421 protein-coding genes and 3 tRNA genes (1 of these 424 running past the window's edge) are annotated in these 461,373 nt (G+C 53.7%); 160 read left to right on the forward strand and 264 right to left on the reverse strand.

Going from position 1 to position 461,373, the window contains the following annotated elements; translation table 11 throughout:
- On the forward strand, window positions 1-947 hold the 3' portion of the coding sequence (locus HCH_RS17955; RefSeq protein ID WP_011397805.1) for a hypothetical protein. 184 nt of this gene lie to the left of the window's left edge; only the last 947 of its 1,131 coding nucleotides appear in the window; its start codon lies off the left edge, out of view; the stop codon is at window positions 945-947.
- 74 nt (window positions 948-1,021) lie between these two features.
- Here the strand turns inward: HCH_RS17955 and HCH_RS17960 are convergent, their stop codons facing one another.
- The 10 genes from HCH_RS17960 to HCH_RS18005 form a co-directional block, all read right to left on the reverse strand.
- Window positions 1,022-1,963, reverse strand: coding sequence for a cation diffusion facilitator family transporter (locus HCH_RS17960; RefSeq protein ID WP_011397806.1), 942 nt, complete (start codon window positions 1,961-1,963; stop codon window positions 1,022-1,024).
- 274 nt (window positions 1,964-2,237) lie between these two features.
- Complete coding sequence (locus HCH_RS32500) at window positions 2,238-4,016, reverse strand: sensor histidine kinase (RefSeq protein WP_049780994.1); 1,779 nt, start codon at window positions 4,014-4,016, stop codon at window positions 2,238-2,240.
- 217 nt (window positions 4,017-4,233) lie between these two features.
- The gene (locus HCH_RS17970; protein ID WP_011397808.1) at window positions 4,234-4,773 is read right to left on the reverse strand and encodes a response regulator; all 540 of its coding nucleotides are present in this window, start codon (window positions 4,771-4,773) and stop codon (window positions 4,234-4,236) included.
- 12 nt (window positions 4,774-4,785) lie between these two features.
- A complete protein-coding gene (locus HCH_RS17975; protein WP_011397809.1) occupies window positions 4,786-6,129 on the reverse strand; it encodes an HD domain-containing phosphohydrolase in 1,344 nt (447 codons plus the stop codon).
- Complete coding sequence (locus tag HCH_RS32505; RefSeq protein WP_011397810.1) at window positions 6,126-7,949, reverse strand: sensor histidine kinase; 1,824 nt, start codon at window positions 7,947-7,949, stop codon at window positions 6,126-6,128. Before HCH_RS32505 ends, HCH_RS17975 begins: the two co-directional genes overlap by 4 nt.
- 25 nt (window positions 7,950-7,974) lie before the next feature.
- Entirely contained in the window at window positions 7,975-8,826 is an 852-nt protein-coding gene (locus tag HCH_RS17985) for an HDOD domain-containing protein (RefSeq protein WP_011397811.1), read from the reverse strand.
- A 35-nt stretch (window positions 8,827-8,861) separates the two neighbouring features.
- Window positions 8,862-9,671, reverse strand: a complete 810-nt coding sequence (locus tag HCH_RS17990) for a response regulator (RefSeq protein ID WP_238384912.1) — start codon at window positions 9,669-9,671, stop codon at window positions 8,862-8,864.
- Between the two features lie 152 nt (window positions 9,672-9,823).
- Window positions 9,824-10,243, reverse strand: a complete 420-nt coding sequence (locus HCH_RS17995) for a hypothetical protein (RefSeq protein WP_011397813.1) — start codon at window positions 10,241-10,243, stop codon at window positions 9,824-9,826.
- A gap of 198 nt (window positions 10,244-10,441) precedes the next feature.
- On the reverse strand, window positions 10,442-13,618 hold the full coding sequence (locus HCH_RS18000; protein ID WP_011397814.1) for an efflux RND transporter permease subunit: 3,177 nt from the start codon (window positions 13,616-13,618) through the stop codon (window positions 10,442-10,444).
- A complete protein-coding gene (locus HCH_RS18005; RefSeq protein WP_238384913.1) occupies window positions 13,618-14,781 on the reverse strand; it encodes an efflux RND transporter periplasmic adaptor subunit in 1,164 nt (387 codons plus the stop codon). Before HCH_RS18005 ends, HCH_RS18000 begins: the two co-directional genes overlap by 1 nt.
- A 324-nt stretch (window positions 14,782-15,105) precedes the next feature.
- On the opposite strand from HCH_RS18005, the gene HCH_RS18010 reads away from it, so the two are divergent.
- A complete protein-coding gene (locus HCH_RS18010) occupies window positions 15,106-15,465 on the forward strand; it encodes a hypothetical protein (protein WP_011397816.1) in 360 nt (119 codons plus the stop codon).
- A 98-nt stretch (window positions 15,466-15,563) separates the two neighbouring features.
- On the opposite strand, the gene HCH_RS18015 is transcribed toward HCH_RS18010, so the two are convergent.
- Window positions 15,564-16,565 carry a DUF2914 domain-containing protein gene (locus tag HCH_RS18015; protein ID WP_011397817.1) on the reverse strand — a complete coding sequence of 334 codons (1,002 nt, stop codon included), beginning with the start codon at window positions 16,563-16,565 and terminating at the stop codon, window positions 15,564-15,566.
- Between the two features lie 476 nt (window positions 16,566-17,041).
- Here HCH_RS18015 and HCH_RS18020 point away from each other — a divergent pair, with 476 nt between their 5' ends.
- Window positions 17,042-18,955: a putative bifunctional diguanylate cyclase/phosphodiesterase gene (locus HCH_RS18020; protein WP_011397818.1), complete on the forward strand. Its 1,914-nt coding sequence runs from the start codon at window positions 17,042-17,044 to the stop codon at window positions 18,953-18,955.
- 365 nt (window positions 18,956-19,320) lie between these two features.
- On the forward strand, window positions 19,321-19,875 hold the full coding sequence (locus HCH_RS18025; protein ID WP_011397819.1) for a hypothetical protein: 555 nt from the start codon (window positions 19,321-19,323) through the stop codon (window positions 19,873-19,875).
- Window position 19,876: 1 nt separating this feature from the next.
- On the opposite strand, the gene HCH_RS18030 is transcribed toward HCH_RS18025, so the two are convergent.
- Entirely contained in the window at window positions 19,877-20,179 is a 303-nt protein-coding gene (locus HCH_RS18030; RefSeq protein WP_011397820.1) for a hypothetical protein, read from the reverse strand.
- A 293-nt stretch (window positions 20,180-20,472) separates the two neighbouring features.
- Here HCH_RS18030 and HCH_RS18035 point away from each other — a divergent pair, with 293 nt between their 5' ends.
- Window positions 20,473-21,765, forward strand: a complete 1,293-nt coding sequence (locus HCH_RS18035) for a flavohemoglobin expression-modulating QEGLA motif protein (protein WP_011397821.1) — start codon at window positions 20,473-20,475, stop codon at window positions 21,763-21,765.
- 34 nt (window positions 21,766-21,799) lie between these two features.
- Here the strand turns inward: HCH_RS18035 and HCH_RS18040 are convergent, their stop codons facing one another.
- The gene (locus tag HCH_RS18040; RefSeq protein WP_011397822.1) at window positions 21,800-23,359 is read right to left on the reverse strand and encodes a carbon-nitrogen hydrolase family protein; all 1,560 of its coding nucleotides are present in this window, start codon (window positions 23,357-23,359) and stop codon (window positions 21,800-21,802) included.
- Between the two features lie 511 nt (window positions 23,360-23,870).
- Between HCH_RS18040 and uvrY the strand changes: the two genes are divergently transcribed.
- The 4 genes from uvrY (at window position 23,871) to HCH_RS18060 (ending at window position 27,608) form a co-directional block, all read left to right on the forward strand.
- Window positions 23,871-24,530 carry a UvrY/SirA/GacA family response regulator transcription factor gene (gene uvrY, locus HCH_RS18045; RefSeq protein ID WP_011397823.1) on the forward strand — a complete coding sequence of 220 codons (660 nt, stop codon included), beginning with the start codon at window positions 23,871-23,873 and terminating at the stop codon, window positions 24,528-24,530.
- 104 nt (window positions 24,531-24,634) lie between these two features.
- Entirely contained in the window at window positions 24,635-26,473 is a 1,839-nt protein-coding gene (uvrC, locus tag HCH_RS18050; RefSeq protein ID WP_011397824.1) for an excinuclease ABC subunit UvrC, read from the forward strand.
- Window positions 26,466-27,044 carry a CDP-diacylglycerol--glycerol-3-phosphate 3-phosphatidyltransferase gene (gene pgsA / locus HCH_RS18055; protein WP_041598770.1) on the forward strand — a complete coding sequence of 193 codons (579 nt, stop codon included), beginning with the start codon at window positions 26,466-26,468 and terminating at the stop codon, window positions 27,042-27,044. Before uvrC ends, pgsA begins: the two co-directional genes overlap by 8 nt.
- Before the next feature lie 267 nt (window positions 27,045-27,311).
- Complete coding sequence (locus tag HCH_RS18060; protein ID WP_011397826.1) at window positions 27,312-27,608, forward strand: hypothetical protein; 297 nt, start codon at window positions 27,312-27,314, stop codon at window positions 27,606-27,608.
- 34 nt (window positions 27,609-27,642) lie between these two features.
- Here HCH_RS18060 and HCH_RS18065 read toward each other — a convergent pair whose 3' ends face one another.
- Window positions 27,643-28,389: a L,D-transpeptidase family protein gene (locus HCH_RS18065; protein ID WP_011397827.1), complete on the reverse strand. Its 747-nt coding sequence runs from the start codon at window positions 28,387-28,389 to the stop codon at window positions 27,643-27,645.
- 314 nt (window positions 28,390-28,703) lie between these two features.
- Between HCH_RS18065 and ftsH the strand changes: the two genes are divergently transcribed.
- Complete coding sequence (gene ftsH, locus HCH_RS18070; RefSeq protein WP_011397828.1) at window positions 28,704-30,563, forward strand: ATP-dependent zinc metalloprotease FtsH; 1,860 nt, start codon at window positions 28,704-28,706, stop codon at window positions 30,561-30,563.
- Window positions 30,564-30,594: 31 nt separating this feature from the next.
- On the opposite strand, the gene HCH_RS18075 is transcribed toward ftsH, so the two are convergent.
- From HCH_RS18075 to HCH_RS18090, 4 genes are all read right to left on the reverse strand, one after another.
- The gene (locus HCH_RS18075; RefSeq protein WP_011397829.1) at window positions 30,595-31,134 is read right to left on the reverse strand and encodes an Hsp20/alpha crystallin family protein; all 540 of its coding nucleotides are present in this window, start codon (window positions 31,132-31,134) and stop codon (window positions 30,595-30,597) included.
- A 283-nt stretch (window positions 31,135-31,417) separates the two neighbouring features.
- A complete protein-coding gene (locus HCH_RS18080; RefSeq protein WP_041598771.1) occupies window positions 31,418-32,104 on the reverse strand; it encodes a hypothetical protein in 687 nt (228 codons plus the stop codon).
- A 199-nt stretch (window positions 32,105-32,303) separates the two neighbouring features.
- A complete protein-coding gene (locus tag HCH_RS18085) occupies window positions 32,304-32,630 on the reverse strand; it encodes a hypothetical protein (protein ID WP_148212614.1) in 327 nt (108 codons plus the stop codon).
- Between the two features lie 63 nt (window positions 32,631-32,693).
- On the reverse strand, window positions 32,694-33,317 hold the full coding sequence (locus HCH_RS18090) for a hypothetical protein (RefSeq protein ID WP_011397833.1): 624 nt from the start codon (window positions 33,315-33,317) through the stop codon (window positions 32,694-32,696).
- Window positions 33,318-33,461: 144 nt separating this feature from the next.
- Between HCH_RS18090 and HCH_RS18095 the strand changes: the two genes are divergently transcribed.
- Window positions 33,462-33,764 (forward strand): TfoX/Sxy family protein, encoded by a 303-nt coding sequence (locus HCH_RS18095; RefSeq protein ID WP_011397834.1) that lies wholly within the window; start codon window positions 33,462-33,464, stop codon window positions 33,762-33,764.
- Between the two features lie 91 nt (window positions 33,765-33,855).
- Here HCH_RS18095 and HCH_RS18100 read toward each other — a convergent pair whose 3' ends face one another.
- Window positions 33,856-34,347, reverse strand: coding sequence for a GNAT family N-acetyltransferase (locus tag HCH_RS18100; RefSeq protein ID WP_011397835.1), 492 nt, complete (start codon window positions 34,345-34,347; stop codon window positions 33,856-33,858).
- Window positions 34,340-34,744, reverse strand: coding sequence for a rhodanese-like domain-containing protein (locus HCH_RS18105; RefSeq protein WP_011397836.1), 405 nt, complete (start codon window positions 34,742-34,744; stop codon window positions 34,340-34,342). Before HCH_RS18105 ends, HCH_RS18100 begins: the two co-directional genes overlap by 8 nt.
- A 127-nt stretch (window positions 34,745-34,871) precedes the next feature.
- Between HCH_RS18105 and HCH_RS18110 the strand changes: the two genes are divergently transcribed.
- Window positions 34,872-35,843: a helix-turn-helix domain-containing protein gene (locus HCH_RS18110; RefSeq protein WP_011397837.1), complete on the forward strand. Its 972-nt coding sequence runs from the start codon at window positions 34,872-34,874 to the stop codon at window positions 35,841-35,843.
- Between the two features lie 144 nt (window positions 35,844-35,987).
- A complete protein-coding gene (locus HCH_RS18115; protein ID WP_011397838.1) occupies window positions 35,988-36,341 on the forward strand; it encodes a hypothetical protein in 354 nt (117 codons plus the stop codon).
- A 17-nt stretch (window positions 36,342-36,358) separates the two neighbouring features.
- On the opposite strand, the gene HCH_RS18120 is transcribed toward HCH_RS18115, so the two are convergent.
- The 3 genes from HCH_RS18120 to HCH_RS18130 all read right to left on the reverse strand — a co-directional run bounded on the left by HCH_RS18120 (window position 36,359) and on the right by HCH_RS18130 (window position 37,989).
- Window positions 36,359-37,132 carry a substrate-binding periplasmic protein gene (locus HCH_RS18120; RefSeq protein WP_011397839.1) on the reverse strand — a complete coding sequence of 258 codons (774 nt, stop codon included), beginning with the start codon at window positions 37,130-37,132 and terminating at the stop codon, window positions 36,359-36,361.
- 152 nt (window positions 37,133-37,284) lie between these two features.
- Window positions 37,285-37,569, reverse strand: coding sequence for a hypothetical protein (locus tag HCH_RS18125; RefSeq protein ID WP_011397840.1), 285 nt, complete (start codon window positions 37,567-37,569; stop codon window positions 37,285-37,287).
- 105 nt (window positions 37,570-37,674) lie between these two features.
- Window positions 37,675-37,989 (reverse strand): hypothetical protein, encoded by a 315-nt coding sequence (locus tag HCH_RS18130; RefSeq protein ID WP_011397841.1) that lies wholly within the window; start codon window positions 37,987-37,989, stop codon window positions 37,675-37,677.
- Window positions 37,990-38,375: 386 nt separating this feature from the next.
- On the opposite strand from HCH_RS18130, the gene HCH_RS18135 reads away from it, so the two are divergent.
- Window positions 38,376-39,119, forward strand: coding sequence for a substrate-binding periplasmic protein (locus HCH_RS18135; protein WP_011397842.1), 744 nt, complete (start codon window positions 38,376-38,378; stop codon window positions 39,117-39,119).
- 569 nt (window positions 39,120-39,688) lie between these two features.
- Here the strand turns inward: HCH_RS18135 and HCH_RS18140 are convergent.
- The 31 genes from HCH_RS18140 to HCH_RS18290 form a co-directional block, all read right to left on the reverse strand.
- On the reverse strand, window positions 39,689-40,099 hold the full coding sequence (locus HCH_RS18140) for a hypothetical protein (RefSeq protein WP_041598773.1): 411 nt from the start codon (window positions 40,097-40,099) through the stop codon (window positions 39,689-39,691).
- A 1-nt stretch (window position 40,100) separates the two neighbouring features.
- A complete protein-coding gene (locus HCH_RS18145) occupies window positions 40,101-57,236 on the reverse strand; it encodes a LysM peptidoglycan-binding domain-containing protein (protein WP_011397844.1) in 17,136 nt (5,711 codons plus the stop codon).
- Between the two features lie 166 nt (window positions 57,237-57,402).
- Complete coding sequence (locus HCH_RS18150; protein WP_011397846.1) at window positions 57,403-57,993, reverse strand: tetratricopeptide repeat protein; 591 nt, start codon at window positions 57,991-57,993, stop codon at window positions 57,403-57,405.
- Between the two features lie 10 nt (window positions 57,994-58,003).
- Window positions 58,004-58,750 (reverse strand): flagellar type III secretion system pore protein FliP, encoded by a 747-nt coding sequence (gene fliP, locus HCH_RS18155; protein ID WP_041598774.1) that lies wholly within the window; start codon window positions 58,748-58,750, stop codon window positions 58,004-58,006.
- Window positions 58,743-59,204: a flagellar biosynthetic protein FliO gene (locus HCH_RS18160; protein ID WP_158304972.1), complete on the reverse strand. Its 462-nt coding sequence runs from the start codon at window positions 59,202-59,204 to the stop codon at window positions 58,743-58,745. Before HCH_RS18160 ends, fliP begins: the two co-directional genes overlap by 8 nt.
- Before the next feature lie 86 nt (window positions 59,205-59,290).
- The gene (locus HCH_RS18165) at window positions 59,291-59,626 is read right to left on the reverse strand and encodes a FliM/FliN family flagellar motor switch protein (RefSeq protein WP_011397849.1); all 336 of its coding nucleotides are present in this window, start codon (window positions 59,624-59,626) and stop codon (window positions 59,291-59,293) included.
- A 5-nt stretch (window positions 59,627-59,631) separates the two neighbouring features.
- On the reverse strand, window positions 59,632-60,390 hold the full coding sequence (locus tag HCH_RS18170; RefSeq protein WP_011397850.1) for a flagellar motor switch protein FliM: 759 nt from the start codon (window positions 60,388-60,390) through the stop codon (window positions 59,632-59,634).
- Window positions 60,390-62,372 (reverse strand): flagellar basal-body rod protein FlgF, encoded by a 1,983-nt coding sequence (gene flgF / locus HCH_RS18175; RefSeq protein ID WP_011397851.1) that lies wholly within the window; start codon window positions 62,370-62,372, stop codon window positions 60,390-60,392. The genes HCH_RS18170 and flgF (HCH_RS18175) overlap by 1 nt, the downstream gene beginning before the upstream one ends.
- 12 nt (window positions 62,373-62,384) lie before the next feature.
- Window positions 62,385-62,795, reverse strand: coding sequence for a flagellar hook capping FlgD N-terminal domain-containing protein (locus HCH_RS18180; protein ID WP_011397852.1), 411 nt, complete (start codon window positions 62,793-62,795; stop codon window positions 62,385-62,387).
- A gap of 5 nt (window positions 62,796-62,800) precedes the next feature.
- A complete protein-coding gene (locus HCH_RS18185; protein ID WP_011397853.1) occupies window positions 62,801-63,499 on the reverse strand; it encodes a hypothetical protein in 699 nt (232 codons plus the stop codon).
- On the reverse strand, window positions 63,489-63,962 hold the full coding sequence (locus tag HCH_RS18190; RefSeq protein ID WP_041598776.1) for a hypothetical protein: 474 nt from the start codon (window positions 63,960-63,962) through the stop codon (window positions 63,489-63,491). The genes HCH_RS18185 and HCH_RS18190 overlap by 11 nt, the downstream gene beginning before the upstream one ends.
- 47 nt (window positions 63,963-64,009) lie before the next feature.
- Window positions 64,010-65,338, reverse strand: coding sequence for a FliI/YscN family ATPase (locus HCH_RS18195; RefSeq protein WP_083769791.1), 1,329 nt, complete (start codon window positions 65,336-65,338; stop codon window positions 64,010-64,012).
- Window positions 65,339-65,358: 20 nt separating this feature from the next.
- Window positions 65,359-66,153: a FliH/SctL family protein gene (locus tag HCH_RS18200; protein WP_011397856.1), complete on the reverse strand. Its 795-nt coding sequence runs from the start codon at window positions 66,151-66,153 to the stop codon at window positions 65,359-65,361.
- Window positions 66,146-66,622, reverse strand: a complete 477-nt coding sequence (locus tag HCH_RS18205) for a hypothetical protein (protein ID WP_011397857.1) — start codon at window positions 66,620-66,622, stop codon at window positions 66,146-66,148. Before HCH_RS18205 ends, HCH_RS18200 begins: the two co-directional genes overlap by 8 nt.
- Window positions 66,619-68,007 carry a flagellar basal-body MS-ring/collar protein FliF gene (gene fliF / locus HCH_RS18210; protein ID WP_011397858.1) on the reverse strand — a complete coding sequence of 463 codons (1,389 nt, stop codon included), beginning with the start codon at window positions 68,005-68,007 and terminating at the stop codon, window positions 66,619-66,621. Before fliF ends, HCH_RS18205 begins: the two co-directional genes overlap by 4 nt.
- A 17-nt stretch (window positions 68,008-68,024) precedes the next feature.
- Complete coding sequence (gene fliE, locus HCH_RS18215; protein WP_011397859.1) at window positions 68,025-68,321, reverse strand: flagellar hook-basal body complex protein FliE; 297 nt, start codon at window positions 68,319-68,321, stop codon at window positions 68,025-68,027.
- A gap of 3 nt (window positions 68,322-68,324) precedes the next feature.
- Window positions 68,325-68,726, reverse strand: coding sequence for a flagellar basal body rod protein FlgC (gene flgC, locus HCH_RS18220; RefSeq protein ID WP_011397860.1), 402 nt, complete (start codon window positions 68,724-68,726; stop codon window positions 68,325-68,327).
- Between the two features lie 2 nt (window positions 68,727-68,728).
- Window positions 68,729-69,106 (reverse strand): flagellar basal body rod protein FlgB, encoded by a 378-nt coding sequence (locus HCH_RS18225; protein ID WP_011397861.1) that lies wholly within the window; start codon window positions 69,104-69,106, stop codon window positions 68,729-68,731.
- A gap of 39 nt (window positions 69,107-69,145) precedes the next feature.
- Window positions 69,146-70,270, reverse strand: coding sequence for a flagellar basal body P-ring protein FlgI (locus HCH_RS18230; RefSeq protein WP_011397862.1), 1,125 nt, complete (start codon window positions 70,268-70,270; stop codon window positions 69,146-69,148).
- The gene (locus HCH_RS18235; RefSeq protein ID WP_011397863.1) at window positions 70,267-70,845 is read right to left on the reverse strand and encodes a flagellar basal body L-ring protein FlgH; all 579 of its coding nucleotides are present in this window, start codon (window positions 70,843-70,845) and stop codon (window positions 70,267-70,269) included. Before HCH_RS18235 ends, HCH_RS18230 begins: the two co-directional genes overlap by 4 nt.
- A 2-nt stretch (window positions 70,846-70,847) precedes the next feature.
- On the reverse strand, window positions 70,848-71,834 hold the full coding sequence (flgA, locus tag HCH_RS18240; protein ID WP_011397864.1) for a flagellar basal body P-ring formation chaperone FlgA: 987 nt from the start codon (window positions 71,832-71,834) through the stop codon (window positions 70,848-70,850).
- Window positions 71,835-71,864: 30 nt separating this feature from the next.
- Complete coding sequence (gene flgG, locus HCH_RS18245) at window positions 71,865-72,629, reverse strand: flagellar basal-body rod protein FlgG (RefSeq protein WP_011397865.1); 765 nt, start codon at window positions 72,627-72,629, stop codon at window positions 71,865-71,867.
- A gap of 12 nt (window positions 72,630-72,641) precedes the next feature.
- Window positions 72,642-73,349: a flagellar hook basal-body protein gene (locus HCH_RS18250; RefSeq protein WP_011397866.1), complete on the reverse strand. Its 708-nt coding sequence runs from the start codon at window positions 73,347-73,349 to the stop codon at window positions 72,642-72,644.
- 1 nt (window position 73,350) lies between these two features.
- Complete coding sequence (locus HCH_RS18255; RefSeq protein ID WP_011397867.1) at window positions 73,351-75,444, reverse strand: flagellar biosynthesis protein FlhA; 2,094 nt, start codon at window positions 75,442-75,444, stop codon at window positions 73,351-73,353.
- Complete coding sequence (flhB, locus tag HCH_RS18260; RefSeq protein WP_083769793.1) at window positions 75,441-76,553, reverse strand: flagellar biosynthesis protein FlhB; 1,113 nt, start codon at window positions 76,551-76,553, stop codon at window positions 75,441-75,443. The genes HCH_RS18255 and flhB overlap by 4 nt, the downstream gene beginning before the upstream one ends.
- Window positions 76,554-76,560: 7 nt before the next feature.
- Entirely contained in the window at window positions 76,561-77,331 is a 771-nt protein-coding gene (locus HCH_RS18265) for a flagellar biosynthetic protein FliR (RefSeq protein WP_041598777.1), read from the reverse strand.
- A gap of 3 nt (window positions 77,332-77,334) precedes the next feature.
- Window positions 77,335-77,601, reverse strand: coding sequence for a flagellar biosynthesis protein FliQ (gene fliQ, locus HCH_RS18270; protein WP_011397870.1), 267 nt, complete (start codon window positions 77,599-77,601; stop codon window positions 77,335-77,337).
- Between the two features lie 20 nt (window positions 77,602-77,621).
- Window positions 77,622-78,758: a tetratricopeptide repeat protein gene (locus HCH_RS18275; protein ID WP_011397871.1), complete on the reverse strand. Its 1,137-nt coding sequence runs from the start codon at window positions 78,756-78,758 to the stop codon at window positions 77,622-77,624.
- A gap of 16 nt (window positions 78,759-78,774) precedes the next feature.
- Entirely contained in the window at window positions 78,775-79,314 is a 540-nt protein-coding gene (locus HCH_RS18280; RefSeq protein WP_011397872.1) for a tetratricopeptide repeat protein, read from the reverse strand.
- Between the two features lie 296 nt (window positions 79,315-79,610).
- Window positions 79,611-79,985, reverse strand: coding sequence for a transposase (locus HCH_RS18285; RefSeq protein ID WP_049780996.1), 375 nt, complete (start codon window positions 79,983-79,985; stop codon window positions 79,611-79,613).
- Between the two features lie 47 nt (window positions 79,986-80,032).
- Window positions 80,033-80,707 carry a MipA/OmpV family protein gene (locus tag HCH_RS18290; protein ID WP_011397875.1) on the reverse strand — a complete coding sequence of 225 codons (675 nt, stop codon included), beginning with the start codon at window positions 80,705-80,707 and terminating at the stop codon, window positions 80,033-80,035.
- A 407-nt stretch (window positions 80,708-81,114) separates the two neighbouring features.
- On the opposite strand from HCH_RS18290, the gene moeB reads away from it, so the two are divergent.
- A complete protein-coding gene (gene moeB / locus HCH_RS18295) occupies window positions 81,115-82,242 on the forward strand; it encodes a molybdopterin-synthase adenylyltransferase MoeB (protein WP_011397876.1) in 1,128 nt (375 codons plus the stop codon).
- Window positions 82,243-82,292: 50 nt separating this feature from the next.
- Here the strand turns inward: moeB and HCH_RS18300 are convergent, their stop codons facing one another.
- From HCH_RS18300 to HCH_RS18350, 11 genes are all read right to left on the reverse strand, one after another.
- The gene (locus HCH_RS18300; RefSeq protein WP_011397877.1) at window positions 82,293-83,381 is read right to left on the reverse strand and encodes a WD40/YVTN/BNR-like repeat-containing protein; all 1,089 of its coding nucleotides are present in this window, start codon (window positions 83,379-83,381) and stop codon (window positions 82,293-82,295) included.
- Window positions 83,382-83,420: 39 nt separating this feature from the next.
- Window positions 83,421-83,690 carry a MoaD/ThiS family protein gene (locus HCH_RS18305; protein WP_041598779.1) on the reverse strand — a complete coding sequence of 90 codons (270 nt, stop codon included), beginning with the start codon at window positions 83,688-83,690 and terminating at the stop codon, window positions 83,421-83,423.
- 206 nt (window positions 83,691-83,896) lie between these two features.
- Window positions 83,897-84,646, reverse strand: a complete 750-nt coding sequence (locus tag HCH_RS18310) for a TIGR01458 family HAD-type hydrolase (protein WP_011397879.1) — start codon at window positions 84,644-84,646, stop codon at window positions 83,897-83,899.
- Window positions 84,647-84,861: 215 nt separating this feature from the next.
- A complete protein-coding gene (locus HCH_RS18315) occupies window positions 84,862-85,461 on the reverse strand; it encodes an N-acetylmuramoyl-L-alanine amidase (protein ID WP_011397880.1) in 600 nt (199 codons plus the stop codon).
- A gap of 184 nt (window positions 85,462-85,645) precedes the next feature.
- Window positions 85,646-87,784, reverse strand: coding sequence for a TerD family protein (locus HCH_RS18320; RefSeq protein WP_011397881.1), 2,139 nt, complete (start codon window positions 87,782-87,784; stop codon window positions 85,646-85,648).
- Between the two features lie 252 nt (window positions 87,785-88,036).
- Window positions 88,037-89,200: an AAA family ATPase gene (locus HCH_RS18325; protein ID WP_011397883.1), complete on the reverse strand. Its 1,164-nt coding sequence runs from the start codon at window positions 89,198-89,200 to the stop codon at window positions 88,037-88,039.
- A gap of 122 nt (window positions 89,201-89,322) precedes the next feature.
- The gene (locus HCH_RS18330) at window positions 89,323-90,246 is read right to left on the reverse strand and encodes a DMT family transporter (protein WP_011397885.1); all 924 of its coding nucleotides are present in this window, start codon (window positions 90,244-90,246) and stop codon (window positions 89,323-89,325) included.
- Between the two features lie 176 nt (window positions 90,247-90,422).
- Window positions 90,423-90,914: an NADAR family protein gene (locus HCH_RS18335; RefSeq protein ID WP_011397886.1), complete on the reverse strand. Its 492-nt coding sequence runs from the start codon at window positions 90,912-90,914 to the stop codon at window positions 90,423-90,425.
- Between the two features lie 178 nt (window positions 90,915-91,092).
- Complete coding sequence (locus HCH_RS18340) at window positions 91,093-91,542, reverse strand: RICIN domain-containing protein (RefSeq protein WP_011397888.1); 450 nt, start codon at window positions 91,540-91,542, stop codon at window positions 91,093-91,095.
- On the reverse strand, window positions 91,517-93,010 hold the full coding sequence (locus HCH_RS18345) for a carbohydrate-binding protein (protein WP_011397889.1): 1,494 nt from the start codon (window positions 93,008-93,010) through the stop codon (window positions 91,517-91,519). The genes HCH_RS18340 and HCH_RS18345 overlap by 26 nt, the downstream gene beginning before the upstream one ends.
- Window positions 93,011-93,278: 268 nt before the next feature.
- Window positions 93,279-93,725 (reverse strand): hypothetical protein, encoded by a 447-nt coding sequence (locus tag HCH_RS18350; protein WP_011397890.1) that lies wholly within the window; start codon window positions 93,723-93,725, stop codon window positions 93,279-93,281.
- Window positions 93,726-94,109: 384 nt separating this feature from the next.
- On the opposite strand from HCH_RS18350, the gene HCH_RS18355 reads away from it, so the two are divergent.
- Window positions 94,110-94,490 carry a hypothetical protein gene (locus HCH_RS18355; protein WP_011397892.1) on the forward strand — a complete coding sequence of 127 codons (381 nt, stop codon included), beginning with the start codon at window positions 94,110-94,112 and terminating at the stop codon, window positions 94,488-94,490.
- Here HCH_RS18355 and HCH_RS18360 read toward each other — a convergent pair.
- The 4 genes from HCH_RS18360 to HCH_RS32510 form a co-directional block, all read right to left on the reverse strand.
- Window positions 94,487-94,789: a hypothetical protein gene (locus HCH_RS18360; protein WP_011397893.1), complete on the reverse strand. Its 303-nt coding sequence runs from the start codon at window positions 94,787-94,789 to the stop codon at window positions 94,487-94,489. The genes HCH_RS18355 and HCH_RS18360 overlap by 4 nt on opposite strands.
- Window positions 94,790-95,085: 296 nt before the next feature.
- Window positions 95,086-95,745 carry a carbonic anhydrase gene (locus HCH_RS18365; RefSeq protein WP_011397894.1) on the reverse strand — a complete coding sequence of 220 codons (660 nt, stop codon included), beginning with the start codon at window positions 95,743-95,745 and terminating at the stop codon, window positions 95,086-95,088.
- A 75-nt stretch (window positions 95,746-95,820) separates the two neighbouring features.
- The gene (locus HCH_RS18370) at window positions 95,821-96,540 is read right to left on the reverse strand and encodes a response regulator (RefSeq protein WP_011397895.1); all 720 of its coding nucleotides are present in this window, start codon (window positions 96,538-96,540) and stop codon (window positions 95,821-95,823) included.
- A gap of 197 nt (window positions 96,541-96,737) precedes the next feature.
- Window positions 96,738-98,057, reverse strand: coding sequence for an ATP-binding protein (locus tag HCH_RS32510; protein ID WP_011397896.1), 1,320 nt, complete (start codon window positions 98,055-98,057; stop codon window positions 96,738-96,740).
- A 203-nt stretch (window positions 98,058-98,260) separates the two neighbouring features.
- On the opposite strand from HCH_RS32510, the gene HCH_RS18380 reads away from it, so the two are divergent.
- Window positions 98,261-99,790 carry a S41 family peptidase gene (locus HCH_RS18380; protein WP_158304973.1) on the forward strand — a complete coding sequence of 510 codons (1,530 nt, stop codon included), beginning with the start codon at window positions 98,261-98,263 and terminating at the stop codon, window positions 99,788-99,790.
- Between the two features lie 30 nt (window positions 99,791-99,820).
- Here the strand turns inward: HCH_RS18380 and HCH_RS18385 are convergent, their stop codons facing one another.
- Window positions 99,821-100,234, reverse strand: a complete 414-nt coding sequence (locus HCH_RS18385) for a DUF4279 domain-containing protein (RefSeq protein ID WP_083769795.1) — start codon at window positions 100,232-100,234, stop codon at window positions 99,821-99,823.
- Window positions 100,235-100,292: 58 nt separating this feature from the next.
- Between HCH_RS18385 and HCH_RS18390 the strand changes: the two genes are divergently transcribed.
- Together HCH_RS18390 and HCH_RS18395 are read left to right on the forward strand one after the other, a co-directional pair.
- A complete protein-coding gene (locus tag HCH_RS18390; RefSeq protein ID WP_148212616.1) occupies window positions 100,293-100,688 on the forward strand; it encodes a hypothetical protein in 396 nt (131 codons plus the stop codon).
- A 184-nt stretch (window positions 100,689-100,872) separates the two neighbouring features.
- Entirely contained in the window at window positions 100,873-101,619 is a 747-nt protein-coding gene (locus HCH_RS18395) for a hypothetical protein (RefSeq protein ID WP_148212617.1), read from the forward strand.
- Window positions 101,620-101,679: 60 nt separating this feature from the next.
- Here HCH_RS18395 and HCH_RS18400 read toward each other — a convergent pair whose 3' ends face one another.
- The 10 genes from HCH_RS18400 to HCH_RS18440 all read right to left on the reverse strand — a co-directional run bounded on the left by HCH_RS18400 (window position 101,680) and on the right by HCH_RS18440 (window position 114,206).
- Entirely contained in the window at window positions 101,680-102,288 is a 609-nt protein-coding gene (locus HCH_RS18400; RefSeq protein ID WP_011397901.1) for a BRCT domain-containing protein, read from the reverse strand.
- Between the two features lie 231 nt (window positions 102,289-102,519).
- Entirely contained in the window at window positions 102,520-103,191 is a 672-nt protein-coding gene (locus HCH_RS18405) for a hypothetical protein (protein WP_041598781.1), read from the reverse strand.
- Window positions 103,192-103,236: 45 nt separating this feature from the next.
- Window positions 103,237-103,521, reverse strand: coding sequence for a hypothetical protein (locus HCH_RS33905; protein ID WP_148212618.1), 285 nt, complete (start codon window positions 103,519-103,521; stop codon window positions 103,237-103,239).
- A gap of 155 nt (window positions 103,522-103,676) precedes the next feature.
- Window positions 103,677-104,870, reverse strand: a complete 1,194-nt coding sequence (locus HCH_RS18410; RefSeq protein ID WP_011397904.1) for an NAD(P)/FAD-dependent oxidoreductase — start codon at window positions 104,868-104,870, stop codon at window positions 103,677-103,679.
- 122 nt (window positions 104,871-104,992) lie between these two features.
- Window positions 104,993-106,258, reverse strand: a complete 1,266-nt coding sequence (locus tag HCH_RS18415) for an EAL domain-containing protein (protein ID WP_011397905.1) — start codon at window positions 106,256-106,258, stop codon at window positions 104,993-104,995.
- A 186-nt stretch (window positions 106,259-106,444) separates the two neighbouring features.
- Window positions 106,445-107,746: a sensor histidine kinase gene (locus HCH_RS18420; protein WP_011397906.1), complete on the reverse strand. Its 1,302-nt coding sequence runs from the start codon at window positions 107,744-107,746 to the stop codon at window positions 106,445-106,447.
- On the reverse strand, window positions 107,743-108,444 hold the full coding sequence (locus tag HCH_RS18425) for a response regulator transcription factor (RefSeq protein WP_011397907.1): 702 nt from the start codon (window positions 108,442-108,444) through the stop codon (window positions 107,743-107,745). Before HCH_RS18425 ends, HCH_RS18420 begins: the two co-directional genes overlap by 4 nt.
- A 16-nt stretch (window positions 108,445-108,460) precedes the next feature.
- Entirely contained in the window at window positions 108,461-111,646 is a 3,186-nt protein-coding gene (locus HCH_RS18430; protein WP_011397908.1) for an efflux RND transporter permease subunit, read from the reverse strand.
- Window positions 111,643-112,845: an efflux RND transporter periplasmic adaptor subunit gene (locus HCH_RS18435; protein WP_011397909.1), complete on the reverse strand. Its 1,203-nt coding sequence runs from the start codon at window positions 112,843-112,845 to the stop codon at window positions 111,643-111,645. Before HCH_RS18435 ends, HCH_RS18430 begins: the two co-directional genes overlap by 4 nt.
- Entirely contained in the window at window positions 112,842-114,206 is a 1,365-nt protein-coding gene (locus HCH_RS18440) for a TolC family protein (RefSeq protein WP_158304974.1), read from the reverse strand. Before HCH_RS18440 ends, HCH_RS18435 begins: the two co-directional genes overlap by 4 nt.
- A gap of 178 nt (window positions 114,207-114,384) precedes the next feature.
- On the opposite strand from HCH_RS18440, the gene HCH_RS18445 reads away from it, so the two are divergent.
- The 7 genes from HCH_RS18445 (at window position 114,385) to HCH_RS18475 (ending at window position 118,719) form a co-directional block, all read left to right on the forward strand.
- Window positions 114,385-115,227, forward strand: coding sequence for an ADP-ribosylglycohydrolase family protein (locus HCH_RS18445; RefSeq protein WP_011397912.1), 843 nt, complete (start codon window positions 114,385-114,387; stop codon window positions 115,225-115,227).
- Between the two features lie 960 nt (window positions 115,228-116,187).
- A complete protein-coding gene (locus HCH_RS18450; RefSeq protein ID WP_041598782.1) occupies window positions 116,188-116,580 on the forward strand; it encodes a hypothetical protein in 393 nt (130 codons plus the stop codon).
- Window positions 116,577-116,999 carry a hypothetical protein gene (locus HCH_RS18455; protein ID WP_011397916.1) on the forward strand — a complete coding sequence of 141 codons (423 nt, stop codon included), beginning with the start codon at window positions 116,577-116,579 and terminating at the stop codon, window positions 116,997-116,999. Before HCH_RS18450 ends, HCH_RS18455 begins: the two co-directional genes overlap by 4 nt.
- 114 nt (window positions 117,000-117,113) lie before the next feature.
- Window positions 117,114-117,521: a hypothetical protein gene (locus tag HCH_RS18460; RefSeq protein ID WP_041598784.1), complete on the forward strand. Its 408-nt coding sequence runs from the start codon at window positions 117,114-117,116 to the stop codon at window positions 117,519-117,521.
- A gap of 9 nt (window positions 117,522-117,530) precedes the next feature.
- Entirely contained in the window at window positions 117,531-117,932 is a 402-nt protein-coding gene (locus tag HCH_RS18465; protein WP_011397917.1) for a hypothetical protein, read from the forward strand.
- Window positions 117,929-118,321 (forward strand): hypothetical protein, encoded by a 393-nt coding sequence (locus HCH_RS18470; RefSeq protein WP_011397918.1) that lies wholly within the window; start codon window positions 117,929-117,931, stop codon window positions 118,319-118,321. Before HCH_RS18465 ends, HCH_RS18470 begins: the two co-directional genes overlap by 4 nt.
- A gap of 2 nt (window positions 118,322-118,323) precedes the next feature.
- Entirely contained in the window at window positions 118,324-118,719 is a 396-nt protein-coding gene (locus HCH_RS18475; RefSeq protein WP_041598785.1) for a hypothetical protein, read from the forward strand.
- 15 nt (window positions 118,720-118,734) lie between these two features.
- Here HCH_RS18475 and HCH_RS18480 read toward each other — a convergent pair whose 3' ends face one another.
- Window positions 118,735-119,499 carry an Hpt domain-containing protein gene (locus tag HCH_RS18480; RefSeq protein ID WP_011397919.1) on the reverse strand — a complete coding sequence of 255 codons (765 nt, stop codon included), beginning with the start codon at window positions 119,497-119,499 and terminating at the stop codon, window positions 118,735-118,737.
- Window positions 119,500-119,835: 336 nt separating this feature from the next.
- Here HCH_RS18480 and HCH_RS18485 point away from each other — a divergent pair, with 336 nt between their 5' ends.
- A complete protein-coding gene (locus HCH_RS18485; protein ID WP_011397921.1) occupies window positions 119,836-120,813 on the forward strand; it encodes a GGDEF domain-containing protein in 978 nt (325 codons plus the stop codon).
- A 179-nt stretch (window positions 120,814-120,992) separates the two neighbouring features.
- Here the strand turns inward: HCH_RS18485 and HCH_RS18490 are convergent, their stop codons facing one another.
- The 3 genes from HCH_RS18490 to HCH_RS18500 form a co-directional block, all read right to left on the reverse strand.
- Window positions 120,993-122,369 (reverse strand): patatin-like phospholipase family protein, encoded by a 1,377-nt coding sequence (locus HCH_RS18490; protein ID WP_158304975.1) that lies wholly within the window; start codon window positions 122,367-122,369, stop codon window positions 120,993-120,995.
- Window positions 122,370-122,550: 181 nt separating this feature from the next.
- A complete protein-coding gene (locus HCH_RS18495; protein WP_238384914.1) occupies window positions 122,551-123,096 on the reverse strand; it encodes an AraC family transcriptional regulator in 546 nt (181 codons plus the stop codon).
- A 100-nt stretch (window positions 123,097-123,196) separates the two neighbouring features.
- Window positions 123,197-123,628 (reverse strand): CAP domain-containing protein, encoded by a 432-nt coding sequence (locus HCH_RS18500; protein WP_011397925.1) that lies wholly within the window; start codon window positions 123,626-123,628, stop codon window positions 123,197-123,199.
- Between the two features lie 141 nt (window positions 123,629-123,769).
- On the opposite strand from HCH_RS18500, the gene malZ reads away from it, so the two are divergent.
- Window positions 123,770-125,578 carry a maltodextrin glucosidase gene (malZ, locus tag HCH_RS18505; RefSeq protein ID WP_011397926.1) on the forward strand — a complete coding sequence of 603 codons (1,809 nt, stop codon included), beginning with the start codon at window positions 123,770-123,772 and terminating at the stop codon, window positions 125,576-125,578.
- Between the two features lie 41 nt (window positions 125,579-125,619).
- Here malZ and HCH_RS18510 read toward each other — a convergent pair whose 3' ends face one another.
- From HCH_RS18510 to HCH_RS18535, 6 genes are all read right to left on the reverse strand, one after another.
- Complete coding sequence (locus HCH_RS18510) at window positions 125,620-126,039, reverse strand: hypothetical protein (RefSeq protein ID WP_011397927.1); 420 nt, start codon at window positions 126,037-126,039, stop codon at window positions 125,620-125,622.
- 47 nt (window positions 126,040-126,086) lie between these two features.
- Window positions 126,087-127,826, reverse strand: a complete 1,740-nt coding sequence (locus tag HCH_RS18515) for a carbohydrate-binding module family 20 domain-containing protein (protein WP_011397928.1) — start codon at window positions 127,824-127,826, stop codon at window positions 126,087-126,089.
- 199 nt (window positions 127,827-128,025) lie between these two features.
- The gene (locus tag HCH_RS18520) at window positions 128,026-128,607 is read right to left on the reverse strand and encodes a DUF4234 domain-containing protein (RefSeq protein WP_011397929.1); all 582 of its coding nucleotides are present in this window, start codon (window positions 128,605-128,607) and stop codon (window positions 128,026-128,028) included.
- A gap of 119 nt (window positions 128,608-128,726) precedes the next feature.
- Window positions 128,727-129,485 (reverse strand): hypothetical protein, encoded by a 759-nt coding sequence (locus tag HCH_RS32515; RefSeq protein WP_011397930.1) that lies wholly within the window; start codon window positions 129,483-129,485, stop codon window positions 128,727-128,729.
- Window positions 129,470-130,021, reverse strand: coding sequence for an RNA polymerase sigma factor (locus HCH_RS18530; protein ID WP_041598786.1), 552 nt, complete (start codon window positions 130,019-130,021; stop codon window positions 129,470-129,472). The genes HCH_RS32515 and HCH_RS18530 overlap by 16 nt, the downstream gene beginning before the upstream one ends.
- A 233-nt stretch (window positions 130,022-130,254) precedes the next feature.
- The gene (locus HCH_RS18535) at window positions 130,255-130,698 is read right to left on the reverse strand and encodes a COG4315 family predicted lipoprotein (RefSeq protein WP_011397932.1); all 444 of its coding nucleotides are present in this window, start codon (window positions 130,696-130,698) and stop codon (window positions 130,255-130,257) included.
- Between the two features lie 183 nt (window positions 130,699-130,881).
- Here HCH_RS18535 and HCH_RS32520 point away from each other — a divergent pair, with 183 nt between their 5' ends.
- Window positions 130,882-131,592 carry a hypothetical protein gene (locus HCH_RS32520; RefSeq protein WP_011397934.1) on the forward strand — a complete coding sequence of 237 codons (711 nt, stop codon included), beginning with the start codon at window positions 130,882-130,884 and terminating at the stop codon, window positions 131,590-131,592.
- Between the two features lie 111 nt (window positions 131,593-131,703).
- On the opposite strand, the gene HCH_RS18545 is transcribed toward HCH_RS32520, so the two are convergent.
- From HCH_RS18545 to HCH_RS18555, 3 genes are all read right to left on the reverse strand, one after another.
- Entirely contained in the window at window positions 131,704-133,107 is a 1,404-nt protein-coding gene (locus HCH_RS18545; protein ID WP_011397935.1) for a pectin acetylesterase-family hydrolase, read from the reverse strand.
- A gap of 356 nt (window positions 133,108-133,463) precedes the next feature.
- Complete coding sequence (locus HCH_RS18550) at window positions 133,464-134,018, reverse strand: hypothetical protein (RefSeq protein ID WP_011397936.1); 555 nt, start codon at window positions 134,016-134,018, stop codon at window positions 133,464-133,466.
- 16 nt (window positions 134,019-134,034) lie between these two features.
- The gene (locus HCH_RS18555; protein WP_011397937.1) at window positions 134,035-134,814 is read right to left on the reverse strand and encodes a substrate-binding periplasmic protein; all 780 of its coding nucleotides are present in this window, start codon (window positions 134,812-134,814) and stop codon (window positions 134,035-134,037) included.
- Window positions 134,815-134,993: 179 nt separating this feature from the next.
- On the opposite strand from HCH_RS18555, the gene HCH_RS18560 reads away from it, so the two are divergent.
- Window positions 134,994-139,412, forward strand: a complete 4,419-nt coding sequence (locus HCH_RS18560) for a DEAD/DEAH box helicase (protein WP_011397938.1) — start codon at window positions 134,994-134,996, stop codon at window positions 139,410-139,412.
- A gap of 391 nt (window positions 139,413-139,803) precedes the next feature.
- Here HCH_RS18560 and HCH_RS18565 read toward each other — a convergent pair whose 3' ends face one another.
- Complete coding sequence (locus HCH_RS18565; protein ID WP_011397940.1) at window positions 139,804-140,895, reverse strand: hypothetical protein; 1,092 nt, start codon at window positions 140,893-140,895, stop codon at window positions 139,804-139,806.
- Window positions 140,870-142,282 carry an MBOAT family O-acyltransferase gene (locus HCH_RS18570; protein WP_011397941.1) on the reverse strand — a complete coding sequence of 471 codons (1,413 nt, stop codon included), beginning with the start codon at window positions 142,280-142,282 and terminating at the stop codon, window positions 140,870-140,872. Before HCH_RS18570 ends, HCH_RS18565 begins: the two co-directional genes overlap by 26 nt.
- Before the next feature lie 267 nt (window positions 142,283-142,549).
- Here HCH_RS18570 and hutC point away from each other — a divergent pair, with 267 nt between their 5' ends.
- The 5 genes from hutC (at window position 142,550) to hutH (ending at window position 149,133) form a co-directional block, all read left to right on the forward strand.
- Complete coding sequence (gene hutC, locus HCH_RS18575) at window positions 142,550-143,257, forward strand: histidine utilization repressor (RefSeq protein WP_011397942.1); 708 nt, start codon at window positions 142,550-142,552, stop codon at window positions 143,255-143,257.
- A 463-nt stretch (window positions 143,258-143,720) separates the two neighbouring features.
- Window positions 143,721-144,932 carry an imidazolonepropionase gene (gene hutI / locus HCH_RS18580; protein WP_011397943.1) on the forward strand — a complete coding sequence of 404 codons (1,212 nt, stop codon included), beginning with the start codon at window positions 143,721-143,723 and terminating at the stop codon, window positions 144,930-144,932.
- A complete protein-coding gene (gene hutG, locus HCH_RS18585) occupies window positions 144,925-145,884 on the forward strand; it encodes a formimidoylglutamase (RefSeq protein WP_238384915.1) in 960 nt (319 codons plus the stop codon). The genes hutI and hutG overlap by 8 nt, the downstream gene beginning before the upstream one ends.
- Window positions 145,885-145,906: 22 nt before the next feature.
- Window positions 145,907-147,580 (forward strand): urocanate hydratase, encoded by a 1,674-nt coding sequence (hutU, locus tag HCH_RS18590; RefSeq protein ID WP_011397945.1) that lies wholly within the window; start codon window positions 145,907-145,909, stop codon window positions 147,578-147,580.
- Window positions 147,580-149,133, forward strand: a complete 1,554-nt coding sequence (gene hutH / locus HCH_RS18595; protein WP_011397946.1) for a histidine ammonia-lyase — start codon at window positions 147,580-147,582, stop codon at window positions 149,131-149,133. Before hutU ends, hutH begins: the two co-directional genes overlap by 1 nt.
- 95 nt (window positions 149,134-149,228) lie before the next feature.
- Here the strand turns inward: hutH and HCH_RS18600 are convergent, their stop codons facing one another.
- Together HCH_RS18600 and HCH_RS18605 are read right to left on the reverse strand one after the other, a co-directional pair.
- The gene (locus HCH_RS18600; protein WP_011397947.1) at window positions 149,229-149,966 is read right to left on the reverse strand and encodes a transporter substrate-binding domain-containing protein; all 738 of its coding nucleotides are present in this window, start codon (window positions 149,964-149,966) and stop codon (window positions 149,229-149,231) included.
- Between the two features lie 138 nt (window positions 149,967-150,104).
- Window positions 150,105-150,563: a hypothetical protein gene (locus tag HCH_RS18605; protein WP_041598788.1), complete on the reverse strand. Its 459-nt coding sequence runs from the start codon at window positions 150,561-150,563 to the stop codon at window positions 150,105-150,107.
- Between the two features lie 139 nt (window positions 150,564-150,702).
- On the opposite strand from HCH_RS18605, the gene HCH_RS18610 reads away from it, so the two are divergent.
- Window positions 150,703-151,494: a substrate-binding periplasmic protein gene (locus HCH_RS18610; RefSeq protein ID WP_011397948.1), complete on the forward strand. Its 792-nt coding sequence runs from the start codon at window positions 150,703-150,705 to the stop codon at window positions 151,492-151,494.
- Window positions 151,495-151,742: 248 nt separating this feature from the next.
- Complete coding sequence (locus HCH_RS18615; protein ID WP_011397949.1) at window positions 151,743-153,593, forward strand: trypsin-like peptidase domain-containing protein; 1,851 nt, start codon at window positions 151,743-151,745, stop codon at window positions 153,591-153,593.
- A 45-nt stretch (window positions 153,594-153,638) separates the two neighbouring features.
- Here HCH_RS18615 and HCH_RS18620 read toward each other — a convergent pair whose 3' ends face one another.
- Complete coding sequence (locus HCH_RS18620; protein WP_011397950.1) at window positions 153,639-154,502, reverse strand: MBL fold metallo-hydrolase; 864 nt, start codon at window positions 154,500-154,502, stop codon at window positions 153,639-153,641.
- A 132-nt stretch (window positions 154,503-154,634) separates the two neighbouring features.
- Between HCH_RS18620 and HCH_RS18625 the strand changes: the two genes are divergently transcribed.
- The 3 genes from HCH_RS18625 to HCH_RS18635 are packed head-to-tail and all read left to right on the forward strand — an operon-like array spanning window position 154,635 to window position 156,293.
- The gene (locus HCH_RS18625; protein WP_011397951.1) at window positions 154,635-155,018 is read left to right on the forward strand and encodes an ArsR/SmtB family transcription factor; all 384 of its coding nucleotides are present in this window, start codon (window positions 154,635-154,637) and stop codon (window positions 155,016-155,018) included.
- Window positions 155,008-155,469, forward strand: a complete 462-nt coding sequence (locus tag HCH_RS32525; protein WP_011397952.1) for a hypothetical protein — start codon at window positions 155,008-155,010, stop codon at window positions 155,467-155,469. The genes HCH_RS18625 and HCH_RS32525 overlap by 11 nt, the downstream gene beginning before the upstream one ends.
- Entirely contained in the window at window positions 155,463-156,293 is an 831-nt protein-coding gene (locus tag HCH_RS18635) for a sulfite exporter TauE/SafE family protein (protein WP_011397953.1), read from the forward strand. Before HCH_RS32525 ends, HCH_RS18635 begins: the two co-directional genes overlap by 7 nt.
- Window positions 156,294-156,416: 123 nt before the next feature.
- Here HCH_RS18635 and HCH_RS18640 read toward each other — a convergent pair whose 3' ends face one another.
- Both HCH_RS18640 and HCH_RS18645 read right to left on the reverse strand, forming a co-directional pair.
- Window positions 156,417-158,498, reverse strand: a complete 2,082-nt coding sequence (locus HCH_RS18640) for a PKD domain-containing protein (RefSeq protein ID WP_148212619.1) — start codon at window positions 158,496-158,498, stop codon at window positions 156,417-156,419.
- Window positions 158,499-158,649: 151 nt separating this feature from the next.
- A complete protein-coding gene (locus tag HCH_RS18645) occupies window positions 158,650-159,270 on the reverse strand; it encodes a DJ-1/PfpI family protein (RefSeq protein ID WP_011397955.1) in 621 nt (206 codons plus the stop codon).
- A gap of 210 nt (window positions 159,271-159,480) precedes the next feature.
- Here HCH_RS18645 and HCH_RS18650 point away from each other — a divergent pair, with 210 nt between their 5' ends.
- Window positions 159,481-160,446 carry a GlxA family transcriptional regulator gene (locus tag HCH_RS18650; RefSeq protein ID WP_011397956.1) on the forward strand — a complete coding sequence of 322 codons (966 nt, stop codon included), beginning with the start codon at window positions 159,481-159,483 and terminating at the stop codon, window positions 160,444-160,446.
- A 22-nt stretch (window positions 160,447-160,468) separates the two neighbouring features.
- On the opposite strand, the gene HCH_RS18655 is transcribed toward HCH_RS18650, so the two are convergent.
- Window positions 160,469-161,566 (reverse strand): ADP-ribosylglycohydrolase family protein, encoded by a 1,098-nt coding sequence (locus tag HCH_RS18655; protein ID WP_011397957.1) that lies wholly within the window; start codon window positions 161,564-161,566, stop codon window positions 160,469-160,471.
- 167 nt (window positions 161,567-161,733) lie between these two features.
- Between HCH_RS18655 and HCH_RS18660 the strand changes: the two genes are divergently transcribed.
- The 3 genes from HCH_RS18660 to HCH_RS18670 all read left to right on the forward strand — a co-directional run bounded on the left by HCH_RS18660 (window position 161,734) and on the right by HCH_RS18670 (window position 165,209).
- The gene (locus HCH_RS18660; RefSeq protein WP_011397958.1) at window positions 161,734-162,564 is read left to right on the forward strand and encodes a zinc-dependent peptidase; all 831 of its coding nucleotides are present in this window, start codon (window positions 161,734-161,736) and stop codon (window positions 162,562-162,564) included.
- 44 nt (window positions 162,565-162,608) lie between these two features.
- Window positions 162,609-163,577 (forward strand): hypothetical protein, encoded by a 969-nt coding sequence (locus tag HCH_RS18665; RefSeq protein ID WP_011397959.1) that lies wholly within the window; start codon window positions 162,609-162,611, stop codon window positions 163,575-163,577.
- Window positions 163,578-163,718: 141 nt separating this feature from the next.
- Entirely contained in the window at window positions 163,719-165,209 is a 1,491-nt protein-coding gene (locus tag HCH_RS18670; RefSeq protein ID WP_041598789.1) for a YdgA family protein, read from the forward strand.
- Window positions 165,210-165,244: 35 nt separating this feature from the next.
- Here HCH_RS18670 and HCH_RS18675 read toward each other — a convergent pair whose 3' ends face one another.
- Together HCH_RS18675 and HCH_RS18680 are read right to left on the reverse strand one after the other, a co-directional pair.
- Window positions 165,245-165,994: a hypothetical protein gene (locus tag HCH_RS18675; RefSeq protein ID WP_011397961.1), complete on the reverse strand. Its 750-nt coding sequence runs from the start codon at window positions 165,992-165,994 to the stop codon at window positions 165,245-165,247.
- On the reverse strand, window positions 165,991-167,190 hold the full coding sequence (locus tag HCH_RS18680) for a glycosyltransferase (protein ID WP_011397962.1): 1,200 nt from the start codon (window positions 167,188-167,190) through the stop codon (window positions 165,991-165,993). Before HCH_RS18680 ends, HCH_RS18675 begins: the two co-directional genes overlap by 4 nt.
- Window positions 167,191-167,285: 95 nt before the next feature.
- Between HCH_RS18680 and HCH_RS18685 the strand changes: the two genes are divergently transcribed.
- Window positions 167,286-168,974 (forward strand): autotransporter domain-containing protein, encoded by a 1,689-nt coding sequence (locus tag HCH_RS18685; protein ID WP_011397963.1) that lies wholly within the window; start codon window positions 167,286-167,288, stop codon window positions 168,972-168,974.
- A gap of 75 nt (window positions 168,975-169,049) precedes the next feature.
- Here the strand turns inward: HCH_RS18685 and HCH_RS18690 are convergent, their stop codons facing one another.
- Together HCH_RS18690 and HCH_RS18695 are read right to left on the reverse strand one after the other, a co-directional pair.
- Window positions 169,050-170,288, reverse strand: a complete 1,239-nt coding sequence (locus HCH_RS18690; RefSeq protein WP_011397964.1) for a vWA domain-containing protein — start codon at window positions 170,286-170,288, stop codon at window positions 169,050-169,052.
- A gap of 171 nt (window positions 170,289-170,459) precedes the next feature.
- Window positions 170,460-171,452 carry an NADP-dependent oxidoreductase gene (locus HCH_RS18695; RefSeq protein ID WP_011397965.1) on the reverse strand — a complete coding sequence of 331 codons (993 nt, stop codon included), beginning with the start codon at window positions 171,450-171,452 and terminating at the stop codon, window positions 170,460-170,462.
- Between the two features lie 130 nt (window positions 171,453-171,582).
- On the opposite strand from HCH_RS18695, the gene HCH_RS18700 reads away from it, so the two are divergent.
- The 7 genes from HCH_RS18700 to HCH_RS18730 all read left to right on the forward strand — a co-directional run bounded on the left by HCH_RS18700 (window position 171,583) and on the right by HCH_RS18730 (window position 179,511).
- On the forward strand, window positions 171,583-172,485 hold the full coding sequence (locus tag HCH_RS18700) for a LysR family transcriptional regulator (protein ID WP_011397966.1): 903 nt from the start codon (window positions 171,583-171,585) through the stop codon (window positions 172,483-172,485).
- Window positions 172,486-172,574: 89 nt separating this feature from the next.
- Entirely contained in the window at window positions 172,575-174,185 is a 1,611-nt protein-coding gene (locus HCH_RS18705; protein ID WP_011397967.1) for a glycerol-3-phosphate dehydrogenase/oxidase, read from the forward strand.
- A gap of 100 nt (window positions 174,186-174,285) precedes the next feature.
- The gene (locus HCH_RS18710) at window positions 174,286-175,506 is read left to right on the forward strand and encodes a 1-acyl-sn-glycerol-3-phosphate acyltransferase (RefSeq protein ID WP_011397968.1); all 1,221 of its coding nucleotides are present in this window, start codon (window positions 174,286-174,288) and stop codon (window positions 175,504-175,506) included.
- A gap of 245 nt (window positions 175,507-175,751) precedes the next feature.
- Window positions 175,752-176,501, forward strand: coding sequence for an MBL fold metallo-hydrolase (locus HCH_RS18715; protein ID WP_011397970.1), 750 nt, complete (start codon window positions 175,752-175,754; stop codon window positions 176,499-176,501).
- Between the two features lie 334 nt (window positions 176,502-176,835).
- Window positions 176,836-177,681, forward strand: coding sequence for a DUF6502 family protein (locus HCH_RS18720; protein WP_011397972.1), 846 nt, complete (start codon window positions 176,836-176,838; stop codon window positions 177,679-177,681).
- On the forward strand, window positions 177,678-179,081 hold the full coding sequence (locus HCH_RS18725; protein ID WP_011397973.1) for a DUF5666 domain-containing protein: 1,404 nt from the start codon (window positions 177,678-177,680) through the stop codon (window positions 179,079-179,081). The genes HCH_RS18720 and HCH_RS18725 overlap by 4 nt, the downstream gene beginning before the upstream one ends.
- 103 nt (window positions 179,082-179,184) lie before the next feature.
- Window positions 179,185-179,511, forward strand: coding sequence for a beta-lactamase hydrolase domain-containing protein (locus tag HCH_RS18730; RefSeq protein ID WP_011397974.1), 327 nt, complete (start codon window positions 179,185-179,187; stop codon window positions 179,509-179,511).
- Between the two features lie 21 nt (window positions 179,512-179,532).
- Here the strand turns inward: HCH_RS18730 and HCH_RS18735 are convergent, their stop codons facing one another.
- Window positions 179,533-180,129 (reverse strand): hypothetical protein, encoded by a 597-nt coding sequence (locus HCH_RS18735; RefSeq protein ID WP_011397976.1) that lies wholly within the window; start codon window positions 180,127-180,129, stop codon window positions 179,533-179,535.
- Window positions 180,130-180,302: 173 nt separating this feature from the next.
- Here HCH_RS18735 and HCH_RS18740 point away from each other — a divergent pair, with 173 nt between their 5' ends.
- On the forward strand, window positions 180,303-180,731 hold the full coding sequence (locus HCH_RS18740; RefSeq protein ID WP_148212621.1) for a hypothetical protein: 429 nt from the start codon (window positions 180,303-180,305) through the stop codon (window positions 180,729-180,731).
- Window positions 180,732-180,738: 7 nt separating this feature from the next.
- Here HCH_RS18740 and HCH_RS18745 read toward each other — a convergent pair whose 3' ends face one another.
- Window positions 180,739-182,484 (reverse strand): ABC transporter substrate-binding protein, encoded by a 1,746-nt coding sequence (locus HCH_RS18745; RefSeq protein ID WP_011397978.1) that lies wholly within the window; start codon window positions 182,482-182,484, stop codon window positions 180,739-180,741.
- 247 nt (window positions 182,485-182,731) lie between these two features.
- Between HCH_RS18745 and HCH_RS18750 the strand changes: the two genes are divergently transcribed.
- Window positions 182,732-183,235 carry a GNAT family N-acetyltransferase gene (locus HCH_RS18750; protein WP_158304976.1) on the forward strand — a complete coding sequence of 168 codons (504 nt, stop codon included), beginning with the start codon at window positions 182,732-182,734 and terminating at the stop codon, window positions 183,233-183,235.
- A 43-nt stretch (window positions 183,236-183,278) separates the two neighbouring features.
- Here HCH_RS18750 and HCH_RS18755 read toward each other — a convergent pair whose 3' ends face one another.
- The 6 genes from HCH_RS18755 to HCH_RS18780 all read right to left on the reverse strand — a co-directional run bounded on the left by HCH_RS18755 (window position 183,279) and on the right by HCH_RS18780 (window position 188,699).
- Window positions 183,279-184,070, reverse strand: coding sequence for a suppressor of fused domain protein (locus HCH_RS18755; RefSeq protein ID WP_011397981.1), 792 nt, complete (start codon window positions 184,068-184,070; stop codon window positions 183,279-183,281).
- Window positions 184,071-184,108: 38 nt separating this feature from the next.
- Window positions 184,109-184,723 carry a LysE family translocator gene (locus HCH_RS18760; RefSeq protein ID WP_011397983.1) on the reverse strand — a complete coding sequence of 205 codons (615 nt, stop codon included), beginning with the start codon at window positions 184,721-184,723 and terminating at the stop codon, window positions 184,109-184,111.
- 164 nt (window positions 184,724-184,887) lie between these two features.
- The gene (locus HCH_RS18765) at window positions 184,888-185,535 is read right to left on the reverse strand and encodes a hypothetical protein (RefSeq protein ID WP_148212622.1); all 648 of its coding nucleotides are present in this window, start codon (window positions 185,533-185,535) and stop codon (window positions 184,888-184,890) included.
- A gap of 49 nt (window positions 185,536-185,584) precedes the next feature.
- On the reverse strand, window positions 185,585-186,685 hold the full coding sequence (locus HCH_RS32530) for a HupE/UreJ family protein (protein WP_011397985.1): 1,101 nt from the start codon (window positions 186,683-186,685) through the stop codon (window positions 185,585-185,587).
- Window positions 186,686-186,698: 13 nt separating this feature from the next.
- A complete protein-coding gene (locus tag HCH_RS18775) occupies window positions 186,699-187,787 on the reverse strand; it encodes a YHYH protein (protein WP_011397986.1) in 1,089 nt (362 codons plus the stop codon).
- 144 nt (window positions 187,788-187,931) lie between these two features.
- Complete coding sequence (locus HCH_RS18780; protein ID WP_011397987.1) at window positions 187,932-188,699, reverse strand: AraC family transcriptional regulator; 768 nt, start codon at window positions 188,697-188,699, stop codon at window positions 187,932-187,934.
- Between the two features lie 125 nt (window positions 188,700-188,824).
- Between HCH_RS18780 and HCH_RS18785 the strand changes: the two genes are divergently transcribed.
- Window positions 188,825-189,082 (forward strand): hypothetical protein, encoded by a 258-nt coding sequence (locus HCH_RS18785; protein WP_011397988.1) that lies wholly within the window; start codon window positions 188,825-188,827, stop codon window positions 189,080-189,082.
- Window positions 189,083-189,158: 76 nt separating this feature from the next.
- Here the strand turns inward: HCH_RS18785 and HCH_RS18790 are convergent, their stop codons facing one another.
- The 3 genes from HCH_RS18790 to HCH_RS18800 form a co-directional block, all read right to left on the reverse strand.
- Window positions 189,159-191,000 (reverse strand): di-heme-cytochrome C peroxidase, encoded by a 1,842-nt coding sequence (locus HCH_RS18790; RefSeq protein ID WP_011397989.1) that lies wholly within the window; start codon window positions 190,998-191,000, stop codon window positions 189,159-189,161.
- A gap of 124 nt (window positions 191,001-191,124) precedes the next feature.
- Complete coding sequence (locus HCH_RS18795) at window positions 191,125-192,333, reverse strand: hypothetical protein (RefSeq protein WP_011397990.1); 1,209 nt, start codon at window positions 192,331-192,333, stop codon at window positions 191,125-191,127.
- Window positions 192,334-192,376: 43 nt separating this feature from the next.
- Entirely contained in the window at window positions 192,377-193,042 is a 666-nt protein-coding gene (locus HCH_RS18800; protein ID WP_011397991.1) for a class I SAM-dependent methyltransferase, read from the reverse strand.
- A gap of 526 nt (window positions 193,043-193,568) precedes the next feature.
- On the opposite strand from HCH_RS18800, the gene HCH_RS18805 reads away from it, so the two are divergent.
- On the forward strand, window positions 193,569-194,126 hold the full coding sequence (locus tag HCH_RS18805) for an exonuclease (RefSeq protein WP_011397993.1): 558 nt from the start codon (window positions 193,569-193,571) through the stop codon (window positions 194,124-194,126).
- A gap of 48 nt (window positions 194,127-194,174) precedes the next feature.
- On the opposite strand, the gene HCH_RS32535 is transcribed toward HCH_RS18805, so the two are convergent.
- Both HCH_RS32535 and HCH_RS18815 read right to left on the reverse strand, forming a co-directional pair.
- Entirely contained in the window at window positions 194,175-194,816 is a 642-nt protein-coding gene (locus HCH_RS32535; RefSeq protein WP_011397994.1) for a glutaredoxin domain-containing protein, read from the reverse strand.
- A 63-nt stretch (window positions 194,817-194,879) separates the two neighbouring features.
- Window positions 194,880-195,350, reverse strand: a complete 471-nt coding sequence (locus HCH_RS18815; RefSeq protein WP_011397995.1) for a hypothetical protein — start codon at window positions 195,348-195,350, stop codon at window positions 194,880-194,882.
- A gap of 249 nt (window positions 195,351-195,599) precedes the next feature.
- On the opposite strand from HCH_RS18815, the gene HCH_RS18820 reads away from it, so the two are divergent.
- The 3 genes from HCH_RS18820 to HCH_RS18830 all read left to right on the forward strand — a co-directional run bounded on the left by HCH_RS18820 (window position 195,600) and on the right by HCH_RS18830 (window position 198,874).
- Window positions 195,600-196,796, forward strand: coding sequence for a multidrug effflux MFS transporter (locus HCH_RS18820; RefSeq protein ID WP_011397996.1), 1,197 nt, complete (start codon window positions 195,600-195,602; stop codon window positions 196,794-196,796).
- A gap of 185 nt (window positions 196,797-196,981) precedes the next feature.
- Window positions 196,982-197,416 carry a group III truncated hemoglobin gene (locus tag HCH_RS18825; RefSeq protein WP_011397997.1) on the forward strand — a complete coding sequence of 145 codons (435 nt, stop codon included), beginning with the start codon at window positions 196,982-196,984 and terminating at the stop codon, window positions 197,414-197,416.
- Between the two features lie 156 nt (window positions 197,417-197,572).
- On the forward strand, window positions 197,573-198,874 hold the full coding sequence (locus HCH_RS18830; RefSeq protein WP_011397998.1) for a sensor histidine kinase: 1,302 nt from the start codon (window positions 197,573-197,575) through the stop codon (window positions 198,872-198,874).
- A 10-nt stretch (window positions 198,875-198,884) separates the two neighbouring features.
- Here HCH_RS18830 and HCH_RS18835 read toward each other — a convergent pair whose 3' ends face one another.
- The 7 genes from HCH_RS18835 to HCH_RS18875 all read right to left on the reverse strand — a co-directional run bounded on the left by HCH_RS18835 (window position 198,885) and on the right by HCH_RS18875 (window position 206,064).
- Complete coding sequence (locus HCH_RS18835; protein WP_011397999.1) at window positions 198,885-199,073, reverse strand: hypothetical protein; 189 nt, start codon at window positions 199,071-199,073, stop codon at window positions 198,885-198,887.
- A gap of 65 nt (window positions 199,074-199,138) precedes the next feature.
- Window positions 199,139-199,489, reverse strand: coding sequence for a hypothetical protein (locus HCH_RS18840; RefSeq protein ID WP_148212623.1), 351 nt, complete (start codon window positions 199,487-199,489; stop codon window positions 199,139-199,141).
- A gap of 199 nt (window positions 199,490-199,688) precedes the next feature.
- Window positions 199,689-200,471 carry a hypothetical protein gene (locus HCH_RS18845; protein ID WP_049781004.1) on the reverse strand — a complete coding sequence of 261 codons (783 nt, stop codon included), beginning with the start codon at window positions 200,469-200,471 and terminating at the stop codon, window positions 199,689-199,691.
- Window positions 200,472-200,745: 274 nt separating this feature from the next.
- On the reverse strand, window positions 200,746-201,636 hold the full coding sequence (locus HCH_RS18850) for a hypothetical protein (protein ID WP_011398002.1): 891 nt from the start codon (window positions 201,634-201,636) through the stop codon (window positions 200,746-200,748).
- A 1,241-nt stretch (window positions 201,637-202,877) separates the two neighbouring features.
- Window positions 202,878-203,744: a hypothetical protein gene (locus HCH_RS33910; protein ID WP_148212624.1), complete on the reverse strand. Its 867-nt coding sequence runs from the start codon at window positions 203,742-203,744 to the stop codon at window positions 202,878-202,880.
- A gap of 109 nt (window positions 203,745-203,853) precedes the next feature.
- A complete protein-coding gene (locus HCH_RS18870; RefSeq protein WP_011398004.1) occupies window positions 203,854-204,744 on the reverse strand; it encodes a hypothetical protein in 891 nt (296 codons plus the stop codon).
- Window positions 204,745-204,774: 30 nt separating this feature from the next.
- Entirely contained in the window at window positions 204,775-206,064 is a 1,290-nt protein-coding gene (locus HCH_RS18875; RefSeq protein ID WP_011398005.1) for a hypothetical protein, read from the reverse strand.
- Window positions 206,065-206,910: 846 nt separating this feature from the next.
- Between HCH_RS18875 and HCH_RS18880 the strand changes: the two genes are divergently transcribed.
- Window positions 206,911-208,314 (forward strand): sigma-54 interaction domain-containing protein, encoded by a 1,404-nt coding sequence (locus HCH_RS18880; RefSeq protein ID WP_011398007.1) that lies wholly within the window; start codon window positions 206,911-206,913, stop codon window positions 208,312-208,314.
- A 3-nt stretch (window positions 208,315-208,317) separates the two neighbouring features.
- Here HCH_RS18880 and HCH_RS18885 read toward each other — a convergent pair whose 3' ends face one another.
- A complete protein-coding gene (locus HCH_RS18885) occupies window positions 208,318-209,292 on the reverse strand; it encodes a hypothetical protein (RefSeq protein WP_011398008.1) in 975 nt (324 codons plus the stop codon).
- Between the two features lie 349 nt (window positions 209,293-209,641).
- On the opposite strand from HCH_RS18885, the gene HCH_RS18890 reads away from it, so the two are divergent.
- The 6 genes from HCH_RS18890 (at window position 209,642) to HCH_RS32545 (ending at window position 221,263) form a co-directional block, all read left to right on the forward strand.
- Window positions 209,642-210,094 carry a response regulator gene (locus HCH_RS18890; RefSeq protein WP_011398010.1) on the forward strand — a complete coding sequence of 151 codons (453 nt, stop codon included), beginning with the start codon at window positions 209,642-209,644 and terminating at the stop codon, window positions 210,092-210,094.
- Between the two features lie 5 nt (window positions 210,095-210,099).
- Complete coding sequence (locus HCH_RS18895; RefSeq protein ID WP_011398011.1) at window positions 210,100-211,815, forward strand: GGDEF domain-containing response regulator; 1,716 nt, start codon at window positions 210,100-210,102, stop codon at window positions 211,813-211,815.
- Between the two features lie 45 nt (window positions 211,816-211,860).
- Window positions 211,861-213,900, forward strand: a complete 2,040-nt coding sequence (locus HCH_RS32540; RefSeq protein WP_011398012.1) for a sensor histidine kinase — start codon at window positions 211,861-211,863, stop codon at window positions 213,898-213,900.
- A gap of 160 nt (window positions 213,901-214,060) precedes the next feature.
- The gene (locus HCH_RS18905; RefSeq protein ID WP_011398013.1) at window positions 214,061-215,683 is read left to right on the forward strand and encodes a CocE/NonD family hydrolase; all 1,623 of its coding nucleotides are present in this window, start codon (window positions 214,061-214,063) and stop codon (window positions 215,681-215,683) included.
- A gap of 217 nt (window positions 215,684-215,900) precedes the next feature.
- Window positions 215,901-218,474: an autotransporter domain-containing protein gene (locus HCH_RS18910; protein ID WP_011398014.1), complete on the forward strand. Its 2,574-nt coding sequence runs from the start codon at window positions 215,901-215,903 to the stop codon at window positions 218,472-218,474.
- 164 nt (window positions 218,475-218,638) lie between these two features.
- Window positions 218,639-221,263: a CHASE domain-containing protein gene (locus tag HCH_RS32545; protein WP_011398015.1), complete on the forward strand. Its 2,625-nt coding sequence runs from the start codon at window positions 218,639-218,641 to the stop codon at window positions 221,261-221,263.
- A 1-nt stretch (window position 221,264) separates the two neighbouring features.
- On the opposite strand, the gene HCH_RS32550 is transcribed toward HCH_RS32545, so the two are convergent.
- The 3 genes from HCH_RS32550 to HCH_RS32555 form a co-directional block, all read right to left on the reverse strand.
- Window positions 221,265-222,755, reverse strand: a complete 1,491-nt coding sequence (locus HCH_RS32550) for a serine/threonine protein kinase (RefSeq protein ID WP_011398016.1) — start codon at window positions 222,753-222,755, stop codon at window positions 221,265-221,267.
- Window positions 222,756-223,037: 282 nt separating this feature from the next.
- Window positions 223,038-224,927, reverse strand: coding sequence for a caspase family protein (locus tag HCH_RS18925; RefSeq protein ID WP_238384916.1), 1,890 nt, complete (start codon window positions 224,925-224,927; stop codon window positions 223,038-223,040).
- 224 nt (window positions 224,928-225,151) lie between these two features.
- On the reverse strand, window positions 225,152-226,078 hold the full coding sequence (locus HCH_RS32555) for a hypothetical protein (protein WP_148212625.1): 927 nt from the start codon (window positions 226,076-226,078) through the stop codon (window positions 225,152-225,154).
- A gap of 376 nt (window positions 226,079-226,454) precedes the next feature.
- On the opposite strand from HCH_RS32555, the gene tssA reads away from it, so the two are divergent.
- From tssA to HCH_RS18980, 10 genes are all read left to right on the forward strand, one after another.
- A complete protein-coding gene (gene tssA / locus HCH_RS18935) occupies window positions 226,455-227,732 on the forward strand; it encodes a type VI secretion system protein TssA (protein WP_011398020.1) in 1,278 nt (425 codons plus the stop codon).
- Window positions 227,733-227,811: 79 nt separating this feature from the next.
- Window positions 227,812-228,345, forward strand: coding sequence for a type VI secretion system contractile sheath small subunit (gene tssB, locus HCH_RS18940; RefSeq protein ID WP_011398021.1), 534 nt, complete (start codon window positions 227,812-227,814; stop codon window positions 228,343-228,345).
- A complete protein-coding gene (gene tssC, locus HCH_RS18945) occupies window positions 228,345-229,838 on the forward strand; it encodes a type VI secretion system contractile sheath large subunit (protein WP_011398022.1) in 1,494 nt (497 codons plus the stop codon). Before tssB ends, tssC (HCH_RS18945) begins: the two co-directional genes overlap by 1 nt.
- Window positions 229,839-229,967: 129 nt before the next feature.
- Window positions 229,968-231,476 carry a type VI secretion system contractile sheath large subunit gene (gene tssC, locus HCH_RS18950; RefSeq protein ID WP_011398023.1) on the forward strand — a complete coding sequence of 503 codons (1,509 nt, stop codon included), beginning with the start codon at window positions 229,968-229,970 and terminating at the stop codon, window positions 231,474-231,476.
- Between the two features lie 9 nt (window positions 231,477-231,485).
- Window positions 231,486-231,977, forward strand: coding sequence for a type VI secretion system baseplate subunit TssE (tssE, locus tag HCH_RS18955; RefSeq protein WP_011398024.1), 492 nt, complete (start codon window positions 231,486-231,488; stop codon window positions 231,975-231,977).
- The gene (gene tssF, locus HCH_RS18960) at window positions 231,977-233,806 is read left to right on the forward strand and encodes a type VI secretion system baseplate subunit TssF (protein ID WP_011398025.1); all 1,830 of its coding nucleotides are present in this window, start codon (window positions 231,977-231,979) and stop codon (window positions 233,804-233,806) included. Before tssE ends, tssF begins: the two co-directional genes overlap by 1 nt.
- Entirely contained in the window at window positions 233,770-234,891 is a 1,122-nt protein-coding gene (gene tssG / locus HCH_RS18965; protein ID WP_011398026.1) for a type VI secretion system baseplate subunit TssG, read from the forward strand. The genes tssF and tssG overlap by 37 nt, the downstream gene beginning before the upstream one ends.
- Window positions 234,888-237,647 carry a type VI secretion system ATPase TssH gene (gene tssH / locus HCH_RS18970; protein WP_011398027.1) on the forward strand — a complete coding sequence of 920 codons (2,760 nt, stop codon included), beginning with the start codon at window positions 234,888-234,890 and terminating at the stop codon, window positions 237,645-237,647. The genes tssG and tssH overlap by 4 nt, the downstream gene beginning before the upstream one ends.
- Window positions 237,648-237,672: 25 nt before the next feature.
- Entirely contained in the window at window positions 237,673-238,374 is a 702-nt protein-coding gene (locus HCH_RS18975) for a transposase (RefSeq protein WP_011398028.1), read from the forward strand.
- 36 nt (window positions 238,375-238,410) lie between these two features.
- Window positions 238,411-238,824, forward strand: a complete 414-nt coding sequence (locus tag HCH_RS18980; protein ID WP_011398029.1) for a VOC family protein — start codon at window positions 238,411-238,413, stop codon at window positions 238,822-238,824.
- 106 nt (window positions 238,825-238,930) lie between these two features.
- On the opposite strand, the gene HCH_RS18985 is transcribed toward HCH_RS18980, so the two are convergent.
- Window positions 238,931-239,860, reverse strand: a complete 930-nt coding sequence (locus HCH_RS18985) for a LysR family transcriptional regulator (protein WP_011398030.1) — start codon at window positions 239,858-239,860, stop codon at window positions 238,931-238,933.
- Between the two features lie 118 nt (window positions 239,861-239,978).
- Between HCH_RS18985 and HCH_RS33210 the strand changes: the two genes are divergently transcribed.
- The 3 genes from HCH_RS33210 to HCH_RS19000 are packed head-to-tail and all read left to right on the forward strand — an operon-like array spanning window position 239,979 to window position 240,988.
- The gene (locus HCH_RS33210) at window positions 239,979-240,275 is read left to right on the forward strand and encodes a putative quinol monooxygenase (RefSeq protein WP_011398031.1); all 297 of its coding nucleotides are present in this window, start codon (window positions 239,979-239,981) and stop codon (window positions 240,273-240,275) included.
- A gap of 44 nt (window positions 240,276-240,319) precedes the next feature.
- Window positions 240,320-240,568 (forward strand): DUF2798 domain-containing protein, encoded by a 249-nt coding sequence (locus tag HCH_RS18995; protein WP_011398032.1) that lies wholly within the window; start codon window positions 240,320-240,322, stop codon window positions 240,566-240,568.
- Window positions 240,569-240,601: 33 nt separating this feature from the next.
- Window positions 240,602-240,988, forward strand: coding sequence for a RidA family protein (locus tag HCH_RS19000; protein WP_011398033.1), 387 nt, complete (start codon window positions 240,602-240,604; stop codon window positions 240,986-240,988).
- Window positions 240,989-241,020: 32 nt separating this feature from the next.
- Here the strand turns inward: HCH_RS19000 and HCH_RS19005 are convergent, their stop codons facing one another.
- From HCH_RS19005 to HCH_RS19050, 9 genes are all read right to left on the reverse strand, one after another.
- Complete coding sequence (locus HCH_RS19005; RefSeq protein ID WP_011398034.1) at window positions 241,021-242,094, reverse strand: lipase secretion chaperone; 1,074 nt, start codon at window positions 242,092-242,094, stop codon at window positions 241,021-241,023.
- A gap of 133 nt (window positions 242,095-242,227) precedes the next feature.
- A complete protein-coding gene (locus tag HCH_RS19010) occupies window positions 242,228-243,208 on the reverse strand; it encodes an esterase/lipase family protein (RefSeq protein WP_011398035.1) in 981 nt (326 codons plus the stop codon).
- Window positions 243,209-243,418: 210 nt separating this feature from the next.
- On the reverse strand, window positions 243,419-243,970 hold the full coding sequence (locus HCH_RS19015) for a DUF4136 domain-containing protein (RefSeq protein WP_011398036.1): 552 nt from the start codon (window positions 243,968-243,970) through the stop codon (window positions 243,419-243,421).
- Window positions 243,971-244,035: 65 nt separating this feature from the next.
- Window positions 244,036-244,608: a DUF4136 domain-containing protein gene (locus tag HCH_RS19020; protein ID WP_011398037.1), complete on the reverse strand. Its 573-nt coding sequence runs from the start codon at window positions 244,606-244,608 to the stop codon at window positions 244,036-244,038.
- A gap of 155 nt (window positions 244,609-244,763) precedes the next feature.
- On the reverse strand, window positions 244,764-245,174 hold the full coding sequence (locus HCH_RS19025) for a response regulator (RefSeq protein WP_011398038.1): 411 nt from the start codon (window positions 245,172-245,174) through the stop codon (window positions 244,764-244,766).
- A 71-nt stretch (window positions 245,175-245,245) separates the two neighbouring features.
- Window positions 245,246-245,611: a response regulator gene (locus HCH_RS19030; protein ID WP_011398040.1), complete on the reverse strand. Its 366-nt coding sequence runs from the start codon at window positions 245,609-245,611 to the stop codon at window positions 245,246-245,248.
- A gap of 10 nt (window positions 245,612-245,621) precedes the next feature.
- The gene (locus tag HCH_RS19035; RefSeq protein WP_011398041.1) at window positions 245,622-248,000 is read right to left on the reverse strand and encodes a response regulator; all 2,379 of its coding nucleotides are present in this window, start codon (window positions 247,998-248,000) and stop codon (window positions 245,622-245,624) included.
- Between the two features lies 1 nt (window position 248,001).
- Complete coding sequence (locus HCH_RS19045; protein ID WP_011398042.1) at window positions 248,002-248,544, reverse strand: YfiR family protein; 543 nt, start codon at window positions 248,542-248,544, stop codon at window positions 248,002-248,004.
- A gap of 3 nt (window positions 248,545-248,547) precedes the next feature.
- A complete protein-coding gene (locus tag HCH_RS19050; RefSeq protein WP_011398043.1) occupies window positions 248,548-250,401 on the reverse strand; it encodes a TonB-dependent receptor plug domain-containing protein in 1,854 nt (617 codons plus the stop codon).
- Between the two features lie 217 nt (window positions 250,402-250,618).
- Here HCH_RS19050 and HCH_RS19055 point away from each other — a divergent pair, with 217 nt between their 5' ends.
- Window positions 250,619-252,328 (forward strand): putative bifunctional diguanylate cyclase/phosphodiesterase, encoded by a 1,710-nt coding sequence (locus HCH_RS19055; RefSeq protein ID WP_011398044.1) that lies wholly within the window; start codon window positions 250,619-250,621, stop codon window positions 252,326-252,328.
- 154 nt (window positions 252,329-252,482) lie between these two features.
- Here the strand turns inward: HCH_RS19055 and HCH_RS19060 are convergent, their stop codons facing one another.
- Window positions 252,483-253,121, reverse strand: coding sequence for an HD domain-containing protein (locus HCH_RS19060; RefSeq protein ID WP_011398045.1), 639 nt, complete (start codon window positions 253,119-253,121; stop codon window positions 252,483-252,485).
- 293 nt (window positions 253,122-253,414) lie between these two features.
- On the opposite strand from HCH_RS19060, the gene HCH_RS19065 reads away from it, so the two are divergent.
- From HCH_RS19065 to HCH_RS19085, 5 genes are all read left to right on the forward strand, one after another.
- Entirely contained in the window at window positions 253,415-254,830 is a 1,416-nt protein-coding gene (locus HCH_RS19065) for a sigma-54 interaction domain-containing protein (RefSeq protein WP_011398046.1), read from the forward strand.
- A gap of 362 nt (window positions 254,831-255,192) precedes the next feature.
- The gene (locus tag HCH_RS19070) at window positions 255,193-256,266 is read left to right on the forward strand and encodes a TRAP transporter substrate-binding protein (protein WP_011398047.1); all 1,074 of its coding nucleotides are present in this window, start codon (window positions 255,193-255,195) and stop codon (window positions 256,264-256,266) included.
- Between the two features lie 192 nt (window positions 256,267-256,458).
- Window positions 256,459-257,157: a TRAP transporter small permease subunit gene (locus HCH_RS19075; protein WP_011398048.1), complete on the forward strand. Its 699-nt coding sequence runs from the start codon at window positions 256,459-256,461 to the stop codon at window positions 257,155-257,157.
- A 4-nt stretch (window positions 257,158-257,161) separates the two neighbouring features.
- Window positions 257,162-258,520, forward strand: coding sequence for a TRAP transporter large permease (locus tag HCH_RS19080; protein WP_011398049.1), 1,359 nt, complete (start codon window positions 257,162-257,164; stop codon window positions 258,518-258,520).
- Window positions 258,521-258,533: 13 nt separating this feature from the next.
- A complete protein-coding gene (locus HCH_RS19085; protein WP_011398050.1) occupies window positions 258,534-260,210 on the forward strand; it encodes an acyl CoA:acetate/3-ketoacid CoA transferase in 1,677 nt (558 codons plus the stop codon).
- Here the strand turns inward: HCH_RS19085 and HCH_RS19090 are convergent, their stop codons facing one another.
- Window positions 260,211-261,998, reverse strand: a complete 1,788-nt coding sequence (locus HCH_RS19090; protein ID WP_202945264.1) for a thiamine pyrophosphate-binding protein — start codon at window positions 261,996-261,998, stop codon at window positions 260,211-260,213. It lies immediately after the preceding gene.
- Between the two features lie 317 nt (window positions 261,999-262,315).
- Here HCH_RS19090 and HCH_RS19095 point away from each other — a divergent pair, with 317 nt between their 5' ends.
- From HCH_RS19095 to HCH_RS19165, 15 genes are all read left to right on the forward strand, one after another.
- Complete coding sequence (locus tag HCH_RS19095; protein ID WP_011398052.1) at window positions 262,316-262,798, forward strand: DUF6484 domain-containing protein; 483 nt, start codon at window positions 262,316-262,318, stop codon at window positions 262,796-262,798.
- Window positions 262,799-262,866: 68 nt separating this feature from the next.
- Entirely contained in the window at window positions 262,867-263,328 is a 462-nt protein-coding gene (locus HCH_RS19100) for a DUF4150 domain-containing protein (RefSeq protein WP_011398053.1), read from the forward strand.
- Between the two features lie 27 nt (window positions 263,329-263,355).
- A complete protein-coding gene (locus HCH_RS19105; protein ID WP_011398054.1) occupies window positions 263,356-264,414 on the forward strand; it encodes a DUF2169 family type VI secretion system accessory protein in 1,059 nt (352 codons plus the stop codon).
- A 4-nt stretch (window positions 264,415-264,418) separates the two neighbouring features.
- Window positions 264,419-265,786 carry a hypothetical protein gene (locus HCH_RS19110; RefSeq protein WP_011398055.1) on the forward strand — a complete coding sequence of 456 codons (1,368 nt, stop codon included), beginning with the start codon at window positions 264,419-264,421 and terminating at the stop codon, window positions 265,784-265,786.
- Between the two features lie 12 nt (window positions 265,787-265,798).
- Window positions 265,799-266,914, forward strand: a complete 1,116-nt coding sequence (locus HCH_RS19115) for a 3-oxoacyl-ACP synthase (protein ID WP_011398056.1) — start codon at window positions 265,799-265,801, stop codon at window positions 266,912-266,914.
- Window positions 266,911-267,753 carry an AHH domain-containing protein gene (locus HCH_RS19120; RefSeq protein WP_011398057.1) on the forward strand — a complete coding sequence of 281 codons (843 nt, stop codon included), beginning with the start codon at window positions 266,911-266,913 and terminating at the stop codon, window positions 267,751-267,753. The genes HCH_RS19115 and HCH_RS19120 overlap by 4 nt, the downstream gene beginning before the upstream one ends.
- Before the next feature lie 54 nt (window positions 267,754-267,807).
- Window positions 267,808-268,389, forward strand: coding sequence for an imm11 family protein (locus HCH_RS19125; RefSeq protein WP_011398058.1), 582 nt, complete (start codon window positions 267,808-267,810; stop codon window positions 268,387-268,389).
- 7 nt (window positions 268,390-268,396) lie between these two features.
- On the forward strand, window positions 268,397-268,978 hold the full coding sequence (locus HCH_RS19130; RefSeq protein WP_041598800.1) for a hypothetical protein: 582 nt from the start codon (window positions 268,397-268,399) through the stop codon (window positions 268,976-268,978).
- A 5-nt stretch (window positions 268,979-268,983) separates the two neighbouring features.
- Complete coding sequence (locus HCH_RS19135; protein ID WP_083769880.1) at window positions 268,984-269,565, forward strand: imm11 family protein; 582 nt, start codon at window positions 268,984-268,986, stop codon at window positions 269,563-269,565.
- A 9-nt stretch (window positions 269,566-269,574) separates the two neighbouring features.
- Window positions 269,575-270,156 (forward strand): imm11 family protein, encoded by a 582-nt coding sequence (locus HCH_RS19140; RefSeq protein ID WP_011398061.1) that lies wholly within the window; start codon window positions 269,575-269,577, stop codon window positions 270,154-270,156.
- A gap of 6 nt (window positions 270,157-270,162) precedes the next feature.
- Window positions 270,163-270,744, forward strand: coding sequence for an imm11 family protein (locus HCH_RS19145; protein WP_011398062.1), 582 nt, complete (start codon window positions 270,163-270,165; stop codon window positions 270,742-270,744).
- Between the two features lie 7 nt (window positions 270,745-270,751).
- A complete protein-coding gene (locus HCH_RS19150) occupies window positions 270,752-271,333 on the forward strand; it encodes an imm11 family protein (RefSeq protein ID WP_041598801.1) in 582 nt (193 codons plus the stop codon).
- A gap of 6 nt (window positions 271,334-271,339) precedes the next feature.
- The gene (locus tag HCH_RS19155) at window positions 271,340-271,921 is read left to right on the forward strand and encodes an imm11 family protein (protein WP_011398064.1); all 582 of its coding nucleotides are present in this window, start codon (window positions 271,340-271,342) and stop codon (window positions 271,919-271,921) included.
- Window positions 271,922-271,924: 3 nt separating this feature from the next.
- A complete protein-coding gene (locus HCH_RS19160) occupies window positions 271,925-272,518 on the forward strand; it encodes an imm11 family protein (protein ID WP_011398065.1) in 594 nt (197 codons plus the stop codon).
- A gap of 33 nt (window positions 272,519-272,551) precedes the next feature.
- Window positions 272,552-273,328 carry a hypothetical protein gene (locus HCH_RS19165; RefSeq protein ID WP_011398066.1) on the forward strand — a complete coding sequence of 259 codons (777 nt, stop codon included), beginning with the start codon at window positions 272,552-272,554 and terminating at the stop codon, window positions 273,326-273,328.
- Window positions 273,329-273,474: 146 nt separating this feature from the next.
- On the opposite strand, the gene HCH_RS19170 is transcribed toward HCH_RS19165, so the two are convergent.
- Window positions 273,475-274,302 (reverse strand): proprotein convertase P-domain-containing protein, encoded by an 828-nt coding sequence (locus HCH_RS19170; RefSeq protein WP_011398067.1) that lies wholly within the window; start codon window positions 274,300-274,302, stop codon window positions 273,475-273,477.
- 670 nt (window positions 274,303-274,972) lie between these two features.
- On the opposite strand from HCH_RS19170, the gene HCH_RS19175 reads away from it, so the two are divergent.
- A complete protein-coding gene (locus HCH_RS19175) occupies window positions 274,973-275,461 on the forward strand; it encodes an Hcp family type VI secretion system effector (RefSeq protein WP_011398068.1) in 489 nt (162 codons plus the stop codon).
- 411 nt (window positions 275,462-275,872) lie between these two features.
- Here HCH_RS19175 and HCH_RS19185 read toward each other — a convergent pair whose 3' ends face one another.
- The 7 genes from HCH_RS19185 to tagH form a co-directional block, all read right to left on the reverse strand.
- Window positions 275,873-276,598 (reverse strand): PP2C family protein-serine/threonine phosphatase, encoded by a 726-nt coding sequence (locus HCH_RS19185; RefSeq protein ID WP_011398070.1) that lies wholly within the window; start codon window positions 276,596-276,598, stop codon window positions 275,873-275,875.
- A 70-nt stretch (window positions 276,599-276,668) separates the two neighbouring features.
- Window positions 276,669-277,361, reverse strand: coding sequence for a type VI secretion system-associated protein TagF (gene tagF / locus HCH_RS19190; protein WP_011398071.1), 693 nt, complete (start codon window positions 277,359-277,361; stop codon window positions 276,669-276,671).
- A gap of 86 nt (window positions 277,362-277,447) precedes the next feature.
- Window positions 277,448-280,906, reverse strand: coding sequence for a type VI secretion system membrane subunit TssM (gene tssM / locus HCH_RS19195; protein WP_011398072.1), 3,459 nt, complete (start codon window positions 280,904-280,906; stop codon window positions 277,448-277,450).
- Window positions 280,907-280,991: 85 nt separating this feature from the next.
- Window positions 280,992-281,873, reverse strand: coding sequence for a type IVB secretion system protein IcmH/DotU (gene icmH / locus HCH_RS19200; RefSeq protein WP_011398073.1), 882 nt, complete (start codon window positions 281,871-281,873; stop codon window positions 280,992-280,994).
- Between the two features lie 104 nt (window positions 281,874-281,977).
- Window positions 281,978-283,315, reverse strand: a complete 1,338-nt coding sequence (gene tssK, locus HCH_RS19205; protein WP_011398074.1) for a type VI secretion system baseplate subunit TssK — start codon at window positions 283,313-283,315, stop codon at window positions 281,978-281,980.
- Window positions 283,316-283,329: 14 nt separating this feature from the next.
- On the reverse strand, window positions 283,330-283,776 hold the full coding sequence (gene tssJ / locus HCH_RS19210; protein WP_238384917.1) for a type VI secretion system lipoprotein TssJ: 447 nt from the start codon (window positions 283,774-283,776) through the stop codon (window positions 283,330-283,332).
- 259 nt (window positions 283,777-284,035) lie between these two features.
- Window positions 284,036-285,922 (reverse strand): type VI secretion system-associated FHA domain protein TagH, encoded by a 1,887-nt coding sequence (gene tagH, locus HCH_RS19215; protein ID WP_011398076.1) that lies wholly within the window; start codon window positions 285,920-285,922, stop codon window positions 284,036-284,038.
- 462 nt (window positions 285,923-286,384) lie between these two features.
- Between tagH and HCH_RS32560 the strand changes: the two genes are divergently transcribed.
- The 3 genes from HCH_RS32560 (at window position 286,385) to HCH_RS19230 (ending at window position 289,799) form a co-directional block, all read left to right on the forward strand.
- Window positions 286,385-287,143, forward strand: coding sequence for a response regulator (locus HCH_RS32560; RefSeq protein ID WP_011398077.1), 759 nt, complete (start codon window positions 286,385-286,387; stop codon window positions 287,141-287,143).
- A 334-nt stretch (window positions 287,144-287,477) separates the two neighbouring features.
- Window positions 287,478-289,103, forward strand: a complete 1,626-nt coding sequence (locus HCH_RS19225) for a tetratricopeptide repeat-containing response regulator (protein WP_011398079.1) — start codon at window positions 287,478-287,480, stop codon at window positions 289,101-289,103.
- A gap of 6 nt (window positions 289,104-289,109) precedes the next feature.
- Window positions 289,110-289,799: a sensor histidine kinase gene (locus HCH_RS19230; RefSeq protein ID WP_011398080.1), complete on the forward strand. Its 690-nt coding sequence runs from the start codon at window positions 289,110-289,112 to the stop codon at window positions 289,797-289,799.
- Window positions 289,800-289,845: 46 nt separating this feature from the next.
- On the opposite strand, the gene HCH_RS33480 is transcribed toward HCH_RS19230, so the two are convergent.
- Window positions 289,846-290,646: a UPF0149 family protein gene (locus tag HCH_RS33480; RefSeq protein WP_085944416.1), complete on the reverse strand. Its 801-nt coding sequence runs from the start codon at window positions 290,644-290,646 to the stop codon at window positions 289,846-289,848.
- Window positions 290,647-290,969: 323 nt separating this feature from the next.
- Between HCH_RS33480 and malT the strand changes: the two genes are divergently transcribed.
- The 3 genes from malT to HCH_RS19250 all read left to right on the forward strand — a co-directional run bounded on the left by malT (window position 290,970) and on the right by HCH_RS19250 (window position 295,664).
- Window positions 290,970-293,693: an HTH-type transcriptional regulator MalT gene (gene malT, locus HCH_RS19240; RefSeq protein ID WP_011398082.1), complete on the forward strand. Its 2,724-nt coding sequence runs from the start codon at window positions 290,970-290,972 to the stop codon at window positions 293,691-293,693.
- Between the two features lie 197 nt (window positions 293,694-293,890).
- Window positions 293,891-295,234: a glucan 1,4-alpha-maltotetraohydrolase domain-containing protein gene (locus HCH_RS19245; protein WP_011398083.1), complete on the forward strand. Its 1,344-nt coding sequence runs from the start codon at window positions 293,891-293,893 to the stop codon at window positions 295,232-295,234.
- 172 nt (window positions 295,235-295,406) lie between these two features.
- Window positions 295,407-295,664, forward strand: coding sequence for a GrxA family glutaredoxin (locus HCH_RS19250; RefSeq protein WP_011398084.1), 258 nt, complete (start codon window positions 295,407-295,409; stop codon window positions 295,662-295,664).
- A gap of 99 nt (window positions 295,665-295,763) precedes the next feature.
- On the opposite strand, the gene HCH_RS19255 is transcribed toward HCH_RS19250, so the two are convergent.
- The 4 genes from HCH_RS19255 to HCH_RS19270 all read right to left on the reverse strand — a co-directional run bounded on the left by HCH_RS19255 (window position 295,764) and on the right by HCH_RS19270 (window position 300,045).
- On the reverse strand, window positions 295,764-297,245 hold the full coding sequence (locus HCH_RS19255) for an OmpA family protein (RefSeq protein ID WP_011398085.1): 1,482 nt from the start codon (window positions 297,243-297,245) through the stop codon (window positions 295,764-295,766).
- Window positions 297,246-297,396: 151 nt separating this feature from the next.
- Entirely contained in the window at window positions 297,397-298,674 is a 1,278-nt protein-coding gene (locus HCH_RS19260; RefSeq protein WP_011398086.1) for an NAD(P)/FAD-dependent oxidoreductase, read from the reverse strand.
- A 159-nt stretch (window positions 298,675-298,833) separates the two neighbouring features.
- Window positions 298,834-299,274 (reverse strand): hypothetical protein, encoded by a 441-nt coding sequence (locus HCH_RS19265; RefSeq protein ID WP_011398087.1) that lies wholly within the window; start codon window positions 299,272-299,274, stop codon window positions 298,834-298,836.
- A gap of 348 nt (window positions 299,275-299,622) precedes the next feature.
- A complete protein-coding gene (locus tag HCH_RS19270; protein WP_011398088.1) occupies window positions 299,623-300,045 on the reverse strand; it encodes a transcriptional regulator in 423 nt (140 codons plus the stop codon).
- Between the two features lie 108 nt (window positions 300,046-300,153).
- Here HCH_RS19270 and HCH_RS33220 point away from each other — a divergent pair, with 108 nt between their 5' ends.
- A complete protein-coding gene (locus HCH_RS33220) occupies window positions 300,154-300,432 on the forward strand; it encodes a Cro/CI family transcriptional regulator (RefSeq protein WP_011398089.1) in 279 nt (92 codons plus the stop codon).
- A 21-nt stretch (window positions 300,433-300,453) separates the two neighbouring features.
- Window positions 300,454-300,681, forward strand: a complete 228-nt coding sequence (locus HCH_RS19280) for a hypothetical protein (RefSeq protein WP_011398090.1) — start codon at window positions 300,454-300,456, stop codon at window positions 300,679-300,681.
- An 85-nt stretch (window positions 300,682-300,766) separates the two neighbouring features.
- On the opposite strand, the gene HCH_RS19285 is transcribed toward HCH_RS19280, so the two are convergent.
- The 3 genes from HCH_RS19285 to HCH_RS19295 form a co-directional block, all read right to left on the reverse strand.
- Entirely contained in the window at window positions 300,767-303,379 is a 2,613-nt protein-coding gene (locus HCH_RS19285) for a reprolysin-like metallopeptidase (protein WP_011398091.1), read from the reverse strand.
- Window positions 303,380-303,459: 80 nt separating this feature from the next.
- The gene (locus HCH_RS19290) at window positions 303,460-304,032 is read right to left on the reverse strand and encodes a hypothetical protein (RefSeq protein WP_011398092.1); all 573 of its coding nucleotides are present in this window, start codon (window positions 304,030-304,032) and stop codon (window positions 303,460-303,462) included.
- A gap of 330 nt (window positions 304,033-304,362) precedes the next feature.
- Window positions 304,363-305,763, reverse strand: coding sequence for an MATE family efflux transporter (locus tag HCH_RS19295; protein ID WP_011398093.1), 1,401 nt, complete (start codon window positions 305,761-305,763; stop codon window positions 304,363-304,365).
- Window positions 305,764-306,002: 239 nt separating this feature from the next.
- Between HCH_RS19295 and HCH_RS19300 the strand changes: the two genes are divergently transcribed.
- Both HCH_RS19300 and dinB read left to right on the forward strand, forming a co-directional pair.
- Window positions 306,003-306,959: a LysR substrate-binding domain-containing protein gene (locus HCH_RS19300; RefSeq protein ID WP_011398094.1), complete on the forward strand. Its 957-nt coding sequence runs from the start codon at window positions 306,003-306,005 to the stop codon at window positions 306,957-306,959.
- A 105-nt stretch (window positions 306,960-307,064) separates the two neighbouring features.
- Window positions 307,065-308,135 carry a DNA polymerase IV gene (dinB, locus tag HCH_RS19305; protein WP_011398095.1) on the forward strand — a complete coding sequence of 357 codons (1,071 nt, stop codon included), beginning with the start codon at window positions 307,065-307,067 and terminating at the stop codon, window positions 308,133-308,135.
- 5 nt (window positions 308,136-308,140) lie between these two features.
- Here dinB and HCH_RS19310 read toward each other — a convergent pair whose 3' ends face one another.
- From HCH_RS19310 to HCH_RS19340, 7 genes are all read right to left on the reverse strand, one after another.
- On the reverse strand, window positions 308,141-308,680 hold the full coding sequence (locus HCH_RS19310) for a hypothetical protein (RefSeq protein WP_011398096.1): 540 nt from the start codon (window positions 308,678-308,680) through the stop codon (window positions 308,141-308,143).
- Window positions 308,680-309,378: a hypothetical protein gene (locus HCH_RS19315; protein ID WP_041598805.1), complete on the reverse strand. Its 699-nt coding sequence runs from the start codon at window positions 309,376-309,378 to the stop codon at window positions 308,680-308,682. Before HCH_RS19315 ends, HCH_RS19310 begins: the two co-directional genes overlap by 1 nt.
- Before the next feature lie 90 nt (window positions 309,379-309,468).
- Window positions 309,469-310,107, reverse strand: coding sequence for a hypothetical protein (locus HCH_RS19320; protein ID WP_011398097.1), 639 nt, complete (start codon window positions 310,105-310,107; stop codon window positions 309,469-309,471).
- A gap of 173 nt (window positions 310,108-310,280) precedes the next feature.
- Window positions 310,281-311,930, reverse strand: coding sequence for a methyl-accepting chemotaxis protein (locus tag HCH_RS32570; protein WP_011398098.1), 1,650 nt, complete (start codon window positions 311,928-311,930; stop codon window positions 310,281-310,283).
- 116 nt (window positions 311,931-312,046) lie between these two features.
- Window positions 312,047-312,409 (reverse strand): hypothetical protein, encoded by a 363-nt coding sequence (locus tag HCH_RS19330; protein ID WP_011398099.1) that lies wholly within the window; start codon window positions 312,407-312,409, stop codon window positions 312,047-312,049.
- Window positions 312,410-312,459: 50 nt separating this feature from the next.
- Window positions 312,460-313,401: a sugar kinase gene (locus HCH_RS19335; protein WP_011398100.1), complete on the reverse strand. Its 942-nt coding sequence runs from the start codon at window positions 313,399-313,401 to the stop codon at window positions 312,460-312,462.
- Window positions 313,398-314,408 (reverse strand): SPFH domain-containing protein, encoded by a 1,011-nt coding sequence (locus HCH_RS19340; RefSeq protein ID WP_011398101.1) that lies wholly within the window; start codon window positions 314,406-314,408, stop codon window positions 313,398-313,400. The genes HCH_RS19335 and HCH_RS19340 overlap by 4 nt, the downstream gene beginning before the upstream one ends.
- Before the next feature lie 192 nt (window positions 314,409-314,600).
- Between HCH_RS19340 and HCH_RS19345 the strand changes: the two genes are divergently transcribed.
- Both HCH_RS19345 and HCH_RS19350 read left to right on the forward strand, forming a co-directional pair.
- Window positions 314,601-315,416 carry a substrate-binding periplasmic protein gene (locus HCH_RS19345; protein ID WP_011398102.1) on the forward strand — a complete coding sequence of 272 codons (816 nt, stop codon included), beginning with the start codon at window positions 314,601-314,603 and terminating at the stop codon, window positions 315,414-315,416.
- Between the two features lies 1 nt (window position 315,417).
- Window positions 315,418-316,281: a substrate-binding periplasmic protein gene (locus tag HCH_RS19350; RefSeq protein ID WP_011398103.1), complete on the forward strand. Its 864-nt coding sequence runs from the start codon at window positions 315,418-315,420 to the stop codon at window positions 316,279-316,281.
- Here the strand turns inward: HCH_RS19350 and HCH_RS19355 are convergent.
- The 4 genes from HCH_RS19355 to HCH_RS19370 all read right to left on the reverse strand — a co-directional run bounded on the left by HCH_RS19355 (window position 316,278) and on the right by HCH_RS19370 (window position 320,539).
- Window positions 316,278-317,507 carry a hypothetical protein gene (locus tag HCH_RS19355; protein WP_011398104.1) on the reverse strand — a complete coding sequence of 410 codons (1,230 nt, stop codon included), beginning with the start codon at window positions 317,505-317,507 and terminating at the stop codon, window positions 316,278-316,280. The genes HCH_RS19350 and HCH_RS19355 overlap by 4 nt on opposite strands.
- Window positions 317,508-317,646: 139 nt before the next feature.
- Complete coding sequence (locus HCH_RS19360) at window positions 317,647-318,045, reverse strand: GFA family protein (protein WP_011398105.1); 399 nt, start codon at window positions 318,043-318,045, stop codon at window positions 317,647-317,649.
- Window positions 318,046-318,065: 20 nt separating this feature from the next.
- A complete protein-coding gene (locus HCH_RS19365) occupies window positions 318,066-319,184 on the reverse strand; it encodes an alpha/beta hydrolase family protein (RefSeq protein ID WP_011398106.1) in 1,119 nt (372 codons plus the stop codon).
- A 62-nt stretch (window positions 319,185-319,246) separates the two neighbouring features.
- On the reverse strand, window positions 319,247-320,539 hold the full coding sequence (locus HCH_RS19370) for a sensor histidine kinase (protein ID WP_011398107.1): 1,293 nt from the start codon (window positions 320,537-320,539) through the stop codon (window positions 319,247-319,249).
- 244 nt (window positions 320,540-320,783) lie between these two features.
- On the opposite strand from HCH_RS19370, the gene HCH_RS19375 reads away from it, so the two are divergent.
- A complete protein-coding gene (locus tag HCH_RS19375) occupies window positions 320,784-321,380 on the forward strand; it encodes an isochorismatase family protein (protein WP_011398108.1) in 597 nt (198 codons plus the stop codon).
- A 623-nt stretch (window positions 321,381-322,003) separates the two neighbouring features.
- On the forward strand, window positions 322,004-322,648 hold the full coding sequence (locus HCH_RS19380) for a putative adhesin (RefSeq protein WP_011398110.1): 645 nt from the start codon (window positions 322,004-322,006) through the stop codon (window positions 322,646-322,648).
- Between the two features lie 37 nt (window positions 322,649-322,685).
- Here the strand turns inward: HCH_RS19380 and HCH_RS19385 are convergent, their stop codons facing one another.
- The 8 genes from HCH_RS19385 to HCH_RS19420 all read right to left on the reverse strand — a co-directional run bounded on the left by HCH_RS19385 (window position 322,686) and on the right by HCH_RS19420 (window position 329,049).
- Window positions 322,686-323,357 (reverse strand): response regulator transcription factor, encoded by a 672-nt coding sequence (locus HCH_RS19385; RefSeq protein ID WP_011398111.1) that lies wholly within the window; start codon window positions 323,355-323,357, stop codon window positions 322,686-322,688.
- On the reverse strand, window positions 323,338-324,210 hold the full coding sequence (locus HCH_RS19390) for a sterol desaturase family protein (protein ID WP_158304978.1): 873 nt from the start codon (window positions 324,208-324,210) through the stop codon (window positions 323,338-323,340). The genes HCH_RS19385 and HCH_RS19390 overlap by 20 nt, the downstream gene beginning before the upstream one ends.
- Window positions 324,211-324,302: 92 nt before the next feature.
- Window positions 324,303-324,860 carry a DUF6939 family protein gene (locus HCH_RS19395; protein WP_011398113.1) on the reverse strand — a complete coding sequence of 186 codons (558 nt, stop codon included), beginning with the start codon at window positions 324,858-324,860 and terminating at the stop codon, window positions 324,303-324,305.
- 42 nt (window positions 324,861-324,902) lie between these two features.
- On the reverse strand, window positions 324,903-325,445 hold the full coding sequence (locus HCH_RS19400) for a DUF4166 domain-containing protein (RefSeq protein WP_011398114.1): 543 nt from the start codon (window positions 325,443-325,445) through the stop codon (window positions 324,903-324,905).
- 5 nt (window positions 325,446-325,450) lie between these two features.
- Window positions 325,451-326,038, reverse strand: coding sequence for a DUF99 family protein (locus tag HCH_RS19405; protein ID WP_011398115.1), 588 nt, complete (start codon window positions 326,036-326,038; stop codon window positions 325,451-325,453).
- Between the two features lie 21 nt (window positions 326,039-326,059).
- Window positions 326,060-327,772, reverse strand: a complete 1,713-nt coding sequence (locus tag HCH_RS32575; protein WP_011398116.1) for a nucleotidyl transferase AbiEii/AbiGii toxin family protein — start codon at window positions 327,770-327,772, stop codon at window positions 326,060-326,062.
- A complete protein-coding gene (locus HCH_RS19415) occupies window positions 327,769-328,443 on the reverse strand; it encodes a hypothetical protein (protein ID WP_011398117.1) in 675 nt (224 codons plus the stop codon). The genes HCH_RS32575 and HCH_RS19415 overlap by 4 nt, the downstream gene beginning before the upstream one ends.
- A 120-nt stretch (window positions 328,444-328,563) precedes the next feature.
- Window positions 328,564-329,049, reverse strand: a complete 486-nt coding sequence (locus HCH_RS19420) for a GNAT family N-acetyltransferase (RefSeq protein ID WP_011398118.1) — start codon at window positions 329,047-329,049, stop codon at window positions 328,564-328,566.
- Window positions 329,050-329,408: 359 nt separating this feature from the next.
- On the opposite strand from HCH_RS19420, the gene HCH_RS19425 reads away from it, so the two are divergent.
- Complete coding sequence (locus tag HCH_RS19425; protein WP_011398120.1) at window positions 329,409-331,244, forward strand: pre-peptidase C-terminal domain-containing protein; 1,836 nt, start codon at window positions 329,409-329,411, stop codon at window positions 331,242-331,244.
- Between the two features lie 96 nt (window positions 331,245-331,340).
- On the opposite strand, the gene HCH_RS19430 is transcribed toward HCH_RS19425, so the two are convergent.
- Window positions 331,341-332,003 carry an O-methyltransferase gene (locus HCH_RS19430; protein WP_011398121.1) on the reverse strand — a complete coding sequence of 221 codons (663 nt, stop codon included), beginning with the start codon at window positions 332,001-332,003 and terminating at the stop codon, window positions 331,341-331,343.
- A 179-nt stretch (window positions 332,004-332,182) separates the two neighbouring features.
- Between HCH_RS19430 and HCH_RS19435 the strand changes: the two genes are divergently transcribed.
- Window positions 332,183-333,643 (forward strand): flavin-containing monooxygenase, encoded by a 1,461-nt coding sequence (locus tag HCH_RS19435; RefSeq protein ID WP_011398122.1) that lies wholly within the window; start codon window positions 332,183-332,185, stop codon window positions 333,641-333,643.
- Window positions 333,644-333,649: 6 nt separating this feature from the next.
- On the opposite strand, the gene HCH_RS19440 is transcribed toward HCH_RS19435, so the two are convergent.
- Together HCH_RS19440 and HCH_RS34295 are read right to left on the reverse strand one after the other, a co-directional pair.
- Window positions 333,650-334,630 (reverse strand): NADPH:quinone oxidoreductase family protein, encoded by a 981-nt coding sequence (locus tag HCH_RS19440; RefSeq protein ID WP_011398123.1) that lies wholly within the window; start codon window positions 334,628-334,630, stop codon window positions 333,650-333,652.
- Between the two features lie 198 nt (window positions 334,631-334,828).
- Entirely contained in the window at window positions 334,829-334,966 is a 138-nt protein-coding gene (locus HCH_RS34295) for a hypothetical protein (RefSeq protein ID WP_011398125.1), read from the reverse strand.
- A gap of 255 nt (window positions 334,967-335,221) precedes the next feature.
- Between HCH_RS34295 and pdsR the strand changes: the two genes are divergently transcribed.
- Both pdsR and pdsS read left to right on the forward strand, forming a co-directional pair.
- Window positions 335,222-335,923, forward strand: coding sequence for a proteobacterial dedicated sortase system response regulator (pdsR, locus tag HCH_RS19445; protein ID WP_011398126.1), 702 nt, complete (start codon window positions 335,222-335,224; stop codon window positions 335,921-335,923).
- Window positions 335,924-335,931: 8 nt separating this feature from the next.
- Entirely contained in the window at window positions 335,932-337,893 is a 1,962-nt protein-coding gene (gene pdsS / locus HCH_RS19450) for a proteobacterial dedicated sortase system histidine kinase (RefSeq protein ID WP_011398127.1), read from the forward strand.
- A 115-nt stretch (window positions 337,894-338,008) separates the two neighbouring features.
- Here the strand turns inward: pdsS and mtnA are convergent, their stop codons facing one another.
- Window positions 338,009-339,034 carry an S-methyl-5-thioribose-1-phosphate isomerase gene (mtnA, locus tag HCH_RS19455; protein WP_011398128.1) on the reverse strand — a complete coding sequence of 342 codons (1,026 nt, stop codon included), beginning with the start codon at window positions 339,032-339,034 and terminating at the stop codon, window positions 338,009-338,011.
- Window positions 339,035-339,200: 166 nt separating this feature from the next.
- Between mtnA and HCH_RS19460 the strand changes: the two genes are divergently transcribed.
- The 5 genes from HCH_RS19460 to HCH_RS19480 all read left to right on the forward strand — a co-directional run bounded on the left by HCH_RS19460 (window position 339,201) and on the right by HCH_RS19480 (window position 343,333).
- Window positions 339,201-340,535 carry a TRZ/ATZ family hydrolase gene (locus tag HCH_RS19460; protein WP_011398129.1) on the forward strand — a complete coding sequence of 445 codons (1,335 nt, stop codon included), beginning with the start codon at window positions 339,201-339,203 and terminating at the stop codon, window positions 340,533-340,535.
- A gap of 71 nt (window positions 340,536-340,606) precedes the next feature.
- Window positions 340,607-341,323 carry a bifunctional 2-polyprenyl-6-hydroxyphenol methylase/3-demethylubiquinol 3-O-methyltransferase UbiG gene (gene ubiG, locus HCH_RS19465; RefSeq protein WP_011398130.1) on the forward strand — a complete coding sequence of 239 codons (717 nt, stop codon included), beginning with the start codon at window positions 340,607-340,609 and terminating at the stop codon, window positions 341,321-341,323.
- Entirely contained in the window at window positions 341,323-342,003 is a 681-nt protein-coding gene (locus HCH_RS19470) for an HAD family hydrolase (protein ID WP_011398131.1), read from the forward strand. Before ubiG ends, HCH_RS19470 begins: the two co-directional genes overlap by 1 nt.
- Window positions 342,004-342,146: 143 nt before the next feature.
- Window positions 342,147-342,824, forward strand: coding sequence for a YciK family oxidoreductase (locus HCH_RS19475; RefSeq protein WP_420794878.1), 678 nt, complete (start codon window positions 342,147-342,149; stop codon window positions 342,822-342,824).
- Between the two features lie 62 nt (window positions 342,825-342,886).
- Window positions 342,887-343,333 carry a DUF1499 domain-containing protein gene (locus HCH_RS19480; RefSeq protein WP_011398133.1) on the forward strand — a complete coding sequence of 149 codons (447 nt, stop codon included), beginning with the start codon at window positions 342,887-342,889 and terminating at the stop codon, window positions 343,331-343,333.
- Between the two features lie 14 nt (window positions 343,334-343,347).
- On the opposite strand, the gene ccmI is transcribed toward HCH_RS19480, so the two are convergent.
- The 9 genes from ccmI to ccmA form a co-directional block, all read right to left on the reverse strand.
- Window positions 343,348-344,601 carry a c-type cytochrome biogenesis protein CcmI gene (gene ccmI / locus HCH_RS19485; RefSeq protein WP_011398134.1) on the reverse strand — a complete coding sequence of 418 codons (1,254 nt, stop codon included), beginning with the start codon at window positions 344,599-344,601 and terminating at the stop codon, window positions 343,348-343,350.
- 12 nt (window positions 344,602-344,613) lie between these two features.
- Window positions 344,614-345,090: a cytochrome c-type biogenesis protein gene (locus HCH_RS19490; RefSeq protein ID WP_041599758.1), complete on the reverse strand. Its 477-nt coding sequence runs from the start codon at window positions 345,088-345,090 to the stop codon at window positions 344,614-344,616.
- Between the two features lie 5 nt (window positions 345,091-345,095).
- Window positions 345,096-345,659 carry a DsbE family thiol:disulfide interchange protein gene (locus HCH_RS19495; protein WP_011398136.1) on the reverse strand — a complete coding sequence of 188 codons (564 nt, stop codon included), beginning with the start codon at window positions 345,657-345,659 and terminating at the stop codon, window positions 345,096-345,098.
- The gene (locus tag HCH_RS19500; RefSeq protein ID WP_011398137.1) at window positions 345,659-347,680 is read right to left on the reverse strand and encodes a heme lyase CcmF/NrfE family subunit; all 2,022 of its coding nucleotides are present in this window, start codon (window positions 347,678-347,680) and stop codon (window positions 345,659-345,661) included. The genes HCH_RS19495 and HCH_RS19500 overlap by 1 nt, the downstream gene beginning before the upstream one ends.
- Window positions 347,681-347,691: 11 nt before the next feature.
- A complete protein-coding gene (gene ccmE / locus HCH_RS19505) occupies window positions 347,692-348,141 on the reverse strand; it encodes a cytochrome c maturation protein CcmE (protein WP_011398138.1) in 450 nt (149 codons plus the stop codon).
- Window positions 348,138-348,317, reverse strand: coding sequence for a heme exporter protein CcmD (gene ccmD, locus HCH_RS19510; RefSeq protein ID WP_011398139.1), 180 nt, complete (start codon window positions 348,315-348,317; stop codon window positions 348,138-348,140). The genes ccmE and ccmD overlap by 4 nt, the downstream gene beginning before the upstream one ends.
- Window positions 348,314-349,072, reverse strand: a complete 759-nt coding sequence (locus HCH_RS19515) for a heme ABC transporter permease (RefSeq protein WP_011398140.1) — start codon at window positions 349,070-349,072, stop codon at window positions 348,314-348,316. The genes ccmD and HCH_RS19515 overlap by 4 nt, the downstream gene beginning before the upstream one ends.
- 88 nt (window positions 349,073-349,160) lie before the next feature.
- Window positions 349,161-349,847, reverse strand: a complete 687-nt coding sequence (ccmB, locus tag HCH_RS19520; RefSeq protein ID WP_041598808.1) for a heme exporter protein CcmB — start codon at window positions 349,845-349,847, stop codon at window positions 349,161-349,163.
- Window positions 349,844-350,479 carry a cytochrome c biogenesis heme-transporting ATPase CcmA gene (gene ccmA / locus HCH_RS19525; protein WP_011398142.1) on the reverse strand — a complete coding sequence of 212 codons (636 nt, stop codon included), beginning with the start codon at window positions 350,477-350,479 and terminating at the stop codon, window positions 349,844-349,846. Before ccmA ends, ccmB begins: the two co-directional genes overlap by 4 nt.
- Window positions 350,480-350,734: 255 nt before the next feature.
- Between ccmA and HCH_RS19530 the strand changes: the two genes are divergently transcribed.
- The 5 genes from HCH_RS19530 to HCH_RS19550 all read left to right on the forward strand — a co-directional run bounded on the left by HCH_RS19530 (window position 350,735) and on the right by HCH_RS19550 (window position 355,058).
- Entirely contained in the window at window positions 350,735-352,123 is a 1,389-nt protein-coding gene (locus HCH_RS19530; RefSeq protein WP_011398143.1) for a flagellar hook-length control protein FliK, read from the forward strand.
- A complete protein-coding gene (locus HCH_RS19535; RefSeq protein WP_011398144.1) occupies window positions 352,120-352,470 on the forward strand; it encodes an EscU/YscU/HrcU family type III secretion system export apparatus switch protein in 351 nt (116 codons plus the stop codon). Before HCH_RS19530 ends, HCH_RS19535 begins: the two co-directional genes overlap by 4 nt.
- Window positions 352,471-352,731: 261 nt before the next feature.
- Window positions 352,732-353,025: a DUF1244 domain-containing protein gene (locus HCH_RS19540; RefSeq protein ID WP_011398145.1), complete on the forward strand. Its 294-nt coding sequence runs from the start codon at window positions 352,732-352,734 to the stop codon at window positions 353,023-353,025.
- 237 nt (window positions 353,026-353,262) lie between these two features.
- On the forward strand, window positions 353,263-353,766 hold the full coding sequence (locus tag HCH_RS19545; RefSeq protein ID WP_011398146.1) for a Dps family protein: 504 nt from the start codon (window positions 353,263-353,265) through the stop codon (window positions 353,764-353,766).
- Between the two features lie 368 nt (window positions 353,767-354,134).
- Window positions 354,135-355,058, forward strand: a complete 924-nt coding sequence (locus HCH_RS19550) for a mechanosensitive ion channel family protein (RefSeq protein WP_011398148.1) — start codon at window positions 354,135-354,137, stop codon at window positions 355,056-355,058.
- A 65-nt stretch (window positions 355,059-355,123) separates the two neighbouring features.
- On the opposite strand, the gene HCH_RS19555 is transcribed toward HCH_RS19550, so the two are convergent.
- Genes HCH_RS19555 through HCH_RS19565 form a run of 3 tightly spaced genes read right to left on the reverse strand, consistent with a single transcriptional unit; the run spans window position 355,124 to window position 356,689 of the window.
- The gene (locus HCH_RS19555) at window positions 355,124-355,459 is read right to left on the reverse strand and encodes a hypothetical protein (RefSeq protein WP_011398149.1); all 336 of its coding nucleotides are present in this window, start codon (window positions 355,457-355,459) and stop codon (window positions 355,124-355,126) included.
- A 19-nt stretch (window positions 355,460-355,478) separates the two neighbouring features.
- Entirely contained in the window at window positions 355,479-355,901 is a 423-nt protein-coding gene (locus HCH_RS19560; protein WP_011398150.1) for a hypothetical protein, read from the reverse strand.
- A 44-nt stretch (window positions 355,902-355,945) separates the two neighbouring features.
- On the reverse strand, window positions 355,946-356,689 hold the full coding sequence (locus HCH_RS19565) for a substrate-binding periplasmic protein (protein ID WP_049781018.1): 744 nt from the start codon (window positions 356,687-356,689) through the stop codon (window positions 355,946-355,948).
- Between the two features lie 540 nt (window positions 356,690-357,229).
- Between HCH_RS19565 and HCH_RS19570 the strand changes: the two genes are divergently transcribed.
- Window positions 357,230-357,868 (forward strand): BON domain-containing protein, encoded by a 639-nt coding sequence (locus HCH_RS19570; RefSeq protein WP_011398153.1) that lies wholly within the window; start codon window positions 357,230-357,232, stop codon window positions 357,866-357,868.
- A gap of 124 nt (window positions 357,869-357,992) precedes the next feature.
- Here HCH_RS19570 and HCH_RS19575 read toward each other — a convergent pair whose 3' ends face one another.
- From HCH_RS19575 to HCH_RS19605, 7 genes are all read right to left on the reverse strand, one after another.
- The gene (locus HCH_RS19575) at window positions 357,993-358,922 is read right to left on the reverse strand and encodes a hypothetical protein (protein WP_011398154.1); all 930 of its coding nucleotides are present in this window, start codon (window positions 358,920-358,922) and stop codon (window positions 357,993-357,995) included.
- A complete protein-coding gene (locus HCH_RS19580) occupies window positions 358,907-360,589 on the reverse strand; it encodes a L,D-transpeptidase family protein (RefSeq protein WP_011398155.1) in 1,683 nt (560 codons plus the stop codon). Before HCH_RS19580 ends, HCH_RS19575 begins: the two co-directional genes overlap by 16 nt.
- A 116-nt stretch (window positions 360,590-360,705) precedes the next feature.
- Window positions 360,706-361,533: a metallophosphoesterase family protein gene (locus tag HCH_RS19585; protein WP_011398156.1), complete on the reverse strand. Its 828-nt coding sequence runs from the start codon at window positions 361,531-361,533 to the stop codon at window positions 360,706-360,708.
- Between the two features lie 6 nt (window positions 361,534-361,539).
- Window positions 361,540-362,505: a diacylglycerol/lipid kinase family protein gene (locus HCH_RS19590; protein ID WP_158304979.1), complete on the reverse strand. Its 966-nt coding sequence runs from the start codon at window positions 362,503-362,505 to the stop codon at window positions 361,540-361,542.
- Between the two features lie 236 nt (window positions 362,506-362,741).
- Window positions 362,742-362,945 carry a hypothetical protein gene (locus HCH_RS19595; RefSeq protein ID WP_011398158.1) on the reverse strand — a complete coding sequence of 68 codons (204 nt, stop codon included), beginning with the start codon at window positions 362,943-362,945 and terminating at the stop codon, window positions 362,742-362,744.
- An 83-nt stretch (window positions 362,946-363,028) separates the two neighbouring features.
- A complete protein-coding gene (locus HCH_RS33225; protein WP_011398159.1) occupies window positions 363,029-363,199 on the reverse strand; it encodes a DUF1328 domain-containing protein in 171 nt (56 codons plus the stop codon).
- Between the two features lie 415 nt (window positions 363,200-363,614).
- Window positions 363,615-364,391 carry a ferredoxin--NADP reductase gene (locus HCH_RS19605; RefSeq protein ID WP_011398160.1) on the reverse strand — a complete coding sequence of 259 codons (777 nt, stop codon included), beginning with the start codon at window positions 364,389-364,391 and terminating at the stop codon, window positions 363,615-363,617.
- Between the two features lie 115 nt (window positions 364,392-364,506).
- Here HCH_RS19605 and HCH_RS19610 point away from each other — a divergent pair, with 115 nt between their 5' ends.
- The gene (locus tag HCH_RS19610; RefSeq protein ID WP_011398161.1) at window positions 364,507-365,388 is read left to right on the forward strand and encodes a LysR substrate-binding domain-containing protein; all 882 of its coding nucleotides are present in this window, start codon (window positions 364,507-364,509) and stop codon (window positions 365,386-365,388) included.
- Window positions 365,389-365,405: 17 nt separating this feature from the next.
- Here the strand turns inward: HCH_RS19610 and HCH_RS19615 are convergent, their stop codons facing one another.
- From HCH_RS19615 to HCH_RS19625, 3 genes are all read right to left on the reverse strand, one after another.
- Complete coding sequence (locus HCH_RS19615) at window positions 365,406-365,918, reverse strand: GNAT family N-acetyltransferase (protein ID WP_011398162.1); 513 nt, start codon at window positions 365,916-365,918, stop codon at window positions 365,406-365,408.
- Window positions 365,919-366,037: 119 nt separating this feature from the next.
- Window positions 366,038-366,487, reverse strand: a complete 450-nt coding sequence (locus HCH_RS19620) for a hypothetical protein (protein ID WP_011398163.1) — start codon at window positions 366,485-366,487, stop codon at window positions 366,038-366,040.
- A gap of 1 nt (window position 366,488) precedes the next feature.
- A complete protein-coding gene (locus HCH_RS19625; protein ID WP_011398164.1) occupies window positions 366,489-367,355 on the reverse strand; it encodes an AraC family transcriptional regulator in 867 nt (288 codons plus the stop codon).
- A gap of 202 nt (window positions 367,356-367,557) precedes the next feature.
- Between HCH_RS19625 and HCH_RS19630 the strand changes: the two genes are divergently transcribed.
- Complete coding sequence (locus HCH_RS19630) at window positions 367,558-368,523, forward strand: phytanoyl-CoA dioxygenase family protein (protein WP_011398165.1); 966 nt, start codon at window positions 367,558-367,560, stop codon at window positions 368,521-368,523.
- Here the strand turns inward: HCH_RS19630 and HCH_RS19635 are convergent.
- The gene (locus tag HCH_RS19635; RefSeq protein WP_041598810.1) at window positions 368,520-368,990 is read right to left on the reverse strand and encodes a lipocalin family protein; all 471 of its coding nucleotides are present in this window, start codon (window positions 368,988-368,990) and stop codon (window positions 368,520-368,522) included. The two genes, HCH_RS19630 and HCH_RS19635, sit on opposite strands and share 4 nt — an antisense overlap.
- Before the next feature lie 224 nt (window positions 368,991-369,214).
- The gene (locus tag HCH_RS19640) at window positions 369,215-369,532 is read right to left on the reverse strand and encodes a hypothetical protein (protein WP_011398168.1); all 318 of its coding nucleotides are present in this window, start codon (window positions 369,530-369,532) and stop codon (window positions 369,215-369,217) included.
- Between the two features lie 78 nt (window positions 369,533-369,610).
- Between HCH_RS19640 and HCH_RS19645 the strand changes: the two genes are divergently transcribed.
- A complete protein-coding gene (locus HCH_RS19645) occupies window positions 369,611-370,009 on the forward strand; it encodes a helix-turn-helix domain-containing protein (protein ID WP_041598811.1) in 399 nt (132 codons plus the stop codon).
- A 161-nt stretch (window positions 370,010-370,170) separates the two neighbouring features.
- Here the strand turns inward: HCH_RS19645 and HCH_RS19650 are convergent, their stop codons facing one another.
- The 4 genes from HCH_RS19650 to HCH_RS19665 form a co-directional block, all read right to left on the reverse strand.
- Window positions 370,171-370,920: a hypothetical protein gene (locus HCH_RS19650; RefSeq protein ID WP_011398172.1), complete on the reverse strand. Its 750-nt coding sequence runs from the start codon at window positions 370,918-370,920 to the stop codon at window positions 370,171-370,173.
- 7 nt (window positions 370,921-370,927) lie between these two features.
- Window positions 370,928-372,679: a hypothetical protein gene (locus HCH_RS19655; RefSeq protein WP_011398173.1), complete on the reverse strand. Its 1,752-nt coding sequence runs from the start codon at window positions 372,677-372,679 to the stop codon at window positions 370,928-370,930.
- Entirely contained in the window at window positions 372,676-373,734 is a 1,059-nt protein-coding gene (locus HCH_RS32580) for a DUF4123 domain-containing protein (RefSeq protein ID WP_158304980.1), read from the reverse strand. Before HCH_RS32580 ends, HCH_RS19655 begins: the two co-directional genes overlap by 4 nt.
- Before the next feature lie 197 nt (window positions 373,735-373,931).
- Complete coding sequence (locus HCH_RS19665) at window positions 373,932-374,792, reverse strand: MBL fold metallo-hydrolase (RefSeq protein ID WP_011398175.1); 861 nt, start codon at window positions 374,790-374,792, stop codon at window positions 373,932-373,934.
- A 214-nt stretch (window positions 374,793-375,006) separates the two neighbouring features.
- Between HCH_RS19665 and HCH_RS19670 the strand changes: the two genes are divergently transcribed.
- Together HCH_RS19670 and HCH_RS19675 are read left to right on the forward strand one after the other, a co-directional pair.
- A complete protein-coding gene (locus tag HCH_RS19670) occupies window positions 375,007-375,288 on the forward strand; it encodes a peptidylprolyl isomerase (protein ID WP_011398176.1) in 282 nt (93 codons plus the stop codon).
- Between the two features lie 161 nt (window positions 375,289-375,449).
- Entirely contained in the window at window positions 375,450-377,234 is a 1,785-nt protein-coding gene (locus HCH_RS19675; protein WP_011398177.1) for an ABC transporter transmembrane domain-containing protein, read from the forward strand.
- A gap of 11 nt (window positions 377,235-377,245) precedes the next feature.
- Here HCH_RS19675 and HCH_RS19680 read toward each other — a convergent pair whose 3' ends face one another.
- Window positions 377,246-377,650: a YbaN family protein gene (locus HCH_RS19680; protein WP_011398178.1), complete on the reverse strand. Its 405-nt coding sequence runs from the start codon at window positions 377,648-377,650 to the stop codon at window positions 377,246-377,248.
- Between the two features lie 281 nt (window positions 377,651-377,931).
- Here HCH_RS19680 and HCH_RS19685 point away from each other — a divergent pair, with 281 nt between their 5' ends.
- The gene (locus tag HCH_RS19685) at window positions 377,932-379,206 is read left to right on the forward strand and encodes an O-acetylhomoserine aminocarboxypropyltransferase/cysteine synthase family protein (RefSeq protein ID WP_011398179.1); all 1,275 of its coding nucleotides are present in this window, start codon (window positions 377,932-377,934) and stop codon (window positions 379,204-379,206) included.
- Window positions 379,207-379,401: 195 nt separating this feature from the next.
- On the opposite strand, the gene HCH_RS19690 is transcribed toward HCH_RS19685, so the two are convergent.
- The 5 genes from HCH_RS19690 to HCH_RS19710 form a co-directional block, all read right to left on the reverse strand.
- Entirely contained in the window at window positions 379,402-381,258 is a 1,857-nt protein-coding gene (locus tag HCH_RS19690; RefSeq protein ID WP_011398180.1) for a nitric oxide reductase activation protein NorD, read from the reverse strand.
- Window positions 381,259-381,268: 10 nt separating this feature from the next.
- Complete coding sequence (locus tag HCH_RS19695) at window positions 381,269-382,654, reverse strand: cbb3-type cytochrome c oxidase subunit I (RefSeq protein WP_011398181.1); 1,386 nt, start codon at window positions 382,652-382,654, stop codon at window positions 381,269-381,271.
- Between the two features lie 24 nt (window positions 382,655-382,678).
- Entirely contained in the window at window positions 382,679-383,119 is a 441-nt protein-coding gene (locus HCH_RS19700) for a c-type cytochrome (RefSeq protein ID WP_011398182.1), read from the reverse strand.
- A gap of 96 nt (window positions 383,120-383,215) precedes the next feature.
- Window positions 383,216-383,569, reverse strand: a complete 354-nt coding sequence (locus HCH_RS19705) for a hypothetical protein (protein ID WP_011398184.1) — start codon at window positions 383,567-383,569, stop codon at window positions 383,216-383,218.
- Between the two features lie 28 nt (window positions 383,570-383,597).
- On the reverse strand, window positions 383,598-384,392 hold the full coding sequence (locus tag HCH_RS19710; protein WP_011398185.1) for a CbbQ/NirQ/NorQ/GpvN family protein: 795 nt from the start codon (window positions 384,390-384,392) through the stop codon (window positions 383,598-383,600).
- A 201-nt stretch (window positions 384,393-384,593) separates the two neighbouring features.
- On the opposite strand from HCH_RS19710, the gene HCH_RS19715 reads away from it, so the two are divergent.
- The 10 genes from HCH_RS19715 (at window position 384,594) to HCH_RS19760 (ending at window position 393,249) form a co-directional block, all read left to right on the forward strand.
- Window positions 384,594-384,902: a c-type cytochrome gene (locus HCH_RS19715; RefSeq protein WP_011398186.1), complete on the forward strand. Its 309-nt coding sequence runs from the start codon at window positions 384,594-384,596 to the stop codon at window positions 384,900-384,902.
- A 124-nt stretch (window positions 384,903-385,026) separates the two neighbouring features.
- Window positions 385,027-386,811: a nitrite reductase gene (locus HCH_RS19720; RefSeq protein ID WP_011398187.1), complete on the forward strand. Its 1,785-nt coding sequence runs from the start codon at window positions 385,027-385,029 to the stop codon at window positions 386,809-386,811.
- A 66-nt stretch (window positions 386,812-386,877) separates the two neighbouring features.
- Window positions 386,878-387,237 carry a c-type cytochrome gene (locus tag HCH_RS19725; protein WP_041598812.1) on the forward strand — a complete coding sequence of 120 codons (360 nt, stop codon included), beginning with the start codon at window positions 386,878-386,880 and terminating at the stop codon, window positions 387,235-387,237.
- Window positions 387,234-388,481, forward strand: coding sequence for a cytochrome D1 domain-containing protein (locus tag HCH_RS19730; protein ID WP_011398189.1), 1,248 nt, complete (start codon window positions 387,234-387,236; stop codon window positions 388,479-388,481). The genes HCH_RS19725 and HCH_RS19730 overlap by 4 nt, the downstream gene beginning before the upstream one ends.
- The gene (locus HCH_RS19735) at window positions 388,478-388,984 is read left to right on the forward strand and encodes an Lrp/AsnC family transcriptional regulator (protein WP_011398190.1); all 507 of its coding nucleotides are present in this window, start codon (window positions 388,478-388,480) and stop codon (window positions 388,982-388,984) included. Before HCH_RS19730 ends, HCH_RS19735 begins: the two co-directional genes overlap by 4 nt.
- 27 nt (window positions 388,985-389,011) lie before the next feature.
- Window positions 389,012-389,563, forward strand: a complete 552-nt coding sequence (locus tag HCH_RS19740) for a siroheme decarboxylase subunit beta (RefSeq protein ID WP_011398191.1) — start codon at window positions 389,012-389,014, stop codon at window positions 389,561-389,563.
- Window positions 389,545-390,054 (forward strand): AsnC family transcriptional regulator, encoded by a 510-nt coding sequence (locus HCH_RS19745; protein WP_011398192.1) that lies wholly within the window; start codon window positions 389,545-389,547, stop codon window positions 390,052-390,054. Before HCH_RS19740 ends, HCH_RS19745 begins: the two co-directional genes overlap by 19 nt.
- Complete coding sequence (locus tag HCH_RS19750; RefSeq protein WP_011398193.1) at window positions 390,029-390,562, forward strand: siroheme decarboxylase subunit beta; 534 nt, start codon at window positions 390,029-390,031, stop codon at window positions 390,560-390,562. The genes HCH_RS19745 and HCH_RS19750 overlap by 26 nt, the downstream gene beginning before the upstream one ends.
- Window positions 390,562-391,719 (forward strand): heme d1 biosynthesis radical SAM protein NirJ, encoded by a 1,158-nt coding sequence (gene nirJ, locus HCH_RS19755; protein ID WP_041598813.1) that lies wholly within the window; start codon window positions 390,562-390,564, stop codon window positions 391,717-391,719. The genes HCH_RS19750 and nirJ overlap by 1 nt, the downstream gene beginning before the upstream one ends.
- Window positions 391,720-391,737: 18 nt before the next feature.
- Window positions 391,738-393,249, forward strand: a complete 1,512-nt coding sequence (locus HCH_RS19760; protein WP_011398195.1) for a cytochrome D1 domain-containing protein — start codon at window positions 391,738-391,740, stop codon at window positions 393,247-393,249.
- A gap of 32 nt (window positions 393,250-393,281) precedes the next feature.
- On the opposite strand, the gene HCH_RS19765 is transcribed toward HCH_RS19760, so the two are convergent.
- Window positions 393,282-393,719, reverse strand: coding sequence for an SMI1/KNR4 family protein (locus tag HCH_RS19765; RefSeq protein ID WP_011398196.1), 438 nt, complete (start codon window positions 393,717-393,719; stop codon window positions 393,282-393,284).
- 270 nt (window positions 393,720-393,989) lie between these two features.
- Between HCH_RS19765 and HCH_RS19770 the strand changes: the two genes are divergently transcribed.
- Both HCH_RS19770 and HCH_RS19775 read left to right on the forward strand, forming a co-directional pair.
- Entirely contained in the window at window positions 393,990-394,355 is a 366-nt protein-coding gene (locus tag HCH_RS19770) for a cupin domain-containing protein (protein WP_011398197.1), read from the forward strand.
- Between the two features lie 58 nt (window positions 394,356-394,413).
- Window positions 394,414-395,298, forward strand: a complete 885-nt coding sequence (locus tag HCH_RS19775; protein WP_011398198.1) for a DUF2971 domain-containing protein — start codon at window positions 394,414-394,416, stop codon at window positions 395,296-395,298.
- Window positions 395,299-395,320: 22 nt separating this feature from the next.
- On the opposite strand, the gene HCH_RS19780 is transcribed toward HCH_RS19775, so the two are convergent.
- The 7 genes from HCH_RS19780 to HCH_RS19815 form a co-directional block, all read right to left on the reverse strand.
- On the reverse strand, window positions 395,321-395,728 hold the full coding sequence (locus HCH_RS19780) for a hypothetical protein (RefSeq protein WP_041598814.1): 408 nt from the start codon (window positions 395,726-395,728) through the stop codon (window positions 395,321-395,323).
- Between the two features lie 399 nt (window positions 395,729-396,127).
- Window positions 396,128-396,898, reverse strand: a complete 771-nt coding sequence (locus HCH_RS19790) for a hypothetical protein (RefSeq protein ID WP_011398202.1) — start codon at window positions 396,896-396,898, stop codon at window positions 396,128-396,130.
- 229 nt (window positions 396,899-397,127) lie between these two features.
- On the reverse strand, window positions 397,128-397,451 hold the full coding sequence (locus HCH_RS19795; RefSeq protein WP_041598816.1) for a transposase: 324 nt from the start codon (window positions 397,449-397,451) through the stop codon (window positions 397,128-397,130).
- 62 nt (window positions 397,452-397,513) lie between these two features.
- A complete protein-coding gene (locus HCH_RS19800) occupies window positions 397,514-397,930 on the reverse strand; it encodes a hypothetical protein (RefSeq protein WP_041598817.1) in 417 nt (138 codons plus the stop codon).
- A 93-nt stretch (window positions 397,931-398,023) separates the two neighbouring features.
- Window positions 398,024-398,734, reverse strand: coding sequence for an HNH endonuclease (locus HCH_RS32585; protein WP_011398204.1), 711 nt, complete (start codon window positions 398,732-398,734; stop codon window positions 398,024-398,026).
- A 190-nt stretch (window positions 398,735-398,924) separates the two neighbouring features.
- The gene (locus HCH_RS19810) at window positions 398,925-399,575 is read right to left on the reverse strand and encodes a hypothetical protein (RefSeq protein WP_011398206.1); all 651 of its coding nucleotides are present in this window, start codon (window positions 399,573-399,575) and stop codon (window positions 398,925-398,927) included.
- A 176-nt stretch (window positions 399,576-399,751) separates the two neighbouring features.
- Entirely contained in the window at window positions 399,752-402,181 is a 2,430-nt protein-coding gene (locus HCH_RS19815) for an acyl-CoA dehydrogenase (protein WP_011398208.1), read from the reverse strand.
- A gap of 320 nt (window positions 402,182-402,501) precedes the next feature.
- Here HCH_RS19815 and HCH_RS19820 point away from each other — a divergent pair, with 320 nt between their 5' ends.
- A complete protein-coding gene (locus tag HCH_RS19820) occupies window positions 402,502-403,293 on the forward strand; it encodes an alpha/beta fold hydrolase (protein ID WP_011398209.1) in 792 nt (263 codons plus the stop codon).
- An 88-nt stretch (window positions 403,294-403,381) separates the two neighbouring features.
- On the opposite strand, the gene HCH_RS32590 is transcribed toward HCH_RS19820, so the two are convergent.
- Window positions 403,382-404,587, reverse strand: coding sequence for an RICIN domain-containing protein (locus HCH_RS32590; RefSeq protein WP_011398210.1), 1,206 nt, complete (start codon window positions 404,585-404,587; stop codon window positions 403,382-403,384).
- 627 nt (window positions 404,588-405,214) lie between these two features.
- On the opposite strand from HCH_RS32590, the gene HCH_RS19830 reads away from it, so the two are divergent.
- Entirely contained in the window at window positions 405,215-405,454 is a 240-nt protein-coding gene (locus HCH_RS19830) for a hypothetical protein (protein WP_011398211.1), read from the forward strand.
- A gap of 43 nt (window positions 405,455-405,497) precedes the next feature.
- Here the strand turns inward: HCH_RS19830 and HCH_RS19840 are convergent, their stop codons facing one another.
- The 4 genes from HCH_RS19840 to HCH_RS19855 form a co-directional block, all read right to left on the reverse strand.
- Window positions 405,498-406,949 carry an RICIN domain-containing protein gene (locus tag HCH_RS19840; protein ID WP_049781023.1) on the reverse strand — a complete coding sequence of 484 codons (1,452 nt, stop codon included), beginning with the start codon at window positions 406,947-406,949 and terminating at the stop codon, window positions 405,498-405,500.
- Window positions 406,950-407,053: 104 nt separating this feature from the next.
- Window positions 407,054-407,878: a hypothetical protein gene (locus HCH_RS19845; protein WP_011398213.1), complete on the reverse strand. Its 825-nt coding sequence runs from the start codon at window positions 407,876-407,878 to the stop codon at window positions 407,054-407,056.
- 808 nt (window positions 407,879-408,686) lie between these two features.
- Window positions 408,687-408,762 (reverse strand) — tRNA-Glu (locus tag HCH_RS19850).
- A gap of 313 nt (window positions 408,763-409,075) precedes the next feature.
- Window positions 409,076-409,151, reverse strand: a tRNA-Glu gene (locus HCH_RS19855).
- Window positions 409,152-409,398: 247 nt separating this feature from the next.
- On the opposite strand from HCH_RS19855, the gene HCH_RS19860 reads away from it, so the two are divergent.
- Window positions 409,399-410,610: an EAL and HDOD domain-containing protein gene (locus HCH_RS19860; protein ID WP_011398215.1), complete on the forward strand. Its 1,212-nt coding sequence runs from the start codon at window positions 409,399-409,401 to the stop codon at window positions 410,608-410,610.
- 89 nt (window positions 410,611-410,699) lie between these two features.
- Window positions 410,700-411,482 (forward strand): TatD family hydrolase, encoded by a 783-nt coding sequence (locus tag HCH_RS19865; RefSeq protein ID WP_011398217.1) that lies wholly within the window; start codon window positions 410,700-410,702, stop codon window positions 411,480-411,482.
- A 46-nt stretch (window positions 411,483-411,528) separates the two neighbouring features.
- Here HCH_RS19865 and HCH_RS19870 read toward each other — a convergent pair whose 3' ends face one another.
- A complete protein-coding gene (locus HCH_RS19870) occupies window positions 411,529-411,903 on the reverse strand; it encodes a hypothetical protein (RefSeq protein WP_011398218.1) in 375 nt (124 codons plus the stop codon).
- Window positions 411,904-412,135: 232 nt separating this feature from the next.
- Between HCH_RS19870 and HCH_RS19875 the strand changes: the two genes are divergently transcribed.
- The 3 genes from HCH_RS19875 to pta all read left to right on the forward strand — a co-directional run bounded on the left by HCH_RS19875 (window position 412,136) and on the right by pta (window position 418,062).
- Window positions 412,136-414,556, forward strand: a complete 2,421-nt coding sequence (locus HCH_RS19875) for a bifunctional diguanylate cyclase/phosphodiesterase (RefSeq protein ID WP_011398220.1) — start codon at window positions 412,136-412,138, stop codon at window positions 414,554-414,556.
- A 105-nt stretch (window positions 414,557-414,661) separates the two neighbouring features.
- Window positions 414,662-415,864, forward strand: coding sequence for an acetate/propionate family kinase (locus HCH_RS19880; protein ID WP_041598818.1), 1,203 nt, complete (start codon window positions 414,662-414,664; stop codon window positions 415,862-415,864).
- A gap of 50 nt (window positions 415,865-415,914) precedes the next feature.
- Complete coding sequence (pta, locus tag HCH_RS19885; RefSeq protein ID WP_011398222.1) at window positions 415,915-418,062, forward strand: phosphate acetyltransferase; 2,148 nt, start codon at window positions 415,915-415,917, stop codon at window positions 418,060-418,062.
- Window positions 418,063-418,110: 48 nt separating this feature from the next.
- Here the strand turns inward: pta and der are convergent, their stop codons facing one another.
- From der to trmJ, 13 genes are all read right to left on the reverse strand, one after another.
- Window positions 418,111-419,529, reverse strand: coding sequence for a ribosome biogenesis GTPase Der (gene der / locus HCH_RS19890; RefSeq protein WP_011398223.1), 1,419 nt, complete (start codon window positions 419,527-419,529; stop codon window positions 418,111-418,113).
- Window positions 419,530-419,602: 73 nt separating this feature from the next.
- Window positions 419,603-420,757: an outer membrane protein assembly factor BamB gene (gene bamB, locus HCH_RS19895; protein ID WP_011398224.1), complete on the reverse strand. Its 1,155-nt coding sequence runs from the start codon at window positions 420,755-420,757 to the stop codon at window positions 419,603-419,605.
- A gap of 7 nt (window positions 420,758-420,764) precedes the next feature.
- On the reverse strand, window positions 420,765-421,418 hold the full coding sequence (locus HCH_RS19900) for a YfgM family protein (protein ID WP_011398225.1): 654 nt from the start codon (window positions 421,416-421,418) through the stop codon (window positions 420,765-420,767).
- Window positions 421,419-421,455: 37 nt separating this feature from the next.
- Entirely contained in the window at window positions 421,456-422,733 is a 1,278-nt protein-coding gene (gene hisS / locus HCH_RS19905; RefSeq protein ID WP_202945371.1) for a histidine--tRNA ligase, read from the reverse strand.
- A 115-nt stretch (window positions 422,734-422,848) separates the two neighbouring features.
- Entirely contained in the window at window positions 422,849-423,961 is a 1,113-nt protein-coding gene (gene ispG / locus HCH_RS19910; RefSeq protein ID WP_011398227.1) for a flavodoxin-dependent (E)-4-hydroxy-3-methylbut-2-enyl-diphosphate synthase, read from the reverse strand.
- 12 nt (window positions 423,962-423,973) lie between these two features.
- The gene (locus tag HCH_RS19915; RefSeq protein WP_011398228.1) at window positions 423,974-424,966 is read right to left on the reverse strand and encodes a RodZ domain-containing protein; all 993 of its coding nucleotides are present in this window, start codon (window positions 424,964-424,966) and stop codon (window positions 423,974-423,976) included.
- Window position 424,967: 1 nt separating this feature from the next.
- Window positions 424,968-425,843, reverse strand: a complete 876-nt coding sequence (gene pilW / locus HCH_RS19920; protein ID WP_049781024.1) for a type IV pilus biogenesis/stability protein PilW — start codon at window positions 425,841-425,843, stop codon at window positions 424,968-424,970.
- Window positions 425,844-425,855: 12 nt separating this feature from the next.
- Complete coding sequence (gene rlmN, locus HCH_RS19925) at window positions 425,856-426,992, reverse strand: 23S rRNA (adenine(2503)-C(2))-methyltransferase RlmN (RefSeq protein ID WP_011398230.1); 1,137 nt, start codon at window positions 426,990-426,992, stop codon at window positions 425,856-425,858.
- A 70-nt stretch (window positions 426,993-427,062) separates the two neighbouring features.
- On the reverse strand, window positions 427,063-427,491 hold the full coding sequence (gene ndk / locus HCH_RS19930) for a nucleoside-diphosphate kinase (RefSeq protein WP_011398231.1): 429 nt from the start codon (window positions 427,489-427,491) through the stop codon (window positions 427,063-427,065).
- Between the two features lie 249 nt (window positions 427,492-427,740).
- A complete protein-coding gene (locus HCH_RS19935) occupies window positions 427,741-428,922 on the reverse strand; it encodes an IscS subfamily cysteine desulfurase (protein WP_011398232.1) in 1,182 nt (393 codons plus the stop codon).
- A 74-nt stretch (window positions 428,923-428,996) separates the two neighbouring features.
- A complete protein-coding gene (gene iscR / locus HCH_RS19940) occupies window positions 428,997-429,476 on the reverse strand; it encodes a Fe-S cluster assembly transcriptional regulator IscR (RefSeq protein ID WP_011398233.1) in 480 nt (159 codons plus the stop codon).
- 78 nt (window positions 429,477-429,554) lie between these two features.
- Window positions 429,555-430,316, reverse strand: a complete 762-nt coding sequence (gene cysE / locus HCH_RS19945; RefSeq protein WP_011398234.1) for a serine O-acetyltransferase — start codon at window positions 430,314-430,316, stop codon at window positions 429,555-429,557.
- Between the two features lie 12 nt (window positions 430,317-430,328).
- Complete coding sequence (gene trmJ, locus HCH_RS19950) at window positions 430,329-431,102, reverse strand: tRNA (cytosine(32)/uridine(32)-2'-O)-methyltransferase TrmJ (RefSeq protein WP_011398235.1); 774 nt, start codon at window positions 431,100-431,102, stop codon at window positions 430,329-430,331.
- 218 nt (window positions 431,103-431,320) lie between these two features.
- Here trmJ and HCH_RS19955 point away from each other — a divergent pair, with 218 nt between their 5' ends.
- Complete coding sequence (locus HCH_RS19955) at window positions 431,321-432,118, forward strand: inositol monophosphatase family protein (RefSeq protein ID WP_011398236.1); 798 nt, start codon at window positions 431,321-431,323, stop codon at window positions 432,116-432,118.
- A gap of 111 nt (window positions 432,119-432,229) precedes the next feature.
- Here the strand turns inward: HCH_RS19955 and secF are convergent, their stop codons facing one another.
- From secF to queA, 5 genes are all read right to left on the reverse strand, one after another.
- Complete coding sequence (secF, locus tag HCH_RS19960; protein WP_011398237.1) at window positions 432,230-433,153, reverse strand: protein translocase subunit SecF; 924 nt, start codon at window positions 433,151-433,153, stop codon at window positions 432,230-432,232.
- Window positions 433,154-433,165: 12 nt separating this feature from the next.
- Entirely contained in the window at window positions 433,166-435,028 is a 1,863-nt protein-coding gene (gene secD / locus HCH_RS19965; RefSeq protein WP_011398238.1) for a protein translocase subunit SecD, read from the reverse strand.
- 110 nt (window positions 435,029-435,138) lie between these two features.
- A complete protein-coding gene (gene yajC / locus HCH_RS19970) occupies window positions 435,139-435,507 on the reverse strand; it encodes a preprotein translocase subunit YajC (RefSeq protein WP_011398239.1) in 369 nt (122 codons plus the stop codon).
- 36 nt (window positions 435,508-435,543) lie between these two features.
- On the reverse strand, window positions 435,544-436,653 hold the full coding sequence (gene tgt, locus HCH_RS19975; protein ID WP_041598821.1) for a tRNA guanosine(34) transglycosylase Tgt: 1,110 nt from the start codon (window positions 436,651-436,653) through the stop codon (window positions 435,544-435,546).
- Between the two features lie 51 nt (window positions 436,654-436,704).
- Complete coding sequence (gene queA, locus HCH_RS19980) at window positions 436,705-437,760, reverse strand: tRNA preQ1(34) S-adenosylmethionine ribosyltransferase-isomerase QueA (protein ID WP_011398241.1); 1,056 nt, start codon at window positions 437,758-437,760, stop codon at window positions 436,705-436,707.
- A gap of 187 nt (window positions 437,761-437,947) precedes the next feature.
- Between queA and HCH_RS19985 the strand changes: the two genes are divergently transcribed.
- Window positions 437,948-438,032: transfer RNA gene (locus HCH_RS19985), tRNA-Leu, on the forward strand.
- 77 nt (window positions 438,033-438,109) lie between these two features.
- On the opposite strand, the gene HCH_RS19990 is transcribed toward HCH_RS19985, so the two are convergent.
- The 13 genes from HCH_RS19990 to HCH_RS20050 form a co-directional block, all read right to left on the reverse strand.
- On the reverse strand, window positions 438,110-438,436 hold the full coding sequence (locus HCH_RS19990) for a hypothetical protein (protein ID WP_011398242.1): 327 nt from the start codon (window positions 438,434-438,436) through the stop codon (window positions 438,110-438,112).
- A gap of 90 nt (window positions 438,437-438,526) precedes the next feature.
- Window positions 438,527-439,765 (reverse strand): flagellar hook-associated protein FlgL, encoded by a 1,239-nt coding sequence (flgL, locus tag HCH_RS19995; protein ID WP_011398243.1) that lies wholly within the window; start codon window positions 439,763-439,765, stop codon window positions 438,527-438,529.
- 22 nt (window positions 439,766-439,787) lie between these two features.
- Window positions 439,788-442,466, reverse strand: coding sequence for a flagellar hook-associated protein FlgK (gene flgK, locus HCH_RS20000; protein WP_011398244.1), 2,679 nt, complete (start codon window positions 442,464-442,466; stop codon window positions 439,788-439,790).
- An 11-nt stretch (window positions 442,467-442,477) separates the two neighbouring features.
- Window positions 442,478-443,566 (reverse strand): flagellar assembly peptidoglycan hydrolase FlgJ, encoded by a 1,089-nt coding sequence (gene flgJ / locus HCH_RS20005; RefSeq protein ID WP_011398245.1) that lies wholly within the window; start codon window positions 443,564-443,566, stop codon window positions 442,478-442,480.
- Between the two features lie 28 nt (window positions 443,567-443,594).
- Window positions 443,595-444,731, reverse strand: a complete 1,137-nt coding sequence (locus HCH_RS20010; RefSeq protein WP_011398246.1) for a flagellar basal body P-ring protein FlgI — start codon at window positions 444,729-444,731, stop codon at window positions 443,595-443,597.
- Between the two features lie 50 nt (window positions 444,732-444,781).
- Window positions 444,782-445,465 carry a flagellar basal body L-ring protein FlgH gene (gene flgH / locus HCH_RS20015; protein ID WP_011398247.1) on the reverse strand — a complete coding sequence of 228 codons (684 nt, stop codon included), beginning with the start codon at window positions 445,463-445,465 and terminating at the stop codon, window positions 444,782-444,784.
- A gap of 36 nt (window positions 445,466-445,501) precedes the next feature.
- Window positions 445,502-446,287: a flagellar basal-body rod protein FlgG gene (flgG, locus tag HCH_RS20020; RefSeq protein WP_011398248.1), complete on the reverse strand. Its 786-nt coding sequence runs from the start codon at window positions 446,285-446,287 to the stop codon at window positions 445,502-445,504.
- A 105-nt stretch (window positions 446,288-446,392) separates the two neighbouring features.
- The gene (flgF, locus tag HCH_RS20025; RefSeq protein WP_011398249.1) at window positions 446,393-447,139 is read right to left on the reverse strand and encodes a flagellar basal-body rod protein FlgF; all 747 of its coding nucleotides are present in this window, start codon (window positions 447,137-447,139) and stop codon (window positions 446,393-446,395) included.
- Between the two features lie 61 nt (window positions 447,140-447,200).
- Complete coding sequence (locus tag HCH_RS20030; protein WP_011398250.1) at window positions 447,201-449,156, reverse strand: flagellar hook protein FlgE; 1,956 nt, start codon at window positions 449,154-449,156, stop codon at window positions 447,201-447,203.
- Window positions 449,157-449,173: 17 nt separating this feature from the next.
- Window positions 449,174-449,851 (reverse strand): flagellar hook assembly protein FlgD, encoded by a 678-nt coding sequence (locus HCH_RS20035; protein WP_011398251.1) that lies wholly within the window; start codon window positions 449,849-449,851, stop codon window positions 449,174-449,176.
- Between the two features lie 24 nt (window positions 449,852-449,875).
- Window positions 449,876-450,313 (reverse strand): flagellar basal body rod protein FlgC, encoded by a 438-nt coding sequence (flgC, locus tag HCH_RS20040; protein ID WP_011398252.1) that lies wholly within the window; start codon window positions 450,311-450,313, stop codon window positions 449,876-449,878.
- 2 nt (window positions 450,314-450,315) lie between these two features.
- Window positions 450,316-450,711 (reverse strand): flagellar basal body rod protein FlgB, encoded by a 396-nt coding sequence (gene flgB, locus HCH_RS20045; RefSeq protein ID WP_011398253.1) that lies wholly within the window; start codon window positions 450,709-450,711, stop codon window positions 450,316-450,318.
- 285 nt (window positions 450,712-450,996) lie between these two features.
- Complete coding sequence (locus HCH_RS20050; RefSeq protein ID WP_011398254.1) at window positions 450,997-451,563, reverse strand: nitroreductase family protein; 567 nt, start codon at window positions 451,561-451,563, stop codon at window positions 450,997-450,999.
- A gap of 682 nt (window positions 451,564-452,245) precedes the next feature.
- Between HCH_RS20050 and HCH_RS20055 the strand changes: the two genes are divergently transcribed.
- Window positions 452,246-453,640 carry an adenylate/guanylate cyclase domain-containing protein gene (locus tag HCH_RS20055; protein ID WP_193359406.1) on the forward strand — a complete coding sequence of 465 codons (1,395 nt, stop codon included), beginning with the start codon at window positions 452,246-452,248 and terminating at the stop codon, window positions 453,638-453,640.
- 239 nt (window positions 453,641-453,879) lie between these two features.
- Window positions 453,880-455,214, forward strand: coding sequence for an MDR family MFS transporter (locus HCH_RS20060; protein WP_011398258.1), 1,335 nt, complete (start codon window positions 453,880-453,882; stop codon window positions 455,212-455,214).
- A gap of 104 nt (window positions 455,215-455,318) precedes the next feature.
- On the opposite strand, the gene queF is transcribed toward HCH_RS20060, so the two are convergent.
- Genes queF through HCH_RS20075 form a run of 3 tightly spaced genes read right to left on the reverse strand, consistent with a single transcriptional unit; the run spans window position 455,319 to window position 457,889 of the window.
- Window positions 455,319-456,143 (reverse strand): NADPH-dependent 7-cyano-7-deazaguanine reductase QueF, encoded by an 825-nt coding sequence (gene queF, locus HCH_RS20065; RefSeq protein ID WP_011398259.1) that lies wholly within the window; start codon window positions 456,141-456,143, stop codon window positions 455,319-455,321.
- 19 nt (window positions 456,144-456,162) lie between these two features.
- Entirely contained in the window at window positions 456,163-456,933 is a 771-nt protein-coding gene (locus tag HCH_RS20070; RefSeq protein WP_011398260.1) for an ABC transporter permease, read from the reverse strand.
- Window positions 456,930-457,889: an ABC transporter ATP-binding protein gene (locus tag HCH_RS20075; RefSeq protein ID WP_011398261.1), complete on the reverse strand. Its 960-nt coding sequence runs from the start codon at window positions 457,887-457,889 to the stop codon at window positions 456,930-456,932. The genes HCH_RS20070 and HCH_RS20075 overlap by 4 nt, the downstream gene beginning before the upstream one ends.
- 254 nt (window positions 457,890-458,143) lie before the next feature.
- On the opposite strand from HCH_RS20075, the gene HCH_RS20085 reads away from it, so the two are divergent.
- A complete protein-coding gene (locus HCH_RS20085; protein WP_011398262.1) occupies window positions 458,144-459,160 on the forward strand; it encodes a hypothetical protein in 1,017 nt (338 codons plus the stop codon).
- A 21-nt stretch (window positions 459,161-459,181) separates the two neighbouring features.
- Here HCH_RS20085 and HCH_RS20090 read toward each other — a convergent pair whose 3' ends face one another.
- Together HCH_RS20090 and HCH_RS20095 are read right to left on the reverse strand one after the other, a co-directional pair.
- Window positions 459,182-460,507: an HD-GYP domain-containing protein gene (locus tag HCH_RS20090; protein ID WP_011398263.1), complete on the reverse strand. Its 1,326-nt coding sequence runs from the start codon at window positions 460,505-460,507 to the stop codon at window positions 459,182-459,184.
- Window positions 460,508-460,707: 200 nt separating this feature from the next.
- Window positions 460,708-461,304 carry a hypothetical protein gene (locus HCH_RS20095; RefSeq protein WP_011398264.1) on the reverse strand — a complete coding sequence of 199 codons (597 nt, stop codon included), beginning with the start codon at window positions 461,302-461,304 and terminating at the stop codon, window positions 460,708-460,710.
- Between the last annotated feature and the right edge of the window lie 69 nt (window positions 461,305-461,373).

The following is a 461,373-nucleotide window of genomic DNA, read 5'->3' on the forward strand; positions in this document are numbered from 1 at the left end:
CCAATGGCGAGACCGCCTACGTCCCCACGGAGCTGTCTCCCCCGGAACTGAACAGCTGCAACTACACGGGTATGGCGCAGCTTGGCGACTGGGTGCTGACCTCCTGCGTGGAGACGCGCTGGCTGGTCATTCGCAACAATCACCTGTTGGCCGCCAATCTGGCTCGCCCTGACTATCGCTTCGAATTCGTTACACGCCGCGATGATACGCAAGATCCATTCGACGCGCTGGCGATTCCTAACGGCGTCGCTTTCGCTCCCGACGGCGCGCTGTTGGTGGCGGACGAAAACTTCTTCGCCACATCCGGCCTGACGCGCATTACGCTGGCGTTTCCTGAAGCCGGCTCTGTCGAGTCGCCGCACATAACAGGATTTCAGCGGGACTGGATCGCAGGCGGGCGCGGACTTGGCTCACCCAATGGCGTCAGAGTGGTGGGCGATCAGCTTTTCGTCAGCGATGGCGACAGCGTGAAGCGCTTCCAGTTTGACGCCGACGGCGACATCCCCGCCCTGGTTACTGACAGCGACGGCGCCTACCAGACCAACCTGGGCGTCACCCTATGGCGGAAGCCCGGAGCGATCGTGGACGACATCATGCCTTACTGTGGCGGCGTCGCCTTGACCAGCTTTCTCAGTGGTCGCCTGCATTACGTGGCGTCATACACCGATCCCGCCACTGGCCGTGAATACTTTCCAGAATTGTACGCCACCCCCTGGTTCGCCTTTGAAAACCCCAGCGCCCTGGCGATCGGCCAAGGCCCAATGTTTGACGGCGGGGATTTGCTGATTACGGAGAAAGGGATCTTATTTGAAGGCAAGTCGAGTTACGGCAACAAGCTGACCCGCTCCCCTCTGACACTGAATCTGCACGACCCCGACGCCTGTCTGCTGATACAGGAAGAAGCCAGAAACAAGCTGATCCAGCAAGGCGTCATAGCGGACACTTAAAGGGACGGCGACAGACAGGGTAGATATAGAAAAACAGCGGAGCCATGTGGGTCCGCTGTCAATAGCGGATGGGGTTACACGTCGACGGCGGGGGTTACCGCCGCCGCCTTTGTGCGACGGCTTTCCGCCTCCACGAAAATGCGTTTGCACTCAGGGAAAGAGGATTTGATCTGCTCATCCAGAGCGGCGATGCAGGTTTCAATCTCGCCGGCGGAAATACTGTCCTTGAAGTCCACGGAGAGATTCACCAATACGAAGTCAGGCCCCATATGCATGGTGAGCACTTCGTTGACATGCTCCACGCCGGGGATAGCGCAGGTCATTTCCCGAATGGCTTTCACTACCTTCTTACTGGCGCTTTCGCCGATCAACAGCCCTTTGGTCTCCACCGCCAGCCACAACGCCGTCAAGCCAAGAATACAGCCGATGATGACCGAGGCGACGCCGTCGTATACCGGATTCCCGGTCACCTGCCCCATGATAATGCCGCCCAGCGCCACCAGAAGACCCAGCATGGCGGCGGCGTCTTCAAACAGTACGACGAACAGGGAGGGGTCTTTGCCCCGTTGCACAGCCTCGAAGTATCCCATCCGCCCCTTGGCGTTGCGGAACTCTTTGACCGCCATACCGAAAGCGAAGCCCTCAAAAATAATCGCCAGGGACAACACGATGTAGTTAACCACTGGGTTTTCCACCACTTGCGGGTGCAGAATGTGCTCCACGCCTTCGTAAATGGATATGCCCGCGCCCAGAGCGAAGATCAGGATCGCGACGATGAAGGACCAGAAGTAGATTTCCTTGCCGTGCCCAAACGGGAAATCTTCCGAAGCGGGACGCTGGGAGCGTTTCATCCCGTGCAGCAACAATACCTGGTTACCCGTGTCCACCACGGAGTGAACGCCTTCGGAAAACATGGCCGAGCTGCCGGTGAAGGCCGCCGCCGCAAATTTGGTGAGTGCGACCAGCGCGTTGCCGACCAAGGCCGCATAAATCACTTTTTTAGAACCTGACGCCATGCGTTCGGATCTCCTTTTCTTTATCTGTCGGTGTTGATTAGTCTATCTGTGCTTATTTGTTAAGCCACGAGAGTGTTTCGAGTTTTCATGCGTCGCACGGGTCGCACGAAAACAGAGCAGGTCCGCCTTTACGCGACCCTCCCTGATATTTCTTTTTCTTGGATTAGGAAAGCGACATAACGAATGAGTTTCCCGCTTTCTCATGAAGCATGGGATTCTAAGGAAATTTGTGGTGTGACAATAGGCCTAATTTATTCTATGAGGGCATCTTCACTCAGGCGGCGGAAGAAGGACGCTCAGGCTGCGCTTTGCGTTGGGCGATCGGCAGCTTGATGATAAACGTCGATCCCACGCCTGGGCGGCTCTCCACTTTGATGTCGCCGCGATGCTTATTGACGATGATGTCGTAGGAGATATTCAACCCCAGCCCGGTGCCTTTCCCCACCGGCTTGGTTGTGAAAAACGGATCGAATATCTTGCAGACGATCTCCTGTGGAATGCCGCAGCCGGTATCGGACACTTCCGCATACACCCATTCCAGATCGCTATGGGTGCGGATGCGCACCTTGCCGTGACGTTGGGTTTCTTTGATGGCGTGACTGGCGTTGACCAGAATATTGGAGATCACTTGGTTGATCTGTCCTTGATTGCCGCAGGTCAGCTCGGTGTTCTGTAAATCGGTTTCCACATCGCAGTCATACTTCAGTTCGTTCCAGACCAGTTTAAGCGTGCTGGTGATGACATCGTTGATATTGAAGTCCAGGTGCACATCGCCCTGATCCACCCGGGAATAGTTCTTCAGGTTCTCGACGATTTCCTGCACCCGACGGCTGCCCTCCAGGCAATCCTGCAGCATCTCAGGCAGATCATCTTTCAGAAACTCGTAGTCAATTTCCTTTTTCACTCTGTCCAGTTCCGCCGCAATCTCCACGGTCAGTTGGTCATGATGGGCCTCTACCACCTGGAACAACTTATCGAAATCTGAATAGTATTCTTTCAATCGATTGATGTTACTGGCGACATAACCAATGGGGTTGTTGATCTCATGAGCGACCCCCGCCGCCAGTTGCCCCAGGGAGGCCAGTTTTTCCTGTTGCACCATCTGCGACTGGGTCATCTGCAACGACTCCAGCGACTCCTGCAGGCTGGCGTTGGCGCGTTTCAACTCCCAGGTGCGCTCCTGAATGCGGTTCTCCAGTTCTTCATTTAATTTGCTTACATGTTGCGAACGTTGCGACAGCTCCGACGCCACTGCGGTAAACGCCTGCATTACCTGGGCGAAGGCGCGGATGAAATCCCCCATCTCATCTTCCCGGTGCGTGTCGATGTCATTCTGCTGCAACAGTTTTCCCAGATCCGGCAGGGCGTTGTCATTACGGTCGCCCTGCTCCATTTCGCGGCGGTATTTGTCCAGACTGCCGCCCAGGCTAACCGCCAATTGATGCATACCTAAAAAGGGTCGGCTGAACCAGTGGCTGAAGATGTAGAAAAGCGCCAGCAGGTACAGGAATAAAAAACCCAGCAATGCCAGAACGAAACTGGCGGTTTGCTCTTCCAGTTTGGCTTGCACGGGGTGGTCGCTGAAATACAGATAGGCGTGGCCGATGACCGAACTTTCCCACACCACCTCGCGCTCTTTACGAAACACATAGCGATCAGGTTCAGGCTCCAGCACGTCCAGACTGGGAGAGCGCTGGCGCACTTCCTCAATGCCGCCGATATTGCCGGTAAAGAAGCTGCCGCCGTTCTGGACAGCGTCGTAAACCTCAAAGATGACGGCGCTGACGACGGGGTCTTTGGCCAGGGATTTAGCGAACTGATTGCTTTTACTCAGGTCAAAATCCCACATATTCTGGGCGTTCGCCTGCACGGCGATTTCCATAAGGTAATCGGCGCGGGCGTAGAAGTCTTCATACACCTGTTTTTTCAGGTTGGACAGGGTGTAAAAGGCGAAGCCTCCGTAAAACAGCAACAACGCCCCGGCGATAGCGACCATCAAGCGCCGGGTAAATCTTAATCTGCGAAAATAGCCCGCCTTCAACACTATATCCATGCCCTAGTTATCCATACGACTTTTACTTCTCCCTCATCATGAGGACGTCGCGCGGCCGGGTTTTGTTCGGCGTTCCCGTGTTGGGCCGCTTTATTTTATTAATCAGGCAGACAAATAGCTTCCTTCTATTTGTCTGCAACGACTGGGCCTGCACATGTCAGGCCCAGTCTCCCGCGGCTTGCCGCCGCGCAGGCGTCACTCGCCAGCGACTCTGACGTTAAAGTTCGTCGAAGTCTTCATCTATCAGATCAATACTGCCATCCTCATTCCAGCTCACCTGGGTTATTCCCGGTGTGGCGGCCTCCAGCCGCTGCAGTTCCTCCAACTGCTTCTTCAACGCCCCCTCCTGTTTGCGCACCAACTCCAGCAGACGTCGGTTCTCACGCACCAGCGCGTTATGCTCCAGGGCGTTCTCCAACGTCATCAACAGATCCTCGTCAGACCAGGGCTTGGAGATAAAACGATAAATTTCCGCGTCGTTGATAGCGGACGTCACGCCGTCGATATCCGCCTGGCCGCTCAGCAGAATACGCAACGCCTCCGGGCGCACATCTTTGAGCGAGTTGAGCAGTTCCACACCGTTCATTTCCGGCATCCTGTAGTCGGAAATCACCAGATCCACCGGCTCTTTCTTCAGTGCGTCGATAGCCTCATAGGGGTCGCTGAAGATCAAAACTTTCCAGGGCTTCTTGCGTAATATCCGCTGAATGGCGCGCAGCACGTTTTCTTCATCATCGATAATCGCCAATGTAGCCATACAGACTCCCGCCTATTTTTTCATTACAAACACACTGAGTTTGCGGTTTTCCAATTTCTCCAACGACAGCATTTTTTCGATGATTTTCTCCGTCAGCACATGGCCTTTGGCGATGAGCAGAATGCCATTGGTGTTTTTTAAGTCCCGGGATAACCGCATACCGGGAACCAGCGCTCCCACGCCGAGCTTATCTTCGTGAGGCAACACATCGTCGCCGGTGTAGCTATCCACCAGCGGCGCCAGCAGCTTCACCACCAGAGGGTCGTAACGCTTGCCGGCGTTGTCCTGTATCAGTTTGAAGGCGTCATCTTTGCTCATGGCGTCGGTGCGCATCAGTCCGCTTTGCAGCCCCACGAAGTCGCGCACGGCGCGGATGATGCGCGACCCCATGGGAATAGCGTCGCCCTTCAACCTGTCCGGAAAGCCGCTACCGTCCATATATTCCGTGTGATGACGAATAAAACGGGAAGTCGGCTCCAACTCCGCAATCGCCGTCAGCGCCATTTCCCCCAGCAGTGGGTAACGCTGATACTCCACCGCATCCTGCCGGGTCAGCTTGGCTTCCGCCCGGCTCAGCACATCGTCGGACAGACTGAGTTTGCCCACCTCATGCAGCAAGCCGGCGTAGTAAATGTGTTTGACGTCCGCCTCCGACAGCTCCATGGCCTCCGCGATGGTTTTCGATAAGTCCGCCACGCTCTGTGAATGGCCCTTGATCAAATAGCCGCGACTGGTAATAAACGTGGAGAACACCCTGACGAAATCGTCATAGCTGTCCTTCAGTTGCTGGTAAGCCAGCTCCAGCATGTCCGCCGTCTGACGCACTTCCTCGGTGCGCGCAGCGACCATTTTCTCCAGGTCTTTGTTGAACTTCTGTAATTCCCGATTCTGTTGCTGGGTGACGTTAAGCAGGCGCTTCTTCTCCCGCTCAAGTCGACGTATGCGCAGCCCTTCGTGAATCACTTCGACCAGATTCTCATCGTCCCAGGGCTTGCTGATGTAACGATAGATACCGCCTTCATTAAGGGCGGTCACCGTGGCGGAGATATCCGAGTGGCCGGTCAGCAGCATGCGCACCGTCAACGGCCAGCGCGCTTTCACCTGCGACAGAAACTGCGCGCCGTCCATATTCGGCATGCGCATGTCGGAGATCACCAGATCAACGCGCTGCGACTCCAGAATTTTCAACCCATCCGCTCCGCTCTCCGCGAACAGGCATTTAAAGTCCTGTTTTCGCAGCAAGCGCTGAATGGAGGAGAGGATCGGCTTCTCGTCGTCGACAAACAGCACATAATCAACGTCCGCGTCAGACGCCGCTGGCGAGGCGGAATCCGGCGAAGCCAGGTCTTGGGTCATTGCGCCTCTCCCTGTTTTGGTTGCTTAACAGGCAAATAGACGTAAAACGTCGTGCCTTTGCCCAGTTCGCTCTCCACTTCCAAACGGCCATGATGCTTATTGACGATGCCATAGGACAACGCCAGTCCGAGCCCGGTGCCCTGTCCCACGGGTTTAGTGGTGAAGAAGGGGTCGTAGAGCTTGGACAGGTTTTCCTTGGCGATGCCGCTGCCGTTGTCCGCCACAGAGACGCATACGAATCCATCCTCCACGACTTTGGTGGACACCCTGATAACGCCATTGTGTTCAATCGCATGACCGGCGTTGACGACCAGGTTCAGTATCACCTGGCCAATTTGCGACTCCACCATCTCGATCTTGGGTAAATCGCCAAAGTCCTTGATGACTTCCGCTTTGTATTTGATCTCGTTGTGAACAATGTTGAGCGTCTTGTTGATGTACTGATTCAAATCACCCAGCTCAAACTGACCGGTATCCGGCCGCGAGAAATCCTTCAGCGACTGGATGATCTGCTTGACCCGATAGATGCCCTCGTTGGACTCCTTCATCAGGTCGGTGACGTCGCCCCGGATATATTCCGTTTCGTATTTCTCCTCCAGTTCCTTGAAGATGGCTTTGACTTCCGTCTTATCGCCGCCGAAGCGTTCTTCGATCTCATCCAGCAGCTCAAACAGCGTGCTGATGTATTCGTTCAAAGTAGTCAGGTTGGAGCTGACATAGCCGATGGGGTTATTGATTTCATGCGCCACCCCGGCCGCCAGCTGGCCGATGGAGGCGAGTTTCTCCGATTGCAGCAATTGCGCCCGGGTGTCCTGCAGCTGACTGATCAGTTTCTCTTGTTGCTGACGCTCCAGCACCAGTTGCTGGTTGCTTTTCTCCAGCTCCGCCAGCAGTGCGTTTTTCTCAAAACCGCTATACGCCTGACTGACCATCTGCGAGATATACATTTCATCCGCCAGGGAGAACACGGGTTTGCCTTTGCTCTTGGCGAGATACAAAGTGCCTTTGCAGACGCCGTCGCCAGTCTGGATAGGAAAAATATTCAACTGATCGATCTCATGACAACTGCCCGGCGGCTGGCACTTTTCAGAAAGATCGCCCAGACACAGGGATTTTTCCGACTCCAGAATCGACTCGTCGCCCAGGGCGGCGGCGATGCTTTTCAGTTTGGCCAGGGTCAGCCCCTTCTCCAGCCATTTCGACGGCTCGCCGCGCTGTCCCCGCAGTTCCAGCGCGGAACCGCTGGCGCCGGTGACAATCTCCAGACGCACCAGTAACTCGCGGAAAAACTCGTCGTCTTCGTGCTCCACCCCCTTTATCCATTCCAGGGTCTCCGCCCACACAACCTGGAACAGCATTAATTTCTGTAAGTCAGTCAGTTGGTATTGCAGGACTTCGTTACGACGGGTCAGTCCCAGGGTGGTCATCGCCCAACTCAGTTTGCTGTCCAGTCTCTCGGATAGCTGAAAAGGCTCATCTGCGCACACCGCTATGGCGCTGGAGGCGCTTTCGCTCAGCTTGATCTTGATATGCCAGCCATGCAGAGCTTTACCGTTGGCCAGCGGCAGTTCAAAACCAATCCAGGCGTTGGGTTCAGACTCATCAACCCGATCGCGTAAGCTGTTCAGCGCCTCTTCTCCCCATTTGAAGCGGAATGAGATAACCGAGCTTTGCAGGTGTTGCGCAATATACTGGCTCTGCGGGTCCAGCCACATCCAGCTGACCGAAACGCCTTCGTCTTCCGCAAACAACGCTTCCAGCAACTCACTGATATTGCCCTGGTTACCGCCAGCGTCATGAACAACCTTATAAAGCAACATTCCGTTTATCCTATCTAACAGGGGCTCAGGAGCCGTTTTTCTTGCCTTTGGGAATAAATTCCGACGCCAACTCCTTGAACAACTTCAAGCCATTGAGGGTCATTGCGGGAATATCCGAGATATCCACGCCGCTCGCTTCCACCTTGCAGGGAGCGATGCAATGCAACTGCACCCCGGCGATGCAATTACCGACAATACTGGTGGCCAGCACATCCCCCAGACTGACCGCCAACGCCATGGGGGAATTAATTTCACTGCCTGAATTCAACACCTGCACAATATCCTGGGGGAACGACCAGCACTCCAGGACGATCGCCGACAGGGTTCGATGATCTTTACCAAGAATACTGCGCTCCGACGACACCAAATGCTTCTTTTCCTGGCGGGCGACTCTCACGCACTCCGTAATTTCTTCGCCATAAAAATAGTCCATCAGCACCACGCCCAGATTGTTGAACAGGCCAGCGGTGAAGGCGGTCAGAAAGTCGATGTTCTGTCGCCGCGACAGTTCTTGTGAAATGCAGGCGGTCATCAGGCTGTGCCGCCAGATTTGCGTGTAATCGAGCTGAGTATCCTGTCGCGGGCCGTTGAAGCGGGACAGAACAACCAGGGTGTAAATCAGATTGCGAATGGTGTTGGCGCCGAGAATAACGCACGCCATGTCCACGTCCTTCACTTCCTTGGTGAATCCGTAGAAGGAGCTGTTCGCCAGTTGCAGAATGCGGGCGGCGAGCACCGGGTCAGCCAGTACTTTTTTGCCAATGATGCCCAAGTCGCTGATACCGTCGTCCATCATTTTGATGATGGCCTCGATTTCCGGGTTGGGCGATGAAAGCTCGGAAAGTTTGGTTTTGATCTCCTCCACATTCCAGGTCATATCCTTCTCTCCTGATTAAATCCGCACGGCGCTGTTTACCCTTCCGCGGACAGCATCGCCATAACGGAGCCTGAAACGTTGAAATTTCCGCTGAAGCGTTTGATCAGCAAATTAGTGGGCTGGCCGCCTATAGCCGCCGACACTTGCACGATCTCCCCTACTGACGATTTCACCGCTTCCATATAGCCTTGGAATACCTTTTCCGGGAACACCTGCATCACGAACATGCCGACCTGTAATCCCTCTCCCAACAATCCACGGGCGGCCGCGTTCACTTCTACGATCATGCCGTCGTCGGAAACGCCGACGATGGCGACGGGCAAGTGTTCGAGAATTTCCTGGGAGGCGCGCAGCGAACGCACGTTCAAAACCAATTCCAGATTCTGCTCCTCCACCTTCTGCTCCAACTGACGATTCAGTTCCTTAAGCTGTTCGTTGAGACGGGCGTTCTTACTTTTCAATTCATGGATGGAGAACGCCTCTCGGATATGCTGCAACAGCTTTTCGTCTTCCCAGGGCTTGAGCAGAAACTTGTAGACGGCGCCATCGTTGATGGCGGAGGTGATGCTTTCCAGTTCGGTATAGCCGCTCATAATCAACCGGATTGTGTCTGGATAGCGGGACTTCACTTCCTTGAACATTTCCGACCCTGTCATGCCCGGCATACGCTGATCCGACAGAATCACCGCCACCGGTTCCTGCGCCAGTATGTCGAGACCTTCCTGTGCGGAGTTGGCGGTTAAGATCCGGTATCCTTCGCGACGAAACAGCCGCGTAAGGGACCTGAGAATATTAACCTCATCGTCCACCAGTAATAGGGCGTCGGGGAGCTGATCTGTTTCCACTAACAGTCTCTTGATTCCTTCCAAACTCTCTTCACATAGTGTAGTAGCGATATGCTGTTGCGCAAACGCGGTCGGGGGGCTCACCACGAAAATGAAACAATGGCCGCCCGGCGCTTGAGAGAATGCGTGAGGACGAATCGAAAGGGTTCGGATCAGATTTTAGGCGGGCGGATTTTCTCCAGGACATGACTGCGCATGCCGCGCGCCACTTTCAGTAATTCGCCTCGCGCCAGCTCCCGGTCGACGCCCTGCTCCACCAGAAATTCCAGGAAGTCGCCGAAGCGTTTGCGGCGTCTGAGACCGGCCTCGGACAGGTCACGACGATTATTGAATACATCCATCAACGTGGAGCCGCAGGCGCAATTGCGAAACACCTCGACGATCATGGAGCCGTCATCATCCTCGGACTCTTTCAGACCGCTGCGGGTGTGACGAATGTTTTCCGTTTCAGACAGGAACTGTTCCGCTGTTTCATAGACGCGACCACAAGTGTTGCAGCGCTTTGGGAAGGCGGACTCCGCGACTGCGCGAAGTCCCTTGAACAGTTCCCTATAAAATTCTTTCTCTTCCATTTCGGCCCCAGGGCGAACAGAGACCGAACAATCAGGGTTGTCCGGCGCGTTGCTCTACACTGCCTCAAGCTACGCCAAAGCACTTTCAGCGTATATTCCTTCCCCACCCACAGACTTCAATGCCCCGTGGAGGGCATGTCTGGAATTCAGACGGCAGCCGTTTACAGTGTAGTTTTTATTCCACGCCGGGGCCATATATCACTTGCCGAAGATCTCCTCCTTGGGTCGCGGAGCGCCACTGTGGCCGCGCACCGGCTGCGGCGGTTCAAGCTCCGCCTCATCCCGCTCACGGCGGCTGGACTTCCGTCGCCAGATGGTGCGCAACCTGGCGCCGGTTTTCTCGCCGATCACCAGCAGGCAGGGCGTAATCAACAGAGTCAGGAAAGTAGCGAAAGTCAGACCGCCAGCGATGGCGCTGGACAGCTCCGTCCACCACTGTGTGGAGGGTCCGCCAATGCCCAGGGACGGCGTCATCAAGTCTACGTTCACGCCCAACACCATGGGCATGAGCCCCAGCACCGTCGTAACCGCCGTCAGCAACACCGGCCGCAGGCGCACTTTTCCGGTTTCCAGCGCCGCCTCGTAAGGCGATGCACCGGAAGCGCGCATCTGATTATAGGTGTCGATCAAAATGATATTGTTGTTCACCACAATGCCCGCCAAGGCGATCAACCCCAGCCCCACCATTACAATGCCGAAAGGTCGGCCGGTGATCATCAGCCCCAGCAGCACGCCGGCGGTGGAGAATACGATGGCGGACAACACCAGGGCCGCCTGGTAGACGCTGTTGAACTGCACCACCAGAATCAACGCCATCAGCATGATCGCGATAATGAAAGCCTGTGCGAGGAAGACCATGGTTTCGCGCTGGTCTTCATCTTCTCCGGCGAATTTCACCATGACGTCATCCAGCGGACGCTTCGCCAGGGATTCCTTAAGGGCAGTGATGCGTTCGTCCGCCTGCACGCCTTCCGCCACATCCGCTTCCACCGTCAATGAACGCTCACCGTCCACCCGATGCAGAGTGCCGGTTTTCGGCGCGGGAATCAGACGGGTGAAGTTGGAGACCGGCACCGGGCCCAGGGCGGTGCTCACCATCTGCCCGCCCAAAGCGTCCAGAGTGCGTCGCTCCAAGGGCGCACGCAGGCGAATATCCACCTCTTCCTCCGCATCGTCAGGACGATAGTCCGCCAGCTTCAGACCCGTGGTCACCAATTGCACTACATTGCCGACGGTGGCGACATCCACGCCATAACGCGCGGCTTTTTCGCGATCTACTTCAATACGCCACTCAATGCCCGGCAGCGGCCGATTGTCGGAGATGTCGATAAAGCCGCCCAATTCCCGTAAACGCTCATGCAGTTGTCCCACTGCATCCTCCACTTCCTCAGTGGAGCCGGAGAGGCGCACCTTGACGGGTTTACCTTGCGCCGGACCGTCTTCCTGCTTGCGGAACTCCAGCTTCAACGGCAAATCCTGGGCGCGGGAGCGCATGTCTTCCAAAATGCGATTGGCGGGGCGACGCTCATGCCAGTCAATCAATTGAAAACGGATGACGCCGATGACATCTTCCGCCATATCCCCGTCCGCCATGGCGAAGGAGCGCGCGTACAGCGCCCGTACTTCCGGCATGCCGGACAAACGTTGCTCCACGCTCTGCAACATGGCGTCTTTTTCGTATACCGACAGGTCGCCTCGGGCGTGCACCAATACCTGAGCGGAATCCGGCTCCACTTCCGGAAAGAACTCTACACCATGGTTGTAGCGCCCATAAGCCACATAGGTCAGGACCAGCAGCGCCAGGAACATCAGCAGCGTTTTCCCCGGCGCCGCCAGCAGACGCGCCAGCGCCACCGCATACCAATGGGTAAAGCGGCTGGGACCATTGGAAGCGTTTACCGGCGCCTTGGAGCGCCCGAAGACGCCGCCCAGCACCGGCATGAATATCAGCGCCATCAGCAGTGAGGAGATGAGGCAGACAATCACCGTCGCCGGCAGGTATTTCATGAACTCCCCCACCATGCCCGGCCAGAACAACAATGGCATGAACACCGCCAGCGTAGTGGCGGTGGAGGCGATGACCGGCCACGCCATGCGATACGCCGCCTGCGCGTACGCCTCTTTGCGCGCCATGCCGCTTTCCAGATTACGGTCTGACAGTTCCGCTACAACAATAGCGCCGTCCACCAGCATTCCCGCAACCAGAATAAGACTGAACAGCACTACAATATTGAGCGTGAAGCCCAGCGCCTGAATCACCAGCAAACTGGCCAGGAACGCGCCGGGAATCGTCAGGCCCACCAGCAACGCCGGACGCATGCCCATGGCGGCGATCATGACGATCAGCACCAACACCACTGCAAACAGCACGTTGTTGAGCAGGTCGCGCAACATCTCGCGGATCTGCTTGGACTCGTCAGTGATATAGGTCACCGTCAGACTGGAAGGCCAGCGCTCTTCAGCAATTTTGACCACCGCCTTGACCGTCTCAATGGTTTCGATGATATTGGCGCCGGCGCGCTTGGAAATCTCCAACACCACAGCTGGTTTGCCGTCTACTCTGGCGAAGCCGCCAGGGTCTTTGAATGTCCTTTGCACGGTAGCGACATCGCCAAATGTAATAACGCGGCCTTCATGAATTTTGATCGGCATGCCCAACAGGTCAGGCAGATTTTCAATCACCCCGGGCACCTTGATCACCATGCGCCCGGCGCCAGTATCGATATTGCCCGCCGCCACCAGACGATTGTTATTGGAAATCAGGGAAAACAATTGCGCATAGTCGATGCCGTAACGCTCCAGCACCTGCATATCCGCCACCAGCTCCAGCAGGTCCTCGCGATCGCCGCCGATCTCCACCTTCAGCACTTCGGGAATGCCTTCGATGTGGCGTTTCAGTTCACGGGCGATGCGCACTAACTGATCTTCGGCGAAGGGACCGGAAAGGCTCAAGTTCAACACTGGAAACTGCGACACGTTGATTTCCACAACGCGGGGCTCATCGCTCTCCACCGGCAGTTTGGCTTTGGCGGTATCCACTTTTTCGCGCACGTCCGTCAACGCCTGATCCGGGTCGAAACCGGCCAGGAACTCCAAGGTCACCGAGGCGTAGCCTTCCGCCGCCACCGAGCGCATTTCCTTCAAGCCTTCCAGAGTGCGCAGCTCCTGCTCCAGGGGACGGGCCAGCAGGCGCTCCGCGTCTTCCGGCGCGATGCCTTCATGAGACACAGAGACATAGATTATGGGAATGGTAATGTCCGGATTGGATTCTTTGGGCATGGTCATAAACGCCCAATAACCGCCAATCCATAACATCAGTAATACGATCACGCTCGCTCGCGAGCGATCCATCGTCGCACGTATGAGCTTATCCATCAGTTCACCGCTTGTTTCATCGCCAGACTGGCGCTATCCGCATCCGGCTCTTCATCTTTGTCCTGATCGTGTTTCAGCAACTCTTCTTCCGGCGTCGCGTCGACTTTCTCACCCAGTTTGGCGTAGCCGCGTCCCATGGTGATGAGCTTGACGGTTTCCGGCAGGCCGCTGACCCAGAGTTCCGTATTGCTGGCGCGAATGCGCTCAACCGGCGTGCGGGCGACGCGCTGGTCCGCATCCAGATACTCCACACTGAGACGCCCTTTCTCATCCAGGCTCAATAAAGCCGCTGAAATGCGGTGCGCCAAGACATCGCCAACGTCGATGTTCAAGGTCGCAGTGGAGCCGGCCAAACGCAGACGCTGCGGATTATCCAGCTCCGCTTCCACCGTGAAGGAGCGGGTGTTGGGGTCCGCCTGGGCGGCGATATAGGTCACGCTGCCGGTCAGGGTCTCGCCATTCAGCAGATGCGCCGTCACCGGCTGGCCGATGCTGAGCAGTCCGACCTGTTGCTGGGGCGCCTGCCCCATGAGCTTCAACTTGTGGTCATCGATAAGGCGCACCAGGGTAACGCCTTCCTGAACAGTCTGTCCCAGCTCCACCATCCGGTCTTCGATCACACCAGCGAAAGGCGCGTGAATACGGGTGTGCTTCAAGTCCTGCTCCAATCTGGCGACGGCGGCTTCCGCGCTGGCCAGGGCGGCCTGCTTCGCCTTCAATTCCGTTTCCGCCTGCAGGCCCCGTTGCATCAGAGACTTGGCGGCTTTCAATTCACTGCGCGCCACATCCACCTGCGCTTTGGCCTGGGCCATTTGCGCGGGCAGATCTTCCTCGCTAAGGGTCAACAAAAGATCGCCTTCACTTACACGCCGGCCGCGCTCCGCAGTGACTTTTTCAACAGTCGAACCCAGGCGCGATTGCAGATTCACTTCGCGCCAGACATCAATCTGGCCCTGAATTTCCAACGCTTTCTTGATCGTTTCAGCCTGCGCGACTTTATAAGCCACTTTAGTCGGGGCGCCCTTCTCTTGCTTCGTCGCCTCCGGCGCTTCGGTCTGAGCGGTCTGTACAGGCCCCGCCATCAACCAGACAGCCAATGCGACAATAATTCCGAATGAAATCCAGTAGGTGGGTATGCGCGTGCGCATCAGTGTCTTCTCCATTTCTTGACTCGTGCGGCGCAGAAATACGGCGGACGGGCGCGCCGCGGTGAGACAGCCAGAGAGGCGGCTCTGCGCTTAAAATTTTATAAATGCAAAACAAGGGCTTAACCTTAGCCCTGCAACGTACTACAGTTTCAGTTTCACCGCGGTCGCTGTAAATCTGAATACGACGTTTTGATACCTTGCATGGCCCGCAAACGGGTTTTCGGGCGCAACGCCCGCGCCGGTCAGCCTGGTATTAGCGAACTGACAACGCGCCGCCGGGACTAGTCGTTTGCGCCGACTAACACTTTAAATCGATAAAGGAAAATTTGGAAGTTAACGATGATAACTTATATATACTGGATCTTCGTTCTTGCGCTCGCCGGAGGAACGCTTTACCTGCTCGGTGTAAAACTTAAGCAGTGGATTCCCGCAGCGGTGGTCAGCGGCGTTATTCTGGTGGTCTGCGCCTCCTTTTATTATTTTTACCTGCAACAAATGTTCGTGAAACGTTGGGGCGGCACAATGAGCCTGTCTGTCCCCGAAGGCATGCAGCATGTCGCTGCGACCTGGAAAGACGACAATATGTGGATTGAGAATTACGACCCCAAGACCAACACCTGTTATTTTCAGGAGTACTCCCGGGGCGCAATGCTGGAAGGCAAAGTGGTTATCAAGAACTGCAATCCGGTTCGTCGCTGAGCAACCGCGCGCGTACCGAACCGCCGCCGATCCAAACAGAAAGCCCGACATTGCATCGGGCTTTCTTTCATTCATTTGTTCAATCGTTCAATTACAGCCTAATTAACCGAAAAGGCTGCTTCAGCCAATATATTGCCCTCTGGCCCCGTCACTTTGACGGTCCACTGCCCCAGCATATGACGATCGATAAACTTACTGGAGGAGGCGCGCATGGGCGAACGATGCGGACGTATTCTTATACGCGCCACCCGTTTATCGTCGCGATACCATTCGTGGTAAAGCGTCTGCCCGGTCATATCCATCATTTCCGTAAACAGATAGATGCGCAGTAAACCTTCGTCATTCATGACAATGCTGTCGCGCAAAGCGTTGGTCGGCTCGCTGTCGTCCAGTTCCTGCGTCAATTGCGCGCGACTGATGGCGTCTGAGAAGATTTTCACCGGCTCTCCGCCACTGGAGACGGTTTCCAAATGTCTGCGCCTGGTGGGATCGACCGGGTCTTCTTCAAGATCCTGCGCCGTCTCGACTTCCTCCAGCGTTTCCAGATCAGGCGGAATATCCTGTGCTGTCGCCGAGTCGGAAGAGTTGATCTCTTCTTGCATTTGAACCGGCGCTTCCGGCTCTGGGGCAGTCAACAGGCTGTCGGATGCGGAGGACTCAGCAATGGAGACGCTATCTTCAACCTTGCTTTCCTGTGCGACAGACTCCGGCGCTATAACCGGTTCCGCCGGTGTCTCTGCCGTGGCGTCCGCCACAGCGGACTCATCTATCGATGATTCTGCACGGCCTTCAACGCCATCATCACGCCCCACTTCTACGGCCGTCGAGGTCAATGTCAACTCAGCCGCTTGCCCAGGCGGTTCCTCCACTCTGTCCGAAGTCGCGCTTTGTGCGACGAAGTCTGTCTGCGGGGCGTCCGCCGACGCGGGGAGCGCCCAACGATACACACCCCAAACCGCCCCGGCAAATAGCGCGAATGCTATGCAACTGACGGCGATAATGCGATTCCAATGGTAAACAGTAACAGTTTGCGGCGGCTTAGCGGAGGCATCCGCCAACGACTCCGCATTTTTGACTCGGATGACTAATTTTTGCGACATGTAAGGGTCCGACCTAAGGTTGTGTTCTTTTTTAATATGGCCACAGGCGGTTGATTATTTTGCGCTCGGATTCTACTCCCCGGCCGCCGAATTTGACACCATTGTCACCTGCGATTGGCGAGCTTTCGATCTAACCTATCGCTTTTTTAATGAATAACGCCGCCGGCTTCTCCATCGTCAGGCATCCCCCCATACATCCGGCCTAGCCTGACTGCATCAATGCAGGGGGATCGCATAGGTTGATGCAAGTCCGCCGGTATGGGCTTTGTAAAAAATTTTTAACAGTTTACAGACCGTAATCAGACTCGGGCGCTTTTTTTGAGGAACGTCACACTCCGTCTTTGTCGCTTTACATATGGTTACGATGGTTACAAAATCTGACTGTAGCAACCGGAGGCCAGCTTCTACACTGGGAGCCTTAAGAGTAGGCCCGCAGTAGGTTACCGGATGGAACCTGGATACAGAGAAGCAGATACATGCGAAAACATGGTGAGTTTTGGGACGTACTACCTATCTCGTTGCTTATGCTGGGAAGCGTCGCAACCATCCACTTGGCTTCGCTGTATTACTTTGAGGGGGAAAGCCTGTCCTGGCCGATTCTGACCACCCTCAGCATCGCCGTTATCTTCGCTTTTTTATCCCTGATTCAAATCCGTCTCAACCGTCAGCTCGCCGCCAAGGTCAAAGCGCTGCATGAGCGCGACTTCAAGTTAAAAAAGCTGAGCAGCGCGGTCACCAACAGCGGCTGTTCGATCATCATCACAGACCGTCTTGGCCGCATCGAATTCGTCAACAACAAGTTCGTCAACGTCACCGGCTACGGCCAGGAAGAAGCCCGCGGCCGCTTCCTCGACATCCTTAATCCCAAAGACATGGACGCGGAAAAGCCGCAGGAGCAAATCTGGGAAAGCGACATTCTGTACGATGGCTGGGAAGGCGAGGTATTGAGCCGCCGGCGGGACGGCTATGATTTCTGGTGGGCGGTGACCGTATCCACCGTCTGCGACAGCGACAACACCGTCACCAACTATGTGATTTCCGGGGTGGATGTCAGTGAGTTGAAAGAAGCCAACCGCAAGATGCAGCAAATGGCGTTATACGACTCCCTCACCGGCCTCGCCAACCGTCGCCTGTTCGTGGACCGCTTGGAGCAGGCGGTGAAGGCGGCCAGCCGCGATCGTAAACAAATCGCCCTGCTGTTTCTGGACCTGGACCAGTTCAAACGCATCAACGACACGCTGGGACATGACGCCGGCGACAGCCTGTTGCAAACCGTAGCGCAACGCCTGAAAAACTGCGTGCGCGCGAAAGACACCGTCGCCCGCTTGGGCGGCGACGAGTTCACCGTGCTGTTAACCGACATCGTCGATACTTTTTCCGTCACCCCCGTCGCCACCCAAATCCTGAAAGCGCTCAAGGAACCCATCAAACTCAAAAAGCATGAGGTGATTGTTTCCACCAGCATCGGCGTGACCCTGGCCCCCACTGACGGAGCCAACGCAGACGTATTGATGAAAAACGCGGACCTGGCGCTGTACCGGGCCAAGGAACATGGCCGCGACCGTTATCACTTCTATACGGAAGAGCTGAACGCCCATGCCCTCAAGCAGTTGCTGATGGAGCAGGAGTTGCGCCATGCGCTGCAGTTTGAAGAGTTCACCCTCGGCTTCCAGCCCCAGGTCAATCTGACCACTGGCAAAATCGTCAGCGTGGAGGCGCTTATCCGCTGGCACCACCCCAGCAAGGGTTTGGTGATGCCGGACAGCTTCATCAGTGTGGCGGAGGAAACCGGCCTCATTAATCCGATTGGCCGCTGGGTGCTGAAAAACGCCTGCATGCAGATGAAAATGCTACAGGACCTCACCGGCTCCGCCATCAAAATCGCCGTCAACCTGTCCGCGCGTCAGTTCGATGATCCGAAACTGGAGCAAAGTATTGAAGAAGCGCTCAACGAAACCGGCCTGGAGCCGGAATGGCTCGAGCTGGAAGTGACGGAAAGTATGTTGATGGGCGACATTCAAGCCGTCACCAACAAGTTGAAGCGCCTCAGGCAAACCGGAGTGAGTCTGGCCATCGACGACTTCGGTTCAGGCTATTCCTCACTGAGTTATCTGAAGAAACTGCCGGTCAATGCGCTGAAGGTAGACCGGGAGTTCGTGCGCGATATTCCTGAGGACAGCAATGACATGGAAATCACCTCAGCGATTATCGCCGTCGCCCACAAACTGCAACTGAAAGTCGTGGCGGAAGGCGTGGAGACCGCCGAGCAGAAAGAGTACCTGCTCGCCAATCAGTGCGATTTCGCCCAAGGCTACTTCTTCAGCAAACCTCTGTCCTTTGAAGACCTCTACATCTATCTGAACGAACATAAGTTCAAGCAGACCGCCTGAGCCGTCAATCTCTTCTTATTTTCTTCTCTACTCTTCTACTCTTCTACTCTGAGCGCGCAGACAGCTTGTCTTGCGCGCCGATAAGTCGTTCTGGTTAACGTATCGCGCATGCGGTTCTTCACAGTTTCAGCCTAATCCTTTCGACTTAAAACAAAATGTCACCTGGATCACAGGCGCATCGATGCAATTCGTATAACTTGATTCCCAGCAGTTATATGCATGCGTTGCTGAAATCAGGCAGAACTTGGACGCCGCACGAGCAAGGACAAAACGCTGACAAGTCAAAGCAGTAAAAGAAACGGAAACTAGAAAATAACCCTGCGCGCCTAAGCGCCAGTGAGTCTTTTAATAGGGATACTTCATTTATGCAATGGCTGATCCACGGGATGGAGGTAATACTGTTCGGTCTTATTGTCCGCCTGATCTACAGTCTGACTGAAGCTATGAAAAAGGACGCGGATGAACACGTCGTCCTCGGCAATCTCAGCGTCAACTCCGTGCGCAAAGATCCGCGCTGTTCCTGCGCGCCGTCCGAATCCATCAAGCAACTACAAATGTTCTGGTCCACCCAGGTGCTGGAAATGCGCCTGAACGGCTTCGCGCCGGACATTCTGCTGCATCCTTCTCTTTTCGAGCACACGCTGGACTATCTGCAGGGCGCCGCGGATGCGACGGCGGAGTTTTTTCAGTGCAGCGACCGACAACGCTTACAAATGCAGTGTTATCTCATCGTCAAAGGACTGGGAGCGCCAAGTCATGAGGATAACGATGTGAGCTTGATTGAGCGGGCGCAATCTCACCGTCACACGGAGATGTATGTCGCCGGCCATTGCGCCGCTGAGCAGTGGCTATACAGTCAGGAGTTTCCCAAAGAGTGCAGTCTGTTTAACAGTATTAACGCCTGGGGATTAGTGGCCTGAATCAACACAGCTCCCATTGTGATGGAATCAGTCTGGGGGAAGCTTTCTCGCTTTCCCCGCCGTCCAGCCTGATCGCGGTGACGCAAGGCTTCCCCCACTCGCCGTTATCCAGGCGTTGCATAGAGTTCAGATCCACGGACTGCACCAGATAAACGCCGCCTTCGAACTTGATTTGGGTGCGATGGGAAATACCGTACATGAACCGGCAGTAGTCCATCTTCAGTTGTTGCAGTTCTCTTTCCGCCTTAACAATCTTACGAACCAGAAATTCTCTCAGACTATCCGCATACTGGGTTGTGCTCATCCCCTTGAACTCCCCATAGCGCCGGACTCCCAGGCCCCGGCGGAAACCCTGTGGCGCGCGCCTGAACGCACGCATTTAAAGAAGATTACAGACAAACCCGCCATTACGCCACTGCGTACGCGGCCTTAGCCACGGCTTGGGTGATCGGCGACGACGAAACGCGTAAATTGGCTTGGCGCAAGGCTGGAAACGCCACTAGAATCGAAACTGCCGGACCGCGCCAGGCGCCGTACTTTTACTGACGCCGACACAGCCGGAAAGCAGCCGTCCAACAAGAGGAACTCACAGAGTCTATGCCGTCCAATCAAATGGGAGAGTCGTACCTCCAAACCTTGAAATCGCTCTCTGATCGCATCGTGGAGGCGCAAAAGCCTATCCGCATCCTGGACGCCATCAAATGGTCGCCGTCGATTCGTCAGCAGTTTTTTGATTCCGGTTTCAAAAAAGCGCCCCAGGTGGACATTGAGTACTATCAGAAAAACTGTCCGCTGGGATTCGACCCCGCCGCCAAAAAAGCCGAGTTCTACGAAATAGAGCGCGAGATCAGTAAAAAGCTGGGACAAATGAACCCTGTTACGCAGATCATGCGTCGCGTATGCCGGGAATATCAGATGGTGGTGCGTATGCTGGAAGCGCGGGGCACGCCAGAATTCAGCTACATCTCCCAGGAACTTTACGGCTCCCCCAGCGACGCGTTCCATGCCGGTGACCCCACTCTGGCGGAGCTCGGCGAAATGATGGAAATGACCCTGGCCAACCTGCTTAAAGACAGCTCCATGCAGGAGTCTGAAAAAAGCTTACCGGCGCAGTACGTGGTGGACGAATTGAACGCCCGCCTTTCTAACTTTTTCGTCGGCGCCGGCATTCGCGTCATGATTTCCGACGGCATCGCCGCCGATGCGGCGGCGGGCACGGATTACATCAAAATCCGCAACGACGCTCTCTTCAATCAACAAGACGTTGATGTACTGGAAGTTCACGAGGGCTGGGTGCATCTCGGCACCACCCTCAACGGCGGCAGCCAGCCCTACTGCACCTTTCTGAGTAAGGGGCCGCCCTCCGCGACGATCACCCAGGAAGGCCTTGCCGTACTGAGTGAAATCCTCACCCTGCGCTCCGGTCCGACGCGCCTGTTCAAGCTCATCAACCGGGTGCGCGCGGTGACGCTCGCCGAGGACGGGGCCACCTTTAACGACGTGTTTCATTACTTGTGTGAGAAAGGCATCAGCGAGGATGAAAGTTTCACCCTGGCCGCCAGGGTGTTTCGCGGCAGCACTCCCAATCTGGGCCCTTTCGCTAAAGACATCACCTACATCAAAGGCTTTGTGCTGACTTACAACTTCCTGCGACTGGCGTTCGCACGAGGCAAGATTGACCGCCTGCCTATGCTGTTCTGCGGCAAGATTGTATTGGACGACCTGGCCAGCCTGCATGATCTGGAGGAACAGGGCGTCATTACCGCGCCCCGCTATGTGCCGCCGTTCTTTCAGGACCTGAAAGGGCTGGCGGCCTGGATGAGTTTCTCCCGCTTTATTGGCCAGCTCAACTTCAACCAATTGGAAGCTGATTACAAACACCTGTTGTAATCAGTCCTCTCGGTTAACGGGAGTAGCCCGACGGCTACTCCTCCTGCTCGCCCTGCCATTGGATACGGTACAGATCGCGACGACGGTCCAGATAGTTACGCACTGAGCCTTCGTTCTGCAGTTCCTGCAGCTTGTTCAAGTCCAGATCCACGATCAGCGTCATTTCCGTATTCGGCGTGGTTTCCGCCATGATGGCGTCATGCGGGAATGCGAAGTCTGAAGGCGAAAAGACCGCTGACTGGGCGTACTGGATATCCACGCTGTCCACCTGCGGCAGGTTGCCCACCGAACCGGCGATGGCCACATAGCACTCATTCTCAATCGCCCGCGCCTGGGCGCAGCGGCGCACGCGCAGATAGCCGTTCTTGGTGTCGGTCCAGAACGGCACCAACAAAATCTCCACTTCCTGATCCGACAACAGACGCGCCAGTTCCGGGAACTCCACGTCGTAGCAGATCAGAATGCCCACTTTGCCGAAATCCGTGTTGAATACGGTCAACTCGTCGCCGCCCTGCATGGTCCACTCTTTCTTTTCATGAGGAGTGGGGTGCAACTTGTACTGCGCCTCAACGCCGCCATCGCGGCGACACATATAAGCCACGTTATACAGTTCGCCGTCCTCAATCACCGGCATGCTGCCGGCCACCACGTTGATGTTGTAACTCACCGCCAGGCGGGAGATCTCCTCCACCATCTTGTCTGTAAAGCCAGCCAGATATTTGATGGCGTCAATGGAGTTGGCGTGACGCTCCAACCCCATGAGCGGCGCATTGAAGAACTCGGGGAACAACGCCACGTCACACTTATAGTCCGACAGCGCGTCAATGAAATACTCCACCTGTTGCAACACTTCTTCCGCGCTGCGCATCTGACGCATCTGCCACTGTACGCAGCCGACGCGGGCGGTGGTCTTGGCGGCGCCGATCAGTTGCTTGGCGCCAGGCTCGTAGTTCAGGTTATCCCATTGCAACAGAGTGGCGTAGCCTTTGGACTCTTTGTCCTCCGGCAGGTACCCCGTAATGATTTTTTTCACCATGAAGTCGTTGGACAGCTGGAACGTCAGAATCGGGTCGTAAACTTCTTTGCGACTAACCGCTTCGAGGTACTCCTCCGGCGTCATGCTTTTCGCGTAGGACTGATAATTGGGGATGCGCCCCCCGGCCACGATGGCGCGCAGGTTCAGGTTACGGCACAGCTCTTTGCGGCCTTCATACAAACGACGTCCCAGGCGCATGTCGCGGTAATCCGGATCAACGAATACATCCACGCCGTACAGCACATCGCCATTGGGGTCGTGGGTGGTGAGATAGGCGTCGCCGGTGACTTCGTCATAGGTGTGCTGATCGCCGAATTTGTGATAATCGATGATTACCGAGAAAGCCGCAGCGACCACCTTGCCGTTGTCTTCAATACAGATCTGGCCTTCCGGGAAAGTTTTCAGTTGCGCGCGAAATTTACGCTTGGTCCAGGCGCCGCCCAGGTTGTGATAGACCTTGTCCATCACCGCCTTGATGTCGTTGTAATCAGCCAATAACAGATGGCGCAGTATCAAGTGATGATCAAGACTTTCCTCTTTAACTTTGTCGTCTTTCATATCCATTCCCAGTTTCTAGTTATTTCGACTTCCCTGCCTCTACACGACGATGCGCGTCTAGATACAAGGAAAGCGCTTTGGATGAAAATTAGCCTTATTTAAACAAGCACTTATAAAGTTGTCCAAACATTCAGATTAATATACGTTAAGCTCCTGGCGCACGTCGTCGCATTTCAGTCGCGCTTTTCCAAACCTATACTTATACGCGTAGGCGCTGTGTTTTTGATCAAAACCTGCAACAAATATCGATGACTTTTATTCATTTGAATAACTGGAGTCTATCGCCATACAAGAGAACGACGGCGTCCGAAAAATGGCGGATGCAAATTTAATCCGACAGCGATTTCATATCGTGATAATGTCTAAAGGTAGCCGACTTTTTCGTCTATCGTTTTAGTTACACGTTTTTTATAATGAGCGCCTTAGCTCTGTTGAGATTTGCGAGTGTTTTGGGAATTTACGCCCGGTCGGCTCGAACAAGGATCAACAAGGAAGACTGCGAGGTGATACTTTGATCAGGGTGTTAATTGTTGATGACCACGAGCTGGTGCGCGCCGGCTTGTCCAGAATGTTAAAAGATGAAGACGGTATTGAAGTAGTCGCAGAAGCCCGGTCGGGTGAGGAAGCAGTCAGTATTGTCCGCCAGCATCCAATCGATATTATTCTCATGGATATTCGTATGCCCGGCATTGGCGGGCTGGAAGCCATGCGTCGCATTCATCGTATCGATGAGAGCGTCAAAGTGGTGGCGGTGACCGCCTGTGAAGACGACCCATTTCCTTCACGGGTCATGAAAGCCGGCGCTTCCGCCTATATCACCAAGGGCGCGGACATCACCGAGATGGTCAAAGCCATCCGCGTGGTGCACGCCGGGCAACGCTACATCAGCCCGGACATTGCGCAGAAAATGGCGTTGCGCCCGTTTGACGCGGAGGAAGGCGATGTATTTGAGAGCTTGTCCGAACGGGAGATGCAAATCGCCATGATGATCGTGAATTGCCACAAGGTGCAGGAGATTTCCGACAAGCTCTGCCTGAGCCCGAAAACGGTCAACAGCTACCGCTATCGTATTTTCGAGAAACTGAACATCAACAGTGACGTTGAACTCACCCTTCTCGCCATTCGGCATGGTATGCTCGACGCCAATCAGGTCGGCAGCCTGAAAACCTGAACTCAGGGTCTGCGGCGACACTGAAATATCGCCCGCCCCCAGCGCCGATTCGACCACGACGGAATCGGCGCAATTAACAATAACCCGACAAAAAATCCTGATCGGTGGAATCACAGTCCATTTTCGACGCTAAATCATTTCTCAAACAACTCACCACGCGTCCCGGCGTCTATCGCATGATGGACGCCCGCGGCGAGGTGTTGTACGTCGGCAAGGCGCGCAATCTGAAAAACCGCGTCAGCAGTTATTTCCGCAACACCGGCGTCAGCATCAAGACCCGTGCGTTGGTGGAGAAAATCGCCGACATTGAAATCACCATCACCCACAGCGAAACCGAAGCGCTGCTGCTTGAACAGAATCTGATCAAGACGCTAAAGCCGCCCTATAACATTCTGCTGCGGGATGATAAATCCTATCCCTATATCTATCTGTCGTCCCATGACGAATATCCCTCGCTGACGTTTCGGCGGGTGCGCCAGAAAAAGACAGGCAAGGGCCGCTTCTTCGGCCCCTACACCAGCGCCGCCGCCGTACGCGAAAGCCTGGCGCTGCTACAGAAGATTTTCCGCATCCGCCAGTGTGAGGACAGTTTTTTCAGTAACCGCTCCCGTCCCTGCCTGCAACATCAGATTGGGCGCTGCAGCGCGCCCTGCGTGGGGTTGATCGATCCGCAGAGCTATGCGGAAGATATGTCACACGCCACCATGTTTCTGGAGGGGCGTAACCCGGAAATCATTAACGAAACCATCCAGCAGATGGAGGTCGCTTCGGCGCAATTGGATTTTGAGCGGGCGGCGGTGCTGCGCGATCAGGTGGACTATCTGCGCCGCGTGCAGGAGCAGCAGGCGATTGAAGGCGTGGCTCGCGACATCGACGCCTTCGCACTCTCGTCATCATTGGAATTAGTAGTGGTGCATGGCCTGTTTATCCGCGCCGGTCGCGTGGTCGGCAGCAAATCTTTCTATTTGTCGGAGAGACTGGAAAGCGATGACGGCGACCTGTTGTCCTCCTTCCTCAACCAATACTACTTCGGCGAGCATGCTATCTATGGTCTGCCCCAGGAAATCACTACTACCGTCGGACTGACGGATAAGGACGCGCTGAAAGCCGCCTTCAAAGAAGTTTTCAACCGTAACGTCCGGATCGAGCACAATGTGCGCAGCAACCGGGCGGAATGGCTGCATCTGGCGCAGACCAACGCCAATCAGGCGCTGAGTACGCGCATGCAGTCGCAGGACGCGCAGCTGCAACGCTGGCAGTCATTCTGCGACGCGCTGAACCTGGAAGCTTCCGTGAAGCGGGTGGAATGCTTTGACGTCAGCCACACCTTCGGCGAAGCCACCGTCGCGTCCTGCGTGGTGTTCGGCCCGGAAGGGGCGATCAAGGACCTGTACCGCCGATACAATATCAAGGATGTGCCCGCCGGCGACGATTATCACGCCATGGAGCAGGCGCTGACGCGACGCTACAGCAAGCTGAAAGACAGCGACGTCGGCCTGCCGGACATCATTCTGATCGACGGCGGCAAGGGGCAGCTCGGCATCGCCCATCAAGTCTTTGACGAACTGCAGATCACCGGCGTGACGCTGATTGGCGTCGCCAAAGGCGTAACGCGGAAACCCGGCATGGAAACCTTGTTCATTTCCGCGGATAATTCGATCCTGAATCTGCCGGGCGACTCCACCGCCCTGCATCTGATTCAGCAGATCAGGGATGAGGCTCACCGGTTTGCGATCACTGGACACCGGAACCAGCGCAATAAAAAGCGAACGCAATCGGTTTTAGACGCCGTGCCCGGCATCGGTCCCAAACGCAGACGGGACCTGCTCAACTATTTCGGCAGCGTGCGCAACATAGAACGAGCCAGCCTCGAAGAAATCAAGCGCGTGCCTGGCATTAGTGAAGTGATAGCTCAAACAATTTATGCAGCCTTCCATGAATAAACGCTCAAGAAAGTCGGTTTTTCTCAATTTTCCCAACATCCTGACCTTGGGCAGACTCGTCCTGATTCCGGTCATCGTCGTCATTTATTACCTTCCCTTTCAGGGCAATTATGTTGTGGCGGCTGCGATTTTCGCCCTGGCGGCGGCGACGGACTGGCTGGACGGCTACCTGGCCCGACGCTGGAATCAAATGACGCCCTTTGGCGCGTTTCTCGACCCGGTGGCGGATAAAGTGATCGTGGCGGTAGCGCTGGCCATGCTGGTGGAAGCTCACCACAATCTGATCCTTACCGCTCCCGCCATTGTTATTATTGGACGGGAAATCGTCATTTCCGCCCTGCGGGAATGGATGGCGGAAATGGGCAAACGCGCCAGCATCGCGGTGAACTTTATCGGCAAAGTCAAAACCAGCTGCCAGATGCTCGCCATCACTGCCCTGCTCGCGTTCCCCCCGGAGATGAAAGAAGCCTGGGCGGGCTTGGCGCTGCTCTATATCGCCGCCCTGCTCACACTCTGGTCCATGTTCGTGTATCTGCGGGCGGCCTGGCCGGAGCTGACCCGGGATTCCTGATTCCCCGCACTGTCTGAAGGTCTACTGGCGTATTGCCTGAAGGTATATTGACGCCCTGCGCCAGACCTTCGCGGCGACCTGAAGTTACCCACTGGTTACTTGGTCGTCGCTCCCGCTGCACAATGAAACACCTGACCGCGAAACCGCAACAGGCTGATAACAAAGCGCCTGGTCGCCAATCTGATGTAACAAAAATATTACCGGGAAAACTGGCGAAACCTCACTCCTTGGCCAAGACTTGATTGTAAGGGTGTAGAGGTGGCGAATATGAAGGATGCAATAAGTAAACTAAAACCCGCCAAAGCCAAGGCGGTCATTGACAGCTTCGAAAACTCATGGATGATCTGGGAAATGGTCAGGGAGGCCAAGGCTCACGGTAGATGCGAACGCAAAATAGTCGTCGACCGCGATTTTTCCCCTCTTGAACTTGAACAGGCGTTTCGTTGCCTGGGCCTGAGTTTCGGATCTTTCGTGGACAAGAAAGTGGATATGGCCGAGTGGTTTTTATGGCTGGTCTGCCCCGAAACCATCGTTTCCTACGCAGAGCCGGACCCGCCTTATTGAAGCGTCTGGCGACGCTCCATGTAACATTGAAATCTTAACTGGATTTGACGTCGCTGACGGCGAAAGGCCGCAGTGACTGCTCAATATCCTGATACAGCTCTGGCAACCAGGCGGGCGCGCTCTGTGGCGTCGCCTCCGGGGCGCGCATGCGGAAGTCATGAGGAGCGATGATCACGTCAATATTAGTCACTCCCACTCGGTTAGCCAGAATAAACAAATCCTCCACCGCCGGGTCGCCCATCGCGAGACAGCCCACGGATGACGCCTTGCCATGTATAAAGATATCTCCGCCCGGCGACGTACGCCCTTCCGCCTGAGCATGTTTGAGGTCAAACGGACTGGGATAGTTCAGTTTCATGGAAAGATGGAAGCTGCTGTTGGGATTGAAGCCTTCAATCCGGTAAAAACCCTCCGGCACCTGCCGATCCCCTTCCCGTAACTTGGGACCGGCGACGCCGCTGGCGGCTTGAATGGGATAGGCGCTGACCAGAACCTGTACGCCGTCCTGCTCCGCCCATAACTCCAAGCGCTTCTCTTCCTTAAACGCCAACAGGGTAATACGCTGCGGCGGATAGGTTACGCCCGCCCTGGCGAAAGCGTCCTGCAAGCCAGGCTCCACCACTGGTCCGATATTGCGCATCACATCATCGACTGTCCGTCGTCCTTTCAGATCCAGATACAGAGGAACCCAGACCGAGCGTCCAAACTTATAAAAACAGGTCAGGGCCAATGTCGCCGCCAGCGATACGCCCACCATTACAAATTTGAACTTCTTCGACATATCGCCCACTCCGCTCAACGCCCCATTGGACCCAACCATGACATTTACGCCGCCAGATCATAATGACTCGCGACATTCACCTCAACTCATTAGCCTCGCCTCATTCTTCTCGCCTCAACTTTATGCGCGCCGTTAACCCCGAAATCTTCTACGCGCTGCTATATTCAAAGTGAGGGACGGTCGCGTTTACTGGAGCCTGGTGAAACAGCGGCTGGCGCGCCCGCTATGAGTGGCCACAAGATGCGGTGCGTCAAAGCGGCGGAAATCTCTCTCGATATGATGAGCAACTGAATCAGTGAGTTAACGGACAGCGCATGAGCAATACTGATCCTCAACCACCACAGAAGCTGCCTTTGAACTGGGTTGTCTGGACGCTGGCGGTCGCTTTGATGCTGTATTATCTGCCCGCCATGCGCGACCGCCCGGAGCCCGCCATCAAGCTACCCTATAGCGAATTCAGAATGCTGTTGCGAGAAGGGCAAATCAGTAGCGTCACCCTGCGCGGCAGTGAACTTGACGGCAAATTCATCACTCCCCGCATGTTCCCGGAGCAACGCCGTCAATACTCCCGATTTTTGACGCAACTGCCGGATTTTGGCAATGAAGCCATATTGGCGGAGCTAGAGGAGCAGAATATTCCGCTGGAGGTGAAAGAAGGCCATGACGCCAGCAGTTCCAAGGTGATTTTGCTGTCCTATCTGCCCTGGATCATGTTCATGATCATCCTGTTCTGGCTGTCCCGGCGCACCTTTCGCAACTTTTCCGGCCGGGGCGGCGCTTTTGATTTTGACAAACGCCTGGAGACCCAGTTTGAGTGTCAAAAGCCGGACACCACTTTCGACGAGGTCGCCGGCCAGACGAACGCCAAACGGGAAGTGCAGGAGTTGGTGGAATACCTGCGCGACCCTGACCGCTTTCACCGCGTCGGCGCTCTGGCTCCGCGGGGCGTATTGCTGATGGGCCCGCCCGGAACCGGCAAGACCCTGCTGGCCCGCGCCCTGGCAGGAGAGGCTGGCGTCAATTTCTACCCCATGTCCGCGTCTGAATTTATTGAAGTTTTCGTCGGCGTCGGCGCATCACGAGTGCGCCAGCTATTCAAAATCGCCAAGGAGAACTCCCCCAGCATCATTTTCATTGATGAACTCGACAGCGTCGGCCGCACGCGCGGCGCAGGCTACGGCGGAGGCCATGACGAAAGAGAGCAAACCCTGAACCAGATACTCGCAGAAATGGATGGTTTCGCCGGCCACGATGCAGTCATCGTATTGGCCGCCACCAATCGCCCGGACGTACTGGACCCGGCGCTGATGCGCCCAGGCCGGTTCGATCGCCACGTCACCCTGGATTTACCGGACCAGGAGGGCCGCGTCGCCATTCTCAAAGTACACGCCAGACACATTCCACTGGCGGACGACGTCAACCTCAATCAGGTGGCGGCGGGAACGCCGGGATTCTCTGGCGCTGACCTGAAAAACCTGATTAACGAAGCCGCCATCCAGGCCGCGCGGGAAAATCGGGATCACGTGCACAGTCTGGATTTCGATATCGCCCGGGATAAGATCATCATGGGCGCAGAGCGCACTCTGATTATTCCTCCAGATGAGAAGCATCGTCTCGCCGTGCATGAATCCGGACACACGCTGGTCGCCTATTACCTGCCCAACACCGATCCTCTGTACAAAGTCTCCATCGTCCCGCATGGACGCAGCTTGGGCGGCACCCACCAACTACCGCTGCAGGAACGACATACTTATCCTGAAGAGTATCTGCGCGACAAGCTGGCGGTGATGCTGGCGGGCCGTATCGCCGAGCGTGAACTGCTGGGCAGCGTCAGCACCGGCGCTGACGACGATATCCATCAGGCGACGGGGCTCGCCCGCGCCATGGTCAGCCGCTGGGGCATGTCGAAAGAAGTGGGCCCAGTGGATTTGCGCGACAGCGAAGAACACCCTTTCCTCGGCCGCGAAATGGCCCAGCCGCACCACCACAGCGAGTTCTCAGCGGAAATCATCGACAAGGCCGTACGCGAGCTGCTGGTGGCGGCGGAAACCACCGCCGCCGACCTGATCAGCACGCATAGAGAAAAGCTGGACAGACTGGTGGCGTTGCTGGAGCGGTCGGAAACGCTGCATAAGGCGCAGATAGATGAGTGCCTGCAAACCGGGGCGTCGTAACGCCCCGATTTAATCCATCCTCAGGAAAGCGTCAATCGCCTTTGATTTCCACTTCCCTGCCCTTCACCGCCACTTCACCGGACTTGGGCACTTTCAAGGTCAACACGCCGTTTTTGAAACTTGCGAGCAAACGTTCGCCATCGGCGTTATCGGGCAAAGTGAGGATACGCATAAAACTGCCGTAGCTACGCTCCACGCAGTGATAATCCTCTCTCTTTTCTTCCGACTCATGCTTCTTTTCACCGCTGATTGTTAACCGCTGGCCATCCAGGCTGACTTTCACATCCTCCTTGGAAACGCCAGGCAGTTCAACGCTGATACTGTATGACTCTTTTCCTTCGGAAATATCCAGATTGGGCTTCAGTAATCCCGCCCATTCCCGTCTCAAGCCGAACTCCGGCAGCTCGGGGTATTTAAAGGAGTGCAGCATATCATCAAAAAGGCGATCCATTTCCTGACGGAACCTCGCCATGGGATAGTTACTGGATTGACGAGAACTGACGGGGACTTCACTCGCTGTTTTTCCTTCCTGGTGCAGCCAGTTCCAGGGAGACCATTTCTTCAGATTCATATTGACCTCCTCGCTTCTTTTTCTATGGATAAATGCGTGGCCGACGCATATCTATATGCAGACGCCGACACAAAAACAGTGTAGCGCTGCAAGGTATCTTGATGGGAAGGAGTCAGGTTGAATTTTGATGGAGATCAACTGATTTTTAGTTGATTAATCCATATCAAACTCTGTGCTGAGCGCATTCTTTTATAACGCCAAAGCAAGAAATATTTCCATCGTTATCAAGGCATTATAAGCAGTCCCGCAAACCTGGCGCTTGCGGGAGAGACCTCGTCGCTGTTTATACGAAGGTGTCCGCCACCAATGTGGGTTTGGCGGGATCAAAGCGCACGACGCCCGTATGGGCGTCCATGGCGGTGGCGTGACTGACCACCACCCAGCCGCTGTTGCGGTAGTACAAAAAGTTAAACGCCACCGGAAGATTAAGGCCAGGCAGATTGTCATTGCCATACTGACTGAAATCAAAGACCGAAATGACGTTGGGCGTCACGGCGCTGATCAGGTTATTGACCCCGACATTACCGGGATGCTGGTGGTGATAGACGCGAAAGTAAGCGCCGCCCAGGGGCGATTCTGTAATGAAGAAGGCGCAACCGTTCATCGCTGCAGTAAACACAAATCGGTGCTGAGGATTATGCCTTGGCGCGTCGACAAATCCCGGCAGTCCCGCGCCGTTGACATAGGGACACCAGTAACCGGTCAGCGCGCTGTCATTCGCAGGGTGATCGTGGATCACCGCAAACCTTGATTGACGTCGACCACCCACTGGCGTCGCCGCGGGCTGCAAGTCGAAACTTCCCATCTTCGTGTACGGCAACAGGTCCACTGCGGCCCTTTCAGCCATGGATACGCTCTGCGGGTTGTTATTGCGTCTCTGGATATGCTCATCGAACCAGCGATGATTGATCGTATTGTTATTCAAAAACGCAATGGGATCGCTTATGAACTGGGTATTGCGGTTATCCACGTTACAACTCCTTGATATGGCTGAATATAAGCTCACTGCACAATACAAGTCCAAGCGCCTGGACGCCATCAAACCCGCCATTAAAAATTCATCATGTCGCCGTCATTTTTGGAGACTTAGATCACGCTACTGCAGCCTCTACTATACGACCATAAGTAAGACGCACGGGAGAGGAATGTAGACGATCAGCCTGACCAAGTCACCCCGGATTTCCACTTGGCATATTCTCCAGATCCTTGGCGCGTTTCAGGTGCTCCAGTAAGGCGGACAGCTTTTGATTGACCGCTTTCTCCAGCACCCAGCGTTGCCCGCCGTATAAAATCACGGGACAGCTGTCCGACCAGTCGTAGACATGACCACAGTGGGAACAGGCGTGAGGCCAGCGCACGTGAAAAATGGACTCGGGCATCTGAGTCAGATAGTCCCGAATTTCCGGGTGGTCGTCAGTGGCCCGCAATACACCCAGCCAGCACTTCTTACAGCGCCACTCTTCCAACTCAGCTCTGATGGGTTTGGTCTTTCTCATGCGAAATACTGTATATAAATACAGCATTAAAGAAAAGTCCTTTTCACTTCCGCAGTGTGTTTTCTATTGCAGAATGGCGATCGTATCCCGGCAACGACGAATGATGTCGAGCTGCATTAGACTGGCCAAGCGCCCTTCGCTGTCCCGTATCTGTTTGCGCAGAAAGAATGGCGCCACCAAAGAAATGAGCACGCCAACCGAAGAAACCGCCGGAAAGATCAGTGCGATTTTGTAGGCGGCGGTGTCGCCGGAGAAATGCTGAACGGATTCCGCCAGGGCCCACGCCACCAGAAAGAAAGCGAAGAAACACAGAGGCAGCGCCCAGCGCGCGGTTTTGTCCCGTTTGATATCCTCTTTAATGCTCTGGGTGTGCTGATCAAACATCTTGAGCAGGCTCTGCCAGATGTCTCTGGCGATGGCCTCCGTATTCACCCGGTTTTGCTGGATGGAGCCGATGCGAAACAGCAGCGGACGCTCAGGTTTGACCTTTTCCAGCGCATAGACATCCAGATATTCCAGCCGCCCGCTTTCCGGACTCACCAGATCAATCTCGCCTCCCGCCAGGTTCAATCTGCAGATCACCTGCCCTTTTTGCACTGTTTGCCCAATTGCGGCGATGGGATAGATAGAGCGTACGCGTAACATATCAAGCAGCGTTACATCCGGCAGATGAACGGCTATCTCCATGAACTGGCCTCATTTATAAACAGCGCTGCGGCAGCGTTTCTTTTGTCAACGATTCAAATATAGCCCTATTCCCGGGTTCGGGCGAAATGGTGATAATATGGCCTCGCCGGGCGTCCTGCCTCATTGTTCAGAGACTCCATCATTATGCGCCTCAGAGACCTTAAAGGGCTTGGACCCAAGTCAGAAAAAGACCTCGTCGACATTGGCGTCGATACGCCGGAAAAGCTCAGGGAAATTGGTCCGGTCAGAGCGTTCCTGCGACTAAAACAAGCAAGCGCTAGAAAGCCCAGCCTTAACTTTTTATACGCCATGGTCGGCGCCGTGGAAGACCGTCACTGGATGGAAATCGCCAAATCGGAAAAAACACGTTTGCTAACGGAGCTTGAGGGCTACCGTGAGCTGGAGGAAATACTGCGTGCGGAAGGATTGAGCCTGGAGCAGGATTAACCGGCGGCGCGGATGGAGAGGGGCAAGCGATCCCACGCGCATCCATGCGCCAGGGAGCTGACATGACGATACAGCCGCCACGTAAATACCTTCATTCGTAACCGGCCAGCCTGGAAATTTCTGACGCATTGAGGCTGAATATGCGCCAGTTATCCTCACATTTGGCGCCTTGAGAACGATAGAACATCGCCGCCGGTTCGTTCGTGGCCAGGACATCCCAGCGGATCTTGCGTCCCCCCTCGCGCAGACACTCCCGCGCCAACGCCGCCATCAGTTTTCCGCCAAGTCCCAGGTAGCGATATGGCGGCTCGATAAACAGCTCCTTAACGTAAACCCAGGGCGTCAGGTCGTAGGTGAACGGCAGGTAGTAGTACACCAGCATGCCCACCGCCTGGCCATCCGACTCTGCCACGTAGACGCCGAAATCGCGATTGACGAATAAGCGTCGCTCCAGCTCCTCCAGCGTGACCGCAAAGTCCTCGGCGTAGCCTTCAAACTCGGCCAGCTGCCGCATCATGCTCAGCAGGCGCGGTCCGTCTTCCGGTCGCGCCGGGCGTATGACGCAGGGATTGTCGCTAGGCATCCGCATCCGTCTCCAAAGTGAAGCCTTCATCAATCCATCCCGTCACGCCGCCGATCATTTTCTTGACCGGACGTTGCAGACTCGCCAGCTTGATCGCCGCCTTCTCCGTCGCATTACAGTGCGGGCCGGCGCAATACACCACAAACAGAGTATCCGCAGGATACGCCGCCAGATTCTGCTCGTTCAGACGCGTATACGGCAGGCTGATGGAGCCGGCGATATGGCCTTTGCGATAGGCTTCATCGCCTCTCACGTCCAGCAACACAAAGTCCTGTCGCTTATTACTGATCGCATGATGAACGTCCCAACAGTCGGTTTCAAACTGTAATAGCGCCTGAAAATGCGCCAACGCGGTTTGGCTGTCTGCGGCGGGAATTCTGGATACAACAGATGACATAGAGTTCTCCTTTGGGTTAGTGCGTGATCATTATTGGCTTTCCCACGACAAGTCGCCATTGGCTTGAAAGACATTGTTCGTTAATATCAAGCCAATATCTATTGAGGAGTGGAAGGGAAGATAGTCGATGCATAACGTGGCCATTCTGGCGTTTGAAGACGTGGCGTTTTTTGAGCTGGGCTGCGCGGTGGAACTGTTCGCCCTGCCCCGTCCTGGCGTCGAAGACTGGTATCAATGCGATCTCGTCTCCTTCACTCCCGGACCATTGACCACCACCTCAGGGTTTCAGATCTGCGCCCGTCAGGTGGACAATCTCGATGCCTTCAGCACCTTGGTCATTCCCAGCTGGCCCACCCAGCTCACTGACATCCCCGTCCCCATCGCCGCCGCCGTCACGCGCTTTTACGAACAGGGCAAACGCGTGCTGTCTCTCTGCTCCGGGGCCTTTCTGCTGGCGGAACTCGGATTGCTCGAAGGACGTCAGGCGACAACCCACTGGCGTTACGGCGAAAAGTTTAAAAGCCGCTATCCCGGCGTCGACTATCAGGATGACGTGCTCTATGTATACGACGGACAAATAGGCTGCTCAGCGGGTAGTTCCGCTGCGATAGACCTTTGTCTGGAGGTGATTCGCGACGATTATGGCTATAAAGTCGCCAACCGTATGGCGCGGGGCATGGTGCTGTCCGCTCACCGCAAAGGCGGTCAGGCCCAGTTCGCGGAAACGCCGGTGCCGGAAAACAACAGCCAATTTAACAACGCCATCGATTGGGCGCTGCAAAACCTGGACAAGACTATCGACATCAATCTGTTCGCTCAAAAAGCCAGTATGTCCCGCCGCACTTTCGACCGTAAATTCAGGGCGGATTTTAATATCACGCCCAAAGAGTGGCTGACGCACCAGCGCCTGAATCTGGCCAAAGAAATTCTGGAAAATCAAAACTACAGCATCGAAAAAGTCGCCGCACTCTCCGGCTTTGACAACGCCGCCACCATGCGCCACCACTTCCGCAAAGAATTCGGCATCACGCCGACATTGCACAGGAAGAACTTTAGTCCGCTGGTGAATGGGATCATGGTCGGTGACAGTACTCCGTAGTATTACCTAGAACATACTGACTTTTTCGGTAACCCTACGAATACGCTCAAGCCGTTATTCGGCTTACTCTATTTGGACACCCCGTTCCTGCTCGCACGCGGATCAACATAGAAATTTTGACGTTTTCAATGGGGAACCTTCGTTTTGATAAAAAGCTTCATCACCAAACTGACGGTCGCCAACACGGAGCAGTTCACCGCATTTACCCCTTCAGAGGAACGCTCTCGGCTTAGCGCTTATCTCTACATCATGTCAGGAAAAATTATTGAGACAGCGGGGAGACATAACCAAATCTCCATCGCCAAAAAAGCCGTTGAGCTACATCGCTGGTATGGGATGGCTCTGAACAACGCGGATATCAGCGCAATGCAGCAGTTTATTGAGCAGCAGATGGCGTCGAACGACTACCCTGAGAACAGTCTGTTCCGCAAGTGGGCCACTTATTACTACAAACATTTCAATATCACCGAGCCCCAGGAAGATATTCCGCAAAGATAAAGGCTTGCGCAGTAGCGTCACTCCAGGGGGAATTGCCCCAGGAAACGTTTGAAGACGTCCGCTACAAAGCCGGACTCCTCCAGTTTCTTGAGCGACGGGTCATAGCCGGCCTGCAGCTTCGCCATGTCCGGATGCACGGAGGCTTTCACGAATACGTTGTAGTAAGGACGGCTGACAAGGGGTTTGGGCAGGTAGGTAATGAGCTTATCCAAACCTCTCTGGCGCAAATCGTATAGCGCTTCCTGAGTGTTCATCGGCGCGGCTTCTATACGCCGGTTCAGCAGCATCTCCACCAGCAACGTATGACGGCTCACCTTGACGATATTCAAATCTGAATTCCAGAATTCCGGCGTGTAGGCCCACTCGTTCACAGCGCCGATACGGAGGTTTTTCAGGTCTTCCAGCGTGTTGAAGGTGATATAAGGTTGATTGTCTGTGAGGACAAAGAAGTGCCAGCTCAAGTCTTTGTACGCCACCTGAGGGTAATTCAAATACTCCGCACGCTCTTCCTTAAAAGAAAAGCTCATCACCAAGTCCACTCGGCCCTGATGGGCCTCACGGATAATCCGGGCGCCGGACTCTATCAACTGAAACTCGTGTTCAATCGACAGATCGTTGAGAATGGCTCTGACAATCTCAACATCAATGCCCGTGTATACGCCATTCAGCTCCATTCGATAACGCAGTTCAGGCGTTCCTACCACGATAAGCGGCCTGGCTCCCGCCCCCAACGCAAGCGACAGCAGGACAACAACCGCCAATCCCCTGAACCACCTTAGGAATACCGCCATAAGACTCCTTCATTCAGAGAAGCACTGGTCTGTATAGATAAGCTTAGACGGTCGACGAGGAGGCGGCAATGAACCCGGGGATATGCCGCCGCTTAGTCGAAAAGTAGTCGTCCACACGGATAACCATCGGGCGGCCTGTTGTGAGGCGGACGCTAAAAATCGTCCGGCATGGCGTTTTCCATCCAGTCTCGGTCAATGTCCGAACCGTCCCACCTCGCAGCGACCTGATCGATCAACTCCTGAACCGTACCACCCTGAATATCAACCTCCGTTCCCATACCGAAAAAAGAGTACAACACGTCTTCATAGAAGTTTTCCGGGTCCACGTCGTATTCATTCGGATCAAAGGCCAGGATTTCCTCGTCCGACTTATCGTCATCATAGTTATCGCGGTAGATCTCCAGGATATGCTGGGTCGCTTTTTCTTTCAGCGTCATTCTCTTTCTCCTCTGTGGAAACGTATTTCAAAGGCATAATGGCAAGGTTCTGGCGCAGGGGCAATTGAATGGCTATGAGCTGTATAGATGATGTGTCTCGCCCCGTTAACTTTCACTCAAAGCATCGTCAACACTGACGACCTTGATACGCCGCCCCACTCTTGCGTACGAAATCAGCCACAGCCCGGCAAAAAACGCGGTTGCGTCCATATGCTCAAAAGGCGTCTGAAACGGCTCTATAAACTCACTCACAAAATATATCACTACGCCGACGGCTCCCAGCAGATTATAAAATAGCGATAACCGACGCGAGACCAATGGCGCAGGGGCTTTATTTTTCGCCAAAGAAGCGGGGGTCACCAGCAGCGCAATAAGTAGTGGCAGCGTAGTCAAAAATGCAGAATCATAAAAATCGAGCATGCTTTCTCCCTCTTTATAGCGCCATTGAAGGCCAAAAAATGAGCGCCTGACACAAATACGGTTGTGTCTTTAGCAACGCCTTCCCAACAACCCAATAACAAGCGTCAGACGTGGCGCGCCTGTATAAAAATAACACTGATCATAAATTGTAAAAATTCCCGGAAGCCCTACGGAATAAAGGGAAGCCAGCGTTTTCCAAAGAGATATCCACAGGTTGTGTGGATATCCAGAGCCGTAAAACAGGTCAAATAGCAGGCAATATCGAAAAAGTTAACCGCCCGAGCGCGGAATTTGAACAGTCATTGGATAATCCCGTCGCCTTAAGCTATCTATTTCTATACTTACAGCAAAGAAAACAACTCGCTACTTTTCAACATGGACCGGCTATGAAAAAACTTTATTTGGCGTTAATCAGCCTCGTCATGATGTCAGGCATAGTTAAAGCAGAGACGGTAGAACTCGTCACCCTGCAATACCCTCCTTATCAGTATCAGGAAGAAGATGAGGTTCAAGGTCTGGTTGTGGATATTGTATATGAAGCCTTTCGCCGTGTGGGCATGGACACCAACATCCGCCTGAACGCCTGGCCCCGCTCATTGGAGATGGTGAGAAGCGGACAGGCCGACGCCATCTTCACCGCGTACAAAACTCCCGAACGCGAAGAGTTTCTGTATTACTCCAACGTCATATTAATGCCCCAGGAAATCGTCCTGTTCGCCAAAAAAGACAGCAACATCAGCTTCAATGGCGACCTGACCGCCCTCGCCAACGTAAAAATCGGTGTGGTGCGCGACATCAGCTACGGCAGCACCTTCGACGAAGCCCGTAAAAACGGCATGTTCAAACAAATCTCCGAAACCACTAACCTAGAGCAGAGCGTTAAAAAACTCGAATCCGGACGCATCGACCTGCTCATCAGCAACAAATACACCGCCCTGGCGATGTTCAAAAACCTCGGCTTCGCCGGTCAGTTCAAAGAACTCACCCCCTCCATCCAAAGCGTCCCCAGCTACATCGCCTTCTCAAAAAAGAAAGACCTCGCCGGCCTACGGGACAAATTCGACGCTGCGTTGAAAGAGATGATGTCGGACGGGAGTTATGACAAGTATTTGAGTGCTTATTCTGATTAGGGGGCTCTACAAAATTGAGATAACGGGAGATAAGTAAGTACCCAATAGTGATCAAGCACTAGCGCGGCAAGTGGCGGTCACTCTCGACGTACTTCATGCATCCTGATTATGTGCGAGCCGCCATTTATACCACCAACACAGTAGAGGCGGCGCAGCGGCAATTTCTCAAATTCGCTTCTTTCGACATCCTATTCTAGACTCCCTCGCGGGAGTCCTGCCTTACGGAACAGAATAGGGTTCCTAGGCTCCTTTACACTGGTGACACGCCACCCATGATGCACTATCTGGAGAGAACAGCTTGGTCACATATCGTTTTGGTTGGAGCTTATCAGCCTCTTTAGCTCCTTAAAATTTACGATGCTTGCAGAGATTCACCTGCGCTGACCACAGCCTTCCTTAACCCAGTCACCGCCTTGAGGCTTACAATTTCAATGGTTGCTTCACGGCTCTCACTACGGAGTTCCTCGGCTACATTGTCCTCAACGCTTTGCAGTATTGCGTCGATGCCATATTAAACTCTAAGCCAGATTTTTCCATGGAGTAAAACCAACACTGTCTAGAACAACATGTTAAACATCACTGAACTCAACAATCCCTCTAGAAACATGCCATCCCATCAGACTACATTCTTCAAATATGTAGTTGACTGATCTTATAACATGCTCAGTCAACTCTACTTCGACAATATCGACTATTTTACTGTCCTCAATAGTTATCAATGCACAGTTATAGGGCTTGTCGCAAGAAGGACATTCCCAAGCTTCGATTAACTTTAACGAATTCCCCCTATGTTCCATATAACATCGATAACCACTTGACTCCACATCTGAATCAAGCTTCACTTCATCACCTATACCAAGATTCCTCATATCGGAATATCGTTGAATCTTGGTTTGCATACCTGTAGTCTCATCTGCGGGAGATACCTCTCCGCATTTAGGACATTTAAGATTTCCAACGAAATAATCAAACGAACTCACACTATTTTCCTTTTATAGGTAGTACCAGAATACTCTTTCCATTAACAGTTACATTAAAGCCATTTGGGAATGCATTAGGAACAGATACTCCTAGCTTTGCCGGATTGTGTCCGGCCAAAACCGCTAATGGGCTAAATACACCTTGATCCGCCGTCACCAAGGTAGCTTGTCCTCCTCTAGCGAAAAATGCTTCAGCCACAATCATCTGATCTTTCGCTCCTTTATTGCGGCCAACTGGTAAAGGGTCGCCATTAGGACCTTTAAGATTTTTCAAAGTATCCAGCATTTGCTGAAATTCAGGACTGTCTCTACTAACAGTAAGTTCTATTCCTTTATTTAAGGACCCCAAGTTTGAAAAACTATCTAGAGCTTCCGATGCACCAGTATCTGTTAATCTAATATCAGCATTTAGTTTACTATCCAAGAAAAGCAGTGAATTTCTTTCCGCTTTATTAAGAGCTGATATATCCACACCATTTTCCCGCTTTAATATAGCACTAGTTATATTGTTGTCTACCACTAACGAATTGCTGGTTATAGGGCTTCTATTTAAGTTAGCGATATCTGTAATTTTGTTTAAAACAACAACATAATCCCGCTTTTGCCCGCCAAGCTGATATTTTCCAGAACCACGTTGAGAGAGAGGGATTTCACTCTTTGACTCAACATATATTACGCCTTTGGGAAGGGTCTTAATAAACGTTCCCACGCTCGCCCCAAGCAAAACAGCTCCTACAGCACCTTCAGTATAATACCTTCCAGCGCCAACATAGTCCTTTTCAGCCCAGTACCCATCCGCTTTATCAAAGGTGTCTTTATACTTTTGAGCAGCATCTTTAGGTAGCCTATCTATATTTTTGAGAAAATCAATGAACCCTTGAAAATCATTCCTAAACGACTTAGCTCCTTCTTGAAAGGCTCTATTTCCCTTTGTGATTTCATAAAGGGCATAATCAATTGCGCCTACACCAAACTTAACCGCCATCTCAGCGGTATTAAAAGTATCTGCAACCGTGTCTGAGGTTATAGATCCAACTGCGAGGAATGCACCGACGCCGAGACCTGCCATAGGCTTTGCTTCCTCAGGAATATAAGGCTCCAAGCTTTTATATATTATCTCTATCTCAGCTGAATCGCCTGCATTCATAGCTAGAAAGTAACTATCTACAATTTTTCTTACTGAGTGATCGACATTTGCATCAGCCATCGTTTGCTTATATGCATTGATAGGATCTAATTCCTCGTCAGTTATAATACGGAGTGACGGTCCGACTCCTCTCATTCCATTTGAACCGCTGCCAAAGCTATCAAAGAGCCCCATTACAGAGCCTGGAAGCGATCCGACATTACCACCAGCAGCTCCGCTAGAGCCGTATCCTTGGCCGTAAACACTACAACTTTCCGCAGCTCCCTCCGTCTCACTTGTAGCTATTTGCCATGCGCCTTTCCGGCCTTCCGCCCCTGCCAGCCCATCGACAGCCAAACTCCCCAACGTACTACCAACAACCCCCGCGATCATCCCCACATAGTCAGGACGATAGTCTTCGCTGTCATAGACTGCTACGCGAACGGCTTCGGATACTGCGCCGGCGGTGAAGCCCTGGATGGCATTGCGGGCGATGTCATTGTTCCTAATACTGCCTGGGAGAAAACCATCGACGTAGCTGCTTAGTCCTTGGTTGTAAAACGCATTTTCATCCCCTATGCCAATTCCGCTCATCAGTGAATTAGCGGCGAAGCTAGTGGCGACGTCTCTCCAGCGGAAGGTGGCGGGGAGTTTTGTGGCTTTGCCTGCGAGATAATTTGCCCCGACGCCAGTTACGGCTGTAGCCGCGTTTTTAGCCCATTTAGGTAAATCTTTCGCCCATTTAGCTGTGTTTGCATACGCTGCGACACCCGCTGTCGCAGCGGCAGTAAGCCCTGACCTTAATACGCCACGAAGAGAGAAGTGCTCTTGAACTCCCAACTCTTTCGCCGCCCATTGAGATGCTGCGCTGCCTATCGCTCCACTGACAAATGCGCCTGCAGCGACGGCAGCATAACCGCTAGCGCCTGCAACAATACCCGTAGTCGCTCCCAGTGTGCCTATCCCTGTTGTACCAGCTATTAAGGTGACGCCACTTCCAACTGCGCCAGTGGTAGCGCCAAATAAGCTGACAGCTCCTTGAATCGCATACGGCGCTATTACTGCCGCAACAGCGATAGCAATGACCATGACAATAAAGGTAGCGCCACATTTGCCTTTCTTAGGCGGCGGAGGCTCGGGCAACGATGGCGTCGTGTCGCCAAGGCCCAGTCCCGGGTCATAGGGTCGGAATGTGCTGGCGTTATTGTGTATGTTGGTGACCACGTTTGGGATCACCAGACTTAAACCGGCTTTCAGGTCCTGATCGCCGGAAAGGCCGTTGGCGTCCGCCAACAGATACCACAGGCTCGCGTCTCCCCACATACTGGCGGCGATCGAAGACAGTTTGTCCCCTTGATTCACCTCGTAGAAAGAGGATGCCTTGCTGGGATAATCGTAGTTAATCGGCTGAAAGTTCTGGTCGAAGTCCGCAGAAGTCACAGGCGTCATTCTGTAATAACTGGAATACCCTACTTTCTTTTTGATATCCCTGGTTCTGGTCTCTACCAGGCTGCGATTGTCATCCCGCCCTGCATATCTGGTAACAGAGTACGACTCCTGCCCGACAACAACGCTGTGGTCGCCATTTTCAGCTAACTGCTGAACGTAGTCCGTCCTTGAAGGAACGCCATCGTTGCCAATGTCGCCACGCACAATGCCGTCCAAATAGTAGAACTTACGACGGATGGATTTCTCCTGACCGGTTTTGTTCCAGTCTATTTCGTTACGCTGAATGGCCTGACCGCGCTGATTGTTAACATAGGAAATAGTCCGCTTATCCTGATGATCATAGACCCAGCGAGTGTGGCCGTTCGCATCATAGATGTAATAGGACGCGCCAGCGCCAACAGAAGCGGATACGGTGACCTTGCTGGCTTTATAGCTATCCCAGCGGTCACGCGCCAAATAGTGATATGTAGTCGTGACATCTCCTTTATTATTTGCCAAATCATCAAAAAACGTTTGTTTGAGTGTTTGTCCATCATTCAGATAGGTGTAAGTCAAAATGGACTTACGGCTGCTATCACTCATAGAGGCGTCTTTATAGGCTGTGTCCTTCAACACCTGATTATTAGCGTTGTAGTCATAATGATGCAGACTTTCCAAGCGCTCTTTTACAGCTCCGGCGGCATCAAGGTAATGAGAATACTGTGAATGTGTGGTTGTACGCCCCAGCTCATCCGTCTCACGCACCGCTACCCGTGCATAACCATCCGCCCTCACGCCTTCGCCGGTCTTGCCATTAAGCCTCGCATCTTTCAACCAGACTGCGCGCACTCGCCCATAAGCGTCATACTCAAACTTCTGGTGGCTCTCGACAGGAGCGCCGTCTTTGTTCAGTAACGCGCTGTTATCCATGATGCGGCGTCCGCCCTGATCATAGCCAATTTCATGCCCCGTATTGCCGGCATATATGCTTTGCGTCGCCCCAGCGCTCAACGCCCCCATCGTTACGATGAAGCGGTTTTCCTTATCGTAAAGGTAATAGAAGTCCTGGGTCTTAATATCCTCGCCTTTATTCTTATCGGTGATGAGATAGTCGTCATAGATGGACTTCATATGGCGCCGATTACCCACAGCGTCATAAGAGTATGTCAGGTCGTAGTCGTCATCGCGGATGCTGACCACGCGGTTCAACGCATCATAGGTCGCTCTGACGTTTTGATATGGCAGCGAGTTCTGTTCCAGCCCAGCGCCAACAATGCTATCCAGTTCCGTAAAGGGGGAACGACGGTAGGTTTCTTCTTCCACATTCCCGTTCGCATCATACTTGAACTCCGAATAACTCCCCGCGCCTTTGTCGCTGATACGACGCACGCGGCCATTCGCGTAGTATTCATATTGAATATCCTGCAACCCTCTCGTGGGATGCGAGTCATCCGACAGCAGTTCTGCAGGAATATCCCCGTCCGTATAGGTATAAGCGCTGTTTGAGGTGCTCTGTCTCTGCAGCCAGCCCGCCCGATTATATTCATATACAAACTGATGCCCACCCAAGTCCTGGTGAGTGCGAATCCGGCCAAAGTAATCCGTCTCATCAGTCAGGTTAGACGTCGTTTTATAGTTGGCGTCAGTTTCTGTGGACAAGCCGTTTGTCGTGACCTTTTTATAACCGCCTATGCCGCCAATGCTACTGACATAGCGATATTCGTATGAGGTCTCATTAGCCCCGCCTCCCTGGCTTCCGTCATTAAACCCAATATGTTTAACGATGCGCCCTTCGCCGTCGTAGACATATTTTTCAACATGACCTCGTGCATTGGTATGCGTCACTCTGTTGCCAAGCTCATCATAAGAGTACTTGTCAGAGGTATAACTATCGCCAGCATTGTACTTCGCCAGGTTTTCGAAACGTCTGACTTCCGTTAGCCTGCCCACGCTGTCATACACAAAGCTGTGATATTGATCCAGCTCATCAATCACCAGGCGTTTATTGCCAAGCTGGTCATACCGGTAGGTTTTGCCGTGCCCCAGCGCATTGGTTTCGCTTGCAACCATGCCCGCCGAATAAGTCTGGCCCCGATAGAAGGCGGCGTTGTTACTGATGGAATAGCCTGCTTTCTTTTCCGCCAGATAACTGTTCGCATCCTGATTGGCCACCAAATTCCCTGAGGCATCATAGAAATAACGAGTGATAGGGTGGGCATTCAGCGACTTTAAGACGCCATTGACGGCGTGATCCTGACTCACTTCTACCTTAGGATCGATTTTATGAGTCAGACGGCCTTGTGCGTCATACGCCAGATGGGTCGCGTTCCCCCGGCCATCCACTTCCTGCACCACTTCGCCAAAGGCGTTGTAACGCTGCTGGCGATGGATTTGATAAGTAGTCTGACCACCCAACGTCCACATCGTCCTGTAGCTCTGGAAAATACGCTGCTGCTGATCATTTTCCTGGACGAGTGGTTCTAAAGCGTTTTGATTTGAGCTCGTAGGTGTGGCGGTAGCCTTATAGACTAGTTGTCTATGAGTCGTCGTCTTTAGCGCTTTAAAATAAATATTCGTATTTCTAACCGTCTTCATATCGGTTAAGTTAATGAACGTTTTAACCTCATTCAGCTTCCTTGTGGAATCCCATGTAGCATAAGACAAATCATATTGTCCATTGCTGAGACGAACCAAAAATCGATTGTTACCTAAGCGTTGGGCAGTAGATAAGTCTACACCACCAATACTTCCTGTTAGCCTTTCAACATAAGGATTAGCATCTTCAATAATCAAAAATGCTTTGTTTGTCAGGCCAGAAAGGCTCTTATTGAACGTGCCGTGATTATCCCCTCTGTTAGTAATATAATTTGTATAGAATATTTCTTCGCCGGAAAGGCTAGGAATAGTGACCTTAAATTTATATTTATATGAGTCCCAATCGCTATTTTTCTCATGATCATCATTTGTCCTCCAGTAAGCAGTCGAACGAAATTCAGGCATCATTTCAGGCGTCAATGGATCCCATTTTCCATCAAATGCACGATTATATTGATCATAGAATGTAACCCTTACCGGCATACCAAGCTTCCCGAGCTCTTCAGGTATATTCACTTTGAAACTGAAGCTTCCCTGCCCTCCAGGATGCCCTCCACGAATAACTTCTTTCGCATCAATTGTAATTTTTGACTGCTTAACCGCCTGGATAATTCCAGGCCCCACAGAACTTAAGTCGCTATAACGCGTCTCAACCTGGTTTTCTAATCTGAACCTGCCTGCATCGTGATTGGAGGTTCGATAGCCTGTTACTTTAATTTCACCATCGCGGGTTTTTATCGTATTTACCTGGTAGCCGTCTTCATCCGCCACGTTGATGGAAACGATTTGCTCCGCACCGACTTCTGTATTCGAGGTCAGAATATACCGCTGTGTTTCTACATCCCGATAGATATAAGTAATCCCGTTCTCATTACGATTCCAAATCCGAATAATCGTTTTTTCAAACGCGCCATTTACTTTCTCTAACGGCCCCTCACCCTTCCATGCACTGGCGTAGCTATTGGTCGCGGCATTTAGGGTGATTGCGCCATAAGACGAGCCCGACTTGCTCCACGCCTCAGGACTGATGCCCAGGTGTCCCATGAGTCCGCTCAAATTAGCGCCGAGGTCAGTGACATTACTTTTTTGCGTGACCGGTCCTGGCTTGCCGCCACTGACAGTAACTTCTTCAGTGTGAGGCGGCTGCGTCAAAGAAGTATTAATTGCAGAGTCTGCGCCTGTCACTGCAGGCCCTACGCTGTCTTCAAAACGTATCTTTTCGACATCGCCGACGCCCAATTGCCAATCGGCATCGGATTTCCAATCCGTGATCGACTCGTTACTTTTTAAAATATCCGCTTCCAACTGGCTATAATCATGGGGCGCCTCAAAGGTGTCCGTATGGCGGTTGCGTTCGTCATACACGCTGACTTTCATTTGCGTCTGCAGTACGCCCAGGGCCTTCACCTGTTCCGGCGACGTCAGCGTCGCCAGGTCGATCGCCTTGCCTGACGCGTCCTTCAGGTCGTCCACCAGAATGAACTCCGCCGAGGCGTTGCCGTTCTTGTCGTACAGGTAAAGCTGCGGCGCGCCGGTTTCCTTGTTGGTGCTGAACAGGCGGCCCAGGCGGTCGTACTTGAACTGCTCCTGATATTGCCCGTTCATGCCTTTCGCCGTGATGTCGCCGTAGCCGTTATAACGCGTCTCGTGGCTCAGGCCGGTGGTGTCCACGCGCTTGATTTCACGGCCGGCGCCGTCATACCAGTAACGGTTCCAATAGCTCTGGCTCCCGCCTTCCGCCTGCCGCTGGCTCCAGCTTTTCTCCGCCACCGCGCCGAACGCGTCCGTCGCGTAATCCGTCCGCGCGCTGCTGGCGTCAATGTCCGCCACCGCAAAGCCCAGCGCGTTCACCAGCGTGCGGGTGGTCTGGTTGGCGCCCGCCTCCAGCGCCACTCGCGTCTGCGTCACCTGACGTCCTAACGCGTCATAACCATAGGTCACGGTCGCGCGCGCCATACGGCCTTTGTAGTCCGTAAAGCTCTGTCCTTTCTCCGTCGTCTTGCGGCCCAGGGCGTCGTAGGTCGTCTCCAGCGTGCGCAGCGTCTCCGCGCCTTCTCCCGGCGCAATCGTGCGTTGCAGGCGGTTCAGGTTGTCGTAGTCGTAGCGGGTGCTGCGGCTGCTCGCCGTGGTCTTCTTTGGCGCCCCGTTCACGAACTGGTAGTCCTCCACCCCGTGCACGGTTTCCGTGATGCGGCGTCCCAGGCGGTCATAGTCGTATGTCTGTCTGCGGTCGCCCCGCACCAGTTTCTGCGCCACTTCCGCGTCGCTCAGGTCCGCCAGGTCCGCCAGGTCGCGCCCGGCCAGCTTCGCCGCGTCGCTCTCCGCCGCCGCCCGCTGCGCCGCCACGTTCGCCAGCAGCTCCGCCAGGGTCGCCGTTTCTGCCGGGTTTTTCGCCTCATAGGCGTACTGGACCTGCTCCCGGATCTGGCCCAGCGCGTCCGTCGTCCATTGCGTCAGGGCGTGACGACGGGTCACCGTCACCGCTCCCCCTTCGCGCTGGTAATCCGTGACGCCCGCCGCCAGCGTCGCCTGCAGGTCGCCCTGCGCCGTATAGAAGTGACGCGTCACGCCGCCGCGACCGTCCCGCTCCGCGATCACGTCGCCGTTACGGTTGTAGAGCGTTTGCGTCACCACCTCCTCCTGGCTGTACGCGGAGCTGTAGAAGCCCTTGCTCACTGCGCTTTCGCCCTGGGTCAGCGCCGCCAGTTGCTGATTGCTCAGCGCCAGATCAAAGTGGGTCTCGCCCCGGGTGCGTGTCTCCACCTGGCGGTTGTTCAGGTCGAATGTGTAACGCAGTTCCCGGTAATCGTCCGTATCTTTGCTCAGCAACGCCGCCAGCGCGGCATTGCCGGGATTGCTCAAGGCCTCGCCGTAACGTCGCTCCAGGATGCGGTTGCCGCTGGGGTCGTAGTCGTAGGCGGTCACGCCGCCGGCCGCGTCCACCGCCGCCTTCACCCGACTCAGGTTATCGTATTCGAACAGTTGCGTGCGCTGCGCGCCCACCGCCGTGGTGGGCCGGTTGGCGCCGTCCACCTGAAACGCCTGCACGGTCTCTTTCAGTTGGTTGCCCAAGGCGTCGTATTCGCGCTGGGTCACCTGCCGCACCCGGTTATAGCGTCGGATCTCGCCCGCGTCGTTGGCGAAGCCGATGTCGATGAGGTCCGACCACACCTGAACTTCCCGGTTCAGTTTGTCGTAAACGTATTCCGTCGCGCGCGTCTGCCCGCTGATGGTTTTGTAGGAGCCGTCCGCATCGCGATAGCCGCCTTCCACCACGCGAATGCGGTTGCCCAGTGCGTCGTAACTGTTGCGGTCGCTCAGACGCCGCTCTCCCGTCAGGCTCGCATCGGCGTTGAAGGTCACCCGCACGCTGGGTTTGATGGTCTCCAGCAGGCGTCCCTGCGCGTCGTAACGGTAGGCGTAAACATGGCCGCCACGGTCGGTCCAGCTGATCCGGTTGCCCTGCGCGTCATAGCTGTAGCTTTCACTGACCTGTTGCGCAGACGTCGCTTGCGCCGTCTGCGTCTTCAGTCGGCCCAGGCTGTCGAAGTCGCTGCGGGTGAACTGGTCATGCGCCGCGTCCACCGTCAGCATCGCCCGCGCCTGCGCCTCGGTTTTGCCCGCCAGGGACGCCGCGTTGATCCGGTTGGCCCAGCTGCGCTGGGCGATCACCTGTCCCGCCGCGTTGTAGGTGAAGTCCTTCGCCGCGCCGCCGGCGCTGACCTGCAGCGTCTGGCGGTTGAGGGCGTCATAGAAGAAGTAGCCGGTGGCGCCGTTCGGGTCGGTCACCGAGGTGATGTTGCCGAACGCGTCGTATTGCGTGTGCGTCGTATAGCCTTCGCCGTTGGTTTCCGAGGTTTTCAGGCCCCGCGCGTCGAACGTCTGCGATTTGCTGTAAATCTGCAGCAGCAACGCCCGGTGCTCGCCCTCCGGCAGGTGCTCCCGGCTCAGGAAGCTCAGCAATAACGCATTGTCCTTTAGCCACTGCGCCTGCTGAGACTGCCACAGTCCCGCAGGGTTGGCCTGATAGTTTTCCGCCAGCAGGCGCAACCGCGCCCGCTCCCCTTTGGCCCAGTCGCTTTGACTGTCGAGAATCTCGTAGGCGCGCGGATCGATCACCCGCTCCACCTGGCCGAAGGCGTCGTAAACATAGCCCGTGCTGCTGGCGTTCGCCGTGCCGAACGCTTTGGTTTCTTTCACCACCCGGTTCAGGTCGTCGAATTCGTAACGCGTGGTGCGCTCCAGAGCGGAGCCTTCCGCTTCGATCAAGGCCGTGACGTTGCCGTAGCGGTCGTATTCCTTGCGCGTCAGTGTGGAGACGCCATTCAGCTCCGGCGTGCGGATGCGCTCCTGACGGTTGAGCGCGTCGTATTCGTAGCGGGTATGCCGGTCTCCGCTGACCGGATCGTTATTGGCCGGGACGTTCGCCGTGGCGTAATCCGCCGCCGTGCGTTCATGGATCGATACTTCGGTGACGTACTGGCTTTCCTGGATCAGGTTGTCGAAGCCGTCGTACTGGTAGCGCGTCACCGCGCCTTTGCGCGCGCTGGCGCTGATGTCCGCATCGTCGATAGCGTCTTTCGGCGTCAGCTTGGCGATCAGGCGGTTGTCCGCATCGTAGGCGAAGCTGGTGACGTTGCCCCGCGCGTCGGTCACCGCCGTGCGGTTGCCGTGGGCGTCGTAGGCGTAGCTTTCAGTAATCCAGGTCTCCGCGCCGCCGGTCATCAGCCGCTGCGACTGGCTGATCTTGCGGCCGGCGTCGTCATAGGCGTAGCGGGTGATGCGGGTCTCGGCGTCCGGGTGCAGCCCCGTCAGGGCGCTCAGGGTCGCCGCCTGGGTCCAGGGGGCGGCGTAACGGCGTTCTTCCGTCACCTGCCCCTGTCCGTTGTACAGGGTTTCCGAGACGTAATTCTCGCCGTCCAGGCTGTAGCGCAGACGTCCCAGGGCGTCGTAGACCAGACGGCTGTGCTGGTTCGCCGCCACGCTGCGATGGGCGTCCGCCGCCTGCGTCACTTGCGTCAGGGTCGCGGCGGTCCCGAGATTCAGGCTGGCGGCGTAGCGCACGCGGTGGGTCAGACGGCCTGCGTGGTCATATTCCTGTGCGGTGAGGCGTCCGCCAGCGTCTATCCGGTAGATTTCCAGGCCGCGGGCGTCGTAGAAGACCTGCTCCACCCGGTCCCCGGCTGAAGCGTGGCCTTGCACATAAGTTTCCAGCGCCGCCGCCGTCAGCGGCTGGCTCAGGTCATAGGCCGCGACGTAACTCAGCGTGCGCGTCACCTGACCGTTGTGATCGTATTCCAGTTCGGTGATATGGCCCTGGTGGTCCAGCTTGAAGCGCGCCTGACCCAGGCTGTCGTACACCATGTAGGCATGTTGCGCCCGGGTCTCGCCCGCGACGAACTGCGCCAGCGCCGCCTCACTGTAATCGGCGCCGCTGTAGGCGGTCTCATAGCGCAGCGTCTGCGTCGCTCTGCCCGCCGCATCGTAACGGGTCTCCGTCACCTGCCCCAGGGCGTTCAGGCTGAAGCGCGCCAGACCGCGCGCGTCGTACACCGTGCGCTGCGTGTGTCTACCACCGGCGGCGGACAGCTTACTCTCTATTCCGGCTTCGTCGTAAACAAGGCCCGCCAGCGATAAGGGGTTGAGGTATTTGTGCGTCGCCGTCACCCGCCCCGCCGCGTCGTATTCCCGCTCCGTCACATGGCCCAGCGCGTCGATCTCAAACCGCGCCTGGCCTTTGGCGTCATACACCAGGCACCCGCTGCGCGGCTGACTTTGTGCGTTGGCGAACTGGGTCAGCGCCGCTTCGCTAAAATCCGGGCCGACGTAGGCGCGGTCATAGCTGAGTTTTTCCGCCACCTGTCCCAGGGCGTCGTAACGGTTCTCCGTCACCTGGCCCAGGGCGTCAAGGGTGAAGCGCGCCTGGCCTTTGGCGTCATAGACGTAGCGCGTCTTGATCCCCTCCGGCGTCAGCGCCACATTGCGTAGCTCCGCGCCGGCGTCATGGAAGGAGGCATCCACAAAATACGCCTTATCCGCCTCCGGCAGGCGCTCTGACACATACGCTTCCTGATACTCGCTCTGCCCCGCCTGTCGCACGTAGTAATGCACGCGCCCGTTTTTCATCACGATGCGATAACGGTTGTCCGGGTGCTGCGTCACCCCCTCCAGGTTCTGCTTCCAGACCCCTTCTTCCCGGATCTGGATTTCTCCGCTGCTGTTGAACAGCAGTCCGTAGTCAATGTCCTGATACGACTTCATCGTGTCCGCGCTGTTCAGACCGACGATTACCCGCTGCTGCGGCGGCGCAGCGCTGAACTCCACATAGCCCTCGCCCCGGATCACCTGCGCCGAGCGCGCGCCTTCCGTCCAGTCGCTCAGGCTCGCCAGACTCTTTACGCCGCTGCCGTTCACTTCCAGACGACTGGACACATCCGTCCAGATCACCTGTCCCAGCGCCACCACCAGCTCCGACTCGCTCCACGCCCGGTTTACATCCACCGTCACCTCATGACGCGATGTTTCCGTGACACGACCGAGGGCGTCGTAACGGTTCTCCGTCACCTGCCCCAAAGCGTCAATGGTAAAGCGCGCCTGGCCTTTAACGTCGTAGACCAATCGCTCACGGCTGCGCTCGCTGTTCTGCGTCGCTGTTCCGCTCATCCAGACGTCGCCAATCGCCGAGCCCTGCGCGTACAGGTTCGCCTGCGCCACATAAGTCTGCGACGCGTCTACCGCATCCTTCAGGGTATGAATCAGGACGTAGTTATCCTGCCCCTTGCGTTGCAGCAGGATGCGCGCGTCGCCGTCCTTCAGCTCAATCCGGAAACGGTCTCCCGCCTCCACGAACTGCATCGTCGCCGGCGCGATCTGCGTCCCCTTGTATTGAATCAGAACGCTGTGTTTCTCCGCCGCCGCGCCGTCCCGGTCGCGAATAAACACGCCCAGGTCGATTTCCTTAAAGTAGTCGTTCCCCGACAACCGTTCTTCCGGGTTCAGGTTGAAGCCCACCACGCCCAGGGATTGCCCGTTGACCAGTTGGTCTACGGTGAATTCCAGGACGCCTTCGCCACCACTGAGGCCGCTCCCCGCAACCGCGCGGCCGGCGGTCAAACTCGCCGGTCCGGTTCGCGTCAGGCGCCCTCCCTGCAGGGACACCTCCGCATCCGCTCCCCAATTCAGTAACTGAGGCAGGCGCGACGCCAGATCCGCCGTGGCGACGTCAATCGGCTGCTCATAGCGGCTCTTGTTAACCGCCCGCCCTTGCGCGTCATACTCGAATTCCGTGACGTACCCCAGGGCGTCGACCTCAAAGCGCACCTGGCCTCTGGCGTCATAGACCAAACGAGAATGGGAAGCCGGAGTTGCGCCGTTCGCGAACGTCTGCAAGGCGCTTTCAGTGAAGACGCCGCCCGTATAAGCATGGCTGTAGCTGAGTTTTTCGGTTACCCCACCCAGGGCGTCGTAACGGTTCTCCGTCACCTGGCCCAGGACGTCAAGGGTGAAGCGCACCTGGCCTTTGGCGTCGTAGACGTAGCGCGTCTTGATCCCCTCCGGCGTCAGCGCCACATTGCGTAGCTCCGCGCCGGCGTCAAAGAAGGAGGCATCCACAAAATACGCCTTATCCGCCTCCGGCAGGCGCTCTGACACATACGCTTCCTGATACTCGCTCTGCCCCGCCGGTCGCACGTAGTAATGCACGCGCCCGTCTTTCATCACAATGCGATAACGGTTGTCCGGGTGCTGCGTCACCCCCTCCAGGTTCTGCTTCCAGACCCCTTCTTCCCGGATCTGGATTTCTCCGCTGATGTTGAACAGCAGTCCGTAGTCAATGTCCTGATACGACTTCATCGTGTCCGCGCTGTTCAGACCGACGATTACCCGCTGCTGCGGCGGCGCAGCGCTGAACTCCACATAGCCCTCGCCCCGGATCACCTGCGCCGAGCGCGCGCCTTCCGTCCAGTCGCTCAGGCTCGCCAGACTCTTTACGCCGCTGCCGTTCACTTCCAGGCGACTGGACACGTCCGTCCAGATCACCTGTCCCAACGCCACCACCAGCTCCGATTCGCTCCACGCCCGGTTTACATCCACCGTCACCTCATGACGCGATGTTTCCGTGACACGACCGAGGGCGTCGTAACGGTTCTCCGTCACCTGCCCCAAAGCGTCAATGGTGAAGCGCGCCTGGCCTTTGGCGTCGTAAACCACACGTTCGCGGCTGCGCTCGCTGTTCTGCGTCGCTGTTCCGCTCATCCAGACGTCGCCGATCGCCGCGCCCTGCGCGTACAGGTTCGCCTGCGCCACATAGGTCTGCGTGGCGTCCACCGCATCTTCCAAGGTATGAATCAGGACGTACTTATCCTGTCCCTTGCGTTGCAACAGGATGCGGGCGTCGCCATCCTTCAGCTCAATCCGGAAACGGTCTCCCGCCTCCACGAACTGCATCGTCGGCGGCGCGATCTGCGTCCCCTTGTATTGAATCAGAACGCTGTGCTTCTCCGCCGCCGCGCCGTCCCGGTCGCGGATAAACACGCCCAGGTCGATTTCCTTAAAGTAGTCGTTCCCCGACAACCGTTCTTCCGGGTTCAGGTTAAAGCCCACCACGCCCAGGGATTGCCCGTTGACCAGTTGGTCTACGGTGAATTCCAGGACGCCTTCGCCGCCCGTCAGGCCACTCCCCGCGATCGCGCGCCCGGCGGTCAGACTCGCCGGTCCGGTTCGCGTCAGGCGGCCTCCCTGCAGGGACACTTCCGCATCCGCTCCCCAATTCAGTAACTGAGGCAGGCGCGACGCCAAATCCGCCGTGGCGACGTCAATCGGCTGCTCATAGCGGCTCTTGTTAACCACCCGCCCTTGCGCGTCGTACTCGAATTCCGTGACGTAACCCAGGGCGTCGACCTCAAAGCGCACCTGACCTCTCGCGTCATACACCAAACGAGAGTGAGAAGCCGGGGCTTCGCCGTTCGCGAACGTCTGCAAGGCGCTTTCAGTGAAAACGCCGCCCGTGTAGGCGTGGCTGTAGCTGAGTTTTTCGGTTACCCGACCCAGGGCGTCGTAGCGGTTCTCCGTGACGTAGCCTTGCGCGTCCACCTCAAAGCGCGCCTGGCCCTTGGCGTCATAGACGTAGCGGGTGGAGACGCCCGCGCTGTGGTAGTCCGCATCGCCGCTGAGCGCCACGCCCTCAATGGCCGCGCCGGCGCCGTACAGGTTGGTTTGCGCCGTGTAATTCGCGTTCGCATCCACCACGCCCGTCAGGGTCTGTATCAATGTGAAGCCGTGCTGGCCAGGACGCTGAAGCAGGATGCGCGCGTCCGCGCCCCGCATTTCGATGCGCAGGCGGTCGCCGACCTGAATCGGCGTCGCCGAGGTTGGCTCCGTGCGCACGCCGTTCACCTGGATCATCAGGCTGTGGCCCTGCGAACCCGCCCCGTCCGGGTCGCGGATGAAAACGCCCAGGTCCACTTCATTCAGATAATCGTTTCCGGTCAGAACGGTCTCCGGGTTCTTGTTGAAGCCCACCGCGCCCAGGGAAGCCCCGGTCGGCAGCGCCGCCACGGTAAACTCCAGCGCGCCGCGGCCTTGTCGCAGCGTTTCGTTCGCCACCGCCCGGCCTCCGCTGAGTCCGGTGGCGGCGGTCTTGATAATCCGTCCCGCGTCGATCTGCACGACGCCATCGCCGCGCCAGCTCGGCGCATGCGCCGCCAGCGACGCCAGGTTGGCGGCGTTCAGGTCCGCCGCCTTGTCGTAGCGGGTCTTCTTCGCAACGCGCCCTTGTCCGTCGTACTCGTAGCCGGTGACATAACCCTGGGCGTCGATTTCGAAACGCATCTGGCCCGCCGCGTCATAGAAGCGTCGCGTCGTGATCGCGCTCTGGCCCGCGGCGAACGTTTCCAGCGCCGTCAGGTTCACGTCGGCGCCGCCATAGGCGGCCTCGTAGCGACGCGTTTGCGTCACCCGGCCCAGGGCGTCATAGCGGTTCTCCGTGACGTAGCCCAGGGCGTCGATTTCAAAACGCACCCGGTCCTGGCCGTCATAGACGTAGCGGGTCTGCGCGCCCTGCGCGTCCACACTGCGGATCACCCGGCCCTGGGCGTCGTAGTACTGTTGCGCCTTGCCCAGCTGGGCGCCGCCGGCGTCGCGCTCCACCACGTCGATCAGCGCGCCGGCGCTGTTGTATGTCTTCACGCTTTGCAGACCCGCCGCGTCGCGGCTCAGGATGGTCGCGCCCTGGTATTCGGTCTGCGTGGTCACCGCGCCCAGCGCGTCCTTCACCGACAGCAGCCGGCCCAGGCCGTCGTAGACGTACAGCGTTTCTCCCGTGCGATGGCCCAGGCTCTCCGGGGCGGTTCCCGCGTTCTCCGTCGGCGCCGCCTGCTCGGGGTTGACCTGTTTCAGCAGGCGTCCTTCCGCGTCGTAGATAAAGTGCGTCGTCGCCGCGCCGATTCCCGCGCCCGTGGCGTCAGTCTTGCTGTAGCGGGTCTGACGGCTCAGCTGGCCGCGGAAGTCGTAGGCGTATTCCGTGAGGCTGGTTCCCTGCGCCCGGGCGCCGGGCGCCCACGTATTAAGAGGTCCTTCGCTCAGCGCTTGATTGGAACTCAGGCCGCTCAGGTCGTAGCGCGCCAGGTACCCCTGGGTCGCCGTCAGCTGGCCCAGGTGGTTGTAGCGGAATTCGGTGACCCCGCCCTCGGCGTCCACGCGGTAACGCAAACGGTGCGCGCTGTCGTAAACGTAGCGCTGGGTGGCGCCGTCCGTGGTCTCCGTCAGGGTCTGGTTGTGGGCGTTATAGGTGTAGTCGGTGGCGCCCCCCAAACGGTCGGTATGGGTCAGCAGATTGCCCATGGCGTCGTAGCGGTAGGTCTCGCTGTGGCCGTCGGCGTCCGTGCTTTGGATGAGATTGTCGTCGGCGTCGTAGGCGTAGCGGCGCACGCTCTGGGTTCCGTCCTGCTGCGGCAGACGCATTTCCACCAGACGCGTGCGCTCGTCGTAGCGCAGCACCGTCTGCAGGCCGCTCAGCGTCACGGGGTCCAGCACCCGCGTCACCGTCGCGGTGCGCTGCGCCAGATCGTAGGCGTAAGTGGTGACGATAGCGTCCGCGCCGTCGCCCTGGGTCACCCGGGTCACCCGGTATTCGCCGCCGATGTCCTGGTACTGGAAGCTCACCGACACGCCGTCGCTGGCCTGCATCTTCGCCACCCGTTTGCTGTCGCCGTCGTAGCTGTAACGCGTCACGAAGGTGCGGCCGTCGCCGATGCTGTTGTCCGCCGGGGTCAGGTCCACCGTCACCGTCGTCAGACGGCCCTGGGCGTCATAGCCGTAATAGGTCTGGTTGCGTTGCGCGCCGTCCGCGCCCACCGTCTTCACCAGCACCGCCCGGCCGGCGCCGTCGTACTGAATCTCCAGTTTCTCCCCCGACGCCGTCGTCAGGGTCGTTGCGGCCGCGCTGCGGCTGATGGTCACTCGTCCCGGTTCGTCGCGATGGGCCAGCGCGCTCAGTTTGCCCTGCCAGCTGTACACTTCCTGCGCGCCGCTCTCGCCTTCCGTCCACAGGAACGCGTCAGAACCGGTGCCGCCGCGGAACTCCAGGGTGTCGTGGGCCCCTTCGCCGACGCTGGAGACATACAGCCCGCGGCTCTCGTCATAATGATAGTCCGTGCGGCTGCCGTCGCCGGCGATCCGCGTGATCAGACTGCCGGCTTTGTTCAGATTGCCGCCGTTGAATTCCAGACGCTGGTTGAAGCTGAAGTAGAAGTTGTCGCCGTTGTCGTCGGTGAAGCGGCCCTGGCTGTTGTAGGTGCGGATCAGACTGGCGTCGCGCCCCGCGCCTAACAGCAGTTCATCGCGGCGCTGCAACACCAGGTTGCCCGTGGCCGCATTGACGTAGACCCGCTCGCCGCTCTGCCCGACGCCCGCTTGCGATAACCCCGCGCCCGCGCCTGACAAGGACGCGCCAAACAATCCCAGACCTTCCCCTGAAACGACCGCAACCATTCGATGACTCCTGAAATACTTCGACTGACTTTTTTAACGCATAAAAAAGCCGCTGACGGCAGACTTTGCGCCTGTCGTCAGCGGCCTAAACCCAAAATAGAAACCAACAGAGGCGCAGAGAACTGCGCCAAACTGCAATACTTATGTCCAAGCGTACAAAGCAACATTATTGTTTAGTCTTGTTCTTATACGCCGATAAAAATAAGTGGTTGAGGCTATCTTCCGCTGTAACATTCTCATCTTTACGAGTGTGTTGCGGTGTTTGCTCCCCGTGATTTGCTTTTAGAAGCTCAAGCAGCCTCTTCATATCTTCATTGAGAGCAGGATTGGAGTTATTAACCTCCAAGCCTTGCAGAATCAATGTTTCGCCACTCTCAAGGTCTCCATCCAGACACTGAATAATACCGTTTTTAAAAACTCGCAACGGATTACTCTCGGGCAGCGCATCCAATTTTGACCAAGCTTCCCGAGCAGTTTCCGTATCTCCTACCGAAAACTTAATCAGCCCCGCCTGAAAGTGGGCGGTCCAGAGCTGCGGGTCCAGATCCACCGCTTTCTGCATTGTTTCATATGCCCGCTCGTACATACCGATTTCCGCGTACTCGGCCGCTAACAAGTATGTATTTCGAGCATTACAGTCCAATGAAATAGACCGTTTAAAAAGCAGAATGGCCTTTTCATGATCGCCTTTACCGCTGGCCTGCAGACCAAGATAAAATAGCTCTTCCGAATCCAGGTTATCCATTAAGTCACTCATATCCAACTCCTTAATTAAAACTTCCAACTAATGCCTGAGCCACCAGAGTCCAACCTTCAATAAGCACAAACATTAGAATTTTAACGGGTAGCGATATTGTCAATGGCGGCACCATTATCATCCCCATTGACATCAGCACACTGGCTGAAACCAGATCAATCAATAAAAACGGCAGGAAAATGACAAATCCAATTTGAAAAGCCGTTTGCAGTTCGCTGAGCATAAACGCCGTTATAAGCGACGTATTGGAGATATCGTTTAATGTTTCCGGCGACTCTTCTCCGGCCATTTCAATGGCAAGAGCGAGGTCTTTCTCCCTGGTTTGCCTGACCATAAACTCCCGCATCGGCGCCAACCCCGCGTTCACGGCTTCCGTAAAAACAAGCTCTCCAGCCAAATAAGGCTGCACCGCCTGCTGGTCAATCTTATTGAACACAGGCGCCATCGTAAAAAGAGTCAAAAATAGAGAAAGCGCAATAATCACGGTATTAGGCGGCGTTTGTTGCATACCAAACGCATATCGCAGCATGGAAAGCACAATGACTATGCGAGTAAACGACGTCAGGGCGATTAACAATGCTGGGGCCAAACTTAGTACGGTCAAAACCGCTAAGACTTGAAGCGCGCTGGCGACTTCATCAGGAGATGACTTATCCAGTCCGGATAAGTCAACGCCAAATGAAGCCGTAGACGCGTCCGCCCAGCTCAATGATGGAAATAAAAGTAATCCCAATAAAGGCAATAAATACCTAATCACTACCTTGCTCTCTTTTTTCTTCGCTCGTTGCAGGCAAGGTCAATGTCTGCATTGCAACGCTTTGTCCGTTATCAACAATCAGCACTTTTCGTCCTTCAACTTCCACCAAGTAGGCCTGAGTTTTAGCGTTTAAACGCTTGGTTTCGATATATCGTATCTGCCCAGCCTGAACAGGGAGCGCGCCTTTTTTTGCAAGTAAGCGACGCACGCCCCATAAAGCCAGGGCGAGTAAAACTAGAATAAAAAGCAGTAGCGTATAAACGCCACTAAACTCATGAGAGGGTTGACCGCCTTTGTCTTTGAAAGGCAACTCATTGAGAGGAACTGTTTCAATTCCTCCTTGAACGCCTTTATTTACTGAAGCCGGTTCAGCGCTACGGGACGGATTCTCCACTGTTGTCGCAGAACTCGCTGCCGCCTCCGTCACCAGTGAAAAAGCAGTAGCATCGTCCAACCCTTCGGGAGACGCCCCCAGTGCAGATGGAGGCGTAAATCCTATCGCCGCCAAAAGGCAATATATAGAAATCAAGCGTCGCATTTTTAACGACTGGTCTCAGTGATCTGAATACCGAACACATCATCGACCGCCACCAGCTTTCCTCTAGCGACGACTTTACCATCCAGCAACAACTCAATTGGATCATTCAGCTGTTTATTCATCTTTACCACGGATTCACTCGTCAGCGCTGTCAGCTCAGCAACGGTCAGATTGGCGTCGCCGAGATATACATCCAGTGTCACCTTCACGTTTTTAACCAGATCCAATGGGTCGCTTTTAAGCTTATCGCCAGCGCCGCCCTCGTTCATTGGCTCCAGAATAACTTCTTCCACAATCGCGTCAGAATTAGTTTCTTTCACGTCTTTTTCTTGAGACATTAATATCAACCCTTAATATTCAAAAACTTAACTGATTTACGACCTTCGCACTCACCCAGGCTGGCTCTAAAACGTAATGCGCCGTCTTGAGTAAACACCAGCGCAGGTTCAGTTAATTTATGGTCCAGTTTAATAACGTCCCCGGCCTGTAGACTCGTCACTTCGTTAATAGTGAGCTCCACTGAGTTCAGCCGTACAGACAGCTTCGCCGATAGTTCCCCGCAAGAACGCAATAGTGATTCTAGAGGCTTCAGGGCGCCCCTATTAAACTCCGCGCCAGCTGGGAAATGCTTTTCGACCACCTTTGGAGACCATAATAGAACGATGCTGGCGGAAGGCCACGCTATGCTCACTTGAATCCAACCAGACGCATACTCTTGCGCATACGCCAAGGATTCCATTTCGACTGGGTCCGCCGCTCCCCAGGACTCCGCCAGCTCACTTAGCGCCTGATTGACGAGTCTGGCAACCAGCTTATGGCTGACATCTTCGTCGACCAACTTTTCTTTCAGTAAAAGAGAGGACCACTCACCATGATCTGCTTGCAACACGAACACGCCAGGTATGCTCAATGATTGCTCGCCAGCGGATGTCGCACGCTGAAGCAGCTGACTGTCGATATCCTGACTCTGCGCCAGACTCACATTGACAGCAACATCCTCTCCTACCCACTCTCCGTACCAGGCTTTAGCGCATGCAACCACTTCCGCTTCTATCCGCTTCAATAATGAAGCGCCCCAAAGGCTATAAGGCCTGACCGGCATTACCGTCCCCTTACGCTGTTGTATAAGTTCTCTATCATCTCATTGGAGACGTTCATAACCTGAGAGCTGGCCTGATATCCACGCTGGATAATGATAATTTCCGCAAACTCTCTGGAAAGCTCTACGTTGGAAAGTTCTATGCTCTCGCCTTTTACTTTTCCAAATCCGCCGGAGTTAGCTGCGCCGACAGTTATTCCAGCGTCTTCGCCAGCACTGAATAAAGAACCGCCTTCTGAAGTCAGGGCATTAACATTCAAGAAATTGGCCATCGCCACTTGAGGGCCCGTTTTTTCTTGTCCATTGGAATATTTGAATGCGATGACGCCGTCTTCCTGAAACGAAAACTCCGTCACCCGACCTGCCTCAAAGCCATCAACATCAGAAACTTCAACTGAGTTGACGCCACTTAAAGACGTCAGTCCGCTTAAGGACAAGTCAAAATTGGCGGAGGCTTCTGTTCCCCTATCAACCAAGGCGATTCTCGGCCCTTCAGCAGTATTGCCATTTGAATAGGAAAGGTGCGCTACGCCTTTTTCGTCGAAGGTCACCTTTTCTAACAAGCCTTTTTCTTTACCATCAGCCACGGGAGATACGCCGTCAGTCACATCGACTTTCTGCGTCAGGCTCTTACTATCCGACTCATAAAGTTTTAGTTCCACACTAAGCGCGGTATCGTCACTGTCCGGTATTGATGCAGAAAAAGTTCTACTTTCCGCCGCCAAGATTCCGTTAGAGTCAAAATTGAGCGAATAAGGGCCAGACACTAATTCGCCCTCTGTATCTCTCAGCGTTACATTCCATACGTTCGCTGCTTGCTTAGTAAACTCCATGTTGATCTGCAGCTTTTCCCCGTTGCTTTGCATGACTTCAAAGGAAATCGGGTCCTCTCCTTCCGCCGGAAAGTTGGCGAAATCAGCAAGTTCGGGATTCAAGTTGCCAAACGCCTGCACTTTAGCGGTAGGCTTCGCAGGATTCTCTTTCAGATCTTTAAGACTAAAGTCCGCAATTACTCCCTCGGAGTTAACTCCAGCTACTCGCTTGTCACTGCCGGTGACAACCAAATTACCGTCAACGTCAAAAGAAAACTCGCCGCCATTAATATAGTCCGGCTCGCCCCCTTCATTGTTTCTGGCCATAAATAAAACTTCATCATCTAGGTTGAAGACCAACGCAGGAGCAGAAGTGAAGTCACCATCTGTAAAGGCGTATTCGCCATCTTGCTTGAAAACGTCCTTGGCTTTTTCCGCACTCAATACTGAAAAAGGTAGATAATTTATTGAAAGATTGGCGTCTTCAGCGCGAATCGAGCCATCAGCGCCAAAAGAGACAATAGTCTCAGGCGCGACAAAATTGCCTTGTTGATCCTTCAGCTGCATCGCCCATTGCGAGCCAAATTTCTTGACGAAGGAGACACGAACGTTACGCTTAACCCCCTGGTTATCAATAACGTCAATAGTTAGCGGAGTATCCGAGCCAGCACTGACAACACCACCCTCAGAAGTCCCCGCGTCGATGTTTCCTTTTATGGTGGCCTTAGTCGTAGCGGACGCTTCTGTGAACATATTCGCTTTTATGTTCAGGTCCGACAGCTTATTCCCCCCGGTTAAAGCAGCGACTCGACGATTGGAGTTTTGGTCAACGAGATAACCATCATTATCCAGACGAAACTGGCCTGCTCTGGTGTACAGATTTTCCCCTTCTCCCCGTAAAATAAAAAAGCCGGCTCCATCAATCGCAAGGTCAGTGTTGTTGCCAGTCGTCGTAAGATCGCCAGCGCTGAACCGTATCCCGCTACCGTTTACTTTGACACCGTCATAATGAGAGCCCTGTCCATCGCTGTATGGATTCAACTCTTGAAAGAATACGTCCCTTCCTTTGAATCCAGGCGTATTCAGATTTGACACATTATTGCTTGAATTTTCCAACCCCTTTGAAAACCCCAGCATCCCGCTCAAACTGGAATATATTGAACTCATGCTCATAAACGCACCTTCCTATTCACGCACCAGGGAAATTCTGGAGGGACTGATTCCCACAATGGGAGTCCCATCTTCCTGAACCAGGGTTATTTCGGGCTTTCCATTATTAAAGGTAATGGTTGAGACTTTGCCGACAGCAAATCCCTGATCATCATTCACTTGAACTGTTTTCCCTATCAAGCCGACTGTTTGAGCAACAGACTGCACATCCAACAGCCCTTCGATGTTCTCATTTGTTCTGGTCGCCGTTTCCAATGAAGAGAACTGCGCCAACTGAGCGATAAACTCTCTGTTATCCACTGGCTCCAGCGGGTCCTGAAAGGTTAACTGAGTCAGGAATATTTGCAGGAAATCTTCAATTCCTACCGTGTTCTGCTTTAACCCGCCAGCTTCGGCGCTCACTCGCGCTATAGAATCTATCGCCATACAACTTATTCCTGATTAAAAGTGTTTCTAGCCGTCACCGCTGACAAGCTGTCCTTGTCTTCATGAAGCGGTTTACCGTTAAACATAAAGCTGAGCTGATCTTCATCGCACCCAAGCGTCTCTACAATCACTTTGCTCAAATCCAGTAACGCTTGTTTATGCTGTTGTTTGTAATCCCTTATCCATACCACCAGCTTTTCTCCGTTTTTAGTGATATGGATATTGGTTGCGGGATAGAGTTCTCCCAGCAATTGGGAGACGTACTCCTTAGCGCGCGCCATCACTAACCGATTTTCCCTGCCAGCGCTTTGTCGCTCGTCCAGATTGGGTAGTTGTCTCATACCCGTCACTATTTCAGCAGTCTTGGCCCTAATCCCTGTATCCCCCCTGTCGACTGGGAGCTGCATAACAGGTGCATGACTGATAATGGAAGTACTTGTAGCCCAAGACGCTGGCGCAATCGCCTCTTTTGCAAGGCCTGAGTGAAGCTGGCTTATGCTTGGCGGCACTGACTCATTCGACATCGGGGCTATATTCGCCTCCCCTTTCATTGCAGTTTTCGCATGTGAGCCATCGTCAGGCGTCAAATCGATATCCGCTTCCAATGTGGACAACCATTTAGCTTTTATATCCGCCCCGTTGCCGCTGGACTTATCTTTCCAGTCACTTAAAAGCTTCTCGACTATTCCGGCATTAAGCTCCATATGACAACTCCATGGATTGTGCGTTTTTAGCATTGGTTAACTCGGATAAATCGCGCTCTGCCCGACTTTCCAACTCCGCCCATTTTAAAGCGCGCTCATCCAACAACTTCTGTTTAATCACCTCTTGAGCCGCCTCAAGTCGCGCCAGCTTTTCAAGTTGCGTCCGCAAAGCGGACTCCATGTCGTCAATGCTCATGTCAAGCGCTTTCAGATCCTCCCCAGCCGAACTTAGCCAAGCTCCAATTTCAATAAATCGGTGCAGATCCAACAGCGCTCCAGGTTGTTGCATTGCCCTGAACTCTGATTCCTGTGAATGAATCCGGCCCAGCAATTTTTTTCTGGACTTACTGAGCTCACTCAAAGCATTGTCAATGCTGATAAACTCCTGGCGGGTTTGAATCATTTCCAGCTTATTTTGGCTATTGATTATGCTGATTGCTCGCTCGCGCTTCGACATCTTCATAAGCACCCTTGATTATTCCCTTAGCTTAATGGGGAAAGTCCAATTAATTACTTTCCTGATAAAACTTGCTTCAAGGCGGTGACAATATCCCTATTCGACCCGCTTTCGCCTTCAGACTGAGAGATGAACTTGTTGAGGGCTTTATGTACCCGGATAGCCTGGTCTATTTCAGGATCTCCGCCCTGTTTATACGCCCCTAATTCAATCAGCTCCTTTGACTCCTGATATAGACTCTCAAGGCGGATCAGCTCTCTCACGGCCATTTGCTGCTCTTTTCCTGTAACACGCGGGAAAAGACGACTCATGCTTTCGCGAATATCAATGGCGGGAAATATCCCTTGATGAGCCAGCTGCCGCTTGAGCATGATATGACCATCCAAGATGGACCGTACTGTATCCGAAACCGGCTCATTAAAATCATCGCCTTCAACCAATACTGTATACAACGCAGAGATAGAGCCGCCGCTTTTGAATATTCCCGCTCGCTCCGTCAACCTTGGCAACAAGGAGAAAGTTGAGGGCGTATAACCTCTTGATGTGGGAGGCTCCCCAATCGCAAGGCCTATTTCACGTTGCGCAGTCGCCAGCCGGGTAATTGAATCCATATACAGCATGACGTGCTTGCCTTTGTCTTTGAAGTATTCAGCAATAGCTGTCGCGACAAATGCAGCATGAACGCGCACCAATGCAGGTTCGTCCGCAGTCGCCGCAACAACAACGCTTTTCTTCAAACCATCAGAACCCAGGTTATCCTGGATAAACTCACTGACTTCTCTACCCCGTTCGCCTATCAGCGCGATGACATTCACCTCGGCGTCGCATTGCTTGGCGATCATGCCCAGCAGGGTGCTTTTACCTACACCGCTACCAGCAAATATACCCACTCGCTGACCTTTGGCCATTGCACAGAATGCGTCAATAACCCTAACACCCAAGTTCAACGGCTCATCGCAGGGTGCTCTTTCCATGGGGTTAATCGGCTCTCGATAAAGCGGATAGCTCTTCCCCGGGCTCGACAGGACTCCTCCATCAAGTGGCGTACCGAAAGCATTCACCACCTTACCTAACATGCCATCATTGACAGTAACGCTGGCTGGTAAGCCAGTCGCCACTACTTCACTCCCCACATGAATGCCAGTGACGCGACCTAATGGCATCAACAGAACGCGACCATGACGAAATCCGACCACTTCTGCGGCTATTGACGTTAACTGTCCAGGTGAAAAGACCTCGCATACTTCGCCCAAAAAGGCGTCGGGACCAGCGCATTCCAGCACCGAACCATAAAACTGCTCCACCCGTCCGACCCGACGAACTGTCTCGCACTCTCTGATCGCATCGATCAGTCGCGCAAGTTGGTTAGCGTTTTCTTTCAAAAGACCTCCACAGCAACAAACTAGCTTTTCTCACTGTCGGAGAGCTCTTCCAACTTCTGGCGCAGAATTCTAAGTTGCGACTCCAGACGACCATCCCATGAACCCGTATTGGCTTCCACTCTACAGCCGCCTATGTTTATTCTCGGGTCGATAACTAACTCAACCTTGCCGGAGCCGCCCGCCAACTCACCATCCACGACCTGACTCAGCAATGCATAATCTCGTTTACTCAGGTATACCTTAAGGTGGCTTGCATCACGGATGGCGCCTAATACAGCATTGGCCGACGCTAAAACCGCCTCGCGCGTAATCAGCTTCTCTCCAAGTATTTTACAAACCACCGCAAAACCAATGTCGGTAGAAATGGACTCAAGCTGACTAAAGGCGTTATCCGTTTGGACCTGGATACTCTTCAGCAATTCACCGAACTGATCTAATGCCTCTTCAATTTCTTTCTGGCTTTGGGTACGCCCTTCTTCAACTCCAGCCGCATATCCTTTTGCTTTAGCGTCATCATATGTCTCTTGCGTCGCTTCTTTTAACTGTCGTTCATTGTCAGCGAGCCGTCGCTCCAGGCTCTCTTTTTCCCGTGACAACTCATCCAACTTCCTCTGCATCGCAACAAGTTGACGAGTTGATTCAGCCTCTAGTGGATTATCCGCTCTTTCGCCATTCAACACAGGCGCATTACCGTCCGCATCCTGACCGGGATCGGCTACTTTATGAGAAGCTGAGTTTTGCGCTTTAACGCTTGCCGGTCGATAGGACAGCCTACGCGAGCCTGCAACCGGCGATGAGCGTAATATTTTATCCACGACTTGCAACCTCCGGCGCCAATGGCGCATCAGCCGACAACTGATGTAGCAGCTCCCTTCTTACTCGTTCAGATAGATGAGCGGGAGAGACTGACTTTTGCTGAAGAGAGTGTTTGGTTTTCTTGTCAAGGAAACTATTCAGGCGATCTCTTTTCACATCGTTCATCGCACAGTAGACAAGGGCTTGCAGCGGCAAGCTCAAGTTTAGAAAAGTCGAAACCTCCGCAGAGCCAATAGCCTCCTCGGCGTCTGACGATTCCTTGCTTTCATCTTGCTCAGACAACGCTGCATAAACATCGTCAAACTCAAGTTTGCGCCTGGCGCGCTTCATCAGCTTGAGATGTTCTATAGCGGCTTGCGCTTTTTTTCTTTGCTCAGGCGCAAGCTGCGCCAGTATCCAGTTTCGGTCGGAACTGGCCAGCCCCATAAGGCGTAAAGCGATCAGCTTTTCAGGTGAGGCCATGTTCATGCGCGATCAACCGAGTTTAGCCAGGTCTTTATTTCCGCCAGAGTCTCTTCTCTCTCCGCAGCCGTCAGCTTTGGCTTGCGACGCCCGGAAGACGCCATTAATAATATGAGCAGCAGCATAGCGACAACAACCAACAACACTACCGCCAGTTGAAGGTATTTCATATTTTCCCATGGTGCTTGCGCCGCCATGGGCACAGCGGTTTTCACAGGCTCCGCTTCCACCACCTCATTCAGAGTAGCCGGCGCAAGGCTGCCTATACCCATCGCCGCAACATTGACGAGATCCCCACGCTCAAAATCCAAGCCTATGGCTGAAGCAATCAAAGATTTTATTACTTCGATTTGCTCGCCAGAGGCATTCGCAGGAATGACGACGCTAACAGTGATTCTTTCTACCTCACCGCCAGCGTCCGACAGAGTCTCCACCTGTTTTCCATAGGCGTACTCTTCTTCTTTGACATCAGAACTGATGACGGAAGATGGCTTCTTTCTACCATCCTGGTCGGGGAGTTCGTATTGGCGATTGGCGCTGGATTTTATTACCGCGCCTTTATCCGTATCGCCAAAGGGAACCAGAGTTTCTCGAACTCTCTCAACCCGCTTATGGTTTAGCGCCACGTCAACTCTGACAGCAGTGGTTCCTTCGTCAAAAATCTGATTGAGGATGACCACAATCTTCTGCTGCAGAAACGCCTCCATTGAGCTTTTGCCCTTCAGCTGGGCGCTAACAGTGGCTTGATCACCTGTTTCCACCTGCGTTAGCGCCACTCCTTTATGGTTCAGCAATGTCACTGTTTCGGGCTTCAGCCCTTCTACTGACGCAGCCACCAAATTCTGAATACCATTTATCTGGTCCAATGAAAGATACTTGCCGTCTTCCATTACTATCGTCACAGACGCTTTGGGCTGCTTGTTGTCTTTCTTGAACAAAGACGACTCAGGCAACACCAGATGCACGCGGGCAAATTTAATCTCATCGAATGCCATGATCGTTCTGGCCAGTTCCCCCTGCAAAGCGCGCTGGTAATTTATTTTCTGAGCAAACTCAGTCATTCCGTAATCAGCTTCATCAAAAAGCTCAAAGCCTACGCCGCCATTCAAGGCGTACCCTGATGACGCCAACTTAAGTTTGGCGTTATACAAATCATCTTGAGACACCAAAACCTGGGAGCCTTGTGCGCCAAGTTGGTATGGTATTTTCAACTCGTTCAGTTTCTCGGTCAGTTTGGCCGCCTGCTCCGTGTCCAAGTCTTTATACAGGACTTGATAGTTATGTGAGGTTAACATCATGTATAAGGCCACCCCAGCGCCGACTACAATCAACGCAGCCAATACAAACGTCACGCGTCTGCCGCCGGACCATTCTGACCAAAAACCCGCCATCAGTTACTACCTTTAAATTAAATAGACATTCTCATCACTTCTTGATAACTCTCAAGAAGGCGATTTCTAACTTCCACCATCAGGCTCATGGATAACTGCGCTTTGTCCAAAGCAATCATTACCTGATGCAGGTTTTCAGCCTCCCCCGTAGCCAGAGTTCTCGCAGCGCTGTCTGCGGCGGCTAGTTGCTGATTAACCTGGTTTACTTCTCCGCCAAGCCAGTCAGCAAAAGAAACGCCGCTCGCCTTGGCGGACTTATGAATAGCTGAACTCTCTCCAATTACGCCAACGCCAAGTAATGCTTCAACTGTCATTTATTAACTCCCTATTTCCAGTGCTTTCAAGGCCATGGTTTTAGCCGCGCTTAATACACTGACATTGGCTTCGTATGCACGGGTCGCCAGCATCATGGAGGTCATTTCATCAACGGGGTTTATCGCCGGCATCTCCACGTAGCCATCGGCATTCGCATGTGGGTGAGCAGGATCGTACTTCAACCGGGGCTCGACATCCCTTTCCACTAACTGCATATCTCCCACTCCTCTTAAAGAGCCGCCACTCTGTTCTGCAGTCGCCACCGCCATCAAAGGCTTAAATGCAGCGCCTGCTTTAGATGATGTGGAATATACATTGGCCAAGTTTGTCGCAACCGCCTGTAGCCGGAGCTTTTGGAAGTCCAGCCCAGAGCCGCTAATATCAAAAACCTGCAAATAATCCATAATTAACGCCCGCCATTGATTGCTGATTTCATGATTCCGCCCAACTTAGACTTAGCGGTCAAAAGCGCTTGATAATTAATGACATTCTTATTCAGCGCCAGAATTTGCTCATCCAGTTCAATCTTCACCGCCGCTTCCTCAAGCGAGATAAACTGGTCGAGATTCACGTTGTTAATTCGGTCTACTTTGTCAGCGTCGTTCAAACTACTATTGGCGACCGAGTCAATATGCTGAAGAGCCGCTTTAAAATTCAGCGACATGGCTCTATAGCCTTCGGTAGAAGCATTAGCCACGTTCTGGGCGATTAAGCGCTGCTGCAGCTGAGCCGCATCCAGTGATTTGTTCAATAAAGTCGATGTGACTGAAGTTAAAAGATCCATAAATGATTACACTTTCTAGTTCTAGGCAGCACGGCCGCTTTATTGGATGACTAGCTGCGCATGGAGTGCGCCAGCCGTTTTAATAAGTTGCAATATCGTAATTACGTCTCGAGTGCTGGTCTTTATTTGTCGCAAGGCCGTAACCAGATCAGCAATTGAAGCGCCGGAAGATAATCGAACGGGTTCCGCGACCGATTCCTCTATATCAATGGATGTGTCAGGCACTACCACGGTCGACACTCCCCTGCCGGGCTCCCTTACAAAGACAGGCTGCGAAACTTGATAATCAGTGGAAATCACCACTTTGATATTACCGTGGGAAATAGTGACATTGTCGATGGTGACATCGCCTCCAGCCACCACTGTTCCAGTACGCTCATTGACCACCACCGTCGCAATACGGTCAGGCTCGATGACCGAATTTTCAATCCGGGTCAAATAATCAACGAGGTCATATTCACCAGCCGGGGCCACGACTGATATTTTCCCAGCATGAACCGCTCTGGCTTTTCCCGGGCCCAGCGTTTTATTTATCGCGTTCTTAATTCGGCTGGCGGTAGTAAAGTCCGGCTGATTCAGAATGACGTTAATGTGCCCATCCGCCCCCACCAAGTCTGTAGAGAGCCCTCTCTCGACAGACGCGCCTGAAGGGATGACGCCTACTGTTGGGTGGTTTTTCTGTACAACATTACCATTCAAGTCATAACTGAAGCCGCCAACAGACACTTGACCTTGCGCAACCGCATAGATCTTTCCGTTTACTGCTTTCAGTGGCGCTAACAAAAGCGTACCGCCAACCAGGCTCCTTGCATCTCCCATGGATGAAACGTTCACGTCGATCATATCGCCGCTGTTTGCAAAAGGCGGCAGCTTCGCGGTCAACGTCACAGCCGCCACATTGCGACTGGCGATCTCATCAGAGTCCAGACTGATGCCAAACTGCTGGAGTGTATTTGCGATACTTTGCAGAGTCGCCTTACTTCTGTGGGTATCGCCCGTGCCGGCCAATCCAACCACCAGCCCGTAGCCAAACAGAGAGTTTTCCCTCACGCCTTCGATGCGGGCCAGTTCCTTCAAACGCACGGAAGATGCTTCAACAATGGGCGCAAAGGCGAAACATATCAGCACTAACGACCAATATAGTCGGCTAATTCCCCTCATCATATTAGGCCCACCTTGGTAAGAAACCAGTGAATAAAACCTCTGTCATCGGAATCCCCCAAGATACCTTTCCCGTTGTATTCGATTTGCGCGTCGGAAATTCTGGTGGAGAGAATAGTGTTCTGAGCAGTAATATCCTCTTCCCTTACCCAACCAGTTAGCTTGATCGTTTGCTTCTCGCCATTAACCGTAATTTTCTGCTCGCCAGAGATCAGCAGTCTGCCTACGTCATCTTTATCAATAACATCAACGCTAACGCGCGCCCTCAACTCACCTTCACGCTGTGTACTGGCGCCGCTGTTTCTGCCTAAACCAAGCTCAAGGCTACCCACTTCGGTACGATTGGTTTGCCCAAAGGAACCGGAAGCCTCAAGTGACTGATTAACCTTCGAATCGCTGCTCGCGCCGGCTTTAGATACCTCAACGATCAGAACCGTCAGGTTATCGCCTACTCGGTAGGCTTTTTTATCTGACGTCAAAGGCCGGAAGCTGGCCTCGTCGAACAGACTCTCGGCAAATACCAAATTCGGCAGCGCCAAAACGCCCAACAGACAAAATGCTCGTATTAACCACTTCACAATTAACTTCCTATCCAAACTCGACCAGCAGACAAAACCACACCCAACATGGTCTCCCCACTGCTAACTGACTTTAATTTGATGCGATCGCCTATATACGCATCGTGCATCGCTTCTGCTCGGCTCCGCAGAAACACAGTTCCAACGCGGACTTCTACGAATACTATGTCGCCGTTTTTAATTTCCGGAATCGCTCGTAACACATCTTTTGTAATCGGTTGACCCGACTCAACTCTTCTTGAGAATTCTTTTCCTTCAATCTCTCTCCTGCTCGCAGGCTCAATCCCGGCTGCAGCGACATCAATGAACTCCCTTTTCAGAGGATGAACATCAACCGCCGTTCCCTTTTCAGCATCCGTAGAGGGAGTCCAGACTTCCCCCATGGCCGACACGTCAAACCATACCGGAGCGCTGTTAAGCAGCACTCCTGAGGCATCGACGATGTCGGCCCAGATGCATAAACGGCGAGATAGCGCGCTCACTTCCAGCGGGCGAATTCGTATCTCCGCCACGCGCCTGGAAACCAACACGCTTCTTCTCTTTGTGCTAACTGGCTTTACTTTGATTTCTTGAAAGCCTGCATCGACAAGCCAGTTATTCAAGTACTCGCCAGCCTTGGCTTCAAGCGCCGCAAGGTCGACCTTTTCGGCAGCTAGATTCAGCGTTACGTAGTCCGGTCCCTCCACCTTCCATGAGGACATACTGGACTCTAACGCCCACTGAGCCAGTTGCTTGTCGACTTCCAATTTAGAAATAGAGCCTGCTCTTAGTTGACGAGGAGAAAGCACAATCATAGGTAGCGCGCTCCCCTTCTGAGCTCCATCCAGCCGCACAGCGCCCAGACGCTTGAGCTCAATGCGTATCTCCTCTTTGCCCTTCCCATGCTCGTTCGTGCTTATCAAGGTTACATACGGGCTTAATGTCAGGTGATTTTCAGCCCAACAAGAAAGACTTAACGCATATATGACCAAGCACAAAAAGTAACGCATACAACCTAACTTCAGAGCTAACGTTTATTATTAACCCCGGAGGTCGTTGGTAATCTGCATAATTTCATCAGCCGCCCTGATGACGTGGGAATTAGCTTGATATCCACGCTGGGCTGTCACCAGTTCGACCAGTTCTTTCACGAGATCCACGTTAGAACTTTCAAGAAATCCTTGCTGGATCATACCCAGGCCATTGACGCCCGCCTGGGAATATAAAGGGGCGCCCGCGTCATCCGCAGGGATATATAAACCCTGTCCTGCGGACTCTAACGCTTGGTCATTGACGAATTTAGCCAGTTGTATTTCGCCAACCTCAAGAACATCCTCACCTATCAACACCTTCACCACTCCATCTGTTGAAATCTGCATCTTTGACGCATCGGGGGGAATCTGTATCTGATCAGACAGGCGCAATCCCGTAAGTGTTGAAAGATAGCCGTCCTCATCAATTTTGAGAGCGCCGTTTCGGGTATAGCCATACTCACCGTTCTCTAGTAACACCTCAAAAAAACCATCCCCACGAATCGCCAGATCCAATTGGTTTTCAGTCGCTTTAAGGTCCCCTGAGTCAAACTGCATAGAAACCTCAGCGACTTTTGTCCCCATTCCGACAGACCCTATTCCTTTTCCTTCTGCCGCCGAGGCTGCAGGCTGCCGGCTAACCAGGTCGCCAAACGCCACCCGACTTTTCTTATATGCGACGGTGTTAAGGTTCGCCATATTATTAGAGATGGTTTCGATCTGCTTTTGTCCGGCTTGCAAACCTGTTTCAGCAACATATAACGCATCAATCATGAACCTAATCTCCTAAAATTTTCCTAAAGTGCTAATGGCGCTGTCTATCGAGCCGTCATAGGCTTTGAGAACATTATGCGAAAGTTGATAATGGCGGGTAAGCTCTACTAGTCTCACTATTTCTTCCATTGTATTGACGTTGGACATTTCTAAATAAGACTGCATAACCTGGGCGCCTGTCGCCTCGGTAGGGGCTTGCTTCGTGGGATTTTCAAAAAGCCCGGCGCCAGCATAGCTCAACTGTTCAGGGTGTTGAAAAGTCACCACCGCCAATTTATCCAAAACAACGCCGTCCTGAACAACAGATCCATCTGGTTGCACTACAAAATCAGCGTCATTCAATGCAATAGGTCCACTACGCCCCAGTAGTCGCTCACCAGTCACCAATCCCAGATAACCGTCAGGGTTAAGGCGCATTTGCCCTTTGCGGGTGAAAAAGGTCTTATCGCTTGATGAAGCCATCAGAAAGCCCTCTCCATCCAAAGCGATGTCCATAGCGTTCCCTGTCAACTTAAAAGCGCCTTGCGTGAAATCTTTCTGCAGCGAAAATTCCGGCTCCAGTTTCGCCCCGCTCAGATACGCCGCCTGGAACTTCTCCACTATCATCTGGTCACGCTTGTAAGCCGGGGCGCCCTGATTAGATAGGTTTTGACTAATGGTCCGCAGACGTTCGAGATCTGCATTCAATGTGAGCTGAATTGCACTAATTACGTCAGCCATACTAGCTTTCCTTCTTTTCTCTGGTCGTTGCGCGGTTAACAAGGCCACGATCAACTTCCACTATGGAAAATGACTTGATATTCATGCCGACGGGCACCTCGGTTAGCGCCAACACGGTCAGATGTGGAAGCAGTCTTCCAGACAGCTTTCTAATATGACGGCGAACTCCAGGTGAAGTAATCAACACAGGCTTCAATCCCACCGCCATCATTTTCTCTACCTGCCGCGCAAGACTGCTCAGCACCTGTTCGGTCAACTTCGGGTCAACATATAGAGACGCCCCCTGTTCCGTCACTCTAATGCCGGACTGCATAAGTTGCTCAATTCCCGGGTCCATACTCATGACGTGGAGGTAACGATCCTGCGCCACTAAATCCTGACATATTTCAGCGCCAAGCTTTTGTCGCACCTGATCCGCCAATTGCTCGTGGTCCTTACTTACTTTGCCGGCGTCGACTAACGCTTCCGCGATAAGCTCAATGTTTCTGATGGACACTTTTTCCTGCAACAGTTGCTGCAGCACTTTTTGAATATCAGAGAGCGTCAACGTGTTGGGAACCAGCTCTTCATACAGAGAAGACTGCGCCGTACGCACTCTTCCCATCAGTTTTTCTGTTTCTGACCGAGTTAAAAGGGCCGGCGCTTGTAACCTGACTGTTTCGTTTACATGAGTCAGCATCACTGTTAACGGGTCAACCAGGGTACAGTTAAATTGCCGCGCTTTTTCTTTTAAATTCTCTTCTATCCAGACCGCCGGTAGCCCATAGGTAGGGTCTTTCACTGAGACCCCAGGTAATTTATCCGTCAAGTCCTGCGCACTGATCGCCAATATTCGATCTGAGTACAACTCGCCTTCAGCAACTTGAGCGCCATGCACACAGACTTTATATTCGCGTTCACTATTGCGATCTGTCTGATATATTTTCACATTCGGTAAAACGAATCCCAGCTCAAGCGCCAGCTGTTTACGGAGCCTTTTGATCTCATCCATCAAGGCCCCTTCACTAGCCCCTAGATATCCGGCGATCGAAGGTCCAAGCGAGATCTCCAACGGTTCAACTTTCAGCTCCTCATAGATGTCCTTTTCCGCATCTTCCTGATCTTCGACGTTATCCTCAGCTTCCTGATACTTGTTCTGTTTGAAGGCATACACCACCAGCGCAGCCATCAGTGAAGCGACAATAAAAATTGGAAGTGCAGGGATGCCAGGAAGCAGCAGCAGTGAGAGCAACCCCAGGGTAACTATTACAAGGCTCTTAGGATAACGAGTAACCTGCCTGGAAATTTCATCCCCCAAAAATGCATCTGTCGCCGCACGGGTAATGATAATTCCCGTTGCAGTAGAAATAACCAGCGCAGGAATCTGAGTCACAATGCCGTCGCCAACTGTCAGCAATGTATAGCTATGTAGCGCTTCACCCCAGCTAAGGCCTCGTTGTGCAATTCCAACGGTCAATCCACCAATAATATCAATTAGTATGATTAAAATGCCGGCGATGGCGTCGCCTTTTACAAACTTACTGGCCCCGTCCATAGCGCCGTAAAAGCTGGCTTCGCGCTCGATGTTCTGACGCCTTTCGCGGGCCTCTTTTTCATCAATGAGGCCCATGTTCATGTCAGCGTCAATGCTCATTTGTTTACCCGGCATGCTATCCAGAGTAAACCTGGCGGCTACTTCCGCCACCCTCTGAGCGCCATTGGTGACAACCACATACTGAACGACAATCAATATGAGAAAAACGACAAGTCCTATCACGTAGTTACCGCCAACGACATAAGTACCGATAGCGTTAATTACTTCACCTGCGTCTCCATCAGACAAAATCAGTCTGGTGGCGGCGATATTCAGTGATAACCGGAATAATGTCGCGATAAGTAACAATGAAGGGAACGTCGAGAACCCAAGCGGCTTATCGACAAAGAAGGTTAATAGGAGAATTAACAGCCCAAAGCTGAAATTAATGATTAGCAGCACATCCAGCAGCTGTGAGGGTATAGGTGTAAAAAGCACCAACAGTATGCCCACCATACCCAGGACAAGAGCCAACTCACTGCGTGTTCCCAGCAGTGAAGCCATTGATGGTCTACTCATCATGTGGCGGCCCCTTTCATACTGAATTGATCTCTCCCCTGCCGTTCTCTTTTGATTTGATAAGCGCGGCGTAAAGCCCTTGCCACGCCCACAAACGCATCCTCTGGAATCATTGAGCCAATCTCAGTTTTCTTGAATAAATAACGGGCCAACGGAGGGTCCTGAATAATTGGCACCTGATGTTGGCGCGCCAAGTCCCGCAGATGTTTCGCCATGGCGTCCCCCCCTTTCCCGGTCACTGTCGGCGCGGCCATTTTTTTTGCGTCATACTTTACAACCACCGCATAGTGTTCCGGATTAGTGATAATCAGGTCTGCTTCAGGAACGCTGGCTGCAGAGCCACTGCGTTTACGCAGCTCCCTTTCCAGCTCTTTTCTTTTCGCCCTGATGTGGGGATCTCCCTCGCGCCTTTTAATCTCGTCTTTAACTTCTTTCTTAGTCATGCGCATGTTGCGCATAAACTCCCAGCGGGTGAACAACATATCAATGAGCGCAATCAATAATAGCGCCGCCGTCAGTTTGAATATAATTCCCGCAGCGTATCCAATGAATACAGGCAATGCCGTCGCCGCTGACTTGGCGGTTAACCCGAAGAGATCTGGCATCAGGCCAGCCAAAGCCCAGTACAAAACGCTCCCCAGCAAAGCAAGCTTTATCAGGTTCTTCACTAGCTCAAACAATATCTTGATGGAGAATAAGCGCTTAAAACCTGTGATTGGATTGATCCGCTTAATATCAGGTTTAATGGGGTGAAAAGAAAATACAGGGCCCGTCTGAACTATTGAGCACAAAACGCCAATCACCATCATTACAACCAGTAACGGACTCAATATCCAACTTACCTCCGATACAATCCAGATTCCCCAGGCTTTTGCCGTTATGATGTCAAAGTCAACAGACGCTGCGTCTGCGAATAGTTTTTGGCACAGGCTGAAGAAACGTGTGGCGAGATCCTGTGATACTGACCACAAAAGCAACGCACCAGCGGCGAGAGCGAAGACATGACTGACTTCCTGACTCTTCGCCACACTACCCTTCTTCTTCGCCTCTTGGAGTTTAAAAGGCGAAGGGGGTTCGGTCTTTTCAGACTTATCTGGTTGCGACTCTGCCATAACTGCTTCAAATGACTGTCAGCATTCCACTCCAGTAGCGGAATATAGAGTTAAACACTTCTCCAATAAGTGGAGTCAGGTATTTGAGTGAGAGCGCCGTCACGATGATCCCTAACGCCACTTTTAATGGCAGAAATAGAAAGTAAACATTCATTTGCGGCATCGTCCTCGCCATCACCGCCACGCCCACATCCAATAAAAACAACACCGCCAGGACTGGCGCCGCCAGCACCATCGCGAATGAAAACATCAAGCCAAACTGTTTCATGGCGCCAGGAAAATCCATTCTCACCAGTCCTGAGCCCGGGGGAACCTGAGCAACGCTATAAGCAAGCCCTTTAATCACCATATGATGCGCATCCATGCTAAAAAAAACGAAGGTGGCGAAAAACAGCAATATTGTTCCCATCAACGGCTCCGCCGAGTTTGTTGCGGGATTCATTATATTCGCCGCGCCGAAGCCTGATTGAAAATCAATCAGCCTGCCGGCTATCTGAAATACGGTAAAGGCGGCGTGCAAACCTAAAGCCATCGCCAACCCCAGCACCAACTCATTCGCACAGGCCAACGCCATATCAACGACTGAAGATGGTAATTGCACACCCGTGGCGGGCGAGAAACGCACCATCAACAACGCCAGGGCGCAAACCAAGAAAAACCTAATGCGCCCAGGCAAACGTCCAAACATATCAAAAGGAGAAGCCATCACCACTAACGCCAGTCGTATGGACAGGAGCCACCAGGCCCATGCCCAGGATAGATCAATGGTGAAATGCATTGTCTAAAAGTATGCCGGTATATTCCCGATTACATTTTTTGCATAAAGGGTCAATGTCGCCAGCATCCAGGACCCCATAACAAATATGATCGCCACGACAGCGCCAATTTTTGGCACAAACGTCAGCGTCATTTCCTGTATCTGAGTGACTACCTGCAATATGCTGATAATCAGCCCCACGACCAGACTGACTATTAAAATAGGCGCAGCGACCAAAACTGCCGTCCATAACATGTCTTCGGTAAGCATCATCGCCAGATCAGCGTTCATAGGCTCATCTCCATCTATTCTCAATGACGGATAAACTGAGGAAGAATATCAATCAGCTTACGCCCTTTATCATCAATAGGCGCATTCATAAGGCGATGCATAATCTGTTGCGCCTGCTCTGGATTGTTTTCACCTTGGTCACATAAAGCACGGGCAAAGTGTCCAGAGAAGGAGTCTTTATCCAGTCGGGTCGCCTTGCGCGCCAGTAAACGCGCTTCCGCATAATCGTGCGTTAACGCTTTAATAACCGCCAGGGCGCCGTAGGTCTCGCCAAATCGGTCATCGATTTCGCTGGCGCGGCGTAAACTCTCCTCTGCTTCCTGCATCCGGCCCTGCAAAATCTGGCACCAAGCCAATACGTTCCAGGAACCGATATGGCCAGGCATATTTTCAAGCCCTTTTTTTAAGGCGCCTTCAGCGGCGGCCAAATCACCTTGCTGCATTTCAAGGAGGCCTTTGCCAACCCATCCACGCCCGCTTTTCGGCTTGGCCTGAATCATTGCGTCGAAGCTTTGAGCAGCCGTACTCAGATCCAATGCGTTGAGGGAGCAATATGCCTTAACACCCAATGCTTCCGCATTGTCTGGCTCCTGCGCCAACACTTCCTCTGCCACGCGTATCGCTTTATCAAAGTCTTCGTTGTCTTGCAGACACATCGCTAAAACAGCTTTGGCCTCGGAGAAGTTCGGCTGCAGAGAAATCGCCAGATTTGCAAAGCGCTCCACCTCTGGCAGGTCGCCCATGGCGTAATAGGCTCGCGCGAGGATTAGTGCATAACCGGGATTCTTTCCAGGCTCTTCAATATGCTCGCTCAGTTCAACGACCGCCTTATCCGGCGCTGATTGCAGGAGGTAACAGTAACCTAGATTGTAGCTAATGCTTGGGTGAGACAGCCCTGCTGTTTTAAGCTGGGAGAAGCCCGCTATCGCCTCGTCAACTCGTCCCAATGTGATCATGACCATCGAGCGCTCATAAATCGCCTGAGGGTGGTCCGCCGCAATTTTTAATGCGCGGTCAAAGAGCGGAACAGCGTCTTCAGGCTGGCCGTTTTCATGCAGCGCGCGCCCCAAATCCAATAACAGATTCAGGTTGTTTTCATCTTGTTCGAGAAAACGCTTGAGGCGCGCGATTTTTTCCGCCAAGTCGGAGACTGACATGTGTCCGTCCGTAGTATCAGTTGTATAGATGGTCCGCTTCTTTCAAATCACTCATGGACTCGGCCTGGGAGCGTCGCCCGTCAAGGTCCTGAAGAAGGGTTTTAGCCCGATTAAAATAAAGGTTATCGACGGGGGCGGACTTTAGCAGAATATCGATCAGACGCCGAGCTTCATTTTCATTCCCCAGCTCAACATTCGCCAATGAGGCGTAAAACAATGAAGGCGGATGGGTGGGTTCGTCCTCAAGCACTTCGGCCCAAACCTGCAGGGCGCGGTCCTTAATGCCTTGTTCAAATTGCACCATGCCGTACTGAAAACGCTCTAGAACCGCTTTGGTTTCTCTGGCGAGAAAGCTCTCATAGTGGAAGGATGCACGCTCTAACAAATCCAGCTGAGCGTAAATTTTAGCTAATAAAGATTCTACTTCGGGGGGGAATTCGGGGAGCTGATATGCTCTCTTCAGTTTGGCCAATGCTTCGTCAATTCGCTTTGCGTCAACATCCAACCTGGCCAAGGCAAGCAACTCATCGCCTTCAAAGAGACTTAGGTCCATCATTCTTACACCTGAAAATGACTACTAACAACAATCCGGAGCGGCCCGTAGCCCAAAGTTTTTGATACTTCATCCCTAAGGAACACACCTCCGATGGAGGCGGCAATTCTAACAACCTGTTACTTCTTGATCAATTTAAAAAAGGTGAAATATTGTGGGTTGGGGTTAGGAATTGTCTTCACATTACTCATTTGAATTGAAACGGAGTCACCCTGCATAATCTGGCTAAATTTTAAAGGGATTTCATCATCGCTAATTCGCCACAGCTCACTTCTATGCATTCAATAACTTATCGTTCATTAACGAGGCATCGATATAGGCATTCCAAGCCGCATATTTGATGCTTGGGTGATTAAAGTATTTTTCACCCTCACAGGTTTCTTTTGCAACATACACATATGTGACCGGATTTTCTTTTTGAGGTCCCCTTTCTTTCGCGCTGGCTTACCGCCGTGAACTCCCGCTTTTAAGTCACAATTCAAGTATTCGTCTGGGTTCAATTCCGGGGAATAGGCGGGTAAGTAGAATACTTCAATATGATCCTGATTTTCCTCAAGCCAGGCTTCCACCATCTTGGCGTGATGGACTCTCAAATTGTCCAGTATCAGGAAGACCTTGCGTCTGGCGTCTTTGATCAGCCGCTTCATGAACCCTGTCAACCGGGCCGCGTCCATATGGCGTGTCCGGCCCTGCCCCTCTAGACGATCCGAGCATGATTGGCTCAGAAAAGGTAAAGGAAGTTCAACGCGGCGCTCCATACCGTGCTGCGATCCACCAAAGGCGAGTCAGTGATTTCGTCACCCAGCCAACGCACTTCCGCTGAATGAGAGATGCGCCAGTGTTCCGACAACACAGTGAATAATTCATACCCGACAAATGGCGTCAGCGTGTCATCGCCTTCATAAGCGCTCCGGTCGGAAGTCGCCTCGCTGTCGCGAACGCCATAGTAGTAGTCCACATAGTCGCTGCTGCGGTAGTAAAAACCCGCTGAAGGCGTCAGATAGAGAGTATCGCTCAACTTCTGCGACGAGGAGAAACTGGCGCTGCCGACCAATCCTTTGTATGCGCCTGATACATCGTGCGCAATGGCGGCGTTCAATGAGCCCTGATCAAATGCATACTCCACTCCTACGCCCAAATCGATGCTGGCGTCTCTATCGTCCATTCCCGCGAAGACAACGGAGTCTGACGCATCGTATCCGCCGTCTCCCATACCCAGGCTGACGTAGGCGTTCAAGCCGCTGTCGCCATCGCCCAATACGCGATAATCAGCTTCGGTTCCGCTGATGCTGAAACGATCTCCTTTGTAAGAAATCGCCGGATAGACCGCCAGCTCATCTGAGCCGCTCACGCCTTCGTACTCCGATTTCCAGGCTGCTGCGCCAACGCCAAGCATAAAATCCCCGGCGCAAGCCGATCCCGCGCTCAAACATAACGACAGCGCAATAGACTTCCTTTTGCTTACCACAAGTTACCTCACTTTCTCTTCGTAATTTACAGACATAGACTAACCACGAATGGGCTCGCGCAACAATCTGATTATTTTGATGAGTCAGTGTGACAACTTAAAGAGGTGTTATTAATATGGCAATGATATTGGCATGTTAATAATCAGGCGCATGAATGCGCCTGCGCGGCGGCTAGCCGCGGGAGACAGGGCCTGACAGGTGCAGACCCTGTCGTTGCAGACAAATAGAAGGAAGCTATTTGTCTGCCTGATTAATAATTGGTTTCCCAGATCTCCACGCCTAAAATAAAAACAACGCATCCAACCCTGTCACTTAACCCCAAGGAGGACGCACCGTGCTTACTACAGCCGAACTCAGCCGCTACAGCCGACACCTCAGCCTGCCGGAGTTTGGGCGCGCGGGTCAGGAGCAATTGCGGGCTTCGCGCGTGTTGATTGTGGGAGCTGGCGGTTTGGGCTCGCCATTGGGATTGTATCTGGCGGCGGCGGGCGTGGGCATATTAGGGATTGTGGATGGCGACGTGGTGGAGGAAAGTAATCTGCAGCGGCAGGTGCTGTATACCGTGGATGACATCGGCCAACCCAAAGCGGAGCGCGCCGCCGCTCGATTGAACGCATTGAACCCGCATGTCGACATTCGGCCCTACACAATGACGCTATCCTCGGAAAACGCCTTGGGGCTGATCAAGGACTACGATCTGGTCATTGATGGCACGGATAACTTCCCCACTCGTTACCTGACCAACGATGCTTGCGTGCTCGCCGGCAAACCCAATGTGTATGGCAGCATCTTCCAGTTTGAAGGTCAGGCCAGCGTGTTTCATCATGAGGGCGGCCCCTGTTATCGCTGCCTGTTTCCGGAACCGCCTCCGCCGGGCATGGTTCCGTCCTGCGCCGAGGGCGGCGTGCTGGGAGTATTGCCCGCCATGATCGCAGGCATACAGGCGACTGAAGCCATCAAGATCCTTACTGGTATGGGCGACACTCTGAGCGGCCGCCTGCTGCAATACAATGCATTGAGCATGACATTTGACGAGTTGCGTCTGCGCCGGGACCCGGAGTGCCCCGTGTGCGGCGACCATCCCAGCATCACAGCGTTGATTGATTACGACGCATTTTGCGGCGTCCCCAAAGCCCTGGCGCAGGAATGCGATATCAATCCGGAGGCGCTAAACGCGCGTCTACAAAAGGGAGAGCAGATGACGCTCATTGATGTGCGAGAACCCTACGAACGGGAAATTTGCGCCATCGACGGCAGTCTTCACATTCCCTTGCAAAGCCTGCCAGCTCGAATACACGAATTCAGCAAAGAGCAAACGCTGGTGTTCTATTGCAAGTCGGGAGGGCGCTCCGCCGGCGCCCGCCAGCTATTCAGCGACGCTGACTTCCATCGCGTTTACAACCTCAGCGGCGGCATTCTCGCCTGGGCGGACAAGATCGACCCAGACATGCCCCGCTACTGATTCCAGGCTCATTTCTACCTGCGCTTTGGTCAGGATTCGTCGCGTCCGGATTAGAACTGCTTATCGAACCGCACAACGTAAATCGGAGGCAGGTGCGCGCTCAAGCACTGCCAGTGGTCGCCCTGATCCTCGCTCACCCACAGCCCGCCGGTAGTTGAGCCAAAGGCCAGCAGGTCGCCACTGTCGTCTACATCCAAGGAGTGGCGATAGGTCAAATCATAGGCGGGACCTTGCGGCAACCCATTGCTGAGCGCGGTGAAGCTTTTCCCGCCGTCGCGCGTACGATTAATGATTAATTTAGCGTCTACTGGAACGCGGCGTTCATCCTTGATGGCCGGAGCAAACCAGGCCGTGTTTGGGTCCTGGGGATGCACCGCTACAGCGAAACCGAACACAGAGGGTGAAACATCGGTGAGTTCCGTCCAGCTATGCCCGCCGTCTTCGGAACGAAAGACGCCATTATGGTGCTGAATCCACATATGGTCCGGCGAAGCGGGACAACTGACCATGCGATGGGGGTCCTGAGATACAGGATTGTAGGCTTGATCCGGGGGCAGAAAAGCGGCCCGTAGCCCCTGCCCTGTCTGAGCCCAGGTATCGCCGGCATCCAGACTTTCCCATACCCCCCCACAAGAGATCGCCAACCGCACGCAACGGGTGTTGTTGGGATGCACGCAAATGGAGTGAATGCCGGGCTTGTCGTAACCGCCGCCGAACCAGTTTTCCCGCTCCGGTCGCCGCCATAGCGAATCAATTAACGTCCAATTCTCGCCCCGGTCAGTGGATTTGAATAAGCCTCCAGGAATCGTGCCCGCCCACAGGGTAGCCGGTTGATCCGCGCCGCCGGGAACCAGCTCCCAGATTAACTCTACGGCAGGCCCATCCTCTTCGCCGCTTTTGGGAAACTTGGGCGGCTCGATTTCTTTCCATTCTCTGGAGCCGGGCTCAGCCCGATGCAGTTTGACGCCAAAGTGGCCGAGATTGAGGGCGGTATATTGGTCGCCATTGCGCGGATCGCGCAGCGCCATGGATACCGGGTCGCCCAGAAAGTCGGGCTCGCTGCAGCGCCACTGGCCGTGTCCCGTGCGTTCGAAGATAAACAACCCCTTGCGCGTTCCGATACGTAATTTTTGATTCATCGCCGCCGCTCCCATCAGTTTGAAGGATTGGGGCCGCCGTCAACCGCCGGAGAGCGCCTGCAGCACATGTACTTCGGACTCAGGCTGTAACGCGTCGGTCAGATGAAGTCGGTCCCGGATCATCTGTCCATCCACAAAAATCGCTATGTTTTTACGCAACCGGTCCTGATCATCAAGGATATAACCCGCCAGCCGCGCGTTATCCGCGAATACCCTTTGCAAGGCCTCCGCCACCGTTCCCGCTTGAACGTCGCGGGGCGGACAGGACAGGTAACGCTTTAGGTTATTAGTGAAAGTGACTGTCGCCATATTCGTAGTCGTTATTCCCTTAGCAAGGCCAACATCGTGTTTTGATATTAGCATAGAGCACAATTATTAATCAGGCAGACAAATAGCTTCCTTCTATTTGCCTGCAACGACAGGGCCTGCGCATGTCAGGCCCTGTCTCCCACGGCTAACCGCCGCGCAGACGCATCCATGCGCCTGCGTATTAACATGCCAATATCATTGCCATGTTAATAAAACAGATCAGCCAGACTGTCCACTACCTGAGCCCCGGCAGGCAGTCGCTGTTCGTCTTCGGGGAGAAATTTTCCGGTGCGCACCAGGCATCCTTGCAGACCGGCTTTAACCGCTCCCTCCACATCGCCGGCCACATCATCCCCCACCATGAGACACTGTTCCGGCGACAAACCGGTAGTGGCCCTCACTTGATCAAAAAACGCCTGACTGGGCTTACCCATAATCACCGCCGTCACATCCGCCGCCCACTCCAATGCGCGGATGAAAGGCCCAGCGTCCAGCATCAGCCCTTCATCGTCCTTAAAATATTTATTCATGCCGATTCCGATCAATGGCGCGCCATTGCGGCATAAACGAAACGCGCGGTTCAGGTTGCGGTAATTTAAACCGTCGCGAGCGTCTCCCAATAGCACGCAATTGGGATCGTCAGAATCAAGATCGGCCAGGTCTTCCTGCACTGCGTCATTGACAATACATAGCGGCCGCAGCCTGTGTTCGAGGATATAAGCCTTGGCTGCGAGGGGCGCGGTGAATAACTCAGAATCCTGCAAACTGAGGCCCATACTTCTCAGACGACGCAGTAAATCGCGAGAGGACTGGCTGGCGGTGTTGGTGATGAAACGTAGCGCCAGCCCTTTCTCCCGCGCCCTGACTACTGCTTCCACGGCGCCGGGAATAGTCTGGTTCCCTTCGTAGATCACACCGCTGAGATCAAGAAACAACGCTTTGTAAGCAAGCGGCATAAGCGACCTCCTCGTCCAATGAAATGATGGTCGAAGCGCCCGTTATTAATCAGGCAGACAAATAGCTCCCTTCTATTTGCCTGCAACGACAGGGCCTGCACTTATATTGAAGACTTGAGGCGGGATTAACAACCTTGAGAGCGACCGGGGGCGGCTCCAGTCCATAGCGCCCCCAGACGTTTATATAAAGCGTGGAAAAGGAGGTATAGAGACTGCTAACGCGCCAGTGTGCGAATCATCTCATCAAAAGTTTCCACGCGAATGCTGCGCACCAGATCGATATACAAGTCCCAGTTCCAGGCGGGATTAGGACAGGTGCGATGACCGGAATGCGGGGCCTCTTCAATATGACCGCGGATGCCGGCGGTGTGAGGCGCGGTTTCATGACGCACGGGAATACCGTAGCGGTGACACAGCCAGGCCACCAGCCGCGCGGACGCCATATATTGCGCATCCGTAGGATAAGTCCGCGGATTCGGGTCCCAGGGATTCACGTGTTCAATGCCAATACTTTCCCGATTGGTTTGGGAATGAATGTTATCGACGTGATTGGCGATGTGCGCCTCCCTCACGGTCTGCACCACGCGCCCTTCCCGGTTAACGATATAGTGGGCGCTGGCGGGGCCCGCCCGAAAGGTATTCAGGGCGTTGCGTTCAGTCAGCGCAGGCCCGCCAGTAATATGGATGATAATGTAGCGAATGTCCCGCCGCCCCGGCGGTATCCTGAAATTCGCCGCCGGCGACCACAGTGCGTTGGGATAATCCACCCGCCGCATATCTACCTGCAATAGCCGATCTTCCCAGGGTTGTCCCATAATGACTCTCCACCGTTTCATTGTTCTGCGTTTGTTATCGTTACGACGGGGAAACCCGTCGTTAATCTCAAATTAACGCCGCCAAAGAAAAAGCGCAGTGGAAAAAGTCACAGTTCAAGTGTGAGGAAATAAGCCTGAGCCGCTTCACAGCGGCCTTTATGCTTATCGGTGCGTCTGGGGGAATCTACTGGAGAAAGTGCGCCAGGACCTGCTCATACTGAAAAACCATATCCCGTCCGAAAACCGTATCAGCGCCTGCGGCGCCAGCATGCATCACGCCGCGGGCCTGAACATGTAGAGACAACAGCTCATACAGAGATAGCTGTCGAAAATTCAGCGCCGCCAGCAGCATCTGCTCGATATTACTGGCGTTATTGACGACATTATTACCGTGATGCAGGCTCTCGGAAGAACCCATCAGGTCCAGCCAGATCACCTCTCGTTGCTTGATATCGAAAAACGCCGCCAGACAGGTGCGCGTCGAGGCGCTGATAGCGATGCGTTGCTCTACTGTCGTGGCGTCGAATACCTTTCCGCCCTCACCCACTCCCTCCCGCATCATCCAACCCGCATTAGCCTGTTGCTGGGGAAAGGAGGGACCGCTGTACACGCGTACGTCCATGCCGATATAACGAATGGTCGGATCACTGATGGAGCCCAGATCAATATCGATAAATTCGCAGGCGCCGTCAGGCTCTGGCGCTTCTACGATATCCCCGCTGTGCGCAGCGCGATATCCGACCTCGGCAGCCTTGCCGCGTAACGCGTAATAGGCGATGGAGGAATGATATTTCAGGTCTTCCGTCAGAAAGCTGGCGGACAAGTCCAGGTCATGTCCCACCCAATGCAGGAAGAAACGCAGCGTATTTTTATCTCCCATCTCCAACCGGGCGCCGCGGGGAACTATTTTCAGGCCTTCGGAAGCGCTGCGCATTTGCAGTGGTGTCGGGCAATTCCGCAATGCGGGGTCAATCCAGACTTTGCCTAAGGGCGGCAATCTGGCGAAGCGCTTTGTCAGTTCGTCACGAATGGCGTTCTGAAGCCTGTGCAACAACGCCGCATCAATTTCAGGGACGGCGGCATGCAATACCTTGGCTTTGGCGATTTGTCCTTTAGGCAAAAATATCCGCGCCCGCGCAGGTCCCATCTCTCCATGTGCGGAGCCATCGTCGCGCGCTTGCAGGCGATAAGCAAAGTGTCCTAATAACTGGACTAAAACCCGGGTATCCACTGCGTCGACTTTTTGCAGGAACGCCTCCAGAATGCCCTTGGCGATATCGAGGGAAAAGCGTCTCAGCAAGTGATCCAGTCTACGTGCGAATTCTCCTGGTTTGCGACTCAGCAAGCGCACCAGTATATTCGCCTCCCCCGCCTCCAGAGCGGCCTCTACGTGTCGGTTATCCCCCTGCAGCTGGTCCTCCCTTAAACGCGCCGCCAAGACATTGGTCTTAGGCGCCGAGGCGAATGTACCTATATGCAGACAGTGAAACAGCCGTTTCCATTTCCCCTTGTGTCGTCTAAGGTCCGCCTCATTAACGACTGGCTCCAGCAGCCCAACCAGCCATTTGCGCTGGGCTTTGCTCAGCTTGAACCGAGTGTTGGTCGCCAGAGAAATATCTCCCCCGGACAAGTGCGTGGCGATGCGCAGCACGTCCGTCGCGTTGCTGACGCCGATTGACGCCAAAGCCCTTTTATCCAGTGCATAGGCATCCGCCGCCAGTTGGCACAGGGTTTCTTTGAACGGAATCTTGTCAGGCGTCCGTGGGAGCAAAAGCGACTCGTCGAAATATTCCAACAAGGTGCGAAGACAGGCTTTATCAACCGGCGCCAGGGAGCCGTTGGCGGCCAACAGGTCATGAAACAACTTTAAAAGTCCATCATCCGTGTCCAGTCCAATAGGTTTGAGCTTCACCTTTTCAAACACCGGCATGCGCTCATTGACGATATACTCAGGCAGCCACTGACCCTGCGTCCGGTAATGCGCCAGGGCGTTAAAAAACAGCTCGCAATCCGATGCGTTAAACACTTGAGAAGGGAAGTTGGGATACATGGGCCGCCAGACTTTATCCGCCCCTACCAGTTTTTGCAGAATGAGGAAGATCTCTTCACGCTGCTCTGGCCTGGCGGCCAAAGCCTGTAAGGCGTTATCGCTGAATACGAATCCCAGACACATAGCTTCCACCTGCAGTTGCGCCGCCTGATCAGCTGGCGCAGTGGATGAACCGACGGCTTCAGAGCTGAAATACAACGCCTGTTTTTTACGGATGGCGACTTCTTCGATAGAGAGATGGGGAATCGTTGGCGCAGGCGTTTTGGGTGTCATAACGGGGGCTGTAAAGTGGATGAGAACAGCCCCACACTTTAGGTGCTGGTAGAGGATAAATCCAGACCATCAACAGGGTTGCAACCAAGTCTTACCACTTGGTGGACGCCATCGCCGGGCCAATGTTATCCTGCGCAACGAGGCTATGGCGGTCCTTCCTTCTACCCTATTCAAAGATCAGGGTCGCCACTTTCCTCACCTCCCTATTGTTCTCATTCACCTTTCGAACCACCCTTTCCGACTCAACAGTCTCTACTTATCCGCCCAATGCCAGGCCGGCGTGTCCAGAATGCCCTGTCCAATGATTTCCGTCTGGCCCAGGGGCTTTTCCAGTTGTACTGCATTGCATTCCGGGTGCTCATTGAGCGCGGCGACGAGACGGGATGCATGGGACACCACCCAGACCTGGGAATGCTCTGAGGCGCGGAGAATCAGACGCGCCAATGCCGGCAATAAGTCTGGATGCAGGCTGGTTTCCGGCTCGTTCAGCACCATCAGTGAAGGCGGTCTGGGCGTCAGCAGGGCCGCCACCCAGAGGATGTAACGTAAAGTGCCGTCGGACAGCTCCGCGCCGGTCAGCGGTCTGAGCAACCCTTCCTGATAAAACAGCAGTGAGAAGCGGCCGTCTTCGTGCAGCCTTACATCCAGCCTGGCCCCAGGAAAGGCGTCACTAATAGCAGCGTCGAGCGCTTCGCTATCGCCGATTTCTCTAATGGTCTGCACCGCCGCCGCCAAGTCACGCCCATCATGATGCAACACCGGCGTCCGCGTCCCCAGTTGCGGCTTGCGGGCAGGCGCATCGCGATCGGTACGAAAGTGATCGTAGAAGCGCCAGTTGCGAATGGTTTCGCGCACGCGAAATACCTCCGGCGCAGCGCCAGGGTCGGCCAGTTGATCAAACATACTGGTGAAAAGGCTGAGATTCTGCGCCGCCACGTTCCAACTGCGCCCATCGCGTACTCTCACCATCGGCCCGTCCCGGTCCACCAGCAGCCCGGCGGGACGATAAAACGGCCCGGCCCAAATGCACTCTCGTTTGATCTCCGGGTCCAAGGCGAATGCAGACGGCGAAGGCTTGGGCAGCCCGAGCGATATAGCGTAGCCGAAATCTTCACTGGAGAAGCCGAGCCGCAATCGCACCGCGTCACGACGCGGGCCGCCCTGCACAGGAATCTCACCAGTGCGCATCCGACGGCTGATTTTCTCCGGCCCGGCCCAAAATGTGGAACCCAGCCCGCCTTCTCCGGCCAAAGAGTTAACCACTCCGCCTTGCGCGGTCTCCGCCAGCAAGCGCAGCGCCCGGTACAAATTGGACTTGCCGCTGCCGTTAGGTCCCGTGATCACATTCAGTGAACCCAGTGGCATGGTCAATTGCAGTATGGAGCGGTAGTTGTTGATGGAGAGCGTGGTGAGCATGTTAATGTTCCTGGTCGCGCCGATGAGTCAAACCGGCAACCTAGCATTTAAAACGACATACGTTTATTAATCCGGCAGGCGAATAGAAGGAAGCTATTTGCCTGCCGGATTAATAAAAACCGTCAGCCCTGAGCGACGGAACAAACTTGCCCCGATATTGCGGCGTTCCGCCTTTGCGTCAGAACCGCCTGGGCGATACCAGAGCACATGATCAGGCCGCAGCCGGCTATTTGCAGGGGACTGAGCGCCTGATCAAACAAGGCCCAGCCAAAGGTCACCACGGCGATAGGCTCAAGGTAGGCTAAGGTGCCGAAAGTGGCGGAAGGCAGTTCGCGCAATGCGATCACCGCAAACAGGATAGCGAGGAAACCGGGGATCAACCCCGCCGCCAACAGCCAGCCCCACTGCGCTGGCGCAATCACTTGCTGTTGCTGCAGCATTAACGGAGCCATACATAGCGCGCCAATCAGCATTTGATACCAGCTTCTGGCGTATACATGTACATGGGCGGGCGTGGCGCGATTGATAATAATAAAACCCGCGTAGCACAGCATGGCCAGCCCGGCGTAGGTCATGCCCAAAGCGTCCTGCGAGCCGCCAAACTCAAGACGGAACTCCATCATCATCGCAAAGCCGAACAACGCAGTAAGAATCAACCCCATCGCACTGGCGCTAAGCTTCTCCGACAAGAACAGGTGAGCGAAAACAGAAGCGACTACCGGGGCCAGATAAATGGTCATAATCGCATTAGCCATGCTGGTGTGCTCCATGGCCTGGATATAAAACACGATAAACCCCGCCAGAAAGCCGCCGTTGATCAGCACCCGCCAGGAAGGCCAGCACCACAACAGACTCGCCTTACGAATCACCAGCAAATACCCCAGCATCATCGCCGCGCCAAAAAACAACCGATAAAAAGTCACGGTTTCCGCACTCAATTGCGCATATTTGGCGATAACGCCGATCGTCCCCATAAACACCGCCGACAACGCCGCCATCGCCAAAAATGGCGCCGCGTTATCTGGAGACTGCTGTATTTGCTTCATCAGAAATCCTTGACTGCTGGCTAAGAGGATAAGAACAAAAGTCCTTTGTTATTAATATGGCAATGATATTGACATGTTAATATCTGGCGCATGAATGCGCCTGCGCGGCGGAGAGCCGCCTGATTAATAAACGGATATGGCCAGAGATTGTCTGTACGACAATAAGGGGGAAAAGCTCAGTCTTCGCTGAGCTGCGCCCTCACCTCTTCCAGAATGCGCCCCAGCATGTTCTGCCCACTTCCGTCGCCGCCGTCGCCCCAGTAGTCATCGTTGTCGGTGTGTTCGACGATTTTGGCGGAGCCGGTGCTGAGCAGGCGTTCGCGCAGGGCGTCATGTTGGGTGAATTTGGCGAGAATGGCTTCGCGCATGATGTTGAGCTTGACGGACTCCCAGTCATTACGCAGTTTTCTTTTGCGGTCGCGGCCTTTACGCGCCGCCTCCAGTGGAGATTTGGCCTTGCGGATATCGCTACGGTCCTTTTCTTCCTCGAATTTCATGGCCTGAAAATAGTGCTCACTGCTGGGCCATACTTTTCCTTTCAGCTTGATCGGGTATTGAGCGAAATTGGAAAACTCTCCAAATTCATCGTTTACGCTATAAAACTTGATCACTTCCACGTTTGCTTTAGCCCGTCGTCTATTGTTTTCCGGCGCTCGCAGCCATCTCATGGGCACAGTCTGAAGTATATCCGCGCAAGCGGACAACTCATTTTCCGTTACCGTTTTTGGTGGCGATTTTTTCGCGAGACGGAGCAAGTTAGCGCAAGCAAGGCTTCCAGGCAATGAGTAACGCTACCGAAAAGCGCCATTCGTCGCTGCGAACGGCGCTGGTTGGGAATGTCAGCGGTTAGTCCGCCTGCGTCAATTTCCAGCGAGCGCTCAGCCAGCCGTCCTGAATCGCGCCGGCTTCAACGCTTCCGTTTTCGATGTGCAGGTATTGATCCGGCTTCCAGCGATTCTTAATTCGATAGAGATCAGTGCGTCCCTCCACCGCCTCCAGAGACCATTGCGCACTGTGCCAGCCCGCCTCAACGGCGTTCGCCTGCAAGCCGCCATTTTCAATATTCAGACAAGCGTTGACGCGCCAGCGATTGCAGATCCGCACATAGTCGCCAACCGGTTCGAAATCCCATTGCGCGCTCCACCAGCCAGACTCAATGGCGCCGCTTTGCAAACCGCCGTTTTCCATATGCAGGTATTGATCGGCGCGCCACTGGTTTTGAATCCGGTAGCGTCCTCCCACAGCATTGGCTTTATCAATCTTGAACCAATTAAGGTTGAAGCCGCCGTTTTTCATCGCCAGAGCAATATTTTGCTGGCCGGGCGGGGAGATTCACGGTGTGTTGTATGGTGGTCCAGTTCCCCCAACCACCCGTGGGGGGGACATCCACTCCACCATACACTGGCGACCCGCCCTGCTTTTCGAACTGAATACGGCCACCGCCACTGGGACTCGCCACCCTATAGGAAATAACATATTCCCCCGCCGCAGGAATATTGGCGCTGTAGGCCAACCACTCGCCGTCGCTAATCCAGCCTACGTTGTAGCCCCCTCCCGAATCCGACGTCGCTTCAATATCCACGTCATCAGAGCGGTAAGCGCCCCCCTGGTTGCCGGCGGTCGTGTCGCTGAACTGCAGATAGTCCTCCGCTTGCAGCGTCAGCGGCCAGCCGCCTTCCCCCGGAAACGGCACGGTATGGATGCGATTGGCGGACATCGCCGCGGAACGTTCGCGCCACAAGCGCGCCATATCCTGGGAGTGCGTCGTCCCGAGCACGTTGCCTTCATCATCCATCACCAGCGGCGAGGAGTAATAGCTCAGATCATTGCCGCATTGTGCGGTGCCTCGTCCCTGTCTGACGCTAAAGCCGTAGTTATAACCCGTATCGCCTTCGGATTTGCAGTGCATCCCGCCCACATTATGGCCGACTTCATGGCGGTACGCGCCGGGCCAGGGAGCGCCAATCACCACAATGTCTCCGGGCACATAGCCCCAGCCTCCGGCGCTTCCTGGCGCATCCGTCGGCCGTTGCACCAGCCCGATAAGATCCGGCGCGTAACGCGCAATATCGTCCTTAAACCACTCTTTGCCGTCCTGTAAGACAGAAGTCACCACCCCCGGGTTATGGGGCGACACGCCCACTCCCACCAAACGCAGATATACGCCCTCTACCTGGCTGTTATTGAGCGCTTCGTTCACTGTCTCCACGTACATCTGCGCTTCGGTGTTGATATTGCCCACATCCTGCGCCGCCTGTTCGGAAAAGCCGATGAAGACATCAATAACATATCGGCCTGAAGCGTCTTTCTCACCCACCGCTTCCTGGTTGAGACGCCCCATAAAACCCGTATCCAGGTTCTTCAGGATACGATCCTCCATTTTTGGCGGCTGAATACGCCGCCAGAAAACGTTTTCACTTTTATCCAAAGGTCTTTGCAAACGAAATTGACCGGAACCTGTTTCCAGATATCCCGACATTTCCTGCTTAGTGTGATCCAGAGTGATAATAAAGCTGCTGTAGTCCACGAAATCCGCCAGTGTGGGATCATCCACCTGCGCGCGAATTACTTCAACGCCATTCTCCAGCGACCGGGATTTAACGGTGTAATATAAAGTGCGCCCGTCATCAAGACGGACTTCTCCGTGATCGTTTTGGGCGAATTGCAGGTACTCTTGATGAGCAGATGAGGACTGCCCGTGTACAGCCGCGCTGAACAGACATAAAGCGGCGAATGACGACGTAAAAAACCTCTTCTTATGCATAGCGATATCCTTATTGTCTTGGTTGAGTTACAAGGCTCCACGCCGATGCGCCCTTCACTCCCTCAGGTTCGCCCGACGCGGCGGTATATGGCCTCAGCGTCGTTTTTATGCAGAACGCAACCCCAGTGTCGCGACAGCTTCACGCAATTGAAAACGTTTTCAATATTAATCCAAAAATGGGCGCGACTGTATAAAAATCGCGCCGCATTGTGTGAGTGTCAGCAAAAATCGATAAGTTGCGCGTTTACTCTTGAGGGGCGAGCAAGTGTCAATCCTTGCCGAACCACTCCACTTCTTCTTCATAAAGATATGAGGACAGCTCTTCAGCGGAGAGTCCTTTACGTTCTTTGAACAGTTCGACCTCTTTACGGCTCTGAGGACCGCCGCCAACGCGGATCAGACAATCGATGTAATCAATGAAAGCTTCAGATTCATCGCCAAAATCCAGGCCGACGAGAATCTGCTTATCACAAGGAAAAATGCCGCTACGCACCTTTAGCGCCCGTCTGGCGGATATGCCGACGGTGGTAATGCCCATGCGCACCGCCAGCTCGTATGCCAGCTTCGGTACGCCGGCGTTGGTGAGCCCGCTGACAATCTCCACCTGGTCCTTGTTCGTCTCCTTCACCCAGGACTTGATGGCGCGCTCCAGAATGGAGCTGGCCGCTTCCTGGTCAAACCAGCGCTTGCTGAATCCTACAACCCCGATTTTCATTTTATTGTTCTCCACTGCTTATTCTGCTCAATGTTCGTCAATAGCCCTGCCAACTCGCTTTGCGAGGAGCTTCTGGAAAGGCCGCTCTTATAAGCTTCGAAACGGCATTTATTGTCGCGGGCCGCATTGTAGTGATCCTCAGACCAGGTTACAAAGGCAAAGTTGTATGCGGCGGCGCGGCGCAAAACCCGTAACTACAATAACTACAGCAACTACAATCATGGAATGTTAGAAAGTTAGGCCGCAGACGCTTACAATGTGCGCCCAAATCAATAGCCGGGGCTTTTTACATCCGACAGTGCGCCGATTTCACTCCGCACAGGGCGTATTCGGCTATCTTATTTCTTACAGACAAAGCATTAGTAAAAGCAGAGGCGAGCGAGCATGTTGTTATACATCTACGTCGATGGAACAGACTTGGAAGATATTGCCGGAGATGTTTCTTCAGCAATTGAAAGTTGGGTAAAAGAATCCGCTCTGGACCTCACGTTTGTCGATAACCGTCAAGCCGAGCCGGAAGCCTCTGAAGACGTGGACCTGGATGATCCTTCGGACTGGCGCATTGGCGTCAACCTGAGCATCCGCAACAAGAAACAGCTTAAAGAACCGCTGGAAGGCCTTTATAAAATCGCCAAGCGCCTTAAATGTGAGTTTGTCATCGGCATCATTGATGAGAAAACCGGTGAACAGGAAGATGTGTGTTACTTCGGTTTTGAAGAAGGCCAGCCGGATATGTTTGAGGTGGGGAATTACTTGGGAATTTAATTATCCAGAGTAGAAAGCCAGTACACTTCGCTCATATTTGAAGCGCCCTCTTTTCGGGTCATATACGTGGCGCATAAGTCCGGGTCTATGTGAACCGTCGTCGCAGCGTTGATTCCGCCATTTGTGAGGTCTTCAAGAATGCCGCCGATATCGACGCCCTCAATATTGAGCATGCCGAGCTTCTGATACTTAGCGCCCGCTGGGATCGGTAGTGAAATCATGCGGCCATCAGGCATGATCAGGCTAGGCGTTCCTCCAGCGGATGAGTCGAATCCCTTTCTGCTCAGTATCAGTCGCATCTGGCCAACCCATTCGGTAGTTATGACGCACGTCTCTACACATGAGTTATTAATATGGCAATGATATTGGCATGTTAATGATCAGGCGCATGGATGCGCCTGCGCGGCGGCAAGCCGCGGGAGACAGGGCCTGACATGCGCAGGCCCTGTCGTTGCAGACAAATAGAAGGAAGCTATTTGTCTGCCTGGTTAATAAAAGAGTTGATGAGTGAGGGGTGTATGCAAGCAATCTATTCAAAACCGAAATACCACATGTACACGCCCCACTACGCTGTATGCCCGATGCGACAGACGGGTTAAACCGCGTGAGACAACTTCCCAGGAATCGCCCGCGCTTCAGGATGTTCCGCCAGCGGCACGAATGCATGTCTGGAGCCGTCGTAAGCGTCAATGCCGCCTGACTCGATGTCATAGAACCACCCGTGCATGGTGAGGCGGCCTTCTTGTAGCGCCAGGCGCACAGACGGATGCGTCTGTAAATTCGCCAGCTGGGCGATGACATTCTCTCGCACCATATCTTCAATCTTCGCCCGTTCGCTGGCGTGCTTACGCGCCTGATTCACCACCTTGGCGGAGTCTGCATAGCGCAACCAGTGAGCCACTGCCGGCATGTGATCAATGCATTGGCAAGTGGCGACGGCGGTCATAGCGCCGCAGTTGGAGTGTCCACACACAACGATGTCGGCTACCCGCAACGCCGCTACGGCGTATTCCACCGACGCCGACACCCCGCCGGGCTCCGGCCCATACGGAGGCACAATGTTGCCCGCATTACGGATGACGAAGAGATCCCCTGGCTCTCTCTGAGTGACCAGTTCCGGAACCAGACGGCTGTCGGAACAGGAAATAAACAGAGTGCGCGGCTGCTGCTGATTGGCGAGGTCTTTGAATAACTCCTTACGCTCAGGAAATGCTTCGCGCTGGAACTTCAGAAAGCCTTCGATGATATCTTTCACTACGGGTCTCCTAATCAACTCTATGGCTTGTTTAAGGAAGCTATTTGGCTGCCTGATTAATAAGCGGCTCGGCGTTCAGTCCCAACTATCCGGCACAAATAAATACCCCTGCCCTCGCACTGTAATGATCCGGGTTGATAAAGACGCGTTATCACCCAGCTTCTTACGCAGGGTTGCAATTTTACCGTCTATGGTGCGATCCAGCCCGTCATAATCCAGACCTCTCAGGTTCTTGTACAGGTAGTCGCGGGACACCACTTCCTCGGCATGGCTGGCAAGGAGCCATAACACATCAAACTCCCCGGTGGTCAGTGCAACGGATTCACCGCCGAAGGTCGCGGCGCGCTTCGGCAGATGCAGGACCAGCCGCCCAAATGTCATTGTATTGCCGCTACTAAGGTGCGAACGCTCGTGAGGCTCTACGGCGCCTGAGATTTCTGACCTTCTCAGCAGCATGCGAAGTCGCGCCAGCAACACCCGAGCCTGGATAGGCTTGACTACAAAATCGTCTGCGCCTAACTCCACGCCAGCGACGTGATCCATGTCGTCTTCACTGGCGGTCAGAAATAAAATGCGTCCATGGTAATGCGCGCGAATCTCACGACAGATGGTCAGGCCGTCCTTCCCCGGCAACATCAAGTCGAGAATGACAATTTCAGGCTGGGAGGCAAGGATAGCGTCCACCGCCAATCCGCCGTCGCAAACCACTTCCGTTTCGAAACCGTTTTGCTGCAAATATTTACAGATAAGCGATGATAATTTTTCATCATCCTCTACGAGGAGAACTCGGGGCATCTGGTTGGCTCTGAATTGAATATCGACGATGCCTTAAGTGGCGTCAAAGAGTCGTATTCTAACCATAGCCTCTCTCACCATCCAGGCGAACGCCTATTTATTCTCCCCCACTGTTATTCTCCTGTGCGCTCCCAATTATTAATCAGACAGCCAAATAGCTTCCTTCTATTTGGCTGCAACGCCAGGGCCTGCGCGTGTCAGGCCCTGTCTCCAGCGGCTCGCCGCCGCGCAGGCCATGAGAATATCAGACGTGCGCCGCCAATCGGCGCGCGCTCGACTCGCACTTCCCCTTCGTGCCAGTGAGCGATTTTCTCGACGATAGCCAGCCCCAAACCATGCCCGCCAGTGGCGCGGGTGCGGCTGTCGTCAAGTCGACGAAACGGCTCAAACACCCGCTCCCGATCCGCGTCAGAAATGCCGGGGCCGTCGTCGTCTACGATGATGGAGCAGTCGTCCCCGCTTACTGCAACGTGCAGTTGAATCTGCGAAGTCGCATATTTCTGGGCGTTGGTAATCAGATTACCGACAGCTCTCTCCAGATGCCTGGGATCAAAAGGGAGAAGGTCTTTGTCTGGCGACAATCGGCTCCAGTCAGGGTCGTAATGAAGCTGGACCTTATTGTCGAAATAACAGTTTTTAATAGCGGCCATAAGGCTCTCGTGCAGCGAGTGACGGGACATTTCCATAGATGCGGGCTCCCGATCAAAACGCGCGTAGCTGAGCAGCTCCTCCACCAACTCCCCCAATTGATTCACGTCATCGGAAATACCGTACACCAGCTCTTTGCGTTCCTCGGCGTCTTCCTCACCATTGAGCATATCAAGTTGAAACCGGATTCTGGCGATCGGCGTTCGCAGCTCATGCGCCACCGCGTTGGTCAAACTCTTGTGTCCTTCCACCAGTTTTTCGATTTTACGGGCCATAAGATTAAACGTTTTATTTAATCGGCCCACAGCATGACGACCTTTTTCCGACACCCTGACGGCGAATGTCCCTTCCCCCAGTTTCATTGCCGCCGACTCCAGGCGCTTGAGTTTGATTTGCAAGCCCACTGTCCACAGCAACACCAGTATCGCCAGCACCGCAAACAGTGCTTTTTCATATATGGCTACGGCCTGCATCAGAGGTTCGTAGGTATGCATGGGGCCAAAACGCGCAATCAGGTCGGCGCCGGAAAGTTTGAAATAGAGAACGTCGTCAAAAGCGTCTTCTACATAGGCGCGGCCGCCGCGCAATCTGCTCACTTGATCCGCCGTCAACTCAAACGCATTTATATCGCCTATCTCAACTGGGACATTGGATGTTTCGGGGTAACTTGCAACGATTCGCTGAAACGTCTGCGCATCCACTCGCTGATGCAATGCATCCAGCAAATAAAACAGTCCCCGATAATCATTGGTTTTATCCAGGGCCACCCAGTCTTGCACATATTTCTGGGAGCCATACTCGCCGACGTACTGATACGCCAAAACGCCAACAATCAAAGTCATGTAGAAGCTAATAAATAATCTGGCCATGGATGAAAACACGCGGGGCTGGTCATAATCCTCGCTATCCTAATGGGCCCCACAAACAGAACCAACACAACTTTGTGCGGAATTGTCTGGAAATGTCTTTTTCGCGCCACACAAGCGGACAATTCGGCGCAAACTCTATAAAGAATTTCTTCAGAGAGATCATGATAATTCCCTTCAAGTTCACATCACTTGAGGAGAATATTGTGAAAATTGAACTCCCTAAAATAAAACCCCAACGCCTGCCGATGCCCCGGCTCGCCGGCGTGACCTTGATGGCGGCGCTGGTTACAGCGTGCAATGATAACGGCTCATCCAATACGCCCGACAAAGAGTCCAAAATAATACCCGCCTCTGAATTGACCGGAGTGTGGGAGCAGCGGGGATATGGGCAGATTATCGAGTTTGGCGACAGTACCGTGACTGTATATCAAAGCAATCGCGACAATTGCCTCCTCACCGCCGAACTGCCTCTCGCCATGGCCGATCAGCTGTTGAAAGAGGTATCTCTCAGCGGTGACGGCCAACGCTTTGACACCCTGCCGCAACGTATCCCCACGGATACGCATCCCTATACGCGTCACAAGCTGCCCCAACTTCCCGAAAGTTGCCGTGATGGCTTACAGGCGCCCACCACCGACTACCAAGCCAACTATGAGGTGTTCTGGCACACCTTTAATGACTACTACGCATTTTTCGACCTACGAGGCGTGAACTGGGCGCAAACCAATGAAAACAGTCGCAGCAAGCTGTCTGAGGTGAATGACGATCAGGCGCTTTTTAATCTGTTCAAGGAAATGCTGTCTTCCCTGGACGACGGACATATCAACCTGATTAAAGAGGACGAGGAATTTTCTCCCGAAGAGTCACCGGCTTGGGTGCGCCGTCTTTACGCTTACTTCAATGAGCAGAATTCCGACGAAACGTTAAGGGAAGATTTCGAGGCTCAGAGTGAGTATGACGATTTCAGCGCTTTCTACGAGTCTCGCCTCTTGGCGTTCTATAACGAAATCAATGACAAGAACACCCAGAATCTGATTGATTATCTGAATGAGGTCGACTGCATCGCCAACGACCAGATTTGCTATGGCTTGATTGACCTCGACGCCACAGGAAAAAGTGTTGGCTATTTACTCATTGAGTCTATGTTGGGTTATGGAGAAGATGAGGACGCGCCATTTGAAACGCATTTTCAGGCTCTTCAAGCGGCTTTGGATAACGCCATCAACGCCCTGTACAACACTGACGCATTGATCATCGATGTCCGTCGCAATAACGGTGGTTACGATAGCAGTGCGATGGAAATCGCCGGCCGCTTCACTCAGCAACGTCAACTCGCTTTCAGTAAAAAAGCGCATTATCCAAACGGTTACGCTAACTCCCACGAAGTCTTTCTCGCCCCTACCGGCGCCCTGCAATACACCAAGCCGATTTACCTGCTCGTCAGCGGGTCTACCTACAGCGGCGCGGAAATATTTTCTCTTACGATGCGCAGCCTGCCCCATGTCGTCCTGGTTGGAGAGCCCACTGGCGGCATCCTTTCAGACAGCCTGGACTTCCAACTCCCGAACGGCTGGGAATTTTCCCTTTCCAACGAAGTTTACTCATCTCCCCAAGGAGAAGTATTCGAATATAGCGGCGTCCCTCCCCAATATGAGGCGCTCTATATGCAACCGGAAGACGTGTACGCCGGAAAAGACAGCGGAATAGAGAAAGCATTGAGCTTGTTGGAGTGATGTAAAGGACTCAGCAGGGAAGCTGACTGTTCAACATCCAGCATGGAAATCGATATCCCAGGATATATCGATGCTCAAGTACCCTAGCTTGCGTATTATCTCCGCCGTCAACTTTGGACCTCCCCGGCTGTTGGTAAGGTAATAGCAATAGATTTCAATAGAACATGTCTTTCGTAATACAGATAACGCCATGCCCCGGTATTCCACAGCATCAACCACAGCACTCACGTGTTCCAAAGGATTAGTCGAGTCCAGCCGCCCTTTGGTGGACCAAAGCCACGTATGGCGCAGTCTGGTCTGTTCATCCAAAGCCTCAGGATCACGGAGCAGCACTTCTGTTGCTTCAGTCTTCAGCATGCGGCTTATCACATCAGGTGGATGTACTTCTGAAAGAATACGGAGTTCTGAGTAGGTTTTTATACAAGCCATGATGATATCGCCCATACCTGAGTGGAATTATTGGAGAAATAACCAGAGTAGCCCGTCAAGGCTGAAACTATGGATGATCGCGAGTTATGCTTTGAATTACAATTTCCCCTATTCCTATTTAAAAACACAATCGGGTTCTATTATGTTTGAACGATCAGGCGTCAACTGGAATGGGTATGTCAGCGGCTCCTGCCCAGTCCAAGGTTGCGGTATTGTTGACAACCATCCATGGTACTTCAGAGCGCGCGGCGATTCATGGTCAATGGAGATCGCGGAGGATCAGAGCATTGACTGTGAGTGCCTGCCGTTAGTCGGCCCTTACCCAGGCTGGCTTATAGAAGAGTCGTGGGGGAAATGGCCTGAGGCTGGCTATATGGAGGCGGCTGTAGCATGGGAGCTAATAGAAAAGGTCTTCGAACAGTTCAGAAACAATGAGCTTCCGTATATTGCTGGCGAGCAAACTGACTAACGGGCTAATTTATAGGCCCTATCTCCTGTCCCGTTCATATAATGGAACATACCGGACATATCATAACCAGACTTTCTTTTAGCAAAAAACCGGCTACGCGTGAGGCATAGCAGATGCCTCAACCCGACTATCCTATCGCGCTTTAATTGCCAGCGTAGTTTACTAAACTGAAGATGCGCGTCGCTTGCAAAAATTCAACCCATCTGCACCAGGATACGCTTCGGTAGAAAATGCTATGAAAGCTCTTTCGGTATTATGGTTATGGACCTGCGCAATGACATCCGCCTACGCCGCTCCGGATGCGCGGGAGGTGCTGAGAATCGGAGCAAACGACGAGATCGCGCAATTGTATGCGCCTTATCAAAAGTTCGTTGAAGCCGCTTTTCAGGATACCCCCTGGAGAATCGAGTGGGTGAACCTTCCTTTGGCGCGCTCAATACGCGCCGCCAATGAAGGCAGTATTGACGGCGATTTTATAAGGATTAAAGATGTGACGGAGATTTACAGCAATTTAGTGGCCGTGCCTTGGCCATTGAATCGCCAGCGCTTTTATCTGTTTATACCAACCACCCTGGATTGCCCTGATACCAGCAATATCGACAAATTAGTGGTCGGGAAATTACTAGGCATCTCCGCGTACGATCATTTTCCAGAAAACATCAAAAGAAACATGGTCTTTTCCCCCAATCTGGAGTCATACGTGAACATGGCGATGGCGCACCGTATAGACGGCATCGCCATCACCGATGATCACTATAAAAAGATCAGCAAAAAGTTCGATGTCGATTTAAAAAAGTGCAGTGACCACATGTTATATGAAGCTGTCACTTACATGATGTTGAATATCAAGCACCGAGATAAAATCCCTCGGATAGTGGAGGCGTTTTCGAAGCATGCCGGCCTGCTTCCCACTGAAGATCAGGCGTACTGACACTGTCCCTAAAGGGCTCAGAAACTTTGATCCCTGAGCCCAGCACGATCTATCTTGCAGTTACATGCATACCGACTGAGCCCAGTGTTGTTCGGTAATTATCACAACAGGAACGCCGCTATCCCGATATGTCATCGCTTTTTCAATTTTTCGTCCAAAGTTTTCATGAACCCAGCTATCCGTTACATAGGTTCCTATCACTAGATAATCCAGCGACTTCGTAACGTTCTTGGCGATCACTCCGCCTCGCGCTTCAGTCGCTTCCTGGCATTGCTCCCGCGTTCCCAGCGCGCAAACGCCGGTGAAAAGGAAAGAGCGCCCCTGAAAGGTAATGGGCGGCATGGGCTCAATAATGGGTAATCTGCTTGCCTTGGCGACTTCTCCTATATAAGACTCATCCCCGGAAATTTTTCTCAGAACACTTAATAGCTCGGAGGACTCCTCATTATCCAGAACACCGTCTTCCAACATAACGCTAACTCTATCTAACAAATTAACGATAATCGGGTTATCTGAAGCGCTCCTGCTTTGCACCAGCCAAGTTTGCAGAAACTCCGCTTCCGCCTGCTCAACCTTTCCATCGGCGACAATGCCTTTACTCAGACCGATCAGTGTATCTATTTGCCTGTCCTTAATTTTATTCAGATTGAATTCGGTGAAAATATCCATAAATATTCCCTCTCTAAAATGATTGAAACTTAAGGCGCGAATATTTCTAAAACTGAAAAGCGGCCATACGCCAATGGATAATATTCAGATTATCCCCTGCACTCGCGATAATAGTATTCTATCTATCGTAAAGACATAATTTGTCGTTAAGCATGAAAAACGGCGCGGGTGAGTAGGTGTAGGTGGGCGTGATAGACAGGCAGTTATCGTAGAGAAAGCCAGATTAAGCTATCAAAAACTAACCAGACACAAACCGGAAAATGCTTTCTCAGTATAAAGAGATTTCAATACCTTACCCGACTCGATATCTACCGCAAGATAGTGGAGCGAGCCGTCTTTGTGCTCTTGAATAATTAATTCCCCGTCGCAAATCCTGGGCTGAGCAGCACGCCAGTTCGCATCCACACTCCATTGTTTAAACAGTGAATAACAACTGCCTGTCCCGTTGGCGATCTTAGTCAAAGGCGCAGGGTTGCAGGCAACTATGTCCCGGCTGGTGGAGACGATGATTGAGTTGGGTTTGAATGTCAGATTGGCGCGACGCCAGTTATTACTCTCGAACTGAAACGCCTTCCCCTCTACATCCAGCACATGCAGTTTTTGCTGGTACTCGAAAAACTGGCCAGCCATCGTTTCCAGTGGCCAGCTATTCACCCTCTCCAAATTACGGGATATAAACACGACGAAGGGAAAGTTCTCCCTTGTCTGATCAATTTTAAAGCCCGCCAGATAGAGCCCTTCGTCTGTTTCAAACCCGGCGTAGGCGTTTTGCAGCTCTGTCTGGAGCGTTTGCCCCTGGTTAACGACAACGCCGTCATGCCTCCATGAGAAGGTTGTTTGCGCGCAGGCGGAAAATGGAAATGCCAGCAGGGTCGCCAATACGAAAATACAGGGCCTTATCATGCGGTTTGCCATCAGTAGCATGGAGGTCAAAAATAAAGACATCCGTTACCTGTCTTTCACTTTCAAATTAGGCCAACATGAGAGTCCCGTCAGAAGAATCGCAACGGCCCCTAAGGCATGCCATACAATACTATCCAGCCCTACTCTCAAAAATGTATAAATCAGATAAAGACCTACAAGCGCAACACCTAATTCCACTGCAAAAATTACCCCTGGCATACGGTAGGACTTATTGCCGCAATGGCGGCATGTATATGGATCAACCTTGATACCACGCCCCTCAAGGGTATTAAACTTTTTACAGTGCGGGCATTTGATCAAACCTAACATTCTCAACGTCCTCGACTAAGGTATCCGTCCCGTTTCGATAAGTCCGCTCTCAAAAGCCAACAATAATCGCATTTTCAGGACATCGCTGGGGATAGAGGAAAGTTGGCCGGGTTTAAGTAAGCTCGTAGCGCCAAGCTTTTCGATAGCGGGCTACCCTAAACCTCACCACCCGCCGCAAACCCAGACGCCCAGGCCCATTGGAAGTTGTGGCCGCCCAGGTGGCCGGTGACGTCGACGACTTCGCCGATGAAGTAGAGGTTGGGAATGTCTTTGGCGGCCATGGTTTTGGAGGAGAGGCAGTCGGTGTCGACGCCGCCCAGTGTGACTTCGGCGGTGCGGTAGCCTTCGGTGCCGTTGGGTTTGATCTTCCAGCTTTTCAGGGCGTCAGCGACTTCCTGTAAGCGCTGGTTGGAGCATTGCTGGAAGGTTTCATTCCAGTTTTTCCATTCGGTGAATATCTGCGCCACACGCTTGGGAAGCTTGGCGTTGAGATAGGTTTCAAGGCGCTTATTGGGCGATTCCTGCCGCCAGGTCTTCAGCTCCGCCAGCACATCGTCGTCCGGTAACAGGTCGATGGTGAGCTCCTGCCCGGGTTTCCAGAAGCTGGAGATCTGCAACATGCTGGGGCCGCTGAGACCGCGATGGGTGAACAGCATGGGCTCTTTGAAGGCCACGCCATTAACGCTGACTGAGACCGGACAACTGACGCCGGACAAAGGCGCGAAGCGCTGTAAATCTTCCGGCTGTAGCGTGAAAGGAGCCAGCCCCGCCCGCGTCGGCAATACCTTCAGGCCGAACTGCTCCGCGATTTTATAACCGAAGGGCGATGCGCCCAGCGTAGGAATCGACAACCCGCCGCTGGCGATCACCAGTGACTCGCATTGAATAACGCCGCTTGAGGTTTGCAAACGAAAGCCGTCGCCGTCCTGCGCCACCACATCGATGCTGCACTGCAGACGAATTTCCGCGCCGGCCCAGTCACATTCGGTCAGCAGCATATTGAGAATATCTTTACTGCTCTCGTTGCAAAACAACTGCCCAGGCGTTTTTTCATGATATTCAATGCCATGGCGCTCCACCCACTCCACAAAATGCTGAGGGGTATAGCGTCTTAGCGCAGAGATACAGTAATGGGGATTATTGGATAAATAGTTGGCCGGAGTGGAGTTCAGGTGAGTGAAGTTGCAGCGTCCTCCCCCGGACATAAGAATTTTCTTGCCGGCTTTATTGGCGTGATCCAGCACCAGGACTTTCCTGCCGCGATAACCTGCGGTGATCGCGCACATCAAACCGGCGGCGCCGGCGCCAATAATGACCACATCTACTTTTTCAACCACTTTTTCAACCACGAAAGACTCCACACTCACTGTCTGCAAACCAGCGCATTGTATGCCTCTCAAGGTCTGTCGACGAATTTATTTATGTAGCCACAGCAAGAAATGAACTGACGCAGAGAAGACTGAACGCTCCCCTATTGGCGCAGGTAACGAATATCCGCCAACAAGGTGCGTTCGCTATCCAGCACAGTACTGATGGTCTGACACAAATAGCCGGAGTTGGTGTCCCGATAAGGCCGCGAGCTGATGACCCGTCGCTGCAGTAAACGCTCGATCGCCAGCATCTGGTAGAAATAAGGTCTGGCGGCCCAGTTCACACCTTGATTCCCCCTGTGCTGCAGCCAGTGCGCGCCGTCCCAGTCGAAATTGGGCGTAATCTGAACGCCAGTGTGGTCGCAGATGTAGAAACGTAAAAATCCTTCCGGCGGCGTCGGCAGCGCGCCCACGAAATTCTCATTGCGCAGCACGCAGTCCTTGATATCGAGCACGCACTTTTCCATTTGATGGATGTAGTAAATATGGCGGCGCTCTTCCTCCACTTTGCGATGGATAAAACTCTCCAACAACATGCCGACTTTCGACTGCGGCGCATCCGGCGCCAGAAAACGCTCCAGCGCCGGGTTGAAGATGTAACCCTGAATGTAACGGGCACCGCACTCCATGGCGAAACGGAATTCGTCTTCCGTCTCCACCCCTTCGCAGATGATCTGACTGCCCGCCCGCTCCGCCAGATAACCGACGGACTGCACCACTTCGCCGGATATGCCGCCGCGCGCGGCGCGCTTGAACAAACGCATGTCCAGTTTAATCAGGTCCGGCTCCAGGGAAATAATACGGTTCAATTGCGAATAGCCGGCGCCGAAATCATCAATGGCGATACGTAAACCCGCGCGCCGGTACTCAGCCACCTGCTCCACCAACGCCGCCTCATCGCCGCCGTTTTCCGTGAACTCCACCACCACGCGTTGCGGATCAATGCCCGCTTCATGAATCATGCGGATGGTGGGAATCTGTTCTTCGTCGCCGTTTTTGCGCATCCATTCGGGGGAAATGTTGAGAGTGAGGAAACAATCGGGGGGAAGGGTTTGAGCTGTATCTAGCGCCTGCTTGCGCACCATGCGATCTATATTCAAAAGCCGCCGTCGGTCAACGCCGGGGTCAGAGAATAAGGGCCCGGCCGACGTCACCGTTCCGTCATCGCGTCGAATGCGCGCCAACGCCTCATAACCGGCCACCATTCCCCGGTTAATATCGACGATAGGCTGAAAAAAAGGGAGGTACTGATTGCGTTCTGGTTGGACGCCATCATAAAGGTCGTCCGAAACCCTGTCGGGGATTCCATCAGGGACTCCGTCGGGACCTTTCCGCAAGCTCGAGATGCGCTTCGCAACCGAATCCATTTTTACTCCGAAAGTAAAGAAGGAGGCCAGTAGTACAGCCGATTAGGTTAGGCCATTTGATCATAACCTACTGTAAACGTTTGAATATTTAGGTGTACTTTAGTAACTGCCACGCTGTTTGGGCAATTTATACTGTGTAACATCCATATTGCAAGGCGGCGCTCCGGCATCAGGAAAAAATAAACTCTATTTAATCCCCATCTCTTCAAACCTGAGTTCCACTCGCATTCCATCCGGACGGCGGTCAATTTGCAGCGTCCAGGCCATGGCCTCCGCAATTTGCTGACAGAGCTTTAAACCAATGCGGTTGCTTTCTTCCCTCTCGGCCGCCTCTGAGGGGCCATCCACCTCTTCGTCAATGTTATGGACAACCAGGCTTGTCTCACTCAAAGTCACTGTAACGGCGCCCGCCGCGGTATGCTGAAAGGCATTGCGAATAAGATTGGCGGAAATGATGGTCCAGGGCGTGATAGCCATTGGCGTCGCCAGCTGTTCCGGCGCGTCCAGCGTCACCGACACCTGCTTGCTATGCAGCAGATAACGATGAAAGTCGATCTGCTCCCGAATCGCAGCGGCCAGGTCTTCTTCTCGCCGAACCGCATCCTCCCGCTGTTCCCGCCCCAGCCATAGAAGCGTTTCCGTCATGCTTTGCATGCCATAAGCGGCCCGCTCGATACGCGCCAGCGACGGCGTCAGTTCTTCCGGCGGATTACGCCGTTGCAGCAGTTCGACGTTGTTGCGCACCACCGCAATAGGCGTGCGCAGCTCGTGACTGGCGTGACGCAGAAAGTCCTTCTCCCGTTGCAAAGCGGTGCGCAGCCGCGCGAAGGCGCTGTGCAGCTTCTCCGCAATATCGGAAAACTCCGCAAAACCCATGCGCGGCGGTTTTTCCGTCAACGTGTCCAGATTCAGGTTATGCGCCCAGTGCGCAAGACGATCCACGCGACGCCCCACATACACCAGAAACAGATGCGTCAGAATGATGACGCACAATATCACCGCCAGCGCCAAAATGATCTGACTCACGCGAATGCGCCAGATCTGATGGCGCACGTCATGCTGCAGCGCCCCCGGCGTGGGATGCCGGGTAATGTAAAGCCACTCGTCGTTGGATAGATGGAAAGGAAACAGGAAATAGATATCTCCCGGGGCTTTCGGCTCCGACACTTCGTTGCGGAACAGGACTTCCAGATTGGCGGAAACCAACTCAGACTGATCAAGGCGCGACTGATAAGGCTCAGGCACGGCTGACCAGTCCCTGTAGGACTGCACGTACAGACCCGAAGGCAGTTCCGCTTCGGGGTCCTTGGCGAGGCGCTGATCGTAATCCTGGGCCAGGAAGTACATCTCCACCGTCATCGCCTGCTCCAGACCGCGTCCGAAGTATTCTTTCAGCAACAGGGTGTAGATGATCACAATCAGGGTCGCAATCCCCAGCAGGTAATAGCGAAAAACCCGTCTGACGCCAAGCTCTTTAGCGAATTTCAAAGCGCGTCCTCTTCACTGCGCTCCGCCTCTCCACAACGTACGCCCTGCCCCGGCACGGTATGAATCAGCGCGCTGGCGAAGGGTTTGTCCACCGCCATGCGCAGCTTATACAAATGCACTTTGAATGCATTGCTGTCCGGCGGCGAGTCAGGCCACAGCACTTGCTCCAGATCGCTTTTGCTCACTACGCCGGGACTGTGTCGCATCAGCTTTTCCAGCAATTGCCAGCCAGTGGGGGTAAGCATCAGGGGCTTGCCCTCGCGCCGCACCTGACGTTGATCCAGATCCATCTGCAACGGCCCCACCGTCAACAAACGCGCCTGACCGCTGCGACGGCGGGACAGCGCCTGCAAACGCACGATCAGTTCCGCAAAGGCGAAAGGTTTCACCAGATAATCATCCGTCCCGGCGCGAAAACCTTCCACTTTATCGTCCAAGGTATCTCGGGCGGTCAGCATGAGGACCGGGGTGTCCACGCCTTCTTCCCGCAGTTTTCGACACATCGCCAAACCGTTCATGCGCGGCATATTGATGTCCAGCAACATCACGTCATACGCGTTGGCGCGCGCCAGGTTAATGCCCGCCACGCCGTTGGCGGCGTGATCGCAGCTCATGTTCTCCAGCGCCAGATAATCCAACACAGTGGTGGCCAGATCGATATCGTCCTCCACCAGCAGCACTCGCAAATGGCCGCTCATAATCATTTTCCCGTACTTAAATCACTGCATCGGGAGCAGTCAGAGCCGAACTGTCTGCGCCCCTGTCGCTCATATTTTCCCGTCGCCCGCCAAACAGGCTGCGCATGTCTTCGCTGATGGCCAGCAACACCGGTATCAACACCAAAGTGATGACCGTTGCGAAAAGTATACCGTATCCCAGCGCCACTGCCGCCGGGATGAGAAACTGCGCCTGCACGGAGGTTTCATAAATCAGCGGCGCCAGCCCCACAAAGGTGGTGCTGGAGGTCAACAGAATGGCGCGCAGACGACTGGCGCAGGCGTGCTTCACTGCCTCTTTCACCGCCATGCCGCTTTTGCGGCCTTCATTAAATTCGGCCACGATCAACAGGCTGTCATTGACTACGACGCCGGATAACGCCAGCACCCCGAACAGGGACAGCAGACTCATGGAAATGCCCACCATCCAGTGACCGAGTATCGCACCCACCACGCCAAACGGGATCGCCATCATGATGATCAAGGGCTGGCCATAAGAGCGCAGCGGAATCGCCAACAGCGCATAAATGCCGAATAACGCCAGGGCGAACGCCTTGATGAAGGAAGCGCTGGTCTCCGCCTGCTCCGTGGCTTCGCCGCCAAAGCTGACTGTCAAACCTGGGTAATCCAGCTGCAATTTGCGCAACTCGCCGTTCTGCAGCGCGGTGAGAATCTCCTGAGGCGATGTGATGTTTTTGTCTACATCAGCCGTCACCACCGCCACCTGTTTACGGTCCACCCGGGTGATTTCATTGGCGACATAGGACGACTCCAGTTTCGCCACACTCAACAGCGGCAGCACGCGTCCGTCGTCAGTGCGCACGCGGGCGTTGACCAAGTCATCCACATGACTGCGATCGCTGGAGGGATAACGGATCTTCACCTTCACTTCGTCTTTACCGCGCTGAAAGCTCTGCGCTTCATAGCCCTGAAAGTTCTGCTGCACCTGCGCGGACAACTGCGCCGTGGTCAATCCCAGCGCGCGGCCGGAGTCGGTCAGTGACAGCGTAATCTGCGGCTGACCGACTTTGAGGGTGCTCTCCATATTCTCCACCCCGGCATACTCCTGCAATGCGGCGAGAAGTCGGTCATTAGCCAGCGTCAGGGTTTCGTTATCGTTGGAGGCCAGCTCAACGCGTAAATCTTCCGGTCCATCAAATGCGGTGATGAATTTCACTGCCCGCGCGCCTTCCACGGCGCCGACTTTCTTCTGCCACAGGGCCGCCACTTCGTCGATAGTCAGAGCGCGCTGGTTCTGCTCCGCCAATTCGGCGGTAATGGACACGTCGGTTTCCGACGCCACTCGCACCTGCAGATTGGCGATGATCGGCGTTTCCATCCGCCTGGACTCGATCAACTCGGCGTTCAAATCCTGCGCCGCCTGCTCAATGCGCAACGCCTCGCGCTGGGTCAGGCCGTATCCGACATCGTCCTGCATGGTCAATTGCACGTTGATGACATCTCCGGGCACATTGGGGAAAAATACAAAGCGCACCGCGCCGGACGGAATCAATCCGGCCACGACGATGAACAACGCCAGCATCGCCGCCAGCGTGGCGTAACGGTATTCCAACAGTACGTGCAAAGCGCGGCGATAGTAGCGATGGGTGAAGCGCTCCAGACCCAGACGCACTTTCTCCTGCACCGCCTCCAGCCAGCGCGCGGCGAAATGCTTGCGCCCCTGCTGTTTCTTTTCCCGTACATGCGCCAGGTGAGCCGGCAGGATCAGTTTGGACTCGATCAGGGAAAACACCAGACAGAAAATCACCACGATGCCGAACTGGGCGAACAGTTGCCCCATCTTGCCTTCCACCAGTTGCAGTCCGGCGAACGCCACGATCGTGGTTAACACGCCGAAGGTGGCGGGAACCAGTACGCGCTGCACGCCGCGAATGGTGCTGGCGACACTGGCGCCGCGCTGGCTTTGCTCGGTGTGAATGCTTTCGCCGATCACCACGGCGTCATCCACCACAATGCCCAGCGCCATGATGAAGCCGAAAGTGGTGAGTGAATTAATGGTCATGGCGGACAGTCCGTCTCCCATCAAAAATACTGCGCCGGCAATGGAAATCGGAATGCCTGCGGCGACCCACAGGGCCACACGAAAGTTCAGAAACAACGCCAGCAGAACCAGCACCAGCAGAATGCCCTGCAGGCTGTTTTTGTACATCAGGTTCAGGCGATCCGCGATGGCGCTGCTTTTGTCATACCAGGCCGCAGTGGAAACACCTTCCGGCAGGGTGTCTCGAAACGCTTCCGTGATCTGCTCCGCCCGCTCTGAGACTTTCATAATGTCAGAATCGCCGACCATCTCCACTTTCAGCGCAATAGAAGGCTCGCCGTTGAAACGGGACAGCACCGGCGTATCGTCATAGGCGTCTTTGACCTCGGCGATGTCTCCCAAAGTGACGCGTGCGCCGTTGGTCAGTTCTTTCACTACGATACTTTCGAAGTCGCGACGGCGGTATTTCTGATCGTCCGCCTTGATGACCAGATAGCCATCCGCGCTACGCAGTTCGCCGCCGCTGCGAATCAGCGACGAGCCGTTGATCGCATTGGACACATCCGCCAAGGTCAAACCGTAAGATTGCAGACGGCTTTCGCTGACCTCCACCGTAATTTCCGGCGTGCGGTCGCCATAGGTAGTCACCCGTTTGATTTCAGAATCAGCGAGCAATTCATCCCTCAATTGATCCGCCAGATCCTGCAGTACATCCTGATCCGCGTCGCCATAGAGCTGCGCCCAGATTGCATGATCAATACGCTCCGCCTGGCTAATAACGGGCTTTTCCGCCGCCTCCGGCAGGTTCTTGATGGCGTCCACGCGGATTTTGACGTCCTGATTGAGCTTATCGAGGTCGTAGTCGCTCTCTTTCTCAATGGTCACTGTCACGGAGGAAGTGGAAGACTGGCTGGTGATCTGTTTGATGCCCTGCACGCTTTGCAAAGCCTCTTCGATCTTGATGGCGACGCCCTCTTCCGCCGCTTTGGCGGAACCGCTGGAGTAGCTGACGCTGACAGTGACTTCATCCGGCGGAAAAGAAGGAAAACCTTCCTTGCGCAATTCAAATGCAGTCACCACGCCCGCCAACAGAATCACCGCCATCAATAAGTTGGCGGCGACGGGATTACGTACAAACCAGGCGACCCAGCCGCCGCCAGCGTTGAACTGTTTGGAGCTCATTGCGCCGCCTCCCGCACCGGATGGACTTGCGCTCCCGGCGCATAACCCGCCAACGGATTGCGCACTACCGCCAGGGCCGCGGCGCTTTCCGCTTTCAGGTAGATGGATTCGTCTCCGGCGAACAGGATTTCCGGCGTTTCCCGCGCCAACTTATTGTCCTGATCCACATACCACAAGTACCCGCCTGCGGTGACCGCGGACGCTGGCACTTTCAACACACCGGCCATATCCGCGCCGCGAATTTCAGCTTCCACAAATGCGCCGGGCAGCAACGCGGTTTCCTGTTGCAAGGGCCGCTGCACTTCCACCAGCAGCCCACGCAAACGGGTGGAGGTGTCGATGTAGTTATCCAGGCCGACTACCTGAGCGCTCCAGGTCGCGCCGCTATCCTCTATGGAACGCAAAGTGACGGTTTCCGGCAAATCCTGTTGCAGCCTTCCCCATTGTTGCTGGGTCAGGGACAAGCGCACCTGAACCGCTTCCACGGAATACAGCGTCCCGGCTTCAGCGCCCACGTTGACGTAATCGCCCAGGGCCACGCTACGGCTGACCACAACGCCATCGAAAGGCGCAATCACCCGGGTGCGCGCCAGATTTTTGCTCGCCTGCTCCACCGCCGCCTGCGCCGCTTCAAACTTGGCTTTGGCGCTGGCCAGTTGCGGTTTACGCAAGGTCAAATCCGACGCAGGCGTTTTAATGCCGGAACGTTTCCAGTCTCTTTCCGCCTGCTCGGCTTCGCGTTGTTCCTGCTGCAAAGCGTAGTCGGCTTCGGCGAGCGTCTGCCTGGCGCTGGCGAGCGCTGCGCGATAGTCGGTGGCGTCGATAACGAACAGTAATTCCCCTTTGGTGACTTGCGCTCCTGCGGTGAACACTTTTCCCACTTCGGTTACTTTGCCGGCCACATCCGCTTTTAACTTCAGTTCATACTCCGGCGTCGCTTCTCCATTCAGCGTGAGCTGGTAGGGATAAGCGCCAGGAGTGCTGTCGATCACCGTCACCGCGGGCAAACTTTGGTGCTTCTCGCTTTGCATCGGCGCCGGCTTATTGTTGATGGCGTAGGCGGTCGCCCAAAGCGCCAAGGGGATCGTGGTCAGCGCCAGTAGGGACACCCAGATTTTCTTGCCGCGACGGGCTTTGACGTCGCTATTTTGTGACTGGGTGGTAGAGGCGTCGGAGGTGGGTTTTACAATGGCGTTCATAGTGTCAATCCAAGGGCCAGGCCCAATGTAATACGGTTGCTCATATGGTCGCGGCGCGTTTCCAGTAGTTGGGTCTGGGCGTCGAACAGGCTGCGCTGCGCTTGCAGTAGATCAGTGATGTCGGCCAAGCCCTGGGAGTACAGTTCCTGATAGTGATTTAGGCTGGACTCGGCGTGCTCTCTGGCGCTTTGGTAGTGAACCTGCTGCGCGCTGAGGCGGCGCTCGCTTTCCAGTCCGCTTTCCACCTCGTTGAGCGCGTTCAGCAGGGTTTCCCGGTAGCTCCACCAGGCCCGCTCCGCCACGCTGGCCTGCGTGTCCGCATTGGCTTTGATTTTTCCGCCGTTGAACAGCGGCGCAGTCATCGATCCCAGCAGGCTCCAGGCCGGACTTTGTCTGAACAGATCGCTCACGCGCTCACCGCTGTCGGATAACGAGGCGGACAATGAAAACCCCGGCAACAGATTCTTGTAGGCCGCGTTGGTGCGAGCGTCCTCTGCGCGAATGCGGCGATAGGCGGCTTTCAGGTCCGGCCTGGCGCCGATCACTTGCAGGGGGGTATTCGCATGCGGCAGCGCCACATCCGGCAGGATTTCCGCAGTAAGTATTTCTGCCTGCGGCAATCTTCCCAAAAGCACATTCAGCGTGCGCAGACGGTCATGAAAGGTTTGCTGCAATTGCTCCAGCTGAGCTTTGGCGTTGGCGGTGGACAAGCGCGCCGCATCCAGATCGGCAAGGTCGCCAAGTCCGCTCTGAAAACGCTCCAGGATGGTGGTTTCGGTGAGTTGCAGACTGTCGATGCGCGCTTGTTGAATATCCAACCGGCTTTGATCAGCGGACAAGGCAATCCAGGTTTGCATCACCTGCGCCGCCAGGGAGGCTTTAGCCGCGTTCAAGTCTTCTTCTACCGCGATATAGTCTTCTCCGGCGGCGTCGCTTTGGTCGCTGAGACGACCCCAGATATCCAGCTCCCAGGACAGATTCAAGCCCGCTGTATAGGCGTTATGGGAGCCCGCCTCTTCGCTGCCGGAACGCTCGCCCTTGGCGCTGGCGGACACTTCCGGCAATTGCGAGGCGTTCTGCGCTTTCAGAGTCAACCCGCTTTCACGCAAGCGTAAGGCGGTCTGGCGCAGGTCAGGATTAGCCTGCATGGCCTCCTGTAACAGGCTTTGTAATTGCCCGTCGGCAATCAGATCTGTCAGACTCTCCAGCGCAACGCCCTCACCCAGGGCGTGTTCCCAGGCTGCGGGCGCTTCCATATTTTCCAGCTCGCCAGCCTGTTTAGCCGGCGCCAGACTGCATGCCGTCAGCGACAACAGCAAAACAGGAATAATGCATCGTTTGAAATGAAGTACTACGGACAATTTCATCGACCCCGATAAGTTTGATACCAACAATGGCGACATCCTATCGGGTATTGGGTTAACGGCCGGTTAACACCGGCGTGGACGCCGCAGCGCCCATGGCGACCCCGGTCAAGCCGATCAAACACATCGTTGCGGCGGCCAATCAGATTTTTTCGCTTATGCAGAAGGATTCAACATGTTATTAGAACTCGCTATCGGCGACGCCTACGGCGCCGGATTTGAATACGCGTCCAACCAAATCGTACGGGAAAACAACAGGGGCGAGCGCTATTTCCAGCACCCCAGACACACCAGCATTCTGCCCGGCCAATACACCGACGACGCTCAGATGGCCATCGCGGTGGCGGAAGTATTGGTTACAGAATCACATTGGAGCGAGGACATCCTGGCGGGCTACTTCCTCAACGCTTTCAAACGTGACCAGAGAGAAGGCTACGCCAAAGGCTTTTATGATTTTCTGTGTAGCGTAGACACGGCGGAGGAATTTCTGGCCCGCATCAGGCCCGACAGCGAGAAAAGCGGCGCCGCAATGCGCGCCAGCCCCATCGGCGTCATCGCGGATGAGAGGCAGGTTATCGAATACAGCGCCCTTCAGGCGAAAGTCACCCATAACACGCCGCTCGGCGTAAACGCCGCCCTCGCCGCCGCATTGATGACGCACTATTTCATTTACGACCTCGGCCCGAAACAGGACCTTGGCGAATACATCGCCTCCAAAGTCCCCGGCGACTGGAATTCTCCCTGGAAAGGTAAAGTCGGCGCCTTGGGCGTGGATTCCACCCGCGCCGCCATTACGGCAGTCATAACGGAAAACGACCTCAAATCCATTTTGCTGAAATGCATCGCGTATACAGGAGATACGGATACCATCGCCACTATCGCCCTGGCCGCCGCTGCGTGCTCCAAAGAGGTAGACAAAAATCTTCCGCAGTCGCTTTACGGCAATTTGGAAAGAGGCGCATACGGCTATGATTACATCGAAACGCTGGATAAAAAGCTTATGGCGCTGGTGAAATAAAAGTCGCTTACGCCTGATTGAACGCTCAGGCGTAAGCCTAACGAATTATTATGTGACGCACAGCGGTTTTTCGTTATTTTTTCATTGCATATCAATCGCTTGAAAAGCATAAATGGCGACTGATAAGAAACGGATAAAGTGTAACGGAGTACGCGCCAAAGATTGCCTCTCCCTGCCCTTCATACTGTTTCGAACAATCTCAAACGCACACAGTAAGTGGTAACAGGACATGCCAGTTTTTGCATATCAGTCGTTAAACTCCAACGCCAGTAGCGACCATGGCGTCAGCAGGGAAAATAAAGGACAACACGATAACGCTTCCTTTCGGAGCCTGGTGGAGGGCAAGGCGCGCCTGAATCATCAACATTTGGGACAAGCTTTCGGAAAGAGCTGCGACCTGATGGTTTTTGGTGAATTGAACAGCGAGCATGCAGAATGGGCCACACTGAAAAATAGCGCCGGCCCGATATTCAAAACGTCGACGCCCACACAGGCTCATCGATACAACCCTTCGACGCTCACGATAGAGAATTTCAGGGAACAAACAGCACGGGAACCAAGAAATACGACGTCGCTGTTTACAATACCCAATCAGTCAAGATCAATCGCCTGATCTACCTCACTCAATTCACCCCCACCAGCCACCAAAGCTGGGAAGCAGTGGCCATCACCGACCATATGGGTATCGGTGTAGAGGTGGAGCGGGTATAAAGCCTTTACTAAACAGTTGAGCAATTAATAAGTGCGAGGGGCTGTGCAAGTCCCTTGTCCCTTGTCCCTTGTTTCCGATTTTTCAGGCTAGTCTCTACGCTCTATTCTTTTAGCTAACCAATTTTTGTAGTCTGAAAATACCGCACTGAAACGCCCTATAGTTGGAAGTCCATAATCAGAATGTATTTGTATAATTTTATATCAATATAAAACAGCAATAGATCGCGACTCTTCCTATCAAGCGCCGCCATGAAAAAATTTCTCTTTATTCTATACTCCGTGACTGCCTACGGATGTTGCTTCGATGGCCAACTTCAGCATGACAGCTTTGTCCCTGCAGACTTAGTCGTAAAAAACAAGACTGATCACAAAGTCAACATAAAACTTCTATATAACTTCGACACCGAAGTCGCAGGTTTTTCCATACCTGGACAATCCCTTCGCCCAAATGAAGAAACGGATACTATCAATATCACCAGGCGAGGTTACGAGGCCATTTCGGATCAGTACTTTTTCATAAGCGGATCTTGTGGCGAATTTGACAATGATGAAGCGCCAGGGAATCGTTTCAGAGTCGAAGCGTCAGCTGAGAAGGAATATGCACTGGTCGTAATAGATAGCTGCGAGTCATTTTCAAAATGAGAAAATTAGCTCTAATCAGTATGTTCCCCATCGCTTTGTTTGGCTGCTGCACTGGCGAATCATACATACATAGCGGCTTATTCCCTGCTAACGTAACAATTAAAAACAGCACAAATAACAAGGTATATATCAATAGCTTTTTTGCGTCAGAAGATGCAGATGCCGCTTTTTCAGTTGGAAGTATGACTTTATCTCCCGGCGAAGAGTCAAAAATAATACAAATGACGGTCACTTCCTATGACGCCATTATGGCGAAGAAGTTTTACATCGTAGGCGCTTGCGGAAGCGCAGAGAAAAAGCTGGCGCCTGGCGAAAATTTCAGGCTTGAGCAATCAGAAAAATACTGGCTGGCCACAATAATCATTGATGATTGCAGCTACCTAAACTCTAATCCATCTGATCAGTATGAAGGAAAGTGAGTATCTCGATAACTTTCATTGCATCATACGGGGTTACTAAGCCATTTTGTAGTCTAAAACCTACTGAAATCGACATGTAAAGACAAACATGGATGACTTCAAAAAATATTTATCATGAAAAAGCTTTTAATAATTATCGTACTATTAACCATTTCAACCGGTTGCTGCTTCGACTACTCCTACTCGATCAGGGGAGTAGTTCCAACCAATATCATTATAAAAAACAACACAAACAACACTATTAATATAGAAGAATTCTATGCCACACCAGAGGCTAATGCTGCATTTTTTATGAGAAACTTTCGCCTCCATCCGAGTGAAGATTCAGAAGTATTACAAATGACCATTTCATCCTTTGATGCTATCGTCGATAGGAAGTTTTATTTCGTTGGCGCATGCGAGGGCTCAGAGAGCCAGTTATCTCCTGGTGAAAACTTTAGACTTGAGAGATCTGAAGGATACTGGCTAGCCACAATAATCATTGACGATTGCAGCTATTTTCACCCACAGGAAAATTTATAAGGAAGCGACATGAAAACCTCGGTAATAAGCCTGATTTTTCTTTTATCGACAGGTATCACAGGTTGCTGCACAACTTATATTCCGGAGGTCGAAATCCCTTTAACAGCTGAGCTTAAATTGAGAAACATGTCTGATAGTTCTCTGGTCATCAAAAAGCTGCAATCAAAGGAAGGTAAGCAGCGTATTTTTTCCTTCCCACCGACTCAATTGGCCTCAGGAAAGACAGTTTCGTTCCCAGTGTCGGAGAAGACATATTCACTCGTCAAAGATGGGGATTTCGAAGTTAGCTATCAATGCTCAATGGCGGAAAGATATTTTGGAAAAGAGTCTGTATCAGTTACCTCCGATGATACCGCCGCCTTACAAAGTGTGGAGATAGAGTTCAGTCAATGCGCCACGGAGGGTGAGTGAGCAGGGGTTTTCTCTTACTCTTACCTATTATCCTCGGCGGCTGTTGTCTTGATGGCCCGTATCAATACAACAGCTTTGTTCCTGTGGATCTGGTCGTCAAAAACCAAACAGACCAAGACGTATATATCAGAACCGTCTATAACTTTGATACCAGAGTCGCAGGTTTTACGACCAGAAGCATGTTCTTAAGCCCAGGAGAGCTGTCTGAGACTGCAAATGTCGCCGTAAACAGCTTTGACGCCATTGCGTCTGACCAATATTTTGTTAGCGGCGCATGTGGCGAGTTTGATAACAGTCAGGTTCCTGGGAGCCGATTCCGGGTAGAAGCTTCAACTAAGCCAGTGTATCGGCTATTAATCGTCATTGATAACTGCGACGCGTTTAAGTAAATATGAAACCGACCAACACTGCCTTATTCTTCATTACGACCATTACCCTGTCAGGATGCTGCAACTACCAACGACCAAATATCGACATTCCACTTTCAGAAACGATTGAAATAAGCAACCCATCAGCCCTGCCGCTGACCATTCTGGAAATTCGAAGTACGCCGGATAGCCCTTACAGATTTAAGTTTCCTCGGGTATCAGTGGAGGCTGGCGGTAGTATTAGTTACCAGATTACAGAAGAGTCCTATTTAGGATTCAGTCAGGGGAAATTTACTGTGAAGGCTCAATGTGGCGGGTCTGAAACGGTGTTCGGAAAGGAACAGTTTAGAACAGACGTCCAAGCGCTCGATAACCACCAGCCTATCTCCATCGCGTTGCTAAACTGCCCGGGCGGCTAATTCCAGTTCGTAAAATCACAACGACAACGCCTTCCGCACCGCCGCCAATAATGTCTCCGGCAGTTCTTTATTTTTGGAGAGGATGGCGTCGAATTGGGTTTCTTCCGTTTTGAGGCCCTGGCGGCTGGTGATGAGGATGGCGGGGATTTTGTGGTTGCGGGTTTGCGATGCGCGTAAGGCGGCGACGACGGCAAGGCTGTTGAGTTCTTTGAGTTCGCCGCCGGCGATAATGAAGTCGAAATGTTCCCGTAGCAGGCGTCCCAGTGCGCTCAAGCCGTTGTGCTCCCACACCAGGCGTACCGGAAGAGGCTCCAGCGCTTGTTGATAGTAACTTGCCAGTGTTTGGGAAGATTCAGCCAGTAGACCGGATTTGCGTTTTTCCAGCACCCTCTGGTTCAAACGCTCCAGCTCGCTTTCGATATCCGACTGCTGCATGAGCTCGCTGCGGTGAACAACGCTGACGCGACGCAACAAATCAAGGTAAGCCAGCGCATTGTTGGCGGAACTGGCGTCCAAGGTGGCGTTGGCGCCCAGTTCAGCAAGAAAGCTTTCCAATTGATGGCAAATGGTGGTCACCACATTCAGGCCATGCGTGCCTCCCGCCCCTTTGACATTGTGGATGCCGCGATAGAGTTCATTGAACACTTCCTTATTCGCGCCATCTCTTTCCAGCGACAAAATCAACTCTTCAAGCTTATTGCAACGTTCATCCAGCTCCTGCAGAAAACGTTCCCGCATATTCGCCAAAATGGCTGCGAAGGTTTCGGTATCCATTGCCATCCAGACCACCTTCTTTAAATAGCATTCGCTAACGCTATATTAAGTTGAACGCTATTAATCCTAGCACTTCCAGCGTAGAGATATTGTAAAGATTGCGATATCGGAATTGGGCGCCGGGCAACGTCTTTATGTTCGCTCTGGAGGAACGCTGCGCATCAGCGCTTGCAGCTGTCTTCTCCAATTATTGGCTATGCCTGATGCGTCAGAGCGTTCAAGGCGCTTTAAGACTTCTTCCAGGGCGTCTATCCATAAATCGGAACCGGAAATTTTAATAGCGCCGTACCGGGATTACATCTATTCTTAAAAAGTTCATTCCCGGACGGATAGGACGCCGCCATGTCGACAGAGGATTTGCAGAAAGCGTTTCAGCTTTCTGCTGAGTTGTTGCAAAACCAGTCTTATCACGATTTAACGCAGAACCTGATCAGTTTCTTACGTAGTATTGAAGGCGTTGACGAAGTTTCTGCTTATGAAATATTCAGCGCCACGCCCGCCGCCGGCACTGGCGGCGAAAATCAAAGAGACACCCTGGTTCGGCGCTTTCCACTTATCTCCAACGATGATTTCGACAATCAAAACGCCGACGTATTGCGGAAACTAGTCGCCGAGTCTCAAGGCGGCGTGGGGTATTGGGTTGGAAGCGTTGCGCCGGTTATTTATTACGATGTCGCCGGCGCCATGGAGCCCCGCCGTATTGTCCTGATTAAGGGCGCGGTCAGCGCCCATGATTTCGAGGTGATCAGAGGCTTGTTCGGCGTCTACAGCAATCAGGTGGCCTTACTGGACGCCAGAGAAAGAGATCCGCTCACCCGCTTGCTGAACCGGGACTCAATGGACAGAGTGTTGGAACAAGTCGTCGATTTTTACCACCTGAAGCAACCTGAGAAAGAAACTCAGTCTTCCTGGCTCGCTCTGTTGGATATCGATCATGCTTCGTTCTCCCACGACGATGATGGCGAGGAAACGCTGTTGCACGTGTCCGCCCTGTTAAAGAAAGGCTTCCGCTCCTCTGACCTGTTATTTCGCTTTGATGGAGAAGAGTTTGTCGTCATCGTGAATCAGACCGACAAAGATGGCGTGGAGACCTCCTTGGAGCGGTTCCGCAAAGACGTGGCCTCACACCCTTTCCCCGCCGGCAAAATCAATGTCAGCATCGGCTTTACAAGGGTAGACCCGGATTATTCTGCGCCATTGCTGATAGAGAGCGCGGATCAAGCGCTATACCAAGCGAAGACTGGCGCAAGCAACGCCATCGTGTACAACGATGCGCTGCGTCATAAACAAAGTCCGATGGATGACGTGGAGTGTTATTGAGGAGAATTTTCTGCGGCTTTCGCTCTTTTTCTTCTATGCGCCAGTAAGCCCACCAAAGTCATTACCGACATGACGGGAAAGGCGTACTGGCCCAGTAAGTGAAAGAATCCCCACGCTAATGCGGATATCAGGATACAGAGCATCAGGAACAAGATACTTTTTATCATTACTGAATAGAATCACTCATCTTCATCAGTTAAATCATCGATCCTGATTTCAATGTGTCCGTCCGGCATTTCCGTCGTAAAGTTCTCCAGAAACTCCGAGTATTCCTCGGAATTGCGCAATAACGAGCGCCCCGCCTGAATCAGGGTGTCGATTTCCCGATTACTGAGTTCCAGTGAGGTCGGCAGTGCGTTGAAAAATTCTTTCAGCGACGGTGACGAGAAGGACTGGAAATTGACTTCAATAAAGTAATAAGGAATTCGCCCGAAGCGTTGAAACCCTCTGACAATGCGGTCGTCCTGGTCCTGCAGAATCGCCCGCGACTCGACGTTGTATCGCTGTATTTGCGCATTGGTGACGGCGTCGATGGTATCCGTGATGGACGGCTTGTTAGGACTTTCGTCAATGCCCCGCTTCGGCCTGACTTCCGCGTTCACCAAAATCACCGCCACTCGCTTCACTTTCTTGGTTTGATCCTGCGCGACGTTTTCCAGTTCAGCCAATTGCAGGCCGTCAATCACGCCTCGCAGGCCCAGATTATCTGAAATACCGCCGTCCACCAGATGAATATAGGGGTGCTGCTTGCTGTCGTTATAGGACAGCAGACCACTGACCAGCTCCCGTTGGCGGATATCCAACGGTTTGGATTCATTCAACATGCGGAACATAGCGGATTCGCTCAGGTCGCAGCCGCCGCCGTGGTTTTTTAACACAATAGAAGGAAACGCCACCGGCACCGCCGATGACGCCGTCACCGCCCGGGCCACATTGAACGTGTCCAGGTCCGAACACAGCAGATCAAAGGTGTCCTGATCAAAGGAGAAGCGATTTCCCTGGCTCAAGTCCGTGGCGTTGATATTGATAAAGGGACGACGGCTCAGTGGAATATCGCCAAATGTTTTGCCCTTGAATATGTAATTGTCATAGTACTCGACCGCCATTTCCGTACGGTCAAAGCGGGTGAACAGCGAGCGCCACCAATAGCCCGGGCTCAGCAGCTGCCAAAGCAATGCGCCCTGCACGCTCTGACGGAGAAACACTTTCTCATAGTCCGAAAACAGCTTGTCGCCAAACAAGCCATAATAAGCAGCTGTGAAACTGCCTCCCGACACGGCGGAGATGTAATCCACTTCGTCCAGCAAACGGGTTTTGACGCCCTCTATTTCAATGCGGGTATCCTTCAACTCCTCCATGACCCCGTAGGACAACGCAGAAGCCCGCGTTCCCCCGCCGGAGAACGCCAGAATCAGAAGGGTTTCCCCCAAGTCGTTATCCTGTTGGTAAGTGCGGAAACGATAGGCGTGATCGCGGTTGTAGGATTTAATCGGTTCGTTTTGCGGCTTGAATTGGCTCGCACACCCGCTGCACAAGGCTGCAAGGAGAATCAACACACTGCTGGATCTGACTAACGAATACATGACTCTGATTTAAACGCGTTTAATGCCAGGGAGTCGCCCAATAACGACCGTTTTTCGCCGCGCCTCAGCCTGCCTCGACGCGTGGGTTTTATGGATGAAAGCCGGAAACGCCTTATTCACCCCAGCGCGCACTATAACCTATTCCACATGGAAATCAGATGAATGCGGAAATTGCCTGCGCCGCCATGTCCACGTACAGTTCCTTTTGTCCCACTGGCGCGGCGTAAGCGATGACGTCCCTGGCCGCTTCTTCCCCCAGACTGCGCCAGACCACCCACATGGCCAGATAAGTAGCGGACAAACAACCGCCGGCGGTAGCCACATTGCCGCTGGCGTGGAAAGGGCCTTCCAACACCTGTACGCCCAGGCCTTGCAACAAAGGCCCGGTCGTCGCGTCCGTACACACGGGGGCATTGTTCAGCAACCCCAAACTCTGCAGAAACAGAGCGCCGGAACACTGCGAGCCGATCAACTGGAGCTCCGGGTCGAGATGAAACGCCGACATAATACTGTCATTCTTCACATGATCACGGGTTTGCGCGCCACTGCCGAACAGCACCACATCCGCCTCGCTGGCGAACATCAAAGGGCGCTGCGCGGTGATTTTCACCCCGTTCATTGACAGGGCGTGCATGGACGGACAGGCCAACTCCGCTCGCCATCCCGGCTGCTTCACCCGATTCAGGAGGGTAAGCGCCATAAAGGAATCCATCTCATTGAATCCGTCACATGTAACAATGGCTATATTCATATCGACCCGCTATTCATACTCTAACGTCAGTGACTGATTTGCGCGCCCGTCAATTCAGCGGCAGCGGACGCGCCAACACCAGCGTCCAATAAACGCTTGCCGGCGCCGCCACACTGCAAGCGCACGCCATTCCCATATCAGTATATTCCAGCGCCATGATATTGCCGCAATGACCCGGACTGCCCAACCAGCCAACGACAACCTCTTCTACGGAATTGGAGCCATAGGAGATATTCTCCGCCACCCGCGACCACCTATAGCCGTTGCGCGTCGCCCGCTCTCCCACCGGCCAGCCGTCGCCGCCAATGTGATCGAAAAAGCCGTTCTGCGCCATATCCCAGCTATGTTCTTCAGCCGCCAGCGCCAGGCGCTCATTCCACAACAATGGCGACGCAATCTGGCAAAACGCCTCGCCGCAATAACGGCTTTGCGCTCTGGCGTCGTTGATCAGTTGCAGCCAACGCTGCGCACGTTGATTCATACCCGGCCTTTGGCGAGTCCTTCTCTTGGGGGGCGTAGAACACGCATGTCGCCGGCTGATGCCAAGCGCGCATTACGTCACTAGCATAACCAGAACGCCTTCACAAAGCCCGACTAATTTTTAACGCCGGAGAACGCTACGATGCAGACCGCTTTTATCGCCCATCACCACCCTCTCACCGATGTCGAGCGGCTGACTGACAGCGAAATTCGCCTCCGCGTACAAACTGCATCCGATGTCTGTATCGATAGCGCCTGGATTCGTTATGAGTTGGACAATGAAGAGTATTTGACTGCGTTAGAGCCGCAGGCGTCAGCCGACGGGACGCAGCGCTGGCTTATCGAGATTCCCGTCAACCCCGGCGCGCCAACCACTTATTACCTGTTCAAGTTTATCTGTGGTGTGAAGCAATTCTGTCTCGACGCCGGCGGCGTACATCCCCGTATTCGCTCCCGCGCCTGTCACTTCAAGCATGTGCGGGCGCTGCAGACGCCGGAATGGGTATGGGATCAGGTGTTCTATCAGATATTCCCAGACCGCTTTCGCATAGGCGACAGCTTTTCCTCATCCATCGCCAAACAACATAGCGAACATGAAGAACGGACTCCTCTCAGCAACTGGGACGCCACCCCTGATCCGTCCAGAGGATCGTCGGAGTTCTTCGGCGGCGATTTGAACGGCGTTGTTGACGCATTACCGTATTTGCACGATGAACTAGGCGTCACCGCGATTTATCTCAACCCCATTTTCGCCTCGCACAGCAACCATCGTTACGACACCGATGACTATCGGCAAGTAGAGCCGCGTTTGGGGGGCGAAGCCGCCCTGCTACGTCTGCGGGAAGCGACCCAAACGCGGGGAATGCGCCTGATCCTCGACGCCGTCGTCAACCATACCTCCGTCCATCACTCCTGGTTTCAGCAGGCGCAGGCCGGCGATGAACGTTACCGCGCGTTCTATAACTTTGACCCGGAAGGTCGCTACGCCGCCTGGAAAGGCATCGACAGTCTGCCCAAGTTGAATTACGCCAATCCCGAAGTGGCGGCCAGCATGTACGCGGGCGACAACGCCATTCTTCGCCACTGGCTGCGACCGCCCTACGCCATCGACGGCTGGCGTCTCGACGCCGTGCATATGCTGGGCGACGGTCCCAGCGCACACAATAACGCTACGCATATGCGCGGCATGCGTGACAGCGTCAAACAAGAGGCGCCGCAGGCTTATCTGCTGGGCGAGCATTTCTTCGAGGCGACGGAATGGCTGCAAGGCGATCAGGAAGATGGCGCAATGAATTACTACGGCTTCGCCCACCCTCTGCGCGCCTGGCTGGCTGGCCTGGATATCTCCGGACAACCGGGGGACATTGACGGACGCGAGTTCGCCGCCTGGCTGGCGGAGGCGCGCGCGGCGGTTCCCTGCCCGATTCAATTGAGCCAGCTTAACTTGCTGGACACTCATGACACGCCCCGCTTTCTTACGCTACTGCAAGGGGATCGCGACCTGTACAAGCTAGCGTTGGGTCTGCTGTTCACTTACAGCGGCGCGCCTTGTCTGTATTACGGCGATGAAATCGGGCTGCCCGGCGGCGGAGATCCGGACTGTCGACGCCCCTTTCCCTGGGATCGGGAACATTGGGATATGGACATTCTGAGCTGGTGTAAGACCCTGATCGCACTGCGTAAAAACACGCCGGCTCTGTGTCGGGGAGGACACATTGATCTGTGGGCGGATACGAACAGTTATTGCTTCGCCAGAACAGCCCGGGAAGGCGCAGTCATCATTGCCGCCAATCGGGGCGACGCAGCTACAGCGCTCCTGGATACGCGATTGTTGGGCGCGCCGGGAAGCCGTTGGCGGGAACTGTGCCGCGGGGATATTTTCATCACGGATGAACATACGTTGACGCTTCCTCTGCCTTCCAAATCTGTGCGCATCCTGCTGCCGGAATAAACTCAATTTGTTGGGCCTGTTGCCCTGGCCCGACGTGATGATCAGGACAGATTATCAGCCGCGATCAGGCCATCCCAGCAGTCATACAGATACAAAGCCAGATAAATCGGCGACAGCGCCCAGATCAAAGGGTCGTCCCAGAAAGGATAGGTCGTGCCTACCGCAGCGATCGCGATGGCCATCAGCTCCGTCACGCCAAGATACAGTAACGCCTTGGTCAAGTGCGCCAGCCAACGTTGCAGCGGCTTTTCCAATACGGATTTCTGGTAAGTGGTCTCGAATATGCCCACTATCGCCGACGCCATCAACAAGCCGATGACAGCCAGAATGGCGGACTGATTGCCCGCCTCCATATGCTGCATGCTATCCAGGGTGAACAGAATCATCGCTGGCGCAATAACCAGCAATAACGCCGCATTTTTCAACGCCAACTCAGTGAGGAATTTTTTCTTGTTCAGCATGACTCATCGCGCATTCAGGGAATAGTTATTAATCAGGACGTTTCCAATCACCAGCCGCCGCGAGTGGCGTTGATCAGGTCACTGTTGAATACCGTATTGCTTCCGGGCTGCCACTCAATTCCCGCCCCCGGATTGTTTTCATCCCGTTTCAGGCATTTCCATTCGATCTGTGTTCCCATGGGTACAGAGATGACGCCGCTCCACACGGGATAGGCGGTGGGCTCCAGTTTAACTGCGCCTGCCGGGCTCCAGCCGCCCAGTTCGGGGAGGTCGCCAACAGCATAAACGCTTTGTCCCCATTGGGTTTGGCCGTTATCGCAGGTAAAAGAGACATCCACCCTTTGTGACTGACACTGCGGGCAATCCGCCACTCTCGCCTCCACATGCATCGCCATGGCGTCGCGGCCGGCGACATTGACGGACGCATAGCCCGCACTGTCTACAAAGACGGTAGGTCCGGTGCAGACGCCTTTGACGTAATCGCCATGCAGAATGTCGCAGTATTCTCCCGCCGGCAAACCGGTATCCAGCGAGGCGCTCCAAGCTCCAGTGTCATTGTTCAGCGCCACAAAGCCAAGTCCGCCGCGCCCAAACGCCAGTCGATTGTCGCCGTCGCGGGACACATTAGAGATATAAGCGTTGGCGGCGGTGGCCTGGCGGAATTTCGCCATATTGCCGATCCCGCCCCAGCGGTGTTCGCATACCCAGTCCACACCGCAGGCGCCGGCGGTGTGCGGCCCTGAGTTGGGTGGCCCCTGATCATGATTATTGAAGTAATAACTGGACATCACTCTGGGATAACCGTAGGGGTAAGCGAGCATGAAAATATGCGCGAGATAGTACATGCCCTGAGGATCATTCCAGGTCAGCGCCCATTCCGGGTGCTGGCGTTGGTCGTCATGATTGGCGACGAACACCATGGCGTCGCTGCTGGCCACGCGACCGTCCCATTGAGAGAAATCAATCAGATTCGCCATGCGCCCATTGCGAAAATGCCAGGCCAGATCCCGCTCCATTTGAAACTCGGTGACATCGGCGATATGGGTGTACATCTCCGGTTGCACCGCCTCTCCAGACGCCCGGATCACTTCCTGAAAGATATAGGGAGAGCCTTGAACGCGACCGACGATATTCTCTATATCCGCAGGCGGCATGTGCTTGGCGGCGTCGATACGAAAGCCTTTCACGCCCAGCCTCATCAGGTCGTTGATGTAATCCGCAATTTTTCCGCGCACATAATCGCTCTCTGTCTTTAAATCTTTCAAACCCACCAGATCGCAATTCCAGACCTGATTGGCGTCGCCATAGTTGATGCCGCCGCAGTTCCAGTTATGGAAGTCATTGACGCCATAGGGGACGTCAGGAAAGTCGAACCCGGTGGACGCCATATGATTGATCACCAGATCCGCATACACATCCACCCCCGCCGCCGCGCACCGTTGCGTCATGTTCTGGAAACGCTCCCGGTCGCCGCTACGACTGTTCAACACATAGCTGACAGGCTGATAGCGGGTCCACCATTGCGCGCCCCCGATGTGGGCCTGCGGCGGCGACACCTGCACTGCCGTAAATCCTTTGGGTCCCAGATACTGCTCACATTCCTGCGCAATATCCTCCCAGCTCCATTCGAATAAATGCACCATTACCGAGGCATGACGATTCACTTCGCCATAGCCATTACCGGCGGCGCAAAGCGCTCCCGCGCAGACTGAAGCAAAAATAAATCGCTTCATGCCCTCGCCCAGCCTGTTATCGCCATTCTTGTTGTTCACGTTATCCATGACCATGTCAGCTCTCCCGCAAGCTTATTATTGTTAACTCCTTGCATGGATAGCCTGCTGCGACTCGACAGCAGAGCGCATCCACGGATTTACATTAGTCGTGACTACGTGAGCGAGCATCCGTCCGAGTTGGTTTTAGAGGGGGAATTTGAGGGGGATATTGGGGAGTCACGAATCATGACTCCCGGGGAGGTGTGTGGAATTATCAGTCCAGAATGGCGGTGTATTGCGCTAGCACGCCTAACACGACCACGCCCCAGATAGCGATGCCGAGAAGGATAAACAGAATATTCCAGGGGCTGAAGCGACTGTTGCTCTCCCCGTCAGGGTCCTGATTGACGCGGTTTGCATGTGTTTGCGCCTCGTACAGCGTGTAAAGAGGGATGATAGACGTCGCAAGCAGCACAATATCCCAAACGCCAAAAACATCGCTCGTCGGCATACGGGCGATGAGCTCGCCCCCAACCGTCATCAGCACATACAAGGTCGCCAGCACGGCGTGAGCGCCCCAGCCTCCCAGGCCCTGTTCCTGATGACGGTTGGCGATATGTTTGAAAAGAGAGTGCGTGAAGAAGATATTAAAGATGGAGCGCCATACCGGCGCTACTTTAAGACCTTCGTGAACCTGCAGCGCTTTCCAGTGTTTGTAAAACCAGTAGAGGCGATAAAAACCCAGCGTAGCAATGTATAAGACAATCAGCTTGGTAATTGATGTGGTGAAAAAGGGAGTTGAAGATTCGCCGTGCGTATCCAGCTCGGCCTGCGGCGCCTGATACGGGTTTTCCATGGTACTGCCTCTGAATTTCTGAGAATAAAAAATGCGCGGGCTGATCATGACTGATCAGATTCCGCGCAATTCTATTCATCTAGCTCAGTTTGTCCAGCTTTACTCAGGACGCCAGCCTTTTAGCTCTTCCAGGCGTTCAGCTGGACGCAGGGGCCTTCAAAGGCGACGGCGGCGACATCCAGCGTGGCGGGGTTGTCATTGATCAACAGACGGCTGCTGTTGGCGATGACTTTCCATTCCGCAGAGGTCAGCGTCCAGTTCTCTTTGCCGGAGTCAATCTGCCCCAGATACACCAGACTGTGGTCATCCATCTTTTCCGCCCACAAATGCAACGGGCCTGAAGGTTTATCCTGGAAGCGCTTGGACCACTGGGTCACCAGCTGAGAGGTTCCCGGCTCCTCGCCTTTGTAGGCGGAGATCACCAGCGCCACCTGGCCATTGCGGCTCATCGGCGCCATATAGTCAGCCCCTCGTCCCGGCGCGCCGCCCATGACGTTCCATAACAACGCCGCAGCGAACACCACTGACGCCACCGTTCCCGCCATCGCAGAGAAACGCCACACGGCGAGGTTTTCCCAGAAGCTGGCCAGCCAGCTGGTTTTGGCGACCGGCGCCTGCGCCCTTTGCGGTTTCGCGGCAGGCGCTGTGGCGGCGTCTATTTTCGCCCACAGATCCGCAGGCGGTTGTTGCGCCGGCAGACTCTCCTGCATCGGCGTCATCAAATCTGACCAATGGGCCACCGCCGTATCCATTTCACGATAGTCGCGCATCAGGGTTTCCATGCGTCGACGTACTCGGGCGCTCATCGCCCCCGCCACATATTGACTCGCCAGATGGTCGCAAACTGTGGCGTTTTTATATCTCATGCTTCGAGACATTGTTTTAACTCCTGCAGTCCGCGTCTGATCCAGGCTTTGATCGTCCCTAATGGGCGCTCTAGCCGAGTTTCCAGTTCGCCGTGGCTGTATCCGTGGATATAAGACAATAAAATCGCTTTACGAGGCTCTTCATTCAGTTTTTCAAGGCACTGCCTCATGCCTTCCTGGTCCGCCAGCCCGCACCCCTCGCCAGCCAGATCCGCCATCAACGGCTCCACATCATCCATGAGATCTTCACGCTTGCGCTGTCTGCTTTTCAGCTTGTCCAGCGCAGCGTTGCGGGTGAGCACGCAGAGCCAGCCCCAGGCGGACCCGGCTCCCGAATACTGCGATGCTTGCCGCCACAGCTTCATATACACTTCCTGCAACAGGTCGGCGGCTTCGCCCTCATCTTGCAATATGCGCATGGCGACGCCCATTAGCCTGGCGCCGGTTAAATCATACAGACGCTTCAGCGCGGCTCGGTCCTGGTCTACGATGCGGCGCAACAGCGGCGACAGCTCCACAGACCAATCTGTGTCGGTTGCGGTCTTCAAAGACGGCTCCTGAATTGAATTCACCTGATCGATTCCCCCGAAGGTTCCCAGGCATTATATCCAGGTAGCCGCCGCATACCAGTCGGACTTGGGGTTTGCGACGAATTTTCGGTTCTGCGCTCCCGTAACGAGACGCCTGCGTGCGCCTGCGCGGCTAGCCGCGAGAGACAGGGCCTGACATGCGCAGGTCCTATCGCTGCAGACAAATAGAAGGAAGCTATTCGTCTGCCTGATTAATAGTAACTGCTGCTGTTGTAATTGCTTTGCTTGTGGCTTTTCGCCGAGTCCATTTTCACTGTGAACCAGACGTCCTTGACGCCATGACCCGTTACGTCACCAGGCGCGCGGTCGCCAACCCAGAAGTACAGCGGCTTGCTCTCATACGCCCACTGTTTGGAGCCGTCAGCGCGGGTAATGATGGTGAATTTACCGGTATCGTGCGCGGATGGACCCGCCATGAATGGAGGCCAGTTTTCCGCACAGCCGCCATTACAGTTGGAGACGCCTGCTGCATCCTTGGTGAAGGTGTACAGCGTCATGCCCTGTTTGCTGGTCATGACGGAGCCAAGTGACGTATCTCTGCTGGAAACCGGCTCGCCTGCATGATTTTCAGAGTTAGCGGCGCAAGCAGTCAGCATCATTGCAGCAGTCAGAACGGCAAGGCTTTTGAATTTCATAATTGGCGTCTCCTAAGTGACTATTTTGGGGTTTTGAATGTCTTCACTTATCAAGACGACGCCAGTTATCAATTTGGATGCATAAAAATAAAAAAATTTATTAAAACCGGATTCGGCGGCTATATTTGTAAATGAGAAGATCTCTCACTATTGGATATTCAAATAAGAAAAAGGAGACTGATCATGACACCCAAGGCCTATTTCGGCATTGCCCTCATAACAGCCACACTGGGTCTCTCCACCTGGCTGCTGGGAGGCTCCTCCTCCCCGTCTCCATCCGACACACACACGAGCACGCCTCCCGAAACCACTGTCGCAGTCAACGACGCCAACGCTTTTCTTCCCATCGGCATGCAAAACTTTTCCGCCCAGGCGCGCCCTTCCAGTCTCAGCCAAAGCCAGGACACCCTATTAGAAGACCAGGCTCTGGAGCGTTATGCGGAATACCAATCCTACTTCGACTACGGACGCGATTATCGCGAGCTGCTGCAACACGCAGAGCAAATGGACAGCGCCACCCGTCGGGAAAAATTCTCCCGCGCGGAACAAAATATCGACCGCCTGGAAAAAGAGCACAAGCTCTCCGCGGCGGAAGCCTTGATCATGAAACTGGCGCTATTAAAAATCACCCCCAATGATCCTGAAGCCAAAGCCAGAGGAATGGAGTTGATACAGCAGTACAAACAGGCGGGCGAGGCGCGCATGCAGGAGTTCAAGGACAATCCGGACCCGCGTTTCGCCGAGTACAAGAAACGCGAGGCGGAAATCGTGAAGGAAGTGCTGGCGATGACCCATTACCCCAACGGACTCAGCCGCGACGATTACCTCGCCCAGCGTCTGAACGAGGAACTCAGGCAGGCTTACGCGCTGGATAATCACGGGTCTGCGAATTAATCCTGCGCATAATATAACGTTAGCCTTCCCATCCAGCCCAACTTCATCAAACAGAGAAAAGCCCCCGATCGGGGGCTTGCTCAGGCGTACAAAGTCACTGCCCGGAACTGTTTACAGCAACTGATCCAGCAACCAGTACAGCAGGTTGAAGCCTTTCTGATAATCGCTGACGGAGTCTTCTTCCGAAGCGGACATGACCGGGCCGGAGCCTTCCATCACGTTATTCACGAAGTCGCCCAGCTCCAATCCGTCTTCCTGAATGTCCGCGTTGTTGAACTCGATGATGCTGGTGCAATGGCTTTCATTCACATCGCGGAAACGCGGAATGTAGTAGCCCCAGTTATCATAGCCGTCCAGCGACGTCATCAGGTGACTGGTGTCTTTGTACCAACGCTGATGAATTTTCTGCTTACGCTTCTCTGCATCGGGCTCGTTATTAATGTCGTCATAGAAACGCTCATAGGAATAGGAAGAGTAATTGAGGTCATCCCAGAAGTGCGTATGACCCAGACGATCGTTTGGATAGTATTCGCCCAGGGCTGTGTACAGAGTACCCAGGTCGTTCAAGTCCAGTGACGGCAGCTCGTTTTGGAGGTAGTACAAAGGCCCGTCGCCATCGCCGTCCAGACCCCACACATTGCGAATGGTGTTCTGCAGTTTGAGGGAGGGATATTCTTCTTCCGAGCCAGTCACCGGCGCCGGGAAGATAGGGCCGGAGTCGTTGATCAGGTAGGCCTTGCCTGGCGCCATATCGCGGCGAACCGGGTGATAGTTGGCGAAAGAACCCGCGCCGCCGGCGCTGCATCCGGTCATCAGCATTTGTCCGGAACGCTCCAGGTTGTTCTTCAGCCACGCCACCACTGCGCGCATATTGCGCACGCCGTTATGCCGCCACACCAGCGGGTCATTTTCGCCAGTGGGGTCCTCGTAGATCGCGACCTTGTCGCCGGTGTAGATATCCCCGGTGCAGTAGGGAATGTACACCATGTTCCAGTTCTGGGTTTTGGTGCGGGTCCAGGGATGCAGACGGAACACGAACGGGCTCACCAGACTGGCGGAGGGGTTCTGCAAGCTCATGTAGTCATCGGGAATGCCGTTGGGATTTCGGGCGCCGCGAATGCCGGTCTGGCCGGTGCAGCTTTCATAATCCCAGCAGGCGCCGCCGCCTTCCATATAAATCACTGTGTTGCTGGTATGCGCCACGCGATTGACGAAGAACTTATAAGGCGAGCCGTTGCCGCAGATTGCGCCGGTGTCCGGGTGTAGTTGAATGGTCTGCCATTGCAGATAGGCGCCAGGGTTGAAACCGTCGGCGACTTCGGAGGGGTTGGGCGTCAAGGGATACTGCGCTGCGTTTTGCTGCTCCTGCGTGACCGGGTTATCCGCCCCCCGGGGCCAGATCAGATTGCCCAGGGTATCCCAGAATGAGTAGTCGCCCATTTCTGCGGATACGCCAACTGAACTGCCAAGAAGACCTAGAAATACCGCTGTTTTTATTTTTGTTCTGGATTGCATTGTCTTTTCCTCCATTAATTGGAAACGCAATTCAATCCAGTCTCTCCTACCGGCTTCGCTCCTGTTTTTATTAATCAGGCAGACAAATAACCTCCTTCTATTTGTCTGCAACGACAGAGCCTGCACACGTCAGGCCCTGTCTCCCGCGGCTGGACGCCGCGCAGGCGCATCCATGCGCCTGATTATTAACATGCCAATATCATTGCCATATTAATAAAAGAAAAAAGTATTGTCGCCGACCTTGGCTCGCCGGTAATGCAGGGACCGCTAACTGGATAGCTGAAAGGCTAGTCGGGGATCAAGGGTTACGCAAATTTAATTTAACGGCGTTTACTTAGTTTGGCCGTTGGGAGGCCCTACCTGGAGGGTCGGGGGCCGCCTACGGCAAGGGCGCAGGCCAGCGTTATCGCCTGCCAAACGGGGAAAATCGCCACACTCTCCCAAAAGCCATGCCAGACGGCGTCTTTGGCGGCCTCCGGCAGACTGTTGATCAACACGAAGTCCACTACGCCGCCCGCGGCGCCAGCCAGAGTGAATGACGCCAAAAAGATCATCCAGGCGCGCATACGCCAGGCGAGGATGACGCCGATGGCGGTGACGCAAGCGCCCACCGCGCCCATCAGCGCCAGTGACACCACCTCCCAGGAAGCGATAAAGAACAGGAAGCATAAACGCCAACCCAGAATCGTGCCGGCGATAACAATCAACAGCGTCAGCCCCTTGCGCTCGGCGTTCCAGCCCCGTAGCCAGGCGCCGAGGCAGATCGCGGCGCCAAACACGCCGCCGGGCATCCAGTAGTTCACCCAGAGGGCGTCGCTGGCATCCGCCAGCTCCAGCAAGACGCCAATGCCAGCGATAACCAGACCGGAAATGAGGCCAATAAGCGCGCCGAAGCTGAGATCTTTGTTCATGCCGGGACGTCCGTTCCTACTTGATGTAACGATCAATAATATTCTGATAGACGGATTGACCGTTCTCCTCTATCTCCGCTTTCAGTTCGTCCAGCGCAGTTTGAAAGCGCTCGATAATCCAGTCCGGCGTATCAATATTAAAGGCGTAATAGTTATCGCCGGCGGAACCGAAATCGTACACTGGCGCATACTCAGAGGGGTTAAAGCCGTTCTGCTTGATGATCCAGTAAGCGGCGATGTCGCCGTAGGCCCACATGTCCACCCGACCCGCCTCCAGCATTTTCGCCGCCAGTTCCGGGTATGGCACCGGCTCGCGTTTATCGAGCGGCACGCCGTATTCATCCAGTACAATCTCAGCGATGTCCTCACGCACGGAGGCGATGTGGTATTGCTTCACCTCTTCCGAAGAACGTATTTTCAGATTGCGTTCTTTTTTGGCCATCAACACAATCGGCGACGCCGCCACTGGGCCTACCCATTTGAAAAGATCCTCCCGCGGACCACGCCGGGTCATGACAAACAAAACCGTATTGGGCGTTTTCAGCGTCAGCCGGTAGCTGCGCGCCCAGGGATGCACCTGGATATCCTTGCGCGTCTTTTTTGAGCCCAGTTTCTTAAGTATCAGCTCCAGCAGGTCAACGGAGAAACCTTTGAGATTGTTGTCCTGGACGTAGTTGAAAGGAGGATAGTCCTCAGTCATAAACGTCAGTTTTTCTATCGCTTCGTCCGCCCGACACAGGGATGCGCTCAACAATAGCCCCACCAGCGCCATGACAGGCCAGGAATACCATCGCATGCTTTTATGCCTCCACACCAAAATGGTTTCCTCGTCCCACAGAAACCAGACACGGGCGTTATATCTTCAATTCTTTACGCGAAGTGCAGAACCGTCAAACTTTCGCCGAATTCATATATGATTCAGATTACTTTTATCAGCAACCTTTATTTACGATCACAGGTCGACAACGGTTTCTTATGTCCCAGGCGCTGGCTTTATTTCACCCACTTATCGCGGAATGGTTCGCGGCCAACCTAGGCGCGCCCACGGATATCCAAAGTAAAGCCTGGCCGCGCATCGCTTCCGGCGAACACTGCCTGATTACCGCTCCCACCGGCAGCGGCAAAACCCTCACCGCCTTTCTCTGGGCTCTCAACCGCTTCGCTACCGGCGAGCTGCAACCGGGCCGTACGCGCATACTCTACATTTCGCCACTGAAAGCGCTGAATAACGATATCCGCAATAACCTCAGCCGTCCGCTGGCGGAACTGACAGCGTGCTTTGAGCGTAAGGGGGAGCCCTTCCCGCTTATCCGCGCACAGACCCGCAGCGGCGACACCCCCTCAGGCGAACGCCGTCAGATGCTGCGCCAACCGCCGGAAATTCTCATCACCACGCCGGAAAGCCTCAACCTGCTGCTGAGTTCCCAGAGCGGCCTTAGCCTGCTGCAGGACCTGGATACGGTCATCATTGATGAAGCGCATTCTCTGCTGGGCGTCAAACGGGGCGCTTACCTGATCTCCGCCGTGGAGCGTCTGGTGGATCTGTCCGGTGAGTTTCAGCGCATCGCTCTGTCCGCCACCATTAACCCGGTCTCCGCCGCCGCGGACTTTGTCGCCGGTTACGAACTGGATGTCCGTCAGCCTGACTATGCGCGCAATCCTCAATATCGCAAGCGGCCGGTCACGCTGGTGGAATCCCACGCCGCCAAGCATTACCGGCTCAGCGTCAACTATCCGGCCGCCATCGCTCACCGCAGCGCGGACAAACACCTCTGGGACGCTCTCGCGGAAACCCTGCTGACGCGTATTCAGGCCAATCGCGCCACGCTCATCTTCACCAATAATCGCGCCCTGTGCGAAAAGCTCACCTACAAGATCAATCAGGCGGCGGACGCGATGGTGGCTTACGCGCATCATGGCTCGCTGTCGCGGGAGATCCGCACCGAGGTGGAGCGGCGCCTCAAGGGAGGCGAACTGGCCGCTATCGTCGCCACCAGCTCTCTGGAGATGGGCATCGATATCGGCGCCCTGGATGAAGTCGTGCTGGTGCAGACCGCCGGTTCGGTGGCGGCGGCGATCCAGCGCGTGGGGCGGGCCGGCCATAACGTCGGCGACGTCAGCGTCGGCTCGCTGTTTCCGACTCATCCCCAGGACTTTTTGGAGTCCGCTGTGCTGGCCAAAGCCATCATGGAAAAAGACCTGGAGCCGGTGCGCCCACTGCAGTGTCCCCTGGATGTGCTGGCGCAGGTGATTATCTCCATGACGGGGGTGGCGACCTGGGACCTGGACGAACTGTACGCGCACCTGCGCATGTCCAGCGTTTACCACAATTTATCCCGTCGCCAGTTTGATCTGCTGATTGACATGCTGGCGGGACGTTACGCGGAGAGTCGTATCCGCGAACTGCAGGCGCGCGTATCCGTGGATCGCATCGACAACGCCATCACGGCGCGCCCCGGCGCCCTGCTCTCACTGTATCAATCCGGAGGCGTCATACCGGATCGCGGTTATTTTCATCTGCGCCACCAGGACAGTAGCGCCCGTATCGGCGAGCTGGACGAAGAGTTCGTCTGGGAAGCGAAAATCGGTCAAAGCTTCACTCTGGGCGCGCAGTTCTGGCAGATTCAGAAAATCACCCACAACGATGTGTTCGTGCTTCCCGCCAAAGCCGGAGCGTCAACGCCACCGTTCTGGAAAGCCGAATCCATCAGCCGCAACTTCCACTTCTCCGAGCAAATTGGCCTGTTCCTGGAGCATCTCGACGCCAATCTGGACGCCCCTGATATTGTCGCCACCTTGCAGTCGCAATATTACATGACGGCGGAGGTGGCGGACTCCCTGCTGGATTTTCTGCGTCGCCAACGGGCGCACACGGGACGCCCCCTGCCTCATCGCCACCATCTGCTGGTGGAGATCGTCGACTCTATCCTGGGGCACAGCCACGGCCGTCAGATGGTGCTGCACACCGGTTGGGGCGCTGAAGTGAATCGCCCCTGGGGCATGGCTCTGGAAGCCGCCTGGCTGGAATCCTTCAGCGAACAGCCGGTGGTGTATGTCAGTAACGAATGCATCGTCCTGCAGATGCCGGAGGAAATTCCCGTCGACGCCATTCTCTCCCTGGTTTCTCCAGAGCGGATAGAAGCCCTGTTACGCGCCCGCCTGGAAGGCTCCGGTTTTTTTGGCGCGCGCTTCAGAGAATGCGCAGGCCGCGCATTGTTGCTCAGCAAAGGCAAATTCAACGAGCGTCGTCCTTTGTGGATGAGTCGCCTGCAGTCGCAGAAATTGCTGAACTCCGTGCTCAAGTACGAGGACTTCCCCATTCTGCTGGAAACTTGGCGCACCTGCCTGCAGGACGAATTTGATCTGACCGCGTTAAAACAACTGCTGGAGGAGCTGCAAACCGAACAGATTCAATGGTCCGTCGCCAATACCCGAACGCCCAGCCCCATGGCGCAGAATATCGCCTGGGAGCAGGTCAACCTGTACATGTACAAGGACGACACGCCCACCTCGGACAAGACCTCCAATCTCAGTGAGGACCTGCTGCGAGAGCTGTTGTACAACGATGAGCTGCGTCCCACCGTAAACGCTGAACTGTGTCAGCGCTTCGTGCAGAAACGCCAGCGTCTGGCGCCAGGTTATGCGCCGGACAGCGCGCGAGACCTGTTGGACTGGATCAAGGAACGCGGCGCTATTCCGGATTCTGAATGGCGCGAACTGCTGTTCTGTATTGAATCAGAGTCCGGCAATGAGACACTGCAAGACATGCTGTCGGCGACGGAAACCAAAATTATTCGCCTGGAGCGCCGCAACGCCCAAGTTATTGTGGCGCGGGAAAACCAGGCCTCCTTCGCACAGGCGTTCTATCCGGAAGCAGACGCGGATGCGGAATCCGATGCGCTCTTCGATACGCTGCTGGGCGAATGGCTACGCTTTTACGGGCCGGTGTCCGCCACAGAGATATCCCTCTGGCTTGGCGTCGACCCACAACGTTTGCAGCGGGCTCTCGACGATCTGGTGGAAGCGCGCGCAATCGTGGCCGGCCCCCTGATCGAAGGCAATGCTGAGCTGCGCTATTGCGATCGGGAGAATTTCGAAATCCTCCTGCATATGGCGCGCAAAGAGGCCGCGCCGGAATTCGCCCCCCTCCCCTTGGAGCAGCTTCCCCTGTTCTTACACTGCTGGCAGACCCTAACGTGCGAGCGTGACGACGATCCCCATGAGCGACTCTTCGATATTGTGCAACGCCTGCAGGGAACGCCCGCCCCTGCTGCGCTGTGGGAGAACGAAATACTTCCCGCGCGATTGCCGGACTACAACCCTGCCTTACTGGACCATCTGTTTCAGGAGTCCGACCTGGAGTGGCTTGGCGTGGAGGAAGGCAAAACCCTATTCTGCTTCGCCGCCGATCTGGACCTGCTTGACGCCCCTGCGCCTCTCAACGAAGAAGCCGCCGAAGACCTGCGGGCTCTGTTTCCAGACGTCGACAGCCGCTACGATTTCCAGGCTCTCTCCGGGAAAAGCGGACTGGACAACACTACGCTGACAGAACGCCTATGGGACTGGGTATGGAAACAACGCATCAACAACGACGCCTTCGCCGCGTTGCGCAGAGGAGTGGAAAACAAATTCACCATTCCGAATCTGCCCACTCAGAGTTCCGGCAGACCGCCATCCCGTCGTCGGGCCATGCGCCATTCCTTCGCCCAGTCGAAACAGGCGGCGAACAGTCCTGGAACCTGGCGGCAAGTGCGCTGGCCCTTGCGACAGGATGATCCTATAACGGAACAGGAGCGCGGCAAGGATCGCGCACGCCTGCTGTTAAGTCGTTACGGTGTAGTGTTTCGCGAACTCCTGCAAAGAGAGCTTCCAGAAATGCGTTGGAGCGCGGTGTTTCGCTCCCTGCGCCTGATGGAGCTGTCCAGGGAAATCATCGGCGGCTACTTTTTCAAGGATATCCCCGGCCCGCAGTTCATTACCCCTAACGCGCTGCAAATGCTGCAGAACGGCCTGCCGCAAACCCGACTGTACTGGCTCAATGCAACCGATCCCGCGTCCCTGTGCGGACTGGGTCTGACGGGGCTGAAACAGAAGCTGCCGAAGCGGCTGGACTCCATACATATGAGTTTCATGGGGCCGGAACTGATCATGGTGGCGCGCCGTAACGGCAAACAGCTGGACATCATGATCCCGCCGGATCACCCGGACCTGGACGCCTGTCTGGCCCCGTTGAGCAACCTGTTGCACCGATCCTGTCAGCCGCTGAAAAGCATTAACCTGGACACTATCAACGGAGAAAAAGCCGTCGACAGCCCTTACCTTCCGCACCTGAGTCGTCTGTTCGACGTGCAGAAGGGATACAAGGACGTCGCGCTCAACCGCAAACTGCTGTAACGCCCCCCATCCAGCGGGCGTCTGTGACATCAACCCAATGCGATGCCGCTTACTGCGAACAGAATCGCCACCAGATAAAACAGAAATATCTTCAGATTCGCTGGAACAACCGGATAGGAATGCGTCGGGAGGTGGTGTTTGATCAACATAGCTTCGCTCCTCTGTTGTTGTCGGCGTTCTAGCCACGCCTGCAGGGGAACGGATGTAGCAACTGGCGAAAGCGGGCCGCGGTATCCTGCAGGGACTCCTCTGGCTGATCAGAGCTCCCTCTGGCGAGCACAACACAGGCACTACGCTGGATACAGCGGACACAGACGGCGTCTGACTGGAAGCAACCACTCGATCCAACGCCCGGCTCAGGTTAAAGAATAGACGCCCTTCACAAATTGGTCTACTCGATCTCAAATCCCTTATCACTTAGGGCTTCCAAGAGCGCCTTAGTAAATGGCTTTTTATCTCTCATATCCAGATGTGAACCGTCAGGGAGAGAAAAACGCGCCATCTCTGGGTAATCTCTAAAGTGCACTGAGTTATAACGACTTCCAATATATGTATCCCAGTATTCCCCTTTGGGCCATACATGATCGTCAAATGCCCATATTAATTTATCAGTAGGGAAACGTACGAGATAGACCCGCCCTCCCCGTTCTTCTATTTCCTTTATATGTCTGTCCATTTTTTGGACTCCCTCTTCGAACAGGCTAAGGTCAGCTTTGCTTCTTTCGCTCAGTTTGTCCAGACAATATCTATCGAATGCCTCGAAGTTATTAACCCCTTGAGGAAAAGTTAAGCTGTAATGCCGAAGCACTCTTCCTATATAGGTCTGAACTTGATCTAATAAAGAATAGTCAGCATTCCGGCTACGATCAGTGTTTGTTGTCAAATATACTTTCGGGGTGCTTGTCAGCGCAGGGTTCCACTTATCAGTCATATCTATAGGGCTGACTCCCATAAATCGGCTGGACAACCTAGATCTCAGTTGAAGCTCGATTAGCTGATCAAAATATTTATAAGGCTCAATTCCTTTATTTTTATACTTATAATAGGCATCAACCCATTCTGAGGCCCTCTGATTTTCTTCAGATGGCAGCACATGACTTTCAACCACCGATACAACCACATCGCCAACAAAACTCTCATCTTCACTGAGGTCCTCCAACAATGGCATAAAAGAAGTGCCGTCAATGGCTAACTGTATTACGGGCCTCACTAGCTCATCTCTTAGATATGCCGTATCGACTCCCAATTGAATTCGCGAGCTTCCCAAAAGCACTACCGGCCGCTCAGAGCTATCATTGATACGGTCTCTTTGCTCAATCCAGAACTCCACAGAATCATCTTGAGTGGGCTGAAATCCAGAGTATCGCAAACCCATTTCAAATACAGATATGGCGGTGGCAGCCACGAACAACGCACACAACCAAGTTATCCCCCAACGCCCTGTTGGTAGGCGGTCATTAGAACTGGAAGTAGATAAACGCACGGGTATCACCACTCGCAAATAGAAATAGACTAACTAAACAAACACTTAAAAAGGCAGCCCGCATGAACGGATTCAGCTTCGTGAACAAGGCTTCGATGCTACGTTCACGCAACGCGAAGTGTGTAAAAAACAAGGCCAGAGCGCCAACGAATGCATAGATCATCTTAAGCCCGTCGACCTTCCCGGTTGCGTCAGCATTGCCAAACAGATTTCTTACGACCTGAACACATTCCTCCATACTTTGACTACGGAAGAATATCCAGGTCACAGAGACAAGAATAAAAGTAAAAAAGGCCAATAAAAGCTTTTGTCCTGTTGTTCTCTCCGAACCGTCAGAAGAAGAGGAACGCTGGATGTAGCGCGCTACTGTAAGATAGATCCCGTGTAACCCCCCCCATATTACAAACATCCAGGAAGCCCCATGCCACAAACCGCCAATAAGCATCGTAAGCATGAGGTTAACGTAAGTCCGCGCATTACCGGCCCGGTTCCCGCCCATAGACACGTATACATAATCCCTGAGCCATGTGGAAAGACTGATGTGCCACCGTCTCCAGAAGTCCTGAACGCCTACCGCGCCGTATGGAGATTTGAAGTTATCCGGCAAAATGAAACCAAAACACAAGGCTACGCCTATTGCTGTGGTCGAGTAGCCGGAAAAGTCACAGAATATCTGTCCCGAAAATGCGAAGACAGCAACCCAGGTTTCGAGCTGACCGTAAATTTCCGGACTTTGATAGATGGTGTCGACAATCGGAGCAAAAAGGCTATCGGCCAATACTACTTTTTGGAACACGCCAAAAATGACTAAACACAGCCCCCAACCCAGCTGATCAGCAGAAGCTCTCTTTGGCTTTTCACACTGTGGTAAAAAGTCATTGGCCCTGACAATTGGGCCAGCTACCAGCTGTGGAAAAAACGAGACATACAGCGCATAGTCGCTGAACGAGGTAGCGGGCTTAATCTTTCCTCGATAAACATCAATTGAATATGAGATTGTTTGAAATGTATAAAATGATATCCCCATAGGTAGTAATATATCAAACGATGACGCATGGATAAGCCCACCACTGAGGAAGGAAAGGTTCTCAGAGAGAAAGTTCCAATATTTGAAAAACCCCAGCAAGCCGAGATTAATTAAAAGCGTTGTCCAAACGTATGCTTGCTTCTTCTTTTTCGACTCTGCACGAAAGATGCCTTTCGCAACATACCAGTCACAAATCGTTGAAAAAAGTAACAAGAGGACAAAGCTTGGATTCCATGCCGAGTAAAATAAGTAGCTGGCTGCAAGCAATATTAATTTTTGCAAACGCCAGTTATTACAAGAGCTGTATATAATCCATACAGAAGCAAAGAAAATAAAGAATAGGTAAGTATTAAACGGCATACGTTATCAGTCCAATTGAAAGGCCGCACCATTATACATAGGCCTCCTCTCAAGTACATATTTTCTTGTTTTTTATACACTTAGAACTAATCTCCGCCCACTAAACAAAACAAGTTATCCCTTTTCCTCTTCTGACGAGCTCCACCAACGCTGGAATTCTTTCCACCACAAGCATTAAAACCTCCTGATTCGCCGCTAAAATGCCTATACAATAAGCGCCCGAATCATCGACGGCTTTCGTCAGGTCATTGCAAGGACAATTTATCCGTGTCATCCAAACCCCGGTTTCAGCAGGTTAAGGACTTCATCGTCAGCGGCATCGAGAGCCAGCGCTATGTGGTCGGCGGCCGCATTCCCACAGAAATGCAGTTGGCGCAGCAGTTTCAGGTGAGCCGCATGACTGTGCACAAGGCGATACGGGATCTGGTGAATGAAGGGCGTCTGGTGAGGTATCAAGGTCAAGGCACCTTCGTCAATGACGCCAAACCCACGTCTTCGTTTCAGGATATCCGCAACATCGCGGAAGAAATCAAAGCGCGGGGGCATGAGTACAGCGCCCGCATCGTCAAGCAGGAACAATTGCGCGCCTCCTCCAATGTGGCGGTGCAGTTGGGCATCAAAACCGGCGTACCGGTGTTTCACACCTTGATAGTCCATCTGGAAGACGGCGTGCCGGTGCAGTTGGAAGACCGCTATATCAATCCTCTACTGGCGCCGGAGTATCTGGATCAGGACTTTTCCGTCGTCACTCCCAATCAGTACCTCACTTCCGTTTATCCGGTTTCCGATGTGGAGCATATTATTGAAGCGGTGCTGGCGGACCCGGATCAGTGCAAGCTACTGGAAATCAATATCAATGAGCCCTGCCTGCGCATCTACCGCCGCACCTGGAGCCGTCAGCAGCTGGTCAGCAGCGCCCACCTGACTTATCCTGGCAGCCGTTATCGCCTGCAGTCCGACAGCCACTTTTCATAGATATCGCCTCCCTCTCCATAACGATCATCAAATCAGATTATTTTGCAATCGCGCCCACCCGCGAATGATGGCGGCAGGCTCGCCTTTCGCGCGGGCTGAACTCTTGTGGTTTTCCTTATATTCCCCCTGACTCCAATCATCTTGCCTTTAGATCAAGCAGTTAGCGGATCGAAAATTTGTATATACATTCAAAATTCCCAGCCTCACAAAACCCCGCTGAACGCAGGCTGTGAGAACGCAGAAACCGCTACATTCACTCTAGCTCGCCAAATTCAAAAAAAGTCTTAATCCCTCTATTTTTATAGCTATTACGGCATATAAACACAGTCTCCAGGCTACACCTAACCGGTTTCAATATTCGTTATGAGAAGAAATTTTTCTCGTCTCCCCTCTTGCGTAAAATGCGTTTTTTGTCTTTAAATGTATATACATTTATAAAAAACACTGCGGAGAGCGAGATTTTATGGATTGGTGGATCAACGCCAGGATCGCCACCCTTGATCCTGACGCCCAACACGCCTACGGACTGCTGGAAAGCCATGCCCTCGGCGTGGCGCACGGCAAAGTCGAAGCCATTGTCCCCATGTCTGAATGGGATGGCGACGCGTCCGATAACATCACTGACGCCAATGGCCGCCTGATCACCCCCGGCCTGGTGGATTGTCACACCCATCTGGTTTACGGCGGCGACCGCGCCGCTGAATTCGAGATGCGCCTGCAGGGCGTCTCCTATGCGGATATCGCCAAGCAGGGCGGCGGCATTATTTCTACCGTGCGCGCGACTCGCGCCGCCACCGAGAAAGAGCTGTTGCAGCAATCAGAGAAACGTTTGCTGGCGCTACTGCGTGAAGGCGTGACGACAGTGGAAATCAAATCCGGCTATGGGCTGGACCTGGAGTCAGAACTGAAGATGTTGCACGTGGCGCGCCGCCTGGGGCAGCGCTATCCGGTCAACGTCCGCACCACTCTGCTGGCGGCTCACGCCTTGCCTCCCGAATACGCCGGCCGCTCCGACGATTATATTTCCTGGATCTGCGAAGAAGCCCTGCCTGTGGCCCATGAGCAAAAGCTCGCTGACGCCGTGGACGTGTTCTGTGAATCCATCGCCTTCACGCCAGAGCAATGCCGCCGGGTGTTCGAAGCCGCACAGAAACTGGGTCTGCCGGTGAAAGGCCACATGGAGCAACTGACGTTGAGCGGCGGCAGCGCGCTGGCGGCCGAATTCAACGCGCTTTCCGTCGACCATGTGGAATATCTGGACGAAGCCAGCGTACAAGCTATCGCGGCCTCCGGCACGGTGGCGACGCTGCTGCCCGGCGCCTTTTATTTTTTACGGGAAACCCAGCGTCCGCCCATGGAATTGCTGCGCAAGCACAAAGTTCCCATGGCTCTGGCCACTGATCTCAATCCCGGCTCCTGCCCTCTGGCGTCGATGCGCCTGATGATGAACATGGGCTGCACCTTCTTTGGCATGACGCCGGAAGAAACGCTCGCCGGCGTCACGCGCCATGGCGCCAAGGCCCTCGGCATGCAAGACCGCATCGGTCATCTTGCGCCAGGCATGGCGGCGGATTTTATTGTCTGGGATTGTCAGCACCCGGCTCAATTGAGCTACGAATTCGGCGTCACCGGCCCGCATCAACGGGTTTTTCATGGAGAAATTCACAATGTCTGAGACAAAAGTCTGGTCAGGACGCATCGACAGCGCCGACGGCCCCACCGCCGTACGCTGGCACCAGCAAGTTAGAGCGCCACAGGAAGACAGCCCGGCGGGCGTGGCGTTGATCGGCTACCCCTGCGACCTTGGCGTCTATATCAACAAGGGCCGCGTAGGCGCAGCGAATGGCCCCGATGAAATCATCAAAGCCCTGGCGAACCTGCCCTGGCGTCTGACCCATCCGGTTTATGACTGCGGCAATATTCAGTGGGAAGGCGAATTGGAAGACGCCCAGGCGGCGCTGGCCACCAAAGTCTTCAAGCAACTGCAGGCAGGCCACAGCCCCATCGTACTGGGAGGCGGCCATGACGTCGCCTGGGGCAGCTTTCAGGGCTTACGCCGGCACCTGGATCAGGCGGCCCCGGACAAAGTCCTCGGCATACTGAATCTGGACGCCCATTTCGATCTGCGCAGCGACAGCGAAGGGGCCAGCTCCGGCACGCCTTTCCAGCAGATCGCCAAATACTGCAAGACCGCCGGCAAGCCCTTTCACTACGCCGTCTTCGGCATCAGTGAATACGCCAATACCCAGGCCTTATTCGATCGCGCCGACAAGCTCGGCGTCACCTACCTGAAAGACACTCATTGCGGTTATACCCAACTGGGCCCGATGCTGCGCGCCCTGGACGCCTTTTTGAGCAAAGTGGACTGCCTCTATCTGACGATTGATCTGGACGTACTGCCTGCAGCCACCGCCCCCGGCGTCAGCGCCCCCGCCGCTTACGGCGTACCGCTGGAAATCGTAGAAGCTATGCTGGACGCCATTCAGCGCAAAGCGCTGCCGGTGTTGATGGCGGATATCGCCGAATACAACCCAACTTACGATATTGACAGCAGAACCGCCCGCGTCGCCGCCCGACTCGCCGCGCGCCTGGCCGGCCTGCTGGGAAAACCAACAACAAAAGCGTAGAAGTAACTCACAGGAGAAACCGATGAAAGATCCTCGCCATGACGACCAGAGAGAGATCCGCGCCCCACGCGGCTCCGAGCTGAACGCCAAGTCCTGGTTGACTGAAGCGCCATTGCGCATGTTGATGAACAATCTGGACCCGGAAGTCGCCGAACACCCTAAATCTCTGGTGGTGTATGGCGGCATCGGACGCGCCGCCCGCGACTGGGAATGCTTCGACAAAATCGTGGAAGTGCTGAAGCGCCTGGAAGATGACGAGACATTATTGGTGCAGTCCGGCAAACCGGTTGGCGTATTCAAGACTCACGCCGACGCGCCCCGCGTTCTGATCGCCAACTCCAACCTGGTACCCCACTGGGCCAACTGGGAACACTTCAACGAGCTGGATAAGAAAGGCCTGATGATGTACGGCCAGATGACCGCCGGCTCATGGATCTACATCGGCTCTCAGGGCATTGTGCAGGGTACTTACGAGACTTTCGTTTCCGTCGCCAAGCAGCATTTCAACGGCGAAGCCCACGGCAGATGGATTCTGACCGGCGGTCTGGGCGGCATGGGCGGCGCGCAGCCTCTGGCGGCGACGATGGCCGGCTTCTGCATGCTGGCGGTGGACTGCGACCCCAGCCGCATCGAGTTCCGTCTGCGCACGCGCTACCTGGATAAGCAGGCGAAAGACCTGGACGACGCTCTGGCGATGATCGAAAACGCCAAGAAGACTGGCGAAGCGATCTCTATCGGTCTATTGGGCAACGCAGCGGACGTATACGCAGAGCTGGTCAAGCGCGGCGTTACTCCTGACGTGGTCACCGACCAGACTTCCGCTCACGACCCGCTGAACGGCTACCTGCCGCAAGGCTGGACTATGGAGCACGCAGCGGAAATGCGTCTGAAAGACCCCGCTGCCGTAGTCAAAGCGGCCAAACAATCCATGGCGGTGCAGGTGCAAGCCATGCTGGCGTTACAGGAAGCCGGCGCGGCGACCCTGGACTATGGCAACAACATCCGTCAGATGGCGCTGGAAGAAGGCGTGAAGAACGCATTCGATTTCCCCGGTTTCGTGCCCGCCTACATTCGTCCCCTGTTCTGTGAAGGCGTAGGGCCTTTCCGCTGGGCGGCGCTATCCGGCGACCCAGAGGACATCTACAAGACCGACGCCAAGGTCAAAGAACTGATACCCGACAATCCCCACCTGCACAACTGGCTGGACATGGCGCGCGAACGCATCAGCTTCCAGGGCCTGCCGGCGCGTATCTGCTGGGTCGGGCTGAAAGACCGCGCCCGTCTGGGTCTGGCCTTCAATGAAATGGTGCGCAACGGCGAATTGAAAGCGCCCGTGGTTATCGGTCGCGACCACCTGGATTCCGGCTCCGTCGCCAGCCCCAACCGGGAAACTGAGAGCATGATGGACGGTTCCGACGCGGTCTCCGACTGGCCGTTGCTGAACGCCATGCTGAATGTCGCCGGCGGCGCCACCTGGGTGTCTCTGCACCACGGCGGCGGCGTAGGAATGGGCTTCAGCCAGCACTCCGGCGTGGTGATCGTCTGTGACGGCTCCGAAGCGGCGGATCAGCGTATCGCCCGCGTGCTGCGCAACGATCCCGGCACCGGCGTAATGCGCCATGCCGACGCAGGTTACGACATCGCTCGTAATTGCGCCAAAGAGAACGGCCTCGACTTGCCAATGCTGAAAGACTAATGCGTAGCGGAGTACATAACGTGAATGAGCTGTTAATTAACCCCGGTCAACTTACCCTGGCGGATCTGCGCACAGTCAGCCGCGGCCCAGTGCAACTGTCACTGAGCGAAGACGCCTACCGCGTCATGGATAAATCCCACGAAGCCGTCGCCCGCGTCATGCGCGAAGGCCGCGTGGTCTATGGCGTCAACACTGGGTTTGGCCTGCTGGCCAACACCCGTATCGCCGAAGATCAACTGGAAGTGCTGCAGCGCTCTATCGTGCTGTCCCACGCAGCAGGCACTGGCGATTTCATGGACGACGCCACCGTGCGCCTGATGATGACGCTGAAAATCAATGCGCTGGCGCGGGGCTACTCCGGCATTCGCAGCCTGGTGGTGGATGCGCTGATCAAGCTGGTGAACGCAGAAGTTTACCCAATCGTACCGAAGAAAGGCTCCGTGGGCGCTTCCGGCGACCTGGCGCCTCTGGCGCATATGAGCTGCGTGCTGCTGGGCGAAGGCCAGGCCAGACATGACGGCAAAATCGTCGACGCCATGACCGCCCTGGATATCGCCGGCCTGCAGCCCGTCACCCTGGCGCCGAAAGAAGGGCTTGCTCTGCTCAACGGCACGCAGGCGTCCACGGCGTTCACCCTGGAAGGCTTGTTCTTCGCCGAGGATTTGTACGCAGCAGCCACGGTCACTGGCGCCATGAGCGTAGAGGCCGCCCTGGGCAGCCGCACGCCTTTCGACCCCCGCATTCATGACGCCCGCGGCCAGAAAGGCCAGATCGACGCGGCGGTCATGTATCGCCACCTGCTGGCGGACACCAGTGAGATCGCGCAGAGCCACAGCAACTGCGGCAAGGTGCAGGACCCCTACTCCCTGCGCTGCCAGCCTCAGGTCATGGGCGCCTGTTTGACGCAAATCCGCAACGCGGCGGAAGTGCTGCAGGCGGAAGCCAATGCGGTGTCCGATAACCCGCTGGTATTCGCCGACGAAGACGACATTCTGTCCGGCGGCAACTTCCACGCGGAGCCGGTCGCCATGGCGGCGGATAATCTGGCGTTGGCGCTGGCGGAAATCGGTTCTCTGTCCGAACGCCGCATGGCGTTGTTGATCGATCCGAACATGTCCAAACTGCCTCCTTTCCTGGTGGACAACGGCGGCGTGAACTCCGGTTTCATGATCGCTCAGGTGACCAGCGCCGCGCTGGCCAGCGAGAACAAGTGTCTGTCCCACCCTTCCAGCGTGGACAGCCTGCCGACATCCGCCAACCAGGAAGACCACGTGTCCATGGCGACTTACGCCGGCCGTCGTCTGACCGATATGGCGGACAACACCCGCGGCATTCTCGCCATCGAGATTCTGGCCGCCACCCAGGGCATGGATTTCCGTAGCCCGCTGAAATCTTCAGCGCTGGTGGAGAAAGCGCGCAAGTCTGTGCGTCAGGTGGTGCCGTTCTACGATCACGACCGCTACTTCGGCCCGGACATCGAGCAAGCCAAACAACTGCTGGCTTCCGCTGTCTTCAACGAATGGCTGCCGCAAGGCATGATGGTCAGCTTCTAACCCGCCGTTAGAACTACCCAAAGAAAAAGCCGGACGCGATTAAACGTCCGGCTTTTTACTTTAGGGCGCCCCGTCCTGAAATAGATTGGCGCGCACTACTTCATGCCGTATTTCTTCAAGATCTGATCGAAAGTCCCATCCGCCTTCATCGCCGCCATTCCTTTGTTCAGAGCGCCGATAATCTCTTCGTGCTTGGCGTTGGCGAGGCCGCAGGTGACATGCAAGGTATTGGCGCTCAGCGCGTTCTTGGTAAACTCAATTTGATCGATTAATCCCGGATCTTCTTTGGCGATCTGCGAGCGGGCCACCAGTTCATCTTCCAAGGTGAGGTCCACCCTGCCGGACACCACTTTCTTCACATTCGGTAAAAAGTCTGCGGTTTCCGGGCGCTTGAAATTTGTGGCGTTGAGGAACTCATCCCCATATCCATACCCGCGAACGATGCCCACGGACTTGCCAGTCAGACTGTCCATCCCGTTATATTCAAACGGGTCGCCTTTGCGTTTGATGAATTTGATTTCATTGGTCAGATAGGGCTCGCTGTAATCGAGAAACTCCGTTCGCTCTTTCGTCCACCACGTACCGATAAGCACGTCATACTTGGCGTTTTTCACACCATCAATGGCCCTCGCCCAGGGCATGATATTCATCTCCAGGGTAAACCCGGAACGGGAAAACGCCTCCCGAGCCAGAGAAACGGCGACGCCGCCATCCGGGTCGTTAGGATCGATAAAAGGAGGCCAGGGGTCGCCGGCGGCAGTGACAGTTTCCGCTCGAACGGAAACCGCAAGGAGTAACGCAAAGAAAGTCAAAACGGCGGATTTAAACTTCATCGAAGAAACCCTCAACTGATTAACGGGAAATCTACGCGTCCGTTCAATCAAATTATGGTTGAAGGGACCGGATTTGCCAGACAATCGAGCGGTTTCAGAACATTACAGCAGAAAAAGTTTGTTAATCCTTGGATTCAACTATACGCAGGGCTCTGCACTAAACTGAGTATGCCCACGATCTTCCCAACAGCGCCAACTCTGCTTCATTTCAACAACAATCCACTTGTCGCTTATATTCCTTTTCAAAACAATATGGTAGCGATATCCGCTTACCGAGTCATCATCGGGGATATTATCGTTAATCAGCACGACACTATATTCCTTTTCAGAGCCCTTTCTGTTTGACCTGACAACCACCGCTCCCTGCTCACTTATTGGCCCGCTAATCATCGAAAGCACGGCAAACAAATCGCTTTCAGACTGATTGTTAATTCTCTTATTAAGGCCCGATATATCTATATTTTCTGAGCTCAGTACAGGAATCGATAAAAGTGATTCGTCACTCGCAGCACTGTCTCTTAGTGAACAAGCGCCTACAAACACAGTAGAGCTTGCGATCAAAATAGCGCATGCGCGTAATTCAAAACTGTACTGCACTCTATACCCCCTTCGATTTCTCCAATGATTAGTGGTGGCTAATTTAGACACGCACCGAAATCTAACGCCTATACTTAATACAGCTACTTGCGGCGTCTATTCAACTCACACAAGCGCATAGTTCGGGAGGTCCGTTTCCATGAAATGGTTTCTGGTCGCTTTTTGCTGCTGGCTTGCGCCATGGTGTCAGGCCAGGACTCTGTTGGTGGGCATGGAGGAAGCCAATAATTCGCCTTTTGAATATATCGATGAAACGGCGCATCTTACCGGTTTTCACGTTGAAATCATGCGAGCGGTGGCGGGGCGGCTGAGTTGGGATATCGAGTTCCGTCGACATCCGTGGAAAAGGGCCATGAAAGAACTGGAGGAAGGCGGCGTGCATGCAGTGACCTTCGTCGCCATCTCTCCTGAGAGACAGAAATTCGCCGATTTTTTACCGGACAACCTGCTGCATGTCTCCCGCACCACCCTGTATATCAGACGCGACCGCAGTGACGAAATTCGCTATGAGCCGCCTTTAGAGCAGTTTATCTGGCGTTGGCGCACAGCGGCGGCCAGCGGTTATTACATGAGCGATCAAGTGATTGACCTGTTGCGCAGAAAGGCGCCTATCGAGCAACCTACCGTCAATCAATCACAGCTTTTCATCATGCTGATCAGTAATCGATTCGACGCCATCTTCGGCGCCACCAGCGCCATAGAAAGAGCCCGCGCAGAAATTGCCGGCCTGGATGAACAAGTGCAACGCCTGGACGGGGCGCTGTTCCCCGGTAAGCGTATGTATGCGGCGTTCTCGCGCAAAGCCCCGGACGGCATGGCGGAAGAGTTCGCCGAAGCCTATCGTTTATATCGTATGGACAATGCATATGAAGAACTGAAAAAGCGCTTTGGCATGGAAGAGCTCGCTCCCAGCCCCACTGAATTTCAATAATCCAGGGTCTGCCAGACATGGACGTCGCCATGAATACAAAGCGCCTTACCAAATTCCGGTCCCTCCAGTTTTGCCGTTGCAAAACAACGTCAAATCCAAGCGCTCACCACCCAAAGCACTGCTCCACACAACCTATAATGGCGCATGCAATGGCGCATGCAATGGCGCATGCAATGGCGCATGCAATGGCGCATGCAATGGCGCATGCAATGGCGCATACCGATATTCATCCCCCTATAAGGTGATCCATGTCCTATACCCGAGTCTCCGCCACGACTTTCCGCTTGCTTGCAGCCAGCCTCATCACATCGACGCTGCTCACCGCCTGCTCGAATGACGACGCGCCGGCGCCATCCCAGAAAGGGACGCACATCGTCATCGTGGAGCCCAAAGGCCAAGACAAGCAAACTGTCGATACGCACATCATCCGCTCGATTCAGGAAGCGCGGGAAGCCGCTGTCTCCATCAGTGTGGGCGCCAGCGTAGGTTCCGGTTTCTTCATCAACAAAGACTGCCTGATCGTCACCAACAAACATGTGGTGGAGTTTGATAGCCCCGCACTGCTCAATGTTTCCGCCGCGATGGACAAAGCGGATAGAGAAACGCAGGTGATGCGCGAACGCATCGCCGCTTGGGAGAAGCGCCATCCCAAATATAAAGGCTCGGATCAGCATAGTGTGGATCAGGACAAACTGCGCAGCATGGAAAAATATCGCCAGGAGCTGCAGCAAGCTTACGATAAACTGTCTTCCGAACAGAGAAACGCCAGCGTCCAGGTTAAGACCCTGGATGGACGCACTTTCGCCGCGCACACCGTAGTTAAAAGCGAAGACACCGACTTGGCCTTTCTGGTCGGCGCCGTCAAAGAGTGCCGATACTTCGACGCGGCGGTGAAAACCGATCCGGCAGTGGGACAGCCCACATATACCGTCGGCTCGCCCGCCGGACTGGAATTTACCGTTACCTCCGGCATTCTCTCCGGCATCAGAGACTTCGAAGGCGTTACTCTGCTGCAAACGGACGCCGCCATCAACCCAGGCAACAGCGGCGGACCGCTGCTGGACGCCAACGCCAAAGTCATCGGCGTGAACACCTTGCGTCTGAGTGGTATGGAAGGCATTGGCATGGCGATTCCTATCGCCACGGTCAAAGAGCAAATCAACCGCAATCTGTTGCTGACGAGCGGCTCCCCATCGCAACCCGCAACGTCAACAGCCAGCGCTAAGTTCGACTATGACAGTTACCGCGAAGATGCGTTGCGCAACGCACAGCCGGTCGCCGTGGACGTCAGCAAGCTAAGCGAAGCCTGTGAACAGGATTACGTCAATTCAAAATATGCGGCGGCCATGAGCTCCTGTAAAACCTCCTCTTCCCATGGGCATCAACAAGGACATTTCTATATGGGTAAAATGCTGCTGGAGGGACTGGCTGGACAGCAGGATTATTATTTAGCAGCGGATTACATGAAAAAGGCGGCGGAAGCCGGAATCATGGAAGCTCAAATGTTACTGGGGCAAATGTATCAGTATGGCGTGGGTATCAGCCCCAACAGCTCGTCGGCATTGAAGTGGCTGACGGAAGCCGCCAACCAGAACAGTAAAGAAGCGCTGAACTCGCTGGGTTTGATCTATAAGGAAGGGCAAATCGTCTACCGCTCCTATGAGCAGGCCGCCAGTTATTTCGAGAAAGCCATCGTCGCCGGCAGCACCAACGCTTTGCATAATCTGGGCGTGATGTACTTACAGGGACAGGGTATGACCAAGAACGAAAGCAAGGGGTTTGAGCACTTTCTCAAGGCCGCCCAACGGGGCAATCCCGTCTCCCAATTGAGCGTCGCTTACTGTTACTACAAAAAACTGGGCGTCAACAAAGACTATGTGGAGGCCTACGCCTGGCTGACCGCCGCTGAACTCAACAAGAAAGGCAAAACCATCACAGACTGGGACCCGCAACGCGCGTCTGAAATGAAGCAATTCCTGAAAGGCATCATGAACAGCAAGCAACTCGCCCAGGCGACGGCCATGTCCAATGATTACGTTAAACGCTACAGCAATGTGTCAACGGAAACATCACTGGCCGCCAAAGCAGGCAAACTCTGAGTTCCTGGTTCGCGGACATAGCGGCGTCCGTCGCGTCGAGATGGCTCAGCTGATTTGATTTAACGGGATCTTCAAATAGCGAACGCCGTTGTCAGCCGCCTCAGGCAGCTTGCCGCCGCGGATGTTTACCTGCAGAGACGGCAGCATGAGCGCAGGCGCCCCGAGCTTGGCGTCCCTGTCTTTGCGCTGCTGCACGAAACCCTGTTCGGAAACGCCGTCATGACACAGTACGTTCTCTCTGCGCTGTTCCGCCACCGTGCTTTCATAACGCAGCTCGCGGCCGTTGGGCAGGTAATCGTGGCAGACAAAAAAGCGGGTTTGCGGCGGCAATGACAGAATACGTCGAATGGAGCGATACAGCTCCGTCGCGTCGCCTCCGGGGAAGTCCGCCCGCGCCGCGCCGTAATCCGGCATAAACAGCGTATCGCCAATAAACACCGCGTCAGCGACCACGTAACTGACACAGGCGGGCGTGTGCCCCGGGGTGTACATTACCTGGGCGGGCGTCGTCCCTATGTGAAACGTCTCGCCATCACGAAATAAGTGATCAAACTGCGAACCATCCACCGCAAACTCCGTCCCCAGATCAAATATACGCCCGAACGCGCTCTGCACCTCGCGGATATGCTCGCCAATGGCGACTTTGCCGCCTAATTCGCGCTTCAGCCATTGCGCCGCAGACAGATGATCCGCATGGGCATGGGTTTCCAGTATCCACTCAACTTGCAGCCCGCTCTCCTTCACATAGCGAACGATATTTTGCGCCGAGTCAGTGCTGACGCGCCCGGCGGCGGAATCGTAATCCAGCACCGGGTCAATAATAGCGCAACGGCTATCCCCTTCTGCATGCGTCACGTAACTTAGCGTATACGTCGCCCGATCAAAAAAGGGCCGCACGATCAAATTCATTTCCATCCCCTTGGCTCTTAAACTATTAAGTCCATGACAGCAAAGTTAAGTCATTCGGACATTGCGCAATTGATATAGATTAAATATATTAGCTTAGACTGATTTAGAAAACACTTATTTAGATTTAACTAAATGAAAAAGAAAGTCGCTGCTCCCCATTCCTCCCCCCTTTCTCCATCGGACTTAATGGGGGCGGCCTTGAATGCGGAAGCGGCGGCGGCGCTGATGCAGGCTCTTTCCAATCCTCATCGCTTGATGATTCTGTGCGCTCTTTCCGAGGGCGAGCGTAAGGTCAGCGAATTAAATCAATTCGTAGAACTGTCGCAATCAGCGCTATCGCAACATCTGGCGGTGCTGCGCCATCAACATCTGGTGCATACGCGCAAACAGGCGCAAGCCGTTTATTATTCCGTGGCGGAGGGACCGGCTATGGCCATAGTTAAACTCCTGCACCGCCACTATTGCAGCAACGCTGCTTCAACCCAAACCACTCAAGGAGAACCCCATGACAGATGACGTCTCTCTGCTGCTGCCCAATCTGCGTCGGCCGCAACCGGAGCTTTTCACTTGCGGCCTGCCAGCGCCAGATGATTTCCCACGCATACGGGCGGCGGGGGTAAAAACAGTCGTCAGTTTATGCCAGCCTCACGAAACGCCTCTGCTGAATGCGTTCCCTGTCGATAATCAGGGATTACAGCTATTTAGCATTCCGGTGGCGGGCCCGCAGGATTTAACGGAAGCAAACGCCCGGGCGCTGGCGGACATACTGAATGAAGCGGAAAACTGTCCGGTTCTGGTTCACTGCATGAGCAGCAACCGGGTTGGCGCGCTGCTGGCGTTGAAAGCCTTCTTCGTGGATGGCGCTTCCTTAGAGGAAGCATTGGATATCGGCTGCGCGGGCGGCCTGGCCAGCCTGGAGCAGGAAGTCCGTCGTTTACTGACCGCCGCCGCACCGCAAACATGCTGATAGCAGCGCTCCTGGGGATCGCCGTGGGAGTGCTGCTTGGGCTGACTGGCGCCGGCGGCTCCATTATCGCTGTGCCCCTGTTGATGTGGAGTCTCGGCTGGACGCTGCCGCAGGCGGCGCCAGTGGCGTTGCTGGCGGTCAGCGCCGCCGCCACTTTAGGCGTGGTGAACGCTTGGCCGCAAGGCTCTGTTCGCTATCGCGCCGCGACGGTGATGGCCCTGGCCGGTATGCTGATGGCGCCCATCGGCCTTTGGGCCGCCCATCGCGCGCCCGTACACCTGCTGGCGTTGGTGTTCGCCGTGGTGTTGCTGGGCGTGGCTCTGCGCATGTGGCGACAAGCCCGTCGCGCTCCCGAAGAAGCCAAAATGGGCTGGGCGAGCGTGCAAAGCGACGGCACTGAACTCAAAGGTCCCATCTGCCAGCTCAACCCTGATACGGGTCGTCTGCGCTGGACCCGCCCCTGCTCTATGGCGATCGTCAGCAGCGGCGCGCTCACCGGCTTTCTGTCAGGTTTATTGGGCGTGGGCGGAGGATTCGTTATCGTCCCCGCCTTGCGCATGGTGTCGCCGCTTCCCTTCCATTCTGCGGTGGCGACCTCGCTGATGGCGGTCGCCCTCACCAGCGCAGGCACTGTCAGTTTATTCATGCTCAGCGGCAAAACACTTCCCTGGATGATCGCCCTGCCCTTCGTCGCCGGCGCCATGGCGGGCATGCTGGGAGGGCGTCGCCTCGCGCCGCGGTTCGCCGGACCGCACCTGCAGCAGGGCTTCGCCGTCATCATGGCGGGAGTTGGCGTGATGATGATCCTGAAGTCTCTGCTGTAGACCAGTACAGCTTTGTACCATTGCATCCCTGTCCATTGCAGACATTAAAAAGCCCGCGGCGATCATTGTCACCGCGGGCTTGTTTATCTCTACTTTATCTCCGCGTCAGAGCGCGATCTGAAATTACGGCGCGATGCGAATATCCACGCCCGAGCCTTTTTTCAAAGTGCAGGGAGAGTGGATGGCGTAATCCCCGGCGATGCGCATATACAACGGCCCGCCGCTTAATCCATCCGGCAACTGAATCGTGGTCGTCAGCTCATAAGCATCCGCCTCAGATTGCGTCACCTCGCGCAGCATCTCATTCGCACTCTCTTCAAAGCGTCCATCGTTATCCGCATCCAGCCAGATCTTCCATGTGTTGGAAGGCGACGCAGCTAACTTATCGCCTTTCACTGTGATGGTCACAGCGTTCGCATCAGTGATAGCGATAGCGTTCTCAGTGTAATCCGTACGCAAAGGATCTGGCGTATCGATGACAGTTCCGGCGACTGTCACTTGATCAATTCGTCGAGTCGCTTTCTCCGCCTGATAAAACGCGCAATACTCATCCGTCACGGATAAAGATTTACTGAAACGATCAGTGCGGCCGTCAACGTCCGTCACTTGCAGAAACACCTCATAAGTTCCTTTCTGATCGTAAAGATGCTGCGGCGACGCCTCTGTCGACATCTGCCCATCGCCAAACTCCCAACGCCAGGAGGAAACCGTACTATCGCTACGACTGTCATCCGCGAACTCGACCCGCAACTTGTAACTCTCATTCGTAAAGTGCGCTAGCGTGTCTTGTTCCAGTAACTGTATCTTGACCGCCCGGAACGCCATCACCACATCCTGTTCAGATTCACCCATGGCGATCGCCGCCGTGCGCAGACACTGCGCAGCGCCGCGCAGGTCCATTTGCGGGTCCCAGCAATCTCTGGCGGCCTTGATATAAAGCCGATACGCCCGCTCCGGACTCCACTTGTTCGCCAGTTGATAGAAGGGGTAAGTCATCATGCCGATACGCAGATAAACGTTATCGCCTGCCTCGTCATAATCAAAATAGCTGGCGATCGCCCCGGTTTCGGTCACGATGCGATCAAGCTGACGCATTCGGTGATTCGATTCTTTAGCGTGCACCCAATCCAGTTCGCCGGTGTACTCGTATTTCGCCATTGCGCCGGATATATCCCCAAATGCTTCATGCACGGTTCTGGCGTCGCTGCTCATCGCCGCACCGAATACCTTGAGACGGCTGATGCGCGACAGGACCCCATGGCCAATTTCATGAGCGACAATATCCAGGGTCGCCAGTCCGTAGGCCACTCCCACGGCGTCGCTGAAATTGGCGTAAGCGCCATCCCAGTAGGCATTGGCTCGCCACCAGTCGCCATAGTGAACGCGCAGGCGCAGTTTGCCTTCCAAAGGCGGTTCGCCCAGGTATTTGGCGAACATGTCATGGGTCAGGGTCCCATAGAACAAGGCGTCATTCAAAGAGGAATAGGTCCAGACCTCAGTTTCTGCGTCGTCCGCCCATGTCGTGCGGAAATTGTTTTCCATTGAGGCGCTGCAATCGAAGTCATAGGAAGGGAAATTTCGCTCATCGACGGTATTCGGTTGATCGCCGGAGCCGCCTTCATACACAGCATCCACTTCATTCGCCATGTCTATCACTTGCACCAGCCCATTATCGAAAGTACAGCGGCCGTCCTCTGACTTAGCGACTTTCAGCGCAGATCGATCAACGCCATAACGCCAACTCGCCAAGGCTGAACCGCCAGGTCCCTGAATCTCGGCGTTGCTTTGATAATCCAAAAATCTGACTGGCGCGCCGTCTTTAGATTCTCCCGCCGCAGTGGCGGTATAAGCGAAGAGTTGGGCGCCATCCTGAGGCGGCTGACTTCCATTGGGTAAAGTGAGATGGCTGGGAGCGGCTGAATCCGACTCCGCCACCACATCGCCCAATCGGGCTCCCTGGGTGGAGTCCATCCAGTACAGACGCACGCGTTCTCCCTGCGCCGCCGCTTTGAGTAATTGAATCTCGACGCCGCCCCCGATGGCGCCGACTGCGCCATCCTGATCGCGAAAATAGACGGCGGCGATATTATTGGCGGGAGGGTCCACTTTGACAGGCTCTGAGCCGCCTGATCCCCCGCCTCCTGAACACCCAACCATCCCTAGAGAAACGCTTCCTACCAACAGAGTTCCAACAACAGGTTTCAAACCGACATCCTTCTGTATGTAATGTATCTGACAGTGCTTGATCGTCTCATTCCGATATGACGCGGTGGTGACTTGCAGGCGCAGAGAGTCCCTCTGCGTCAATCACTTAGCTAACGGAACGCTGGATCATACCAACAAACATTACAATTTATCACCAAACTAATCCAAAGCGGCCCGCAAAGGGATCATGGGAAGGACTCCTATTCCATTCGTACTCCGCTTCATTCGCTACCCGTTCCGCCGTTTCCGCGTCAACCAGCACTTCGATCAGTCGCAACGCCATATCCATCCCTGCGGAAATCCCCGCAGAAGTGTAACGATTACGATCCTCCACCCAGCGCGCCTGTTTCACCCATTCCGTTTCCAGGCCCTGAGACATCGGCCATGCGAAGGACTGTTTGTTAGTGGTGGCGCGATAACCGTCTAAAAGACCCGCCGCCGCCAGAACGCCTGCGCCGGTGCACACCGAGGCCAGAATCCTGGCGCTGTGCGCCTGCCGCCGCAGCCATTCAAGCAATGCCGGATTGCTCGCCTGTTGTCGAGTCCCCGCTCCGCCGGGAACCAGAATCAGGTCATAGCGTCGCTCGTCCGCCAACGCATATTCCGCATAGCCGCAGACACCTGCGGAGCTGCGTACTGGCCCCATCTTCTCAGCCACCTGATAAACAACGAAAAATTCATCAGCCAGACCGAACATTTCCAATGGTCCGTAAAAATCCAGAAGTTCAAAACCTTCGAATAGAACCGCTGCGACGTTGATTTTTTCTCTCATGATTCACCTCTCTCCATTAGCGCGTATTGCTTATTGATGTTCACAATCCATGCGGTTAAGACTAAGATAACGCAATACGATTAAACATCGCCGACAGGGACATCATTGGTAACTTTTCGGTCGTATTTACTGAAAGATGTTGCAACAGGCGGTGACGGGGAATTCCTGAGCATTCATCGCCACCTCCGCTGACTGCGAGTAATCGCCGCTATGACGCCGCTTAAAATTGGTTTTTTGCTCTTCCCCGACACTCATTTACTCGACTTGTCCGGACCGGCGCAGGCGCTGCGCACGCTCAGTGATCATCGACCTGGGCAAGTGGAGATGATCTTCTTCTCTCCCTCGCCGTCGGTCGTCAGTTACCAGGGCGTCACGCTGAGCGGACTGGCCTCGTTGCCTGCTGAAGACATCGTTTTCGACTTACTGATCGTCAATGGCAGCAAGTACAAAGAAGACATGGTCAGCGACAAAGAAAGCCAACAAGGCCTGATGTGGTTACAGAACTACGCCCAGCGCTATCCTCAGGCCGCCATCGCCTCCGTGTGCACCGGCGCGTTCTATTTGGCCCGGGCGGGACTGCTGCGCAATCGCCACTGCACCACTCATCATGGCCATGTGGACAGCCTGAAGCTGGCCGAGCCCAGCGCGACGGTTTTGGAGAACCGCCTGTATGTGCGCGACGGTCCCATTATCACGTCCGCGGGGGTCACCACAGGAGCGGATATGATTCTCGCCTGGATGGCGGAGACCTTTGACGATGATCTGGCGCAGCATATCGCCCGGGAGCTGGTGATCTACGCACGTAGAGACGGCGAGCAGGCGCAAATTTCCGAACGCAGACGCTATCGCAATCATTTGGATCAGAAGGTTCATCGCTTGCAGGATCGCATTTCCGCCGCGCCGGAGTTGCCCTGGACTGCCGGACAACTGGAGCGGGAAGTCAATTTGGGCTATCGGCAGCTGACGCGTCGTTTCCGTCTCGCTACGGGCGTCAGCATCAAGCAATACCAACTCATTCTGAGACTTGAAGCCGCCCAAAAATTATTGAGAGATGGCCAGCACATGAACATCGAACGTCTGGCTGAAACAGTGGGGTTTCAGTCCGCGCACGCTTTCCGCAAAGCCTGGAAAAATCGCTTCGGCGCGCCGCCTTCCGCCTATGAAGGAAAAGAGTAAATCATTCTGGCCGACAAAGACTTCAATATGGCGGAGCCAGACGCCTGAAACCATGCCATAGGACAATGACCAGAAACGCCAGATTACGCAGTAATAGCAGGGGGCCGGGCAACAGCGGCGTCCGCACCGTCTTTCCCTGACGGATGGCGAGATCCACACGCCCCGCCAACGCTCTGAAATAAACGGGATTGAAAGGCCAATCCTTTATCCCCTGCAGCCAGGATGCGGGTATGCCTTTCTCCTCCACGCCTGCGCCCACTATGCCGCCCAGAATCGCGGCGGTGGTATCGGTATCGCCGCCCAACGCCACGATCTGCGCAATCCCAGCGGCATAGTCCTGTTGATGCAGGAGCCAGACGTACAGCACCATCGGCATGGTGTGATACATATATCCCGTCACGCCCCGCTCCAGCCCAAGCTGTTGCGCAAACTGCGCGGGAGTCAAACCTTGCTGTAACGCAAAGTCCAAACTATCCAGCAACGCATCGAATTCGCTGACCGCCGCCACTGTCGCCTTTGACTGACCCAATTGCGCGAAAAACCATTGCAGGTCCGACCTGTAAGTCGCAACCTCGACGCGCCCCTGCCCCGCCAGATACGCCGCCCGGGCTGCGGCGACGGCGCCTACCAGCGCTTTCGGGTCTCGATGGGTCAACTGAGTGGACGCCCGTAAATACGCCAACAAGGTCTCCGGCTCGCCCCCCAGGGCCACGCCAATGATCGGCGCGCGCATGGCTGGTCCATTGCCCGCAGACCAAACCCCGCTACGCCCTGCGGGAAATCCCAGCCACAACTTTATAAGCGCACGCCCGGTAGCCAGTCCGACTCCGGCAGGAAGTCGCGCCAGCCACCAACGCAGACGCCACGCCAGACTCCTGGCGAATTGATCCGCATCGGAGCCATAATGCGCCATCGCAGCGGCGGTCATGGCCGCATGCTCGCTATCGTCGGAAACCATACCTCTCCCAAAAACCAAACGTTGCTGCAGCGGTCCCGGAAATAACCGGGCCAAACGCTTTGGTCCAATTCCTTCGCATGGCAAGCCGATAGCGTCGCCGACCATCAGCCCGAGAAGAGACCCTTGCAACGCCTCACATCGACGATCATTGTCCTCGCTCATGCATAGTAGCTCCCGTTTCTTTCGCCTGTTTTCTTACCCCTCATTCGCCGACTACGGATGACAATCACGCAAGCTATTGTTTAGCAGAGCCCTCACATTTACGCTCAGGCGCGCTATCGGGGTACACTAGGTTTCAGTGTAAACCGATAGCGCAAGGCAGTGTTGATATGAGTTGGAAAGAGTTGGCGCCTTTTATTGTGTTTTTGATCCTCGCAGCCAGCGCCGTAGTGATGGTGATGTGGTATCCCAACCAACGCCTCAGGAAAATTCGCTCTGCTCCGTTCCCGGAAACCTGGGAAGTCATTCTGGAAGCCAACCTGCCCGTCTACAAACGCCTTCCAGACAATCTCAAGCATCAGCTTCAGGGACTGATCAACGTCTTTCTGCACCAGAAAACCTTCTACGGCTGCGCTGGCCTGGAAATCACGGATGAGATGCGGGTCACCATCGCTGGAGAAGCCTGTTTGCTTCTACTGAACAGGTCCACTAATGAATATAACGACCTGCGCTTTATCCTGGTGTATCCAGAAGCATTCCGGGCCGAGCGCGAGGTCATCAACGACGACGGGACCGCCGCCGTGTCCTCTCATGGCCTGCTGGGAGAGTCCTGGAACAATGGCAAGGTGATTTTGTCCTGGGATGATGTTATCGCCGGCGCCCGCGATTTTACGGACGGCCACAATGTCGTGCTGCATGAGTTCGCCCACCAACTGGACGGCGAGTCCGGCTCCACCAACGGCGCGCCGTTGCTGCGGACGCCCACCAGTTACCGTAGCTGGGCCCGCGTCTTGTCCGATGAGTTCAATATATTGCGCGACAGCGCCTTCAAAGGGAAAAAGTCAGTCATGGACAATTACGGCGCCACCAATCCCGCCGAGTTTTTCGCCGTCGCCACGGAAACTTTCTATGAAAAGCCGAAGGAGATGGCGGAGAAGCACCCTGAATTGTTTCGCGAGTTGCGTAACTACTATTGTGTGGACCCCAGGGATTGGGTATAACTCCGGGGCTGTTTACCTCTCACTCTTAACCATGATCCCGCGTTATGTTCAGACACTTCCGTTCCTCGTCGTTTATCCTTGGTTCGCTGTTAAGCGCTGCGCTATCAGCAACCAGCCTTACAATTCAGGCTGAGGAATCCACGCCTGCGGCCAATGCGGAAAAATCAGCATTCACGGGACATATCTACGCCATCAAAGAAGATGACTTCCTGAAGTACGTTACCCGGGATGATATCGTCTACACCGTCGATCACGACGCTATTCAAAGAGTGGTGGTTCATTCCAAAAACGATTATTCCGGCGTCACTATTTATCCTTTGGAAGATGTCGTACTGATGTTTCGTCGCAATGGTTCGGAGAAGTACTTCACTCAGGTCACCATCAAAGAATATCTGGAGTACATGGAAAACCAGGGGCGCTGGAGCATCATGGATTATGATCGCTTCGGGTTCGGAACCTATTTCAATGGCATGCAAAAAAACAAAGACACCCTCGTCGTCGCCCAACCCGGCCCGGCGACTTATGACGAACATCCATGCCAACAGCTGGATATCACGCAACCGGACTCTATCTCGCCAGAGCTATACACAACGATTCATTGTGATCACTTGGGCATTCCCAGAGAGTGGCTGCGTTATACGGAACTGAGAATCCCAGAGGAAGTCACGGGCTTCCCGTTCAAAGTGACGTTGAGGATGCAGGAAAAAGCGCCCAAACACGTTGACGAGTCCAAACAGGAAAAGGAAAAAGACGGAGATAGCGGTCTTGACCCCAGACTGGAAAAAGCTCTGAAGCTCACCGGCAAAGCCCTGACCAAGACGGCGCAGGTGGTCAGTAAACTCAATGAGTTCACATATCGGGTCGTCAGAGTCGTGAACGAGCCTGTGACAAAAACGTCTTTCTTTCAGGAAGAGGATTTTATCCGGGTGGATTCCATCGCTACTCTGCGCAGCTCCTTTTCCGACTTCCCGAAATACCACAATTCCGGCGGCTCCCATAACTGGTTCGACTGACGCCGCATAACGCCCGTTTGGGAGATATAGATAGTCCCCCATATAGACATCTTCGCCAAAAAGGCTAGAATTTCCGCCCTTTGCAAGCTTGAGTCTATGCCGAATGACTCAGTCACACACCTTCACATAAGTAAACTCGATATGAAAAAAATATGGTTAGCGGCGCCCATCGCCGTTGCAGTGGCCGCGACTCCCTTTGTCATCGCACATAAAGCCGAACAGAATTTCGACGCTGGCGTACAGGACGTATCTTCATATCTGGCCTTCAACGGCCTGCCTGTTGAACTCACCGTTCAAAAATATGAAAAAGGTTTTCTGAGTTCCAAGGCGATTAACCGCCTGCAACTTTCCCCCGAATTCCAAAACATGATGGGTACTGGCGGCGACCAGCCTGTGTGTCTGGACTTAGTGACAGAGATCCAACACGATTACATGACCTTGCTGCAAGGCGGTCTGTTGACTGCGACCACCCGAGTTATGCCGCTTCAAAACCAGGCGGATTGTGGTCTGGCGGAAGTCTTCACTTCTGAAAAAGAACTGGCGGACATCTACATCCAGCAGTTTGGCGAAGAAGGCCCCTTCACTATCGAGTCCGCCTTCAAAATCGATGGCTCCAACACGATTACCTTTTCTTCCAAGCCTGTCAATCTGGACAAAGAAATAGAGGGAAAGTCACTAAAGATTAACGTCACGCCCATGCAGGGCGTAGTCGGCGTCAGTTCTACTCGTGACCACGTGGTGGCGAATATCAACTGGCAGGGCCTCAATGTGACGGCTCACAATGGTGAGAAAGTCGGCGACGTAAAGGTTGGCTCTTACACCTTGAAAATGGAAGCGAGCCAAATCCTGGAGCATCTCTGGGCGGGTTCCTCTGAGCAGATTATCAGCGACATCAAAGTCGGCGGCGAAGACGGTCAGAACTTCAGCATCAGCGCCATCACGATAACAGGCAAAGACACTGTCGCAGAAAACATGGTGAGCAGCGCCGGGTCCGTCAATGTGAACGACATCCTGTATAACGGAATGGATGCGGGCTCCATGGCCCTGGACCTGTCCTTCAATAACTTTGAGACGGAAGCCACCAACCGTTTAGTGGGCATTATCAAGCAAATCAACGCCCAGGCCACCACGACCACTGATCCTGATAAGTTCATGGCCGAACTGGAAAACCAGAAAGACGCTATCGTGGCGGACTTGATCACTCTGGCGAAAAAGGCGGATATCAAAATTGATAAATGGGAACTTAAGCTGGGCGAAAACAGCTTTAACGCCAACGCAGACCTGCGTATGGATGGCGTTGACCAGCTATCCGCCGAGATCCTGAAGGAGCAACCACAAGCTTTGATGGCGAACGTTCTGTTAAACGCAGAAGGGAAGCTGGATGAAGCGTTAGTCAACAGCTACGCCGACATCATGGTCGCTACGCAAAGCAGCAAAATGGAATTAACCGACGAAGACAAAGCGCAAATGAAAGAAATGCTGCTTATGCAGTTCTCCAACATGGCGCAAATGTATGTGCAAATGGGGTTCCTGAACTACGACGAAGCGTCTGCTCAGTACAACGCCAAAGTAGGCTTCGCCAAAGGGGCGTTGATCGTTAATGGCCAGCCGTTCAACCCGAATGGCGGTTAAACCATCAGCTCATTGAGGAATAGCGTCTCAGGACGCTATTCCTCCCCTAAACGCGCGAAGTGCAATATAGCGCGCTCAAAATCCCCATCCGTCACGGTTCTTCCCGTCAAATTCTTATTCCTGAAGGTCAGACATAAATTCGCCGCATAAACCGGCGCAGCGAACTCCTGACGATATAAATCCAGAAATTTACCCTCCCCGCGACTCAGGTCCTGTAACACCCACGGGCTTAGCAACGCAACATGATTCAGCAAGGGAAAGCGCACCCGCTCATGCAGATGGGTCAACCAGGAAGTGCCGATAGTCACGTGACGCAATGCCTGGTCGTTACGCACCATCTGTTTGCAGGAGTAGCGATAGAAGTCCAGAAACGGGTTATCACGACAAAAAACGGCGATCGCATTGTTCACTCTATGGTATCGGTGAATGGCTCCGTCACTCTCGCTGATCCATACCTCCCGACAAAATGCGAAGCTGTCCGAATCCACAACCGTCAAACATTCAGGCGCGCCGATGTATACGTCAATATCCACCCAGATTACGCGCTCATAATCCCCCGCCAATAATTCCGCCGCACGCTCCAACCGCGCCAGATCAGCCATCAAATGAATCTGACCGCCCGTACGCGCACGATACCAATCAGGCAGACAGTCAAAGAAACGATCATCGTAGAAAAGATATTCATGGCCCTGCAGCTGCGCCCAATGGATTACACTGCGCTGGCACTTTTCCACCCAGGGCGGGACATCATGGGTGCGGAATGACTGGATAACGACAGTTTTCATGACTTTCGCCCCCTTTCCGCCAAGACAGCCTCGACCTGCTGGCGAACCACCTCAGCGCCTCGCAGCCTTCCGGAATATCTATTTGCGCAGTTGCGAACCTGGGCCGGTATCGCCTCTGACGTCAGCAAACTCCGCAACCCATCTGCGAAAGTCGCCGCATCTCCTCCGTCAAGCAGCACCCCAAGGCCACTCTCGCTGGCGCTCCGGCTATTGAGAAATTGCTCTTGCTGAGTCGGCAGACAAGCCACGGGAACGCCCGCTTTTACACTCTTCGACAACATCCCCATGCCGCCATGGCATATCGATAAGTCGGCCTCATTCAGCGCCTGGTTCAGCGCGACAGGATAAGGATAAATTCTTAACGTCTCGCTCTGGTATCGCGCCATGACATCCGCCGAGATCCCAGGACAGACAATCAAGGCCGTTTCACCAACTCGCTTGATTCCTTCCAACACTCTTTCCAAATGCTGGTAGAAAGGCTTTAGATAGGCGATAACCTTTTTACCTGTCTCCTGCGGCCATTCCGCAGTCTCTCCCGGAAAGTCTCCTGCAACCGGGCCGCAATACTGGGCGTGCTGTCGGTGTGCAGCCTGAAAATCAAGCTCTGGATAACTGACGATAAAAGCGGCGTCAACCTGAAATAAGTCTGATAAGAAAGACAAAGGCTCCATCCCCATCGCTTGCGCCAAAGGGTTCATGTTCGCCACCACCTTTGACTCAGCCTCGTATACCTGACTGTAGTCCGCTGACTCAGGCCGGATGTTGGGATTGGGCTGACCAGGGGAAAGTTCGCTGAAACCTGCTCCAACTGCAAATTTGGGAGTGGACAAAGAACGCGCCGCCAGCATGGCGGTTGGAGCGAAATCAAAAAATAGCGCATCCGGTTGTATATATCGAAATAACGTCTGCCAGGCGCTGACCAAAGTGGCTAGTCCCTCCACAGAGTCATATCCCCTTTTCAACAGAATATCGGAGATGCAACTGCTTGGCCGCGAGCTTTTTCCTTTTGCATGCCAGACCGGCGCCTGTAGCATTATGACCGGAATGTCAGCAAAAAAGAGCGGAACTCTTACAAGGTCTTTCAGTATCAGCGTCACCTCATGACCCTGCTTGACGAACTCACGCGCCAAGCCGGAAAGTGTCGCCAAATGGCCTAATTCACCACCCAATTCCCAGCAAAATACCAACTTACTCATGTTTTATAGTAGTTCCCCCGGTTTCATTTTTGCGCCCATTTTACGTACAATGTGCGACCCAAAATTCTAACTACATTATTCAGCTAAGGTTAAACATGCAACGGAACAAATTGCCCCTGTATTTTCTAGCGGGCGCTGCAATGGCGCCCTTGGCGAACGCCGCCGCTCCAGTGGCCAATAATGACTCCGCCGCCCTTCAGATGAACGGTTTCACCAATATCGACGTATTGGCGAATGACTCTGACCCCGATGGCGACAGCATCAGGCTTGTAAGCTTCGTACAGCCCGGACACGGTACGGTTACTACTACAGACGGGCCATGGCTCCGTTATATACCTGATGAAGATTTTGTTGGCCAAGACACCTTCACATACAAAATTATTGATATTGTGGAATGTACTCCAGACGATGATTATGGTGGAGATTATGGTGGAGATTATGGTGGAGATTATGGTGGAGAGTTTGTCTTACCTCCGTCCGAAGTCAAGCCCCCTCAAGCTCGTTGCGAAGAGCCAATAGAAGTTCAAGGTACTGTCACGATAACTGTGACAAAAGCCCCGACATCTGAACTGCTTCCCCTCACTGACAATGAAAACGACCGCCAAGTATCCAAAGTACTTGATGCAATTTGCGGTTCAATTCCCGAAGACGCTACCGGTGAAGCAGAAAAGCTGGCGCAGCGCTGCGCCACCCTCTATGAACTCGCTACTGATGACCCAACGAAAGTCGCCTCAATCATCAACCAACTGGCGCCTGAAGAAACCCTGTCCCTGTTGCGCGTCGCTTCCGAAACCTCGCAAGCGCATACCAACCGTATTTTCAAACGCATGACGTCCTTGCGTCAGGATAACGAAAATATTCAAGTGACCGTCAACGGCCGCACTTGGGGCCAGCAGGCCATGACCGGGGGCGCCGCTGGCGACGTACAGACTTCGCCTTTCGGCGTGTTCTTGAGCTTGCACCGCGAGTCTGTGGAACATGATAAAACAGAGCGTGAATCTGCATATGAATATGACAATGACGGATTTACTCTGGGCTCCGATTACCGCGTCAGCCAAAACCTGTTAGTCGGCGCCGCGCTGGGATGGGGACAGAACGACCTGTCTTTCTCTGAAAGCGGCGGCGGCGTAGATGCGGACGCCTACAACCTGACCGGTTACGGTTCTTATTACATCGGCAATTTCGGTTTGGATATGCAGGTAGGCTACGGCGCTGGCGACTACAACACCAAGCGTCGCATCAACTACACCGAGTCAGGCAGTGAATTCTCAGCCACAGCCAAAGGCGAAACTGACAGCAAGCAATTGAACGTCGCGCTGCAAGCAAGCGTAATGTTCAACAGCGGCGCCCTGTCCGTACAGCCATTCCTGCGTTTGAACTACTCCAACACGGAAATCGACAGCTTCGATGAAACAGGCGGCGAAGGCTGGTCTGTGCACGTCGGCGAGCAGAACCTCGACCAGATGACCACCAGCGCCGGCTTTGAAGCCACGTATCCCGTCAGCTATAACTGGGGCGTGTTACAGCCTAGCTTCCAGGCATCTGCAGTGAGCGAGTCCAGCACCAACTTCGGTCCAGTCAAGTTCCATTTTATCGGCGACTCCGACGCCACCAAGTTTGAGCTGAGCCCAGATGGCGAAGACAGCCTGTATTACATCTTCAACCTGGGCGCAGTCGCGGTTATGAAGAATGGCGTTTCAGCGTTTATCGATTACCAGCAAAACGTCAGCTATGACAACAGCAGCGCCTTCCAGATCAACACGGGTCTGCGTTACGAGCTGTAAGTCTTATCATCTTGAATGCAAAGGCGGCCTTGTCTAGGCCGCCTTTTTTGTATGCAGGATTATGCTGAAGATGGGCTACTTGAATTCAAAGGCCTTTTGCTCGCCTTGTTTACGAATGGCTGAGATCAGCGCTTCATCCACGGTATTGGCGCCAGACTTGGCCGCCTTGCGATTCTCCTCCGCAATATAAACCTCTCTCTCATCGCTTAAGGCTTTTATTTTATCCTGCAGCTCTTTGCGCTCTGTTTTTTTCGTTTCTATATATTCTTCTTTTTCCTTTTGGCTCATCCCAACCATGGGCTCCGGCAATGCTTTGGCGTCCACTTCCTCCAGCGCCACTTCGCCGGCCTCGTATGCGTCAACCAAATCCCAACTTGAGTTATCGTAGGCGACGGAAGCCTTGGACTTGGCTCTTTGCGCCAGCAAGCCAAGTGAAACATTCTGGCTGTTCGCATCCTGCTCATATTGACGCTTGGACGCCGCCGCACCGCCTGCGCCGTATGGCACATAGGTCTCGTTGAGTCTGGCGTTCAAGGCGGCGATTTCTTTATCCTGAGGCGCCTCGATTTGCGCAATCTGCTGATCCTGATCGATGCTCATGTAATTGCCTCCCGCCAATTGCGCGCCTTGTCTCCAACCGCTTTCGCCGCCGTCATTATAGGCTCCGGCGAAGATAGTATTGACGGTAATGTCTTTCTGCTTCGCCAGAGCAATCGCTTCGCGGAACGACACCGGACCTTGCGTAAAGGGCTCATTGCCGGCGATGAAAATAGCGCGGATATCGTTCGGCGATTGGCTCCATTGCAACTCTTTCACAGAGGCGTTGATCACATAACCACAGAACTCGTCGCCGCCATTGGTAGTGAGAGAAAACAATGCCTCCGACACGCGGTCCAGTTCTCTGGTAAGTCCGGTGACTTGGCGAATATAGCCGTTTTGCGAAGAAAGCCCATTGTTGCCGTATTCATACACCGCCACTTCCAATATTGGCGTGACGCCATTTTTCTTGGCCTTGGAGAATTCGTCCACCATCTTCCACAGCTGATTGCGTGTCTGATTGATCAAACCGTCCATGCTGCTGCTCGTATCCAGCAAAATAGCCACCTGAATGCGTGGCGCGACGGCAGGTTGCGTTACTGCCTGGGTAACAGGTTGAGCATTCTCTCCCTGTGCTTCAGCGCTCCATGCCATGCCGGAAAAACCGCATCCGGCCAACATCGCCACAGCCAAATATGTTTTACGGAAGAGCGAATCATTACGAACGCGGGTAGAAAGTTTTGATAGGGTTTGAGCAGGGCAGTGTGAGTGGTTCATCTTCAGACTCCTTCGAGGCAGTGTTTTTGCGTTGGAGTCAGAATACGGCCGCGGTCCCGAAGACATTAGACATGAGTTTGTAAAAATACGACGGCAAGTATTTACATAAAATTTACACGCCCTCCGCACGCACGTCAGGCGCTTCGCGCGGAGGGAGGAAATCCTAATGAATTACAGGCGCACCAGCAGTTTGCCTTCATTAGCGCCGGTAAACAGCAGATTGATGCCCTCTATAGCGCTTTCCAACCCTTTCAATTCGTGAGTACGGTATTTGATTTTACCCTCTAACAGATAGGCGCCGACTTTTTGCGACAAGTCGCCGAAACGATGCATGTGATCCGGCATAGTGAAGCCCTGAATGCTTAGGCGCTTCTTCACGATCTGCGTCCAGCTTGGTCCCGGCGCAGGCGTGGCGGCGTTGTAATCAGCGATGACGCCACACACCACGATGCGCCCAAACGCGCTCATATTGGCCATGGCGACATGCTGAACAGGGCCGCCGGTATTCTCAAAATAAATGTCGATCCCGTTTGGCGCCGCCGCTTTCACCGCCTGCGCCAAGTCCTCCGACTTGTAATTGATGGCGGCGTCAAAGCCCAGCTCCTCTACCAGCCAGCGGCATTTTTCTTCCGAGCCGGCGACGCCAATCACCCGCAGCCCCTCCGCCTTGGCGATTTGCCCCACCAGTGAGCCTACTGAACCCGCCGCACCTGAAACCAATAGCGTTTCACCTGCCTTGGGCTTCGCAACCTCCATCAAACCGTGGTATGCGGTCACGCCGGGCAACGCCAGCACGGACAATATCGCCGCCGCAGGCAGTTCTTGCGGCATGATGGATACGCCTTCGCCACTGCTGACTAAATATTCCCGCCATCCGAACATCCCCGCCACTTTGGCGCCCACAGGAAATCTATCATTCCTGGACTCCACGACTTCTCCAACGCCGCTGGAGCGCATGACTTCGCCCAGGCCCACTGGCGGAATATAGCTGTCAGTCGCCGCGCTCATCCATCCGCGCATCGCCGGGTCCAGCGACATATGCGTCTGTTTGATCAGGATCTGCCCTGGTTCCAGCGCTGGAATATCGAGTTCCACCAACTCAAAACACGCCGGCGTGATATCTGTTTCGGGTCTTGTCACTAACTTGACTGCTTTGTAGCTCATGGTGCGCTCCTTAATTTTCTGGCGATTCATCAATCATGAAATTCTTTAACCAGTGTATTTTTGCCACCAAGAAACATAAACATGCTAAATTTCAAATAACCTTTGTCATTTCAGCAAAAATATAACTCTTATGGACAAACTCAAAGCCCTACGTTTTTTCGAACACGTGGGAAAAGCCGCCAGTTTCAGTGATACCGCCCGGCACTTTGATATCCCGGTATCCAGCGTCACCCGTCAGATTCAGGCTCTGGAGGAAGAGCTTGGCGCACGTCTGCTGCACCGCACCACCCGGGTAGTGAAGTTGACGGAAATCGGCGAGATCTATCTTCAGCATTGCAGCCAGATATTGCGCAGCCTGGATAATGCGGATGAGCTCATCGTCAATTACCGCAGCAGACCCTCAGGCGTATTGCGCATCAGTTGCAGCTCGTCTTATGGGGAGAGTCGTATCCTGCCGATTCTGTCTGAGTTTGAAGCGCTTTATCCCGAGATCATCATTGATATCGATCTGACCGATAAGGTTGTCGATATCATGCGGGACTCTGTGGATATCGCCGTTCGCGCCGGCCAGATTCCGGACGAACGGGTGGTGGCCAAGCATATTGACGACAATAACTTTTCTCTGGCGGCATCCGACGCTTATCTGCAACGTTACGGAACGCCGCTCCGGATAGAGGATTTAAGCGAGCACCGGGCAATCTTCTTCCGCACTTCCGATCAAGTGCTCCACTGGCAGGCCAATATCAATGGTCGCTGGCGACAGGTGGACATCCGCCCCGCCCTGATCACCAGTTCCCCCCGTCTGCTGCGGCAGTGGGCCGGTGAAGGCAAAGGGCTGGCGATGATGCCGAATTGGGTGTGGCGGTCGAATTCGCTTCCCGCCGGATTCCGAATACTAGAACTGGATTATCCTCTGTATGTCAGTCGCGCCACGCAGCTTGGCATCTACCTGCTCTATCAACGTCCCAAGTATGCGGTTCCCAAAGTCAAGGCCGCAGTGGACTTTCTGGTTTCAAGACTGGCGCGGGACTGACGGAATTCGCGAAATCCGTTCCCGCCTGCAATACTGGATAATGAAATGACCGCCGTCGTTGTCTTTCCAACCGGAGGAAACCGGTTTTCATGCAGCTCAGAGACAATAACCTCAGCAAGGTACGCCGCCTCAGTTTCGACGCTCTGGTGATCGGAGGCGGTATTAATGGCGCGGTCTCCGCCGCCGCCATGTCCGCGCGGGGACTGAAAGTAGCGCTCATAGATCGGGGCGACTTCGCCGGCTCCACCAGCCAGGAGTCCTCCAATCTGGCCTGGGGCGGCATCAAGTACATGGAAACCTATGAGTTCGGCCTGGTGCGCAAGTTATGCATGTCGCGCAACAAGCTGATGCGCAGCTACCCCTCCACTGTGCAGGAAATCCGCTTCTTCACCACGATTAAAAAAGGGTTTCGCTATCCCCCCTGGTTTCTTTATCTGGGCGGGGTGCTGTACTGGTTTATGGGGAACGGCTTTACGCGCTTTCCCCACTACCTCACTCCCGAGCGGATAAGTCGTGAAGAACCTATCGTCAATACGGAGGGCAGCACGGGTGGTTTCGAATATTCCGACGCATTTCTACATGACAACGACGCCCGCTTCGTCTTCAACTTCATTCGCCGCGCCATGGATTACGGTTGTATTGCGGCCAATTACGTGGAATCCGTCAGCGCTCACTGGGCGGACCGGATTTGGACTATCAATGCCCGAGACAATATTTCCGGGGAGGAATTTCAAATCCGCGCGGGATTATTGATCAACGCCTGCGGCCCTTTCGTTGACGACCACAACCGGCTCACCGGACAAACCACGAAATATCGGCACGCCTTCTCCAAAGGCATACATCTGATTGTCGACCGCATAACGCAAAACAAGCGGGTGCTGACTTTTTTCGCCGACGACGGCCGCCTGTTTTTCGTGATCCCCATGGGACCGAAAACCTGCATCGGCACAACCGACACGCGCATGGAGTCTCCCATTGCGACGGTGACGCCGGAAGACCGCAAGTTCGTACTGGACAATATCAATGCGCGTCTGCGTCTGCCGCAACCGTTGACGGAAAGCGATGTGGTGGCGGAGCGATGCGGCGTTCGCCCGCTGGCGGTGCAGGGCGACAACGGAGCTAAAACCGATTGGCTGCAGTTGTCGCGCAAGCACGTGATCGAGGTCGACGCCGAGACCCGACACATCAGTATCTTCGGCGGCAAGCTTACTGACTGCCTGAATGTAGGCGATGAAATCTGTCAGGCGGCGGCCGAGCTTGGCCTGTATCCGCCCTACCCCAACACAATCTGGTATGGAGAGCCTCCCAATCGGGTGAAAGAGGAATTCATGCATCAGGCTCGACTCATGGACCTGGACAGCCTGACGCCGCCGTCCTCCTCAGAGAAATTGTCGATACGACTATGGCGACGTTACGCCGCACACGCCTTTGATCTGCTGGAGACCATTCGCGCCGATCCCAGGCAGGCGGAGTTGCTGATCGAGAATGCCGAGTACCTGCGGTGCGAGATTGAACAGGCGGCGCGCCGGGAAATGGTGACCAAACTGGATGACTTTCTACGCCGAAGATCGAAAATATCTTTGGTGGTGCGGCGTGATAAAATTAAAAGCGCCCAGGGTTTGCGAGAGGCCTGCCGGATTCTGTTCGGCGACGAGGCGGATGAAAAGTGGGCGGAATATTTTAAAGAAACAAGCGCTTAGCGCTCGTTATCACAGCGTTTCACATACATTTTGTAATGGACCGGCTGTTACATTAATGAGACACTGGCGCGTCCAATAAGCATGAGCATAAATATAATTCATGAGTACATTTGATGATATTCGTCCCTATCGGGATGATGAAGTTCCTCAGGTGATCTCGCGGCTGCGCCATGACGAGCAACTCGTCCGGGCCATAGAACATTATAAGTTTCCCAGGTTATCCAAATACTGCCGCAGTCTCACCTCGTTCCTGGTAAGACGCAATCTGCAGCACAATCTGCGCAGAATCAACACGATACACGATGTTCAGGAGATGGTGGCGGGGTTCATGATCAACACCGTCAGGAAAACCACATCCGGCTTCACTTATGAGGGCCTGGACAAGCTTCCCAAGGACCGCGCCTTTCTGTTCATCAGCAACCATCGCGACATCGCCATGGACCCGGCGCTGGTCAATTTCGCGCTATATCAGTCCGGCCGCGAACTGGTGGAAATCGCCATTGGCGACAATCTGCTGTCGAACCCGCTGGTCTCTGACATCATGCGCCTGAACCGAAGCTTTATCGTGAAGCGTTCGGTGGAGGGGCACAAAGCCAAGTTGCAGGCGCTGACTCAACTGTCCGCCTACATCGATCACACTCTTTCCCAGAATCGCGCCATCTGGATTGCGCAACGGGAAGGCAGGGCAAAGAATGGCCTGGATAAAACCGATCCGGCCATCATCAAGATGCTCAACATCTATGGCCGCAAGCAAGGCATGGCCTTTAGCGAAACCATTAAGCGCATGAACATCGTGCCGGTGTCGATATCCTATGAGTACGATCCCTGCGATCTGCTCAAGGCGAAAGAACTGCAGGCGCGGGAGCAATCCGAATATGTGAAGGGCGAAGGCGAGGATATCGCCAGCATCATCCGCGGCATCTCCTGCCCCAAAGGCCGCGTGCATATCGCCTTCGGCGAGCCGCTGCAACAGGATTTCGAGGATGCGGAAGAAGTGGCCGCCGCGATCGACCGACAGATCACCCGCAACTACAAACTCTTCCCCTCGAACATACTGGCGTTTGAGCAATTGAAGACGCTAAGCGAATCTTTCGCTCATTTGCAGGAAGAATCACTGCACCGTCTGCAGGAGCTGGCGGGGCAAGCCAGACAGGCCTGGGACAACCTGGACCGGGATGAGATGGGGCAAAAAGCCTCGGAGTTTTCCGACCGGGTCGGGGGTTACCCTAACCTGCTGCAACGCTACATTCTGGAAATGTACGCCAACCCTCTGATCAATAAGTTCGCCGGCGCCCCGGGAGACTCCGCGCCGCAAACCTGATCTTCCACCCACGGCGGCTTTGCGCCGCCGTTTGGTCTCTTTTTTAAATTCAATAAATTAACTTACAACGCCTGACCCAGCCTGCGACGTAACGGGAGTTGCCCCGGCGCCGTTGTATTTGGTTACAATGGGCGGCCGCATTGACGCGTCGGCGACGCTAAGATTATCGACGCTGTCATGGCGTCAGTTGGAGCGAATGGAATACCAGCTATTTCATCCAGGCCCCAGGATTTATGAGGAAAGCTATGCACATTGAAGTGTTGGGGAGCGGCGAAGCCTACGACCGCGCCCGGGTAAACTCATCCCTGCTCGTCACAGAAGAGCGTTTTCAAATGTTGATCGGCTGCGGTCCCAGCGTCCCCCAGGCCTTGTGGCGGCGAGAGACCACTGTTGAAGAGATTGACGCCATTCAGCTGAGTCATTGCGGCCCGGATCACGCCGCAGGGCTTATTACCCTGGTAAATTGGATGCACGCCAAGGGGCGCACCAAGCCCTTGCTACTGATTACGCCCCACGGTCATCGTCCCCTGCTGCAAAGTCTGCTGAATTACGCCATCTGGCCCGAACAACGGCTCTGTTTCCTGCTGCGCTGGAAGCAGTCAGATAAGGGGCTCGCCGTTGGTCCATGGAGCTTATCCACCGCCATGACGCAACATGCTTCGCCCAACCGCGCCATGCTGCTAAACGGACCCAATGGAGCCCTGTTTTTCAATGGGGAAGGCGTGCTGTTGGAAGCGCCATTGCGACTGGCTGGAGAAGCGGATCTGATTTTTCTCGAGTGCCGTTCGATCAAGAAAGATCGCCATGACTTTCACGGTAGTTGGGAGGCGTATCATAGGCTGACCTTCAAGCCCGGCAGCCTGATATGCCTGTACCATGTTCTGGAACAGGAAAAAGCGCGGTTGGGCGACCTGATGTATCAGCGCGAGGATGTCTACTTACCTGAGCAGGGGCAGTGTTTCCGTCTGGTGCGAGGGGATTGGGAGCTGCTGTAAACGTAGCGCCGGCGAACAGAATCTCACTGCACGCCGGCGATCTTGATAACCGGTCGTCGCTTATCGACGACCTGTCAGTGCTTCACTAGTAGATAAAAATAGTCTCCGCGTTGAAACAACCGTCCGCGAGATCTTCCTCTCCAAAAATATCCAGCGTATCGCCGGCGGCCAGATCACCGAAAGAAGCGGCCATATTGGTGGTCTCATCGTCAGAGGTTACGACCAGACCCTACGGGTTGGCCGTGTTATTTTGGGATAATAAGCCCAAACATAAGAATAATTTTGCCAATCAGATCACATCTTAACCAACAGTTTGGCGATAATATCCCAAATCATGAACCAGGCATTAAGTCAGGCGCTGTACGCCGCCATATACAAATTACTGCGACCTTTGGCTGCGCTGCTGTTGCGGCGCGGCATGTCGTATAACGAGTTCGCGGAGATCGCGAAGCGCGCCTATATAGACGCCGCCACGGAAGAATTCCCCCTCCCCAACCGCAAACAGAGCCTCTCCAGGGTGTCCGTATTGACCGGTATAAACCGCAAGGAAATCGCCAGACTGGAGAAGCTGCCCAACCCCATTGAGACCGGTGAGACGCAAAGCGCCAACAGAAGCTCCAGGGTCGTCAACGGCTGGATCAGAGATATTCGTTTTCAGGATGAGCATGGCGCCCCGCTTACCCTCCCCTTGGACGAAGGCGATAACAGCTTTACTGAGCTGGTGCGGTTATACGGCGGCGACGTGCCGGTGCGCGCGGTCCTGGACGAGCTGATCAGATTGGATTCGGTGGAGGTCAGCGATCACGGAGAGGCGGCGGGCAAACGGGTTGCTCTGAAAGTGGAAGGCTACGTGCCGCAAACCGATCTAAAAGAGAAATTAAGGATTATGAGTACGGCGGTCGCGGACCTGCTTCGCACCATAGATCACAACCTGGAGGCGGATCGCACTGAAGCGCGCGTGCAACGCACCGTGGCGTACAACGACATCCCCATGGAGTGTCTGGAAGCGATACGCGGACGCAGTAAAGAAGAGGTGGAAGAAATTTTGCAACGTATAAACCGGTGGTTATCCGGGTACGACAGAGGCGTCAACGCCAAGCTCCAGGGCAGCGGGAAATTTCGCGCAGGAATAGGCGTATACTATTTCGAGCAGTCCTTAACCCGCGGGGAGCAGCCATGAGCAGATTTCTATACGCCCTGACGGCGCTGGCGTTGACGACCAGTCTGCTCTCAGCCTGCTCCGGCGGCGCATCTTCTGACGGCGGTATCGAAGGCACCGGCGCGCCAGTGGCTGCGCGCGGCGAAATCAGCGGCTTCGGCAGCGTATTCGTCAACGGCGTGGAGTACGAGACCAACACAGCGGACATCGTTATCGACAGCGTCAGCGGCTATTCAGAAAGCGCACTAAAAGTAGGCATGGTGGTGCTTATCGAGGGCGCTTTGGATGCAGGCGAAACAACTGGCGACGCCCATCGCGTCAGTTTTGAACAGACCTTATTTGGCCCCGTGTCCGAGGTGAACTTCGTCGATGGCTATAACGCCGAAATCACAGTGCTGGGACAAACCGCGCTGATTCCCGACAGCGCCGTGTTCGAAAACCTCAACTTCAGCAGTCTCGCGATCGGCCAGGTGGTGGCGATCAGCGGACTCACCAACGCAACAGGCGTCCTGGCCACGCGCATTGAGAAAATGGCGGACACATATAGCGATGGCGATCAGGTAGCGGTGAGCGCCATTATTCGTAGCGTAGATACGCCGAACCGTACGTTTGTCATTGGCGATCTGAGCGTGGATTACAGCATGGCGGATCTGCAGGGCTTCTCCAGCGGACAACCGGAAGTTGGCCAATATGTAAGAGTCAATGGGCGCTTCTTTGAAGATACCGGCGTCATCGCCGCGAAGGTCAAACTGAAAACCCGCGGCGATATGTCCGCCAGCGGCGTCAGACTGGAGTATGAAGGCGTCATCACTGACTTTGCGTCGCAACAAAGCTTCTATCTGAGCGGCCAACCTGTCAACGCCGCCAGCGCCAAATTCAGAAGAGGCCAGAAACAGGATTTGGCGGATGGCGTCCGCATCGAAGCGGAAGGCACGATCGACGCAGGCGGCGTTTTGCAGGCGCAGACGATTACGTTCAAGAAAGCCAATGACATGCATATCGAAGCCTCAGTGGATTCAGTCAGCGAAACCGCCAAACAAGTCGTCGTCCTTGGCGTCGCGTTCAGCATCAATGAACTGACCGCCTTCGATGACCGCAGCGAAGCGCACCAGCCTTATTTCGGGCTGGATGACATTCGCAGCGGCGACCGGCTGTCCGTCAGGGCGGCCAGTGGAACTGCGCCCTTAACCGCTTCCCGCATCGAACGTCTGCGCGCGGACGACTCTGTAACAGTGGAAGGACCTGTAACGGCCATCTCCGGGGAAGTGCTGAGCATTCTCGGAGTCGCCGTGGACATCAGTGACGCCTCGGGTTCGCAAAACGGACTCAAGGTGGGCGCGTTTGTGGAAATTGTCGGTGACCTGACCGGCGTGCAGTCCGTCAAGGCGCAGAGAATTAAGGTGAAGAAGAACAACAACTAAGGAGCCTGCGAAAGCGCTGGCCAAACCAGCCGCGTTTCGCAGAGCTCCGCAAAGAGTCCTACATCAGGGATTGGCGTCTATTACAATTAGAAGGCGATAAACAGTGTCGATTACCAGACTAGCAATTGATTTTTACGTCACCTCCAGCCTGTCAAGCAACGAGCTGGAGGCCGCCGCCCAGCTGGGCGTACGCTCCATCGTCAATAACGAACCCGACCAGGAGGCGGAGTCCGAATCTCTACGCCGCGGGGCTGACGCCCTCGGCCTGTCTTACCACAGCGTTCCTTCGCATAAAAATGCGGACGAACAAACTCAAATCAGTTCTTTTATCGATGTCATGGAGCATTGCGAAAAGCCGGTGCTGGCTTTTTGCAGAAGCGTCAGCAACGGCATTTCCCTTTGGGTGATGTCGGAGACCCGACATAAATAGCGGCAACGATGCTGCAATGGATTAATCCACCGGCACATCATGTTCTTTTAAATATCGTCTCAACGTATCTATATTAGCGAGCAACTTGGGCAGCACCTCCTTCTCCATCCGCTCCGTACGCTTTTTCATCTCCTCTGCGCCGTAATGAGGCGCATAGGCGCTGCTCTCGATTTTGCCGCGAATGTCTTCTATTTCCCGATAGTAGCGTTGAATTTCGAGGATAAACTGACTGGGCGTTTCCAGCGCCGAGGGGGAGTAGCGCATGCTTTCCCAAACGAACAGATCAAGTTGCAGTGGAAACATCTTGATCGCGCTGCGGCTGGGAGGGGATTTCACAAATTCCGCATACTCCCTGGCCTGGATAAGGTTGCTTTGCAGCTCGCTGGCCAAAGAGTTGCGCAAGTAATAATTGTTTTGCCGGGAAGTCAGATCGTCAAAAATAATCGCCTGATTCAACCCCTCCTGCGCCGCCAGATAGACGCCAAGCACTGTCGCCAAGATCATGAATATCTGACTGATCCAGAAGCTGGATTCCTTGATGCCGCTCCCCTCTTTTTTGACTTGTGTTTCATGGGTGCGACGGCCGTCGTTAGTCTCGGCGGACGAGGACTGCTGCATATTCATAGACCTTTGGTGAGTGTATTCAGGGGAAGGATTCTAGCTGCGTAAAGAACCGAGCTTCAAGACAAGAGCCGCGCCATGGGAAGCGCGCACTTGAATTTTTGCATTCTCAGGGCAAATCCTGAATGATGCGACGCATCAGTAATTTCGCAATTAAGAAGTCAAACCAGATGCTTAAGTATGCCGACTGCCCTGGCTGCGGAGAAAACAGCCTGGAAATATGGGATAAACACTCCGGCGTGATCGGCGCGCCACTCTATTGCAACCACTGCCACAAGGGCTTCGCCAGATATCGCTTTTTCCACTCCGCCGGCCTCATGCTGTTCGAAGTCTGCATCACCACTGCGGTCATTGTCAGCCTGTTTCAGCAATGGCTATCGGTGTCGATATTGGCCGCCATTTCCATCCTGGGCTTATACGCTGCCTTCAACCTGGATAAGAGAGCGTTTCCTCTGCGCGAGGAAAGCCTGATGCAGAAAGCCCCTCTAAAACAAAAACTGCTGAACTTCGCCGCGTTTATTACCGCGCTCTCGATCTATGCCCTGCTGTTGCTGACGCTGCCTTTGGGGCCGGTTTTAGGCTCAATCTTTCCAATCTGAGGGCTTCTCAATGCCACGCCTTTAACGCCTCCTCATAACTCAAGGTTTTCCCCGGTGGGCGTTCGTTGAGTTCGGGTTTGGGGGAGCCGGGCTGGTTGAGCCAGTAATCTTTGGGGGATTGGGGGTTAAGGCGGGGAGCGCAGGGGCCGGGGTCTTCCCGGCCGATTGCCGCCAGTTCTTCATCCATGGCGAGCGCCAGGTCGTGCATGACGTCCTCCACCGGCTGGGTTCCCTTGAGCGCCTGGGTCATATATTTCCACCACAATGGAGAAAGCTTGGGATAGCTGGGCACATTGGTTCCGGTTGGCGTCCAATAGTAACGCGCGTTAGAGCGATAAAACTCCACCAATCCGCCCAGATAAGGCGCGCGATCCGTCATCGCCTGGGAGTTGATATCGGATAACCGAATGGGCGTCAGGCCCACCATCGTTTTCTTCAAAGACACCGTTTTGGAAACCGTAAACTGCGCATAAAGCCATGCCGCCTTACGACGCTTCTCCGGCGTATTCTTCAGAAAAGTCCAGGAACCCGCGTCCTGATAGCCGGATTTCATGCCTTCCTGCCAATAGGCGCCCAGCGGCGACGGCGCGATGCGCCATTTGGGCGCGCCATCCGCATCCACGACTGGCAGCCCCGGCTGGGTGATCTGCGCGAGGTACGCGGTATACCAAAAAATTTGCTGGGCGATCAGCCCGGACCCCACCCACTCGCCCATGACTTTATCCGTCACATTGAGGGCCTCCGGCGGCGCCAGCCGGAACCAGTCGAGAAACTTGCGAATGCCATAGATGGCGGCTGGACTATCCAGAGCTCCGCCGCGCCGAACGCTGGCGCCGACGGGACGACAGTTCTCCACTCGAATGCCCCAATCGTCCACCGGCAGGCCATTGGGCAGCCCTTTGTCGCCCATCCCCGCCATCGCCAGCCACGCGTCAGAGATGCGCCACCCAAGGGATGGGTCGGTTTTGCCGTAGTCCATGTGTCCCCATACCCGATGGCCGTCCAGTTCCCGCACATGCACGGTGAAAAATTCCGCAATGTCTTCGTAGGCGGACCAGTTCATCGGTACGCCCAGTTCATAGCCATACAGTTTGCGAAAGCGATCCTGCAGATCCTTGCGGCTGAACCAGTCATGGCGATACCAGTACACACTGGGAAATTGCTGGTCAGGCAATTGATAGACTTTGCCATCAGGCCCTGTCGTAAAAGACAGGCCAAAAAAATCCTCTATATCCAAGGTCGGCAGTGTGACGTCCTTGCCCTCCTCCTGCATATAATCCGACAGCGCCACCACAGCGCCGCTGCGGAAATGCCCGCCAATCAGATCTGAGTCACTGATGAATCCGTCGTAGATGTTGTGTTGCGTCTCGATCTGCGCCAGTAGCTTGCGCACCACGTCATCTTCGCCCGTAATTTCATGCACCACGCGGATGCCGGTAACATCTTCAAAGGCTTTCGCCAGCGTATCGGCTTCGTACCAATGGGTATCGATAGGCTCCGACACCACATAAATCGTCATGCCCCGAAACGGCTCAGAGGCCTTGTGAAACCACTGCATTTCCTGCAGTTGTTGCTCACGGCTGAGGGTGGAAGGCGTGAATTCAGTTTCCACCCACTCCTGCGCCGTTTTGGCATATACACCCTCAGACGTACACACGACGAAGCTCAACGTAATGACGGATAGCAGCGCTTTAAAAGAAGGGAGTAAGATCTGGTCTTGCTGTCGTTCAAATAACATTGCAGATGCGCTCATTTAATCCACCATCACTGTCGGCGGCGCCCGTCAGGCTACAGACTTAGTGTAGTCAGAAATGGGAGATTCGTTGGTAAACTCCAACGCCGGAAACCCCAAAATCAGCCGATTTAATGCCTATATCCGCTCTACTGCGCCTCACGCCCGCTCTTTAGGATAGATATCCCCCTGAATCGCCCATTAACGCCAGCCGAGAGAGCCCTATACCGCTATGTACCGATGTGGATTCAAAACACGAAGACTTTACGTGTACAACCTTCGCTGCGTGACCTCTACCGGCGAGGGCGATGACCTTTACAGAGACGTACTGAGAATAATCACACCGAGCACGACGCGTTTCGCTCCTGACGACTGGCGCCGCGTCATCAATCGACAAGACGCCAAGTCCTGGTTGGAGGACCGTTTAGCGGAGTCGCCTGTATATGTCGTAAAGCAAATAGCCACTTCTGCTGCAGTCGGATTCATATTTCTCCATCCAATCCCGCTACCGCTGGAACTCACCGAGTGGCGCCTGGGCTACATTTTAGGCGAGTCATATTGGTCGCAAGGACTTGGTACAGAACTCATGGAAGGCATTATTGGTTGGGCGAGGCAAAACAAAGGCGTCGCCAAAATAAGCTGCGGCGTCGCCAGAGAAAACGCTGCGTCAGTAAAGATGCTGGAGAGAAATAACTTCCATCTCGCATCCAACCATTCCGGCACGGTTTTCTATGAATATCCGATCGAGCAAGCAGAACTACAGATGGAGTAACAGGGGGCGATAGCGACGCTTGCGCCCAAGAAGAAACTGGCGCTCAAACCACACTCGCCCGATGACGGTCACTCACCTGCCCCACGCCGGCCTTCATCAGCCGCTGTAATAACGCAGGACGCCCATGCTCCATGGACCAGCGCATTTCCTCTTCGGTAATGACAGTGGCGATAAGGATTTCCATATTGCCATTGGACAGTTTTCCTGATGACGGCAGCGGCGGTTGGGCTTTGGCGATGAGGACGTTGATGAACTCGGATTCGCCGGCCTGGATTTCCTCCACCGTCAGGCCGTCATGCTTGCTGACGCGCTCCAGTATGCCTGCATCGTTGAGAATCTCCGCGTTGGCGGTCCACTGTAGAAACCAAAGCGGCCATTCCGCTTTTTCCCGGGCGATAACCAGCATCTCGTATCCGTAGCCCGGGACGCCGTCAGTCTGCGCCGCCGCCTCTTTTCGGGTCAGCGTCGCCGCTGTGCTGACCACACGCCCCTGCTCATCCTTCTCTACTTCCACGTTCTGCGCCGCAACGCCCGAGGGCATGTCCGGATTGGTGAAGCCGAAGGTGGTGTACACCCACATGCCTTCGCCCAATTTATTGGCGGGAATCATATACAGCCCCCCGCCGGGCCATACGCCGAACATGTGGCCGATCTTCAAAATTTCCGACGGCAACGCGCCAAAGTGCGTCTCGTAATATTCAGAGCGTTCATCGTAGACTTTTCGCCAGAACTGCTCTTGCGGGTTTCCATTCTGCGTGATCGGCGCAGCGCCCTGGTCACTCGCAGACGCTTTGCTGGAGAAAAATCCGGCCAGTTTTTTAAATAAGCTTTTCACGCTCACTCCTTTTGACGACTTCCTGTGAGTTGAGGCTCTCAACGCTCCACTGTCGCGAGCTTGACGCCTAATGCGACGAAAGCGCCGGCGAAGGTTTTCTGGGTCCACCTCATCAGTTTGGGGGAGCCTGTAATGTAGGCGCGCACGGCGTTGGCGAACAGGCCGTAAAGGGTGAAGACCGCCAGCGTCATTCCCATGAAAATAGCGCTCAACAGCAGCATGTGAGAGACCGGCGAAGCGGCGTCGTGAGGCACGAATTGAGGCAGAAACGCCAGAAAAAATATGGAAAGCTTGGGGTTCAGAATGTTGATCAGGCAGGCTTTGATGGCGAAGCTCGTGGCTTTTTTCTCTTGCGCCGAGGCGTCAAAGGCGACAACGCCGGACTCCCTCCACATCACCCAGGCGAGATACATCAGATAGGCTACGCCGACATATTTGACAACCTGAAAGGCCAGACTGCTGGCGTGTAGAATCGCCGCCAGCCCCAAAGCGCAGGCCAGCAAATGCGGAATAATGCCTGCGGTGCATCCCACGGAGGCGAACAGAGCCGCGCGCCGACCGCCCATCAGACCGGCGGATACGGTGTACAACACACCCGTGCCGGGAAGCAACACAACAATCAGGGAAGTCATCAGATATTCAAGGCTAACCATAGTTTATCCCTTGCTTATGGCGTGACGATAAGTCTTTCCGTTAGTGGGGAGGGCCAAGTTCTAACACTCGCAGAAACACCGATCAACCCCATCTCGCTCGAATACAAGCAAGTCTGTGAAACCTTTAAACATTTTAGGCGACATTTGCCGCCAACGCGGCGCTTTCAATCCAACGCGACGCCTTTATCCATCAGAGACTTCTTCAGGTGGTCGATATTAGCGCGCAGTTTCGGCGCCACGTCTTTCTCCATGCGCTCAGTAACTTTCAACAGCTCCGCGCCGCCGTATTCAGATCCATATACCCGTCGCTCTATTTTCTGGCGAATATCATTGGCTTCCCGATAGTAGCGTTGAATTTCCGAGATGAACTCGGAGGGCGTCTCCAGGGTGGCGGGAGAATAGCGCATGCTCTCCCACACAAACAGGTCCAATTGCAGCTGATATTGCTTGATGGTGTTGTCGCTGGCGCGCTGGACAAACGCCGCGTACTCCTTCGCCTGTGCAATATTGCTTTGCAGCTCGCTGTAGAGAGAACTGCGCAAATAATAGTTATTCTGGCGGGAAGTCAGGTCATCGAATGCGATCGCCTGATTCAGGCCCTCCTGCGCAGCGAGAAAAACGCCCAGCACCGTCGCCGCCAGCATGAATATCTGGCTCAACCAGAAGCTGGATTCTTTCACGCCTCCCGCGGCGGGACGCCGTTCCTGCTGTTGACCTTGCTCGCTTGAAGAAACCTGACGCCACATATGCCGCTCACCGCTGTTGGTTGCAAATTCGGCGATTTTATCTGCGCGCTCAATATAGCGCTGCACAAATAGTTCTAGCCTGTTCGCCCCCATTTCAACACCGGGCTTTTGACCTCTATGCAACCAGTCGCTCCACCAGCCAATAACCGCCCATCGCCGCCACGAACAAGGAGCCAACCCGCGCCATGCGCAGCAAGTTCCAATCTTTCATTCCGTAGTAAATCAAGGCGTACGCCGCGGTGACGATGGCGATCTGTCCCGCCTCTACGCCCAGGTTGAACGACATGAGCGCGCCAGCTAACTGGTCGCCAAGTCCAATCTCTCGCAGGATGTATGAAAAACCGAAACCGTGAATCAGTCCGAATGAGAACGTCACCAGCAAGCGGCGTTTCCAGCGTGCGGATATGTTTTTTGGCGAAGGCTCTCCGCTCAGCTCCCACAAATTCTCCAGCGCCACGTAGACAAGGCTTAACGCAATGCCCGCCTCCACCCACATCATCGGCGGACTGATCCAATTCAACACAGAGACCGCCAGTGTGATCGAATGCGCAACCGTAAAAGAGGTGGTCAACGCAGCCAGCTGTTTCCACCCTAAAGGCAGCAGTAAAAGGCCCAGCAGAAACAAGAGATGATCAAAGCCGAAAACAATGTGCTCCAACCCCAGCATAAAATAGTCGGAATACTGGCTCATGCCGCTGGAGCCGCCCAGGTTCCCCATAAAGTCGTCCGTCAGTGTTTTGCTCCATGCCCGCAAAGACTGCGCCACGGGAATCTCCTGAGTTCTGCGCGCACTGTCAAACACCACCGTGGCGGTCCGGTCCGCCAGGACAATACGCACGAAATTCTTGTGCTCGGCATTGTTTTGCAACAGGAGATAGCCAACCGTTAAGACGCCGATATCGCTACCGCAGTCGTAAAGCATGGCGAACTGACGCGAGGCGATTTGCTCCAGTGTCTGTGAGCGGGCGTCTATCAGAACGCAGGCTCGATCGCCGTTGCGCAACGGAAAGCCTGCGCCAACCAAGGCCGTCATCGCTTCGCTCCTGGAAGCGATGACGGAGTCGGCGGCGAACTCCGCCTCAGGCGCGGTATACACAACCTTCACTTTGCTGGCGCCGATCTGCACGGCGGTATCGGTGACGCCTGCCTGATGCGCCCACGCCGGGGCGGTCAGAAGAACAAACAACGCTGCGAATGCGAATCTGAAAGCGCTCATCGCCAACCTCCCTTTATTTGTTGAACGAGCTGTCAGGCGCGCCTCGGAAACAATTCAGCACCCAGGGATAAGCATCGGTCACGTAGTAGCCGTATTGACCGTCCACCGTCATGCCGTTACAGGCGTCAAGGTCGCCAGCGTTGGTGAACTCCCAATCGTCAATATAGGTTCCATCGTAGGCGCCGCCCGGGTTATTCGTGCTCTTGGTCCCCCGGGAGCCGGTCTTTAGGGTGTAGCCGGATACAGCCTTGCGCACCGTGCCTGTGTCAGGGTCCAGAAAATAGCTGCCGTAGATCGGAAAACCATCCGCCGCGAAACCAATCACCGGCGATCCGTTTGGTCCGGGATTGCTATCGAACATGGCGTTGGGGTTGCCATGATAATGGTACAGACCGCCCGGTTGGGTGTGGGCGTTATGGGCGTCCGCGCCGAATTTGCTGTCTGCGCCCAGAGGGTCCAACAACCAGTCGGACGTGTCTGGACACCCAATGGCGGTGTTGCCGTCTGCATCCGCCATGGGGCTGGAGGGGTTATAGCAGCCTGCGGACAACAGATCCAATACCACTCCGTTCAACATCACGCCATTCACCAGACGCTGACTGAGCGAGGTGGTGGAAGACGCAGAGGAAGGATTTCTGGGAATATGGAAGCTCTGACTGACCTCCGCCACGCTGTTGGCGAAATGCGCGGAGGCGTCGTTGAAATCGTGATTGGGAATCGAGTTGGACGTCAGCGTGCAACTGTCCGAGTCGCTGCTGATGGTCACCGCCGCATCAAAGCCAAACCCACGCTGGATATCCGTCACGGACGCTTCAAGCGTGTTGTCATAATCGGCGCAGTCGCCGCTGGTTTCGGTAAATATTGCATTGGTGATATCAACGCTGAAGGCGTCTCCAGCATCGCCCGACGTATCGCTTGAGGAACCTTCATCAACCGATACTCCCGAGTCATCGCTGGCCGCCCCATCGGACACCGCCGCAGAGCCTCCGCAACCGGACAAAATCAGTCCCGCACTCAGACACAGCGCCGCCAAACCACTTCCGCCCAGCCTGATCGCATCATAATACCCATCGCAGCTTTTTGTTTTTAAAGAGCTTTTCATACAGCCACCTACACCTGTTATTCACGTTATTCTTCCCGATCCGTGAAGAACATAGTAAGAGGCGAATCCGCAGGAACTACGGAAGAAGTGTGTAAGAAATGAGGAAATGGCTAAAACTGAGACTATCGCCCTCGCTGACTCTGACTACTTCAAATACCGCCCCGGCGTTTCTCCAAAGTAACGCCGAAACAGCGCAATAAAGGCGCTGACGCTGTCGTATCCCAGGTCCAGGGCGGTTTGGGTGACGGAGACACCCTGGGCCAGGAGTTCGAGGGCGCGGGCCAGTCTGGCCAGTTGTCGCCATTGTCCCAGGGACAGACCGGTTTCTTCGCGGAATTTGCGGGTCAACGTACGTTCGCTCAGACCGATGTCACTGGCCAGCGCCAGCAAGGAATCGTTGTTTTCCGGGGTGGCGAGCAGTTTATGGCTCAGACGCAGAAGGCGTTGGTCTCTTGGCATGGGCAGGTGCAGTGCGGGTTGTTGCGCCGCTTGAATTTCATCCATCAGGACATGCAACAAGCGGCGACGGGGGGCGTCCAGGGGCTCGCCGGCGGTCCACTCGGCGATTCGCGCGATGACAGGCGTCATCAAGGCGTTCGCTTCGTATACGCATGGCTCGTCAGGCAAGGGTTCACAAATATCTGGATGCAAGTAAAGGCTCCAGCCGGCTATGGCGCCGAAATACTGCGCGCCGTGTCGTACGCCTGGGGGTATCCAGCCCAGACGATTGGACGGCATTAACCAGCGCCCGGCATCCGTATCCACCACCGTCAGCCCCTGCAATACACAGAACAATTGCCCATGTTCATGAGAATGCCCTTCCCTTTCTTCCGTCCCCTCCGATCTTAGGCGGCGCACCAAAATATCTTGAGGTAAAACCGGCGAACCGGCATTAGCACGAAAGGGAGACATAATTTTGGCCGGATTGAGCAATTTATTTTCTGACTGGCGTTAGCCGGTCAATCTAGGGGGAAATAACATAGAAATCAATCCGGCGCCCCCATCTGGGCCCGCCCCCCCCAAAGGAGATCGTAGATATGAAACCTGAACAAGTACTTGCCGAAAATGAAAGCATGTTCGCCCATCAGGGCGTAACGTTGCGCAAAGGGTCAATCGCGGCGTTTATGCTCAGCGCCCGCGATATGAAGGATAAGCGCCTTTCTGACGCGGATCGGGCGGCGGCGAAAAACGACTTGCTGGCACTTATCCCGGGCCTGCGCCAGTTGGGCGTGTTCGAGACCTTTGAGGTCAGAGACCCGGAAATTCGGGCGCTGGTGGAGCAAGCGGGACGCTAATCCCTCCCCTGTGGTATCAAGACTCGATCAGACCGGAACGCCCCACGGCGCTCCGGTTATCTCGGCGAAAGTCGCCTCACAACGTTTTCAAATACTCCAGCAACTCCATGCGCTCGACCTCTTTCATGTCGTTAGCGCCATACTCATGCCCACTGTTGGAATTGCCCTTCAGGTCCGTATCGTATTCAAACGTTTTGATCAACGTGCCGTCCGACAGTGTCATATGCGGCATGGAGACGTATCCAACTTTAACCACATCCAGCTCCCGCGAGCCCAGATAAAACTTCTTCGAGCGCTGCGACGCCGGCAGCAACAGCTCGTAAAGATTCGGCACAGAGCCGTTATGCAGATAAGGAGCCGTCGCCCATATGCCGTTCAATGGCCGCGCCTTATATGTCCCCTCACTGATAGGAAGATTATCGCCGCAGGCGACTGAAGGCGATTGTTTGATTTTGAACTGCTGCAAAATATCCTGGATTTTCTCCAGACGCGCTTTCTCGGAATGCAGCTCGGTCGCATAGTCCACGGAGGCCGCTTCGATAGAGTCCGCCGTATGCTCCAACAACCCTCCCACCGCTGCATTCACCAATGGCTCCAGCCCGGACGTCGTGGCGGGAATGGGGTCTCCGATTATGCCCATGCTCTTGCGGCCTTCATATTTGCCGGCTTCATAGCACTTCATCATGTTGGTCCATTCAAGCGGGTCCGTGCCAACCTCATTGATCGGCGTCAGCACTGCATTGTAAATCGCCGCTTCACGGCTACGGGGAATCACTTGATGGCAGCTCAGGCAAAACTTATCGTAATGAAGTTTGCCGCGGGCAGCGGTCTCTGGATTGACGGCGGGAAGATACTCCGTCGGCCACGCCGGCGAGCGCAAATCCGCCACCCAGGCTTCCAGATCGCCCAGCCCCTTGATATCAAACGAGGACTTGTAGCGATACACCGATTTGTCGTCAGGGATATTGATTTGGCCATACACGCCAAGCACTTCGCCCGCATTGCGAATCAACGCGCCAAAATCAAACGGGCCATTGGGCGCAAAGCCTGTCCATTGCACCACATCGGACTGCTGAGTCCCCCACAAAAACGGGTAGCTGACCGGCGCATTGGCGGGATGCCCATTGTTGGGCATATCGTTGAAGTACACCATGATCTGATTGAATATCTGCCCGATGGCGTCCACCCGCCCGTAGCCATAATCCGGCTGATGCGGCGCGGAATGATTGATCAGATTGCGGGTGGCCAATTCTTCCGTTTGCGCCAGCAGCGCCTGGCGCAGCTTGAATCTGGATTCCATATCTGGCTCGCCCAACACATTGTTGGCGAAACGGTCGAACTTGGCGTTGTCCTGATAGGTGCTGCTCAACGCATCCACCAATGCGGCGTTGAATGTCTGCACGTCTCCCAGTGTCGGGCCGCCGTCGATACGTATTTCCTGCCCCCGATAGCGGACCTGACCGGTGTGACAAGCGGCGCAACTGAACCCCATCCACTGCTCGCCGTCTTTCCCGACATCCTTGACGAAGCCTACCGGCAATCCATCCGGGTTCCAGGAGCCAACCTGAGTGGACGGCAGATAGCGCATGCGCTCCATATGGTCATCCGCGCGGAACAGCGCCTGACTGTCCTTGCGTTCCAATACCAGAAACCATTTGTAAGGAATAATCCGCGAGCCTTGAGAGGAAAAGTAGAACGCCGCCTGAGTGTCATCGGTCCAACCTTGATCTAAATCCACCACGTTACCTTTGGCGCCGGGAACTTTCTCTCCTTCCTGAATCCAGTTTCCCTCTTGTTTCAATGCGCAAGAGCCGGTCAAACCTGACGCCAACGCCACTGCAAGCAACCCTGCGCAACGCTTCGATTTAGGACTCTCCAGCCAATTATCCTTCTCCAACATTGCCTGTCTTGTAGCCATAGCCTTGATCCTTTCCCTTTGGTGCATTCCCTATGAGAATCTCCATTCGTTTATGATTCACAGCCACTTTTACTATAGACAGGGATCGCCGACGGCGCTTGATCCGTCGGCCTGGGCGAGGGATTTAATCGAGGTTGACGCTGACTTTCAGCTGTTTGGGGCCGTTAGCGGACAGAGACACGAAATACACGGTGCCGTCATCCAGAAAAATGCCGTCAGTTCCGATATAGGACCAGCGATAGTCAACCGGTATCCGTTTCTCAAGAGAGATCGACGTCTTGGTGAGGGACAACACCATCAACCTGTCTGGCGCGGCGGGATAGACCGCCAGTAGTTTGCCGTTCACGGTTCGAATGGCTGGCTGCGCCTCTCGCACCAAAGGCGGCAGACTGGTATTTCTGGCGGTAATAGAGCCGTCCGCGGCGATCAAGAATGCAAATCCACCGCCGTTGCTGTAGGCGCCGGTCACCAGAAAGCGGTCAATGGCGTCGATGTATTGCACGTCGTAGGTATAATACTCCTGGGTTTTGACCAGCTCGGTTTCCCCTTTCACCCATTTGTCGCTCACCGGATCGTACATGCGATACATCAGACGCGCGTAGGACTTCCCGTCCACGAAACGCTGCCACACCAGCAAAGCGCGACGATCAGAGCCCGCCGCCAGCGGCCACCAGTCACGAGTGCGATCGCCGACAGCGACATGACGCTCGTGCAGCAGTTCTCCATGGGTGTCGTAGACCGCCATCATCACGTCGTCGCCGGAGCCAAGGTCGTCGACGCCGCCGCCATCCACCCACTCATCGGAATAAAACACCACAAAGCGTTTACCCGCCGCCGCCACATGGCCGGAATGACCGCCGTCGTATACGACTTGCTGATAGGCTTTGATCGGGCTCATGTCGCTGTCATAGAGCCCGAAGGTCTGCGCCAGCACATTCTCCGTATTCCACGCGTCTTCCATGGTGACCATGATATGACCATCGTCATTGATGGCGGAACTGGCCGGCTCTTGCGCCAACGGCGCGGAAATCAGAGTGACGGGATCAAGCTGAGGATTTTTCGGATCGATGTGGGAGTAATAAACATCGTGTATCCATTCATCGCCGTCGGCTTCCTTCGGTTCCAACGGCGATCCGGAACTGGACCAGATCAACACATATTTGCCGTCAGCCCGACGCACGAAATCCACGCCGTGTTGAAACTCCCTCATATCCCGCATGCGGTCTGAGCCCGCTTCGGTGGTAAGGCTGATATACACAATATAAGAGGTCACGATCAGCCAGATAACGGCCACAATCGCGATAACTCCGGTTTTCTTTGAGGTGATTGCCATTTTTTTGCTCTCTGTCGCCAGTCAGTTAGTGACCGCAACAAGATCAGTCTCTGGCGGAAAATAGCAGAACAGCGCCGATCTCTTGCGTTTGCACCCGCCTGAACCTAGCTTCCAACTGCTCAATCCAGGCGTCGGCGGTATCCTTCAAATTGCTGAATATCCCTTTGCGGTTGTAGATCATCTTCAACAATCCGCCCAGCCGGGATTCACCGCCGTTATTAACGATTGTCGAACCGAAGCAGACGCCTACCTCCGCCAATACAGCCTTCACATGATCAAACACCACGCCCTTCTGCTCCGGCGAACCGGGCATACAGTGAAGCAGGTAGTTCAATCCCACAGAGCCGAACTGTTGTGAGTCCAAAGGGAATGGTTCTAACGCATTGTGCCTCAGAGACCGCGGTTGATAGCGCCTCAGGCGGCCGGCGGTATAGTCCAGGCAAGTTGGATTCAAATCCAATAACGTCAGCTTTTCGAGCCGAACGGCAGGAGTACAATGATCGAGAAAGTAGCCGGTGCCCACGCCCATCTCCAAATGAGATGCAGACAGGTTCCGGTTATACAGTTCGAGCAGATTCGCCGATGGACAACGCCAAGCAAAGTAATTGGAAAAACCAAGCACCATTGAGTCGTACAACGACAAGGTGAGGCGGTTATAAACCGCTTGTCCCGGCTCAGCGTCCAACAAGACTTTTTCTTGTCCGTTCATCCCTTTGTCCTCAACGCAGATTGCAAAAGTTCGCAAACTTAGTTTCAGTTCTGAGCCAAGTATAGAACGCAGTCCTGAAATTGCTGTCGCCAACCCGCATCAGCAAAGGATAAACGCCACTCCATCGACGGAAACGCCATCATATAGGAAAGTGTTTGCAAGAAGGATGAAAGAGTATTAACGTTGACGGTTTTTTGTTAGGGAAAACAAGAAGATATGTAACTTATGGAAGGGATATAAGCGCCGGTTTTCTTTTTGGCTTGCTACACAATGACTAGCGAGGCGCTACGTTTGGACAAGACCCAGTAGCGCTCGCTGGTTATGCATTTGGAGTTTAAGCTTAAACTACCCAAAACGTCGGAAAAATAGGTAGTCACTACCAAACGCCTAACTTTCCAGGTGCGCCCTCTCCATTGTATACAAGCCATGAGGATTGCACGCAGCGCAGCGATATCTGCTGGAAGCTATCATGGAGGTTTTCATCCACGATGAAATTCCCATCTTATTTAATCAGTACAGGTGACTTATGGCGAAACCAGAAATTTATGTCAGCACCGATGTGGAGGCGGATGGACCGATTCCCGGGCCGCATTCCATGCTGAGCTTCGCGTCAGCGGCTTATACGGCGGAAAAGGAGTTGGTCGGAACCTTCTCCGCCAACCTGGAGACGCTCCCTGAAGCGTCCGCTCACCCGGATACGCAGGCTTGGTGGGAACAGAACCTGGCGGCCTGGGAAACCTGTCGCCAGGACCTGCAGCCGCCGCAGCAGGCGATGCAGCAGTATCTGCAGTGGCTCAAGCAACTGCCCGGCAAACCGGTTTTCGTTGGGTATCCAGCGTCTTACGACTTTATGTTCGTCTACTGGTATCTGATGAAGTTCACCGGCGAGAGCCCGTTTTCTCACTCTGCGCTGGACATCAAAAGCTACGCGATGGCGGTGCTGAAAACGCCCTTTAGGGAAACCGCCAAGCGCAAGATGCCCCAACATTGGTTTGATCCCCTGCCCCATACCCATGTGGCGCTGGACGACGCCATCGAACAAGGGGCGCTGTTCTGTAATATTCTGCAGGAGAACCTGAAATAAAAAAGGCCGCGACTGCGGCCTTTTTTAGGCTTGGATATTTAATGAAGACTAATAACTGGCAAGCGCTTTCTTTATGGCTTTGATGTCATCTCCCACCACCCTTCGGTAACCCACATAAGTCACGGGGTAGCCGCTAATGCCAAGAGTACGGATGAGCTGCTCTTTATTACGCGCCTTCTCCACATCTATTTCCTGAAACGCCATGCCGTCATCCCTAAATGCGCCACGCAGCTTTTTACAATAAGGACACCAGTCAGCGCTATACATCACAACCCTCGGGGAACCGTCTGGGTTGAAGTGAGAAGACGTCAATCCACGCTCTTCTGAAGTGAGCAAGCCATCGCCGTAGTTCAACGCCAACGTCGTCGCCACCTCAATGCTCATATCGCCATACGCCCGCTCTTTGCCGACAATCAACAATGGGAATGAGTTATAGGGGGAGAAGCTGTCCCACAACTGGCGGTTTTCCGCGTTGGCGTCCACCACCACTTCTTCGAAGGCCGCGCCTCTGCGCTCTAGTTCATTTTTGACTTTAGCGCAGGGTTGCTTGCAGTCGCTGAAAGTAAACAGCAGTGTTCTGGGAGAGCCATCAGCGTGATAGGCGCCTTCAGGCTGGGTAAACGGAATCCACTCTGGCTTGAACTGATAAATAAGGCCTGCGATCACCGCCAGCACGAACAACTTTTTCATGAAAAACACCACGACAACAAAAAGGCGCGCAATGAGACCATTTTTCGCCTGTCTGTGCAAACATTATTCAAACAACAAGGCCGCCTGTTTTTTCCGCCGGGTTTGGTTCGGGTGAGAAGCGGGTTCGCTTTTCACGCTTTGCGCCAAATCAGTATTCAATTCACCAAGCAGACGAGAAGCGAGTTCGGCGCAATCCGGGGCCGCCTCCAAACCATTTCCAAACTTGCTGCGCTGGAAAATCGGCATTTGCGGCGGCGCGTTGTCGTTATACACCAGAAACACCCGCTCCTGACGCAAACGATCCAGCAAGTCCTTGAACCATCTGGCGTAATATCTCGATTGCGACGATGGAATATCTCGCAGTGAGTAGCTTTTTCCTATCCAACAGGCTGCGCCGATACGGTCCGGCATTAACATAGTGCGCCCCGCCTCACGCAACAATACGCTGGCGTAAAACGGACTTTCCGTCTTGAGCAGATCCGCTTCAGTAAGGGCGTCTTTCGCTTTCAGTAAAAATGATCTATCGTGCAACATAAAATCAATTTTTATTGTGTTTCAGGGTAAGTTCAATCTAACTGCAATTCCAAACTAATGAAATCAGCCGAAGGGAATATGCGGAATGGCGGTGACAAAATTCGTTAATTTTTCAATTCGAATTAATTACATAAGGAATTCGAAATTTACCACTTGTCCGGGCGGTCAGGATTAGGCATCCTAGCCCCCTTTCTTCGTTACAACCAAGCTTTGTTGCTTTTTCGTACAAAGCTCCAGCGCAGCCGACTCATGACATCTTCTACCACCCACTCACGTCTAGCCTTTATTCTGGCGATGGCGGTCGCCCTTGGCCCTTTCGCCATCGACACGTATCTACCCGCCTTTCCCGATATCGCCAAAGCGATCGGGGCGGATATTCATGACGTTTCTCTCAGCATCAGCGTGTATATTCTCGGGCTTGCTATCGGCCAGCTGATCGGCGGTCCATTATCGGACCGTCTTGGCCGCAGCCGCATCATGCTCATTGGCCTTGGCGTATTCCTGTTCTCCTGTCTCATGCTGTCACAAAGCGAAAGTCTGGCGTCCCTGTTGGTCTGGCGTTTTACGCAGGCGTTTGGCGGCGGTTGGTGCGCGGTGAGCGTGCCCGCCATCATTCGCGACCGCACAGAAGGACAGGAAACCGCCAAACTGTTTTCCCTGATCGGGTTGATCATGATTGCAGCCCCAGCCATCGCCCCCACGCTGGGCAGCGCCATTCTCGCTTTTGCTGACTGGCGCTGGATATTCCTGTTTCTGGCGCTGTACACCGGCGTGGTGATCGTCACGCTCTGGTTCTCTTTATTCGCCGATGCGCCGCCCCACACGCCGCCGCCCAAGCGCAATGTGTTGGCGGACTATCTGGAGATTCTGAAAAACACCGCCGCCCTGCGCTTTATTTTTATTCAGTCACTGGGTTTCAGCGTCATGCTGACGTTTCTGACTCACGCGTCTTTTATCTATCAGGAATGGTTCGGCTTATCCGAATTCGCATTTTCCCTGCTCTTCGCCGGCAATATTGCAGTGATGGCCCTGATGAGCATGGCCAACCGCGCGCTGCTGACCTGGGTGGAGTCCGCCCAATTATTGCGGCTGGCGGTATGGCTGCAGACCTGTGGGGTGATCGCCTTGGTGTCGATTACGATCCTCCATCCGTCACTGTATCTGTTCGCCCCGGCGCTGATGCTCTCCGTAGGCTCTCTGGGCGCCGCCATGCCTAACGGCTCCGCTTGCTTCATTCAGTTTTTCAAGAGCAACAGCGGCACAGCATCTGCGTTGATGGGCGCACTGCAATTTACTATTTCCGGCGCCATCAGCGCCTTGTCATCCGCCCTGTCCGACGGCACACTGATTCCTATTGTCGCCGTTATGCTGTTGTGCGCTCTATTAAACGCCGCTTTCGCATGGGGCGCACCCAGCGCAGCGCAAAAAGCCCCCGCTGGCGTATAAGAAAGACCTACTATTATTAATCAGGCAGACAAATAGCTTCCTTCTATTTGTCTGCTACGACAGGCCTGCACATGTCAGGCCCTGTCTCCCGCGGCTAGCGGCTAGCCGCCGCGCAGGCGCATCCATGCGCCTGGTTATTAACATGCCAATATCATTGCCGGATTAATAGCAAAAGGGAAAGCCTTGTGACCACTCAGCCTGTGCAGGACATCGCGAGTATCGACGATATTCAGGATATCGTAGAGCGCTTCTATGGTCTGCTTTTAAACGATGAGCAGGTTGGCTTTTTCTTCACGGATGTGGCGGCCATCGACCTGCCCGCCCACCTGCCGCGCATCGTCGCCTTCTGGAACTCTCTGTTGTTCGGAGTGCGCGCAGGCTTTCAAGGCAGAGTCTATGAAGCGCATGCGGCGCTGGACGCAAAATCCCCCATGCGTCCGGAACACTTCGAACGCTGGCTGACACTGTGGCGGCAGGAAGTGGACCGCCGTCATGCCGGCCCCAAAGCGGACCTGATGAAGACGCGCGCCGCCGCTATCGCGGACTCTATGGCCAAAGCCTTTGAAACCGCCCGGCAAGCATCCTCTGGGGACAACGCCGACTTTTACTCCGCGCTATAACCTTGATTTCTCGTCTAAACTGGTAGAAACAACAACCTGACTCTAGTTCGCCTATAGGCTGGCCTTTCTCTGGTTTCAACCCGTCCCCAAACGCAGCGACTGAATTGATGGCGATGGATGGAGCACCGGAAAGTCCAGCCATAAACGCATCGCACCATGAGAAAACTCAAAGAGCTGCATGTCAGTCTGCTCGACAAGCTTATTCCTGGCGGCGCGTCTTTATCCGAGGCGCAGCTAAGCCGTCGTAGAGTGCTTGTCGGTCTATTGCTCTATGGCTTTATCAGCGCCGCCGCGATGGCGATGGTACGTTACGCCACTGACGGCTGGACCGCTTCCACGTTGGTCGTCGCCTTCGCCACACCTTCATTGCTATCAGGTTTGATCGCACTCTGGTGGACAGGACGACCCAGTCTGGCGGCGGATCTGTTATTGCTATCCACGTTATTCATCATCCTCGCCACCGCCTGGAGCGATGGCGGCCTGACTTCCCGGGTGCTGACCTGGCTGCCAGCGTTGCCACTCATTGCAAGCTTCGTCGGCGATAAATATCGGGCGCCGGGAATTGTCCTGTTGGCGGCAATCGGCTTATTCGCCATTCTCAAAGCCCACGATTTGGCGCTGATACAAGGCAAAGGCTGGGACGATTCTTTAGTCGGGCGTATGTCCGCCAGCGTCGCGTCAATGAGCTTTGTCGCCATCATCGCGCACATCTACGAGGAAGCAAGACGCCGTGCAGAAGCTGAGAAAGACAGGCTCGATCACATCCGCAGGGAGTGGGTAGCGGTGGTCAGTCACGAGTTGCGCACGCCTTTAACCGCTATTCAAGGTTCGTTAGGACTGCTGCAAAGCGGTCGTTTCGATCACAACCCTGATCAAAAAGCCCATATGCTGCAAATGGCCTGTAATAATACGGTTCGCTTGGTCAAGCTGGTGAACGAGGTATTGGACATTGAGCGGATCGAGTCGGGACGGCTTACTCTGGAATTAACGTCGTTAAACCCAAGAGAGCTGATTCAGGAGGCCGTGGACACCATCGCCCCGGCGGCTTCGCTTAAAAATGTATCGCTGCGCTACCAGCCACAGGACGCAACGCCCATTAAGGCGGATCACGACCGCTTGCTGCAGGTGCTGCAAAATCTTCTTTCCAATGCCCTGAAATTCTCTCCTTCCGGCGGCGTGATTGAAGTGAAACTCAAGGATAAGCCGGAACAGTTGAATATTGACGTCATCGACCAAGGCCCCGGCATACCGCAACAACTCACCAAACGACTATTCACCCGCTTCGCACAAGCCACCACCGCCGCCAATCGCAGCACCGGCGGCTCCGGCCTTGGCCTCTACATCAGCAAAGCCATCATCGAGCAACACCAGGGGCGTATCGGCTTCGAGAATCAACCTGAGGGAGGCTGTCGCTTTTTTGTGGAATTGCCACGCGATTTAGATGAACTCGATCTGTAATAAAGAGACCTTAGTCAGCATCCTCTTCCCCCACATCCCGCTCCTGCTGATAACGCTCCCAATCCTCCCAGTCAAAAGGCGTCCCAGCGTTGGGTCGATGCAAGCGCCTGGCCCGTTCTTTGGCGTTTTCCTGCAAGCTGTGTTCTTTTTCCTCTTCTTCGACAAAGCCATACTTTTTCATGAATTCGTCTGGTTTCATTTGCAACTCCTTTCCTGAGGACGCAGCGAATTACAACTGCTCTTACATTCTTACATGCGTTCATCTCAAGACTTTTCAAGTGAGTAGTAGATTACGCCGCCGTCACTCAGAATGCGCCGCCCAATAACGCCCTGACGCACCAAGCCCTCAAGCGCCCGTTGCACACTGTCCCTAGAGCATGCCTCCTCCCCCGCCAGCCACCAGCGCACCACACCTTGCAACGAGTCGGCCGCAGAGGGGTGACTTTGCAGGTATTCCATAATTTTCCGGCCCACTCTCAGGACATCGTCCTCATGCTCCATTTCCATAAGCAATGCTCCTTCCCGACTACTTCTCTCATTCCAGTGCAGCAAGTTGCGCGCCAGAGCACGAGGAACCCTCCCTTCCCTCACCGCCAGAACAAACCACAGAAACACGGCTTACGCCTCTGATAGACACAAGGCCCATATATCAGAAAAAGAACAAAGCGGGTCAAACGGGTCAAAAGTCACCCAGTTAAACGGGCAAGCAATCACCCAACCATATGAGTGCAAAGTTTATAAACCCTGGATACGAAAAAACCCGCGCAAGTGGGGCTTTCCAATGAGAATGTGCGCCAATGGTGAGCCAAGCGATTTAACTACGTCGCTTCGAGCGTTCCGAAGCGCTACGCTGTTCTGCAAGTTCAGCAGAGTACTCATCCCTTTCCTCTTGAGCACTTGGAGAAAAGTTAATATATATATTGTTAACAAACTCATTCATGGCTTTGGTGACAGCACTATCAATATCATGCTTTGGATCGAAGTAGCTTCTAAGATTCCCCCCTGCCTGAAAAGAAACATCTAAAAGGTGATCATCAGAAATAGCTGTACACCAAATTTTTTTAGGTGTTTCTGCAACAGGCTGCCCCGCTTCATAATAGAGCCATTGGTTTCCGTTAATAGTCATTTTTTTAAAATCCTTTTCCTGTTTTGGGTATTTCCATAAACTTCTTTCAGGGCTAAAGTTGCGATAGTTATCGCGCTCCTCTAGCATTTCCCTATTACGACTCCCCCAACTCTGCTCACAAGTATCAAGCACCCAGCGACTTAAACCGTTAGGGTTAAACAATGAATCGTTCTGTCGGTTATTTGGAGCCCTACATTGCAATATCATTTGCATCATAACATAGCCCAGCATCCCATCTCCCCCGAAGAGAGAGTCCCAAAAACCCCACCCAGTTCTGGCCAGAATAAGCGTCATTCCCCTGTTATTAGGCCAAATATCAAAATTGTCTATCTTGTATATATCTAAGTGATCAGGAGGATCTTCACAAGAAAATGGCGCCTCATGGGCAGGATTACGGAACCTGAGTTCCGTTCCAGATAGGTCGATTGAACAGACTGGCGCCCTTTTAAAGTCAGGGCCCAGCGGGTTCATCTTAGATGCTCTATACCGTTGCAAAAGGCGCATGGGACTGTGCTCTAATAACTTTCACCAAATTAAAAAACGACTTCGCTGAGCCTTGATGCTTCGAAGAGTTATAACTTAATCTAGCATGGGCCATACTTTAAGGCAGAGCCTACACGATGATCACCACTTCCGTAGGTGGTGGTTTTAGATTCCCAATAAAAACGCCCTGAAGCAATCAGGGCGAGTTTATACAACTTATACCATACTCCAATACTCTCAGAAGCTGCACATATAAACAGAGCTATTTTTCCATCCGAGCTGCTTTCCTAATGCGTTCTGTGGACTTGTGTTGCTCTTCAACTTCTGCACAGTATTGTTCCCATTCAGCATCTTGCTCTGGCGTGGTCCATTTGAGAGGTTTAATTTCCTCACTCAACTTAGCATCAGGGTTGTTGGTACGCGCCTCTTCAAATTCCCTCTTTGCTTCAGGCGATAATTCCAAACTTACGCTATCTATTATATTTTTCGCCAATTCATACAGGGGCTTAGGATTAACGAGCTTATCCTGCTCACTAAGCTTTCCTATTGCTGACTGCTCAAAATGAAACGAAATCTCAACATAGAATTCATGCCTGATAGGAAAGGCAATATGCTTACTTCTCCAACCTCCCCGATTAGGCCCAGACAACACCTCATACGTTACACAAGGAACTGGAAGCTTCCTAACGATTTCCCAATTCACTGGCGCATCATAGCAATTTCGGCCAAGGAGAATCTCATTTCCATACTCCGCAGTCAATGTAGACAATATAGCGCTTTCAAAGTCATGTGGATTAAACAAAGAAAAATCTGAGTGCGTAGGTTTATGCTTAATAAGGAGTATCGTAGTATGAAGTTGTGCAACATACCCTGTAAACAAAGGCCCACGGAACTTGTTAGACCTCATTAAGACCTGAATGTAATCAAACCCTTCAGATTCTGCATGTTTATACTGAGAGTTATTGAAAAGATCATAACTCTCCTTAGGCTTAATATGCTCTTCATATGTAGTCGCGGGACTATGATCTAACATCATAGCTCTCAGCACGCTACCTGAAAAAGAGATTTCCAAAGCCTTAGCATTGCTAAAGTCAGGGGCCACAGGAACACAAGGTTCGCGCAACGGCCTCAGTTTAAGGGCAAGCAGGTTCATAGTTAGGTAACTCCCTTCGTGAGAATAGGCATATTACCACACCTTTCTATCGAGGTTATTGATACCAGACCTAAGAGAAGGATATTGATTGAAGCCCGGAAGATTTGCTCCAATTGCAGAAAACACGGTACCGCTATTTAATATCACTGTACAAATAGTGGAAAGCCCCCCTGTAGCAAGAGCAACACTAATGCCCCTGCTCCCATACCAAGAGAAACGAGATCTTTGCCGCCATTGTATCCAGCCACGCTATCGAAAGCTGCGTTAATGATTCCATAATCCTTTTGCGACCTAAGGCTTAGCCACATTCAATATAGGCCAACGCGCTGATGCTATTTCTGACGGCAGCCGCTACTTACCCGAGAATACCTCGAAAGAAAAATCTACACTACTTTAGACCACAACGTGATGATAGGGGAAAGCGAATAGGTTAGCTTTCCCCCTTGTCTTTCTCTTCAGCATCTATTGCTTGGTCCATAAGACGAGAGAGTTCTGCTCACAAGTATCAAGCACCCAGCGACTTAAACCGTTAGGGTTAAACAATGAATCGTTCTGTCGGTTATTTGGAGCCCTACATTGCAATATCATTTGCATCATAACATAGCCCAGCATCCCATCTCCCCCGAAGAGAGAGTCCCAAAAACCCCACCCAGTTCTGGCCAGAATAAGCGTCATCCCCCTGTTATTAGGCCAAATATCAAAATTGTCTATCTTGTATATATCTAAGTGATCAGGAGGATCTTCACAAGAAAATGGCGCCTCATGGGCAGGATTACGGAACCTGAGTTCCGTTCTAGATAGGTCGATTGAACAAACTGGCGCCCTTTTAAAGTCAGGGCCCAGCGGGTTCATCTTAGATGCTCTATACCGTTGCAAAAGGCGCATGGGACTGTGCTCTAATAACTTTCACCAAATTAAAAAACGACTTCGCTGAACCGTGATGCTTCGAAACATGTATGTTAAAGCTAGCTGTATCTTTAAATGGGTGCATATGGGGATTAAGGTTATGGTCAAGCACCCCTTGTAATTAGCGACTATTTTTTGAAAATCCTTTGTTGAAGGCCATACTGATGGTAAACCAAAGAATGGCAGGAGAAAAACTGACAAAGCTGAAATGGACGCGAGAAGATTGCCTGTATAGATGAGTCGAAATACTATTTAAATTAGCAGATTGAACATTAACGCTTAAAGAGCATGAGCTCCTTCCCTAGGGCACATATAAAGACCCAAAAAACCAATATTTAACGTATAGATAACCGTTTTCTTTCTTGCCAGTCCATATAGTACTCTTCCCATTCCGCATCTTGCTCTGGCGTTGTCCATTTTATTGGGTCAACTTGCGTTAAAGACATATCAGGATGCTTACTCCGAACATCCAATAAGTCTTTCCTTGCCGATTCTGATAGCTCTAATTCCACACTATCGATAATTCTTTGCACATACTCATCAAGAGGCTCGGGAAAAATTAGCTGATCTTGCTCCTCAAGGTTTCCAGGGACATATCTGTCAAAATTAAAACTCAACCAGACGCAAATGTCATGTTCCACGGCGAATGCCATTATTTTTTTCCTAACTCCTCCTCTATGCGGCGCAGAAAGTACTTCAAATGTAGCAGCAGGGACGGTTAATCTTGGAACAGCTTTCCAGTTAACAGGTGCATCATACAGGTTTCGTCCATTCTCAGTTTTGTTTCCATGCTCAAAAAACAAAGTATCAAGCTGAAACTGTTCAAAGTCTCTTGCATTAAATAATGAAAAGTCTTCCCTCCGGGGCTTAACTCGCTGAACTAATACAGCAAAGTTTACTTTCGCAATATAGCCAGAGAAAATAGGTCCTCTAAACCCCCAACTCCTACACAAAGCCAAAAAGTACCTGCTTGGCTCATTATCCGATCGTTGAGTACGATATAAAGAGTCATCATAAAGATTATACTCTTCACATGGTTCAACTTTGTCATCTCTACCTGCAGAAGGTCCGTGAGAGTTAACAAGCATTTTAAGCCTAGTACCAGATAATATTATCTCAACAGGCCTCGCCCTCCCAAAATTTGGGCCTACTGGCGAGCAGGGTTTCTTAGCTTCTCTCAGCTTTATCGCTAAAAAGCTCATAAGCATCGCCCTCTAAAATCAAACCAACCCATATATAAAAACGCCCTGAAGCAATCAGGGCGAATTAATACAAATATACCGTGTTCAGTCTAGGTATATAAGCACAGAACTATTTCTCCATTTGAGTTGCTTTATTGATTCGCCCCATAGACTTGAGTTTCTCTTCAACTTCAGCACAGTAATGCTCCCATTCAGCATCGTCCTCAGGTGTAGTCCATTTTAGAGGGTCAACTTTTTCATTCAATTTAGCGTCGGGATTAGCACTGCGCACATCTTCGAGTTCTTTTTCGGCATCAGGAGACAACTCCAACTTTATACTGTTGATAATACTTTGTGACAGCTCATAAAGCGGCATGGGATTTATGAGCCGATCCTGATCATTAAGCTTTCCAACTGCAGATTGCTCAAAATGAAACGACATTCTGACATAGAACTCATGTCTTAGAGGGAAAGCCATGTACTTATTCCGCCATCCGTCCCGATGTGGGCCAGACCGTACTTCGTAGGTTACACAAGGAACAGGAAAGTCTTTAACAACCTCCCAGTCTATTGGCGCATCGTAGCTACTTCTACCCAAGAGAATCTCATTGCCATATTCTGCGGACAACGTAGATAATATAGTATTTTCAAAGTCATGTGGGTTAAATAATGAGAAGTCAGGACGAGTAGGCTTATGCTTTATAATAAGCAGTGAGGTATTCAGCTGAGCAACATATCCTGTAAAAAGAGGACCTCGAAACCGACATGACCTTTTTAAAACCTGGAAGTAATCAAATCCTTCTTGATCTGCGTGCTTATACTGTGAGCTATCGAATAAATCATACCCCCCCTTGGGCTTAACATGCTCCTCATATGCTGTCGAAGGTTTATGATCCAACAACATTACTCTAAGCGTACTACCAGAGAATGAAATGTCCATAGCCTTGGCATTTTTAAAATCAGGCGCCAGAGGAACACAAGGCTCACGTAACTCCCTAAGTTTAAGGGCAAGAGGATTCATAGTTAGGCTCCCTTCGTGAGAATAGGCATACTACCACACCTTTCTATCGAGATTATTAACACCAGACCTTAGAGAAGGATACTGGTTTAAACCTGGTAGATTTGCTCCAATTGCAGAGAATACAGTGCCGCTATTTAATATCACTGTACAGATAGTGGAAAGCCCCCCAGTAGCAAGAGCAACACCTAATGCCCCTGCTCCCATACCAAGAGAAACGAGATCTTTACCACCGTTGTAACCAGCCACGCTATCGAAAGTTGCGTTAATGATTCCATAATCCTTCTGTAAGCGAAGACGCTTAGCCACATTCAATATAGGGGCCGCCCCGCATAACATACCGCCAATTAATTCATCTGCGTTGAAAATACGATTTTTTGCAAAGGTCTCATTAAGATCTATTTGCATACCTAAATCTAAGGCTAATGCAAGCGCTCGAGTCGATAAAGTTCTTGGACAGCTAAGATACGCCGCCTGCATGTCAAGTTTAACATTTCGGCTTTTACAAATTTTCATAGCTTGAGTTAACACCCCAGAGCCACCGAGCTCCGAAATCCAGGCTACTTTTTGACGCTTTTGCTGGGCCTTAATCATCGCATCTGCAAGCACGTGAGCGCTTTCATTCAAACGATCAGAGTTCGTCGCATCAAAAGCCTCTCGCAGATTTCTCCAACCACCAATTGAACCTTTACCTGGAGTGAACATTAGATTAAATCCTAATTCAGGTAGGCTAGAGCTATTATAGGGGCTATTAGCGATGTGGGCTAATACACGCTTAGCAGCTTTTCTAGGGTGGTCACTTAAATCAGCGACGCCAGCTATTATCCATTCGCGTTCATTTTTGGTTTGAGATTGAACAAAACCTGGATCGCGCTTTTTGACAACCCCTTCATCAGATACTTCCTTATGGAACAAAAACTCTGATTTCCACTCTCCGTCTGTATTCTTCTTAACAAAGTGAAGCCCCGGCCGTTTAGAGTCAAGTTGCTTCTCGAAAAATATAAGATCTATACCCAGCTCGTAAATAATAAGCTCACCGCTTGGTGGGCAAAGTATTGTTGCTGTGCAGCCAGGCAATATCATTTTATAGGCTTCGTATCCGCCAGCCTTAAGTTGCTGGTGCATATAAATATTTTTACCACTCATTACACCAGAGCTTAACTGCTCAAACTCTTTAACGATGTAGGTAGCCCAATAATTGCCTCTTTTTGAATGAGCTAATAATTCGCTATAAGCCGTCGCTACAGACCCTACAGCAGTTACGATTTTTCCTCGTCCTGGCTGACCAATACGTTGTGAATTTAATTTAACAGCTTGATTCATTCTTAATCCCTAAAATTCCGTGATCGTGTTGAAAGATTAATTTTTCAGCCCGGCGGGTCCCAATTCCAACAATTAGGCAGGGTAACCATTGGCGTAACGCCAGGGGCAACGTTATGTGGCGGCGGTAGTATTTGTAAGCGATGGTTGACGTTTTTATTGTTACAAAACTTAACGGATGAGAGTTTTAGGCTCAACCCACCATCAGACCTATTCCTTTTGACCTATTCCACATTTTGGAAATTACTACGTCTTTACGGATGGCCTTTCATTCAACCTAAGCCATTGTATTTACATGTTTTTCATGCCTTTTAAAAAGCGAGGCTTCAGATATGCTGAATCTCTTAATCAAGAGCAAAAAGTTGTGAAATAAACAGCCTCGCACCTCAGCAACTCTTTAGCGTTGAGCAACGGAAGAGAAACGATACTGCAATAGCTTTAAATCCAAACGCTTTGACCATAGCCACGCGGTACAAAGCGCTAGTTTTAGAGAAAAGCCTTCATCCAATTTGGAAAAAATTTTATTCAGACCAACCATCAACTCGTCAGTCATCATGGTTCACTGACAGGCGAGTGAGTTACCACTTGTTTATGGATATTTTGTAGTTGCGCAGTGGAACAATCGCCGTACCCCGGACTGCGCTTACTCCCGTGTCCTTATTGATAAATAACGCTTTTTGGCAGCCTGCATCTTTTTCTCAATCTCCCTGCAAAGTGAAAATTTCGAACTATACTAAAACTCCCTAGCAGCGCTTTAGGTTAGCGGCGCACTCTTATGGGCGCGTTCCCTCAGTGCAGTCATCGGCGGACGCGACTTGGACAATAGCAAGAACCGCCTGGAGCAGGCATATGGAAACCTTGGACTGCATCGCCTTTAGTTCTTCATCGCAGCACCACTCTGAATTCAGTCGCATTCTGCCTGAGCTGGGCTACCGTCCACAGTTTGTGTCCGGCGACGCCTGGCTGAATCAACGTCGGACTTGTTCAAGCGCTATTACCCTGTTTTTACTGGGGGCCCAACCGTATCCCAAAGACGCCATTCTCGCCGCCCTGACGCCAGAGCAGCGCGGCCGCAGTCTGTGTGTGTGCAGCTCCGAGGCGGAAGATTGGGACGCGGACTTCATGCAGCGTTTCGACGAATTCGTGCGCTGGCCCTGTCACAAAGCGGAACTGGCCTTGCGACTGGACCGATTACGCCATCGGGAAGACGGTGGGAACGATCCAAATGACTCCCACCAAGAAGCCGCTTTATGGGAGCAGTTCGATGCGCTGAATATGATCGGTCGCTCCGCCTCGTTCACCGCTACGCTACGACTGATCGCCCGGATCGCGGGCTGCGACGCGCCAGTTCTGATTGAAGGCGAAACCGGAACGGGTAAGGAAATGGCGGCGCGGGCGATCCATTATCTGGGGGAACGCAGCCAGTTCCCGTTTATTCCCATTAATTGCGGGGCATTACCAGAACAGTTACTGGAAAACGAACTGTTTGGCCACGCCAAAGGCGCTTTCACCGACGCCAAAAGCGCCCAGCCGGGATTAATCGAATTAGCCAATCGAGGAACCCTTTTTCTCGACGAGATAGACAGCCTCTCCGCCAGAGCCCAGGTCGCCCTGCTCCGTTTTCTGCAAACCCGTGAGTACCGCCCGCTAGGCTGCGCGGGATATCGTACAGCGGATATTCGCGTGATCGCGGCCACCAACGCCAGGTTGGCGCAAAAAGTGGCGCAGGGAGAGTTTCGCGAAGATCTGTTCTTCCGCCTGCACATCCTGACGTTGACCATGCCGCCTCTGCGAGGTCGCAAAGAGGACATTGAACTGTTGTCCCGATATATGCTGCAGCGCTTCAGTCAGCAATACCGTCGCCCCGAAAAAAAGCTCCGCCCCGAGACCTTACAGGCTCTAAAGACCTACGCTTGGCCAGGAAATGTGAGAGAGCTGGAGAACCTGCTACAACGGGAATACCTGCTCAACGACAACGCGGAGCTGCAGTTCTCTCTGCCCTCATCCACTGGCGTCGCTGCGCCAGAGTGTGAAATCAGCTTCGAAGCTCAACCCTTCAATGTCGCCAAGAGCGCTGTCGTTCGCCGCTTTGAGAGTGATTATCTGAACTGGTTGATGGAGACCACGCGCGGAAACATCAGCGAAGCGGCGCGCCGATCAGGTAAAGAGCGCCGCGCCCTGGGGAAAATGATCAAAAAGCATGGTATAGATAAAACCCGCTTCAGGGCCTCGTCAACAAAAGACGGGGCCTGAGGCTTACTTGCGTCTCCCGTCGCGCTTCTTCTTTCTCAGGTCTTTCCACCCCACGCTCCAAGGCGTGTTCAACCATTCAAAGAAACGCCCCATCACGCCTGAAGGACTTTTGGGCGGTGATTCTGGCCGAGGAGACTTATTGGCGTTCGGCTTCTCGTTTTTTACTGGCGTCGGCGGAGCCGCCTCGCGACGTTTAACAGCTTGTTCCTTCTCTTGCGCAAGCTCCTTCTCTTCTGCGCTCTTCGTCACCGCGCCCGGGCGCGGCGTTTCCAGCTCAATCTCTTCGATTGGCGTGGGTAAATCGGCCAGACTTTTACCCGCTTGAATGTGTTCCAGATTTTCCATCAGCGCGTGGTCCACCGCTTCCAGCACCTGACGCTGCATCGCCGTGCATGTTGGGTTGCTCAGCATGACGCCAATGCCCTCGTGCATACTGACAATCTGCTCTTCCGCTTGCTTGCGACAACTTTTCTCCTGCTCGCAAACCCGGCTCAAACGTCGCTTGATATCCTCGACGGGAAGGCTGATCTTCAATGGCGCAATCTTCACGCCGCGTCGTTCCAACAATACCCGCATGGCGATGGAGGTGCGCGCGTAACGGCTGAAATCACCTACCACCTGATTGATTTCTTCAAACTTTTCGTCGATCGCCTCCTCCGCGTCCACCAACTGCAAAGCCATTTCCGTCACCCGGCCGAGATTGCTCTGCACGTGGTCGTCCAGGTTACCCAAGCGAACTTTAACCTCGGAGTCAGGCAGGTTGCGGACTTTTCGCCCCAGAGATTCAAATGATTTCAGCGCAGAGGTGGACAGCGTCATCTTCTTCGCGCCCAACTGCAGCACCGCCTGGAAGCTCTGGCGCAGCTTTTCCAAGGAAGACGTCGCTCTCACCAAGCGCAATAACGCGGACCGCTTTTTCTCCAGCACAGAAATCTGTTGGGTGATGGAAGCGGAACCGGAGGTCGTGGATTCAGTCACACAGTGTCCCGGATATCAGTTTTTATGGGTGGTCCTGCAAACGGCATAGCAGTCTGCGCCCGATTTACTACCGGACGCGAAAGTCGTCGCCAGTAAATCTTCAATGCTTTCATTTTCCGACAATTATCAGTTTAGACTACAGCAAAAATGACGCGAGGCCGCCGTGAAGACCATCTGCTCGGGCGCGGCGGGGTTATGCAGCCGAGCCTGTTAAAGCAGTTTTGTAAATATGTAATAAGAATGAACCGCTTGCACTTACGCCAAACAGCGACTATTTGTCTATAGTTATACGATGAGATGCGGCGCTCTCAATTAGCAAGGAATTTCTATTTTTCTCAAGGCGGGAGTCATGACAGGAAACCAGTCCACCCGGCTTATTCTGGTGGTCGAAGATAGCATGGATGATTATGCCGCCATGCAACGCGCCTTCGCCAAAGCGGGATTGATCAACCCCATCGTTCACTGTCAGCTGGGAGAGGAAGCGCTGGACTACCTGTTCGCGCGTAACCGTTTCAAAGACAGAGCCGAGCTACCGGCGTTGATCCTGCTGGACCTGAACCTTCCTGGCATTGATGGCTTTGAAGTTCTCAAGCAAGTCAAAAGCGACCCCAAATTGCGCCGCATTCCTGTGATCGTACTCACCACATCCAGCGATGAAAGGGATATCGCCCGCTGTTACCTCTTTGGAGCGAACACCTACGTCTGCAAGCCCGTGGATCTTTCCGGTTTGATTCGAGCGGTCAGCGAGCTCAAGCAGTATTGGTTTGAAATAGCAGTTCTTCCACGCAGTAATGAGGAATGAATGGAATGCGCGGCGACACCTCCCTGTTGATCATCGAAGACTCTTCCGACGATCGCTACCTATACCGAAGATTACTGGCCAAATATCAGGAACCCTTTTCCAGCATCGAGGAAGTGGAAAGCGCGGAAGAAGCGTTGGAAATCCTGCAGCACCACCGACCGATATGCTGTTTACTGGATTATCAACTCCCGGGCATGGATGGCCTGACGTTCCTGCGTAAGCTAAAAAAGTTGTGGATCGACGACATGATCCCGGTCGTCGTACTGACCGGCCAGGGAGACGAGTCCATCGCCGTGCAACTGATGCGCAATGGCGCCCATGACTATCTGGTGAAGGGCGACCTGACCGCCGAATCGCTGCACCGCGCTATCGGCAACGCTGTACGCACCTGCAGTCTGCAACACCAGTTGAACTACATGGCGCACTTCGACGCTCTGACCGGACTTTTGAACCGGGCGCTATTTCTTGACCGTCTGCAGCTGGCGATCAAGAAGGCCGAGCGCAATAGCTATGAATGCAGTCTGTTCTATTTGGACCTGGATCATTTCAAACCGGTCAATGACTCCCTGGGCCACGACGCCGGCGACGCCCTGCTACAGGCCGTCGCCGGACGCATCAAGTCCGTAGTGCGGGAAACCGACAGCGTCGCCCGCATCGGCGGTGATGAATTTGTCGTACTGCTGGAGAATGTCGACGTCAACATCACCCGCAACGTCGCGGAAAAACTGTTGGAGGAAGTCAATCGGCCCACTCATATCGCAGAGCATGAAGTGGCCGTCAGTTCCTCCATTGGCATCGCCCGCTACCCCACCACAGCGAAATCAGCGCAGGAACTGCTGAAACATGCTGATCTCGCGCTCTATGCCGCCAAGGGGCGCGGACGCTCTACGTATCATGAGTTTTCCCAATCGCAAAAGGAAATCTGGCAGCGCAAGCAAGCGCTGGAAGCGGCTTTGCCCAAAGCGATCGCCAAGGGAGAACTTCAGCCCTACTTCCAGCCCATTGTCGACATTCCCGGTGAGCGCCTGCGCGGGTTTGAACTGCTGAGTCGCTGGCCGATGTCGGATTATCCCAATATCCAGGCGATGGAGCTAATCCAGATGGTGGAAGGCCTGGGACTAATGGAGCCGTTCAATGAGTGGCTGATCGACGAAGTTTGTGGTAAAGCGGTGTTGTGGACGAAGGAGTTCCCGGATATCTCTCTGTCCATCAACATGCCCGCCAACCAGTTCCATAACACCTATTTGGTGGATATGTTTCGCAGCAAGCTAAGTCGCTATCCTATCGATCCCTCTGTCATCGAACTGGAGATCACTGAGACGACGCTGATGCGGCAACCTGACGCAAGCATTCGTTTGCTCAATAGTTTGCATGAACTAGGTCTGCGAATCGCCGTGGACGATTTTGGCACCGGCTACAGTTCCCTGGCGTACCTCACCCGTCTGCCCATCGACATTTTGAAAATCGATAAGTGTTTCTTTCTGGAAGCACAGCACGATGAACGCAATAAGAAAGTCATAGAAACCGTCGTCGCCCTGGGACACCACCTGGGATTGAAAGTGACTGCGGAAGGCATTGAAAGCGACAAGCAATGGAATGACGCCAAGAAATCACGATGCGATCTTGCCCAAGGCTATTTGTTCGGTAGGCCAACACCCTGCGGCAGCCAGTCTTTAAAAGAATTCATGGAACACTTCCCGCGTATTCAGCGAAAGGGCTGAAATCCTCCTGAATACGCCTTTCAAGCGTTTATGGAGTAAACAGCAATGTCAATTATCGACCGGCTTCTCTCCGGCGACTATATGCCCCATGGCCACTGCCTGCTCTGGCAATATGATCTGCTGATCATGCATGTGGGATCGGACCTGGTCATCGCCATCTCCTACTTCAGTATTCCCCCGGCTCTGCTGTATTTCATTTATCGCAAGCGACAATTTGAATTGAACTGGACCCTCGCTCTGTTCGCCTGTTTCATCCTGTTTTGCGGTATGACTCATGTCATGGAAATCATCAATGTCTGGAACGGGTACTACTACGCGGAAGGCGCCCTCAAGGTTGCTACGGCGCTGGTTTCCGCAATCACCGCGATTGTCATTTGGCCCCTGCTGCCGAGAATCACCCAACTTCCTTCATTCAATGAGTGGCGCGAGCTCACGGATAACCTGCAAAACAAACTGGCGTTAAGCAGCTTACGCAGTGACGAGTTAACCCAGGTTAAAGCCTATCTGGAGAAACAGGTGGCGCAGCGCACGGAGGAGTTACAAAACCTCAACCGTTGCCTGGAGCGAGAAAATATTGAGCGCCGGATGGCGGAAGAGCGAGCCAACACCATCAGCAACGCGGTCGGTTATGGTCTGGTGGTAGTCAACAACGATGGCCTGATCCAGTCCTTTAATTCCGTCCTGACAGAAATGCTGGGATATTCCAAAGAAGAACTTAAGCAACAGCCAATTGAATTGCTGCTGCCGGAAAGCATCCGCCATCAACACCAGATTCAACGCAACGCCTATCTGAAACGCCCTGAAACCAGGAAGATGGGAGTGGGAAGAGATTTATGGGCGCGGCATAAAAATGGCGGACAGATCCCCGTTGAAGTCGGCCTGACCGCCGTCCACGAGTATGACAGCTATACCATTATCGCCACCGTCATCGACATCACCGAACGTAAGCGTATGCAGGAGCAAATCGAGCAGGCGCACCAGAAATACATCCGCGAAACTAACGAAATCCAAAAAGCGTTGAAAGAAAGTGAGGCGAAATTCCGCACCATCGCAGAGACCCTGCCCGGCGTGGTCTGGATGTCGTCGCCGGGAATCGACCGCATCTACTTCATCAACCGTCGCTATGAGGAAATCTGGGGGCGCAGTTGCCAGTCTCTGTACGAAACCCCCAAAGGCTTTATCGACGCCATCGTGCCGGAAGACCGCGACCGCATCCTTAAAGGTTTGGAACGCCACAAGCAGGGCGAATGGTCCCACAACTACCGCATCATCGACGCCTGGGGCTCCTTACGCTATATCGAAGACAAAGGTCATGGCGTGATGGACGAAGATGGGCGCCTCATTTGCCTGATCGGCATGGCGGCGGACGTCACAGAGCAGATCAAACACAAGGAAGCGTTGCTGCGCTCCAATCAGGAGCTGGACGATTTCGCTTACATCGCTTCACATGACCTGAAAGAGCCGCTGCGCGGCATCAGCAACTACGCCTCTTTTCTGATCGAAGATTACCAGGACAGACTGGATGACAACGGCCGTCAGATGCTGCGAAGTCTGGTGCGTCTGACCAGTCGCATGGAGCGCTTGATCACCGAACTACTGCATTACTCCCGCCTGGGCAGAACCGATCTGTCCATAGAAAGCTGCAACCTGAACACGGTGGTCACCGAGGTTATCGAGACGCTGGAGCCGCGCCTGAATGAATTGGGGGTCGCCTGCCGCATCGCCAACAAACTCCCCGAAATAAAGTGCGACCGCGTAAGAGTGGCGGAAGTGTTCCGCAATCTCATCGCCAACGCCATGAAATATAACGACAAAGAGGAAAAATGGGTCACGGTGGGCAGCTTCGAGGAAAACGCCCAGCGCATCTTTTACGTCAAGGATAACGGCATCGGCATCAGCTCTAATCTATATGAGAAGATCTTCAAAATATTCAAACGCCTTCACCCCCAGGATAAATATGGCGGCACCGGCGTCGGCCTGACCATTGTGAAAAAAATCGTGGAGCGGCATGGCGGTCGAATCTGGCTGGATTCCTCCAGTGGTGAAGGCACGACCTTCTACTTCACTCTGGATAGTCAGAGCTGACCTTAACGCAGTTCACAAAAACGCGCGCCCTCACCCGTTCGGGTGAAATGAACGACGTTTATTTATGGAATACTTTGTCAGGTCCTCCCCCGTTGAAGGAGTACGTTAGCGCGGAAGGACCACACACAAAACAAAAATAACATGACAAGGATACTCCCCCATGAACGTCACGTTTCGACCTGTTCTGTTATGGATTCTGTTAGCGTTCGGTTGGTCTAACCTCGCCAGCGCCAATATCTGCGTCAATTTCGACCTGCCTGATCACGCCGATTACCGCTTTAACGACGACATCAAGGTCACCGCCCACGATGGCCTCTCTCTCGACGCCAACCTGTTCACCCCCAACACGCCGCCCCCGGCGAACGGCTACCCTACGGTGATATTCATCAACAGCTGGGTGTTGGACGAACATGAATACTTTCTGCAGGCCGCCAAGTATGCGCAAAGAGGTTATCAGGCCTTGAGCTACAGCTCCCGAGGCTGGGGTTGTTCCGAGGGCGTTGTGGATGTAGCCGGCCCCAATGATATGGCGGACTTGTCAGCCATGGTGGATTGGCTGTTGGCCAACACCCAGGCCGATCCCAACGCCATTGGCGTCACCGGCATATCCTACGGCTCGGGCATTGGCCTGTTGGGCCTGGCGCACGAACCGCGCATTAAAACCGCCGTCGCCATGAGCACCTGGGGAGATCTGGTGGAATCGCTGTACGCACAGCAAACTCCCCGTTTGTTCTGGGGTTTTTTCCTGGTCTCCAGCGGCTTGATCACCGCCAATATGGACCCGGTCATCGCGCAGAACTATCGCAATCTGGTGGAGCATAAAAATATTCCGGAGACTATGGCCTGGGGCTATGAACGCTCGCCCTCTCGAGTCATTGATCAGATCAACGCTCGCCAGGCGCCGGTATATCTGGCCAACAGCTTCGGCGACAACCTGTTCCAACCTAACAATCTATTGCGTTTCTTTGAACAGCTTAGCGGTCCCAAGCGTCTGGATCTGAATCAGGGTACGCATGCGTCCGCCGAAGGTCTCGGCTTGCTTGGCATTCCTAACTACACCTGGGACAACGCAAGAGACTGGTTTGACTATTGGCTGAAAGGCGAAGACACCGGCATCATGGCGCGCCCCCCCCTGACCATGCTGACCGATCTGAAGCATAAGCGGGAAGAATACGCCGCGTGGCCCATCCCTGGCGCGCAAACGCGTACACTCTACATGCATCCTAGAGGCCTGCTCAGCAATGGAGGTTTATCAGACGCGCAATACGACTCCTGGTTGAACCGGACTAACACGATCTATTCCGGGCTCGATTCCGGCGCCAGCACCGGCATCCCCCTTCTGTCCGCGCTGCTGGATGGGCTGGGCCTGCCAGTTTACGCCTCCATGCCGCTGATCAATCGCGTTCACGGCATCGTCTATCAAAGCGGTGCGCTGTCGGAAACCCTGAAAATCCGTGGGGCGGCGAAAATACATCTGAATATCGAGCCCAGCTACAGCAAAGTACAACTGAACGCTTATCTGTATGATGTCGATGCCTTAGGGATCGGCAAGCTGATTACCCATGCGCCGGCCACACTGCACGACGCTACGCCCTGGCGGGATCAGAGCCTGGATATGGAGTTGACGGCGGCGGCTTATGACGTCCCCGCCGGACACCGCATCGCTATTGCTTTCGATACCTTCGATATTCTTTACGGCCCGCCCACGCTGACGCCTTACGCCGTCAGCTTCCGCCACAGCAACGCCGCACAGTCCTATCTGGAGCTGCCGGAAGCGCCCTGAGGCCGCTCACGCTTATCGCGAACCAATCCGGCCCTGATGGGGCCGGATGCGCAAAAAACATCTGGAAATTTCCTACACGATTTCATAGGCCTCGCCTACACTTTCCTAATTAAACGCAGATCTGGCCCGCCAGCGGTAGCTGCTGAAGTCTTGGTCACGGCCGCGATAATCGCATTGACAGCTGTAACATCCTCAAGAAGAAGGCAAGGTACGCAACATGACGCTCAGACTACGATCTCTTCTCAGCTCCACGCTTTTTTTGCTACTCAATTGCATTGCTTCTGTCTCCCTAGCCGCCACTGCGGTAAACGACTCCTATATCGTCGACCCAGGAGACGGGCAAGAGAAACTGGTCGTCACTTACAACGACACGATCGACATCAGCACACAGGAAGCCATCAACGCCGCTAAAATTACCAGCGTGTCAGCTCTGAGCAATAGCTCTGCGGGCAGCGTAGCGATTGATACAGACGATAATTTGTCTGTGAATTTCGTGCCTAACCCCTCCTTTTCCGGAACTGTAACCTTCACCTACACCCTGCAGGATATCCGCGGCGCCAGCACAGCCACGGTTACAGTGGATCTAACAGTAGAAGCAGGCAGCCTGCAGGCGTTGGATGACAAATATCTGGCGGGACGGGAAGCCATTACCATTTTCCCACTGGAAAACGACGTCAAACCCAGCGGCAATCCATCGGAATTCACCATAGACACCCCGGAGCAAGGCTCACTCACTCAACTTAGCGGCATCAGCGGACTATACAAGTACACCCCTCCCAGCGATTTGACCGAGCCCACTGATGTCGTAATCAACTACACCGTCACCTACGAAGGTGTAGGAAGCAGCACCGCCACAGTCACAATTTCCGTCGATCCTGATTCAGAGCCCCTGCTGGCGGGCGCCAAAGATGAAGAGCAGGAACAACTGGCGGGCGTACTGCAAGCCGCCTGTGACGCCAATTCCGCAGGTATAGTCAGGGAAACCGATTCCACCTTCGAAGCCACCTGTAATGCACTCGCCGCTTTGAGCGATTCGGAAAGATCGGATGCGCTGGAGCAAATCCTTCTGCGTCAGATAGGCGCTCAGGCTGGCGCGATGAAAGAAGCCGCCGCGTCACAGGTAAAAAGCCTCGGCGATCGCCTCAGCAACCTGCGCAATGGCTCTACTGGTTTGAGCCTGATCGGCCTTCGTACTGAGGTTCAAGGACAGAATTTCAGCGTTGGTAAACTGTTAGGCGTCACCGGAACCGGCGGCGGAGCGGGCGACGACGACCTCATGTTTGCGGATAACCGACTTGGGGTATTTATCAGCGGCTCACTGATATTTGGCGACGCTGACGCACACGGCGATCAACGCGCATACGATTATGACGCGCAACAACTACTCGCCGGCGTCGATTATCGCTTCACCAACAAATTAATACTCGGCTTATCCGCTGGTTACACCACAACAGAGAGCGAGGAAAACAACTCCGTCACCAAGTTGGAGACAGATACCTGGAACCTCGCCTTCTATGGAAACTATTACCCACGCGACAACTGGTACTTTGACTGGATCGCGGGCTATGGCGGCGTCTCCATTGACTCCACTCGCGCCGTCAACTTTCCTGGCGTCACATCGACGTCCAAAGGCGATACCGATGGCGATCAATGGAACGCCGCCATGGGGACCGGCATTAATTATCAGGTTCAGCAGTGGCAGGTCGACGCCTTCCTTAATATCGAATACCGCACGGTCAATGTAGACGCTTACAGCGAAAGCAACGACGCAGGATTGGGGCTGGACGTGATGGAATACTCTACGGACCTCATGACCGGAACCCTGGGCGCACGGGTCAGTCAGGCGTTGAGTTACGACTTCGGCGTACTGATTCCGCAACTTGAGCTAGCGTTCGTGAACGAGTTAAAAAACGATCCGACCGAAATCGAAGCGCAGTTATCGATATTCCCAGAAGCGGGCTCGTTCAAGCTACAAACAGAGGAAGCGGATAAAACTTATATGAACGCCGGTTTATCGCTCACAGGCGTTTTCAAAAGTGGCACATCCGCCTACGTTCGCTACGGAACCGACTTCGCCCGCGACAACCTCTCCACCGACGTCTGGCAGGCGGGCGTGCGCATGGAGCTGGGCGGGCCGCAAGCAGAAAGCGGCGTCTTCCACACGCTTGAAGGGCAATCCATCGCTCCGGGGATTATGGTGGGCACCTTGGGCGCAGGCGTCAGCGTCACCATTCCTCTGCATGACCTGAGTTGGAACATGCGCGGCATGATCAACGGATTCTCCCACTCTGTCGACCGTTCTCTGGACGACGTGGATTATGACATCGATATTGATCTGGAGTCTTACGGCCTCATCATGGACTGGCATCCATTTGAGGGCGGCTTCCGCGTCAGTGGCGGCTTATTCTCCAATCGGAACGAGTTCACCGGTACCGCCACGCCGACAGAAAATGTGGAAATCGGGGACTTCACGTTTACCCCCGAACAGGTTGGCACTCTGCACGCCAAGATCGACTATGACCGCGCCATATCGCCTTATCTGGGCATTGGCTGGGGCAATGCCGTAGCGCCAACCAAAGGATGGGGCTTTAACGCGGATCTGGGAGTATTATTCACCGACACAGCCCAAGCGCATCTGTCGGCGGATAGCCCGGCCGCAGACGCCAATCCGGCGCTAAAAGCACAGTTGGAGAGCGAATTGGCGAAAGAAGAGGACAATATCAATAACGACGACCTGGATAACGCCAAGTACTGGCCAGTCATCGCCATTGGCGTCACCTATCAGTTCTAGTTGCGATCGCGCTCACGCCGACGGCGCGCCCGACGCACGCCGTCGCGTCCATGGACAAGAGGCGCAAGCCTCCTTGACAAGTTCAGTCTCGCCAACTGAACTTTCCATAAGCGTCAACGATCAATCGGCCGCCTCGGCGGCGGCCAGTAACGCGTTTGAAAAGGATGGCGAGTATCACACATCAACCCGGCAACGCACTCTGGGCCTCCGTCGCCCCTATGTTCAGACGCCGCCTACTTGCCGCCTGGGGCGTGTTGATCGCCAGTTTGGCCATGGTGGTTCTGGCCGCCGGCGTTATCCGCAATCAAGAACAGCTGAGCGCCGAGCGACAATTCCAACTTTATGTCGATGAGGTTTCATCTCTAATCACGCAGCGCATGCGCGACCACGAGCAAATTCTGCTCGGCGGCGGCGCGCTGTTCAAAGCCAGCAATGAAGTAAGGCGCGACGAGTGGCGTATTTATATCGAAAGCCTCAACCTGAATAAAAACTACCCCGGCATTCTCGGCGTCGGCTATTCCATCGTCATTCCCAAACACGAACTCGCCAATCATATCGCAACCGTAAGAGCCGAAGGCTTTCCCAACTATGTCGTCAAACCTCAGGGCGATCGGGAAATTTACTCCGCTATTATTTACCTGGAGCCTTTTCTGGGGCGCAACCTGGCCGCATTCGGTTACGACATGATGTCCGAGGAGACCCGCGCGGCCGCCATGCGACAGGCTGCAGTTTCAGCGGAGACCGCTCTGTCCGGTAAAGTCACGTTAGTGCAGGAGACACATGGAAAGGTGCAGTCCGGCTTTCTCATGTACGTGCCTATTTACGCCAAAGGCGTGGTTCCTGAAGCGGAACAGGCGCGCTGGCGCGCCCTGCAAGGTTTCGTATATAGCCCCTACCGCATTGACGACTTGATGGCCGGCATCCTCGGACCGCGCCGATTACAGATTTCATTTCGCATCTACGACAACAACACGATCAGCGATGAAACACTGATGTTCGAAACGGAAGAAAACGACTTTCACTCAGGACTGCAGGAGATTGAAGGGACGCCTCCTCCCCGCTATACCGCTACTCGCACTCTGACCTTCTATCAACATGACTGGACGGTTGTGTTTCAGAACACGCCTGCGTTTGAAGCCAACGCTATTTCTCATTTGGATAAATTGGTGGTGGGGCTCGGCGGGGTGGTCAGTCTATTGTTGACGCTGCTGGTCTGGTTCCTGTCATTTAGACGGGAGCAAGCGTTAGAGCTGGCCAAGCGTATGACCCAAACCATTCGCGATAATGAGACTCGCCTGCGCCAAAGCGAAGAACGCTACCAGTTGGCGGTGCGCGGCTCCAACGACGGGATCTGGGACTGGAACCTTGAAACCGGCCACATGTATTACGCGCCTCGCTTCCAGGCCCTGCTCGGCTATGAGGAGGGCAGCTTCAGCAACACCTTTACCGAATTTGAGCAGAAAATTCATCCCCAGGATAAAAACCCGGTTCTGCAGGCGATCAAAGCGCATCTGGAAAGCGAATCGCCCTATGACATTACGCACCGACTGCTGACCCGCTCCGGCGAGTGGCGCTGGTTTCGCTCTCGGGGCGCGGCTATCCGCAACAAGGAGAATGTCGCCATCAGAATGGCGGGTTCAATCTCCGATATCCACCAACAAAAACTGGCGGAAGCAGAGGCGGAAGAGCACGCCCAACATACCCAGGCGATTCTTAATAATATCAACGACGGCATCATCACCGTGGATGAGATTGGCTTCATCGCTTCCTTCAATCGGGCGGCGGAGCGTATCTTCCACTACAACGCAGACTCAGTCATCGGCTACAACCTCAAACGATTATTCGCTAACTATTCCGACAATGACGCTTCGGAATCCATGTCGGACTATTTATCCGCCTCCCTACGCAGTGACGCCAGCGGCGAGGAACAAGAAATAGAGGGCGTCCGTCAGAATGGCGAGCGCTTTCCTGTGGGCATATCCGTGTCTGAAGTGCACCGTAGAGCGGAGCGTTTATTTATTGTGGTGGTGCGGGACATTACCGAACGCAAGCGTGTCGACCGCATGAAAAATGAGTTTATCTCTACTGTCAGCCACGAACTGCGCACCCCGTTGACGTCCATCACCGGGGCGCTCAGCCTCCTGTTGAACGGCGCCGTGGGTCAACCTACAGAAGAGTTTTCCCGCTTTCTGCAAATCGCCTATAAAAACAGCCAGCGACTCGCCCTGCTGATAAATGACCTATTGGACATGGAGAAGATCACCGCGGGCGGCGTTAAATACAGCTTTTCCGTCGAACCGGTAATGCCATTGGTGGAGCAATCCATTGACACTAACCGGGTATATGGCCAACAGCACGAGGTGGAGTACAAAATCATTCACCGGGAAGACGCCAGCCTCATTAATGTGGACCCGTTAAGATTTCAGCAAATACTGGCTAATTTTCTCTCCAACGCCGCCAAATTCTCTCCTCAGGGCTGTACTGTGGATATATCAGTCCAACGCAGGGAGAACTATGTGCGCATCTCCGTCACAGATCGCGGCCCCGGTATTCCCCCAGAATTTTATACACGTATATTCAAGAAGTTTTCCCAGGCGGACTCCTCCGATCGCCGCCAGAAAGGCGGCACCGGACTGGGCCTGTTCATCTCCAGAGAGCTGGCTAAAGGCATGCGCGGACGTATTGATTTCGAGTCTGAAGTCGGCAAAGGCGCGACTTTTTATGTGGAGTTGCCTCTAGCGTCGGGTTCGATCCAGGATGCTGTCGCTCCCGAACCGGAAGAAGCCTGAGCTACTTTTTCAACTGCGCCGCCAGTTTTGATAACTGCTCGGAAGTGGGAAACAATTGGCTGCCAGTGGTGGCTTCCGCCAGAGCCATTTGCGATTCTCCCTGATCCCTCAGCTCGCCAACGCGGACTACCAAGTCATGCTCCAACGTCTTGAGCCCCTCTTGGGCTACTTGGTTGGCGGGATCGATTTCCAGCACAATCTTATAAGCGTCGTAAGCGCTGGAACCGGAAGGCGTCACCAAGCGCCCTTGCAGACGATGCACCTTGGCGACTTTCAATAGCCGGTCGATCTTGGCGGATACCTCCGGATTCAGGCTCTGCACTTCATTACTGGCGGGGCGCACGGGATTGGTCGTTCCCGTCGCGGCATTCGAAGATATCGAACCATTTTGGCTATTGTCAGAACTGGATGTATTGCCGCCGTTAACATTATGGTTATCAGCATTATCCGTATTCGCCTGACTGACCGCAGCCTCCGTTCCATTGACGGTACGCGGAGTCAGCTTAACCGGCTCCACTGGATGCGACACGCCATTTTGCTCCACCGGCGGCATTAAAACGTAAAGCAGTCCTGCCGCCGCTACCGCCAGCAAACCACCCACGCCAGCGAACATTGGCCCCTTGACGCCGCCGCCTTTTTTACCGTCAGCCGCCTGCATCAGCGCCTGAATGAACTCTTCCGCAGACTGGTAACGTTTCTCTGGACTCTTCTCCAGCGCCTTAACAACGACAGCGTCATAATACTTGGACAATGTCGGTATCAGCATCGAGGGCAGTTCGGGTTTGGCGTGCAGAATTTTCTGCATGATCGCCGTCGGCGAATTAGCGTTAAAGCAATGCTCGTTCGTCAGCAATTGATAAAAAATGATGCCTGCAGCGAACAGATCCGAACGCGCATCTACCGGCAAACCCTGGCATTGTTCAGGAGACATATATCTGGGTGAGCCGATAATCGTGCCCACCCGGGTCAGCTCGGAGGATTCCAGTTTGGCGACGCCAAAGTCAGCGATTTTCGCCACGCCGTTTTTAGTGATGAAAATGTTCGCGGGCTTCAGGTCCCGGTGAATAATGCCATGTTCATGTATGTGCCCCAGGCCAGACAGCACATCCGTCATGATTTTCAGGGTTTTATCAATAGGAAAACGCTGGCCGTCATCGAGAGCGCTTTTGAGTTCATAGCCTTCCACATATTCCATGACGAAATAAGGCGCGCCGTCCTGATCGCCAGCGTCAAAAACATTAATGACATTGGGATGGGAGATCTTGCCCGCCGCCCGCATCTCGTTGCGAAAGCGTTCACGAAACTCCCCCGTGACATCCGCGCCCAGCAATTCCGGCAGCAGCACTTTGACAGCGACAATACGCTCAAAGTCAGGGTCAAAACACTGATACACCACCCCCATCGCGCCGCGCCCTAGTTCGCGCTGCGCCTTGTATTTGCCGAAATACTGAGAGTCCATTGAGGCGGGATCGAAAATTTGCGTATCAGACATCGTTCAATTACTGTTCAGCGCTGTCAATTAATTCAAAGGGTTAAGTCCGCTTATCCAAGCAATTCGTTTGCTCGCGCAAACGGCGCCAGGGAAGCGCTATTAATATAACTATAGCGTCAAAACCCGAAGAGCCTGGAGTAAACCGGAAATCATCAGAGGAAAAATAATAACGTCTTACTGTCAGTTTCATCCAGCAAATTAATGCGCTACAAAAAAGTGACGCATGCGATAGGAGAAATAAAAGGGGCGGTAGAAGTCCGCCCCGGAGAGAGTTAAGCCAATTTACATGGACTTCGCTTTCACGAAAAAGAATTCACCTGCTTCGTGGCCCGCGTATTTGATCGCGCCATAATCTGGAATCTGATCAATACCGAATTGCTGTGAACGCTTACGCACATCGCCAAGCACGGAGATAAACAAACGATTGCCGTCCATCAAGCCGCTATTGCTGTTCAGCGCTTCAATAAACGCCCTGGCGAACACGGAATGATCACCGCCGCCGCTATCCAATACCGGACGCACGCCGCCTGACGTCAACACTGTACGAGCCTTAATGTCGACCATCAGCTCCAGCCACTCTTTCTGCAGTTCATTCTCAGCCACTGCGCTCTGACGCGCGACGGATGCGGTGGACAACGTACCTGCGTAACAGGAATCCGCCACCACCATCACATGCTTGGCCTTGAACGTATTCAATTGATCGGAAATCGATACGTTGGACAGCCAGTTAGCCGTATTGCCCGGCTCCGCGTCCACCGGCAACCAGTAACCGCGATCATTCTGCGCGTCCAACTCGCCATGGCCTGCATAGTAGATCAGCAGGTTGTCGTGCTCGGTCAGCTTTTCACGCATTTCGTTCAGCGCCGACAAAAGCTCATAACGCGTAGCGTTGAGCAGCAATTTAGTATTAAAGCCATATTGCTTGCTCAGCATTTCAGCAATGGTGCGAGCATCTTTTTCCGGGGTTTCCAGGTCCGTGTAGTAAGCATAATCACGGTTGCCGATCACCAGCGCGTAATAGCGGCCGAAGCTGATGCCGTCGAATTTGGGCGACTGCGAACTGGCGTCAAATTCGATTTTCTGAGTACGGGCTTGATTCGCCGCCTGCTCCAGAAACATGGAGAAGCCAAAGCCAACACGTTGATCCACTTTATCGGTAGCGTTCATGGCGACGTCTGTTTTACGCCCCTGCACCGGCACCTTGATGAAAAACAGGTTGAATTCATCCACATCGACTTTTTTGCCGTTAACCGTAAATGACTTCAAGCCTGCGGGAGATTCAACTTTACCGATGATTTCTTTTTCGCTCACCGCATTGCGCAGCAAGACAGTCGGGCCGCTGCGAGTCAGCGATATTGGCGGGTCCAGGATCTGAATAGAAGGCGGCGCCAGAGTTGGGTCGAGACTCGCTACTTCCAGCGTCGCCGGCGTAGCGGCCTGATTCGCCTTATCACGCTGCTGCTTAGCTAACTGCTCCGCCCTCTCCTTCTCGGCGGCGCGGCGCTTTTCAGCTTCAGTTTGCGCTTTGTATTGTTCCAGCTTACTTACCTCGCCCTGCAGATTAGACAGTTCTTTCTGCAATGCTTCATTGGCGACAATAGTGGAGGCGTATTGCAGGTTGTCGCTGTCCAGGCCAGAGGCGCGGCGATACCAGTTCAACGCCATGACCGGATCTTTATTAACGCCCAGTCCTTTTTCGTAGAGGTTGCCCAGGTTAATCTGCGCCCGGGTGAAGTTCTGGTCCGCGGCGCGGCGATACCAGATGGCCGCCACTTCATAATCCGGCGCCAATCCCAGGCCTTTTTCATAAATCTCGCCGACGTAGGTCTGCGCTTCAGCATCGCCAGACTTGGCCTGCTCAAGCCATACCTTTAGCGCCGTCGAATAATCCGCCCGGTCGAATGCGGTGAATTCGCCTCCGCGGATAGCGCAATCGGAAGCGGTCGCTTTGACGGGGCGGCGGGCGGTCAAAAATCGGGCGTTGGCCCCTAACTGGCGAATCTGCCCTGGCAACAGACAATCCACCACCATTAATTTATCCGCCTCCGTTCCCTGATCGCCAGCCTTATCCACCGGCTGACTGCTGCACGCAGCCAAGGCGCCCGCCGCGACCACGGCAGGCAGGCCCCATCCGGTACGCTTTTTCAATGACCCGTGCTGTTTACTGCTCATACCTTGTCTGCGTGTCATAATTCATCTCACTTTTATCAACGCTGCTGTACTGCCCTGGCGTCGTCACGGACGACGCCTCCTGCTTATCCGAACAGGCAACAGATAAAGCGACGTTCTCACCTAAAACCCTGAACGCCGAAGCCCCGCCTCCGCTCGTGACAAAAAATATATTTTTACAAATAAAGTATTGATCGCATCCGACGCCTGCGCAACGCGATTATTGTTTATCTTTGTCGGCTTATAGTTGCTTTTAGCTGAGAAATCGCATCATTTATCTGCGGCCAATAATGTCGCCAGTCGCTATGTTTTGAAGCCGGACCCAATTGAAAAGTCGCCTGCTGCCTTGCAGCTTCCTTTTCTATCCATTCCGGTTTCACGGTTTCATCTCCGCGGGCGGCCCAATGCGATTGCCTCACATCGCGATTAAGAGGCGGCGATGCAGCTGGATCGAGTGATCCGGTCAATGGGGAAAAATCATGCCCTGACGTCCACGCCGCCACATTCAAATTCCCGGATAACGTCATCACCGCTACAGTATTACTCATCCGCGCCGCCAGCAGCATCGCCAACGCCCCACCGCCGCTGTGCCCCAGCAACAGTAATGGGCGATCGCCCGCTTTCATTCGCAGAACCTGCGCCATCGCCGTCACGACTTCTTCACTGTACCGACCGTGCGTATACCAATAGGCGAAACACGACTGCGTTTCTGGCGGTTCTTCCACATCCCAGGGCGCAGGGGGAACGCGTCTTGACTTGGCGCCGAAATAACAAGGTCTCCCCAAATACAACGCCTCCCCCGGCCATTGTCGATACCAGTCAAACATCAGAGGATCTGGAGAAGTTGGATCGGAGGAGATGCGCCAGGGACGGCTCCAGGGCAGGCCATCTCCCTCCAGCACGACAATCAAGGGCGCTTGCATGTCCAATCTCTCACTCATGCCGCCATGGTCCATGAGAGTTCCGTTTTTATACGCCAGCCACATGTTGAAGTCGTCAGCGTTCACATAGCCCGCTCCCCCCTCTTTCACTTCCGGCGGAGTGGCCAGCCTTGCACACCCAGTAACAAAAACACACAATAAAGCCGCCAGTAAAGTAATGAATTTACCGCGCTTTTTCTTCTTATAAAGGCAATGCGTAAAACCCCACGTCAAATTATTCAGTCCTGCTTTTTTCAAATTATTCCAACCTTTAAGAAAGCGCATTTTCGTCCAGAAAGCAGACCTAAAAATGGGGCCCGCCAAATGCACGACATGCAGCTAAACCATTTGCCCTAATCCCAAAAGGAAGCTTTTAAAACAAAGGTCTAGCGCCAAAAAAGTAAGGGGGCGAGCTAGCTTGAAAGTGAATACTTTAGTATATTAACCCGCCTTTCCGGAACCCTGGACAAGGGTTGTGAGAAGCCCCCTGCCAGACGTGACAAACAAGGCTCACGACCGGCCGATGTCTTAAACAGCATTGATTTCAGGGAAAAATCGGACATACTCCTCTATTTCCGAGCGCCGAACGATTTTATGGAGTAAATACATTATGGCGTCTGACAATATTATTGAGTTAGAGCCTTTCTTCTCGCCAATCAGTGACGAGAATCCATCCGGAACCGACCTAAGAGATGAAAACGACAGTGACTTCAGCGCCGCCAAGGCCGCACGTCGCAAAGTCGTATCTCTGGCCAAGGCTGCGCGCTTTGACGCCAACGGTGAACTGGAACTGGTTGAACAATGGCGGGAAATCCGTCGTCTCGCCCCGACGATTCTTAAACGCAAAAGCAAAGACCTTGAAGTCGCCGCCTGGTTTACCGAGGCGTTACTGAAACTGGAAGGCTTCACCGGACTTCGCGACGGCCTTCAGATCATTAAAGGCTTGGTCGAAAACTTTTGGGACACTATCTACCCGCTTCCTGACGAAGACGGCGTGGAAACCCGCATTTATCCGCTGATATCGCTCAATGGCGAAGACGGCACAGGCACCCTGGTCCTGCCAATCAAAAATACGCCGTTGACCGACGACACGGAAAACGTGCTGACGCTTACCTCTTACGGTCGCCTTCAGGACGCTCTGGATATCGAAGATCCGGAAGAGCGCATCCGTCGCTTTGAAGAGCTGAGTCTCAGTGAAGATATCGTTAACCAGCAGCTCCTCACTGTAAGCCCTGACAAAGCGCAGAATGTATATGAAGATATTCAGGAAGCGCTGGCGTTATGGCAGGAGATCGGAGAACTGGTCGACGCCAAGTGCGCAGAAAGCGGCAGCAAAGCCAGCCTCCCCACCAGCGGCGTTAAGAATGCGCTGCAGGAAGTCGAGGAGCTGTATAAGCGACTGATGAAAAACAAGCTGCTTTCTGATGATGAAGAAGCGCCGATACAAACCAATGACGGCCAATCAGGCGGGAACACTGGCGGTGGAGGCGGTCAGCAAATGAGAGGCGGCGTTGCGCATGGTCCCTTCAGAAGCCGTGAAGACGCCATCAATCATCTGTTGGTGGTCGCCGAATACTTCCGCAAGACAGAACCGCACTCCCCCCTCTGCGGAGCCATTGAAAGAGCCGCCAGCTGGGGTAGAATGTCTATTCAAGAACTGCTCATGGAGCTGATACCTGACGAAGAAGCGCGGGCGCGCTATGCTTTAATGACGGGTATTCAAATTGGCGAAGACGCAGCTCCGATCGGCCAGTTATCGCAAACCGCGAGAGCGGTCACCATTCCTGAGCCAAAGGCGAAAGCCGAGGGCGCTTCCGAGCCGGAGCAAGGCACCGACAACGATTGGAATAACAGCGGTGGCGGAGGAAGCGGCGACAGTAGTTGGTGACAAATCAACATATTAAAGGGTTAAAAATTTTTTTGACGCTTAACCGGATACCTACAGCTAAATCAAAGAGGACTTAATAATGTCAGATAGCCTACAGGATAAATTAAACAGAGTCCGTAAACCGAGAGTGCACATTACTTATGATGTGGAAACCGGCGGTGCGGAAGTTAAAAAAGAGCTGCCATTTGTAGTTGGGGTCATGGGCGATTACTCAGGCGACAACACTGACGCCAAGAAATCCCTGAAAGAGCGCAAGTTCGTCAACATTGACCGTGACAACTTCAACGAAATCATGGAGAAAGTCTCTCCGACTCTGGACCTCAAAGTAGCAGACGAAATTTCCGGCGACCCTGACAAGCAAGTAGGCATGAGTCTCGCCTTCAATTCCATTGAAGATTTCGAACCCCAGAATATCGTTAAACAAATTCCGGCGCTGAAAGAGTTGCTGGAAGCGCGCAACCGCCTGCGCGACCTGCTGAGCAAGGCTGACCGCTCTGAGGAGCTGGAAGGCCTGTTGGAGCAGGTTCTATCTGACGCAGACAAAATGGCGGTATTGAGCAAAGAAGTGGAAGAGCGTAGCCCGGCCAAAGATGAAGACGGAGGAGATGCCTAATGAGCGACGCAGAATTACAAGGTCAGGAATCCGGAGCAGCGGAAGAGTCCAGTTCCAGTCTGCTGGATATGGCGATTACCGCCACCAAACAAACCGAGCCTGAACAAGCCCAGGACCTGATCGCAAACCTGGCGAAACAAGCGGGCGCAGGTATGGTCAAATGGGACCGCAACCTCACCGTCACTATCAATAAAGCGATTGATCAGATTGATGCGTTGATGTCCAAGCAATTGGCGGCCATCATGCACGAGGACAAATTCCAGAAGCTGGAAGGCTCCTGGCGCGGCCTGCACCACCTGATCATGAATTCAGAGACCAGCTCCTCGCTGAAAATCCGCATGCTGAACATCGGCAAGCGCGAGCTGTACAAAGATCTGGACAAAGCTGTTGAATTTGACCAAAGCCAGATCTTCAAGAAGATCTACGAATCTGAATTCGGCACCGCAGGCGGCGAGCCTTACGGCGCGTTGATCGGCGACTTCGAGTTCTCCAACCATCCGGAAGATATTGAGTTGCTGCAAAACATGGCTGGCGTTTCCGCCGCCGGTTTCTGCCCTTTCATTTCCGCCGCAGGCCCACAGATGTTCGGCTTTGACGACTTCACCGAACTCTCCACGCCTCGCGATCTGGAGAAAATATTTGAGACCCAGGAATACATCCCCTGGCGCAGCTTCCGGGATTCCGACGACTCCCGTTTCGTCACCCTGGTTATGCCCCGCGTACTGTCTCGCATGCCTTATGGCAGAAACGGTAAGTCCATCGAAGACTTCAACTACGAAGAGCTGCCGATCGACTCCAAGACTGGCAAAGCCGCTAACGTCGAGCACGACAAGTTTGCGTGGATGAACGCGGCTTACGTCATGGGCACCACCCTGACCCAGGCTTTCGCTGAGCACGGCTGGTGTGTGGCGATCCGCGGCGCGGAGAATGGCGGTAAAGTGACTGGCCTGCCTTCCCACTTGTTCGTCAGCGATGACGGCGACGTTGACCAGAAGTGTCCGACAGAAGTGGGCATCACCGAGCGTCGTGAAGCGGAACTGTCCAAACAAGGCTTCCTGCCTCTGTTGCACTACAAGAATACCGACTATGCCGTATTCTTCGGTTCACAGACCTGCCAGAAGGCCAAGAAATTCGACAAAGCCGACGCGACCGCCAACGCAGCGATTTCCGCAAGACTGCCTTACATCATGGCTACCTCGCGCGTCGCTCACTACCTGAAGGTCATGGCTCGCGACAAAATCGGTTCCTTCATGGACGCCAAAGGCGCAGAACGCTGGTTGAACAACTGGATCAACACCTACTGCAACAGCAACCCGGACGCATCGCCCGAATCCAAGGCGAAGTATCCGTTGGCTGAAGCGCGCGTTGAGGTTAAAGAGAATCCAGAATCTCCTGGTTCTTTCAGCGCCGTCGCTCACCTGCGCCCATGGTTGCAAATGGAAGAGCTCACCACTTCTTTACGTCTGGTTGCGGAAATTCCTAAGTCTGGTTGATAAAACCGCTCAGGAACAGTAAGCGACATGCTTGGGCCGGGCCTGCTCTCTTGGAGTGCAAGCCCGGCTTAAATTTTAGAATTAAACCAATAAATAAACGTTTTCCGGGCAGACTTACGCAAATCCAAGATGCAGAATAAAGTATCTCCAAACGACACCCCCATGCCGTTTACCTACGGTGTTGCGCAGAAGCGCACGCAGGGGCCGAGCTCCGCCGAAGTCATCGCGCTCAAGAAGATACTGCAATGGATCAAGCTTCCAGACTGGTGTTACGAGGACAAAGCCGCTGGTAAGCCACTGGATTACGACTACTTGATTCTTTGGCTGCAAAGAGCCGTCGCCCAGATCGACAACAAGATCATCAACCAGGTCAATCATATTCTTCATCACAGCAAGTTCCAGGATTTGGAGCGCGCATGGCGCAGCCTGTATGACGTAGTGAGCTATGCATATGGCCGCAAACTGGTGAAGATCCGATTTCTGGATATCACTTGGTCGGAAATCACCAAAGACGTGAACCGCTCAGTGGAATTCGACCAAAGTCAGTTATTCCATAAGATATACAGCGAAGAATACGACGTGCCCGGGGGCGAACCCTACGGCATCATCGTGATGAATTTTGAGGTGGCCCATAAACCCTTTGCGGGACACCGTTTTAACGATATTCCAACCTTGGAGCGTCTGGCTGAAATCGGCGCGGCCTCTTTCTCGCCGATACTTCTTAACGCGGCGCCCCAATTGTTTGAAATGAACAGTTTCCCGGAAATCACCAGCCCGATCAGCCTGAAGCAACTCTTCAGCGAACAGGACTACATTGCCTGGAACAGTCTACGCGATCACCCTGACACACGTTTCCTGGGTCTGACTATCCCCCGGGTGCTGATCCGCAATCCCTATTCCGTTCAAATCGCCCCACACGGCGGGCTGCTTTTCTCAGAAAAGCGCGCTCAGGCCTCCAATGAAAATTATTTATGGGGATACGCCAACTTTGCGCTGGTCAAGGTATTGATACGCGAATTCACCGAGGTAGGTTGGTTTTCGCATATTCGCGGCTTACTTCGCGACCACATGGCGGGTGGCGCTGTCGATAACCTAGTGGTGGATGCATTCTCTACGGACGCCAAGAAGATCGCGCACAAGCCGATTGTTGACGCCGTCTTTTCCGACGAGCGCGAGCGTGCGCTCAGTGAACATGGACTCATTGCGCTATGCCAATGCTACGATGTCCCCATGGGCGTGTTTTACAGCACCCCGACCCTGCACCGACCAAAAGTATTTCAGGACAGGATCGCCAGCGCCAACTCCAGGCTGTCTTCATTGCTGCAACATGTTTTGTGCGGCTCCCGTTTCGCCCACTATATCAAGGTGATCACCCGCGATATGATCGGCTCCGTCAGGCGGGCGGAAGACTGCGAGCGCGAACTGCAGCGCTGGCTGACTCAATACGTGACCTCGCAGGAGGACGCGGACTGGTTCATGCAGGCGCGCTATCCGTTGCGTGAAGGCTCGGTGCAAGTCAGAGAGATTCCTGAGAAGCCCGGCTCTTTCGCCACCACTATTTACTTGCGTCCGCACTATCAGGCCGATCGTCTGGTATCGGAGCTACATTTGACGACAGAGGTTAACACCGCTAGTTAAGGGATTCGGATGACGAAAATAAGTAAGAGCCAAAAACTGCGCCCTTCGGTGCTGGACCGGCTGATAGATGAAAGGCCGGACCTGAAAGTAGAACCGGAAAAAAATCGCCATCAGGTGCTCAACGAGCTCCGCGAATCCGTGCGCCGCGATCTTGAGGATCTCCTCAACACGCGTTATCGCCCTATCTCCGCATCCGACAACCTGCGTCAGTTGGACGAATCGCTGATCAATTACGGCCTGCCCGACCTGCACACCATCAACTTCCTTAGTGCGGAAGGTAAAAGTCAGTTCTGCCGCACAGTGGAACAACATATAGCCATGTTTGAGCCCCGCTTTAAGTCGGTCAGGGTCATCACCCTGGATGAGGACTGGGCGGAGGGCGCCACCTTGCATTTCCGCATTGAGGCGGTGTTGTTCGCCGAACCCGCTCCCGAAGAAATCTCCTTTGATTCCTCGCTGGAGCCGATTTCGGCTATCGTCAACGTTCAGGAGGCGCGTTAATGAGCGACGAATTATTACCCTATTATGAAAAGGAACTGGCTTACCTGCGCCAGTCCGGTGCGGAATTCGCCCGCGTGCATCCCAAGATCGCCGGTCGTTTACGCATCTCCGGCGATGTGGTGGAAGACCCGCACGTTTCACGCCTGCTGGAAGGCGTGGCGTATTTGAACGCCCGTATTCAATATCGTTTGGAGGACGACTTCTCCGAACTCTCGGACGCCCTGCTCGATCAGCTCTACCCACACTATCTGCGACCAATCCCGTCTATGGCGGTGGTGCAGTTCAGAGCAGCGAAAGATCTGGACGGTCCGTTACATGTCGCACGCCATTCGCGCCTGGAAAGCGACGTTTTCCAGAATAAAGTGTGCCGTTTCAGCACCGGTTACGACCTGGATCTGCTGCCTGTCGAAGTCACCAAAGCAAGCCTCAAGGAGCGCCCGTTTATCGCCCCCGGTTCGCAAACCGTGCAAGGCGCCTCTGCGGTAATTCACGTGCGCCTGGAGGGTTTCGCCCCGGAAATCGATTTGGGCCAGTTGCCGCTGGATAAAATCCGCTTTTTCCTGCGTGGTCAGTCGCAATACGCTTATTCGCTTTATGAGCTGCTGATGAACCATTGTGTGCAGATTGTCGCTTCCAAAGGCGCCGATGACGTCAATCCGATGTTCCTGCACAGCAGTTGCCTGCAGCCCGTCGGTTTCGCCGAGGAAGAAGCGCTGATACCTACGCCGCCACAGTCTTTCCCGGGTTACCGACTGCTCACCGAGTACATGGTGTTCCCGGAAAAATTCCTGTTCGTTGACCTGACCGGTCTTGGCGAACGCTTGAATGAGAAGTTCGGCCCCAATCTGGATTTGTATTTCTATCTCAACAAATCTCATGCGGAGCTGGAACGCAATCTGGAGGCCAGCAATTTCGCCCTGGGTTGCACGCCCATCATCAACCTGTTCAAGCATCGGGCGGAGCCCATAGATATTGAGCATGATCAATACAGCTACCCGGTCATTCCTGACGCGCGCTTCCCGGACAACTATGAAGTGTATTCCATTGATCGCGTACAGGGCCTGACCGGCGACGGCAAGAAAAAGGAATACAAACCCTTTTATGGCTTAAGCCACTTCGATATCGGCCGTGAGACCCAGCTTTTCTGGCATGCTCAACGCTATCCGAAAATCGGCGGCGAGCTAGGCAACGAGCCCGGCAGCGAGCTGGAAATTTCCCTGGTGGACCTGAATTACGCGCCGGCGAATTTGTCCGACGAGACCCTGACTGTCGATGTAATGTGCTTCAACCGCAATACGCCGGAAAAGCTGCCTTTTGGCGGCGGACAGCCTCGCTTCACCTGTCTGGACGTTGGCGTTTCCTTGCGCGGCATCGACTCTTTGACACACCTGACGCCAACTGTACGACCGCCGTTGCGGGACGGCGCGCGCTGGCGCCTTGTGTCGCATCTGACCTTAAACTATTTATCCCTTGATAGTCCGGAAGCCATTGACGTACTTAAGGAAATTTTGGCGCTATATGATTTTCAGGACAGCGCGGCCTCACGGGCGATCATCGCCGCCGTGGTCAATGTGCAGACCCGGCCGATGACGGCGCCGATCACTATTGGCGGCAAAACCACCGTGTGCCGTGGGGTGGAAATCGAAGTCACCTTTGACGACAACCTGATGTCGGGCAACAGCACCTTCCTGTTCGCCTCGATTCTGGAAAGGTTCTTCGCCATGTATTGTTCGATTAACGCGTTCACCCGATTAATTGCCCGTATCAAAGGGCGACAGGATATTCTCAAGAAATGGCCACCGAGAATCGGCTCCCAGCCTCTCATTTAGCCAAACGGCTGCAGCAGGACCCCTGGCGGTTCGATTTTTTCCAGCTGGTGCGCCTGCTGGAGCATTTCGACCCGCAGGATGCGCGACCTCGCACTCCCCTGGGTGGATTTTACCCGCCCAGGAATGAGCCTGTACGCTTCGTCGTGAATCCCAGCATGGGCTTCGAGGGCGGCGCCGTAGACAAGATTACCCGCGGCGGGGACAAGTCGCTGGCGTCTCGTGATCAGTGGTCAATGGCGGTGAACTTCTGGGGACTGGTCGGCTCGCGCGGCGTACTGCCGTTCCATTACCGCGACCTGATTTTGCAGCGTCTGCGACAGAAAGATAAGTCGATGAAGCACTTCTTCGACTTATTGGACCACCGCACGTTATCGCTGTTTTATCGCTCCTGGAAAAAATATCGCATTCCGCTGACTTTCGAGGCCAATCATCAGCTTGACCCCAAATACAACCGTGACCGACATGCGGAGATGATCAAAGGGTTGATGGGTTTGGCCAGCATGCGCAGCGCCAAGTTCTACCAACCTTCCGGCGACATCTTCAACGTCGCGGGTTTGATGAGTCGCGGCGTGTGTTCCGCTGAGGCGTTGTCGCAAGCCATTCGCCAACATTTCGGTCTGAAGGTGAGCATCCTGCACTTCCGCGGTCAATGGCGGCGCATGCCGGACGACGTGCAGACCCGTCTGGGCGGCAGCCGCTTCCCCGGCGTGAATCACTGCCTGGGACAACAAGCCATTCTGGGTGAGAAGACCTGGTCGGTGCAGAACCGTTTCACCGTCCACTTCGACGACATTGACTACCCACGTTTCCTGTCTATCGTTTCCGGCACGGAAATCCTGGGGGCCATGTATAAGCTGATTCGAACTATGGCGGGGGTTGCTCTAGACTTTGACTTATCGCTTAAAGTCAGACAGGACCGACTGCCAAACAGCCAGCTTGCGCACCCGACGGCGCCGCCTTTGCTGGGCTGGAACTCAAAACTGTTTTCAACACGACAACAAGATCGGTTCATTACCGTGTCTGTATCCCGGCACGCAATGCAGCGAACTATAGAAAGACTACAAAAGAAAAGGGAAACCTTATGATTGAGTTAAACTTACGCCAACTCATTGAACCCACCACTTCCGTCGTACGCAAATCGCTAGAGGATGGTTTGCGTCTGGCCCAACAGGAACGTCACAGCTCACTGGAAATCGAACACGTGCTGCTGAAAGTGCTGGAGCAAAGCGACAGCGATCTGGACCGCGTGCTGGAACAGCTCGGCGTCGACATCGGCAAAGTCAGCAGAGAACTGAGCCAGACTGTAGGCAAATTCCACCGCGATAACCCCCGGGATATGGTTCCCTTTTCACCATTGGTGGTGGATGCGCTAAAAGCCGGCTGGCTACTGGCGTCAGTGGAAATGGGCGTAAATTTCATCAGCTCCGCGCACCTGTTTGCGGCGGTCATGTCGCACAACACTATGCGCAACCAATTGCTGAGTTCAGTCAAAACCCTGCAGGAAATTTCTCTGGAGAAAGTATTGCCTGCGGTGAAAGCCGTCACCGGACAATCCTCCGAAAGCCGCGCCTACCTGAAGGCGGCTGCGGGCGGCGGCGCTCCGGCGGCGCCGACAGCGCAAGGCGGCGCATTGCAGAAATATACCGTCAACCTGACCGAAAGAGCGCTGAACAACGAAATCGATCCGGTACTGGGTCGCGACCCGGAAATTCGTCAGTGCATCGACATCCTCACCCGTCGCCGTCAGAACAATCCCATCCTGACCGGTGAAGCCGGCGTTGGTAAGACTGCAGTCGTTGAAGGTCTGGCGCTGCGCATCGCGCAAAAAGACGTGCCGGAGCCCCTGCAGGGCGTACATATTCATGTTCTGGACCTGGGCTTGCTGCAAGCCGGCGCCAGTATGAAAGGCGAATTCGAACAGCGCCTGAAATCCGTGATCGAAGAGGTCAAAGCCTCTCCCGCGCCCATCATCATGTTTATCGATGAGGCGCACACCATGATCGGCGCGGGCGGTAAAGAAGGCCAAGGTGACGCCGCCAACCTGCTCAAGCCTGCGCTGGCGCGCGGCGAACTGCGCACCATCGCCGCCACCACCTGGGCGGAGTACAAGAAATATTTCGAACGCGATCCTGCTCTGACCCGTCGCTTCCAGGTGGTCAAGGTCGAAGAACCGACAGAAGCCGTCGCAATCGACATGCTGCGCGGCATCTCGAAAATCCTGGCGATCCACCACAACGTGCGCATCTCCGATGACGCCATTATCCAGGCGGTGAAACTGTCCGCCCGTTATATTCCTGGTCGTCAGTTGCCGGACAAAGGCGTGAGCCTGCTCGACACAGCCTGCGCCCGCGTCTCCCTGAGCCAAAGCGCCACGCCGTCTTTGATCGAGGACACCCGTCGTCGCATTCAACAGATCGACACTAACCTCGATCTGATTTCCCAGGAAAATATCTCCTCCGGCGAATATCACGAGACCTTGGAACTACTCACCGAAGAGAAAGCCGTTCTGGAAGCCTCTCTCGCCGCCCAAACCGAGCAGTGGGAAAAGGAAAAAGATCTGATCGCCAAAATCCTGGAAGTGCGCACCAAGCTGGAGCAGGACTACCAAGCCAAGAAAGGCCCTGAAGACGCCGGCGATCGCCTGAGCGATGAAGAAGTCGCCGAACTGCAGGTGGAGTTCAAGAACCTGTTCGCCGCCTTGGCGTCCGCACAAGGGGATCAGCCGTTAATGATGCCTCATGTGGATGGTCAGGCTGTGGCGGAAGTCGTCGCCAACTGGACCGGCATTCCGGTCGGCAAGATGGTGAGCGATGAGATCAATGGCATTCTTAACCTGCATGAGCAGTTGGAAAAACGCGTTATCGGCCAGTCTCACGCCCTGGAAGCCATCGCTCAGGCTATTCGCACTTCCCGCGCCGGCCTGACCGATCCGCGCAAACCTATCGGCGTCTTCCTGATGGTCGGCCCTTCCGGCGTAGGTAAGACCGAAACCGCGCTGGCGTTGGCGGACACACTGTTCGGCGGCGAGCAGAATCTGACCGTTATCAACATGGCCGAGTTTAAAGAAGAGCACAAAGTCTCCATGCTGCTGGGCTCTCCTCCCGGATATGTGGGCTATGGCGAAGGCGGCGTGTTGACGGAAGCCGCTCGCCGGAAGCCTTACTCGGTCATTCTGCTGGACGAAATGGAAAAAGCCCACCAAGGCGTGCAGGACGTGTTCTACAACCTGTTCGACAAGGGCTCCATCAAAGATGGCGAAGGCCGCGACATCGACTTCAAGAACACGGTCATCATCATGACCTCCAACGCAGGCGAAGAAGCGATTCGCGCCATCTGCGCGCAGTCTGAAGAGAAGCCGGAGCCGGATGTCATGCTCGACAGCATGCGCCACGAGCTGCTGAAGTACTTCAAACCTGCGTTTTTGGGTCGCGCCAACGTGATTACCTATTATCCGCTGGACGACGAGAATCTGTTCAAGATCTGTCGCATCAACATGGATCGTATTGCGCGCAGAGTACGCAATCACTACGGCGCCGCATTCACCTACGACGAAGACGTGTTGCTCAACATCGTCGCCCGTTCGCAGGAAGTGGATACCGGCGCGCGTAATATCGAACATATACTGAACCGCACCGTGCTGCCTGAACTGTCCACCGAATGTCTGAGCAGACTGGCGAACGGCGAACATATCGAGCACATCCACATCAGCGCTACGGAAGAAGGTAACTTCGGTTATCTGTTCAATGCCGACGCCGCGGCTGCAGCGTCTGCGGAACCGCAGGCAGTGGTGGATACGAGTGTTGACGCAGACGTGGATGCCGATGCGGACGCAGCCGAATAATTAACAGGAGTGCAACTGGACGCGCATGGCGAGAAAAACACGATTTAATCTTACCGGCCATCCACAGCTTATCATGCAGCGGGGGCATAACCGCCTCCCCTGCTTCTTTGATAAAGAGGATTATCTGTACTTCCTTGAATGCGTGGGCAAGGCGTCTGAACAATATCAGTGTTACGTGCATGCGTACGTGTTACTGAAAAATGAGTTCAACTTGCTGGTCACGCCGCACATTGAAAACGGCATCCCTCAGATGATGCAGTCTCTGGGACGTCGTTACGTGCAGTATGTGAATCACCGCTACCACCGTAGCGGCACGCTGTGGGAAGGCCGTTATAAATCCAGTCTGATTGATTCCTCCGGCTATATGCTGACGTGCTATCGCTATATCGATTCCCTGGCCGTGTTTCGCGGCCTGGCGCCGAATGAATCGGAATACCCCTGGTCAAGCTATCATGCGCACGCCAGGGGTGAAGACGAACTCGGCCTGATTCGTAACCATCCCATGTATACGGATCTCGGGGATGATGCGGAAGAACGTCAGCAATCTTTCCTGGACCTGATGCAGTACGAAATGGAGCCCTGGATACGCCGGCATATCGAGCAGACATTACTTAATGAACTGGTGTTAGGCGGAGACCGCTTTATCAATCAGATCGAAGATCTGGTGGACCGCCCCGTCCGGCCGATGAAGCGTGGCCGCCCCCCGAAAGACGCAGCGAAGTCCTGATCGGATTCGCTCAGTCCCAATGTACATGGAGGCGCAATGAAACCAAGAATCAGCATGATCACCCTGGGCGTTGAGGATTTGCAACGCTCCGTGGACTTCTACGAGAACGGACTGGGGCTTCCCAAGATGCCGATGGAAGACGCCAATGTGGCGTTTTTCACGCTCAACGGGACCTGGCTGGGCCTCTACCCTCGTCACCTGCTGGCGGAAGACGCGGCAGTTCCTGACAACGGCTCAGGCTTCAAAGGCGTCACCCTCGCCCATAATCTGGCGTCCAAGGCAGAAGTGGACGCACAGATCCAACAAGCCGTCGAGGCCGGAGCCAAACTGACCAAACCCGCCGAAGACACCTTCTGGGGCGGCTACTCCGGCTACTTCGCCGACCCTGACGGACACCTGTGGGAAATCGCCTGGAATCCTCACGCCTGGGTTGGGCCGGAGGATAAGTAGACTTATCTGCTAAACAAGGATAACCCGCTATACCGTGAAGGCTGACAGCAAGCTGATAGCGGGTTATTTCTTAGTGCCCCACTGACTTCCATACCCGCTTTTCATCTCAACCCATGATTTCTATATCAGGCAGTTCACCAAGCAAACTCGGTATGCGTCGCGTTTCTTCCGTCAAGAAATCCAGCAATAACTGAGTGCGTCTAAGTAGGATATTGCGGTCGTTCCATACTACATGCACCTCCCTGTTGGCCCCTTCCCAGTCACTCAGTATCTGTCGCAGGTCGCCGCGTTGCAGGTCCTCCCAGACCAGGGAAACGGGACATAACATCCACCCGCCGCAGGCTTTTAGGATATCAACCGCGAGGGAGAGGTCATTGATGTGAGCGCGAGGACGCCAGTCGATATTCACCATCTCGCCTGTACGGCGGTGACGCAGACGGCGCATACTCTCGGATACTGAAGCCACCCAAGGCCAGCGCTCCAGCTCTGCGGGGTTTAAGTCTGCGCCTTGCGCTTCGATTTGCGCAGCGGTATCCGGCGTCGCCACCAGTACAGTACGTATGGAGCCAAGACGTCTTTGTCGCAATGCGGAATTGGCTAGCGGCCCGACGCGCACCGCCAGTTCCGCTTGCGAACCGGTGAAATCCTCTACTTTGTTATTCAGCTGCAATGTCAGCTGAATATTGGGATAACGGGACATAAAATCCCCCCACAAAGGACGTAGAGGCCCATTGGCCAAATTCACTGGGGCTAACACTCTGATTTCCCCTTCTTCCGCCGAAATATCCTTTTTTATCAACGCCATCTGTTTATCAAGACAGGACAGATGAAGATAGGACTCATCAAAGACCTTCTGGCCCGCAGCGGTCAGCTGTAATCGTCGTGCGGAGCGATGCAACAACTGGCATCCCAGCTCGGCTTCCAGCTTCTGCACCCGCCGCGTCAGCGTCGGCGCCGGGACACCAGTAGCTGCAGCGGCTATGGAGAAACCACCCAGTTCCGCTACTTTTATAAATAGAGCCAAGTCATCAAGCATGATTTCAAATTTGGAATTTAAGATTTAATTTATGCCGGTATATTCTATTTATGAATAGAACTAGCATGTCCGCCTTAGTTAATAACGTCAACCCATCACAAGGATTAAGAGGTCGAACATGCCCCACCATCTAACCGCCCACATTCGCGCTACAGAAGGTAGCGACCCGGATTTAGTCCATCGGGAACTGGCGCAACTGCAGGCTGACACACAGACAGAGCCAGGCTGTCTGACCTTCCAGGTTTTCCAGGACGCCGCCGATCCCACTCACTTTGTTCTTTGGGAAGCCTGGACCAGTCCAGGTGCGCTGGACCAGCACTTCGCCTATGAACACACCCAGCGTTATATGACTCTCAATCTGACGCAAGTCGAGAAAATAGTCGTGCATACGCCGGTCGATCACAGCGCAAGTTGACCAGAAGACCTTGATGCGCCGTTCGTAATCAGCAGGAGAACTTTATGTCGGTAAAATTTCGTTTTTTCTACAGCCTGACCATGTCCCTGGCGCTCAGTTTTTTGATGAGCGCATGGGTGACTTTTCTCAACCTGGGTTTACAAAGGGATTTCACCGCACACTGGATGCACGCCTTTCTGCTGGCGTGGCCGACGGCCTTCACCATCGCCTTTGCGCTGGGACCGACGGTCAATAAAATAACCGAGATGCTGATGGCGGCAAGCGCTACACTTGGCCGCAAAACGGGTTCTTAACGTATAAAATGCGCAAACAGCGAGTATCAACACATGGATAAGAAGCAACCGATTCGACGTCAAAATTACGCAGCGCTGGGGCAGCCCGTCGGTCCTTATTGTCACGCTACCTCGTTCAACGGCATGCTGTTCATCAGTGGACTGACCGCCTATGACGGCAGCGGCGTCGGCAAACCTGTCGCACAGCAGATCGACGCTATTTTCGCTCAAATCAGACACATCGCCGAAGCAGAAGGCGTCGGTTTGGACAGGATTCTAAAGGTCACGGTGTACATCAAGTCCACCGAACATATGGCGACGGTGAGGGAGGGGCTCAACAAGCATTATCAGGGCGCCTTTCCCGCGAGCACTCTGCTGGAAGTCAGTCGCTTTTTCTCTCCCGAGGTGGATATTGAGATTGAAGCGGTGGTGGCGCTTTAACAACGCCATCCGCCCGCAACCATGATAGCCGGTCATGGTTTCTCATATCGCGTGGCTTTCCTCTCGATAGCGTCGTAGCTCTCCACCAGCTTCAATTCGTCTGAGGTAAACAGGCTGTTGCGCAACTGCGTGAGCCCCGCCACGGTTTCCGCATCGGTGCGCGCAGCGGCCTGGATATCCTGCTTGCGACGTTGATAATCATCCAGGCGCGCGCGCCATGTCTCTTCCCGTTGATAGTAGGCGATGATCTTCTCTGCTTTCTCGTCGCTAAACTGCCCCCGCAGGGCTTGCCGGACGCTGTCGGCGTCATACCCTTCCCGGTACATGCGTCGCGCTTCCCGCGTCAGATTCTCCCGTTGCGCGGCCTGACGATGGGCGTCGCGCATCTGCGCCGGCAATTTTTGTCGCAAGGCTTCCACTTGACTGGCTTTCTCGCTGTCGCTCAACTGAGCGTCCGCCTTCACTTGCATCACCGCCAGCGCATAATCGGAATAGGCTTCATCCAAACCAAAAAATGCATCGACGACATCCGGAGCGAATATTTGCCGTCGCAGCGACTTCAACTGCTCGAAGGTATTCGCCATCACCGACGCATAGTATTCATAATCCTGACTTTCCGTCGGCGCCAATGGCGCCGCCATCAACTCACCTATGCGCTCTTGATAGGAGATGTAATCGTTCAACAACTCCATGGCCTGTTCCGCGGCCTGCGCCGGCAACTTGTCATAGATACGGCGTTGGATTTCCGCAATCACCTCTTCCGGCGAACGCTCTCCGACAGCAAGAAAGAAGTAATCGAAAAAGTCCTTCACCTGTATGTCCATGATCAAAAGACCATTCTCATCCACTCGCAGATCACCGTCGATATCCGTTCCAGCCAGGGCGCGGGCGAAGTTGGCGCCATTCCATGCCGGCGTCGTCGTTGGCGCATCGGATTGAGAAAGCCTGGGAGGCTGCGGCTCATTAACTGTATCAGCTCCCATTGATTGAGAGCCCTCGGGATTAGCTTCCGCCGCGACGGTAGATTCAGTGACGTCAGGTTGCAAGAGCAATAACGCCGCGGCAGCGAGGGCCGCAACGCACAAGGCGAGGGAGAGATTTTTCATGGCGAGGTTCCTTTTTATTTTTATAACATCCTGTTTTTTTTATAACGTACTGGTGCGATTGATTTTTTGGGGGGCAAATCGCAGCGCGCGCTCACCGCATGTCATAGTGAGGGCGCACTGCTCAAACGGCCGATTAAAGTCCGGTATTTTTCAGGCGGTTGGCCTGCACGCGGTACAGCGACACCGGGTTATGCCAGATAGAGCCTACGCCCATGACATGATTGATTACATCTATGTGGTTGGCGTCATAGTCACCCAGATACTCGCCCAGTTTTTGCGAGCAAACAGAGACCATGCCGTCACTGGGCTCTGCGCCGAACACCAATGAGGTTGTGAACAGAAACGGGTCCAACAAATCCAGAATGTTGGTCATCACACTCCTTCCCGCCCAGGAATACAAATGGATTTCATTGCCGCGGTAGGTCACCACCGTATCGCGGTCCTCCACACACTCCCCGGACGCGGTCCCGTAGGGGTGCCGGCTGTTAAGGTCCGCTGTGCCGACGGAAGTCAGTGAGTCCAGCGCCGCAATGGAGTCCTGCTGATGCTCGTCCCCGGAAATCCAGGCGATCAGAGAGCCGAATGCGTTCGCCACCGCGGCGACGCCGCCTTCAATTGAACTGTCCGCGGGAATGACGCCGCGAATCATATCCGCCACGCGGGAGCCATTATTGACCCCATCCACGGAGGTCAGTGAAGCGATGTGGCCCTGGCCTTCCCCATTGGCGTGCGCGTCAAAGGTGATGGCGGCGCGCGTGGTGGGCGAGCCCTGACTGTGGGCGAAAACGTTGTACTTCACCGCATCGCCATAGACGCCGCTATTGATATCGTCCGCCAGAGACAAACCGCGCTGTTCGCTATCGTTGAACGGCGATACGCTGGCGATCACCACATCCGCGCCACTGCGACACAGGTTCATAGGCACAGTGTGGAAGTAACCCAACAACCCGCCAACGGTGTCGAACCCGGTAATGCCATGCACCATTAGAAAGGGGTGTTGAGTATCGGTATAACCATCCGAGGAACCCGCCCAGGCGCTGCATCCATCAGCGTGTGAGAGGGAGGAGAGTGAAGCTGTCACGACCAAACATACAGCATGCGTTATTTTTTCCATTACGCTACCTTCTGCTTTCGTTAATGTTTATTTTTGTACTTCTCAACAGCGTTTTCAGGTTAATAAAGCGACAAACGAAAAAGAATCACCTGTATGGGTGACTCTTCACGACAACACACGAAAATGAAATTGACCCGATTTCGGGGTCAGAGAAATCAGAGCAGAGCGTCCTTGCAGGAACGCTGTAATCGGACTATGAAGACGGAAAGACTACTGCGCCGCCGGCTGCGGCGGGTACCGCTCGAAGATGGCGCGCACCTCTTCTTCCAGGTTTTTGATCTTTTCTTCTGGGGATTGATCGTAGCTCATGCGCCTTGATGAAGCCCCCTGCCAAACCACGCGATTGGTCGTGGGCTCAATCATTTCCACGGTGAGTACGCCCATTTGGTAGTCATGGACCACCACATCGCGATCATGTGAAAAGAAAGGCCGCCAGAACCCGAACCCCGGCTCCTGCCGATACTCCTGCCGGTTATCGACGCGATATAAAACACGCACCAGCACATCCGCCGACTCAGCGGGAGACAGACCTTCGCCTTGCAGCGCCTGTTCCACAGTCTGACGCATGCGTTGCTCACGCAATCCCACCACGCCCTGGGCGTCGTGATTCTCCGTCGCCCAGCGGTAAGTATGGATGCTGGAGAAGTCGAACTCCTCAGCGTAGTCGCCACGCACTTGATAACCGGCGCAGCCGCCCAACAGCAGTAGCGCGCACAGCGTCGCCACACGACTGAACAGATTCAGTTGTCCGCACAGATTCATCAAGGTCTCCTCCTCCACATTCCACTACCGGCGCCAGCCTGACGGCCAATCTACCATTTACGTCCTCATGCGTCTTTCGGTGGAAAATTCTGTAGCATTTCTCCCACCAGTTTGCGGATTTCCGCTTCCTTCGCCGCCGGGGTATCGTTCTCGCTCAAAGGACGAGCGGCCTCCGCGCTCCAGATAACGTTGGAATTCTGCGGATCGACCATCTCCAACACCAGTTTGCCCCGCATCACCTCTTCCGCCGGCGGACGTGTTCCCAGGCTGATGCCGACGCCAGTGCGCCCGCTCGCGACGCCGTATCCAAAACCATAACTGATTCCGTTGCGGCGAATTTCCTTTTCCACTTTAATGCGCCAGGTGCTCCAGACATCCGCTTTGGCCTTGTCGACCATTTGGAAGCCTTTGTTCTGCATGAACAGGCGTATGGCGTTTTCAATGCGGGCGTCGCTCAGCGTCGTCGCGCCGCCGTTGACGCTGGGCGGCGCCAGGGCATAGGTTTTTAGAGTGGAAAAGTCTCTGCCGGGCTGATAATCATATCGCGCCGCTTTCGTGGCGCAGCCGGACAGGTTGGCGGTTAAGGTCAACGTAACCAGGATGGCGGACACTCCGCCAATCATTCGCTTGTGAAACATAAAGCGCTCCCCATGACGCACCCGTTAGAGACACGCAGCCAGCGCGACTCCAGCGGAATTTGCAACTTATCCCTACAATATTGCCCGGCCCGGGCATTTTCCATGAACAATTGGTAATACGCCCTCACAGGGCGCCAGTGCAAAGCGCCGTCTTATCAAAGGCCCATTCCGTCGGCGGGAAGGTTTTCCTGTAAATATCGCAACAGCACGCGATAACTGAAGGGCTTGGTGATGAAGTGGTCAAATCCCGCCTGATCGATGATCTCCAGATCGTTTTTCATGGCGTGAGCGGACATGCCAATGATCAACACCGTCCGTATGGTTGCTGTTTCCCGCCGTCGCGCTTCCGCTTCTCTGATCCGGCCGGCGGCGACCAGACCGCTGACGCCGGGAAGTTTGATATCCATAAGTATCGCCCGGGGCGAAAGCTCAGACGCCAGCTGCACGCCCTCTTCGCCGTTATCCACGGCCTGACAGCGATAGCCGGCATTTTCCAGGACATCCAACAGCAAACGCCTGGAGGCCGGGTCGTCTTCAACAATCAGAATATCTGTCGCTTGAGTCATCGCCGTCTACACAACTGTTTTCGTCCTGCACTGCGTATATCTTTTGTCAGGGGGGGCGCTCAAACGTCTTGTCAGCTCGCCGCCAAAAACCGTTCGATTTTCTCCAGCAGGCGGGGAAAATTCACCGGCTTGGTTTCATAATCATCGCATCCCGCCGCTAACGCTTTGTCGCGATCTTCCGACAGGGCGTGGGCCGTCAGCGCAATAATCGGAGCGTCGCATCTTCCGCTTTCCTTTATTCTTCGCGTCGCTTCGTAGCCATCCATAACGGGCAGGCTCAGATCCATGAGGATCAGCGCAGGGCGGCATTCCTGCGCCATGGTCACCGCCTCGCCGCCATCGCAGGCGAGTGCGATTTCGTATCCTTTCCGACGTAGTCGACGCGTGAGCATGTCCGCATTCATATCGTTATCTTCGACAATCAGTAGCAACGTCATGACTCTCCCCCTAACTCACCGGCGTCCTTTCCTCCAGCACTTCCTTGATGCGGCTCAATAGCGCGCTCTTGTCATACATGCCTTTGCGCAGCACCGCCTGGGTGTGCTGTTGCAACAAGCTGCGCTCCGCCTGGTTCAAGTCCCTGGCGGATATCACAATGACCGGGGTGTCCGCGGTTTTCTCATTGCGACGGATTTCCTCAAGGAATTCGAAGCCGTTCATTTCCGGCATGATCAAGTCCAGCAGGATCATCGAGACATCCAGATTCTGGCTCAGCTTTTCCAAGCCTTCCCGACCATCTTCCGCCATGATCAGATTCCATCCGGTCCCATGCATGTAGGCGCGCACCAGTTCCAGACTGTGTACATCGTCATCCACATACAGCACTTTCATCCCGGTTTCTTTTTTCTGATAGCGCTGCAGAATGGATAACAAACGCGCGCCGTTGATTGGTTTCACCAGAAAATCCGACGCTCCCAGAGCAAACCCCTTCTCCGCATTGGATTCGATGGTATGCATGACGACCGGCATATGCGCCGTCGTCGCATCGGATTTCAGCATTTGCAATACTTGCCAGCCATCCTGCCCTGGCATGAATATGTCCAGCACAATCACGTCGAAGTCTTCCTGTTGCGCCAACTTAAGCCCCTCGCCGCCGGAGAGCGCCGAGCGCACCACGAAACCGTGTTTATTCAGTTGGTGCTTCAGGATGTCATGCACCGTCGGGTCATCGTCGATAAGCAATACTCTGGCCCCGCTCATCGCAGTTGGCGCTGGGAGCGGCGTGTCTGACGCAACCAATGGCGGCTTGGAGGCCACCGTCTCCACGCCCTCGATGCGCTCTTCCGGACCGTTGATTTCAGCGGTGGTGGGCAAGCGTATACAGAACTCCGAGCCTTCGCCTTCTTTGCTGGAAACCGTGATTTCTCCGCCCAGCATCGTGGCGTAGGAGCGACTGATCGCCAGTCCGAGGCCGGTGCCGCCGTAACGTCGCGTGGTGGAGGGGTCCGCCTGACTGAAAGGGCGAAACAGTTCCTTGATCGCGCGGTCGCTGATGCCGATGCCCGTATCGCGCACCTTGCATAACATCCAATCCTCCCCTGCTACAGACTCCCGTTCGCATATCAGCTCTACGACGCCATCCTCGGTGAACTTGACCGCATTGCTCAACAGGTTGAACAGAATCTGCCTGACCTTGACCAAATCGCTGTGCACCACGCCCACATCGCCTGCGCCGCGCACAACCAGCTTATTGCGTCGTTCATCCGCCAGCAGCCGCAACGCGCCGGCCACCTCATCCACCAGGTCCTCCATGCTGAACGCCTCGATGCTGATCTGCATCTTGCCGGCTTCAATCTTGGAGATGTCCAGAATATCGTTGATCAGGCTCAACAGGTGTTTACCAGCGGAGCGCACCTTGCCGATATCGTCGAGAATCTCCTCTCTCTCATAATCGTCCTCCGCCACGACCTCCTGCAGCATTTCGCTGTAGCCAATAATCGCGTTAAGAGGCGTGCGCAGTTCATGGCTCATATTGGCGAGGAAACGACTTTTCGCCTTGTTGGCTTCCTCCGCCCGATTGCGTGTGGCGATCAGGTCTTTCTCCACCACTTTGCGTTCTTGAATTTCCCACTCCAGCTCCCGGTTCAGCGAGACAATGGTTTCCTGTCGCGCCAGCTCTGATAGCATGACATTGAGACTGTCCACCAAATGCCCGATTTCATCTTCATTGCGTTTGCTGGCGCGGGCGTTGAAGTCCTTGTGCTTGGAGACCTGCATCGCCCACTCTGACAGAGAAGCCAATGGCTGGGTAATGTGGGACTTCAACCAATAGGAGACCAACAAAGTCAGAGCGAGCATGCCGACAATCAACACCAGGAACAGACTAAGCAACTTCTGTTTGAATTTATCCCACTCTTGCAGATTCGATTTCAGCACCAGGAACCCGACTGTTTCCTCGTTCACCTTCACCGGCGTCGAGGTGATATAAAAATCCTGTCGCAACCAAACGCCATCTTGACCGGCCATCGCCGCCAAGCCCGCCGCAGCGCCAGATTGCGGATATTCCGCAAAGGCCTCGGCGGCGCGCTCCTGATACAACGCAGCCGCCTCCACGGATGCATTTTCTTTCAATGCGGACAACACCTTGCCTGCGGAAGTCGCATCGTTGAAAGTCAGTGCGGCGCCGCTGTTCTCCGCCAGCACTTTGCTGAGCATTTGCAGATCCTGGCGCATTTTTTGATGGAAATAGAGATTCGCCATCACCGTCAGGGTGATAGCGCAAATCAACAACAGCAACAGCGCAAAACCGAGAACGCCTATCTGCATCTTGGCGCGGATGCTAACCCGTCGCCACCAGCCTAACTCCGTCGTTTGCGACTCTTGCATGTTATTCCACTCCCAATTGCACCAACTGCGCCGCCACCTTGAATTTGGTTTCCGTGACTAACGACGCGTTGACTCTGAAGCGTATGCTGTCATCTTTCTGGTACAGCTCAATCAAGCCGCCATAGTCGATAAACGGAGAGTATTCGCTGATGGTCAGCACTTCCCGCACATCCACCAGTTTCAGGATGCGCTCCGTTTCTCTCTCTTCCGACGAAGACAGGAACAACACATTGCAGCCATGTACTGGGAGATTGGATCGATATCGCCCCAGACTCCTGACGACAACTTTCCCCTGCGGCGCTTTGGCCCCATCTATTTCATCCAATGCGTCGCCAAAGCGATTTACCCCGACGATACAGACCTTGATCTGACCTTCTTGAGCCAAAGAATCCTGTGGAAAACTGACAAACTGCATAAAGTTGTAGAGATAAGACGCTTTGATTTGATACTCGACATCCACCGCCCACACTGCGGCGGAGAGCGCCAGCATCGTCGCCGCCGTTAATCCGCGCGACCACTTCCATCTCATCTGTCGAGAGGACATCCGCTAAAACTCCCAGCCCAGATAGAAGGCGGCGTCGGATTCCACTTCGCCATTCACGCCCACTGACTCCGGGTGCGGGTCGCCCAAATGACGCAGAACCCACTGCGCGCGCAGATCTTCCGTCGGCTTCCACACCACACTGAGGTCAGCCACAAGAAAGCTGGGGATATTGGAACCCTGAATGCGGTCCACATAACGCAGATAGGCGTTCAAACTCCAGGAAGGTGAGATGTCCCAATAAGAAATCAATTGGGCCATGTCTCTGGGGGAGGTATCTTCAAGGCTTTCAGCACTGATCACCGAATCGCTCGAAGCGTCCAGTTCCATATCCATTTCCATATGGCTGGCATTTAAGCGTAACCGCCAGACAGGATTGGGCTTGTAATCTAATGAGACTTCAACGCCTCGGACATCGCCAGTCATTTCGTTGCGGATGCCACTGGTCCCTATCGTTCTCAAATCATCGTACTCGCCATGGTAGGCGGACAGATCCAGCGTCCATTTCTTCCAGGATTTACGGCCCCCGACCTCATAAAATTTAGCGCGCTCCGGCAGCAGACTTTGAGCCCCTTCCAGGCCCGGCGCATACAAATCGTGCTCCAATCGCGTCGGCACTCGCACCGCCTTGGACCAGGACGCCCAGATAATGGCGTCCGGGAAGTCATAAGCGAGCCTCACACTGGGCTGCCATTCCTCGCCGGAGTAATCATTCACTTCATATTTTGTTCCTGCGATGAAACGGAAATTCTCGCCGAAGGGTTTGATTTCATCCTGTATAAACAGGTTCTTGACCTCGTCATTGCGTTTCTCTGGCCGCAAGCCGGATACCTCAGAAGGCGACAGAACTTCATCATGAACCACTCGATAACCGAGGCCCGCCACGACATCATGAAACCCGAACTGATTGCGCAACTGGTATTCCAGATTCCAGATATCGCGCTTATCGTCGAGGCCAGTGGTTTCCAGCACGGTGTTATCGAAGTAAAGCAACAACTGCTGGCTGCGCTGCTCAGAAAAGGTATGACTCCAATTAAACATCAGGTTGCCGCCGTGGAACTCTTCCATCGAGCCCGCCTCGCCCCGGTAGTAATCTCCCTGTAGCGTATAGGTGTCCTGGCTGCCGCGCTCCAGGTCCACCCTGAACCCTGTTTGCAGGTGTTCACTGTCGTCCTCCGTACCCAAGCCGCCGCTATTGTCGCGATAGACCCCTTTGCCATAGATCCGCGCATAGCCTTCCTCGCCGATTCGCCAACCGTAGCGTTGTTGATACAGACCGCGTTCCTCTAACCCAGCGCCGACGGTCACAACCCCGCCCTGAGTCTCCTGAGCATTACGCGTGATAATGTTGATGACGCCGTTAACCGCATTGGCCCCCCACAGGGTGCCGCCTGGCCCGCGCACCACTTCGATGCGGTCCACATCCTCCAGCATGACGTCCTTTTCTTCCCACAACACGCCGGAGTACAGCATGCTGTAAATGCTGCGGCCGTCGATCAGCACCAGCATCTTGTTGGCGTTAGTGGTGGAGGAACTGAATCCGCGCGCGCTGACGCTCCACTTGCCGCCTTCGAAGCGATTCACCTCAAGTCCGGGGACATAGCGCAACGCCTCTGCTATATGGGTAACGCCCATGCGTCGGATATCGTCCCGGGTAATGACGTAAACCGCCGCCGGGGCTCTGGCGAGCAGTTCTTGTTTGCGGGACAAGGTGGAAATTTTCAGCCCCATGAGCTGCTCCAGACTGGCTCCTTTGATGTCCAGCACCAAATCATCTCTTGCTGCAAACGAAGTAGCGGAAAATAGCGCCATTAGCGAACACCCTGCTATTTTCGCGAAGTCGGACGGTCGTTGTTTCATATCCTCGAAACTCCCTTGAACCGTTAACCTCAGTATAGAAACAAGCTGGGAATTAACAAAAAAACACACATAGGCCGCTACACCCCCATCCCCCCAATCCGCCCCCTCACAGCCGCATTAGAACCTCCCTTCCTGTAACAAAAAGTCCTGACCTGGGACGTTAAATTTGCTGGAATTCTTGACTAGACTGGAAAGATCAAGCAATGGAAAACAACTTATGCTCCAGCTCGAGGGAAGCAGGCTGTTAATAGTCGATGACGAACAGCGCAACACCAGACTGCTGGCGGATATCTTTCGCGCGGAAGGATGTGACGTTCACGAGCTGAACAATAGCTGCAACACATTGAAAACCGTCGCCAATTACGAACCGGACCTGATCATCCTGGACGTGATGATGCCAGGCAAAAACGGTTTTGAGCTGACCCGGGAAATCAAATCTCATGAAGCCTGGAAACACATTCCCATTATTCTATTGACCGCGCTGGCGGACAGAGACTCCTGTGTTTCCGGGCTGGAGGCCGGCGCGGAGGACTATGTCAGCAAGCCTTTCAACCGCCGGGAACTCTGCGCCCGCGTCAATAACCTGCTGAAACTGAAAAAGCTGCATGACTTTCAGAACCAGAATATTCGCCTGTTAGAGCAATACGATCCGGTCACCGGTCTGCCCCGTAAAGAAATCCTGCTGGAAATCGCCAACACCCTGTTCAAGAAGAAAAAAGACAGCTCCTTCTGCGTCGGGGTATGTGAAGTCGACTTGGACCAAACCCTGATCGGACTTCTCAGCACCCTGGATCGGGACATGTCCGAAAAGCAGATCAGCCGCACAGTGGTCGAACGCATGTCCGCGATTTTTCCGCCGGGCATCCTGATGGGCTGCCTGGGTCCTGGAAAATTCGGCGTCGTGCTGGAAGCCTCGGAGAACGAAGCCGCCTCGCAGCTGCGTTTGTTGCAGCACCGGCTGCAACAGCCGTTTATGATCCAATCGCAGGAGTTTTTGCTGAAATTCTCTATCGGCTACATACCGCCCAGCATGCCTTTGCAAGAATGGCGCGTCCTTTTCAATAAAGCGGAAATGGCGTTACTGGAAGCCAAGAAAGAAGGCGGCAACCTGCTGAAAAAATTCATCCCGGAAATGGACGCGGAAAACTACGAGCGCTGGTGGCTATCCCAGGCGCTGTTTCAGGCCATGCGCGATCAGCAGTTTGAAGTGTACTTCCAGCCCCTGGTGGACATATCCAAAGAAACACTGGTCGGCTTTGAGGCCCTGTTACGCTGGCAACATCCGGACAAGGGCTTTATCAGCCCCGCGCGTTTTATCCCCCTGGCGGAGGAAAATGGCCACATTTATGACCTGAGCCTGTGGATGATCGAGCAGGTCTGCCAACAGATCGTCGCCTGGCGCAGAATCGGTCCGAGGGTGCGCATGGCGATAAATATTTCACCGGCGCAATTGTATCGGGATGACTTCACCGAGGACTTTGTCGACATCTTCACCCGCTACCACCTGACTCCGAATGACTTTGAACTGGAACTGACCGAAAGCAGCCTGATGGACCCCAAAGGCGGCGGGCAACTGCAAGCGCTGTGGCGACAGGGGTTCGATATCGCCATCGACGATTTCGGCACGGGGTTCAGTAACCTGGAATATCTGAAAAAGTACCCGTTCAACCGTCTCAAAATTGACCGCTCCTTCATCAGCAATATCTGCGAGTCCAGCGACGACATCGCCATTGTCAAAGCCATTCTGGCGATTGCGGAACATATGGGCTTCAAGGTCATCGCAGAAGGCATCGAAACGGTTCAGCAACTGGAAAAGCTACGGGAACTGGGGTGTCACGAGGCCCAGGGCTTTTACTTCAGCAAACCGGTCCCCGCCACCATTGCAACGGACATGTTGCGCTATGGCTTGAAGCCCTCACCGTCCTGATTCTCCTACTATTAATCAGGCAGACAAATAGCTTCCTTCTATTTGTCTGCTACGACAGGGCCTGGCCCTGTCTCCCGCGGCCAGCCGCCGCGCAGGCGCATCCATGCGCCTGATGATTAACATGCCAATATCATTGCCATATTAATACTTCTTATTATTTTCCCTCCTGCTCAGTAAGACGCGTCAACGCACGCTTTAGATTCATTCTGGCGCTGGACTCCCGCTCTCTGCGGAACCTTTCCGTATGATAAATGAAGGCGTCGTTCAGAAAGCCTTGCAGCACCCGACGGCGTCCAGCGCAGTATTGCGGCCATGGGATGCCTTTATATTCCTGTCTGATCCAGTCTTCATATTGATCATACAAAACCGGAGCGGCGCCCAGCACCGCCAGATCAATATCCACCAGCAACGCGGCGTCATGAGAGTCCGGTTGTGACGGATGGCGGGTGTGTAGAATCAACGCCCGCACCTTCTCCGCCATCTCGTCAGACTCGCCCAGCTGACGCAATTCAGCGACTGCTCGTCGGGCGCTGTCCGCTTCGTTATCCGCATTTCCTGGCTGGTAAACAATATCGTGATACCAAAGCGCCAACGCCACGGCGCGAGGCTCCTCCAGTTCGCCTGTAGCCTCTTCGAGATGGCGCAGACAGGCCTGGATATGGTCCAAGGTATGGTAATGGCGATGGGGTTCCGTGTAGGCGCGGCGCAATCCGTCAAAGCAGCTTTGGACGGTTTCAGGGTCCGCATGGGGAAATAACTGTCGCCAGCGGATAACTAAATGGTCTTCAGACATTCAAAGCGTCCTGGTTAAAACAGAAACTCGACACCAAATGACGATGTCGCTTCGCGGCATCATACCCGCAGAAATATACAAACCAAAAACCTGATCGCGGCGTCAACATCAGCGACAGCCTGATGAATTGTTCAAACATTGAACTTTTTACCTAAACCATTGTTGTAACCCCACAGTTTCATTGCCTGACGACTACTTTCGGAGTATGTTTCCCGGTTACACGTGGAGTACTTTTGTTGTCATTCGGTCCCTCTCAACGGACAGGGTCGGATTAAGAAACGGACGGCGTAGACATGGCAACCTCAATTTCAGATAGTCGGCTTCCTATCGAAGCCCAATTAGCCTTTATTCAAGATAATCCTCTGATGGATCTGCTGGACAGTTTTTGCGAAGGCAGCATCATCGTCGATCAGAAAGCCCGAATTCGCTGGCTCAGCGACAAATACCGCCTTCTGCTGGAACTGCCGGAAGACGCCGCGAAATACGTCGGCCGCCCGGTGGAGGAAGCCATTCCCAACAGCATGATGCGCCAAGTGGTGGAAAGCGGTCGCCCTATTCTTCTCGACCTCATGCGCATTCGCGGCACCTGGATGGTGGTGACCCGTATGCCGATCCGGGACGATCAGGATCAGGTGATTGGCGGCATTGGCTTTGTGTTCTACAAACAACTGGACTACATGAAACCCCTGGTGGAAAAGTTCGGTCGTCTGCGCGGCGTGCCCACCACAGCGGAAAAACAACTGGCGGATATGCGGCAGGCGAAATATTCCTTTGCGGATTTTATTGGGCAAAGCCCGGTCATACGCGAGCTGATCCGCCGCGCGCGACAGGCGGCGGAGCTCGACACGACGGTTTTACTGCTGGGAGAAACCGGCACCGGCAAAGAAGTACTGGCCCACGCCATCCATCACGCATCAGTGCGTGCGGAGCGACCATTCGTCGGCGTCAACATGGCGGCGATACCGGAAAGTCTGCTGGAAGCGGAGTTTTTCGGCGCAGCGCCGGGCGCCTACACCGGCGCGGACCGCAAAGGACGCATTGGTAAAATCCAACTGGCGGACGGCGGCACGCTGTTTTTGGACGAAGTCGGCGACCTGTCTCTGAGTTTGCAGACTAAGTTGCTGCGCGTGTTGCAGGAACAGGAGTTCGAAGCCCTCGGCTCTAACCGCATTATCCGCGTGAATGTGCGCATCATCGCCGCCACCAGCCGTAATCTGAAGCAGATGGTGGAAACCGGCGAATTCCGCTCCGACTTATACTATCGCTTAAACGTTTTGCCCATCGAAGTGCCGCCGCTGCGCGACAGAGAAGGCGACGTCGAGCTGCTGGTCGGCAATATGCTGCGACAATTCTGCGACGCTTCCGCCTTACCATTCCGCAAGCCCAACGCGGAGGCGATGCAGCTATTACGCACTTATCATTGGCCAGGCAACGTGCGAGAGCTCCACAACACATTAGAGCGCGCATTTATTTTCGCGGAAGGAACCGAGCTGACCGTAGCGGACTTCGCGCACCTGCAAGGCGCTGGAGAGAAAGGGAATCGTCGCGAGGCCGTCAAACCGCTATCGGAGGCGATGGCGGAGGCGGAACGCAACTTCCTCAAACAAGCGATGTCCGCCTGTAACGGCAACCGCTCCGCCAGTGCGAAAGCGCTGGGGATATCCCGCGCCACCTTCTATGAAAAGCTCCAAAAGCACGAGTTGATTTAAGGCGTCGCAAGACGCCTTCTTTGCGCGTTTATACTCGAAATAAAAGCCTGAAAAGCACAATCAACCGGCTTGCACAGATAAACTTGCACTAATAATTTTATAACTAACCTCCCCGCCCTTTTTGTCCGACTCTTCATACATTGCCTGAAATATCGGACAGTTCTAAGGCCTCACCAATGTCAGCGATTGCAGGCTCCCAAGGACAACAGTCAGACCCTCTGTCCGGCCTTCCATACACCCATCGGACAAAAATTCATATTTGATGCGTATCTATATGAAAATTAAGGAGTTTAAAAGCTGGCTCAATATATGTATTCTGCCTTCCGGTAGTAGTCGGCAATAAAAAAATTTAGGGAAATACTATGCAATTACATGGAACCTCATCCTTATCTTCGCGTGCGCTCGCCAAAGTTCTCATTGTCGCCACACTGACTTGCGCAGGGGCGGCGCAGGCGGCCGACAAAGTACGCTGGAAAATGCAGGCGGCGTACGGCAGCAATCTTCCCGCCCTGGGCGACACGATTCCCGGCGTCATGGAGTCGCTTAACAAAGCCTCCGGCGGCCGCATCATGATCAAGCACTACGAACCCAACAAACTGGCGCCCACGCTGGACATCACTGAAGCCGTCAAGAGCGGAAAAATCGAAGCCGGCTATACTTGGCTCGGGTACGACCAGGGCCGTATCGCCTCTTCCGTCCTGTTCTCTTCCGTCCCCTTCGGCATGGAGCCCTGGGAATATATCGCCTGGTGGTATGAAAGCGAAGGCCGCCAGATGGCGGAAAATATCTATCATCGCGACAACATTCATCCCGTTCTGTGCGGCCTGACCGGGCCGGAAACCGCAGGCTGGTTCAAAAAAGAGATCAATGAACTTGAAGACATCAAAGGCCTGAAAGTCCGTTTCGCCGGCATTGGCGGCCAAATCATGCAGGATCTCGGCGCTTCCGTAACAGTATTGCCCGGCGGCGAAATCTTCCAGGCGCTGGAAAAAGGCGCCATTGATGCGACGGAATTCTCCCTTCCCGCCGTCGACCAGAAGCTGGGCTTCAACAAAGTCGCCAAATACAACTACTTCCCCGGCTGGCATCAGCCCCACTCCGCGTTCCACCTGGTGGTCAACAAACAGGAGTGGGACGCCATCTCAGATGGCGACAAAGAAATGATCAATATGGCGTGCCAGGCCGGCGTCACCCGCGATCTGGCGCGCAGCGAAGCCATTCAGGGTCGCGCCATGGAGCAATTGGAGGCTGACGGCGCCGCCGCACGTAGACTGCCGGAGAACATACTGCGCAGTCTGCAGGAAGTGACCAAAAAAGTACTCGATGCAGAAGCCGCCAAAGATGCGGACTTCAAGAAGGTATACGAAAACCAGCTGGCGTTCGGCGCGCAATATAAGCGCTGGAAGCAGTTGGGATATCTGCCGCGCGACTTCTAAGCCTGCTGGCTGGACGTTGCGCAGCGGTGTCTGATTTCCTTGAGGTAAGCAGTACCCATAGCGTTCTAGGGTGTCGCTACGACACTTTGTGGGGGCCCGGCCCCCACCTTTTTCGGCTGGTGGCCATCCCGTTCCGCCAAAGGGACGCCCGTTTTATAGCCCGCAGTAAGAATAATAAACAGGAGTATCCTTATGCAGGCGCATCCTATTAAGGCTGAAAGCGCCAACACTGACGCACTGAGCGGCGCATTACCGTCTCAGAGCGAGCTATTGCGTCATGAGCGCGGTCTCAACGCCTCTCCACCCGATTTCTCTCCCTCATCTTTTGAACGTAAAGACGCTTTCTCCAATTTGAGCGCCGAAGCGACCCCGCCGCCAGAACTGCCGCACACACGACTGTCCAGATTACTGGACACATTCATACGCCACATCGGCGAAGCCAGCGCCTGGATCTGGCCCATTCTGATGCTGGTGATTATGACCAACGTCGTGATGCGCTACTTTTTCGGCGAAGGGCGCATTGAGTTTGAAGAGTTGCAGTGGCATCTGTACGCCATTGGATTCCTTACTGCACTGTCCTATTGCTATCAGTCCGACGACCACGTAAGAGTGGATGTCGTACATGAGCGCCTGTCTCTGAAATCCCGGTGCTGGATTGAGTTTTTCGGCATATTGTTTTTGCTGATACCGTTTCTTGCGTTACTGACCTATTACGCATTTCCCTTCGTTTATGGCGCCTGGCTCAGTGGTGAGCGCTCGTTGTCTCCCGGTGGGCTGCCCTATCGTTGGGCGATCAAAGCGGCGCTACCCGTTGGCTTGCTGCTTCTCTCTATCGCGACGGCGTCCCGTTTCAGCCGCGTGTTCGTCTATCTTTTCCTGAAACCGAGGTAATGCGATGGAGCTGAATGAAGTCCTGGCCATCGCAATGTTCGCCACATTCATCATTCTTATCTTTTCCGGTTTTCCCGTCGCGTGGTTACTGGGCGGCGTGGCGGTCGTGTTCACCGGCGTCGCCCTGTTCGCCGACACTTATCTGGACGCATTCGTCGGCATCGATTGGGACTACACCGCGCTTTCGGTAGATCGAATCTGGGGCATCATGAATAACTGGGTGCTGGTGGCGCTGCCCATGTTCGTCTTTATGGGACAAATGCTCGACCGCTCCGGCGTCGCTGAAAACCTGATGAACGACATCTCCAAGCTGTTCGGCCGCATGAACGGAGGAACCGCCGTTGCGGTGGTGATCATCGGGCTGCTGCTGGCCGCCTCCACCGGCATTATTGGAGCGTCGGTCGCGCTGCTAACGCTGTTGGCGCTGCCGGTGATGTTGAAAAACCACTATCAGTCGGAGCTGGCGGTCGGCTCGGTGTGCGCCGTCGGCACCCTGGGAATCCTGATTCCTCCCAGCATCATGCTGGTAATGATGGCGGATCAACTGGCCATGTCCGTCGGCGACCTGTTTCTCGGCGCGGTGATGCCTGGCGTACTTCTGGGTTCCGCCTACATCCTTTACATTGTCGCCCGCGCCAGCTTCGACCCCAGCATCGCGCCCGCCGCCGCAGACGCAGAACCTCTCAGCGGCCAGATCGCTTTAGCCGCCTTACGCTCAATCATGGCGCCGGCGTTACTGATCCTGGCGGTGCTGGGCTCTATTTTCTTCGGTCTGGCGACCCCCACCGAGGCCTCTGGCGTCGGCGCCTTCGGGGCCACCTTCCTGGCTTGGCGCAACAAAAAGCTCAATGTAAACATGTTGCGCGATGTCTGCCGCCAGACCAGCAAAACCACCGCATTTATCTTCGCCATCCTGATCGGCGCCACCGCTTTCTCCCTGGTATTGCGGGGTCTGGGCGGCGATGAGCTGATTGAAAATGCGCTGACCGGTCTGCCGTTTGGTCCTAACGGCGTCATCATATGCATTCTGGTTTGTGCGTTTCTGCTCGGCTTTTTCCTGGACTGGATCGAGATCACGCTGATCATTCTGCCGCTGGTGGCGCCGGTGGTGCAGCAACTGGGCTTCGATCTGGTGTGGTTCACCGTCATGTTCGCCGTCTGTCTGCAAACGTCCTTCCTGACGCCGCCGGTAGGGTTCGCCCTGTTCTATTGCAAAGGCGTCGCGCCGCCGGAAATCAAGGTGGGCTCGCTCTATCGCGGCGTTACGCCCTTCATTTTTCTACAGCTGGCCGCCCTGGTGCTCGTATTCATGTGGCCGCAACTGGTCACCTGGCTACCCCAGCAAGCCTACGCCAATCCATGACTCCGAGGTTGTTATGCACCCGAAAGTAATTAGTGCCGAACAAGCAGCTTCCCTGATTGAAAACGGACGCACCGTCGCCACCGCAGGCTTCGTCGGCATCGGTTTTCCGGAAACTCTCGCCGTGGCGTTGGAAAAGCGATTTCAGGAAACACAGTCGCCTCGGGATCTGACGCTCGTCTACGCGGCGGGACAGGGAGACGGCAAAGAGCGAGGATTGAACCACCTTGGCCATGAAGGATTAGTGAAACGGGTCGTCGGCGGCCATTGGGGTCTCGTGCCCAAACTCGGCAAGCTGGCCTGCGAAGGCAAAATCGAAGCCTATAACCTGCCCCAAGGCGTCATCACGCACTTGTATCGCGATATCGCCGCCGGCAAACCCGGCGTCGTCACCCATGTCGGGCTGCATACTTTCGTTGATCCCAGATACGACGGCGGTCGCATCAACGATAACACGCCTCCGGGACTGGTAGAGCTACTCAATGTGGGGGACCAGGAATTTCTACTGTACAAAGCCTTTCCCATCCACGTAGCGCTGCTGCGCGGCACCACCGCCGACCCCAAAGGCAACATCACCATGGAGAAAGAAGCGATGCCGCTGGAAAGTCTGGCCATCGCCCAGGCCACCCATAACAGCGGCGGCATCGTTATCGTTCAGGTGGAAAGACTGACCGCCCGCCACAGCCTGCATCCCTCCCGGGTGCGCATCCCCGGCATCCTGGTGGATAAAGTCGTGGTGGCGCCGCCCGAACACCATCAACAGACATTTGCGGAAAGCTATAACCCGGCTTACAGCGGCGAGATTAATCTGCACTTCTGCGATCACAAAGCGGCGTTGGATATACGCAAGTTGATTTGCCGCCGCGCAGTGATGGAGCTGCGCCCCGGCGCCATCGTCAATCTCGGAATCGGGATGCCCGAGACCATGGCGACCGTAGCGACGGAAGAAGGCCTGATGGATGAAGTCACACTGACGATCGAACCTGGCGGCATCGGCGGATTTCCCGCCGGCGGCCTCAGTTTTGGCGCAGTGATGAACGCCGAGGCGATTATCGACCACCCCTCCCAGTTCGATTTTTACGATGGCGGCGGCCTGGACCAGGCGTTCCTGGGCATGGCGCAGATGGACAGTGAGGGCAACGTCAATGTCAGCCGCTTCAGCCAGCGCATGTCCGGCGCCGGCGGTTTTATCAATATCAGCCAGAACGCCAAGGAAGTGTACTTTCTCGGCGCCTTTCTGGCGGGCGACTACGACATCCGCATCACCGGCAATGGATTGGAGTTCGGCGTTGCGGACGCCACCATGAAACTGGTGAACAACGTCGAACATCTCACCTTCAGCGGTCGCTACGCTCTGGAGCGCGGTCAAAAGGTCACCTACATTACTGAGCGATGTGTTTTTCGTCTGAGGCCAGACGGCCTGGAGCTGACTGAAATTGCACCCGGAGTGCAGATTGACCGGGATATTCTCGCCCATATGGGGTTCCGCCCACGTATTTCTCCCAAGCTGAAGATCATGCCTATCGAACTGTTTCGCAGCGGCATGATGCACTTAAAACTGCCTTTCACCGACAGCGCATCACCGCCTGAAGTGTCGCCACTCCCCTTGTGCGACGACGGAACCGAAGCAATCGATGAGGCGCTGGAGCGCCGCTACCATAGCGCTCTTAACATAGAAGCTTCGCGGGATTGATTAGACGGATATTGAGCCTTTACGGAAGTCCGAATGATCCAGGATCGCATTGATCAATACCGGCCGGCCCTGGCGCGCCAGCGCTTTCGCCTCCTGCAAGACAGGCGCGATATCCGATGGCTTGTCCAGTAGAAAGCCCACTCCGCCATAACCTTCAGCAACTTTGTGGTATTCCGTGCGGCGCAACATGACGCCAACGTCATCCTGCAGTATCGTCACCTGATCACGGGCAATCTGGCTCCAGCAGGCGTCATTGCCCACCACCGCTATCACGCCGATGTTATGGCGAACGAAAGTATCGAATTCCGCGAGGGAGTATGCGCAGGAGCCATCGCCGTAGATCAGCCATAGCTCCACCCCTTGCGTGGCCGCTGCGGCGCCCAGTACAAAACCGCCGCCGACGCCAAGCGTCCCGAACACGCCGGGGTCAAGCCAACTTAATGGCGAGCGGGGGCGCAGGGTGTAGGCGGCGGTGGCGACAAAATCGCCGCCGTCGGCGATGATCGCGCTTTTCTCGTCCAGCGCCGTATCAATTTGCAACAACAGATCCAGAGGATTGATGCGTCCTCCTTCGGTCAGAGCCTGCGTGCGAATATCTTTTTCTCTCTGCCGATCCCGCTCGCGCAGCGACTGCAGCCATTCGGCGTCCCATTGTTTCGTCTCCCCCCATGATTCCGCCAATTGCATAAGAAAGGCGGCGGGATCACCCCAGACCGGGATCGTGGGCAGGCGATTTTTAAACAGGTCCTCACGCTGCGCGTTCACCGACACCAGCGTCGTCTTGCGGGAAATATGAGAGCCGTAATCAAGACGAAAATCACAAGGCGCGCCAGCCAATAAAACCCAATCCGCCTCGCGCAACGCCTGCTTGCGATGATGCTTTACCTGCAACGGGTGATCCGGCCCCAGCAGCCCCCGAGCCATGCCCGAGAGATAGACCGGCGCGCCTAACGTCTCAATCGCTGAAGCAAGCTTGTCCGCCTGATCGGGATGACGCAGCGCCTGACCGCCGATCACCATAGCAGGGCGTTTCGCCTTGCGCAGGGATGGCGCCGCCACCGCCGCCAGCGACTTATTTTTAGCCGCATCGATCAGGTCCATAGACATGTCCGCAGCAGTATGGCGCAGAGCGCGCAATGTGTTACGTTGCGGAGAATCCTGGGCGCCCTTGAACATCTGCTCCGCATGAAAGTCCAGATACCATTGCACCGCCTTCCCGCCAAGGCTTCCTTTCCCCTGCTCTCCCCCCTTCACGCCATACCATTCCCGGACAACCTCCTCCGGATACAGCACATCAATGGGAAGCTCAACGAATGTGGGTCCGGGCGCGCCAGCGCAAGCAACTCTGAACGCCTCCCGTAACGTCGGCGCAATGTCGCGGACCTTCTCCACCGCAAAGCACTGTTTGACCGTCGTTTCCAGCAGTCCGGTCTGGTCTATATCCTGCAATGACCCGCGTCCGCGCAGCACCGTGGCGCTGGCGCCGCCAAGCAGAATCAACGGAGACTGCGCCATTTGCGCATTTTTCAGGGCGGTGACTGCATTGGTGACCCCCGGGCCAGCCGTCACCGCCGCCACACCCGGTATTCCAGTCAAGCGCGCATAGGCGTCGGCGGCGAATACCGCGCTCGCCTCATGCCTGGCGTCAATCACCTGCATGCCGGCCTTGCGACAACCGGAAAGAATGGGAGAAATATGCCCTCCGCATAAAGTAAACAACGCTCCAACGCCATGCTCCAATAACGTCTCAGCCACCAGATCGCCACCGTGTTTCATATGCAAGTCCATTCCCTGTTCCGTTTCTGATTATTGTTTCAAGAACCTTAAACCAAGCCGTCTCAACTGGCCAACTCAAACTCACCAATCCCCTCTCGGCCTTATGGCGGTAGTAAGGCGGGATAGGCTCATGTATCCTTAAGCCACACTTGAATTTACAAATGATTTGCAAAACCGCATTGGCCGACAGCCTTTTTATTTCAAGGGGTTTGAGCCATATGGGGGAATCATGTTTTAAGCCGTCGACATACTTCGCATGACGGCTTTCAGCGTCGAACGGCGCTTGAATATTAAGTTTATTTTCAACACCAAAGGAAAGAGGCGCGACCATGGGTGCAGTCAACGAATTATTTGAATCCGTAGCGGAAACCGCCGCCACGCCAGTTATAGGAAAACTGGTGGAAGTGGATGCTAAAGGTCGCGCATGGATTGACTTCCCCGGCAACAGCGAAGGCGCACTGCTCGCCAAAACCACCATCACCCTCCCCCCCAGCCAGGCCGTTCCAGGCCAACAGTTGCTGATGTTATTCGAAGGCGGGCGCAAAAAATCCCCCGTCATTATCGGCGTCGTTGGCGAAGCGCTGGTTCCCAATGAAAGTCAGACAGTCGTGCTGCCTGTGGGTAAGACAGATGGCGCCGTTATAGATGGTAAAAAAGTACGTTTCGACGCGCGCGATGAAATTCAATTGGTGTGCGGCAAAAGCAGCATCCTGCTGCGAGCCGATGGCAAGGTCGTCATCAAAGGCAAAGATATTTTGAACCGCGCCATGTCATCCAACAAAATCAAAGGCGCTAACGTCGCGATCAACTAAGAACGGTTGCGTCAAAGGCGACGCTGGGCGAATATACACGAGATTTCAAGAGATTAAGGAATATAGCAATGGGCGTTACAGTCGGCGTAAATCATATGTCCGTGGTGCACAAGGACAGCGGTGGAGTGACCATCTGTTTCCCGGACGTCTGTAAAACCCCCACACCGGGCGGCCCTGTTCCGATCCCCTACCCCAACATCGCCATGTCCAGCAACTCGGCGAAAGGCGCCAAGAAGGTCAAGTGCGACGGCAATCCGGTGTGTCTGAAAGATTCCAACTTCTCAACCAGTACTGGCGACGAAGGCGGAACGGCGGGCGGCGGCATCGCTTCCGGCACCATCAAGAACAAGGCGGAGTTTTCCATGTATTCCTTCGACACCAAGTTCGAAGGGAAAAACGTGCCGCGCGCCTTTGACATCATGCTTCATAACAAAATGAATACGCCGCCTTTCCCTGTGCTGCAGAAGCCCATCATAGCGATGCCGATCACTGAAAAACCCAAGTGCATCATTTGTAAAAAAGAACTTTAATCTTCGGTCAGTGAATAACGATCAACAATGCCGCACCCGGAAATTACCAATAAAACCCCTTTTGTTGTTGAGCCCCTTTACCTGAATGATGAAGAGTTCGTTCCGGTCCTGACGGTGGTTGTGAAAGCGACCTACGACATCGTCGGCAACCAGCAGTTACGGCTGGCGGATGAACAGGCGCCGCTATGTCTGGCTGGCGAATACTGGGGAGAACCTGGCGAGTCCAGCCTGAAATACGAGCCTGAATGCGTCTACTTTAAACCTGCCGCCGATATTGTTCTGGTCGGACACGCTTACCCTGAGCACAAAAACGACGCCAGCGTCAAAGTTGGCATCCGCGTAGGCCCGGCTAGAAAAATCGTGCAAGTGTTCGGAGACCGGCAATGGACAATGGGTCCGTCCCATCCTATCGCCACCGCTCCCGCGCCCTTCGAGAAAATACCGCTGATCTACGAGCGCGCATTTGGCGGCAAAGATCCCCGTGGCGACGATGGCGAGAAGATCAGCCAGGAATCGCGCAACCCCATGGGGGTCGGTTATCGCGATCCGCTGGAAGATTTCGAAGAAGGGACTCCCCTGCCGAACCTGGAGAATCCGGACGATTTGATTCGCGCCTACAATGACGCCCCTGCGCCGGTCGGTTTCGGCTTTATCGAAGGCCATTGGGAGCCGCGCATCAAGTACACGGGCACCTACGATGAAACCTGGGAGAAAACGCGCAAGCCCTTGCTTCCTTTCGATTTCAATAAAAGATTTTACAATGCCGCATCGCCCGGACTGGTGTTGGACGGCTATCTGGCCGGCAACGAAGAAGTCACCATAGTGAATGCCTCCCCTCGTGGACGCCTGCAGTTTTTCCTGCCCAACCTGCCAGCGCCGGAATGTCACGTGCAGCTTCAAGGCGGCGCTGGCAGTCTTAGAGATAAAGGCGAGCTGGACACGCTGATCATCAACACCGACGAGCATAAGGTGTTTCTGATTTGGCGCTGCGTTATCCCGCTTAATGGCGGCTTTAACAGCATAGCGGAAATAAACACCCAGATCCCCGGCGTCGAAGTCATGAAACATGTGAAACTGGAGTCTTAGATACATGGGAGCAGGACCTCTAAACTTCGCTCCTGTAGACGAGTTTTGTCGTCAGCTTTACTTGGAGCACCTGGAAGAAGCGTCTTTTCTATACAACAGCTATCTCGCATGGAGAAATGACCCGGAAATAACCTGGAGAGATCTTCAGGACCTGGAGGATAGACTAGATGCGCATATTTTCGCTCTTACTTCAGGAGGAGACGCGGCCAAGCAAACCTGTCTGAAGCATTTGTCGAAAGCCGACTCGGGCGAGATTTACGCCATCGCCAGATTTTTTTGCCAGGCCCATGACGGGCAATGCATATCTCTGTTATGGGAAACGCTACTGAAAGGCATCGACGATGAGCTTGAGGAAGAATCTGAAGAGTATGACAAGATAACCGCCGCCGCACGCGCACTGCGCCAGGACTACCCTCAAGAGTGGCGCATCAAGCTGGCGGCGATTTTGGAAACCACTCACCATAAGTTGTTTCCGATTATCGCGTCAGCCGTAGCGATCACCCGCAAAATGTCGGATAAAGGCGCTAAAAACCTTCTTGAGAACATTCCTTCTCCCTTTCTTTCAAGCGCGCTTGAAAATGTAGCGGAGAACCATACGACAAGCCACGCCAAGCTGCTTTATCCGCTGTTGGAGCATGAGTCCGCCGCAGTGCGGCAGTTGGCGGCGGTGGGAATGTTACGGCTTGGCGAAACCCATGTCCTCCCTCAGTTGCTCAATCAGCCGCTGGTGTTTGCGATCCCTATTGCTCTGGCCGGCATCAGGCAACAAATGCAGATTGTTCTGCAGGCTATCAATAAAAAAGAACTGAATATCGATCTGATTGCCGCATTAGGCATCAGCGGCGATCTCAGAGCCGTGAACTTTTTATTGCCCGCCCTGGCTGACGATGAATTGGCCTATCACGCCGCGCACGCATTGAACCTATTGGTCGGGGCCAATCTTTATGAAGAAGCCTTTCATGAAGAGCGCTTTTTTGAAGAAGATCTGTTTGATCATGAAATTGCGGACTTCAAGAACGGCAAATCTCCCCAGCATCCAGGCGGACGCCCTTATGGCGAGAATATAGAACAGCTCTCCCGGGACCCGGCGAAATGGCGGCAATGGATGCTGGACAATGAAAGCCGATTTGACCCGGCTTTACGCTACCGTTATGGGGAGCCCGCCAGCCCGCAAACCATCGGCAGAAGTTTGGCCAGCCCGCGAACGCCCGACTTCCTGCGCCGCTGGATTCAGTATGAACTGTGCATTCGGTTCGGACTCGGCGCGCCGTTCTCGGTAGAGAACCCCGTCAAACAGCAATATAGACAGTTATCCGGCATCGCCCAGTGGGTGCAAGAGCACGGATCAGCCCATACTCCAGGACAGTGGTAAGAGAGCCTTCCTATGAGCACCCCACAGGACTTTAATACTGAGCTTCCTATCGCCGTCAGCGAAGTCGGCGCGATCACTTCCGTGGGAAGAGGCATACAGGACAGCTTCGCGTCTATCCTCGCCGGCATGTCCAGAAGCACTGAAGTGAGCGGGTTTAAAGTGTTCGATGGCGATGAGCACGACATGGTTCCGTTAATCGGACACCCGGTCGCCGCAGTCACTGAGGGCTTTTCCGCCCTTGCCCGCTGGCGCCTGCTGGCGGACCACGCTCTGGGCAATCTTATCCAGCGTGGTAAAACGCCCGGAGCCAAACTGACTCAGACGCCCACCGGCTGCACAATCGTCTTGCCGACCCTGGAAGGCGATCGTTTCTACTATGACCGCAGAATACGCCCTCCTTACAGCTCTGAAAGCCTGCTCAGCGGCTTGCTGATCAAGCACGGACTCAACATACCGCTAGAGCAGCGGGGATATTTTTGCAGTGGCCATGCCGGGATCGGTGAGGCAATTCTCGCTTTAAAAAGTAAAATGGAAGCTGGCGCGATTCACCGGGGCATTATCATAGCCGTCGACTCGATGCTGGATGGCTTCTCTCTGCTATGGCTGAACGAAGCCGGGCGTCTAAAAACGCCTGACTCCGCCCACGGCCTGGCGCCGGGAGAGGCGGCAGTGGCTCTGATTCTGGAGCGGGCCGACGCCTTGCAGCAACGCGGGGGCAAGCCAATGGCTTGGCTGAAAGCCGCTGCCTGCAGCGAAGACGATTATGGATTCTGGCAAATTGGCCGCACCCAGGGGCGCGGATTGATCAATGCGTTGAATCAAGCCATGCAGAACTTCGGGCCGGACTTCCAGACAGAACTCTATACCGATATTAACGGAGAGCACTGGCGCAGTACTGAGTTAGGCATGGCGATTCCCGGCTCGTCAATTGGACCAAGCCTGGCGGGCGGATTCAAAGCGGTGGCGGAGTCAGTGGGCGAAACAGGCGCCGCCAGCGGCGCGCTGAATATCGCCATCGCCGCCCAGGCATTAGCCTTGGGACAATCCCAGGCGCCCTATGCGACGATCCTGTCCAGCTCGGATTACGGCGACACCTGTGCGTGCATATTACAAAAGGCGATGTTATGAGCAAAAAGCAAAAGTCAGAAGGACCTCATGAGTGTTACACCGACGGCTATGGCCCGCACAAAACGGTGCAAGGCATGGAGGGCGGTTCTTGCCTGGCTCGCCATGAACAGTCTTACAAGAAAAACAACAGCTGCTCTTATCGCTGGCAGGGCGTAGAAAAAGCCAAAACGAAACCCGGCTGCGACGCCTACAACGCACACCCAAACACAAAATATCACATCACAGGCAGAGGAACCGGCCCCGTCGCCACCTCCAACCTGTCTAACTACACCAGTGACGGCAGCGGCCATGACGGCGTAGCGGGCAAAAGCTTCACCAGCAAAAAAGGCGACGCACTGACCCTAGTGGAAGTGAATAACTTTACCACCGGCTTTGCCCCATACGGCAATCAGGTGCATCACATAGTTAATATAAGTTCGGTAAGAAACGGTATTGAAGAAATAGCTAAAGATCTACCCGACCTTAGAGTATTGATCGTTAATGGTTTGTTGGATGAAAAGTACAACATTAACTATAAAGACAACAGCCTGATACTGCCGACACAAAGAAGCGCTTCGGCCAAAACCGGCCTTCCCTCTCACTACGGGAGCCACCCTTCTTATAGCAAGGACATATTGCAGCATGTGAAGCAGGCTTTGCAGCCCTACAAAAAAATCGCAAATGAAATGAAAAAGAACAAGCCTCACAGCAAACCCGACCCAGTAGAGCTGAAGAAGAAATTAGAAGACGCATCCAAGAAACTTTATAAAGAAATTATGGGAGATGCGGCGGCTAATCGGGCAAAAGCTAAAGCGACAAAGATTAACGATGTATCGCCAAAAAGCTTGCTGGCCCGTTAAAGCTATAGACCTTCTTCCAATCTACTTTAATACTCTCAATTCCAAGGAAAGCATATGAAATACTTTCTATTCGATTTCTTAGGCGATAAAAAAGAAGAAAAATACTGCTTTACTTCCAAAACTCCTGATGGCGGCATTGACTCGTACGACCTAATCGCAGGGTTCCGCTTGTCGGATGAATACCCTGATGGCATAGAAGAAGTAACTCTGAGCCTGGAAGACCAATTTCCAGGTGTTGAGCTGGCTTCCTTCATCGGCAATACAGATAAAATGCTCGCTTTCAGCAAAAAAGCCGCCACGCTCATCACGTCAATGAGCGAGTCAGAAATAGAGGTAGTTCCCTTTATCCTCTATAACCAGAAAGGCAAAGTACATAGCACGGATTATGTCTTCCTTAACCCAGTTGGGGATAGAGATTGCATCAATTGGAAAGAATCTATCTGCACTCGTGATTCCGAGGGAGATATCTCCACCTACGACAAAGTTGTCTATTCAAAAGCAAAATTAAATGAAGCGCCTCACATATTCAGAGTGAAAAATCATACTGGATACTGTTTGTTCAGCGAGGAGCTGGTCAAAGCCCTACTGGATGCAGGCCACACAAACTTAGTATTCAAGGATATTGAAGTCGCCTGATTTAAACATGAAATACTTTCTCTTTAATTGTTTAGGGAATAGAGAAAAAGAAGAATATTGCTTTACAGTAAAAACACCTGATGGTGGCGTAAGCACGTATGATTTAACTTCTGGTCTGCGTCTGTCAGATGAGTATCCAGATGGTATAGAACCGGTATTCTTGAAGCTTGATGATAGATTCCCAGGATTGGAGTTAGCTTCCTATATTGGTAATGCCAGTAATTTATTACCTTTTCACATTTCGGCAGCAAATCTAATACACCAGTTAAGCCAATGTGAGATAGAACTAATACCATTCACCCTTTTAAATCCAAAAGGAAATGTGCATAGCGAGGAGTATGTCTTTGTCAACCCGGTAGGCGCCACTGACTGCGTAAATTGGAATGAAACGGTTTGCACCCGAAGAAAAAATGGGGATATAGCGAACTATGAAAAAATTGTCATGGATAAGAGTAAAGTAAAAGACTTTCCAAATTTATTCCGCATACAAAATAAAAGCAGCTTATGCGTATTTAGTGAAACCATAGTAGATGCCCTAATGAAAGCTCACCACAACAACTTAGTTTTTATTGAGCTCGAAGTGGCTTGAAAATCATGAAGTACTATTCGTTCAGTTGCCTGGGAGATAAAAGCAATAATGACTATTGTTTCACTATCGACACCCCAGAAGGAGGAATCGACTCCTATGACCTTATAGCTGGGTTTCGTTTATCTGATGAATACCCAGATGGCATAGAAGATGTAATTCTAAGACTGGAAGATAAGTTTCCTGGCTTAGAGCTTGCCTCTTTCATCGGTAACGCCAATGACATGTTAGCTTTTAACAAGGAAGCCGCCAACATAATCATCTCCATAAATCAAGCAGAGACAGAGATTATTCCCTTTACTTTATTTAACCCCAAAGGGAGGGTCCACAGTACCGATTATGTTTTCGTTAATCCCGTAGGAGACTGGGACTGCGTAAACTGGAAGGAGTCCAGTTGTGAGCGTGAAGATAATGGCGACATATATTCCTACGAAAAGTTGGTTTTTTCCAAGGAAAAATTACAAGGAGCCCCTCACCTTTTCCGTGTAAGATTTGAGACAAATTTATATTTATTTAGTGAATTCCTAGCTAATGCACTTATTGAAAAGGGGCATACTAACTTGATTTTTGAAGATATCGAGGTGATCTGACAGGTTTATATGAAATATTTTCTCTTCAGCACCCTTGGCGACACAAGCAACGATGACTACTGTTTTACCTCAGATACGCCAGAAGGAGGGATTGATTCCTGGGACTTAATCGCAGGTTATCGAATATCTGACGAATACCCTGACGGCATTGAAGAGGTTACCCTCAAGCTTGAAGATCAATTTCCCGGGCTTGTCTTAGCCTCTTATGTAGGAAACCCAAATCAAATGCTTGCCTTCAGCAAAAAGGCGGCAGACCTAATTATATCAATAGCACAGTCTGAAATAGAGGTTATTCCGTTCACACTCTTAACGCCAAAAGGAAAGGTTTATAGTAACGACTACGTTTTTATTAACCCAGTGGGCGCGATTGACTGCATAAACTGGAAAGAAACTGATTGCGCCCGAAGAAAGAACGGCGATGTTTCCAGCTTTGATAAATTAGTTCTAGATAAGAAAAAAATAGACAATCCTCCTCACCTTTTTCGGCTCAAGCATTTAACTAACGCATATATATTTAGCGAAGTTTTGACCAAGTCACTACTAGATGAAAATCATACAAATTTAATTTTCAGTGAGATTGAGATGGCCTAGTTAAAAGTGAAATATTTTCTTTTCAAATGCTTAGGGGACAAGAGCAATGATGACTATTGCTTCACTACGGATACCCCTGAAGGTGGAGTCGACTCTTACGACCTTATAGCAGGATTTCGTTTATCTGACGAGTACCCGGATGGTATAGAAGATGTTGTTCTAAGACTGGAAGATAAGTTTCCTGGCTTAGAGCTTGCCTCATTCATTGGCAACGCCAACAGACTGCTTGCGTTTAGCGTATCAGCCGCTCAAATAATTACTTCCATCAACCAAGCAGAAACTGAAACCATCCCCTTCACGCTACTCAATAGCAAAGGCAAAGTACACAGTAAAGATTATGTGTTTATCAATCCTGTAGGAAGCTGGGATTGTATAAATTGGAAGGAGTCAGTCTGTGAGCGAAATGCAAAGGGAGATATAAAGTCTTATGAGAAGCTCGTATTTTCCAGGGAAAAACTAGTGGGGGCGCCACATCTCTTTCGCGTAAAACATAAAACCAGCTTATATTTGTTTAGCGAAGCCCTGATTAAAGTATTACTAGACGCTGGCCATACAAACTTAGTTTTTAGCGAAATTGAAATCTCTTAACCAGGCAATGAAATACTTTTTATTTAATCCATTAGGCGATACAGGCAACGAAAGCTATTGCTTTACTTCCAAAACACCGGACGGAGGAGTTGACTCCTATGATTTAATCGCCGGTTTCAGACTATCTGATGAATATCCAGATGGTATTGAAGATGTTTATTGGCGTCTTGGTGATAACTTTGTAGGACTAGAGCTTGCATCTTATATCGGAAACACGCATAGAATTCTCGCGTTCAATAAAAGCGCAGCAAATCTGATAATATCAACTGCTCAGTCTGAGATCGAAACTATTCCATTCACCTTATTAGACTATAAAGGAAAGGTACATAGCAAAGACTATGTCTTCATCAACCCAGTAGGCTCCATTGACTGTATTAACTGGAAAGAAACAGTTTGTAACCGTAGAAAAAATGGTGACGTAGCCAATTATGAAAAGCTAGTCCTTGATAAAGAAAAATACGATGACCTCCTCCATATATTCCGTATTAAGTATTTGACCGCAGAATATATATTCAGCGAAACTCTTGTTAATACATTACTAAATTCCGGACATACAAACTTAGTTTTTAGCGAAATCGAGTTCGCCTAATTCGAAATGAAATACTTTCTCTTCAACACTCTCGGCGACACCAGCAACGATGACTACTGTTTCACCTCTGACACACCTGAAGGGGGCATTGATTCCTGGGGCTTAATCGCCGGGTATCGGATAGCTGACGAATATCCAAATGGAATTGAAAAAACCATACTGAGACTGGAGGAAGAATATCCAGGCCTTGTCCTGGCTTCCTATATTGGAAACGCTGATCGTATGCTTGCTTTTCGCAAAGATGTTGCGAAGGTCATTGTAGACACCAATCAAAGTGAAACCGAAGTTATTCCCTTTACTCTACTTGACCACAAAGGAAAAATTAGAAGTGAGGATTATGTCTTCATCAATCCCGTTGGCGCTATAGACTGCGTTAACTGGAAAGAATCTGTTTGTACCAGAGATAATGAAGGTAATATTGAAACTTACGAGAAGCTTGTTTTTTCAAAAGAGAAATTAGAGCAGCGCCCTCACCTTTTTCGCATTAAGTTCGATACTAGCCTCTATCTATTTAGTGAGGCATTAGCAAATACTTTGCTGAGCAAAGGCTATACAAACCTGATATTTAAGGACATTGAAGTCGCCTAAATCATGAAATACTTTCTATTTAATTCTCTAGGTGACACCGATAACGATAGTTACTGTTTCACTTCAAAAGCTCCTGAAGGTGGGATTGACTCTTATGACTTAATTGCCGGCTTTATACTTTCTGACGAATACCCGGATGGTATAGAAGATGTTTATTGGCGTCTTGGTGATAACTTTGTAGGACTAGAGCTTGCTTCCTATATTGGAAATCCAAACAGCATTCTCGCATTTAATAAAAGTTCAGCGGACTTAATTACCTCAACTGCGCAGTCCGGATCTAAATCTGAGGTCGAAATGATCCCATTCACTCTCTTTGACCATAAAGGAAAGATACTTAGCACAAACTATGTTTTCCTTAATCCTGTAGGCTCCATTGACTGCATTAACTGGAAGGAAACAGTTTGTGATCGCAGAAAGAATGGGGATATTTCCAGCTATGAAAAGCTGATCCTTGATAAGAACAAAATGTGCAATCCCCCTCACCTGTTCCGTATTCAGCACCTGACGGATGAGTATATATTCAGCGAAGTGCTTGTTAATGCATTACTAAATGCCGACCATACAAATTTGGTTTTTAGCGAAATCGAAATCCATTAAGATATAGCAAGCCAAACTTACGGAACCTTTATTATGAGCTCACCCTACCTCGAAGATTATAAGGAAAACGCAGAGTACGAACTGGAAATAGCCCTTCCTATCGCAGTAAAAAAAACTCTGACCAACATGCAGGCGCAATCAGTATGCATGTACTTTCGGCAACGAGGCGCTTGCGAATTACTGTTGACCGGTGAGCCAGACGCCTTGTATGTCAACCTGATGCAAAGCGCCGCATTACATCAGCACTACCTTCACTTTGCGCCAGAGAGCGACAAAGTCACCAGCCGGGCGATGCCTTTCTATGACGCCATCGGCGGAGGTTATTGGGAGTGTGCGGAAGATATCGCGAGGCATAGCCGCCTGACCTGGAATCAGAAGCATGAGCTGGAAGAAGACTTCCTTTTTGTCCTGTTCATCATCAAGCACTTTTTCCTTGGCGCCGACGAAGATGAGTGCAGAGGCATTATTGAACGTCACGACGAGGCAGCGGAAGGCGCTGACTCAGAATATAGAGATATTTGTGAAGCTTTCCTCGACGAAGACAGCGATGCGTTGCATGACGCCATCTGCGCGCTATTGGATGTACGGGCGGCAAGGCTGGATAAAATGGCCGAAAACGAGTCGCTTCCTGATGAGATATTGGCGTGGTCCCGCTACTTTTCCATTGAGGCATTCGCTTTGCTGCGCTTAGCGGAGAAAAAAGGGATAAAGACGGCGATAAACTACTCTCAAATACCAGAGGTCGCCAGAAAGTCTCCTGGATTCAAGTTTGAGCCGGATTCCTGGAAGTCATTACACTTTGCGCCTTAGCCAGGTGACTGCAACACTTTAGGCTTGCTGTGCGGCCATATGCGTTGAGGTTTTGTAGGCGCTCAACGCATATCCTGTTCTCAATGTGACAGTAAATGGCATGCCGCCAGACTATCGCGCCATGCCAAGCCTTCGCCATACGAGCCTTACTCGACAGTCACACTCCAGCTATCCAGGATCACAGGCGCTTTATAGGTTTTGCCATACCCCATAATGGTCAGCGTCCAATCTCCCTGAAGCTCAGCCAGGTCCATCGGCCCGATAATGTACTGCTTGCTGACGGAGCCTTCACCCGTACCCACTTTGCCGGTATAACGTCCCAACTGCGTTCCGGAAGGGCCGGTCAGCACAGCGTTGACATACTTTATATCAAGGAAGTTCAAGGTAACGGCGACGCTTTGCGCGTTATTCTCAAAAAGCACGTTTAACTTGAACTGCTTCCAGGCGCTGCCTTCTGCGCCGCGATCGATGCGGCTGGCCTTATCATAGGTATAAATAGAAGGGCTATCTGGTTGGTCGTCACCAGCATCGTCTCCGCCTACCGATTTGCCGTCATCGATAGTAATGCTCCAGTTATCCAAAGTGACTGGCGCATCCAGGCTTTTACCATACGCCAGAATGCGTAAAGTCCAGTTTCCGCTGACCTCAGGGATTGACGTATGGTCAATGACGTACTGCTTGCTTAAAGACCCTTCCCCTGCACCCACGACGCCGGCAAAACGCCCCACCATCATTCCACTGGGGTCGGTCAATACTGCGTTAATGGACTTAGCGTCAGTTAAACCCAGATTCACACTGATGCTTTCTATACTATCTACATAAGAGACAGGCAATACGATCTCTTTCCAGGTCGCAGAGCCCGCATTGCGATCAATGCGTGTCGGAACGTCGTACTGAAAGGTTTCCGCAAACGCCAAAGGCGCAAAACTCAGAGCCGCTAAAGCCGGCAGCAACAATCTTCTCAGCAACGCCATAGAATTCTCCCACTTAATTAGCACGTAGCCCTAAATCAAGCCCAGCTTGTTAAGAGCCTGTTTATACAGGAAAAAGAATACTAGAGGCGCACAACAACAGCACTCCTGCAAACACCCTATCAACGCTGGTCATAGGTACTACGCAAAATGGAGAGAGTCATGACTTGCATTTGGCGAAAAGAAATTTACCAAGGTCACCCCCGTTTTCTGAGAGAGAGATCACACTAATTCAAAAAAAGGGGGTGAAATAGGAAACCGAGTCACTGAGTTTTCATACAAGAACGCTGATTAATTAGTGTCAGAGTGACTTAATAAAAAGGGTGTCAGAGTTAATCCTCACTGCCTCGTTTATATATGTATCCAAAGCGAATACATTAGTATTTTATTAGTGCCAGAGTGAAGCGAAAATTCGATTTAATTATCGCCCAGAGTCACATTAAATTCTGGCTTTAAATAGTGTCAGAGTCGTTTTAATTTATTGAAAAATATGGAATTTTATCCTTGAAGATCAAAGTATATCCGCTCATACTGCAACCACGCTTTAGGTAACCCGATGCAGTAAAAAGCGATAGAAATTTTCTGAAAAAATTTTAAAGGGTTTCCAAAATCTTCGACGCTTTATATCTCGAAGATGAATTAAAACAGATAACTCAACTAGAGGAATTTCAACATGGCTATTTACATGAACTACGACGGTCTGAAAGTTAAAGGCAACGTGACTGCTGAAGGCTACAAAGACTGGATTCGTCTGGACAGCTTCCAATTCGGCGTTGGTCGTCACATCACTATGGAAGCCGGCCACATGTCCAACCGCGAAGCTACTCGTCCCAGCATCAGCGAAATCTCCGTTTCCAAACTGATGGACACCGCTTCTTCCGGTCTGTTCAAAGAGTCTCTGACTGGTACTGCTGGCGTTAAAGTTCTGGTTGATATCGTTCGTACTCAAGCCGACAAAATCGAGAAGTACGTTTCCTACGAGATGGAAGACGTAATGGTAAGCAGCTACAGCGTTTCCGCTGGCGCTGAGTCCGCTCCGGCTGAGTCTATCTCCCTGAGCTTCTCCAAAGTAACTATGTCTTACACTGCTGCTGACAAGAAGCACGCTGGCAAGACTCCAGAGCGCGTTGGTTACGACCTGGAAGCTGGCAAAAAGATCTAATTTGGATCTGGGTCGCTCGCTCCTTCGCGAGCGACTCGCCAAGCCAACAAAAAAGGCGAGTGGGATTTCCCCTCGCCTTTTTTGTTATAAGTGACATATATATGGCCAGTTCAGACTCAGGCCGCCACAAGACAGCCCTAATATTTCAAGCCAAAAACTAAATGCTAACGCAGAATAAAATAGAAACCTGCAACGCCGCCCGCCACACAACAAGACACTACCAGCGTCAATAGAATATTCCTGAAGCGGGATTTGGTAATTGCTGAGACTTTATTAACGTGCGCTCTCTCTTCCAAAAGCTGCTCCAAGGCCACACGCCTCAGGCGACGCACTTCTCCCCGACCAATCTGCCCCTTTAGCTGCTGATAATTAATGCTCATCAGATCAGGATGCAGTTTACTCCCGCACCCTTCAGTGCGCTTGGAGGGCGATAAAGGTGACATTATCTTTTGCATCCCCATTTAAAGTTTCTGTAAGCAGCGTATCGGCCGCCTCACTCAGACTTCTAATTTGCATAGCTTTCGCTAAACCAGCTTCTCCAACTTCGTTGTATAGACCATCAGTACAGATCAAAAACCGATCAGAAGGTTCAACCAATATAGCGTTAACGTCCACGCACAAATGTTCGTGTACGCCAACTGCGCGAGTAAGCATATTGCGAAAGCTGCTTTGCTCCGCCTGCGCGGGAGTCATGTCGCCCTTATCAACCAGCTCCTGCACCTTGCTGTGATCATGCGTGATACGATGCAGCTTATGGTTTCGCATAAGGTATACGCGGGAATCGCCAGCCCAGACCGCAACCGCCACACCATATCTGACAAACAGGCAAGCTACCGTCGAGCCGACTTTACTGCCGTTCAGTTCTTGCTGCGCATATGCCAGCAAGTCCTCGTTCGTTTTGATCAAGGCGTCTTCAATTTGCTCGACCACATCCACCAAATAGGCTCGCAGCAACAGATGATCAAGCTGCTCTACAATCTTCTGACTGGCGACCTCGCCGGCATGATGCCCGCCCATACCATCAGCCACCGCCCACAACCCACCTGCATCCCGGGCCAGCGCAGCATCTTCATTGTGTTTTCTAACATTGCCCACATGCGTGCGCAGCTCAGACTTCCAGTTAAGGTGGTTCGCCATGAAAATTACATCTGTTCACAGGTCGCCGGACGCTGGTAGCGCCCGATGAAAAATGTCCGATTTTCCATTCCTATCTATCGTTCCATCCCCACTGCTGCCATTTTCCATCGAGGAAAGCTGTAAATCCCTGAAATTTAGGCAGTCTTTCCGCTGTGACAAATCTGGGCGACACCCAGGTGGACCCTTGAGTCCACCAGAAACTATGCGGCTCTTCCTGCTTCAACAGCATGACGTCCAGGGCGCCGATCGCCACTGGGAAAGTGGACTCTTCCTCTTCTGGAATCTCCAGGCTAAGGCTTTGGATTGAGCCCCCCGCCAGAGGTCTCTCCAGAGGGGGCGTCATTGCTGCAAGCTCCGAGCGGAACTCGCCGAAATCAATGATCTGCTCCAATAGCCGCCCAATCAAGGTCTCCAAGGTCTCGTACCATTCACCGTTGCTCAACAAGGTGTCGACATAACTGATACGAGAATTGAGCGGATGCAGCACCGTAAACGGAAAATACCGGCCTACGCTATCGACGCTCGGACACCACAGTCCAATCCATGCCTGCTCATCCAGCACCTTAGGCATGATCATGAAGCGCCACCAGGGCGCCACCAGATAATAATCCAGCCAGCGTTGCCCCAAAGATTGCTGACTTGCGTACAGACTGTTCTGTAACCACTTATCCCAAGCTGAACCAAACCCTCCGGGCAGGTTCAGTTGGATAAAGTCCCCCGAAGACGGCAATTTGCCAAAATAGCCAACAGACGAGTTATTCACTTGCTCCCCATATTCGCTTCTCAAGCTCTACCATCCCAACCCAATTAGAACAGCTATTATGTTCTGCTATCACGTCATTCAACTCACTATAAGCTGCTCGGACAGTCGTACCGCTTTATCCATCCCGGTGTGAAGGGGTTAACCGTACTGCTGGCGAAAAGCTCCATTTCTCCATTGCGATGGTCAACACTGATCATCACGTTGTATAAACGGGAAGAACTCCCTTTGCTCACCTTATGAGCGTCCAATAATCGGAACAGTCCCCAATCTCCTTCATAGGCGTCAGTGTGCAAAGTTTCGTTCAGGTCCTCGAAGACGACTCTCGCGCCACTCTTGTCCGCCGGCCAGTCCATGCTCATTTTCAACTGAGGACCATGAGTGTATCGCAACCGCTGACTACCCACCTCGAAGTCGAAACGACGGACGGTGTTATCAAGTTTATGCGGTTTTACCTGGAAACGAACGTGCGGGTCTTCACCTTTGTCGCCAAAGAATACACGGCGGATAGAGTCAGCCACCTGCATCTGTTGCAAGGCTTGACTGCTGATGCCAATACCACGACCATCCACGCCCTTGGCGCGCCAGGATGAAGTGATGAATGGCGCGACGTTCGCCTTGACGAAACTGTCTTCAATGCCGCCAGGTTTAAAGAACGCCGCAAAGTCGCTCAGGGAAGCGTCACTGGATGATCTGGAAGAGAATGGGTAGTTTTTAGCCAACGTCTTCTGGTAGACAGAGTACACTTCTCTATTCCAGGCCGCGCTCAAGTGCGAACCACCTGCGCCCAACAGCACTTTCCAGCTTTGATCGCCCATCGACTCCAACCATCCTTTCAGATAGCTTGGCGCTCTTGATGCCGTGACACGCAATGCTTTGACAGGGTCTTCACCGCCACTGAAACGGGCCAGTGCGAACTTGAAAGCAGCCTCAGATGAGTTTGGTGCAAGAGATGTCTCTTCCAATTTGTCGAATATGCCGCGCAGTTTTTCCCAATAGCGGTCAATTTCTTTATCTTCCATCAACCTATGCAGCGACTTGAAAGCATCATCCACGGGCGTAGGCTCACGCTGCTGCGCCACCAGATTAGCGGCCGCATCCAAAGCCTGGCCTGTGCGTCCACTGACATTTGCGTCAGGAAGCGGTGGCGTTAGCAACGTTTCTTTGCTGGCGCGAGTCAACAGAGTCAATATTGGAGACTGAGTACGATCCAGGTTGTTGGCCAGCTTGTTGCGCGCCACATCCATAGAGCCGAAGTCGACCACTTTGGGAGAGTTCAGCGCCCGGCTCCAAACGTCAATATAATCGGTGAAATAGAGATGCTTGATCTTCTCTACAATGTTCTCAACATCCTTTTCAGAGAAGTCTTCTTCCACTTGTGCGCCAAGAATCCATTGTTCGCTTGAGTAACGCTTCACCAGATTAGAATCGGGAGAGAGGTCCAGCTTGCCGTATCCTGCTTTAGTGTACAGACGCGGAATCTTCAGGTCCGAGCTGACTTGCGAATCCACTACAAACGTACCCGCAAAGTCCACGCCCAAGTCGTCGCGCAAATTCAGGAAACCTGCGAATTCAGGCTGGCGCTTGATCTGCTGATAAATACGTCTCTCGATCGGGATAGTTCTCAGCTTCTCCCGGCTACGCTCAACAACCGTATCCTTCAGAGACAAATCCGTAAAGTTGCTGTCCAGCACTTGGTTCAGATGTGTTTTCAGCGCGTTCTGCTCAGAAGCCTTGCCGGGAAGCTTCTCCTCCCAATAACGCGCAAACCAGGTCTTGATTTCATTATTATCGCGAACCCGGCTGTTCCCCATCATCAGATAAACGCGCAGCGCTTCATATATGGCGTCATTGTTGTCTTCCGTAACCAACACGCCTTCCAATCTCTGGCGCAACAATGGCGTCAGGAAATGACGTAAGGAGGCGTCAAAAGTATTTTCAGTTTCTGCAACAACGCCGGAATCATACAGCCCCAAATTGCTCAGCCAAGGGTGATCCACTTCCGAATAGAGCTGCTGAGCGTCTTCCAATGGCTTCAAAATATCCAGCACCTGCTCGAATTCATTCGGCTCAGGAGTTGCTGACGCCAACTGATTGTGCTTGTTCAACAGTTCCTGAATATCCGCCATCATGTTCTGTGTACTCACCACACTTGAAGTCCACGCGGCAAGTGCGCCGCCAAAGGCGAGTAGGAGGGTGATGAAAGCGACGCGACGCGACCACTTTATATGGCCTTCGTAGCGGGTATTAAGCGTAGCGATTTCCGCCTCAGGGAAAACAACCTCTTTCAACAACTTGTTCAGGAAGAAACTTTTACCTGCGCCCGGCGCATTGGCGGCAACGTTATAGTTGATGCCATAGTTGGAAGACAGGTTCGCCAGAATCCGGTCGATCGGACGGCCTTCCTGGGTGCCACTGGTGAAATATACGCCGCGGAGCAGCGACTGTTTTTCGAAACGACTGGTTTTGAAAACGGACTTGATAAAGCTATCCAGGACTGAGCGCATGTTTTCCACTTGCCCTGGGAAAGCGAGAATCTTAGAACGGCGGCGGGTGTCTCGCTCTTGATGCGCCCGCCAAATCACTCTCTCATTCAATCGCTTGACCAATGCTTCAAACTCGGGAGCAAAGTACTCCGCCGTCTGAGACGCATTCTGATCCTCTGTATTAGGGAAAGTCATCCCCCAGACTTTTTCACGCTCAGTGGCGCCGAGATTTTCAAAGAACTCATTAAAGCCGGAAATAAGATCCGCTTTCGTGAAGAGGAAATAAATAGGGAAGCGAACCTGAAAATTCTCAGCCAGTTCCTGAATTCGATTGCGAATGAGCTCAGCATGCTGCATACGCTCGGCTTCGCTGGAGCTCAGTAAATCCTGAACGCTCACCGCCAGAAGGACGCCGTTGATCGGTCTGCGCATACGATGTTTTTTCAGCAGCGCAAGGAAATTACGCCAGCCCGTGCGGTCCTGGGCGGCGTCGCTGTCCTGGGTGGTGTAACGACCGGCCGTATCGATCAATACCGCTTCATCCGTAAACCACCAATCGCAGTTACGGGTACCGCCAACGCCGCCAATTTGCTGCAGCCCCAGCTTTTCTTTCAATGGAAAGTGCAGGCCGGAATTAATCAGCGCAGTCGTCTTACCTGCGCCCGGCGGCCCAATGATGATATACCAGGGTAACTGGTAGACAGAACGTCGCCCCGCCTTGGTGTCGAACTTCGCGGTGCGCAGCAGACTCATCGCCTCACGGAAACGCTCGCCGACAACTCTCGCTTCCTCATCAGATGCGGAAGGCTTGGCTTCTTCTTGAATCGCCTCCACCATGGAGTTGTTCTGCTTGCGTTGCCCCAGCATTTTTATCAAGAAGATAATGGTGGCGACAAACCAGACACAGAGTATGACGACCAGTCTGACCGCCCCGGAAGCGGGCTCTGCTTTTTCTCCGAAGCGGACGTAATCGGCCCCGAACCATATCACCAGAGAAAGCGCTATAAGTCCCACTATCGTCAAAAACCGTGGGTCAATCATCCATTTAAAAAAGCGGGACATAAGTCTCCTCATGCAACCGAAAAAGAGAGTTCAAACTACAGGACCGGATATCCGATTCGGGGAGCGGTCCGATCGATTCATCAACTTAAGACTGATACTTCTGCGTCAGTTCCTGAAGCTGCTGTTCCTGCGCGTCGGTCACCGTACCCAGCCAATAGCGGAAGCCGCTATAACTCAGTAACAGTCCCGCGGCCATGATGGACGCGACAACCCACAGCGGCACGTACTCCGAAATACGCTTTTTAGCTGGAGTGGCGCCACGCCAACGAGGAGACAGATCCCCGTCAAACTCGCCTCGCTGCATCTGAATTGTACGCACCAAGTTGTCGCGAATGGTCTCCAGATAATCCCTGCCACGAGGGTCCAGCTTATATTTCCCCTCAAAGCCCAGGCTCAGACACACGTATATCAGCTCAATGAGGTCGATATACTTGGCCGGGGTCGCCAGTATCTTGTCCAAAATCAGGAAGACTTTCTCACCGCCCACGTTCTCACGGTGAAACGTGCTGAGAAGCGTCGCTCGCGACCAGCCGACCTCCGCACCCCAGGGGGTGTTCATGATCGCTTCGTCCAGCGCCGAGCACAAAACATAGCGAGCCGATAGCACGACATCAGAGGCCACCCCTTTTGACTGCGCTTCGGACTCAAAACGGCGAATCTGTTGGATAACCTGCTGGCGCAGCTGATTCGGGTTTTGCACCTGCACGGTCTGACGCAACTCTCCCAGTAATGCGATCAGCTCCGAGGCGCTGGCGGTAAGAGGGTTTAACCCCTGCTTAACATCCAAACCCTGTCCGCCGTCAACGGCGCTAGGAGGAGGAGTTGGCGCCTGATGGGGCGCAAAAGCCGTCGGCGGAGGCTGTGTCGACAGGCCGCCAGAAGAGCGGCCCCCGGGTGTGGGTACAATGACTGTACGATCACTGCCGCCAGCGCCGCCGAAAAATGTTTTATCAGAATCGTTGCTCATGACTTCTAATCTCGCTAAAGCCGTCCATTCGCTTCATATTAAAACGCCGCGTCTCGCAATGAAACGCGGCGAGGGCTAAACGCCTCTCTTCGAAGCAAAAACGATTAATCCCTGATTGCCCAAAACTCCATTTCCAAACCTGGGAAATCCGCGCCGATATGCACGGCAAAACCGCTGGATTGCGCCAAGGCTCGCCAGTAGTCGCTATTGCGATCCAACTGGAAGTAGGTGAAACCGGTATGGAATGGAATTTGTCTCGGCGCCACAGGCAGGGCTTGCAGCCCGATGCCAGGCAACGCCGCATTGATCAAGTCGCGAATACGTTCGACCGGCGCGATTTTCACTTGGCTTGGGAAACGGCTGCGGATCTGATCCGACTTCATCTGGGCCTTGACCGCCAATATGTAAGTCGCCTTCTCCACCAATGACCGGTCCGTAATTGGAGAAACATAAATACCATAGCGACGCTCAACCAGATCCAAGGATACGGCGGAGGTCTCGCTTACCGTATTCATGTACTGATTCAGAATCTGCATCAACTGTGGGATAGATTTTTCCAGCTCGTCATGGTGATACGCCGGCATGGTCGCGGGAGGCCGGCGCTGAACGCTGGTGAACGTCGCCAATTCGCCAGCTATCTGCATTAGCTCGCCGAATACGTCTACAGGATGTAGCGGGCGGATTTGCGCCAAATGCAACAACCAGGGCTCAACCCGGTTAATCATCTGCAGCATCAGGAAGTCTGCGATCTCGGAAGTGCCCTGTCTGCCGCTGTCTCTCAATCGGCCCGCCAATGCTTCCGCGCGTAAATTCAAGCTGCCGGCCACTTCCTGCAACAGGTTGGCCATGCGAGGATGCGCTCTTACATCCAGCATGGGCGGGATAAACTGAGAATCGAGAACTATTTCTCCATCATCCCGTTTGTCCTGTATCCGCGCGATGGGCAATACAGCGTAACCACTGCGATCTTCTCTTTCCAGCAGGATACGAAAACGTAGTTGCCCAATCTGTATTTTGGAACTGTCGCTATGTTCGGAGGTGGAGTCAAAGGTTTCCAGCTCACGGGCGTTAAAGCGCACCAGTGTCTGATTGTCCTCTTCCAGATGCGTGTCGGGCGACCCTGGACGCTTAACAGGAATACCTAGATAAACCGTTTGATTCTGCAGCCCTTTCTCGGGCTCCAGAATATCAAGCTCAGAATCTATATCCGGAACGTTGAACGGCGTGCCATCGGGAAAAATACCTCTGCAGCGATTGATGGAGAACTTTCCAAGCTTCAACACCTGGCTGTCGATCTCCAGATCATAAAATCCCCAAAAAAATGCCTTTAGAGGCTTGCAGCGGGCTTCGAGCAATGACTCATGATAGCGGTCCTGTTGCTGAAAGTGCTGCGGACGAAGGAACATGCCCTCCGTCCATACGACGCGGTTTTCAAATGACATCGAATAGCCCCGGATTAATCCTTGATGCGCATGCCAAGGCGGTCAACGAACAGATCCAGTTTGTTGCTGGTGTTCTGATCGATCTGGAAGACCACTTTGGTGGAAGCGTCGTCGTAACGGATATATTCCGCCATGACGCCGATATAATGAGTGCGTTTATCGAAGGTGAAGGTCTCTTCCCGCAACTCGCCCGGGGTTAACTCTTTCAATTTATACGTTTTCACCAGATCGCGGCCCAATACTTCTTTGGCGCTCTGGAACAGGGCGATGAATTCTTCCTGATCAAACTGACGATCATTTTCCAGTTCGAATATATTCAGAATGACAGGGGAAGCCCGCCCATCTTCGTTAGGATTGACGTCATTGGCGCCGTGAATCCTCAAAGTGACGGTGGTTTCCCGTCCGGTCCATTTGCCTACAGTCGTACACCCGGCCACCGTCAAGGCCAAGAGCAACAACATAGCCCAATTTTTGAAAGAAGCCTGGCATCTCATGAACAAAAGTCCTCCATATTGATAGATTCGCGCCATCTAAACTATGTAATCAGCCTGACGCATTATCAAATGCGCTCAGACAAATCTTATAAATTATAATGCTTTGCAGGGCAATTTCTGTCGTCCTGCAATTGTTTCCCTTGAATCAGAGACAGAATGTGCGGCCAGCCGCCGCACGTTCATCAAGGGAGTTCTAGGTACAGTAATCAATTTCAAAGTGCAAGCGTCATTTCTGACGATTTGCCTTCAACTCATTGAAACTACGCTCATAACTTTCCGCGAAGGTTTCACCGAATAGACGCTTGAAGGTTTTTTCCGCGTCCTCGTTCATCTCTTCGAAGAAGTCCTTGTAGGCCTCCCAGTTTTTACCTGCGCCGCCAAATAACGATTTTCCACGCTGTTTTTCAAAGCGACGCTCCAGCTTTTCGGGATTAAACTGACTCATAAGATAGTCGTATGCTGCCCGAATGCCATTAAAGAGCGCTAACTGGTGATCAGAAATATCGGCAAAGGCTTCCTTTGTCGCCTCCATCGGCGACAGATAGGCGCGCCCGGATTTCGTAAACAAGTTGTCCAATGCATCTTCCGCCGACACTGAGAATTTCAGCGGGTTATTTTCAGCCGCCTGAATCATGGTGAGATTCATACGAAACTCATTTTTGATTGTCTGTCGGGCTCTCAGCGCCTTCATCAAACCATCAACTGTTTCCCGCACCATATCGGCGATAACGGGGGTCAGATTGGCCTGCTGCTCCGCAGTTAAACGCGACAAGCCCAAAGCCTGCGCCAGTCCGGCGGCCTGCTCTGGAGAAACCTGAATCGGCGGCGTGGAAACAGGCGCACGCTCGGCTTCCCGAGGCGTCTCCATAGCAGGCTGCTTCACAGGAGGCGTCTCTCGTTTGACCGGGCGCTGCTCGACCTGCCGTCTGGGCGGCACGACTTTCCCCGGCGCTTGCGCGCCCATGTTTGCAATCGGCGAATCCGGCTCGGGCTTCGGTTCGACAGGCTTTTCACTAGGCTTTGGTTCACCGGTCGGAGCCATATCATTCAATATGTCCGTGAGCGAGCCGTCACCGCCAGAAGGTTCCTTAACGGAAGGTTCAACAGGAGGGGGCTGCTGTCCCCACAAAGAGGACTCCGACGGAGAAGTGGATTCCAACGCATCAGAATTACTAATCCCTGCGCCAGTCAGGTCCTGTATCGGTTCAATCTCTTTAGGAAGCTGGTGCGGCTGATTCAATCCCGCCAACTGTTCGGGGTGAGTGTTCACGATATCCAGCAATGAATCCGGATTGGATTTAGGCGGGGGTTCTCTACGCGGCTTCGGCTTAGACTCAACGGGAGGCGCAGGCGCTTTCGGCGTAGACGGGATTTCCGGCTTGCGCGGCTGAATAAGGGACTTATCCCAGTCTTCAGGGATACTGGGGATATCCATGCGGCCACTCTCAGCAGAGCCGCCGCCGAGCCCAAAAGAATCACCCAATAGATTGTCTGCGGGGGGCTCGTCTCCAGACACCCCCAATCCCAGGCCTTCATCATACAGAGACGATTTTTGCGATCCGCCAATCGCGACCAAAGGATCGACAGAAGAGTCGCCGCCAGTTAACCCCGTATCGCCGCCAATGAGCTCGCCTTTCAGTGCGCCCACAGAAGGTTTGGGCTCCGGCTCCGATCCAACGCCAGTCAGCCACTTGTCCAAATCATCCAAACCCGGGGAAGCTGCAGCGCCTGCGCCGCCTGGAATGTCATCAATGTCGGAGGTAATAGACGTTGATTCGCCGTCATCCTGCGGCTTATCCCCTTCCACCAATAATACGAACGGCCCGAGCAAAATCTGGTCGCCCTGGTTGATAGGGGTTGGCTGGCCTTTTACCAAAGCCTGACTCAGATTGTTTAGAAATGTGCCGTTGGTGCTTTGATCAACAATTTCAAAGCCTGTTCCGTTAAATTGAATCTTCGCGTGAACGGATGATACGTATCGGTTAGGGTCCGGCAGCACCCACGTATTCGAATTGGCGCGACCTATCGTCGCCCCATCTTCTTCAACCGTTACGATTTTGCCCGCCATCTCGCTCTCAGGCGGACATTGAACGACTCTAAGCTTTACCTGCATGGTGATTTTCAAGTCCGAAGGAAATATCCAGTTAGATTAACTAATTATGCTTACCAGTTAAAGCGATGCATATACTCACAATGGCTTTCCGGGTTTGCGTCCCTGACTGGGCGCAACGACACGGCGTTGTGTCGCCGACCGCCCCTAGGATAATCCTTTAGGGTTAGACAGCAACAGAATAAAACCCAAAACAATAAAAATAGACCATAAAGCCTATACTTATCGACCGGTACGCCTATATTTCATAGGCCTAAAATAGGGTTGCTAAAATTAACGCCAAATGAATAATCTGCAATCTAAGTTAAAAGCGTCATTATTTGGTATAACAGCTTCATTCTTCGGTTGTTGCTATATTAAAAGTTATTAAGTTTATTGGACGGCGTCGCATGTCGGAGACGCTTTCTCGTCCGACGTATAGCAGGCCAGCTCCTGCTGCAAAGACAGGCGATTAAGGAACATTAAATGGCTCAGAAAACCGCTCTCATCGTTGACGACTCAGCGACAGCTCGAATTATGCTGGCCAAGGTCCTTAACAGCATGGACGTTAAAACACGTCAAGCCAGCTCAGGGGAAGAAGCACTGAAACTGGTTCCCGCAGAACGCCCGGATCTTATCTTTCTCGACCACCTGATGCCTGGCATGGATGGTTTCCAGACACTTAAAGCGTTAAAGCAGAATCCGGAAACCAACCAGATTCCCGTCATTATGTATACCTCCCAGAACGCCATGAAATATCAGGAAGAGGCCAAGGCCCTTGGCGCAGCGGGAGTCATCACCAAGCAGGTTGATCGTGAACGTTTGTACCTGCTTGTTGAGCATGTTTATATGCAGCAGGAACTGGCTCGTACGGAAGCAGGCGTCAACACGGTGGCGGAAGCGATCGGCCAAACGCCCATAACCACAGAGCACCCCACCGTCCCACGTAAAGTCGTCCCCTTGCGCCCTGGTCAGCAGAAAATGGAAGACCACGTGGAGCAGCGCATCGCTACTTTGCGCAGCGAACTGGAGACGCAACAAAATGAACGCTACTGGAAACCGCTGGAGGAACTGAAGAAACAGAACAGCCGTCTACGCATTGCGCTATGGGCGATGATCGTGGTGTTCATTCTGACAGGGTTGAAGCTGAACTCTCTCGATTCCGCCTTCGAAGCGATGCAAAAAGAGGTGAACTCCGCCAGACAGGTTCTGAACGAACTGATCGCCATCATGGAAGAAACCTGACAACGCAAAGAGTCAGTAACAGAATCGGTAGCAACCGTGAATTAGGCGGCGCTAATGCGCCCTCTAATTATTTCTCCTCCTTCCCTAATCTCGCCCATCATTGCAGGCCTTGCCAGGCGCACCAACATTCAAGGCCCTATCGCGCAAGCCTCTACCCTCGTTTCAGGCAAGAAAATAAATATCCGTTACACTTACTTAAAGTAATTCTTTAGAAAGCGGGTATTACACCGATTGTTTTTCTGAGCTTTCATCAAAGATGTCTGCTGCGCAGTGCGCCTGCATAAAAGGAAAACCCAAGTTCATCTCAGTGAGCCAATAGCCGGGAAATAGCGCAATGCTGTTCAAGACCTATCAAAAGAAAAAGTTTTTGCTGGTCGATGATTTTGACAACTTCATCTTCTCACTCAAACAAATGCTGCGCCGACTCGGCGCGGAAGATATCGACAGCGCTCGCAACGGCGAAGATGCGGTACAGCTGTTCTTACGCAAGCACTATGATGTGGTTTTCTGCGACTACAACATGGGGGAGCACAAGAACGGACAACAAGTACTGGAGGAATTACGCTTCCGTAAACTACTGAAAAATACAGATATATTTTTGCTTGTTAGTGCAGAAGCCGCCAAAGACATGGTGTTTGGCGCACTGGAGTGCCAGCCTGACGGTTACATCACGAAACCAATCACTCAATCCATACTGCAAAACCGACTTGATAAGTTAATGGAGCAAAAAGAGGCTACGGCGGATATCAATCGCGCGATTGATCTGGAGGATTACTCCAAGGCCATTTCTCTATGCAATCAACACCTAAAGGCTAACACTAAATATCGTTCCTGGACCGTAAAAACCTTGGCGAATCTGTACTATCTCAGCGGCGACTTGGCGCACTCCAAACAGATCTATGAAGATATTCTGCAAAAGCGCCGGCTGGACTGGGCGCGTTTGGGGCTAGGGAAAGTGCTGTTGGCGGAAGGCAATGCGCAGGAGGCGGCGGTTAAATTCGAGGAGCTGATCGAAGAGCAGCCTCTGTTAGTGGAAGCTTATGACTGGCTGGCGAAAGCACAGCGTCATATTGGCCAAGGCAAAAAAGCCCAGGGGACGCTGCAACAAGCGGTGGATATTTCCCCACGAGCCTTACTGCGCCAAAAAGAACTGGCGGAAATCAGCCGCTCGCTGCATGACCTGGAAACCGCCTCCAAAGCGTATCGGCATACCAATAAGCTGAGCGAACATTCCTGCCACGAATCACCCGAGCTGTATCTGGACTTCACCCGTTGCCTGTCCGACCTATCGGAAGGCGATACATCATCACAAGGCCAAAAGCTGGCCTCGGAGGCCAACGCAGCCCTTGACCGCATTCGCAGAAAATACAAAGACGATCCAGCGACACAGCTGAAAAGTCACATGGTCGAGGCCAGAGTCTGGTCAGGCCAAGGCAAAGCCCAGGAAGGCGCCAAAGCGCTGAAGCAGGCGCAAACCTACTTCGACGAGGCCGCCAAGGATAATCCAGACATTGCACTGGAAATGGCGCAAACGTTATACGCATTGAATCAAGAGAAAGAAGCCGAACAGCTACTGTCCGAACTGGCCGCCAAGTATCCGGATAATGAGAAACTGCAAGATCGAATCGAAGAACTGCGCGACGAGCCGGTCAGTCTGAAACAAAGAATCAAAGCCCGGGAGCTCAATAGAAAAGGCATTCAGCTATACGAGGAAGGCGCCTTGTCGGATGGGGTGGCCGTATTCAAGGAAGCGATGGCGATTACACCGGCGCATGTCGGTCTGAATCTAAACCTGCTGCAAACACTGATCAAGTCCGCCGCACAGACCAAACTGAATGCGGAATATCAGGGGCTCGCGCAGCAGTGTCTGAGTCGGCTGCAACGACTGACGCCGCAACACAGGCAGCACAAACGCTATCAACACCTGTTGCAGCGATACCAGCAAATTCAACGAGGTTAAGACACCGTGACACAGAAAAACAAACTGGACTTCAGCTTTATCATGGCGGCCAGCGTTCACGATATGAAAAACTCTCTGAGCATGTTGCTGCACTCGCTGGACGAAGTGAATCACGAAATCGCGGAACTGGATCTTCCCATCGCCCAACGTATGGCCACGCTGCAGTACGAAGCTGCGCGGGTCAACAACGATCTAGTGCAATTATTAAGTCTGTACAAGCTTGATTCAGACATGCTGACCGCAGACATCGACGAGCACTTCCTGCTGGATTTTCTGGAAGAGCAAGTGGCGCGCTACCTTCCACTCTTCGCCGCTCGCAACATGTGTTGTGAAGTAGACTGTGATGAGAGATTAACGGGCTATTTTGATAGCGATCTGGTGTCCGGCGTAGTGAACAACATTCTCGCCAATGCGATTCGCTACAGTCGCAGTCAGATAAGAGTATCGGCCAGAACAGTAGAGGATGGCCTTTACATTACGATCGAAGACGACGGCCAGGGGTTCCCCGCCAAGATGGTGGAAATTCCCGAACAGTTATCGACAGAAGTGGATTTCGAGTCAGGCAGCACTAATCTGGGTTTGTATTTCGCCCACCGCATAGCGCAGCTGCACATGCAGAAAGGCAAAACGGGCAAGATTGCATTGCGCAATGGCGGCGCACTGAATGGCGGCGTCTTCGAAATGTACCTGCCTTAAACCTTCCCGCCCCGCCGCCGGGGAATCCGGCGGCCGCAGGGTTAAATCACAAGCAACACTTCTTGAACTTTTTGCCGCTCCCACAGGGACAAGGGTCATTACGACCGACTTTGGGCTCTTCCCGCACCAGTGGATCATGGTGCTGAAAGTAAACGGACAGGCCCCGTCCCGCCTTGGCGTATCGCATCAGATACCCATTCAGATCCTCATGAGCGCCGCGCAACTCCTCACGGAAGTCATCCTGTTGAGATGCGCCTTCGCGCTCCAGAATCTCCAGCGCAGCGTCCACATCCTGAAAGACTTTCAGAATTGAAATAGTGTCGTCCAGATCCCGCGACATTTTCTCGTAGCCGCCGGGATCGCGTTGCGCCAGCATTTCCAGGGCGCGCATCCAATTTGGCCCCAACCACTCGTCCGCGAGGATAACGCCTTCGCACCAGTTCTCGAAGTTCCGGCGTTCCTCAGTGTCCCAGCTGAACTGGCAGTCCGATGGCAACGTTAACGCGCAGGCTTCTATTTGTCCGCGGATTTCCTGATACAGCGCCTTCATGTCCTCGATCACTGTCGAGTCAGCCCGGCACAGTTCTTCCTGATAGCATTCTCCCAAAGCGACGGGCAGCCAGTATTCCTCGTCTATTTCAACAGGGCAACAGGCTAATCCGAACAAAAAACCGTGACATTGATTGTAATTAAGCAAGTCCTCACAGCGTTCGGCGTCACACAAGAATGCGCGCAGGTCAATAAATCGCGGATCAGATTCATAGCCCGAAGCGACATGTCCCCTCGGGTATACGGAAGGAAATTCAACTCCCATACCACTCGATCCTTTTAGTAATCTGTTATTCATTCAAGTGTAAAACGAAACAGGCAATATTGTTAGTAATTTAATATGGCGCCAGAGCGCCTGCGCGTTGGCTCCGGGGCCCGCCAAACAGGCCTCGTCAGACTACGCCCCTTTCTACGCCCAAAGAAAACGACCTCTACTCCCCCATTCACCCCCGCCTCCCCCCTTGAGCGGCTGTTTACCCGTATTTTTTACCCCCATAACATTCTGGGTAATAACGCCGCCGACATGACCCGCACGCCTGTTGCACATAAAAAACCAAAGCGGCCTATAACAAAAATAAACAGCCGTACCGGCCAGCGAGAGGCCGCCGGCGGAGCACCCTTATGACAACGAGCGACGCACCTGAAGCAAGACCGCTGATTCCCAGCAAGTTTTCACCGCCGCAAACTGGCTCCCACGTTCTGAGCCGCCCTCGTCTGGAAGCCGCCTTAATTGACGCCGCCAGCAAACCCTTATGCATCGTGCGCGCACCGGCGGGTTTCGGAAAGACGACGTTGATGACCCATTGGAGCCGCCGTCAGCCAGGACGGATCGCCTGGATCAACCTGGATGAATTGGATAACGACCCAATTCTTTTCGGACGCTATCTGGTAGCGACATTGTCCCGCCAGGCGCCAGAGCTTCAGGGGCCGCTGTCTCGCGTTGAAGGCGCGCTGTCTGAATATGATCTTATCTGGCTCACGGGAAAGCTGTGCAATGAATTAAGCACTCTGGATCAACAACTCGTCTTGGTGCTGGACGACTATCACCATGTGCATAACGAACACATCCATGCCGCGCTGCGATTTCTGATTCAGCATCAGCCGCCTGCGCTACGCCTGTTTATCCTGACGCGCGCTGAACCGCCGTTAGGATTAGCGAACTGGCGCGTGCGCGGCATGCTGCACGAGATTGGAACTGACGAGCTGGGTTTTACACTGGAGGAGGCGCAGCAATTTCTTCATGAAAAAAATGGACTGCGCGTCGAAGACCCACAAGCATTGCAGGAGGCGTTGCAGCGCTTGAAAGGCTGGGCCGCGGGCTTGCAGATTATTGCGTTGTCGGCTCCGGCCAAAGATTCACTCAATGACTACCTGAGACGCTTTAACGGCGCCCACACGCATGTTCTGGACTTTCTTGCGGAAGAAGTTCTCAGCAAACAACCACCGGAACGCCAGGCGTTTTTGCTACAAACGAGTGTGTTGGAGCGTTTTAATTCCGAACTGGCGCAAGCGGTGACGGAGCACAAAGAAAGCTTCGGCATGCTTCAGGACCTGGAGAAAGGCGGTATGTTTATCGCCCCATTGGATGAATATCGCACCTGGTACAGCTACCACCCGTTTTTCGCCGAGTTTCTACGTCATCAACTACAGCTCCAGGCGACCTCTCAGACCATCATCGACTTGCATCGAAGGGCATACGAATGGTGGCTGCAAAAAGCCCAGACTGCTGAAGCCCTGACTCACCTATTGCAGATAGGCGATCCGATGCTGATCGCCGAAGCTCTATCACTCCATGGATGGTCGCTTTTTGAGCAAGGTCGACTCAGTCTCATTGAGCAGTGTCTGGATGTTCTTCCCGAAACCGTCATCGCCAACGACAACAGACTCGCACTACTGAGAGCCTGGGTATGTCTGACGCAAGCCGATCCAGACTCATTGGAAGAAGCGCTCAACCAGGCGGAACAACGTTTGCCAGACCAGCAGGAAGAAGCCCAGTGGCGACGGGTCAGCGCAGAAATCAGCGCGCTCAAAGCCCAGTTATACGCCACGGTCGAAGACATTGAGGCGGCGCACAATCATGCGCGGCAGGCGTTGGCGATTAGTTCCAGCGCCTCCAACGCCGCCGCCATCGCCCTGTCTGTACTGGGAGAAACTCACGTATGCAGAGGAGAGCTGGATCAGGCTCGAGACGCTTTTATGCAGGCGGAAGCCTCCGCGCGCGCCGCCGACTCCATGCACGGCTTGCTCTGGACGCTTGGACAACAGGCGGATGTCTTGCGCCACCAAGGGGATCTGGTGGGATGCCATCAACAGCAAACCTTCATCTTGCAACTGGCGCGCGAGCATCACCTTGCGCAAACGCCAGTCATGGAGTTCATTCATCGACAACGGGCCGACCTGCTCATCGAGTGGCTGCAATGCCATGAAGCCGCTCAGCATTGTGACGCCGGACTACGCATCGTCGAGCACCTTGAGCCCCATTGCGCCGTCCCTCTCAACGCATTGAAAGCCAGCATCGCACTGCAACAGGGTGAAGCAGGCGCAGCGGACACTTACTTGCGCAAAAATACGCTATTAATGCGCGAATATCGTTGCCACTCGGACTGGCGCGCCCTGTCCGCATCCATCCAGCTTCGTTATTGGCGACAACAGCGCAATCTATCCGCCATTCATGAGTGGCTGAGCGCTGAGCCCCCACCCAGTCCCGCCCCAAGCCATTTTCAACAACGCCGGGCGCGCAACCTCGCCTTTGCGTTACTCAGCCTGGACAGATCCCGGGAAGCGGCGCAAATACTGCTGCCACTAACCGCTCAGTCTCGTCAATTTGGTCTGCGCCTGAGTGAGATGGAAAACCAGATTCTTACAACCTGGGCCTGTCTGCGTCTGGGGAACGAGAAGGAGGCCAGTGACGCCCTGTTGCGCGCCCTGCAACTGGCGGAACCCATGCGCGCAGTCGCCAGTTTGTTACAAGCGCCGGAGTGGCTACTGGATTTCTATGCTTTTCTGCTGGACGACTCTCGCCTGTCCAGCGCCGAACGCCGTCATTTGCAACGGGTGTTGGAGCTATCCAAACGTCAGCACAGGCCACAGAAGAAAACGCGCAACATGCCGGAACAAGCCAGAGCGCTGGCGCTTACTCCGAAAGAATGGGAAGTGTTGCGCTTAATAGGCGAAGGCAGCAGCAATGAACGCATCGCCGAGCGACTGTATGTGGCGCCAAGCACCGTACGCAGCCACATCAAACATGTGTATCAGAAATTGGGCATATCCAGCCGGGTGGAAGCCCGGCGGGTTTCCCTCGATTTATCGCAGGGCCGGGTCGCCGGCCTTGGCGAACAGGGGTAGGCCGGCGGACCTAAACGCTGAAAATCCCCCCGTAAATCCCCCATTTGCATGGAAGCGTCCCAAGCTCGCCTTGGTTATGATCAAAGGGTAACGTACATCCGAAGCGGCCATAAGGGCCGCCGCCAATTCCACGAGCTTGGCGCACGGATGAACCAATATGGACTTTAGAAAAAATACAATACCGGAGCTCATTCATTATGTTGAAAGTTCATCGTCCAACCCGAATTTCTCTCGTCATCCGACACGCAATCGCCTGTGCGGCCGCCGCTGCGTTAGGTGTTTCCGCAGTCGCCGCGAACGCTGAAAGTTCCGGCAAAAGCGGCGCCGGCGTCCGCTTTCACGGCGGCGACGAGATAATCCTGCAAGGTTTCCACTGGAACGTCGTACGCACAGCGGAGCGCAACTGGTACAACATCCTGCAAAGTAAGGCCCAGCAAATCAGCGAAGACGGCTTCACCGCCATCTGGATGCCTGTACCCTGGCGGGACAACTCTTCCTGGCAAGCGTCCAGCGATACGCGCTTTGGCGGCGAAGGCTACTTTTGGGCCGATATGGATAAAAACAGCCGCTACGGCGACGACGGCCAGCTGAAACAGGCCGCCTCCGCCCTGAAAAATAAAGGCGTAAAAGTCATCTACGACATCGTGCCCAATCATCACGATCGCGGGCACAGCAATGACTCCCTCAATCTGCCCTCCGGACAAGGCTACTATCGCTCCGACTGCAGCTCCTGCGACGATGGCGACCCATTCATGGACGGCGGCTCAGATTTCAGCACCGCCCACCCGGATGTATACGATCTGTTTAAGAATGAACTGGTCAACCTGAAGACCAACTACAGCGCGGGCGGATTCCGTTTCGACTTTGTCCGGGGTTACGCGCCGGAGCGCATCAGCGCCTGGATGAGCGCCTCTCTGGACAGCGGATATTGCGTTGGCGAGCTGTGGAAAGGTCCCAGCGAATATCCGTCCTGGGACTGGCGTCATAGCGCCAGCTGGCAGGAAATACTGAAAGATTTCACAGATGCCTCTGACTGCTCCGTCTTCGACTTCGCCCTGAAAGAACGCATGCAAAACGGCTCCATCTCAGACTGGAGATACGGGCTCAACGGCAACCCCAGCGCCCAATGGCGCGAGGTCGCGGTCACATTCGTCGACAATCATGACACCGGCTACTCTCCCGGCCCTCTGGGCGGTCAGCATCATTGGGCGCTACCGGATTGGAAACGCAAAATGGCTTACGCCTACATTCTCTCCAGCCCCGGCACGCCGGTTGTGTATTGGCCTCACATGTATGACTGGGGAATGCGCGACTTCATCCGCAATCTGATTCAACTACGCAAATCCGCTGGCGTGAAAGCTTACTCCGGCGTGCAATTCCATGACGGATTCAGCGGATTGGTGGGAACCACAAGCGGCAGCAACGGGAAGTTGCTATTCGCCATCGACTCCAACTTCAGTTCGCCAAACCAAGTGGCGGGGGGGGCCTGGAATCTGGCGGTCAATGAGGACAATGGCCGCATTCGCATCTGGCGTCAGTAACGCTATCCCCCGGGTGGCTCGCGCCCGGGGTTTCCCCTCTCACAGACACAATTTCGACGTAGACCAATAACAAAAATCAATCAAAACGTTATTAACTATCAATTTTCCTATACTCGCCTCCCCGTATAATCTATGTCGCATTGTTTTACACACTTCTCCGGAGGTATCAATCATGTATACGGTGATTTTTGGTCGGTCAGGTTGCCCCTATTGCGTTAGAGCCAAACAAATTGCAGAGCAGTTAAAAGATCAGCGACAAGATTTCGACTTCCGCTACATCGATATTCACGAGGAAGGCATCAGTAAAGCCGATTTGGAGAAAACCGTCGGCAAGCCGGTGCTGACTGTGCCGCAGATATTTATCGACAAAGAACACATTGGCGGCTGCAATGAGTTTGAAAACTACGTTCGCCAAAACCTGACGCACTGACTCGACAGTAGTCGAATGTAATACATAACGCCAATAAAAAAGAGGCCGTCCAAGACCTCTTTTTTTCTTAAGCGAGCAGTGCGATACAGGCCCGCCCCGCTACTGAAGTCGCCGGATCAGCTCAACCCGACGATTGCGTTTTTTCCCTGCATCAGACAGGTTATCTGCTTCCGGCGCTACCGGACCAACACCGTAAGGAGTCAAGCGCGCTTGGGCAACGCCATAGTCCTTTATCAGGCGTTCAACAACCGCTTTGGCGCGCGCCGAAGACAACTCAATGTTGTGTTGAAAAGCTCCCGTGTCATCCGTGTGACCTGTCACATAAAGCAACAACTCCGGGCGCTTTTTCAGCAAACCTGCGATAGCCTCCAGAGTAGGTTTAGATTCGTCTTTGACGACGGCTTTGTCCGTATCAAAAAACACGCCGTATAAAAGCGCTTTTCCTGTCTCGTCAATATCACGACTCAGGCTATCCACATCCACTGTAATCAGGTCGTCCTCAAGCGCTTCCGATTCCAGAATGATCTGCTGCACTGCCGTTTCATCCTCATAACCACCAATAAACAAGGCGACATACACCTTGCCTTTTGCTGCGTCTTTTGACGCCACAATGAAATACGGCTTACGGTAGTAGTTGTAGACGGACTCTGTAAGTGAAATCAGTCCACCGAGATGAGAGGACTTGTACTCGTCGCCGCACTGCTGCAGCTCACAGGAATAAACAGTAGCGAAGCCGCCTTTAGACAACGCCGCTTTATAATTTTCGTACAACTTCAGAGTGGACACATTTTCCAGTTCGTAATAGTGTCTGGAAAGATCGCCAACCAAATCCAAAGTTTCAAACTGATATGGCTTGTCGTCGCCGCTTAGTGCGGAAACCGGAATACTGATGCGCTCATAATCCACCACTTTGCGTTGCCGCAAATCGGCGCCAGGATAGCGGGGCAACAGCGGGTGATCTTCCTTCGCGGTATCCGGGTCACTAGCTTTCATCAGGGTCGCAGGCGGCTGCGCCCCGAGATATTCAACGTCCATTTTGACAAGGTCGCTCTGTAGCGGTTCTTCTTCAAGGATAACTTGCTGCACAGCAACCTCGTCATCATAGCCGCCGATGAACAAAGCTACGTTGACTTTACCCTTTTGGGCACCCTTCTCATAAACCATGTAGTAAGGATTGCGGTAATAGTTGTAAACGCTATCACCTGGCGAAACCAGTGCGCCTAGTTCAGCCGCCTGCGTCGCTGATCCGCATTGCTCCAGCTCACACTGATAAACAGACTTGAAGCCGCTTTTTTCCAGCGCGGCTTGATAATTTTTATACACTTTAAGTGTGGAGACGTTTTCCAGACTATAGAAATGCTGGGTCAAATCGCCTTTCAAGCTTAGTTTCTGATATTCGTATGGCTCGCCTTCGCCACTAAGCTTACTCGCGGGAATCGTAAACGGCGCATAATCGATTTGCATATAGGCGCTTACAGATGCGCCCGGATAGCGACTCAGCAACGGATGATCCGGCTCGTCGGCATATACGCTGGCGACGCTCAAAACGCTAATAAAAGCAGCAGTAACCCTTCTAAACATGGCCCCTCCTATTTTTAGACGTAATCACAGGGAATTTAAGCGTTTTTTACGGACAACTTCCGTCGCTGCAACCATAGAGAAACGCCTCCGCCCACTTAGGGTGAAGCGTTAAAAAGTTTAGCGGGCTGACTTTCGGAACCTAATAACGGGATTAAGAAGGAGCCTTCAACCTTTCAATGCCGAAAGCTTTCAGGATATAACGTTCAAAGAGAGGTTCCGTGGAGCCTTTACGTATTTTGAGAAGAAAGTACTTCTCGAACGCCACTTTGGCGACATGCACCCATTTGCCCTCACGCATCCAGTTGACATTTCGCGGAGGCAATTGAGGAATCGCCACAAATGCGATTCCGGTGTCTCCCATATCCGCCAGACACACCGCATTCCAGGTCGCTTCGGCTTTGGGATCAGCGCCTGCGAGCGTCGCCTGGATATTTTTCGCCACCGCCGTCGCCATACTTTCAATCATATAGCCGGTTTTGGGAACGCCAGTCGGCACAGGCGTATTTTCCCTTGGCGCAATCGCCACCGCCACCCCGATGCCCCATACATTAGGATAAGTTGGGTTGCGCTGATGTTTATCAATCACGACGAAGCCACGGGGATTCACCAGACCTTCCACATCTCTCAAGGCGTCAATGCCGGTAAAGGCGGGTAGCATCATGGCGTATTTGAAGGGCAATTCACGACGTTGTTTATTCTCTCCGTCGCCGTCCACTTCCATGACAGTCATGAGGTTTTCGCCGACAGACTCGACCTTTGCGTTGCAAACCCAGTCTATGTGTCTTTGTCGTAATTGCGACTCCAGCATTCCTTTGCTATCGCCTACCCCGCCTAAACCGAGATGACCAATATAGGGTTCTGACGTGACGAAGGTCATAGGCACTTTATCGCGAATACGCCGTTTACGCAGGTCGCGGTCCATAATGAAGGCGAACTCATATGCGGGCCCAAAACAGGAAGCCCCCTGCACCGCACCCACGACAATCGGGCCCGGATCGTCAACAAACTCGCGCCACTTCTGATTGGCTTTAATAGCGTGATCAATATGACAGATGGATTGGGTATAACCGTCAGGGCCCAGCCCTGGGATCTCTTCAAACGCCAAACGGGGACCAGTCGCGATGATGAGATGATCGTAGGAGATACTGTCTCCGTTATGAAGTTCTATGCAGTTGGCGCCTGGGTCGACCTTTTGCGCTGCGCCGACCACTAATTCTACGCCTTTGCCGGATAAGGGAGACTGCAGCGGAATTTTGATGGCTTCCGGCTCCCTCCATCCGATGGCCACCCAAGGATTGGACGGCACGAAATGAAAATAGTCTTTATCACTCACCACCACAATGCGGTGGTCTTTACTCAATGTTTCCCTTAATTCAAACGCCATAGGCATTCCACCCAGGCCCGCGCCTAAAATAACTATAGTCGCCATGCGCTTCCCTCTTTGTCGTCAATTCCACTCTGACGCGGCCCAATCCCGCCGCCGCCCTGTCTCCAGTAATTCCTGAGACCCTGCAGAATAATTCAAAGCCGCACCACTTCGCTACAGCTGTAAACCGCGCATATGCGACTTAGACGACAAAAAGACCCGTCAGGATGCGACGGGGCTTTCCTGAATCCTTACAGCAGCGCCGTTATGTCCTCTTTTGACGCTCGGCCCGGAGGGCTTGCGGAAAGCGTGACGGATACGATCCAATTCCGACACCAACAACGTGCGCTCAAACTCGGTTGTGCGATCGTAAAGATCCAACCAGGCCTGCTTCTCAGGCGGCAGTTGATAGACAGGACCGTCTTCTTCCATACGCACGCGATACATAGGGCCATCGCCTGTACGCAGCCACTCGAAATTGCCATCCCACTTGTCGGCAATGGTGATCAGGTAATCTGCTCCCACCTGATAAATATCTCCGTTGAACCATTGGCGCACCGTTTCGTAGCGTACGTTACAGGCGACGGAGATTTCCCGTTTGATTTTCCGAGGATGCACTCCCCGGTCCAGTAGTAGTCTTTCGATTCTTTTTGTAACACTCATATGCAAGCCAGCTTTGTTAAGATTTGTAAATTGTATCTCGCATTAATACAAGCTTGCATGCCTAATTCCAAAATTTTTTGTTACATTGACAATGATTAATAAAAGTACAACTGGGTTTCGCCCTCATCCCGCATCTTTGAACTCCCCGCTAAAGGCTTAAGACAGTAGGCGTGATGCGCTTTCGCTCATAACGCAGACACAATCGCGCAACAAACGAAAAAGAAGACAGAATATTAAGAACAGGTAAGAAGAAAGGCCCGCTTCGTGGCGGAAAACTGACTCTCTGAAGTGAAAGCCAGTCAGAGACTTGGACGGAAGTACAACTTTCAGTTAAAAGCCAACAACTTATCAGCTTTTAACTTTTTCCTCCTTTTTTGAGAAAGAGGCCGGCTCCAACCCTTCGTATGGATTTTGAATAGATTTACGGAACCTTTTCAGCTCATTGAGCATGTAAGCACGCTCGACATCAGATGTGTTATCGAACAATTCTAACCACGCCCTTTTTTCCTCGGGCAGATAGGAAGCGGCTTCTTCACTGATCTTAGGCTTTTCCATCGAGCCCTTGCCCGTGTAGAGCCAATCAAAGTTGGCGTCCCATTTGTCGGCGATAATCAGAAGATAATTCGCGCCCACTTCAGCAATGGTGCCGTTAAACCACTGACGTACGGTTTCATAACGGACTCCGCAAGTGTTAGATATTTTCCGCTTTACCTGACGGCGATGAACGCCTCTTTCGAGTAGTAGTTGTTCGATTCTTTCGGTTACAGACATATGCAAGCCAGCTTTGTAGTTTGCCGCATTGTAACCCGCATTGCTACAAATATGCTTGCTTTATTAAAACAATTATGCTTGTATAACGCGCGATGTAAGGAGGCAGCTATGACGAAAGCGGAAGTACTTGCTTACTTCGGTTCGGTGGCGAACGTCGCCAAAACGTTAGGAATCACCACTCAGGCTGTTTATGAGTGGGGAGACTCGGTGCCTGAGCCACGGCAATGGCAATTGCAGGTTCTGACCGACGGCGTTCTAAAGGTTTCATCGAAGCGAAGTAGACAAGGTAAATCATCCACTCAAATTCTGAAGAAAAATGTAAAGTTTGGACAGAAAGCCAAAAGCGACAAAACCGGCGATGCGGACAAAGTTACCAAGGGAATATAGAGGAATAGCAAAGGGAGGCCCATGCTGTTACTAAGCCTGACCGGAGCCATATTGATTATGACTGCATTGTGTTTGCTGTTCTTCATCAGAAATGCGAAGGCCTCGGAATTGCGGCTACGCCTGATGAAAGAAAACTATGAAGCATTCAAGAAGCTCCCCAGCTATGAAGACATGCTTTACCGGTTTTGGATTCCCCTCACTCGTTTTGAGGAAAAAGCGACAGGCGAACAAAGGAAGGAGGAAAGTTGAACCCAGATTTATCGACCTGAGCCATCGACGAATGTATTTAAAAGAAGGTGAGTATTGCACTCACCTTCTTAACTTAAGACTGGCGTTATTTACGTGGAAATTTAAACCGCAGCCAACCGAGCGCCGCCAGCATCAACCAGACTGCGCCGCCACCGCCGCCGGAATCACCACTACCTGAGTCGCTATCACCTGAATCGCTATCACCTGAATCGCTATCACCTGAGTTGCTATCACCTGAGTTGCTATCACCTGAGTTGCTATCACCTGAGTCGCTATCACCTGAGTCGCTATCACCTGAGTCGCTATCACCTGAGTCGTCGTCACCAGTCGGCTCATCATCATCGTTCGCAATAACGCCTGAAGCCGTCGCCTGGCTGATAGTTCCAGAGGTGGGGTTGCTTATTGTCAGCGTGAAAGTCTCATCCGTCTCAAATGTCGTATCGCCAGAGGCATTAATCGTAAATGTCTTACTGAACTCACCTGCCGCTAAACTCACTGACCCAGAAGGCAAGACGCCGCCAAAGTCCGACGCGTTGGCTGGATTAGCGCCAGATCCCGTCACGCTGTAATCCACTGTCATGTCGACAATGGCGTACTGACGGGAAACCTGAAAAGTAAGGGCTGTCTGACCGCTATTTCCTTCAACTTGGTTCGCACTGATCGCGCTGACGGAAATATTCCCCGAGGTATTCACGGAAACCAAGGAGAAGTTGGCAGGGGAAACGTTAAAGAACACGTTGTCGCTGCACTTCACCCGAATCCGCCCATTTGTGGTGTCCGTGTTGGGAGCCACCACTCTCTCAAACCCATCATTGGAGGCGCCGGCTTTGATCATTGTCGTGAATGTAGATCCGCCGTCCTTCGACAGCTCGATATCCACCTGACTGCAACTGACCGGAGCCAAATGCGTATTCGCTACATTCCAGGTCACATCCATCTGCTGCCCGCCGGTATATGTCCCTGCGCCTGGAGCCGTTACCTTAAATGGGCCAGAGTCGCCATCAACCGTTAACTTGACGTCATCCTGATTCACGCCGAAGTCGCCCGACCTGACCGTGACCCTGAAATTAAGATCACGGTCGGTCGTAGGCAAGGTTTCCCCTAGAGAGCTGCTCAGATCACCAGAGATAATTGCATCCAATTTGGGGAAATAGCGCGTTGACGAAGTTGTTCCTTGAAAAGAACGGAACAAAGGACGCTTTCCATCATCAGTGGCCATTTCAACCGCATCCGAGGTTCCACCACTATCACTTCTGTCCTGCTGCTCCCAAGTGTAGGTTAGTCCAGATAAATCGCCTGGGTCAGCATCATTTGCTGTCGCCGTGAGCATGAAAGGTGTCTGGGCGGGAATCGTGTAGCTTGCACCCGCATTCACAGTGGGCATTGCATTCCCGGTATTAACCTGCGTTCCGCAACTAGCCCCACTACCTGTAAGATGATTGTGGATTTGTTCCAGACTACCACCGTTAAAGTAGTCGTCTGCATTACTCTGTATATTTTGAGGAGAACACAATCCCGAGTAAGACATAATCGTCGAGCCAGACCCGACTTCCCATGCACTGCTGGAAGAACGACGTCCGCCGCCACAATCACCACTAACCGCGTTAAATGTATGGCCTGCGCCAAACTGGTGCCCCAGCTCATGCGCCAGCAAGTCCGACACAAAGTACTCAAAGCGGCCATCTGGGTTGCCAAGGCCGGTCCGCCCTTGCGCCTTATGAGTGCTACTGCAAACCACTCCGACATAGGCCAGACCGCCGCCCACTTGATTGAGAAGATGGCCGACATCGTAATCCGCAGTTCCTATAACGCTGTCAAGGTTGGACTGATTTTCCGACAGCATGCTTGAGGAGCTAGAGTAAGGGTCTGTCGACGAGTCTGTGTAAATAATGCTGTCGTTATCCGCAACCAGCTGAAAACGAACCGCGACTTCCTTTTCGTAAATCTGATTCAGGCGGTTAACGACAGAAACAATAAATGCCTGAGTTTCCGCCACAGAAGGGTTACTTGAATCACTGCTGACCGAAGCAGAAAACTCGCCGGTAGCAGCCATCGCCAGTCGATATACTTTATAGCTGTCGCCAAAACTTACTCGTTCCGCCAGCCCAGGCATTTCAAGAGACTTCAGATAACCATATTCATGACCACTCTCTACGGAGTGGTCATGCTCCGCCGTATCGCACTGCAAGGGCTCTTTACTTGGCATGTCCTCTTTGAAAAAGCCGCGATATTGGCTGGCGCTCTCTGTCTCGCTAAAGCTGGATTCCGGCTCAATGACCATAGTGGCTTCCGGGGTATTCACATAACCATGGAAACCGCGGGGCGTTGTGTCGATTCGCCCACTGACGCCTTCGTCCTCAACGCCGAATACCTTGTAGGTGCGCAGTTCCGGGTATTTGGCCTCTAACTCTGGAGCCATGACAGGAGAGTAAAACGCCTCCAGCAGTAAAAAGCCGCCATCAGGTTTGGGGTAGTAAAACGGCAATCCTTCTAACGCGCCCTCGAGGGGGGCGTCTTGCAGATAGACTTTAAGGCGCTCTATATCCGCCGCTATTCCGCGATAGTGAAACGCCGACTCAGTCTGCGACTGCGCCTTACCCGCCACATCCAGCCACAATCCATCGGGAGACTGGGCATGGGAGACACTGGCGATAGCCAGCGCCAACTGCGACGCCACAAAAAATGCTGCTTTATTCATGCTTATCAACTCAAATACCTGAAAAAAATCTCTGACGCCTGCGCGCCCTTAAAATAGGGAATTGGCTAGTTCACTGGCGGTTAAAACCAGCTTTGTATGGATCGCCACATCCGTGAGAAGAACCCAGGGCTCGCCGTTTCTTCATGGCGCTCAATGTTACTCCCGGCTTGTTCCGGTATGAGCGCGCCTTCCGGCTCAATGGGTTTGGGGATATATGGCAGATCCTGTTTGAAGAAAACCCGGTAGCGGTCATCCGTCTTCCTATCGGAAAACCGGCTTTCGGGCTCTATCAATACACTACGGCCATCCATGGTGAGAAAAGCCTTGAAGCCTGCATCGGTATAATCAATGCGACCTGACAAGGTGGGCATATCCACGCCATGAACTTTGTAAGTTCGGATATTAGGAAACTTTTCAGCAAGCTCAGGGGCCATCACCGGCGAGTCAAACGCCTCGACAGCAATAAAGCGCCGGTCCGGCATGGGCAATGTCAATTGCAACCCGTCAGCGGCGCCTTCTTGGGGGGCGGCTCTAAGGTAGGCGCGAAGCTCCTCGCCTTTTAACGCGACAGCGAAGTACGGAAATTCTTGCGTTTTCTGCGTCTCCGCAATGGGCGACCAGAATGACGTCTCAGCACTTGCGGTCTGGGACATCAAAACGATTCCTCCAATCAAAGCAAACTGCTGCGCTGACTTTATGGACTTGCGTAACTGCACTATACCCCCGAGAGAAACTGCGGTCAGTTGCGATCAAAAAACGAACACAACCAAGTTAATCCTCAATATATAAACGGATTCGGGGCGGACTACTATATAGTTTTTGTAAGAATGAGAAGGAAGACCGCCTCTAATTACAACAGATCGCCGCACCTCAGGCATGTCATACAGAGTCTAAAATCGACTCAAGCTTAAAGAGGTGCGACAACCTATTGAATTTATAGGCAGTTTAATGGAAAAGAACGATTGACGCGCCGGCCATTTGGCTTAGTTGTGAGTTAATTGGGACTCAGTTGGCGCCGTTACAAAAGTACTGTTTTCTTTCTGTAATTCGCCTTTTAGAGCCCGGTTCACCCGCCAGTTGAACAGCGTTGTCAGGCATATTGCAGTGAATCCAAGACCGACGCCCAATCCCATCCAGACGCCGACAATTCCCCACTGTCCTTTCAGCAGCCACGCAACAGGGAAGCCAACCAGCCAATATCCAACCACTGTAATCAGGGTCGGCGTCGCTCCCATGCGCAACGCCCTCAGGGCGGTCATCATGATGACCTGAGCGCCATCCACTACCTGGAAAATCGCGGCGACAGCAAGCAGACTGACGCCAAGCGTCAACACATCCTGATCTAACGCCCCTTCTCCACCCAGGGTGAAGAGACCGACAATCTGCTCAGGAAGCAGTAGAAATACCAGTGCGGACACCAGACAAAACAATCCACCCAGCGAAAGGCCAGTCCAGGCGTAGCTCTTCAATTCTCCCATGCGGCCTTCGCCGTAGCATTGCCCTACCCGGATCGAAGCGCCTTGAGCGAATCCAATATAGATATTGAAAGACATGGACGCCGCTTGTAGAGCAATCTGGTGCGCCGCCAGCGCTACCGCCCCCATCGCGCCCGCCAGTAATGTCGCAGCGGTAAACAATCCCGCCTCCATGGTCCAGGCCAGCATGATCGGCAGCCCCAGGGAATAGAACGGCTTGAAGTCCACCAAACGGGATCTGATTTTCGTCAGCCCGCTCAGTACCTCGCGGACTTCCGCATAGCGGTTCAAGTCCAATACAAGCATGACGCACATGAATACGCTCACCAGAGCCGTGCCGATCGCAACGCCGGCGATGCCTAATTCGGGGAAAAAGCGCCAGCCGGTCATCAGCGCATAACTCAGCGGCACGTTCAGCGCCACCGCCGCAAAGCTGATTCGCATGATGGAGGTGGTGCGCGACATTCCCGCGGCCAGACCACGCAACACCATAAATGCAAACGCCGGCAAACTGATCCAGGCGGCCTGCCCCAGGTATTGCGAGGCGTAAGCTACGGCTTGCGGCTCCTGCCCCATACCGAGCAATAGCGCTGGCGTCACTTTCATCGCCAACGCCACCATCGCGGCGACAATCACCACTAGAATCAATCCCGCTTTGACAATACGAATAATATCCTTCTGCGCGCCGCGCCCGGTATGAAACGCAACCTCGTTGGCGACCGCTGCGAGCAAACCGCTGATCACCACCAATATGAAATTGAATATAGCCGACCCCAACCCGGCGCCCGCCAATTCCTCCACGCCCAAAATCCCAAACATAATGGAGTCGCAGAAAATCATGGCTGACTGCGCAACCTGCGCCGCGGATAACGGAAGGGATAATTTTAGAACTTCTCTTAACCTGCTCATTGTTCCTTGCTCACTCTTCGGCAACGTCTCACGACGAGCCTTCGCCATACATCTGTTAGTTTCACTTATTAAATTAAAGCTGTCGTCCGGAAACTGCTTCCCGCAGGTCGATGTTCATTCCAAACGAGGCCAGTTAGAGGCTGTCGATAGTGGGGGCCTTAACAAAGCTGTTGCCTAAATTAGGTTGGAGCGGCAATATTCACAAGCGAAACATTCGCCTTTATACATGAGTTTTTTTCATGCCAATCCGTCCCAGAAAATTACCGCCGCTGAATGCGCTAAAAGCCTTTGAGGCCAGCGCCAGACTACTCAGCTTCTCCGTCGCTGCGCTTGAGCTGAATGTAACGCAAGGCGCAGTCAGCAAACAGATAAAATTACTTGAGGAATATTTTGAGCAACCTCTTTTTCTACGACGGGCGCGCCATATCAAATTAACGGAAGCGGGAGAAAAACTCTTTCACAGCCTGGGGGATATTTTTGATCAGTTGGTCAAAGCCTGTGACGCGGCGTCTTCCCATCAGAAAAACATTCTGCGCTTACAAGTAACGCCTTCCCTCGCCGTCCGCTGGTTGTTCCCTCGCCTGCCTCAGTTGCAACGAGAACTCAAAGATGTCCAGCTGAAAATCACGACCATGTGGCTGTCTGCGGAGAAAGAGGCGGACCTGGACCTGGATCACTACGATATCGTGCTGCATTGCGGTCGGCGCAGGGATAACGGCTCCGCCAATTTGTTGCGGGAGGAGCAGCTGGCGCCAGTATGCCATCCATCGCTACTGGAGCAGCATGGCGGTGATTGGCGACGCTTGATCCGCCATTTGCCGCTCCTGCACCCATCCGTCACGCATGAAGATTGGCGCAACTGGTTGACGAAAAACCCCGTACCTGGCGTAGATCCATCCTCGGGGCTGATATTCGACACCCTGGATATGCCGGTGACCGTCGCCATGCAAGGACACGGCGTCGCGTTGGCGGACCCGCTGTTCATTATGGACGAGCTGAAAAACGGAATTCTGACCACGCCCCGCAATCATAGCCATGACAGCGGCTGGGGCTATTATTTCGTACATCAGAAATTACGCGCCTCTGACCCCAGCATTCTTACCTTCAAGCGTTGGCTGATTGCGGGCCTGCAGGAAGATATGGAGCGGCTGGAAACCATCAGGCTGCTACCTTCCTTGACGCCTCTGGGCAAGTAGATTTAAGGCGCCGTTTTATGGCGCGCCTGAGCTGGCTCGCTCAACCCTGAGGCGTTATCCTTGGTCCATATTAATCGCTGTTGAGGCCGCCTGTAGACAGGCTTTATGCGAAAAATCATCCACATTGACGCCGACTCATTCTACGCCTCCGTAGAGATTCGGGATAATCCGTCACTGCGACACCTGCCAGTGGCGGTAGGCGGCAGCCCTGACAAGCGCGGCGTCATCGCCACTTGCAATTACAACGCACGCGCCTTTGGCGTGCGTTCGGCCATGTCTTCAGCAAAAGCCGTTCTGCTATGCCCGGATTTGGTGTTCGTACGTCCCCGCTTCGAGGTCTATCGCAGCGTATCCAAGGACATTCACACGATTTTTCGCGACTACACCGACCTCATTGAGCCGCTGTCACTGGATGAAGCCTATCTGGACGTCTCTGAATGCAAAGCCTGCAAAGGCAGCGCCACGCTCATCGCGGAAGAAATTCGCGCCCGCGTGAGACAAGACTTGCGGTTGACGGTATCGGCGGGCGTCGCACCAAACAAGTTTCTGGCCAAAATAGCCAGTGACTGGAATAAGCCCGACGGCATCTTCGTCATTCGACCGCAAGACGTAAAAGACTTTATCCCCCAACTTCCTGTTCGCAAAATCAACGGCGTGGGTAAAGTGACTGCAGCAAAAATGGAGGCTTTGGGCATCACCACCTGCGGCGACTTGCAACGTCTGTCCAAAGATGATCTGGAGCGCCATTTCGGCAGTTACGGCGAGCGTCTCTACAACCTGTCACGCGGCGTGGACAACCGTCCCGTACAGACAGAGTGGGTGCGTAAATCCCTGTCAGTCGAACACACCTACGACCACGATCTGCAAAATCTCGACGCCATTCTCGATAGCTGCGAACCTCTTTTCGAAGAACTGCTGGAGCGTTTCAATCGCATCAGCGACGCCTATCTGGTCAGCAAGCGTTTCGTCAAAGTCAAATTCGCCGACTTCACTCAGACCACCCTTGAAGAACTCCTCCCAGGATACAGCGGCCAGTGGCGAAGCCTGCCCGACTATTTGCGCCTCATGAGCGCCGCCTGGGCGCGCCAGAAAAAACCAGTACGTCTGCTGGGAATGGGAGTCAGACTGAGAGATCCCAAAAACAATAACCTTGGAGAACAGCTATCGCTGTTTTGAGGCCTCTAGGGTGTATAAGAAAGCTTCTCTCCACGCCGTTCAAGCGCAGCAAGAATATCCTCTTTTGACAGTCGTACTGTGTTAGACACCAAGGATTTAGGCAGACCGACACTCGGTGCGGAAATTGATATTGTCATATAAGAAAAAGGCTGTTCGCGAATATCCACAGGCTGTTCCTCCTGACCACCTGACAAACGCCCTCTCACCATGTAATTTTTTACCAGAACCGTAGCATACTTGTACTCACTGCCCGGCTGGGTGTTTACAATGGACTTTACGTCTCCTAAATAATAGCTAACCAAGCTCGTACCACTGAGAATCTTTTCATTTTGAGCGTTATAGAGGATGAAGTCCGACCTTAAAACAGGGGCGTTTTCAAGGATCTTTTTCTGGTCAGATTCAAAAATGACAACCAAACTGTGTGGAAGGTCTATCCCGTCACTAGTAGAAATATTTACATGCCGGATTTCCTGCTGACTAATATTGACTGAACCAGCACAACCAAAAAATGAAAAACATAAAATAAGCAATACTATTTGCTTCACTATCGAACCCCTATAGCTTTCGGGTTCATTGGCGCATTTTCTAACAAGGATAACGCTTTTTTGTACATATCTCCTGCATTTGCATGTGAGACATCCATTTCATAGTTATATGCGCCATTTTCATGGCCCAACTGACTACCTATATTAGCTATGTAGCCACCTGAACGCCCATTTGTTGTTAACAAAGTTGGAAGGGAAGCAACACTACTGACAACTTGGTTCACCAAAGGAATCTTCCCTATAGTATTATCCCAAATAGATTGACGAATGTAGACATTAACCCATTTCTCAGCTGGCGGCCTTGCTAATGGGAACATTGAAACAGGATCAAGAGTAATTAGCTCTTTTACAGGCACCCCCTTGACAAACAAATTCTGGGCAATATTCATTACAGCCTGACCACCCCAGCTATGCCCCGTTAGGCGAAGATTATTAAATTTGTATGACTTCCAATCCCTAATTATTTCCTCCAATAATTCCTTTTCACCCTCATGTCCTCGGTAATATACTTTCCTATCACTAGCGCCATACAAATTAAACCTGTCGATAATGTCAACTTTAACCAAGTTTGTAGGACCAACAACACGGCTAAGCACATCATTTTTATCTGCCCCGCCACCCACAATATATTCACGATCAATCCAACTTCGCCTAGTATAAGACTGTATATGTTCAGGTAAAGTGGTAGAGGCAGACATAATTCTTCCTTAAAATAAGCAGTTAGGTATACAGGCACTAACTGTATGTCATATCCTCTCCCCTATAAATACACCAAAGAGACTACACCTTCACCTTCTTTGACTATTTCCACCTGCCTTGACCAACCAACCGCCAGCGCAAATCAGCACAAAGTAAGTCCAGGGGGTGAACAGGATTGTGTTGCCGAGCAGGCGTCTCATCAGAGGAGGCCAGTTTTGGAGAGCGTCATTTTCCATGACTTCGAACAACAACATAACGCAGGCGACGCCCAGCAACGTGATGGACGTCAGCTTGATCAGCGACTCTTGCATGGGAGGAATATGTTTCAGGTAGGGATGGAGCGCCCAGTAGACGCATCCGCAACCAATTAACGCGCCGACGGCGATCCCGGCCCACTTTAACATTACGGAAACTTCCGTGGATGTTTCGCCCATGAACAAAGCAGTGGCCCAGCCAAGAAAAACTTTACCACTGATCTCAAGTGCGCCTTTGCCGCTTACCGTTTGAAAGCGGGCGATCCAGATGATAATCGCCAGACTCAGCAACAGGCTGGGTCCCAGGCGAAACAGGTGATAGTAAGTGAAGTCCCGTCCGATCGCGTCGTCAATCAAATAGCAGAAAAGGCCGTTTCCCAGTCCGACACTTAACGCTAACGCCAGCGGCGACAACAATAAAGATGTATGGGAGACGCCAGCCGCATATTTATAACCCTGTAAGTGTAAGCCCATGCACAGCCCTCCATGTAAGCTTAGTCCAACCTTTCTTTATTCTAATTATTAGACCGACAAACTATGACCGCCTATCATCGACCGTTATTCCCTGTAAGCTTGCCGGACCTATACAGGATGGTATATCACGAATAGCAACAATGAGTTATTCGCCGATTGTTTCAAATTGTTTCTCAAGCCACTTTGAAGTTGGAAACCATTTCTTTTAACTGCGCCGCCCGGTTGCTGAGATTCTGGGATGAATCAAACAGTTTGCTCACCACCTGTTCGGTGTCGCGCACTGCATCCCGCACATGCGCCAGGTTAGCGGTCATCTCACCGGCTACGCTGCCCTGCTGCTCGGCCGCGGTAGCGATCTGCAGGCTGCGGTTGGTGATTTCCCCCATTTCCGTCACAATGCCGTCAAACATTTCTCCCGACTCACCCACTTTCGATGAGCCGGTTTCCGCCACTTCGACGCTGGCGCTCATCAGTTCGACGGCATCCTGCACCTGCTTCTTCAATGCTTCGATGGTGCCGTTGATTTCGCCAGTGGCGTCCCGGGAACGCATCGCCAGTTGCCGCACCTCATCCGCCACAACGGCGAAACCGCGGCCGCTTTCTCCCGCTCTCGCCGCTTCAATGGCGGCGTTAAGCGCAAGCAGGTTGGTCTGCTCGGCGATGCTTTCAATGCTATCGGTGACAGAGGAGATGGTATCCACTTGATTGGCGATGTCCGTCACTGCTTTAGAACAATTATCAAGGTTGCGTGACAGATTATTGATGACGTTAACCGCGTCTCCCACCAATTCATTGCCGGTGGCCGCACGTTCATTAGTCGCCTGAGTCGCGGCGGAGGTGGTGCTGGCGTGTTCCGCTACCTCCCTCACTGTCGCCGCCATTTGCTCCATGGCGGAAGATAACTGTTCAAGCTGGGATGACTCATCGTCAATCGCCCGCTTCGCAGTCGCCATGCGTGAGGAAAGCTCTTTCGATTCCTCCGACAAAGACTGGCTGATCTCCATTTGCTTCCCAATCAACTCCGCCAGGGACTGCCGTGTGGATTCAATGGCGCGACTGATGTGGGACACCTCATCGCGCCCGATACAGTCCAGATGAAAGGTCAGGTTACCCCGCGCCAGATTCTCCATCGCCGCCACCACTCTTGAGAAACTGCGCTGCATCGCATTAACGACGAAATGAGACGCTGCGAACATGACGACAAGAACGCCTATGCTGACCCAGACCAAGCGGGTCAATGTCTCCTGATACAGCTCATCCGCATCATCAAGGTATATTCCCGAAGCGATGATCCAGCCTTGTTCCGGCCACGGCTCAATGTAGGTAGTCTTATCGACCAGTTCGTCTTTTCCCGGTTTACGCCACTGGTACGTTACAAATCCGGACTTGCCGGCGCGAAACCATTGCGTCGCCACATCCCCAAAGCGCCCGCCTTCATTAAGGTCAATGTTAGGGACCGGCTCCCCCACCCATTCAGGTTTAGGGGGAAACGCAACAAACTTCTGGTCGACGGAGAAGGCGTAAACATAGCCGTCCAGGGACTCTCCCCAACGCAGACCGCCAAGCATCTCGCCAATGTACTGATTCAATTCATCCGGGTGCTGGGCTTTGTACTGTTTCAGGTTATGCAGGGCCGCCTCCACCATATTCATTGCGCTCTCACGCAGGGCGTCACGTTGGGATTCACGGGTTAAACTGGCGTTATACCAACTGGAAGCGATGAACATGATCATGATGACCACACTGAGCCCCAGGAATTTTTGTCTCAAGGTCAGCTGGGCGAAGAAACGGTCAATAGCGGTGGCAGGATGGGCTTCCCTCATGAAATACTCCCTTTTCGCGGATGCTTGCGTCGCAAATCAGTTCAACGGGGCTTAGACTTTAAAAGTGTAGTCAATATTCAGCCTTCCGCAGGCAGTCCGACTCAGGAAATTTTCATTCAGCCAAAATCCCCTGCACGCCAACCTTGAAATCCCATGCAGAGCCCCTCGCCATCCGGAGCCAGCTCATTTTCCTCCAGCAAAACGCCCTGATCGTCGCGAATACGCTGAATCAGCGCATATTCAGCCTGGTGTTTCCCATCAATTTCGTTAAGGAAAATCCCGTCCAGCAACTGCATCACGGCGTACAGGGTTGCATCCACCGCTTGTTCCGCCAACTCACGATCTGTGCCGCCCTCAAGCAATTTAAAATCCCTCAACGCCTCTTCTCTGACGTGTTTGAACAGATGCTCTCCAAAAGCGTGAGAAGCCGAAACTTTGCGACTGTATTGCTCTTTCGGCCAGTTTTCATAGGGTTCCATCGATCTTTTCCTTTTGCTTATAGATAACTGTTACCGCACAAGTCATTCTCTCAGTGAACAATTGAACCATATCGTTGCGACAGACTGATGTTGACCACCGCGCCGCTATTGAACTCAATGGCGTCGCCGATCATACCGTCGCTGAAAATGACGCCGTTTTCCGGCGCCTGTGATTTGATGATAAGCGCCTCACCGCCGGCGATCTCTCCATACACCAGTTCCGTTTGCGTGGTATTGCTGGGGAAAGGTTCTCGTACGGAGAACATGAGCTTTTGCGCATCCCATGAAAGCGGCTGATAGATTTCCGTGCGATCGCTTTGAACGCCGCGGGCTCGCGCCACGCCCAAGGAACCGGCGATTACACTGCGCATCCACCCGGTAGAGCCCAGCCCTGTAGAGACAATCACGCCGCTTGAGCTGTGCATTTCCGACATCTGCCGAAAGTCGATTTCATAGCGTAAGGAAGTATGGTTTTTGGGGCCAATAAAAAAGTCGTTCACCGCCACCATGGCCTGGCCATCGTTGAGACTGGCTTCCGCCATGGAGACGCGCTTGATCGGCCGTTTGGCTCTCAGCAACTCTTTCAGCACCACGTCCAGATCCGTAACCTGGAATGGCAGCAATACGCCGTCGATGCGCGCAGGGTCAGGATTGACCGCCACCACAGGTTGCCCATGCAAATACTTCAACGTATTCGCCACCAGCCCGTCTTGTCCGAGTACGACCACCACGTCCTGAGCGCCGAAGATGAAATTACTTAGAAAGTCTCGATCAAGCGTCTGCACGCGCCCTATTCGAGATAACGCCGTCTCCGCGGCGGCCAATGAAGTCCGGTAACTCTGATCCTCATGAATGTATGCATCAAAGTCTTCGCCACGGCTTTCAATGTAAAAGCGCGCCTGCTCTTCGGTATTATGCCGCCAGGCCAGCTCTTCCAGCCGCGTCCGGCGTTTTACCAGGATCAGCTTGGTTTCCGTAGCGCGCTCGCTCATCGTTTTTTACCCAATAGCTCGCGCATCAGATCCGGGCTGATATTCAACTGCCCGATCTTGTCAGCGCCAGTGGCCAGTTGTCGGAAAGCCTGAGCAATTAACTGCTCTGGATTCATAGAACTGTTGGTGATCGCTTCAAGAATGCGATTGTCCACTTCCGCCATCGCTTTCATGCTGGCGGATATCGCATAGGCTTTGACATCCGCTTCTTTACGGCTGTTTTCTGCACTGACCGCCACCAGTTCCTTACGCTTGTTCTCTTGTTCTATCTCGTTCTCCAGCACTTCCCGCTGCAGTTCCTGAGTTTTACGTTGCACCGCCATACGGGCGTCCATTTCCGCTTCCTTGACCTGCTGCTTTTTCTGTTCCACGGAAATTTCCGTCTCCAGTTCGTTTTCCTTGATCTTACGCTCCTGTTCAATGGCGGCGTTGCGACGCGTATAAGCCGCTTCGTCCGCATCCTTCATCATCTGCTCCCGCACCGTCGCTTCAAGCGCGCGGGCGGTTTCCGGATTGGGTTTTATCGCGAGTATGGATACGTCCAGAATCTCCACTCCCAATTTTTCCAGCACCGGGGCGGAATCGAGCGCGGCGGCGAGTGTCCCGGCCAGAGTCTCTGAAGCCAGCAGGCTTGCTTTCAAGGACAGGTTCTGAATGCTGTTGCGAGTAATGGATTGCAGAAGATTGAGAATCCGCGCCGGCAGCTTCTTAGGCGCGTCCGAAACATAGGATTTACCGTCATCAGCCAGGGTGAAATTCATGGTCGCCGCCAGTATCTTGGGGCTCTTCACACGATATACCAACTGCCCCTGCACAGTGACCTCCTGAAAGTCACTGGTGCTTTCCTTGAAGATAAACGGTAAATCCGCCGAGCCGATAGGAATCGAAACCAGTGACGTCGTCGGCGCAAAGTAAAAGAAGCCCAGGCCCGCGCCTTCCCGCTTAAGCTTTCCTTTGTTGAACTGCATGATATAGGTGGTGGGTTCGGTTTTTATATATCTGAACATCTGTAACCTCTTCCTTATTCTTAATATAGTGGCTCAAAGCCACCAAATAAATTAAAGGCTCTGAGCCACTACTTGTCAAGCCATAATTCCCCCAGTGCGGAAACGCCTCCCTGTCCGCCACTTTGTAGACTGTTTCAGCATGCACTATCTTTAATACAGTTAATCTCAGCGATAGAGACTTAAACTATATACATGCGGCGCCGATTTACCCGGTTTGTACTTGCGCTGTTATGGCTGCTTATCGTTCAGGGCGTCTATGCGGCGGAGACGGAGCTATCCTTTGTCAGGATTTGCGACGACGCAGGAGAATGGCCGCCTTATACTTTTTATCGAGTGGAAAACGGCAAGAAGGAGGTTGCCGGCTATGCAGTGGACGTAGCGCGGGAGATTTTGGAAAGCAACCATATCAAGTATTCCATTGAACTTCCTTCATGGAAGCGCTGTTTGCTGGAAGTCAGAAAAGCGCGCCAATTCGACATGCTGCTCAACGCCTCCTACACGGAAGAGCGCAGCAAGCAGTATCTATATTCCCTTCCCTACTACTGGACGCACCTTTACTACTTCTACCTGCAACAGCGGTTTCCCGATGGATTGGACCAAGTGGAAAAAAGCGTTTTGGACACTTACGTCATCGGCGGGCTCTCCGGCTACAATTACACCTATCTGGATCACCCTAGCGAATCAATGGATACTGACTCCGTGACCTATGACCACCTGTTCCTGAAGTTGCGCAGCGGCAGAGTAGACCTGATTACCGCTGATTACGAAATTATGCAGGGATTCGTTCATAAAGGCCTGGATTTGATCGCCACGCCAGGGATGCGGTACAGCCCCATACCCAACTCTCCGCCGCAGGGTTACCACATGCTGTTTCCTCGCACCCCGGAGGGAGAATATCTCAAGGCGCTGATGGACGCAGGCATCATCAAAATGCAGAAAGAAGGACGCTTACAAGAAATTCTGGACAGCTACATTAATCCGACCGGGCAGGTCAGGAGCAATCCCTGACATGCCAATACGATTCCCTGTCAGAGGCCAGAACGATACATGGAAAAAAGCGCGGCGATATTGCAGTCGTCGGGCCGCCATTGGCGCCGTCGCGCTCACGTTCTCGTTGTCCGCCTCCCTGATCTTCGCCGCCGATATCACCGTGCGCCTGGCCAATGGCGAGTGGCCTCCTTATCAATCGAAAACGCTCAAACATTATGGCGTGGCCAGCCATATTGTTACGGAAGCTTTCGGCATCGTAGGCGTGAACGTGCAATACGTCTTCTTTGATTCCTGGAAGCGCGCCTACGCCGAAGCCCTTTCCGGCAATCTTGACGGCACCCTGCTATGGAGCCCGTCGGTCGACCGGGAAGCGCTGTTTTTCTTCAGCGAGCCGGTGGTCATGGGTGAATCCGTGTTTTTTCACCGTGTGGATTCCGATTTCACCTGGAACAGCTTCTCCGACCTGAAACGTTATCGCATTGGCGGCACGCTCGGGTACTCTTATCAGTTCGAGGATACGGAGGGAGTGAAAATTGATCGAGTGTCCAGTGACGAGATCAATTTCACCAAGTTGCTGCGCGGAAGAATCGACGTTTTCCCGTCCGACAAAGACGCAGGTTATGCCTTGCTATATGAATTGTTCAAGCCGGAAGACGTGGCGCAGCTCACCATCTCTCCCCATGTCTATAACAGCACCACTTATCACCTGATAATGACTCGCGCCCTGCCGGCGAATAGGGAGCGGGTCAAACAATTCAATGAAGGTTTGCGTCAACTGAAAGACAGCGGTCTGCTCGACCGCTATCTGGAGGACTCTCGACGCGGAGCCTATCGGCAGCCGCAAGACGTCACTGAGAACAGCGAAAAGGTCGTCTCGCCCTAACTCAAATCGTGGTGAATGACTTCCGAGTCTACCGGCTGGCCATTTTCATCGCACTTGAAGATCTCTTCGTACATCAGCCTCTGTTCGCCAGGTCCGCCAAAGCTCATTTTTTTAATGGGCCGTCCTTCGGCGTCAAACACCATGCATTCGGACACCACCTGCACCCCTTTCAGCGTATAGATGGAGCTATGCAGTTTGGATTGCTCCGCTTCCAACGGAACCGCAGGGGTTGATTCCTGAGACAGCGGTTCATACAGCACCACATAATGCGTCGCTCTCAGCCCATCCAGAGATATGGCTTCCTTACTGGCGTGAACGCGGCGCAGATAGGCGTGCAATGTTTTCTGATGCAGCGCCTGCGGCACATTGATGATTTCCGTATGCGCAATGCCCCGCCCTGCGATCAGTTCACTCATGGCCAGGGTCTGATCGCTGTGGAACCAATGACGTCGGTAGTCGGAATGCTCCATGATCTGGTCATGTTCAATGGGAACGCCTTCAAGGTCAACGAAGGCGACCAGCTCCGGCGTGACGAAATGCGCGACTTCTTCCAGCTGCGCCTGACAATCGACTGGAAAAATAACCTGTTCTTCCTCATCCCAATCCTCGCCGTCGTCATCCAGGGAGCGCATAGCCTGTATACCAGACTCCGAAAGCTCTACGAAGGAAAGAGGACCGCTGAAGCCGTCTTTTTCATCGAATCCGAGCAGCGGGTATTCTATGCCCAATACTGCCTTGTCTTGATTGAAATAAACGTTTTTCACCGGGATAGGATGGGGTCCACGGTCAGAGACTTCCATGCGGAATGCATTATGAGGATTCGGAATTAGCCTGAACTCGCCCTTTTCCGGGTCGATGTCGACCAGGTACTCTGCGTGCATCTTGCCTTCCTCCAGTTCACCGAAGGGAATACTGTGACTGAACGTCTCTTGAGGAAATTCCACCGTGATCATCGTCCCGGGACTGATTTCCGGGCCATTCTCCAACGTGGACGCATGCTCCCAGATCGCTTGAGCCCTGGCGAGATAATCACCGTCATACGCGGGTCCAAGCAAGCGGAGGGCGGTGTTTCCTTCGCAGAAAACCAGGTATTCAGTGGATTCTTCCTCATTGAGCAGAGCGCAGGTGTATTCCGCCCCGGCCGGGATATCCTCAGCCTCGACAGGCTCGCCTTGATAGAAATAAATAATGGAATGGACGTCTATGGAACTGCTGGATTGGCTCATTAGATACCTGTCTGAGTTGCAATGCGGGACTCGGCGCTTCGCTTGATGCAAAAGCAATGCGCCGACCAAGTTCTATACCCTACCCCATATCCATGTTCGGGTCAGCCTCGGGTTGACCCTTTGCTGCAAGTCAGGCGCTTCATGACCTTTCAGCGAAATGCGGGACATCCTCCTGCAAGGGATGCCAGGCCGCTTTTGAATCACAGTATATTTGCTTCGAGGCTTGCAGGCCGGGATCATCGTCCAGAACCCCGGCCGCAACGCCAATATCGTCCCGCCCATCGCGAATAAATTGAAGGTTCGATCCACAGTCTGCGCAGAAGGTTCGCGAGACATTCGAGGAAGAGCGATGGATGCGCACATTCTCGACGCCACCCAACATCACGAAACTGTCCTTGCCAGTCACCAAGTATGCGCCAAAGGCGAAGCCATGAGCCTTCTGACACATCCGACAATGGCAGTAGGTCAGCGCTTTGATTTCGCCTTCTATCTGGAATTTCACCGCCCCACACAGACAGGAACCCTTAACTACGGCCATACTCATTTCCTCCAGCGTTTTTATTGAATCGCCTGAGCGCCCGATGCGCCAGGCTGGCTATTCGTCGCCTTCTTCTCAGCGTCCTTTGACCTTGCGACCACCCAATCGCCCAATGTGTCGAGAAAGCCCTCTACGAAGGCGTCCGGTCCCAGTACTAGAAACATCGCTTCAGCGGACGACGTCCACTCTGAAGGCGTTTGGAAATCAAAGTACTTCGCTTTCAGCAGACTATGCGTCGCTCCAGGAAACAACGTCAATTGGTAGTCCCGCCAATTTGAGGAATGAAAAGCGCTGTCTATTGTCCGCATGCTCTCCTGGAAATCCACATTGCGGTCTTTGTCGCCAAACAGCCCCAGAAAGGGAACATTGACGCGAGCCAGCCCCGCACTCATGTCGGCTTGCATGTTGCGCATGGCGAAACGATAGCGTTCGGGGGACATGGGCTCAGTTAATACGCCCGCTGGCGGGGCGCTGTTACGCAGCCACGCCAGATACTGATCATAGGAGAGATTATTCTGCGCGAGATAGCGATCTGCTTTTTCGCTGAACTCCAGCGCAGTCGCAATGTCTTCTTTGCTGTAGCCCTGCCTGAGCATGCGCTCGCGTTGCAAATAAAGCGACTGTCTGCGCCAATTGACGGCGACGCCAACCGCCACCATGAAATCGATGTCTGCTTGTCCTCTCGCTAATTCCGACAACACCCAGCCCCCCTGCGAAAACGCCATGACGCCAACTGCGCCCACATCGACGCCTGCCTGTCCTCGCAGCGCCTTAACGCCAGCGACCGTTTCTCCCGCCCGCTCTCGCATACTTTGCGCCAACCAGTCGCCACTGGACTCGCCAACCCCCTGCTTGTCCCAGCTAAGGCAAGCCACGCCACGCTCCAGCAGCCGGTTCATGATGGCGACATAACCGCCGTTGGCGAAACGGTCCACGGGGCCGTCACCGTGCAGAAATACGACAACAGGAAAGGGGCCGTCTCCTTCCGGCGTCAACAATGTGGCTCCCAATCGCTGGCCATCATAGGGAAAAGTGAAGTCGGTTCTTCGCCCATACTTCAGGCTGTGCTGATCCAATACTCCCAATACCAGTACTGCGACCAAGACACATACAAACAGCAGACCCGCCACAATTTTCATCTTATCTCCCTTAGCCATTGTGAAGTCCGCCACATTAAATCCGAAACAATCTTAAGATCGCCTTAAGAAGCCGGGGTCGGTAACCAGATCACGCTGACTTGCGCGCCCTCGCCAGTGAGATCAACGGAAAAGCGCCAGTTCAGTTTGTCGCAGATACGTCGCACCAACTCCAGTCCCAAACCGAATCCTTCCACATTTGAGTCAGCGTCCTCAGGGTTGATCGGATTCGTCATACGCAAACCGTCGCGGTCCGTCGTCATGACGATCACGCCGCCGGATGAGTGCTGAAAGGCGTTGCGAACAAGATTCGCCAATACAATATGCAACAGACTTTTCTCTATTTTGACGATGTCTGGACTCAGCTCCAGCCGCACCTCCACATCTCTAGCCGTCAGCAAGTATCGGTGATCTTCAATGATCGCCTGGAAAAACGCATCCAGGGACACTCGCTCTTTCTTCAACGCCTGCGGAGATTCCCGCGCCAGCCATAGCAGCGCGCTGGACAGCAACGCCATATTCGCCCCCGCCAATTGCGCCCGCCGCAGCGAAGCCTTACCCGCCTCGCCGGTTTGCAATTCCAGCGTGTCCAAACTGGCCTGGATGATCGCCAGAGGGGTTCTCATCTCGTGACTGGCGTGCTTCAGAAACTGCTTTTCACGAGCATTGAAGGCCTCTATGCGAGCGACGCCCTCCTGCATTCGCTGCGCCAGTTGATTAAGTTCTTCTATTTCAAAATTCGGCGCATCCACCCGCGTCCTGGTTCCCAAGGTTTGCGCCCAGGCGCTAAGTAGGGCAATAGGCTGCGTGGCCCGTCGGATCAACCAGAAAAACAGCGCGAACAGGAGTCCGAACACGACCAAAGTTGTAAGCAATGAATGTATCAGGGCGGCGCTGAAGAACTCCTCTCCCAGCGTTTCGATATCCGCACGATTATGGCGGCTTAATAAAAACCGGCGCTCTCCATCCTCTGTCTGAAACGGCAATAAATATAAAAACGCCTCTTCGCCGGCATGTTTAATCACCGCCTCCAGCACCTTGCCGTCCCGGGTCGGTTCAGGCCCAAACTGCGACCGCACTGGCTCAGGCACCGCCGCCCAGCTTTGATACAGGCTCATATAGGCATCATTGCTTTTTGGTGTTCCATCCGCTCGCTGGGATTGTCGCAGTAGAGCCTGGGCCTCCAGTTTCATCAGCGTATCGCCGGCCCAGTCCATGTTGTTCCAGGAAGAGATAAAAGCAAGAGCAAGACACCCCAACAACAACCCGGCTCCCATCCAACACAATTGATCTCTGAGACTTTGGGCCAACGTTTTCGCGCGATCACGGGACCTTTCCCTGTGTGAGTTAAACATCATGTCATTCTCTGGAGACTATTTGTTTCAAACAATACCGGTTTTAATCGTTCCCATTATTAATAAGCCAAAGAGCTCAAGTATTTATACCTATTTTTTGACGTGTTATCCAATCATTTGACGCCTTTGCAATTAAGTCGGCGCCAGACTCAAATGGATACAGATCATTCTGACAATCATTAAGATTAAATATCATTCCATTTCGATTAATACAAACTACAATCCAGCACGAAACAAGGATACTGCCATGACTATTGTCAACACCGTTTCTTTACATGAAGCCATGAACAATGAAGTGAAAAAAGGCGGAAAGAAGCTCGCGTTATTTGTCATAGATGAACAAGGAAAACAAGCACCCAGAAATCATGCTTCGCTATTGTCGACTATAACTAAAGCGCAGACTTTGCGCATGCCCATTTACTTAATAGAAATTGATCACGCCGCACTCAGCGATGGAGCGCAACCTGTCGTTATTGGCGGAGCTCCGCCAGTGGGAGTAAGAACATGGAGAGACTACTGCGTACGCGGCGCCACAGTGGTTAAGAAACCGCACATTAGTATGTTCAACCCCGAAACCAATCTGGATATTGCAGCCGAGATAAAAAGATTGAACATTACCGGCGCCGTTATTATCGGAACACAGACAAACCAGTGTGTAAAAGTAAATGCCGTAGGCGGATATGTGGACAGGAATAACACCAAGAAGTTTGACGGTTTAAACAAACTCTGCAAGGTTTATACGTGCGGCGCAGTATTAAGAGGCGCAGAAGAAGCCACCTGGAAAAATGAGCCAAATGTTTTCTATTACAATCATTTGGAAGTAGCTCCCCGTCCTCATCGATAGCCTTTGCTCCCGTCTACGCGTCGGCCCCGGGCTTTACAGAAAGAGGGCTGAGCCTACCCGCTACAGGCCCGGCCAATCCGGGCCCGATGCTTGTATCTCAACATCCTGTTCTTGTCACCGTCATACAGCGCCTTGACCTTATTATTAATATGGCAATGATATTGGCATGTTAATCATCAGGCTCGCCCTTGTTCAGCATCCAGCTTCAGAACCATCACGAAATAATAGCTCTCGTCCACCAAAGTATAATAGACATTACAGCAGTTGCCTTGATGACTAATATTTCCTCTTACTGGCGGCGATACCACTTTACAAGTGGCTAAACCCTATTCGATAACGCCTAAAGAAAGCGTATTAATTTCATTGTCTGCAATACCGATAGTTAGCTCATTCAAGTCCTACACTGAACCGCCAATATAATTTCTGTCGCCGCCGGCTTTTTATTAAAAGCGCCATTCAAGAAAAATCTCCTTTCTGGAACTTTTTTAGAATCTGATTATCAAATCCATTGAGCATACTAATTATACAGAATCCACCATAGGCTCTATTGTTACACGCCAACAACAGACGATTTTAAACTCTCATCTTTATAATACTTTCTCAACGATATATCAGGACTACATATGGCGAAGAAAATCCCATTAGGCGACAAACTGTATTTATTCACTGACGCCACCGGCATCATAGCGGAAAACCTGCTGATCACCTCCCATGGCGGTTATATTTCCCGCCCCGAGTTTGGAAAACAGACCGGCTGGGCGCGCAATATTCCCGGCCTGGGGGGCTGGATCGGCGTGCCGGAATGGACCCAGTTGTACTTCTACGGCCCTCACACTCAGGCATTGCTGGACCCGGGCCTGGGCTCCGTCATCAGCGGTAAAACCAAGTTCTTGCAGCGTCTGACGCCAAATACAAAAGTCAGAAATTACAGCCTGAGCAAATACCAGGGGGATGAAACCGGAGAGACCTACCACAGCATCAGCCGGGATATAGACAGCAACCGGACATTCATTACCTTACGTCAGGACGCCTTGAACAGCGGCGACGCGCGAATGATGGCGGAAGCGCAACGTTTATGCCCCAACCCATTCCCCAAATTCGATGTATTGACCGTGCGCAACCGCAAGCTGATGGGCGGAGTAAACCTCAAACATGCACTGGACATGCTCGCCAGCAATGGTTATCGCTACAACAAGATTCACTGCGTCTTTTGTCGCTCAAGAATGATCGGCCCAAGCGGCAGTTGGGACGCCCGCAATAACCCTTAATCGGTCATCCGGGTTTTGCAGCGCCGGGCAGGGACGCTCAGGCGCCGTCTTCCCGAATACACACGCCTACGCCGACAACAGTATGAATCAGAGCCTGCGCAAAGGGCTTATCCACGGCTTTGCGTAGCTGATGAAGCTGCACGTTAAAATTGCCTGGGTCAACGTCGCCTCCTGGCCAGGCGGCGGTTTCCAGCTCCTCCCGGGAAACCACATCAGGGCTGCGCCGCATCAGCGTCACTAGCAGCTTCCAACCGGTTGGCGTCAGTCTTATCTCATGTCCCTCTCGCATCACGCGATGTTCGCCCAAGCGTATTTCCAAAGGCCCCACTCGCAGCGTCTCTCCCTGTTTCGATGCGCGTCTCGCCAGCGCCTGTAACCGCGCCCACAGCAACGGCATGGGGCAGGGCTTGGCGACATAGTCGTCGACGCCGCTGCGAAACCCTTGCAATTGCTCTTCATCCGTATCGCAAGCGGTCAACATCAACACCGGGGTGTATATCCCTTGACGCCGCAGTTCCGCACACAGATCAAAGCCATTCATTTTCGGCAACATCAAATCCAGGATGATGGCGTCGAACCTGTCTCGCGCCGCACGCTGCAGCCCGGCGGTCCCATTGAAGGCGAAGTCGCACTCCGCCTGCTGCAACTCAAGGTAGTCGGCGATGGCGGCGGCCAAATGTCGATCGTCTTCAATGATCAGTATGCGCATGAGTGTCCGGTTTCCAACCTGGGGACTTGATCAAAAAGTGCAGCCGGTCGCGCCATGAATGCGCGTTTCGACAATCTGAATATAACGCCTTCGCCTCATGAAAAACTATTATGAAGGGATTGCGTGAGGCCAATGGCGTCGTCAAACCATAGCTCACCGGAGCCGTCTCCGGCTGATAGGTTCCGAATAGCCGGTCCCAAAGCATCAGTACGCCGCCGAAGTTTTTATCCAGGTAGGGATGATGGGAGCCATGGTGCACTCTGTGCGCAGACGGCGTATTGAAGACGCGGTCCAGCCAGCCGAGCGTCCCCACCTTTTCCGTATGAATCCAGGACTGATAGGCCACAACCGCCAAGAAAGCCACGATTGTCTGCACCAGGTCAAACCCAAGCAGGACCATGGGAACCAGAAAGATCCACTCCACCGGACCTTCCAGCCAGGAAAGACGCAGAGACGTACTGAAGTCAAAGCGCTCCGAAGAGTGATGCGCGCTATGGATCGTCCAGAAAAACCTGACTTTGTGTTCGATACGGTGCATCCAATAGTAACTCAAGTCCGCCGCCAGAAGCGCCAACGCCCAGGTCCAGCCATTCACTGGAATACGCCACCACGCCAGCGGCTCCACCAGCCATAACGCAATTAGAAAAACCGCGCCGTAAAGAGTCCTCTCCAACAAAATATTGCCGATGGCGACAGCGATATTGGCGAGCTTCTCACGTAAAGGCTCCCAACGCTTCCGCACTATATCCCAGCATACGCCCGCCCCCACGAGACAAAGCGCAGCGAGCAAGCTCAGATCAATCAGTTCCAGCCAGACACCCGCATCATCAAAACGCGCCTGCAAATTATCCACTCTCACCTCCCTCATTCGCCTACAGCGCCACAGCACATGCTGCGGCCTATCTCATTGCGGGAGAGTTTAAAAAAGGCGGGATTAAGAGCGTATTAAGGCTGTAGAAAGCGACGTATCAGCGCAGCGTGGGACAAAGGTTTGCGGGGATCATTTATATCCGTGTTAGTCTCATAATCCAATAAAACCAGCCCCTCATGCCGGGCAAGCAGCTCGGATAGTTGGCTTAGCTCCGCCTGTAGCCTGTGCGTCAGCGTCCAATGATACGCGGGCAGATAGATCTGCTTTCTCGCTTCGATATAGGGAATTAACTCCCCTCCGGGTCCTTTTCGATGCCCTAACACACGCCCGTAACGTCTGACTGTACGCTTAATGCCTTTCATATCCGTGATATCGAAGCGAGAAGGGTCAATGTCCTGCCCTTCAAACACCTTCAAGCCCTGCCATATGCCTTCTACGGATTGAGCGGTCTCGGATGAAAACGGTATGGGAATCCCACTATGAGGATAAAAAGGGGAAAATTTCACCCAAGGCGCCGAAGCCTTTGAGGTGACGTCTATAATGGCGTACCCAGGAAATTCTCTTTCCAGTGTCGACGACTTTTTTCTTCTGCTGGCGATGACAATATCGCCGCTGTATGTCTCCGTTTGCATAGCGCCTCTCTATCAAGTTATGTCAGGTGGGCCTGGCGCGCCTCAGGTCAGCCTTAGGTCTCCCGCATAGCCCATCAACTTGCCCAAAACAGGAAGACTTAGGGTCACCGCAAACCGATACTGGTCGTCGACAACCATTTTATACGCGTGCGTCCGAGGGACCAGCCACAAGGGCAAGGGTAAACCGCGCAGCTTGCAGCGCCGGGGAACCCAACGCCAGCCGCCATCTCGGATATCCACGCCCAAGTGTAACTCCACGTCGCCGGTGGACTCGCTCCAGTATCCGCCGGGAAAGGCGCCATGAGGGCGGAAAAGAGAGCGCATCTGCGCTCCCGATTCGAATGTGCGGTTCCATTGCAACGCGTCGCCAGAGTGGCGGATTTCAACACAAAAACCGACCATTCCTGTCGTCTGCGGCGCTCCGGTTTTCGTCGCGATGCGTCGCCCAATCCAACCCGCCAGTCCCGCGCCGTATTCGACCTGCACCCGCCCCGTCAGCGTTCCGCCTTCGCGATGTAATTGCTGAAGCATTGGGTGCAGGTGCGAGAAAGCCTCGCCAAACCATTGCGTCACGGCATTTTCCATGAGCGTCAGGCCCTCCGACCGCTTTCGCCGGTCATCACCGCCGAACCAATAATATGCGCCAATCTCAAAGCTTCCGGCACTCTGCCTTTGGTGGTCAGCCTCTCCAACGCTTTGCTGGCGGTTTCCGGATCACAGCCGGCGACCTGATAATGACAGAAATCGTTATTAAAAATAGTTCCCGCAGCGCGAATCAGACCACGCCGCCGCTCATAGTCGTCAAAGTTGCGCAGCGCCTTGTCTATCGCCTGCAGATCCGGGTGTTTGCGCATGACGGCAATACAGGGACGTTGCACGCTTTCACATAATCTGGGCAGGTCAATGACATTGAACCCGCCAATGGCCACGCCGTCCGTCAGCACGACGCCGACCTGATCATAGAACCTGCTGTTCGTCAGCATGGCGATCAGACAGTCCGTGGCGTCATCGCCATCTTTGGCCGCCGTCCCCCAGAGCATGCCCTCAAATTCGCCATCCGCGCAGATAATTCCCGCAACGTTGACAGGCGACCCCCGCCGCCGTGAAAAAGGCGCATCGTCAAACCCGGCGACCCGAATACGACGATTGCCTTTCACCAATTGATCCAATGATTTCATTAAGCCGTTTCCAAACCGCTGTTAATCCGTCTCGCCATTTTCGGTTTTACTTTTACTTGCCGTCTCGTGAATGACCTCTTCACCCTCTCGTCCCTTCTCCCCCTTTTCGTCAAAAAAAGCAGGCAGGTAAGGATGCCAGTTCCATAGCGCAGGACGTCCGCTGTTTTCTGGAAGATAAGCGCCATCGGTTTTGCCATGGCGCACAAACTTGCCCAAAAACAGCACTTGCTCTCCCCGCTCCAGACGCCACACTGCGCCTTCCGGGGCGTCGACGCTTCCGTGCGCGCCTTCCCCCAACAATCGCAGGGCCTCATCAATAGAACAGGGCTCCCCAATGTGGAGGATGTGGGCGGGGGTAAACCCGGCCTGCATTACGCGTCGATGAAAGGCCGCATAGGGTATGCGTCGATTGTCCGTGGTAAAAATATCGAATGGAACAAAGGGTTCATGGGCCAGCCGGTAGCGGGTTCCATGCGCCAGAGCCAGCCATTCGCCTACCACTCTCTCGCCGGGCGCCAGCACATCAAGAAAACGAGATTGATGCTCCTCCACCCATTCCGCCCATAATCTTCGCGCCGGATTGGGGGACTCATCCGCCAGATCGCCATCGCGTCCCAACGCCAGGACACGGTCATCTGTTCGCAGCGCCGCCACGCAGGAGCCATCCAGCTTTTCTTGCACGATAACCACATCATCAGGATGACGTTGTCGCGAGGTCAACATCTCCGCCTTATTGGCGTCGATATGTTTATCCGCAAGGCCAGTACGCGACCCGGGTAAATGCGGGATGGACGTATAGGCCTTGAACGGCAGCAGCTTGCGTTTCTGTTGCAGTGTGCGCAGTTTCTTGCGCACGGCTTCCGAACCGTCTTCCTTCAGCAGCTTCACGCGATAGGTGATCACCTCTGACTGCGTCAGCAGAGTTTCGTCATTCTCCAGCTGCAATACAGGTTTGAGATAACTCCGCAGCCACTCCAACACCGACTCCATCGGCTCAATCTGCTGATGCGGATATTCCGCGATCAGGCTGCGCCAGTTTCTACGGGATTTCTTGCTGCGGCCGAAGTCGCCGAACATCAGACGTCGGCAAATTTCCAAGGGGTCCATCCTGCTGGCGAATGCCTCCATAGTGGCGCGCCGTAACAAGTCCGCATCCAATTCGTTGTAGCGGCAAAACAGATACAGGTCCCACAAAGTCTTCGACATCCAGCCGCCGTTTATATGTTCAAACAACCCATGCAGTTTCCAGGCGGCGGCGATTTCCACTGCGACGGTCGGAACGGTGATCGTAGCGCCGTCTTGCAGGGCGGAGGGAACTGTTACAATCCGAGGCGGCGCCACCAAGGGGTCGCCTACGGCGATATCCAACTGCAACGTCCCTTCAATGCCTGCAATTGCATAATTCACGCTATAACGCACGCCTGGAGAGATACTGTCTTGCCAAATGGGAAGAACCTCCAGGGAGTCGGGCTCAAAACGACAGGGCGAGGCGTCTTGCTGAGCCATCAGCAGACGTATCAAAGCAGTAAAAGAATCCGGCGTATAATCTCCCAAAAACAGTAGATCCAGATCTTTGCAATGACGCGGTTGCGGCCCGCTCCAAAGACGCGACACGTAGCTGCCCCGCACCACAAAGCAGTCTGCATGCGGCTGGGGCCGCAAACGCGTCAACAGCGTCTCAATAGCAACAAGCGTGCGGCGCCCTTCCGACAAATCCATGGATAGTGCGCTCATGGGTGAGCCTCAGCGCTTGCGCCGCCCCAGTCTGCGTCAAGTCCAATATTGCTGTCATAGATATTGAACTCGCGAATTTCTTTCACAATGGTCACCTCATTGGCCGCCAAAAAAGCGCGCAATGCATTCAGGACCTCGCCCGCCTTTGGCGCGCCTCCCCGTATACGCTGGGTGACAAACTGCTCCATATGTTCATAGTTGCGCCAAAACGCATTGGTGGAGAGTCGCCCGCGATACTCCCGCACCGCTTTGCGCAATGCATCCAAATCGTAATCCGCTGGCAAACGCAGCTTAAGGTGATGTTCGAAATAACAATAATCCGGCAACTGCGCCGCAACCTCATCGCTTTGCGGGATATTGGCGTTGTCGATCGCCGCCTCGATTTTCAAGCGCTCGACGGCGAATCCCTCGCTGATCATCCCCTCACAAAGCGCCTGAACATGCGCCCAGACAGTGTCCGGCTCACCGCCAATACGCTTGCATAACATCGGCTGCGTGCAATGGCGCCCGGAAGACAGTTGGATCACAATGGCTTTCGCCTCCTGCGCAGCGCAAAAGCCGATAAAACGCTGCAAGGCGCCTTGATCGGGAACGAAGATAGTAATATGGATTTCGTATTTTCCAGGAAACGCCTTAAGTGCGTCCAAAGGCGCCTGTAGCCGTTGCTTCATGAGAATTAATACTGCCTAAAGAGAACTCGTAGATGTAGATACTGCAAGCGGACGGATTGAGTTCAAAAGCGCATCCATCGCGCGACAATGACGTCGATAAAATTATTGATGGAGTCTGTGTCAGAACAGGGCCTCAAAGGATACCACAGATATGCCTTCCGGCGTGCGGTTCTCTCCCACTTTCCGAAACCCGAATCGCTCATACAAACTTATGGCCGGCGCGTTCACTGCGGCGGTGGACACTTTCACGCCTTTGGCGCGACCAAATTGATGGCTTTGAGTAAAAACATACTCCAGCAACCCGTTGGCGAAGCCCTGCCTGAACATGTCGGGAACAACCACCAGACTGTGGATGCTGAGCCACTCTCCTTGGCGCTCAATCTCAACCGCAGCGACCAGCCTGGACACCTGTCGATATCCCAAAAACTGCGTAGAGCTTCTCATAATATCAGCAGCGGTTCTGCGCAACGGCGGAAATTGCTCAACGCCAATCAGCTTGGCTTCCACCCGATAAGCCGATTGAAACAGCTCATAGAGCTCCCTGGCGATATCCGCCTGCGTATGCTTCAGACATAAAAATTTCATCTGTTCAGCTTCGCCGCTCATATTTCTTCATCCGACTTTTTTGTTCGACTTTACGCCGCTTAACGCAATAATGCGCCCCGTATATTTTGTTCAGGTATTTCAACCGGATTGCCGGATTTTTTTATACGGCCTAGTCTTCATTCCTGTGTAAAAGCGGACGCTTTCGCCTAACGATGAATCAAACGGCAGGGGGTTTGAAATCATTCCCAACCCGCAACCGTGACTTGCAACTGATCATTTTTTAGTCTTCATTTATAACTGTCTGAGAGTTGTTCTCATTTGAGAAACAGACCGCTCGACTGCGCGCAAAATCGCGCAGCGTTTAAACCGGCCAGCCTCGCCTAGCCGCGTTCAACTCATTAACTTTAAAGGGAATTTATATGAAAAAGAGTATCGGATCTATCTTCGTCTGCGCGTTAACAGCACTCCCCCTCCTGGCGCATTCCGACGATAGCAGAGATATCATCTCGGACGAGCAGTTTATTTATTCTTACCAAGAGATGCTGACTTTCGATGTCGCCGCCTATCTGAAGCGAAACGCTCCCCACCTGTTGGATCAGACCGAAGTCATCACCCACTGGGCCGGTTATAGCACCGTCAGCCCTAAAGTGTTGTTAACCCTGATAGAAATGCAGACTGGCTTAGTAAGCGGCGCACGCACTGCAACCCTGCAACGCCCCCTTGGCGATTTATCCGAGCGGGATGGCTTCAGCGCTCAGGTTGAAGATGTCGCAATGCGTCTGGCCAGATCGTATTATCGCACCGTGAACCAGGAGCAGAAGAGCTTCTCCATCAGCGGCGAGGACATCGCCACACGGGCGCTCTCCCGCACCTTGATGAACAACGCCGCTGGCGACGCTGATGAATTTGCGACCGTCTACCAGCGCCTGTTCCCGCAGGAGCAGGAAAGCGCGGAACCTCCCGGCGTCAGTCGCTTCTCCGCCTACTCCAAAAGGCTGGTCCCTCCGGAAAACATGCTTCAGCTCCCCTTCCCCATTGATCAGAGCTGGTGGTTCGGCGGCGCGCATACCAACACCGGCAGCGGCAATTATCCGATGTCCTCCCTGGATATGAACAACGGCGGCTCCTGGGGCTCGGATACCTCCACCAAGTGGGCGGTGGCGTCCGCCGCAGGTACGGCGGTGCGGCATTCGTCCTGTTTCGTGGAAGTACTGCACGATGGCGGCTGGTCAACCACTTACTACCATCTGGACAATGTGCAGTTCCAGAATCGCACCAGCGTGTCGCAAAACCAGAAACTGGCGAACTACGCCAACAACCGCTCTCAGGCGCTATGCAATGGCGGCAGTTCAACCGGTCCCCATCAGCACTTCAGCCTGAAATATGACGGCGGCTTCTACCATCTGGATGGCGTATACCTGTCCGGTTACAAGGTGAAGACAGGTCGCTATAGCTATGACGGCAACTGCAATTATTTCTGGATGAGCAAGAACGGTTCGAAGTACTGCACCAGCAACAAGCTCTACAACCCCGGTACTTCCGGCCCCACCGATCCCGATACGCCGGATACGGAGCTGGAAAATGGCCAGGTGCTCACCAATCTAAGCGCCACCAAGGAGGATAAAGACTATTACGTGCTGAAAGTCGATCCTGGCGCGAGCGATCTGGCGTTCCGCATCTCTGGCGGCAGCGGCGACATGGATATGTTCGTCAAATACGGCAGCCGACCGACCTTTGATTCCTATGACTGCCGGCCTTACAAAACCACTCAGGAAGAAATCTGCACCTTCAACTCGCCTCAGGCGGGAAATTACTACGTCATGCTGCACGCATTCTCCAGCTATTCCGGCATCACCTTTGAAGCTGGCTATAAAGCTAACGCCGACAGCAGCCAGGAGCTGATGAATGGAGAAGCGGCGACGAAACTTTCCGGCAGCCAGGATGAGATGGATTATTTCTACGTCGACATACCGGAAGGCGCCCGCAATCTGCGCATTGAAATGTCAGGCGGCCAGGGCGATGCGGACATGCATGTCCGCTTCAGAACGCCCCCGACATTGAACGAATATGACTGCCGTCCCTTCAAAACCACGCAGGAAGAAACCTGTTCCTACAACACGCCGCAGATCGGGGTTTACCATGTGATGTTGCACGCCTTCGATCCTTACTCGGATGTACAGTTGGTGGCCCGCTACGATGATCGGGTTCAAGGCAAAGAAGTGGCTGTCGCGCTGACACAGGCCGGGCAGGAATAATCCCGCGCTCACACCCTAAGCTGCTTTAATGAACGCGGGGCTCGATCCGCCACTACGGCTGCAGATCGAGCCCCGCTTGGTCATCTCAATTCGAGATTATTTTTTCCGCGCCAGACTGACGCCGTCCGCAATGGGCACCATGGAGTAGTCAATACGCTTGTCGCGCATCAGCTTCTCATTTAAAGCGCGAATCGCACAGGTATCGTCATCCTGCTCCGTTGGATCGGCGACTCTGCCGTCCCACAGCACGTTGTCGACGGCGATCAGACCACCCGGACGCAATAAGCGCAGGCAGGCTTCGTAGTAGTTGTCGTAGTTGGTTTTATCCGCATCGATAAAAGCGAAATCGAAAGTGCGCGCGTGGCCCTCATCCAACAGCTTGTTAAGGGTTTCCATCGCAGGAGCCAGTCGCAAGTCAATGCGGTCGGTCAGCCCCGCCAGACACCAATAGCGTCTGGCGATACTGGTCCATTCTTCACTGACGTCGCAGCAGATGAGTTTGCCGTCTTTGGGTAAGCCTTCGGCGATGCAGATAGCGCTGTAACCGGTAAAAGTGCCCACTTCAATGGCTTTTCGGGAGCCCGTCAGCTTCGTCAGCAAGGTCAGAAATTGCCCCTGCTCTGGCGCGATCTGCATGCGCGCCATTTCATGTCGATTGGTTTCGTCCCGCAATGCGTGCAGCACTTTGCTCTCCCTGACGCCGGTCACTTGCAGGTACTGATAGAGGCTGTCGTTCATATTTAGAGTTTGTTTTGACATATAGTGTGATCTCTTTCAAATCGCCGCCGCGCCGATCACCCCAAAGGGGCTGCCAATTAGCGGGAGACTTACCTATCCTTGAGTTTACCAAGGTCTGTTGAGGTTTCGTCATTCACAGCGAAACCTCAACGGAGCCCGGCGTAAACAAAATAACAAAGATATTTCGCAGGGGGTAGCTCATGAACGAAGCGGCGCGTCACCAAGTCATTATCATCGGATCAGGGTTTGCGGGACTCTGCATGGGCATACGGCTAAGACAGGCCGGCATTGAAGACTTTGTGATTCTGGAGCAGGCTGACGACATCGGCGGAACCTGGCGCGACAACACCTACCCCGGCGCCGGCTGTGACGTTCCCTCCCATCTGTATTCCTTTTCCTTCGCTCCCAATCCGGACTGGAGCCGCATGTTCGCTTCGCAGCCGGAAATCTGGGCCTACATGCAACAGTGCGCAGACAGGTTTGGCCTGCGTCCTTTTATTCGACTCAATCAACGAGTCACTCGCGCAGAGTTCGATGAAACCGAGGATCAATGGCGCGTACAAGTTAACGGCGAAGCCTGGCTGCAAGCGCGCTTTCTGGTCTCCGGCGTCGGCGCGCTCAGCCGTCCGGCGCAGCCGGATATTCCGGGCTTATCGTCCTACACAGGCAAACTTTTTCATTCCGCCCGCTGGGATCACAACTACGACCTGACCGCAAAAAAGGTCGGCGTCATCGGCACAGGCGCCAGCACCATTCAGCTGTTGCCGAATATCGCGCCACTTGCCGCTTACACCACCGTCTTCCAACGCACGCCGCCCTGGATATTGCCCAAGCCGGACCGCATGATCAGTCCAATGGAGCGCTCACTGTATCGCCGCTACCCTTTCTTACTGTGGCTCAGTCGTCAGGTGATTTACTGGGTATTGGAATGGCGCGTCATGGGGTTTGTGCTGCATCCGGGCGTCATGAAACTGGTGGAGAAAAAGGCCCTGGCGCACTTAACGCGGCAAACGACAGACCCGGCGTTGCGGGCCAAATTAACGCCGCAGTACACCCTGGGTTGCAAACGGGTGCTGATCTCCAATGATTATTATCAGGCGCTGGGACGCAAGGACGTCGCCCTGGAAACCACGCCTATCGACAGAGTGACGCCAAGCGGCGTACGAACCAGGGATGGAGTGGACCATGAATTCGACGCCATTATTCTCGCTACGGGTTTTCAGGCGGCTGAAGCAGTGATTCCCTTCGATCTCATCGGACTTGGGGGCGTCAGTCTCAATCAAGCCTGGGAAGATGGGGCGGAGGCGATGCTGGGCGTCACCGTCAGCGGGTTCCCCAACTTCTTTATGGTGGTCGGCCCCAACTCCGGGCTGGGCCATAGCTCCATGATCTTTATGATCGAGTCTCAGGTTAACTACATTCTCGACGCTATGAACAAAGCCCGCGAGCTGGGAGTCAGACAGATTCACCTGCGCTCCCGCGCGCAAAGACTGTTCAATGAGTCGCTGCAACACCGTCTGCAACGCTCTGTATGGAAGTCCGGCTGCCAGAGCTGGTATCAAACCAAGAGCGGCAAAATCACCACGCTCTGGCCCGGATTTACTGTGGAATACCGTCGCCGCACCCGTAAGGTCAACGAAGCGGACTACGAGTGGCTGTAGCGTCGCCTATTCCGCGATGCGCACCACCGCTTTACCCACCAGCCTGCGCTCCGCCATATCCGCAATCGCCTGCGCCGCCTGTTCAAATGGGTAAACTTTGCTGACTCGCGGTTTTATGCGGCCCTCCTGCATCCACTGGAACAGGCGTTGGAAATTCTGCAGATTGTCCTGCGGCTGACGCTGAGTAAAGGCGCCCCAGAACACGCCCACCACCTCGCACCCTTTCAGCAGGGTCAAATTGGCCGGCAGCTTGGGAATGTCTCCGCTGGCGAAGCCGACAACCAGATGTCGACCACCCCAGGCCATGGAGCGAAGCGCTTTGTCAGTCAGGGCGCCGCCAACCGGGTCGTAAACCACATCCACGCCGCGCCCCTCTGTCATTGCCTTAATAGCTTCTTTCAAGTCCGTTTCGGCGTAATTAATAGTCTCGTCCGCCCCCGCTTCTTCAGCTGCCGCCAGCTTTTCCGCTGAGCTGGCGGCAGCGATCACCTTGGCGCCCATGGCCTTGCCGATTTCCACCGCAGCCAGTCCTACGCCGCCGCCCGCGCCCAGCACCAACAGCGTTTCCCCGGCCTGCAGTCGGCCACGCTGAGTCAAAGCATGTATAGAGGTGCCGTAGGTCATGACGAATCCGGCCGCAACGATATCGTCTACGCCCGCAGGAACGGGGATCAGGTTGGATTCGGGAACCGCTACTTTTTGAGCAAAACCGCCCCACCCTGTCAGTCCCATGACGCGGTCGCCGGGCTTCAAGCGTTTCACTTTGTCGCCCACCGCACTGACCACGCCAACCACTTCCCCACCGGGACTGAAGGGCATGGGAGGCTGAAACTGGTATTTACCCTGAATGATCAGGGTATCGGGAAAATTAAGCCCGGCGGCTTTGACGTCCACCAGGACGTTGGCCCCGCTGACTTCAGGTTCGACAGTGTCTTCAATGACCAGCAAATCCGCCGGTCCATGCTCTTTGCACAGCAGCGCGCGCATGATGATCCCCTTTATTTTGATGAATATACTCAACAACCGGGGTTTGATTTGCTCATTTTATGATTTTGTCGCCGAATGAATCGGCGCGGCTCTTGCGGCTTAGGGGAGTATGAATCAGGGAAGGAAGTAACTCAACCGCATTGACCTGGGCGCGGTTGAGTTCCAGGAAAACGTTCGTGCATCTTGTCGCAGTGATAATCAGATCATTTGGTTGTCGATCATGAAACAAAGATTCTGTGCGCAAACAATTGCGGCGAAGGTCAGCAACGCCAAACCATAACGCATGGCTTTCGACTGTGATGGCGCGTTAGAGGCGTTTTGAAGTTTCTCGCTCATAGCGTATCTCCTCTTGGGTACAGCAGTGATGTTCCGGTTAAGCGACTGCGGGACACTCAGACTGTTTCTGTCAGTTTAGTAACCGTTTTGTTGCAGTCGTTTTACATTTCACTCAAGAATTAAGCGGTTTATCTGCTAAAAAACCGTCAAAGCGTCGATCAAAAAATGACGAATTGTGGCAATGCGCGCGGCTTCTCTTGAGCAGAGAAATTCAGCCGTGCTCTAATAGCGCCATTCTTTGTCGATAGGTGTGAAATGACCCGCAGAATTGCCTTAGTTGAAGACGAACCTCTGATCCGCGCCAATTACAGTGAAGCGTTGAAGAAACACGGCTATCAGGTGGAAACCTATGATTCCCGCCCTTCCGCCATGGAACGTTTCCGCGTACAACTGCCGGATCTGGTAATCATTGATGTGGGCCTGGGCTCCGATGTGGAAGGCGGTTTTGAGCTGTGTCGCGAAGTGCGCGGGTTGTCTTCACAGGTTCCCATTATCTTTCTGACCGCCCGGGACAGCGAGTTCGATCAGATATCCGGCCTGCGTCTGGGCGCCGATGATTATCTGACCAAAGATATCAGCATTCCCTATCTGCTCACCCGCATTGTCGCCCTCTTCCGTCGTCTGGACGCATTACAGGCCGCCAATCAGAAGCAGGACGAGTTGATCACCCGCGGGCAACTTAAACTCAACATCGATCGTATGCAGGCGTTCTGGAACGATGAGCCGATCATGCTGACGGTCACCGAGTTCTGGATTGTGCACGCCCTGGCGCGTCACCCCGGGCATGTCAAAAACCGCACCCAATTGATGGACGCCGCCAACGCCGTTCTCGACGACAGCACCATCACCTCGCATATCAAACGCATCCGCAAAAAGTTCCAGGCGGTGGACCCGGATTTCCGGGCGATTAACACCGCCTACGGCATGGGATACCGCTGGGATTCGACACAACCTTAGGCTGACGCATGAAATTACGTCGCCAGCTTATCCTGATCGCCTGCGTCATGCTGTTGCTGCCGTGGGCGGTCATCCAGTTCGCAAAACAGATAGAACAGAGTCTGCGGGAATCCCAACAGCAGAATCATATCCAGCTGGCGGGCTTTATCGCCTCCCTGCTGCGCCCGGAATGGCCGACGCCGGCATCGATAGGCGGACGCATTCTCAACGTGCGCCAGTATGATACGCCTGTTTATCTGGACGGCTATCAGGACGACTGGGCGGAAATTCCCGCCTTGTCTGGCCCCAAGCCGGACTCCATTCGCGCCGTCAAGGCCGCCACTGACGGCCAGGACCTGTATTTGTTGGTCGCCGCCAACGACGCATCCATTCAATACCAGCAGCCCAGCGCCCGCAGCCAGCCTGCGGACCATTTCGAACTGATCACCGGCTACCTTGCCGGGGGCAAGGCGGTGACGATGCTGGAAACGGAAGGTCCCGGACAGATCAAAGCCCGTCTGGCGGGGTCCTGGAGCAGCGTGCACGGCATGTGGCAGGAGGACGGCCCTGGATTCATCCTGGAGCTACGCATCCCCCTCGCATCGTTGCAGGACGGCTTCAGCCTGCGCTGGGTCGACATAGACAAATCCGCCGCCTGGGTATTCAACCGCAACACGCTGAATGTCCTGGGCAGCGACGCAGAGCCCATGTTGCTGAACTTCGCTCCGCCTGCACTGATTCACAAAGCTCAGGAATTAACCCCTGAATACACCCGTTTACGCTTGACCGACGCTCAGGGCGCGACCTTATTGGAGTACGACAACGACCTGATGCGCTACATCGGCATGCAGGACGACGTTTGGCGCATGGCCATGCGCCGCCTGGTGCGCTGGGCGGTAGACGGCGTCTCCCAGGCGGAGGAATCAAGGCCGATCGCCGCCGATGCGCCGCGCTCCACGTGGGACGCCAGCGCCACATCGGAACTCGCCAACCTGATAACGCGCTATCCCGTTAAAAGCGAGACAGGCGAATTATTGGGCTGGGTGCAGTTGGAGCAACGCACGCCGCAGATCGCCGCTGTGGCCAATGACGCTTTATTCGCGGCAGTAGGCGGGTCCGTGGCGCTATTGATCATTATCATGCTCATTTTGTTCGGCTATGCCTCCTGGCTATCCTGGCGCATCACGCATCTGAGCAAGGATATCGTTTCCGCGCTGGACACTGAAACCAAGTTCAGCGGTCGATTCCAGGCTTCGCGCCTGCCGGATGAGCTGGGGGATCTATCGCGCAGTTTCAGCGAAATGCTGACCCAACTGCGCAGCTACTCGGAATATATGGAGTCTTTCGCCAGCAAGCTGACCCACGAGTGTCGCACGCCCCTGGCTATCGTCAGCTCCTCCTTGCAATTGCTGGAAAGCGCCGCCGATGAACAGGAAAAGCAGGAGTATCTGGGTCGCGCCCGCGCCGGGGCGGAACGCATCAGCGCCCTGCTCACCGCCATGCGACAGGCGTCGCGGCTGGAAGCCACAATTCAGACGCAAAGCGTTGAAGCCTTCGATTTGAGCGAGCTTATAAGTGAGCTACAGCAGTCTTACCGCCCCCTCGTAGAGCCGCGCAGGCTGGAGCTTGAGTTGCCAGAGACGCCTATGGTGGCGGACATTTCCGCCGAGCTGATCGCGCAAGCAGTGGACAAATTACTGGAGAACGCCAGGGACTTTACCAAGCCGGACGGGGTCATTTACATCGGCGTCGAAGAAACTAAACAGGAGCGCTGGATCTTTGTCGAAAACGAAGGCGATCCGATTCCGGAAGACATAAAGGAAAAACTGTTTACGCCCTTTATGAGCGTGCGCCAGGACGGCGGCCAGGAGTTACACCTGGGCCTGGGGTTGGTCATCGTCAAGCTGATCGCTGAATTCCATCAGGCGCGGATCAAAGTAGAAAACACGGCTCGCGGCGTGCGCTTCGCGATTGGGCTGCCGCGCGCCTGATCTCAAAGGTTATGCGCGGATCTTCCGACAACGGGCGGACAAATAGCAGCCCGAGAAGGAATATCATCCTCCCCGTATTCGCCTGCGCCCGCAAAATTAAGGAACGCGAGGGCGTCTATTGCAGTTTAAGCATCTTCTCCGCATTCGGACGCAACACCACGCCCCGTTCGGTAACGATAGCGTCGATCAACTCCGCCGGCGTTACGTCGAAAACAGGGTTGAAGGCATCGGCCTTTTCCGGCGCCAGCGGGGTTCCCTGCACGAACTTCAGTTCATCTGAAGTGCGTTCTTCAATAGGAATATCCGCGCCGCTGAACAGCTCGAAGTCAATGGTGCTGGAGGGCGCCGCCACCATAAACTTGACGCCGTGGTGGCGCGCCAGAACCGCCAGTCCATAAGTGCCGATTTTATTAGCGACATCGCCGTGAGCGGTAATGCGATCAGCGCCGACAATCACCCATTTCACAGCGCAGGTTTTCATGACGTGCGCCGCAGCGGAGTCAGCGATTAATTTGACGGGAATATCGTCCTGACAAAGCTCCCAGGCGGTCAGTCTGGCGCCTTGCAGCCAGGGGCGGGTTTCATCCGCAAACACTTCCGTCACCAGATCGCGCCGGTAGGCTGATCGAATCACGCCCAATGCGGTGCCATAGCCGCCGGTCGCCAGGCTGCCGGTGTTGCAATGCGTCAGCAGCGCGCCGCGTCCGCTTTCTGCGATCAGGTCAGCGCCTAACTCGCCCATGGTGAGGTTGGCTTGCAGGTCTTCTTCATGAATACGCGTCGCCTCTTCCACCAGCAATGGAAATAGATCCGCAACGGAAGCCCCGTCGATCAGACCCCGCATACGACGCAGAGCCCAGAACAAATTCACCGCGGTCGGACGCGAATCCGCCAGCGTTTCCAGGGCGCGATGCAGGCGGTCCCTGTCGGAACCGAACTCCGCGGCGGCCAACGCCACGCCATAGGCCGCCGCGATACCGATTGCAGGCGCTCCACGCACCACCATCTGACGAATGGCGTCAGCCACTTCAACGTGAGTGACGCAGTTAACATATGCTTCCTGCAGCGGCAGTTTGCGTTGATCTAGCAGAATAAGTTGGTTGTTCGCCCAGCGAATGGCGGAAACGGAAGATTGCGACATGTGGCGCGCCCCAATAAGTTGATCAAGTGGTCAGAAAACGGAACCGGGCGAAAATCTGCTGGTCCGGGCCGGCATTATACGCCATTTAAGCCCTGCGCCCTACTTATCCCCTTGTATTATAGGTATACTTGGCCGCTGATTTTGAATAGATATAGGAAGTGTAGCTGTGGCTCAAGAAAGCGTTGATTTATTGATAAATGCGCGTTGGGTTATCCCCGTCAGACCAGCGGGAGTCGTACTTGAAAACGCATCCGTCGCCGTCTCCGAAGGTAAAATTGTCGGCGTTTGCGAAGCCGCCGAGGCCAAGGCGCGTTATGTCGCCAAAGAGACCGTCGACCTGCCGAACCATGTTGTGGCGCCCGGCCTGATCAATACCCACGGCCACTTGGCCATGTCCCTGTTCCGCGGCATGGCGGACGACCTGCCTTTAATGGAGTGGTTGAGCCACCACATCTGGCCTGCGGAAGGCAAATGGGTCAGCGATGAATTCGTGCGCGACGGCTCCAAACTCGCTATGGCGGAAATGCTGCTGGGCGGCACCACCACTTTCAGCGACATGTACTTCTACCCGGATGCAGTGGCCGAAGAAGCCACCCGCCTCGGCATGCGCTGCCAGATCGTGTTCCCGGTCATCGACTTCCCGGTACCCGGCGCGGCGACGGCGGAAGAGTCCATCCACAAAGGCCTGGCCCTGCACGACGAATACAAGCACAGCGATCTGGTGCGCATCGGCTTCGGTCCTCATGCCCCCTACACCGTCTCCGACGACAAGTTCGAGCAAGTAGTAACGCTGGCCAACCAGCTGGATATGCCTGTACAGGTTCACCTTCACGAAACCGCCGGCGAAGTGCAGGAAGGTCTGGAGAAAACCGGCAAGCGCCCGACCGAACGTCTTCATGAGCTGGGCCTGCTGACTCCAAACACCCAATGCGTGCACATGACCCAGATTAACGAGCGCGACCTGGAAATTCTGCAGGAAACCGGGGCTCATGTCGTTCACTGCCCAGAATCCAACCTGAAGCTGGCCAGCGGTTTCTGTCCACTGGACCGTCTGCTGAAAGCCGGCGTGAACGTGGCTCTTGGCACCGACGGAGCCGCCAGCAACAACGATCTGGACATGCTGGGCGAATTGCAGACCGCCGCCATGCTGGCCAAAGCCGTGGCGCAGGACGCCGCCGCCGTCAGCGCTTTCCAGGCGTTGGAAATCGCCACTATCAACGGCGCCAAGGCGCTGGGTATGGAATCCGTCACCGGCTCTCTGGAAGCCGGCAAGTGGGCGGACATTATGGCGGTGGATCTGAGCGGGATCGAAGTGCAGCCGGTGTACCACGTCGCCTCGCACTTGGCGTATTCCACCAAATCCAGCCAGGTCAGTCATGTCTGGACCTCCGGTGTGGCGCAAGTAAAAGAACAGAAGTTGCTGAACATGGACGTCCGCGAGCTACGGACAAAAGTGGATGCATGGCGCGAGAAAATCGCCAACACCGCCGAAGCCAATTAAAATAGCCCGCCACAGCGAACGCATGGGGCCGCATCCCGGCCCCTTCCGACCAATTCAGAGGAAACGGATACATGACTCCCGTTGAGAACGTCGATCTGAGTGAAGTGAAAAAGTTTGAAGATCTCGCCCATCGCTGGTGGGATGCGGAAAGCGAATTCAAGCCCCTGCATGAGATCAACCCGCTGCGACTCGACTTTATTGACGAGCGCGCCGCCCTTCCCGGCAAAAGAGTGCTGGACGTAGGCTGCGGCGGCGGCATTCTCAGCGAGAGCATGGCGCGTCGCGGCGCTCACGTGGTCGGCATCGATATGGGCGAAGCGCCGTTGTCCGTGGCGCGCCTGCACGGGCTGGAGTCCGGCGTCAGCGTCGATTATCGCCGCACCACCATCGAGGAGCTGGCGGAAGCTGAAGCAGAGTCTTTCGATGTGGTGACCTGCATGGAGATGTTGGAGCATGTTCCCGACCCGGCTTCCGTCATCGCCGCCTGCGCTCGCGTCGCCAAACCCGGCGCAGATCTGTTCTTCTCCACCATTAACCGCAATCCCAAGTCCTTTCTGTTCGCCATCGTCGGCGCTGAGTACGTGCTGAAAATGCTGCCGCGGGGGACGCATGAATGGAAGAAGTTCATCAAACCCAGTGAACTGGCGGCCTGGTTGCGTAGCGCCGATCTCGATCTGTGCGAAATGCGGGGCATGACCTACAACCCACTACTGAAAGAATACAAGCTGGGCGACGACGTAGACGTCAACTACCTCATGCATGCGGTCAAACCGCTCAAGGACGCATGATGTCGGCGGCGCAACTTTACCGTCCGGAAGCGGTGTTTTTTGATCTGGACGGCACCCTGATCGACACCGCCCCCGACTTCTTCCGCGTGATGAACATGCAGCGCGGCCAGCGCGGCCTGCCCGCCATGGCGTACGAGGCCGTACGGAAAACCGTGTCAGACGGCGCGCGGGCGATGGTGAAACTGTCTTTCACCATGGAAGAAACGGACGCAGAATTTGAGCTTTTACGCCAGGAGCTGCTGGACCTGTATCTACGCCACATCGCCGTCGACAGCCGTCTTTTCGAAGGATATGAAGCGCTGCTGTCATTACTGGAAAGTCAGGGCGTCAGCTGGGGCGTCGTCACCAACAAACCCAGACTGTACAGCGAAGCGCTGCTGCAGGCGTTGGGCCTGAACTCCCGCATGGCTGCTCTGGTGTGTCCCGATGACGTCTCTCGCACCAAACCCGACCCCGAGCCCATGTTGCTGGCCTCTCGACTGGCGGACTGCGACCCGCAAAGGTGCTGGTATGTTGGCGACCATATTCGCGATATTCAGGCGGGAGCCAACGCCGGCATGCTTACCATCGCCGCCGCCTACGGCTATCTGGATGAGCCCGAATCCGCCCTGGCGTGGAATGCGGACCATGTGGCGCATTCCGTGGAGGACATCGCCGCCCTGCTGAAACAAGTGCTTTGAACTCCGCACGGGCGCTATAATCGAAAAACACCGCACATTAAAGACAGATCACGACGAGAGAAAACACGCATTATGTATTCCTACCAAGCCCCGCCGACCTTCTGCACGACCGCGTCATCCTGATCACAGGCGCGGGCGCGGGAATTGGCCGCGCGGCGGCGAAGACCTTCGCCCGACACGGCGCTACGATTATTCTCAGCGGCCGCACCACCAAGAAGCTGGAAGACGTCTATGATGAAATCGAAGCGGAAGGCGGCCCGAAACCCGCCATCTTCCCCGTCAACCTGGAAGGCGCTGTAGCGAAGGATTACGACGATCTGGCCAACGCCATTCGTGAAGAGTTCGGCCGACTTGACGGGGTGCTGCACAACGCCGCCATTCTCGGTCATCGCACCCCGCTGGAGCATTACGACCCGGACAGCTGGGCCCGCGTGATGCAGGTAAACGCCATGGCGCCCTTTCTGTTGACCCGGTCATTGATGCCGGTAATCCGCGAATCGGAAGACGCCTCCATTGTTTTCACTTCATCCAGCGTCGGTCGCAAAGGTAAAGCCTACTGGGGCGCTTACGCCGTATCCAAATTCGCCGTTGAAGGCATGATGCAGGTGCTGGCGGACGAACTGGACGACGATGACAAACGCATTCGCGTCAACAGCGTCAATCCCGGCGCCACTCGCACCGCCATGCGCGCTCTGGCTTATCCGGCGGAAGACGCCACGAAAAACCCAACGCCTGAAGAGATCATGAACGTCTATCTTTATCTGATGGGTAAAGACAGCATTGGCGTTACCGGTCAGGCATTCAACGCACAAGGCGACTGATCTTGCAGCTGTATTTCACGCCTTAATCAAGGTCTGCGCCAACACGCAGCGGAGAAGGAGCGATGAACAACACAGCAAAGTGGACAATCTTTTTCTTCGCCGCAGGTCTCAGCGCCTGCGGCAGCACGCCTCCAGCGGGACTGGGAGCCCATGACGGACGATTGTCCTCCTGCCCTGAAAGCCCTAACTGCGTGAGCAGCTTTAGCGACCCCAGCGACGCGGAGCACTTCATTACCCCCCTGTACAACGACAAAGCGGCTCAAATGTGGGAGCGACTGCCCACTGTTTTGGAAAGCGCCGGCAATATCCGCATCATTCAACGTAAACCCGACTACATCCGTGCGGAAGCCACGTCCTTCGTCTTTCGCTTTGTGGACGATGTAGAGTTTCTGTTAGACAGGGAGGCCGGGGTGATACATCTGCGCTCGGCGTCCCGACTGGGTTATCGGGACTTCGGCGTCAATCGGGAAAGGCTGGAGGAAATCAAGGCGGCGCTACTCAGCGAGTAGCGCCATCAGCGCGCTTACTGCACCTGTTGATCGATCACCAGGTCAAGCGGTTCGCTCTGGGTTCGCAGCTCGATTGGGCCGACCACGCCCTGTAAGTCTCCCGGCTGAGGCTGAGGCGAGCCGGACTTAGATACCCGCGCGACCACTTCGACGGTTTCGGCGGAAGACAGCTTCGCCATCGGCCCCATGGCCATGGAGTCATCCAGGGTCACACTGACTGGCAGCTCGCTGACAGTTTTACGCACCACCGCCAATGGCATACGCGTACCGTCTGCAGGACGCGCGAGAATAAACACGGTATCGCCCGGCTCGGCTTTGGCGCTCAAACTTTCTCCCAGACTGACTTGCAGTTGCAGGCTGGCGCCGCCCGCCGCCTGTGCGGGTTGCTGAGCCTCCTGCTCCGCAGCCAGTTGCTCCGCTCTCGCCACGCCATTGCGAATCGCCGCGGCGTTGGGGTCGTTCGGGTTCAGCTCGACAATACGGCGCCAGAACTTGGCGGCTTCAGCGTAGCGCTGTTCCTGGAACGCCGCCACGCCCAGAATACTCAGTGAACTGCCTTCGTTGGGGTCGGTTTTCAGGGCCTGCTCCAACGCCGCTCTGACCGGAGCGCTCAAGCGCCCTTCCTTGAAGAACAGCGCCTGCGCGCGCAACCCATGGGCGCCAGCGGGGTTTTCGCCTTCCGCCGTCAACAACTCCGCCAGGCGACGAAACGCCTCCTCTGCTTCCACGTAGCGCTGCATGGTCATCAGTGAACGCCCCAATAGCGCCCAACCTTCTATGTTCTCGGGCTGCTCCAATAGACGATCGCGCAAACGACGCAGAATCTCTTCAGGGTCGTTTCCGGCCAACGCCAACTGCAGGCGAGTTTCTTTCATCCACTCCACCTGACGCAGGCCTTTATAGTCGCCAAACTGGTGATACATCAACAGCGCGGCGGCGGGAACGCCCACAACGACCAGCACCAGTATCAGAATCTGTCGCAGGCGGCTGCTGCGGTACGCCATGCTTTGCGCGCCCGGCTCAGCATCGTTCAGCAGCGACTTTTCCAGTTCAATATGCAGATCGTGAAACTCCGCGTCGCTGATTAGCCCCGCCTGCAGCTCCGCTCGCAATTCCGTCAGGCGGTCTTCGAACAACGCCACGTTGGCGGTGTCGCAACGCGCGCCCGCACCCTGTGAACCGGATTTGAGGATGGACAACAAAGGAAAGGCGATGATCGCTATCGCCAAAACCGCCAGAAGGACGATAGCCAGCCAGAATACTGTCATTCGGAGTGCCTGTTATTTCTGCTCAGATTCTTCGGAAGAGGTTTGCTGCAATAGCGCCCGCAGACGCGCTTGTTCGTCGTCGCTCAAGTCAGTCGTCTCGCCCTGTGAGCGGCGTCTGCGACGGGCGATGTACAGGAGAACGGACAAGCCCAGGGTCACCACAGTGACCGGCCCCAGCCATAAAACGGCGGTCTGGGCGTTCAGGCGCGGTCGGTACAACACAAAATCGCCATAGCGGGCCACCATGAAGTCAACGATGTCGTCGTCGCTCTTCCCTTCTTCGATCATACGATGCACTTCACGGCGCAAATCTTTGGCGATGGGCGCGGTGGAGTCGGAGATATTCTGGTTCTGACACAGGGGACAACGCAGTTCATAAGTCAGTGTTTGATAGCGCTCGCGACCTTCTTCGCTGCTGAACTGATAATCGTCAATCGCCCACACGGCGGCGGAAGCCCACAGAGCCGTCAGACATACCAACCGTCGCAATGCGCTCATGTTCCTGGCTCCTCAATCCCATTGGCGTTCGCCATTTTCAGATTACGCAGCATGGGCGCCAGCGTTTCCCGCCAGACTTTTTCGTTCACCACGCCCACATGGCGGTAACGAATCACGCCAGCGGCGTCGATAACGTAAGTCTCAGGCGCGCCATAAACGCCCAGGTCCAATCCCAGACGGCCTTCCGGGTCAAAAATTACGAAGCGGTAGGGGTCCTCTAACGCCTCAAGCCACTTCTTCGCCGCCTCACGATCGTCCTTGTAGTTCAGACCGATCACCGGCACGTTGTATTCTTTCGCCAATTTCAGCAGATAAGGATGCTCCACCCGACAGGAAGGGCACCAGGTCGCCCAGACATTCAGCAACATAGGCTCGCCCTTGAGATCCGCCGGCGTCATTTCCCGGTCAGGATTGTACAGCTCGCCCAACTTGAACGCCGGCACAGGCTGATCCTTGCGCGCCAGCTCCAGCTTGGACGGATCGTTGTCTATATTCTGGTTGAACAGAATGACGACTGCGACGAACGCCAATAGAGGAATAAACAAGAAAAACCGCTTCATCACGCCTGCTGTCCTCCCAGAGCGTCGGCCTCGCCATTCGACTTCCGACCGTCGCCGCTATCCATGGCTTCCGCCGCCGTAAGCCTGCGTTTCAACTTGATGCGATAACGCCTGTCCGCCACCGCCAGGAAACCACCCCAGGCCATGAATACGCCGCCCAACCAGAGCCAGCGCACAAAGGGCTTGTATTGCACGCGCATGGTCCAGGACTCGTCATCCAGAGATTCGCCCAAAGAAACGTAGAGATCCCGGAACAGTCCTGGATCGATGCCCGCTTCCGTCATCACATTACCGGACACCTGATAGCGGCGCTTTTCCGGATGCAGAACATGCAACACTTCACCGTCGCTGTCGAGAATCGAAATGGTGGCGCGATCGCCAATAAAGTTTGGACCGCGACGCTGGGTTTCTTCGTCAAAACGGAAGGTGAAGCCCGCCAGCTCAACAGATTGCCCCGGCGCCAGGCGCACGTCCCGCTCCAGCGTGTATTGCGACACCATGGTCGCGCCAACGATGGTCACCGCCAGGCCCAGATGGCCCAACACCATACCTTTGTAGCTACGGGAAGTACGCAACCAGCCACGTACGCGTCCTTGAGAGGAAGCGCTTTTGAGCCAGGCGTCGCGCAGAGTCGCGGCGAACAACCATACGGCGATAAAAACGCCAATAACCGCCATCAAAAGGATTTCCCCATACATCCAGGGAATCGCAACGGAAAGAACTGCGCTGACCGACAAAAGCATGGGGACAGGACCCAGCAGCTGCGCGGCTTTGGTGTCCTTCCAGTGACTGTACATGCCTATGCCCATCACGATGACCAATAAAGGGGCCAACAGGGAGAACATCAAATTGAAATAGGGAGCGCCGACGGAGATTTCCTTATCCATCCACTCCGCCACCAACGGAGCCAATGTGCCGATCAATACTGTCAGCATAGCGACCACAAGAATAATGTTGTTAACCAGCAGGAACACTTCCCGGGAGGTTTCGCTGAAGCCAATGCGGCTTTTCACTACTGGCGCGCGCAAGGCGTATAGCAGCAGCGAGCCGCCAATCACCACGCCCAGCATCATGAGCACGAAGCGCCCCCGTTCAGGATCTGAGGCGAAAGCATGCACTGAGGTCAAAATGCCGGAGCGAACCAGAAAGGTGCCCAGCAGGCTAAGCGAGAAAGCAAATATCGCCAGCAAGACGGTCCAGCTTTTGAAAACGCCGCGCTTTTCCGTCGCCGCCAGGGAGTGCATCAAAGCCGTGCCCGCCAACCAGGGCATAAAGGACGCGTTTTCTACCGGGTCCCAAAACCACCAGCCGCCCCAACCCAGTTCGTAGTAGGCCCACCAGCTGCCTAACGCGATGCCCAGAGTCAAAAACGCCCAGGCCACCGTCGTCCAGGGACGCGACCAGCGCGCCCATGCTGCGTCCAGGCGACCGCCCATCAGCGCAGCCACCGCAAATGCGAAAGCGACGGAGAAACCAACATAGCCCATATACAACATAGGCGGATGCACAATCAGACCGAAGTCCTGCAACAATGGGTTCAGGTCGGCGCCGTCCTGCGGCGAATTCGGCAGGTAGCGTAAGAAGGGGTTGGAGGTCAGCAGGATGAACAACATAAAGCCGATGCTGATCATGCCCATGACGCCCAGTACACGCGCCACCATCTCCAGCGGCAGTTGTTTGCTGAATTTGGCCACGGCGGCGGTCCAGCCGGTCAGAATCAACGCCCACAGTAGCAATGAGCCTTCGTGGCCGCCCCACACAGCGCTGAATTTGTAATACCAGGGCAACAGGCTATTGGAGTGCCCCGCCACATAGCGGACGCTGAAATCGTCCTGAAGAAAAGAGGTTGTTAACGCGGCGAACGCCACCGTGGCCATCAGAAACTGAGCGCCCGCCAAAGGACGGGATAATCGCATCCACAGACGATCGCCGATCCAGGCGCCGGCGATGGGCGTAACCGCCAACAAGATTGCGAAACAAAAACTTAAAATCAGTGCGAAGTGGCCTAGCTCAGCGATCATACGTCATTCCTTCAGTAAGTCTGCGCGGGCGCGGCGTCCTGCGCCTTGTCGAGGGCGCGCTGCACTTCCGGCGGCATGTATTTTTCATCGTGCTTGGCCAGCACTTCCTCCGCCTGGAACACGCCCTGCGCATCCAGCTTGCCGGTCGCGACGATGCCCTGCCCCTCTCGGAACAGATCGGGCAGAATGCCGGTGTATTTGACGTCAACGTTGCTGTTGTAATCCGTCACAGTGAAGGCCACCGCCAAAGACTGCCCGTCTCTGCTCACGCTACCGTCAACCACCATGCCGCCGACGCGAATGCTTTTGTCCACGGGAGCAGCGCCTTGCGCCACTTCAGTAGGATTATAAAAGTGATTCACGTTACTGCTGAGCGCAGCCATGATCAAACCGACGGTCGCGCTGACGCCGATCACCAGGAATGACACAATAATTAGACGCTGCTTGCGCTTGGGATTCATTGGGACGCCTTCTCCCTTCTATACTGCTGGGACAATCTTTTGACGAGGCCATCGCGCTTTAGTTTCGGCGCAGCCAGGTTATACAGGAACACCAGTCCGCCCGCGCCATAGGCCAACCAGACGTAAAGACCATGGCCGCCCATTGCGAAAAATTCATTGAGGCTTTCGAAGTTCATACTTTCCCCTCTTTCGCCAATAGCTCGCGGACCCATAGGGTACGGCGTTCACGCTCGATTATCTCATTACGACTTCGTAAGAAAAGCGAATAACCGAAGAAGCAATAAACGCCTATCACCATCACCAATAACGGCGCCCACATTTCCACCGGCATATCAGGCTTTTCCGTTAGCTTGAAGGTGGCGGGCTGATGCAGGGTGCGCCACCATTCCACGGAGTATTTGATGATGGGAATATTCACCACGCCAACCAGACTCAATACCGCCGCCGCTCTACCAGCGGTGATTTTGTCTTCGATGGCGGCTTCCAGGGCGATAATGCCGAAATACAGGAACAGCAAAATGAGCATGGCGGTAAGACGCGCGTCCCACTCCCACCATGTTCCCCAAGTGGGTTTACCCCAGACCGCTCCGGTGAATAACGCCAAAAAACAGAAAGACGCGCCTATCGGCGCTGCGCACTTCAGCACTACATCCGCCATTTTCATGCGCCAGACCAGGCTGACGAAGCCGGCGACAGCCATAATCATGTAGCAGGACTGCGCCAGGATTGCGGCGGGGACGTGCAGATAAATAATGCGGAAGCTATTGCCCTGCTGATAATCCTGGGGCGCAAACGCCAGCCCCCAGACGATGCCGACAGGCAGCAGGATCAACGCGCCCCAACCGAGCCAGAACGACCACACCAGACTGCGCTCGTAAAACCATTTGGGCGAACCCCATCGGTGAAACCACTGTTTAAATGCTTCCCACATAATCGCTTCTGTTATCTGTATTCAAGCTATTCAGTCCGCCGCCGCGTCGCCCGCACAAGAAGACGCCGCGCCAACCTGTTCTATTGTCTCAGTTGGAGACGCTTATTTTAAGCGCAGCCGCCGCGGCGAAAGGCGCCAATGTCAGCGACAGCGCCAGTATTGCGCCCAGCATGGCCAGCGTAGAGGTGTAATCCATACCGGCCGCCGCGCTCTGCACCATGCCGGTTCCGAAGATCAGCACGGGAATATACAGGGGCAGCACCAACAATGAAATCAAAACCCCGCCCACGCGCAACCCGACCGTCAAGGCGGCGCCAATGGCGCCAATCAGACTGAGAACCGGCGCGCCCACCAACAGCGACAGCATCAAGACGCCAAGTAAGCCTTCGTCGACGTGCAGCATCAGAGCCAGCACCGGGCTTAGCAACAGCAAGGGCAGCCCGGTGGTCAACCAGTGCGCGAACACCTTCGCCAGCACCAGAATAAACAAGGGCTGGGGGGCCAGCGTCAGTTGCTCCAGCGATCCATCTTCATGATCCGCCCGAAATAATGCATCCAGAGAAAGCAACGTCGCCAGCAAGGAGGCCACCCAAACGACTCCGGCGGCGGCAGGCGCCAAAAAGCTCTTTTCCGGTGAAACCCCCAAGGGAAACAGGCTGACCGCCATCACGAAAAACACCAGTGGATTGGCCAGTTCCTGAGGACGCCGGAACGCCAGCATCAAATCCCGTCGCACTACGGCGCAAAAACCCGCCCATACGCCTACTTCCGTCAAGACACAGCCCCCAATTGGATGCGGCGCACTTCGCCGGACAAATGCAAACTGTGATGCGTGGTCAAAATCACCGCGCCGCCGCCGTTAGCCTTTTCACGCAGCAGCGTTTCCAACTGCGCCACCCCCTTCTTATCAATGGCGGTGAAAGCTTCATCCAGCACCCACAGAGGCGCGGAGGACACGTGCAGGCGCGCCAGCGCGGCCCGACGCTGTTGTCCGGCGGACAAACTGTTGCAGGGCGAATATTCATAGCCGGCGAGACCCACCGTCTCCAGGGCGCTCATCATGCGTTCTTCATTCACGTCTTCACGCTGGGCGCACCAGGCGCGGAGGTTTTCCAACGGAGTCAACAGCGCTTTGACGCCAGTTTTATGGCCCAGGTACAGCAGTGAAGAAAGAAATTGCGGACGCGCCTGCGACATGCGTTCGCCACGCCAGAACAGTTCGCCCTGACGCAATGGGGCCAGTCCGCATAAAAGTTTGAGTAAAGTGGTTTTTCCGGCCCCGTTGGGGCCTTCTATCTGTACGACGTCCCCGGAATGGACGGAGAAGGACAGGTTTTCGAACAGGATACGGTCATCTCGCTCGCACTGGAGATTCTTGGCCTCAAGCAGAGGAGTTTGACCTGTCATAATTACTAAAGCAGCCTCTTGTATGCGCCTCTGGCGTGCAGGAAAACGCGGAACAACCGGAAATAAAGCGGCGCAAGAATAACAAATTGGCGCTTTTCCCGAAAAGTCGTCAACAATAACGGAAAAGAGTTAGAAAAGTGGCCCGCTCGCGCTTAAGCTTTGTAAAACGGGCGCATTATAGCCCAGCTTTCCCCGGATGGTCAGTGCATAGCCCTGATTAAGATCATTTTATTGTGGGAGAAATGTTAAAAAGCGATGAAAGTTCAGTCTGACGCCGCCTCAGCGCCTACTCGCACTCACTCTCTTCCACCGAAGATACAGGCGGAATTAGCGGCTATCGTGCAGAAAGTCGGCAATTTATTCTCCGCCCGCATTACCGATATCGCTCCCTCTCCCAGCACAGGAACGCCCAATCCCAGCCTCAGCGCACAAACTTCCGCCACGCCGTCCTGGCGTTTGATATTGAGCGCCGATGGGCTGCCGCAGCCGCTGCAAACTGATATCCGCACAGCGCAACTGCCCCAGGACTGGCTGGTCGGCAAAGTGCTGCAACTGCAAGTCACTGCATTAGGCTTAAAAGTCGTCGATTCGTTAGCGCCGCCACAAACAGAGCCCCCACAGGCGCTTCTCGCCACAACTTTACAGACGCTGTCCAAGTGGCTGCCGTTACAGGGCGATCTTCGCCGCAACCTGGAAGCGTTAGTCCGGCTATCCTCTGATACACGCTTGCCCAGGGACTTGGCGCAAACGCTTGATAAACTAAATCAGACGCTGCCGACGCCACCGCGAGTCAGCGAAGCCGGCGGCCTAAAGCAGGCTATCCAGCAGTCAGGGGCGGGATTCGAGCGTCAATTGCTAAAGTCATTGGCGGAAAGTCGAACGGCTTCCCCCGACAAGACGTCCATATTATCCCCTGGCGCCGAATCGCGCCTGCTGAGCGCCGCGCCGCAGGATATCAAAGCGTTGCTGACAGTAGCGCTGGGAGCCGCTCTGGCGCAGCTTAATCGTGCTCCCAATAGCGCGCTTCCCGCCAACTGGGAGCAGCTGGTCAGCTGGTTAACCCGGCAAACGGCAGAACAGCCGGGCATGGCGACTGGCGGACATCCACTGCAATTTCCACCGCCCATGGCGCGCGAAGGCGGACGACCTCCCCTGCCCGCCAACTTAGACGCCGGCGAAATGTTGCGCGCCCTGGCGCAGGCCACCGCGCGTCTGCACAGCCATCAATTGAACGCCTTGCAACAAAATCTCAGCGCCGGCCCTGACCAAAGCGGAGCGCAAGTCTGGTTTGTGGAGGTGCCTGTCGCCGCCCCACGCATGGATAGCATTCAGATGCGCTTTGAAAAGGAACAACGCAGTGGTGCCAAAGACAACAAGAAAAGCCGCTGGAAAATTGTCCTCGCCTTCGACCTGGAGGGGCTCGGCCCCATGCAAAGCCAAGTCCTGTACACGGAAGGAACGGTGTCCGCCACATTCTGGGCGATGGAGCAAAGGACACTGGGATTGGTCACAGAGGAGTTGCCGCGTCTGCGCAAAGGTCTGCAGGACTGGGGCCTTGAGGTGGGCGATCTGGCGGTGCGCAAAGGCGCGCCGCCAACACCTTCCGCACCGATTTCCCGCCAACTGATCGATGAACGCGCATGACGAAGAAACAACAGGACACGCAAAGCAATCACTCCCAGGAAACGTCTCAGAACGACATCCAGCAGGCCATCGCCCTGTTTTACGATGGCAAGCAGGCGCCCAAGGTCTCCGCTAAAGGCGAAGCGGACCTGGCGGAGGAGATCATCGCCATCGCCCGGGAGCATGGCGTCCCCTTGTACGAGAACCCGGAACTGGTGCGCTCTCTGGCGCAATTGGATCTTGGCGATGAAATCCCTGAGTTGCTGTATAGGGTCATTGCGGAAATTATCGCCTTCGCCTATCACATTCAGGGCAAAACGCCGGAAGGTTTTCAGCCACCGCCCCATACTGAGAACAATGCACCATAGCGCATTGGGACTGCGATATTGCGCCGTCCGCTCTCAACGCAGCGGAATCAATCGTTTACACTATCAACCCTGAGGACACATAGCTTTCTTCTGCTTGTCCGCTATTTGTCTGCGCATATTTTCTGCAAACCGCAGCTTATCTAACGGATATTGATCTGCGGTTGAACTTGCCAATGACCTGCCGAACCGCCCTATTGAGGACAGCTCGGCAAATGGGGCGCTGGGAAGTACGTTTTATTTTATTGAGAACAAGGCTGAATTATGGACTCTAAAACCCAAACCGAAATCGAAGCAGCGGTATTTCGCCGACTGGTCAAACATCTGCAGGACAACACTGAAGTCCAGAACATTGATCTGATGAATCTCGCCGGCTTCTGCCGCAACTGCCTGAGCAAATGGTATCGCGCCGCGGCGGAAGAACGAGGAGAACAGGTGGAAGACGCTGCAGCCAGAGAGATCGTTTACGGCATGCCTTACGATGAGTGGAAAGCCAGGCATCAGAAACCTGCGAGCGAAAGCCAGCTCAAACAGTTTGAGCAAAACAAACCCGAATAGCTTTCCTCGATTCAGGCTCGGGGCGACGCCTATGAGCCTGAATCACCCTCCTCAGAGAAAGTTTTGCAAAGCCATTGCAAAACTTGCAGTCGTATCCGACTCAAATTCATCCCATAACCCCACCCCTACTCCCAAAAATAAAACTAAGTGTTTGATTTTTAAATGCTTTTAAAGAAATTTAAAACCTGGCCCGGTTTCTGCTCTATTCAGGGAAAGCAAACAAACCTAGGAGAGGTTATGAATCAGCACGCTAAAAAACTCGACCTGACTGCTACATCCCCGGATATGGGCATTAAAGAGAGCAAGGCGGACTCAGTCGCCGACAAACTGGCGCGCGTGCTCGCCGACACTTACAGCCTGTACCTCTACACCCAATACGCCCACTGGAACGTCCGGGGCATGAGTTTCTTCGCACTGCATGAGTTGTTTGAGAAGCAATACAAAGAGCTCGCCGAAACCATCGACGATATCGCTGAGCGCATGCGCGCCATCGGCTACAAAGCCCCCGGAACCCTGTCCCGCATGGCGGAGTTTTCCACGATTTCTCCAAAAGAAGAGCGGACAGCGACGGCTTTGATTAAAGAATTGATTTTTGCCCATGAGGGCACAGTCGCAAGCTGTAGAAAGTGCATCGTCGCGGCGCAAAAAGCCGAGGACTTTGCGACAGAGGACCTCATGATCAACAGACTGTCTTCCCACGAACAGGCTGTCTGGATGTTAGGCAGCCTTCTCGAGGAGTAATCCTCACCCTATCCCACCCAAACGATACCCTCCACATTTATCCTACCTTCTTTTTTTGGCCACTCCGGTGGCCTTTTTTATGAGTAGAGGACAGTGGAGCGCCGCGCCGTCTCAGGGTTATTAATATGGCAATGATATTGGCATGTTAATCATCAGGCGCATGGATGCGCCTGCGCGGCGGCTGGCCGCGGGAGACAGGGCCTGACCTGTGCAGGCCCTGTCGTTGCAGACAAATAGAAGGAAGCTATTTGACTGCCTGATTAATAAAACCGGCACGATTTCTGCGTTACCAGCTTCAGGTATTCAGGCGTAGAGAGGGTTCGCCCACATCGCTGTAGTTGTTGTATGAACAGATTAAGGATTAAGCAATGGACATAATAGAATTTGAAAAAGCCGTCGACATTGTCTGGTCTTCCATTCAGGAATGGGCGGAAACAGCACTGGCCAACCTGCCCAGCGCCATCGTGGCCCTGGTGTTTTTCTTCCTGTTTTTGTACATAGCCAAAGCCGTATCCAACCTGACCCAGCGGGTGCTGACGCGCTCATTGGACTCAATGGAAGTGGCCAACCTGCTTTCCACCATTGTGCATATTGTATTGGTTGCCATCGGCGTCTTCGTCTCACTGGGTTTTGTGGGATTGCAAGGCACCGTGACCTCCCTCCTCGCCGGGGCCGGGATCATTGGTCTGGCGTTGGGCTTTGCATTTCAGGACCTCACCGAGAACTTTATCGCCGGGATTTTTATGGGCGTTCGCAAGCCATTTCGGGTTGGGGACATAGTGGCGACCGCAGACATTATGGGAACCGTAGAAGCGATTAATCTGCGCAATACCCATATCCTGACGTTTTCAGGGCAAAGGGTCATTCTTCCCAATAAGGCCGTATTCACTAACAAACTGACAAACTACTCCATCACCCGCCAACGCCGCCTCGAAATCCAGGTCGGCATCTCCTACGCCGACGACATCGACAAAGCCGCCAAAGTCATCACCAAAGCCATCGACGCCCTGAATTTCACCCGCAACGGCACGGAAACCCAGGTTTTCGCCACTGGTTTCGGCGACAGCAGCATCAATTTAGTCGTGTGGTATTGGATCGATTATCCCACCGGGAAAGTAGACTTTATGACCGCCCAGCACAAAGGCGTCGTGGCCGTGAAGAAAGCGCTGGACGAGGCCGATATCCTCATCCCCTTCCCAATTCGCACCCTGGACTTTGCCGCGAAAGGCGGCTTGCAGCTTGATCAGATTATCAGTGCTCGTACTGAGGAAGATGTGGAGACGGCGGCGTAAATTCAGCTGAAAATACCGCCTTGCTGTATCTCAAAGAAAGCACAGGAGGGCGGTTAGCGACGCACTTATAAAGTGAACTCAAGTACGTCCTCATGCCCTTCATAAATTTGCATCAGGCCTGATTTCAGTTCTACAAATTTATCGAATCCTTTAATGAAATAAAAATGCGCCAGCTTACCGTTTGCCAATGATACATGAATGCCGTCACTGGTTACCAAACACTCCTCTACGCAGTTAAATCCACCATTAAATTGGTCGTCACACTCAAAATAGATTCCATGCTCCGAACCGGCTTCCTCAGTCAACCCTCTCTGCCAGAGAATATACCCGTCACCCCAACCTTCTACCGCCACAATAAGGACGTCGTTTTCAACCGAAACAATTTTATGCTGGTAGCTCATGCTAGAGCATTTCCCCTATTCATTGATTCGCGTCCAATAGCCGGCGCAGCTTATGCTCCATACTCTGATTATATTTATCTGTATACTTCTTAAACTCCTGAATATCAGCAAGCCAACTCGCTATATACTCAGCCTGGCTCTTACTGGATTCCGTTTCCCTCAGCCATAACCTTTCATACTCACGAATTCTAGCCTTCAGCAAGTTGTAGGCTTTGTAACACAGCTCACAGAGAACCTTTCCGTAATAACTTTTCTTCAGAACCTCTGATTCATACTTTTGTTGCTCCGCAGACCAGATAGCGGTCTTCTTACATTTCCGACACACATACTGAATGTCGTAATAATAGTCATACAAAGGATTATGGAAATCATGAGAGGCTTTCATGGCTTCTGGCCAAAGCTCTTTATCGGCTTTAATTTTATTCGGTTCTTTTTCAGACATATAATCTACTTAGTCATCACGGAAGGCATCTACAAACACACCTTTCACTCTCCTTGTGAAATTACCCACAGCGCCCTGTGCTTGGCGATAATCGCGTCAATCTTACCTTCTTGCGCCAGTTGCTTTAAGCCGTGATTGAAGTCCTGGGAGGTTTTCAAAAAGTTCTTCGCTTTCCTGGAAAACATCAGGTATTGATTTTCCACTTTGATCGGAGGGTCTAGCCAGATGAACTTATGGGCGGAGTCGGGAAATTCCGTGTTGATAATATACTGCCCCATAAACTTATCAATCAGCACAAGATCAATCCAGCCACGGGAAAGACTGAGGACATTCTGGCGATCTTCGGTGACTTCAATGGTATTCAACCTGGCCTGTTCAAACTCAGGCGGATTGACATACCCCCGCACCACGCCAATTTTATATGGCTGCAAATCATTCAGGGCGACATAAGAGATATTGCGTTCCTTGAGAGCGTAAAAACCCAACTCATTGGCTGGGAGTGGATCTGAAAACTCAAACCACTGCTCCCGACTCTTTCGGAACCAACCGGTGTAAACCCCGTCATAATCGCCAGCCTGAGCCATGCCATAGGCCCTTTTCCAGGGTAGAAACTTTACCTCCACGTCATACCCCACCCGCTGAAAGGCGGTGAAGATGATCTCCGTGATAAATCCCTTACTCTCTAAATGCTCACCGTAATAAGGAGGGTATTCGGTTGCGGCCAGTATTACCTGACGCTCCTCCGCCTCTGCGACGCTGAATAAATCAAGGCATACAAACAGCGCCATGAGAGGATAGAACCGATTCTTGCCCCATCCTCTATTAAAGCCGCCAAAGCAGCGCCGCAGAAAAAAGCATCTTAGAAATGCGTGAGGATTGCAGTAGCGCTTGTTTATCCGCTGATTACTGAGTGGAAGGATCATACCGAAGTGCGTTTTTCGCTTATGGTTATTATCACTAATATAGCAGCAGTGGTTACTTTTCGTACGCGGATGGGACCGGCGAGTCCGGGTCCATCGAGGCAATCCCAAGACTCATCGACGGCTTTACTCAGAGCGAGGCGGGCGTGGAAGCGTGGAAAGACAGGCCTAAGTATCAAATCAATAAAACCCAATACTTTGTAAGTTCTGCAAGTCTTTTACCCAAGATTACCAACCAAACGGAAAAGCTGCGCAATTTTTCAACAATATGCGCATAAAAAGCGCCAATTTCGGTAAAAATAACTTGGCACGCTTCTAGCTATCTCTTAGGTGACAACGAGGCATAGAGTCCTGTTACCCGATCACGACAGAGATCTGGGACTTTAAAAGATAGAAAAGGAGATCGTTATGAAAACGCCAAAAACTTTTACCAAAAAACCTGTTTATGCTGCTCTGATCGCCGCAACCCTGGCTGGCGCTGTGTCAGTGGCTCCAGCTTACGCGGCTGGAGACAAAGTCAAGAATGAAGAAACTATCGGCCAGCAAGCGGAAGAGATGAGCCAGGATGCGAAAAAGTATTTCAAGGACGGTTGGACTGAAGGCAAGATTGAAACCGCCATTCTGTTCAACGATAACCTGAGCGCGTTCGAGATTGATGCTTCCGTTAATGGCTCCAACGCCACGCTAGTGGGAACAGTCAGTTCAGAGGTGGAAAAAGAGCTGGCGGAGCAGATCGCCCTGAGCGTAGAAGGCGTCAAGGATGTGGATAACCAGCTGCAGGTAGCCTCCACACCGGCCAAGAAGGAAAACGCAGATAGCGAGAACTTTAAAAGCTCTGTGGCTGACGCCACTATCACCGCCAAGGTGAAAATGAAGCTGCTGGCCAACGAATCTGTCGCCGGCCTTGATATTGACGTGGATACAGAGGGCCGCGTGGTAACGCTGAATGGCGCAGTGGAGTCAGAAGCAGAGAAGGACCTGGCGGAGAAACTCGCCAGCAATGTGGACGACGTGGATTCCGTTGAAAACAAGTTGATGATCAACTAATTCATCGCACTCCATGCGCATAGACATGAGCAAGGCCCGAAGCCTCACGGCTTCGGGCTTTTTCTCGCTGTCAGAATCAGATTTGCATCAAAGCCCATACTGGATGACAATTCTGCGTCCCGGCCTACCACCGGACCGTTGCGCCTCGTACATCCACATGGATAAATGGCCCGTGGTAGCTATTGGCGGAATATACGCCCAACCCGCCAATGAAGGATTTGTACTCCGTGGTTTCTGCAAACGTCTCAATCAATTGCGCCAGATATTCTGCGTCGTTTTTGTCGACTTTGCCGTCCTTGTTCAGGTCGTCCATTTTACCGTCTTTGGGGTTCTCATCGATAAAGACGTCCGCCGCCCCGCCCCATTGATGACGGCTGTACATGGCGTTGCGAATTGATGTGTTGTAATACGGCGTACGAAAGCCGCTCATGATAACGAAAGATGAAACCGGCAAACCCGCCATGTTCACCTGCTCCGTCAGGTATTCCAACTTGAGCAGCAGCTTTTCCCTCAGCACCAGAAACTTTGGAAACTCCGATGGCTGCCGGCAAAGAAACTGCTCCAAACGATAATTGGGCGTCAGTTCGATATCCAGCATATCTTTGGTGACTTCAAGGTATCCAGGAGGCGGAAGATAGATAGCCTGGTTGAGATAGGCCTCACTGGGATAGTGGCCGATCTGATAGCCATTCAACATCCCCTCTTCCACCTGATCCGCCGGCACCAGAACAAATAAGTTGAGGGTCATTTGCGCCCCGGTGGCCGGCCTGCGAATGGTTAAACGGCTGACGCCAGGACGCGCAGGCGCAATCCAGCGGTAACGATCGCCAGGCTCCTTGACGACATTGCCCTGACCGCTTATTTCAATCTGCTCGCTCTCCGGCAGATTAATCTTGAAGATAAGATCTTCTGACGCCTGCAAAAATGCGGACATCACCCGGAAATCACTGGTTTCGCCTTTAAAACTGATACTGAAGTCGACTTTGCCGGGTTCAAATCCAAAAGCACGGGTCATCAGCAGACAGAGCGCAACGACCGTTAGTGCTCTAACCATTCATTATCCTCCGGCGCCAGCGTCTTTCCTTCAAACGCCATTTGCAGTCGGGCGTCTCTTCCGTATACATCCTTACGAAATTGCGCCACGCCGGAGTCATCCATCCAGGCGGTCCAGTACTGCAGATGTACTGGAACCGGGCGCGGTAAACGCAGTGTCGTCGGTTCTCCCGACGCAAGTATCTTGTCCAGCTCGATGCCTGTTTTTCTCTTGCTGCCGATTAAAGCCGCCGCCAGCTCCAGGGGCCGCTCCAGACGGATGCAGCCTGAGCTGAAGGCGCGCTGTGATTTGTAGAACAAACTTCTGCTCGGCGTATCGTGAAGATACACATTAAATTCATTGGGAAACATAAACTTGATGCGTCCTAGTGCATTCATCGGGCCCGCCGCCTGTTGCAGGCGATAGGGGAACTTGCCGCCTTTGACTTCTTCCCAGTTAATGGTTTCCGGGTCCAATGCGGCCTCTTCCCGTCCCCAGCCTTTGTATACTCTGAAGCCCATTTTGTTGATAAATTCCGGGTCTTCGATGAACCGCTCCAACATATCTTCTTCGGCGATCTGAGTAGGCACCTCCCATAGCGGGTTCACCACCAGATAAGTCATCAAACCACTGAAGGCTGGCGTGCGCCGGTATGGCTTACCCACCACCACACGCATACTCAACTCAGTGCGGCCATGATCAACCAAGTCCAAACGGTAGTCGGCGATGTTCACCACCACATAACGGTCGCCCAGATTCGTTGGCGTCCAGCGACGACGCTCCAGGTTACTGCGAACTTGTTCGATACGCTCGGAAATGGGCGTATTCAACATCGCCAAGGTTTCCTTTCCTACAATAGCGTCCGGTTTCAAGCCATGACGCTCCTGGAAAAAGCGGACTGCTTTCACCAGTCCTTCATCAAAAAGGGTTTCATCATCGCCCTCGGAGGTATCGATCACAGGACGCTCCATATCACCGCTGGCGATCAAGCGACGGCGCAGTTCAATGACTCGCGAATCGGATTGTCCGGGCCGCAATGTCGGGCCATAGGACACCATGGGCCAACCGCCCTGGGCTTCTGTCTCGCGCAGATCCGTCAGCAGTTGCGACAGACCTTTGTATACTTCCGGCGTCGGCACCATCGCGTTCATGTCCTCCAGCAGGCGATCCTCAGCGAGCGCCTGATAGAGGCGAGGCGCCAGCTCGCCGGTAGTGCGCTCTTCACGCCAGACAGAGTCAATCGACCTGGGATCAAAGCGGCCGGTCAGACGGTCACTGGACAACGCCACCATGGCGTCCGTCAGTAACAGTTCCAGCTCAAATCCGCGTTCAAACGTTTCCGGAGCCGACTGATATTGCCCCAACAACTCTGACAAAATCGCAGTGTGGTATCTTTGCGAGGGCAATCCTTCCTGGTCGGTATGTTCAAGCATCCTCACCAATGCATAGGCGCGCTCCGTCAAAGTTTCATCCTCAAACCAAACAGGCTTATACAGGCTCATGTCGTAAATCTGCCGAACTTCGGCGGGATGCAGCATTTTTTTCTGGGAGGGAAAAGATAATGGCTGGCCGGCGGCGGCCCATTCCAACAATTGCGATGGCAAGCCTGCGATGGGGCTCGCCTGGGTCATCGTCACCCACAGGGACAAGATGCAACACCAAGTCCAGCGTGGTAATACAGACGTCACTTGGTTCTACTCCTTAAGATTCAGCGGTCGTACCAGATAGATATTAAAAACCGGGGCCGGCTTCATAACGGGCGCCATTATAAGCGGTTGTATGAATACTATCTATATTAGCTGAATCAGCAGAAGGTCGCCTGGACCTGGCGGGAGGATTCGTCACCCCAGGGAGAAAACCTCAAGGCGACGCGAAAACGTCCTGTTGCAGAGTCATAATCCCAACGCTCAAGGAGCGTCATACGACGATCCCTTCTTACCAGTATCCGATTGAAAGAATTAGGTTTTCCGCTACGAACACGGGGCGATGTCGCCGTCCCCGCCTGCATGACGAAAACACCCGACGGGGCCTCTGGGAAGCTTTCCCGCAGAGGTAAAATGAAGGGATAGTGAATGTGGCCGCCCAGCACCAGATCCACCCCGGCTTCGATCCAGGCTTTCAACGCATATTCACGACCAATGAGAAGGTTTTTCTGGTCGGACGGCAACACCACCTGACAAGGGTGATGCGCGACTACAACCCGCAGCTTGTCTGGCGCGGAGGCTAAACGGCGCGCCACGGCGTCGGCTCTTTGCGGGCTGATTTCACCGTCCACGTGGCGATATTTATGGGTCGTATTTACGCCCACGATCAGCGCCAGATTGTTCTCAAATTCCGGCTCCAAGTCAGTCCCAAAGATTTCACAATATTTTTTATATGGCGCCGTCAAACGACTCCAAAGATTAAACAGAGGAATGTCATGATTTCCCGGCACGGCTAAAACGTTATCAGCCTCAATTCGCTCCAAAAAAGCCCGCGCGGCGGCGAACTGAAGACGGGTGGCGCGCTGAGTGATATCGCCAGAGAACAGAAGCAATTCCGGGCGCATGTCGTTTAGGGTCCGCACCAATGCTTCCTGTACGGTCCAGTCCTCCGTGCCGAAATGGGGATCAGACAGCTGAATAATCTGCATAACGAATCAGTTGGCGTTTTTCTCTGGGTCCTGCGGGGCCACGAACAGAGCGGCTCTTGGCAGCGCCCGCATCCTCACGGGCGTCGATACTCTACGAATCTCGCCGTCCACCACCATCCGTAGCGACTTGCGGTGAGAGCTGATTTCCAATTCCCGACAAACCATATGCTCATAATATTCAGGGCTCTCCGGCATGCCTAACGCCATGCGCCCCAGCAACCTGATCAAGTGCAGACGCTCCCTGGCTTTAAGCACAATGGCGACAAAACCCTGATCATCCGCCGCTTTCGCATCCTGCAGATTCAACAGTTCCAATTGCATACGGCTGACGGTGCTAAACAGCAGTGGCGTATTGATGGCGCGAGAGAGCCCTTCCGAGGTTAATTTCATCCGTTGCGGCCTGGCCTGGGTCAGGCAGGTCCACACGCCGGACAAAAACGCCACCCAGCGAAAGCGACCAAAACGCTTCTGATGGGATTCACGCGCTTGGATGATGCGGGGATACAACCCCAAGCTGGCGTTTACCGCAAACAATATGTCGTTGACCTGATACAAAGGGATTGCCTTGACCACGCCATTGAGCGCAACATCCAAAGCCTCCGCAAAGTTCTCCGGCAATTTGTGTTCTTTCGCAAACAGGTTGAAGGTGCCGCCAGGAACAACAGCGAAGGTCACCCCCTGCTCCAAAATGTGGGGCAAGGCGGCGTTAATCGTTCCGTCTCCGCCAACCAGAACCAGCACCGCCTGATTCTCCTTGGCTTCCTGCGCCGCCCTGCGGATGGTTTCCTGCAAACCGAGGCCCTGACGAATGCTGTGCGTGGACAATATCCTTTCTCTCACACTGGCCGGAGCTGACTGCAACTGGGCCATTGAATCTCCCGAACGCCCTTTGCCGGAACCGAGGTTAACCAGCATCACTAGCTTACGCTCTCTCGTGTGAACGATGTGTCTTTTGATTTCAGCTACTTGCATAGTGGTTACCATTCATAGCGCCAACATTACGCTTCCTAAAAGCTCCGTTATTCAAAACTTTCTATCAACATGGCGATGATACTGGCATGTTGATAATCAGGCGCATGGATGCGCCTGTGCGACGCCTGGCCGCGGGATTAATAACCGCCATCAAAAAGGGCCGCCGATCAGCTCGATTACGAGTTCATCGGCGGCCCCACTCCGCCAGGACTCTACTACTACAGCTTCAATGGGGCTCAGCAATCCTGGTCTCTCGCGTTAACGCCCTCTTTGACACTTTCACAAGTGTCCTCCAGCCGGTTACCCGCATCGGTTAAAGCTCTATCTACTTCTTCGCCGATTTGCTCCGCTTCGCCATCGTCCGCATCACACGCGGTCAGTGAAAAAGCCAATGGAGCGGCTATAATCATCGCTTTCAACAGGTCGGTGAATGTATTCATCGTCATCTCCTCGTTTCCTAACAGTTGTTTTATTTCATTGGCGGCGACCGACCGCTGCCTTTCCTCTCATTCTCAAGACATCTCTATAATCGGTTTCTGCGAAACCCTCCGGCGATGATGCTGATCACGAAAAGCACCAGGAAGATAACGAACAGTATTTGCGCAATGTCGGCAGTCGCCGCTGCAATGCCGGTAAATCCAAGTACGCCCGCTACCAGCGCTACGACAAAAAATACAATTGACCAATACAACATATCCTTTCTCCTTACTTGTTTCCGAACTCAACAGGGAACAGTCATAACTTGGACCAACTCACATTTTTATGTTAAATATCAACATTTTAAGAATTTAATAAGGCTTTAACAGAGTAAGTGAGGCAAGGCGATCACATGTAAAGCTTACAAACCCACTGCAATTATGGGTGAAGTGCGGGAACCCCATGATCATGGGCCTGAGAAAGCATTACCAAACGCGAGCAACCGCATTCAGCGGCGGGCTGAATAGCTCTAAGCGCTGGCGACAGGAGTGCAGGAAGAGAAATGGCGTGTAGAAAAAGGCGGGACCGTCTGCGGTCACTAACAGACGGCCCCTATAGCAGAACCGGACTAACGTTCGGAACGGCTAATAAGGCGCAGCCCGAAGGCTGCGAAATCACTTTCTAAGGGGGGATCAGCTTTCGACGAACGCCCGCTCAATGACATAGTGTCCGAGATCGCCTTGACGGGCTTCAGTGAAGCCGCGGGAATCAAGAATGGAGCAGGTGTCTTTCAACATACTGGGGCTGCCGCATACCATGAAACGATCGTGTTCGGGGTCCATTGCAGGCAGACCAAGATCAGAGAACAACTTACCGCTTTCCATCAGGTCAGTGATACGCCCCTGAGTAGGGTAGTCTTCACGGGTGACCGTGGGATAATAAATCAGCTTTTCTTGCACCAGTTCACCGAAAAACTCGTTCTGCGGCAGTTCGTCGCGAATCAGCTCCTGATAAGCCAGCTCGGAAACATAACGCACGCCATGAGTCAGAATGACTTTGTCAAAACGCTCATAGGTTTCCGGGTCTTTGATAATGCTCATGAACGGAGCCAGACCGGTGCCGGTGCTGATCAGGTATAAATTGCGCCCTGGCAACAGATGGTCCACGACCAGAGTGCCAGTAGGCTTGCGGCTCATGATGATTTCATCGCCGACGCTGATTTTCTGTAAACGGGAAGTCAAAGGACCATCCGGCACTTTGATGCTGAAGAACTCCAGCTCTTCCTCGTAGTTGGCGCTGGCGATACTGTAGGCGCGCATCAACGGACGACCGCTGTCTTGCTCCAGGCCAATCATAATAAAATGTCCGTTTTTAAAACGGAAAGACGGATCGCGACTAGTGGTAAAGCTAAACAGAGTGTCGTTCCAATGACGCACGCTGGTGACCGTTTCTTTACGCATTCCTGACATAATCTGCATTGACTCCTGATAAAGGCGCTAAAGTTTTCATTGATCGATATTTAACCCGAGTATAATCTATCTGTAAAACAGGATTATTCAATAACTCTTATCGGATTTATCGATAATGCACTACACCCTGCGACAATTGGAAATATTTCTGGCCGCGGCGCACTTCGAAAACATCACCCAGGCCGCCAAAAGCCTGTCCATGTCTCAATCCGCCGCCAGCGACGCGCTGCGCAATCTGGAATCCCAATTCAATATTCAATTGTTCGACCGCATCGGCAAAAGCCTCCAGCTCAACGAACTGGGACGCATGCTGCGTCCCCGGGTGGAGGCGTTGATAGAACGCGCTCGCGACCTGGAGTTGGACTTTCAACAGCATACGGATATCGGATCACTGAAAGTGGGCGCCACGCTGTCCATCGGTAATTATCTGGCGGTCAGCATCATGGCGGATTTCATGCAGCAACATCCCGGCGCCAAGGTATCCCTGGAGGTGGCCAATACCACCACTATCGCAGGCAAGGTGCTTAATTTTGAATTAGATGTGGGTTTGGTGGAAGGGGAAATCAATCACAATGAACTGGAAGTGATTCCCTGGCGCGACGATGAGCTGAAAATCTTCTGCGCTCCCGACCACCCGCTGGCGCAGAAGAAACTGCTGGACGACGAAGATCTGGTGCGCGCCCACTGGATATTAAGAGAGCGGGGATCAGGAACGCGACAGGCCTTCGAGTGGGCCATGCATGGCATTCTTCCTGACCTCAAAGTCTCTATCGAATTGCAGCACACGGAGGCGATCAAGCGCGCGGTGGAGGCGAAGCTGGGGATCGGCTGTCTGTCGCGGGTAACGCTGGTGGACGCATTCAAACGCGGCAGTCTGGCGCCGCTGGAGGCGCCGCATCGAAACTTCCAGCGCCGCTTCTACTTTATTCTGCATAAAGAAAAATACCGCAGCGCCGGTATCGACAACTGGCTGGAGTTATGTCCCCAACTTACCTGATATGGACAGGAAGCGCCTCAGGTGAAGTTAACGCCATACAAAAACAAGTCGGCATCGTCATTGGGAAGTCGGGTGGTCTTCTCCAACGCCATGCCGATTTTCTCCAACAACCGGATCGAGCTGGCGTTGCTCTGGTCCACAATGCCGACAATGCGGTTCATTCCCAGTTTGGCTGCGCCAAAGTCCAGCACCGCCTTGGCCGCCTCGAAGGCGTATCCTTGCGAACGAAATTGCGGCATGAAAGCGAATCCGATATCCACGTCATCCAGTCCATCCCGTTTGATCAAACCACACATGCCTACTGGAACTCTATCTTGCTTAAGCTCAACCAGATAGAGCCCGAATCCTTCCCTTTCGTACATCGCCAACGGGCCAGTCTGGATATACTGGCGAGCGCCCTCCAGCGTTCTTATCCCACGGTCGCCGATAAAGCGTATCCATGATGGGTCGTTCAACAGCGCCAGAATGAAATGGTCATCCTCCAGCCGCAGCCAACGGAGCGTTAAACGTTCTGTCTCCAATACCTTCATGCTTATAACCGCCTGTTTATTAATTATTCTATCCAGATTCTTTCAACGTCCGGCCAATAACGCCCTGCGTCTAGCGTTTTGCCCAGCCAAATAACAAGTCAGCGCACTGCTCAATGACACTATTGGACACTGCCCAGAACCTTTTCCACCCACTCTGGATCGTCAGGAGTCACGATAACGGAACGACATCCCTGACGCTCACACTCAATTCCCACTCCAGGCAAATCGTCAATCATCAAATCAATGCCAAACAGCCTGGGGGCCTTGCTGAAGCGCGAATAACGCTGATTGGCGGCGACCGCTTCACGGTGATCATCCTGGTTGACCACCTCCCCTATTCTCACGCCCCACAAACGAAACCAGGCCTTAACGAACCAAGGTTTACGCAGAGAGGTGGTATATATCCAGATTTCATGATCTTTGGCCAGAGTCTGCATGAGCGTCGGCGCGCCTGTGCGCATGGCTTCACGGAACCATAGTCCTGCTGGCGGCCCAAGTCGACGCTCCCCAACCGCAAAGGGACCCGTAGTGGGGATCAAGGTGTCGTCCAGATCAAATGCTATACGCACGTCATTGCCCCGCTGCAGTAAAACGTTTGCGAAACCCTTGCGGGGTCACGCCTTTATGCTTCTTGAACAGACGATTGAAGTTAGAAAGATTATTAAACCCGGTCTGTTCCGCGATGAGCGCTATCGGCGCTGCGGTATTGATCAATTTTGAGCAGGCCTGCCCCAGGCGTATCTGGGTCAAATACTGATTAAAGCTTTGATTCATATGCTTGCTGAAAAAACGACTGAACTTGCTGACGCTCATGTTGTGTCGTCGCGCCATATCTTCGATTGTTAACTTGTCTGCAAACGCCAGATGGGCGCAGTCCAAAATGCCGTCCAGAATATCCTGCTCACGGCGACTGGTCGTCCCGGTACAAAAGTTCGCGGAAGCCAGAGGAGTATGCGGTATTTGAGCCAACCCACCGAGCAACGAGAGTAAGGTCAGCAAACGCTCTTTAGGACCCTGCGTCGGCAGTGCGGTAAACAGACGCTCCACCGATGCATGGTCTGTTGGCGAAAAAGTTAAGCCCCGCCGGCTCTGCTTCAGTATGTCGCCGACATCGCCGTACTCTGGAAAATTCTCCAGCAAGCGGTCCACCCACTGCTGATTAAACCACAGCACGTAGACCGTGTGCGGCTTGTCTTCGTCAGGCCGTTGCGAGGAGCGCCAGCTATGGGGCAAGTTCGGACCTATCAACACCAGATCGCCGGATTCATAGCGGTCTACATGATCGCCCACATAACGTTGACCGGCGCTGTTCAGGGTGTAGGTGAGTTCGTATTCGGGATGGTAATGCCACTGGAACGGCAGCTCATCTAACTGACGCAGAAAAAAGCGCCAGGACGCGTCCTCCGGATATCTGACTTTTTCATATAGCGCTTTCATAGCCTTTCACCGCATTGCCGAACTGTTGCGCTATCATCGCCAATCGACTGCGCCAGTCATACTATTACGGCCATATACTCCCACAGAATGACTGAAAAGTATCATTCTCCGCTCTATTTTCACAACCAGCCCCTGATTACGCCAAGCAGAATAACTCTGTTCCCAACCAGCATCAGCGTAGGCAAGAACAGGAGACAACAATATGAACCCGCGCTATGAGTATAAGGCTCCCGGCAATCGCAGCGTTTCCGAACCCGGCGGCGTGCAATTGAAAGACATCCGCAAACAGCTTCCTTTACGCGTGCTCAGTGAATCTGATTTCGAATTCTGGCGCGCCTGGGGATATGTCGTCATTCCCAACGCAATCGATGCAGTTCAGTTAAGAGCCACACAGACACTGCTCTGGGAGTTCACGGAAATGGACCCGTCGAACGCTTCGACCTGGAACAAACCCCAGTTGCGCAATCATGAAATGAAAGAGCTCAATAACAGCGGCATGGTGGAGTGCTATCACCATCAGACGCTATGGAATAACCGCCAGACGCAACGCGTCTATGACGCTTTTGTAGATATCTGGGACCGGGAAGACTTATGGGTCACCATTGATCGCGCCAACCTGAATACGCCCAATCGCAACGGACGCCAGTTCACCGGGTTTATTCACTGGGACGCGGACACAACGCTGGAGCCCCCTCCTATTGGCGTGCAGGGAGTGCTGGCGTTGTCCGATACGGACGAACACTGCGGCGGCTTTCAGTGCGTACCGCAACTTTTTCACGACTTTGAACGGTGGAAACAAAACCAGCCTGCTGACCGCGATCCCTGGGTTCCCGACCTGACAGGTTATGAGCCAGAGTTCATCCCCATGCGCGCGGGAGACCTGCTCATCTTCAACAACCTGTTGGCCCATGGCATTCGTCCCAACCAATCTGACCGGGCGCGCATGGCGCAGTATATCTCTATGGCGCCGGCGAATGAGGCTGATGAAGCGATGCGAAAGTGGCGCATAGCCTCATGGCGAGAACGCACGCCTCCTCAAGGGTTCGCATTTCCCGGCGATCCCAGAGAGTGGGAGAAAACGTGCTATCCGCAAGCCCGTCTTACAGCGCTTGGTGAGAAGCTGCTAGGCCTGGAATCCTGGCGCGGAAGTCGCGTCGAGCCGGCCTAATCCGCTTTGGCGAACTCCGGCGGCGGTTTGATCAACTCAAAATCGCTGTCGGTTTTGCCTTCTTCAATAAAGTAGTCATCGCTGTCCTGCGGGAAGTTATATTGAAAAGTATTTTCAGTAATGGATATTACCCTGAACGAGTTGGACTGGCCGTCGTCATGGGTCTCCACATACATACCGCCTTCATAGTCCCATGCGCCCTTCTCTAGCGCCAATGTATATTTTTTCGCAGACATATCCATGGACAAATATTCCTGCTCAAAACGACCGTCCGCTGTCCGCGTGATTTTCCAGTACTCCTCAAGGCCAGAGTAATTACCTTCGTCATCCGCGCTGCCGTCGCCCTGCCAAACGCCCACCAGCGCCGCTTTGGCCTTGGTGGCGTCTTGCTTCAACTCAACATCCGCATGACACGCATTCAGCGACAGAGCAGCCGCGAAACCAAAAATGCTATAGATCCGTTTCATAAGGGAGAGCCAATCTCTTTGTGATGTGTTCTTATCATAACCAAGGCCGTGGCCACCATCCTGAGCGACCACACCTTTACTCACACCCTATTCTTAGATGGCGATTGGGGGAAAAGCAAATTAGACCAACTATTTGTCTCTCAGTAGCGGGTCTGTCATATTCAGGTGAAAGAGGATGTTCAAAACTCTGAAAATTCATCAGCAATTATACACTTAGCGCTCCATTATAATTTACTATCTTTTATAAGCAGCTCTTTAGCTTTCTCCAAAATAATATCCACTGCGTAAAACTCATCAGGCAAATCAGCCAAAAAGTCCATGCTTATAGCTTTATCTGGATTACACTTTGCTATATCACGCAATAGCTCCACATTCTCTTGCCCTTTAATCCCATATAGATTCAGTATTTCCCAATATCTTGCCGACTCACTAGAATGCGGATCATAACCATTAATACTTACAAAATGACTTCTTTCGCTTTCACTCAAACTATCAATAAAAGCTACCACGGCCTCATCAAATTTTTTTGGCCAATATTTCATACAGCCTCCTTATAAGTAGAAAAAATTTCTAATAAAATAGGCGACTTACGACCACTCAATCTGATCATATTTTGCCCCGTGAAGTACGTCAATCATCTTAAGCCCGCTGAAATAAAGACTCTTACCGATGGATTTCGATACAGCCCGAGCTCCCGCTTCCGTATTCGCTGTCACGCCATACTGCTCAGCAATAAAGGGTATAAAATCGATAAAATTGCCGACATTATCGACTTCCACCGCAACACCATTTCGATCTGGATTGAGCAGTGGGAAAGCATGGGAATATGCGGCCTCATTAGCGACGCCTCCCCGGGAAGGCCGCTCATTTACACGGAGCAGGAACAAGAAAGGGTTTGTAAGTGGATTGACGAGCAGCCCCAACAACTACGAGATGTCCAGATACGTCTGGAGAAAGAAACTGGAAAAAGCGCCAGTCTGGAGACCGTTAAACGGAACTTAAAAAAAATCAAAGTATAGCTTCAAGCGATTCCGCTTTTCGCTGCGCGCGCTTCGGGATGAAGACGCCTTCCGCCAGTTTCAGGGCTTTGTGAAAGATCTTCAATCCTGGGAGGATGCGGGCGAAATCGAGCTTTACTACTTTGATGAATCAGGGTTCAGTCAGCGTTCCTTAAACAGGATTACCTATATTGAGCGTCCGTCGCGGTGAAACCAGCAATATCATTTGCTCCCAGACCTTCACGAATTTCAGTCATTAATCCGTTGGCAGCCTTTACTGCATCAATAGAGAATGCCCTGTCGTCTATGCCAGGAAATGAAAATCTGAGTAAATCCAGACCGGTAAACACTTTATCAAAAGAACCAGATCCAGAAATCTTATTGTACAGCCGAGCCGAAAGGTTCCTTCGGTAGGCTATATTTATGTCCAATACAGGTTCAACAGCTTTATCACCAACAATTACAAGTCCTTTTGGTGGAAGCTCGCGATAATCATGGTCTTTTTTTAAGTAAATCAGAGCCCCACCTGAAGAGACTGGGCTGTAAGTTCGAGCCTTTTTAGGTAGTACGCGCACCACATCAGAAACGTTTCCATCACCCACTAATAACTCAATAAACTCATCACTGCCCATTGTAACGAGCTTATCTAGTGGAAGGTCGACCGCCAAATTTACTATGCTCCCCCATACCTTATGATCTTTACCTTCACAGATAACATCTTCAACAAATTCTTCCAAATGAACTGACTGTGTATGATCACAGATGCTTTTCAGATACATGCAAATATTAAGCTCTGAAACCTCTGATACAACCTGCCTCAAATCTTGTATCAGGTCATCAGGAATTTTTCTTAAATCCATAATGGAGTTTGGCTTACAATAAACTTCCTTACCTAATTTTTCTTCTATCTTCAAAATCACGCTACTTTTCATTCTTTCCTCACTGAGGCTTTTTTGAGATTATCCTGAACTTAGAAGGCACATCTTCAACAACTTCGACACTGCCGTCTTTCATTTTTATATATACATCCTCTTTTTTAAATACCTCAAAGTCAAACTCAGAATACCCTAATCTTTCTCTCGCCCTACCAAATGACATTTTCTTGATGGCCTCCCTCATGGCTTCACCTTCATCCAGAAAACCTTCACTATTGTTTAGTTTAATTGCGATATATTCTCTCTTAAAATTATCACTATTTTTACTCATCAAAGATCCGTTCATATTTGGAGGATCAACATCAACTCCCATAATACTCTTGTATTTATCAATACCAAGCTCTAAAAAGAAGTCCGTTATAGATTCACTATCTTTCAGTCGAATAACCTTTTCATCGTCAGTAATATTTTCAATTACAAATTCAGGACCATGATCATACACTGCGATATTCCCAAGCACATTTTTATCATCTATCTTAACTTCAATATCTCGCGGATCTCCCATTTCTTTTATTATAAGATCCTCCTTGGAGACCACCACTGATTCAAGTTCAGACGTATCCTTCCCTTTTTTATGAAGCAACTCAAAATCTTTTGTGGTGACTTTATTTTGAGGTGGTTCGCCAAGCTTATTGCTCCCCCCTGATCCCGAACCATATATCAAGTCAGAAGAGGGCTCAACTCCAGAGACTTCCGCAACCGTCTCCCCGTCCGTCACTTCACTAATAGATGGAGCCTCAACGCTAGCAGGTTTATTAAGCTTAGCTTCGACGGAGCCATTTGTACTCCCTTTCTTTTTGATAAAGCGGTACTTTTTCTTAAGCTGTTTGGCCAAATTACGGAGCAATTCACCAAGTTTGGCGAGTTTTGGCATCAAGCGCGCCTTGCTGACTGCCATCCCTGCCGCCCCCACACCACCAGTTGCGGAAGCTAACAAAGCGGCCAGTACAATCTCAAACGCGCCACCTCCAGCGAACTCCGCCAGCTCGGTAATATGCTGTGACGTGGCGAACTCTTTTGCAAAAGACGCCAAAATAGTCTGGGTTTCTTCATCTTCGTATATAAAGGAAGCTATTTCCTGAGCCTCTGCTATAAGCTCAGGAGTGACCATATTTGGATCAAAGCCTAATGCTTTAACTAAAGCGTCATGATTAGATTTATCAAAATTCTTTATAAAGTCAGACTTCCAGTCATCAGTTTCTGTGTTATAAGACTCCCATGAGGTTTTAATTGCACGATTGAGCACCTCGGTGGGACTAGCAAGCTCAAGTACGTTGTCAAGGAACTCCAACATTCCAACGCCAGCGTCAAAAATCCCCTTCGCAACACGGTTCTCCAGATCCGTTTTCTTCTGGAGAATATTCAGTTTCGAAAACTCTTCGTCCCTCTTGGCCGCCTCTTCTTTTTCTTCTTTAAGAATTTCCTCAAGCGCTGAAGCAATCTGACCTCTAGCTGCGGATATAGCAGCTTCATCCGGCGCCTCGCCAAACTCGGCTTCAACCTCACTGGCAGGCAGATCTGAGAGCTTAGCTGCGCCATCGCTGCCTAATACGCCTGTATGTACAGAGCCATCTGTAACTACTGTCACTTTATAAGGCAGACCAGCAGCAGGCTGTGAGTTTTGCAGTTCGCATAACAAATCGAGAGTATGTTTATCCTCCAAGGCTTTTTGCAAAGGGCAGGCGCCCGCCAAGTCATCCACATTGCCCGACTGGCTCTCCGCCTTAGCATCTATTGCATCGCTCTTTCCACTCATGAAGCCAAGTCCTCTATCTGCATATTGGCGTTGCGCCAGTAGTCGTAAAATGCTTTAAATCTATCGCTGATAGAGCCTAATGTTCGTTTTTCCAGAAAATCCCGTGTGATCCACTGGTTGCCAGGCTTATCCAGGAAATCCCACCCTAAAAAAACGCAGGTTTTTATGTAGTAATAGGCATCGCGACGCGCTTGCAAACCTAGACGCTTAAACTGGATAAGGGCGTCGCCTATGCGGGCGCGTAGTTCAGTTTCTGAGTAGTGCTGTAATCTCTGTGGGTAGGCTTCGCGAAAGTCGATTACCAAGGTGCGAATAAAGGACTTGTAGACAGAACTACGCAACCTCTCTATCTGGTCCCGCCTGATTTTAAATGTGGACCCAGAGACATATTCCACATGCCGCCGCTGCAAATTGGTCAGCGTGGGGGTGGAACACGTGAGCTCTTCATCCTCGGCGACAAGCGCTCGGCTTGTTATTAGGTCAGCGTGATCTCGTTCAAACTTAAGCCAGAAGTTCGCGTCTTCGTCTTCCATCCAAAACTCGCCAATCTCGCCCATCAGCTTTTCGAGCTGACCCTCGTCGCATGTGGGAAGAAACTCGCGCAGAATGCGAGGGTCGTAATAGCGAAAGTACCAATTCTCATGATTGGGTCCACGCACTTTTGAAACTCGCCGAAAATGACGGACAACATCCTGCAAGGACTTATTGGAAGCGAGATATATGCCCCACCCTTTTCCCCATCCTTGTTCAAATACCCATGAAGCGAAGCGGCTGGTTAAAGTGACGACATGAGGTGAGGCGGATAACAACGTTTCACCGGCGTGAGGCCAAAACAGGCTGGAATGTTGGCAACCGCTACGTTTAATGGCTGGATAAAGTCGATTATCGATAGCGCAATCTAGAATCGCGTAGTAGTAACAAAATTGTGGACTGCGCCACCTGAGTTGCTGCAAATAGGGTTTAGCCTTCATCAACGACCACCAAACGTCAAAATCAGACGCAACATAGCGACAAAATGATAAAGCATGCCGAATACATCCCTTGTGATACTTCAATTCCGGGCCAATCTCGGAAATAGCGGCTCTGGGAAGAAAAGTGAGCGGTGTACAAAAAGATACAAACCGAAAAATTGTATTTTATTTAGCCATACAGACAATTCTCTGATTGGACTATGTCTAATGGGCCGGACACCTAACTATTACAAACCTCCTCCAAGCATTGCGTCCTTGCAAAGCTCTATCAAAGCCTGATGTCACCCGCCATGATAAATAGACAGAGCCATGCGGCGCACATGGGCAGGGAATTCTGTGGCGTAGTTGCTCCAGTCCTTATATTGGTCCAGTTTCAGTTCTTGCGACCAGCGGGGAATATTGTCCATGACCGCTCCAGGGCCTTTGGTGGCGATGGTTTTGTTAATCTGCGTAGAGACTAATTGATAGAGATCTTCCACGAAGGTTACGTTTTCCTGCAGAGCCTGCACGGAGGTGGAGGTTGAGTGCGCGTTTACCGCAATTTGCGGTTTCAGGTCCCGCATCAGTCTGAGGGCTTTCAGCACGCCCAGATAGTTGTCGTTGTCCATCCATATGCCGGGAATGATGTAACGGTCCGCATACAAATCCGCGCTGTAAATAATAGCGTCTTCAGGCAAGTGAATGATGGTGGAGGCGAAACCATCCGCAGGCCCGACATGGATCAGCGTCACTTTGCGGCCGCCAAACTGGAAACTGTGCTGGTCATTGAACACCGCGTGCACCTTTTTCGGGGCGGAACCTCCGACATCCAGATCAAACACGGCTTTACAGGAGAGGTGACAGATCACTTCCGCGCCGGGAAACGCCTCCGTACCGCCGACATGGTCCAAATGCTCATGGGATAGGACGATGCGGGTCACTGGGCGTGGCGTAAGTTTAGCGATTTCGGCCTGCAGCGCTTTCGCTCTTTCAGGATTAGCGGGATCAGTGATTAACACGCCATCCTCGGAGAGCAGCACCAGGCTGGTGACGCCAGCCTCGGAAATAGCGTATACATCCTGCTTCAACTTAGCGACTTCAGCTGCCTCAACCTCACCGATCATCAGCGTCGCCGCCAAAAACCAAATAATAATACTGTACATTTCAATTTCCTCATTTCTCGTGGTTTGAATGTTCGTGTACGGCAAAAAGTATTCGCCGAAAAAGAGATGGGAAGCCTAGGAATCAATTGGTTAATGGAAGGTTAACGCCAATTCGCATCGGCTGAATAGCGCCACTGGCGTTTAGCCTCGCATTCATTCAATTCCTGTGCTTTAATGCGCCCGTTTAAACCCACGTCAATATGAGGAGACTGCCATGGCACGGGCTAGCGCGCGTCACATCCTGGTAAACAGCGAAGATCAGTGCAACGATCTGAAAAAGCAGATCGAAGACGGAGCGGATTTCGCCGCTCTGGCCAAAGAACATTCTCAGTGCCCCTCCGGCCGCAACGGCGGCGAACTGGGCGAATTCGGCCCAGGTCAGATGGTTAAAGAGTTCGACCAAGTGGTTTTCAGCGCGGAAGTCGGCACTGTTCAGGGTCCGGTTAAGACCCAGTTCGGCTACCACCTGTTGGAAGTCACCAAGCGCACTGACTAAGAGCGCCGAGGGCGATGTTATTAACGTCGCCCTTCTCTCCTTCTCAACAGCCTTTATCTGCAATAAGTCCTTCTTTTTCCGCCCTCCCTCTTTAAATTTTCCGACTTTCCCTCCATAAATAACTTCAACCTTTTATCCGACCACCCCACAACGGTCCGCCCATGCAGCAAGACGTTTCTACAGCCCGCATCGGGGCGCTCAAAGCCACGTTTGAGTTTATTCTTCCTTACAAACGACAAATTGTGTTCGCGCTCTGCGCGCTGTTTTTCACCGCCGGCATCACGCTGTCCATAGGGCAAGGCGTGCGGCTGCTCATCGATCAGGGCCTGGCGACGCAATCGGAGCATATGCTGACCCGCTATGTGCTTATCTTTCTGGGCCTGATCGTGGCGCTGGCGCTCGGCACTTTCACTCGCTACTACTGGGTGACCTGGCTGGGCGAGCGCGTGGTGGCGGATATCCGGCGCAAAGTATTCGACCATCTCATCGAACTACATCCCGGCTTTTTTGAAAGCAATCGCGGACTGGAGATTCAATCCCGCCTCACCGCCGACACCACCCTGCTGCAATCAGTCATCGGCTCCTCCGTCTCCGTGGCGCTGCGTAATATCATCATGATGATCGGCGGTATCATCTGGCTGTTCATCACCAACGCCAAACTGACCGCCATTGTGATGATTTCGGTGCCTCTGGTGGTGTCTCCCATTCTGATATTCGGACGGCGCGTGCGGGGTCTGTCCCGGCGTAGTCAGGACAAAGTGGCGGACGTCGGTTCTTACATCGGCGAGGTGCTTGGGCAGATCAAAACCGTTCACGCCTATAATCATCAGAAATTAGACAAACAACGCTTTTCAGAACATGTTGAAGACGCCTTCAGCGTCGCCAAGGAACGCATCGTACAACGGGCCATTCTGGTGACAGTCGTCATCGTTCTGGTGTTAGGCGCGGTCGGCGCCATGCTGTGGATCGGCGGCCTGGATGTCATCCAGGGACGCATCAGCGGCGGCGAACTGGCGGCCTTCGTGTTCTACAGCGTATTAGTGGGCGCCGCGGTGGGCTCCGTCAGTGAAGTGATCGGCGAGCTGCAGCGGGCGGCCGGCGCGGCGGAACGTATCGTGGAGCTGCTGCAGTCGAAGAATGAAATCACCGCGCCGCAATTTGGCGTGAAAAGTTTACCTGAGTTAATCCCCGGCAACCTGTCTATAAGAGACGTCAGCTTTTCTTATCCGGCGCGTCCGGACGCCAACGCCATCGACCATTTGAACCTGGATGTCGCGCCGGGAGAAACCCTCGCGTTAGTAGGACCATCCGGCGCAGGAAAGTCCACGCTGTTTGACCTGTTGCTGCGTTTTTTCGATTGCAAGACCGGAGAAATCCGCCTGGAAGGCGTGGATATTCGGCAGCTTGAGCCTACGGATTTACGTCGCTGCTTCGCCCTGGTGTCGCAAACGCCGGCTCTGTTTTTCGGCTCCATTGAAGACAATTTACGCTACGGCAAACCGGACGCCACCCAAGAAGAAATCGAAGCCGCCGCCAAAGCTGCGAACGCCCATGATTTTATCGCCGCGCTCCCACAGGGCTACAAAACCCGCCTGGGAGATGCCGGCCTTGGCTTATCCGGCGGCCAAAAACAACGTATCGCCATCGCCCGCGCCATACTCACCGACGCCCCTATTCTGCTGCTGGACGAAGCCACCAGCGCGCTGGACGCGCAAAGCGAATATCTGGTGCAACAGGCTCTGGAGCGTCTGATGGAAGGGCGCACCACGCTGGTCATCGCGCATCGCCTGGCGACAGTGAAAAATGCGGACCGCATCGCCGTATTGAATCATGGTCGCCTGGAAGCCCTGGGCTCCCATAGCGAGCTGATCCGCGACAGCGAACTCTACGCGCGTCTGGCGGATCTGCAATTCAATACAGAATGGGAAGAGCCGGTCGTGGAGTAATTCGGGGCCGGTTAGTTGACCTGGGATTCGGGCTCGCCCGCGTCCTCTTCATACGTCGGTAAACGACACAGGTACAAGGTAGTGCAGGCGCCAATGCCGCTGAGCATAATCAGGCTCCACAGTTTGCCGACGACCACCATGGAAATGGAGAGTCCCACCCACAGACAGATCAACGCCCGCGCCCGCACCTTGCGGGTGACGCCGCGTCCTGACTCAAAGTTCTTCACGATCGGCCCCAAATGACGATGAGACACCAGCCAGTGGTGAAATTTCGGCGAAGAGCGCGCGAAACAGGCGGCGGCGAGCAGAATAAAGGGCGTGGTGGGCAGCAACGGCAGCACAATGCCAATGACGCCAAGCACCACGGAAGTCCAGCCAACGACGACCAGCAGTATGTGAAGTGATTGTTTACGCATGTCGCGCCAGTCATCCAGAAATTGAAATTCAGGGAAACTCCATAAACGTCAGCCAGAACGTTTTCGGGAGGCCCACATGGCCAATGCTAGTTTCAAATACGAACCATGGCAAATTCAGACGCCCGGCATATTGACCTGCGCCAGCTACCGGTACACTCTGTTGCAGGCCGTTGTTAACGACAACGATTCCCTAACTGATACAAATAGTTAGCCCGCCTTCAGGGCCGGCTGACGCGAATAAGCACAGAGCAAACACCCCCTTACGTGCAGCGGAGAGTTCCATGAAACAAGAAACTATCGCCATCCACGGCGGCTTTACCGGCGACCCGACCACTCATGCCGTCGCGGCGCCGATTTATCAGACCACCTCCTATTATTTCGACAACACCCAGCATGGCGCGGATTTGTTCGACCTGAAGGTGGAAGGCAATATTTACAGCCGCATCATGAATCCGACCAACGCCATATTGGAGCAGCGGATGGCGCAATTGGAAGGCGGTATTGGCGCCCTGGCGATGGCCTCCGGTATGGCGGCGATCACCGCCACGATTCAAACGCTGGCCCGCGCCGGCGACAATATTGTCAGCGTCAACCAGCTATACGGCGGCACGTACAACCTGTTCGCTCACACACTGCCGCAATCCGGCGTCACCGCGCGCATGTTCAACAGCGACGACCCCGCGTCCATGGAAGCGCTGATCGATGAAAACACCAAAGCCGTGTTTTGCGAATCCATCGGCAATCCCGCCGGCAATGTAGCGGACCTGGAAGCGCTCGCCGCTATCGCCCACAAGTACGGCATACCGGTGATCGTCGATAATACCGTCGCTACGCCGGTGTTGTGCCGTCCTTTCGATTTCGGCGCGGATATCGTGGTGCATTCATTGACCAAATACATTGGCGGTCATGGCACCACCATCGGCGGCGTGATCATTGATTCAGGCCGTTTCCCCTGGAAAGACAATCCCCGCTTTCCACAGCTTAACGAGCCTGATCCGTCCTACCACGGCGTGGTGTATACCGAAGCCCTGGGCGACGCCGCCTTTATCGGCCGCGCCCGGGTGGCGCCGTTGCGCAATATGGGCGCGGCGCTGTCTCCGTTTAACGCGTTTCTGATTCTGCAAGGCGTCGAAACCCTGTCGCTGCGAATGGAGAGACACGTGGAAAACGCCATGGCGGTATGTCAGTTCCTGGCCTCTCACCCCAGCGTCAGCTGGGTGAAATATCCCGGCCTGGAGAGCAGCCCTTATTACGAGCTGGCGCAAAAGTACATGGGCGGTAAACCTTCTTCCGTACTGAGTTTCGGCATCAAAGGCGGCAAAGAGGCCGGCGGACGTTTCATCGACGCGTTGCAGATGGTCAAGCGACTGGTGAACATCGGCGACGCCAAAACCCTCGCCTGTCACCCCGCCACCACGACGCACCGGCAGCTGGATGAAAAAGAACAGGCCGCCGCCGGCGTGTCCCCGGATATGGTGCGCCTGTCCATCGGCATTGAGCACAAGGACGACATCATCGCCGATCTGGAGCAGGCATTGGCGCAGGCGGCGTTGTAGCGATTAATCAGGCAGACAAACAGTTTCCTCTTATTTGTCTGCAACGACAGGGCCTGCACAGGTCAGGCCCTGTCTCTCGCGGCTCGCCGCGCAGATATCAGGTGTTTAGTTTTCTTCGCGATCCTCTGCTTATTTTCTATTACTCGTCTTCTATTACTCGCCTTTCATTACTTTACTTCTATTAATTTACTTCTATTACTTACTTTCCATTAGCGTCGCGTATAACTTTGGTAATTCCCGCGGCAGTCGTTGAATCGAGTTGACCAGGACATAGCCTTTGTCGCCAAACAAATACGGCAAGTAATCCCCCGCTTCTTTGTCCACCGTAATACAGAATGGAATCAGCCCCGCCCGTCGCGCTTCCAATACCGCCTGGCGGGTGTCTTCAAGCCCGTAGCGGCCTTCGTAGAGATCCAGGTCGTTGGGTTTGCCGTCGGTAAGAATCAACAACAGTCGCCGCGACGCTTTCTGGTCCCGCAGTATGGTCGTGGACTGCCGTATCGCCGCGCCGATACGGGTGTAAAATCCCGGCCGCAACGCCACAATGCGGCCTCGCACCGCATTCGTGTAGGGCTCGGCGAAGTTCTTGATGACATGAAAGCGAACATGCTGGCGCTTACAGGAGGAAAAGCCATACAGAGCAAAGCGATCGCCGACGGCGTCCAGCGCTTCGGAAAACAGCAGCAAGGCGTCGCTGATCACATCGATCACGCGTCTGTCGTTATCCACATAAGCGTCGGTGGACATGGACAGGTCCGCAAGCAATAGACAGTCCAGATCCCGCAGCCGCCCGCTGAAGCTTTTAAACATGGGTTGCTCGAACGCTCCCCCCGCGATTCTGTCGGCGCAGAACTCGTTCCAGCGCTCCATCTCGATTTCCTCTCCCTCCGCCTGATTACGACGCCAAAAGCGCATGGGACGCATCTGTTCAAATCTGGCGCGAACCGCTTTCACCGCCCGGCGTAGTTGCGGGGGCGGCGCGCAGGGCGGAGCACGATGGTCCAGCAATGGTTGCAGCAGACAATGATCCGGGAGCAGTCGGCGGCAACGATAATCCCACTCAGGTAGATACAGACCTGGACCTAGCGGCGTGTCATCCTCACTGGCGGACGGCAAATCCAGGTTCAGCTTGATGCGCTGTCCGCCGCCGAACTCCTGAGTGGACAGGCTCAGGTGGTCCAAATCTTCAGCGATGCGCGCCGCGTCTTCATCCGGGCTATCGTCCGCAGTACGGTCCAACTTCAGATATTCAGACCAACTGAACAGATTCTCCAGACGAAACACCAGCAATCCTTTGTCGCCATCGTGATCCTCCACGTACTCTCCCTGCGCTTTTTTACCGGCATCCGTTTCCGCTGCGGCAGGCGGCTTATCCTCTGGCGGCGTCTCATGCGCGGGCGCTTCCCGCCGCACTGGGCCAGTCCCCTCGCCTTGCGCTGGATACAGCCAAAATGGCGGCGGCTGCAGCCCGTCCATATCCGACGCTTGCATCGCTGCGAACTCCAGATGTTGCAAGGCGTTGCGCAGGCGCGTCTCTCTATCCTGAAGCTCGGAAGGCAAGCGCTGTAATGGAATACGTAACGGCAGATAGGCCTTGATTAAGGCGTCATAACGGGATCGCATCGCCGGGTAGGCGGCGCATAGCGCAACGTACCGATGACAGGCGGCCTGCGCCCAGTCGAGTCCGCCTGCGACAGAAGGCGACAGCGCCGCTGTCGCCGCCAGCATCCTGTATACCTCCCGATTCAGCTCCGGCGCTGGAAACAAGGCGACCTCCCCGGGCAACGCCAACACCTCCTCATTGAGATAAGGCAACGCCAGACGCCGATGACTGCCCGCCACACGCTGCCACAATGTGCGAGGCAGCGTAACGGGACGCTCCGCTGCGGTATCGATGCGCACAGCGCGTTCGCCGCCGAGGGCGCGGTACAGGACGCCGACTTCCTTGCGCATCTGCGTCAAGGTTACCGCCGCCTCGGCGTAACGGTCGTCCGCATACCGGGTTACCGCCCGATGCCAGAGACCGCCGACCCACTCTTCCACTTCAAACATGACGACTGGCTCAGGCGGACTGAGCTTGCGGGCCTTTGACAAAGAAACTGACGAAGTAACAGATCAACCCCACCAGAAACACCACTCCCGCACCTTCCCGCAGCCAGTAGAAAACAGCGATTTTTTCCTGGGTCACCATAAACGGCAAGGCCCCCGCCGCTTCTGGAAGGCGCTGCAGCCACACCTGTAGAATGCCGGCGCCGGTCAAAAACAGGGTGATGAACACCATGGCCACGGTCATCAGCCAGAAGCCCCACATTTCCACCACCTGGGAGCGATTGCTGTTGCCCTCGGTGCGTCCGCCCAATATCGGCATTGCGTAGGATATGATGGTCAGCACGATCATCGCGTAGGCCCCATAAAACGCCATATGACCATGGGCGGCGGTGATCTGAGAGCCATGGGTGTAATAGTTGACCGGCGCCAATGTATGCAAAAAGCCCCAGACGCCTGCTCCCAGAAACGCCATCACCGCCGTGCCCATGGCCCAGAGCGTGGCGGCCTTGTTAGGATGAACCCGACGCCGACGGTTGACCATGTTGAAGGCGAAAATGGTCATGGCGAAGAACGGCAAGGGCTCCAGCGCGGAGAACACGCCGCCCAGCCAGTGCCAATAAGGCTCAGGACCAATCCAGTAATAATGGTGCCCCGTGCCGATAATACCGGTGATCAGCGCCATGCCGATGATGACATACAGCCATTTCTCGATTACCTCGCGATCCACGCCGGTCACCCTGATCAGCACGAAAGCGAGAATCGAGCCCATGATCAGCTCCCAGACGCCTTCCACCCACAGGTGCACCACCCACCACCAGAAATACTTATCCAAAGCCAGATTGCTGGGGTTGTAGAAGGAGAACAGAAACATCACCGCCAACCCGACCAGACCCGTCATCAATACCACATTGATCACCGTTTTGCGGCCCTTGAGGAGGGTCATGCCCACGTTGTAAAGAAAGCCCAGACACACTATCACAATGCCGACTTTGGTCAGCGTGGGTTGCTCCAGGAACTCCCGCCCCATGGTCGGGAAGAACTTATTGCCGGTAATCTCCGCCAGTGTTGCGTATGGGACCATGAGATAGCCCAGAATCGTCAACACCCCGGCTGAGGCGAAGACCCAGAAGAGAATCAACGCCAGTTTGGGACTGTGCAGTTCCGTTTCGCACTCCTCCGGGACCAGAAAATAAGTCGCTCCCATAAAGCCGAACAACAGCCATACAATGAGCAGGTTGGTGTGCACCATACGGGCGACATTGAAGGGAATCTCCGGAAACAGAAAGTCTCCGATCACATATTGCAGGCCCAGAATCAGTCCAAACAGGATCTGGCCGGCGAACAGAATCAGAGCGAAAACAAAATAGGGTTTGGCTACCGCCTGTGACTGGTATTTCATGCCTTTTTCTCCATGCTGTCCCACTTAACCTTCGATATTGGGCGGCCAGTTGTTGTCGTCGATTTTAGAGGTCCATTTCAGGAACTCCGCCAGATCCTCCACTTGCTGCTCGCTCAGATTGAACTGCGGCATTTTACGTCGCCCGGGAACATCCAGCGGCTGCGCCGCCATCCAGGCCTTCAGAAACGCGGTGAAGGCCTGTTCGCCGCCGCGCCGGTCGAACACATTGGCCAGCTCCGGAGCAAAATAGGCGCCCTCTCCCATTAGCGTGTGACACCCGATGCAGTTGTTCTCCTCCCAAATTTCCTTACCTCTGGCCACCGCCTCCGTCAGCTGATCCCGATGATCGCGCTGCGGCAGAGCCTGGGTGGTCTGATAGGTCAATGCGAGAAACAGCAGAATAAAAAACAGACTGCCGCCGTAATAAATATTACGGGCGGCGTTCTTACTGAATTTTTCCGGCATGGCTTGCTCCCTGACGAAGTTGATGATGAGGTTGAAGCCCGGTGCGCCCGGACTTCGGAGTAAAAACAGCAGCGTTATGGCGGACCGGAGGGCGTTTCATTTCCGGCCCCAGATAGACAGCGGACGACCGGCGTTTTCGCGAGTCAGCGCATAGACGCCCCAAACCACACAGGCGCCGTGCGCCGCCAGCCAGTAAACCAGGACCAACGTGACCGTCATCGGCTCCCTGTCGCTCAACCACAATACGAACAACGGAATGACCACCAGCAAGGCGCCATTGATAAGCGCGCCTGTCAGCGCGATAGCCTGAGCCGACTGCAACGCCGCAGGCGCGCGCCGTCGGCGGCTGCGCCAGTACCACCCAAGCAGGATCAAGAACGCCGCCCCGGGCAGCGCCAGCAGATTTACCAGATACAAGATATGCGGCCATAGATAAGCTCGCTGCGCCATGGGATCACTCATCCTGAATCGCAGCCGGTCAATCTCTGCCGAAGTGAATATCGATCACTTGCGTCAAGGCGCGAAGCGTCTCTTCATCGTCGGTCAACGGCTCCACCAGACAGGCCTGACACGCGCGCATCGGATCAACGCCGCTCGCCATCAGGCGCGCCGTGTAAATCAGCAAACGGGTGGACGCCGCCTCTTCCAGATCATGTTGCTCCAGACGCCGCAAGGCCACCCCCACATCCACGATACGGCGCGCCAACTGGGGGCTGACGCCGCCCTCTTTTTCCACGATCCGGGTTTCCAGTTGCGGAACGGGATAGCTCAGACTGACGCCGACAAAGCGCTGTCGGGTGCTGGGTTTCATCCCTTTAAGCGCGTTCTGATAGCCTGGGTTGTAGGACACCACCAACATGAACCCGTCCGCCGCCTCTAATTGCTCGCCAGTACGATCAATGGGCAAGATGCGGCGGTCGTCGGCCAGGGGATGCAATACCACCGTCGTGTCCTTGCGCGCCTCCACCACTTCGTCCAGGTAGCACAAGCCGCCTTCCCGCACCGCCCGGGTCAGGGGGCCGTCCTGCCAGAACGCGCCGTCGCCGCCGATCAAATGACGTCCCACCAGGTCCGAAGCGGTCAGGTCGTCGTGACAGGCGACGGTGAATAAAGGTCGCTCCAGGCGATGGGCCATATGTTGCACAAAACGGGTTTTGCCGCAGCCGGTGGGGCCTTTTATCAACACCGGCAGGCCGTGGCTGTAGGCTTTTTCAAACAGTTCAATTTCACCGCCTTGAGGAAGGTAGAAAGGGGCGTCCTGAGGTGTGTTCATAGGCTGGCGATCCTGTGCTTGGTCCATGTCCAATCTCTGTTTTTTACCCTACCCGAAACCGGTTTTCGCTCATGTACCCACGATGGGGTATTTGGCCTTGGCGCTCGCAAAACATTGATCCTCATCAACTTTACCCACCCTCCGCTGACCTACTCTCGTTGTGCTCAAGGACATTCACCCAGCAGCAAAAAGGGGACAGCCATGGGAATATCCAAACCTGCAGCCTTAGTGTGTTTAGTCGCCGCCGTACTCTCAGGAAACGCCCTCGCAGGCGACCCGGCGGTCGGTAAGTCGAAGGCCGCAACCTGCGCCGGTTGCCACGGCGGTGAAGGAGTCAGCGGCAACGGACTATGGCCGAATCTGGCCGGACAGAAAGAGGGATACCTGATCAAGCAACTAAAGGATTTCCGCGACGGCAAGCGCAACGATCCGATGATGTCCAGCATGGCCAAGCCACTGTCGGACGACGACATCGCCAACCTCGCCGCCTTTTACAGTCAACTCAAATAGGAGTCATACGCGCCTGAATCGTCGTTAAAAAAGCGCCGTAGTCTCGCAAGGCGCGTCCGGGATCGGACGGTTTTGCGACAGTAAAGAATCGAAATAGCAAGACTCTGATGAGAAGGACAGCGCCATGCAATCAGCCAGTGCTACACAAACAGATCGCGCTCAACAACGCCGCAGGCAATCGCCAATCGGGCCGTTCCGCCTGCCCTACCCGACACTCACCCTCGCCCTCGTCGCCGCGCTATCGAATCCGGCCTTGGCGGAGACCAAAAGCGACCTCGTCAATTCTCCCCCCGGCAAATATGAAAGCGCGCCCACAGCGATGACGGGCGAAGGTCTGCGCATCGTACGCTCTCCCGGAGCGCCAGACCTGACGGAAGAAGAATTTCAGAAGGCCACGCGCATTTATTTCGAACGTTGCGCCGGCTGCCATGGCGTGCTGCGCAAAGGCGCCACCGGCAAACCGCTGACGCCGGATATTACTCAGGCCAAAGGGTCGGATTATCTGGAGGCGTTCATCAACTACGGCTCCCCCGCCGGCATGCCCAACTGGGGAACCTCTGGCGACTTCACCGCCGATGAGGTCAAACTCATGGCGAAATTCCTGCAGCATGAACCGCCGCAGCCGCCTGAGTGGGGAATGGCGGAGATGAAAAACAGCTGGAAAGTCCTGGTCAAACCGGAAGATCGTCCCAGCAAACAACTCAATAAGCTCAATCTGAAAAACCTGTTCTCCGTCACCTTGCGGGACGCCGGTCAAATTGCGTTGATTGACGGCGACAGTAAAAAAATCGTAACGATTATTAAAACCGGCTACGCCGTGCATATCTCTCGTTTATCCTCCTCCGGTCGCTATCTGTTCGTCATCGGCCGTGACGCCAAGGTCAACATGATCGATCTATGGATGGAAACTCCCGATACGGTGGCGGAAATCAAAGTCGGCCTGGAAGCCCGCTCTGTAGAGACCTCAAAATACAAAGGCTTCGAGGACACCTACGCTATCGCCGGCGCTTACTGGCCGCCGCAATACGTCATCATGGACGGCGAGACCATGGAGCCGCTGAAAATCGTCTCCACCCGCGGCATGACCGTGGACACCCAGGAGTATCACCCCGAGCCGAGAGTCGCCGCCATCGTGGCGTCGCATGAAAAGCCCGAGTTCATCGTCAACGTCAAGGAAACCGGCAAAATCCTGCTGGTGAATTATGAAGACATCAACGCTCTGAAAGTCACCACTATCGACGCCGCGCGCTTCCTGCACGACGGCGGCTGGGACAACACTCATCGTTACTTCCTCACCGCCGCCAACCAGTCCAACAAGGTGGCGGTCATCGACTCCAAGGACGGCGCGCTGGAGGCGTTGATCGATGTCGGCGCAATCCCTCATCCCGGTCGCGGCGCCAACTTTACGGACGCGAAATACGGACCGGTCTGGGCCACCAGCCACTTGGGCGACGGCAGCATCGCCGTGATCGGCACTGACCCGGACAAGCATGGCGACTACGCCTGGAAACAGGTGCGCTCGCTGAACGCCCAGGGGGGCGGATCACTGTTCATCAAAACCCATCCTAAATCCAGACACCTGTATGTGGACACGCCGCTGAATCCGGACGTCAACATCAGCCAGTCGGTGGCGGTATTCGACCTCAACGACATCGAGGCCAAGTACAAGGTGCTGCCTATCGCGCAATGGGCGGAACTGGGCGACGGCCCCAAACGCGTGGTGCAGCCCGAGTTCAATGAAGCCGGCGATGAAGTCTGGTTCTCTGTGTGGAACGGCAAGGAGCAGGAGTCCGCAATCGTCGTGGTGGACGACAAAACGTTGGCGCTGAAAACCGTCATCAAGGACTCCCGTCTGGTGACGCCGACAGGCAAGTTCAACGTGTACAACACCCAACACGATATTTACTGATCCGTCATCTGGAGCGCGCTCGCGGCGAGACAATCTCGCCCGAGCGGCGTCGGAATGTATCTACTCATGAGAAAACCGATAACCGCCATTGCAAACGTCTTGGCGCTGCTCGTCGCCAGCGTGATGACATTCGCCCGCGCCGCGGACAACCAGAGCGCAACGCAACTAAGCAATCTGGTACGGCAGGATTGCGGCTCCTGCCATGGCCTTACCTTGAAAGGAGGTCTGGGACCTTCCTTGCGCCCTGAACGCATGCAGGCCTTAGGGGTGGACGCCATTCGCCTCATCATCGCCGACGGCAAACCGGAAACCGCCATGCCGCCCTGGCGCGATCTGCTGACGGAACAGGATATTCGCCGCATCGCTCAAGACCTGATGAGCGGCGCTTACATCGGCGAGCACAGTAGCACTGAGGAAAGCCCATGAAAGAAAAGATCCCGCCCCTGCAGTTATGCAAATGCCTTGCTCTGCTGCTGATTATCCTGGGACTCAGCGCCTGCGCCCACTTCAACGCTCACGATAATGATGACAGGTATCAAGGCGGCACCGGGGACCTTGGACTGATTATCGAACGAACCGAAGGCAGCGTCCTGCTGGTCAACACCAGTCAGCGCCAGGTGATCAAACGCATCCAGGGTCTTGGCGATCTGTCCCACGCCTCCATTGTCTACTCCCGCGATCAGCGATATGGTTATGTGTTCGGTCGCGACGGCGGCCTCAGCAAAGTGGATCTGTTGCGCGGAGAAGTAGTCAAACGCGTCATTCAGGCCGGCAACAGCATCGGCGGCGCCATCAGTCAGGACGGAGCCTATGTGGCGGTGTCCAACTATGACCCTGGCGGGGTGAATATATTCGATAGTGAAGACCTGGATTTAGTGGCGAGCATTCCCGCCACACGAGTCACCCAAGAGCGCGCGGAGAAGGGATCTAAAACTGTTGGTCTGGTGGACGCGCCCAATAACCGATTTGTCGTCAGTCTGTTCGACAGCGATGAAATCTGGATATTGGATATGGCGGACAATGACCCTGCGTCCGGTTTACAGCCGAAGATCACCAGGTTCACACAGATCGGCCGCCAGCCTTACGACGCGCTGATTACCCCCGAAGGCCGCTATTATCTCGCCGGGCTATTTGGCGACAACGGCATGGCCAAACTCGATTTATGGCGGCCGCAGGCGGGAGTGCAACGCATCATGCCCGCCTACGGTCCAGGAGAGCAGCGCTTGCCGGTCTATAAAATGCCTCATCTGGAAGGCTGGACCCAGGCCGGCCGTTATCTGTTCGCGCCTGGCGTGGGTCACCACGAAGTCATCGTGATCGATGCCTATGACTGGCGCATCGTGCGCCGCATTCCCACATACAGCCAACCGGTGTTCGTGATGGCGCAGCCGGACGCGCGCAGAGTCTGGGTCAACTTCGCCCATCCGGATAACGACCGGGTGCAGGTCATCGATGTGGAAAGCCTGCAGGTCGTCAACACCATTGAAGCCGGCAAAGCCGTGCTGCATATGGCCTTCACGCCGAAAGGCGACCAACTCTGGATTTCTCTGCGCGACGACAATCGGGTGGATATTTACGATCCGTACAGCATGCAGCGGAGCGGCAGCCTGCCCGCCACACACCCCAGCGGCATATTTTTCACCGACAGAGCTAACAGGATCGGCTTATGAGCGCCCTCACCTATCCAGCTTCCACACTTGCGACATCAACAAGCGTTATTGAACTCAGCGCGTTGGAGAAAGCCATTCTGAGCAACTATCAGAAAGGCTTCCCGTTGACGCCACGGCCCTTCTTTACGCTGGCGAGCCAGCTTGGCTGCACGGAAGACGAGGTGCTGTCCTGCCTGCAGCGCTTACAGCAAAACGGCGTCATCTCCCGCATCGGTCCGGTGTTTAACCACCGGCGCGCTGGCGCCAGCACCCTGGCGGCCCTGCGCGCGCCTTCAGAGCAGCTGCAGGACATCGCTGAGCTGATCAGCGCCTATGACGAGGTGAATCATAACTATCTGCGTGAGCACGACCTGAATCTCTGGTTCGTCGTCACCGCGCCGGATGCAGATCATCTGGACGCGGTGATACGCAACATGGAGACAGCGACGGGATTGAAGGTCTGGCGATTTCCCATGGTCAGGCCCTACCACATCGACCTGGGCTTTCGTCCGGATTTCGATTAACGCGGACCGAACACAGGAGCGCGCGCGATGTATGCCGAACCAAGCCATTCCCTTGAACGCGAGTGGGCGCTGGAGAGACTGAGAACGGCGTTGCAGGAGGGCCTGCCGCTATCGCCCCGTCCCTATTTGATCCTCGCGGAGCAAAGCGGACTCAGTGAACAGGAGGTGATTGACGCGCTGCGCACCTGGGAACAATCGCACCTCACCCGTCGTTTCGGCATTGTCATTAATCACCACAAAATAGGCTACACCAGTAACGCCATGGTGGTGTGGCGGGTGGCGGAGGAAGAGGTGAACCGTCTCGGCGCCGAAATCAGTCGTACGGGCCTGGTGTCGCTCTGCTATCAGCGCAAGCCTCACGGACCGGAGTGGCCCTATAACCTGTATTGCATGCTGCACGGGAAATCCCGTGAAGAAGTGCTGCGAAGACTGCAGCGCCTGAAGGCCCAGTGCGGTCTGCAGGAAACGCCCTGCGCCGTGCTGTTCAGCCTGCGTCAATACAAACAATGCGGCGGTCGCTACGTCCATAAAAGTCCACACGTCAGGGCGAAGGAGGTTCTATGTCCCCCCGGTCAATAACTCCCCGCAACGCACAGTACGCTGAGCGCGACGCCAGCGACTATCAACTGGACGCGGTGGATCGTCGTCTCATCAACAGGCTGCAAAGCGGCTTTCCCATCTGCGACGAGCCTTACGCCGCTGTGGCCAGTGAATTGGATATGGGCGAAACGGAATTACTGGAGCGACTGCAACGTTTACTGCAAACCGGCTATCTGACTCGATTCGGGCCGTTTTACCACGCCGAGCGCCTGGGAGGCGGATTGACGCTGGCGGCGATGCAGGTCGCCCCCGAAGACGTCGAACGTGTAACCATGGCGATCAACCGTCACCCTGAGGTCGCCCATAACTACGAACGCGATCACGCGTTAAACCTCTGGTTTGTGGTCGCCACGGAAAAGCCGGAGGACGTCTACGCCGTACTCGCCGCCATCGCATCGGAATCCGGATACCCGGTTTACAACCTGCCGAAACAGAGGGAGTTTTATGTTGGCCTTCACTTCCAAGCCTGAACCTGGCCTGAGCGACGTCCCGGAGGCGCTGGCGCCGCTTGATCGCGAACTTATTCTGCTGACTCAGGAAGGGTTGCCGCTGGTCCCGCGGCCTTTCGACGCCCTGGCGCAGACCCTGGGAGTATCAGCGGACGAGGTCAAAGCCCGCTTTGAACGCATGCTCGCCAATGGCTGCATCCGCCGTATCGGCGCCGCGCCCAACCATTACCGCCTGGGATATCGCGCCAACGCCATGACAGTATGGGACGTGGATGACGCCCGTGTTATGGACCTGGGCGCACGGATCGGCGCGCTGCCCTATGTCAGCCATTGTTATCTGCGTCCGAGAAAGCCGCCGCAATGGCCTTACAACCTGTTCGCCATGATTCACGGTAAAACCCGCGCGGACCTGGACGGTTATTTACAGGCGATGACCGCCATTTTGGGCGACGCCCGCCAGGCCAGCGATCAATTGCTCAGCACCCGTATTCTGAAAAAAACCGGTATGCGCTTCCGTGGAGGACAATAATGTTCAGGATCAGTCATTACATGCGCGCCCTCGTCCATGAGGAAACCTTCAAACCGCGCCCCAAACCCTCAGCTCCCGTGGTGATCTGGAATCTGATTCGACGCTGTAATCTGACCTGCCGCCACTGTTACTCCATCTCCGCGGATATCGATTTCCCCGGCGAGCTGACGACCGCACAGGTGTTCGACACTCTGGAGGACCTTAAACAGATGGGCGCGCCAGCGGTGATTCTGTCCGGCGGCGAACCCCTGTTGCGCAAAGATATATTTCTGATCGGCGCTTACGCCAAGTCCCTGGGACTTTATGTGGGGCTCTCCAGTAACGGCACCCTGATGAATCGCGACACCGCCGCCGCGATCAGCGATACCGGCTTCGACTATGTCGGCGTCAGCATCGATGGGACGGAGGCCACCCACGATGAGTTCCGACAGATGCCCGGCGGCTTCAAAGCCGCGCTGGCCGGCGTGGCGCACTGTAAAGCGGCGGGAGTGAAAGTAGGGCTGCGTTTCACTCTGACGGAAAACAACGCCGGACAACTGCCCGCCATGCTCGACCTGATGCGGGAGCGGGACATCGACAAGTTTTACCTGTCTCACCTCAACTACGCCGGACGTGGATTGCGCCACCGAAAACGCGATGCGTTTCATCAAACCACCCGAGACGCCATGTTGTTGTTATTCGAACGCGCCCATGAAGACGTTCTCGCCGGGAAGAGTAACGAATACGCTACCGGCAACAACGACGCCGACGGTCCATTCCTGTTGCAATGGGCGGCGCAGCGCTACCCGCACAGACTTCAGGAACTGCAAGCGCGACTGGCGCACTGGGGCGGCAACGCCTCAGGAGTGGGCATCGCCAACATCGACAACACTGGAGAAGTGCATCCGGATACGTTCTGGTGGAACCACAATCTGGGCAACGTCAAAGAACGGCCTTTCTCCACCATCTGGCGCGACACTGAAGACGCCTTCATGCAGGGACTACGCGCACAGCCACGCCCCCTGCACGGACGCTGTGGAGACTGCGCCGCGCGCCACATTTGCAACGGCAACACCCGTGTGCGCGCCTTTACGCAAAGCGGCGGCGACTTCTGGGCGGAGGACCCGGGCTGCTATCTGACGGAGGCGGAAATCCACTCAAGCGCATATGCACACTGATTATCACAGGAAGTCTCAATGAAGTTATCGCCCTCGCTCCTATTCGCCACGCTGACTCTGAGCGCTTTCACAACACCAGCCTCAGCAGCGGACAGCACTTCAAACAACGCCGCCAGCGACACGGAAGCGCTGTATCAAACGCATTGCGCCGCCTGCCATCACCCCCAGCGCCTAGGCGGCCTTGGCCCGGCGCTATTGCCGGAAAGCCTGGGACGGATACGGCCCAAGCAGGCGCAGGAGGTCATACTGCACGGGAGAGCGGCGACGCAGATGCCTGCGTTTGCAGATCGCATCACTGATAATCAGGCTTCGCAGCTGGCGGCGTATCTGTTTCAACCCGCTGCGGTAACGCCGCAATGGACGGATGAGGATATCCGCGCCTCCCATATCATCCACTTTCCCAAGTCCGGTCTGGGTGATAAGCCTGTATTCGACGCTGATCTGATGAATCTGTTTATCGTGGTGGAAAGCGGCGACCATCACGCCACCTTGCTGGACGGCGACGCCTTTAAGCCCATTCATCGCTTTAAAACCCGTTACGCCTTGCACGGCGGCCCCAAGTTTTCACCGGACGGGCGCTATGTGTACTTCGCATCCCGAGACGGCTGGATCAGTCAGTTCGATATTTATAATCTGAAAACCGTGGCGGAAATCCGGGTCGGTCTGAACACCCGCAATCTGGCGTTATCCGCCGACGGGAAATGGGTAATGGTCGCCAATTATCTGCCGCAGAATCTGGTGCTGCTGAATGCGGATCGACTCAGCCCGTTGAAAACCTTCCCCGTCAGCAACCGCGAACAGGGTTCGAGGGTAAGCGCAGTGTATACAGCGCCCCAGCGCAACAGCTTTATCGCCGCCATGAAAGACATCCGCGAACTGTGGGAAATCCGCTACGATCAACCGGCGTTTCCGGTGCGCAAGATCACAACGGAGGACTATCTGGATGATTTCTTTTTTGATCAGGACTACCGACATTTGATCGGCGCTTCCCGCAGTGGGGAAAGCGGTCAGGTTATCGATCTGGAGTCCGGCGCGACCATCGCCACCCTGAACCTCCCCGGCATGCCGCACTTGGGATCAGGCATCAGTTGGGAAACAGAGCAAGGTCCCTTGATGATGACGCCGCACCTCAAAGAAGGCGCACTGTCCATCATCAACATGAAAGACTGGAGCCTGGTGAAAACCCTCCCTACTCTGGGCCCGGGATTTTTCACCCGCAGTCATGACGGGTCGCCCTACATCTGGGTGGACGTCTTCTTCGGACCGAACAAGGACAAACTCCACGTCATCGACAAAGAGACGCTGGAAATTATCGCCACCCTCGCCCCGGAACCCGGTAAAACCGCCGCCCACGTAGAATTCACCAAAGACGGCCGCTTCGCGCTGGTAAGCTTATGGGAGGACAATGGAGCCTTGATCGTCTATGACGCGTTAACGCTGAAGGAAGTCACCCGACTGCCCATGTCCAAGCCGTCGGGTAAGTACAATGTGTACAACAAAACCCACTATGTGCGGGGGACGAGTCATTGACAGCAACTCGTCCGACGCCCCCTTGGCGGCGCTCAATTAGTCAGCGCCACCTTCAACAGATATTCGTATAGATCCGCATAGCCTGAAGGCTTCCAGGTCTCGTCCAGATGATCCCAAAAACACAGCTCAGACTGACAAACGCCGTCCCGCACATCGAAACCGAAAAAGTCCCCGTTACTGTTCTCTGAAATCAATACTCGCCCGGCGCGAAGATGAGCGAATTCGGCGTTGATATCAATCAGATTCCACTCGCTGCCTGCCTCCAGAGAAAAGACATTGCCGAAGGCGAAATAGCCGCCGCCGTATTGCAGCAAAAAGTTTTTGTACTCCTGCGGCAGCCTGACCTCCAACAACCGCTCCGCACGGGCGAGGCTATCCTGATCCGGAGCGTCGTCCGGCTGAAAATCAAACCAGAAAGGATGCGCGCTCTTCGCGTCACAGACATACTTCTTAAAATCTTCAAAATTCATTGTTTTTATTCCTTTGAAGTCATGAAAAGAATGCCACTGATCATATCTCAGGCTTCACGACAAAGCACCTGGCTCCAAATAACGCCTTCGCGCCTCAGCTTCCGTTGACTTTCGGCTCGCTATTGAAGTCGTAAGGACATTCACAATGGACGGATGCGCGGCAGTTGATAACCTTTTGCTATTAATCAGCGCTGGCAATCCCACATTTGACCACACTCTCACATCGACTTAGATTGAAAGATTGTATGACTGTACTCAAGCGTGTGAAAAATGAACCATACCGCCATCAATTTAAAAGAAAAATTCTCCAAGTTCAGTGAATGCTGGTCGCCGCGGGTGATTGCGGAGATGAACGACTATCAGTTCAAGGTAGTTAAGATCCAGGGTGAGTTTGTCTGGCATCGCCATGAGGACACGGATGAGGTGTTTATGGTGATCGAAGGTGAGATGTGTATTGAGTTCCGGGATGGAAAAGTAAAGCTGGAGGCGGGTGAATTGTTCGTCATACCGGCGGGCGTGGAGCATAAGCCTTTCGCAGAGAACGAGTGCCGGGCCATGCTGATTGAGCCCAGAGGCGTGGCGAATACCGGCGACGCCGGCGGAGAACGAACGGCGGAGGATAATGTCTGGGTTTGACCCGGACTGCAATCTCACTTAATCCATTGCAACGAAAACAAAGACTAAAGCGAGCGCCATGATTCAGGACATCACCGCCAAGTTGTACTCAGACATTCCCGTCGACACCCTGTACCACTACACCACCTTCTCAGGCCTGCTGGGCATAGTGGAAAGCGGCAAACTGTGGGCCAGCGATATCCGCTATATGAACGATTCCGCCGAGCTCAAACATACCGCCGACCTGATCGGCGCCGAGGTGGATCGCCGCATCGCCGAAAGCCACCCCAAACCCGGCCTGCTGCACCAGTTCCGGGACTGGATCGCTCATCGCATCACCAACGGACACATGCTGTTTGGCGCCTCGTTTCGCTCCCATGGAAATCTGTTGAGTCAATGGCGCGGATACAGCTCAATGGGTAAAGGCGTTAGTGTAGGCTTCCCCGCAGCGCATATTCTGGAGTGCGCCGCGCAACAGTCATTTCAGGTAGGCAAATGCATCTACAGCCACCAGGAACAAACTACGCTCATTCGCCAAGTGATGGATGTCGTAGAGGCGCTGGCGGAACAACACGGCGAACACGCAGGCCCCACGCAATTTCCGCCATCACAGTCTTACCATGGCGTGTTTGCAATGATCGAGTCGGACCTGTTGCGCATCGCCGCGATATTGAAACACCCGTCTTTTCAGGAAGAGGAGGAGTGGCGCATCGTCTCCCCCGGCGTAACGGACTACCTGAATTCACCAGTAAAATTCCGGGAAGGCGCCTCCATGCTGGTGCCCTACTTCGAGTTCAATCTGACTACCCCCAGCAGCGACAACCACTATCTTGAACACATTTTTCTCGGACCAACGCCGAATATAAATCTGTCCATGAACTCACTGGACATGTTCCTGACCAAACACCGCCTGAGCCCGAAACATGGCATCACCTATTGCCAGATTCCCTATCGGCAGCGGTGATTGGCAATTCATTCTGGCGCATTTAGTACTGCTTACACTTAAACAACAGCATACTGTCGTATAAGTAGCTGTTTTGGGGATAGGTTATTAGCTCAATTCGGGCCTGTTTTTCATCAGAATTAAGCGCACTGGGAGAGCGCACTATCAAGCCTGTAGGCAAATGCAGTTCAGTATAGAAACTACGCTGCGTCTTTCCATTGCTATTTACTGTAGCGGCGGACACCAGCCAGAACTCATAACCGGCTTCACTGTGAAGTTTAACGTGGCCATCCTGGGTTCCTTGTACGCCATCGAGCACCGCCTCCTTGCTGAACACGTTGTCATCATTAAACCCTTTGATATTTTCTGCTGTCGCTGAGCACAATATGTCTCCCCTCGCCATGAAAGACATTGCGATTAACGCCAAAGCTCCTAGATATCTGAACCGCATGCTGAAATATCCTTCTTGAATACCAACTTTGTTGATCTATAACCAGACTCACTCTCGTCAATGCATTCTACATAACCTTTTCCCTTGATACTAAGTATCATCGCCCTTTCTGAAAACTCACCTAACAACACAACGACAAAAGCAAAAAGAAAGAAAAATATTCCGCACATTTTCACATTTAAAGAATCGTTATATTTTCTAAAAAAGACATCCACGAAAAATAGCAAAACAAAAAAGAATGGAAGAAAAAGAAGATACATATTCGTAGAAAAAACTATAACTTCAAACCCCTCTTCGATTTTCTCAAAGTACCTAAAGCAGGAAAAAACATAGTAAAACGGGAAAAACAATGAGACCCCCGTCAAAAATAGAAAACTTTGTCTTTTAGATAGATTTATATTAGTAAAAAACATCCTTTCCTAAAGGAACCCCATTCTTGGCTTGCCATACAAATATACTTTCAAATTTTGATAAAATTCGATCTAGAACTCCTACGGTATTATCGTAACTATCGTCGATAAGCTTAACTAGCGCATCTGTTAAGCCGAATTCATCGTCAATATGCTCTAAAAAAATCGACACAGCTACTCCAACTACTACCGCAGCTAAGAGCGGACCAGCAGCTATTGTTGTTAGAGTACCTATAGTTACAGCCGCAGCAGAAGCGAATACACTAGAAATCCCTAATTTAACAAGATCAGATGCAATAGTACCAATTAGTCTAGAAAGCGTACGCTGCTCATCAACCAAATACTTTATAACACTTATGGGGACTGTAAGCACAACTGTAAGTTTGGCTCCCTGAACGATACTTTTCTCAACCCCAAGACGCCCAATAGCCATAGATATAATTGTTGGGTTGCTTGACAAGTATTTTGTTCCTTTAATTACTTCTCTGAAACCAGCATACCCCTTTATTATTATATAGCGTTCTCCATTAATCACCTTCTCTACCGCTCGCCCTTTAGCACCCAGCTCTGAAAACACTTTCTTTACTGTAATTAAATCATTAGTAGGAGCAACGAAGCCTGCCGCAGTTTTCACATTATCTATTGTAACGCCTGAATTTATTTTTTCCGCAATTTCTCGAAACTCACCAACTGTCATCACATACAACTCGTGAGTATTGCTCTTTGCTTTTTCCAAAAATAAGCTTTTATTATCCGCCATCGCTCACCCCAGCCTAGTTATCAATATTCAGAAAGGCAGACAGTATCACAAAACAAAACCAGCAAAACACAAGAATAATTATAAATTCAAAACAAATACAACCAAAAAGGCTACCCCGTTTCTTTTAAATGAATAATCTTAGGCTCTTTTGGGTTCAGCTACATAAAGCACAATCAGCATCTAATAATTACCCAGCTTTTATTGTTATCCAGGTACCGATATAGGCATTCTATGCCGCATATTTGATGCTTGGGTGATTAAAGTATTTTTTTACCCTCGCAGGTTTCTTTTGCAACATACACATATATGATCGGTTTTTCTTTTTGAGATCCCCTTTCTTTCTCGCCGGCTTACCACCGTGAACTCCCGCTTTTAAGTCACAATTCAAGTATTCGTCCGGGTTCAATTCCGGGGAATAGGCGGATAAATAGAACACTTCAATATGGTCCCGGTTCTCCTCAAGCCAAGCTTTCACCACCTTGGCGCGATGGACTCTCAAATTGTCCAGTATCAGGAAGACCTTGTGTCTGGCGTCTTTGATCAACCGCTTCATGACCCCTGTCAACCGGTCCGAGCCCGAAGGGCTGAAGTGATTGCGCTTGTTATGGCTACACTTCACTGTTTTGTACCTTTTGATGATGTTTTCCGCCTCTTCTCTTCCTTCAAAAGCTCATCGAAGCTTATTCCAAACCTTTGCTCCATTTTCTCTAGGCATAGAGCAAGTGCCCGGAGAATATGAAGGTTATTTGCTCCAAAAGCATAATAAGCAGACTGGTACCTTTCTTCGCCTAAGATACAGCTAGCCATCTCACCCGATGAGGATTCTGTAAAGGGAAATTTGCCGCGGTATTTTTCTTTCACACCATTCTTGTTAATGAACGTTACAGGATATCGAAAATCTCGACCTTCGCCTTCCCACACTCCTCTTGGCCCAAAATTTTGAATATTGCCGTTATAGCACTCTCTTCCAATCGTATACTCAAGATCATGAAGTAAGCCAAAAAAAGCAAGGGATCGTTTTTTCTTTGTCATTACGCGATTTCCTCTTTGTATCTATAAGGCCCAGCCCACACGCCAGCCTGGAGCTGCGAAGCAGCGGGAAACCGGTCACCGAGCAGGTGATCGTTAAAAGTGCTTTTCATCTATAATATCCATCACCGGTCTATTTCCGCGCTGAGAATTGCAGTGCAGGCACGCCGTGACAAGATTATCAAGAGAGTTATCGCCACCTTTTGAAACTGGCTGCACGTGATCCAGTGTCGCGGTAAATCTCGTGAGTTGTTTGGAGCAATAACGGCACTTGTAGTCATCGCGATCAAATACTTTGAAGCGGTTTTCTCTGACATTGTAAAAGTCCAGCTCTTTTCTCAAATCTCTTTCTGACTTTGGCACCTCTTTAGCGATGGCCTTCTTCGCCTCTTGGCAGAGCTCAATTTCTTCAGGAAGATGTACCTTATACAAGGTGCCTTCTCTTGTAGTGCCACCAGCTTTTGAAATTGCCCCTTTCTCTTCAAGGCCATTCAGAGCTTTTTGCACAGCGCCATAGCTCAAGCCATCAGATTGACCGCTCGATGAAGTGATAACACCGGAACTCATGCCCCGAACGCTAGCCCTTGTGTATTGAGTACCTTCGCCCAATACAGATTTTCTGAATAGATGCCAGTAAACAGCAGCTTCGTATGGATACAGCGCGGGCTGCAAATAATCAATTACAGAACACACGATTTCAGGCAACTCAAAGAAATCAAAATTCTCCGCGAAAGCCTGATCGTCTGCAGAGGCAGTTTCTGCCTCTAACTCATCAAGTAGTGCCCTTATTTCTTCTATCTTGCTCACATGCCCTCCTGAACTCTTAACATTTGTGTATTGCGCATGCGCGTTTTTCAAGACCAAGAATTTGAAGATAACTCCTCCAGCCCACAGCCCACTGACTCCAATGAAAAATTTAAACTACTTCAGTTATGAAAAAACCGTGGATGCTAGTAGACGCCTTTGTGGCGCCTATCAATAGCGATAAAAAAACTAATCAAACAAACCTCTCAGCAATCACAAGCGCGCTCTCTCGATTTTTGCGATCAAGTTTGAGTAGCGTTGTCAGGTAGTCTCTGTGCCGTTGTTCGCGGCAGAGTGTTGGCGGCATTTCCAGCAGGTCTTTCTTGGTGAGTTCTTCGCCATCGTATTCCGGCCTGGAAGCCTCGAAGCAGGACGCCTCAATGTCGTCGAATACCGTCATTTCCACTGGGTCAGCCAAGGCGATATTGAGACTGGGCAGTAGTCGTTTGCGCAGTTTTAAAATAGTCAGGTACAGGGCGCTGAAGATAATAAATTCATTCATCTCCGCCTGATCGTCGCTGGCGTCGTATTCTTCTTCGAAGGGCTCCCAGTCAATCAGTTCGTAGCGGATCATATCCAAGAGTTCGTCGCCACGAGTGCGGTCGTTATCAAGGTATTCCGCCACATTGGACAGGTAGCCGCGAACGGAAGCGCGCTCAGCGATGGCGTCGCCACAGGCGAAATTCAGATACCAGCTCTCCTGCTCCTGGCCGATGGCGATCCAATCGAGTCTGTCCGGATCGCTCCAAAGCGCTCTCATGCGTTCATTGACAGGAAGCGCCTTGGAAAAGGCGTCGCTGTATAAAACGTACATGGCGTCTAGGATATCTTCGTAGGTTTTCACGAGCGGTTCTCTTTCGGGTTAGCGTTGAGCGATAGTATTCATAACAAACCCGGCCGCCATATCCAAGCAGGTATCGATGTTTGGGTTATATTTCAGAATCAGGCGCCCTTGAACATAGCAGACGCCGCTCAAGCGGCGGGGCCAGCGCGAGTTTGCCGGCCCCACAGGAGGAAACGTCAATCGGATTGCGTGATAGGCAGCTCACCCGGATTGAAGTGATCCACCTGAATAGCGTCGTCCACCGCTTCCTCCGCTTCACGGTATCGCTCCGCCTCATCCGTGGTGAGGATTTTCTTGTTCACCGCCGCTTCCAGCATCGTGTGCAGATCTTCGTCATGAATGTCCCCGGCTTTGACGGCCTTCTTGAGACGTTTCTCCACATTGGCCACGCCTACTTTTTTCAGGAAGGCGTTTTCGATGCGTCCAACCGGGTCATCCGGGCGGGTGTTCCGATATACGCCATCCACCAGCCTGTCGCGGGCGTCGGAAGGCTGTAGCAGCATTTCGGCGATCTCACGGCAAGTCGCGTCATCGGGGCGCTCATAGTGACGCCCAAGCGGAAACACCAGTGGCCTCAACAATACGCCCAGCGCCTTCACCGGGTAATTGCGCAGGACTTCATGCAACGCATTCTGGATTTCAGATTGGCAATAGTGCATCGCCCAATGCATCAGAGGCAGGTCGGACTTCGGACAGCCGTCGTCATGGAAGCGCTTCAGCACGCTGGAGCCCAGATAGAGGTAACTCAAACAGTCCCCTAAGCGGCCAGAAATCATTTCCCGACGCTTGAGCTCGCCCCCCAAAGTGGCGAGGGTTACGTCGCTCACCAGGCCGAATGCTGCAGCCAGACGCGACATATGACGGAAATAGGTTCGGGTTTCCCGCGCCATCTCCGGCGCGGACGCCAGACTACTTCCAGTCAGCCCCAACACCAAAGACCGGGCCGTAAGCTGCAGGTTGCGGCGGATGTGTTTGAAGAAGATATGGTCAAACTCATCCAACGCCTTTTCTTTATTCGGATTCTGGGCCGCCTCCATTTCCTGTAACAGGTAGGGATGGGCGCGAATCGCGCCCTGCCCGAAGATCATCAGGCTGCGAGTCAGAATATTCGCACCCTCCACCGTGATGCTGATGGGAATCGCCTGATATACCCGCGCGATGTAATTGCGAGGCCCCTTGATCACGCCCCGCCCTGCATGCACATCCATGGCCGCGCCGACCACAGCGCGCATTTTTTCCGTGTTGTGGTATTTCAGAATCGCCGAAGGCACCGCCGGCTTTTCGTGGTTATCCAGCAGGCCCGCCGTCATCACTCTGGCGCTGTCCATCAAATAGGTGAGGCCGCCAATCCTCGCCAATGCTTCCTGCACCCCTTCGAAGTATCCCACTGGCAGGTTGAACTGCTCACGGATGCGGGCATAGGCCCCGCTGGTGAGGCAGGACAGCTTGCCCGCCCCTGCGCTCAACGCCGGCAGAGAAATGGCGCGTCCCACGGACAGGCAATTCATCAGCATCGCCCAGCCTTTGCCGATGTATTTCTCGCCGCCGATCAGGAAATCCATGGGAATAAAAACATCCTCGCCCCAAGTCGGCCCGTTCATGAATACCGTGTTGAGGGGCAAATGGCGCGCGCCGGTTTGCACGCCGGGGGTGCTGGTGGGAATCAGCGCGCAGGACACGCCCCGCTCAACTTCATCGCCAATCAGATGATCCGGATCGTAGACTTTAAAGGCCAGGCCCAGCACCGTCGCCACCGGCGCCAGGGTGATGTAGCGCTTGTTCCAGCTCAGGCGCAAGCCGATGACTTCTTTGCCTTCCCATTCGCCTTTGCAGACAACGCCTTTATCAGTAATGGCGCCAGCGTCGGAGCCTGCTCGCGGAGAAGTCAGTGCGAAGCAGGGAATTTCTTCTCCTTTGGCGAGGCGCGGCAAATAGTAATCTTTCTGCTCCTCCGTTCCATAGTGCAACAACAGCTCCCCCGGCCCCAGCGAGTTGGGCACCATGACGGTCACCGCGCCTGTAATACTGCGGGTGGCGACTTTCATCACCGCGGTGGAGTGAGCCAGCGCCGAGAGTTCCAGCCCCCCATATTTTTTGGGGATGATCATGCCGAAAAAGCCGTTTTCCTTGATGAACTCCCATGTGGCTGAACTCAAATCGTAGCGCTGGTGGGTGATTTCCCAATCGTTGAGCATCTCGCATAACTGCTCCACAGGGCCATCGATAAAGGCTTTGTCTTCCTTTGTCAGGGTGGGCTTGCCCATGGCGAGCAATTTGTTCCAATCCGGCATGCCAGTGAACAAATCGCCGTCCCAGCTAACGGTGCCCGCCTCAATCGCTTCTTTCTCAGTATCGGAAATGCCGGGCAGCGTCTTTCCCACCCAGGCGAGAATCGGCGCGGTGATGTAACGCCGCCGGATGGAAGAGGAGTTAAGCAGCACCGCCACCGCAATGAATAATCCCCAAACAACCAACAAGCCCGCAAAACCGGGATCAGTGAATGAGAAGGCCAAAGCGGCGATGGTGAAAAGTACTGTCCAGGACAACGCGCCGGCGCCGAGATAAGCTAGCGCCAACGCCGCCAATAACAGAAGCAATACGGTCATGTTCTCCTCCTTGGAGTGTTGCGAACTCAACCAAGGACTGAACGCTGGTGGAGGCCGTCATCTCTCCGCCATGAGAACGATGTTTATGCCGTTCATAGCGCGTTCAACCGCGTCCTCAGACCTGGAAATAATTCGGAAATTCATTTAAAAACCTGCACTTCCGACTAAATCCTATGTATTAATTACCGTAACACGTAATACGCGGGGGATAATGTTTTACCTATCAATCTTTCCTTACAGATAGGTAATATACGCGGAAATTTCATGGATAGAACCTGTGAACAAATAAATATAAAACATTGCTGAAATACGAGGTAATTATGCAGTCTCTGACTGGATACAAGATTAGCGGCGACGGTCAGCCCATATTGCTACTGCACAGCTCCATGAGCTCCAAGGCGCAATGGAAAATGCTCACCAGCCAGCTGCAGGATAACTATAGAACGCTTGCGGTGGATTTGTGGGGATACGGCGAAGCGCCCTATCCGACCCACTTGGCGGAGCATTTCAGTCTGCAGGATGAGGTCGAACGCGTCGTCGCCGTATTGGCGCAAACAGTGGGGAACTCAGCGCCGGTGCACGTGGTTGGCCACTCCTACGGGGCGGCGACTGCATTGAGATTCGCAACCCAGCATTCTGAGCGCGTTCTCAGCCTGACCATTTACGAGCCTGTCGCCTTCCATCTGTTATCCCGTGAGGAACCCGCCTTTCTGGAAATTGCGGAAGTGGTGAAGAAGTTAGAGGAAACCATCGCGCAAAACGACGAGATGGGGGCTACTCAGCAGTTTATTGATTATTGGTCCGGCCCTGGCGCATTCAAACGCTACCCTGCGGATATTCGCAACGCCCTGAGCGGACAAATCCGGAAAGTGGCGCTGGATTTCAAAGCGTTGATCGAGGAACCCACTCGCCTGGAGGACTACGCCGACTTTACCTTCTCCACCTACCTGATGGCGGGAGAACAAAGCCCCCTCTCTTCTCGGCGCATCAGCGAGCGGTTACGGGAAAGCCTGCCCAATCTGGAATTCAAACAAACGCCCTGGGGACATATGGCCCCTATCACTCATGTCGCAGACATCAATGAGCTGATTCTGGCGCGTTTTATGGACTAAGCGGTTACAGGTATCGGATTCTTTTGGGGACACAAAAAAATCCCCGCCTCAGCGGGGATTTTTCTAACAAATCAGAGTCAGGTGAGTCTTATTGGCCTGCGCTGGTGATAATCCAACGCTGGTTGTTCGCCCCTACCCAATCCCACTGACGCAGTCTTGCGCCGTTATAGGTTCCGCCTGCTGCGTCCACATCCAACGCCTTGCCGCTGTGTACGGCAATCAGACGATAAGTTCCATCCGTGTTCTTGAACGCCTGCCACTTCTGGTTGTTGCTGTTGTTACAGGTCCATTGACCAGCGTATGCGCCGTTGTATTGGCTGGCGCCGAACAGATCCAGACACTTGCCGCTGTTGACGGATTTGATCTGATGAACGCCGTTGCCCAGATGAATGAACTGCCAGCGCTGGTTGTTGCCGCCGTGACAGCTCCACTGGATGACGGATGCGCCATCGCGACGATCGCCGCCGTAGACATCCGCGCATTTGCCGGAGTTCTTGGCTTTCATGGTGTAAATATTGGAAGCGCCGTTATTGTCGCCGCCATTATTGTTGTCGCCCCCGTCTGGGTTGCCTCCACCGACTTTCGTCGGCATGAAGCCCGCCATTTCAGTTCGCACATTATTGATTGCGCGCGCTGCGTCCGCTTCGGTGGAGTAGCCTGCCGCCACGCCGCATGGAAGGCCATTGCATTGCAGATTCGGGTTGGAGAACTTAGGAACCTTCGGCGCGTTAAATAACCACTCATAGGTCATGATGGTGCCGAAAACACCGTCAACGCCATGCCCAACGCCGTAACGATAGCGCGAGCCGCTTTGGTCGCCCTGACGTCGGGAGTGATTCAGACCCATGGTGTGCCCAAGCTCGTGCGCCATAGTCGTCGGTCCGCAGCTCGGCCCCACCACCCCGTACGACCAGTTGCGATCCACTGCAACATAGGCCACGCCACAGGAACCGGTACGATGGAGTTGGGTTACATAGTCCGCGCCCACTTCCTGACGCTTTTGATTAACCCAGGAGTCCACTCTCAGGTTGCCCAACACTTCCGTCATGTTGGAACCGGTTTCTTCATGAGCGTATGCGCCAACCAGACGCAACTGAACGTCAACCTGGCTGTTGACGAACATGGTGTTCACCTGGCTGACCCAGTTACGGATAGCCGTGTTCACGTCGCCTTTGAAGTAATTGGAAGTATAAGAATCATACACCACCATCAAATCGACGGTGGCGGCATGGGAAGTGGAAGCGGCGGTCGCAAGCACGCCTGCGGCCAGAATTTTTTTGAGGCTGTTTTTCATTTTTTATACCAACTTTCCTGCTCCATTTATGGGAGTATTCCGATAACGTACATCGTTAATTATCCGGACAAAGCATCCGCCGCGTGGAAAACGGGAAATGGATCACAGACGATAGTTCGAAAGAACGTCAACGGCGCGGAAAATTTAACATTGGACAACTAATTCCACCATCGCCTAAACCAGCTAGTACTTAGAGCCTACACAAACCACAATCAATTGATTTAAAACATAATTATAAATATCACCCCATATAGGCCAATTAACTAAAGCGTTACAAAAAGTGAATATGGTCGTTAAACTGAGCAGGCAGTCACAAATAATAAGTATTCACCGCTTTCCAGTTAAAACTTTGACTTTTATCGCCAAGCTAATATGTTGTTTTAAAATAGGCGTCAGAAGCCGCTATCGCAGATCAATGGCGGCGACCTGTTCACGTCCCTATGGATAAACGGCGGCAATCAATATGTTTGATTTTTTAAACGCAAAGGCGCAAACAAGAAGCCAGTAAAAAAGAGTGAAGCCGAGCATCTCGACACCCGTTCTCTTCAACAACCCGTTTGGCTGAATACCGGCGAAGGCAATCCATTTGACGCGCCGATTCTGGATATTCGCTGCATCACTTTAAACATGATCGCCACCACCAAAGAAAAGTGGATTGCGGAAAACTATGTAGCCAGCCGATCTGACAACGGCGCGCAGTACATTGATCAAGAAATCTATGGAAGCAAAGCAATCCCGTGCGATATTCGCTACCCTCATGGCGGAGAGAAGCTGGAAGGAGTTGTATCGAAAGCTGAGACCATGGATGAGAAATGGCGACAAGCATTAGAAACCCTCCGCCACCAAAATCCCCCGGCCGCTCGCTAAAGCGCGCCGGGGGGACAGGTTCAGCATCTGCAAAGAATGGCGCTTATTTCACGCGCTTCAGATACCAGCGCTGATTATCGCCGCCAACCCAATCCCACTGATGGATAGCCATACCGCTGGCGGTTGAGATTTCTTTTACGTCAAGCACTTTGCCGCTTACGCCGGACACCAGACGGAAGGCGCCGTCGCCGTTGTCCACCGCTTTCCATTGCTGAGCGGCGCCGCCATGACAGGACCACTGCTGAACCGTCGCGCCGTTGCTTCTGCTTGCATTGGAAACATCCAGACATTTGCCGCTATGCGTCGCTTTGATTTCATAGTAGCCGTCTTTGATATGAGTGAAGTTCCAACGCTGGTTATTGCCTTGGTGACAGCTCCACTGAATGACAGGAGTACCGGCCTCCTGCTTGCCGCCATATACATCTGCGCACTTGCCAGAGTGTTTGGCCTGCAGCATGTATACGCCGTTATCAACCGGTTGTGCGCCATTCTGGCCGCCGCCGCTGCTCTTCTTGACGATAATCGAAGACGTGCTGTCATTCACGCCGGATAGCGGGAATCCAGAGACATCTGAGGTATATACTGTTTTGGCGCCGCCGAAGTTGTCGTGCTGATATAACTCCAGCACCATACCGGAAGGCACGCGAGCGGAAGACAGGTCGTCATTGCGTACGCCGCGGGAGGTCAAATCGCTCAGACGATATTGGCCTTCGCCCAAAGCTGCGCTGTAACCCGCGTAGTTGTAATGCTGGAATACAGACACTTTGTCGCCGGAAGTGTTACCGCCATCGGTTTTAGTCGGTTTGAACGCAGCAATCTCATTACGCACATTGTTGATGGCCTGGGCCGCATCCGCCTCTTGCGACTGCCCCGCAGGCACCCCGCAGGGAAGCCCGTTGCACTGCACTCGTGGATTGGAAAATTTAGCCACTTTCGGCGCATTGAACAGCCATTCATAAGTCATAATGGTGCCAAAAACACCGTCAACGCCATGACCAAGACCGTAACGATAACGCGAACCGCTTTGATCGCCTTGACGACGGGAGTGGTTAAGGCCCATGGTGTGACCGACTTCGTGGGCGAATACCTGAGGGCCGCAGTCAGGACCAGTGACGCTGAACGCCCAATCCTTATGTACGGCGACATACGCAACGCCGCAAGAACCGGTTTTATGTACTTGCGTTACGTAATCCGCACCGACTTCCTCACGCTTCTGAATAACCCAACTATCCACCCGAAGATTGCCCAGCACTTCTCCCATGCTGGAGCCGCTTTCTTCATGGGGGAAAGCGCCGACCAAACGCAGCTGTACGTCTATCTGACTGTTTTGATACATAGCGTTAACCTGATCCACCCAGCTACGAATAGCTGTCGTCGGCTCGCCGCCAAAGCGTCCTGCGGAATAGGCGTCGTACACTACCATGATATCCACCGTCACAGCCTGCGCGCCCAGGGGAGCAGCCGCCAGAGTCAAGCAGGACAACCATTTAGACATACTTCCGGTTAATTTCCTTTTCATCGTTATAACTCTCTCTGTCTGTTTTTATTAGCCAGCCACTGTGCGACCTGGCCTCCTACCCCGGGCGCTAATGCTTATCCTTACTGAGCAATAGGCCCGTCGGTGCTCTGATCTGGAGCAGTCGATCCTTCATCCACTTTATTGGCGTCCGCCAGCTCGGGGACCTCTATGTGCAGGTCCTCCCCTTTGAACAAGGTGCCGCTGTTGACAATCCATCCCTTGTCGCCGCGCGCTTCCACCACATACAGACCTTCCGGCGTGGTGACGCCGCCGTATGTGAGGTTCTCGCCGCGGGTAAAAGAAACCTGGTTATCCTGTTCGAAATCCTTCAAACGCCCATACCAGGTGACATTGCCGTCGCCGTGTGACTCCACCCGCTCCACCACCATCTGATAGGTCGCGTTCTGGGGCAGCACAGGCACCTCCATTTCATCTCCCGGCATCAGGGATTCCAGCTTCATCGGGTTGAAACGAATGAATTCCCGGCCATCGAAACGATCCGCGTCGCTAAGCTCCAATTGGTCGGCGATACTGTCGTCGCTCTTCCAGGCGGAGGGTTCCCACATGGCGCGTACGACTTCTTCCTGATCAAAGGCGCGCCCGTCCCGGCGGGCTTCGATTTCCGTCATACGGAATTCGATGGAGGGATATTCTTCGTTGTTCATGGCGTACTCAGGGAGTTCCGGCTCAGAACCCTTCGATGCGCCTGACGCCGTTTTAGAGGCGGTTTGTTGCGAGGATTGCACAGATTGCGCAGGTTCCGTCGTGGAGGAGTTCTTAGCGCCGGCGGCGGCCTGTTGCTCCTGCGCCATCGTCGCGCTTTCTCCGCCTGGCATGAATTGGTAGGTCACAGCGCATAAACCGCCGATTACCGCGCCCCAAACTAATAGTTGTGTTTTTTTCATTGTCGATTGACTCCTGATCAGTGCGCACAGCCTGTACCCGAAATAACGACGCCTCCCCGTCGGGAGGCTTGGGGTACAGGACCAAAAATCTTTTAAATCAAAACTTTGCGACGTGCGTCACACCTATATTTATGAAAGCGCTTTCATATCATGATTCAAAGCAGGCAGATGACCTAAGTGAACGGGGGAATGCACTCGGAAATCTGCCGCAAGAACACATAACAACACTCGCGCAGTCGGGACGCCGTCGTGATACGGAAGAACTTATCACTGGTCAGAGAGGATGAATATCACCCAAATAAGCTAGGACTTGTAGGCGAACCTCATTGGCCTAGACCTTACGAGTGAAGACAGATAAGGTCAGCGAAGGTTACCAGCTACCGGGATGAGCCAGATGACAGGACGCTCCGCCTCCACGTCATCAGGATTGATATGAAATGGCGCTTTACCCATGGCGAGATTGAGCGAGTCCCGCAACCCCACCCCAGGTCCCAAACAGGATAATGGCGACAATGATCAGACTGATCGCCGGGTCAAGCCACAACCGGCAATAAAAGAATAGCGCTCAATAAGGAAGCCAGACGTTCCCCGGCGAAAGCCGTAAGTGCGTCGGGAAGTCGGCGTACGCCTCGCCAAATAGGAAGCGCCACTCGATACAAGCTAATCCAACTCTTTGCCGACTGTTGGCAGACGCTTGCATAACAAAGAAACATAGCTCGTAAGTGGCTATTTTCGAGAGGAGAGGAAGACAGATCTTTTGGAAAGGACACAAAAAACCCCGCATCTTGCGATGCAGGGCTTCAGAAAATGGCGTCCCCTAGGGGATTCGAACCCCTGTTACCGCCGTGAAAGGGCGGTGTCCTAGGCCTCTAGACGAAGGGGACGGAACACCATCTCGGTGAGATGGCGCGCATTCTATGGAAGCCGCTCACACATGTCAAACCCTAATCGTAGCATTAGCATGGCAATGATATTGGCATGTTAATAATCAGGCGCACGGATGGGCCTGCGCGGCGGCTAGCCGCGGGATTAATAACAAGCGCGAATGTTGTATAGCAACCTTAATGATTAACAAAAAATGGGTTTCGCTATAGCAAAATAGAATTAGCGTATGAGAGGAAACTTCAGAAGAAAAAAGCAGGCCTTTTGAAAGGGCGCAAAAAAGCCCCGCACCTTGCGATGCGGGGCTTCAGAAAATGGCGTCCCCTAGGGGATTCGAACCCCTGTTACCGCCGTGAAAGGGCGGTGTCCTAGGCCTCTAGACGAAGGGGACGGAACACCATCTCGGTGAGATGGCGCGCATTCTATGGAAGCCACCCATACCTGTCAAACACTAATTTCTAATTTTTTCATGAGGGGGCGATTTTATTTCACTTTTCGGTCATATCCCTGTTCTTCTGTGCGAACAGCCTCCCATTGCAGCGACAGGGGCGGGTAAATTTACGCAGCCGTAGCGGCATTTAGTCTACACTTCAATTAGGTTTCCCTGTTTTCTGACGTACCCGCTTTGGGAGCGATGAATGACCGTTGAGCAGATTCTTCTGGCGCGCCAGCCAATCGTTAACGCAACAAAAGAGATAGTAGCTTATGAACTGTTGTTTCGTTCAAATGAGCAGCCTGCTGAATTCGACGGCAACGCGGCCACCTCTCAAGTTTTGCTCAACGCCTTTACAGAAATACCTATCGCAGAGGTAACCGGCGGCGCGAAAGCGTTTGTAAACTTCACTGAAACGCTATTAATGCATCCGCCACCCTTCTCGAAAGAGCTTCTGGTCATTGAGATACTTGAGACCATTGAGCTAACCGATGAGATCGTGACGGCGATCATCCGCCTCGGCAAAAATGGCTTCACTCTCGCCCTTGACGACTATATCCCAGACACCAAGTACGATGAGCTTTTGCCGTATGTTTCTATCGTTAAGCTCGAAATTCCGGCTATTCCCAAGGAAAGGCTGGAGCAGACGGTCAAGCATCTAAAAGGACTGAATATCACTCTGCTGGCGGAAAAAGTGGAGACCCATGAGGAGTTTGAATATTGCCGCGACTTGGGATGCGACCTGTTTCAAGGGTATTTCTTCAGCAAACCGGAAATCGTCACCGGACGCAAACTGGCGCATAACCGAATGGCGGTGATGGAGTTGATCGCCAAAGTGCAAAACCCCGCGTTATCCATAGACCAGATCATCAAAACCATCACCAGCGACCCTTCTTTAAGCGTAAAGCTGCTGCAGCTGGTCAACTCCGCCGCCTACCGGCGTCCGCGCACGATTGAATCCATTCATATGGCGGTCATGCTGCTGGGCATCAGCCGCATTAAATCCTGGGCGACGCTGCTGGCTCTGTCCAATATAGAGGACAAACCCAAAGCGCTGATCACCATTGCGTTGATACGGGCCCGCATGTGCGAGCTGATCGCACAAACGATGGAACCCAAAGCCGCCGATCTTTACTTCACTGTCGGTTTGTTTTCCTGCCTGGAGGCTTTTTTTGACATGCCCATGGAAGAGATCCTCAACAAGCTCCCTCTCTCCGAGAGAGTCAGTGACGCGCTGGTCAAGATGAAGGGCAAGCCGGGATTGGCGTTACACACCACTTTACAATACGAACGCTGCAAGCTGGACATTATCCATTGGAACCTGCTGGAAAAGATGAGCCTCACTGGGGGGGAAATCAGCGCAGCCTACCGACAGGCGATTTTTTGGGCCAGCGAACAATCTGTATTCCGATCCTGAACAGCCCTGCCCCAAGCCATTTTCATACATGGAAAAATCCTCCGTCGGCGCTTAATATGGGCGCTTTGATCTGAAGGATTTCATTAAGCATGTTTGATATCGGCGTCAACTTGACCAATGGCCGCTATAAAGGAAAGTTACAGCAATTACTGGACGACAGCCGCAACCACGGCGTTGCGGGAATGGTCGCCATTGGAACCAGCGTCAAAGAAAGCCTCGCCTCAGCAAAGATCGCCGCAGATCACCCTGGTTATGTCTTCGCCACCGCAGGCGTGCATCCTCACGACGCGAAAACCCTGGATCAGGAGGGCCTGAAAACCCTGAAGTCCCTGCTCCAGCAGCCGCATGTGGTCGCCTTGGGTGAAATGGGACTGGATTTTAATCGCAACTTTTCCACCCCCGAAGACCAAGAGTGGGCATTTACTGCTCAGCTTGATTTAAATCGCGATTTCCAGAAACCGCTTTATCTCCATGAAAGAGACGCATACACACGACAAATGGAGATACTTAAGGCGCACCGGAGTTGCTTCGAGCACGGCGTTACGCATTGTTTCACAGGAACCCGAGAGGCGCTCTTTGGTTATCTCGACCTGGGACTGCACATTGGCGTCACGGGCTGGATATGCGATGAACGCAGAGCAGGCGATCTGGTGAATTTGGTAAAAGAGATTCCCCGCGACAGGCTGCTCGTTGAAACAGACAGCCCGTTTCTTATGCCAAGAAGCATTAAACTGCGTCCACGCAATAACACCAATTTCCCATGGTTTGTACGGGAAGTGATTCGTATAGTGGCGCTGTATCGCGGCGAGACAGAAGAAGACGTACGCAACTACACGGCGGAAAACGCCCGCCGCCTGTTCCAAACAGGTTAAGCGACGGGAGTTGTTCACCGTGCGATTCCGCGTTAGCGGGAACTCATCAGGATCGGATATCGATAACGGTGCCCAACGCCTCGTTAGCGGTACGATCAAACTGCCGGGTTGTCTGCGCAGCGCTCTCACGGGGAGGCGGTGATTGATCCTCTTCCGTTTCCGCCAAATTCGCCGTAGAAGCGGCGTTTTCAGCGGCGCCTTGAGTTTGCTCTGTCTCAGTCGCAGCGTTAATCTGCTGACTGTTGGCCAGACTCAATTCCCGGCCCTCCTGAGAAAGCTCCACCTCAACGGCGGGAGTATCCCGGGCCTGGGTTTGCGCATTATCGACATTCTGACGGGTTTGCTCACGCTCTCGCGTCCGTCCTGCATCAAGTTGCTGCAGAGAACCGGTCGCCAAACTGTTTACAGTATTATCAGCCATAGAACGCACCTCCATCTCTAAGTATTGCACAGAGTGATCATATTTTGAACAGATCAATTACAACCTGGGCCAATAAACCGATTTTGCCTTGTTTGACGCTTTGCGCGAGGTGGAAAGCTAGGCTAAGTTTATAATGTTTAATATATTCCAATGCTGCCGGTCTATTGCGCCATGAAAAGACTTTGAGCTGCTTTTTTACCTACATGAAAGAAGAAAAGAGCACCCGCGAATAATGAGTAACCTGTTTCGCAAAGTCTGGAATTTTCGCGAGACCTCTCCGCTTTCTTTTCGCATGTTGGGCTACATCCTTGTGTGTAGCTCCCTGTTTACGCTGTTCGCCACAGGCATCCAGGTGTATGCGGACTACCGGAAAGACGTTTCGTTGGTCGATCAGCGCATGAACCTGATCGAAACCAGTTACCAGTCCTCTCTGGCGCGCAGCCTGTGGTCTCTCGACCAAAAACTGCTGCGCGTGCAAATGCAGGGCATATTAAACCTTCCCGACATCGTGCACCTGCACCTGCAAATTTATCCAGACTCGGAAATTGAGATGGGCGAGATCCCACCGCGGATTCCCACCATCAAGCACAAAATCAAACTACAGCACTCTTCCGACGATCTTTACGAACTGGGAGAGCTGACCATTACCGCAAGCCTTGACGATATCTACCGTCAGCTGCGTCAGCGCATCTTCGTCATCATGACGACTCAGGCGTTCAAGACTTTTTTCATTTCCGTGCTGATTTTATGGATATTTCAGTATTTGGTGACTCGCCATCTGTCCAAAATGGCCAACTACGCCCGCGGTCTCAATATCCATCAATTAGACACGCCTTTAGCCCTGGACCGTTCATACAAGAGCAGCCAACCGCCGGATGAGCTACAACGAGTCACGGACGCCATTAACGAAATGCGCCTCACCCTTCTCAACGACATAGAGAAGCAGAAGCAGGACGCAGCGGAGATTCGCAAGCTGTCGCTGGCCATAGAACAAAGTCCCTCTTCCGTGCTGATCTGCGACAAGCGCTGGAAGATCACCTACGCCAACCAGAAATTCAGCCAGCTGACCGGACACAATCTGAACTCCATCATTGGCAAGCATCCCAAAACCCTGACGCATATCAGTCCGGATGAGTCTCAGAACGAGCAGCTCTGGCACAATATAGAGATTCAGGTGGAGCGCGCTGGCATGTGGCAAGGGGAAATGCACAGCACCCGCCACGGCGGCGAAAAGTTTTGGGAGCAAGTGGTGATCACCCCCATCCGGGACACCGATGGCGAGTCGTCACAGTATCTGATTCTGGGCGAAGACATCAGCGTCCGGAAACGTTACGAGCAACAATTGCTGCGACAAGCCAATTACGACCTGCTTACCGGCCTGCCAAACCGCATGCTGGCGCTGGATCGCCTCAAATTGGCGCTGGCGCAATCGCGCCGGGATAAATCCCAGGTTGGCTTGATGTTCCTGGATCTTGATAACTTCAAACATATCAACGACACGCTTGGCCACGATAACGGCGACACGCTGTTGATCGAGGCCTCGCGCCGAATCGCGTCCTCTCTGCGCGGCAACAGTACGGTGGCCCGTTTGGGAGGAGACGAGTTCCTGATCATTCTGCCGTCGCTGGAATCCCCTGAGGATTCTGAACTGGTGGCCGCGCGCATTCTGCAGGCGTTCTCTTCGCCATTCCTGCTCAACAATCAGGAAATATTCGTCAGCACCAGCATCGGCATCGCCATTTATCCAACGGATAGCGAAAACTCCAGCACCTTGCTACAACAGGCTGACGCAGCGATGTATCAGGCCAAGCACAAAGGCAAGAGCGCCTACCACCGCTTCACTCCGGACCTCAACCAGCAGTCCAGAGAACGTCTCAAACTGGAAACGCAATTGCGTAAAGCAATTGAACAAGACGAATTACTGCTGTATTACCAGCCCATTGTAGAAACCGCCAACGGCCAGTTGGTTGGCGCAGAAGCGTTGATCCGCTGGGACAATCCCTTGCTGGGGCTGGTGGCGCCGGACAAATTCATTCCACTGGCGGAGGAAACAGGCCTGATCACCTCCATCGGCGAGTGGGTGCTGCATACCGCTTGTCGCGACGTCAAAAAATGGCATGAGGATACGGGACTGAAGCTGACGATCGCCGTCAACGTCTCTCCACGCCAGTTCCGCGACGTCAAATTCATCGATACGGTGATGAAAGCGTTGGAGGTCAACGATCTGGCGGGCGAGTATCTGGAATTGGAAATCACGGAAAGACTGCTGCTGGATGACTCTATCGAAACCTTTGAAATACTGCACAAGCTGGATGCAATGGGCGTGAAACTGTCCGTAGACGACTTCGGCACCGGCTATTCGGCGCTCAGTTACCTGAAGAGTTACCCATTCGACTCTCTCAAAATTGACCGTTCCTTCGTCAAGGATGTAAACACCGAAGCGGAGGACGCGGCGCTGGTGACGGCGATCATCACTATGGCTCACAGCCTGGGTCTCAAGGTCATAGGCGAAGGTGTGGAAGATGTCGCGCAAATGCAATTCTTACGCGCCAAAGGTTGCGACTACGCACAGGGTTATTATTACAACCGGCCAGTGGCGGAGAGCGACTTCTGCAATTGGATATCGGAAAACCGGCGCGCCTACGCCACGTAAACGCCCCTTGTGCTCAGAGGCGCCAGTCGTCATCATGAGCCATACTTGAGGGGCATATCATCACCCCGACTTTTAGTCACCGGAAAACAAGCATCCAAGGCAGGTATGACAGGAAAACTTATTCTGGTGTTGAACAGTGGAAGTTCCTCACTCAAGTTCGCTATTATCGACCCCGAGCAAGATGCTCCTCTACTCATCGGCATCGCCGAACGCCTGGGCTCCGCCAACGCCGATTTTCGTATGCGCTGGCGTAACGAAGAAGACAAACGCCAACCTTGCCCCGACGCAGACCATGCACGCGTCATCGACCAACTGTTCCAAGCTATGCATGAGCATGGCGTCGACGCCACAGACCTGACGGGCGTCGGACACCGAGTTGTGCATGGCGGCGAGACCTTTCGCGATTCGGCCACCATTGACGAGCAGGTTATCGCCAAAATTGAGCAGTGCGCCAAGCTTGCGCCCTTACATAACCCCGTCAACTTGCTGGGCATCAAAGCGATTGCGCGAAAATACCCGGACTTATCCCAAGTGGCGGTATTCGACACCTCTTTTCATCAAACCCTGCCGGATTACGCATATACCTACGCCCTCCCCTACGAACTGTATCGGGCGCACGGAGTAAGACGCTATGGATTTCACGGCTCCAGCCATCGTTTTGTCGCAGGACGCGCAGCCGACCTGCTTGGCAAGCCGCTAAAGGACTGTAATTTTATCAGTGTCCATCTCGGAAATGGCTGCAGCGCCACAGCCATTAAAGGCGGCGTCTCGGTCGACACCAGCATGGGACTGACGCCATTGGAAGGCTTGGTGATGGGTTCCCGCTGCGGCGATCTCGATCCTGGCCTGATTCTGCATTTGACGCAAACATTGAATTACACGCCTGATCAACTATCGCACATGCTCAACAAGGAGAGCGGACTGCTTGGCGTCTCAGAAGTCAGCAATGATATGCGTGAGCTGCTGCGTCTTAGTGAAGAAGGTCATCATCAGGCCGCCCTGGCGATCGAAATTTTCTGCTACCGGCTGGCGAAAATGATCGCTGGCTACTATCTGGCGACAGCGCCGCTGGACGCCGTTATTTTCACTGGGGGCATAGGCGAAAATGCTGCGCCGATACGCGCCAGGGCATGCGCCTGGCTCAAGCCCCTGGGCGTCTACATGGATGAAGAGGCGAACCGCCGCCACGGAGAGGAAAACCAGAGACGCATATCCAAGGACGACTCGCTGAATATCATGGTCGTTCCCACCAACGAGGAGCTTCTTATCGCCCGGGACACCCTGGCGTTGATTAGGCGCCGTAAATAATCGCAGTAGACGTCATCTTATTTTCACCGCCCTAACCAAGAGGAATCATCGTGGCCAAAGTTCTCTTTATCGCCCCCGCCTCCGTGTCGGTAGGCTTGACCTCCGTCTGCCTTGGCTTAATCAGGGCCTACGACAGCGTAGGGCTGCGCGTCGCGTTCTTCAAACCATTCGCACAACCCCGCGATAATCATCATGAAACGGATCGCTCAATCATATTCACCCGGGAAAAAATGGGCTTAACCGTCCCGGACCCAATGTCCTTGCGCCACGCCCACAACCTGATGAGCCAGCAGCAAACGCCCCTGCTGATGGAACAAACCATCGCGCTATTTCACAAAGTGGATACGGAGGCGGATGTCGTCATCGTTGAAGGCGTCGCGCCCCCACCCGGCGATGACTATTCCGCCCGTCTGAATGTCGAAGTGGCGCGCAACCTGGACGCCGAAGTCATCCTGGTCGCCGCCCCTGACGGCATGCCCCCACAAGACCTGGATGATCACCTTTCTCTCGCCTCCCGACTGTTTGCAGACCCGTCCGATCCTGATGTCGTCGGTTGCGTGCTTAATAAAGTGCACGCCCCCCATGGCGACGAGCCGCCCTTTAGCGACGACGCCGATGAAGACAAGACTTCAGCCGAAAGGCATGACTATGGAAAAGAGTGCAAAGTATTCCGTCAATCTCATTTTCGCCTCATCGCCAGCATTCCCTGGCGCGCCGACCTGGTAGCGCCCAGAACCTCAGACATTGTTGAGGAGTTGGAAGCGGAGTATTTGAACGAAGGCAAATCCAAGCAGCGCAGGGTGCTCCATACGACCGTGTGCGCCCGCACCATACCCAATATGGTTAACCGCCTGAAACCGGGCGCCTTGATCATCACGCCAGGAGATCGTGAAGATATTTTCGTCACCAGTTGCGCCGCCGCCCTGACCGGCGTTCCCTTGGCGGGCCTATTGCTGACTGGCGGCTTGAAGCCGGACCCGCGCACGCTGAAGTTATGCCAGTCGGCCCTGGATACCGGCCTTCCCGTTCTGAGCACCCGTAAGGACACCTATGTCACCGCCAGCATGGTGTCGCGCATGGATACCGAAGTGCCGCTGGACGACATGGAGCGTATCGAGTCCGTTATCGCCAGCGTGTCCGCCCATATTGACCCTGAATGGCTCAAGCAATCCGTGAGCCTGCCGCGCAAGCCCCGCATGTCGCCGGCGGCGTTCCGCTATCAATTATCGAAGCGGGCGAAGGAAGCCAATAAGACCATTATTCTTCCCGAAGGAAATGAACCGCGAACCATACAGGCCGCCACCATTTGCCATGACCGCGGCATTGCAAAATGTATTCTGGTAGGCAAGCGTCAGGAAATTCTGGCCGTCGCTGAGGCTCAGGGCGTGCAATTGCCAGACGCCATTCAGATCATCGAACCGGATCAAGTCAGGGAGAAGTATATTTCTCCCATGGTGGAGTTACGCAGGCACAAAGGATTGACGCCACAAATGGCGGAGGCGCAACTGGAAGATAATGTTGTGCTCGCCACCATGATGCTGGCGCTTGGCGAAGTGGACGGACTGGTATCCGGCGCCGTACACACCACCGCCAATACCGTGCGCCCCGCCCTGCAACTTATCAAAGCCCGCAAAGGATGCCGTATTGTCTCCTCGGTATTCTTCATGTGCCTGCCGGAACAGGTGCTGGTTTATGGCGATTGCGCTATCAATCCGGACCCGGATGCGGAAGAACTCGCAGATATTGCGCTGCAATGCGCGGATTCTGCCGTCCTCTTCGGGATCGAGCCCCGTGTGGCGATGCTCAGCTACAGTACTGGCGACTCTGGAACTGGCAGCGATGTGGACAAAGTCCGCGCAGCGACCAAACTCGCCCATGAGAAACGCCCGGACTTATTGTTGGATGGACCATTGCAGTATGACGCCGCCGCGATCGAAGACGTCGCCAAAACCAAAGCTCCCGACAGTAAAGTAGCGGGTAAGGCGACGGTATTTGTGTTCCCAGATCTGAATACCGGCAACACCACCTACAAAGCAGTGCAACGTAGCGCAAATGTCATCAGTATGGGCCCGATGTTACAGGGCTTGAAGAAGCCTGTTAATGACTTGTCCCGCGGCGCACTGGTGGAGGACATCGTCTACACTATTGCGCTGACGGCTGTGCAGGCGACTCAGAATACGGAAGTGTTGGAAAGCTAGGATTATCGCCGCCGGAACCCCGGCGGCGTTTATACGCAAGAAACGGTATTAGCGGGACTTTTTGCGTTTCTGCTTATGCTTGAGCTTCTTAACGTGCTTCATCAAGCGCTCTTTTTTCTTCTGTTGTCGCGGCGACAGCTTATTCTTTTTGCCTGCAAAGGGGTTCTCGCCGCTACGGAACTCAAAACGTATCGGCGTACCGACCACTTTTAAAACTTTGCGGAAAGTGTTCTCCAGATAGCGCTTATAGCTGTTTGGCAGAGCGTCAGTCTGGTTGCCATGCACAATTATCAGAGGAGGATTCGAGCCGCCTTGGTGCGCATAACGCAACTTGATGCGGCGTCCATTCACCATTGGAGGCTGATGCTGGGAAACAGCGTCCTCCAGCAGGGTGGTCAACTGATTGGTGGACCACTTCGCCATGGCGCTGTCGAAGCACTCATGCACAGACTCGTACAAATGCCCGACGCCAGTGCCGTGCAACGCAGAGATAAAATGGATCTGGGCGTACTCCACAAACCCCATGCGTCGATCGATCTCGCGCCGCACCTCGTCCTTGTCGTCCTGGGACATACCGTCCCACTTATTGATCGCCAGAACCAGAGCGCGTCCGGCTTCAATAGCGAAACCGAGCAAATGCAAATCCTGGTCAACAATGCCTTCGCGGGCGTCCAGGACCAACACAACCACATGCGCGTCCTTGATCGCCTGCAAGGTCTTCACTATGGAGAATTTTTCCACCGCTTCGCTGACATTTTTACGCCGGCGCACCCCTGCCGTGTCAATCAGAGTATAACGCTCGCCCAATCGCTCATACGGGATATAGACAGAATCCCGGGTAGTGCCGGGCTGGTCGAACACCACAACGCGATCTTCACCCAACAAGCGATTCACCAGCGTTGATTTACCAACGTTGGGACGGCCTATGATGCCGATACGTATACCGGAATCATCTTCGCCTTCCAGCGGCTCTTGCTCTGGAAACGGCTCTAACGCTTTTTCCAGCAATGAACGCACGCCGCGGTTATGCGCAGCAGCGGTGTACATGTACTCCTGAAAGCCCATCGCAAAAAAGTCCGCCGCCGCCACTTCCGGCTGCATGCCATCAATTTTGTTCACCACTAAAATGGTGGGCTTGCCGCGTACGCGCAGTTCTTTGGCGATCATTTCGTCAGCGGGCGTAACGCCTGCTTGCGCGTCCACCACAAACAACACTACATCCGCCTCGTTCATGGCGGTGAATGACTGCCCCGCCATGGCCGCGTCTATGCCTTGCTCTTCCCCGGTAATCCCCCCGGTATCAACGACAATATAGTGCTTGCCTTCCAACTCGCCTTCGCCGTATTTACGGTCGCGGGTCAGGCCCGGCAGGTTAGCGACGATAGCGTCACGACTGCGGGTCATGCGATTAAACAGCGTGGACTTGCCAACATTTGGCCGCCCCACGAGGGCGATTACCGGTTTCATGATCGCGGATATCTCTAAATAATACGGTTACAACTTATACAAGAAACGCGACTTAAACCGTCGCGCGTCCAAATCACTTAATGTCCCAGACGCTCAAGTCGCCGTCACTGCCCAGAATAATCAGATGATTACCATAAATCAGCGGAGCGGCGTGTATGGGCTCGCCAGCAGGATGAATCCGCGCCAGCATGCGGCCATCTACTTGCGACAATATATGCACGTAGCCTTCCAAATCGCCCACCGCCAAGTAATTCCCCCAAACAACAGGAGAAGACAGCTCACGGTAGGACAAATCAGACTGACGCCAGATTTCCTTTTTGGAATTTCTGTCTATGGCGACCACATCTCCTTCGGTCGTGGAAACATAGATATTGGTGAATCCAATGCCTGGCGTCACATAGCTGGACATAGGCATGGACCATTCTTCCTTGCCATTCATCGGACTCAGACGCGACAGCTGGCCCTGATAAGAGACAGCGAACAGTGCGCCGTCCTGCACCAATACATCGCCGTCAATATCCACGAGACGCTCAAGCTCAGTACGCCCTTTCGGCGTAGCAACACGTTGCTCCCAGTATAGCTGACCATCGTCGACGCTGACGGCGACAACGGAGCCGTTCGCCATACCGGAAATGACGCCGTCCTGCAACAATACCGGCTTCGAGGAGCCCCGTAGAGTCAATGCAGGTTCATTGCTGGCGAATTCCCATAACTTCTTGCCATCTTCTACGTCATAGGCGGCTAATTTACCATCCAGTGTCTGCACAATGGCCTTGCCTGAACCGGACACAGCCGGCGCCAGCACTTCACTGGAAGTGGACGCGCGCCACAGAACTTCCCCATTGTCCCGATTTAACGCCAACAGCTCACCGTCCAGGGTGGCGACAAAAATTCTACGATAGTCGCCTCCCACGCCGCCGACCAAAGGCTCATCCAGGTCGATATCCCAAAGGCGTTTTCCGCTCTCCAGCTCCATCGCATAGACTTCGCCGTCAATGTCGTTAGCGTATACTTTGTCATCAACGACAAAAGGCGCGAATTTCAAAAACTGCTCATCCTGTCCATCGCCGATGGAGCGAGACCATAAGCGCTTCAGCTCTATTTCCGGCGTGAAGGATTTCAGCTCAGCGGGATCAGGACGCACATCGTCGCTGCCACATCCGCTCAATAACCCTGCCATAACGAAAAAAAGCGCCCCTAACGGGCGCCATTGAATTCGGAACTTCATGATAGATTTATACGTCCGCCAAATCGTTCAACTTAATCTGCAATAGCTCAGTCGGCAACTCATGCTCTTTTGCGTCAGCCAGCGCCTGTTCATAGGCGGCTTTAGCTTCTGCGCGACTCCCCTTCATCTTCAGAATGTCTCCGGCGAGCTCTTGGAAGTGAGAGTAAAAAACGTCGCCCTTCTGTGCTTTCAGGGCCGCCAACGCATCATCAAATTTCTGCTGCGCCGCCAGTACGCGCGCCAGGCGCAAAGACACTACGCGCTTGAGCGCCTCGTCTTCAGTTTCTGACGCCACCGCTTTCAGTGCCGTTTCCGCACCAGCGAAATCCTTTTTCGCTACCGCTTGCTGCGCTTCATACAGCTTTGCATAGAGCGCGTAAGTGGTGCCCGGAAACTTGGACTGTAGCTCTGTCGCCAGGAAAGTAATGTTAGCCTGAGATTTTTCGTCATCAGCCATTTGCGCAGCGCCAGCAGCCTGCACCAGCTCCTGATACATCTGCGACGCTTCTTCTTTCTTCTGCAGTTCGTTCTGGTTATAGGCCTTCCAGCCAAAAATCGCAGCCAGAGCCAAGCCGATGCCAATCAAAAGCGCATTGCCGTTTTCCTTCCACCAGTTTTTTATGGCGGCGATTTGTTCTTCTTCTGTGCGCAATGAATCCACTTGTTTTCTCCTCAACAATAAGCATCAATAACTGTTATTAAATCATTTGCGGCGCGCGCTGGATAAACTCTTCCAGCGCCAGCGTTTTTTGCGCCTGATCGGTGCGTAGAGGTTTAATCGTCACTTCCCGCTGGCTGACTTCGCTCTCTCCCAACAGAAGCGCAAACGCCGCCGAGCTTTTATCCGCCTTTTTCATCTGAGCTTTAAAGCTACCGCCGCCGCAATTCATCACGACACGGACATTCTGCTGCAGATCCCTCAATTGTTCCGCCACTTCAAAAGCATAAGCTTCCGCACCTTCACCTAGCGCTGCGATGAAGAAATCTGCGCGGTCCTGCAGACTGGCGGGGGTAAGGTTAAGCGTTTCCAACATCAGCACCAGACGCTCCACGCCCATCGCGAACCCAACTCCCGGCGTACCTTTGCCGCCCAGCTGCGCAACCAGACCATCATAACGACCGCCGGCGCAAACAGTGCCTTGCGCGCCGAGAGAGTCAGTAATCCACTCAAAAACAGTCTTGCCGTAATAATCCAATCCACGAACCAGTTTCGGATTGACGGTATAGCTCAAGCCTGCCTTATCGAGAAATGCGCGAAGTCCGGCAAAGTGCTGTGCGGACTCGGCATCCAAAAAGTCATTGAACAGTGGAGCGCCCTGAAGAATTTCCTGAGTCTTGGCGTCTTTACTATCCAGTATCCGCAATGGATTTGTAGAAAGCCTGCGCCGGCTGTCCTCGTCCAGTTGGTCCTCATACTGACCCAAGTAGTTGACCAACGCACGCCGATATTCCGCCCGCGCCTCAGCGCTGCCGATAGAGTTGATGTGCAGTTGGACATGGTCAGAAAGCCCCAACTTCTTCCATAGGCGCGCGGTCATAATGATCAGTTCGGCGTCAATATCTGGTCCATTAAAGCCGAAACATTCCACACCGATTTGATGAAACTGACGATAACGGCCTTTTTGAGGCCTTTCATGACGGAACATGGGGCCGCTATACCAAAGGCGGCGAGTCTGGTTGAACAATAACCCGTGCTCTTCTCCAGCGCGTACGCACCCTGCAGTTCCCTCTGGCCGCAAGGTCAGGCTGTCGCCATTGCGGTCCTCAAAGGTGTACATCTCTTTTTCGACGATATCCGTCACTTCACCTATGGAGCGTTTAAATAAATCTGTCTGCTCCACAATCGGCATTCTGATTTCTTCAATGCCATATTGCTCAAACAGGCAACGCGCCGTGTCTTCCAGATAACGCCAGATAGGCGTTTGTTCCGGCAGCACATCGTTCATGCCCCGAATAGCCTGAATACGCGCCAAAATATTACCTCTAACTAAAGTAGTTCCTGATTGTCGGATATTAACGCCCCGACAATGTTCAAATTCGTTCTACTGACTGAAGGCCCACCCTTCAGTTGCAACATCAAGGGCGTGATATTTACCCTTTTGCGATCAGCGCGTCCAGCTCTTCTTGCTTGGCCGCCGCTTTGCTGCGGATCAGCGACTCAAAACGCTCAACCAGCTCATCATTATTCAGCTTATGGTCCGGCTTGCCGCCCACATAAATCAGGTTGGAAGGAGAGCCTCCAGTCAAACCTACATCAGCCTCTTTCGCTTCCCCTGGCCCATTCACTACACAACCGATGACTGCAACGTCCAACGGCGTGTTGATGTCCTCCAGCCGGCGTTCAAGCTCATTCATAGTCTTGATCACGTCAAAGTTCTGTCTGGAGCAACTGGGGCAAGCAATGAAGTTAATTCCCTTGGAGCGCAGCTTAAGGCTCTTGAGAATATCGTAGCCCACCCGAATTTCTTCCACTGGATCCGCCGCCAATGACACACGAATCGTATCGCCAATACCATCCATCAGAAGCATTCCCAGACCAATGGCTGATTTGACTGCGCCGGAACGGAATCCGCCCGCCTCAGTAATGCCTAGATGGAGCGGTTGCTCAATCTGGTCTGCAATCTGGCGATAAGCGGCCACGGTCATGAAAACATCAGACGCCTTTAAACTCACCTTAAAGTTCTGAAAGTCGTGGCGATCAAGAATATCGATATGGCGCATCGCAGACTCCACCAGGGCTTCCGGAGTAGGCTCGCCATATTTTTTCTGTAAGTCTTTCTCCAACGACCCTGCGTTAACCCCAATCCGAATGGGGATTCCTTTGTCTTTAGCGGCGCTGATGACCGCTTGCACACGGTCTTCCCGGCCAATATTGCCCGGATTGATACGGAGACAATCCACACCAACCTCCGCAACCCTCAGCGCTATTTTGTAGTCAAAATGAATATCCGCCACCAAAGGCAATGTGACTCTTTGCTTGATGGCTGCAAAAGCCTCCGCGGCGTCCATAGTTGGGACTGACACTCGAACAATATCCGCCCCGGCTTGCTGTAGCGTCTCAATCTGCGCTACGGTCGCATCAACATCGCAGGTCTCAGTGTTAGTCATAGACTGAACTGCGATAGGCGCATCTCCACCAACCGGCACAGCGCCGACCATAATCTGGCGCGAACGTCGCCTTTTTATCGGTGACTCAAAATGCATATAAACAGAACCTCAACGTTCCAAGGTCATTTCAACACGGTTATTGCGCACTCGGTACTGCCCGAAATCCAGAGGCTTGCCATTCACCTCTAGTTTCACAGCGTCCACGGCGCCAATAATAAAACGCAAAGGGTACTCCCCTTGAAAATCAACCACATCGCCCTGGCGGTATAAGCCCACAACGCGGTTGTTGCTCTTGTCTCTCAAATCAAACCAGCAGTCCCCAACAAATGTCGCCCGAACAGCTACTTTACCTATCGCAGCTTGAGGCGCAGGCTGCTCCGACGCTGATGAAGGAGCCGGCTCTACCGAAACAGGGTCCTCAGTCACCGGAGGAGGCTGCTCACTAGCCGAAGTCTCAGCAGTGCCGGTGTCTTCTGGTTGGAGTAAATCTTCGGGGGACGGCTCTTGACCCTCTTCTTCGAGTGTTGAGCCATCCAGCAGCATTGGTTCAGACTCTACGGCGGAGGAGTCTTTTTCAGCAACTGGAGCAGGCGGCTCAATTGCGTCACTGCTTCCGCCAGGAACAACCACTACCTCGCTTGGAATTTCCGGTTCCTGCATCGTCGTTCCAGTACTCCCTGTTGAGACTATATCGCGCCCCGAGAGGAAGTAGTAAATAAGCCCCGCCGCTACCGCCAAAGCCAGCAGTATCAGCCACAATCCACCGCCGCTCTTGGGCTTCTCTTCATAGGAGGGCGTAGGAGCCGCTCTTTCTTCGGTGAAACCAGCGTCTCCCAAAGACAGCTCTTGCTCCAGATCCTCGATCACCCTGTCTTCAGACAAATTGACCAAACGAGCGTATGCCCTGACATACCCTTTCAAAAACACTAATCCAGGCAACTGACCATGCTCGCCATCCTCGATGGCTTTCACATAACGAGGAATAACATGCAGCCGTTCGGCTGTTTCCGGGATGCTCCAGCCCAAATTCTCCCGGGCCTGACGCAATCGGCTGCCCGGTCGGTCATTAGCGGCGGGGTTGGATGCGGCCTCGGACGACATATCAACTACTTCCTTTCATCGTTTTATATTCAGCGGAGTTGGGAAACATGTTCTTAAGCAACAACATCAAAGATGCTTCCTCATTCAAATCCTTCTTCTCCCTGGCGATTTTAATTCCCAACGCCAAGCTGGCCGGGGAGTGCGAAGCCCCGCCTCTGCGCACTGCCTCCCAGAATGCGCCATATAGTTTATCTGCTTTTACTAACTCGCGTTTTTCAAAGTATAAGGAGGACAAAGCCAACACGGCGTTGGGCTGCTCATGTCTTAGCGTTAACGACTTTTCATACGCTTTGATCGATTGGTCGATATCTCCCAGCCTTAAGCGTATCAAGCCTATATTACTAAAAACTTGAGCACGCCCTTCATAGCTCACATCGCCAGAGGCTTTTTCAAACTGCTCCACAGCTTCCTTAAATCGGCCTTGCTCATACAGGTAAGCCGCATAATAGGTACGCCCCCTAGTGAAACTGGCATCTGATCGAAGTGCGGACTTAAACTGCTTTTCCGCCAAGAAAGGCTCTTTTTGGCGCTGATAAACCAATCCCATCGCAGCCAATGCCTCAGCATTATTAGGCTTTATCTCAAGTGCTCGTTGAAGTTTCAGTAAAGCGCTTTCCATATCTCCCTGCTGAAAATAAGCCAGTCCGAGCTGGACATATTGTTGAGCGGCCTTCTCTTCCGACGCCTTTTTGGTATAGGGTCCAGTTACAGTAGTTACGCACCCTGCAACAGCTCCAGATATTAGGACTAACATTACTGCTGCTTTAAAAGTGCGCTTGAGGTTTTCCATTTTTCTCAATTTAACTACCAATGCCAGCGTTATTTTCAATGTTATAAACAGCCTTGCTTTATTCAGGAATCTGAATACTACGCCCATTCATCCGTTCGTTTAAACGGAAGCTCTGCCGTCAGGGGAAACATTAATGTTTTGCAGAGGAATATACTTCTGACTTCTCCGCGTCCTGTCTTCAACGCGCCCTACCAATTGACCACAAGCTGCGTCAATATCATCGCCGCGCGTAGTTCGAACGGTGGCGACATAGCCCGCGTCGCTCAGCACTTTCTGGAACCTTAATGTCGCGTTTCGGGAGGGACGCTCATAACCGCTATTAGGGAACGGGTTAAATGGAATCAGGTTAATTTTGCATGGTAAGTCGCGCAGCAAGTCGCGCAACTCATGTGCGTGTGTTTCGCTGTCGTTTACGCCGGCAATCAATGTGTATTCAACAGTAATGCGACGTTTGTCGGAAAGTTTACCCAGATAACGATGACAAGCCGCCAACAACTCTTCTATCGGATACTTTTTATTGACCGGAACCAGAACATCTCGCAACGAATTATTCGGCGCATGCAGGGAAATCGCGAGGGAAACATCGGTAACGTCGCCCAGCTTGTCAAGAGCTGGAACAAGCCCGGAAGTGCTGACGGTCAAGCGACGCTTGGAAATGCCGAAGCCAAAATCATCCATCATGACATCGCAGGCGCGCACGACGTTGTCGAAATTCAATAAAGGTTCGCCCATTCCCATAAAGACAATGTTCGTAACATAGCGCTCTTTGGACAAGTCATAATCGCCAAAAGATCTCGCCGCGATCCATAACTGACCGATTATCTCGGCGGAACTCAAGTTACGATTAAACCCCTGCTTTCCAGTTGAGCAGAAACTACAGTCCAGGGAACACCCTATCTGAGAGGAAACGCACAATGTACCCCGACCATTGTCCGGGATATAAACGGTTTCAATACTATTACCGCCGGCCAGCCGCATAACCCACTTGCGGGTGCCGTCGGCAGAAATATCTTCATATATAACTTCAGGCACGGACACTTCAGCTACTTCTTTCAGCTTTTCCCGTAACGCCTTACTCATATTCGTCATGAGGTCAAAGTCAGACACGCCAAGGTGGTACATCCACTTCATTAGTTGAGTGGCGCGGAATTTTTTCTCTCCCAGTGACTCGAAAAAAGTTTCGAGATCGGAGCGATTCATTCCCAATAGGTTTATTTTAGCGCTGGAGCCTGACATGCTTTACCTCTTAAAAAGAGTGCAGCGATAGTGCTGCACTCAATTAATTGCCTCGACTGATAAATTTATATCAGCTGCGTGGGCAGATTTCGTTCTCGCTGAAGAAGTATGCTACTTCGCGCTCAGCAGACGCCGCAGAGTCGGATCCGTGAACTGCGTTCGCGTCAATAGAAGAAGCGAAGTCTGCGCGAATAGTGCCTGGCTCAGCTTCTTTAGGGTTGGTCGCGCCCATCAGTTGACGGTTCAGAGCGATGGCGTTTTCACCTTCCAGCGCTTGAACAACAACCGGACCGGAAGTCATGAATGCAACCAGATCGGGGAAGAATCCGCGCTCTTTGTGTTCAGCATAAAAGCCTTCAGCCTGCTCTTGCGACAGGTGCAGCATTTTTGCAGCCACAATACGCAGACCGGCTTTCTCAAAACGCGAATAAATTTCGCCGATTACATTTTTAGCCACTGCGTCAGGCTTGATGATTGACAGCGTACGTTCTACGGCCATCGATATGCTCTCCAAAATCAGGGTTATAACAACTTTAGGTTTATATTCTGAACAGGCGATTATACGCATGTTCCAGGGAAAGTTACACTCCGCTCCCACCATGAAAACAACGCCCGCGACGTAAGTAACGAGCAAGCGGCATTCGCGACAGCGGGCGCCTGACGCCTTCAGTCTCTGATTGCATCAGGCGCACATTTAATTTTTGTTAACGAGAATAAAAAATGTCCTCTGTTTAGGCCCATTGAGACATCAATCGCCCGACTTCGCCCTCCATGCGGGAGACAGCTCACGCAACTTATTCACTGCGGTTATAATGACATCCGCTGCGACATTGACATCCTCTTCTTCAGTAAAGCGCCCCATAGAAATACGCAAGGAGCTGAGCGCCAACTCATCCGGCACGCCAATTCCCCTTAACACATAGGAGGGCTCCAAGGATGCGGATGTGCAAGCAGAGCCAGTTGAAACAGCAAGATCTCGCATCGCCATCAGCAACGACTCGCCGTCGACATACCCGAAACTGATATTCAACGTACCCGGCAACCTATTAGCCTCTGAACCATTCAAGTAGATTTCCGGCAATACAGAGAGCGCGCGCCACAATCTATCTCGCAGCTCCGTCAATCGATCGGATTCCTCTGCCAAACCCTGACCAGCTATCTCAAAGGCGGCTCCCATCCCAACGATCTGGTGAGTTGGAAGCGTACCGGAGCGCATACCCCGCTCATGGCCGCCACCGTGAATTTGAGCGTCTACGCCAACAAACGGATTCCTTCGAACGTAAAGCGCCCCTATGCCTTTAGGCCCATATATTTTGTGCGCACAACAAGACAACAAGTCGACTGGCATGGTCTTCATATCGACAGCCAACTTGCCCACGGACTGCGCTGCATCCACATGAAAAAAAGCTTGATGCCCACGCAACAGCTCACCAATCGCCTGAATATCGTTAACGCTACCCAGTTCATTGTTGGCATGCATTAGAGAAACGAGAATTGTATCGTCGCGCAATGCATCTTTAACTGACTGTAAGCTGATCACCCCATCCCTGCCTGGCTTCAGATAAGTCACTTCGTAACCTTGTCTTTCCAGGTAAGCGCAGGGGTCCAGCACAGCTTTGTGCTCTATCGCGCTGGTAATAATATGGCGGCCTTTTTCAGCATAGCGACTCGCCACGCCTTTGATGGCGAGGTTATCCGCTTCTGTCGCGCCGGAAGTCCAGACTATCTCTCGAGGGTCGGCGCCAATCAGATCCGCCACTTGGCGACGCCCTTTTTCCACCATCTCTTCTGCACGCCAGCCGTAAATATGCGAACGAGACGCCGGGTTGGCGAAGACCCCATCCAGCGTCAGGCAATGGCTCATCGCCTCAGCGACCCTCGGATCCACAGGCGTGGTGGCGGCGTAGTCGAGATATATAGGTTTCTTCATTATTTCAATTATCCCTATCCAGGTACTTCAGCGCTCCCCGCGCCTGCTTTATCAATGACACGAGCGAAATCAGGTTAGCCGATATCGACCAAAGAAATTCCTGCTTCGCCCGCTCGTTTTCTTTCAGTCTGCCTCTCAGCAATTTCCTGCACCGCCCGACTGGCGACCAGCTCTTCGAGACTGATACTACTGAGATAATCATGAATACGTTCGCTGAGGTCCTGCCATAAATGATGGGTCAAACAAATTTCGCCCCCCTGACAGTCCCCTTTTCGCCCACATCTCGTTGCATCAATAGATTCGTTAACCGCCTCAATGATTTCAGCCACCGCCGTCTCACCGAGCGGGCGCGCCAACTTATAACCACCGCCAGGCCCCCTCACACTGGACACCAGACGGCTACGCCTCAGTTTGGCGAACAATTGCTCAAGATATGAAAGCGAGATGCCCTGACGCGCCGAGATATCCGCCAGACTGACAGGGCCGCTATTACCGTGCAGCGCCAAATCCAGCATGGCGGTCACCGCATAGCGGCCTTTGGTGGTCAAGCGCATGATCAAACCCCTAAATAATTTAGGGCATTATGAAATGACCCTGCAAACTGATCAAGTATTAGGAATTAAACCAGCTAACTACTTATCTTCGCGAACGCACTCAAAGTCCTCACTCTTCAGAGGAGGCAGCTCACCATTGCGATATTCCACATCCAACTTGTGCAGACATTTGCACATAGACTCCAGACGATCATCCACCGCCTGCATATGATCCAGCATCGCGCGAATGGAGCGCGCCACCGGATCAGGCATCTCCTCGCTCAATCCATATGCGTCAAAGCCCATTTTCTCTTCCATGGCTTTACGGCGACCTGCTTCCGGCTCCGCTTTCTTGACAATCACCCGTCCTGGAATGCCCACCACTGTCGCATTAGCCGGCACTTCCTTGGTCACCACAGCATTGGAGCCCACTTTTGAGTTATCCCCCACCGTGAACGGCCCCAAAATTTTGGCGCCAGCGCCGACAACCACGCCATTTCCCAGCGTAGGATGACGTTTGCCTGCATTCCAACTGGTGCCGCCAAGGGTTACTCCCTGGTACAAGGTGACGTCGTCGCCAATTTCCGCCGTCTCTCCGATCACTACCCCCATACCATGATCAATGAAAAAGCGGCGACCGATTTTCGCGCCCGGATGTATTTCGATCCCTGTCATCCAGCGACTCAAAGAGGAAAGAAAGCGCGCCAGCCACTTCAATCCCTTTTTCCACAACCAGTGACTCACGCGGTGCGCCAGCAACGCATGCAGACCGGGGTAGCAAGTCAGCACCTCAAAGGCGTTTCTGGCCGCCGGGTCCCGGTGAAAGACACTTCTTATGTCCTCTTTTAACTGTGCTAACATGATTCGCCCCGATTATTTCTTTTGCCAAGTTCCCGCCATTTTCTGCGTGGACCTTAGAATGCCCCGCAGAATGTTGATTTCCATCTTATCCAAACGCGCACGCTGGTATAGCCGCCGCAACCGCGACATCAATTGTCTGGGATTTTCCGGATCATGGAATTCGATATCGACCAGCGTTTGCTCCAGATGAGCCAGATAGCGCTCAATCTCGTCCGCTGTCGCCGCCTCAACATCCCACCCCGCATCCCCGGGACCGTCCAATCTCTGGATATATGATTGATTCTCTTCGTTTTCAAGCAGCCACCGCATGTGAAGCTCATAACAAATCACTTGCGCAGCCATCGCAACATTCAAAGATGAATAGTCTGGATTTGAAGGAATATGCACATGCAAATGACAGCGTTGCAGCTCGTCATTGGTAAGGCCCCGCTCTTCACGCCCAAATACAATCGCCACATCGCCTCTGGTCGTCGCCACGCGATCGTAAACATCATCCGCCAGGTCACGAGGATTTCTTACAGGCCAGGGGATACTTCGACCTCTTGCGCTGGTTCCCACCACCAACACGCAACCGTCTATCGCCTCTTCCAAACTCGCGACCACTTGAGCGCTCCCCAGAACATCCAAAGCTCCAGATGCGCGACTTGTTGCATCATCATCTGGAAATCGATCCGGCTCCACCAGAACCAATCGAGACAGCCGCATGTTTTTCATCACACGGGCTGTAGCGCCGATATTACCGGGATGAGAGGTGTTGACCAGCACAATACGGACGTTTTCCAGCATTCTCACACCTTTTTAAAAGTGCGCAATGGTAGCAGAATTGCACGCAAATGCCTCCCCCTACCAAGACTGAAACATCGCCATAGTCCCGCTTTCTGGCGCGTCCCGCGACCTTTTCTATAATTTAACCCGTAAGTAGATTTCTGGGTGTGTTTACATGACGGAGTTGCTATCATTAGCGCCCTTTTTAAAACCGTTCTTTACAAAGTAGTGATCAAACCATGCAGCCAATGATTAATATTGCCTTGCGCGCAATTCGCTCGTCCAATGAGCAAATCAACATGATTCTTGAGCGTGAAGAGTTATCTTTTACCGATCCGGAAAAGCTAAAGAGAGTCATTGCACGCGTTGACGCCGCTTTCTACGACAACCTGTCCCGCGCCCTGCAACGGGCCTACCCTACCCACCAAATCAACAAAAAAGGCGATTTGAAAGGCGCACCGAAAGGCGTCAGCTGGCACATCATGCCTGTTCACAACACCGCCAGCCTCGTACGCGGCCTGTCCGACTGGTGCTTTTCACTGGTTTGCAAAAAAAACGATCAGACTGAACACGCCATCATCATCTTCCCTATAACCGGAGACGAATACACGGCAAGCCGAGGCGGCGGGGCCTCTTTGAACGGTAAACGCATTCGCGTTTCCGGCACTAAAGAGCTGGAGTTATCCATGCTATCCACCAATATTCTGGAAGGCGTTGGCAAAAGAGAAGAGCCTGCAACACTGTTAGAGGCTTATGCAGAGCTGGACAAGAGCTGTTTCGGCGTCAGAAGCGCACATTGTATTCCGCAAGAGTTGGCCTACCTGGCCGCAGGAAAAATCGACGTCGCCATATTGAACAACATCAGCCCACTTGAAACGGCAGCTGGACTGCTTATCGCCAAGGAAGCCGGAGCCCTGCATAGCGATGTCCGCGGAAATCCTTTAAATGAGAGAAGCCGTTCCCTTATTTGCTGCAATCCAAAAATGCTCAAGCCCGTTTCTCAAAAGGCCCACAAACTGGCTGAGTTGCTGAAGTAGTCGCCCCCCCCCCAAAGCCTTAACCCCCAATTAGAGCTCACAAAAAAGCCGGTCATGCGACCGGCTTTTTATTTGGCCGCTTATGCAGCCTACGTCAAGAAGAAAACTACCTTAGGGACGCTCATCCAGCTCCGCGCCCTCTCCCTCTTTTACAGGGATCATCAAATCTTCTTTGCTGATATTCATGATCAACAGCAGGTTACTCGCAACATATATAGACGAGTATGTCCCAACAATAATGCCGATGATCAGCGCAGTAGAAAACCCTTTAAGCGCCGGCCCGCCAAACAGAAATAGCGCCACCAGCACCAACAAAGTGGTTAAGCCGGTAACAATGGTGCGGGACAAGGTTTGCGTTAAAGATATATTGATAATTTCAATTGGGGTTTCTTCACGCAGGCGGCGAAAGTTTTCACGCACGCGGTCACTTACAACAATGGTATCGTTCAATGAGTAACCAATCACCGCCAACACCGCCGCCAGCACATTCAGATCGAAGTCCCACTGAAACAGCGAGAACATCCCCACTGTGATGATGACATCGTGCACCAAGGCCATCACCGCGCCAACAGAAAACTTAAACTGAAAGCGGAAGGCGATATAGAGCATGATCACACCCAGCGCCAACAGCAATCCCAAGCCGCCCTGCTCTCGCAACTCTTCACCAACCTGTGAACCAACGAACTCAGAACGGCTCAAAGTCACCTGCTCCCCATTCGCCGACAAAGCGCCCACTACCTCAGTACCGATGGATTCGCTGTGCTCCTGCTGCAAACGCACCAGAATACTGGTGTCAGAACCAAACTTCTGTACGACGAAGTTTTCGTACTTGTGAGCCTCAAGCTGATGCCGCACATCATTGATTTGCGGCGCTTTGGCGTACTCCACCTCCACCAGCGTGCCGCCAGTGAAATCCAACCCGAAGGACAAGCCGCGAGTGGCGATGGACACGATGGATATAATGATCATTATCACAGACAAAGCCAGCGCAGGCTTCGCTATGCCCATAAAGTTATAAACTTTTTCATCAGACATAGTTATGCCTCCTTAACCTTGCTTGACGCCGCCAATGGACAAACTCCCGACATTGCGACCGCCGTATATCATATTGACTACCGCGCGAGTCACGGTAATGGCGGTAAACATGGAGGTCAGAATACCGATAGACAGCGTCACTGCGAAACCTTTAACCGGGCCAGTGCCGATCGCGAACAGGATCAACGCCGCAATCAATGTCGTCACGTTGGCGTCAAAAATAGACACGAATGCGCGATCGTAACCTGCATGAATCGCCGACTGAGGCGGCAGACCATTACGCAATTCCTCACGAATCCGCTCGTAGATCAACACGTTGGCGTCAACCGCCATCCCCACCGTCAATACAATACCGGCGATACCCGGCAGAGTCAGCGTGGCCGACATTAAGGACATAACTGCTATTAGAATAAAGACGTTAGCCGCCAAAGCAATGTTGGCGACAATTCCGAACACGCGGTAGTACACGATCATAAACAGCATGACCAGCACAAAACCAATAGCGACGGAAGTGGCGCCGTCTTTGATATTCTCAAGCCCCAGACTAGGCCCGACGGTACGCTCCTCGACAAAATAGATGGGCGCCGCCAATGCGCCGGAACGCAACAATAAAGCCAATTCCTTGGCTTCGAACACCGAGTCAAGCCCCGTTATACGGAAACTGTTTCCTAACGGCGACTGGATAGTGGCGAGACTGATGATTTTCTTTTCTACATAACGGCGCTTCTTGGGCTGACCGTTCGTAGACTTGGCGTCTACTTCTTCTTTGTACTCAACAAAGAGTACGCCCATGTTGCGCTGCACAGCATCCTTGGTGACATGGAACATTTTGTTGCCGCCCAGGGAGTCCAGCTTGATGTTTACTTCAGGGCGACCATTCTCATCAAAGGATTGCTGCGCATTGGCGACGCTGCCGCCAGTAATAATAATGTCGCGCTCCAGACTTGCCGTACGGGGCTCGGAACGGAATTCAAACTTTTCAATCGATCCTGCCGAAGCGTCTGGTCGCGCCTCAAGACGGAACTCCAGGTTAGCGGTAGACCCCAGAATACGCTTGGCTTCGGCCGTGTCTTGCACGCCTGGCAACTCCACAACGATACGTCCCCGCCCTTGACGCTGAACCAAAGGTTCGGCGACGCCCAGTTCGTTGACCCGGTTACGCAGGGTGCTCAAATTCTGGGAAATGGCGTAGTCTTCGATTTCTTTCGCCCGACTTTCCAGCAGGGTCAGCTTCACCATAAACAAGCCGCTCTCTTCAGCGCTTTCCGCCAAAAAGTCGTCAAACTCACGGCGCGCCAGAGACAAGGCGCTATCACGGTCATCTTCGTCCCGGAAGCCTACGGAAATCTGCCTGGGAGTCAGAATATCCACCGACTTATAACGCAACCCTTCTTCTCTCAACTTGGTCTTAATATCGCCTTGGGTAATTTCCATTGTCGTGGCGACCGCTTTCGCCAAATCCACCTCCATAAGGAAGTGAACCCCTCCACGCAGGTCCAACCCCAGCTTCATCGGGGCGGCGCCCAAATTGGATAACCATGCGGGCGTTGTCGGAGCCAGGTTCAACGCCACAACATAGTCATTGCCGAGAGCGCTCTTGACGTGAGGCTGAGCGTCCAACTGAGTGTCGTTGTCCGCAAAGCGGATGATGATGTTCTTCTCGCCGACTTTCGCTTCGCCGTATGCAATGCCCGCTTCATCCAGGGCGTCTTTGGCTTTTTTCAACACGCTCTCGTCAACCTCAATGGAGCCGCGAGATCCGCTTATCTGCAAAGCGTAGTCATCAGGATATAAATTCGGTAAGGCGTAAATAAAGCCCATCATCAGCACTATGACAACGAGCAGATTTTTCCAAAGTGGGTATTTGTTGAGCATGCCGTAAAAGGCTCCCTATTGTTTATCTCTATGCCGGGGGAGAGGCGCGCCATGCAGGCGTTCGCAGGATGGAACGCCTGACGCAGGCCCGGCGCGCATGCGCGGCCGTCTTAGATATCTTTCAAAGTGCCTTTGGGCAACGCTGCGGTCACCGCCATTTTCTGCACTTTGATTTCCACTTTGTCAGCAATCTCAACTACCAGGAAGTCGTCCTTCACACGCACGATTTTTCCAGCAATGCCACCGTTGACCAGCACTTCGTCGTTCTTGTTCAAGCCGCTCAAAAGCTCTCTGTGCTCTTTGGCCCGCTTGCTCTGGGGACGCCATACCAGAAAGTAAAAAATCAGCACAAAACCGCCGAGGAAAAGGATCTGCATCACCGCACTCGGCCCTTGCGGACCTGGAGCCGGCTCAGCTGCAGCAATAGCAGGCATCAGCAGGGCGAAAAGCGTGCCTAACAGCACATGTAGCTTACGCATAAGAAATAACTCCAAAATATGCTTATAACACTTTGACTAGGCTGGGATACCTTGCTCCTGCCTATGATAAAAGTCGGCGACGAAGTCGCACAATTTACTCTGTTCAATCGCATGACGCAAACCAGACATCAGGTTTTGGTAGTAGCGCAGATTATGAATAGTATTCAACTGCGCGCCTAACATCTCGCCGCAACGGTCAAGGTGATGCAGGTAGCTGCGACTGAAATTGCGACAGGTGTAGCAGTCGCAGTTTTCATCCAGAGGACGCGTGTCAGTCCGGTACCGGCTGTTACGCAATTTGAGCACTCCGTACGAAGTAAACAAATGCGCGTTACGCGCGTTCCGGGTCGGCATGACGCAGTCGAACATGTCCACTCCGCGCAGCACCGCTTCCACAATGTCTTCCGGCTTGCCCACGCCCATCAGATACCTGGGCTTGTCCTCAGGCATCGCAGGAGGCAGGTAATCCAGCACCTTCATCATTTCATCCTTGGGCTCGCCTACCGACAAACCGCCGATAGCGTAGCCGTCGAAGCCAATTTCAGTCAGCCCCGCCAGCGATTCTTCCCTTAAATGGGGATACATTCCCCCTTGTACAATACCAAACAACGCAGAAGGGCTATTTCCGTGCGCCAATTTGCTTCTTTTGGCCCAACGCAAGGACAAACGCATCGAGTCCGCCGCCTCGGTTTCAGTGGCGGGATAAGGCGTACACTCGTCGAAAATCATTACAATATCCGACCCCAGATCACGCTGAACCTGCATTGAGCGCTCGGGGTCCATGAAGATCGGCGAGCCATCGATGGGTGACTTGAACTTCACGCCTTCTTCCGTAATTTTACGCAGATCTCCCAGGCTGAAAACCTGGAATCCCCCGGAGTCCGTCAAGATCGGGCCGTCCCACTGCATAAAGTCATGCAGGTCGCCATGCTGACGAATGATTTCCGTCCCCGGCCGCAGCATCAGGTGAAACGTGTTGCCGAGAATAATATGCGCGCCGATATCTTTAATGTCCCGGGGCGTCATACTTTTCACGGTGCCGTATGTGCCCACCGGCATAAAGGCGGGGGTCTCCACCACGCCGCGCGGAAATTTCAGCCTTCCGCGACGGGCTTTGCCGTCGGCATTGTCGATTTCGAACTGCATGTGGCAAGTACGCGACAAGGTTGTTCTCCTACTCAGATCTGACTGTGATTCTTAATTTGCTCCGGCGTCTTCAAGGCCGGACTGGCGACGGTGCAAAAACATGGCGTCGCCATAGCTGAAAAAGCGATAACGTTGCTCAATCGCCTCTTGATAGGCGGCGAGGATATGCTCTCTGCCGGCGAAAGCCGACACCAGCATCAATAGTGTGGACTTAGGCAAATGAAAGTTGGTCACCAACGCGTCGACGGTGACAAATTCATATCCCGGATAGATAAATATACTGGTGTCGCCAGCATAAGGCTCAATAGAGCCGGATCGACTCGCCGTCTCCAGCGCCCTGACCGCTGTGGTGCCCACCGCCACGACGCGCCCTCCGGCGGCTTTTACCTGTCGCACCCGTTCGCACACATCCGCGCTGACTTCCAGATATTCAGAGTGCATCTGATGATCTTGCACTACATCCACCCGCACCGGCTGGAACGTGCCTGCGCCAACGTGCAAAGTGACAAACGCCGTCTCGACGCCTTTTTGCGACATGGCCAGCAACAACGCCTCATCAAAATGCAAACCTGCGGTGGGGGCCGCCACCGCGCCCGGCTGGCGACTGTATACAGTTTGATAGCGCTCCCGATCACTCAGGTCGTCTTCACGGTCTATATAAGGAGGCAACGGCATATGCCCGCACCTTTCCAGTAATTCACTGACGCTTCCTCCCTGGCTTACCCGCAGACGAAACAGGTCGCCTTCCCGTTCCACCATCGTCAGTACATAATTCTCTTCTATCAGGATCTCGACGCCGGGTTTGGGCGCTTTACTGGCCCTGACGTGAGCAAGCATTTCCGTCATGGATACGACTCGTTCGACCATCACTTCGACTTTGCCGCCGCTGCGTTTTTGACCGAACAGACGAGCAGGAATAACACGGGTATCGTTGAAGACCAGCAAATCGCCAGGATTAACCATGCCCAGCAAGTCCTTGAAGCCGCGATGGTTTATCTCTCCAGTCTCCGCATCCAGGCACAGTAAGCGGCTGGAGGAACGCTCAGCCAGCGGACGCCGGGCGATCAACTCCGGCGGCAGTTCAAAATCAAAATCGTCAACGCGCATCAAGGAATTCTGCTTCAGTTTTGGGGGCGCATAGGTTAGCGGAAATGCCCGCCACTCGCCAGCTTCGAGCGTTTTTATAGCGTCGGGTCAGAACGGCGCAAGAAAATACTTAACAAAAACTGTTGACGAGCAATCAAAAGCCCGTATAATCGCGGCCCTAGTTAGCCACTCACAGGCTGACATGGTTGCCGGGATGGCGGAACTGGTAGACGCGCACGACTCAAACTCGTGTTCCTTCGGGAGTGAGAGTTCGATTCTCTCTCCCGGCACCAACTTTCTTCTCTTTTCTAATTTCTCACCCTATTTATCCTTATTAAATTTTCTTCACGCGAAGCGTTTGCGTCTTTAGCTATTTACTTTCTCCGCACGCCTGTATCGCGCTGACAATCACTTCCGTATGCGAGCTGTTGGGTCTGCCCTGTTCCGCGAAGTAACGAATGTCGTCCAACGTCAGCTCTTTATCGACCCGTTTGACGACACAGGAACAATAGTCCGCTACCGCCTCCGTTCCTTCTCCCTGTCCACTATGTGCGCTGATACAGCCATTGGACATATTGGAGAGATAATTATTTTTCATTTCCAGCCATGGCGGCGCTGCGCCATCTATGGCGATAGCGGATGCGACGCCGCTGCAAAGAAACACACCACATATAGCCAATGAAGAAATCATTCTCATAGAGGAGCCTCTTTAACTGCGATCAATCCTGACTATAAGAATAGACGTGTTTGAGGAGAGCGACGGCGATTCATTTGATCGCCGTCCAGCTTAGAGCAAATCGAACAACGACAGACTGGTGACTCGTGAATAGGATTGTTGGGCGGCCTGCAGCACAAAATTCTGCAGGGTCAGATTGCTGACCGCCTCTGCGTAATCAAGGTCCTGCAGTTCAGACAGCACTTCTTTGGTCAACACCTCAACATCCTCATGTAGCTGCTTGGTGTCGTCGATGGTGTTCAATCGGGCGCCAAGTCGCGAGCGCGTCTCCAGCAATTTGGTTTCCGCATTAGTGAAATTCGCCAGGGTGGAATCCAATAGATCGGTCAATGTCTGACGACCCGCCGGGGTATCCTGATAATCCTCCAGTCCCTCCGCCAGACGCTCCACCGTGGTCAGAAGACCCTGCTTTTCTGAAGACTGCACAAAGAAGGTGTCGCCGGGTTGAGGCGAACCGATAATTTCAAATTGCACGCCTTGCACCTGAATGGGCTGCCCAGTGGCATAGCGCTGATTATTCAAAACGGGCTTACCATCAGAGCGTTGAACTATGGAGTAGTTGGGAGCTGGTGGAACCACATCAGTTTCATCATTGAATACGACAACCATATCTTCTGGATAAAAAGCGTCATATAACTCCTGATCAATCATCTGCCCTTGCGTAATGATCGCGGGCGGTTCCGCCGTGTTGCGGGGACTCGCCTGCGTATAGAAAGTGTTATTCGCGCTTTTGATATTGACGAAGACTTCCTTGCCGTTATCGCCCGCGGCCACGGACACATTGGCGTCAATCTGCATGAAACGTCGCCCTTCGTCCCCCACATACCGATACGCCCCCGCCGCATTCAACTGGAACGGCTCCTGCTTACCCTGAAATCCTGCAAAAATATATTCTCCACTGGGGTCCTTGGTGTTGAGCATGCCGACCAACTGGCTAAGCCGTTGCTGCACTTCTGCGGCAATGAACTTTTTATCGTCCGCATTCTGAGAGCCGTCGCCCGCCTGTACTGTCAGCTCACGTAAGCGTTGAATCACTTCGCCGACGCCGTCCAGAAGACCGTCTTCCAGGCTCAGACGGTTTTCCGCCAGATTGATATTGCTCTTGTACTGATCGATCAACGACAGCTCTTGATTTATCTGCAGTATCCGCGTCGACGCCACCGGGTCATCCGCCGGCGTCAACACCCTACGCCCACTGGAAATTTGCAGCTGTGTCTTCTGCAGCTGGCTGGTCACATCCAGAATATTGTCCAGTCCGCGATTAAACAGTTGTTGGGTTGAGATACGCATGGTTACATCCTCGGGTTACCCATCAGGCGAAAGTGTTCAACAGTGTGTCGAACAATTGTCGGGCGATGGACACCACTTGCGCAGACGCATTGTAGGCCGCCTGAAACTGAATCAGACGACCCGCCTCTTCATCCAGACTGACGCCGGAAACCTCCTGCCAGCGATTCTCCGACTGCCGCAGCAGGGACTGGGCCGACTCCGTATCCAGTTGCGCCTGGCTGGCGGTGGAGCCGACCACTTCGACCAACTGGGAATAGGCCTCGTTGTATGTGCTGATATTGCCGCCGATGGTCCCTTCCGTTTCCAGTCCCACCATTTTCAATGCATTGCGGTTATCGGAGACGCCGTTTTCGTTGTACTCGATGGTGAAAGTATCCCCTTGACTGGGCGTGCCGCTAATACTGGCCTGATAGCCCCGGAACGAACTCTGCGCCACCGGCGCGGGCAAGAATATATTGTTGTTGTCCGCGGTGAGGCGTACGCCGTCATCCAACTGCACGTCAACGAAACCGCCAACGCTGGTTCCGCTACCGCCGGCGATGGTGGTCGCAACGGTATCATTGGCTGTAGCGATATCCACGGAATCCGTCGCGTCTCCTGTCACTTCAACGGTAATGTCCTTGCCAGTCAATGCGCGGACAGTCAGCGTACCGCCGTCACTCCAGGCAACGACGCCTGCGTCCTGGAGGTTTGAGTTGCTGTTGATCAGCTCCACGTAATCGTCGGGCGTAAAGGAGCCGCCAACTGGCGCCGTCAGCGTTTCTCCGTTGATGGTCAATCCCGGCGCCGTACCGCCGCCATCATCCACAAAGTTGGAAATCTCCACTTCCGTATATGCGCTGGCGGACACGCCGTTGCGGCTATTGAGAGCCGAAGCGATTTCCTCTGCGCTGGCGTTGGCGGCGATGTTGATCGGTGACTGAGTGGTGACAATGCCAGTCTCCAGGTCGCGATTTTTAATTGTCACGGTCTGTGCGCCGTAGCCATTCGCATAAGGACCGGGAGACGCCACGGGCGCCGGAACCTGAGCAACGCTTACCCCCTCAGCGCTGACCGCTGTTTGTCCCTCGTCCGCTGTAAAAATCGTATTGGTTACGCCGGCGATATATCTCTGGTTATTGAGAGGCGGATCAAGTGGAACCGGGTTACCCGGGTCGCTGTTGTCCAGCACTTCATAATAAGTGTCGGTAAGAAAGCGAATGAGTATCGGCGGCGTCAGTTCCCCAGGAACCGCAAAAGTCGGCAGCAACGCATCATTGGAGCTGCGCTTGACCGCCAGTAGTTCACCAGGACTGATTACCGCATTACCCACATTGCCCAGGTCCGACTCAGTGCGAATCGGCGACGCCAACGCGATCTCCTCCACCCGCGTCACTGACATATCAATGTCTCTGGCGCCATAGCGGGTAGGCGTCACCAGAAAGCTGTCGCCGGTTTGAAAGCTGCCTGACTCGAAGTTGATCCGTAATCCATCAAACTCGAAAGTGGCGGGAAACAAACCCGGTAGTCGACCTCTGGTGACTGTGGCCCCGGTCAGCGTATCCACCACCAGGATGTCGTTATCGGAAGGGCCGGTAAATTGGATTTGATAATCTTTGGTAGTCAACGCGGACGTGTCGATAATCTCCACGCTGATCTCCCTATCATTGGGCAACGCGTTGCCTTCGTTTGCGGTGACCCGCTGACGGGCATTGTTTTCGGAATTGATGTCCTCAAAAAAGTTACCGCCGAGCCGGTTTTCCAGGTCCATGCCCAGTTGATGCTGCTCGTTGATGGTATCCGCCATCACCACCGCAATTCTACCCAGCGCGTTAAACGACGGCTGCAGAATCTGGTCCCGAAACAGCAACGCGCCGCCTAACTCGCCACCAGTTATTTCCGAGGTAATAATATTGGTTCCAGAGCCGCCGCTTTCCGTCAACGCCACCTCCTGGCGCGTTGGGTCCGTGTTGCTGACCTGCAATCCCATTGAGTTGGCGTGAGAGCCGATAACCAGAGATTGTCCTTTACCTACCAGAATATTGAGCTGGCCGTCCGTCTGTTCGACCACCGTGACTGAAACAATTTCCGACAACTCGCGAATCATCTGGTCGCGCTTATCAAGCAAATCGTTAACGTCTTTCCCCTGAGTCGATCCTCGGGCGGAAACGATGGCCTGGTTCACCTGGGCGATACCGCTGGCCAGACTGTTGGCCTCCGTAATCAACGAGCGCATGTCCTGATCAATATTGTTCAGCTGTGAGTCAAGACGATTAAACAAAACATTGAAACGGTTAATAAGCCCTTCCGCCTGGGTCAGCACCAACTGCCGCTCAGGGATAGACGAAGGATCGTCCGCTGCGCCCTGCAACGCCTGGAAGAAAGCGCTCATGCCAGGCGACAATCCGGTGGTGGGGTCCGCCAGCAAACTGTCGATCTGGCTGACGTTGGCGCGCACCTTGTCGATTTCGCTAAACATGGAGGTGTCCGAGCGCAACTGCGAGACCAGGAACTGATTCGTCATGCGGGAAATATCCGCAACGCCCACCCCGGTCCCCAGATACCCCGCCCCGATGAACTGAGACGGCGTCGCTTCAAACTCCACCCGCTGACGGCTATAGCCTTCAGTGTTGGCGTTGGAGACGTTGTTGCCGGTAGTGGCCAGCGCAGTCTGGCTGGCTTTGAGTCCGGTGAGTCCTATGTTGATGACGTTAGTGCTCATGACGGGAGTCCTCAGCCTTGATCATCCGGGCGGACGCTTTGCAGGTACGCGCCGTTCATAATGCGCTGAATCTTCGACGCATAATTCGGATCAGTGGCGTACCCGGCTTTTTGCAGTTCCCGCAGGTATGCTTCCGGCTCCGCCACCTGCTTCAACGCCTGTTGATAACGGGGCTGCCCCTGCAGGAAGTTGAGATAATCCGTAAAGCTTTCTTCATAAGAGCCATAGACGCGGAACGACGCCCGCTCCTTCACCATGGCCCCTTCTCTGTACTCTGTCGTCGTCACCCAGGCGACCGGACCTTTCCAGCGCTGATCCGCTTTAATGCCAAACAGGTTGTAACTGGGCTCGCCTTCCTCAGTGAAAATCATGCGCCGCCCCCAGCCAGTCTCCAGCGCCGATTGCGCCAACAGGACGCCCGGCTCCACGCCTAATCCGTCGGACGCCTTACGCGCTGACGCCAGCAGGCTGTTCACGAAGTGTTGCGGGCTCTCGAATGAAACAGGGGCGGCCTCTTTCTGGACTTCGCCATCATCGCTGACGACTGCCTGCGCCGGCTCCACCGCTGCAATGACCTCTTTCGCCTCTGAGTCCACAAAGGCGGAGCGCGACATTTGCTCCGAGTAATAGGCCACCTGCTCCAGCGCCTGAGTCTCTTCTTCCGTCAATCCCGGCGCTTGCGCGAGACTTTCTTCCGCCTGCGCATAATTGAGCGTCATCGCTTCCAGCGACCGGGGGTACTCAGTGATGTCTTTGTAGCCGCCTTTTCTTGGCTCGCCGCTTTCCCTGGCCAGCAGTTGTTTGGTCAACGCATCCGCCAATCCAAAGCTCTTATGTTTGGACAGGGTCAAACTCAGCTGGTGGTCGAACATGTCCTGATAAACATTGGAGGCGGAGTCGTGAAAGGGATTGCCCTGTTCAAACACGGCGTTGACCTGTCGCATGGATTTCAGCATCAGGTTGACCATGATGGACTCAAACTGCTTCGACACCGCGCTGATCGCCTCCGACTTGTCCATGCTGGGCGATTTCAGTCGCTGCAGCGCGTTCAGGTCGGTATAGACATGAGCCTGGTCGAGGGCGCGATTGTTGATGGTCATACTTTTGCCTTAAAACACGATTGCCGTCTTAGATCACTATGAGTTCCGCTTTCAGCGCTCCGGCCTGCTTCAGAGCCTCCAGCACCGCCATCACATCGCCTGGCGCCGCCCCGACCTGATTCACCGCGCGCACAATGTCATTCAGAGTCGCCGCAGGGCCGAACTTGAACATACGGCTGGGCTCCTGCTCCACATTCACATCTGTCTGGGGAACGACGACCGTATCGCCTCCCGCCAGCGCATTGGGCTGACTGACGCCGAAGTCTTCAGTGATGGTGACGGTCAGATTGCCGTGGGTTACCGCCGCCGGCAGCACTTTCACATTCTGCCCCACCACTATTGTCCCGGTGCGGGAGTTGATCACTATCTTCGCGGCCTCTTGTCCGGGCTCCACCTCCAGATTTTCCAGAATAGAGAGAAAGCCCACCCGCTGCGACGCCTCACGGGGAGCCATCACTCGAATACTGGCGGCGTCCACCGCTTGCGCCAGACCGGGACCTAACAAGTCATTGATGCGATCCTGCACGCGCTTGGCGGTAGTAAAATCCGGCGAACTTAGATTCAGCGTCAAGGTATCGCCATGACTGAAGCTACTGGGAACAGCGCGCTCAACCGTGGCTCCGTTGGGGATACGTCCCACACTGGGCACATTCACTGTGATGCTGGAGCCATCCGCGCCGCCCGCGCCAAACCCGCCTACCACCAGGTTACCCTGCGCCACCGCATAGGTTTTACCGTCCGCGCCTTTCAGGTTGGTCATCAGCAAGCTGCCGCCGCGCAGGCTCTTCGCGTTGCCGACGGAAGAGACGGTGATATCGATTTTCTGTCCCGGTTTAGAAAACGCAGGCAGATCCGCATGCACGGAGACCGCCGCCACATTTTTCAGTTTCGGATCGGTCCCGGCGGGGATAGTGATGCCAAAACGGTTCATCATGTTGCGGAAGGTCTGATCGGTGAACGGCGCTTTGTCGCCGGTGCCGTCCAACCCCACCACCAGACCATATCCCACGATCTGGTTACTGCGCACGCCTTCCACGGTGGCGATGTCTTTAATCCTTTCCGCACCGGCCATCGCAGCGAAACACAGCAGCCCCAGCGCAAACAGCGCGCGCGACACTCTCTGTAAAGGATGGATCGCATTGGTTTTATCGGATACTTCATGCATAGTTGGATACCGCTGGTTAAAGACAGACGTCATCGTTTCAAAATCAGGCGTTATAGAGGGAACCATTCGCTGTTGAAAAACCGCTGCAGCCAACCGGCGCGATTCACGTCGCCGAAGGCGCCGGCGCCGCTATAGGCGAAGCGGGCGTCCGCAATCTTGCTGGATAGAATAGTGTTATCCACGCCAATGTCTTGCGGCCGCACCAGACCACTAACGCGGAGGTATTCATCCCCTTCCGTCAGGGTCAGCCATTTTTCACCACGAATCCGCAAGACGCCGTTGGGCAAGACATCCGAGATAGTGACGCTGATGCTGCCGCTCAGGCTGTTGCTCTGGTCCGCATCCGCCTCGCCGGAGAAATCCCGCTCAAAGTTCTGGTCTGTCAACAGACTGAGGTTATGGGCGGAAATCGCCGTTCCCAAAATCGTCGCCTCATTAAAGGAGTTTTCGGAGTCTTTCTTCATGGAGGTGCCCGTGCTCTTGGAAGACTGCGTACTTTCCTGCAACACCACGGTCAACACATCCCCTACTTGATGCGCCGTGCGATCGCCAAACAGGGAGAAATTCTGCGCGCTGGAATAAATGGAGCCATCCACCGGCGCAGGCTGCATCAGCGTCTGCGGAGGCACTGGCGCGAAGGCGGGATCACCCGGGCGCACCTGTTCACGGCTGATCGGACTGCAACCGCTCAGCAAGGTAACCATGATTAGTGAGATCAGCGTTAGAGTTTTCACGCCTGGCCCTCCCCGATTAAATCGACAGCTCATTAATTAAAGATTCTGAGTGATGTACTGCAGCATCTGATCCGCAGTGGTCACTACTTTCGCGTTCATCTCGTAGGCGCGCTGGGTGGTGATCATGTTCACCATTTCCTCCACAATCTCTACGTTGGAGGTTTCCACCATGCCCTGCTCAACGGTTCCCAGCCCCGCCAGCCCGGGCGTGCCTTCCTGGGGGTCGCCGCTGGCGGCGGTCTCCCGGAACAGGTTATTGCCGATCGCTTCCAACCCAGCCGGGTTGATGAAATCCACCGTGTTGATGTTGCCAACCTGAGTCGGCGTAGCAGTGCCCGCCACGGTGACGCTGACCACGCCATCGGTGCTGATGGTCAGGTGCAAGGCGCCGTCCGGAACGGTAATGCCGGGCTCAAGGGGGAAGCCATTGGCGGTGACCACATCGCCGTCAGAATTCAGGTGAAACTGACCGTCCCGGGTATAAGAGATCGTGCCGTCCGGCATCAGAATCTGGAAAAATCCCCGGCCATTGATAGCGATATCCAAAGGCTGCTCAGTGACTTCCAGATTGCCTTCGCTAAAGACTTTCTGAGTGCCCACCACGCGCACCCCTGTCCCCAATTGCAAACCAGAAGGCAGTTGCGTGTCTTGAGAACTCTGGCCGCCCGGCTGCCGCTTGATCTGATACAGCAGGTCCTGGAACACGGCGCGATCACGCTTGAAGCCGGTCGTATTAACGTTCGCCAGGTTATTGGAAATGGTTTTTAGAGCAGTATCCTGGGCCGCGAGCCCGGTTTTACTCACCCACAACGCACCATGCATGACAAATTCTCCTATGCAGGTCGGACAACACAATAAATGGGTTTCAACCTATACCCGGATAGACTCCGGGCCGCATGGCGGAAAATTGCCGCTCATGCGGGATTACTAGGATATTTGCAATAAGCGTGCCGCAGCTTCGGAGTTATCATCCGCAGCGCGCATAACTTTGACTTGAAGTTCGAATTGGCGGGATAGAGAGAGGATTTCCGTCATTTCTTCAACGGCGTTGACATTGGAAGACTCCAGATAGCCGGACTCCAGACGCACCAGCCCATCAGGAAGCGCCGGACCGGGAACGTCCGGCTTCAGATGAATCAGGCCATCGACGCCTTTTTCAAGGTCTTCGGCGGGAGGGTTAACCAGACGGATACGATCCACTTCCTGTATTTCATCCGGATTGCCGCCCAAGGGCACGATAGAAATCGTGCCGTCTACGCCAATGTTAAGCTTGGCGGCAGGCGGCACGGCGATAGGCCCGCCATTGCCGAGCACCGGCAATCCGGAGCCGGTGCGCAACACGCCATTCACATCCAACAGCAGCTCCCCTTCCCGGGTATAAGCTTCGCCGCCATCCGGCGCCTGCACAGCGATCCAGCCATTGCCGGCGACGGCGACGTCCAAGTCGCGCCCGGTCTGCATCAGCGATCCCATTTCGAAGTCCGTCGCCGGCCTTTCCGTCATCGCGTAGGCGCGGCTGGGGTAGTGTTCGCCAAACACAGGCATACTGCGCGCCTGCATAAAGTCAGACTTGAACCCCGTGGTGTTGGCGTTAGCCAGGTTGTTGGCGTGGCCGCGCTGAGACAGCATGTTCTGTTTGGCGCCGCTCATGGCGATGTATAAGGCTTTATCCATGACTACCTCTCGAATTCCGCCTGATTGCGTTGGTTACCTTTCTCACTCTTTTACTCATCCATTAACGCAGGTTGATGATGGTCTGAGTGATGGCGTTGGCGGTCTCAATGGTTTTTGCATTGGCCTGATAGTTACGCTGGGCGATGATCAGTCCCACCAACTGCTCGGACAAATCCACGTTGGAGTCTTCCAGAGAACTGGAGCGAATAGCTCCGAGGGATGCAGTGCCGGGAGATCCGATGACCGGGTTGCCGGAATTGAATGTCTCCACCCAAGTGGTTTCTCCAACCGGCGCCAATCCTTGAATATCATTGAAGTTCGCCAATGCGACCTGCCCCAGCACTTTGGACTCGCCGTTGGTGTAACGGGCGAAAATCACCCCGCCGTCATCCACGTCCAACCCAATCAGACGCCCAGTGGTGAAGCCATTTTGCTGCAAGTCGTTAACCGCAAACGCACTGCCATACTGAGTCGTCGTACCAAGGTCTACAAAGAAGTTGGAGCTGGTGGGAGGATCAGGAATCGGCAGGGTTCCGCCATCCGCCACATTCAGCGGCCCCTCCGCGCCGTTCGGCGTACCGTCAGGCGCCAGCGGCGTCCAGTTGGAAATCAGCACATCGTCAGACAGCACTTCATTGATCGAGCCATCCTGATCGAACACCAGGCTGTAGGACGCGCGGGTGGGCGTACCGCCGGTCACCAGCGGGTCGCCTATGTCCTGCCCATCGATCAAGGCATACATGGTCCACAGGTTATCAGGCGTGGTCGCCGTTTGCGGCTCTTTCACGAAAAACGTCGTCAGTACGTGGGAGTTGCCCAAGCTGTCGTAAATCGTAGTTGAAGTCGCATGGTTATAGGTGTTTTCGTCCGCCGGATCGAACACGTTATTAACGAAAGGCGTGCCGGTAAAGGTGGCGAACAGATCCGTCGTGCCGCTGGCCACAGTGACGCCATCCTGTATGGTCAGGTTGACGCCGCCGCCAACGACCACATCCGTCAAAGCCGTGCTCAGCGTTTGCGACGTGGCCGCCGCGTCGTCGCCCTGCACCAAAAACTGGTCGCCGGCTGCGCCATTGAAGCTGAAGCTGAGGTCATTGCCGCGGTTATCGATAACCACCAGATCCGTACCGTCCAACACAGCGCGTACGCCAATCAATGAGGAGGAAGAGTTGATGGCGTCGCCCAGGTCAGTCAGGTTGGTGTAGCCGTCGAATAGCACGCCGTTGATAAACACCTGCATAGTGCCGGAGGCGTTGTTGAAGCCAGCCGCAGTGATCGTGGCGCGAGTGCTGGCGGCCGCGTCGATGTTGTCTACGTTGTTGAATAGCGCCGCTATTTCGTTGGCGGAGCTGTTCGCCGGAATGGTCACCGTTGAGGTTGAGCCGTCAGCCTGGGTCACGGTAATCGTCTGCGCCGCATAGCCATTGGCTCCGTTCGTGCCAGCGGCGGTGGCGTCCACCGCCTGTCCAATCAGCAGCCCATCTGATGTCAGCGAGTCGCCACGCTCCAGCAGCACCGGCTCGGACGCGTCCAGGTTCAGGTTAGCGTCCACCCTTGTGGTTCTGTCCGGCGCCAGGCTGGTGTCGTCTATCACCAGATCACCGAGCACTCCGCTGACGACGCCACTGTCATTGGCGACAAACCCCTGCAGGTGCATGCCGGAGCTGTTCACCACATTACCTTCCTTGTCGATGCCGAAAGCGCCGGCGCGACTATAGCGGCGATCGCCATTGTTGGTGTCGAGAATAAAGAAGCCTTCGCCGTTGATGGCGAGGTCCAGGCCATTCTCAGTAAAGGAAAGATTGCCCTGCGCAAATTCTTGCCGCACCTTTTGCACCCGCACGCCATCCCCAACCGGGTTGGTGCCCAGGCTCAAAAAGCTGTTGGCGTATAGATCGCCAAACTCCGCACGCGACCGCTTAAAGCCGGTTGTGCTGGCGTTGGCGATATTGTTGCCGGTCACCTCCAGGTCGACCGACGCTGCTCTGATTCCTGTTAACGCGATATTAAACGGCATACCACACCTCGCACATGCTAACTGATCTGTTTGATATCGCTTAATCCGACCGAGCCAAGCCCGGCCAGATTCAATGTGACGCCGCCGTCACGCGCGATTGATACACTATCCACATTGGCCGCCAGATAAGAGCTGACTTGCATCTGCTCACCGCTGTAGCGAGCCCGCGCGACCACTTCATACCGCCCCGCCGGCAAAGTTTCGCCGTTGCTGTTTTTGCCGTCCCAGCTGAACTTGACGTCGCCGCCGGGCTGATAACCTTTATCAATATTCGTGATAAGCTCGCCAGCCTCGTTATAGACGCTAATGGTCAATTGCGAGGTCCCGGCAGGCAGCTCCACCACTCCATTTATGGACCCATCCGCACTCTTGATGGCGCTTTCCATCGGCGCCAGCACATCCCGTCCCACCATCGCCGAAGCCTGCAGGGCCTGCGCACTGCGAAACTGAGAGGCCATGGTGTCCACGGTCGAATTCAATGACTGAATGCCTTCCACCGAGCTGAATTGCGCCAACTGCGCGACAAACGCCGTGTTGTCCTGGGGATCGAGCGGACTCTGGTTATTCAACTGGGCGATCATCAGATCCATGAATTCATTTTTACCCAGTTCATTTTTCCTGTTGGCGGACTTCTGCTGAAGCGCGTATTGACTCAGCGCGTCGCTAGTCTGATTTGCCGTATTGATATCGCTCATCACGCTGTCCTCACGAAAAGTTCATCACTGACCAATAGTCAGCAGGCGCTGCATCATGGTTTTCGCTGAATTCAGCACTTCCACATTGGTCTGGAAGCTGCGGGAAGCGGACATCATATCCGCCATTTCCTCCACCACATTCACGTTGGGATAAAACACGTAGCCGTCCGCATCCGCCATGGGGTGGTCCGGTTGGTAGCGACGCTCCAGAGACGCATCGCTTTCCACAATGGCCCGCACCTCAACGCCGCGGGAGGCGTCATCGTTGATCGAAGGAGGGATCGCCGCATTGAGCGCATCCTGATGCACCGCCGCAAAAATCGGCTTGCGCGCGCGATAAGTCTGATCGATGCTGGAGCTGGCGGTGTCCGCGTTGGCCAGGTTACTGGCGGTGGTGTTCAGTCGCACGGATTGTGCAGTCATACCGGAGCCGGCAATGTCGAAAATGCTGTTAATCGCCATCGTTATTCTCCTTTAATCGCACTGACAATGCCTTTCAGGCGGCTATTGAGAAATTCAAAGCTGGCCTGAAAATCCAGCGCATTTTTGGAGTACTGGACGATTTCCGTCTGCGTATCCACTGTATTGCCGTCAATGGAAGGCTGCAGTGGTTGCCGGTATAACAACGCCCCTTCCGCAGGGGTCTTTATCGCCATGTGGGCGTCGTCAGTGGTAACCACCTCCAATGAGTCCTCTATACTTTTGGCCTGCCTGAGCACGGCTTTAAAATCAATATCCCGGGCGCGAAATCCCGGCGTGTCCGCATTGGCTATGTTGTTCGCCAGCACTTCCGCCCGTCTGGTGCGGACGTTCAGCGCCTGCTCATGGATACCCAGCGCTTTGTCGAATGATATGGCCATTTAACACCTCTGCAGTTGCCTGACTGCGACAATCGTCATTTGCGACAATGACAGCAAGTCCCGCGCCAGTTATTTTTTTGTTCTATTTTTCAGTTAGATAACATTTTTACACAGGCGGAAGGCGGCAAAGGGATACCGCCCTGAAGGAAAGCGCGTCCACGCCATGCGGCAAGAGGAAAACCCTCGCCTTAGCGCAATAGAAAAGAGGCGAACAGGACGAGGGATATACTGCGGGGGATTTGAGAAAAGCGACGCTTGCAGACGCAGGCGGCGTCGCAGGAATTATCAGCCCGGTTCGCCAGTGAAAAAACTGACGCGCTCTTCAAAAGCGGGGGGTTCGGGAACTTTCTTCTCTTTGCTGGCTGGCGTTCCCACATATAGATAGCCTACCACATGCTCGTTGGAGGCCAGACCAAGACGCTGTTTGACGCGCTCGTCATAGGCCACCCATCCTGTGCGCCACATGGCGCCATAGCCCAATTCCTCCAACCCGAGCATTAATGCATAAGCGCTGCAGCCGGCGGAAATCAGCTGTTCCAACTCAGGCGCCTTGGGATGTTCCTGGACGGTGGCCACTACAACGATCACCATCGGCGCGCGACTCGGGGCCTTGGCCAGCTTTTGCCTGGCCGCATCGTCCTGACCATCCTGCTCTGCGGTTTCGCCGTATATGCGTCCCAAAGCGTCGAGCCCTTCTCCTTCCACAATAATCAGCCGACACGGCCGTAAGCGGCCATGGTCCGGCGCGCGCATGATCACCGGATACAGTTTGCGCAATTCTTCATGGCTCGGCGCGGGCGCCTGCAACAGAGGGGTGGAGGTTCGATTTACAAGAATGTCTAATACCGCCATGGCGTTATACGTGGCTCCTGTTGTTTATCCGTGTGGCGCCGGTCATATCAATAAAAAGACCGGCGACTGATTCAGCTCAGATTATATTAATCAGGCAGACAAATAGTTTCCTTCTATTTGTCTGCAACGACAGGGCCTGCACATGTCAGGCCCTGTCTCCCGCGGCTCGCCGCCGCGCAGGCGCATCCATGCGCCTGATTATTAAATATATGCAATCCGCCGTCAGGAATTACCTGTCTTATCACGCCACATTACCTGCCTTTTACGCCAACTCAAAAGGTTAAAGATTGTCTAACGACGAACAAAACCGCCTCACAGATTGTCGGACAACCCCATTGCTGCTAACCTTAGACGCGATCGTAGCGCTGGTGGACTATACTACCAGAAGAGGGCGGCAGTTATGGCGGATGGTTTACGCCGGTCCAACGGCTTTTTGCATGGCAATCCCGCATTCAATCAATGCGTCGCGCTACGCCTGTTGAACAGGCGCCCCCCGCTTTCCACCCGGAAAACCTTCTCTTCCTGTCCTTTTTAGGGTATATCCGTGCAAGGACAGGACGTTTTTATTGATAACAGCAAACCGGCGGGCCGCATTGCCGCTCCCATGAGCTCGCAGGGACTTTTTGGTTAGGTTGAAAAATATGCTGACGGGACAATACCGGTATTCGTGGTTATGACACAAATGATGCCGATACCTCCACATCTCGCCAATACGCCGCACTCCCCGACTCAGGTGACCATCCCGCCCATGCCGGACTATAACGCCCGGGTGCTCGGCTATCTGGTGTGCGCCGCCATTATCGTCGCCGGCATATTGGAAGGGCATTTCGACGAGTACCTTATCTGGATCATTCCCGGCGCCATGCTATGGCCGCATATTCTGTATTTCGCCCTGCGCTTCTTCGATAAACAGAAGAACACCAAAGTCCGCCAGGGCATGATGGTGGTGGACGGCTTTCTATGCGGCGTGATTCTGGTGCTGATCAAGTTCAGCGTCACCCCCACCCTGTTTTTCCTACTGATGCTGAACTTCAGCTTCATTATCGTCGGCGGTATGAAAAGCTGGCTGTACGGCAACATCGCCTTTCTCGCCGGTTTTACCGTAGCCTCCATCTATTTTGGTTTGAGCTTCGCGCCGCCCACCCCCATGGTGGTCAGCATCATCGGCGGCGTCACCTGTTCGCTGTATGTCGGCGTCACCGCCTATTACACGCACCAACAGGCTCGCGCCCTGGTGCAGGCGAAATCGCAGATCCAGTTTCAGCGTGAGCAATCCATCGCGCTGTCTCACAAACTGGCCAAATACCTGTCGCCGCAGGTATGGCAATCCATCTTCACCGGCGAGCGCGACGTGCGCCTGGAAACTCAGCGTAAGCGGCTGGCGGTGTTTTTCTCCGACATCAAAGGCTTCACCGAACTGGCTGAAGAGATGGAGCCGGAAAGTCTGACCGAGCTGCTCAACACCTATTTCAACGAGATGTCCCAGATCGCCCTGAAATACGGCGGCACCATCGACAAGTTCGTCGGCGACAGCATCATGATTTTCTTCGGCGACCCCAGCAGTCGCGGCGCCAAGGAAGATACCTGCGCCTGCGTCATGATGGCGATCGAAATGCGCAAGCACATGAAAATTTTACGGCAGAAGTGGCGTAGCCAGGGCGTGCGCACGCCGCTGGAAATTCGCATGGGCATCAGCACCGGTTACTGCACTGTGGGCAACTTCGGCGCGGAAAACCGTATGGATTACACCATCATAGGCAAAGAGGTTAACCTCGCCAGCCGCCTGGAATCCATGGCTGCCCCCGGAGAAATTCTGGTATCCTACGAAACTTTCGCACTGATCAAGGACACCATCATGTGCCGGGATAAGGGCGAAATTACGGTGAAGGGCTTCGCCAAGCCAGTGCCGATATACTCCGTCGTGGATTTACGCCGCGACATCGGCGGCAATCAGAGTTTTATCGAACATGAAACCGAAGGATTCGCCATGTACCTGGACGCAGGCAAGGTCAGCGCCCAGGCCAAAGAACGCATACTGAAATCCCTCGAAAGCGCTGCGGAAAAGTTACGCAACTAACCACGCCCTTCAACCAAGTTACACAGTCGATTGCAGATATGCATCGCGCATCTCATTGCGCCGGAAACGCTGGGATGTGCGACATGGGAACATTTCAGTACACGGAGGTTGGCTTCGCCATGATCTAACCAAGTCGCGTCATCCCTCGACGCGCACCCCGCCCCAATTGCATTCACGCAGGCTCAATATACGCCGACGCGATTGCGCGCAATTTTTCGCCTTTCAAAATCAGGTTCTATATGTCCCACAAGAAAACGCTACTCAGCGTCTCTCTGCTTATTTTTCTGGGCGCACTGGAGAAAACCATTGTCACCACGCCTCTTCCCGTTATCGGGACGGAACTCAACGCCATGAACGATATCGCCTGGGTCGTCACCGCCTACCTGCTGACAGCCACTAGCGTCATTCCAATCTGCGGCAAGTTGAGCGATCTGTTCGGTCGGCTCAAAGTGATCATCGTCAGTCTGGGGATCTTTTGTATTGGCTCATTGCTATGCGCCCTCGCTACCGATATGCAATCACTCATACTTTCCCGAGCCCTGCAGGGCGTTGGTGGCGGCGCGCTGATTTCACTGGCGTTCGTGGTGATTTCAGACGTCATTCCAGCGCGGGAGATCGGCCGCTATCAGGGCTATATCTCCGCCATCTATGTGGTTTCCAATATCGCCGGACCGGTATTCGGCAGCCTGTTGACGGAACACTTGAGCTGGCGCTGGATCTTCGCGATCAATATCCCCCTGACCTTATTGGCGGCTTTTATCGCCATAAGAAGCATCAAAGACAAAGTCGTCAAACGTGAGGACAGGTTCAATTGGGGCGGCTCGCTGCTATTGGTGTCCTCCACCACCTTGCTTATCTTGTTGCTCAGCGAAGACCTCAGCTTACCGCACGCCTTTTCTCTCGTTGGGGCCTTATTTATCGCCGGAGCCTGGACGTATTTGCTCACGGACAAAAAGCGCTCTGTCGTCCCGCGCCATCTGTTCAAGCTTCCCAACTACGCCGCCTGCATCCTGACGATGGGCGTATGCCAGATCCTGATGACAGCGGCGTTAATTTACTTCCCGTTGCAAATGCAGGTACAGAATGGCGTCAGCCTGACCCTCAGCGGCTACAGCATGCTGCTGTTCACTCTCGGGGTATGCGTCAGCGCCTATTTCTCAGGTAAACACATCGCGGCGACAGGGGCTTACAAGACGCACATCCTAGTGGGCTTCATACTGATCGCCGTCGCTTTCTTCCTGATGTTAATGAAGGTGGCGTTCGTGCCGCTGTTTCCAGTAATTGGATTGGGAATCGGCTTTACCTTGCCAGGAGTGACCTGCGCAGTACAAAACGTGTTGCCCGCCGCGGACAGAGGCGTCGGCATTTCCTTCTTCGGATACGTGCGGGAGTTAAGCGGCGCCGCTGGCGTGGTGGTCTGCTCCAGCCTGTATCGCGGCGGCGGCTCCTTACAAGCGGCCTACAGCGCTTTCGGCGTGATATATCTCGCCATGTGCTTATTCGCCAGTCTGGCGTTTATCATTGTGGCGGGGTTTATCACCGAGAAAGAGCTGATGACCCAAGTGGCGGAATAGCATCGCCGAAAAGCCAGTGACAATCAGTGGTAAATGGAATTGGCGGCCGCGCCAGACACACCTGAGCGCGGCTTTTCAATGGAAAGGACGAGGCGAAGTCTGAGCTACTGTCGCGGCAACTTGAAATTATCCGCCGCCAACGGATAGTTGGAGCGCAATGGGTTGATGTCCAGGCCGCCGCGTCGGGTGTAACGCGCGTACACCGCCAGTTTTTCCGGCTGATATCGTTGCATCAGCGTCAGATAGACCGACTCCACACAATGCTCATGGAAATCCTGATGCGAACGCATGGAGACGATGTACTTCAACAGCGCCGCCTTCTCCAACGGCTTACCGCGGTAATGGATATACAGGGTGGCCCAGTCCGGTTGCCCGGTGACTGGACAATTACTCTTCAGCAGATCGGAACTCAGCGTCTCCTCCACCACATCGTCACCCACGGGATCGGGCAGCAATGAGGCGTCAGGAGTGTAAACATCCACGTCAATGTCCAGAACGTCCAGATTTTCCGCATCGCGCCAGAAAGAAGGCTCATCGCGCCAGTCGGTTACCGATAACAAGGTCACGGACACCTCGCCTTGCGCCGCCGCAGACAGATCCTTCCGCATCAGCGCTTCTACTTCTTCACGGGAAGTGAAGCGACTTTGGTTGAACGAGTTCAGATACAGCTTGAAGGATTTGGACTCTATGATATTCAGGCTGTCGCAGCGGATGCGAAATACGCCCAAAGCCACTTCCGGTTTGCCTTTGCTATTCAGCCAGGACAGCTCATAGCCATTCCATAAGTCTTCCCCGACGAAGTCCGGCTTTCCACTCAAGCCTAGTGTCTCGCGGGATTTCGCCCGGGGAATCGGAGTCAGCCAGGACGGAGAGTATTCTTCAGGATATTCCGTCGCTTTCCCCAGATGCGTATGTTTTTCCAGTTCCACAGTTACTTCTCCAAACCGGTTAGGTGCGTATGCCAACGCCTTTGTTCAACAAACGCATGCTGAAGCTGAACAAAGCGACAATAAATAAGAGGATCATGCCGTAGGCCGCGCCCAGATTGATGTCGCTGACGCCCAGCAAGCCGTACCGAAAAGCGTTGACCATATACAAAATAGGATTGATCAATGACACATTCTGCCAGAACTCCGGCAAGAGTGTGATGGAGTAAAAAACCCCGCCCAGATAAGTCAGCGGCGTCAGAATAAAAGTCGGCACAATAGAGATATCATCAAACTTGTTGGCGTAGACGGCATTGATGAAGCCGCCCAGTGAGAACAATACCGCCGTCATAAACACCACGCTGACCACCACCGGCAGGCTGTGAATCTGCAGGTCCGTAAAATACAGAGAGATTGCGGTCACAATCACGCCTACCGCCAAACCACGGGCGACTCCACCGCCAACATAGCCCAACAGAATGACGTAATTCGGCACCGGCGCCACCAGCAGCTCTTCAATACTGTGTTGAAATTTCATCCCAAAAAATGAAGACACCACATTGGCGTATGAGTTAGTGATGACCGACATCATGATCAGACCAGGCACGATGAAATCCATGTAGGAGTAGCCGCCCATTTCTCCAATTCTCGGCCCGATCAGGTTGCCGAAAATCACGAAATACAGCGTCATCGTGATCGCTGGCGGCAGCAATGTCTGCGACCAGATGCGGGTGAAGCGGCGCACCTCCTTGATCAGAATAGTCTGGAAGGCGATCATAATGGCGTTATTCATACCTGCGCCTCCTCTGCATTCTCCATACTGCCTGTCTCTCTTTTATCCTCGTTGACCATGCGGATAAACAACTCTTCCAAGCGGTTGGTTTTAGTGCGCATGCTGCTCACTTTCACCCCTAATTGATCCAACTGCTGAAACACTTCGTTCAGGCTACGCTGTTTGTCCACGTCCACTTCCAACATGCCATCGGCAGTAAGACGGGCGCCATAACCCTCCAGACGTGGGGCCTCTTGCAGACGACAAGTCAGATCCAGCACGAAGGTTTCCTGGTTGAGCTTGTTCAACAGATCGCGCTTATTGGTGTTTTCCAGAATTCTGCCGCGATCAATGATAGCGATGTTGCGACACAATGCTTCCGCTTCTTCCAGATAGTGAGTGGTCAGAATAATCGTGCGGCCTTCATTATTGACGTTGGTAAGAAAGGTCCACATGCTGCGACGCAGTTCAATGTCCACACCGGCGGTCGGTTCGTCCAGAATAATCAGACGCGGTTCATGCACCAGCGCGCGGGCGATCATCAGGCGCCGCTTCATACCGCCAGACAACATGCGCGCCTGTTGATCTTTCTTGTCCCAAAGCCCCAGCTCCCGCAGATATTTTTCCGCATTGTCCTTGGATACTTTGGCGGGAATGCCGTAGTAACCAGCCTGGGTAACGAGGATGTCGAATACTTTTTCAAACTGATTAAAGTTGAATTCCTGAGGCACCACACCCAATTGCAGTTTTGCTTTGACCAGATTCTTATCAAGATCGTGGCCAAAGACGGAGACAGAGCCGGATGTCTTGTTCACCAATGAAGATACGATGCCAAGGGTGGTGGATTTGCCTGCGCCGTTAGGGCCCAGAAGCGCAAAAAAGTCGCCCTCCTCAACATCCAGGTTGATGCCTTTTAAGGCCTCAAAACCGTTACCGTATATTTTTCTTAAATCGCGAATAGCCAGTGCGGTAGTCATAATTCTTTCTGATTCCTGCGGCCAGTGTGAGAGCGTCAGACATAAGGGGCGCGCCAGCGGCCTGATTTACGGGAAGACTGTATAGATTGCGTCGCCGCCTGTTTTTTTCAATGAAAAAGAGGGAATTAATCGTCCATTTCCCTGAAAACTGCGATGGGTTTCCTTTTTACCGACCGCCCACTCTTTATAATCAGCGTCAATAAGCGCCTGGGTTGAGAAAGCCCCGATTCTAATAAACAAATAGGAAAGCATCGATGATGAAACGGCCGTTAAGAGCCATGACCCTGACGTTCGCCGCCGTATTGGCGGGTTGCGGCGGCGGAGGCGAATCCAACGACGATAGAGCGACTGCTTATCTTGGCGCCCCCGGCGTGGCGGGCCTAAACTACCGAACCGCAAGCCAGTCCGGCGTCACCGGCGATCATGGCGAGTTCAGGTATTATCCAGGTGAAACCGTTACATTCTTTATCGGCGATGTCGTGTTGGCGCAGGATGTTCCCATCAAGCGCTTCATGACTCCTATCGACTTTGACCCAACCTGGGAGCAGACCATCTATCCCGGCACAGTGGTCGGCGGCCTCACCACCCATAAAGAACAGGAAAAGCAGGTACTCAACGCGGAGTCCAATATCTCCGTCAATACAGCTCGCTTTCTGGTTTCCATCGACTTTGACTCCGACACGGAGAACGGCATACAGATTCGCGGCTCCACCCGCACTACCGTCGAAAGCTCCGTCAACGCCGCTGGGGTGGACTTCACTACCGATCCCGCCATTTTCGGCAACCTGGACGATTACCCCGAAAGCCCGGAAAACCTCTTGGTGGCGGAGTTGTGTCTGCGGGAAGTCTGCTCCGACCTCACGCCGCTGGAAACAGTCGCCGCCGCCTCAGTGGGCGTCAACTGGGTCAATACGCTCAACACTAACATCTTTCTAAGGGAAGGCGGTCATATCTTCCTGGAAAGCGAACACATTGAGGCCAACGCGGGCGACACGCGCACATTTAGCGTACAAATCCGGCTGATTGATATTTCCGTAGGGCTGGCGGACCTGGAAGTGAAAACGGTGGACGAGCTGCCGGATTCCGATGGAGAAATCCCGGACCCGCCCCGTTCCGTCATATCCATCATTCCAGACCCTGCTCCAGAAAGCAGGGAATTCAGTTTTATGATTACGGGAGAATCGGGAGAGGAAACAGAAATTGTGGTGAATATGCGCCTGGACGGCGACTATCGCTGGTACCAGAAGGTGATGCGGGTAACGCTGTTGTAGCGCCAACCGCATCGCAACCGATCATCCCATGAAGTGACGCAGACTCCAACGGCTGTTGGCGCCGGTCACCTGAAACCGCGAGGCGTCGATGCCATACGCCCCGCTGGGCAAACTGTGAGTGATGTGAAGATAGTTGTCTTCATTCCCCTGCTTGATGTTGAACGCCATCAAATCCACAACTTTGGCAGTGCGCAGCGGCGCTTTGTCTTCATCCAGCAACACCATCACGGTCGGCCAGAGTTTCCGCTCCATGTTGTGCTGAATCACCACGCCAACCTCACGATTGCTCAATTCGACAGTCGCGCCGGTAGGATAAATGCCAACACACTGAATGAACTTCTCCACCAGGTCTTCCTGGAATTCAATATTGCGGGAATGATAGAGCGCCGTCACGGCCTGCAGCGAAGTCATCGCTTCCGCCCCTGCGCGCGGCTCCAGCATTTCCTGATAATGATCAACCAGTCCTGCTATCTTGGCCAGCAACGGAATCTTGTCGCCAGTCACCCCATGCGGAAAACCAGAGCCGTTGTGGCGTTCGCGATGGTATTCCACCACACTCACCACCCTCGGTGAAATGGTGGGATCGGACTTAAGAATCGCCATGCTCATTTCCACATAGCCTTTGTAGCGCTGGTACTGGGCGGCGTCCAGAAACTTGGCGCTCTGCAACAGCTCCTGCGGCATTTTCGCCTTACCTACCTGGCTCAACAACAGACCCGTGGCCAGATCTTTGAGATAGCTTCTGGACAGTCCGAGCTGACGCCCGAACACCAATCCCCAGATGCTGGCGGCGACGGAGTGGGAATAAGCATACTCATCCCGCCTTCTGACACGGGACAGCCACAGCATGGCGTCGGGGTTGCGAATCACGCTCTCCACCATCAATGCGGCTACTTCTTCAGTTTCCACAATATCCGGCGCCTGCCCTAAACATACATTGGCGAAAACCCGATCCAGCGACTGATTGACCCGATGGGTCAGCTTTTCCGCTTCTTTTACTTCATGTTTCAGCGTACTTTGCCGTTCGTATTTGGCGGGACGACGGATCTTAATGGGAGGAAGGGTCAGTCGGTGCTCTTCAACGGATTTACCGGATGACAATGAGCCCAACCTGAACAGCAATTCTTCTTTGCCGCTATTCTCCATTTTTTCATATTCAGTGCGCGTCAAAGGCCGATCGATGTATACCGACCGACAAAAGGACTGCAACGCGCGAATATCATCCGCACTGCGAATATAAAAACCCTGAATAGGAAATGGTGTTTGATGCCAAGGACGATCTAAATCCGCAACAAACATCCCGATTTGTAGTTCACTTACCGCTATTTGTGTCTTCTTGGCGGCCATAGATACAACCTCATAGAGCGCCAGCTCTAAGCTCCACTACGACATGGTGACTATTTTCCCGCAACGACGGAAAGAAGCCACTGCGTTCGGTAGGCTTTCGGTTACAAAAAAATTAAGTTTTCTTACGCTTTGTACAAATATAGACAAGTTCTCACGGATTATGCGGGGGTTGTCACACTTCTTCAGGCATCGCCGTGAAATCAATCCGTTATGCAGACAGTTTCCGAAAGCGCTGGCGGTTTGTCTTCTGACCCGCCGGCTTCGGCCCGCTTGACCGACACTATATAGGGAACGGAAGAGGCTTTGATATAGTCCAGATTACCGGGACCATCATCCGTTTTCACTATTGTCTGCGCCGGCCAACAAGAAATCTGCAATTGCATGACCCGCCCCAGGTCGGCAATATGACTCGCTCCGTTTTCATCCGTGATCGCCCCACATAAGGTGGTTGCATCCCCCAGAGCCTTACCGTCTAACGACAGATCCTGTCCTGGCGCTCCACACCAGACCACGCCGGACTCTCGATGAGCGCGACAAGCGTCGCCGCCCTGTCCCGGTTCCATGAATACCAACTTACGATCACTGCATTGCGTACGAAGCATAACCGGCGTTACAGCGGATATCTCTCCACTGAGGCTTTCCATCGTCCGCCAGGAAATTAAAAACTCCCGCTCCTCCCCGGCGGAATTCTCCGCAACAAAACGACCGTAATGCGAGTATTCCGTGGCGCAGCCGCCAAGCGCGCTTAATAAAGGAAAGAGCAACAGTATACGCTCAATAGGGGGGCGGGTGGACATGGCATTCTCCAGTGTGGCTCAAGCTGTTGTTGTTCTGCTATTTACGCTTACTTTTTCTTGTTTGCCTTG

This window comes from Hahella chejuensis KCTC 2396 (assembly GCF_000012985.1).
GTDB classification, from domain to species: domain Bacteria; phylum Pseudomonadota; class Gammaproteobacteria; order Pseudomonadales; family Oleiphilaceae; genus Hahella; species Hahella chejuensis.

What these genes read in the sequence shown, in the direction of transcription:
- HCH_RS17960 (WP_011397806.1), bottom strand. Translation starts at nt 1,963, where the DNA reads ATGGCGTCAGGTTCTAAAAAAGTGATTTATGCGGCCTTGGTCGGCAAC.
- HCH_RS32500 (WP_049780994.1), bottom strand. Translation starts at nt 4,016, where the DNA reads ATGGATATAGTGTTGAAGGCGGGCTATTTTCGCAGATTAAGATTTACC.
- HCH_RS17970 (WP_011397808.1), bottom strand. Translation starts at nt 4,773, where the DNA reads ATGGCTACATTGGCGATTATCGATGATGAAGAAAACGTGCTGCGCGCC.
- HCH_RS17975 (WP_011397809.1), bottom strand. Translation starts at nt 6,129, where the DNA reads ATGACCCAAGACCTGGCTTCGCCGGATTCCGCCTCGCCAGCGGCGTCT.
- HCH_RS32505 (WP_011397810.1), bottom strand. Translation starts at nt 7,949, where the DNA reads ATGTTGCTTTATAAGGTTGTTCATGACGCTGGCGGTAACCAGGGCAAT.
- HCH_RS17985 (WP_011397811.1), bottom strand. Translation starts at nt 8,826, where the DNA reads ATGACCTGGAATGTGGAGGAGATCAAAACCAAACTTTCCGAGCTTTCA.
- HCH_RS17995 (WP_011397813.1), bottom strand. Translation starts at nt 10,243, where the DNA reads ATGGAAGAGAAAGAATTTTATAGGGAACTGTTCAAGGGACTTCGCGCA.
- HCH_RS18000 (WP_011397814.1), bottom strand. Translation starts at nt 13,618, where the DNA reads ATGGATAAGCTCATACGTGCGACGATGGATCGCTCGCGAGCGAGCGTG.
- HCH_RS18005 (WP_238384913.1), bottom strand. Translation starts at nt 14,781, where the DNA reads ATGGAGAAGACACTGATGCGCACGCGCATACCCACCTACTGGATTTCA.
- HCH_RS18010 (WP_011397816.1), top strand. Translation starts at nt 15,106, where the DNA reads ATGATAACTTATATATACTGGATCTTCGTTCTTGCGCTCGCCGGAGGA.
- HCH_RS18015 (WP_011397817.1), bottom strand. Translation starts at nt 16,565, where the DNA reads ATGTCGCAAAAATTAGTCATCCGAGTCAAAAATGCGGAGTCGTTGGCG.
- HCH_RS18020 (WP_011397818.1), top strand. Translation starts at nt 17,042, where the DNA reads ATGCGAAAACATGGTGAGTTTTGGGACGTACTACCTATCTCGTTGCTT.
- HCH_RS18025 (WP_011397819.1), top strand. Translation starts at nt 19,321, where the DNA reads ATGCAATGGCTGATCCACGGGATGGAGGTAATACTGTTCGGTCTTATT.
- HCH_RS18030 (WP_011397820.1), bottom strand. Translation starts at nt 20,179, where the DNA reads ATGAGCACAACCCAGTATGCGGATAGTCTGAGAGAATTTCTGGTTCGT.
- HCH_RS18035 (WP_011397821.1), top strand. Translation starts at nt 20,473, where the DNA reads ATGCCGTCCAATCAAATGGGAGAGTCGTACCTCCAAACCTTGAAATCG.
- HCH_RS18040 (WP_011397822.1), bottom strand. Translation starts at nt 23,359, where the DNA reads ATGAAAGACGACAAAGTTAAAGAGGAAAGTCTTGATCATCACTTGATA.
- pgsA (WP_041598770.1), top strand. Translation starts at nt 26,466, where the DNA reads ATGAATAAACGCTCAAGAAAGTCGGTTTTTCTCAATTTTCCCAACATC.
- HCH_RS18060 (WP_011397826.1), top strand. Translation starts at nt 27,312, where the DNA reads ATGAAGGATGCAATAAGTAAACTAAAACCCGCCAAAGCCAAGGCGGTC.
- HCH_RS18065 (WP_011397827.1), bottom strand. Translation starts at nt 28,389, where the DNA reads ATGTCGAAGAAGTTCAAATTTGTAATGGTGGGCGTATCGCTGGCGGCG.
- ftsH (WP_011397828.1), top strand. Translation starts at nt 28,704, where the DNA reads ATGAGCAATACTGATCCTCAACCACCACAGAAGCTGCCTTTGAACTGG.
- HCH_RS18075 (WP_011397829.1), bottom strand. Translation starts at nt 31,134, where the DNA reads ATGAATCTGAAGAAATGGTCTCCCTGGAACTGGCTGCACCAGGAAGGA.
- HCH_RS18085 (WP_148212614.1), bottom strand. Translation starts at nt 32,630, where the DNA reads ATGAGAAAGACCAAACCCATCAGAGCTGAGTTGGAAGAGTGGCGCTGT.
- HCH_RS18090 (WP_011397833.1), bottom strand. Translation starts at nt 33,317, where the DNA reads ATGGAGATAGCCGTTCATCTGCCGGATGTAACGCTGCTTGATATGTTA.
- HCH_RS18095 (WP_011397834.1), top strand. Translation starts at nt 33,462, where the DNA reads ATGCGCCTCAGAGACCTTAAAGGGCTTGGACCCAAGTCAGAAAAAGAC.
- HCH_RS18100 (WP_011397835.1), bottom strand. Translation starts at nt 34,347, where the DNA reads ATGCCTAGCGACAATCCCTGCGTCATACGCCCGGCGCGACCGGAAGAC.
- HCH_RS18105 (WP_011397836.1), bottom strand. Translation starts at nt 34,744, where the DNA reads ATGTCATCTGTTGTATCCAGAATTCCCGCCGCAGACAGCCAAACCGCG.
- HCH_RS18110 (WP_011397837.1), top strand. Translation starts at nt 34,872, where the DNA reads ATGCATAACGTGGCCATTCTGGCGTTTGAAGACGTGGCGTTTTTTGAG.
- HCH_RS18120 (WP_011397839.1), bottom strand. Translation starts at nt 37,132, where the DNA reads ATGGCGGTATTCCTAAGGTGGTTCAGGGGATTGGCGGTTGTTGTCCTG.
- HCH_RS18125 (WP_011397840.1), bottom strand. Translation starts at nt 37,569, where the DNA reads ATGACGCTGAAAGAAAAAGCGACCCAGCATATCCTGGAGATCTACCGC.
- HCH_RS18130 (WP_011397841.1), bottom strand. Translation starts at nt 37,989, where the DNA reads ATGCTCGATTTTTATGATTCTGCATTTTTGACTACGCTGCCACTACTT.
- HCH_RS18135 (WP_011397842.1), top strand. Translation starts at nt 38,376, where the DNA reads ATGAAAAAACTTTATTTGGCGTTAATCAGCCTCGTCATGATGTCAGGC.
- HCH_RS18145 (WP_011397844.1), bottom strand. Translation starts at nt 57,236, where the DNA reads ATGGTTGCGGTCGTTTCAGGGGAAGGTCTGGGATTGTTTGGCGCGTCC.
- HCH_RS18150 (WP_011397846.1), bottom strand. Translation starts at nt 57,993, where the DNA reads ATGAGTGACTTAATGGATAACCTGGATTCGGAAGAGCTATTTTATCTT.
- HCH_RS18165 (WP_011397849.1), bottom strand. Translation starts at nt 59,626, where the DNA reads ATGTCTCAAGAAAAAGACGTGAAAGAAACTAATTCTGACGCGATTGTG.
- HCH_RS18170 (WP_011397850.1), bottom strand. Translation starts at nt 60,390, where the DNA reads ATGCCGGTCAGGCCTTATAGCCTTTGGGGCGCTTCATTATTGAAGCGG.
- flgF (WP_011397851.1), bottom strand. Translation starts at nt 62,372, where the DNA reads ATGAGCATGAGTTCAATATATTCCAGTTTGAGCGGGATGCTGGGGTTT.
- HCH_RS18180 (WP_011397852.1), bottom strand. Translation starts at nt 62,795, where the DNA reads ATGGCGATAGATTCTATAGCGCGAGTGAGCGCCGAAGCTGGCGGGTTA.
- HCH_RS18185 (WP_011397853.1), bottom strand. Translation starts at nt 63,499, where the DNA reads ATGGAGCTTAATGCCGGAATAGTCGAGAAGCTTTTAAGTGACTGGAAA.
- HCH_RS18190 (WP_041598776.1), bottom strand. Translation starts at nt 63,962, where the DNA reads ATGAAGATGTCGAAGCGCGAGCGAGCAATCAGCATAATCAATAGCCAA.
- HCH_RS18205 (WP_011397857.1), bottom strand. Translation starts at nt 66,622, where the DNA reads ATGAACATGGCCTCACCTGAAAAGCTGATCGCTTTACGCCTTATGGGG.
- fliF (WP_011397858.1), bottom strand. Translation starts at nt 68,007, where the DNA reads ATGGCGGGTTTTTGGTCAGAATGGTCCGGCGGCAGACGCGTGACGTTT.
- fliE (WP_011397859.1), bottom strand. Translation starts at nt 68,321, where the DNA reads ATGACAGTTGAAGCATTACTTGGCGTTGGCGTAATTGGAGAGAGTTCA.
- flgC (WP_011397860.1), bottom strand. Translation starts at nt 68,726, where the DNA reads ATGGATTATTTGCAGGTTTTTGATATTAGCGGCTCTGGGCTGGACTTC.
- HCH_RS18225 (WP_011397861.1), bottom strand. Translation starts at nt 69,106, where the DNA reads ATGGATCTTTTAACTTCAGTCACATCGACTTTATTGAACAAATCACTG.
- HCH_RS18230 (WP_011397862.1), bottom strand. Translation starts at nt 70,270, where the DNA reads ATGATGAGGGGAATTAGCCGACTATATTGGTCGTTAGTGCTGATATGT.
- flgA (WP_011397864.1), bottom strand. Translation starts at nt 71,834, where the DNA reads ATGCGTTACTTTTTGTGCTTGGTCATATATGCGTTAAGTCTTTCTTGT.
- flgG (WP_011397865.1), bottom strand. Translation starts at nt 72,629, where the DNA reads ATGATTGATGCGTTATATGTTGCTGAAACAGGTTTGCAAGCCGGACAA.
- HCH_RS18250 (WP_011397866.1), bottom strand. Translation starts at nt 73,349, where the DNA reads ATGGCTGACGTAATTAGTGCAATTCAGCTCACATTGAATGCAGATCTC.
- HCH_RS18255 (WP_011397867.1), bottom strand. Translation starts at nt 75,444, where the DNA reads ATGATGAGTAGACCATCAATGGCTTCACTGCTGGGAACACGCAGTGAG.
- flhB (WP_083769793.1), bottom strand. Translation starts at nt 76,553, where the DNA reads ATGGCAGAGTCGCAACCAGATAAGTCTGAAAAGACCGAACCCCCTTCG.
- HCH_RS18265 (WP_041598777.1), bottom strand. Translation starts at nt 77,331, where the DNA reads ATGCATTTCACCATTGATCTATCCTGGGCATGGGCCTGGTGGCTCCTG.
- fliQ (WP_011397870.1), bottom strand. Translation starts at nt 77,601, where the DNA reads ATGAACGCTGATCTGGCGATGATGCTTACCGAAGACATGTTATGGACG.
- HCH_RS18275 (WP_011397871.1), bottom strand. Translation starts at nt 78,758, where the DNA reads ATGTCAGTCTCCGACTTGGCGGAAAAAATCGCGCGCCTCAAGCGTTTT.
- HCH_RS18280 (WP_011397872.1), bottom strand. Translation starts at nt 79,314, where the DNA reads ATGATGGACCTAAGTCTCTTTGAAGGCGATGAGTTGCTTGCCTTGGCC.
- HCH_RS18285 (WP_049780996.1), bottom strand. Translation starts at nt 79,985, where the DNA reads ATGGACGCGGCCCGGTTGACAGGGTTCATGAAGCGGCTGATCAAAGAC.
- HCH_RS18290 (WP_011397875.1), bottom strand. Translation starts at nt 80,707, where the DNA reads ATGCTTGGCGTTGGCGCAGCAGCCTGGAAATCGGAGTACGAAGGCGTG.
- HCH_RS18300 (WP_011397877.1), bottom strand. Translation starts at nt 83,381, where the DNA reads ATGAATCAAAAATTACGTATCGGAACGCGCAAGGGGTTGTTTATCTTC.
- HCH_RS18305 (WP_041598779.1), bottom strand. Translation starts at nt 83,690, where the DNA reads ATGGCGACAGTCACTTTCACTAATAACCTAAAGCGTTACCTGTCCTGT.
- HCH_RS18310 (WP_011397879.1), bottom strand. Translation starts at nt 84,646, where the DNA reads ATGCCGCTTGCTTACAAAGCGTTGTTTCTTGATCTCAGCGGTGTGATC.
- HCH_RS18315 (WP_011397880.1), bottom strand. Translation starts at nt 85,461, where the DNA reads ATGGGACAACCCTGGGAAGATCGGCTATTGCAGGTAGATATGCGGCGG.
- HCH_RS18320 (WP_011397881.1), bottom strand. Translation starts at nt 87,784, where the DNA reads ATGACACCCAAAACGCCTGCGCCAACGATTCCCCATCTCTCTATCGAA.
- HCH_RS18325 (WP_011397883.1), bottom strand. Translation starts at nt 89,200, where the DNA reads ATGCTCACCACGCTCTCCATCAACAACTACCGCTCCATACTGCAATTG.
- HCH_RS18330 (WP_011397885.1), bottom strand. Translation starts at nt 90,246, where the DNA reads ATGAAGCAAATACAGCAGTCTCCAGATAACGCGGCGCCATTTTTGGCG.
- HCH_RS18335 (WP_011397886.1), bottom strand. Translation starts at nt 90,914, where the DNA reads ATGAGATGGCTGCGAGCGCCGGAAAACAATAGACGACGGGCTAAAGCA.
- HCH_RS18340 (WP_011397888.1), bottom strand. Translation starts at nt 91,542, where the DNA reads ATGAAAAACGGCGGCTTCAACCTTAATTGGTTCAAGATTGATAAAGCC.
- HCH_RS18345 (WP_011397889.1), bottom strand. Translation starts at nt 93,010, where the DNA reads ATGCATAAGAAGAGGTTTTTTACGTCGTCATTCGCCGCTTTATGTCTG.
- HCH_RS18350 (WP_011397890.1), bottom strand. Translation starts at nt 93,725, where the DNA reads ATGAAAATCGGGGTTGTAGGATTCAGCAAGCGCTGGTTTGACCAGGAA.
- HCH_RS18355 (WP_011397892.1), top strand. Translation starts at nt 94,110, where the DNA reads ATGTTGTTATACATCTACGTCGATGGAACAGACTTGGAAGATATTGCC.
- HCH_RS18360 (WP_011397893.1), bottom strand. Translation starts at nt 94,789, where the DNA reads ATGCGACTGATACTGAGCAGAAAGGGATTCGACTCATCCGCTGGAGGA.
- HCH_RS18370 (WP_011397895.1), bottom strand. Translation starts at nt 96,540, where the DNA reads ATGCCCCGAGTTCTCCTCGTAGAGGATGATGAAAAATTATCATCGCTT.
- HCH_RS32510 (WP_011397896.1), bottom strand. Translation starts at nt 98,057, where the DNA reads ATGGCCAGATTATTTATTAGCTTCTACATGACTTTGATTGTTGGCGTT.
- HCH_RS18385 (WP_083769795.1), bottom strand. Translation starts at nt 100,234, where the DNA reads ATGGGCGATATCATCATGGCTTGTATAAAAACCTACTCAGAACTCCGT.
- HCH_RS18390 (WP_148212616.1), top strand. Translation starts at nt 100,293, where the DNA reads ATGATCGCGAGTTATGCTTTGAATTACAATTTCCCCTATTCCTATTTA.
- HCH_RS18400 (WP_011397901.1), bottom strand. Translation starts at nt 102,288, where the DNA reads ATGGATATTTTCACCGAATTCAATCTGAATAAAATTAAGGACAGGCAA.
- HCH_RS18405 (WP_041598781.1), bottom strand. Translation starts at nt 103,191, where the DNA reads ATGATAAGGCCCTGTATTTTCGTATTGGCGACCCTGCTGGCATTTCCA.
- HCH_RS33905 (WP_148212618.1), bottom strand. Translation starts at nt 103,521, where the DNA reads ATGTTAGGTTTGATCAAATGCCCGCACTGTAAAAAGTTTAATACCCTT.
- HCH_RS18415 (WP_011397905.1), bottom strand. Translation starts at nt 106,258, where the DNA reads ATGGATTCGGTTGCGAAGCGCATCTCGAGCTTGCGGAAAGGTCCCGAC.
- HCH_RS18425 (WP_011397907.1), bottom strand. Translation starts at nt 108,444, where the DNA reads ATGAGCGGCCATTTGCGAGTGCTGCTGGTGGAGGACGATATCGATCTG.
- HCH_RS18430 (WP_011397908.1), bottom strand. Translation starts at nt 111,646, where the DNA reads ATGAGCTCCAAACAGTTCAACGCTGGCGGCGGCTGGGTCGCCTGGTTT.
- HCH_RS18435 (WP_011397909.1), bottom strand. Translation starts at nt 112,845, where the DNA reads ATGAACGCCATTGTAAAACCCACCTCCGACGCCTCTACCACCCAGTCA.
- HCH_RS18445 (WP_011397912.1), top strand. Translation starts at nt 114,385, where the DNA reads ATGTTATTAGAACTCGCTATCGGCGACGCCTACGGCGCCGGATTTGAA.
- HCH_RS18450 (WP_041598782.1), top strand. Translation starts at nt 116,188, where the DNA reads ATGAAAAAATTTCTCTTTATTCTATACTCCGTGACTGCCTACGGATGT.
- HCH_RS18455 (WP_011397916.1), top strand. Translation starts at nt 116,577, where the DNA reads ATGAGAAAATTAGCTCTAATCAGTATGTTCCCCATCGCTTTGTTTGGC.
- HCH_RS18460 (WP_041598784.1), top strand. Translation starts at nt 117,114, where the DNA reads ATGAAAAAGCTTTTAATAATTATCGTACTATTAACCATTTCAACCGGT.
- HCH_RS18465 (WP_011397917.1), top strand. Translation starts at nt 117,531, where the DNA reads ATGAAAACCTCGGTAATAAGCCTGATTTTTCTTTTATCGACAGGTATC.
- HCH_RS18475 (WP_041598785.1), top strand. Translation starts at nt 118,324, where the DNA reads ATGAAACCGACCAACACTGCCTTATTCTTCATTACGACCATTACCCTG.
- HCH_RS18480 (WP_011397919.1), bottom strand. Translation starts at nt 119,499, where the DNA reads ATGGCAATGGATACCGAAACCTTCGCAGCCATTTTGGCGAATATGCGG.
- HCH_RS18485 (WP_011397921.1), top strand. Translation starts at nt 119,836, where the DNA reads ATGTCGACAGAGGATTTGCAGAAAGCGTTTCAGCTTTCTGCTGAGTTG.
- HCH_RS18495 (WP_238384914.1), bottom strand. Translation starts at nt 123,096, where the DNA reads ATGGCGCTTACCCTCCTGAATCGGGTGAAGCAGCCGGGATGGCGAGCG.
- HCH_RS18500 (WP_011397925.1), bottom strand. Translation starts at nt 123,628, where the DNA reads ATGAATCAACGTGCGCAGCGTTGGCTGCAACTGATCAACGACGCCAGA.
- malZ (WP_011397926.1), top strand. Translation starts at nt 123,770, where the DNA reads ATGCAGACCGCTTTTATCGCCCATCACCACCCTCTCACCGATGTCGAG.
- HCH_RS18510 (WP_011397927.1), bottom strand. Translation starts at nt 126,039, where the DNA reads ATGCTGAACAAGAAAAAATTCCTCACTGAGTTGGCGTTGAAAAATGCG.
- HCH_RS18515 (WP_011397928.1), bottom strand. Translation starts at nt 127,826, where the DNA reads ATGGTCATGGATAACGTGAACAACAAGAATGGCGATAACAGGCTGGGC.
- HCH_RS18520 (WP_011397929.1), bottom strand. Translation starts at nt 128,607, where the DNA reads ATGGAAAACCCGTATCAGGCGCCGCAGGCCGAGCTGGATACGCACGGC.
- HCH_RS32515 (WP_011397930.1), bottom strand. Translation starts at nt 129,485, where the DNA reads ATGTCTCGAAGCATGAGATATAAAAACGCCACAGTTTGCGACCATCTG.
- HCH_RS18535 (WP_011397932.1), bottom strand. Translation starts at nt 130,698, where the DNA reads ATGAAATTCAAAAGCCTTGCCGTTCTGACTGCTGCAATGATGCTGACT.
- HCH_RS32520 (WP_011397934.1), top strand. Translation starts at nt 130,882, where the DNA reads ATGACACCCAAGGCCTATTTCGGCATTGCCCTCATAACAGCCACACTG.
- HCH_RS18545 (WP_011397935.1), bottom strand. Translation starts at nt 133,107, where the DNA reads ATGCAATCCAGAACAAAAATAAAAACAGCGGTATTTCTAGGTCTTCTT.
- HCH_RS18550 (WP_011397936.1), bottom strand. Translation starts at nt 134,018, where the DNA reads ATGAACAAAGATCTCAGCTTCGGCGCGCTTATTGGCCTCATTTCCGGT.
- HCH_RS18555 (WP_011397937.1), bottom strand. Translation starts at nt 134,814, where the DNA reads ATGCGATGGTATTCCTGGCCTGTCATGGCGCTGGTGGGGCTATTGTTG.
- HCH_RS18560 (WP_011397938.1), top strand. Translation starts at nt 134,994, where the DNA reads ATGTCCCAGGCGCTGGCTTTATTTCACCCACTTATCGCGGAATGGTTC.
- HCH_RS18570 (WP_011397941.1), bottom strand. Translation starts at nt 142,282, where the DNA reads ATGCCGTTTAATACTTACCTATTCTTTATTTTCTTTGCTTCTGTATGG.
- hutI (WP_011397943.1), top strand. Translation starts at nt 143,721, where the DNA reads ATGGATTGGTGGATCAACGCCAGGATCGCCACCCTTGATCCTGACGCC.
- hutG (WP_238384915.1), top strand. Translation starts at nt 144,925, where the DNA reads ATGTCTGAGACAAAAGTCTGGTCAGGACGCATCGACAGCGCCGACGGC.
- hutU (WP_011397945.1), top strand. Translation starts at nt 145,907, where the DNA reads ATGAAAGATCCTCGCCATGACGACCAGAGAGAGATCCGCGCCCCACGC.
- hutH (WP_011397946.1), top strand. Translation starts at nt 147,580, where the DNA reads ATGCGTAGCGGAGTACATAACGTGAATGAGCTGTTAATTAACCCCGGT.
- HCH_RS18600 (WP_011397947.1), bottom strand. Translation starts at nt 149,966, where the DNA reads ATGAAGTTTAAATCCGCCGTTTTGACTTTCTTTGCGTTACTCCTTGCG.
- HCH_RS18610 (WP_011397948.1), top strand. Translation starts at nt 150,703, where the DNA reads ATGAAATGGTTTCTGGTCGCTTTTTGCTGCTGGCTTGCGCCATGGTGT.
- HCH_RS18615 (WP_011397949.1), top strand. Translation starts at nt 151,743, where the DNA reads ATGTCCTATACCCGAGTCTCCGCCACGACTTTCCGCTTGCTTGCAGCC.
- HCH_RS18620 (WP_011397950.1), bottom strand. Translation starts at nt 154,502, where the DNA reads ATGAATTTGATCGTGCGGCCCTTTTTTGATCGGGCGACGTATACGCTA.
- HCH_RS18625 (WP_011397951.1), top strand. Translation starts at nt 154,635, where the DNA reads ATGAAAAAGAAAGTCGCTGCTCCCCATTCCTCCCCCCTTTCTCCATCG.
- HCH_RS32525 (WP_011397952.1), top strand. Translation starts at nt 155,008, where the DNA reads ATGACAGATGACGTCTCTCTGCTGCTGCCCAATCTGCGTCGGCCGCAA.
- HCH_RS18635 (WP_011397953.1), top strand. Translation starts at nt 155,463, where the DNA reads ATGCTGATAGCAGCGCTCCTGGGGATCGCCGTGGGAGTGCTGCTTGGG.
- HCH_RS18645 (WP_011397955.1), bottom strand. Translation starts at nt 159,270, where the DNA reads ATGAGAGAAAAAATCAACGTCGCAGCGGTTCTATTCGAAGGTTTTGAA.
- HCH_RS18650 (WP_011397956.1), top strand. Translation starts at nt 159,481, where the DNA reads ATGACGCCGCTTAAAATTGGTTTTTTGCTCTTCCCCGACACTCATTTA.
- HCH_RS18655 (WP_011397957.1), bottom strand. Translation starts at nt 161,566, where the DNA reads ATGAGCGAGGACAATGATCGTCGATGTGAGGCGTTGCAAGGGTCTCTT.
- HCH_RS18660 (WP_011397958.1), top strand. Translation starts at nt 161,734, where the DNA reads ATGAGTTGGAAAGAGTTGGCGCCTTTTATTGTGTTTTTGATCCTCGCA.
- HCH_RS18665 (WP_011397959.1), top strand. Translation starts at nt 162,609, where the DNA reads ATGTTCAGACACTTCCGTTCCTCGTCGTTTATCCTTGGTTCGCTGTTA.
- HCH_RS18670 (WP_041598789.1), top strand. Translation starts at nt 163,719, where the DNA reads ATGAAAAAAATATGGTTAGCGGCGCCCATCGCCGTTGCAGTGGCCGCG.
- HCH_RS18675 (WP_011397961.1), bottom strand. Translation starts at nt 165,994, where the DNA reads ATGAAAACTGTCGTTATCCAGTCATTCCGCACCCATGATGTCCCGCCC.
- HCH_RS18680 (WP_011397962.1), bottom strand. Translation starts at nt 167,190, where the DNA reads ATGAGTAAGTTGGTATTTTGCTGGGAATTGGGTGGTGAATTAGGCCAT.
- HCH_RS18685 (WP_011397963.1), top strand. Translation starts at nt 167,286, where the DNA reads ATGCAACGGAACAAATTGCCCCTGTATTTTCTAGCGGGCGCTGCAATG.
- HCH_RS18690 (WP_011397964.1), bottom strand. Translation starts at nt 170,288, where the DNA reads ATGAACCACTCACACTGCCCTGCTCAAACCCTATCAAAACTTTCTACC.
- HCH_RS18695 (WP_011397965.1), bottom strand. Translation starts at nt 171,452, where the DNA reads ATGAGCTACAAAGCAGTCAAGTTAGTGACAAGACCCGAAACAGATATC.
- HCH_RS18700 (WP_011397966.1), top strand. Translation starts at nt 171,583, where the DNA reads ATGGACAAACTCAAAGCCCTACGTTTTTTCGAACACGTGGGAAAAGCC.
- HCH_RS18705 (WP_011397967.1), top strand. Translation starts at nt 172,575, where the DNA reads ATGCAGCTCAGAGACAATAACCTCAGCAAGGTACGCCGCCTCAGTTTC.
- HCH_RS18710 (WP_011397968.1), top strand. Translation starts at nt 174,286, where the DNA reads ATGAGTACATTTGATGATATTCGTCCCTATCGGGATGATGAAGTTCCT.
- HCH_RS18715 (WP_011397970.1), top strand. Translation starts at nt 175,752, where the DNA reads ATGCACATTGAAGTGTTGGGGAGCGGCGAAGCCTACGACCGCGCCCGG.
- HCH_RS18720 (WP_011397972.1), top strand. Translation starts at nt 176,836, where the DNA reads ATGAACCAGGCATTAAGTCAGGCGCTGTACGCCGCCATATACAAATTA.
- HCH_RS18725 (WP_011397973.1), top strand. Translation starts at nt 177,678, where the DNA reads ATGAGCAGATTTCTATACGCCCTGACGGCGCTGGCGTTGACGACCAGT.
- HCH_RS18735 (WP_011397976.1), bottom strand. Translation starts at nt 180,129, where the DNA reads ATGCAGCAGTCCTCGTCCGCCGAGACTAACGACGGCCGTCGCACCCAT.
- HCH_RS18740 (WP_148212621.1), top strand. Translation starts at nt 180,303, where the DNA reads ATGCTTAAGTATGCCGACTGCCCTGGCTGCGGAGAAAACAGCCTGGAA.
- HCH_RS18745 (WP_011397978.1), bottom strand. Translation starts at nt 182,484, where the DNA reads ATGAGCGCATCTGCAATGTTATTTGAACGACAGCAAGACCAGATCTTA.
- HCH_RS18760 (WP_011397983.1), bottom strand. Translation starts at nt 184,723, where the DNA reads ATGGTTAGCCTTGAATATCTGATGACTTCCCTGATTGTTGTGTTGCTT.
- HCH_RS32530 (WP_011397985.1), bottom strand. Translation starts at nt 186,685, where the DNA reads ATGAGCGCTTTCAGATTCGCATTCGCAGCGTTGTTTGTTCTTCTGACC.
- HCH_RS18775 (WP_011397986.1), bottom strand. Translation starts at nt 187,787, where the DNA reads ATGAAAAGCTCTTTAAAAACAAAAAGCTGCGATGGGTATTATGATGCG.
- HCH_RS18780 (WP_011397987.1), bottom strand. Translation starts at nt 188,699, where the DNA reads ATGTCTCCCTTTCGTGCTAATGCCGGTTCGCCGGTTTTACCTCAAGAT.
- HCH_RS18785 (WP_011397988.1), top strand. Translation starts at nt 188,825, where the DNA reads ATGAAACCTGAACAAGTACTTGCCGAAAATGAAAGCATGTTCGCCCAT.
- HCH_RS18790 (WP_011397989.1), bottom strand. Translation starts at nt 191,000, where the DNA reads ATGGCTACAAGACAGGCAATGTTGGAGAAGGATAATTGGCTGGAGAGT.
- HCH_RS18795 (WP_011397990.1), bottom strand. Translation starts at nt 192,333, where the DNA reads ATGGCAATCACCTCAAAGAAAACCGGAGTTATCGCGATTGTGGCCGTT.
- HCH_RS18800 (WP_011397991.1), bottom strand. Translation starts at nt 193,042, where the DNA reads ATGAACGGACAAGAAAAAGTCTTGTTGGACGCTGAGCCGGGACAAGCG.
- HCH_RS18805 (WP_011397993.1), top strand. Translation starts at nt 193,569, where the DNA reads ATGGCGAAACCAGAAATTTATGTCAGCACCGATGTGGAGGCGGATGGA.
- HCH_RS32535 (WP_011397994.1), bottom strand. Translation starts at nt 194,816, where the DNA reads ATGAAAAAGTTGTTCGTGCTGGCGGTGATCGCAGGCCTTATTTATCAG.
- HCH_RS18815 (WP_011397995.1), bottom strand. Translation starts at nt 195,350, where the DNA reads ATGTTGCACGATAGATCATTTTTACTGAAAGCGAAAGACGCCCTTACT.
- HCH_RS18820 (WP_011397996.1), top strand. Translation starts at nt 195,600, where the DNA reads ATGACATCTTCTACCACCCACTCACGTCTAGCCTTTATTCTGGCGATG.
- HCH_RS18830 (WP_011397998.1), top strand. Translation starts at nt 197,573, where the DNA reads ATGAGAAAACTCAAAGAGCTGCATGTCAGTCTGCTCGACAAGCTTATT.
- HCH_RS18835 (WP_011397999.1), bottom strand. Translation starts at nt 199,073, where the DNA reads ATGAAACCAGACGAATTCATGAAAAAGTATGGCTTTGTCGAAGAAGAG.
- HCH_RS18845 (WP_049781004.1), bottom strand. Translation starts at nt 200,471, where the DNA reads ATGAACCCGCTGGGCCCTGACTTTAAAAGGGCGCCAGTCTGTTCAATC.
- HCH_RS18850 (WP_011398002.1), bottom strand. Translation starts at nt 201,636, where the DNA reads ATGAACCTGCTTGCCCTTAAACTGAGGCCGTTGCGCGAACCTTGTGTT.
- HCH_RS33910 (WP_148212624.1), bottom strand. Translation starts at nt 203,744, where the DNA reads ATGAGCTTTTTAGCGATAAAGCTGAGAGAAGCTAAGAAACCCTGCTCG.
- HCH_RS18870 (WP_011398004.1), bottom strand. Translation starts at nt 204,744, where the DNA reads ATGAATCCTCTTGCCCTTAAACTTAGGGAGTTACGTGAGCCTTGTGTT.
- HCH_RS18875 (WP_011398005.1), bottom strand. Translation starts at nt 206,064, where the DNA reads ATGAATCAAGCTGTTAAATTAAATTCACAACGTATTGGTCAGCCAGGA.
- HCH_RS18880 (WP_011398007.1), top strand. Translation starts at nt 206,911, where the DNA reads ATGGAAACCTTGGACTGCATCGCCTTTAGTTCTTCATCGCAGCACCAC.
- HCH_RS18890 (WP_011398010.1), top strand. Translation starts at nt 209,642, where the DNA reads ATGACAGGAAACCAGTCCACCCGGCTTATTCTGGTGGTCGAAGATAGC.
- HCH_RS18895 (WP_011398011.1), top strand. Translation starts at nt 210,100, where the DNA reads ATGCGCGGCGACACCTCCCTGTTGATCATCGAAGACTCTTCCGACGAT.
- HCH_RS32540 (WP_011398012.1), top strand. Translation starts at nt 211,861, where the DNA reads ATGTCAATTATCGACCGGCTTCTCTCCGGCGACTATATGCCCCATGGC.
- HCH_RS18905 (WP_011398013.1), top strand. Translation starts at nt 214,061, where the DNA reads ATGAACGTCACGTTTCGACCTGTTCTGTTATGGATTCTGTTAGCGTTC.
- HCH_RS18910 (WP_011398014.1), top strand. Translation starts at nt 215,901, where the DNA reads ATGACGCTCAGACTACGATCTCTTCTCAGCTCCACGCTTTTTTTGCTA.
- HCH_RS32545 (WP_011398015.1), top strand. Translation starts at nt 218,639, where the DNA reads ATGGCGAGTATCACACATCAACCCGGCAACGCACTCTGGGCCTCCGTC.
- HCH_RS32550 (WP_011398016.1), bottom strand. Translation starts at nt 222,755, where the DNA reads ATGTCTGATACGCAAATTTTCGATCCCGCCTCAATGGACTCTCAGTAT.
- HCH_RS18925 (WP_238384916.1), bottom strand. Translation starts at nt 224,927, where the DNA reads ATGAGCAGTAAACAGCACGGGTCATTGAAAAAGCGTACCGGATGGGGC.
- tssA (WP_011398020.1), top strand. Translation starts at nt 226,455, where the DNA reads ATGGCGTCTGACAATATTATTGAGTTAGAGCCTTTCTTCTCGCCAATC.
- tssB (WP_011398021.1), top strand. Translation starts at nt 227,812, where the DNA reads ATGTCAGATAGCCTACAGGATAAATTAAACAGAGTCCGTAAACCGAGA.
- tssC (WP_011398022.1), top strand. Translation starts at nt 228,345, where the DNA reads ATGAGCGACGCAGAATTACAAGGTCAGGAATCCGGAGCAGCGGAAGAG.
- tssC (WP_011398023.1), top strand. Translation starts at nt 229,968, where the DNA reads ATGCAGAATAAAGTATCTCCAAACGACACCCCCATGCCGTTTACCTAC.
- tssE (WP_011398024.1), top strand. Translation starts at nt 231,486, where the DNA reads ATGACGAAAATAAGTAAGAGCCAAAAACTGCGCCCTTCGGTGCTGGAC.
- tssF (WP_011398025.1), top strand. Translation starts at nt 231,977, where the DNA reads ATGAGCGACGAATTATTACCCTATTATGAAAAGGAACTGGCTTACCTG.
- tssG (WP_011398026.1), top strand. Translation starts at nt 233,770, where the DNA reads ATGGCCACCGAGAATCGGCTCCCAGCCTCTCATTTAGCCAAACGGCTG.
- tssH (WP_011398027.1), top strand. Translation starts at nt 234,888, where the DNA reads ATGATTGAGTTAAACTTACGCCAACTCATTGAACCCACCACTTCCGTC.
- HCH_RS18975 (WP_011398028.1), top strand. Translation starts at nt 237,673, where the DNA reads ATGGCGAGAAAAACACGATTTAATCTTACCGGCCATCCACAGCTTATC.
- HCH_RS18980 (WP_011398029.1), top strand. Translation starts at nt 238,411, where the DNA reads ATGAAACCAAGAATCAGCATGATCACCCTGGGCGTTGAGGATTTGCAA.
- HCH_RS18985 (WP_011398030.1), bottom strand. Translation starts at nt 239,860, where the DNA reads ATGCTTGATGACTTGGCTCTATTTATAAAAGTAGCGGAACTGGGTGGT.
- HCH_RS33210 (WP_011398031.1), top strand. Translation starts at nt 239,979, where the DNA reads ATGCCCCACCATCTAACCGCCCACATTCGCGCTACAGAAGGTAGCGAC.
- HCH_RS18995 (WP_011398032.1), top strand. Translation starts at nt 240,320, where the DNA reads ATGTCGGTAAAATTTCGTTTTTTCTACAGCCTGACCATGTCCCTGGCG.
- HCH_RS19000 (WP_011398033.1), top strand. Translation starts at nt 240,602, where the DNA reads ATGGATAAGAAGCAACCGATTCGACGTCAAAATTACGCAGCGCTGGGG.
- HCH_RS19005 (WP_011398034.1), bottom strand. Translation starts at nt 242,094, where the DNA reads ATGAAAAATCTCTCCCTCGCCTTGTGCGTTGCGGCCCTCGCTGCCGCG.
- HCH_RS19010 (WP_011398035.1), bottom strand. Translation starts at nt 243,208, where the DNA reads ATGGAAAAAATAACGCATGCTGTATGTTTGGTCGTGACAGCTTCACTC.
- HCH_RS19015 (WP_011398036.1), bottom strand. Translation starts at nt 243,970, where the DNA reads ATGAATCTGTGCGGACAACTGAATCTGTTCAGTCGTGTGGCGACGCTG.
- HCH_RS19020 (WP_011398037.1), bottom strand. Translation starts at nt 244,608, where the DNA reads ATGTTTCACAAGCGAATGATTGGCGGAGTGTCCGCCATCCTGGTTACG.
- HCH_RS19025 (WP_011398038.1), bottom strand. Translation starts at nt 245,174, where the DNA reads ATGACTCAAGCGACAGATATTCTGATTGTTGAAGACGACCCGGCCTCC.
- HCH_RS19030 (WP_011398040.1), bottom strand. Translation starts at nt 245,611, where the DNA reads ATGACGTTGCTACTGATTGTCGAAGATAACGATATGAATGCGGACATG.
- HCH_RS19035 (WP_011398041.1), bottom strand. Translation starts at nt 248,000, where the DNA reads ATGCAAGAGTCGCAAACGACGGAGTTAGGCTGGTGGCGACGGGTTAGC.
- HCH_RS19045 (WP_011398042.1), bottom strand. Translation starts at nt 248,544, where the DNA reads ATGTCCTCTCGACAGATGAGATGGAAGTGGTCGCGCGGATTAACGGCG.
- HCH_RS19050 (WP_011398043.1), bottom strand. Translation starts at nt 250,401, where the DNA reads ATGAAACAACGACCGTCCGACTTCGCGAAAATAGCAGGGTGTTCGCTA.
- HCH_RS19055 (WP_011398044.1), top strand. Translation starts at nt 250,619, where the DNA reads ATGCTCCAGCTCGAGGGAAGCAGGCTGTTAATAGTCGATGACGAACAG.
- HCH_RS19060 (WP_011398045.1), bottom strand. Translation starts at nt 253,121, where the DNA reads ATGTCTGAAGACCATTTAGTTATCCGCTGGCGACAGTTATTTCCCCAT.
- HCH_RS19065 (WP_011398046.1), top strand. Translation starts at nt 253,415, where the DNA reads ATGGCAACCTCAATTTCAGATAGTCGGCTTCCTATCGAAGCCCAATTA.
- HCH_RS19070 (WP_011398047.1), top strand. Translation starts at nt 255,193, where the DNA reads ATGCAATTACATGGAACCTCATCCTTATCTTCGCGTGCGCTCGCCAAA.
- HCH_RS19075 (WP_011398048.1), top strand. Translation starts at nt 256,459, where the DNA reads ATGCAGGCGCATCCTATTAAGGCTGAAAGCGCCAACACTGACGCACTG.
- HCH_RS19080 (WP_011398049.1), top strand. Translation starts at nt 257,162, where the DNA reads ATGGAGCTGAATGAAGTCCTGGCCATCGCAATGTTCGCCACATTCATC.
- HCH_RS19085 (WP_011398050.1), top strand. Translation starts at nt 258,534, where the DNA reads ATGCACCCGAAAGTAATTAGTGCCGAACAAGCAGCTTCCCTGATTGAA.
- HCH_RS19090 (WP_202945264.1), bottom strand. Translation starts at nt 261,998, where the DNA reads ATGGACTTGCATATGAAACACGGTGGCGATCTGGTGGCTGAGACGTTA.
- HCH_RS19095 (WP_011398052.1), top strand. Translation starts at nt 262,316, where the DNA reads ATGGGTGCAGTCAACGAATTATTTGAATCCGTAGCGGAAACCGCCGCC.
- HCH_RS19100 (WP_011398053.1), top strand. Translation starts at nt 262,867, where the DNA reads ATGGGCGTTACAGTCGGCGTAAATCATATGTCCGTGGTGCACAAGGAC.
- HCH_RS19105 (WP_011398054.1), top strand. Translation starts at nt 263,356, where the DNA reads ATGCCGCACCCGGAAATTACCAATAAAACCCCTTTTGTTGTTGAGCCC.
- HCH_RS19110 (WP_011398055.1), top strand. Translation starts at nt 264,419, where the DNA reads ATGGGAGCAGGACCTCTAAACTTCGCTCCTGTAGACGAGTTTTGTCGT.
- HCH_RS19115 (WP_011398056.1), top strand. Translation starts at nt 265,799, where the DNA reads ATGAGCACCCCACAGGACTTTAATACTGAGCTTCCTATCGCCGTCAGC.
- HCH_RS19120 (WP_011398057.1), top strand. Translation starts at nt 266,911, where the DNA reads ATGAGCAAAAAGCAAAAGTCAGAAGGACCTCATGAGTGTTACACCGAC.
- HCH_RS19125 (WP_011398058.1), top strand. Translation starts at nt 267,808, where the DNA reads ATGAAATACTTTCTATTCGATTTCTTAGGCGATAAAAAAGAAGAAAAA.
- HCH_RS19130 (WP_041598800.1), top strand. Translation starts at nt 268,397, where the DNA reads ATGAAATACTTTCTCTTTAATTGTTTAGGGAATAGAGAAAAAGAAGAA.
- HCH_RS19135 (WP_083769880.1), top strand. Translation starts at nt 268,984, where the DNA reads ATGAAGTACTATTCGTTCAGTTGCCTGGGAGATAAAAGCAATAATGAC.
- HCH_RS19140 (WP_011398061.1), top strand. Translation starts at nt 269,575, where the DNA reads ATGAAATATTTTCTCTTCAGCACCCTTGGCGACACAAGCAACGATGAC.
- HCH_RS19150 (WP_041598801.1), top strand. Translation starts at nt 270,752, where the DNA reads ATGAAATACTTTTTATTTAATCCATTAGGCGATACAGGCAACGAAAGC.
- HCH_RS19155 (WP_011398064.1), top strand. Translation starts at nt 271,340, where the DNA reads ATGAAATACTTTCTCTTCAACACTCTCGGCGACACCAGCAACGATGAC.
- HCH_RS19160 (WP_011398065.1), top strand. Translation starts at nt 271,925, where the DNA reads ATGAAATACTTTCTATTTAATTCTCTAGGTGACACCGATAACGATAGT.
- HCH_RS19165 (WP_011398066.1), top strand. Translation starts at nt 272,552, where the DNA reads ATGAGCTCACCCTACCTCGAAGATTATAAGGAAAACGCAGAGTACGAA.
- HCH_RS19170 (WP_011398067.1), bottom strand. Translation starts at nt 274,302, where the DNA reads ATGGCGTTGCTGAGAAGATTGTTGCTGCCGGCTTTAGCGGCTCTGAGT.
- HCH_RS19175 (WP_011398068.1), top strand. Translation starts at nt 274,973, where the DNA reads ATGGCTATTTACATGAACTACGACGGTCTGAAAGTTAAAGGCAACGTG.
- HCH_RS19185 (WP_011398070.1), bottom strand. Translation starts at nt 276,598, where the DNA reads ATGGCGAACCACCTTAACTGGAAGTCTGAGCTGCGCACGCATGTGGGC.
- tssM (WP_011398072.1), bottom strand. Translation starts at nt 280,906, where the DNA reads ATGTCCCGCTTTTTTAAATGGATGATTGACCCACGGTTTTTGACGATA.
- icmH (WP_011398073.1), bottom strand. Translation starts at nt 281,873, where the DNA reads ATGAGCAACGATTCTGATAAAACATTTTTCGGCGGCGCTGGCGGCAGT.
- tssK (WP_011398074.1), bottom strand. Translation starts at nt 283,315, where the DNA reads ATGTCATTTGAAAACCGCGTCGTATGGACGGAGGGCATGTTCCTTCGT.
- tssJ (WP_238384917.1), bottom strand. Translation starts at nt 283,776, where the DNA reads ATGTTGTTGCTCTTGGCCTTGACGGTGGCCGGGTGTACGACTGTAGGC.
- tagH (WP_011398076.1), bottom strand. Translation starts at nt 285,922, where the DNA reads ATGCAGGTAAAGCTTAGAGTCGTTCAATGTCCGCCTGAGAGCGAGATG.
- HCH_RS32560 (WP_011398077.1), top strand. Translation starts at nt 286,385, where the DNA reads ATGGCTCAGAAAACCGCTCTCATCGTTGACGACTCAGCGACAGCTCGA.
- HCH_RS19225 (WP_011398079.1), top strand. Translation starts at nt 287,478, where the DNA reads ATGCTGTTCAAGACCTATCAAAAGAAAAAGTTTTTGCTGGTCGATGAT.
- HCH_RS33480 (WP_085944416.1), bottom strand. Translation starts at nt 290,646, where the DNA reads ATGAATAACAGATTACTAAAAGGATCGAGTGGTATGGGAGTTGAATTT.
- malT (WP_011398082.1), top strand. Translation starts at nt 290,970, where the DNA reads ATGACAACGAGCGACGCACCTGAAGCAAGACCGCTGATTCCCAGCAAG.
- HCH_RS19245 (WP_011398083.1), top strand. Translation starts at nt 293,891, where the DNA reads ATGTTGAAAGTTCATCGTCCAACCCGAATTTCTCTCGTCATCCGACAC.
- HCH_RS19250 (WP_011398084.1), top strand. Translation starts at nt 295,407, where the DNA reads ATGTATACGGTGATTTTTGGTCGGTCAGGTTGCCCCTATTGCGTTAGA.
- HCH_RS19255 (WP_011398085.1), bottom strand. Translation starts at nt 297,245, where the DNA reads ATGTTTAGAAGGGTTACTGCTGCTTTTATTAGCGTTTTGAGCGTCGCC.
- HCH_RS19260 (WP_011398086.1), bottom strand. Translation starts at nt 298,674, where the DNA reads ATGGCGACTATAGTTATTTTAGGCGCGGGCCTGGGTGGAATGCCTATG.
- HCH_RS19265 (WP_011398087.1), bottom strand. Translation starts at nt 299,274, where the DNA reads ATGAGTGTTACAAAAAGAATCGAAAGACTACTACTGGACCGGGGAGTG.
- HCH_RS19270 (WP_011398088.1), bottom strand. Translation starts at nt 300,045, where the DNA reads ATGTCTGTAACCGAAAGAATCGAACAACTACTACTCGAAAGAGGCGTT.
- HCH_RS33220 (WP_011398089.1), top strand. Translation starts at nt 300,154, where the DNA reads ATGACGAAAGCGGAAGTACTTGCTTACTTCGGTTCGGTGGCGAACGTC.
- HCH_RS19280 (WP_011398090.1), top strand. Translation starts at nt 300,454, where the DNA reads ATGCTGTTACTAAGCCTGACCGGAGCCATATTGATTATGACTGCATTG.
- HCH_RS19285 (WP_011398091.1), bottom strand. Translation starts at nt 303,379, where the DNA reads ATGAATAAAGCAGCATTTTTTGTGGCGTCGCAGTTGGCGCTGGCTATC.
- HCH_RS19290 (WP_011398092.1), bottom strand. Translation starts at nt 304,032, where the DNA reads ATGTCCCAGACCGCAAGTGCTGAGACGTCATTCTGGTCGCCCATTGCG.
- HCH_RS19295 (WP_011398093.1), bottom strand. Translation starts at nt 305,763, where the DNA reads ATGAGCAGGTTAAGAGAAGTTCTAAAATTATCCCTTCCGTTATCCGCG.
- HCH_RS19300 (WP_011398094.1), top strand. Translation starts at nt 306,003, where the DNA reads ATGCCAATCCGTCCCAGAAAATTACCGCCGCTGAATGCGCTAAAAGCC.
- dinB (WP_011398095.1), top strand. Translation starts at nt 307,065, where the DNA reads ATGCGAAAAATCATCCACATTGACGCCGACTCATTCTACGCCTCCGTA.
- HCH_RS19315 (WP_041598805.1), bottom strand. Translation starts at nt 309,378, where the DNA reads ATGTCTGCCTCTACCACTTTACCTGAACATATACAGTCTTATACTAGG.
- HCH_RS19320 (WP_011398097.1), bottom strand. Translation starts at nt 310,107, where the DNA reads ATGGGCTTACACTTACAGGGTTATAAATATGCGGCTGGCGTCTCCCAT.
- HCH_RS32570 (WP_011398098.1), bottom strand. Translation starts at nt 311,930, where the DNA reads ATGAGGGAAGCCCATCCTGCCACCGCTATTGACCGTTTCTTCGCCCAG.
- HCH_RS19330 (WP_011398099.1), bottom strand. Translation starts at nt 312,409, where the DNA reads ATGGAACCCTATGAAAACTGGCCGAAAGAGCAATACAGTCGCAAAGTT.
- HCH_RS19335 (WP_011398100.1), bottom strand. Translation starts at nt 313,401, where the DNA reads ATGAGCGAGCGCGCTACGGAAACCAAGCTGATCCTGGTAAAACGCCGG.
- HCH_RS19340 (WP_011398101.1), bottom strand. Translation starts at nt 314,408, where the DNA reads ATGTTCAGATATATAAAAACCGAACCCACCACCTATATCATGCAGTTC.
- HCH_RS19345 (WP_011398102.1), top strand. Translation starts at nt 314,601, where the DNA reads ATGCGGCGCCGATTTACCCGGTTTGTACTTGCGCTGTTATGGCTGCTT.
- HCH_RS19350 (WP_011398103.1), top strand. Translation starts at nt 315,418, where the DNA reads ATGCCAATACGATTCCCTGTCAGAGGCCAGAACGATACATGGAAAAAA.
- HCH_RS19355 (WP_011398104.1), bottom strand. Translation starts at nt 317,507, where the DNA reads ATGAGCCAATCCAGCAGTTCCATAGACGTCCATTCCATTATTTATTTC.
- HCH_RS19360 (WP_011398105.1), bottom strand. Translation starts at nt 318,045, where the DNA reads ATGGCCGTAGTTAAGGGTTCCTGTCTGTGTGGGGCGGTGAAATTCCAG.
- HCH_RS19365 (WP_011398106.1), bottom strand. Translation starts at nt 319,184, where the DNA reads ATGAAAATTGTGGCGGGTCTGCTGTTTGTATGTGTCTTGGTCGCAGTA.
- HCH_RS19370 (WP_011398107.1), bottom strand. Translation starts at nt 320,539, where the DNA reads ATGATGTTTAACTCACACAGGGAAAGGTCCCGTGATCGCGCGAAAACG.
- HCH_RS19375 (WP_011398108.1), top strand. Translation starts at nt 320,784, where the DNA reads ATGACTATTGTCAACACCGTTTCTTTACATGAAGCCATGAACAATGAA.
- HCH_RS19380 (WP_011398110.1), top strand. Translation starts at nt 322,004, where the DNA reads ATGGCGAAGAAAATCCCATTAGGCGACAAACTGTATTTATTCACTGAC.
- HCH_RS19385 (WP_011398111.1), bottom strand. Translation starts at nt 323,357, where the DNA reads ATGCGCATACTGATCATTGAAGACGATCGACATTTGGCCGCCGCCATC.
- HCH_RS19395 (WP_011398113.1), bottom strand. Translation starts at nt 324,860, where the DNA reads ATGCAAACGGAGACATACAGCGGCGATATTGTCATCGCCAGCAGAAGA.
- HCH_RS19400 (WP_011398114.1), bottom strand. Translation starts at nt 325,445, where the DNA reads ATGGAAAATGCCGTGACGCAATGGTTTGGCGAGGCTTTCTCGCACCTG.
- HCH_RS19405 (WP_011398115.1), bottom strand. Translation starts at nt 326,038, where the DNA reads ATGAAATCATTGGATCAATTGGTGAAAGGCAATCGTCGTATTCGGGTC.
- HCH_RS32575 (WP_011398116.1), bottom strand. Translation starts at nt 327,772, where the DNA reads ATGAGCGCACTATCCATGGATTTGTCGGAAGGGCGCCGCACGCTTGTT.
- HCH_RS19415 (WP_011398117.1), bottom strand. Translation starts at nt 328,443, where the DNA reads ATGAAGCAACGGCTACAGGCGCCTTTGGACGCACTTAAGGCGTTTCCT.
- HCH_RS19420 (WP_011398118.1), bottom strand. Translation starts at nt 329,049, where the DNA reads ATGAGCGGCGAAGCTGAACAGATGAAATTTTTATGTCTGAAGCATACG.
- HCH_RS19425 (WP_011398120.1), top strand. Translation starts at nt 329,409, where the DNA reads ATGAAAAAGAGTATCGGATCTATCTTCGTCTGCGCGTTAACAGCACTC.
- HCH_RS19430 (WP_011398121.1), bottom strand. Translation starts at nt 332,003, where the DNA reads ATGTCAAAACAAACTCTAAATATGAACGACAGCCTCTATCAGTACCTG.
- HCH_RS19435 (WP_011398122.1), top strand. Translation starts at nt 332,183, where the DNA reads ATGAACGAAGCGGCGCGTCACCAAGTCATTATCATCGGATCAGGGTTT.
- HCH_RS19440 (WP_011398123.1), bottom strand. Translation starts at nt 334,630, where the DNA reads ATGCGCGCGCTGCTGTGCAAAGAGCATGGACCGGCGGATTTGCTGGTC.
- HCH_RS34295 (WP_011398125.1), bottom strand. Translation starts at nt 334,966, where the DNA reads ATGAGCGAGAAACTTCAAAACGCCTCTAACGCGCCATCACAGTCGAAA.
- pdsR (WP_011398126.1), top strand. Translation starts at nt 335,222, where the DNA reads ATGACCCGCAGAATTGCCTTAGTTGAAGACGAACCTCTGATCCGCGCC.
- pdsS (WP_011398127.1), top strand. Translation starts at nt 335,932, where the DNA reads ATGAAATTACGTCGCCAGCTTATCCTGATCGCCTGCGTCATGCTGTTG.
- mtnA (WP_011398128.1), bottom strand. Translation starts at nt 339,034, where the DNA reads ATGTCGCAATCTTCCGTTTCCGCCATTCGCTGGGCGAACAACCAACTT.
- ubiG (WP_011398130.1), top strand. Translation starts at nt 340,607, where the DNA reads ATGACTCCCGTTGAGAACGTCGATCTGAGTGAAGTGAAAAAGTTTGAA.
- HCH_RS19470 (WP_011398131.1), top strand. Translation starts at nt 341,323, where the DNA reads ATGTCGGCGGCGCAACTTTACCGTCCGGAAGCGGTGTTTTTTGATCTG.
- HCH_RS19480 (WP_011398133.1), top strand. Translation starts at nt 342,887, where the DNA reads ATGAACAACACAGCAAAGTGGACAATCTTTTTCTTCGCCGCAGGTCTC.
- ccmI (WP_011398134.1), bottom strand. Translation starts at nt 344,601, where the DNA reads ATGACAGTATTCTGGCTGGCTATCGTCCTTCTGGCGGTTTTGGCGATA.
- HCH_RS19495 (WP_011398136.1), bottom strand. Translation starts at nt 345,659, where the DNA reads ATGAAGCGGTTTTTCTTGTTTATTCCTCTATTGGCGTTCGTCGCAGTC.
- HCH_RS19500 (WP_011398137.1), bottom strand. Translation starts at nt 347,680, where the DNA reads ATGATCGCTGAGCTAGGCCACTTCGCACTGATTTTAAGTTTTTGTTTC.
- ccmE (WP_011398138.1), bottom strand. Translation starts at nt 348,141, where the DNA reads ATGAATCCCAAGCGCAAGCAGCGTCTAATTATTGTGTCATTCCTGGTG.
- ccmD (WP_011398139.1), bottom strand. Translation starts at nt 348,317, where the DNA reads ATGAACTTCGAAAGCCTCAATGAATTTTTCGCAATGGGCGGCCATGGT.
- HCH_RS19515 (WP_011398140.1), bottom strand. Translation starts at nt 349,072, where the DNA reads ATGTGGGAAGCATTTAAACAGTGGTTTCACCGATGGGGTTCGCCCAAA.
- ccmA (WP_011398142.1), bottom strand. Translation starts at nt 350,479, where the DNA reads ATGACAGGTCAAACTCCTCTGCTTGAGGCCAAGAATCTCCAGTGCGAG.
- HCH_RS19530 (WP_011398143.1), top strand. Translation starts at nt 350,735, where the DNA reads ATGAAAGTTCAGTCTGACGCCGCCTCAGCGCCTACTCGCACTCACTCT.
- HCH_RS19535 (WP_011398144.1), top strand. Translation starts at nt 352,120, where the DNA reads ATGACGAAGAAACAACAGGACACGCAAAGCAATCACTCCCAGGAAACG.
- HCH_RS19540 (WP_011398145.1), top strand. Translation starts at nt 352,732, where the DNA reads ATGGACTCTAAAACCCAAACCGAAATCGAAGCAGCGGTATTTCGCCGA.
- HCH_RS19545 (WP_011398146.1), top strand. Translation starts at nt 353,263, where the DNA reads ATGAATCAGCACGCTAAAAAACTCGACCTGACTGCTACATCCCCGGAT.
- HCH_RS19550 (WP_011398148.1), top strand. Translation starts at nt 354,135, where the DNA reads ATGGACATAATAGAATTTGAAAAAGCCGTCGACATTGTCTGGTCTTCC.
- HCH_RS19555 (WP_011398149.1), bottom strand. Translation starts at nt 355,459, where the DNA reads ATGAGCTACCAGCATAAAATTGTTTCGGTTGAAAACGACGTCCTTATT.
- HCH_RS19560 (WP_011398150.1), bottom strand. Translation starts at nt 355,901, where the DNA reads ATGTCTGAAAAAGAACCGAATAAAATTAAAGCCGATAAAGAGCTTTGG.
- HCH_RS19565 (WP_049781018.1), bottom strand. Translation starts at nt 356,689, where the DNA reads ATGGCGCTGTTTGTATGCCTTGATTTATTCAGCGTCGCAGAGGCGGAG.
- HCH_RS19570 (WP_011398153.1), top strand. Translation starts at nt 357,230, where the DNA reads ATGAAAACGCCAAAAACTTTTACCAAAAAACCTGTTTATGCTGCTCTG.
- HCH_RS19575 (WP_011398154.1), bottom strand. Translation starts at nt 358,922, where the DNA reads ATGGTTAGAGCACTAACGGTCGTTGCGCTCTGTCTGCTGATGACCCGT.
- HCH_RS19585 (WP_011398156.1), bottom strand. Translation starts at nt 361,533, where the DNA reads ATGCAGATTATTCAGCTGTCTGATCCCCATTTCGGCACGGAGGACTGG.
- HCH_RS19590 (WP_158304979.1), bottom strand. Translation starts at nt 362,505, where the DNA reads ATGCAAGTAGCTGAAATCAAAAGACACATCGTTCACACGAGAGAGCGT.
- HCH_RS19595 (WP_011398158.1), bottom strand. Translation starts at nt 362,945, where the DNA reads ATGAATACATTCACCGACCTGTTGAAAGCGATGATTATAGCCGCTCCA.
- HCH_RS33225 (WP_011398159.1), bottom strand. Translation starts at nt 363,199, where the DNA reads ATGTTGTATTGGTCAATTGTATTTTTTGTCGTAGCGCTGGTAGCGGGC.
- HCH_RS19605 (WP_011398160.1), bottom strand. Translation starts at nt 364,391, where the DNA reads ATGTCAGGAATGCGTAAAGAAACGGTCACCAGCGTGCGTCATTGGAAC.
- HCH_RS19610 (WP_011398161.1), top strand. Translation starts at nt 364,507, where the DNA reads ATGCACTACACCCTGCGACAATTGGAAATATTTCTGGCCGCGGCGCAC.
- HCH_RS19615 (WP_011398162.1), bottom strand. Translation starts at nt 365,918, where the DNA reads ATGAAGGTATTGGAGACAGAACGTTTAACGCTCCGTTGGCTGCGGCTG.
- HCH_RS19625 (WP_011398164.1), bottom strand. Translation starts at nt 367,355, where the DNA reads ATGAAAGCGCTATATGAAAAAGTCAGATATCCGGAGGACGCGTCCTGG.
- HCH_RS19630 (WP_011398165.1), top strand. Translation starts at nt 367,558, where the DNA reads ATGAACCCGCGCTATGAGTATAAGGCTCCCGGCAATCGCAGCGTTTCC.
- HCH_RS19635 (WP_041598810.1), bottom strand. Translation starts at nt 368,990, where the DNA reads ATGAAACGGATCTATAGCATTTTTGGTTTCGCGGCTGCTCTGTCGCTG.
- HCH_RS19640 (WP_011398168.1), bottom strand. Translation starts at nt 369,532, where the DNA reads ATGAAATATTGGCCAAAAAAATTTGATGAGGCCGTGGTAGCTTTTATT.
- HCH_RS19650 (WP_011398172.1), bottom strand. Translation starts at nt 370,920, where the DNA reads ATGAAAAGTAGCGTGATTTTGAAGATAGAAGAAAAATTAGGTAAGGAA.
- HCH_RS19655 (WP_011398173.1), bottom strand. Translation starts at nt 372,679, where the DNA reads ATGAGTGGAAAGAGCGATGCAATAGATGCTAAGGCGGAGAGCCAGTCG.
- HCH_RS19665 (WP_011398175.1), bottom strand. Translation starts at nt 374,792, where the DNA reads ATGTACAGTATTATTATTTGGTTTTTGGCGGCGACGCTGATGATCGGT.
- HCH_RS19670 (WP_011398176.1), top strand. Translation starts at nt 375,007, where the DNA reads ATGGCACGGGCTAGCGCGCGTCACATCCTGGTAAACAGCGAAGATCAG.
- HCH_RS19675 (WP_011398177.1), top strand. Translation starts at nt 375,450, where the DNA reads ATGCAGCAAGACGTTTCTACAGCCCGCATCGGGGCGCTCAAAGCCACG.
- HCH_RS19680 (WP_011398178.1), bottom strand. Translation starts at nt 377,650, where the DNA reads ATGCGTAAACAATCACTTCACATACTGCTGGTCGTCGTTGGCTGGACT.
- HCH_RS19685 (WP_011398179.1), top strand. Translation starts at nt 377,932, where the DNA reads ATGAAACAAGAAACTATCGCCATCCACGGCGGCTTTACCGGCGACCCG.
- HCH_RS19690 (WP_011398180.1), bottom strand. Translation starts at nt 381,258, where the DNA reads ATGTTTGAAGTGGAAGAGTGGGTCGGCGGTCTCTGGCATCGGGCGGTA.
- HCH_RS19695 (WP_011398181.1), bottom strand. Translation starts at nt 382,654, where the DNA reads ATGAAATACCAGTCACAGGCGGTAGCCAAACCCTATTTTGTTTTCGCT.
- HCH_RS19700 (WP_011398182.1), bottom strand. Translation starts at nt 383,119, where the DNA reads ATGCCGGAAAAATTCAGTAAGAACGCCGCCCGTAATATTTATTACGGC.
- HCH_RS19705 (WP_011398184.1), bottom strand. Translation starts at nt 383,569, where the DNA reads ATGGCGCAGCGAGCTTATCTATGGCCGCATATCTTGTATCTGGTAAAT.
- HCH_RS19710 (WP_011398185.1), bottom strand. Translation starts at nt 384,392, where the DNA reads ATGAACACACCTCAGGACGCCCCTTTCTACCTTCCTCAAGGCGGTGAA.
- HCH_RS19715 (WP_011398186.1), top strand. Translation starts at nt 384,594, where the DNA reads ATGGGAATATCCAAACCTGCAGCCTTAGTGTGTTTAGTCGCCGCCGTA.
- HCH_RS19720 (WP_011398187.1), top strand. Translation starts at nt 385,027, where the DNA reads ATGCAATCAGCCAGTGCTACACAAACAGATCGCGCTCAACAACGCCGC.
- HCH_RS19725 (WP_041598812.1), top strand. Translation starts at nt 386,878, where the DNA reads ATGAGAAAACCGATAACCGCCATTGCAAACGTCTTGGCGCTGCTCGTC.
- HCH_RS19730 (WP_011398189.1), top strand. Translation starts at nt 387,234, where the DNA reads ATGAAAGAAAAGATCCCGCCCCTGCAGTTATGCAAATGCCTTGCTCTG.
- HCH_RS19735 (WP_011398190.1), top strand. Translation starts at nt 388,478, where the DNA reads ATGAGCGCCCTCACCTATCCAGCTTCCACACTTGCGACATCAACAAGC.
- HCH_RS19740 (WP_011398191.1), top strand. Translation starts at nt 389,012, where the DNA reads ATGTATGCCGAACCAAGCCATTCCCTTGAACGCGAGTGGGCGCTGGAG.
- HCH_RS19745 (WP_011398192.1), top strand. Translation starts at nt 389,545, where the DNA reads ATGTCCCCCCGGTCAATAACTCCCCGCAACGCACAGTACGCTGAGCGC.
- HCH_RS19750 (WP_011398193.1), top strand. Translation starts at nt 390,029, where the DNA reads ATGTTGGCCTTCACTTCCAAGCCTGAACCTGGCCTGAGCGACGTCCCG.
- nirJ (WP_041598813.1), top strand. Translation starts at nt 390,562, where the DNA reads ATGTTCAGGATCAGTCATTACATGCGCGCCCTCGTCCATGAGGAAACC.
- HCH_RS19760 (WP_011398195.1), top strand. Translation starts at nt 391,738, where the DNA reads ATGAAGTTATCGCCCTCGCTCCTATTCGCCACGCTGACTCTGAGCGCT.
- HCH_RS19765 (WP_011398196.1), bottom strand. Translation starts at nt 393,719, where the DNA reads ATGAATTTTGAAGATTTTAAGAAGTATGTCTGTGACGCGAAGAGCGCG.
- HCH_RS19770 (WP_011398197.1), top strand. Translation starts at nt 393,990, where the DNA reads ATGAACCATACCGCCATCAATTTAAAAGAAAAATTCTCCAAGTTCAGT.
- HCH_RS19775 (WP_011398198.1), top strand. Translation starts at nt 394,414, where the DNA reads ATGATTCAGGACATCACCGCCAAGTTGTACTCAGACATTCCCGTCGAC.
- HCH_RS19780 (WP_041598814.1), bottom strand. Translation starts at nt 395,728, where the DNA reads ATGCGGTTCAGATATCTAGGAGCTTTGGCGTTAATCGCAATGTCTTTC.
- HCH_RS19790 (WP_011398202.1), bottom strand. Translation starts at nt 396,898, where the DNA reads ATGGCGGATAATAAAAGCTTATTTTTGGAAAAAGCAAAGAGCAATACT.
- HCH_RS19795 (WP_041598816.1), bottom strand. Translation starts at nt 397,451, where the DNA reads ATGAAGCGGTTGATCAAAGACGCCAGACACAAGGTCTTCCTGATACTG.
- HCH_RS19800 (WP_041598817.1), bottom strand. Translation starts at nt 397,930, where the DNA reads ATGACAAAGAAAAAACGATCCCTTGCTTTTTTTGGCTTACTTCATGAT.
- HCH_RS19815 (WP_011398208.1), bottom strand. Translation starts at nt 402,181, where the DNA reads ATGACCGTATTGCTTCTGTTATTGGCGGCGTTGGCGCTAGCTTATCTC.
- HCH_RS19820 (WP_011398209.1), top strand. Translation starts at nt 402,502, where the DNA reads ATGCAGTCTCTGACTGGATACAAGATTAGCGGCGACGGTCAGCCCATA.
- HCH_RS32590 (WP_011398210.1), bottom strand. Translation starts at nt 404,587, where the DNA reads ATGAAAAACAGCCTCAAAAAAATTCTGGCCGCAGGCGTGCTTGCGACC.
- HCH_RS19830 (WP_011398211.1), top strand. Translation starts at nt 405,215, where the DNA reads ATGATCGCCACCACCAAAGAAAAGTGGATTGCGGAAAACTATGTAGCC.
- HCH_RS19840 (WP_049781023.1), bottom strand. Translation starts at nt 406,949, where the DNA reads ATGTCTAAATGGTTGTCCTGCTTGACTCTGGCGGCTGCTCCCCTGGGC.
- HCH_RS19845 (WP_011398213.1), bottom strand. Translation starts at nt 407,878, where the DNA reads ATGAAAAAAACACAACTATTAGTTTGGGGCGCGGTAATCGGCGGTTTA.
- HCH_RS19860 (WP_011398215.1), top strand. Translation starts at nt 409,399, where the DNA reads ATGACCGTTGAGCAGATTCTTCTGGCGCGCCAGCCAATCGTTAACGCA.
- HCH_RS19865 (WP_011398217.1), top strand. Translation starts at nt 410,700, where the DNA reads ATGTTTGATATCGGCGTCAACTTGACCAATGGCCGCTATAAAGGAAAG.
- HCH_RS19870 (WP_011398218.1), bottom strand. Translation starts at nt 411,903, where the DNA reads ATGGCTGATAATACTGTAAACAGTTTGGCGACCGGTTCTCTGCAGCAA.
- HCH_RS19875 (WP_011398220.1), top strand. Translation starts at nt 412,136, where the DNA reads ATGAGTAACCTGTTTCGCAAAGTCTGGAATTTTCGCGAGACCTCTCCG.
- HCH_RS19880 (WP_041598818.1), top strand. Translation starts at nt 414,662, where the DNA reads ATGACAGGAAAACTTATTCTGGTGTTGAACAGTGGAAGTTCCTCACTC.
- der (WP_011398223.1), bottom strand. Translation starts at nt 419,529, where the DNA reads ATGAAACCGGTAATCGCCCTCGTGGGGCGGCCAAATGTTGGCAAGTCC.
- bamB (WP_011398224.1), bottom strand. Translation starts at nt 420,757, where the DNA reads ATGAAGTTCCGAATTCAATGGCGCCCGTTAGGGGCGCTTTTTTTCGTT.
- ispG (WP_011398227.1), bottom strand. Translation starts at nt 423,961, where the DNA reads ATGCATTTTGAGTCACCGATAAAAAGGCGACGTTCGCGCCAGATTATG.
- HCH_RS19915 (WP_011398228.1), bottom strand. Translation starts at nt 424,966, where the DNA reads ATGTCGTCCGAGGCCGCATCCAACCCCGCCGCTAATGACCGACCGGGC.
- pilW (WP_049781024.1), bottom strand. Translation starts at nt 425,843, where the DNA reads ATGGGCGTAGTATTCAGATTCCTGAATAAAGCAAGGCTGTTTATAACA.
- rlmN (WP_011398230.1), bottom strand. Translation starts at nt 426,992, where the DNA reads ATGTCAGGCTCCAGCGCTAAAATAAACCTATTGGGAATGAATCGCTCC.
- ndk (WP_011398231.1), bottom strand. Translation starts at nt 427,491, where the DNA reads ATGGCCGTAGAACGTACGCTGTCAATCATCAAGCCTGACGCAGTGGCT.
- HCH_RS19935 (WP_011398232.1), bottom strand. Translation starts at nt 428,922, where the DNA reads ATGAAGAAACCTATATATCTCGACTACGCCGCCACCACGCCTGTGGAT.
- iscR (WP_011398233.1), bottom strand. Translation starts at nt 429,476, where the DNA reads ATGCGCTTGACCACCAAAGGCCGCTATGCGGTGACCGCCATGCTGGAT.
- cysE (WP_011398234.1), bottom strand. Translation starts at nt 430,316, where the DNA reads ATGTTAGCACAGTTAAAAGAGGACATAAGAAGTGTCTTTCACCGGGAC.
- trmJ (WP_011398235.1), bottom strand. Translation starts at nt 431,102, where the DNA reads ATGCTGGAAAACGTCCGTATTGTGCTGGTCAACACCTCTCATCCCGGT.
- HCH_RS19955 (WP_011398236.1), top strand. Translation starts at nt 431,321, where the DNA reads ATGCAGCCAATGATTAATATTGCCTTGCGCGCAATTCGCTCGTCCAAT.
- secF (WP_011398237.1), bottom strand. Translation starts at nt 433,153, where the DNA reads ATGTCTGATGAAAAAGTTTATAACTTTATGGGCATAGCGAAGCCTGCG.
- secD (WP_011398238.1), bottom strand. Translation starts at nt 435,028, where the DNA reads ATGCTCAACAAATACCCACTTTGGAAAAATCTGCTCGTTGTCATAGTG.
- yajC (WP_011398239.1), bottom strand. Translation starts at nt 435,507, where the DNA reads ATGCGTAAGCTACATGTGCTGTTAGGCACGCTTTTCGCCCTGCTGATG.
- tgt (WP_041598821.1), bottom strand. Translation starts at nt 436,653, where the DNA reads ATGCAGTTCGAAATCGACAATGCCGACGGCAAAGCCCGTCGCGGAAGG.
- queA (WP_011398241.1), bottom strand. Translation starts at nt 437,760, where the DNA reads ATGCGCGTTGACGATTTTGATTTTGAACTGCCGCCGGAGTTGATCGCC.
- HCH_RS19990 (WP_011398242.1), bottom strand. Translation starts at nt 438,436, where the DNA reads ATGAGAATGATTTCTTCATTGGCTATATGTGGTGTGTTTCTTTGCAGC.
- flgL (WP_011398243.1), bottom strand. Translation starts at nt 439,765, where the DNA reads ATGCGTATCTCAACCCAACAACTGTTTAATCGCGGACTGGACAATATT.
- flgK (WP_011398244.1), bottom strand. Translation starts at nt 442,466, where the DNA reads ATGAGCACTAACGTCATCAACATAGGACTCACCGGACTCAAAGCCAGC.
- flgJ (WP_011398245.1), bottom strand. Translation starts at nt 443,566, where the DNA reads ATGACCATCAACAATCGCGCCCTCGACCAGGCTCATGTCTATACCGAC.
- HCH_RS20010 (WP_011398246.1), bottom strand. Translation starts at nt 444,731, where the DNA reads ATGCATGAAGTATCCGATAAAACCAATGCGATCCATCCTTTACAGAGA.
- flgG (WP_011398248.1), bottom strand. Translation starts at nt 446,287, where the DNA reads ATGCATGGTGCGTTGTGGGTGAGTAAAACCGGGCTCGCGGCCCAGGAT.
- flgF (WP_011398249.1), bottom strand. Translation starts at nt 447,139, where the DNA reads ATGGATAAAGCCTTATACATCGCCATGAGCGGCGCCAAACAGAACATG.
- HCH_RS20030 (WP_011398250.1), bottom strand. Translation starts at nt 449,156, where the DNA reads ATGCCGTTTAATATCGCGTTAACAGGAATCAGAGCAGCGTCGGTCGAC.
- HCH_RS20035 (WP_011398251.1), bottom strand. Translation starts at nt 449,851, where the DNA reads ATGAGCGATATCAATACGGCAAATCAGACTAGCGACGCGCTGAGTCAA.
- flgC (WP_011398252.1), bottom strand. Translation starts at nt 450,313, where the DNA reads ATGGCGATTAACAGCATTTTCGACATTGCCGGCTCCGGTATGACTGCA.
- flgB (WP_011398253.1), bottom strand. Translation starts at nt 450,711, where the DNA reads ATGGCCATATCATTCGACAAAGCGCTGGGTATCCATGAGCAGGCGCTG.
- HCH_RS20050 (WP_011398254.1), bottom strand. Translation starts at nt 451,563, where the DNA reads ATGGCGGTATTAGACATTCTTGTAAATCGAACCTCCACCCCTCTGTTG.
- HCH_RS20055 (WP_193359406.1), top strand. Translation starts at nt 452,246, where the DNA reads ATGATGCCGATACCTCCACATCTCGCCAATACGCCGCACTCCCCGACT.
- HCH_RS20060 (WP_011398258.1), top strand. Translation starts at nt 453,880, where the DNA reads ATGTCCCACAAGAAAACGCTACTCAGCGTCTCTCTGCTTATTTTTCTG.
- HCH_RS20070 (WP_011398260.1), bottom strand. Translation starts at nt 456,933, where the DNA reads ATGAATAACGCCATTATGATCGCCTTCCAGACTATTCTGATCAAGGAG.
- HCH_RS20075 (WP_011398261.1), bottom strand. Translation starts at nt 457,889, where the DNA reads ATGACTACCGCACTGGCTATTCGCGATTTAAGAAAAATATACGGTAAC.
- HCH_RS20085 (WP_011398262.1), top strand. Translation starts at nt 458,144, where the DNA reads ATGATGAAACGGCCGTTAAGAGCCATGACCCTGACGTTCGCCGCCGTA.
- HCH_RS20090 (WP_011398263.1), bottom strand. Translation starts at nt 460,507, where the DNA reads ATGGCCGCCAAGAAGACACAAATAGCGGTAAGTGAACTACAAATCGGG.
- HCH_RS20095 (WP_011398264.1), bottom strand. Translation starts at nt 461,304, where the DNA reads ATGTCCACCCGCCCCCCTATTGAGCGTATACTGTTGCTCTTTCCTTTA.